The 461,373-nt window shown below is 52.3% G+C and carries 404 protein-coding genes, 8 tRNA genes, 16 pseudogenes, 1 riboswitch and 1 other annotated feature (1 of these 430 only partly in view); of the genes and pseudogenes, 245 read left to right on the top strand and 183 right to left on the bottom strand.

Features of this window, described 5'->3' with window-relative positions:
* From eutH to eutR, 7 genes and pseudogenes are all read left to right on the top strand, one after another.
* A protein-coding gene (gene eutH, locus B9P82_RS06675) for an ethanolamine utilization protein EutH (protein ID WP_016153950.1) crosses the window boundary here: on the top strand, nucleotides 1–462 show its end. It extends 771 nt beyond the left edge of the window; the window shows 462 of its 1,233 coding nt (coding positions 772–1,233); the start codon falls outside the window, past its left edge; its stop codon occupies nucleotides 460–462.
* Nucleotides 459–1,862, top strand: coding sequence for an ethanolamine ammonia-lyase reactivating factor EutA (eutA, locus tag B9P82_RS06670; RefSeq protein ID WP_016153949.1), 1,404 nt, complete (start codon nucleotides 459–461; stop codon nucleotides 1,860–1,862). The genes eutH and eutA overlap by 4 nt, the downstream gene beginning before the upstream one ends.
* A gap of 11 nt (nucleotides 1,863–1,873) precedes the next feature.
* Nucleotides 1,874–3,234, top strand: a pseudogene (eutB, locus tag B9P82_RS06665) (ethanolamine ammonia-lyase subunit alpha).
* Nucleotides 3,235–3,254: 20 nt separating this feature from the next.
* Nucleotides 3,255–4,151, top strand: a complete 897-nt coding sequence (gene eutC / locus B9P82_RS06660; RefSeq protein WP_016153947.1) for an ethanolamine ammonia-lyase subunit EutC — start codon at nucleotides 3,255–3,257, stop codon at nucleotides 4,149–4,151.
* Nucleotides 4,152–4,160: 9 nt separating this feature from the next.
* Nucleotides 4,161–4,820, top strand: a complete 660-nt coding sequence (eutL, locus tag B9P82_RS06655) for an ethanolamine utilization microcompartment protein EutL (RefSeq protein ID WP_016153946.1) — start codon at nucleotides 4,161–4,163, stop codon at nucleotides 4,818–4,820.
* A gap of 11 nt (nucleotides 4,821–4,831) precedes the next feature.
* Entirely contained in the window at nucleotides 4,832–5,362 is a 531-nt protein-coding gene (eutK, locus tag B9P82_RS06650) for an ethanolamine utilization microcompartment protein EutK (RefSeq protein WP_016157100.1), read from the top strand.
* A 48-nt stretch (nucleotides 5,363–5,410) separates the two neighbouring features.
* Nucleotides 5,411–6,463, top strand: a complete 1,053-nt coding sequence (gene eutR, locus B9P82_RS06645) for an HTH-type transcriptional regulator EutR (RefSeq protein WP_019077354.1) — start codon at nucleotides 5,411–5,413, stop codon at nucleotides 6,461–6,463.
* A gap of 67 nt (nucleotides 6,464–6,530) precedes the next feature.
* On the opposite strand, the gene hemF is transcribed toward eutR, so the two are convergent.
* Both hemF and amiA read right to left on the bottom strand, forming a co-directional pair.
* Nucleotides 6,531–7,430: an oxygen-dependent coproporphyrinogen oxidase gene (gene hemF, locus B9P82_RS06640; protein ID WP_016157099.1), complete on the bottom strand. Its 900-nt coding sequence runs from the start codon at nucleotides 7,428–7,430 to the stop codon at nucleotides 6,531–6,533.
* Between the two features lie 2 nt (nucleotides 7,431–7,432).
* Nucleotides 7,433–8,302 (bottom strand): N-acetylmuramoyl-L-alanine amidase AmiA, encoded by an 870-nt coding sequence (gene amiA / locus B9P82_RS06635; protein ID WP_016153942.1) that lies wholly within the window; start codon nucleotides 8,300–8,302, stop codon nucleotides 7,433–7,435.
* A 211-nt stretch (nucleotides 8,303–8,513) separates the two neighbouring features.
* Between amiA and B9P82_RS06630 the strand changes: the two genes are divergently transcribed.
* The 6 genes from B9P82_RS06630 to B9P82_RS06605 all read left to right on the top strand — a co-directional run bounded on the left by B9P82_RS06630 (nucleotide 8,514) and on the right by B9P82_RS06605 (nucleotide 14,215).
* Nucleotides 8,514–8,939 (top strand): GNAT family acetyltransferase, encoded by a 426-nt coding sequence (locus B9P82_RS06630; RefSeq protein ID WP_003038048.1) that lies wholly within the window; start codon nucleotides 8,514–8,516, stop codon nucleotides 8,937–8,939.
* On the top strand, nucleotides 8,926–9,375 hold the full coding sequence (locus B9P82_RS06625; RefSeq protein ID WP_016157098.1) for a DUF2919 domain-containing protein: 450 nt from the start codon (nucleotides 8,926–8,928) through the stop codon (nucleotides 9,373–9,375). The genes B9P82_RS06630 and B9P82_RS06625 overlap by 14 nt, the downstream gene beginning before the upstream one ends.
* Before the next feature lie 59 nt (nucleotides 9,376–9,434).
* Nucleotides 9,435–10,010 (top strand): RpoE-regulated lipoprotein, encoded by a 576-nt coding sequence (locus B9P82_RS06620; RefSeq protein WP_016153940.1) that lies wholly within the window; start codon nucleotides 9,435–9,437, stop codon nucleotides 10,008–10,010.
* A 93-nt stretch (nucleotides 10,011–10,103) separates the two neighbouring features.
* Nucleotides 10,104–11,003: a porphyrinogen peroxidase gene (yfeX, locus tag B9P82_RS06615; protein ID WP_016153939.1), complete on the top strand. Its 900-nt coding sequence runs from the start codon at nucleotides 10,104–10,106 to the stop codon at nucleotides 11,001–11,003.
* 456 nt (nucleotides 11,004–11,459) lie between these two features.
* Nucleotides 11,460–12,836: an argininosuccinate lyase gene (gene argH, locus B9P82_RS06610; protein ID WP_049041042.1), complete on the top strand. Its 1,377-nt coding sequence runs from the start codon at nucleotides 11,460–11,462 to the stop codon at nucleotides 12,834–12,836.
* A 62-nt stretch (nucleotides 12,837–12,898) separates the two neighbouring features.
* Entirely contained in the window at nucleotides 12,899–14,215 is a 1,317-nt protein-coding gene (locus tag B9P82_RS06605; RefSeq protein WP_016153937.1) for an anaerobic C4-dicarboxylate transporter family protein, read from the top strand.
* A gap of 121 nt (nucleotides 14,216–14,336) precedes the next feature.
* On the opposite strand, the gene B9P82_RS06600 is transcribed toward B9P82_RS06605, so the two are convergent.
* On the bottom strand, nucleotides 14,337–15,653 hold the full coding sequence (locus tag B9P82_RS06600) for an anaerobic C4-dicarboxylate transporter family protein (protein ID WP_016153936.1): 1,317 nt from the start codon (nucleotides 15,651–15,653) through the stop codon (nucleotides 14,337–14,339).
* A gap of 144 nt (nucleotides 15,654–15,797) precedes the next feature.
* Between B9P82_RS06600 and B9P82_RS06595 the strand changes: the two genes are divergently transcribed.
* The 7 genes from B9P82_RS06595 (at nucleotide 15,798) to cysM (ending at nucleotide 22,419) form a co-directional block, all read left to right on the top strand.
* On the top strand, nucleotides 15,798–16,454 hold the full coding sequence (locus B9P82_RS06595; protein ID WP_016153935.1) for a FadR/GntR family transcriptional regulator: 657 nt from the start codon (nucleotides 15,798–15,800) through the stop codon (nucleotides 16,452–16,454).
* Between the two features lie 174 nt (nucleotides 16,455–16,628).
* Complete coding sequence (gene ucpA / locus B9P82_RS06590) at nucleotides 16,629–17,420, top strand: SDR family oxidoreductase UcpA (RefSeq protein WP_016153934.1); 792 nt, start codon at nucleotides 16,629–16,631, stop codon at nucleotides 17,418–17,420.
* 156 nt (nucleotides 17,421–17,576) lie between these two features.
* Entirely contained in the window at nucleotides 17,577–18,593 is a 1,017-nt protein-coding gene (locus B9P82_RS06585) for a sulfate ABC transporter substrate-binding protein (RefSeq protein WP_016153933.1), read from the top strand.
* Entirely contained in the window at nucleotides 18,594–19,427 is an 834-nt protein-coding gene (cysT, locus tag B9P82_RS06580) for a sulfate/thiosulfate ABC transporter permease CysT (RefSeq protein WP_003038061.1), read from the top strand. It begins immediately after the preceding gene.
* On the top strand, nucleotides 19,427–20,302 hold the full coding sequence (gene cysW, locus B9P82_RS06575) for a sulfate/thiosulfate ABC transporter permease CysW (RefSeq protein WP_016153932.1): 876 nt from the start codon (nucleotides 19,427–19,429) through the stop codon (nucleotides 20,300–20,302). The genes cysT and cysW overlap by 1 nt, the downstream gene beginning before the upstream one ends.
* Nucleotides 20,292–21,389, top strand: a complete 1,098-nt coding sequence (cysA, locus tag B9P82_RS06570) for a sulfate/thiosulfate ABC transporter ATP-binding protein CysA (protein WP_016153931.1) — start codon at nucleotides 20,292–20,294, stop codon at nucleotides 21,387–21,389. The genes cysW and cysA overlap by 11 nt, the downstream gene beginning before the upstream one ends.
* Nucleotides 21,390–21,507: 118 nt before the next feature.
* Complete coding sequence (gene cysM / locus B9P82_RS06565; RefSeq protein WP_094761078.1) at nucleotides 21,508–22,419, top strand: cysteine synthase CysM; 912 nt, start codon at nucleotides 21,508–21,510, stop codon at nucleotides 22,417–22,419.
* Between the two features lie 91 nt (nucleotides 22,420–22,510).
* Here the strand turns inward: cysM and B9P82_RS06560 are convergent, their stop codons facing one another.
* The gene (locus B9P82_RS06560) at nucleotides 22,511–23,227 is read right to left on the bottom strand and encodes a type 1 glutamine amidotransferase (protein ID WP_049270094.1); all 717 of its coding nucleotides are present in this window, start codon (nucleotides 23,225–23,227) and stop codon (nucleotides 22,511–22,513) included.
* Nucleotides 23,228–23,240: 13 nt separating this feature from the next.
* Nucleotides 23,241–24,533 carry a MocR-like B6 salvage transcription factor PtsJ gene (gene ptsJ, locus B9P82_RS06555; RefSeq protein ID WP_101700117.1) on the bottom strand — a complete coding sequence of 431 codons (1,293 nt, stop codon included), beginning with the start codon at nucleotides 24,531–24,533 and terminating at the stop codon, nucleotides 23,241–23,243.
* Nucleotides 24,534–24,615: 82 nt separating this feature from the next.
* On the opposite strand from ptsJ, the gene pdxK reads away from it, so the two are divergent.
* A complete protein-coding gene (gene pdxK / locus B9P82_RS06550; protein ID WP_101700116.1) occupies nucleotides 24,616–25,482 on the top strand; it encodes a pyridoxine/pyridoxal/pyridoxamine kinase in 867 nt (288 codons plus the stop codon).
* A complete protein-coding gene (locus tag B9P82_RS06545) occupies nucleotides 25,479–25,718 on the top strand; it encodes a hypothetical protein (protein WP_016153926.1) in 240 nt (79 codons plus the stop codon). The genes pdxK and B9P82_RS06545 overlap by 4 nt, the downstream gene beginning before the upstream one ends.
* Nucleotides 25,719–25,795: 77 nt before the next feature.
* Here the strand turns inward: B9P82_RS06545 and crr are convergent, their stop codons facing one another.
* The 5 genes from crr to cysZ form a co-directional block, all read right to left on the bottom strand.
* Nucleotides 25,796–26,305, bottom strand: coding sequence for a PTS glucose transporter subunit IIA (gene crr, locus B9P82_RS06540; protein WP_000522253.1), 510 nt, complete (start codon nucleotides 26,303–26,305; stop codon nucleotides 25,796–25,798).
* 40 nt (nucleotides 26,306–26,345) lie between these two features.
* On the bottom strand, nucleotides 26,346–28,073 hold the full coding sequence (gene ptsI / locus B9P82_RS06535; RefSeq protein WP_016153925.1) for a phosphoenolpyruvate-protein phosphotransferase PtsI: 1,728 nt from the start codon (nucleotides 28,071–28,073) through the stop codon (nucleotides 26,346–26,348).
* 45 nt (nucleotides 28,074–28,118) lie between these two features.
* Nucleotides 28,119–28,376 (bottom strand): phosphocarrier protein Hpr, encoded by a 258-nt coding sequence (gene ptsH / locus B9P82_RS06530; protein WP_002913505.1) that lies wholly within the window; start codon nucleotides 28,374–28,376, stop codon nucleotides 28,119–28,121.
* 383 nt (nucleotides 28,377–28,759) lie between these two features.
* Nucleotides 28,760–29,731 (bottom strand): cysteine synthase A, encoded by a 972-nt coding sequence (gene cysK, locus B9P82_RS06525; RefSeq protein WP_005121957.1) that lies wholly within the window; start codon nucleotides 29,729–29,731, stop codon nucleotides 28,760–28,762.
* A 163-nt stretch (nucleotides 29,732–29,894) separates the two neighbouring features.
* Complete coding sequence (cysZ, locus tag B9P82_RS06520) at nucleotides 29,895–30,656, bottom strand: sulfate transporter CysZ (RefSeq protein ID WP_016153924.1); 762 nt, start codon at nucleotides 30,654–30,656, stop codon at nucleotides 29,895–29,897.
* Between the two features lie 230 nt (nucleotides 30,657–30,886).
* Here cysZ and zipA point away from each other — a divergent pair, with 230 nt between their 5' ends.
* The 3 genes from zipA (at nucleotide 30,887) to B9P82_RS06505 (ending at nucleotide 34,174) form a co-directional block, all read left to right on the top strand.
* Nucleotides 30,887–31,867: a cell division protein ZipA gene (gene zipA / locus B9P82_RS06515; RefSeq protein ID WP_101700115.1), complete on the top strand. Its 981-nt coding sequence runs from the start codon at nucleotides 30,887–30,889 to the stop codon at nucleotides 31,865–31,867.
* A 71-nt stretch (nucleotides 31,868–31,938) separates the two neighbouring features.
* Nucleotides 31,939–33,954 carry an NAD-dependent DNA ligase LigA gene (ligA, locus tag B9P82_RS06510; RefSeq protein WP_101700114.1) on the top strand — a complete coding sequence of 672 codons (2,016 nt, stop codon included), beginning with the start codon at nucleotides 31,939–31,941 and terminating at the stop codon, nucleotides 33,952–33,954.
* 1 nt (nucleotide 33,955) lies between these two features.
* Nucleotides 33,956–34,174, top strand: a complete 219-nt coding sequence (locus tag B9P82_RS06505; RefSeq protein WP_016153921.1) for a DUF3820 family protein — start codon at nucleotides 33,956–33,958, stop codon at nucleotides 34,172–34,174.
* Here B9P82_RS06505 and B9P82_RS06500 read toward each other — a convergent pair.
* Nucleotides 34,171–35,169: a bile acid:sodium symporter family protein gene (locus B9P82_RS06500; RefSeq protein ID WP_016153920.1), complete on the bottom strand. Its 999-nt coding sequence runs from the start codon at nucleotides 35,167–35,169 to the stop codon at nucleotides 34,171–34,173. The two genes, B9P82_RS06505 and B9P82_RS06500, sit on opposite strands and share 4 nt — an antisense overlap.
* An 89-nt stretch (nucleotides 35,170–35,258) precedes the next feature.
* Here B9P82_RS06500 and B9P82_RS06495 point away from each other — a divergent pair.
* Nucleotides 35,259–36,184: pseudogene (locus tag B9P82_RS06495) on the top strand (LysR family transcriptional regulator).
* A gap of 80 nt (nucleotides 36,185–36,264) precedes the next feature.
* Here the strand turns inward: B9P82_RS06495 and B9P82_RS06490 are convergent.
* From B9P82_RS06490 to B9P82_RS06475, 4 genes are all read right to left on the bottom strand, one after another.
* A tRNA-Lys gene (locus B9P82_RS06490) sits at nucleotides 36,265–36,340 on the bottom strand.
* A 4-nt stretch (nucleotides 36,341–36,344) separates the two neighbouring features.
* A tRNA-Val gene (locus tag B9P82_RS06485) sits at nucleotides 36,345–36,420 on the bottom strand.
* 46 nt (nucleotides 36,421–36,466) lie between these two features.
* Nucleotides 36,467–36,542 (bottom strand) — tRNA-Val (locus B9P82_RS06480).
* Nucleotides 36,543–36,588: 46 nt separating this feature from the next.
* Nucleotides 36,589–36,664: transfer RNA gene (locus B9P82_RS06475), tRNA-Val, on the bottom strand.
* A 258-nt stretch (nucleotides 36,665–36,922) separates the two neighbouring features.
* Here B9P82_RS06475 and gltX point away from each other — a divergent pair.
* A complete protein-coding gene (gltX, locus tag B9P82_RS06470) occupies nucleotides 36,923–38,338 on the top strand; it encodes a glutamate--tRNA ligase (protein ID WP_005130009.1) in 1,416 nt (471 codons plus the stop codon).
* Nucleotides 38,339–38,394: 56 nt separating this feature from the next.
* On the opposite strand, the gene B9P82_RS06465 is transcribed toward gltX, so the two are convergent.
* Nucleotides 38,395–38,787: a MerR family transcriptional regulator gene (locus tag B9P82_RS06465; RefSeq protein WP_016153914.1), complete on the bottom strand. Its 393-nt coding sequence runs from the start codon at nucleotides 38,785–38,787 to the stop codon at nucleotides 38,395–38,397.
* Nucleotide 38,788: 1 nt separating this feature from the next.
* Nucleotides 38,789–39,151 (bottom strand): YfeC-like transcriptional regulator, encoded by a 363-nt coding sequence (locus tag B9P82_RS06460; RefSeq protein ID WP_016153913.1) that lies wholly within the window; start codon nucleotides 39,149–39,151, stop codon nucleotides 38,789–38,791.
* Nucleotides 39,152–39,372: 221 nt separating this feature from the next.
* On the opposite strand from B9P82_RS06460, the gene B9P82_RS06450 reads away from it, so the two are divergent.
* Nucleotides 39,373–39,448: transfer RNA gene (locus B9P82_RS06450), tRNA-Ala, on the top strand.
* Nucleotides 39,449–39,490: 42 nt separating this feature from the next.
* Nucleotides 39,491–39,566 (top strand) — tRNA-Ala (locus B9P82_RS06445).
* A gap of 153 nt (nucleotides 39,567–39,719) precedes the next feature.
* Here B9P82_RS06445 and nupC read toward each other — a convergent pair.
* Nucleotides 39,720–40,922 (bottom strand): nucleoside permease NupC, encoded by a 1,203-nt coding sequence (nupC, locus tag B9P82_RS06440; RefSeq protein WP_016153912.1) that lies wholly within the window; start codon nucleotides 40,920–40,922, stop codon nucleotides 39,720–39,722.
* Between the two features lie 344 nt (nucleotides 40,923–41,266).
* Here nupC and B9P82_RS06435 point away from each other — a divergent pair, with 344 nt between their 5' ends.
* Nucleotides 41,267–42,505 (top strand): Nramp family divalent metal transporter, encoded by a 1,239-nt coding sequence (locus tag B9P82_RS06435; RefSeq protein ID WP_016153911.1) that lies wholly within the window; start codon nucleotides 41,267–41,269, stop codon nucleotides 42,503–42,505.
* An 83-nt stretch (nucleotides 42,506–42,588) separates the two neighbouring features.
* Nucleotides 42,589–44,136 (top strand): BglG family transcription antiterminator, encoded by a 1,548-nt coding sequence (locus B9P82_RS06430; RefSeq protein ID WP_101700112.1) that lies wholly within the window; start codon nucleotides 42,589–42,591, stop codon nucleotides 44,134–44,136.
* Here B9P82_RS06430 and B9P82_RS06425 read toward each other — a convergent pair.
* The 5 genes from B9P82_RS06425 to mgrA form a co-directional block, all read right to left on the bottom strand.
* Nucleotides 44,129–45,340, bottom strand: a complete 1,212-nt coding sequence (locus B9P82_RS06425) for an N-acetylglucosamine-6-phosphate deacetylase (protein ID WP_101700111.1) — start codon at nucleotides 45,338–45,340, stop codon at nucleotides 44,129–44,131. The two genes, B9P82_RS06430 and B9P82_RS06425, sit on opposite strands and share 8 nt — an antisense overlap.
* Complete coding sequence (locus tag B9P82_RS06420; protein ID WP_101700110.1) at nucleotides 45,333–46,685, bottom strand: class-II fumarase/aspartase family protein; 1,353 nt, start codon at nucleotides 46,683–46,685, stop codon at nucleotides 45,333–45,335. Before B9P82_RS06420 ends, B9P82_RS06425 begins: the two co-directional genes overlap by 8 nt.
* A 16-nt stretch (nucleotides 46,686–46,701) precedes the next feature.
* Nucleotides 46,702–48,261 (bottom strand): PTS transporter subunit EIIC, encoded by a 1,560-nt coding sequence (locus B9P82_RS06415; RefSeq protein WP_016153907.1) that lies wholly within the window; start codon nucleotides 48,259–48,261, stop codon nucleotides 46,702–46,704.
* 402 nt (nucleotides 48,262–48,663) lie between these two features.
* Complete coding sequence (gene ypeC, locus B9P82_RS06410) at nucleotides 48,664–48,993, bottom strand: DUF2502 domain-containing protein YpeC (protein WP_016153906.1); 330 nt, start codon at nucleotides 48,991–48,993, stop codon at nucleotides 48,664–48,666.
* Between the two features lie 128 nt (nucleotides 48,994–49,121).
* Nucleotides 49,122–50,120, bottom strand: coding sequence for an L-glyceraldehyde 3-phosphate reductase (mgrA, locus tag B9P82_RS06405; protein WP_016153905.1), 999 nt, complete (start codon nucleotides 50,118–50,120; stop codon nucleotides 49,122–49,124).
* Nucleotides 50,121–50,302: 182 nt separating this feature from the next.
* Here mgrA and B9P82_RS06400 point away from each other — a divergent pair, with 182 nt between their 5' ends.
* Nucleotides 50,303–51,955 (top strand): alpha-keto acid decarboxylase family protein, encoded by a 1,653-nt coding sequence (locus tag B9P82_RS06400; protein WP_047358784.1) that lies wholly within the window; start codon nucleotides 50,303–50,305, stop codon nucleotides 51,953–51,955.
* Here B9P82_RS06400 and B9P82_RS06395 read toward each other — a convergent pair whose 3' ends face one another.
* The gene (locus tag B9P82_RS06395) at nucleotides 51,956–53,191 is read right to left on the bottom strand and encodes an ion channel protein (RefSeq protein ID WP_047416352.1); all 1,236 of its coding nucleotides are present in this window, start codon (nucleotides 53,189–53,191) and stop codon (nucleotides 51,956–51,958) included.
* 204 nt (nucleotides 53,192–53,395) lie between these two features.
* On the opposite strand from B9P82_RS06395, the gene glk reads away from it, so the two are divergent.
* The 6 genes from glk to ptsP all read left to right on the top strand — a co-directional run bounded on the left by glk (nucleotide 53,396) and on the right by ptsP (nucleotide 60,839).
* Nucleotides 53,396–54,361 carry a glucokinase gene (glk, locus tag B9P82_RS06390; RefSeq protein WP_016153902.1) on the top strand — a complete coding sequence of 322 codons (966 nt, stop codon included), beginning with the start codon at nucleotides 53,396–53,398 and terminating at the stop codon, nucleotides 54,359–54,361.
* Nucleotides 54,362–54,582: 221 nt separating this feature from the next.
* Complete coding sequence (locus B9P82_RS06385; protein WP_003028254.1) at nucleotides 54,583–54,909, top strand: PTS fructose transporter subunit IIB; 327 nt, start codon at nucleotides 54,583–54,585, stop codon at nucleotides 54,907–54,909.
* Between the two features lie 20 nt (nucleotides 54,910–54,929).
* Nucleotides 54,930–56,177: a PTS fructose transporter subunit IIC gene (locus tag B9P82_RS06380; protein WP_101700109.1), complete on the top strand. Its 1,248-nt coding sequence runs from the start codon at nucleotides 54,930–54,932 to the stop codon at nucleotides 56,175–56,177.
* A 17-nt stretch (nucleotides 56,178–56,194) separates the two neighbouring features.
* Nucleotides 56,195–57,280 carry an aminopeptidase gene (ypdF, locus tag B9P82_RS06375; protein ID WP_101700108.1) on the top strand — a complete coding sequence of 362 codons (1,086 nt, stop codon included), beginning with the start codon at nucleotides 56,195–56,197 and terminating at the stop codon, nucleotides 57,278–57,280.
* Nucleotides 57,280–58,320: an aminopeptidase gene (gene ypdE / locus B9P82_RS06370; protein WP_101700107.1), complete on the top strand. Its 1,041-nt coding sequence runs from the start codon at nucleotides 57,280–57,282 to the stop codon at nucleotides 58,318–58,320. Before ypdF ends, ypdE begins: the two co-directional genes overlap by 1 nt.
* Before the next feature lie 23 nt (nucleotides 58,321–58,343).
* Entirely contained in the window at nucleotides 58,344–60,839 is a 2,496-nt protein-coding gene (gene ptsP / locus B9P82_RS06365; RefSeq protein WP_101700106.1) for a phosphoenolpyruvate--protein phosphotransferase, read from the top strand.
* Nucleotides 60,840–60,916: 77 nt separating this feature from the next.
* On the opposite strand, the gene B9P82_RS06360 is transcribed toward ptsP, so the two are convergent.
* From B9P82_RS06360 to B9P82_RS06345, 4 genes are all read right to left on the bottom strand, one after another.
* Nucleotides 60,917–61,105: a hypothetical protein gene (locus tag B9P82_RS06360; RefSeq protein WP_032931709.1), complete on the bottom strand. Its 189-nt coding sequence runs from the start codon at nucleotides 61,103–61,105 to the stop codon at nucleotides 60,917–60,919.
* 99 nt (nucleotides 61,106–61,204) lie between these two features.
* Entirely contained in the window at nucleotides 61,205–62,068 is an 864-nt protein-coding gene (locus B9P82_RS06355; protein ID WP_101700105.1) for an AraC family transcriptional regulator, read from the bottom strand.
* Between the two features lie 15 nt (nucleotides 62,069–62,083).
* Nucleotides 62,084–62,818 (bottom strand): two-component system response regulator YpdB, encoded by a 735-nt coding sequence (gene ypdB, locus B9P82_RS06350; RefSeq protein WP_101700104.1) that lies wholly within the window; start codon nucleotides 62,816–62,818, stop codon nucleotides 62,084–62,086.
* Nucleotides 62,819–62,832: 14 nt separating this feature from the next.
* Nucleotides 62,833–64,530, bottom strand: a complete 1,698-nt coding sequence (locus tag B9P82_RS06345) for a sensor histidine kinase (RefSeq protein WP_029139619.1) — start codon at nucleotides 64,528–64,530, stop codon at nucleotides 62,833–62,835.
* 387 nt (nucleotides 64,531–64,917) lie between these two features.
* On the opposite strand from B9P82_RS06345, the gene alaC reads away from it, so the two are divergent.
* The gene (gene alaC / locus B9P82_RS06340; RefSeq protein WP_016153894.1) at nucleotides 64,918–66,156 is read left to right on the top strand and encodes an alanine transaminase; all 1,239 of its coding nucleotides are present in this window, start codon (nucleotides 64,918–64,920) and stop codon (nucleotides 66,154–66,156) included.
* 65 nt (nucleotides 66,157–66,221) lie between these two features.
* Here alaC and ypdK read toward each other — a convergent pair whose 3' ends face one another.
* Nucleotides 66,222–66,293: a membrane protein YpdK gene (gene ypdK / locus B9P82_RS06335; protein WP_010723117.1), complete on the bottom strand. Its 72-nt coding sequence runs from the start codon at nucleotides 66,291–66,293 to the stop codon at nucleotides 66,222–66,224.
* A gap of 343 nt (nucleotides 66,294–66,636) precedes the next feature.
* On the opposite strand from ypdK, the gene B9P82_RS06330 reads away from it, so the two are divergent.
* Nucleotides 66,637–67,251 (top strand): lysozyme inhibitor LprI family protein, encoded by a 615-nt coding sequence (locus B9P82_RS06330; RefSeq protein WP_016153893.1) that lies wholly within the window; start codon nucleotides 66,637–66,639, stop codon nucleotides 67,249–67,251.
* Nucleotides 67,252–67,292: 41 nt separating this feature from the next.
* Here the strand turns inward: B9P82_RS06330 and lpxP are convergent, their stop codons facing one another.
* Nucleotides 67,293–68,213, bottom strand: a complete 921-nt coding sequence (gene lpxP / locus B9P82_RS06325) for a kdo(2)-lipid IV(A) palmitoleoyltransferase (protein ID WP_019077327.1) — start codon at nucleotides 68,211–68,213, stop codon at nucleotides 67,293–67,295.
* Between the two features lie 441 nt (nucleotides 68,214–68,654).
* Between lpxP and B9P82_RS06320 the strand changes: the two genes are divergently transcribed.
* Nucleotides 68,655–68,897 (top strand): DUF2545 family protein, encoded by a 243-nt coding sequence (locus tag B9P82_RS06320; RefSeq protein ID WP_016153891.1) that lies wholly within the window; start codon nucleotides 68,655–68,657, stop codon nucleotides 68,895–68,897.
* Nucleotides 68,898–68,980: 83 nt separating this feature from the next.
* Here B9P82_RS06320 and pgtP read toward each other — a convergent pair whose 3' ends face one another.
* Nucleotides 68,981–70,372 carry a phosphoglycerate transporter PgtP gene (gene pgtP / locus B9P82_RS06315; protein ID WP_016153890.1) on the bottom strand — a complete coding sequence of 464 codons (1,392 nt, stop codon included), beginning with the start codon at nucleotides 70,370–70,372 and terminating at the stop codon, nucleotides 68,981–68,983.
* Nucleotides 70,373–70,793: 421 nt separating this feature from the next.
* On the opposite strand from pgtP, the gene pgtC reads away from it, so the two are divergent.
* Genes pgtC through pgtA form a run of 3 tightly spaced genes read left to right on the top strand, consistent with a single transcriptional unit; the run spans nucleotide 70,794 to nucleotide 75,230 of the window.
* The gene (gene pgtC, locus B9P82_RS06305; RefSeq protein ID WP_369707203.1) at nucleotides 70,794–71,987 is read left to right on the top strand and encodes a phosphoglycerate transport regulator PgtC; all 1,194 of its coding nucleotides are present in this window, start codon (nucleotides 70,794–70,796) and stop codon (nucleotides 71,985–71,987) included.
* Nucleotides 71,988–71,998: 11 nt separating this feature from the next.
* Entirely contained in the window at nucleotides 71,999–73,993 is a 1,995-nt protein-coding gene (pgtB, locus tag B9P82_RS06300; protein WP_170973721.1) for a two-component system sensor histidine kinase PgtB, read from the top strand.
* Complete coding sequence (gene pgtA, locus B9P82_RS06295; RefSeq protein WP_101700103.1) at nucleotides 73,983–75,230, top strand: two-component system response regulator PgtA; 1,248 nt, start codon at nucleotides 73,983–73,985, stop codon at nucleotides 75,228–75,230. The genes pgtB and pgtA overlap by 11 nt, the downstream gene beginning before the upstream one ends.
* 104 nt (nucleotides 75,231–75,334) lie before the next feature.
* Here the strand turns inward: pgtA and B9P82_RS06290 are convergent, their stop codons facing one another.
* Nucleotides 75,335–75,874: a DUF2058 domain-containing protein gene (locus tag B9P82_RS06290; RefSeq protein WP_016157066.1), complete on the bottom strand. Its 540-nt coding sequence runs from the start codon at nucleotides 75,872–75,874 to the stop codon at nucleotides 75,335–75,337.
* A 374-nt stretch (nucleotides 75,875–76,248) separates the two neighbouring features.
* Here B9P82_RS06290 and B9P82_RS06285 point away from each other — a divergent pair, with 374 nt between their 5' ends.
* Nucleotides 76,249–78,147: a methyl-accepting chemotaxis protein gene (locus B9P82_RS06285; RefSeq protein WP_101700102.1), complete on the top strand. Its 1,899-nt coding sequence runs from the start codon at nucleotides 76,249–76,251 to the stop codon at nucleotides 78,145–78,147.
* A gap of 66 nt (nucleotides 78,148–78,213) precedes the next feature.
* Here B9P82_RS06285 and B9P82_RS06280 read toward each other — a convergent pair whose 3' ends face one another.
* A complete protein-coding gene (locus B9P82_RS06280; RefSeq protein WP_101700101.1) occupies nucleotides 78,214–79,245 on the bottom strand; it encodes an isoaspartyl peptidase/L-asparaginase family protein in 1,032 nt (343 codons plus the stop codon).
* A 317-nt stretch (nucleotides 79,246–79,562) separates the two neighbouring features.
* On the opposite strand from B9P82_RS06280, the gene B9P82_RS06275 reads away from it, so the two are divergent.
* Complete coding sequence (locus B9P82_RS06275; RefSeq protein WP_046275547.1) at nucleotides 79,563–80,189, top strand: ECs1377 family protein; 627 nt, start codon at nucleotides 79,563–79,565, stop codon at nucleotides 80,187–80,189.
* 53 nt (nucleotides 80,190–80,242) lie between these two features.
* On the opposite strand, the gene B9P82_RS06270 is transcribed toward B9P82_RS06275, so the two are convergent.
* Together B9P82_RS06270 and B9P82_RS06265 are read right to left on the bottom strand one after the other, a co-directional pair.
* Nucleotides 80,243–80,314: transfer RNA gene (locus tag B9P82_RS06270), tRNA-Arg, on the bottom strand.
* A gap of 75 nt (nucleotides 80,315–80,389) precedes the next feature.
* Nucleotides 80,390–81,331 carry a formate/nitrite transporter family protein gene (locus B9P82_RS06265; protein WP_047416338.1) on the bottom strand — a complete coding sequence of 314 codons (942 nt, stop codon included), beginning with the start codon at nucleotides 81,329–81,331 and terminating at the stop codon, nucleotides 80,390–80,392.
* Nucleotides 81,332–81,619: 288 nt separating this feature from the next.
* Here B9P82_RS06265 and mlaA point away from each other — a divergent pair, with 288 nt between their 5' ends.
* The gene (mlaA, locus tag B9P82_RS06260) at nucleotides 81,620–82,375 is read left to right on the top strand and encodes a phospholipid-binding lipoprotein MlaA (RefSeq protein WP_003028190.1); all 756 of its coding nucleotides are present in this window, start codon (nucleotides 81,620–81,622) and stop codon (nucleotides 82,373–82,375) included.
* 59 nt (nucleotides 82,376–82,434) lie between these two features.
* Here the strand turns inward: mlaA and fadL are convergent, their stop codons facing one another.
* Nucleotides 82,435–83,715 carry a long-chain fatty acid transporter FadL gene (gene fadL / locus B9P82_RS06255; protein ID WP_046275562.1) on the bottom strand — a complete coding sequence of 427 codons (1,281 nt, stop codon included), beginning with the start codon at nucleotides 83,713–83,715 and terminating at the stop codon, nucleotides 82,435–82,437.
* 371 nt (nucleotides 83,716–84,086) lie between these two features.
* On the opposite strand from fadL, the gene B9P82_RS06250 reads away from it, so the two are divergent.
* The 4 genes from B9P82_RS06250 to sixA all read left to right on the top strand — a co-directional run bounded on the left by B9P82_RS06250 (nucleotide 84,087) and on the right by sixA (nucleotide 88,699).
* Nucleotides 84,087–84,371: a YfcZ/YiiS family protein gene (locus B9P82_RS06250; RefSeq protein ID WP_003834838.1), complete on the top strand. Its 285-nt coding sequence runs from the start codon at nucleotides 84,087–84,089 to the stop codon at nucleotides 84,369–84,371.
* Nucleotides 84,372–84,547: 176 nt separating this feature from the next.
* Complete coding sequence (fadI, locus tag B9P82_RS06245; protein ID WP_016153879.1) at nucleotides 84,548–85,858, top strand: acetyl-CoA C-acyltransferase FadI; 1,311 nt, start codon at nucleotides 84,548–84,550, stop codon at nucleotides 85,856–85,858.
* Complete coding sequence (gene fadJ / locus B9P82_RS06240; protein ID WP_047500864.1) at nucleotides 85,858–88,005, top strand: fatty acid oxidation complex subunit alpha FadJ; 2,148 nt, start codon at nucleotides 85,858–85,860, stop codon at nucleotides 88,003–88,005. The genes fadI and fadJ overlap by 1 nt, the downstream gene beginning before the upstream one ends.
* A 208-nt stretch (nucleotides 88,006–88,213) precedes the next feature.
* Nucleotides 88,214–88,699 carry a phosphohistidine phosphatase SixA gene (sixA, locus tag B9P82_RS06235; RefSeq protein WP_003028179.1) on the top strand — a complete coding sequence of 162 codons (486 nt, stop codon included), beginning with the start codon at nucleotides 88,214–88,216 and terminating at the stop codon, nucleotides 88,697–88,699.
* Nucleotides 88,700–88,779: 80 nt separating this feature from the next.
* Here sixA and smrB read toward each other — a convergent pair whose 3' ends face one another.
* The gene (smrB, locus tag B9P82_RS06230; RefSeq protein ID WP_016153877.1) at nucleotides 88,780–89,331 is read right to left on the bottom strand and encodes an endonuclease SmrB; all 552 of its coding nucleotides are present in this window, start codon (nucleotides 89,329–89,331) and stop codon (nucleotides 88,780–88,782) included.
* A gap of 166 nt (nucleotides 89,332–89,497) precedes the next feature.
* Here smrB and prmB point away from each other — a divergent pair, with 166 nt between their 5' ends.
* Genes prmB through B9P82_RS06200 form a run of 6 tightly spaced genes read left to right on the top strand, consistent with a single transcriptional unit; the run spans nucleotide 89,498 to nucleotide 94,051 of the window.
* Complete coding sequence (prmB, locus tag B9P82_RS06225) at nucleotides 89,498–90,430, top strand: 50S ribosomal protein L3 N(5)-glutamine methyltransferase (RefSeq protein ID WP_016157058.1); 933 nt, start codon at nucleotides 89,498–89,500, stop codon at nucleotides 90,428–90,430.
* A gap of 39 nt (nucleotides 90,431–90,469) precedes the next feature.
* Nucleotides 90,470–91,555, top strand: coding sequence for a chorismate synthase (gene aroC, locus B9P82_RS06220; RefSeq protein WP_003028170.1), 1,086 nt, complete (start codon nucleotides 90,470–90,472; stop codon nucleotides 91,553–91,555).
* Between the two features lie 3 nt (nucleotides 91,556–91,558).
* On the top strand, nucleotides 91,559–92,383 hold the full coding sequence (gene mepA / locus B9P82_RS06215) for a penicillin-insensitive murein endopeptidase (protein WP_101700100.1): 825 nt from the start codon (nucleotides 91,559–91,561) through the stop codon (nucleotides 92,381–92,383).
* Complete coding sequence (locus B9P82_RS06210) at nucleotides 92,383–93,192, top strand: sulfite exporter TauE/SafE family protein (protein WP_016153874.1); 810 nt, start codon at nucleotides 92,383–92,385, stop codon at nucleotides 93,190–93,192. The genes mepA and B9P82_RS06210 overlap by 1 nt, the downstream gene beginning before the upstream one ends.
* The gene (locus tag B9P82_RS06205; protein WP_047358771.1) at nucleotides 93,192–93,740 is read left to right on the top strand and encodes an elongation factor P hydroxylase; all 549 of its coding nucleotides are present in this window, start codon (nucleotides 93,192–93,194) and stop codon (nucleotides 93,738–93,740) included. The genes B9P82_RS06210 and B9P82_RS06205 overlap by 1 nt, the downstream gene beginning before the upstream one ends.
* Nucleotides 93,741–93,772: 32 nt before the next feature.
* Nucleotides 93,773–94,051, top strand: coding sequence for a YfcL family protein (locus B9P82_RS06200; protein WP_016157057.1), 279 nt, complete (start codon nucleotides 93,773–93,775; stop codon nucleotides 94,049–94,051).
* 121 nt (nucleotides 94,052–94,172) lie between these two features.
* Here the strand turns inward: B9P82_RS06200 and mnmC are convergent, their stop codons facing one another.
* The gene (gene mnmC, locus B9P82_RS06195; RefSeq protein ID WP_168188434.1) at nucleotides 94,173–96,173 is read right to left on the bottom strand and encodes a bifunctional tRNA (5-methylaminomethyl-2-thiouridine)(34)-methyltransferase MnmC2/FAD-dependent 5-carboxymethylaminomethyl-2-thiouridine(34) oxidoreductase MnmC1; all 2,001 of its coding nucleotides are present in this window, start codon (nucleotides 96,171–96,173) and stop codon (nucleotides 94,173–94,175) included.
* Nucleotides 96,174–96,332: 159 nt separating this feature from the next.
* Here mnmC and fabB point away from each other — a divergent pair, with 159 nt between their 5' ends.
* Complete coding sequence (fabB, locus tag B9P82_RS06190; RefSeq protein WP_016157055.1) at nucleotides 96,333–97,553, top strand: beta-ketoacyl-ACP synthase I; 1,221 nt, start codon at nucleotides 96,333–96,335, stop codon at nucleotides 97,551–97,553.
* A 53-nt stretch (nucleotides 97,554–97,606) separates the two neighbouring features.
* Here fabB and B9P82_RS06185 read toward each other — a convergent pair whose 3' ends face one another.
* From B9P82_RS06185 to B9P82_RS06180, 3 genes and pseudogenes are all read right to left on the bottom strand, one after another.
* Nucleotides 97,607–98,131: a YqhG/Tai3 family protein gene (locus tag B9P82_RS06185; RefSeq protein ID WP_019077303.1), complete on the bottom strand. Its 525-nt coding sequence runs from the start codon at nucleotides 98,129–98,131 to the stop codon at nucleotides 97,607–97,609.
* Nucleotides 98,132–98,155: 24 nt separating this feature from the next.
* Nucleotides 98,156–98,251: pseudogene (locus B9P82_RS29375) on the bottom strand (hypothetical protein); the annotation flags it as partial.
* A 155-nt stretch (nucleotides 98,252–98,406) separates the two neighbouring features.
* A pseudogene (locus tag B9P82_RS06180) lies at nucleotides 98,407–98,656 on the bottom strand (transcriptional regulator).
* 352 nt (nucleotides 98,657–99,008) lie between these two features.
* Between B9P82_RS06180 and B9P82_RS06175 the strand changes: the two are divergent.
* Entirely contained in the window at nucleotides 99,009–100,187 is a 1,179-nt protein-coding gene (locus B9P82_RS06175; protein WP_016153865.1) for an MFS transporter, read from the top strand.
* Here B9P82_RS06175 and flk read toward each other — a convergent pair.
* Nucleotides 100,184–101,184: pseudogene (flk, locus tag B9P82_RS06170) on the bottom strand (flagella biosynthesis regulator Flk). The gene B9P82_RS06175 and the pseudogene flk overlap by 4 nt on opposite strands.
* A 108-nt stretch (nucleotides 101,185–101,292) precedes the next feature.
* On the opposite strand from flk, the gene pdxB reads away from it, so the two are divergent.
* The 15 genes from pdxB (at nucleotide 101,293) to hisP (ending at nucleotide 115,562) form a co-directional block, all read left to right on the top strand.
* Nucleotides 101,293–102,429, top strand: a complete 1,137-nt coding sequence (pdxB, locus tag B9P82_RS06165; RefSeq protein WP_101700098.1) for a 4-phosphoerythronate dehydrogenase PdxB — start codon at nucleotides 101,293–101,295, stop codon at nucleotides 102,427–102,429.
* Between the two features lie 67 nt (nucleotides 102,430–102,496).
* Nucleotides 102,497–103,510 (top strand): aspartate-semialdehyde dehydrogenase, encoded by a 1,014-nt coding sequence (locus B9P82_RS06160; protein ID WP_016157051.1) that lies wholly within the window; start codon nucleotides 102,497–102,499, stop codon nucleotides 103,508–103,510.
* On the top strand, nucleotides 103,510–104,322 hold the full coding sequence (truA, locus tag B9P82_RS06155; RefSeq protein ID WP_016157050.1) for a tRNA pseudouridine(38-40) synthase TruA: 813 nt from the start codon (nucleotides 103,510–103,512) through the stop codon (nucleotides 104,320–104,322). The genes B9P82_RS06160 and truA overlap by 1 nt, the downstream gene beginning before the upstream one ends.
* A gap of 24 nt (nucleotides 104,323–104,346) precedes the next feature.
* Nucleotides 104,347–104,994: a DedA family protein gene (locus tag B9P82_RS06150; protein ID WP_101700097.1), complete on the top strand. Its 648-nt coding sequence runs from the start codon at nucleotides 104,347–104,349 to the stop codon at nucleotides 104,992–104,994.
* Nucleotides 104,995–105,143: 149 nt separating this feature from the next.
* The gene (accD, locus tag B9P82_RS06145) at nucleotides 105,144–106,058 is read left to right on the top strand and encodes an acetyl-CoA carboxylase, carboxyltransferase subunit beta (RefSeq protein WP_016153859.1); all 915 of its coding nucleotides are present in this window, start codon (nucleotides 105,144–105,146) and stop codon (nucleotides 106,056–106,058) included.
* Between the two features lie 192 nt (nucleotides 106,059–106,250).
* A complete protein-coding gene (folC, locus tag B9P82_RS06140; RefSeq protein WP_047500877.1) occupies nucleotides 106,251–107,519 on the top strand; it encodes a bifunctional tetrahydrofolate synthase/dihydrofolate synthase in 1,269 nt (422 codons plus the stop codon).
* Entirely contained in the window at nucleotides 107,509–108,171 is a 663-nt protein-coding gene (gene dedD / locus B9P82_RS06135) for a cell division protein DedD (RefSeq protein ID WP_016153857.1), read from the top strand. Before folC ends, dedD begins: the two co-directional genes overlap by 11 nt.
* A gap of 221 nt (nucleotides 108,172–108,392) precedes the next feature.
* Complete coding sequence (cvpA, locus tag B9P82_RS06130) at nucleotides 108,393–108,881, top strand: colicin V production protein (protein WP_005129678.1); 489 nt, start codon at nucleotides 108,393–108,395, stop codon at nucleotides 108,879–108,881.
* 33 nt (nucleotides 108,882–108,914) lie between these two features.
* Entirely contained in the window at nucleotides 108,915–110,432 is a 1,518-nt protein-coding gene (gene purF / locus B9P82_RS06125; protein ID WP_005129677.1) for an amidophosphoribosyltransferase, read from the top strand.
* A 95-nt stretch (nucleotides 110,433–110,527) separates the two neighbouring features.
* Nucleotides 110,528–111,097: a UbiX family flavin prenyltransferase gene (locus B9P82_RS06120; RefSeq protein WP_019077299.1), complete on the top strand. Its 570-nt coding sequence runs from the start codon at nucleotides 110,528–110,530 to the stop codon at nucleotides 111,095–111,097.
* A gap of 288 nt (nucleotides 111,098–111,385) precedes the next feature.
* The gene (gene argT / locus B9P82_RS06110) at nucleotides 111,386–112,168 is read left to right on the top strand and encodes a lysine/arginine/ornithine ABC transporter substrate-binding protein ArgT (protein ID WP_101700096.1); all 783 of its coding nucleotides are present in this window, start codon (nucleotides 111,386–111,388) and stop codon (nucleotides 112,166–112,168) included.
* 247 nt (nucleotides 112,169–112,415) lie between these two features.
* Nucleotides 112,416–113,198: a histidine ABC transporter substrate-binding protein HisJ gene (hisJ, locus tag B9P82_RS06105; protein WP_003028120.1), complete on the top strand. Its 783-nt coding sequence runs from the start codon at nucleotides 112,416–112,418 to the stop codon at nucleotides 113,196–113,198.
* Nucleotides 113,199–113,384: 186 nt separating this feature from the next.
* The gene (locus B9P82_RS06100) at nucleotides 113,385–114,071 is read left to right on the top strand and encodes a histidine ABC transporter permease HisQ (RefSeq protein ID WP_016153853.1); all 687 of its coding nucleotides are present in this window, start codon (nucleotides 113,385–113,387) and stop codon (nucleotides 114,069–114,071) included.
* Nucleotides 114,068–114,775, top strand: coding sequence for a histidine ABC transporter permease HisM (hisM, locus tag B9P82_RS06095; protein WP_003028116.1), 708 nt, complete (start codon nucleotides 114,068–114,070; stop codon nucleotides 114,773–114,775). The genes B9P82_RS06100 and hisM overlap by 4 nt, the downstream gene beginning before the upstream one ends.
* A gap of 13 nt (nucleotides 114,776–114,788) precedes the next feature.
* Nucleotides 114,789–115,562, top strand: a complete 774-nt coding sequence (gene hisP / locus B9P82_RS06090; protein WP_101700095.1) for a histidine ABC transporter ATP-binding protein HisP — start codon at nucleotides 114,789–114,791, stop codon at nucleotides 115,560–115,562.
* A gap of 18 nt (nucleotides 115,563–115,580) precedes the next feature.
* Here the strand turns inward: hisP and B9P82_RS06085 are convergent, their stop codons facing one another.
* The 4 genes from B9P82_RS06085 to yfcG all read right to left on the bottom strand — a co-directional run bounded on the left by B9P82_RS06085 (nucleotide 115,581) and on the right by yfcG (nucleotide 118,149).
* Complete coding sequence (locus B9P82_RS06085) at nucleotides 115,581–116,111, bottom strand: GNAT family N-acetyltransferase (protein WP_072050783.1); 531 nt, start codon at nucleotides 116,109–116,111, stop codon at nucleotides 115,581–115,583.
* A 71-nt stretch (nucleotides 116,112–116,182) separates the two neighbouring features.
* Nucleotides 116,183–117,076 (bottom strand): TIGR01777 family oxidoreductase, encoded by an 894-nt coding sequence (locus B9P82_RS06080; protein ID WP_016153850.1) that lies wholly within the window; start codon nucleotides 117,074–117,076, stop codon nucleotides 116,183–116,185.
* 20 nt (nucleotides 117,077–117,096) lie between these two features.
* Complete coding sequence (gene folX / locus B9P82_RS06075; protein WP_016153849.1) at nucleotides 117,097–117,459, bottom strand: dihydroneopterin triphosphate 2'-epimerase; 363 nt, start codon at nucleotides 117,457–117,459, stop codon at nucleotides 117,097–117,099.
* Between the two features lie 54 nt (nucleotides 117,460–117,513).
* Nucleotides 117,514–118,149 (bottom strand): GSH-dependent disulfide bond oxidoreductase, encoded by a 636-nt coding sequence (gene yfcG / locus B9P82_RS06070; protein WP_016153848.1) that lies wholly within the window; start codon nucleotides 118,147–118,149, stop codon nucleotides 117,514–117,516.
* Between the two features lie 134 nt (nucleotides 118,150–118,283).
* On the opposite strand from yfcG, the gene yfcF reads away from it, so the two are divergent.
* The 3 genes from yfcF to yfcD are packed head-to-tail and all read left to right on the top strand — an operon-like array spanning nucleotide 118,284 to nucleotide 120,146.
* Complete coding sequence (gene yfcF, locus B9P82_RS06065; RefSeq protein WP_016153847.1) at nucleotides 118,284–118,928, top strand: glutathione transferase; 645 nt, start codon at nucleotides 118,284–118,286, stop codon at nucleotides 118,926–118,928.
* A gap of 55 nt (nucleotides 118,929–118,983) precedes the next feature.
* The gene (gene yfcE, locus B9P82_RS06060) at nucleotides 118,984–119,535 is read left to right on the top strand and encodes a phosphodiesterase (protein WP_016153846.1); all 552 of its coding nucleotides are present in this window, start codon (nucleotides 118,984–118,986) and stop codon (nucleotides 119,533–119,535) included.
* 56 nt (nucleotides 119,536–119,591) lie between these two features.
* Entirely contained in the window at nucleotides 119,592–120,146 is a 555-nt protein-coding gene (gene yfcD, locus B9P82_RS06055; RefSeq protein ID WP_006683645.1) for an NUDIX hydrolase YfcD, read from the top strand.
* A gap of 56 nt (nucleotides 120,147–120,202) precedes the next feature.
* Here yfcD and yfcC read toward each other — a convergent pair whose 3' ends face one another.
* From yfcC to ackA, 3 genes are all read right to left on the bottom strand, one after another.
* Nucleotides 120,203–121,723: a putative basic amino acid antiporter YfcC gene (gene yfcC / locus B9P82_RS06050; protein WP_016157044.1), complete on the bottom strand. Its 1,521-nt coding sequence runs from the start codon at nucleotides 121,721–121,723 to the stop codon at nucleotides 120,203–120,205.
* A gap of 200 nt (nucleotides 121,724–121,923) precedes the next feature.
* Nucleotides 121,924–124,068, bottom strand: coding sequence for a phosphate acetyltransferase (gene pta, locus B9P82_RS06045; RefSeq protein ID WP_101700094.1), 2,145 nt, complete (start codon nucleotides 124,066–124,068; stop codon nucleotides 121,924–121,926).
* A gap of 75 nt (nucleotides 124,069–124,143) precedes the next feature.
* A complete protein-coding gene (gene ackA, locus B9P82_RS06040) occupies nucleotides 124,144–125,346 on the bottom strand; it encodes an acetate kinase (RefSeq protein ID WP_016153843.1) in 1,203 nt (400 codons plus the stop codon).
* Nucleotides 125,347–125,685: 339 nt separating this feature from the next.
* Here ackA and yfbV point away from each other — a divergent pair, with 339 nt between their 5' ends.
* The 4 genes from yfbV to B9P82_RS06020 all read left to right on the top strand — a co-directional run bounded on the left by yfbV (nucleotide 125,686) and on the right by B9P82_RS06020 (nucleotide 129,299).
* Nucleotides 125,686–126,141 (top strand): terminus macrodomain insulation protein YfbV, encoded by a 456-nt coding sequence (gene yfbV, locus B9P82_RS06035; protein WP_016153842.1) that lies wholly within the window; start codon nucleotides 125,686–125,688, stop codon nucleotides 126,139–126,141.
* A gap of 83 nt (nucleotides 126,142–126,224) precedes the next feature.
* Nucleotides 126,225–126,719 (top strand): YfbU family protein, encoded by a 495-nt coding sequence (locus B9P82_RS06030; RefSeq protein ID WP_016153841.1) that lies wholly within the window; start codon nucleotides 126,225–126,227, stop codon nucleotides 126,717–126,719.
* Complete coding sequence (locus B9P82_RS06025; protein WP_085951065.1) at nucleotides 126,712–127,389, top strand: sugar phosphatase; 678 nt, start codon at nucleotides 126,712–126,714, stop codon at nucleotides 127,387–127,389. The genes B9P82_RS06030 and B9P82_RS06025 overlap by 8 nt, the downstream gene beginning before the upstream one ends.
* A gap of 77 nt (nucleotides 127,390–127,466) precedes the next feature.
* The gene (locus B9P82_RS06020; RefSeq protein WP_016153839.1) at nucleotides 127,467–129,299 is read left to right on the top strand and encodes an SLC13 family permease; all 1,833 of its coding nucleotides are present in this window, start codon (nucleotides 127,467–127,469) and stop codon (nucleotides 129,297–129,299) included.
* A 52-nt stretch (nucleotides 129,300–129,351) separates the two neighbouring features.
* Here B9P82_RS06020 and yfbR read toward each other — a convergent pair whose 3' ends face one another.
* On the bottom strand, nucleotides 129,352–129,951 hold the full coding sequence (gene yfbR / locus B9P82_RS06015; protein WP_003028083.1) for a 5'-deoxynucleotidase: 600 nt from the start codon (nucleotides 129,949–129,951) through the stop codon (nucleotides 129,352–129,354).
* Between the two features lie 95 nt (nucleotides 129,952–130,046).
* Entirely contained in the window at nucleotides 130,047–131,264 is a 1,218-nt protein-coding gene (gene alaA, locus B9P82_RS06010) for an alanine transaminase AlaA (protein WP_005129483.1), read from the bottom strand.
* A gap of 928 nt (nucleotides 131,265–132,192) precedes the next feature.
* On the opposite strand from alaA, the gene lrhA reads away from it, so the two are divergent.
* The 14 genes and pseudogenes from lrhA to nuoN all read left to right on the top strand — a co-directional run bounded on the left by lrhA (nucleotide 132,193) and on the right by nuoN (nucleotide 148,715).
* Entirely contained in the window at nucleotides 132,193–133,131 is a 939-nt protein-coding gene (lrhA, locus tag B9P82_RS06005; protein WP_016153838.1) for a transcriptional regulator LrhA, read from the top strand.
* Between the two features lie 627 nt (nucleotides 133,132–133,758).
* Nucleotides 133,759–134,201 (top strand): annotated as a pseudogene (gene nuoA, locus B9P82_RS06000) (NADH-quinone oxidoreductase subunit NuoA).
* A 15-nt stretch (nucleotides 134,202–134,216) separates the two neighbouring features.
* On the top strand, nucleotides 134,217–134,879 hold the full coding sequence (nuoB, locus tag B9P82_RS05995) for an NADH-quinone oxidoreductase subunit NuoB (RefSeq protein WP_003028075.1): 663 nt from the start codon (nucleotides 134,217–134,219) through the stop codon (nucleotides 134,877–134,879).
* 85 nt (nucleotides 134,880–134,964) lie between these two features.
* Nucleotides 134,965–136,767: an NADH-quinone oxidoreductase subunit C/D gene (nuoC, locus tag B9P82_RS05990; protein ID WP_016153837.1), complete on the top strand. Its 1,803-nt coding sequence runs from the start codon at nucleotides 134,965–134,967 to the stop codon at nucleotides 136,765–136,767.
* Nucleotides 136,768–136,769: 2 nt separating this feature from the next.
* On the top strand, nucleotides 136,770–137,270 hold the full coding sequence (gene nuoE / locus B9P82_RS05985) for an NADH-quinone oxidoreductase subunit NuoE (RefSeq protein WP_003028069.1): 501 nt from the start codon (nucleotides 136,770–136,772) through the stop codon (nucleotides 137,268–137,270).
* Nucleotides 137,267–138,604, top strand: coding sequence for an NADH-quinone oxidoreductase subunit NuoF (gene nuoF / locus B9P82_RS05980; RefSeq protein ID WP_016153836.1), 1,338 nt, complete (start codon nucleotides 137,267–137,269; stop codon nucleotides 138,602–138,604). Before nuoE ends, nuoF begins: the two co-directional genes overlap by 4 nt.
* Before the next feature lie 80 nt (nucleotides 138,605–138,684).
* Nucleotides 138,685–141,411 (top strand): NADH-quinone oxidoreductase subunit NuoG, encoded by a 2,727-nt coding sequence (gene nuoG / locus B9P82_RS05975; RefSeq protein WP_032931989.1) that lies wholly within the window; start codon nucleotides 138,685–138,687, stop codon nucleotides 141,409–141,411.
* Entirely contained in the window at nucleotides 141,408–142,385 is a 978-nt protein-coding gene (gene nuoH, locus B9P82_RS05970) for an NADH-quinone oxidoreductase subunit NuoH (protein ID WP_016153834.1), read from the top strand. The genes nuoG and nuoH overlap by 4 nt, the downstream gene beginning before the upstream one ends.
* Nucleotides 142,386–142,399: 14 nt before the next feature.
* Nucleotides 142,400–142,942, top strand: a complete 543-nt coding sequence (nuoI, locus tag B9P82_RS05965; protein ID WP_003028062.1) for an NADH-quinone oxidoreductase subunit NuoI — start codon at nucleotides 142,400–142,402, stop codon at nucleotides 142,940–142,942.
* Between the two features lie 11 nt (nucleotides 142,943–142,953).
* Nucleotides 142,954–143,508 carry an NADH-quinone oxidoreductase subunit J gene (gene nuoJ / locus B9P82_RS05960; protein ID WP_016153833.1) on the top strand — a complete coding sequence of 185 codons (555 nt, stop codon included), beginning with the start codon at nucleotides 142,954–142,956 and terminating at the stop codon, nucleotides 143,506–143,508.
* Nucleotides 143,505–143,807 (top strand): NADH-quinone oxidoreductase subunit NuoK, encoded by a 303-nt coding sequence (gene nuoK, locus B9P82_RS05955; protein ID WP_006683663.1) that lies wholly within the window; start codon nucleotides 143,505–143,507, stop codon nucleotides 143,805–143,807. The genes nuoJ and nuoK overlap by 4 nt, the downstream gene beginning before the upstream one ends.
* Complete coding sequence (gene nuoL / locus B9P82_RS05950) at nucleotides 143,804–145,645, top strand: NADH-quinone oxidoreductase subunit L (protein WP_016153832.1); 1,842 nt, start codon at nucleotides 143,804–143,806, stop codon at nucleotides 145,643–145,645. Before nuoK ends, nuoL begins: the two co-directional genes overlap by 4 nt.
* A gap of 76 nt (nucleotides 145,646–145,721) precedes the next feature.
* Nucleotides 145,722–147,251: an NADH-quinone oxidoreductase subunit M gene (gene nuoM, locus B9P82_RS05945; protein WP_016153831.1), complete on the top strand. Its 1,530-nt coding sequence runs from the start codon at nucleotides 145,722–145,724 to the stop codon at nucleotides 147,249–147,251.
* Between the two features lie 6 nt (nucleotides 147,252–147,257).
* A complete protein-coding gene (nuoN, locus tag B9P82_RS05940; RefSeq protein ID WP_016153830.1) occupies nucleotides 147,258–148,715 on the top strand; it encodes an NADH-quinone oxidoreductase subunit NuoN in 1,458 nt (485 codons plus the stop codon).
* A 93-nt stretch (nucleotides 148,716–148,808) separates the two neighbouring features.
* On the opposite strand, the gene B9P82_RS05935 is transcribed toward nuoN, so the two are convergent.
* The gene (locus B9P82_RS05935; RefSeq protein WP_016157041.1) at nucleotides 148,809–149,813 is read right to left on the bottom strand and encodes a chemotaxis protein; all 1,005 of its coding nucleotides are present in this window, start codon (nucleotides 149,811–149,813) and stop codon (nucleotides 148,809–148,811) included.
* A 64-nt stretch (nucleotides 149,814–149,877) separates the two neighbouring features.
* The gene (rbn, locus tag B9P82_RS05930) at nucleotides 149,878–150,795 is read right to left on the bottom strand and encodes a ribonuclease BN (RefSeq protein ID WP_016157040.1); all 918 of its coding nucleotides are present in this window, start codon (nucleotides 150,793–150,795) and stop codon (nucleotides 149,878–149,880) included.
* A gap of 67 nt (nucleotides 150,796–150,862) precedes the next feature.
* On the opposite strand from rbn, the gene B9P82_RS05925 reads away from it, so the two are divergent.
* The 9 genes from B9P82_RS05925 to pmrD all read left to right on the top strand — a co-directional run bounded on the left by B9P82_RS05925 (nucleotide 150,863) and on the right by pmrD (nucleotide 159,220).
* Entirely contained in the window at nucleotides 150,863–151,324 is a 462-nt protein-coding gene (locus B9P82_RS05925) for a GNAT family N-acetyltransferase (RefSeq protein WP_016153827.1), read from the top strand.
* A gap of 63 nt (nucleotides 151,325–151,387) precedes the next feature.
* Nucleotides 151,388–151,693, top strand: a complete 306-nt coding sequence (gene elaB / locus B9P82_RS05920; RefSeq protein WP_003027683.1) for a stress response protein ElaB — start codon at nucleotides 151,388–151,390, stop codon at nucleotides 151,691–151,693.
* A 104-nt stretch (nucleotides 151,694–151,797) separates the two neighbouring features.
* Nucleotides 151,798–153,096, top strand: coding sequence for an isochorismate synthase MenF (menF, locus tag B9P82_RS05915; RefSeq protein WP_101700093.1), 1,299 nt, complete (start codon nucleotides 151,798–151,800; stop codon nucleotides 153,094–153,096).
* A gap of 84 nt (nucleotides 153,097–153,180) precedes the next feature.
* Nucleotides 153,181–154,851: a 2-succinyl-5-enolpyruvyl-6-hydroxy-3-cyclohexene-1-carboxylic-acid synthase gene (gene menD / locus B9P82_RS05910; RefSeq protein WP_049042370.1), complete on the top strand. Its 1,671-nt coding sequence runs from the start codon at nucleotides 153,181–153,183 to the stop codon at nucleotides 154,849–154,851.
* On the top strand, nucleotides 154,848–155,606 hold the full coding sequence (gene menH, locus B9P82_RS05905; RefSeq protein WP_101700092.1) for a 2-succinyl-6-hydroxy-2,4-cyclohexadiene-1-carboxylate synthase: 759 nt from the start codon (nucleotides 154,848–154,850) through the stop codon (nucleotides 155,604–155,606). Before menD ends, menH begins: the two co-directional genes overlap by 4 nt.
* Before the next feature lie 14 nt (nucleotides 155,607–155,620).
* Complete coding sequence (menB, locus tag B9P82_RS05900) at nucleotides 155,621–156,478, top strand: 1,4-dihydroxy-2-naphthoyl-CoA synthase (RefSeq protein ID WP_003027671.1); 858 nt, start codon at nucleotides 155,621–155,623, stop codon at nucleotides 156,476–156,478.
* Entirely contained in the window at nucleotides 156,478–157,440 is a 963-nt protein-coding gene (gene menC, locus B9P82_RS05895; RefSeq protein WP_101700091.1) for an o-succinylbenzoate synthase, read from the top strand. The genes menB and menC overlap by 1 nt, the downstream gene beginning before the upstream one ends.
* On the top strand, nucleotides 157,437–158,861 hold the full coding sequence (gene menE, locus B9P82_RS05890) for an o-succinylbenzoate--CoA ligase (protein ID WP_094761636.1): 1,425 nt from the start codon (nucleotides 157,437–157,439) through the stop codon (nucleotides 158,859–158,861). Before menC ends, menE begins: the two co-directional genes overlap by 4 nt.
* A 95-nt stretch (nucleotides 158,862–158,956) precedes the next feature.
* A complete protein-coding gene (gene pmrD, locus B9P82_RS05885) occupies nucleotides 158,957–159,220 on the top strand; it encodes a signal transduction protein PmrD (RefSeq protein WP_101700090.1) in 264 nt (87 codons plus the stop codon).
* A gap of 2 nt (nucleotides 159,221–159,222) precedes the next feature.
* On the opposite strand, the gene arnF is transcribed toward pmrD, so the two are convergent.
* From arnF to nudI, 8 genes and pseudogenes are all read right to left on the bottom strand, one after another.
* On the bottom strand, nucleotides 159,223–159,609 hold the full coding sequence (gene arnF, locus B9P82_RS05880; protein ID WP_049281482.1) for a 4-amino-4-deoxy-L-arabinose-phosphoundecaprenol flippase subunit ArnF: 387 nt from the start codon (nucleotides 159,607–159,609) through the stop codon (nucleotides 159,223–159,225).
* Nucleotides 159,609–159,944 carry a 4-amino-4-deoxy-L-arabinose-phosphoundecaprenol flippase subunit ArnE gene (gene arnE / locus B9P82_RS05875; RefSeq protein ID WP_016153819.1) on the bottom strand — a complete coding sequence of 112 codons (336 nt, stop codon included), beginning with the start codon at nucleotides 159,942–159,944 and terminating at the stop codon, nucleotides 159,609–159,611. Before arnE ends, arnF begins: the two co-directional genes overlap by 1 nt.
* The gene (arnT, locus tag B9P82_RS05870) at nucleotides 159,941–161,599 is read right to left on the bottom strand and encodes a lipid IV(A) 4-amino-4-deoxy-L-arabinosyltransferase (RefSeq protein ID WP_101700089.1); all 1,659 of its coding nucleotides are present in this window, start codon (nucleotides 161,597–161,599) and stop codon (nucleotides 159,941–159,943) included. Before arnT ends, arnE begins: the two co-directional genes overlap by 4 nt.
* The gene (gene arnD, locus B9P82_RS05865; protein ID WP_019077280.1) at nucleotides 161,596–162,498 is read right to left on the bottom strand and encodes a 4-deoxy-4-formamido-L-arabinose-phosphoundecaprenol deformylase; all 903 of its coding nucleotides are present in this window, start codon (nucleotides 162,496–162,498) and stop codon (nucleotides 161,596–161,598) included. The genes arnT and arnD overlap by 4 nt, the downstream gene beginning before the upstream one ends.
* Nucleotides 162,495–164,477, bottom strand: a complete 1,983-nt coding sequence (gene arnA, locus B9P82_RS05860) for a bifunctional UDP-4-amino-4-deoxy-L-arabinose formyltransferase/UDP-glucuronic acid oxidase ArnA (RefSeq protein ID WP_101700088.1) — start codon at nucleotides 164,475–164,477, stop codon at nucleotides 162,495–162,497. Before arnA ends, arnD begins: the two co-directional genes overlap by 4 nt.
* Nucleotides 164,474–165,457, bottom strand: a complete 984-nt coding sequence (gene arnC / locus B9P82_RS05855) for an undecaprenyl-phosphate 4-deoxy-4-formamido-L-arabinose transferase (RefSeq protein WP_101700087.1) — start codon at nucleotides 165,455–165,457, stop codon at nucleotides 164,474–164,476. The genes arnA and arnC overlap by 4 nt, the downstream gene beginning before the upstream one ends.
* 2 nt (nucleotides 165,458–165,459) lie before the next feature.
* Nucleotides 165,460–166,598, bottom strand: a pseudogene (gene arnB, locus B9P82_RS05850) (UDP-4-amino-4-deoxy-L-arabinose aminotransferase).
* Nucleotides 166,599–166,863: 265 nt separating this feature from the next.
* Nucleotides 166,864–167,289 (bottom strand): nucleoside triphosphatase NudI, encoded by a 426-nt coding sequence (gene nudI, locus B9P82_RS05845; protein WP_016153813.1) that lies wholly within the window; start codon nucleotides 167,287–167,289, stop codon nucleotides 166,864–166,866.
* Between the two features lie 318 nt (nucleotides 167,290–167,607).
* Here nudI and B9P82_RS05840 point away from each other — a divergent pair, with 318 nt between their 5' ends.
* The 6 genes from B9P82_RS05840 to yfaU all read left to right on the top strand — a co-directional run bounded on the left by B9P82_RS05840 (nucleotide 167,608) and on the right by yfaU (nucleotide 173,827).
* Nucleotides 167,608–168,150 carry a YfaZ family outer membrane protein gene (locus tag B9P82_RS05840; RefSeq protein ID WP_016157029.1) on the top strand — a complete coding sequence of 181 codons (543 nt, stop codon included), beginning with the start codon at nucleotides 167,608–167,610 and terminating at the stop codon, nucleotides 168,148–168,150.
* Between the two features lie 79 nt (nucleotides 168,151–168,229).
* Nucleotides 168,230–169,432 carry a nicotinamide mononucleotide deamidase-related protein YfaY gene (locus B9P82_RS05835; protein WP_047416288.1) on the top strand — a complete coding sequence of 401 codons (1,203 nt, stop codon included), beginning with the start codon at nucleotides 168,230–168,232 and terminating at the stop codon, nucleotides 169,430–169,432.
* A gap of 218 nt (nucleotides 169,433–169,650) precedes the next feature.
* On the top strand, nucleotides 169,651–170,433 hold the full coding sequence (locus B9P82_RS05830; protein WP_016153810.1) for an IclR family transcriptional regulator: 783 nt from the start codon (nucleotides 169,651–169,653) through the stop codon (nucleotides 170,431–170,433).
* A 13-nt stretch (nucleotides 170,434–170,446) separates the two neighbouring features.
* On the top strand, nucleotides 170,447–171,652 hold the full coding sequence (gene rhmD, locus B9P82_RS05825; protein ID WP_101700086.1) for an L-rhamnonate dehydratase: 1,206 nt from the start codon (nucleotides 170,447–170,449) through the stop codon (nucleotides 171,650–171,652).
* 56 nt (nucleotides 171,653–171,708) lie between these two features.
* Entirely contained in the window at nucleotides 171,709–172,998 is a 1,290-nt protein-coding gene (locus B9P82_RS05820) for an MFS transporter (RefSeq protein ID WP_046275941.1), read from the top strand.
* 25 nt (nucleotides 172,999–173,023) lie between these two features.
* Nucleotides 173,024–173,827, top strand: a complete 804-nt coding sequence (yfaU, locus tag B9P82_RS05815) for a 2-keto-3-deoxy-L-rhamnonate aldolase (RefSeq protein WP_101700085.1) — start codon at nucleotides 173,024–173,026, stop codon at nucleotides 173,825–173,827.
* A 39-nt stretch (nucleotides 173,828–173,866) separates the two neighbouring features.
* On the opposite strand, the gene glpC is transcribed toward yfaU, so the two are convergent.
* Genes glpC through glpA form a run of 3 tightly spaced genes read right to left on the bottom strand, consistent with a single transcriptional unit; the run spans nucleotide 173,867 to nucleotide 177,931 of the window.
* Nucleotides 173,867–175,057, bottom strand: coding sequence for an anaerobic glycerol-3-phosphate dehydrogenase subunit GlpC (gene glpC, locus B9P82_RS05810; protein WP_047359207.1), 1,191 nt, complete (start codon nucleotides 175,055–175,057; stop codon nucleotides 173,867–173,869).
* The gene (gene glpB, locus B9P82_RS05805) at nucleotides 175,054–176,313 is read right to left on the bottom strand and encodes a glycerol-3-phosphate dehydrogenase subunit GlpB (RefSeq protein ID WP_101700084.1); all 1,260 of its coding nucleotides are present in this window, start codon (nucleotides 176,311–176,313) and stop codon (nucleotides 175,054–175,056) included. Before glpB ends, glpC begins: the two co-directional genes overlap by 4 nt.
* Nucleotides 176,303–177,931, bottom strand: coding sequence for an anaerobic glycerol-3-phosphate dehydrogenase subunit A (gene glpA, locus B9P82_RS05800; protein ID WP_016157025.1), 1,629 nt, complete (start codon nucleotides 177,929–177,931; stop codon nucleotides 176,303–176,305). Before glpA ends, glpB begins: the two co-directional genes overlap by 11 nt.
* A 270-nt stretch (nucleotides 177,932–178,201) precedes the next feature.
* Here glpA and glpT point away from each other — a divergent pair, with 270 nt between their 5' ends.
* Nucleotides 178,202–179,560 carry a glycerol-3-phosphate transporter gene (gene glpT, locus B9P82_RS05795; protein WP_016153802.1) on the top strand — a complete coding sequence of 453 codons (1,359 nt, stop codon included), beginning with the start codon at nucleotides 178,202–178,204 and terminating at the stop codon, nucleotides 179,558–179,560.
* 3 nt (nucleotides 179,561–179,563) lie between these two features.
* The gene (glpQ, locus tag B9P82_RS05790) at nucleotides 179,564–180,631 is read left to right on the top strand and encodes a glycerophosphodiester phosphodiesterase (RefSeq protein WP_016157024.1); all 1,068 of its coding nucleotides are present in this window, start codon (nucleotides 179,564–179,566) and stop codon (nucleotides 180,629–180,631) included.
* Between the two features lie 172 nt (nucleotides 180,632–180,803).
* On the opposite strand, the gene yfaE is transcribed toward glpQ, so the two are convergent.
* From yfaE to ubiG, 4 genes are all read right to left on the bottom strand, one after another.
* The gene (gene yfaE, locus B9P82_RS05785) at nucleotides 180,804–181,058 is read right to left on the bottom strand and encodes a ferredoxin-like diferric-tyrosyl radical cofactor maintenance protein YfaE (RefSeq protein WP_016153800.1); all 255 of its coding nucleotides are present in this window, start codon (nucleotides 181,056–181,058) and stop codon (nucleotides 180,804–180,806) included.
* Entirely contained in the window at nucleotides 181,058–182,188 is a 1,131-nt protein-coding gene (gene nrdB / locus B9P82_RS05780) for a class Ia ribonucleoside-diphosphate reductase subunit beta (protein ID WP_016153799.1), read from the bottom strand. Before nrdB ends, yfaE begins: the two co-directional genes overlap by 1 nt.
* 112 nt (nucleotides 182,189–182,300) lie before the next feature.
* Nucleotides 182,301–184,586, bottom strand: a complete 2,286-nt coding sequence (gene nrdA, locus B9P82_RS05775; protein WP_016153798.1) for a class 1a ribonucleoside-diphosphate reductase subunit alpha — start codon at nucleotides 184,584–184,586, stop codon at nucleotides 182,301–182,303.
* 443 nt (nucleotides 184,587–185,029) lie between these two features.
* Nucleotides 185,030–185,758, bottom strand: coding sequence for a bifunctional 2-polyprenyl-6-hydroxyphenol methylase/3-demethylubiquinol 3-O-methyltransferase UbiG (gene ubiG / locus B9P82_RS05770; protein ID WP_016157023.1), 729 nt, complete (start codon nucleotides 185,756–185,758; stop codon nucleotides 185,030–185,032).
* Between the two features lie 158 nt (nucleotides 185,759–185,916).
* On the opposite strand from ubiG, the gene gyrA reads away from it, so the two are divergent.
* The gene (gyrA, locus tag B9P82_RS05765; protein ID WP_094761624.1) at nucleotides 185,917–188,553 is read left to right on the top strand and encodes a DNA topoisomerase (ATP-hydrolyzing) subunit A; all 2,637 of its coding nucleotides are present in this window, start codon (nucleotides 185,917–185,919) and stop codon (nucleotides 188,551–188,553) included.
* Between the two features lie 43 nt (nucleotides 188,554–188,596).
* Here the strand turns inward: gyrA and B9P82_RS05760 are convergent, their stop codons facing one another.
* The 6 genes from B9P82_RS05760 to atoS all read right to left on the bottom strand — a co-directional run bounded on the left by B9P82_RS05760 (nucleotide 188,597) and on the right by atoS (nucleotide 195,863).
* Nucleotides 188,597–189,781, bottom strand: a complete 1,185-nt coding sequence (locus B9P82_RS05760) for an acetyl-CoA C-acetyltransferase (protein ID WP_101700083.1) — start codon at nucleotides 189,779–189,781, stop codon at nucleotides 188,597–188,599.
* Between the two features lie 30 nt (nucleotides 189,782–189,811).
* Nucleotides 189,812–191,134, bottom strand: coding sequence for a TIGR00366 family protein (locus tag B9P82_RS05755; RefSeq protein WP_016153794.1), 1,323 nt, complete (start codon nucleotides 191,132–191,134; stop codon nucleotides 189,812–189,814).
* Nucleotides 191,131–191,781 (bottom strand): 3-oxoacid CoA-transferase subunit B, encoded by a 651-nt coding sequence (locus tag B9P82_RS05750; RefSeq protein ID WP_101700082.1) that lies wholly within the window; start codon nucleotides 191,779–191,781, stop codon nucleotides 191,131–191,133. The genes B9P82_RS05755 and B9P82_RS05750 overlap by 4 nt, the downstream gene beginning before the upstream one ends.
* A 2-nt stretch (nucleotides 191,782–191,783) precedes the next feature.
* The gene (gene atoD, locus B9P82_RS05745) at nucleotides 191,784–192,443 is read right to left on the bottom strand and encodes an acetate CoA-transferase subunit alpha (protein WP_016153792.1); all 660 of its coding nucleotides are present in this window, start codon (nucleotides 192,441–192,443) and stop codon (nucleotides 191,784–191,786) included.
* Between the two features lie 199 nt (nucleotides 192,444–192,642).
* Entirely contained in the window at nucleotides 192,643–194,028 is a 1,386-nt protein-coding gene (gene atoC, locus B9P82_RS05740; protein ID WP_019077262.1) for an acetoacetate metabolism transcriptional regulator AtoC, read from the bottom strand.
* Nucleotides 194,025–195,863 (bottom strand): two-component system sensor histidine kinase AtoS, encoded by a 1,839-nt coding sequence (gene atoS / locus B9P82_RS05735; protein WP_032947136.1) that lies wholly within the window; start codon nucleotides 195,861–195,863, stop codon nucleotides 194,025–194,027. Before atoS ends, atoC begins: the two co-directional genes overlap by 4 nt.
* Nucleotides 195,864–196,031: 168 nt before the next feature.
* Here atoS and rcsC point away from each other — a divergent pair, with 168 nt between their 5' ends.
* Nucleotides 196,032–198,878, top strand: coding sequence for a two-component system sensor histidine kinase RcsC (gene rcsC / locus B9P82_RS05730; protein WP_053389233.1), 2,847 nt, complete (start codon nucleotides 196,032–196,034; stop codon nucleotides 198,876–198,878).
* A gap of 111 nt (nucleotides 198,879–198,989) precedes the next feature.
* Here rcsC and rcsB read toward each other — a convergent pair.
* Both rcsB and rcsD read right to left on the bottom strand, forming a co-directional pair.
* A pseudogene (gene rcsB / locus B9P82_RS05725) lies at nucleotides 198,990–199,639 on the bottom strand (response regulator transcription factor RcsB).
* 16 nt (nucleotides 199,640–199,655) lie between these two features.
* Nucleotides 199,656–202,325 carry a phosphotransferase RcsD gene (rcsD, locus tag B9P82_RS05720; RefSeq protein ID WP_016157016.1) on the bottom strand — a complete coding sequence of 890 codons (2,670 nt, stop codon included), beginning with the start codon at nucleotides 202,323–202,325 and terminating at the stop codon, nucleotides 199,656–199,658.
* Nucleotides 202,326–203,063: 738 nt separating this feature from the next.
* Between rcsD and B9P82_RS05715 the strand changes: the two genes are divergently transcribed.
* The 6 genes from B9P82_RS05715 to mgtE all read left to right on the top strand — a co-directional run bounded on the left by B9P82_RS05715 (nucleotide 203,064) and on the right by mgtE (nucleotide 210,387).
* A complete protein-coding gene (locus B9P82_RS05715) occupies nucleotides 203,064–204,164 on the top strand; it encodes a porin OmpC (protein ID WP_016153787.1) in 1,101 nt (366 codons plus the stop codon).
* 115 nt (nucleotides 204,165–204,279) lie between these two features.
* A complete protein-coding gene (gene apbE, locus B9P82_RS05705; RefSeq protein ID WP_016153786.1) occupies nucleotides 204,280–205,332 on the top strand; it encodes an FAD:protein FMN transferase ApbE in 1,053 nt (350 codons plus the stop codon).
* Nucleotides 205,333–205,411: 79 nt separating this feature from the next.
* Complete coding sequence (gene ada, locus B9P82_RS05700; protein WP_101700081.1) at nucleotides 205,412–206,476, top strand: bifunctional DNA-binding transcriptional regulator/O6-methylguanine-DNA methyltransferase Ada; 1,065 nt, start codon at nucleotides 205,412–205,414, stop codon at nucleotides 206,474–206,476.
* On the top strand, nucleotides 206,476–207,117 hold the full coding sequence (gene alkB / locus B9P82_RS05695; RefSeq protein ID WP_080858923.1) for a DNA oxidative demethylase AlkB: 642 nt from the start codon (nucleotides 206,476–206,478) through the stop codon (nucleotides 207,115–207,117). The genes ada and alkB overlap by 1 nt, the downstream gene beginning before the upstream one ends.
* 84 nt (nucleotides 207,118–207,201) lie before the next feature.
* The gene (locus tag B9P82_RS05690) at nucleotides 207,202–208,845 is read left to right on the top strand and encodes a multidrug ABC transporter permease/ATP-binding protein (protein WP_080858922.1); all 1,644 of its coding nucleotides are present in this window, start codon (nucleotides 207,202–207,204) and stop codon (nucleotides 208,843–208,845) included.
* Nucleotides 208,846–208,950: 105 nt separating this feature from the next.
* Complete coding sequence (gene mgtE / locus B9P82_RS05685; RefSeq protein ID WP_016153782.1) at nucleotides 208,951–210,387, top strand: magnesium transporter; 1,437 nt, start codon at nucleotides 208,951–208,953, stop codon at nucleotides 210,385–210,387.
* Here mgtE and B9P82_RS05680 read toward each other — a convergent pair.
* Nucleotides 210,350–211,597 carry a SulP family inorganic anion transporter gene (locus B9P82_RS05680; protein WP_047359199.1) on the bottom strand — a complete coding sequence of 416 codons (1,248 nt, stop codon included), beginning with the start codon at nucleotides 211,595–211,597 and terminating at the stop codon, nucleotides 210,350–210,352. The two genes, mgtE and B9P82_RS05680, sit on opposite strands and share 38 nt — an antisense overlap.
* A 278-nt stretch (nucleotides 211,598–211,875) precedes the next feature.
* Between B9P82_RS05680 and mqo the strand changes: the two genes are divergently transcribed.
* Nucleotides 211,876–213,537 carry a malate dehydrogenase (quinone) gene (gene mqo, locus B9P82_RS05675; RefSeq protein ID WP_101700080.1) on the top strand — a complete coding sequence of 554 codons (1,662 nt, stop codon included), beginning with the start codon at nucleotides 211,876–211,878 and terminating at the stop codon, nucleotides 213,535–213,537.
* A 47-nt stretch (nucleotides 213,538–213,584) separates the two neighbouring features.
* Here mqo and eco read toward each other — a convergent pair whose 3' ends face one another.
* The gene (gene eco / locus B9P82_RS05670) at nucleotides 213,585–214,082 is read right to left on the bottom strand and encodes a serine protease inhibitor ecotin (RefSeq protein ID WP_029139607.1); all 498 of its coding nucleotides are present in this window, start codon (nucleotides 214,080–214,082) and stop codon (nucleotides 213,585–213,587) included.
* A gap of 413 nt (nucleotides 214,083–214,495) precedes the next feature.
* On the opposite strand from eco, the gene napF reads away from it, so the two are divergent.
* From napF to B9P82_RS05595, 15 genes are all read left to right on the top strand, one after another.
* Nucleotides 214,496–214,987 (top strand): ferredoxin-type protein NapF, encoded by a 492-nt coding sequence (napF, locus tag B9P82_RS05665; protein WP_016157008.1) that lies wholly within the window; start codon nucleotides 214,496–214,498, stop codon nucleotides 214,985–214,987.
* Entirely contained in the window at nucleotides 214,977–215,240 is a 264-nt protein-coding gene (gene napD / locus B9P82_RS05660; protein WP_016153776.1) for a chaperone NapD, read from the top strand. Before napF ends, napD begins: the two co-directional genes overlap by 11 nt.
* Nucleotides 215,237–217,723, top strand: a complete 2,487-nt coding sequence (gene napA, locus B9P82_RS05655) for a nitrate reductase catalytic subunit NapA (RefSeq protein WP_016153775.1) — start codon at nucleotides 215,237–215,239, stop codon at nucleotides 217,721–217,723. Before napD ends, napA begins: the two co-directional genes overlap by 4 nt.
* Nucleotides 217,724–217,729: 6 nt before the next feature.
* Nucleotides 217,730–218,425 carry a ferredoxin-type protein NapG gene (gene napG / locus B9P82_RS05650; protein ID WP_016153774.1) on the top strand — a complete coding sequence of 232 codons (696 nt, stop codon included), beginning with the start codon at nucleotides 217,730–217,732 and terminating at the stop codon, nucleotides 218,423–218,425.
* Nucleotides 218,412–219,275 (top strand): quinol dehydrogenase ferredoxin subunit NapH, encoded by an 864-nt coding sequence (gene napH, locus B9P82_RS05645; protein ID WP_016153773.1) that lies wholly within the window; start codon nucleotides 218,412–218,414, stop codon nucleotides 219,273–219,275. The genes napG and napH overlap by 14 nt, the downstream gene beginning before the upstream one ends.
* On the top strand, nucleotides 219,272–219,721 hold the full coding sequence (napB, locus tag B9P82_RS05640; protein WP_016153772.1) for a nitrate reductase cytochrome c-type subunit: 450 nt from the start codon (nucleotides 219,272–219,274) through the stop codon (nucleotides 219,719–219,721). The genes napH and napB overlap by 4 nt, the downstream gene beginning before the upstream one ends.
* A gap of 9 nt (nucleotides 219,722–219,730) precedes the next feature.
* Nucleotides 219,731–220,333 carry a cytochrome c-type protein NapC gene (gene napC, locus B9P82_RS05635; protein ID WP_003027548.1) on the top strand — a complete coding sequence of 201 codons (603 nt, stop codon included), beginning with the start codon at nucleotides 219,731–219,733 and terminating at the stop codon, nucleotides 220,331–220,333.
* Nucleotides 220,334–220,353: 20 nt separating this feature from the next.
* Nucleotides 220,354–220,974, top strand: a complete 621-nt coding sequence (gene ccmA, locus B9P82_RS05630; protein ID WP_016153771.1) for a cytochrome c biogenesis heme-transporting ATPase CcmA — start codon at nucleotides 220,354–220,356, stop codon at nucleotides 220,972–220,974.
* A complete protein-coding gene (ccmB, locus tag B9P82_RS05625; protein WP_003027542.1) occupies nucleotides 220,971–221,630 on the top strand; it encodes a heme exporter protein CcmB in 660 nt (219 codons plus the stop codon). Before ccmA ends, ccmB begins: the two co-directional genes overlap by 4 nt.
* A 76-nt stretch (nucleotides 221,631–221,706) precedes the next feature.
* Complete coding sequence (locus tag B9P82_RS05620; RefSeq protein WP_016153769.1) at nucleotides 221,707–222,444, top strand: heme ABC transporter permease; 738 nt, start codon at nucleotides 221,707–221,709, stop codon at nucleotides 222,442–222,444.
* Nucleotides 222,441–222,653, top strand: a complete 213-nt coding sequence (gene ccmD, locus B9P82_RS05615) for a heme exporter protein CcmD (RefSeq protein ID WP_016153768.1) — start codon at nucleotides 222,441–222,443, stop codon at nucleotides 222,651–222,653. The genes B9P82_RS05620 and ccmD overlap by 4 nt, the downstream gene beginning before the upstream one ends.
* Nucleotides 222,650–223,129 carry a cytochrome c maturation protein CcmE gene (ccmE, locus tag B9P82_RS05610; protein ID WP_016153767.1) on the top strand — a complete coding sequence of 160 codons (480 nt, stop codon included), beginning with the start codon at nucleotides 222,650–222,652 and terminating at the stop codon, nucleotides 223,127–223,129. The genes ccmD and ccmE overlap by 4 nt, the downstream gene beginning before the upstream one ends.
* Nucleotides 223,126–225,081 carry a heme lyase CcmF/NrfE family subunit gene (locus B9P82_RS05605; protein WP_016153766.1) on the top strand — a complete coding sequence of 652 codons (1,956 nt, stop codon included), beginning with the start codon at nucleotides 223,126–223,128 and terminating at the stop codon, nucleotides 225,079–225,081. The genes ccmE and B9P82_RS05605 overlap by 4 nt, the downstream gene beginning before the upstream one ends.
* Nucleotides 225,078–225,635 (top strand): thiol:disulfide interchange protein DsbE, encoded by a 558-nt coding sequence (gene dsbE / locus B9P82_RS05600; RefSeq protein WP_003834613.1) that lies wholly within the window; start codon nucleotides 225,078–225,080, stop codon nucleotides 225,633–225,635. The genes B9P82_RS05605 and dsbE overlap by 4 nt, the downstream gene beginning before the upstream one ends.
* Nucleotides 225,632–226,681: a cytochrome c-type biogenesis protein CcmH gene (locus B9P82_RS05595; protein ID WP_101700079.1), complete on the top strand. Its 1,050-nt coding sequence runs from the start codon at nucleotides 225,632–225,634 to the stop codon at nucleotides 226,679–226,681. Before dsbE ends, B9P82_RS05595 begins: the two co-directional genes overlap by 4 nt.
* Nucleotides 226,682–226,740: 59 nt before the next feature.
* Here B9P82_RS05595 and narP read toward each other — a convergent pair whose 3' ends face one another.
* The 4 genes from narP to B9P82_RS05575 form a co-directional block, all read right to left on the bottom strand.
* Nucleotides 226,741–227,388 carry a nitrate/nitrite response regulator protein NarP gene (gene narP / locus B9P82_RS05590; RefSeq protein WP_016153764.1) on the bottom strand — a complete coding sequence of 216 codons (648 nt, stop codon included), beginning with the start codon at nucleotides 227,386–227,388 and terminating at the stop codon, nucleotides 226,741–226,743.
* A gap of 207 nt (nucleotides 227,389–227,595) precedes the next feature.
* Nucleotides 227,596–227,672, bottom strand: a tRNA-Pro gene (locus B9P82_RS05585).
* A gap of 74 nt (nucleotides 227,673–227,746) precedes the next feature.
* Nucleotides 227,747–229,507, bottom strand: a complete 1,761-nt coding sequence (yejM, locus tag B9P82_RS05580; RefSeq protein ID WP_065554077.1) for an LPS biosynthesis-modulating metalloenzyme YejM — start codon at nucleotides 229,505–229,507, stop codon at nucleotides 227,747–227,749.
* Nucleotides 229,508–229,538: 31 nt separating this feature from the next.
* Nucleotides 229,539–229,766 carry a YejL family protein gene (locus B9P82_RS05575; protein ID WP_003027506.1) on the bottom strand — a complete coding sequence of 76 codons (228 nt, stop codon included), beginning with the start codon at nucleotides 229,764–229,766 and terminating at the stop codon, nucleotides 229,539–229,541.
* Nucleotides 229,767–229,900: 134 nt separating this feature from the next.
* On the opposite strand from B9P82_RS05575, the gene yejK reads away from it, so the two are divergent.
* Nucleotides 229,901–230,908 carry a nucleoid-associated protein YejK gene (gene yejK, locus B9P82_RS05570; RefSeq protein ID WP_016157002.1) on the top strand — a complete coding sequence of 336 codons (1,008 nt, stop codon included), beginning with the start codon at nucleotides 229,901–229,903 and terminating at the stop codon, nucleotides 230,906–230,908.
* Nucleotides 230,909–231,028: 120 nt separating this feature from the next.
* On the opposite strand, the gene rplY is transcribed toward yejK, so the two are convergent.
* Entirely contained in the window at nucleotides 231,029–231,313 is a 285-nt protein-coding gene (rplY, locus tag B9P82_RS05565) for a 50S ribosomal protein L25 (RefSeq protein ID WP_016153758.1), read from the bottom strand.
* A 124-nt stretch (nucleotides 231,314–231,437) separates the two neighbouring features.
* Nucleotides 231,438–233,197 (bottom strand): annotated as a pseudogene (locus B9P82_RS05560) (DEAD/DEAH box helicase).
* 151 nt (nucleotides 233,198–233,348) lie between these two features.
* On the opposite strand from B9P82_RS05560, the gene rsuA reads away from it, so the two are divergent.
* The 3 genes from rsuA (at nucleotide 233,349) to B9P82_RS05540 (ending at nucleotide 235,940) form a co-directional block, all read left to right on the top strand.
* On the top strand, nucleotides 233,349–234,056 hold the full coding sequence (gene rsuA, locus B9P82_RS05555; RefSeq protein WP_016153756.1) for a 16S rRNA pseudouridine(516) synthase RsuA: 708 nt from the start codon (nucleotides 233,349–233,351) through the stop codon (nucleotides 234,054–234,056).
* A gap of 15 nt (nucleotides 234,057–234,071) precedes the next feature.
* Nucleotides 234,072–235,262, top strand: a complete 1,191-nt coding sequence (locus tag B9P82_RS05550; protein WP_016153755.1) for a Bcr/CflA family multidrug efflux MFS transporter — start codon at nucleotides 234,072–234,074, stop codon at nucleotides 235,260–235,262.
* A 333-nt stretch (nucleotides 235,263–235,595) separates the two neighbouring features.
* Complete coding sequence (locus B9P82_RS05540; RefSeq protein ID WP_029139605.1) at nucleotides 235,596–235,940, top strand: YejG family protein; 345 nt, start codon at nucleotides 235,596–235,598, stop codon at nucleotides 235,938–235,940.
* Nucleotides 235,941–235,943: 3 nt separating this feature from the next.
* On the opposite strand, the gene yejF is transcribed toward B9P82_RS05540, so the two are convergent.
* The 9 genes from yejF to B9P82_RS05490 form a co-directional block, all read right to left on the bottom strand.
* Entirely contained in the window at nucleotides 235,944–237,533 is a 1,590-nt protein-coding gene (gene yejF, locus B9P82_RS05535; RefSeq protein WP_049268560.1) for a microcin C ABC transporter ATP-binding protein YejF, read from the bottom strand.
* 1 nt (nucleotide 237,534) lies between these two features.
* Nucleotides 237,535–238,560 (bottom strand): ABC transporter permease, encoded by a 1,026-nt coding sequence (locus tag B9P82_RS05530; protein ID WP_016153752.1) that lies wholly within the window; start codon nucleotides 238,558–238,560, stop codon nucleotides 237,535–237,537.
* On the bottom strand, nucleotides 238,560–239,654 hold the full coding sequence (locus B9P82_RS05525) for a microcin C ABC transporter permease YejB (protein ID WP_016153751.1): 1,095 nt from the start codon (nucleotides 239,652–239,654) through the stop codon (nucleotides 238,560–238,562). Before B9P82_RS05525 ends, B9P82_RS05530 begins: the two co-directional genes overlap by 1 nt.
* A complete protein-coding gene (locus B9P82_RS05520; protein WP_101700078.1) occupies nucleotides 239,655–241,469 on the bottom strand; it encodes an extracellular solute-binding protein in 1,815 nt (604 codons plus the stop codon).
* Nucleotides 241,470–241,568: 99 nt separating this feature from the next.
* Entirely contained in the window at nucleotides 241,569–243,128 is a 1,560-nt protein-coding gene (locus tag B9P82_RS05515) for a cyclic di-GMP phosphodiesterase (RefSeq protein ID WP_016156997.1), read from the bottom strand.
* Between the two features lie 172 nt (nucleotides 243,129–243,300).
* Nucleotides 243,301–243,870 carry a bifunctional murein DD-endopeptidase/murein LD-carboxypeptidase gene (mepS, locus tag B9P82_RS05510; protein WP_003027474.1) on the bottom strand — a complete coding sequence of 190 codons (570 nt, stop codon included), beginning with the start codon at nucleotides 243,868–243,870 and terminating at the stop codon, nucleotides 243,301–243,303.
* A 413-nt stretch (nucleotides 243,871–244,283) separates the two neighbouring features.
* On the bottom strand, nucleotides 244,284–244,997 hold the full coding sequence (locus B9P82_RS05500; RefSeq protein ID WP_101700077.1) for a phosphatase PAP2 family protein: 714 nt from the start codon (nucleotides 244,995–244,997) through the stop codon (nucleotides 244,284–244,286).
* A 35-nt stretch (nucleotides 244,998–245,032) separates the two neighbouring features.
* Nucleotides 245,033–246,019 carry a CobW family GTP-binding protein gene (locus tag B9P82_RS05495; RefSeq protein ID WP_016153747.1) on the bottom strand — a complete coding sequence of 329 codons (987 nt, stop codon included), beginning with the start codon at nucleotides 246,017–246,019 and terminating at the stop codon, nucleotides 245,033–245,035.
* A 119-nt stretch (nucleotides 246,020–246,138) separates the two neighbouring features.
* A complete protein-coding gene (locus B9P82_RS05490; protein WP_046275465.1) occupies nucleotides 246,139–247,605 on the bottom strand; it encodes a mannitol dehydrogenase family protein in 1,467 nt (488 codons plus the stop codon).
* Nucleotides 247,606–247,807: 202 nt separating this feature from the next.
* On the opposite strand from B9P82_RS05490, the gene uxuA reads away from it, so the two are divergent.
* Nucleotides 247,808–248,998: a mannonate dehydratase gene (gene uxuA / locus B9P82_RS05485; protein WP_016156994.1), complete on the top strand. Its 1,191-nt coding sequence runs from the start codon at nucleotides 247,808–247,810 to the stop codon at nucleotides 248,996–248,998.
* A 45-nt stretch (nucleotides 248,999–249,043) separates the two neighbouring features.
* Here the strand turns inward: uxuA and B9P82_RS05480 are convergent, their stop codons facing one another.
* Nucleotides 249,044–250,516: a MocR-like pyridoxine biosynthesis transcription factor PdxR gene (locus tag B9P82_RS05480; protein ID WP_016156993.1), complete on the bottom strand. Its 1,473-nt coding sequence runs from the start codon at nucleotides 250,514–250,516 to the stop codon at nucleotides 249,044–249,046.
* A 165-nt stretch (nucleotides 250,517–250,681) separates the two neighbouring features.
* On the opposite strand from B9P82_RS05480, the gene torC reads away from it, so the two are divergent.
* The 3 genes from torC to torD are packed head-to-tail and all read left to right on the top strand — an operon-like array spanning nucleotide 250,682 to nucleotide 254,945.
* Nucleotides 250,682–251,821, top strand: a complete 1,140-nt coding sequence (torC, locus tag B9P82_RS05475) for a pentaheme c-type cytochrome TorC (RefSeq protein ID WP_049042001.1) — start codon at nucleotides 250,682–250,684, stop codon at nucleotides 251,819–251,821.
* A 3-nt stretch (nucleotides 251,822–251,824) separates the two neighbouring features.
* On the top strand, nucleotides 251,825–254,323 hold the full coding sequence (gene torA, locus B9P82_RS05470) for a trimethylamine-N-oxide reductase TorA (RefSeq protein ID WP_101700076.1): 2,499 nt from the start codon (nucleotides 251,825–251,827) through the stop codon (nucleotides 254,321–254,323).
* Nucleotides 254,313–254,945 (top strand): molecular chaperone TorD, encoded by a 633-nt coding sequence (torD, locus tag B9P82_RS05465; protein WP_016156990.1) that lies wholly within the window; start codon nucleotides 254,313–254,315, stop codon nucleotides 254,943–254,945. The genes torA and torD overlap by 11 nt, the downstream gene beginning before the upstream one ends.
* Nucleotides 254,946–255,001: 56 nt before the next feature.
* Here torD and yeiP read toward each other — a convergent pair whose 3' ends face one another.
* On the bottom strand, nucleotides 255,002–255,574 hold the full coding sequence (gene yeiP, locus B9P82_RS05460; RefSeq protein ID WP_016153740.1) for an elongation factor P-like protein YeiP: 573 nt from the start codon (nucleotides 255,572–255,574) through the stop codon (nucleotides 255,002–255,004).
* A 157-nt stretch (nucleotides 255,575–255,731) separates the two neighbouring features.
* Between yeiP and B9P82_RS05455 the strand changes: the two genes are divergently transcribed.
* Nucleotides 255,732–255,986: a YkgJ family cysteine cluster protein gene (locus tag B9P82_RS05455; protein ID WP_016153739.1), complete on the top strand. Its 255-nt coding sequence runs from the start codon at nucleotides 255,732–255,734 to the stop codon at nucleotides 255,984–255,986.
* Here B9P82_RS05455 and setB read toward each other — a convergent pair.
* A complete protein-coding gene (gene setB, locus B9P82_RS05450; protein WP_101700075.1) occupies nucleotides 255,983–257,164 on the bottom strand; it encodes a sugar efflux transporter SetB in 1,182 nt (393 codons plus the stop codon). The genes B9P82_RS05455 and setB overlap by 4 nt on opposite strands.
* Nucleotides 257,165–257,532: 368 nt before the next feature.
* Here setB and fruB point away from each other — a divergent pair, with 368 nt between their 5' ends.
* From fruB to fruA, 3 genes are read left to right on the top strand one after another with little or no spacing between them, the layout of a single operon-like run.
* Entirely contained in the window at nucleotides 257,533–258,663 is a 1,131-nt protein-coding gene (fruB, locus tag B9P82_RS05445; protein ID WP_016156988.1) for a fused PTS fructose transporter subunit IIA/HPr protein, read from the top strand.
* Nucleotides 258,663–259,601, top strand: coding sequence for a 1-phosphofructokinase (gene fruK, locus B9P82_RS05440; RefSeq protein ID WP_003834544.1), 939 nt, complete (start codon nucleotides 258,663–258,665; stop codon nucleotides 259,599–259,601). Before fruB ends, fruK begins: the two co-directional genes overlap by 1 nt.
* Nucleotides 259,602–259,617: 16 nt before the next feature.
* The gene (fruA, locus tag B9P82_RS05435; protein WP_016153736.1) at nucleotides 259,618–261,306 is read left to right on the top strand and encodes a PTS fructose transporter subunit IIBC; all 1,689 of its coding nucleotides are present in this window, start codon (nucleotides 259,618–259,620) and stop codon (nucleotides 261,304–261,306) included.
* Nucleotides 261,307–261,384: 78 nt separating this feature from the next.
* On the opposite strand, the gene B9P82_RS05430 is transcribed toward fruA, so the two are convergent.
* Nucleotides 261,385–262,683, bottom strand: a complete 1,299-nt coding sequence (locus B9P82_RS05430) for an anaerobic C4-dicarboxylate transporter (protein WP_016153735.1) — start codon at nucleotides 262,681–262,683, stop codon at nucleotides 261,385–261,387.
* A gap of 76 nt (nucleotides 262,684–262,759) precedes the next feature.
* A complete protein-coding gene (locus B9P82_RS05425; protein ID WP_049281984.1) occupies nucleotides 262,760–263,479 on the bottom strand; it encodes a cysteate racemase in 720 nt (239 codons plus the stop codon).
* A gap of 347 nt (nucleotides 263,480–263,826) precedes the next feature.
* Between B9P82_RS05425 and hypT the strand changes: the two genes are divergently transcribed.
* The 4 genes from hypT (at nucleotide 263,827) to B9P82_RS05405 (ending at nucleotide 268,258) form a co-directional block, all read left to right on the top strand.
* Nucleotides 263,827–264,744, top strand: coding sequence for a hypochlorite stress DNA-binding transcriptional regulator HypT (gene hypT, locus B9P82_RS05420; protein ID WP_255346132.1), 918 nt, complete (start codon nucleotides 263,827–263,829; stop codon nucleotides 264,742–264,744).
* A 302-nt stretch (nucleotides 264,745–265,046) separates the two neighbouring features.
* On the top strand, nucleotides 265,047–265,988 hold the full coding sequence (locus tag B9P82_RS05415; RefSeq protein ID WP_016153731.1) for a pseudouridine kinase: 942 nt from the start codon (nucleotides 265,047–265,049) through the stop codon (nucleotides 265,986–265,988).
* Nucleotides 265,976–266,911 (top strand): pseudouridine-5'-phosphate glycosidase, encoded by a 936-nt coding sequence (locus B9P82_RS05410; protein WP_016156984.1) that lies wholly within the window; start codon nucleotides 265,976–265,978, stop codon nucleotides 266,909–266,911. Before B9P82_RS05415 ends, B9P82_RS05410 begins: the two co-directional genes overlap by 13 nt.
* A 96-nt stretch (nucleotides 266,912–267,007) precedes the next feature.
* Entirely contained in the window at nucleotides 267,008–268,258 is a 1,251-nt protein-coding gene (locus B9P82_RS05405; protein WP_003027431.1) for a NupC/NupG family nucleoside CNT transporter, read from the top strand.
* A 43-nt stretch (nucleotides 268,259–268,301) separates the two neighbouring features.
* Here B9P82_RS05405 and B9P82_RS05400 read toward each other — a convergent pair whose 3' ends face one another.
* From B9P82_RS05400 to B9P82_RS05390, 3 genes are all read right to left on the bottom strand, one after another.
* The gene (locus tag B9P82_RS05400; protein ID WP_047359177.1) at nucleotides 268,302–269,390 is read right to left on the bottom strand and encodes a sugar kinase; all 1,089 of its coding nucleotides are present in this window, start codon (nucleotides 269,388–269,390) and stop codon (nucleotides 268,302–268,304) included.
* A 2-nt stretch (nucleotides 269,391–269,392) separates the two neighbouring features.
* Nucleotides 269,393–270,250 carry a deoxyribonuclease IV gene (gene nfo, locus B9P82_RS05395; RefSeq protein ID WP_046275457.1) on the bottom strand — a complete coding sequence of 286 codons (858 nt, stop codon included), beginning with the start codon at nucleotides 270,248–270,250 and terminating at the stop codon, nucleotides 269,393–269,395.
* Nucleotides 270,251–270,321: 71 nt separating this feature from the next.
* Entirely contained in the window at nucleotides 270,322–271,371 is a 1,050-nt protein-coding gene (locus tag B9P82_RS05390) for a YeiH family protein (RefSeq protein WP_016153726.1), read from the bottom strand.
* A 244-nt stretch (nucleotides 271,372–271,615) separates the two neighbouring features.
* On the opposite strand from B9P82_RS05390, the gene yieE reads away from it, so the two are divergent.
* Both yieE and lysP read left to right on the top strand, forming a co-directional pair.
* Entirely contained in the window at nucleotides 271,616–272,488 is an 873-nt protein-coding gene (gene yieE, locus B9P82_RS05385) for a DNA-binding transcriptional regulator YeiE (RefSeq protein WP_101700074.1), read from the top strand.
* 203 nt (nucleotides 272,489–272,691) lie between these two features.
* Nucleotides 272,692–274,161: a lysine-specific permease gene (gene lysP, locus B9P82_RS05380; protein ID WP_047500979.1), complete on the top strand. Its 1,470-nt coding sequence runs from the start codon at nucleotides 272,692–272,694 to the stop codon at nucleotides 274,159–274,161.
* A 65-nt stretch (nucleotides 274,162–274,226) separates the two neighbouring features.
* Here the strand turns inward: lysP and B9P82_RS05375 are convergent, their stop codons facing one another.
* Both B9P82_RS05375 and fghA read right to left on the bottom strand, forming a co-directional pair.
* Nucleotides 274,227–276,212, bottom strand: coding sequence for a ligand-gated channel protein (locus tag B9P82_RS05375; protein ID WP_101700073.1), 1,986 nt, complete (start codon nucleotides 276,210–276,212; stop codon nucleotides 274,227–274,229).
* A gap of 348 nt (nucleotides 276,213–276,560) precedes the next feature.
* On the bottom strand, nucleotides 276,561–277,397 hold the full coding sequence (gene fghA, locus B9P82_RS05370) for an S-formylglutathione hydrolase (RefSeq protein WP_101700072.1): 837 nt from the start codon (nucleotides 277,395–277,397) through the stop codon (nucleotides 276,561–276,563).
* Nucleotides 277,398–277,718: 321 nt separating this feature from the next.
* Between fghA and folE the strand changes: the two genes are divergently transcribed.
* From folE to mglC, 6 genes are all read left to right on the top strand, one after another.
* Nucleotides 277,719–278,387 (top strand): GTP cyclohydrolase I FolE, encoded by a 669-nt coding sequence (gene folE, locus B9P82_RS05360; RefSeq protein ID WP_003027410.1) that lies wholly within the window; start codon nucleotides 277,719–277,721, stop codon nucleotides 278,385–278,387.
* A gap of 14 nt (nucleotides 278,388–278,401) precedes the next feature.
* On the top strand, nucleotides 278,402–279,559 hold the full coding sequence (gene yeiB / locus B9P82_RS05355) for a DUF418 domain-containing protein YeiB (protein WP_053388824.1): 1,158 nt from the start codon (nucleotides 278,402–278,404) through the stop codon (nucleotides 279,557–279,559).
* A 144-nt stretch (nucleotides 279,560–279,703) separates the two neighbouring features.
* Nucleotides 279,704–280,729: an HTH-type transcriptional regulator GalS gene (galS, locus tag B9P82_RS05350; protein ID WP_016153720.1), complete on the top strand. Its 1,026-nt coding sequence runs from the start codon at nucleotides 279,704–279,706 to the stop codon at nucleotides 280,727–280,729.
* 293 nt (nucleotides 280,730–281,022) lie between these two features.
* On the top strand, nucleotides 281,023–282,021 hold the full coding sequence (gene mglB / locus B9P82_RS05345) for a galactose/glucose ABC transporter substrate-binding protein MglB (protein ID WP_016153719.1): 999 nt from the start codon (nucleotides 281,023–281,025) through the stop codon (nucleotides 282,019–282,021).
* A gap of 71 nt (nucleotides 282,022–282,092) precedes the next feature.
* Nucleotides 282,093–283,613, top strand: coding sequence for a galactose/methyl galactoside ABC transporter ATP-binding protein MglA (mglA, locus tag B9P82_RS05340; RefSeq protein ID WP_016153718.1), 1,521 nt, complete (start codon nucleotides 282,093–282,095; stop codon nucleotides 283,611–283,613).
* 15 nt (nucleotides 283,614–283,628) lie between these two features.
* Nucleotides 283,629–284,639, top strand: coding sequence for a galactose/methyl galactoside ABC transporter permease MglC (gene mglC, locus B9P82_RS05335; RefSeq protein ID WP_003027393.1), 1,011 nt, complete (start codon nucleotides 283,629–283,631; stop codon nucleotides 284,637–284,639).
* Between the two features lie 57 nt (nucleotides 284,640–284,696).
* Here the strand turns inward: mglC and preA are convergent, their stop codons facing one another.
* From preA to B9P82_RS05295, 8 genes are all read right to left on the bottom strand, one after another.
* The gene (gene preA / locus B9P82_RS05330) at nucleotides 284,697–285,932 is read right to left on the bottom strand and encodes an NAD-dependent dihydropyrimidine dehydrogenase subunit PreA (RefSeq protein WP_075849048.1); all 1,236 of its coding nucleotides are present in this window, start codon (nucleotides 285,930–285,932) and stop codon (nucleotides 284,697–284,699) included.
* Nucleotides 285,926–287,167, bottom strand: coding sequence for an NAD(P)-dependent oxidoreductase (locus tag B9P82_RS05325; protein WP_101700071.1), 1,242 nt, complete (start codon nucleotides 287,165–287,167; stop codon nucleotides 285,926–285,928). Before B9P82_RS05325 ends, preA begins: the two co-directional genes overlap by 7 nt.
* 232 nt (nucleotides 287,168–287,399) lie before the next feature.
* Complete coding sequence (locus tag B9P82_RS05320; protein ID WP_016153715.1) at nucleotides 287,400–287,639, bottom strand: DUF2542 family protein; 240 nt, start codon at nucleotides 287,637–287,639, stop codon at nucleotides 287,400–287,402.
* 2 nt (nucleotides 287,640–287,641) lie between these two features.
* Nucleotides 287,642–288,361, bottom strand: a complete 720-nt coding sequence (gene sanA / locus B9P82_RS05315) for an outer membrane permeability protein SanA (RefSeq protein ID WP_101700070.1) — start codon at nucleotides 288,359–288,361, stop codon at nucleotides 287,642–287,644.
* 181 nt (nucleotides 288,362–288,542) lie between these two features.
* On the bottom strand, nucleotides 288,543–289,427 hold the full coding sequence (gene cdd / locus B9P82_RS05310; RefSeq protein ID WP_047359170.1) for a cytidine deaminase: 885 nt from the start codon (nucleotides 289,425–289,427) through the stop codon (nucleotides 288,543–288,545).
* A 148-nt stretch (nucleotides 289,428–289,575) separates the two neighbouring features.
* Nucleotides 289,576–290,271 (bottom strand): CidB/LrgB family autolysis modulator, encoded by a 696-nt coding sequence (locus B9P82_RS05305; RefSeq protein ID WP_016153712.1) that lies wholly within the window; start codon nucleotides 290,269–290,271, stop codon nucleotides 289,576–289,578.
* Nucleotides 290,268–290,666 (bottom strand): CidA/LrgA family protein, encoded by a 399-nt coding sequence (locus B9P82_RS05300; RefSeq protein WP_016153711.1) that lies wholly within the window; start codon nucleotides 290,664–290,666, stop codon nucleotides 290,268–290,270. Before B9P82_RS05300 ends, B9P82_RS05305 begins: the two co-directional genes overlap by 4 nt.
* 131 nt (nucleotides 290,667–290,797) lie before the next feature.
* Nucleotides 290,798–291,706, bottom strand: a complete 909-nt coding sequence (locus B9P82_RS05295) for a LysR substrate-binding domain-containing protein (RefSeq protein WP_101700069.1) — start codon at nucleotides 291,704–291,706, stop codon at nucleotides 290,798–290,800.
* A 126-nt stretch (nucleotides 291,707–291,832) separates the two neighbouring features.
* Here B9P82_RS05295 and B9P82_RS05290 point away from each other — a divergent pair, with 126 nt between their 5' ends.
* From B9P82_RS05290 to dusC, 6 genes and pseudogenes are all read left to right on the top strand, one after another.
* Entirely contained in the window at nucleotides 291,833–293,191 is a 1,359-nt protein-coding gene (locus B9P82_RS05290) for a 3-hydroxybenzoate transporter MhbT (RefSeq protein WP_101700068.1), read from the top strand.
* A gap of 11 nt (nucleotides 293,192–293,202) precedes the next feature.
* Nucleotides 293,203–294,240, top strand: a complete 1,038-nt coding sequence (gene gtdA / locus B9P82_RS05285; protein ID WP_101700067.1) for a gentisate 1,2-dioxygenase — start codon at nucleotides 293,203–293,205, stop codon at nucleotides 294,238–294,240.
* A gap of 15 nt (nucleotides 294,241–294,255) precedes the next feature.
* Nucleotides 294,256–294,957 carry a fumarylacetoacetate hydrolase family protein gene (locus B9P82_RS05280; RefSeq protein WP_016153707.1) on the top strand — a complete coding sequence of 234 codons (702 nt, stop codon included), beginning with the start codon at nucleotides 294,256–294,258 and terminating at the stop codon, nucleotides 294,955–294,957.
* An 8-nt stretch (nucleotides 294,958–294,965) separates the two neighbouring features.
* Complete coding sequence (gene maiA, locus B9P82_RS05275) at nucleotides 294,966–295,610, top strand: maleylacetoacetate isomerase (RefSeq protein WP_101700066.1); 645 nt, start codon at nucleotides 294,966–294,968, stop codon at nucleotides 295,608–295,610.
* A 14-nt stretch (nucleotides 295,611–295,624) separates the two neighbouring features.
* Entirely contained in the window at nucleotides 295,625–296,818 is a 1,194-nt protein-coding gene (locus B9P82_RS05270) for a 3-hydroxybenzoate 6-monooxygenase (RefSeq protein WP_101700065.1), read from the top strand.
* Between the two features lie 61 nt (nucleotides 296,819–296,879).
* A pseudogene (gene dusC / locus B9P82_RS05265) lies at nucleotides 296,880–297,829 on the top strand (tRNA dihydrouridine(16) synthase DusC).
* A 184-nt stretch (nucleotides 297,830–298,013) separates the two neighbouring features.
* Here the strand turns inward: dusC and B9P82_RS05260 are convergent.
* Entirely contained in the window at nucleotides 298,014–298,748 is a 735-nt protein-coding gene (locus B9P82_RS05260; RefSeq protein ID WP_016153703.1) for a class I SAM-dependent methyltransferase, read from the bottom strand.
* 169 nt (nucleotides 298,749–298,917) lie between these two features.
* Here B9P82_RS05260 and mdtQ point away from each other — a divergent pair, with 169 nt between their 5' ends.
* Nucleotides 298,918–300,357 carry a multidrug resistance outer membrane protein MdtQ gene (mdtQ, locus tag B9P82_RS05255; RefSeq protein WP_047416225.1) on the top strand — a complete coding sequence of 480 codons (1,440 nt, stop codon included), beginning with the start codon at nucleotides 298,918–298,920 and terminating at the stop codon, nucleotides 300,355–300,357.
* A 24-nt stretch (nucleotides 300,358–300,381) separates the two neighbouring features.
* On the opposite strand, the gene B9P82_RS05250 is transcribed toward mdtQ, so the two are convergent.
* Nucleotides 300,382–300,954, bottom strand: a complete 573-nt coding sequence (locus B9P82_RS05250; protein WP_016153701.1) for a DedA family protein — start codon at nucleotides 300,952–300,954, stop codon at nucleotides 300,382–300,384.
* A gap of 164 nt (nucleotides 300,955–301,118) precedes the next feature.
* Here B9P82_RS05250 and B9P82_RS05245 point away from each other — a divergent pair, with 164 nt between their 5' ends.
* Nucleotides 301,119–301,706, top strand: coding sequence for a Yip1 family protein (locus B9P82_RS05245; protein ID WP_094761991.1), 588 nt, complete (start codon nucleotides 301,119–301,121; stop codon nucleotides 301,704–301,706).
* Nucleotides 301,707–301,886: 180 nt separating this feature from the next.
* The gene (pbpG, locus tag B9P82_RS05235; RefSeq protein WP_016153699.1) at nucleotides 301,887–302,834 is read left to right on the top strand and encodes a D-alanyl-D-alanine endopeptidase; all 948 of its coding nucleotides are present in this window, start codon (nucleotides 301,887–301,889) and stop codon (nucleotides 302,832–302,834) included.
* 100 nt (nucleotides 302,835–302,934) lie between these two features.
* On the opposite strand, the gene dld is transcribed toward pbpG, so the two are convergent.
* A complete protein-coding gene (gene dld, locus B9P82_RS05230) occupies nucleotides 302,935–304,644 on the bottom strand; it encodes a D-lactate dehydrogenase (RefSeq protein ID WP_016153698.1) in 1,710 nt (569 codons plus the stop codon).
* A gap of 232 nt (nucleotides 304,645–304,876) precedes the next feature.
* Between dld and bglX the strand changes: the two genes are divergently transcribed.
* The 5 genes from bglX (at nucleotide 304,877) to B9P82_RS05205 (ending at nucleotide 311,147) form a co-directional block, all read left to right on the top strand.
* A complete protein-coding gene (bglX, locus tag B9P82_RS05225) occupies nucleotides 304,877–307,174 on the top strand; it encodes a beta-glucosidase BglX (RefSeq protein WP_101700064.1) in 2,298 nt (765 codons plus the stop codon).
* 218 nt (nucleotides 307,175–307,392) lie between these two features.
* Nucleotides 307,393–308,310 carry a glycine betaine ABC transporter substrate-binding protein OsmF gene (locus B9P82_RS05220; protein WP_016153696.1) on the top strand — a complete coding sequence of 306 codons (918 nt, stop codon included), beginning with the start codon at nucleotides 307,393–307,395 and terminating at the stop codon, nucleotides 308,308–308,310.
* Nucleotides 308,311–308,325: 15 nt separating this feature from the next.
* Nucleotides 308,326–309,492, top strand: a complete 1,167-nt coding sequence (locus B9P82_RS05215) for an ABC transporter permease (RefSeq protein ID WP_101700144.1) — start codon at nucleotides 308,326–308,328, stop codon at nucleotides 309,490–309,492.
* Nucleotides 309,485–310,432: an ABC transporter ATP-binding protein gene (locus B9P82_RS05210; protein WP_101700063.1), complete on the top strand. Its 948-nt coding sequence runs from the start codon at nucleotides 309,485–309,487 to the stop codon at nucleotides 310,430–310,432. The genes B9P82_RS05215 and B9P82_RS05210 overlap by 8 nt, the downstream gene beginning before the upstream one ends.
* Nucleotides 310,416–311,147 (top strand): ABC transporter permease, encoded by a 732-nt coding sequence (locus B9P82_RS05205; protein WP_016156966.1) that lies wholly within the window; start codon nucleotides 310,416–310,418, stop codon nucleotides 311,145–311,147. Before B9P82_RS05210 ends, B9P82_RS05205 begins: the two co-directional genes overlap by 17 nt.
* Here the strand turns inward: B9P82_RS05205 and B9P82_RS05200 are convergent.
* Nucleotides 311,128–311,235, bottom strand: a complete 108-nt coding sequence (locus B9P82_RS05200) for a protein YohO (RefSeq protein ID WP_003027354.1) — start codon at nucleotides 311,233–311,235, stop codon at nucleotides 311,128–311,130. The two genes, B9P82_RS05205 and B9P82_RS05200, sit on opposite strands and share 20 nt — an antisense overlap.
* 74 nt (nucleotides 311,236–311,309) lie before the next feature.
* Complete coding sequence (gene mlrA, locus B9P82_RS05195; RefSeq protein ID WP_016153692.1) at nucleotides 311,310–312,041, bottom strand: HTH-type transcriptional regulator MlrA; 732 nt, start codon at nucleotides 312,039–312,041, stop codon at nucleotides 311,310–311,312.
* A gap of 225 nt (nucleotides 312,042–312,266) precedes the next feature.
* Between mlrA and B9P82_RS05190 the strand changes: the two genes are divergently transcribed.
* From B9P82_RS05190 to B9P82_RS05180, 3 genes are read left to right on the top strand one after another with little or no spacing between them, the layout of a single operon-like run.
* Nucleotides 312,267–313,952, top strand: coding sequence for a sensor histidine kinase (locus B9P82_RS05190; protein ID WP_101700062.1), 1,686 nt, complete (start codon nucleotides 312,267–312,269; stop codon nucleotides 313,950–313,952).
* Entirely contained in the window at nucleotides 313,949–314,668 is a 720-nt protein-coding gene (gene btsR / locus B9P82_RS05185) for a two-component system response regulator BtsR (RefSeq protein ID WP_016153690.1), read from the top strand. Before B9P82_RS05190 ends, btsR begins: the two co-directional genes overlap by 4 nt.
* A gap of 46 nt (nucleotides 314,669–314,714) precedes the next feature.
* Nucleotides 314,715–315,185, top strand: a complete 471-nt coding sequence (locus tag B9P82_RS05180) for a YehS family protein (RefSeq protein WP_016156965.1) — start codon at nucleotides 314,715–314,717, stop codon at nucleotides 315,183–315,185.
* A gap of 42 nt (nucleotides 315,186–315,227) precedes the next feature.
* Here the strand turns inward: B9P82_RS05180 and B9P82_RS05175 are convergent, their stop codons facing one another.
* Nucleotides 315,228–315,686: a YehR family lipoprotein gene (locus B9P82_RS05175; protein WP_016156964.1), complete on the bottom strand. Its 459-nt coding sequence runs from the start codon at nucleotides 315,684–315,686 to the stop codon at nucleotides 315,228–315,230.
* Nucleotides 315,687–315,896: 210 nt separating this feature from the next.
* Nucleotides 315,897–317,930, bottom strand: a complete 2,034-nt coding sequence (gene metG / locus B9P82_RS05170; RefSeq protein WP_101700061.1) for a methionine--tRNA ligase — start codon at nucleotides 317,928–317,930, stop codon at nucleotides 315,897–315,899.
* 164 nt (nucleotides 317,931–318,094) lie between these two features.
* Between metG and apbC the strand changes: the two genes are divergently transcribed.
* From apbC to B9P82_RS05140, 6 genes are all read left to right on the top strand, one after another.
* Complete coding sequence (gene apbC / locus B9P82_RS05165; RefSeq protein WP_016153686.1) at nucleotides 318,095–319,204, top strand: iron-sulfur cluster carrier protein ApbC; 1,110 nt, start codon at nucleotides 318,095–318,097, stop codon at nucleotides 319,202–319,204.
* A gap of 264 nt (nucleotides 319,205–319,468) precedes the next feature.
* The gene (locus tag B9P82_RS05160) at nucleotides 319,469–319,750 is read left to right on the top strand and encodes a DUF2574 family protein (RefSeq protein ID WP_101700143.1); all 282 of its coding nucleotides are present in this window, start codon (nucleotides 319,469–319,471) and stop codon (nucleotides 319,748–319,750) included.
* A 272-nt stretch (nucleotides 319,751–320,022) separates the two neighbouring features.
* A complete protein-coding gene (gene yehD / locus B9P82_RS05155; protein WP_101700060.1) occupies nucleotides 320,023–320,562 on the top strand; it encodes a fimbrial protein YehD in 540 nt (179 codons plus the stop codon).
* Between the two features lie 63 nt (nucleotides 320,563–320,625).
* Nucleotides 320,626–321,306, top strand: a complete 681-nt coding sequence (locus B9P82_RS05150; protein WP_101700059.1) for a fimbrial assembly chaperone — start codon at nucleotides 320,626–320,628, stop codon at nucleotides 321,304–321,306.
* A gap of 13 nt (nucleotides 321,307–321,319) precedes the next feature.
* The gene (locus tag B9P82_RS05145) at nucleotides 321,320–323,806 is read left to right on the top strand and encodes a fimbrial biogenesis outer membrane usher protein (RefSeq protein WP_101700058.1); all 2,487 of its coding nucleotides are present in this window, start codon (nucleotides 321,320–321,322) and stop codon (nucleotides 323,804–323,806) included.
* Between the two features lie 11 nt (nucleotides 323,807–323,817).
* Nucleotides 323,818–324,801: a fimbrial protein gene (locus B9P82_RS05140; protein WP_049269032.1), complete on the top strand. Its 984-nt coding sequence runs from the start codon at nucleotides 323,818–323,820 to the stop codon at nucleotides 324,799–324,801.
* A gap of 53 nt (nucleotides 324,802–324,854) precedes the next feature.
* Here the strand turns inward: B9P82_RS05140 and B9P82_RS05135 are convergent, their stop codons facing one another.
* A complete protein-coding gene (locus tag B9P82_RS05135) occupies nucleotides 324,855–325,187 on the bottom strand; it encodes an RcnB family protein (protein WP_019077205.1) in 333 nt (110 codons plus the stop codon).
* 221 nt (nucleotides 325,188–325,408) lie between these two features.
* A riboswitch (TPP riboswitch) is annotated at nucleotides 325,409–325,505 on the top strand.
* Nucleotides 325,506–325,536: 31 nt separating this feature from the next.
* On the opposite strand from B9P82_RS05135, the gene thiM reads away from it, so the two are divergent.
* Genes thiM through B9P82_RS05120 form a run of 3 tightly spaced genes read left to right on the top strand, consistent with a single transcriptional unit; the run spans nucleotide 325,537 to nucleotide 327,910 of the window.
* Nucleotides 325,537–326,325: a hydroxyethylthiazole kinase gene (gene thiM / locus B9P82_RS05130; RefSeq protein WP_101700057.1), complete on the top strand. Its 789-nt coding sequence runs from the start codon at nucleotides 325,537–325,539 to the stop codon at nucleotides 326,323–326,325.
* Nucleotides 326,322–327,122, top strand: coding sequence for a bifunctional hydroxymethylpyrimidine kinase/phosphomethylpyrimidine kinase (gene thiD, locus B9P82_RS05125; RefSeq protein ID WP_101700056.1), 801 nt, complete (start codon nucleotides 326,322–326,324; stop codon nucleotides 327,120–327,122). Before thiM ends, thiD begins: the two co-directional genes overlap by 4 nt.
* Before the next feature lie 41 nt (nucleotides 327,123–327,163).
* On the top strand, nucleotides 327,164–327,910 hold the full coding sequence (locus B9P82_RS05120) for a GntR family transcriptional regulator (protein ID WP_101700055.1): 747 nt from the start codon (nucleotides 327,164–327,166) through the stop codon (nucleotides 327,908–327,910).
* Here B9P82_RS05120 and B9P82_RS05115 read toward each other — a convergent pair.
* The 3 genes and pseudogenes from B9P82_RS05115 to B9P82_RS05105 form a co-directional block, all read right to left on the bottom strand.
* Nucleotides 327,884–328,849 carry a PfkB family carbohydrate kinase gene (locus B9P82_RS05115; protein WP_053388838.1) on the bottom strand — a complete coding sequence of 322 codons (966 nt, stop codon included), beginning with the start codon at nucleotides 328,847–328,849 and terminating at the stop codon, nucleotides 327,884–327,886. The genes B9P82_RS05120 and B9P82_RS05115 overlap by 27 nt on opposite strands.
* Nucleotides 328,846–329,850, bottom strand: a complete 1,005-nt coding sequence (locus tag B9P82_RS05110) for an ADP-ribosylglycohydrolase family protein (protein ID WP_101700054.1) — start codon at nucleotides 329,848–329,850, stop codon at nucleotides 328,846–328,848. The genes B9P82_RS05115 and B9P82_RS05110 overlap by 4 nt, the downstream gene beginning before the upstream one ends.
* Nucleotides 329,847–331,123, bottom strand: a pseudogene (locus B9P82_RS05105) (nucleoside permease). Before B9P82_RS05105 ends, B9P82_RS05110 begins: the two are co-directional and overlap by 4 nt.
* Before the next feature lie 252 nt (nucleotides 331,124–331,375).
* Here B9P82_RS05105 and fbaB point away from each other — a divergent pair.
* Nucleotides 331,376–332,428, top strand: a complete 1,053-nt coding sequence (gene fbaB, locus B9P82_RS05100; RefSeq protein WP_016153672.1) for a class I fructose-bisphosphate aldolase — start codon at nucleotides 331,376–331,378, stop codon at nucleotides 332,426–332,428.
* Between the two features lie 22 nt (nucleotides 332,429–332,450).
* On the opposite strand, the gene yegS is transcribed toward fbaB, so the two are convergent.
* From yegS to B9P82_RS05065, 7 genes are all read right to left on the bottom strand, one after another.
* Entirely contained in the window at nucleotides 332,451–333,350 is a 900-nt protein-coding gene (yegS, locus tag B9P82_RS05095) for a lipid kinase YegS (protein ID WP_046275436.1), read from the bottom strand.
* A 131-nt stretch (nucleotides 333,351–333,481) separates the two neighbouring features.
* Nucleotides 333,482–334,213: an arginine ABC transporter substrate-binding protein ArtJ gene (gene artJ / locus B9P82_RS05090; protein WP_016153670.1), complete on the bottom strand. Its 732-nt coding sequence runs from the start codon at nucleotides 334,211–334,213 to the stop codon at nucleotides 333,482–333,484.
* Nucleotides 334,214–334,459: 246 nt separating this feature from the next.
* Nucleotides 334,460–335,128 (bottom strand): arginine ABC transporter permease ArtM, encoded by a 669-nt coding sequence (artM, locus tag B9P82_RS05085; RefSeq protein ID WP_016153669.1) that lies wholly within the window; start codon nucleotides 335,126–335,128, stop codon nucleotides 334,460–334,462.
* The gene (gene artQ / locus B9P82_RS05080) at nucleotides 335,128–335,844 is read right to left on the bottom strand and encodes an arginine ABC transporter permease ArtQ (protein ID WP_016153668.1); all 717 of its coding nucleotides are present in this window, start codon (nucleotides 335,842–335,844) and stop codon (nucleotides 335,128–335,130) included. The genes artM and artQ overlap by 1 nt, the downstream gene beginning before the upstream one ends.
* A 6-nt stretch (nucleotides 335,845–335,850) precedes the next feature.
* Nucleotides 335,851–336,582, bottom strand: a complete 732-nt coding sequence (gene artI / locus B9P82_RS05075) for an arginine ABC transporter substrate-binding protein ArtI (protein ID WP_016156951.1) — start codon at nucleotides 336,580–336,582, stop codon at nucleotides 335,851–335,853.
* 16 nt (nucleotides 336,583–336,598) lie between these two features.
* The gene (artP, locus tag B9P82_RS05070) at nucleotides 336,599–337,327 is read right to left on the bottom strand and encodes an arginine ABC transporter ATP-binding protein ArtP (RefSeq protein WP_016156950.1); all 729 of its coding nucleotides are present in this window, start codon (nucleotides 337,325–337,327) and stop codon (nucleotides 336,599–336,601) included.
* A gap of 225 nt (nucleotides 337,328–337,552) precedes the next feature.
* Nucleotides 337,553–338,068, bottom strand: coding sequence for a lipoprotein (locus tag B9P82_RS05065; RefSeq protein WP_019077200.1), 516 nt, complete (start codon nucleotides 338,066–338,068; stop codon nucleotides 337,553–337,555).
* Between the two features lie 251 nt (nucleotides 338,069–338,319).
* Here B9P82_RS05065 and B9P82_RS05060 point away from each other — a divergent pair, with 251 nt between their 5' ends.
* Nucleotides 338,320–338,643, top strand: coding sequence for a heavy metal-binding domain-containing protein (locus B9P82_RS05060; RefSeq protein ID WP_001160725.1), 324 nt, complete (start codon nucleotides 338,320–338,322; stop codon nucleotides 338,641–338,643).
* Nucleotides 338,640–339,470: an N-acetylmuramoyl-L-alanine amidase gene (locus B9P82_RS05055; protein ID WP_016156948.1), complete on the top strand. Its 831-nt coding sequence runs from the start codon at nucleotides 338,640–338,642 to the stop codon at nucleotides 339,468–339,470. The genes B9P82_RS05060 and B9P82_RS05055 overlap by 4 nt, the downstream gene beginning before the upstream one ends.
* On the opposite strand, the gene B9P82_RS05050 is transcribed toward B9P82_RS05055, so the two are convergent.
* The 4 genes from B9P82_RS05050 to poxB form a co-directional block, all read right to left on the bottom strand.
* Nucleotides 339,467–340,480 carry an NAD-dependent epimerase/dehydratase family protein gene (locus B9P82_RS05050; protein WP_016153664.1) on the bottom strand — a complete coding sequence of 338 codons (1,014 nt, stop codon included), beginning with the start codon at nucleotides 340,478–340,480 and terminating at the stop codon, nucleotides 339,467–339,469. The two genes, B9P82_RS05055 and B9P82_RS05050, sit on opposite strands and share 4 nt — an antisense overlap.
* A 94-nt stretch (nucleotides 340,481–340,574) precedes the next feature.
* Nucleotides 340,575–342,008 carry an SDR family oxidoreductase gene (locus B9P82_RS05045; RefSeq protein ID WP_101700142.1) on the bottom strand — a complete coding sequence of 478 codons (1,434 nt, stop codon included), beginning with the start codon at nucleotides 342,006–342,008 and terminating at the stop codon, nucleotides 340,575–340,577.
* Nucleotides 342,009–342,018: 10 nt separating this feature from the next.
* On the bottom strand, nucleotides 342,019–343,020 hold the full coding sequence (ltaE, locus tag B9P82_RS05040; RefSeq protein ID WP_016153662.1) for a low-specificity L-threonine aldolase: 1,002 nt from the start codon (nucleotides 343,018–343,020) through the stop codon (nucleotides 342,019–342,021).
* Nucleotides 343,021–343,056: 36 nt separating this feature from the next.
* Nucleotides 343,057–344,775 carry a ubiquinone-dependent pyruvate dehydrogenase gene (gene poxB / locus B9P82_RS05035; protein ID WP_016156946.1) on the bottom strand — a complete coding sequence of 573 codons (1,719 nt, stop codon included), beginning with the start codon at nucleotides 344,773–344,775 and terminating at the stop codon, nucleotides 343,057–343,059.
* Nucleotides 344,776–344,927: 152 nt separating this feature from the next.
* Between poxB and B9P82_RS05030 the strand changes: the two genes are divergently transcribed.
* Nucleotides 344,928–345,362, top strand: coding sequence for a DoxX family protein (locus B9P82_RS05030; protein WP_016156945.1), 435 nt, complete (start codon nucleotides 344,928–344,930; stop codon nucleotides 345,360–345,362).
* Between the two features lie 72 nt (nucleotides 345,363–345,434).
* Here the strand turns inward: B9P82_RS05030 and B9P82_RS05025 are convergent, their stop codons facing one another.
* The 5 genes from B9P82_RS05025 to aqpZ all read right to left on the bottom strand — a co-directional run bounded on the left by B9P82_RS05025 (nucleotide 345,435) and on the right by aqpZ (nucleotide 351,778).
* Nucleotides 345,435–347,051 carry an FAD-NAD(P)-binding protein gene (locus tag B9P82_RS05025; RefSeq protein WP_101700053.1) on the bottom strand — a complete coding sequence of 539 codons (1,617 nt, stop codon included), beginning with the start codon at nucleotides 347,049–347,051 and terminating at the stop codon, nucleotides 345,435–345,437.
* 201 nt (nucleotides 347,052–347,252) lie between these two features.
* Complete coding sequence (gene hcr, locus B9P82_RS05020) at nucleotides 347,253–348,221, bottom strand: NADH oxidoreductase (protein WP_016153658.1); 969 nt, start codon at nucleotides 348,219–348,221, stop codon at nucleotides 347,253–347,255.
* 10 nt (nucleotides 348,222–348,231) lie between these two features.
* Complete coding sequence (gene hcp / locus B9P82_RS05015; RefSeq protein ID WP_016153657.1) at nucleotides 348,232–349,884, bottom strand: hydroxylamine reductase; 1,653 nt, start codon at nucleotides 349,882–349,884, stop codon at nucleotides 348,232–348,234.
* 155 nt (nucleotides 349,885–350,039) lie between these two features.
* Nucleotides 350,040–350,939, bottom strand: a complete 900-nt coding sequence (locus B9P82_RS05010; protein ID WP_019077194.1) for a LysO family transporter — start codon at nucleotides 350,937–350,939, stop codon at nucleotides 350,040–350,042.
* A 143-nt stretch (nucleotides 350,940–351,082) separates the two neighbouring features.
* A complete protein-coding gene (gene aqpZ / locus B9P82_RS05005; RefSeq protein ID WP_046275429.1) occupies nucleotides 351,083–351,778 on the bottom strand; it encodes an aquaporin Z in 696 nt (231 codons plus the stop codon).
* A gap of 372 nt (nucleotides 351,779–352,150) precedes the next feature.
* On the opposite strand from aqpZ, the gene B9P82_RS05000 reads away from it, so the two are divergent.
* Nucleotides 352,151–353,809, top strand: coding sequence for an ATP-dependent endonuclease (locus B9P82_RS05000; protein WP_016153655.1), 1,659 nt, complete (start codon nucleotides 352,151–352,153; stop codon nucleotides 353,807–353,809).
* Here the strand turns inward: B9P82_RS05000 and B9P82_RS04995 are convergent.
* The gene (locus tag B9P82_RS04995) at nucleotides 353,806–354,756 is read right to left on the bottom strand and encodes a VirK/YbjX family protein (RefSeq protein ID WP_016156939.1); all 951 of its coding nucleotides are present in this window, start codon (nucleotides 354,754–354,756) and stop codon (nucleotides 353,806–353,808) included. The genes B9P82_RS05000 and B9P82_RS04995 overlap by 4 nt on opposite strands.
* 160 nt (nucleotides 354,757–354,916) lie before the next feature.
* Between B9P82_RS04995 and macA the strand changes: the two genes are divergently transcribed.
* Together macA and macB are read left to right on the top strand one after the other, a co-directional pair.
* Nucleotides 354,917–356,032 (top strand): macrolide transporter subunit MacA, encoded by a 1,116-nt coding sequence (macA, locus tag B9P82_RS04990; RefSeq protein WP_016156938.1) that lies wholly within the window; start codon nucleotides 354,917–354,919, stop codon nucleotides 356,030–356,032.
* On the top strand, nucleotides 356,029–357,975 hold the full coding sequence (macB, locus tag B9P82_RS04985; protein ID WP_016153652.1) for a macrolide ABC transporter ATP-binding protein/permease MacB: 1,947 nt from the start codon (nucleotides 356,029–356,031) through the stop codon (nucleotides 357,973–357,975). The genes macA and macB overlap by 4 nt, the downstream gene beginning before the upstream one ends.
* 74 nt (nucleotides 357,976–358,049) lie before the next feature.
* Here macB and cspD read toward each other — a convergent pair whose 3' ends face one another.
* On the bottom strand, nucleotides 358,050–358,274 hold the full coding sequence (gene cspD, locus B9P82_RS04980) for a cold shock-like protein CspD (RefSeq protein ID WP_003036813.1): 225 nt from the start codon (nucleotides 358,272–358,274) through the stop codon (nucleotides 358,050–358,052).
* A gap of 323 nt (nucleotides 358,275–358,597) precedes the next feature.
* Between cspD and clpS the strand changes: the two genes are divergently transcribed.
* Together clpS and clpA are read left to right on the top strand one after the other, a co-directional pair.
* Nucleotides 358,598–358,918: an ATP-dependent Clp protease adapter ClpS gene (gene clpS, locus B9P82_RS04975; RefSeq protein ID WP_003036810.1), complete on the top strand. Its 321-nt coding sequence runs from the start codon at nucleotides 358,598–358,600 to the stop codon at nucleotides 358,916–358,918.
* Between the two features lie 30 nt (nucleotides 358,919–358,948).
* A complete protein-coding gene (gene clpA / locus B9P82_RS04970) occupies nucleotides 358,949–361,225 on the top strand; it encodes an ATP-dependent Clp protease ATP-binding subunit ClpA (RefSeq protein ID WP_016153651.1) in 2,277 nt (758 codons plus the stop codon).
* A gap of 257 nt (nucleotides 361,226–361,482) precedes the next feature.
* Here the strand turns inward: clpA and yegQ are convergent, their stop codons facing one another.
* The 8 genes and pseudogenes from yegQ to B9P82_RS04930 form a co-directional block, all read right to left on the bottom strand.
* Nucleotides 361,483–362,844 (bottom strand): prephenate-dependent tRNA uridine(34) hydroxylase TrhP, encoded by a 1,362-nt coding sequence (yegQ, locus tag B9P82_RS04965; RefSeq protein ID WP_046275427.1) that lies wholly within the window; start codon nucleotides 362,842–362,844, stop codon nucleotides 361,483–361,485.
* A 159-nt stretch (nucleotides 362,845–363,003) separates the two neighbouring features.
* Nucleotides 363,004–363,335, bottom strand: a pseudogene (locus tag B9P82_RS04960) (YegP family protein).
* A gap of 131 nt (nucleotides 363,336–363,466) precedes the next feature.
* Complete coding sequence (baeR, locus tag B9P82_RS04955; protein WP_019077149.1) at nucleotides 363,467–364,189, bottom strand: envelope stress response regulator BaeR; 723 nt, start codon at nucleotides 364,187–364,189, stop codon at nucleotides 363,467–363,469.
* Nucleotides 364,186–365,589: an envelope stress sensor histidine kinase BaeS gene (gene baeS, locus B9P82_RS04950; RefSeq protein WP_016153606.1), complete on the bottom strand. Its 1,404-nt coding sequence runs from the start codon at nucleotides 365,587–365,589 to the stop codon at nucleotides 364,186–364,188. The genes baeR and baeS overlap by 4 nt, the downstream gene beginning before the upstream one ends.
* Nucleotides 365,589–367,001, bottom strand: a complete 1,413-nt coding sequence (locus tag B9P82_RS04945; RefSeq protein WP_101700052.1) for an MFS transporter — start codon at nucleotides 366,999–367,001, stop codon at nucleotides 365,589–365,591. The genes baeS and B9P82_RS04945 overlap by 1 nt, the downstream gene beginning before the upstream one ends.
* On the bottom strand, nucleotides 366,998–370,078 hold the full coding sequence (mdtC, locus tag B9P82_RS04940) for a multidrug efflux RND transporter permease subunit MdtC (RefSeq protein WP_016153604.1): 3,081 nt from the start codon (nucleotides 370,076–370,078) through the stop codon (nucleotides 366,998–367,000). The genes B9P82_RS04945 and mdtC overlap by 4 nt, the downstream gene beginning before the upstream one ends.
* On the bottom strand, nucleotides 370,079–373,201 hold the full coding sequence (locus B9P82_RS04935; protein WP_101700051.1) for an MdtB/MuxB family multidrug efflux RND transporter permease subunit: 3,123 nt from the start codon (nucleotides 373,199–373,201) through the stop codon (nucleotides 370,079–370,081).
* Nucleotides 373,201–374,448, bottom strand: a complete 1,248-nt coding sequence (locus tag B9P82_RS04930) for an MdtA/MuxA family multidrug efflux RND transporter periplasmic adaptor subunit (RefSeq protein WP_101700050.1) — start codon at nucleotides 374,446–374,448, stop codon at nucleotides 373,201–373,203. Before B9P82_RS04930 ends, B9P82_RS04935 begins: the two co-directional genes overlap by 1 nt.
* Nucleotides 374,449–374,727: 279 nt before the next feature.
* Between B9P82_RS04930 and B9P82_RS28225 the strand changes: the two genes are divergently transcribed.
* Nucleotides 374,728–374,787 carry a type I toxin-antitoxin system Ibs family toxin gene (locus B9P82_RS28225; RefSeq protein ID WP_109017525.1) on the top strand — a complete coding sequence of 20 codons (60 nt, stop codon included), beginning with the start codon at nucleotides 374,728–374,730 and terminating at the stop codon, nucleotides 374,785–374,787.
* Nucleotides 374,788–374,887: 100 nt separating this feature from the next.
* On the opposite strand, the gene yegD is transcribed toward B9P82_RS28225, so the two are convergent.
* Complete coding sequence (gene yegD, locus B9P82_RS04925) at nucleotides 374,888–376,240, bottom strand: molecular chaperone (RefSeq protein WP_101700049.1); 1,353 nt, start codon at nucleotides 376,238–376,240, stop codon at nucleotides 374,888–374,890.
* Nucleotides 376,241–376,376: 136 nt separating this feature from the next.
* Between yegD and alkA the strand changes: the two genes are divergently transcribed.
* Nucleotides 376,377–377,246 carry a DNA-3-methyladenine glycosylase 2 gene (gene alkA, locus B9P82_RS04915; RefSeq protein ID WP_101700048.1) on the top strand — a complete coding sequence of 290 codons (870 nt, stop codon included), beginning with the start codon at nucleotides 376,377–376,379 and terminating at the stop codon, nucleotides 377,244–377,246.
* Here the strand turns inward: alkA and B9P82_RS04910 are convergent.
* Nucleotides 377,214–380,543, bottom strand: coding sequence for a diguanylate cyclase (locus B9P82_RS04910; RefSeq protein ID WP_101700141.1), 3,330 nt, complete (start codon nucleotides 380,541–380,543; stop codon nucleotides 377,214–377,216). The genes alkA and B9P82_RS04910 overlap by 33 nt on opposite strands.
* Before the next feature lie 315 nt (nucleotides 380,544–380,858).
* On the opposite strand from B9P82_RS04910, the gene udk reads away from it, so the two are divergent.
* The 3 genes from udk to asmA all read left to right on the top strand — a co-directional run bounded on the left by udk (nucleotide 380,859) and on the right by asmA (nucleotide 384,049).
* Nucleotides 380,859–381,500, top strand: a complete 642-nt coding sequence (gene udk / locus B9P82_RS04900) for a uridine kinase (protein WP_003036776.1) — start codon at nucleotides 380,859–380,861, stop codon at nucleotides 381,498–381,500.
* A gap of 91 nt (nucleotides 381,501–381,591) precedes the next feature.
* Nucleotides 381,592–382,173: a dCTP deaminase gene (dcd, locus tag B9P82_RS04895; RefSeq protein WP_016153598.1), complete on the top strand. Its 582-nt coding sequence runs from the start codon at nucleotides 381,592–381,594 to the stop codon at nucleotides 382,171–382,173.
* Nucleotides 382,174–382,198: 25 nt separating this feature from the next.
* Nucleotides 382,199–384,049: an outer membrane assembly protein AsmA gene (gene asmA / locus B9P82_RS04890; RefSeq protein WP_049040313.1), complete on the top strand. Its 1,851-nt coding sequence runs from the start codon at nucleotides 382,199–382,201 to the stop codon at nucleotides 384,047–384,049.
* Between the two features lie 44 nt (nucleotides 384,050–384,093).
* On the opposite strand, the gene B9P82_RS04885 is transcribed toward asmA, so the two are convergent.
* Complete coding sequence (locus tag B9P82_RS04885; RefSeq protein ID WP_019077138.1) at nucleotides 384,094–385,677, bottom strand: TerC family protein; 1,584 nt, start codon at nucleotides 385,675–385,677, stop codon at nucleotides 384,094–384,096.
* Between the two features lie 654 nt (nucleotides 385,678–386,331).
* Between B9P82_RS04885 and B9P82_RS04880 the strand changes: the two genes are divergently transcribed.
* From B9P82_RS04880 to ugd, 34 genes and pseudogenes are all read left to right on the top strand, one after another.
* Nucleotides 386,332–387,471 carry a polysaccharide export protein gene (locus B9P82_RS04880; protein ID WP_029139591.1) on the top strand — a complete coding sequence of 380 codons (1,140 nt, stop codon included), beginning with the start codon at nucleotides 386,332–386,334 and terminating at the stop codon, nucleotides 387,469–387,471.
* 5 nt (nucleotides 387,472–387,476) lie between these two features.
* Nucleotides 387,477–387,926 carry a low molecular weight protein-tyrosine-phosphatase Wzb gene (gene wzb, locus B9P82_RS04875; protein WP_016156925.1) on the top strand — a complete coding sequence of 150 codons (450 nt, stop codon included), beginning with the start codon at nucleotides 387,477–387,479 and terminating at the stop codon, nucleotides 387,924–387,926.
* On the top strand, nucleotides 387,923–390,085 hold the full coding sequence (gene wzc / locus B9P82_RS04870; RefSeq protein WP_101700047.1) for a tyrosine-protein kinase Wzc: 2,163 nt from the start codon (nucleotides 387,923–387,925) through the stop codon (nucleotides 390,083–390,085). The genes wzb and wzc overlap by 4 nt, the downstream gene beginning before the upstream one ends.
* Before the next feature lie 120 nt (nucleotides 390,086–390,205).
* A complete protein-coding gene (gene wcaA, locus B9P82_RS04865; RefSeq protein ID WP_016153592.1) occupies nucleotides 390,206–391,048 on the top strand; it encodes a colanic acid biosynthesis glycosyltransferase WcaA in 843 nt (280 codons plus the stop codon).
* Nucleotides 391,049–391,050: 2 nt separating this feature from the next.
* Nucleotides 391,051–391,539: a colanic acid biosynthesis acetyltransferase WcaB gene (wcaB, locus tag B9P82_RS04860; protein WP_016156923.1), complete on the top strand. Its 489-nt coding sequence runs from the start codon at nucleotides 391,051–391,053 to the stop codon at nucleotides 391,537–391,539.
* Nucleotides 391,536–392,753 carry a colanic acid biosynthesis glycosyltransferase WcaC gene (wcaC, locus tag B9P82_RS04855; protein ID WP_101700046.1) on the top strand — a complete coding sequence of 406 codons (1,218 nt, stop codon included), beginning with the start codon at nucleotides 391,536–391,538 and terminating at the stop codon, nucleotides 392,751–392,753. Before wcaB ends, wcaC begins: the two co-directional genes overlap by 4 nt.
* On the top strand, nucleotides 392,728–393,945 hold the full coding sequence (gene wcaD / locus B9P82_RS04850) for a colanic acid polymerase WcaD (protein ID WP_101700045.1): 1,218 nt from the start codon (nucleotides 392,728–392,730) through the stop codon (nucleotides 393,943–393,945). Before wcaC ends, wcaD begins: the two co-directional genes overlap by 26 nt.
* A gap of 5 nt (nucleotides 393,946–393,950) precedes the next feature.
* On the top strand, nucleotides 393,951–394,697 hold the full coding sequence (wcaE, locus tag B9P82_RS04845) for a colanic acid biosynthesis glycosyltransferase WcaE (RefSeq protein WP_101700044.1): 747 nt from the start codon (nucleotides 393,951–393,953) through the stop codon (nucleotides 394,695–394,697).
* Between the two features lie 9 nt (nucleotides 394,698–394,706).
* A complete protein-coding gene (wcaF, locus tag B9P82_RS04840; protein WP_016153587.1) occupies nucleotides 394,707–395,261 on the top strand; it encodes a colanic acid biosynthesis acetyltransferase WcaF in 555 nt (184 codons plus the stop codon).
* 24 nt (nucleotides 395,262–395,285) lie between these two features.
* A pseudogene (gene gmd / locus B9P82_RS04835) lies at nucleotides 395,286–396,406 on the top strand (GDP-mannose 4,6-dehydratase).
* Between the two features lie 2 nt (nucleotides 396,407–396,408).
* Nucleotides 396,409–397,374, top strand: coding sequence for a GDP-L-fucose synthase (locus B9P82_RS04830; protein ID WP_065554137.1), 966 nt, complete (start codon nucleotides 396,409–396,411; stop codon nucleotides 397,372–397,374).
* A 2-nt stretch (nucleotides 397,375–397,376) separates the two neighbouring features.
* Nucleotides 397,377–397,856 (top strand): GDP-mannose mannosyl hydrolase, encoded by a 480-nt coding sequence (locus tag B9P82_RS04825; protein ID WP_095715410.1) that lies wholly within the window; start codon nucleotides 397,377–397,379, stop codon nucleotides 397,854–397,856.
* Nucleotides 397,853–399,079, top strand: coding sequence for a colanic acid biosynthesis fucosyltransferase WcaI (gene wcaI, locus B9P82_RS04820; RefSeq protein ID WP_101700043.1), 1,227 nt, complete (start codon nucleotides 397,853–397,855; stop codon nucleotides 399,077–399,079). Before B9P82_RS04825 ends, wcaI begins: the two co-directional genes overlap by 4 nt.
* A complete protein-coding gene (gene cpsB / locus B9P82_RS04815) occupies nucleotides 399,079–400,515 on the top strand; it encodes a mannose-1-phosphate guanyltransferase (RefSeq protein WP_053388855.1) in 1,437 nt (478 codons plus the stop codon). Before wcaI ends, cpsB begins: the two co-directional genes overlap by 1 nt.
* A 127-nt stretch (nucleotides 400,516–400,642) precedes the next feature.
* Entirely contained in the window at nucleotides 400,643–402,013 is a 1,371-nt protein-coding gene (gene cpsG / locus B9P82_RS04810; RefSeq protein ID WP_101700042.1) for a colanic acid biosynthesis phosphomannomutase CpsG, read from the top strand.
* A gap of 54 nt (nucleotides 402,014–402,067) precedes the next feature.
* A complete protein-coding gene (wcaJ, locus tag B9P82_RS04805; RefSeq protein WP_016156914.1) occupies nucleotides 402,068–403,462 on the top strand; it encodes an undecaprenyl-phosphate glucose phosphotransferase in 1,395 nt (464 codons plus the stop codon).
* Nucleotide 403,463: 1 nt separating this feature from the next.
* A complete protein-coding gene (gene wzxC / locus B9P82_RS04800) occupies nucleotides 403,464–404,942 on the top strand; it encodes a colanic acid undecaprenyl disphosphate flippase WzxC (RefSeq protein ID WP_101700041.1) in 1,479 nt (492 codons plus the stop codon).
* Between the two features lie 23 nt (nucleotides 404,943–404,965).
* Nucleotides 404,966–406,246, top strand: a complete 1,281-nt coding sequence (wcaK, locus tag B9P82_RS04795; protein WP_101700040.1) for a colanic acid biosynthesis pyruvyl transferase WcaK — start codon at nucleotides 404,966–404,968, stop codon at nucleotides 406,244–406,246.
* A complete protein-coding gene (wcaL, locus tag B9P82_RS04790) occupies nucleotides 406,243–407,463 on the top strand; it encodes a colanic acid biosynthesis glycosyltransferase WcaL (RefSeq protein ID WP_101700039.1) in 1,221 nt (406 codons plus the stop codon). The genes wcaK and wcaL overlap by 4 nt, the downstream gene beginning before the upstream one ends.
* Before the next feature lie 11 nt (nucleotides 407,464–407,474).
* Entirely contained in the window at nucleotides 407,475–408,869 is a 1,395-nt protein-coding gene (wcaM, locus tag B9P82_RS04785) for a colanic acid biosynthesis protein WcaM (RefSeq protein ID WP_101700038.1), read from the top strand.
* A gap of 164 nt (nucleotides 408,870–409,033) precedes the next feature.
* Nucleotides 409,034–409,927, top strand: coding sequence for a GalU regulator GalF (gene galF / locus B9P82_RS04775; protein ID WP_101700037.1), 894 nt, complete (start codon nucleotides 409,034–409,036; stop codon nucleotides 409,925–409,927).
* Between the two features lie 458 nt (nucleotides 409,928–410,385).
* Entirely contained in the window at nucleotides 410,386–411,474 is a 1,089-nt protein-coding gene (gene rfbB, locus B9P82_RS04770) for a dTDP-glucose 4,6-dehydratase (protein WP_101700036.1), read from the top strand.
* A 10-nt stretch (nucleotides 411,475–411,484) separates the two neighbouring features.
* Nucleotides 411,485–412,357, top strand: coding sequence for a glucose-1-phosphate thymidylyltransferase RfbA (gene rfbA, locus B9P82_RS04765; RefSeq protein WP_101700035.1), 873 nt, complete (start codon nucleotides 411,485–411,487; stop codon nucleotides 412,355–412,357).
* The gene (gene rfbC / locus B9P82_RS04760) at nucleotides 412,354–412,890 is read left to right on the top strand and encodes a dTDP-4-dehydrorhamnose 3,5-epimerase (protein WP_101700034.1); all 537 of its coding nucleotides are present in this window, start codon (nucleotides 412,354–412,356) and stop codon (nucleotides 412,888–412,890) included. The genes rfbA and rfbC overlap by 4 nt, the downstream gene beginning before the upstream one ends.
* Before the next feature lie 53 nt (nucleotides 412,891–412,943).
* Nucleotides 412,944–413,723, top strand: coding sequence for an ABC transporter permease (locus B9P82_RS04755; protein WP_101700033.1), 780 nt, complete (start codon nucleotides 412,944–412,946; stop codon nucleotides 413,721–413,723).
* 1 nt (nucleotide 413,724) lies between these two features.
* Entirely contained in the window at nucleotides 413,725–414,465 is a 741-nt protein-coding gene (locus tag B9P82_RS04750; RefSeq protein WP_101700032.1) for an ABC transporter ATP-binding protein, read from the top strand.
* A gap of 24 nt (nucleotides 414,466–414,489) precedes the next feature.
* Nucleotides 414,490–415,272: a glycosyltransferase family protein gene (locus B9P82_RS28220; protein WP_131382550.1), complete on the top strand. Its 783-nt coding sequence runs from the start codon at nucleotides 414,490–414,492 to the stop codon at nucleotides 415,270–415,272.
* Nucleotides 415,259–416,158, top strand: a complete 900-nt coding sequence (locus B9P82_RS04745; protein WP_101700031.1) for a glycosyltransferase family 8 protein — start codon at nucleotides 415,259–415,261, stop codon at nucleotides 416,156–416,158. The genes B9P82_RS28220 and B9P82_RS04745 overlap by 14 nt, the downstream gene beginning before the upstream one ends.
* Complete coding sequence (locus B9P82_RS04740; protein ID WP_101700030.1) at nucleotides 416,158–416,943, top strand: DUF4422 domain-containing protein; 786 nt, start codon at nucleotides 416,158–416,160, stop codon at nucleotides 416,941–416,943. The genes B9P82_RS04745 and B9P82_RS04740 overlap by 1 nt, the downstream gene beginning before the upstream one ends.
* Nucleotides 416,940–418,757, top strand: a complete 1,818-nt coding sequence (locus tag B9P82_RS04735; RefSeq protein ID WP_101700029.1) for a glycosyltransferase — start codon at nucleotides 416,940–416,942, stop codon at nucleotides 418,755–418,757. Before B9P82_RS04740 ends, B9P82_RS04735 begins: the two co-directional genes overlap by 4 nt.
* Before the next feature lies 1 nt (nucleotide 418,758).
* Nucleotides 418,759–419,931 (top strand): UDP-galactopyranose mutase, encoded by a 1,173-nt coding sequence (gene glf / locus B9P82_RS04730; protein ID WP_101700028.1) that lies wholly within the window; start codon nucleotides 418,759–418,761, stop codon nucleotides 419,929–419,931.
* Entirely contained in the window at nucleotides 419,931–420,863 is a 933-nt protein-coding gene (locus B9P82_RS04725; protein ID WP_101700027.1) for an NAD-dependent epimerase/dehydratase family protein, read from the top strand. The genes glf and B9P82_RS04725 overlap by 1 nt, the downstream gene beginning before the upstream one ends.
* Before the next feature lie 135 nt (nucleotides 420,864–420,998).
* Nucleotides 420,999–422,405: an NADP-dependent phosphogluconate dehydrogenase gene (gndA, locus tag B9P82_RS04720; RefSeq protein ID WP_101700026.1), complete on the top strand. Its 1,407-nt coding sequence runs from the start codon at nucleotides 420,999–421,001 to the stop codon at nucleotides 422,403–422,405.
* 234 nt (nucleotides 422,406–422,639) lie between these two features.
* Nucleotides 422,640–423,806: a UDP-glucose 6-dehydrogenase gene (gene ugd / locus B9P82_RS04715; RefSeq protein ID WP_101700025.1), complete on the top strand. Its 1,167-nt coding sequence runs from the start codon at nucleotides 422,640–422,642 to the stop codon at nucleotides 423,804–423,806.
* A gap of 46 nt (nucleotides 423,807–423,852) precedes the next feature.
* Here the strand turns inward: ugd and hisIE are convergent, their stop codons facing one another.
* The 9 genes and pseudogenes from hisIE to hisL all read right to left on the bottom strand — a co-directional run bounded on the left by hisIE (nucleotide 423,853) and on the right by hisL (nucleotide 431,082).
* Entirely contained in the window at nucleotides 423,853–424,464 is a 612-nt protein-coding gene (gene hisIE, locus B9P82_RS04710; protein ID WP_048215980.1) for a bifunctional phosphoribosyl-AMP cyclohydrolase/phosphoribosyl-ATP diphosphatase HisIE, read from the bottom strand.
* Nucleotides 424,458–425,234 (bottom strand): imidazole glycerol phosphate synthase subunit HisF, encoded by a 777-nt coding sequence (gene hisF, locus B9P82_RS04705; protein WP_101700024.1) that lies wholly within the window; start codon nucleotides 425,232–425,234, stop codon nucleotides 424,458–424,460. The genes hisIE and hisF overlap by 7 nt, the downstream gene beginning before the upstream one ends.
* On the bottom strand, nucleotides 425,216–425,953 hold the full coding sequence (gene hisA, locus B9P82_RS04700) for a 1-(5-phosphoribosyl)-5-[(5-phosphoribosylamino)methylideneamino]imidazole-4-carboxamide isomerase (RefSeq protein ID WP_101700023.1): 738 nt from the start codon (nucleotides 425,951–425,953) through the stop codon (nucleotides 425,216–425,218). The genes hisF and hisA overlap by 19 nt, the downstream gene beginning before the upstream one ends.
* Nucleotides 425,953–426,543, bottom strand: coding sequence for an imidazole glycerol phosphate synthase subunit HisH (gene hisH / locus B9P82_RS04695; RefSeq protein ID WP_003030129.1), 591 nt, complete (start codon nucleotides 426,541–426,543; stop codon nucleotides 425,953–425,955). Before hisH ends, hisA begins: the two co-directional genes overlap by 1 nt.
* On the bottom strand, nucleotides 426,543–427,610 hold the full coding sequence (hisB, locus tag B9P82_RS04690; RefSeq protein ID WP_016153556.1) for a bifunctional histidinol-phosphatase/imidazoleglycerol-phosphate dehydratase HisB: 1,068 nt from the start codon (nucleotides 427,608–427,610) through the stop codon (nucleotides 426,543–426,545). The genes hisH and hisB overlap by 1 nt, the downstream gene beginning before the upstream one ends.
* Nucleotides 427,607–428,685: pseudogene (hisC, locus tag B9P82_RS04685) on the bottom strand (histidinol-phosphate transaminase). Before hisC ends, hisB begins: the two are co-directional and overlap by 4 nt.
* Nucleotides 428,682–429,986, bottom strand: a complete 1,305-nt coding sequence (hisD, locus tag B9P82_RS04680) for a histidinol dehydrogenase (RefSeq protein ID WP_075848375.1) — start codon at nucleotides 429,984–429,986, stop codon at nucleotides 428,682–428,684. Before hisD ends, hisC begins: the two are co-directional and overlap by 4 nt.
* A 5-nt stretch (nucleotides 429,987–429,991) precedes the next feature.
* Complete coding sequence (gene hisG, locus B9P82_RS04675; protein ID WP_003834191.1) at nucleotides 429,992–430,891, bottom strand: ATP phosphoribosyltransferase; 900 nt, start codon at nucleotides 430,889–430,891, stop codon at nucleotides 429,992–429,994.
* A 45-nt stretch (nucleotides 430,892–430,936) separates the two neighbouring features.
* Nucleotides 430,937–431,059 (bottom strand) — a sequence feature (His leader region).
* Nucleotides 431,035–431,082, bottom strand: coding sequence for a his operon leader peptide (hisL, locus tag B9P82_RS04670; protein WP_100250077.1), 48 nt, complete (start codon nucleotides 431,080–431,082; stop codon nucleotides 431,035–431,037). Its footprint overlaps the feature before it by 25 nt.
* Nucleotides 431,083–431,256: 174 nt before the next feature.
* Between hisL and B9P82_RS04665 the strand changes: the two genes are divergently transcribed.
* The 4 genes and pseudogenes from B9P82_RS04665 (at nucleotide 431,257) to plaP (ending at nucleotide 434,682) form a co-directional block, all read left to right on the top strand.
* Nucleotides 431,257–432,081 carry an SDR family oxidoreductase gene (locus tag B9P82_RS04665; RefSeq protein ID WP_046275334.1) on the top strand — a complete coding sequence of 275 codons (825 nt, stop codon included), beginning with the start codon at nucleotides 431,257–431,259 and terminating at the stop codon, nucleotides 432,079–432,081.
* A 40-nt stretch (nucleotides 432,082–432,121) separates the two neighbouring features.
* Nucleotides 432,122–433,106, top strand: a pseudogene (locus B9P82_RS04660) (LysR substrate-binding domain-containing protein).
* Between the two features lie 162 nt (nucleotides 433,107–433,268).
* Nucleotides 433,269–433,331: a membrane protein YoeI gene (yoeI, locus tag B9P82_RS29370; protein WP_099045591.1), complete on the top strand. Its 63-nt coding sequence runs from the start codon at nucleotides 433,269–433,271 to the stop codon at nucleotides 433,329–433,331.
* The gene (plaP, locus tag B9P82_RS04650) at nucleotides 433,321–434,682 is read left to right on the top strand and encodes a putrescine/proton symporter PlaP (RefSeq protein WP_016153551.1); all 1,362 of its coding nucleotides are present in this window, start codon (nucleotides 433,321–433,323) and stop codon (nucleotides 434,680–434,682) included. Before yoeI ends, plaP begins: the two co-directional genes overlap by 11 nt.
* Before the next feature lie 60 nt (nucleotides 434,683–434,742).
* On the opposite strand, the gene sbcB is transcribed toward plaP, so the two are convergent.
* Entirely contained in the window at nucleotides 434,743–436,167 is a 1,425-nt protein-coding gene (sbcB, locus tag B9P82_RS04645) for an exodeoxyribonuclease I (protein ID WP_101700022.1), read from the bottom strand.
* Between the two features lie 397 nt (nucleotides 436,168–436,564).
* Between sbcB and phsA the strand changes: the two genes are divergently transcribed.
* The 7 genes from phsA (at nucleotide 436,565) to B9P82_RS04610 (ending at nucleotide 443,816) form a co-directional block, all read left to right on the top strand.
* Complete coding sequence (gene phsA, locus B9P82_RS04640; RefSeq protein WP_101700021.1) at nucleotides 436,565–438,838, top strand: thiosulfate reductase PhsA; 2,274 nt, start codon at nucleotides 436,565–436,567, stop codon at nucleotides 438,836–438,838.
* Nucleotides 438,839–438,852: 14 nt separating this feature from the next.
* On the top strand, nucleotides 438,853–439,431 hold the full coding sequence (gene phsB, locus B9P82_RS04635; RefSeq protein WP_016153548.1) for a thiosulfate reductase electron transport protein PhsB: 579 nt from the start codon (nucleotides 438,853–438,855) through the stop codon (nucleotides 439,429–439,431).
* Nucleotides 439,428–440,195 (top strand): thiosulfate reductase cytochrome B subunit, encoded by a 768-nt coding sequence (phsC, locus tag B9P82_RS04630; protein WP_101700020.1) that lies wholly within the window; start codon nucleotides 439,428–439,430, stop codon nucleotides 440,193–440,195. Before phsB ends, phsC begins: the two co-directional genes overlap by 4 nt.
* Nucleotides 440,196–440,333: 138 nt before the next feature.
* Complete coding sequence (gene dacD / locus B9P82_RS04625; RefSeq protein WP_101700019.1) at nucleotides 440,334–441,506, top strand: serine-type D-Ala-D-Ala carboxypeptidase DacD; 1,173 nt, start codon at nucleotides 440,334–440,336, stop codon at nucleotides 441,504–441,506.
* Nucleotides 441,507–441,629: 123 nt separating this feature from the next.
* On the top strand, nucleotides 441,630–442,097 hold the full coding sequence (sbmC, locus tag B9P82_RS04620; RefSeq protein WP_075848383.1) for a DNA gyrase inhibitor SbmC: 468 nt from the start codon (nucleotides 441,630–441,632) through the stop codon (nucleotides 442,095–442,097).
* 86 nt (nucleotides 442,098–442,183) lie between these two features.
* Nucleotides 442,184–443,242, top strand: coding sequence for an FUSC family protein (locus B9P82_RS04615; RefSeq protein WP_016156885.1), 1,059 nt, complete (start codon nucleotides 442,184–442,186; stop codon nucleotides 443,240–443,242).
* A 238-nt stretch (nucleotides 443,243–443,480) separates the two neighbouring features.
* Complete coding sequence (locus B9P82_RS04610) at nucleotides 443,481–443,816, top strand: DUF496 family protein (RefSeq protein ID WP_003834176.1); 336 nt, start codon at nucleotides 443,481–443,483, stop codon at nucleotides 443,814–443,816.
* Between the two features lie 40 nt (nucleotides 443,817–443,856).
* Here the strand turns inward: B9P82_RS04610 and B9P82_RS04605 are convergent, their stop codons facing one another.
* The 22 genes and pseudogenes from B9P82_RS04605 to B9P82_RS04500 form a co-directional block, all read right to left on the bottom strand.
* Entirely contained in the window at nucleotides 443,857–444,723 is an 867-nt protein-coding gene (locus B9P82_RS04605) for a GHMP family kinase ATP-binding protein (protein ID WP_101700018.1), read from the bottom strand.
* Between the two features lie 92 nt (nucleotides 444,724–444,815).
* Complete coding sequence (locus B9P82_RS04600) at nucleotides 444,816–446,030, bottom strand: acetate/propionate family kinase (protein WP_101700017.1); 1,215 nt, start codon at nucleotides 446,028–446,030, stop codon at nucleotides 444,816–444,818.
* Nucleotides 446,015–446,467 carry a propanediol utilization protein PduV gene (gene pduV / locus B9P82_RS04595; RefSeq protein WP_101700016.1) on the bottom strand — a complete coding sequence of 151 codons (453 nt, stop codon included), beginning with the start codon at nucleotides 446,465–446,467 and terminating at the stop codon, nucleotides 446,015–446,017. Before pduV ends, B9P82_RS04600 begins: the two co-directional genes overlap by 16 nt.
* Before the next feature lie 4 nt (nucleotides 446,468–446,471).
* A complete protein-coding gene (pduU, locus tag B9P82_RS04590) occupies nucleotides 446,472–446,822 on the bottom strand; it encodes a propanediol utilization microcompartment protein PduU (protein ID WP_016156881.1) in 351 nt (116 codons plus the stop codon).
* Nucleotides 446,822–447,376, bottom strand: coding sequence for a propanediol utilization microcompartment protein PduT (gene pduT, locus B9P82_RS04585; protein ID WP_101700015.1), 555 nt, complete (start codon nucleotides 447,374–447,376; stop codon nucleotides 446,822–446,824). The genes pduU and pduT overlap by 1 nt, the downstream gene beginning before the upstream one ends.
* A gap of 2 nt (nucleotides 447,377–447,378) precedes the next feature.
* On the bottom strand, nucleotides 447,379–448,734 hold the full coding sequence (pduS, locus tag B9P82_RS04580) for a cobalamin reductase PduS (protein ID WP_101700014.1): 1,356 nt from the start codon (nucleotides 448,732–448,734) through the stop codon (nucleotides 447,379–447,381).
* Nucleotides 448,731–449,843 (bottom strand): 1-propanol dehydrogenase PduQ, encoded by a 1,113-nt coding sequence (locus B9P82_RS04575; protein ID WP_053389619.1) that lies wholly within the window; start codon nucleotides 449,841–449,843, stop codon nucleotides 448,731–448,733. Before B9P82_RS04575 ends, pduS begins: the two co-directional genes overlap by 4 nt.
* A 10-nt stretch (nucleotides 449,844–449,853) precedes the next feature.
* The gene (pduP, locus tag B9P82_RS04570; RefSeq protein WP_047357934.1) at nucleotides 449,854–451,239 is read right to left on the bottom strand and encodes a CoA-acylating propionaldehyde dehydrogenase PduP; all 1,386 of its coding nucleotides are present in this window, start codon (nucleotides 451,237–451,239) and stop codon (nucleotides 449,854–449,856) included.
* Nucleotides 451,236–452,243, bottom strand: coding sequence for a two-domain cob(I)yrinic acid a,c-diamide adenosyltransferase PduO (gene pduO, locus B9P82_RS04565; RefSeq protein WP_101700013.1), 1,008 nt, complete (start codon nucleotides 452,241–452,243; stop codon nucleotides 451,236–451,238). Before pduO ends, pduP begins: the two co-directional genes overlap by 4 nt.
* Before the next feature lie 8 nt (nucleotides 452,244–452,251).
* A complete protein-coding gene (locus B9P82_RS04560; protein WP_003030211.1) occupies nucleotides 452,252–452,527 on the bottom strand; it encodes a EutN/CcmL family microcompartment protein in 276 nt (91 codons plus the stop codon).
* 3 nt (nucleotides 452,528–452,530) lie between these two features.
* Nucleotides 452,531–453,022, bottom strand: coding sequence for a microcompartment protein PduM (gene pduM, locus B9P82_RS04555; RefSeq protein WP_049040282.1), 492 nt, complete (start codon nucleotides 453,020–453,022; stop codon nucleotides 452,531–452,533).
* Nucleotides 453,019–453,651, bottom strand: coding sequence for a phosphate propanoyltransferase (locus B9P82_RS04550; protein ID WP_016153533.1), 633 nt, complete (start codon nucleotides 453,649–453,651; stop codon nucleotides 453,019–453,021). The genes pduM and B9P82_RS04550 overlap by 4 nt, the downstream gene beginning before the upstream one ends.
* A complete protein-coding gene (locus B9P82_RS04545) occupies nucleotides 453,651–454,115 on the bottom strand; it encodes a BMC domain-containing protein (RefSeq protein WP_094761565.1) in 465 nt (154 codons plus the stop codon). Before B9P82_RS04545 ends, B9P82_RS04550 begins: the two co-directional genes overlap by 1 nt.
* 24 nt (nucleotides 454,116–454,139) lie before the next feature.
* On the bottom strand, nucleotides 454,140–454,415 hold the full coding sequence (pduJ, locus tag B9P82_RS04540) for a propanediol utilization microcompartment protein PduJ (protein WP_001057752.1): 276 nt from the start codon (nucleotides 454,413–454,415) through the stop codon (nucleotides 454,140–454,142).
* Between the two features lie 19 nt (nucleotides 454,416–454,434).
* Nucleotides 454,435–454,785 (bottom strand): glycerol dehydratase reactivase beta/small subunit family protein, encoded by a 351-nt coding sequence (locus tag B9P82_RS04535; protein ID WP_016156873.1) that lies wholly within the window; start codon nucleotides 454,783–454,785, stop codon nucleotides 454,435–454,437.
* Nucleotides 454,775–456,607, bottom strand: a complete 1,833-nt coding sequence (locus tag B9P82_RS04530; RefSeq protein WP_019077098.1) for a diol dehydratase reactivase subunit alpha — start codon at nucleotides 456,605–456,607, stop codon at nucleotides 454,775–454,777. Before B9P82_RS04530 ends, B9P82_RS04535 begins: the two co-directional genes overlap by 11 nt.
* Before the next feature lie 15 nt (nucleotides 456,608–456,622).
* Nucleotides 456,623–457,141 carry a propanediol dehydratase small subunit PduE gene (gene pduE / locus B9P82_RS04525; protein ID WP_016156871.1) on the bottom strand — a complete coding sequence of 173 codons (519 nt, stop codon included), beginning with the start codon at nucleotides 457,139–457,141 and terminating at the stop codon, nucleotides 456,623–456,625.
* A gap of 14 nt (nucleotides 457,142–457,155) precedes the next feature.
* The gene (pduD, locus tag B9P82_RS04520; RefSeq protein ID WP_003844241.1) at nucleotides 457,156–457,830 is read right to left on the bottom strand and encodes a propanediol dehydratase medium subunit PduD; all 675 of its coding nucleotides are present in this window, start codon (nucleotides 457,828–457,830) and stop codon (nucleotides 457,156–457,158) included.
* 10 nt (nucleotides 457,831–457,840) lie between these two features.
* Complete coding sequence (pduC, locus tag B9P82_RS04515; RefSeq protein ID WP_003030249.1) at nucleotides 457,841–459,505, bottom strand: propanediol dehydratase large subunit PduC; 1,665 nt, start codon at nucleotides 459,503–459,505, stop codon at nucleotides 457,841–457,843.
* 18 nt (nucleotides 459,506–459,523) lie between these two features.
* A complete protein-coding gene (gene pduB / locus B9P82_RS04510; RefSeq protein ID WP_016153528.1) occupies nucleotides 459,524–460,336 on the bottom strand; it encodes a propanediol utilization microcompartment protein PduB in 813 nt (270 codons plus the stop codon).
* A complete protein-coding gene (gene pduA / locus B9P82_RS04505) occupies nucleotides 460,336–460,617 on the bottom strand; it encodes a propanediol utilization microcompartment protein PduA (RefSeq protein WP_003030255.1) in 282 nt (93 codons plus the stop codon). Before pduA ends, pduB begins: the two co-directional genes overlap by 1 nt.
* Nucleotides 460,618–461,191: 574 nt before the next feature.
* Nucleotides 461,192–461,373, bottom strand: a pseudogene (locus B9P82_RS04500) (IS5/IS1182 family transposase); the annotation flags it as partial.

The following is a 461,373-nucleotide window of genomic DNA, read 5'->3' as shown; positions in this document are numbered from 1 at the left end:
CCTATCTTCATGGCACCAGGTGATAAGCCGGGTGAAGTGATGCGCGCCATCGAAGTTATCGGTTCTATCTCCTGCGTGCTGCTGGGTGCGTACCCAATGGTACTGCTGCTGACCCGCTGGTTTGAAAAGCCGCTGATGAGCGTCGGTAACCTGTTAAAAATCAATAATATCGCGGCTGCGGGCATGGTGGCGACGCTGGCGAACAACATCCCAATGTTCGGCATGATGAAGAATATGGATACCCGCGGCAAAGTGATCAACTGCGCTTTTGCGGTCTCCGCAGCCTTCGCTCTGGGTGACCACTTAGGTTTCGCCGCGGCCAACATGAACGCGATGATCTTCCCAATGATTGTCGGCAAGCTGATTGGCGGCGTGACGGCGATTGGTGTGGCTATGCTGTTGGTACCGAAAGACGAAGATGTTCCGGCACCAGCAGAAACCAACCCGGAGGCGCAATCGTGAATACTCGCCAGCTACTCAGCGTCGGTATCGATATCGGCACCACCACCACTCAGGTGATCTTCTCACGCCTTGAGCTGGTCAACCGTGCGGCAGTGTCGCAGGTGCCGCGTTACGAATTCATCAAACGCGAAATTAGCTGGCAAAGCCCGGTGTTCTTTACCCCCGTTGATAAGCAGGGCGGGCTGAAAGAGGCCGAACTTAAGGCGCTGATTCTCGCCCAGTATCAGGCGGCGGGGATTGCGCCTGAGACCGTCGATTCCGGCGCGATCATCATTACCGGAGAAAGTGCCAAAACCCGCAACGCGCGACCAGCGGTGATGACGCTCTCTCAGTCGCTGGGGGACTTCGTGGTTGCCAGCGCCGGTCCGCATCTGGAATCAGTGATTGCCGGTCACGGCGCAGGGGCTCAAACCCTGTCAGAGCAGAAGTTGTGCCGCGTACTGAATATCGACATCGGTGGCGGGACGTCGAACTACGTCCTGTTCGATGCCGGAAAAGTCAGCGGTTCGGCCTGCCTGAACGTCGGCGGACGACTGCTGGAAACGGACGGTCAGGGGCGGGTGGTGCATGCGCATCAGCCTGGACAGATGATTGTTGATGACGTATTTGGTCCAGGCACCGACGCCCGGACCCTCAATGCGGCGCAGCTTGTTCAGGTGGCCCGACGGATGGCGGCGCTGATCGTTGAGGTGATTGACGGCACGCTGTCACCGCTGGCGCAGGCGCTGATGCAAACCGGTCTGTTGCCGACGGGTGTGAAGCCGGAAGTGATTACGTTGTCCGGCGGGGTGGGCGAGTGCTACCGCAACCAGCCTGCCGATCCATTCTGTTTTTCCGATATTGGGCCGCTGTTAGCGACGGCGCTGCATGAACATCCGCGCCTGCGTGAGATGAACGTGCAGTTCCCGGCGCAAACCGTGCGCGCCACGGTGATTGGCGCCGGTGCGCATACGCTGTCGCTTTCGGGCAGCACCATCTGGCTGGAAGGTGTGGCGCTTCCGCTGCGCAATCTGCCGGTGGCGATTCCGGTTGATGAGGCTGATTTGGTGGCCGCCTGGCAACAAGCGCTGATGCAGCTCGATCTGGACCCGCAAACAGACGCTTACGTGCTGGCGCTACCCGGTTCGCTGCCGGTGCGCTACGCCGCGCTGTTAACGGTTATTGATGCGCTACTGGCCTTTGTCGCGCGCCATCCGAATCCACATCCCCTGCTGGTGGTAGCCGAGCAGGATTTTGGTAAAGCCCTGGGCATGCTGTTACGCCCACAGTTACAGCAACACCCGCTGGCAGTCATCGATGAGGTGGTTGTCCGGGCGGGGGACTATATCGACATTGGTACGCCTCTTTTTGGCGGATCGGTTGTGCCGGTGACGGTGAAATCACTCGCATTTCCTTCCTGAGGGAACGACTTATGAAACTAAAGACCACATTGTTCGGCAATGTTTATCAGTTTAAGGATGTTAAAGAGGTGCTGGCAAAAGCCAACGAACTGCGTTCGGGGGATGTGCTGGCAGGGGTAGCTGCAACCAGTTCGCAAGAGCGAGTGGCGGCCAAACAGGTGCTGTCGGAAATGACGGTAGCGGATATCCGCAACAACCCAGTGATTTCCTATGAAGAGGACTGCGTGACGCGTCTGATTCAGGATGACGTCAACGAAACGGCCTATAACCGCATCAAAAACTGGAGTATCAGCGAGCTGCGCGAGTACGTGCTGAGCGATGAAACCTCCGTTGATGACATTGCGTTTACGCGCAAAGGATTAACGTCGGAAGTGGTCGCAGCGGTAGCAAAAATCTGCTCTAACGCGGACCTGATCTACGGCGGTAAGAAAATGCCGGTGATCAAAAAGGCCAACACCACCATTGGTCTGCCGGGCACCTTCAGCTGTCGTTTACAGCCGAACGACACCCGTGATGACGTGCAGAGTATTGCGGCACAAATCTACGAAGGGCTGTCCTTCGGGGCGGGCGATGCGGTGATTGGCGTTAACCCGGTAACCGATGACGTGGAAAACTTAAGCCGCGTACTTGATACCGTGTACGGCGTCATCGACAAATTCAATATCCCGACCCAGGGCTGCGTCCTGGCGCACGTTACTACCCAGATCGAAGCCATTCGTCGCGGCGCGCCGGGCGGGCTGATTTTCCAGAGTATCTGCGGCAGCGAGAAAGGCTTAAAAGAGTTTGGCGTTGAGCTGGCCATGCTGGATGAAGCGCGTGCAGTGGGCGCTGAGTTTAACCGTATCGCCGGGGAAAACTGCCTGTACTTCGAAACCGGACAAGGGTTGCGCTTTCTGCTGGCGCTAACTTCGGCGCCGATCAGGTGACGATGGAAGCACGTAACTACGGTCTGGCGCGTCACTACGATCCGTTCCTGGTGAACACCGTTGTCGGCTTTATCGGGCCGGAGTATCTCTACAACGACCGTCAGATTATTCGCGCGGGTCTGGAAGATCACTTTATGGGCAAGCTGAGCGGCATCTCAATGGGCTGCGACTGCTGCTATACCAACCATGCTGATGCTGACCAGAACCTCAACGAAAACCTGATGATTCTGCTCGCCACCGCTGGCTGCAACTACATCATGGGCATGCCGCTCGGTGACGACATCATGCTCAACTATCAGACCACCGCCTTCCACGACACCGCGACCGTGCGCCAGTTGCTGAACCTGCGTCCGTCGCCGGAGTTTGAACGCTGGCTGGAAACCATGGGCATTATGGCAAACGGTCGCCTGACCAAACGGGCGGGCGATCCGTCACTGTTCTTCTGATGACGCGGGGATGACACACGATGGATCAAAAACAGATTGAAGAAATTGTACGCAGCGTGATGGCGTCAATGGGTGAGTCGCAGCCGCAGGCGCAAGCGCCGGCAGTACAAGCGCAATGCAGCACCACCCAGTGCGCCGCGCCGACCGGTGAAAGCTGTGCGATGGATTTAGGCTCAGCCGAGGCTAAAGCGTGGATTGGCGTTGAGAATCCGCACCGCGCAGAGGTGTTGACTGAACTGCGTCGCAGCACTGCGGCGCGTGTATGTACCGGTCGAGCCGGTCCACGTCCGCGTACCCAGGCGCTGCTGCGCTTCCTGGCCGACCACTCGCGTTCGAAAGATACGGTATTGAAAGAAGTGCCGGAAGAGTGGGTAAAAGCCCAGGGGCTGCTGGAAGTGCGCTCGGAAATCAGTGACAAAAACCTGTATCTGACGCGTCCGGATCTGGGGCGCCGTCTGAGTGCGGAAGCCATTGAAGCGCTGAAATCACAGTGTGTAATGAACCCGGATGTGCAGGTGATTATCTCTGATGGCCTGTCTACGGACGCTATCACCGCTAACTACGAAGAGATCCTGCCGCCGCTGTTGTCTGGCTTAAAACAGGCCGGATTGAAGGTCGGGACGCCGTTCTTTGTTCGCTATGGTCGCGTGAAAATCGAAGATCAGATCGGCGAACTGCTGGGCGCGAAAGCGGTGATCCTGCTGGTTGGGGAACGTCCGGGCCTGGGCCAGTCGGAAAGCCTTTCTTGCTACGCCGTCTATTCGCCGCGTGTGGCGACGACCGTTGAAGCTGACCGTACCTGTATCTCGAACATTCACCAGGGCGGTACGCCACCGGTTGAAGCGGCGGCGGTCATTGTGGATTTGGCCAAGCGCATGCTGGAGCAAAAAGCATCCGGCATCAATATGACCCGTTAAGGAGGCATCATGCCAGCATTAGATTTGATTAGACCTTCAGTCACCGCAATGCGCGTGATTGCCTCGGTAAATGACGGTTTTGCCCGTGAACTTAAATTACCGCCACATATACGTAGCCTCGGACTCATCACAGCAGATTCTGATGACGTGGCGTATATTGCCGCAGACGAAGCGACAAAACAGGCAATGGTGGAAGTGGTTTATGGCCGCTCGCTGTATGCCGGCGCGGCGCACAGTCCCTCTCCAACTTCGGGTGAAGTGCTGATTATGCTCGGTGGACCCAACCCGGCAGAAGTTCGCGCAGGTCTGGACGCGATGGTAGCCAATATTGAAAGCGGCGCGGCGTTTCAGTGGGCGAATGACGCAGAAGATACCGCCTTCCTGGCGCATGTGGTTTCGCGTACCGGCTCGTATCTCTCGGCGACCGCAGGATGCCGGCTTGGCGATCCGATGGCGTATCTGGTGGCGCCGCCGCTGGAAGCGACATTTGGTATTGATGCTGCGCTGAAATCGGCCGATGTACAACTGGTGACTTACGTTCCACCACCGTCAGAAACCAACTATTCGGCTGCGTTTATGACCGGTAGCCAGGCTGCTTGTAAAGCTGCATGTAACGCCTTTGCCGATGCCGTTCTGGATATTGCCCGTAACCCAATCCAGCGCGCGTAAGAGAGGTTGTGATGATCAATGCACTGGGATTACTGGAAGTGGATGGCATGGTCGCTGCCGTGGATGCGGCGGATGCCATGCTGAAAGCCGCGAACGTGCGCCTGCTTAGCCACGAAGTGCTCGATCCTGGCCGGTTGACGCTGGTGGTGGAAGGCGATCTGGCGGCGTGCCGCGCAGCGCTGGATGCCGGTAGCGCCGCTGCTGCGCGTACAGGCCGTGTTATCAGCCGTAAGGAAATCGGCCGACCGGACGATGATACCCAGTGGCTGATCGGCGGTTTTAAGCGCCAGCCGAAGAAACCAGAACAGAAGCCAGAAGTGAAAACAGATGTAAAAACGCAGAAGACGCAGGACGCCCCGTTGACGCCTGAATCCTCTGATCAACTTCTGACGCTGTTGGCATCGGTCCGTCAAGGAATGACGGCAGGGGAAGTGGCTGCCCACTTTGGCTGGTCACTTGATGAAGCCAGAAAGGCGCTGGAACAGCTCTTTTCTGACGGAGCGTTGCGTAAACGCAGTAGTCGCTATCGCTTAAAAAATTAACCTGTCGGAGGGCCGGGGGCTTCGTTGAAGCTTCCGGCTTAAAAGATCATGAAAAAGAACCGTACTGCAAACCTGCACCATCTTTATCATGAAGCATTACCCGAAGACGTTAAACTTACGCCGAAAGTGGAGGTGGACAACGTTCACCAGCGGCGAACAACGGATGTGTATGAGCATGCGCTGACGATTACCGCATGGCAGCAGATCTACGACCAGTTACATCCGGGAAAATTTCATGGCGAGTTCACGGAAATCCTGCTCGATGATATTCAGGTGTTCCGTGAATACACCGGACTGGCGTTGCGTCAGTCGTGTCTTGTCTGGCCGAACTCTTTCTGGTTTGGTATTCCGGCCACGCGCGGCGAACAGGGATTTATTGGCACCCAGTGTCTGGGGAACGCTGAAATTGCCACCCGCCCTGGCGGGACAGAGTTTGAACTGAGTACGCCGGATGATTACACCATTCTGGGTGTCGTCATTTCGGAAGAGGCGATTGCCCGTCAGGCCAACTTCCTGCATAACCCGGAAAGAGTGCTGCATATGCTGCGCAACCAGTCGGCGCTGGAAGTGAAAGAACAACACAAAGCCGCGTTATGGGGCTTTGTGCAGCAGGCGCTGGCGACGTTTAGCGAAAATCCGGAAAACCTCCATCAACCTGCGGTACGCAAAGTGCTGGGTGATAACCTGCTGCTGGCGATGGGCACTATGCTGGAAGAAGCGCAGCCGATTATCACGGCTGAGAGCATCAGCCATCAGAGCTATCGTCGCCTGCTGTCGCGTGCGCGGGAATATGTGCTGGAAAATATGTCAGAACCGCTGACCGTGCTCGATCTGTGTAATCAACTGCACGTCAGCCGCCGGACGTTGCAAAACGCCTTTCATGCGATCCTTGGTATCGGTCCGAATGCCTGGTTAAAACGCATTCGCCTGAACGCCGTACGTCGCGAGCTGATAAGCCCGTGGTCGCAGAGTACGACGGTGAAAGACGCCGCCATGCAGTGGGGGTTCTGGCATTTAGGGCAGTTTGCCACTGACTACCAGCAGCTGTTTGCGGAAAAACCTTCATTGACGCTGCATCAGCGCATGCGCCAGTGGGCATGATGCGATGAATGTGCCGGATGTGACGCAAATGCGTTTTATCCGGCCTGGGGGCTGGTATTGTCTGGGGTTACACCCAGTCGCGAACCTGAATAAACGCGCTAAGGGCGGCTTCCGGGCTGTTCGCTTCCGGCTGCCAGTCATACTCCCAGCGCACCAGCGGCGGCATCGACATCAGAATCGATTCCGTACGGCCGCCGGTCTGCAGACCGAATAACGTGCCGCGATCCCACACCAGGTTAAATTCCACATAGCGTCCGCGACGGTAAAGCTGAAAATTGCGTTCACGTTCGCCCCAGCTCATTGCTTTGCGGCGCTCAACGATGGGCAGATACGCTTCGGTATAGCCTTGACCTACCGCCTGCATAAAGGCGAAGCTGTGGTCGAAATCCGGCGTATTCAAATCATCGAAAAACAGCCCGCCAATGCCGCGCTGTTCGTTGCGATGCTTGAGGAAGAAGTAGTCATCGCACCACTTCTTGTAACGGGGATAAACGTCTTCGCCGAACGGCTGGCACAGATCTCGCGCCGTGCGGTGCCAGTGAACTGCATCCTCATCAAAGCCGTAGTAGGGCGTTAAGTCAAAGCCGCCGCCAAACCACCAGACCGGGTCAGTGCCCGGTTTTTCCGCGATAAAAAATCGCACGTTGGCGTGACTGGTCGGAATGTAGGGATTCTGCGGATGTACCACCAGCGAGACGCCCATGGCCTCAAAGCTGCGTCCCGCAAGCTCGGGGCGATGTGCGGTAGCCGAGGCCGGCATTGCCTCGCCGTGAACGTGGGAGAAGTTGACGCCCGCTTGCTCGAAAATACCGCCGTTACGCAGCACCCGGCTGCGCCCGCCGCCGCCTGCTTCACGTTGCCAGTTATCCTCAACAAACTCGGCGCCGTCTACGGCGGATAACTGCTGGCAAATATCATCTTGCAGGCTGAGCAGGAACTGTTTTACGCGCTGTGCATCGGGCTTCATGGTTAACGTTTCTTCGAGTGTGCTTTCTGGTTATCAAACCAGTGGAAATAGCTGATGATGCCATTGGCGATAGCGGTGGCGATTTTCTGGCGAAATGCCGCCGTACCTAGCAGACGTTCTTCTTCCGGGTTGGTTATGAACGAGGTTTCGACCAGTACCGACGGAATTGATGGTGATTTTAGCACCACGAAGGCGGCTTGTTCCGTGCTGCGGCTGTGAAGACGATGTACCGGCTTGATCTTCTTGAGAATATGCGAGCCTAACGTCAGGCTGTTTTTAATGGTATCCGTTTGCACCAGATCGAACAGCACCTGCTGCAGCAAATGGTCTTTATCGGTGGTCTTCTTCCCGGCCACTTCATCGGCCCGGTTTTCACGATCGGACAGATACTTCGCCATGGCGCTACTGGCACCGCGATTGGACAACGCAAAGACCGACGCACCTGCAGCGCTCGGATTGGTAAAACCATCGGCGTGGATCGACATGAACAGGTCCGCGCCATGCTTATGTGCGATCTCGACGCGATCGTAAAGCGGAATAAATGTATCGCCGGAGCGCGTCAGGCGCGCATCAATCCCCTGGTTGCGTAGAATCGAGCGCACGTTTTTGGCAATCGCCAGTACCACGTGCTTTTCCTTCGACCCATTGCGACCAATTGCGCCGGTATCAATCCCTCCGTGACCCGGATCAAGGACAACAACGCGCTTAGCGCCGGCTTTTTTCGCTTTCGGTTTGCTGTGTCCATTGCTGGTCTTAAGCGCTTCTTCTTTAGCGATGGCTTGCGACATGCCTGACAGCGTTAGGGCGGCCAGCCCGGCTTTCAACACCTGGCGGCGCGATGTGAGTGTTTTTAGTGGTTTAAAAGTGCTCATACGGCCTGAGTTGTAAAAAAAGGTTCTAAACGTTATATCGTATCGCGTTGTCCGTTGCGACGGATCGGGATAAGAATTGTTTTACTTTTCATTTCAATACGTGACAATTCCGTATTATGCCATTTTTTCCGCCGCTTCGCGTCAGATATTGGCTAAATCAGCCGTTCGCGCCATAATCGCTTTTTAACGTCCTGAAAAGGTAACCAATACCATGGAAATACGCGTTTTTCGCCAGGAAGATTTCGAAGAGGTGATCACCCTCTGGGAGCGCTGTGATTTGCTGCGTCCATGGAACGACCCTGAAATGGACATTGAGCGTAAAGTCAATCATGACGTCAGCTTGTTCCTGGTCGCTGAAGTGAATGGCGAGGTGGTCGGTACGGTGATGGGCGGATATGACGGGCATCGCGGCTCGGCCTATTACCTGGGCGTACATCCTGAGTTTCGCGGTCGCGGCATTGCCAATGCGCTGCTCAACCGGCTGGAGAAAAAGCTCATTGCCCGCGGTTGTCCGAAGATTCAAATCATGGTGCGTGACGATAATGACGTCGTACAGGGTATGTATGAACGTCTGGGTTATGAACATGCGGATGTACTCAATCTGGGCAAGCGTTTGATCGAAGATGAAGAGTACTGAGTTTCATCCGGCCGACTATGACGCTCATGGGCGTCTGCGCCTGCCTTTTCTCTTCTGGTGCGTGCTGCTGCTGCAGGCGCGCACTTGGGTTCTGTTTGTGATTGCCGGTTCTTCCCGTGAGCAGGGCAACACGCTGCTGAATCTGTTTTATCCCGATCACGACGCTTTCTGGCTGGGTTTGCTTCCCGGTGTTCCCGCGGTATTGGCATTTTTACTCAGCGGGCGACGCTTTGCGTTTCCGGTGGTATGGCGCTGGCTGCGCGGGTTACTGATCCTCGCTCAACTGGTGCTGCTGTGCTGGCAGCCGGTGATGTGGCTGGCAGGCGATCCGGTCAACGGTGTCGGGCTGGCGCTGCTGGTGGCGGATGTCGTTGCGCTGATCTGGCTGTTAACTAATCAACGTCTGCGCGCCTGTTTTTCCCTCGAGAAAGAATAACGGCACTTTTTGGCGAAACCGGACTCCAAGCAACGTTGATAAATAAGGAAGGAAGTGAAATGAAATCACTGCGTTTGACTTTATGCGCGATGCCGCTGCTATTGACCGGGTGTTCAACGTTGTCATCGGTGAACTGGTCTGCCGCCAATCCGTGGAACTGGTTTGGTTCTTCAACGCAGGTCACTGAGCAGGGCGTCGGAGCGTTAACTGGCGCAACCCCGCTGGATGAAAAAACCATTGCTGATGCGCTGGACGGTGATTACCGCCTGCGTAGCGGGATGAAGACCGATAACGGTAATGTGGTGCGCTTTTATGAAGCGATGAAAGATGACAAGCTGGCGATGGTTATCAATGGCAATCAGGGAACGATTAGCCGTATTGATGTAGTCGACAGCGATATTCCCTCTTCTGCGGGTGTCGAAATCGGTACACCGTTTAGCGACCTTTACACTAAAGCCTTTGGTAATTGTCAGAAGGCGACTGGCGATGACAGCGCGGGCGTTGAATGCAAAGCTGAGGGAAGTCAACATATTAGCTACGTCTTTTCCGGTGAGTGGAGCGGGCCTGAGGGCTTAATGCCGTCTGACGATACGTTGAAAGCATGGAAAGTAAGCAAAATTATCTGGCGGCGTTAATTTGCGTCTGAACAAATCGGCTTGTTAAAAAAACAGGTAGAATAGCGCCCATCAATGCCACGATGTCGTGGCATCTTTTTTTCAGGAGGAACAATGTCTCAGGTTCAGAGTGGCATTTTGCCAGAACATTGCCGTGCGGCGATTTGGATTGAAGCCAATGTTAAAGGCGACGTTGAGGCCCTGCGTGGGGCCAGCAAAACCTTCGCCGATAAGCTGGCGACCTTTGAAGCGAAGTTCCCGGATGCGCATCTGGGCGCGGTTGTTGCTTTTGGCAACAACACCTGGCGTACACTGAGCGGCGGCGTTGGCGCAGAAGAGTTAAAAGACTTTATCCCTTACGGTAAAGGTCTTGCGCCAGCCACCCAGTATGATGTGCTGATTCATATTCTCTCTTTGCGTCATGACGTGAATTTCTCCGTTGCACAGGCGGCAATGGAAGCCTTTGGCGACTGTATTGAAGTCAAAGAAGAGATCCACGGTTTCCGTTGGGTTGAAGAGCGCGATCTCAGCGGCTTTGTTGACGGTACGGAAAACCCGGCAGGCGTTGAAACGCGCCGTGAAGTCGCGGTTATTAAAGATGGCGTGGATGCTGGTGGCAGCTATGTGTTTGTGCAGCGTTGGGAACATAACCTGAAGCAGCTTAACCGCATGAGCATTCATGACCAGGAAATGATGATTGGGCGTACCAAGGAAGCCAACGAAGAGATCGACGGTGATGACCGTCCGGTTACTTCTCACCTGAGCCGTGTCGATCTCAAAGAAGATGGTAAAGGACTGAAAATTGTGCGCCAGAGCCTGCCATACGGCACCGCCAGCGGTACGCACGGCCTCTATTTCTGTGCCTATTGCGCCCGTTTGCACAACATCGAGCAGCAACTGCTGAGCATGTTTGGCGACACTGACGGCAAGCGCGACGCGATGCTGCGCTTCACTAAACCGGTGACCGGCGGCTATTATTTCGCGCCATCGCTGGATCGTTTGCTGGCCCTGTAATTTTTTGATGCCAGATGGCGCTGATGCCGCCATCTGGCACAATATAGCTCTCCCTTGAACCACCCAACGTCCGCCATGCTGATGATGCACTCGCGTTGACGCTCATCCTGAAAAATCACCTCCCACGTTCATTATTATTTACCTGCCAGTTTCTCGGTTATGACAACGGTATTAAATGGAATTATTTAGAATCAATAAACTATTAATACCAATTTATTACTTTAAAAATTCTGAATATATCTGAATTAAATCACAATTTAAATGTGAGGAAGATCAGGTTTTTTAATGCAATTTATGAAAATAAAATAAATAATAAGTGTAATTAATTTCGCTATAAATTGATTTAATGCCTTCATTTGTTGACAATTAAAATGACTGTCTTGTAATCTGAAAATGACCGAAAAATAACGGAATTTATATTTAACCATTTTGCAACAAAGGGTCATTGGAGGTTTTATGTCTACAAAATTATGGGGTGGGCGTTTTGATATGCCTACAAATAAACTGGTCGAATCTTATAATGCGACAATTATGCTGGAACAACGTCTCTGCCCTTTTGATATTCAGGGGAGTATTGCTCACGCCACTATGCTGGGCCGTCAGGGGATTATCACGCAGGATGAAGCGAATGCGATTATTGGTGGGTTAAGGCAGGTCAATAAAGAGATTGAGGAAGGGCAATTCGTTTTTGATACCGTTGATGAAGATATTCATATGGCGATAGAAAGACGTATGACAGAAATAATTGGTCCTGTAGGCGGGAAGCTACATACCGGCCGCAGTCGTAATGACCAGACGACTGTCGATTCGAAAATGCACATGAGATCGACTATTCGTGAAATTCAGCAGGATATCGTTCATCTACAAAAAGTTATTATCAGCAAGGCTGAAAATAACATTAATGCGATCATGCCTGGCTATACTCATTTACAGACCGGTCAGCCTATACTTCTGTCGCACTGGATAATGGCATATTATTGGATGTTACGCCGTGACTGGACTCGTTTTGCAGACCTTTATCAACGCATGGGGGAATGCCCTTTAGGTTCAGCAGCCCTTGCCGGTACTACTTTCCCCATTGATCGTGATTTCACGGCTAAAGAGCTTGGCTTTGACAAGCCGACTGAAAACAGTATTGATTCTGTCAGCGATCGTGACCATATGGTTGAATTCACTGCTGCCGCTGCTATGTGCTTTATGCATCTTACCCGTTTGTCAGAAGAACTGGTTTTATTCTCAAGTCAGGATTTTAAGTTTATTGAGCTTTCAGATGATTTCTGTACCGGTTCCAGCATCATGCCACAGAAGAAAAACCCCGACGTGGCTGAAAAAATGCGCGGCAAAGGGGGGCGTATGTACGGAAATCTAATGGCGATGTTGACCATTATGAAAGGTATCCCTCTGGCCTATAATACTGATATGAGTGAGGATAAAGAGCAGGTCTATGACTCTATGGATACCTTACAGACCAGTCTGAAAATTATGGCGCCGATGCTCGAAAAAATGGTTATTCTTTCAGATAATACTCGCAGCGCAGCGGCAAGAGGATTTTCAAACGCAACCGATATGGCTGACTACCTGGTTCGTAAAGGCATTCCTTTTAGAGAAGCTCACCATATTGTTGGCAGCGCTGTTAATTACTGTATAAAACATAGAAAAATGTTGGAAGAGCTTACTCTGAATGAATTCCACACATTTGATGATAAAATCGAAAATGATATTTATGAGAGTATATCTCTCGAAGCATGTATTAAATCAAGAATGTCTTATGGTGGCACAGGGACTGATGCTGTTAAAAAACAGATCGAAATTGCTAAATCATATTTAAACTAATCCCGAGCATAGTAATTAATATCTCCCGGATGCAATATCCGGGAGACGCTTTGAGGTGAAAAATGGATGCTTTATTTTTTATACAATTATTTATTGTACTCGCCTGTATTGGTATAGGCGGGCGTTATGGCGGAATGGGGCTGGGTGCTGGTGGAGGACTTGGTGTTGCAATATTAGTTCTGGGTTTTGGACTAAAACCCTCCGCACCATCTATTACTGCAATGCTAATTATTATTTGTGTGATTGGCGCTGTCAGCGTATTACAGGCCGCTGGTGGGCTTGATTACCTGGTGCGCGTGGCTGAAAAATTACTCCGTAAAAAACCACAGGCAATTACTTTTGTTGCCCCCATATTAACTTCCATATTTACGCTATTCTGTGGGACTACTTACGTTGCTTTCTCTTTGTATCCGGTTGTCGCTGAAGTTGCTGCTGAAGCAAAGGTCCGTCCGGAGCGAGCGTTGTCCGCAACGGTTATTGCGGCCAGTGTCGCGGTTGCTGCCAGTCCGATGAGTGCGGCAACCGCGGGGATGCTGGCTATTCTGCATGAATATGCCGGGATTAGCCTTGGGCAAATACTGACGATTGCTCTCCCATCATTCTTTATGGCTGCTATTGTTACCAGCTTTTCAGTTTATAAACGCGGAAAAGAGCTGGAGGATGATCCGGAATTCCAGAGGAGAGTTGCTGCTGGCGAATATGAGTTCATGCATACTGAGCAAAAAAAAGAATTTGTTGCTTCAGCTGGCGCTAAAAAAGGTGTCGTTATCTTTGCGATTGGTGTGGTACTGGTACTTATTTTAGGTTCTTTTACAGAGTTACTCCCTTCCTGGGATGGAAAAAGACTGTCAACCCCAATGGTTATTCAGATGGTCATGTTGACAGCCGCTTTGTTTATTATGATTGTCAGTAAAGTACCAAGTAGTACCTTGAATAGCGGCTCAGTCTTCCGTGCAGGTTTGATGGGAGTGGTAGCAATACTCGGTGTTTCATGGATGACGGCGACGTTTTTTGATGCCTATCAACCAGAACTGATTAAGGTTTTTGGTGGCATTGTCAATGACGCACCAATGCTATTTGGTGTGGTTGTATTCTTGTTCTCGCTGGTCATTATGAGTCCGGCGGCGACGGTAGCTGCCATCATGCCACTCGGTGTTACCTTAGGTATTCCAGCCCCGTTTCTTATCGCTATTTTTGCTTGTACCTGTGGTGACTTTATTATACCGGGAGCAAATCAAATCGGCTGTGTTGCATTTGATCGAACAGGTACCACAAAGATTGGACGCTTTGTTGTCAACCATAGCTATATTCGTCCGGGCTTTGTGATGGTTATCTCTCAGGTAATTTTTGCTTATCTCATTGCTCAGGTTGTTCTGTAAAGTACATTCTATGGAAAATTGCAGTGGTGCTATTCAGAAGTGAGTACCAGGCATCCTCTCTGAATTCATTCAGGGGGGATGCCATGAAGAAAAGGTTTACCACAATTAAATTGCTCTCTCACTACATCAGCATTTTGGAAAAAAGGAAGCAAAAAAGGGTTGATGCTACAACGGTGACAAGACCAGGTAGCATGTAGCTGTGATTAACCACATACTTGCCAATTCGAGTTGTCCCGGTACGATCAAACGCCACACAGCCAATCTGTGCCCCCCCTGGAATAATGAATGATCCACAAGTCAGCGGGAGCAGGGCGACCAGGGTTTCTGCCGGATATCCCATTAACACGCCAGCGGGGAGTAGCGCTACAGCAGTCGCTGCGGGGCTATAAATTACGGCTGAAAGACCAAAAACAATAATGCCGAACAAGACTGGATTCTGGAAACCGTGGAAAGCCGTGTTAAATAATTCGTGCCATGCCTCAAAAAAGGAGTTCATCATCCATGACAGACCAAATATGGCGACAACACCCACAAGACCAGCTTTAAAAACAGAACCTGAATCGAGTTTTGACGGAGAAATTCGACATACCATCATAATAATACATGCTGTTGTCAGCATAACTATTTGCAGCGTGGTAGGGATACTCATACGTTCCATTCCGGTACCGTTATTCCACTCAGGACGTAATTCAGGAATTGAACCCATAAGTACGACCAGAATGATACCGGTAAGGAAAATCAGCAATCCTCTCTTCGCCTCTTTTGTCACTATATTGGCTGTTCGCTCTTCAGCTTTTACTGATTCAAACTCACCTTCAGCAACCCTGCGTTGGAATTCCGGATCATTTTTAAGCTCATGACCTCTTTTAAAGACGAACAGGCAGCCGACAACGCAGCCAAGGAACGTTCCGGGAACGGTGACTAGCAAGATATCTAAAGCAGAGACATGTAATCCAGCAAGGACAGCAATTGTCCCTGTAACGACCGCACTGACCGGGCTGGCAATAAGCCCAAAATTGGCAGCGATTACTGACATCGACATGGCTCTTTCTGGCCGTACTCTGGCATCTGCTGCAATTTCAGCAATGACTGGATAAACCGAAAAGGCAACATATCCTGTTCCGCAGATAGCAGTAAAAAGGTAAGCGACTGCGGGGCCGAGGAAAGTGATCGCGCCCGGCCACTTTCTGAGGATCCGTTCTGCCATCGTAACGAATAAATCAAGCCCGCCAGCCGCCTGGAGGATTGTGATGCAAGTGATAACCGCAAGGATAATAGAAATAACAGTGAAAGGAGGTGAGTCGGGAGGGAGTCCAAAACCAAAAGTCAGGATAGCGAGTCCTAACCCGCCAGCAGCCCCCAGGCCAATCCCACCAAAACGCCCACCTATACCGATACATATAAGTACTATCGCAAACTGAGTTACGAATAACACCATAATTAATTCCTTTTTATTAACAAATGGCTTGGTATAATTTGAATAATAGGGGCTATAATCTTACCATAACAGTATATTAAGCAATCTAACTTATTAGATTATTTATACTCATCAGTTTTGCAGCACTTTAATCCGAGAGTGTTTATGGATAACAAAAACGAACTGTTTGAAAGTATTAAAAATTATCTGCTTGATGATGCTAACCGCAATGCTGATGGTCGCATTGAAACTGAAACTGAGCTTGCCGTTCGTTTTAATACATCAAGATATAAAGTTCGTCAGGCGCTCAGTACACTGGTACAGATGGGAATGTTGGAACGATCTCCTCGTCGTGGCAGCGTCTTGAAGAATTTGGAACAGCACAACATAAATCACCAGTTGTTAATGCAGTTTGATTTGTCTGGGTTTGATATCACAGAATTTACAGAGGCAAGGATCCTGATTGAGTGCGCGATTATTCCTCTGGCAACGCGTAGAATTTTTCCGGCGATGCTCTCCAAACTTGAAAATGAGCTAAGGCTTATTGAAGAGAATGCGGATAACCCCCAGGTGGCCGATCGTCACGATAGAGATTTTCATTTGCTCTTGCTACAGGCGAGTGGCAACCGGGTGCTGCAGGTTTTCTCTGATGTCCTCATTACTTATTTTGAGAAAACAAGGGAGTCGTTACCTGCGAACGATCGTCAGTATTTTCTTGATACGGCGGCAAAACAGAGGGAAATACTGCTTCATATTAAAAAAGGGGATGCGCAGATGGCATCGGAGTTGATGAGAGCCCATTTGCTGGAAAAACGGCTGTAAGTCTTCTGTTAACCTGGTCAGAGCATGTTTACCGTTGGGTCCCCGCAATGCCGGGGACTTTTTTTACCTGAGATTAACCTGATTTAGTGAGCTATTCCTCAGCACTTATTTGTTATTGCTGTATCTTCTGCGTGAATGAAGCGAATGCTTCATATTCAAAAGGAGAATATTGAAATGGGAAAACTCACGGGCAAAACAGCATTGATTACGGGCGCATCTCAGGGTATTGGCGAAGGGATCGCCAGAACATTTGCCCGCCATGGCGCGAACCTAATCCTGCTGGATATCTCCGATGAGATTGAAAAACTGGCGGATGAGTTGGCTGGGCGCGGACACCGTTGCACCGCCGTACACGCTGACGTCAGAGATTTTGCGTCGGTCACGGAAGCGGTAAAACGCGCGAAGAAGATTGAAGGCAAAATCGATATTCTGGTCAACAATGCGGGCGTATGTCGCCTCGGCAACTTCCTTGATATGAGCGATGAAGATCGCGATTTCCACATTGATATCAACATTAAAGGTGTCTGGAACGTGACGAAAGCCGTTCTGCCGGAGATGATTGCGCGCAAAGACGGGCGCATCGTGATGATGTCATCTGTGACCGGCGATATGGTTGCCGATCCGGGCGAAACGGCCTACGCGCTGTCGAAAGCCGCAATCATCGGTTTGACCAAATCTCTGGCGGTGGAATACGCGCAGTCCGGAATTCGCGTTAATGCTATTTGCCCGGGCTACGTTCGTACGCCGATGGCGGAAAATATCGCTCGTCAGTCTAATCCGGAGGATCCTGAATCCGTATTAGTCGAAATGGCAAAAGCGATCCCGATGCGCCGCTTGGCCTGCCCACTTGAGGTTGGTGAACTGGCGGCATTCCTGGCGTCGGATGAGTCCAGTTACTTAACTGGCACGCAAAACGTGATTGATGGCGGCAGCACCCTGCCTGAAAGCGTTAGCGTCGGCGTCTGATTGATGCCGGTCTCCTCCCCGTGTGCTGGGGAGGAGGTACCCTTATTCTCTTTTCAACTTTCAAATCATCAAACGGTATATAAAACCGTTACTCCTTTAGCACTGGTTATAAATATGATGACCATAAGAAAGTCATTAAATTTATAAGGGTGCGCAATGGCCGTTAACTTACTGAAAAAAAGAACCCTGACGCTGGCAGCAATGCTGTTGCTGGTGGGTCAGGCGCAGGCAACGGAGCTGCTGAACAGTTCATACGATGTCTCTCGCGAGCTGTTTGCCGCCCTTAACCCGCCGTTTGAACAGCAATGGGCGAAGGATAACGGCGGTGACAAACTGACGATTAAACAATCTCATGCCGGGTCATCAAAACAGGCGCTGGCGATTCTGCAGGGGCTGAAAGCCGATGTGGTGACCTATAACCAGGTGACCGATGTGCAGATCCTGCATGACAAAGGCAAGCTGATCCCGGCCGACTGGCAAAGTCGTCTGCCGAATAACAGTTCGCCATTCTATTCCACCATGGCGTTTTTGGTGCGTAAGGGTAACCCGAAGAATATCCACGAATGGAACGACCTGGTTCGCCCGGACGTGAAACTGATTTTCCCGAATCCGAAAACCTCCGGTAATGCGCGTTATACCTATCTGGCTGCGTGGGGCGCGGCAGATAAAGCGGATGGTGGGGATAAAGCCAAAACTGAACAGTTCATGACCCAGTTTCTGAAAAATGTGGAAGTGTTTGATACCGGCGGTCGCGGGGCAACCACCACATTCGTGGAACGCGGTCTGGGCGATGTGCTGATCACCTTTGAATCAGAAGTGAACAACATCCGTAAACAGTATGAAGACCAGGGCTTCGAAGTGGTGGTGCCGAAGGTCAACATTCTGGCGGAGTTCCCGGTGGCCTGGGTAGATAAAAATGTGCAGGCTAACGGTACTGAAAAAGCGGCAAAAGCTTACCTGAACTGGCTGTACAGCCCGCAGGCGCAAACCATCATTACTGATTTCTACTACCGCGTGAATAATCCGCAGGTGATGGACAAACTGCAGGATAAATTCCCGCAGACCGAACTTTTCCGCGTGGAAGACAGGTTTGGCTCGTGGCCTGAGGTAATGAAAACGCACTTTGTCAGCGGCGGTGAGTTGGACAAACTGTTGGCGGCGGGGCGTAAGTAAATGTTTGCTGTTTCTTCCCGACGCGTACTGCCCGGCTTCACCTTGAGCCTGGGCACCAGCTTACTGTTTGTCTGCCTGATTTTGCTGCTGCCGCTTAGCGCGCTGGTGATGCAATTGGCGCAAATGAGCTGGGCGCAATACTGGGATGTGATTACCAACCCGCAGGTGGTGGCGGCTTATAAAGTGACGCTGCTGTCGGCGTTTGTGGCGTCGATTTTTAACGGCGTGTTTGGTTTGCTGATGGCGTGGATCTTAACCCGTTATCGCTTTCCGGGCCGTACGCTGCTGGATGCGCTGATGGATCTGCCGTTTGCGCTGCCTACGGCGGTAGCAGGTCTGACGCTGGCATCGCTGTTTTCGGTCAACGGTTTCTACGGCGAGTGGCTGGCGAAGCTGGATATTAAAGTGACTTACACCTGGCTTGGCATTGCGGTGGCGATGGCTTTTACCAGCATTCCATTCGTGGTGCGTACCGTGCAGCCGGTGCTGGAAGAGTTAGGTCCGGAGTATGAAGAAGCGGCGGAAACGCTCGGCGCTACGCGCTGGCAGAGCTTTCGTAAAGTGGTACTGCCTGAGCTGTCTCCCGCGCTAGTCGCGGGCGTTGCGCTCTCGTTTACCCGCAGTCTCGGTGAGTTTGGTGCGGTTATCTTTATCGCCGGAAACATCGCATGGAAAACGGAAGTGACCTCGCTGATGATTTTTGTTCGTTTGCAGGAGTTTGACTACCCGGCCGCCAGCGCGATTGCATCTGTGATCCTCGGGGCTTCGTTGCTGCTGCTGTTTTCAATTAACACCCTGCAAAGTCGCTTTGGTCGACGCGTGGTAGGTCACTGATGGCAGACATTACCCAATTGAAACGTTATGGCGCACCCCGCATCAACTGGGGGAAATGGTTTCTGATCGGCACGGGCATGCTGGTATCCGCCTTTATTTTGCTGGTGCCGATGGTTTACATCTTCGTGCAGGCGTTCAGCAAGGGGTTGATGCCGGTATTACACAACCTAGCTGATCCGGACATGCTGCACGCCATCTGGCTGACGGTGCTGATTGCGCTGATTGCGGTGCCGGTGAACCTGGTGTTTGGCGTGTTACTGGCCTGGCTGGTGACCCGCTTTAACTTCCCTGGACGCCAGTTGTTGCTCACGTTACTGGATATTCCATTTGCCGTTTCACCAGTGGTCGCTGGCCTGGTCTATCTGCTGTTTTACGGCTCTAACGGCCCGCTTGGCGGATGGCTGGATGAACACAACCTGCAAATTATGTTTGCCTGGCCGGGAATGGTGCTGGTGACGGTGTTCGTGACCTGTCCGTTTGTGGTGCGCGAACTGGTGCCGGTGATGTTAAGCCAGGGCAGCCATGAAGATGAGGCGGCGGTTCTGCTTGGCGCATCCGGCTGGCAAATGTTCCGTCGCGTTACGCTGCCGAATATCCGTTGGGCATTGCTGTACGGTGTAGTGCTGACCAACGCCCGTGCGATTGGCGAGTTCGGCGCGGTATCGGTGGTTTCTGGCTCGATTCGCGGTGAAACCTTGTCTTTGCCGTTACAGATTGAATTACTGGAGCAGGACTACAACACAGTCGGCTCCTTTACCGCCGCGGCGCTATTAACGCTGATGGCGATTATTACCCTGTTTTTGAAGAGCATGTTGCAATGGCGCCTGGAAAACCAGGAGAAACGCGCGCAGCAGGAGGAAAATCATGAGCATTGAGATTGCCAATATTAAGAAGTCTTTTGGTCGCACACAGGTGCTGAACGATATCTCGCTGGATATTCCTTCAGGTCAGATGGTCGCCCTGTTGGGGCCTTCTGGATCGGGCAAAACCACGCTGCTACGCATCATCGCCGGGCTGGAGCATCAGTCCAGCGGGCATATCCGTTTCCATGGCACTGACGTCAGCCGTTTGCACGCCCGCGACCGTAAGGTGGGGTTCGTGTTTCAGCACTATGCACTGTTTCGTCATATGACTGTTTTCGACAATATCGCTTTTGGTCTGACTGTTCTGCCACGGCGGGAGCGCCCGAATGCGGCAACGATCAAAGCAAAAGTGACCAAACTGCTGGAGATGGTTCAACTGGCTCATCTGGCGGACCGTTTCCCGGCACAGCTTTCCGGTGGGCAAAAGCAGCGCGTGGCGTTGGCGCGTGCGCTGGCGGTAGAGCCGCAGATCTTGTTGCTCGACGAGCCGTTTGGCGCGCTCGATGCTCAGGTGCGTAAAGAACTGCGTCGCTGGCTGCGTCAGTTGCATGAAGAGCTGAAGTTCACCAGCGTGTTTGTTACCCACGATCAGGAAGAAGCGACGGAAGTCGCAGACCGCGTGGTGGTAATGAGCCAGGGTCATATCGAGCAGGCCGATGCGCCCGATCAGGTATGGCGCGAACCGGCTACCCGTTTTGTCCTGGAATTTATGGGTGAAGTTAACCGCCTGCAAGGGACGATTCGCGGTGGACAATTCCACGTGGGCGCACATCGCTGGCCGTTGGGCTATACACCGGGCTATCAGGGTCCGGTGGATCTGTTCTTGCGTCCGTGGGAAGTGGACGTCAGCCGTCGTACCAGTCTGGATTCGCCGTTGCCGGTACAGGTGCTGGAAGCCAGCCCGAAAGGACACTACACCCAATTAGTTGTGCAACCCTTGGGGTGGTATAACGAACCGCTGACGGTGATTATGCAGGGCGATGATTCCCCGAACCGCGGCGAACGTCTGTTTGTTGGGCTGCAAAATGCGCGTTTGTATAATGGCGACCAGCGTATTGAAACGCGTGAAGAGGAACTTGCCCTGGCGCAAAGTGCCTGATAGGTTAATTCGTATAGTTATCATCCGGTGGCGCTGCGCTTACCGGGCTTAACGGGTGGTGCATGACCTGTAAGCCGGGTAAGCGCAGCGCCACCCGGCATTTTATTGAGCTGAAAACGTGAACACATTAGAACAAACAATTGGCAATACGCCTCTGGTGAAATTACAACGTCTGACGGCGGATAACGGCAGTGAAATTTGGGTCAAGCTGGAAGGCAATAATCCCGCAGGTTCAGTGAAAGACCGCGCGGCGTTGTCGATGATCGTTGAAGCGGAAAAGCGCGGGGAAATTCAGCCTGGCGACGTGCTGATTGAGGCCACCAGCGGTAATACGGGTATTGCGCTGGCGATGATTGCCGCGCTGAAAGGCTACCGCATGAAGCTCCTGATGCCAGACAACATGAGCCAGGAGCGACGTGCGGCGATGCGTGCTTACGGGGCTGAACTGGTTCTGGTGACCAAAGAGCAGGGGATGGAAGGGGCGCGTGATTTAGCCCTTGAGATGGCGCAGCGCGGAGAAGGTAAACTTCTCGATCAGTTTAATAATCCTGATAACCCGTATGCGCACTACACGACTACCGGACCCGAAATCTGGCAGCAGACGTCAGGCCGTATTACCCATTTCGTCTCCAGCATGGGGACGACAGGCACCATTACCGGCGTATCGCGTTTTCTGCGTGAACAGGAAAAACCCGTCACCATCGTTGGCCTGCAGCCGGAAGAAGGCAGTAGTATTCCGGGCATTCGTCGCTGGCCGGCGGAATATATGCCGGGCATTTTCAACGCCTCGCTGGTGGATGAGGTGCTGGATATTCATCAGAACGATGCGGAAAACACCATGCGTGAACTGGCCGTTCGTGAAGGGATTTTTTGCGGGGTGAGTTCTGGCGGCGCGGTTGCGGGCGCGTTACGCGTGGCGCGCGCGACACCGGGGGCGGTGGTGGTGGCGATCATCTGCGATCGCGGCGATCGCTACCTTTCCACCGGGGTCTTTGGCGAAGAGCATTTCAGCCAGGGATTAGGTATTTAATTTGTCGGCCTGATAAGCGTAGCGCTAGCAGGCAACCGTACGGCAGGATCGCCGGATGACGACGCAAAGCGTCTTCTCCGGCCCGCACTGTTCAATCGTTACGTTTTTCTACCAACTTATCAAGGAATTGCCACAGCGTCTCATTCATCTGCTGGTAATCCCAGGTGCGCATCTCTTCAACAGCGCGAATAAAGCGCTTCCCTTTCGCTTCGGCCAGTTCTTGCTCAGAGTGCTGAATTAATCCTTCGACCGCTTCGGCGGTAAACTCCATATGGCACTGAAAACCATAGACGAAATTACCGTATTGTACGATTTGTCGCGGACATCCCTCGCTTGTGGCAAGAATTGTCGCCTGGTCGGTTAATCCCGGCATGTCATTGTGCCAGTGGCCCACGTTGAGCGGTGAGCCGAAATGGCTGAACAACGGATGCCGCTGGCCTGCCTCGGTCAGGGCGATCGGATAGTGACCAATCTCTTTTTCCGGGCTTTGGCACACCTTCGCGCCCAGTGCTTCGCCGATTAACTGCGACCCCAAACAGATCCCCACCACGATTTTTCGTGCCGCAATCGCCTGGTTTATCAGATGTTGCTCTGCCTGAGAGTCAAAGTATGGGCACTCTGCGAGTGTGGTGCGGGGTGACTGCGGCCCACCAAATACCACCAGCATATCGAAGCCATCGGCATTAGCGGGAACAGTTTCTCCGGCGTAAACGCGCGACCAACTGATGGTATAGCCGCGTGATTCGGCCCACGGCAGGTACGCGCCAGCAGATTCGAAAGACTCATGAATAACAAAATGAACTCGCACTTTTTCTCTCCTGTTAGCGCTTTAGCGCCTGATGGATATCAGTCGCCAGCTTATCAATGTCGCTGTCTGCTAATGTTGACAGCGTAATGCGCAAGCCATGCGCAGGCGTATTGACGCCAAACACTTCGCCTTCACGTACCAGCCAGCCGGACTTTGCCAGCGCAAAAGCGATCGCCTGGCTGTTATCTTCTAGCGGCAGCCACAGATTAAGACCGTCGCAGTCGGGCAGCGTAATGCCATGAAGCCGCAGAGCCGCTGTCAGCTTTTGCTGCTGGGCGGCGTAAAACTGCTGAGTTTGCGCCAGCGTGTGTTGATAAGTCTCGTCACTCAGGCAGGCGCAGGCCAGATCCTGCAGCAGATGGCTGACCCACTGACTGCCGGCGTTGAGCCGTAAACGCAGTTTCGCGGAAGTGAGTGGATCGCTGGCGACGATGGCCAGGCGTAAATCCGGGCCTAAAGTTTTCGACATTGAGCGGACAATCGCCCAGTGCGTGGTTTCCTTCGCAATCACCGGATACCAACGGCATGCGGACAGCAGCGCAAAGTGGTCGTCGACGATCACCAGCGTCTGCGGATAGCGGGTCAGGATTTCCTGCAATTGCGCCGCGCGGGATGCGCTCAGACTGCATCCTGTCGGATTATGGGCGCGCGGCGTCAGAATCACCGCCCGCGCGCCTTTCTGTAGCGCGATTTCCAGCATGTCTGGCTGCATGCCTTCGCTGTCAACGTTGACCGGACTGGCGGAGAATCCGGCATAACGCAGCATGTTGATGCTGCTCAAAAAGCATGGATCTTCTACCACAACGCTGTCGCCAGGCAGTAAATGGGCGCACAGCAGCCGCTCAATGGCATCAATGGCGCCGCTGGTGATATCAATTTCTCCCTTGGCTGGCATCGCATCTTGCATCCATTGTGCGGCCCACGCCTTAAGGCCGGGTGATACAGCGGCATCACCGTACAAACGAGGATTCTTATTTATTTGCGCGAAATAACGGCTGAGGTCGGGAAGACGCGCGGGGGCTGGATTACCGCCGGAAAGATCGATAAGCGCGGTATCCGAATTGCCGCCTTCCAGCGCAACGGGGGCTGAAATCCCCTTGATTACCGTGCCGTTACGTCCCTGGCTTTGTGCCAGCCCGGAGGTGACCAGGCGTTTATAAGCCGCCGCAACAGTATTACGGTTAACGTTCAATGCTGTTGCCAGTTCACGCACCGGCGGTAACGTTTCTCCTGCTGCCAACGTGCCTGTAGCGACATGTTGACGAATACTGTCAAAAATTTCGTTAGCGGTTTTTCCGTCGATCATTATTGACCTATGACAAAATGAATTTTAGCATATGACGATAATAGTGAGGCGTAAGCCCGCTGTCCAGCGAGAGGAGAAATTTATGGAGCAGGGGAGTGATATTCAGTCAGTGCTCTTCGGCGACAAGCATCGGGCGTTACAGACCGATATCGTCGCCGTCCAGTCACAGGTGGTTTATGGCAGCGTAGGCAACAGCATCGCCGTTCCGGCCATTAAAGCGCAGGGATTACGCGTGACGGCAGTGCCAACGGTGCTGTTCAGTAATACCCCGCATTATGAAACATTTTACGGCGGCGTTATTCCGGCCGACTGGTTTAGCGGGTATCTCCGCGCCTTGAATGAGCGTGATGCTTTGCGCGAGCTGAAGGCGGTGACTACAGGCTATATGGGCAGTGCAGAGCAAATCGCTCTGTTAGCACAGTGGCTGGAAACGGTGCGGGCTACGCATCCGACAGTGTGCATTTTGGTCGACCCGGTGATTGGCGATACGGACAGCGGTATGTATGTAAAAGCTGAAATTCCGCAGGCCTACCGTCAGCACCTGCTGCCGCTGGCTCAGGGACTGACGCCGAACGTGTTTGAACTGCAAATGCTGAGCGGAAAGCCGTGTCGTACGCGTGATGAAGCCATCACGGCGGCGCAATCGCTGCTTACCGAAACGCTGAAATGGGTGGTGATCACCAGCGCGCCGGGGGATAGCGAAGATATTATTAACGTGGCGGTAGTGACGGCTGAAACGGTTGAGGTGTTCGCTCATCCACGGGTTAAAACGGATCTGAAGGGAACTGGCGATCTGTTTTGTGCTGAGCTGGTGAGCGGTATTGTGCTGGGTAAAGCGCTGACAACCGCGACGCACGATGCAGCACAGCGCGTACTGGAAGTGATGAAATGGACCAATCTGTGCGGTTGTGATGAGTTAATTCTGCCACCGGCAGGGGAGGCGCGATGAAGAGTTACCGGCTGGTGGTTCGCCAGAATGGGCGTATGGTTGGACATTTTGACACCAGCGGGGCAACGGCGCTGGAAGATATCTGTGTGGCGCGGGCCATGTTTGGCATCGCGGGTGGCTACAATTGTGAACTGTTAGTGGCGGATTCGGAGCGACGGATGCTGGAAAGCGGGCCGGAAGGGATGAAAATCCTGATGCGCGAGGCGTGTTACCGACCAGTCACCTCACAAATTTAGCGTTATCCGGCAGATTTTGAGGTCTGCCAGATAAAAAAAATGGCGCCATCAGGCGCCATTCTTCTCTGCAGCAAGAATTACTTCTTGATGCGGATAACCGGAGTTTCACCCACTGTCACGCTACCGGACAGTTTGATCAGCTCTTTGATTTCGTCCATGTTGGAGATAACAACCGGAGTCAGGGTAGACTTGGCTTTTTCTTCCAGCAGCGGCAGATCGAATTCAATAACCGGGTCGCCCACTTTAACGCGCTGACCTTCTTCAGCGATGCGCTTAAAGCCTTCGCCTTTCAGTTCAACGGTATCAATACCGAAGTGAACAAACAGCTCAATGCCGCTGTCGGATTCGATAGAGAAAGCGTGGTTGGTTTCAAAGATTTTGCCGATGGTGCCATCAACAGGGGCGACCATTTTGTTACCGGTTGGTTTGATAGCGATGCCATCACCAACGATTTTTTCAGCAAAAACTACATCCGGCACGTCTTCGATGTTGACGATCTCGCCAGAGAGCGGAGCAACAATCTCAATAGTTCCGGTGTCTTTCTTATCATCAGAAACCAGAGATTTCAGTTTATCGAACAAACCCATGATCTTCTCCTAAGCAGTAAATTGGGCCGCATCTCGTGGATTAGCAGATTGTTTTTTCTTCAATGAACTTGTTAACCAGCGTCATTAACTCGTCCGTTGTCGGTTGAGCAAGAGCCTGCTCTGCTAACACCTTCGCATCTTCGAAGTTCGTGTTACGGATAATCTTCTTAATGCGCGGGATAGAAATGGCGCTCATAGAGAATTCGTCCAGACCCATCCCCAGCAACAGAAGTGTAGCACGTTCGTCGCCTGCAAGCTCACCACACATGCCAGTCCATTTGCCTTCCGCATGAGAAGCATCAATAACTTGCTTGATCAGCGTCAGCACAGATGGCGACATTGGTTGGTAAAGGTGTGAAATCATATCATTACCACGGTCAACTGCCAGGGTGTACTGCGTTAAATCATTGGTGCCGATACTAAAGAAATCAACTTCTTTGGCTAAATGACGCGCAATTGTTGCCGCTGCCGGTGTTTCCACCATCACGCCAATCTCAATGCTTTCGTCAAATGCTTTACCTTCGTCGCGCAGTTCCTGTTTGTAGATTTCGATCTCTTTGCGTAGTGCGCGCACTTCTTCAACAGAGATGATCATTGGGAACATGATGCGCAGTTTGCCGAAAGCAGAGGCGCGCAGGATTGCGCGAACCTGATCCCGCAGGATCTCTTTACGATCCATGGCGATACGTACGGCACGCCAGCCCAGGAACGGGTTCTCTTCTTTCGGGAAGTTCATGTACGGCAGCTCTTTATCGCCGCCGATGTCCATGGTACGGACGATGACCGCCTGAGAGCCACAGGCTTCAGCAACGGCTTTATACGCAGCAAACTGTTCTTCTTCAGTCGGCAGCGATTCACGGTCCATGAACAGGAATTCGGTGCGGTACAGACCAACACCTTCGGCGCCATTACGCTCAGCGCCTTCAACGTCACGAACGGTACCGATGTTGGCGCAAACTTCTACCTGATGTCCGTCCAGCGTGATAGCCGGGAGATCTTTCAGCTTAGCGAGTTCCGCTTTTTCGGTAGCAACCTGCTCCTGAACGGCGCGCAGTTGCTCAATAACTTCATTGGTCGGATTGACGTAAACCTGGTTGTTTACGGCATCCAGAATCAGATAGTCGTCGTTTTTAACCTGAGAGGTGACGCTACCCGTACCTACGATGGCTGGCAGTTCCAGAGAACGCGCCATGATAGAAGTATGGGAAGTCCGTCCGCCCGCGTCGGTGATGAAACCCAGCACCTTGTTCAGGTTCAGCTGTGCGGTTTCTGACGGGGTCAGGTCTGCGGCTACCAGGATAACTTCTTCCTGAATAGCGCTCAGGTCGATAATAGCCAGACCCAGGATGTTACGCAGCAGGCGTTTACCGATGTCACGTACGTCAGCCGCACGTTCTTTCAGGTATTCATCATCCAGCTCTTCAAGGGCTGTGGCCTGACCTTCGATAACTTCATGCGCAGCTGCATCAGCCGTCATGTGCTTATCTTTAATCAGGGCTATGATTTCCTGCTCCAGCTCCTCATCTTCGAGCAGCATGATATGCCCTTCAAAGATGGCTTCTTTTTCTTCACCGAACGTTTCACCAGCTTTGGTTTTGATCGCTTCCAGTTGCGCAGATGCCTTGGCACGACCGCTCAGAAAACGTTCAACTTCCTGATCAACCTTGTCGGCAGAAATTTTTTTCCGGTCAATGACGATCTCGTCTTCTTTCAGCAGCAATGCTTTACCGAAAGCGATACCCGGGGATGCTAAAATGCCTGAAATCATAACCCTACCTTACTTGTGACTGATATTTAAAAGAACTCGTTGAACTTACTCGAGTTCAGCCATCAGTTTAACCAGATGCTCAACTGCTTTCTGCTCGTCTTCACCTTCTGCGGACAGGGTGACAACGGTACCCTGAGTCAGGCCCAGAGTCTGCAGTTTAAACAGGCTTTTGGCGCTAGCGCTTTTGCCGTTGGAAGTCACAGTAATTTCAGAAGTAAAGCCTTTTGCTTCTTTAACAAACTGAGCAGCAGGGCGAGTATGCAGACCGTTCGGAGCGGTAATGGTAACTTCTTGCTGGAACATTATATTTCCCCAACTTATAGGTTTAGTGTTGTGGAACTAAAGTCTAGCCTGGCGGTTCAACTTTAGCCTGTATTGTTAGCATCGGCGTAAACTGGACGCGACACAAAAGGAGTTCGGTGCAATCCGTTGCTGGCAACTTCTTGCCGCTGACGTTTCGTTCGTCATTAAACATTATGCCGCGAAAGGAAGAGTTGAACCAAATCATAAAATCGATTCAGCTAGCGCTTTTCCTGTAACGATTAATTTCGCGCATCAAAATAATTAGTTTGGTTAAATACCAGTTCCGGCGGGTTGAATCAATGCCAGGAGAGTTGAAAATTTGAAGCAGGCCACAAAAAAGCACCCCAAAGGGTGCTTTTTTACGCGTTTTTAACATGCTGGCATTACTGTTGCAGTTCTTTCTCTGTGAAGAGATCGGCAAACAGTGCAGTGCTCAGATAACGCTCACCCGATGACGGTAGGATAACCACAATATTCTTATTGGTAAAGGATTCATCTTCCTGGAGCTTAAGCGCGGCAGCCACGGCTGCGCCAGAAGAGATCCCCGCCAGAATACCTTCTTCTTCCATCAGGCGGCGCGCGGTAGAAATAGCTTCATCATTGGTGATGGCAACGACTTTATCGATAAGCTTCAGATCAAGGTTGCCAGGAATGAAGCCCGCGCCAATACCCTGAATTTTATGCGGGCCAGGTTTGAGTTCTTCACCCGCCAATGCCTGGGCGATAACAGGGGAGTCAGTAGGTTCTACCGCGACGGTAATCAGATCGGTTTTGCCTTTAGTGCCTTTAATGTAACGGGTCACGCCAGTTAGCGTACCGCCGGTGCCGACACCGGAAATAAAGACATCAACCTGGCCATCGGTATCTTCCCAGATTTCCGGGCCGGTGGTTTTTTCGTGAATTTCCGGGTTCGCCGGGTTGCTGAACTGCTGCAGCAGCAGGAATTTTTCCGGATCGCTGGCTACGATTTCTTCCGCTTTCTGAATTGCGCCCTTCATACCTTTTGCGCCTTCAGTCAGCACCAGGTTCGCGCCCAGGGCTTTTAAGAGCTTGCGGCGCTCAATGCTCATGGTTTCCGGCATGGTCAGAGTCAGTTTGTAACCACGGGCGGCGGCAACGTAGGCCAGCGCAATCCCCGTGTTGCCGCTGGTCGGTTCTACCAGCTCAACGCCCGGTTTCAGTACACCACGTTTTTCGGCATCCCAAATCATATTGGCACCGATACGGCATTTGACGCTAAAGCTTGGGTTGCGTGATTCCACCTTCGCCAGAATGCGTCCGTTACCGATACGGTTCAGTCGAACCAGCGGCGTATGACCGATAGTCAGCGAGTTATCTTCAAAAATCTTACTCATGGCCTGTCCTTAACTGTATGAAATTGGGATACCGCTTCAGCATACCTGTTGAGAAAGTATGGGGAAGTAAGGAATTCGCATATCTATATGCTGATGAGAAATAATGCGTAGCAGTATGGAATAAGAGCGGGCATAAGCCAGCCCGCTTTTACACATTTTTGCATTACTTCCATAACGCATGCTTAGCACGATAGCAGTCTACCCACATCGCCGTGGCACCACAAACCGCTACCGGCATGATGAACAGATTGAGCACCGGAATCATGGTGAACAGGCTGGTCAATGCGCCAAACTGCATATTGGTCACCTTGCGCGTGCGCAGCGCGACGCGCATCTCCTTAAAAGGGACCTTATGGTTATCAAAAGGATAATCGCAGTACTGAATAGCCAGCATCCACGCGCTGAACAGGAACCACAGGACCGGGGCGACGGTCTGCCCAATGCCAGGAATAAAATAGAGAATCAGCAATACGAAGGCGCGCGGGAGATACCACGCCAGCTTTTGCCATTCGCGTTTCATAATGCGCGGAACGTCTTTCATAATGCCGAGAATGCCGGTGTCGGGCGGTGTTGCGCCCGTTAAGCGCGCTTCCAGCTGTTCAGCCAGCAGACCGTTAAACGGTGCGGCGATCCAGTTGGCGATAGTGGAGAACAGGTAGCCGAACACCAACAGCACGGAAATGGTCACAATCGGCCACAGTAAATAGCTGAGCCACTGAAGCCAGTCAGGGACGTGACTCATCAGCGCGGGAACCCAGTTACCGAGTTGTGTAAATAACCACCAGAATGCGCCGCCCATCAGCAGGATATTCACCAGCAAAGGCAGAATAACAAAACGACGAATGCCCGGTTGGGTGATGAGCTTCCATCCCTGAGAAAAGTAATAAAGGCCGCTGCGAGGTACAACTGCAGATGATGAAACCATGGTCAGGACGTACTCCTTGTTATATAAGCTCTGGTAAACTGTGCGTATCTTACCGGGTTGTTGAGCGTTAAGCTGTTCGGAAATGTTCGAAAAAACAGCAAAAAGCACAATTTTGTTCATCTTTATGCCGTGAAAGCCAAGAGTACACTTGCACTTGGCGTAATCGACAAATACTCTTAGTGAGTAAATGTTTGCCGTGGTGGCAAGGTGTTAGAACAACAGAGAATATAATGATGCAGGATTTGCGTCTGATATTAATCATTGTTGGCGCGATCGCCATAATCGCTTTACTGGTACATGGTTTTTGGACTAGCCGTAAAGAGCGGTCTTCTATATTCCGCGATCGCCCACTGAAACGCATGAAGTCTAAACGTGAAGACGAGGATTCGTTCGACGACAACGTCGAGGAAGACGAAGGCGTGGGTGAAGTTCGCGTTCATCGTGTGAATCATGCTCCCGGTAATGCGCAGGAACATGGTGTTCCTCCTCAGTCGCCGCAACACCAGTACCAGCCGCCTTATGCGTCTGCTCAGCCGCGTCAGCCTGCACAAGCGCCGGTACCGCCGCCGCATGTTCAGCAGCAGCCTGTACAACCGCAGCAGCCGGTGCAACATCAGCCTGTTCAGCAGCCACCTGTGCAGCAACCTGTTGCCCCGCAGGTTCAGCAACCTGCTCAGCAAGCACCGCAACCTGCGCCGCAGACCTTCCAGCCAGCAGAGCCTGTCGTTGAACATCAACCGCAGCCTGAGCCGGTAGTAGAAGAAGCGCCTGTTGCTGAAAAACCGCAGCGTAAAGAAGCGGTCATCATTATGAACGTTGCGGCTCATCATGGTAGCGAGCTCAACGGGGAAGTGCTGCTCAACAGCATTCAGCAGGCCGGTTTCAAATTTGGCGATATGAATATTTTCCATCGTCATTTGAGCCCGGATGGCAGCGGTCCGTCGCTGTTCAGCCTCGCTAATATGGTTAATCCGGGTACGTTTGACCCAGAAATGACGGGCGACTTCAGCACCCCTGGCGTGACTATTTTTATGCAGGTTCCGTCCTACGGGGACGAGCTGCAAAACTTTAAGCTGATGCTGCAGTCCGCACAGCACATTGCCGATGAAGTGGGTGGTGTGGTGCTCGACGATCAACGTCGCATGATGACGCCGCAGAAACTGCGCGAGTATCAGGACCGCATCCGCGAAGTTAAAGAATCTCGCGCCTGATTTTCCTCTGGCGTGACATTTCCTTTCTAAACCCCCGCCTGTCGGGGGTTTTTTATCATTGATGGTGCGATATGGAATCAATCGAACAACAACTGACAGAACTGCGAACCACGCTTCGCCATCATGAGTATCTCTACCATGTGATGGACGCGCCGGAAATTCCCGATGCGGAATACGATCGCCTGATGCGCGAACTGCGCGAGCTGGAAGCGCAGCATCCGGACCTTGTTACCCCCGACTCGCCAACCCAACGCGTTGGCGCCGCGCCGTTAACCGCGTTCAGCCAGATTCGCCATGAAGTGCCGATGCTGTCGCTGGATAACGTGTTTGATGAAGAGAGTTTTCTCGCCTTCAACAAGCGCGTGCAGGACAGGCTAAAGAGTACCGATAAACTGACCTGGTGCTGTGAACTGAAACTGGACGGCCTGGCGGTGAGTATCCTGTATGAAAACGGTGTGCTGGTCAGCGCCGCAACGCGTGGTGATGGCACTACGGGTGAGGACATTACCTCTAACGTGCGCACCATTCGCGCGATCCCGTTAAAACTGCGTGGCGAAAACATCCCTTCACGTCTGGAAGTGCGCGGTGAAGTGTTCCTGCCGCAGGCCGGATTTGAAAAAATTAACGAAGAGGCCCGCCGCACTGGCAACAAAGTGTTTGCTAACCCGCGTAACGCAGCGGCCGGTTCATTGCGCCAGCTCGATCCGCGTATCACAGCGAAGCGACCGCTTACTTTCTTCTGCTATGGCGTTGGTGTGTTGGAAGGCGGCGTGCTGCCAGATACCCACCTGGGCCGCCTGCTGCAATTTAAAGAGTGGGGCCTGCCGGTAAGCGACAGAGTGGCGCTTTGCGACTCCCCGGAGGAAGTACTTGCTTACTATCACAAGGTTGAAGAAGACCGACCAACGCTGGGATTTGATATCGATGGCGTGGTGATCAAAGTCAACTCTATGGCGTTGCAGGAGCAATTGGGCTTTGTTGCCCGCGCGCCGCGCTGGGCTGTGGCCTTTAAGTTCCCGGCGCAGGAGCAGATGACTTTCGTACGCGATGTTGAGTTTCAGGTTGGACGTACCGGGGCGATTACGCCCGTCGCCCGCCTTGAGCCGGTCCAGGTTGCCGGGGTGCTGGTCAGTAACGCAACGCTGCATAACGCTGATGAAATCGAGCGTCTGGGGTTGCGTATTGGCGATAAAGTCGTCATTCGCCGTGCGGGCGATGTCATCCCGCAGGTGGTGAACGTCGTGCTTTCTGAACGCCCGGAAGATACCCGCGAAATTGTGTTTCCAGCGCATTGTCCGGTTTGTAACTCTGATGTTGAACGTGTGGAAGGCGAAGCGGTTACTCGCTGCACCGGCGGTTTAATCTGTGGAGCACAGCGTAAGGAATCGCTGAAACACTTTGTTTCCCGCCGCGCGCTCGATGTTGACGGTATGGGCGACAAAATTATCGATCAACTGGTCGAGAAAGAGTATGTCCACACGCCGGCGGATCTTTTCACCCTGACCGCCGGTAAACTGACGGGGCTTGATCGTATGGGGCCGAAGTCGGCGCAAAACGTGGTCAACGCGCTGGAAAAAGCGAAAGAAACCACGTTTGCTCGTTTCCTCTATGCGCTGGGTATTCGTGAAGTCGGCGAAGCCACGGCTGCAGGTCTGGCGGCGTATTTTGGCACGCTCGACGCGCTGGAAGCCGCTTCCATTGAAGAGCTGCAAAAAGTGCCGGATGTCGGCATTGTGGTGGCGACGCACGTGTTTAATTTCTTCGCCGAAGAGAGCAACCGCGAGGTGATTGTTCAACTGCTGGCGCAGGGGATCCACTGGCCAGCGCCGGTGGTCATTAACGCTGAAGAAATCGACAGCCCCTTCGCAGGTAAAACGGTGGTGCTGACCGGGAGCCTGAGCCAGATGTCGCGCGATGACGCCAAAGCGAGACTGACCGAGTTGGGTGCAAAAGTGGCCGGTAGCGTGTCGAAGAAAACCGATCTGGTGATTGCCGGTGAAGCGGCGGGTTCGAAACTGGCAAAAGCACAGGAACTGGGTATTGCCGTGATCGATGAAGCTGAAATGATCCGCTTACTGGGTGCCTGAGATGGAAAAAGAGCAGCTGGTTGACATCGCCAATACTGTGATGCCCTTTGGCAAATATAAAGGGCGTCGGTTGATTGATGTCCCGGAAGAGTATCTGCTGTGGTTTGCCCGTAAGGATGAATTCCCGCCGGGCAAGCTTGGCGAGCTGATGCAAATCACGCTGCTGATTAAAACTGAGGGGCTGACGCAACTGGTGCAGCCCCTGAAACGTCCTCTTTAAGCCTTCGCGGCGCGGCTTTTCTGTTGCGCCTGCAATGCGTCCGTCTGTTGCTTGTAGCGACGCGCCAGCACGGCGCACACCATTAGCTGTATTTGATGGAAGATCATCAACGGCAGCACCATCATCCCAATCACCGAAGTCGGGAACAAAATATTTGCCATTGGGATCCCGTTCGCCAGGCTCTTTTTCGAACCGCAGAATACAATGGTGATTTCATCAGCTTTGTTAAAGCCGCATTTGCGCGCAACAAAGACATTTATGCCAATCACGATTGCCAGCAGTATGATGCTGACCACCACGATAAACAGCAGTGAACCCACCCCCACTTTGTGCCAGATCCCGTTAACGACGGCTTCACTGAAGGCGGAGTACACCACCAGCAAAATAGAGGATTGATCCGTTTTCGCGATCCATTTTTTATGTCGAGAAACCCAGTTTCCAATCCACGGACGTGAAAGGTGACCCAGCACGAACGGCAGCAGCAGCTGCAACATGATTTTTCCCACCTGCTCCAGGCTGCCTTCTGCGCCGTGCATATTCATCACCAGCCCTACCAGCAGCGGGGAGAGAAAAATACCCAGCAGGCTGGAGGCCGAAGCAGAACAAACGGCGGCGGCAACGTTACCGCCCGCCAGCGACGTAAAAGCGATGGCCGACTGCACAGTGGCAGGCAAAATACACAGGTACAGAAAACCGGTGTACAGCATCGGGTCAACGTTGACCGGCGCCCACCAGGCGAACAGAACGCCGAGAACCGGGAAGACAACAAACGTGCTGCACATCACCCACAGATGCAAACGCCAGTGGCTACCACCGGCAATAATGGCTTCACGCGAGAGTTTCGCCCCGTGCATAAAAAACAGCAGGGCAATGGCGGCGGTGGTTAAGCCTTCAAAGAAAGGCACAAAACCACCTTCGGCCGGGAAAAAGGACGCCAGTAAAACAACGGTAATCAGCGTTATCGTGAACGGATCAAGAATACGAAAAAGTTTCATAAAGACTCCTGAAATTCGGTAGTAACATTTTGCTTTTTTCCGTTTGAGAAATAAAATTGATTTATTGCATCCATATATGAATCGAATAGATGAATTACTCTCTGCGTCAGTTGCGTATCTTTGTCACCGTCGCTCAAGCCAAAAGCTTTAGCCGGGCGGGGGATATCATCGGCTTAAGCCAGTCGGCGGTTAGCCATAGTGTCAAAGAGCTGGAAGGGCAAACGGGTGTGCGGTTATTGGACAGAACGACGCGGGAAGTGGTACTGACGGAGGCCGGACACCAGTTGGCGGCGCGGCTGGAACGTATTCTGGATGAATTGCACAGCACGCTGCGCGAGCCGGACAGGTAGGAACGCAGTTAACCGGCACGGTGCGGGTTGCCGCCAGCCAGACGATCTCTGCTCATCTTATTCCGCAGTGTATTGCCCAGAGTAATCAGCTTTATCCGGCTATCGATTTTGTGCTGCACGACCGGCCACAGCAGTGGGTGCTGGAGAGTATTCGCCAGGGAGAAGTGGATTTTGGCATTGTGATTGATCCCGGCGCAGTCACCGATTTGCAGTGTGAAGCCGTGCTGTCCGAACCGTTCCTGCTGCTGTGTCGCCAGGATCATCCGTTAGCCCAACGAGAGTGGGTGAACTGGCAGGATTTGTACCACGAACGCCTGGTGCTACAGGATTATGCTTCCGGTAGTCGACCGCTGATCGATGCTGCGCTGGCCCATTTTTCCATTGATGCCAATATCGTTCAGGAGATTGGCCATCCCGCCACGCTGTTTCCGATGGTTGAGGCGGGGATTGGCATCAGCGTGCTGCCCGCGCTGGCGCTCCCCTTACCGCAGGGCAGTCACTTGCAGGTTAAGCGCCTGACGCCGGTTGTTGAACGGCAACTGATGCTGGCCCGACGTAAAAACCGCTCTTTATCAACCGCTGCTCAGGCGCTGTGGGATGTGGTACGTATGCAGGCCAGTGAATTAACCGCAGCCCGCGCCCGCGATCCGTTGTATCAGTTATAACGCTCACGCTGATGGTTATCAGAGGGGAAATGGTTCTTCTCTGCATAGCAAAAAGGCGCCTTTAGGGCGCCTTTTTACATTGGTGGGTCGTGCAGGATTCGAACCTGCGACCAATTGATTAAAAGTCAACTGCTCTACCAACTGAGCTAACGACCCGAAGTGGTGGGTGATGACGGGATCGAACCGCCGACCCCCTCCTTGTAAGGGAGGTGCTCTCCCAGCTGAGCTAATCACCCACTTCGGTACTTCACATTTTAACAAGAAATCCAGCTGGCGAGAAAGTGGTGGGTGATGACGGGATCGAACCGCCGACCCCCTCCTTGTAAGGGAGGTGCTCTCCCAGCTGAGCTAATCACCCACTTCTCAATTTCTTGTTTTACACGGCGGAGACCACATAAAGTAGTTGGTGGGTGATGACGGGTTCGAACCGCCGACCCCCTCCTTGTAAGGGAGGTGCTCTCCCAGCTGAGCTAATCACCCCCGCTGTGTGGAGTCGCATTATAGGGAGAGTTGAAAATGAGTCAACGCATTTTCTAAAGAAATTGTTCGTTCGTCGTAAATTTAAACAAAACGATCGCAAAACAGTCCGTGCGGCATGATTTGTATACGAAAATGGCAAAGCGTAATGTTCCAACCTGAACAACATTGAGGAATCAGACCACGGTGATAGAATACGAGCCTGATAATCTTCCCTGGATTTGCCGGTTGTCGGCATCTTTATAAACGTAAGGCCATTTCATGAAAATCAAAACTCGCTTCGCGCCAAGCCCGACAGGCTACCTGCACGTCGGCGGTGCGCGTACTGCTCTTTATTCCTGGCTTTTTGCACGCAACCATGGCGGTGAGTTTGTGCTGCGTATTGAAGACACCGATCTCGAACGCTCCACTCCGGAAGCTATTGAAGCCATTATGGATGGCATGAACTGGCTGAATCTGGAATGGGATGAAGGCCCGTACTTCCAGACCAAACGTTTTGATCGCTACAACGCGGTGATTGATGAAATGCTGGAAGCAGGCACCGCATATAAATGCTACTGCTCTAAAGAGCGTCTGGACGCGCTGCGCGAAGAGCAGATGGCGAACGGTGAGAAGCCGCGTTACGACGGCCGATGCCGCCACGGCCACGAGCATCATGCTGCTGATGAACCTTGCGTGGTACGTTTTGCCAACCCGCAGGACGGTTCCGTTATTTTTGACGACCAGATCCGTGGGCCGATCGAATTCAGCAACCAGGAGCTGGATGATTTGATCATTCGCCGTACCGACGGTTCCCCGACCTACAACTTCTGCGTTGTTGTCGACGACTGGGATATGGAAATCACCCACGTTATTCGTGGGGAAGACCATATCAACAACACTCCGCGTCAGATCAATATCCTGAAAGCGCTGAACGCGCCGGTGCCAGTTTACGCACACGTATCAATGATCAACGGTGACGATGGTAAAAAACTCTCCAAACGTCACGGTGCGGTCAGCGTTATGCAATACCGCGACGACGGTTACCTGCCGGAAGCGCTGCTGAACTATCTGGTGCGTCTGGGTTGGTCCAGTGGCGATCAGGAAATTTTCACCCGTGAAGAGATGATCAAACTGTTCTCCCTCGGTGCGGTGAGCAAGTCTGCGAGTGCGTTTAACACTGAAAAACTGCAGTGGCTGAACCATCACTATATTAATGCGCTGGCGCCGGAATATGTAGCAACCCATCTGCAGTGGCACATTGAGCAGGAAAATATCGATACCCGCGTAGGCCCGCAGCTGTCAGAGCTGGTTAAACTGCTCGGTGAGCGCTGCAAAACGCTGAAAGAGATGGCACAGAGCTGCCGCTATTTCTACGAAGACTTTGCCGAGTTCGACGCTGATGCAGCGAAGAAACACCTGCGCCCGGTTGCACGTCAGCCGCTGGAAGTGGTTCGTGACAAGCTGGCTGCGATTAGCGAGTGGACGGCAGAAAACGTGCACCATGCGATTCAGGCAACGGCTGATGAGCTGGAAGTTGGCATGGGTAAAGTCGGGATGCCGCTGCGCGTAGCCGTTACCGGCGCGGGTCAGTCCCCGGCGTTAGACGTTACGGTGCATGCGATTGGTAAATCCCGCAGCATTGAGCGTATTAATAAAGCGCTGGCGTTTATTGCTGAGCGTGAAAGCCAGCAATAAGACTGATTGACCGATGAAATAACGGCAGGAGCGTATCCTGCCGTTTTTTTTGCCTGTTATTCAGACTCATCAATACCCAAACGAGTAAGAAAAGTGCGAATACCTTCGCGCGAAATATACATCGCCAGCTTTTCTTGTTCCGTTGGGGACATGTTGTCCAGTGCGCTAATTATCTGGCGACACGCGTGGCTGCGTACTACGTGGGTGTATTCTGCCAGCGGTTCTTCAGCCTGATAAACTTCAGGAACTTTGCGAAAAGCGGGAATATTGAGCAGAAACGCGCGGACGCTGGAGTCAATATGAATCAGTCTGGCACGACCACCTTTAACGCCGGGAAACTTTTCGGTAGTCCAGTTTTGTTCTCTGATCCAACGATTGACGGTTTGTTTGGCAACCCCGAGACATTCCGCCAGCTCTTCGGTCGTCATTTTGCTGCGTAATTTTTTCATATTATTTGTTTTCGCGGATCCCTAAACGCTGTAATAAACCCGTAATGCCTTCACGCAGGATCAGTGAGGTAAACATTTTCTGTTCTGTCGGCGTCATTTCTTTAGCGAGCCTAATCAGCAGCGCTTCAACAGAGGTATCGCCGGATAACGATAAGTTATCTGATAAACCTTCGGCTGAACGCTCAGCGCTGCGAATGTATTCACGAACTTGTTCGGTGACGTGAACCAGCCGGGCTTTACCGCCCTGAACGCCTGGTTTTGGTGATGTCGCCCAACCTTCTTTGCGTACCCATTTATTGATGGTCTGTCGGCTGTATCCGGTCAGATTAGCAAGTTCTTCTGGCGTCATCCGTTCCTTGAACATAACGATTCCCTGAATAGTCGTGGGGTTAATTAGTGGTTCATTTTATAGCACCATTTTAGTAGAAACCGTGACGCGTTTAACTACTGAATGCGAGTTGTTACGCAATGTTCTTCATTTGACTGCTTTTTCAGCGATTGAATTCTATGAGTTAATTTTGCCGTTGACACACGCGAAGGGAATTCATATGATGCCGCCCGTCAACTCGACAAACTTTACGTAATGGGGCTATAGCTCAGCTGGGAGAGCGCTTGCATGGCATGCAAGAGGTCAGCGGTTCGATCCCGCTTAGCTCCACCAAATTTAATCCCAATGAATTTGGTACGTACGTAAAAGCATCGTGGGGCTATAGCTCAGCTGGGAGAGCGCTTGCATGGCATGCAAGAGGTCAGCGGTTCGATCCCGCTTAGCTCCACCAAAATTTAAACCCTCGCTGAAAAGCGGGGGTTTTTTGTTTCTGCATCCTGCCAGTTCTTACTCTTTATCTCTTCGGTTTGCTGAATCGCAGGCATAAAAAAACCGGGGAGAATATTAATCTCCCCGGTCTTATTACTGCGACGTTGTCTTACGCTTACAGCACCAGTGCGGCGATAGATGCGGACAGTACGCTCACCAGCGTAGAGCCGTACACCAGCTTCAGACCAAAGCGAGAAACCACGTTACCTTGCTCTTCGTTCAGGCCTTTAATCGCACCAGCGATAATACCGATGGAAGAGAAGTTAGCGAAGGAAACCAGGAACACGGACAGGATGCCTTCTGCGCGCGGGGAGAGCGTAGCGGCGATTTTCTGCAGATCCATCATCGCAACGAATTCGTTGGAAACCAGTTTAGTCGCCATGATACTGCCCACCTGCAGCGCTTCGCTGGACGGCACACCCATTACCCATGCAACCGGGTAGAAGATGTAACCCAGGATGCCCTGGAAAGAGATGCTGTAGCCAAACCAACCGGTCACGGTGGCGAACAGGGCGTTCAGGGCAGCGATCAGTGCGATGAAACCAATCAGCATCGCCGCAACGATAATTGCCACTTTGAAACCAGCCAGAATGTATTCACCCAGCATTTCGAAGAAACTCTGGCCTTCGTGCAGGTTAGACATCTGGATATTTTCTTCGCTGGCATCAACGCGGTAAGGGTTGATCAGCGACAGCACGATAAAGGTGCTGAACATGTTCAGAACCAGCGCCGCAACCACGTACTTCGGTTCCAGCATGGTCATGTACGCGCCGACGATAGACATGGAAACGGTCGACATCGCCGTTGCTGCCATGGTGTACATACGGTTGCGAGACATTTTGCCGAGAATATCTTTATAGGCGATAAAGTTCTCAGACTGACCCAGGATCAGAGAGCTGACGGCGTTGAAGGATTCCAGTTTGCCCATACCGTTTACTTTGGATAACAGGAAACCAATCGCGCGGATGATTACCGGCAGTACGCGGATATGTTGCAAAATACCGATCAGGGCGGAGATGAAGACGATCGGGCAAAGCACTTTCAGGAAGAAGAATGCCAGGCCTTTATCGTTCATGCTACCGAAGACAAAGTTAGTCCCTTCATTAGCAAACCCGAGCAGTTTCTCAAACATCTCGGAGAAGCCTCTCACGAAGCCCAGACCGACATCAGAGTTCAGGAAGAACCATGCCAGTAACACTTCGATAACAAGCAATTGAATAACATAACGAATGCGGATTTTTTTACGGTCACTGCTTACCAGCAGTGCGAGTACCGCAACCACGGCAAGGGCCAGGACAAAATGAAGAACGCGGTCCATATTTGCTCCAAATATGAGGCAGGTTTAGTTTTCGTGCACATTCTATGTAACAACCATAAAGAAAACGAGATCAAACACACACTATAATAAGGACCTGTGACGAGATTCAAAATTAGTGATCGGTGATACACTTCCGTTATGTTTAGTATGGAAGTGAAAAGTTATGTCATTGTGCTATTCTCATAACAATAATTAAACATCTCGCCAGTATTTCCAGAATCCTTATCGATCCATAGACAAACGCTATCAGAGAAATCAACGTCACCCATTAAAATGAATTTGATAATCATTCTCATTAGGCGTAGCTTGAAACATAGCAAAGGCTATGTTTCTGAGGCATTAAAATGACTAACGATCGCGTTGAGAGTAGCAGTGGGCGGGCAGCGCGCAAGTTGAAGCTCGCATTAATGGGACCTGCGTTCATCGCGGCGATCGGTTATATCGATCCGGGTAACTTCGCCACCAATATCCAGGCAGGGGCCAGCTTTGGTTATCAATTGCTGTGGGTGGTGGTCTGGGCAAACCTGATGGCGATGCTGATTCAGGTGCTGTCGGCAAAACTCGGCATTGCTACGGGTAAAAACCTGGCGGAGCAAATTCGCGATCATTATCCTCGCCCGGTGGTGTGGTTCTACTGGGTGCAGGCAGAAATTATCGCTATGGCAACAGACCTTGCTGAATTTATTGGCGCTGCGATTGGCTTCAAACTGATCCTCGGCGTTTCCTTATTGCAAGGGGCCGTACTCACCGGTATCGCGACGTTCTTAATTCTGATGCTGCAGCGTCGCGGTCAAAAACCGTTGGAAAAGGTGATTGGCGGCCTGCTGCTATTTGTGGCCGCGGCTTACATTGTGGAGCTGGTTTTTTCCCAACCGAACTTCGCGCAGCTTAGTAAGGGAATGGTGATCCCAAGCCTGCCTAATTCCGAAGCGGTGTTCCTGGCCGCTGGGGTGCTCGGTGCGACTATCATGCCGCACGTCATTTATCTGCACTCTTCCTTAACTCAGCATTTGCACGGCGGAACACGCCAACAGCGCTATGCGGCCACTAAATGGGATGTGGCTATCGCCATGACGATTGCCGGATTTGTCAATCTGGCGATGATGGCGACGGCTGCCGCTGCATTTCATTTTAGCGGGCATACCGGTATTGCCGATCTCGATCAGGCGTATCTGACACTTGAACCGTTGTTGAGTCACGCTGCAGCGACGGTGTTTGGTTTAAGCCTGGTGGCTGCGGGACTCTCTTCTACCGTGGTCGGTACGCTGGCGGGGCAGGTGGTGATGCAAGGGTTTATCCGTTTTCACATTCCGCTATGGGTACGCCGTACCGTCACCATGATGCCATCATTTATTGTGATTCTGATGGGATTGGATCCGACCCGTATTCTGGTGATGAGTCAGGTGTTGCTCAGTTTTGGTATCGCGCTGGCGCTGGTGCCGCTGCTGATCTTCACCAGTGACAGTAAGCTGATGGGGGATCTGGTCAATCGTCGTTGCGTTAAACAGATTGGCTGGGTCATTGTGATACTGGTCGTGGCGCTCAATCTCTGGCTACTGGCAGGCACGGCGATGGGGCTATAATCAACCGTGACTCGCGACGGGTCACGGTTTTATTTGAGCTTTTCCTCTATTATGTGCCCTGCATAATTAACTGGCAGGCGTTCATGAATCACTTTGATCTCTCTTTCCTGAAATATCTCCAGGACAACAGTCCGCTCTCCGTTGAAGAGGCCGTCGAGCGTTTCGGTAAAACGCTCTCCACGCTAAAACGGACAATGAAAGAGCTCAATGAACTTCTGCCAGAAAATGTCCAGCTACATCAGGATAATCAGTTTATTACCACCCGGATTGGCTACAGCGAATACCGACAGTTTTTAGCGCGCGTCCAGTTTAATCGCTATATCACTACGGCAGAAGAGAGGGTGAAGGATCTCTTTGTGGCGCTCTGTTTGCACGATGTGGTGAATAAAAATGATTATTACAAAAAATTTTATGTCAGTGCGGGAACGGTAAAAAATGATAATCCCGTCATGATGAGCCTGGTGCAGGAACGCGATCTGATTGTGCAAAGTATCCCGCGTAAGGGCTCCCGGCTTGCGGGGGATGAGTTCCAGCTGCGGCTGGCGGCGTGCATGACGATACTAAAAACGGTTGAAATTGGTGAGGATCACCGACTTATCGCCCACCAGGCCAATGAGCCGACAGGCCGTTCGATTGCCGAACAGTTTCTTCATGAGTGTGCTGCACAGATAAACCAGGCGGCAGACTATTACGAAGATAAAATCAGTCCGGTCATCGCCCTGGGATATAACGGCAGAAAATACTTACTGGTCTATCTTAGCCTTGCTCTGCACCGTATCCGCAGGGGACACAGAATTACGGAGAGTTCGGCGGCTGAGTTTTTGACAACCTTTGCTTATGCCGTATTGCCTGATGCGGATGAAAATATCTGTCTGGATCTGCTGATTGCTTCACTGACGTTTACTCATCGCCCCTTCACATTATACGACGCCCGGCTGGTCTCTTACGTTAAGCGCACCTGTCACGCTTTAGCCGGATGTCTGGAAAACACCATTCACAATCAGCACGCCTGGTTTGCGGAGATTTATAATTTTATCTATGCCGCCATCATCCAGAATAAATTTCATCTCTGGTTCGATGATAAAAAGCTCCATGATGTCCAGCGACGCTATCCTGAGCTATGGGAACATGTCCAGTATGCGGTGAAAGAGATTGAACATAACTGGCAAACGACCTTTTCTGCTATTCACCTGGCAACCCTGGTGCTGATTATCAAAAAGTATGCGCTCAAAAATCGGGTTGTTGGCGATAAGAAAAAGCGGGTCATTATTGTGACGAACTCGTCAGAGAGTAAAGTCGGCTATTTTAAAGAGATGCTTTTCTCCCGCTTCCATATTGAAATCCCCGCCTGCATCAACATCAATGAGATTGCGCGGCTTCAGCAGCTCGAATTCGACCTGCTGATTACCTTTACAAACAAGATATCGAGTCATCTCCGGTACGCCGGGCTGGATTATGTCAAAGTGAATTTCTGGCTCACGCAGGACGATCTCCTGTTATTACGCGAAAATGGACTTCCCTCCGCGCGCAAAAAAATACCTGCTGAGGACTTTATTCAGCAGGTTCAGGGAATGAGCCAGGAGGCGTTAAAAATTTTTCTTGATACGCATTACAGTGATATTTTTATTTAGCCAGAGGTTGCGAAACGCCGCGACACCAGACGGCTTCCAGGTTTAACTCTGCACCCAACACGAGAATATCGGCATCTTTTCCTGACGTCAGGCTGCCTTTTCTCGCGTCAACACCCGCCAGGATAGCCGGATTAAGGCAGGCAATCTGCGCGGCTGAAACCCAGCCTTTTTCCAGCCTGTCGACCACATTTTTCACGGAGTCCAGAAAGCTCATCTCCAGTTTGCACACTTCGGACCATTCCGTGGGTGAAACCGTTCGGGTCTTTCCGCTGTGGTCGGTGATTTCAAGACAATGATTGTGAATGCGAAACGTCTCCTGGCGCAGGTAATGGTGGAATTCAGATCCTTCGGGAAAATCCACATATCCCAGACAATCGCTGACCATGACCAACCGGCGATCTTTTTTCAACCGATAGAGAATGTCGAACACTTCTGGTCGCAACGTAATCCCGCTCTGCTTTGCCACCTCGGCATACGTATTCTGATGGTACATCAGCGCCCCCACCACGCCAGGCTCCCGGTGATGCAGCCCGCGCATGGCGCTAAAGGCATGGGTAAAGTGGGTTAAACCGGCTTCAATGGCGAGGGTGGTTTCATCAAAGGTGGCGTCGGTATGACCGGCTGACACGGTGACGCCTGACTGGCGTAAATAGCGGATTAGCGCCAGGGCGCCCGGCAGTTCAGGTGCGAGCGTCATCAGACGGATATTTCCCCTCGCGGCGTGCTGATAGCGTTTGAATCCTTCGATACCGGGTGGTTGAATCGCGTCCTTGCTCTGCATTCCGCTGTATGCAGGGTTAATAAAGGGGCCTTCCATATGAATACCCACCGCTTCGGCACCATCTTCCGCTTTTGCGTCTGCAATCCAGTCCGCGGCGGTGGAAAGACTCTCCAGCAAGAACGTTTCCGGCTGGGTGGCTGATGTTGCAAGCCACCCGGTAACCCCGGCGTTAACCAGATCCCGGCTCATCGCCTGCAAAGAACGGCGTTCACCTCTCCAGGCAAACGACCCTCTCCCCCAGCCGTGAACGTGAATATCCACAAAACCGGGCATCAGCATGGCATGGCGATAATCGACGATTTCCCCTCGTGGCGTACTGTCGAGGCCAGAAATACGCCCGCTTTCAATATGCAGATAGCCGCTTTCGATTCCATTCGGGGTGACAATGCGTTCACTTGCCAGAGAAAGCAGGGGATCAGCCATTGTCTTTCTCCCATACGCGAGCGGCCGTTTCCTCGGCGATTTCTGCGCAAAGGCCGATATAGTGAGCAGGATCCAGCAGCGTATTAATTTCTGAGTCGCTAAAGTGCTGGCGAATAAGAGGGTCACCACGCAGCACATCAGCGTAGGGGATGCCTTCATGCGTGCTGCGCATTGCCAGTTGGTAGACGCGTTCATGTGCGGCATCTTTGCCCAGCCTTTCCACCAGCTGCATCATGATTTTTTCGCTATTAATAAGACCATGCGTTAACTGCACATTCTGGCGCATACGACCAGGATTGATGACCAGCGTTCGCGTCAACTCTTCGGCTCGCATCACAATCTCAGCCATTAGCTCCATACTCTCCTGGATATTACCGTCAAAGATAAAGTAAGCGGAGCTGTCTGCTTCGAAGGGACGTGGGCTGACATACAGGCAGGAGGTCAATACTGAGTACAATTTCTGCGCGTTGGCGATGATCCCCTTCGCCAGTTTAGGATTCACTTTTTGCGGCATGGTGCTGCTGCCAACGGTGCCTTTAGTGAAGGCTTCTGAAACTTCGGCAAACTCTTCGCTTGAGGTCTGATAAACCTCTTCGGCTATTTTGTGTAACGTCGTCGCCAGCAGGCACAAATTACTAATGTATTCAGTGCGGTAAATGCGCGAGTTGCGGGAGGGAATCGCCATTGAATGCATTCCCAGCTTTTGGGCAACGCTATCCTGAACCCGGCGGCCGGTTTCACCGGTTGCGTGGAAGGCGCCCACGGCTCCCCCCATCATCACGGTAAAGACGCGTTTTTCCGCTTCCCGCATGCGCTGCTGGGCGCTCAGTAACTCATCAATCCACACGGCGGCTTTATAGCCCCAGGTGATGGGCAGCGCGTGCTTACCGTGGGTACGTCCGGCCATAATCGTTGCTTTATGGTCAGATGCCATCTTTGCCAGGTTATGCAGAATATCGTCCACAAAACCCTGCATGATGGTATCGAACTGCTTTGCCAGATAAAGCTGTGCTGTTTGCTGAATATTCTGCGTGGTGACGCCGTAATGCACGTATTTTCCGCTTTCACTGTCACAGGCTTTGACCAGCACTTTGATGACCGGAACGAAGCCGTGACCAATCTCGCGCAGCAGGCGTTCCATTTCCGTCAGGTCAATCTTATCCACGTGGCAGTTAGCGGTAATATTGACTGCGGCGCTGGCGGGGATCATGCCGTGTCCGGCCTGTGCCTGAGCCAGGGCGGCTTCAACATCGAGCCATGACTGTACCCGCGCTGGCTGCGCGAGCAGAGATTTCATTCCTCGATCGTCGATCGTTTTGCTTTTTGAATCATACAGTGCACGCATTACTATCTCCTTGAATTTATTTCGCACCGACGAGGCGGTCGTCTACCGCGTTACGGACAAATTCTACGTGTGGGCCGAATACCACATGAACATGGTTGCTGGAGGGGATAAAGGTTCCCAGCGAGCCAGATTCTTTAAGAATGGCCATGTCCATTTTTTTCTGATCTTTCAAATCAATACGTAACCGTGAAACGCAGTTTTCAACGCGCTTGATATTGTCTGTCCCGCCCAGCCCCTGAATCACCAGTTCGGCGACTTTGTCGTACTCTTTATTGTTCAGTAAGGTGCTGTCAGCGATTTCACTCTCGCGGCCTGGGGTCTTAATATCAAATTTACCGATCGCGAAGCGGAAGACGAAATAGAAGACAACAAAGTTAATCACGCCGAGGATAATTAAATTAATCCATTGGGTGTGTTCATACATCAAACCGAAAATACCAAAATCAAAAATGGTGCCGCGAATATAGCCGATGGAGACTTCCAGTAATTGCAGTGGAATGGTCAATAAGCCACAGAGTACCGCATAGACAATAAAGAGTTTTGGCGCGATAAACAGGAAGGAGAACTCCAGCGGTTCGGTAATATTGCCCAGCATGGCGGTCAGCACCACGGTCAGGATCATCCCTTTGGCAAATTTCTTATTCTTGAAATAGGCCATGTGGTACATCGCCAGACCAATCGCCGGAACGCGGAACAGCGTCGTGAGCATTTGTGATGAGGCAAGATAGCTGGTGAGCGTCGGCATATACTCTTTCCAGGCCGGATGGGTGGGACCAAGCTCAAACAGGATTTTATTGATAGCGGGCAAAATACCGACATAGGTCTGCCCGTCAATCAGGTACGTACCGCCTGCCGCGGTGAAACGCACGGTGGAACTGAGGACATGGTGCAGGCCAAACGGGATCAGCAGGCGATTGAGCGTCATATAGATACCTGCACCAATGTTGGGTGCCATCATTATTGTTGATATGGCGCGCATACCTGCGGTAAACAGATCCCAGATAAAAGGAATGATCAAGCCGACGGGAATGGAAAAAGCAATGGCTAAGATCGCGACGGATTTTTTACCGCTGAAAAAGGCGAAAGCGAGAGGTAATTGCAGCCGGTAAAAACGGTCGGTTATTTTAGCTGCCAGCAGCCCGGCAATAATGCCGCCGAGCGCTTCGATTTTCAGCGTCTGAATACCTAATACCATTCCCTGTCCGACGAAAGCCATATCCTCTTTCGCCAGCGTACCCGCCAGCTTAAGATGCACATGCATGGCGATAAGCAGAGTCAGGTAAGCCACGACGGACGCAAATACAGCAATCCCTTTTTCTTTTTTAGACATACCGTAGGCGACACCCATCGCGAACAGTAAAGGAATATTATTAAAAACGACGCTGCTGATTAATCCCAGAGAAGAGAGAATTGCTCTGAAAATTTCATTGCCCAGAAAGGGGAGTTTATCAATCATATAGCTCTGCCCTAACGCAGCGCTAATTCCCATGACCATCCCCACAGGCGCCAGTACGGCGATCGGTAATAATAGCGATCGACCGAATGTCTGAATTTCATTCTTAAAATTAGCATTCATAAGTTAATCCTGACGTGAATTCTCTTGAGGATAAGATACGTTCAGGAGATTTTTGCTCAAGGGCAAATAGTGAAAAATAAAAAGCGCAGGATTTGACCATAAAAAAGCAGCCTGCAGGCTAATGCTGGTCACTTAAGGATTGATTAGCCGCAAAGGTATTTTTTATTAAAGCGAAACGGATTGAACTGAAAGTCAGCGTACTGAAGCGAACCGAAGGAAGATGACATAAGGCGAATGGATCACGAAGTGACGATTTTTCCTGCCGGAAGCCTGGGTGGCAAGGGAGACGGTGAGCCTCTCTTGCCCGTTACGGGAATGAGGGTTTCAGAGAAACAATGAACATACGGTGAACGGAACCCTTTGCCATTGTTAAAAATTCTCTGTTACCACAGGTTCCTTTTCTTAATGACGATGCCCGTGACCGCCGCGCCCACGACCGCGATGGTCGTCACGGTCATTCCAGCCTTCTCGGTAGCCGCGTTCATAAGCTTTGCGTTTATCCCAGCCACGATGGTAGCCGTTGTCATGACGCCACCAGCGATTTTTGCGCCACTCATAGTTATGGTGCCAGTAATCCCGGTCGCGCCAGCGGCCGCCATCCCAGTAGTTACCGTAATTATCGCGATCGCCAATTTGCAATTTTATTGATGGCAGCAGGGTGATTTCGCCAGCGTTCGCGGCCAGCGGTGTAAAAGCCATTAAGACTGCCGCCAGAATCAGTGACCTGAACATGTTTTCTCTCCTTCACGATCGAGCCGTAGCCGGCCTGTTAACGTAATATTACGGGGCAGTAAAGCCCCGTTTCATCGCCACAACTCTTAAATCGCAAGTGAGAGCACTTTTTGTTAATAAATGTGTCTTTATTTCAACCGACTCAGAATGGCATCAATCTCCGCGCACTCTTCAGGCGTAAAGTGACGGTTTGCCAGCATGCCGACGGCATCTTCAATTTGCGCCGGTTTACTGGCACCAATCAGCACAGACGTGACCTTGTCTTCCCGGAGAACCCACGCGAGCGCCATCTGAGACAGCTTTTGTCCCCGTCGCTCTGCCAGTGCGTTCAGCGCTCGAACTTTTTCCAGTTTTTGTGGGGTGATCTGGTCCGGATTCAGAAAACGGCTGGTGCTTGCGGCGCGAGAATCCGCAGGAATACCGTTCAGATAGCGGTCGGTTAACTGCCCGCCAGCCAGCGGTGAGAAGGCGATACTACCGACGCCTTTTTCCTGTAAAAGCGACAGCAGGCTCTCTTCGACCCAACGCTCAAACATAGAATATTTGGGCTGATGAATAAGGCATGGCGTACCTAAATCGTCGAGTATTTCAATCGCTTGTCTGGCAAGTTCAGCCGGATAGTTAGAGAGGCCTACGTACAGCGCTTTGCCCTGACGGACGATATGATCCAGTGCACGCATGGTTTCTCTGAGCGGTGTTTCAGGGTCGGGGCGATGGTGGTAGAAGATATCGACATACTCCAGCCCCAGACGCTTCAGGCTTTGATCGAGGCTGGCAATCAGGTATTTGCGTGAACCCCAGTCCCCGTAAGGGCCTTCCCACATGGTGTAACCCGCTTTGGTGGAGATGATCAGCTCATCTCGCCACGGTAAAAAATCTTCCTGCAGGATGCGACCAAAATTTCGCTCCGCTGAACCCGGCGGTGGACCATAGTTATTCGCCAGATCAAAATGGGTGATCCCCAGATCGAATGCACGCTGTAACAGCGCCCGACTGTTCTCGACCTGCGTGGTATCACCAAAATTGTGCCACAACCCCAGTGATACAATCGGGAGCTTGAGGCCGCTCTGACCGCAGCGGCGGTACTCCATTGTCTGATAACGATTTTCAGCAGCCTGATAAGCCATATAGCCTCCTGTCAGATAAGGTGTGACTTTGAGTGTATACGTTTACACAAGGCCAGCTGCAATTAAATTTAGGGATGAAAACTGTACATCTTGCTTTCCACCCCCTTCACAGCGACTTTCCTGGACAGTCATCACAGTTCTTCGATACTCAACATGAGGTTACCGTCAGAAGGAAAGCTGTCATGCAAACCCCGTATTCCGTTGCTGATTATCTGCTGGACAGGCTGGCAGGCTGTGGTGTTGGCCATCTCTTTGGTGTGCCTGGCGATTATAATTTGCAGTTTCTTGATCACGTGATTGAACATCCCAGCGTACGTTGGGTCGGGTGTGCGAACGAGTTGAATGCGGCTTATGCTGCGGATGGCTATGCCCGGGTATCCGGGGTGGGGGCGCTGCTCACCACGTTTGGCGTAGGTGAGTTAAGCGCGATTAACGGTATCGCGGGAAGCTATGCGGAATATGTTCCTGTTTTGCATATTGTTGGCGCGCCCTGTCGCGGTGCCCAACGTCGCGGGGAGTTGATGCATCACACCCTTGGAGACGGTGATTTTCAGCATTTTTATCGTATGCAGCAGGCGGTGACGACGGCCAGCGCAGTGCTGGATGAACAAAACGCCTGTTATGAAATTGACCGCGTGCTGCGAACAATGCTCATCGAACGCAGGCCGGGCTATCTGATGTTACCTGCTGATGTGGCAAAACAGCGGACCACGCCGCCGAATGACATCCTGATTGTTCCTCTGAGCGAGCCAGAAAGCAGCGTGGCAGAAGCGTTTCGCTACCATGCCCGCGAGCGGTTACTGGACAGCCCGCGCGTAGCGCTTCTGGCAGACGTTCTCGCGCAACGCTTTGGCCTGCAGCCGGTACTGCAACGCTGGATGGCGGAAACGCCGATGGCCCACGCCACGTTGTTGATGGGCAAAGGGCTATTCGATGAGCGTCATCCGGCGTTTGTCGGCACCTACAGCGCTGGAGCCAGCAGCGACTATGTACGTCAGGCGATAGAAGATGCCGACACGATAGTATGTGTTGGCACACAATTTGTTGACACTCTGACCGCCGGGTTTACGCAACAGCTACCACAGGAGCGCACGATTGAGGTGCAGCCACATGCCTCACGGATTGGAAACCGTTGGTTTAACGTTCCGATGGAGCAGGCGGTAACCACCTTGCGGGAGCTGTGTCTGGAGATGTCTTTTTCACTGCCGCCAGAACGCCCGCCAGTTAGACGTATTCAGGTTGAGAAGGGACCTCTGACGCAGGAAAATTTCTGGCATACGGTGCAGCAGTATCTGGCGCCCAATGACATTATCCTCGTCGACCAGGGGACCGCTGCATTTGGCGCGGCTGCGCTCACGCTACCCGGTGGAGCGGAGGTGCTGGTTCAGCCGCTGTGGGGGTCTATCGGCTACGCGCTCCCGGCTGCATTTGGCGCGCAAACCGCCTGCCCGGACCGCCGGGTGATCCTGATTATTGGCGATGGTGCGGCGCAGCTCACCATTCAGGAACTGGGCTCTATGCTCAGAGACGGGCAATCTCCCGTTATTTTGCTGCTAAATAATGACGGCTATACCGTGGAGCGGGCTATACATGGGGCGAATCAGCGCTATAACGATATCGCCGCCTGGAACTGGACGCAGGTGCCGCAGGCGTTTCGTCGTGAATGTCAGGCGGAGTGCTGGCGTGTGGAGCAGGCGGTACAACTGGAAGAAGTGCTGGCCCGTTTGTCCCATCCGCAACGATTGTCGTTAATTGAGGTGGTACTACCGAAAGCCGATCTTCCTGAGCTATTGCGCACGGTGACCCGTGCGCTGGAAACGCGTAACGGAGGCTAACTACTTATCGGTACGCTCGGCGATCATCATCGGTTTGCCCGCCAGCAGCAGCCAGGCGGGCAGCATGACGATGCACAGCAGCGGCAGCAGGGTGGAATCTGGCACCACCACTGCTGCCATAAACAGGCTCAGCCAGGCGTCACGGGTGACGACCAGCACCAGTCCAAGAATCGCGCAGGAGACGGTAATGGCCGCTGGCACCGCTTCAACGTGGGCGTGCAGCATCAGGCCAAGCGCGACCCCAACGAATACTGCCGGGAAAATTCGCCCGCCGCGAAAACCACTCGCAGCTGCAACCACTAATGCCGCCAATTTGATCACGGCGAGCATGAAATAATCCGATGCTCCCAGCGTCTGGCTAAATGCCATTTGCTGCATTTCGTCCAGTCCTTTAAACAAGGTAAGCGGTCCGCCGATAACGCCTAAAATGCCGAGGATTAAGCCGCCAGCCCCAAGAATCAGGACCGGGTGTTTCAATCGATGTATTAAATGGTGTAAACGCGGCAGACACCAGACAGCCACCATCCCGGCGGCAATGGCGATGGCGGCAACGACCGCACCGCTGAGGATATCGATCACATGCATCTGCGTGTAGTGCGCGATAGGCAGTGAAAAATGGGGGTGAAAAAACAGACTGGTGGTCAGCGAGCCCGCGGCGGCGGCCATTAACGGTGCAAACAGGCGATCCCATAAGGGAACATTGTCCGAGCTATTCAGCGTTTGTGAAAAGACCAGCGCGGCGGCAACGGGGGTGCCAAATAGCGCGCCGATGGTGCCGGCAGAGGCGAGGATGGTCCAGTCCAGCTTAGCAATGCGGGGAAACATACGGCTGCCGAGCGCCACAGCCAGTGCGATGTTCACGGTCATGATCGGGTGTTCCGGACCCAAACTGACGCCACCCGCCAGGCCGAGGATGAGCGCTGCCAGCAAGCCCGGAATTGCTGAGGTGGGGACCGGCATTCCAATTAACGGCTCACAGGCAGGATCCGGTCCCGCGTGACCCTGGCTGTAGCGAATAACTAACCCGACCATGATCCCCGTGAGCGTCAGCATGCCGATAATCCACAGCGGAGAGTCCTGGGCAATACCGATGCTAACTGGCAGGCGTTCCCACAAAAACTGCTGTAAAACGGACGCCACTTTCATCACAACGATCAACACCAGGCTGGAGGCAATACCAATAATTAGCGCAGGAGTTGATAGCAAGAGCATCGTTCTGGCTCGTGGATGAAGCATATTCTATTCCTTAAAACAGAGTCATAGACATAGTTTGCACAGCCTGCGCAACCGCATCGCTGCAAATGGTGCTGAAACGATAAAGTAATTATGTGATCTGGATCGATTTTCCACGGGCATCAGCCTTCAGGGCGTTGTTGTTATGCCCCCATGAATTTACAGTGTGGCAAAGATTTATTCTGACTTTAGCGGAGCAGTGGAAGAATGACAAAATATGCTTTAGTAGGTGATGTTGGCGGCACCAACGCGCGTCTTGCTCTGTGCGACATTGCCAGCGGCGAGATTTCGCAGGCAAAAACCTATTCCGGGCTGGATTACCCAAGCCTCGAGGCGGTAGTGCGCGTATACCTGGATGAGCATAGCGTCAGCGTCGAGGATGGTTGTATTGCCATTGCCTGTCCGATAACCGGTGACTGGGTGGCAATGACCAACCATACCTGGGCATTCTCTATTGCTGAGATGAAAAAAAATCTGGGCTTCAGCCATCTGGAAATCATCAATGATTTCACCGCCGTGTCGATGGCGATCCCGATGCTGAAGAAAGAGCATTTGATCCAGTTTGGCGGAGCGGAACCTGTTGAAGGCAAGCCGATTGCTGTCTATGGCGCAGGTACCGGACTCGGCGTGGCGCATTTGGTGCATGTAGATAAACGCTGGGTGAGCTTGCCTGGTGAAGGCGGTCACGTGGATTTTGCGCCTAACAGCGAAGAAGAAGGGATTATCCTTGAGGTCCTGCGTGCGGAAATTGGTCACGTTTCCGCAGAGCGCGTACTGTCAGGTCCGGGGCTGGTTAATCTGTATCGCGCCATCGTCAAATCAGACGGGCGCCTGCCGGAAAATCTGCAGCCGAAGGATATCACCGGGCGTGCGCTGGCTGATTCCTGTATCGACTGTCGTCGCGCGCTGTCGCTGTTCTGCGTCATCATGGGGCGTTTTGGCGGCGATCTGGCGTTAACGCTGGGCACGTTTGGCGGTGTGTACATCGCTGGCGGCATCGTACCGCGCTTCCTCGACTTCTTTAAAGCTTCGGGTTTCCGTGGTGGTTTTGAAGATAAGGGGCGTTTTAAAGCCTACGTACAGGATATTCCGGTATATCTGATCGTGCATGATAACCCGGGCCTGCTTGGTTCCGGTGCGCATCTGCGCCAGACGCTGGGCCATATTTTGTAAGACCAATGCCGGACGGTGCACAGCGCTTATCCGGCTTACATATATCCCGCAAAACCGCGTTTATTACGCGGTTTTTTTATGCCTGCCGCCCGCCTTTCCGACCTTCGTCACATTTCCGAATGGTGGGATTATTTGTCCAGTAAAAGCATTATTTGTCTGATAACGGTCGTTACTTTCCCCGGACCATAATTTCACTCGTTAACTATTACGAGGAAATGATTATGAGCAAAAAACTGATTGCCGTTTGCGCGTGCCCAATGGGGCTGGCCCATACCTTTATGGCGGCTCAGGCGCTGGAAGAAGCCGCGGTTGAAGCGGGTTATGAAGTGAAAATTGAAACCCAGGGTGCGGACGGAATTCAAAATCGCCTGACGGCGCAGGATATCGCTGAGGCAACATTGATCATCCATTCTGTTGCCGTTACTCCGGAAGATAACGAGCGTTTTGAGTCGCGTGACGTCTACGAAATTACGTTACAGGACGCGATAAAAAATGCAGCTGGCATCATCAAAGAGATCGAAGAGATGGTTGCCGCTGAACAACAATAATCATCGACAGGGAATTACGTATGGCCATTAAAAAACGCAGTGCAACCGTTGTGCCTGGCGCATCTGGTGCGGAAGCGGCAATAAAAAATCCACCGGCCTCCCACAATAGCTTCTGGGGCGAACTTCCGCAGCATGTGATGTCGGGTATTTCGCGCATGGTACCGACGTTAATTATGGGCGGGGTAATTCTCGCCTTCTCGCAACTGATCGCCTATAGCTGGCTCGATATACCTGCTGACACCGGCATCATGGATGCACTGAACAGCGGAAAATTCAGCGGTTTTAATCTCTCATTACTGAAGTTTGCCTGGCTGTCGCAATCTTTTGGCGGCGTGCTGTTTGGTTTTGCTATTCCGATGTTTGCCGCGTTTGTCGCCAACTCTATCGGCGGTAAGCTGGCGTTTCCGGCGGGGTTCATTGGTGGACTGATGTCCACTCAGCCCACGCAGATACTGAATTTTGACCCAGCGACGCTGCAATGGGCAACCAGTGCCCCCGTCCCGTCAACCTTTATTGGCGCGCTGATTATCTCGATTGTCGCCGGGTATCTGGTTAAGTGGATGAACCAAAAAATCCAGTTGCCTGATTTCCTGCTGGCATTCAAAACCACCTTTTTACTGCCCATTCTTTCCGCGATCTTCGTCATGTTGGCGATGTATTACGTGATAACGCCGTTTGGCGGGTGGATCAACGGCGGAATTCGTTCTCTGCTGACGGCGGCTGGAGAGAAAGGCACGCTGATGTACGCGATGGGGATTTCTGCGGCAACGGCGATTGACCTCGGCGGTCCGATTAATAAAGCCGCAGGATTTGTCGCCTTCAGCTTTACTACCGATCACGTTCTGCCGGTAACCGCACGCTCTATTGCCATCGTGATTCCTCCAATTGGCCTCGGGTTGGCTACGCTTCTCGATCGGCGCTTAACTGGCAAACGCCTGTTCAACGCACAGCTCTACCCGCAAGGGAAAACGGCAATGTTCCTCGCGTTTATGGGCATCAGCGAAGGGGCGATCCCGTTTGCACTGGAAAGCCCCATCACGGCAATTCCATCCTATATGGTTGGCGCTATTGTCGGATCGACGGCTGCCGTCTGGCTGGGGGCGGTGCAGTGGTTCCCTGAATCGGCTATCTGGGCATGGCCGCTGGTCACTAACCTCGGCGTCTATATGGCGGGGATCCTGTTAGGTGCGGTGATTACGGCGCTGATGGTGGTGTTCCTGCGCAACATGATGTACCGCAAAGGCAAATTGCTGATTGAAAGCCTCTGATTAAAAGGATTGTGACCATGAGCTTACTTGCCTCGCTGCGTGACTGGCTAACGGCGCAACATCTCGATGCGATGCTGCTGTCATCGCGGCAGAATAAACAGCCGCATATGGGGATCTCCAGCGGTTCAGGGTTTGTCTTTATCAGCCATCAAAGCGCGCATATCCTGGTCGACGCCCGTTACTACACCGATGTCGCTTCGCGTACTCAGGGCTATCAGATCCATCTACTTGATGGCGTGCAGACGCTCTATTCACGGGTGAATCACATTATTGCTGACGAAAAGCTGCAGACGGTGGGATTTGAAGGCGAGCAGGTAAGCTGGAATACGGTGAATGGATGGTCGGGCAAACTGCTTGCGCGACTAGTGAGTGCCGTGCCGGATGTGCTCCGGCAGGTAAAAACGGCGCAGGAGATAGCCTGCATTCGCAAAGCCTGTCGGATAGCTGACCTTAGTGCTGAACATATTCGCCGCTTTATTCAACCCGGCCTCAGTGAGCGCGAAATCGCCGCTGAACTGGAGTGGTACATGCGCACGCTCGGTGCAGACAAACCCTCTTTTGACACCATTGTCGCCAGCGGCTGGCGCGGCGCGCTGCCGCACGGTAAAGCCAGCGACAAGCGTGTCGAGGCGGGTGAGTTCATCACGCTGGATTTTGGCGCGCAGTATCAGGGCTATTGTTCGGATATGACGAGAACCTTTCGCATCCCAGACGCAAACCAGCCAGCGCAAGAAAGCCCGCTGTTTTCCGTGTATCAGATTGTCCTGGCGGCGCAGCGTGCGGCGGTGGCAGCAATTCGACCAGGTCGGCGTTGCCATGAGGTTGACGCCGCAGCCAGGCGGGTCATTACGCAGGCGGGCTATGGCGATGAGTTTGGTCACAATACCGGACACGCTATCGGCATTGAGGTGCATGAAAATCCCCGTTTTTCCCCCACCGACGCGACGCCTCTGGCGGCTGGCATGCTGCTCACCGTTGAGCCAGGTATTTATCTGCCGGGGCAGGGAGGCGTGCGTATTGAGGATGTGGTGCTGGTTACGCCAGACGGCGGCGAGGTGCTCTACACCATGGCGAAGACATTGTTACACACGGGAGAGGCGTAATGGACTTATCGCTACTGAAGGCGCTGAGTGAGGCGGACGCGATCGCCTCTTCAGAACAGGAAGTGCGGCAGATCCTGCTTGAAGAGGCGGATCGTCTGCATAAAGAGGTGCGCTTTGACGGCCTGGGATCGGTGCTGATCCGTCTGAATGAATCAACCGGTCCGAAGGTAATGATCTGCGCGCATATGGATGAAGTGGGATTTATCGTGCGCAGTATTTCCAGCGAAGGAGCGATCGATGTATTGCCGGTGGGAAATGTGCGTATGGCGGCCAGGCAATTGCAGCCGGTGCGGATCACTACCCGTGAAGAGAGCAAAATTCCCGGTCTGCTCGACGGAGTGCGCAGCGGTAATGACGTCAGTGCGCTGCAGGTGGACATTGGCGCGCGGTCTTATGACGAGGTACTTCAGGCCGGCGTACGCCCTGGCGATCGCGTCACCTTTGACACGACGTTTCAGGTTTTGCCGCACCAGCGAGTCATGGGCAAAGCCTTTGATGATCGACTTGGATGTTATTTGCTGGTGGCGCTGCTGCGCGAATGGCATAACGCCATTCTCCCATGTGAGGTCTGGCTGGTGGCCAGTTCCAGTGAAGAAGTGGGACTGCGCGGAGGACAAACGGCAGCACGCGCGGTCGCCCCGGATGTGGCGATCATGCTGGATACCGCCTGCTGGGCCAAAAACTTTGATCATGGTGCGGCCAACCATCGGCAGATTGGTAATGGCCCGATGCTGGTGTTAAGCGATAAATCGCTGATTGCCTCGCCAAAGCTGACCGCGTGGGTTGAAAGCGTGGCCACCGATGCGGGCATTACCCTGCAGATTGACATGTTCAGTAACGGCGGCACTGACGGCGGGGCAGTGCACGTAAGCGGTACGGGGATCCCCACGGTTGTCATGGGGCCAGCTACGCGGCATGGACACTGCGCGGCGTCGATTGCCGACTGCCGTGACATCATCCAGACGCAGCAGTTGTTGTCGGCTCTTCTTTCACATCTTACGTGCGAAACCGTGGTTCATCTGACGGATTTCAGGTGCTGATTTCGCGCTAATCAGGAGTTGTTATGCTAACGATTCAATTTCTTTGCCCGTTACCCAATGGCCTGCATGCGCGTCCGGCGTGGGAGCTGAAAGAGCAGTGCAGCCAGTGGCAAAGTGAGGTGATATTTCTTAACCATCGCCAGAACGCCAGGGCTGATGCGAAAAGCTCGCTGGCGCTGATTGGCACCGGGACGCTGTTTAATGACAGTTGTAGCTTAACCATCACCGGTCGCGATGAAGAACAGGCCCGACGAGCGCTAGAGGAGTACATCCTGCACCGGTTTATTGACAGCGACAGCGTTCAGCCGACGGAGGCGGAACTGGCGGCGCATCCGTTGCCGCGTTCGCTGATTCGCCTCAACCCAGACCTTCTTTATGGCACCGTGCTGGCAGGAGGCGTGGGGGCAGGTTCGCTCACGCTTTGGCAGAGCGATAATCTGGAAAGCTATCGCGCGATTGCGCCGAGTGCGGAAGACAATACCCGGCTGGAGCATAGTCTGGCGACGCTTGCCGAACAGCTCAATCAGCAACTGCGCGAGCGTGAGGGTGAGAGTAAAACCATCCTCAGCGCCCATCTGTCTCTGATTCAGGACGACGAGTTTGCCGGGAATATTCGTCGCTTAATGTTGGAGCAGCATCTGGGGTTAGGGGCGGCGATTATCGCCAATATGGAGCAGGTGTGCGACAAGCTGTCGGCCTCCGGTAGCGATTACCTGCGCGAGCGCGTTAGCGATATCCGTGATATCAGCGAACAGCTGCTGCACATCACCTGGCCTGAAAGACGTCCGCGCAATGCGCTGGTGCTGAATAAGCCGACGATTCTGGTTGCTGAGGATTTGACGCCCAGCCAGTTTTTAAGCCTCAATTTGCAGCATCTGTCAGGCATGATCCTGGAGAAAACAGGGCGCACATCGCACACCCTGATCCTTGCTCGCGCGTCGGCTATTCCGGTGCTTAGCGGCTTGCCGCTGGAGGCCATTAGCCGCTATGCAGGCCAGCATGCGGTACTGGATGCCCGCTGTGGGGTACTGGCCATCAATCCAGACGATGCGGTTCGCGGTTATTACGCGATTGCGCAGAAGCTGGCCGATGAATGCCAGCGGCGGCAGGCGCTTGATGCCGCCCAGCCCGCGCTGACCAAAGATAATCAGCGTATTGACGTTGCAGCGAATATCGGTACCGCGCTGGAAGCGCCGGGGGCGTTTGCCAATGGCGCGGAAGGGATTGGGCTGTTTCGTACTGAAATGCTGTTTATGGACCGCGACAGCGCTCCCGACGAGCAGGAACAGTTTGAAGCCTACCAGCAGGTCTTATTGGCCGCGGGCGACAAGCCGGTAATCTTTCGCACCATGGATATTGGGGGGGATAAAAATATCCGTTACCTCAATATTCCGCAGGAAGAGAATCCTTTCCTGGGCTATCGCGCGGTGCGAATTTACCCAGAGTTTGCCGGACTGTTTCGCACGCAGCTGCGCGCCATCTTACGTGCGGCAACCTTCGGCAATGCGCAACTGATGATCCCAATGGTGCACAGCCTTGACCAGATTTTGTGGGTAAAAAGCGAACTGCAAAAAGCGCTGGTGGCACTGAAAGCCGACGGTTTACGCCATGCTCCGACAATTTCATTGGGGATTATGGTTGAAGTGCCGTCGGTGTGTTACATCATCGACCATTTCTGCGATGAGGTGGATTTCTTCAGTATTGGTTCAAACGACATGACCCAGTACCTGTACGCCGTCGATCGTAATAACCCGCGCGTTTCGCCGTTGTACAACCCGATTACGCCGTCGTTCCTGCGAATGTTGCAGCAGATTGTCCGCGTGGCGCACGAACGCGGTAAATGGGTGGGCATTTGCGGCGAACTGGGGGGCGAAGGACGCTATTTACCGCTGCTACTGGGCTTAGGACTCGACGAGCTGAGCATGAGCAGTCCACGTATTCCGGCGGTGAAAAGTCAGCTTCGTCAACTGGAGGGCCAGGCATGCCGTGAACTCGCCATACGGGCCTGTGAGTGCCGTAGCGCTCTAGAGATAGAAGATCTGCTCAACCAGTTTGCACCGCAGAAAGACGTGCGTCCGCTGCTGGCGCGGGAGAACATCTTTGTTGGTGAATCTCTGAGTAACAAAGAGCAGGTGATTCAGTTCCTGTGCGGCAATCTGGGTGTTAATGGGCGAACTGAACATCCGTTTGAGCTGGAGGAAGATATCTGGCAGCGCGAAGAGATAGTCACCACTGCTGTCGGTTTTGGTGTGGCTATTCCGCACACTAAGTCCCAGTGGATCCGCCATTCCAGCATCAGTATTGCCCGGCTTGCTCATCCCGTTGACTGGCAGTCAGAGATGGGCGAAGTGGAACTGGTTATCATGCTGACGCTGGGAGCTGATGAAGGCATTAACCACGTGAAGGTCTTCTCGCAGCTGGCGCGTAAGCTGGTGAACAAGCCGTTCCGCCAGTCGTTGTTTGCCGCTGAAAATGCCGACAGTATTCTCGCGTTGCTGGAGGCGGAACTGACGTTTTAAGCTTCATTGAAAGAGCGCTCTCCAGCCTGCGACGATCTGGTTGCAGGCTGGATGAACGCGACCGGAAAGCGACATCATCAATGCGGCGCGTTTGGCACCGGCAGTTTCCCGGCTCTTAAGAGCGTCATTTCTTGCTTACAGAGCAGAACCACCGCCTGGCGAGCTTTAACACGGCGGGAGGTAAGGGCTCTTTTCACGGTCTGACGATCCGCACCTGATTCCAGCATCTGAAAACACATCAGGGAGAGTGCACGTCTGTTTTTCATCGCATATTCACTTTATTGAGTAAGCCTGCAGGGGGAGCTACATGCCGTTATTTTACAACGATGCAAATGGATATTACTAACCTGTTGGTGTTGTCTCACTTAACGTGCTGACTGAAAACGTACGCTGTACTCTCCCGGCGTCAGGCCAAACTGACGCCGGAACAGGCGGCAGAAATAATTACTGTCCTGATACCCGCACCGCTGTGCGACTTCGCTAATCGACAGATGGTATTTCTGTAAGATGATGCGCGCCTTCGCCATTCTGACCCACCGCAGGTACTCGACGAACCCCATGGTGCCGTGCTGGGCAAACACTTTTGACAGGTGGTTGGGCGTGATATTAAAAAACTGCGCTACGCTTTCCCGGGTCAGCGGTTGGGCATAGTTATCCTGCACCCAGTTACACATACTGTGATAGAGAAATTCAGCGCGCGGACGCTCTGTGTCAGGGCGGGTATTCACCACGCTACGACACAGATGCAGCAGGCTAAGCACCAGCGGCTGAATAATATCCTGGGCCTGAGGAGAGCGGCTTAAATGGGTTAATGCGGTGAGCATCGCCTCGCCTTCGCCGCGCTGCGGATGTGGTAACTCAATACGGCGGATAGGACGTAACAGCGATGCCGTTCGATTATCGTAAAAAGAGAGCCCCAGCCAGGCCGGAGAAAACACCAGACTCAGTAGCATCACGGGGTTATCGCTGCCGGGCAAATTCGCCGCTTTCGCCGGGATAAACAGCATGTCGCCTTCAGGCAGGCTATGCTGCTGTTTTTCCAGTTGATTACTGTATTCGCCACGCAGCACGATATCGAGGCGCGGAAGGTCAATACACAAACTGCCGGACGGAAACGTGGGGGGCTGGGACGCGAACCACACGCGGCCAAGACGCTGCGGGTTCAATACCAGGCCGCTGAACAGATCGGCGAAAAACTGTTGGTCTGCGGGGAGGCCTGGCTCTTTCATCACTCTTTCTCTGCGCTATAAGTGCATTAACTGCCTGAACTCTTTCACTTTACTCCGACTCACCGGGATTTCAAATTCCAGATCTTTTAAGCGCAAAATGTAGGTGTTGTTAAACCAGGGTTCGATCTCGCGGATTTTATTCAGATTCACACAGAACGAGCGGTGGCAGCGGAAGAAATGCGAAGCAGGCAATTTGCTGCAAAATTCAGTGATGTTCATCGGCATCACGTACGATTCGCGCCGGGTGTAGACAAACGTCATCTTTTCATGGGCTTCTGCGTAGTAGATGTCGTTGATCGGGGTCACGATGATCCGCTCATCTTTGATCAGATTGATCGTATCGTTTTCGCGGGTCACCTGACTGGCAGGCGAGGTTCCCGTTTGCTGTTGCTGCCAGGCTGCTTCCAGCTTTTGCAGCATGCCGACGATGCGTGATTCCTGATACGGCTTCAGGATGTAGTCAAAAGCCTCCAGTTCAAAGGCTTCAACAGCGTGCTCTTTCCACGCGGTAATAAAGACAATAAAGGGCTTGTGCGCGAACTGGCTGATGTTTTGCGCCAACAGGACGCCATCCAGCGAGGGAATATTGATATCCAGAAAAATGGCGTCAACGCGGTTGTGCTGGAGATATTTCAGCACGTCCAGACCGTCGTCAAATGTGCCGACAATCTCCATCTGGCTGTGCTCTTTTATCAGCCAGCTAAGTTCCTGTTGGGCCAGGAATTCATCTTCAACAATGATGACTTTCACGACTTCACTCCTGGTTAAAGCAACAATGTGGCCGGTGCGGCTGCGGGCGAGTGCTGATTAGGCACATAAAAGGCAATCTCTGTGCCTGGCTCCAGACGGCGGATATGGAGGCCCTCGCCGTAGAGCAGCTTAACGCGATGATGCACATTCAACAGACCAATTTTATTGCCCGGCATTTCATTGGATTCGACCCGTTCAATCACTTTTGGATCGATACCGTGGCCCGTATCCCGCACGGCAATCCGTACCCGATTACCGCACTCCGCAACGCTGATGGTGACCACCCCTTTTCCTTTGCAGGGTTGAATCCCATGGACGATAGCGTTCTCTACCAGCGGCTGAATCAGCAGGCTGGGAATATAACAGCTTACCTCTTCATCGATATCATAAATAACCGTCAGCTTGTCGCCAAAACGGGCCTGTTCGATGGCGATGTAATCCTTGATTTGATACAGCTCTTTTTTGATGTCGATCTGCTCATCGTCTTTTAATTCAATATTATAGCGAAGATAGCGCGATAAATTAAAAATCAGCTGGCGCGCTGTGTCTGGATTCAGTCGCACCGACGATGAAATTGCGTTCAGGGCGTTAAACAGGAAATGGGGATTTATTTTACTTTGTAGCGCACGCAGCTCTGCCTTATTTGCCATTTCGCGTAGCTGCTCCGCCCGGGAGACTTCCAACTGAGTCGAGATAATTTGCGACAGGCCGATGGCCATTTCTTGTAGCGAGGAGGTTATCTGGTGAGCGTGACAGTAGTAGATTTTTAGCGTACCGGTGACAACACCTTTCTCCCAAAGCGGAATCACCAGCATGGAGTGTATTTCCGGCGTACGGTGCGCTTCATCATTGTTTTTAATGATGATTTTTCCGTAATTGATCGCCTGTTGCGTAGTCGGACTGACGAAATCATCATTATCGCGGTAGTTAAGTTCACCCACGCCAACGTAGGCCAGCACGTGCTGGGTGTTGGTAATAGCGACGGCATCAGCATGGATATCATGGCGAATAATTTCGCACACCTGGCGAAGCGATTCGCTATTGACCTGGCGAAAAAGCGGCAGAGTTTTGTTGGCGATATCCAGAGCCAGCTTAGCCTGCTTCGCGGCGCTGGCTTCTTTCTCGCCTTCCACGCTTTGCACCAGCATGACGATAAAACCAATGCAGACACTACCAAGAATCATTGGGATGCCGATCTTCGAGACGATATCCAGCCCCAGTTCGGTGGTGGGCGCCCAGGCGACGACGAGGATCATGGTCAGAGATTCGCACAGCATTCCGCCTAAAATACCCGCACGCCAGTGCTGCGCTTTGGGGATCCTACGGTTGATCCAGCCGGCAATGCAGCCTGCCAGAATGCTGGTGATAAAGCAGGGCAGGGCGGTTACGCCGCCGATGTCGATCAGGTAGCGGTGGGTGCCCGCGATCAGGCCTGTAATAATACCGACCCAGGGACCGAACAGAATTCCCCCTGACATGACGGCGATAATACGTACGTTAACCAGTGAGCCTTCAACCGGTACGCCGGACCAGGTACTGAACAGGGCAAACATTGAGAAAATCGCGGTAACGGCGAGCAGCTCTTTCGGGGAGTGGGCTGACTTGTGCAACAGTTCGCGAAACAGGCGGATACGAATCAGGAAAAACAGACAGAACAGCATCAGCGCTGCCCGGTCGAATACCGCCAGCAGCATATTGAATATTTCGTGCACGGGTGACTCTTGCGCAAGGGTTAAACCTCTATGATAGGTAACCTGAGGCTGGATGACCAGCACCCGCGCAGCCTGTGGCTAATGGGGAAAAACCTTAATCTTAAAAGGGGATTGTTGCATGATTGTTGTATTTACAATGCCTGTCCTGTCAACGGAGCGCGAAAAGTAATATGTTTAACAATAAAATGTTAAATGGTGGTAATTTTAAGCGGAGTGTGAAAAATTTTATTTCCTCATTTTTTCTGGCACTTCCTCTTTTATCTCAATAAAAAATATTTTGTTTTGCCTCTCGACAGAAGGAAATTATTCAGGCTATTTTCTAAACGTGCCACCATCGTGGCAGCGTCGCTCGGACGGTCCGGGCGCTAACGTTAATCTGAGGATATTATGGCTGACTCCCGCCCTGAACGTCGCTTTACGCGTATTGATCGTCTTCCCCCTTACGTTTTTAACATTACTGCTGAACTGAAGATGGCTGCGCGTCGGCGCGGCGAAGATATTATCGATTTCAGCATGGGGAACCCGGATGGGGCCACGCCTCCTCACATTGTCGAAAAACTCTGTACCGTGGCGCAGCGCCCGGATACGCACGGTTACTCCACCTCGCGCGGCATTCCGCGTCTGCGTCGGGCAATTTCCCGTTGGTACCAGGAACGCTATGACGTTGAGATCGATCCGGAATCCGAAGCGATTGTGACGATTGGCTCGAAAGAAGGATTGGCGCACCTGATGCTGGCCACGCTGGATCACGGCGATACGGTCCTCGTACCGAACCCGAGCTATCCGATCCATATTTATGGCGCGGTGATTGCCGGCGCGCAGGTACGCTCAGTGCCGCTGGTCGAAGGCGTCGATTTCTTTAATGAGCTGGAGCGCGCGATTCGCGAAAGCTACCCGAAACCGAAGATGATGATCTTAGGTTTTCCCTCCAACCCGACTGCGCAGTGCGTCGAGCTGGAGTTCTTCGAAAAAGTTGTGGCCCTGGCTAAACGCTATGACGTGCTGGTGGTTCATGACCTGGCCTATGCCGATATCGTCTACGATGGCTGGAAAGCGCCGTCGATTATGGAGGTACCGGGCGCTCGTGATGTCGCGGTGGAGTTTTTCACCCTATCGAAAAGCTACAACATGGCGGGCTGGCGTATCGGTTTTATGGTAGGTAACAAAACGCTGGTGAACGCGCTGGCTCGCATTAAGAGCTATCACGATTACGGAACCTTTACTCCGTTGCAGGTTGCAGCAATCGCCGCGCTGGAAGGCGATCAGCAGTGCGTGCGGGATATTGCTGAGCAATATAAACGTCGTCGAGATGTGCTGGTTAAGGGGCTGCATGAAGCCGGGTGGATGGTCGAGATGCCCAAGGCCTCGATGTACGTTTGGGCGAAAATCCCAGAGCAATATGCCGCGATGGGCTCACTTGAATTTGCCAAGAAACTGCTGAACGAGGCGAAGGTATGCGTTTCGCCGGGGATTGGTTTTGGTGATTATGGCGATACGCACGTGCGCTTTGCGTTAATTGAAAACCGCGACCGTACCCGCCAGGCGATCCGTGGCATCAAAGCAATGTTCCGCGCCGATGGCTTACTGCCTGCCAGTGCAAAATCGGCCACTGAAAGTACCGACTAACAACACGTTTCCCCAAAAGCAAACAGGAGCCATCAGGCTCCTGTTTTTTTGCTGCGTCTTTTAATTTAGATCATCAGGGCGAAAGTACCGGCCCAAACGATGACCATAAAAGAAATGCCCATAAAGAAATATTTCACTTTTCATCTCTCCGCGTACCTGAGGTACGTCTAAATGAACATATGCTAACCTGACAGAGAGCTGATGCACGCGTAAACGAAATGGAGAATTCCCTTCGTTTGCTTGTCTGCATCACCTCAGAATTCTGAGCTTTTATGCTCCAGACGGCGCTAATGTACGCCTAAAAATGAGGTGAGACAAGAGGCATTTTTTTATTTAATTTTAATAACTTACAAGTGTCGTGATTCGGCGACAGTTTAATTTCTGTCGGTAATAAATTGCTATTGAGCGACGAAATGTTTACTCGGAGAATTCTCATATCTCCATGATGTTAATGCGGTTAATTTTTCGCGGAATGAGATTATGAAAAGGTTAAAAATGACCAGATTAATGATGTTAGCACTCGTTCTTACGCCAGTGACGTCGATGGCGGCCTCGCCGATGGCATTCAATTTCAGCTGCGCAAGTATTGGTGGTGTGAATAGTGATGGTAAAGGCAATATCTGGATTGATGGCACTAAGGCGACGGTAAAGGCCTTCAATGAAAATTACTGGGAAGCAAAAAGCGGTAACAATACCGTGTCTATCTCCCGTAAAGATGACGGGAATCCGGACGTTTCCTGGACCGGGCCTAATCGTAAGCACGGGATTTGCCTGCCTGAAGACAATATCGACTTTTCAGGGGCAAAGAAATCGACCAGCAACGGGCCTTCTTTTTCCTGTTCTGCGGTAGCAAAGGGCAGTATCGAAGAGGTTATCTGTCAAAGTCCTTCGCTCTCAGCCATGGATTTGGCATTGAACGGGGCCTACAAGCAGGCGCTGGTAAAATCGAGTAATAACCCGACGCTCAAAGCAGAGCAACGCGGCTGGGTGAAAGGGCGTAACGAATGCTGGAAAGAGCAGGATAAGCCAGCGTGTATAGCCCGTAACTACAATGAGCGAATGGCTGAATTACAGAACAAGTGGGGCGTGAAGTAATTCAGGCGCAGAAAAAAAGAAAGGCCTTTCGGCCTTTCTTTTTAGATATATAACGAGGCTTCACCCATCGGGCGAGTTTTGAAGCGACGGTGGATCCAGAGATACTGCTCGGGCGCGCGCATGATCTCTTTTTCGATAATTTTGTTCATATACGCCGCTGCCTGGCTTTCATCTGTTGGATAACCTTCCATTTCTGGCGTGATGAACAGGCGGTAACCGGAGTTATCTGCTTTTCTCACCATGGTTACGGTCAGCATCGCTGCGCCCGATAACCGTGACAGCACGTAAGTACCGTTGGTGGTCGCGACGTTTTTGACTGCAAAGAAGGGGGCGAATGAACTCCCTTTACGACCGTAGTCCTGATCGGGGGCAAACCATACCGCTTCCCCTTTTTTCAGGGCGCCGACAATACCGCGCAGATTATTTCTGCCGATCATGGCCTTGTTGGAGCGCATACGACCGCGGGTTTGGATCCACTCCATCAACTTATTATTGTGCGGACGATAGGTTGCCATCATCGGTTGGCAAAGTCCCATTACGCGACCACCCAACTCGAGTGACATAAAGTGTACGCCTACCACCATCACGCCACGGTTTTGCATCTGTGCGCGTTGCAGGTTGTCCAGCCCTTCTACATCAAACCATTTGCGTACCCGGCGATCCGGCCAGAACCAGGCCATACCCGTTTCAAGCAGCGCCATGCCGAGTGAACGGAAGTTCTCATCGACCAGTTTGTCTCTTTCTTCTTGCGACAGATTTGGGAAACAGAGTTCGAGATTTTTATGAGCAATAGATTCACGGCGCTTTAAAAATGGACGAGCCAGCGTTCCTGTACGGGTACCAAGAAAACACAATACGGGATAGGGAAGCTGTACCAGTAACCAGAGCACACCGACGCCAAACCATGTGAGCCAGTAGCGCGGATGCAAAAACGCGCGTGAAAATTTACATTGGGGGAACATAAGCACCTGTTGTTGATACGAAATAGGTGTATCGCGAAGATTCTTTAGTCTGCGCTTTACAGTCTGTACTGATCGTTAGGCCGCCATGAACGACATTGGTTCCTGTAAAGAGTGTAAAACTGAGTCAGGACAAAACCAGGAAGGGGCATGAATGATCGGACGCTCAATGTACACCCGAATATTAATGTCAGCCAGAAATAATTACTCAAGATGCGTAAATGTTTTTACGGCGATTAAGGTCAAAAATGAGTCGATATATAATGCGTTGTTTTTATGACGATTAAATAAACGGCTGTCGAATAAATTAGTAGTCAGCGATTGAGTGATTTTTGTAACGAAAATGTTGCTTAAATTGCGAACCATTGGGAATTGTCTTAGAATATAAACTCAAGGGAGTGTAAGGACTTACGTAAATTTTTACGGCAAACAGGAGGTATCGCTATGTTCTATTTTTGGATCTTTCTCGCGTTGAGCATTCTGAGCGTCAGTTGCTATATCTGGCAGGTTATGGGGGCTGCGGCGTCAATAAGTGCTTTTATCGGCATGGCCATACTCACGGCATTAATTTACGTTTTTACTATGCAGTTGACCAATGGTAACGAGATGGTTACCGGATTATTCCTTTTTCTTGCCCCAGCATGCGGTTTGATCATCCGCTTTATGGTGGGTTACGGTAAGCAATAAATTATCACGTTGAGCTATTTATTCTTTATCTGAATGTATTGAAGTGCCAGCATCGCTGGCACTTTTTGCGAGACTCAAATCGGTTACCGGGCATCAGCCAACTGGAGTGACGCTTCCTCTTGCTGAGCGTTTTTCCGTTGTTGTTCGAGTTCCAGCGCGCCGCGATGGGAGAGGTAGCAGAACAGGATGCAGCAGACAATCCCGCCCATCAACAGATAGAAGCCGCCATGCCATCCCATTTTATCGACCATCACGCCAAACAGGCTGGTTCCCAGCGATGCGCCAAAAATGTAGCTCATGAATCCGCGTAACCCTACCGCAGAACCTACTGCGAAGCTGGGGACGATTTCCATGGTCTGAACGGAGGCCAGGAACTGCGGAACATAAATCAGGCAACCCACGATGGCGGCAAAAATAGTGACCATCAGCAGCGATTCACTTTTCCAGTAACCGATCAGGCAGACGAAAATCAGCGCCATACAGATCATGGCCAGCGGCATGCGACGGCCTTTAAACAGTTTATCGGTGAGCCAACCCGCCAGTAATGTGGAAGGAATTGCCGCCCATTCGAAAAACAGAAAAGCTATGCTCATTTGCTCTTTCGAGAAATGTTTTTCGGTTAATAAATAAATTGGCAGCCAGCTAATCATACCAAAACGCACCATATAGACAAAGACGTCTACCAGTGAAACATACCAGGCATTTTTATTACGCAATACATAGGTGCAGAAGATCTGGAAGGCACTCATATTTTCTGGCGCCTGGACAGCGTGTCGGGAATTTAATACGACTTTTTCTTCCGGCATCATTTGTTCCAGAGCCGGTAAGCCCTCCTGGCGTGGTGAACCTTTCCCCAGCATCAGCACAATAAAAGCAAACAGTACGGCAACACAGGCCGGAACAATATAGCTGGCGCTTTGCCAGTGTTCGCTCCCCAAAATGGCAAACGCGGCGCCAACAATCGGGGCGACAATACCACCGCCAACGTTGTGTGAGATATTCCAGAATGCGCCAACGCGTCCACGTTCTTTACGTGGAAACCAGTTAGCGATGGTAATAAATGAAGGGCCAACGCCCATCCCCTGAAACAAACCGTTGAAAACGACCAGCGCGGCAAATATCCAGAATCCGGTACTGAACCCCAGGCCTACGTTGACGATAGCGCACAGGATCAGGCCGCATGCCATGAAGACTTTCGGGCTGGCCTTGTCTGCCAGACTGCTCATAATGCCTTTACTGATCCCATAGGCAATAAGCATGCAGCTGCTAAGTAAACCAATCTGCGTAGCGCTGAGATCCAGGTGCTCCTTCAGGTATGGAGTCGAGAGCGTGAAGTTATTGCGCACAATATAGTACGCAAGATAGCCAAGAAATACGCTGAGTAATGCCTGAATGCGGTATCGGCCATAAGTTGCCTGGACTTTCTCCGCCGGGACTTTATTCGCCGCTGGTCCTGCCTTAAATATTGATAACATATCATCACCTAATTTTTTATTGATGTGAATATCAGGATTTTTCGCAGTGAAGAGTGAAATAGACGGCAAAGAAACTCAAGTTGATGAAATGTGTCACTATTGACTCAATTTTTGGGCGGCGTGGCAGATTTTGACTCTTTTTTAATAATGGATTTTCAATTCTATTCTTTCACGGGAATTTTTATCATCGGCGTGTGCGGGTATTAACAAATTCAGGCTGCATTTTCGGGTATTCTTTACTGATGTCGTCACTTTCCGTTTGGTTATTCTACGAATAACCTTATTCTTCCCCCCAGCGGTGATAAACGGGTAAGTTTTGTCTCAATATTATTTTTTGTACATGTTGGTATTTATGAACGGGATCACAAACAGACTGTTGGGCCGGGGGCGTTTTTGGGCATTCTTGCTCTGTTTTATGTCGCTGTCGGCGAGCTGCCAGGTCCTGGGTAAAGAGCTGGTGATGGCGACCACCTTTTCCCCAGGGGCCACGGCCTGGATTATCCAGCGCTGGCAGACGGAGCCAGGGTCAGTGATGATTCGCACGTTAAACCGGACCAGCGGTTCGCTGGAACAGTTGCTGGATACTGCGAATGCGGAAAACGTCGATCTGATTTTGACCTCATCACCCATGCTGTTGCAGCATCTTCAGGAGCACCAGAAGCTGGCGCCTTTCGATAATGCGCTGCCTGAAAGCCAGCGGCTGGTGCCAGACTCGATTCGCTCGACCTCCGTGGCTGTGGCGATATCAGGGTTTGGCCTGTTGATTAATCGTTCTGCGCTGGCGGCGCGGCATCTTCCGCCGCCTGCCGACTGGGGGGATTTAACGCAGCCTAAATATCAGAACGCGCTGTTGATGAGTAGCCCGTCGCGTTCCGATACCAACCACCTGATGGTTGAGTCGCTGCTGCAACAGAAAGGGTGGGAAGAGGGCTGGGCGACGCTGTTAGCCAGCGCCGGTAATCTGGTAACGATTTCATCACGCAGTTTTGGCGTGGCCGACAAAATTAAGAGCGGTTTGGGCGTAGCGGGGCCGGTCATTGATAACTATGCCAACCTGTTGCTTAACGATCCGCACCTTACTTTTACCTATTTCCCTCGCTCGGCGGTGTCACCCACCTATGTTGCCGTACTCAAGAATAGCCAGCACCCCAACGAAGCGCGTCGCTTTATCCGCTATCTGTTAAGCCCGGAAGGACAGCGGATCCTTGCGGATGCGAACACGGGGAAATATCCGGTCACGCAGCTCGCGCCTGATAACCCACGCGCCGCTCAGCAGGCTATTTTGATGAGCCAGCCCGCGCTTAATTATCGGCTGATCCTTAAGCGGCAACAGTTGGTGCAGCGGATGTTTGATACCGCCATCAGTTTTCGACTCGCGCAGCTGAAAGATGCCTGGCGGGCGCTATACAGTGCGGAAGCGCGCCTGAAACGCCCGCTACCCGAAATCAGAGCATTACTGACCAGCGTCCCGATAGATGCCAGAAGTAGTGAGGATGAGGCCTGGCTTGCGCAATTTGAGAATAAAAGCGTAGCCGAACAGCAGATGATGGAGTGGCAGCTCTGGTTTCTTAAAAATCAGCGTCAGGCGATATCCAAACTGGAAGAGTTAAAATGAAAGGTGGTTCGATACTGCAACGCCTGCGCCAGCTCAGCATCAGCAGCAGCCTGCGGGGAGCGTTTCTGACGGGCGCATTACTGACGTTGAGCGTAAGCTGCGTCAGTTTGTACTCCTGGCATGAGCAGAGCTCGCAGATACGCTATTCACTTGATGATTACTTCCCGCGCGTACATTCCGCTTTTTTGATAGAAGGAAATCTCAACCTGGTTGTGGATCAGCTTAATGAATTCCTGTTGGCCCCCAACACCACGGTAAGGCTGCAACTGCGCAATCAGATTATTTCTCATCTGGACAAAATTGAGGTGCTTAGCCGGGGATTACAATCGGCAGAACAACAGCAGTTGGCGGTGATTTTGCAAGACAGCCGGGCGCTGATGGCGGAGCTGGACCGGGTGCTCTACAACATGTTCCTCGTGCGCGAAAAGGTGAGTGAACTCTCCGCGCGCATCGACTGGCTACATGATGATTTTACTACCGAGCTGAATTCGCTGGTGCAGGATTTTACCTGGCAGCAGGGGACGTTGCTGGATCAAATTGAGGCCAAAAACGGCGATGCAGCGCAGTATCTCAAACGTGCCAGAGAGGTACAAAACGAGCAGCAGCAGGTTTACACCCTGGCAAGAATTGAAAATCAGATCGTGGATGATTTACGCGACAGGCTCAATGAACTGAAGTCGGGTAGCGACGACGGAATGCTGGTGGAGAATCATATCCGCTATCTGGAGAACCTGAAGAAAACGGCGGATGAAAATATCCGTACCCTCGATGACTGGCCCAGTACTATCACCCTGCGGCAAACCATTGATGAGTTACTGGAAATCGGGATGATGAAAAATAAAATGCCCGATACCATGCGCGATTATGTCGCCGCGCAAAAAGCGCTCGTTGATGCTAACCATGCCAGAGAGGCAACGCTCGGGCGCTTTCGAACACTGCTTGAGGCGCAGTTGGGGAGTAGCCATCAGCAAATGCAGATGTTTAACCAGCGGCTGGAACAAATTGTTCGCGTCAGCGGTGGACTTATTCTGCTGGCGACGCTGCTGGCGCTACTTCTCGCCTGGGGGCTCAACCATTACTTTATTCGTTCGCGTCTGGTGAAGCGTTTTACCGCACTCAACCAGGCCGTGGTGCAAATTGGTCTTGGCAGAACGGATGCCACCATCCCGGTTTATGGGCGCGATGAGCTCGGGCGCATCGCAGGATTGCTGCGCCATACTCTGGGCCAGTTGAGTGCGCAAAAAAATCAGCTGGAGCAGGAAGTGACAGAGCGCAAGGAGATAGAGTCCGATCTCCGGGCAACGCAGGATGAACTGATCCAGACGGCAAAACTGGCAGTGGTTGGACAGACCATGACCACGCTGGCGCACGAGATTAACCAACCGCTGAATGCGTTGTCGATGTACCTGTTTACGGCGGGAAGGGCAATTGAACAAGGACAATCCGCTCAGGCCAGAAGTACGTTAACCAAAGCGGAGGGGCTGATTACCCGTATTGATGCCATTATCCGTTCGCTGCGTCAGTTTGCACGTCGGGCCGAGCCGGGCGCGCCTTTGCATCCGGTCGATCTGCGACAAACATTCAGCGCCGCCTGGGAACTGTTGGCTATGCGGCATAAGCCACAGCAGGGTACGCTGACGCTTCCAGCCCAGAGTGTATGGGTGACAGGTGATGAAGTGCGTATTCAGCAGGTGCTGGTAAACGTACTGGCAAATGCGCTGGATGCCAGTCCGACTGGCGCGCAAATAGAGGTTCACTGGCAGGCTGAGGGCAGCCGATTGTGCGTCTTTGTCTGCGATAACGGCCCCGGCTGGCCGGAGGCGTTATTGCCATCACTGTTAAAGCCGTTTACCACCAGTAAGGATGTGGGGCTCGGTATTGGCTTATCGATTTGTGTATCGTTAATGGGGCAAATGAACGGCGAACTGCGCCTGGCGTCGACACCGGGGCGTAATGCCTGCGTCGTTCTGCAATTTAATCTGACGGATGTAAACGATGTTGTGTGATGACTATTCTGTTCTGCTGATTGATGATGATGCCGATGTTCTCGATGCTTACACTCTGTTGCTTGAACAAGAGGGGTACCGTGTCTATGCATGCAATAACCCTTTTGATGCCCGAAACTGGCTGCAGGCCGACTGGCCGGGGATTGTTCTGAGCGATGTGTGTATGCCTGGCTGCAATGGAATAGACCTGATGACGTTGTTTCATCAGGATGATAATCAGTTGCCAATCCTGCTTATCACCGGGCATGGCGATGTCCCGATGGCGGTGGAGGCAGTAAAGAAAGGCGCATGGGACTTTCTGCAAAAACCGGTCGACCCCGGCAAACTGCTGTCGCTGGTAGAGGATGCGCTGCGTCAGAGACAATCCGTAATTGCCCGTCGCCATTATTGCCAGCAAAAGCTTCAGGTTGAACTGCTCGGCTACAGTGACTGGGTCAATCAGTATCGTCAACGTCTGCAACACCTGGCGGAAACGGATATTGCCGTCTGGTTTTATGGCGAGCCGGGGACAGGACGTATGACCGGAGCCCGGTATTTGCATCAGCTTGGGCGCAGCGCTGATGGGCCGTTTATCCGCGGTGAAATAACGCCCGGGAACGCGGGACTACTCAATGACCTTATTGCACAGGCGCAAGGAGGAACGCTGGTCCTGAGCCATATTGAGTGCCTGACACGTGAACAGCAGCACCATCTGGTGCATCTGCAAAGCCAGGAGCGGCGTCCGTTTCGTCTGATAGGCATTGGTGACACATCGTTAGTGGAACTGGCGGCAACCAACCAGATTGTGGCCGAACTCTACTACTGTTTTGCGATGACGCAAATCGGTTGCCAGCCGTTGTCACAGCGTCCGGATGATATTGAGCCGCTGTTTCGTCATTACCTGCAGAAAGCCTGTCTGCGCCTGAATCATCCCGTGCCCGAGGTTGAAGGGGAGTTACTGAAAGGCATGCGGCGTCGCGTGTGGTTAAGTAATGTCCGGGAACTGGCGAATGCCGCCGAGCTTTTTGCCGTTGGGCTACTCCCACTGGCTGAAACCGCGAATCCGCAGCTGCATCTGCCTGAACCAACACCGCTCGATCGGCGGGTTGAAGAGTACGAGCGACAGATCATTACTGAAGCGCTAAATATTCATCAGGGGCGCATTAATGAAGTGGCGGAGTATTTACAAATCCCGCGTAAAAAATTGTATTTACGCATGAGAAAATACGGGCTGAGCAAAGAACACTATAAGTTTTAGTCGACAGAATTGGGGGAGAAGGGACGTCGAGAGTATTTCGGTGGCGGCGTTGGCGTTCACCGAAATAGGCAACGGAAGTCCGGGTGATTATCTGGTTGTTTTTCTTACCACATCAAATCATCAGGGATGACAAAATCAGCATACGGATCGTCTTCGTCCTTCGCTTCCTGGCTCAGCTCGCAATTTAAAACGATATAACTTGCATCGCGCTGCGCAATCTTGTCGGCGACGACAGCCGGGATAATGGCGTATTCGCTATCGTTGCCGCTTTCAGCCGTCAGTCGGGCAATGGCCAGACGGCCCTTGATCAGCTGAGACTGAGTCACCTTATCAACATAGACTTTTTTGATCAGGTTATTATCAGTAAAGTTGTAACCAATATCGCCACGGGTAATGGTGATTTTATTCATTTCAATCAGTTGCTTGATCTGGGCTTTATATTCTTTAGACAGCGCGGCCTGTTTCTGCTGTTCGCTGAGCTGCTTGTCGCGCTCAATTTGCGCTTTTTTATTCTCTTCAACCGCTTCTCTGGCTTCGCGAGCCTGAACGCGCGATTTCTTCGCCGTTCTTTGCACTTTGGCCACTTTTTTGCTGCTGACCAGACCTGCCTTAAGCATCTGTTCTTGTAGGGTAAGTTTTGTCATCGTCGCTTCTAATCCAATAAAATCGTTGTCAGGATTATAACCTTAACGTTCGGCGGGATGCCAGAAAATGGCCGTGCCACGACGGTTATCTCCAGTATGCGTCACTGTTCTGTGTCTTACTCCCTTTCCGAATCGTGTTGATAGTTAACCCGTTTTTTAATAAGAAATAATATGCTGAATGATTTAACTAACTTGAGAATAGATATCATAAATATAAATATTCCAGTGATTTATCCTGATTGTCATAATCAAATAGAGTTATTTTGGCAGGTATTTAATCTAAAAAACAATCAGTTGTCTCTTGATCAAATTTAAAGTGCAGCCTCATTGCGCCGATAACCATAATGAAAATATGGACAATGGAGGGAAGTGGCATGTGGTGGGTTTATCGAATGCCGATGAAAATGAAGTTAATAATCGCGCTACAACCACTATTATTGGCGTTATGTTGGTTTGCTGGTTCAGGAATAGTGACGCGCATTGAGACAGAACGGCAGATGGAGAATATTGCTCAACTGACAGCGCTCGCGCGTAGTGCCGGAAATGTGGTGCATGAGCTGCAAAAAGAACGGGGAATGAGCGTCGGATTTCTGGGGGCTGAAGGGAAGACGTTCAAAGATGAGTTAACCGCGCAGCGGGCTTTAACCGATCGCGAGATCGAGGTCTTTGTGCGTTCACTGTCCGATACTGCATTACCAGAAGGGGATGCCGCCAATTCTGTCACCACGTTTAAGAAAAACATTCTGTCGCTTGCCACCATCCGGGAAAACGTCACGCGATTGGGGCTTCCGGCCTCAGATGTCGTTAAGTTTTATACTAATGTCATTGCTGATGTGCTGAGTTTTGTGGGCAGGTTGGGACAGTTGACGGATTCAGGCGAGATGGCGAACGCATTCGCCGCCTACTACAATTTGCTGAATTTGAAAGAACAAGCAGGTATTGAACGCGCGCTGCTGTCAAATATCTTTTCCTCCGGTCATTTCGCCGAGGGGCAGTTACATCAACTCAGTGATGTCGTCAGTAAACAGAACGTCTGGCTGGCACAATCGTTGCGTCTGAGCCCACCGGAACAGGCGGCCATGCTGGAAAGCCGCTTACAGTCCACAGAAGCGTCAAAAGCCCTCTCATTACGCGAAACCGCGTTTAGTCATGCCGCGAACGGTGGATTTGATGTCGATCCTACTGTCTGGTTCAAGGTTCAAACCCAGCGTATTGAAGTGATGCGGCAGATAGAAGATGTGACGGCGAATCTTCTGTTAGCGAATGCGGAAAAACTCGCGCAGGATGCACGAAAAAACTGGCAAATATATATGATTGTCAGCTTGTTAGCGCTCCTGGCATCATTGGCGTTCGCAGGGGCAATCGCTATCAATATGCATCGTCAATTTAGTGACACGCTCCGCAAGATTGCGGGTATGAACGGCGATCTGACTCAACGACTGGCGACCCCGGGGAAAGATGAGCTTTCCTCACTTAATCGCGCCTATAACACGATGCTGGAAAGTATTCAGCATATCGTCCAGGAGATTAAACAAGGCTCCGTGGTTTTATCCGATGCCAGCAGCAGTATTACGGCGGGTAATCAGGACCTGGCCCAACGCACGGATGAACAGGCAGCATCAATAGTACAAGCGGTGGCCAGTATGGAACAGCTCTCCACGACGATTACGCAAACGGCGGACAATGCCCGCGAAGCGGAGCATCTGACAATCAGGCTGGAAAAAGAGGTCCGCCAGGCCAGTAACGTCGCCAGTGCGGCAAATCAAAGCATGGGGGATATTCGCTCTTCCAGTGAGAAAATCTCGAATATTGTGACCTCGATAGACGATATTTCGTTTCAGACTAACTTGCTGGCGCTGAATGCGGCAGTGGAAGCTGCACGGGCAGGAGAGATGGGCAGGGGGTTTGCGGTTGTGGCCAGTGAAGTGCGGAATCTTTCGCAGCGTTGTGCCAAAGAAGCTAATCAGATCCGCGAGCTGGTCGCGCAGAATATGGTAAAAATTAGTGAGGGTGTTGAGCGGGTTACGGCGTCCGCTACCGCGCTAGAAGCCGCGGCGGACAATACCACCAGCATGAAGCAATATATTGCGGATATCGCTCGTGTAGCGACGGAACAATCGCAAGGGGTAACTCAGATTAACCTGGCACTGCGACCTATGGAGCAGGTCACGCAGCAAAACGCGGCGTTGGTTTCTCAGGCCGCGAGCGACAGCCAGCGCCTGGACAATCTGTCTGTCACTATGAAGGATCTGGTCAATCGTTTTGTTGTCTGACCTGACGCCGTTTAACCGACCCGGACAACATACCGGGTCGGTTCATCCCCTGGCGGGGAAATAGTATTAACGATAAATTGCTACAACGGGTTTTCCGTCATCGCCTATGGTTCCCCGGTACATACCTTCAGAGTTGAAGGACATGGTGTAATTACCGGCTTTATCAAGCACAATTACTCCACCGCTGCCATTCAGCGCCTTAACTTCATCCAGAGCATTCTGCGCTGCGTCTTTTAAAGGGGTATTGCGGTATTTCACCTGGGCTGCAATGTTATGCGCGGTCAGTGTGCGGATAAACATTTCTCCTGAGCCGGTTGCGGATACCGCCACGGTTTCATTGTCGGCATAATTTCCTGCGCCAATGATAGGTGAATCCCCCACACGTCCGTAACGTTTGTTGGTCATTCCGCCTGTAGACGTTCCGGCAGCGAGATTACCGTCTTTATCCAGAGCAACAGCGCCGACAGTGCCATATTTATAGTCATACATCATTGGATCAGCGAACAGGGCAGCGCTCTTTCCATCGTGATCAAGGAGCACTTTTTCTTTTTTGATTGCATTCTGTAATTGCTGCCAGCGAAAATCTGTTTTGAAATAAGCAGGATCAACGGTTGCGAGTCCCTGTTCTTTTGCAAAGGTATCCGCGCCTGTCGAGACCATGAGTACGTGCGGGCTTTGAGTCATAACGGCATACGCCGCATTAATTGGGTTTTTAACCGTGGTTACACCGGCAACGGCACCGGCTTTTCGGGTTTTCCCATCCATAATGGACGCATCCAGTTCATTGCGGCCATCGTGGGTAAACACGGCACCTTTACCTGCATTGAAGAGAGGAGAATCTTCCATCACATTAATCGCTTTCTGAACGGCTTCCAGGCTGCTACCGCCTTTATTCAGAACCGCATAACCTGCATTCAGAGCTTCAGTGAGTTTTTCTGTATACTGCTTTTCCTGTTCTGGTGTGATGGTATCTTTTGTAATGGTACCGGCACCACCATGGATCACCAGCCTTATCGGCGATTGCGCGTCTCCCCATGCGGGAGCTGTCAGTAAGGTACAAAGGGTCAAAGTAGCGATACTGGTCTTGATTCTGATCATATGAATAAATTCCTTTTTTCTGAGTGATGAATCATTTCCGATAATGTTTCTCATTACCGGTATTAATCAGCCTGTTTATGGAGAACTTATCCCTGACAAACTGGCTAAAGATTAATCATGGCTATACTTCAATAATCATAATTTTGGTTAATTGATTTTAGTCAAAATATATTTTTAATGATTGATTAATCAAAAAATGAAGCGTTTCCGCAGAAGTTTCTATCATTCCACTGACCATACTCGCAGGCTTCCGGTTGCAGTCTGTCGCTGGTAAAGTGAGCAACCAATACCGAGATGTGGCCAGAAGGGAATTCCGAGTGACCGAACGTATTGATTATCAGACTGAAAAATACAGCTTTACTGAGGCGACTGAAAGTTCCCGTCTGGCTGGCCAGTGGGCTGATGTTATTGCTGAATGTCGGGAAATGAAGGCGGGTCCGGAAGAGCGTCTGCGTATTGCTTTATTGAATGTGGACTATGTGACCAGCTTTGAGCTGCCTTTCCGTTTGTTATTACTCCGTACCCCGCAACTGATTGCCAGCGTTCGTGAAGAGCTACAGCTTAGTCAGAAAAACGTAATCTTTAACGGCAAACGCTTTGGTTGTGTTTACAGCCTGAAAGCGAGTCTCGGCGGGATACCGGATGAATTTCAGTACCGCCTGTCGCATCGTATTCGACGCATTAATCGTGCAGGTTCAAGCGAAGCGCCATATCAGCAAATTGCTAAAACGGTAAAAGCACCACGTGAGCGTCTGAAGCTGGCACTGGAATCAGGCCTTGATGTCACTGCTTTGGACGGGCTTTTCTGGTTTGGCAGTCAACGTATTGCTGCTGACGTACTGAGGCTGAGAAAGTCAGGGATGCGGATAGCTACTGAGCAGACAATGGTGTCCGACAATCTTACTGCAACGGTGAGGAATGTGCCGTTTTATCGCCTGGTTTAGGGATGAACTGACAGGTAAATGAAAGGATTTAGCCGGATGCATTTAATTAAAAGTGTCCCCTGCAGGAATCGAACCTGCAACTAGCCCTTAGGAGGGGCTCGTTATATCCATTTAACTAAGGGGACGAAGCGGCACGAGTATAGCGTTTTTTACTCACAACGGTAAGCCTCAGGCCGCCCAACTGCTCAAACCGTCACCATTCAAGCCTGTTTTTTCTGGTTTTTCTGCTTTTGCTCATCCCGCCTGGCTTGTAACCTGGCTTCTTCTTTGCGTTTATTGCTCATATCATTGCGGATTTGCGCGTGGCTCATCAGCGCGAAGATAAACGTTCCGCCACAGATATTTCCGGCGAGCGTTGGTAGCGCAAAGGGCCAGAAGAAATCACTCCAGTGCAGCGTGCCATTAAAGACCAGATAGAGAATTTCCACCGAGCCGACGACGATGTGCGTGGTATCGCCCAGCGCAATCAGCCAGGTCATCAGAATAATGACCACAATTTTTGCTGCCCCGGCGGCGGGAAACATCCATACCATTGTGGCAATTAACCAGCCAGAAATGATGGCGTTGGAAAACATCTCCGTTGGCGTGTTTTTCATCACATCCATGCCGATTTTGACAAAAGCATCGCGGGTTTCTTCATCAAAAATCGGCATATGCTCAAACGCCCATGCGGCAACCCCGGTGCCAATAATATTACCCAGCAGAACCACGCTCCACAGGCGCATCAGCAGGCCAAAATTGCCGAGCGTAGGGTTTTGCATTACTGGCAGGACGGCGGTGACGGTATTTTCGGTAAACAGTTGCTGGCGGGCCATAATGACAATTATAAAGCCGAAGGTATAACCGAGGTTTTCCAGCAAAAATCCCCCAGGCACACCTTCCAGTTGCACATGAAAAATTCCTTTAGCCAGTAGCGAGGCGCCCATCGACAGTCCCGCAGCGATGGCTGACCACAGTAGCGCCATCGCGTCGCGCTCCATTTCTTTCTCCCCATCCTGGCGGATATGTTCATGGATCGCCATGGCGCGGGAGGGGAGTCTGTCCTCATCGACCTCAATCTTTTTACCCTCTAGCTTTTCGTCACTGTCGACCTGGAGTTCGTCGCTGTGCCGATCAATCTTTTCGTTCTCAATGTCATTCATAGCCGAATCCTGAATTAGCACGTATTGCTAAAGCGTAGCGGCTTTTGTCCGAAAATCAGCGGGAGAAAGTCTGAGATAGCAAAAATGGTAACGTTTGTTTTTATTGGGGTAGCTAGAATAGAGCCGCCGCGGAGTGCGCATTACCAGGCTATGATCAAATCAGTAACACAGGGTATATAGACATCATTTGACGTGCTGTTACAATCGCTCACATCTAAACAGGCGGATACGTCATCGTTCCGTCATGGATGGCAATCAGCGATAGCCATAATACACAGGGAGACACTTATGAAGCTTCGCCTGTCGGCGCTTGCGCTGGGAACCACACTTTTGGTGGGGTGTGCGAGCTCTGGTACTGAACAGCAGGGGCGTTCGGACCCATTTGAAGGGTTCAACCGCACCATGTACAACTTCAACTTTAATGTTTTAGATCCATACGTTGTTCGACCGGTGGCAGTTGCCTGGCGTGATTATGTCCCGCAGCCGGCGCGTAACGGTTTGAGCAATTTTACCGGCAACCTTGAAGAGCCGGCCGTTATGGTCAACTACTTCCTGCAAGGCGACCCCTATCAGGGTATGGTGCACTTCACCCGTTTCTTCCTGAACACCCTGTTAGGTATGGGCGGATTTATCGACGTGGCGGGTATGGCTAATCCGAAGTTACAGCGCGTTGAACCACACCGTTTTGGTAGTACGTTAGGCCACTATGACGTTGGTTATGGACCGTATATGCAGCTTCCATTCTACGGCAGCTTCACGCTGCGTGATGATGGCGGCGACATGGTGGATACGCTGTATCCGGTACTGTCCTGGCTGACCTGGCCGTTGTCGATAGGTAAATGGACGGTTGAAGGGATTGAAACCCGCGCGCAACTGCTTGATTCCGACGGTCTGCTGCGTCAATCTTCCGACCCTTACATCATGGTGCGAGAAGCTTACTTCCAGCGTCATGACTTTATTGCGAACGGTGGGAAACTCAAACCAGAAGAAAACCCGAACGCGAAAGATATTCAGGACGATTTAAAAGAGATCGATTCTGAGTAAGGAAGGATAAAAATAAAAAGGTGAGCTAAAAAGCTCACCTTTTTTATATCTGAAGAAAATCAGAATGCGTAGTTGAAGTTGGTACCGAACAGCCAGGCTTTACCTTCAGAATCGAAAGTATACGGGCCTTCTTTGACGGTCACTTTCTGGCCGTGCATATAAGAAACGCCTACGTCAATGGACGCGTCATCATTGAAGGCGTAAGTGGTACCCGCACTCAGCCACAGACGGTCCTGGTCTGGAATGGAGATGGAACGCTTGCTCGCAGGAACCGGGCTATCGTCATAGGCGATACCGGTACGGAAGGTCCAGCTTTTATCCATGTAATAAGTCGTACCCAGCGCGATGCGGTAAGAATCTTTGAACCCTTCTTCTTTATAGAACAGCGTCTGCCCGTTGGTGCCGGTTGCTTTCAGCTCCTGGAACTGACTCCAGCTGGTGTAAGCCATGCTGTAGTGAATAGCCCACTGTGGTGCAACGCGGTTGTAACCCGACAGTTCCCACATTTCCGGTAGGTTAAGCGTCAGAGAACCTGGGACGGTGGCGTTGGTGGTTCCCCAAGGGAACGCCGTGCCTGCGCCAGGTAACGCGTTGGCCTGGGTGCGGATGCCGCTCTTGTAATCGCCATCGAAGTCGATTTTGACTTCAGACCGATACGTTAAACCGTAGCGGTTATTTTTATCCAGCTCGTACAAAATACCGGCGTTCCAGCCGTAACCCCATTCGTCACCTTTCAGGCTGGCAATTTTCTGGCTGACTTTTGGCAATGCAGCAGTTTGTTCACCGGAATAACGCTCAATTTTTGCATCGGCATAGACGGCATTAAAACCAACGCCAAAGCTCCAGCTATCATTCAGACGGTAGGCACCGCTCAGGTTCAGGTTGACCGTTTTAAGATCGGTCTTCCCGCCGTATTCGCCGACGATGTAGCTGTCGTTAAATTCGGTTGCCAGGCCATAGTTTGACGTGACAGAAGCCCCCCAACCAAACTGTTCGTTGATCGGCATCACGAAGTGAGCATTGGGAACCCACGCCGTAGGCGCGATGTTGTCCGCATCGGTGCTGCGTCCTGTATATGGCGATTTACCGGAAATATTCACGTCTGGATCGATATACACCGCACCCGCTGAAAAAGTAGGGCGGTCAAACATCATAATCAGCGCCGGGTTACGACTGGCGTTACCTGCATCATCTGCAATAGCGCCTTCACCCGAATATGCCCGGCCAAGGCCAGAGGAAGAAAATTCGTTTAACTGAAAGCCTGCAGACCAGGCCTGTGTGGAGATAATTGCCACTGCGACTGCGAGAGCAGACTTTGTAAACAGGGTTTTCTGGCTCATGACCATAACCTCATTGATTTATTTTTATACAAACAATGTTACATACCGTAACAGGAGCGCGAAGTGTAGGGTCTGAGGTACAACTTAGAAATCAGACCAGTGCCGAGAGTATAGGTCTGACCAGCTGAAATGTTGCAAGTATGTTTATAAATATTTTCAATTCTGATCTCGGAAACGCGATCCAGCTGGCAAAATTGCGGGTATGCACACTCACCTGTTTGGGTGATTTTTGTTTTAGATCATTTTTAAGTGTGATTTCGGTCACTTATCCCATTTCATACAATTAACGACTGGAGAGGCGAATAATGGGAGCGTAAAATATCCCCATCGTTTATCTGGCACCACAGGTGCGAATACAGAGGAAATCTACAATGAGTAAATGCAGTGCTGATGAAACCCCGGTTTGCTGCTGTATGGATGTTGGCACCATCATGGACAACTCCGATTGCACCGCGTCATACAGCCGTGTGTTCGCGAATCGTGCAGAGGCAGAAGAAACGCTGGCCGCTCTGACTGAGAAGGCGCGTGGCGTGGAATCTGAGCCTTGCCAAATCACCTCGACCTTTACTGAAGAGTCTGAAGGTGTGCGTTTGGATATCGACTTTGTTTTTGCCTGTGAAGCTGAAACGCTGATCTTCCAGCTGGGTCTGCGTTAATCCCTTCTTTAAAGGCCCTTGTTACCCGGTAGCAAGGGCTTTTTCGTCACTGTCAGTGATTATTCACTGTGTCTTAGCTCCCACTTTCTTTTCTCCCTGCTTGGCTAAATGTAAAAAATTGGTTAAGACTGTGATCAGGTCAGACCACTTATTTTTATTTTTTACAGGGGAGTGTTATGAGTCAGGCTTTACCGCTGGTTACCCGCCAGGGCGATCGCATCGCCATCGTAAGCGGATTGCGTACGCCATTTGCCCGCCAGGCAACCGCGTTTCATGGCATTCCCGCCGTAGATTTGGGGAAAATGGTCGTTGGCGAGCTGCTGGCGCGCAGCGAAATTTCTGCTGATGTGATTGAGCAACTGGTCTTTGGCCAGGTGGTGCAAATGCCCGAAGCCCCAAATATTGCTCGTGAAATCGTGCTGGGAACCGGGATGAATGTGCACACCGATGCCTACAGTGTAAGCAGAGCCTGCGCCACCAGCTTCCAGGCGGTGGCGAATGTCGCGGAAAGCCTGATGGCGGGGACTATCCGCGCAGGAATTGCCGGCGGTGCGGACTCCTCGTCAGTTCTGCCTATTGGCGTTAGCAAAAAGTTGGCGCGGGTGCTGGTGGATGTCAATAAGGCCCGGACTACCGGTCAGCGTCTTAAACTTTTCTCCCGACTGCGCTTACGTGACCTGATGCCCGTACCGCCAGCCGTCGCCGAGTATTCCACCGGTTTACGCATGGGGGATACGGCCGAGCAAATGGCCAAAACTTATGGGATTACGCGAGAGCAACAGGATGCCCTGGCGCACCGTTCTCATCAGCGCGCCGCTCAGGCGTGGTCTGAAGGAAAACTGGCAGATGAGGTGATGACCACCTACGCGCCACCTTTCAAAGATCCTTTTTCAGAAGATAACAATATTCGCGGCAACTCTACGCTGGCCGATTACGCCAAACTGCGTCCGGCCTTTGACCGAAAGCATGGCACCGTTACCGCGGCGAACAGTACCCCGCTAACCGACGGCGCAGCCGCCGTGATTATGATGACGGAATCGCGTGCGAAAGAGTTGGGGCTGGTGCCGCTGGGATACCTGCGTAGTTTTGCCTTTACCGCCATCGATGTCTGGCAGGACATGCTGTTGGGGCCGGCGTGGTCAACGCCGCTTGCCCTGGAGAGAGCGGGTCTGACCATGGCTGATTTAACCCTGATCGATATGCATGAAGCATTTGCCGCACAAACGCTGGCGAATCTTCAACTGCTGGGTAGCGAACGTTTTGCCCGCGAAGTGCTGGGCAGGGCGCATGCCACGGGCGAGGTCGATGACAGTAAATTTAACGTGCTGGGCGGATCGATTGCCTATGGACACCCCTTCGCCGCCACCGGTGCTCGCATGATCACCCAAACTCTCCATGAGTTACGACGTCGTGGCGGTGGTTTTGGTTTAGTGACAGCCTGTGCTGCAGGTGGTCTGGGTGCGGCAATGGTTCTGGAGGCGGAATAATGGAAATGACATCGGCTTTTACGCTAAACGTACGTCTGGATAACGTCGCTGTTGTCACCATTGATGTGCCCGGAGAGAAAATGAATACCCTGAAGGCGGAATTTGCCTCCCAGGTTCGGGTCATTCTGAAACAAATTCGCGATAACAAAGCATTACGCGGCGTGGTGTTCATTTCGGCGAAACCCGATAACTTCATTGCCGGGGCGGATATCAACATGATTGGTCGCTGTCGCAGCGCGCAGGAAGCTGAAACGCTGGCACGCCAGGGGCAGCAGATTATGGCGGAAATTAATGCCTTGCCGATCCCCGTAATCGCCGCAATTCATGGCGCCTGTCTCGGCGGTGGCCTGGAGATGGCGCTGGCGTGCCACAATCGTATTTGTACCGATGATGCTAAAACCGTACTGGGTTTACCGGAAGTGCAGCTTGGTCTGCTGCCTGGCTCTGGCGGTACCCAGCGGTTGCCCCGTCTGATTGGCGTCAGTACCGCGCTGGATATGATCCTCACCGGAAAACAACTACGCGCAAAACAGGCGCTGAAAGTGGGTTTAGTGGATGAAGTTGTACCGCATACCATTTTGCTGGAAGCGGCCGTAGAACTGGCCAAAAAGGATAGTCCCGCACACCGTACTCTGCCGGTGCGAGAGCGTGTGCTAGCGGGGCCGCTGGGGCGGGCGCTGTTATTCCGCATGGCCAGTAAAAAGACGGCGCAAAAAACGCAGGGCAACTACCCTGCAACAGAACGTATCCTTGAGGTCATCGAAACCGGCCTGGCGCAAGGCAGCAGCAGCGGTTACGACGCCGAAGCCCGCGCGTTTGGCGAACTGGCGATGACATCTCAGTCTCAGGCGCTGCGGCACATCTTTTTTGCCAACACCGATGTGAAAAAGGATCCCGGAAGTGATGTGAAGCCCGGCCCGCTAAACAGTGTAGGCATTTTGGGCGGCGGTCTGATGGGGGGCGGTATTGCCTATGTGACGGCCTGTAAAGGCGGCTTGCCAGTGCGTATCAAAGATATAAATGCCAAGGGAATCAACCACGCGCTGAAGTACAGCTGGGATCAGCTTGAAACGAAGGTTCGCCGCCGTCATATCAAAGCCAGTGAGCGTGATAAACAGCTGGCGCTGATTTCGGGATCAACCGATTACCGTGGCTTCGCTCATCGCGATCTGGTTATTGAAGCCGTATTTGAAGATCTGGCGTTAAAACAACAGATGGTGGCAGAAGTTGAGCAAAATTGCGCATCTCATACCATTTTTGCCTCTAACACCTCATCTTTGCCGATTGGCGATATTGCGGCGAACGCTGCCAGACCTCAACAAGTAATTGGTTTGCACTTCTTTAGCCCGGTGGAAAAAATGCCGCTGGTCGAGGTTATCCCGCATGCCACGACCTCTGAGCAGACAATTGCCACAACCGTTAAACTGGCGAAAAAGCAGGGCAAAACGCCGATAGTGGTCAGAGATAAGGCCGGATTTTATGTTAACCGCATTTTAGCGCCATACATTAACGAAGCTATTCGTATGCTGACCGAAGGCGAGCGGGTTGAAGCCATTGACGCCGCGCTGGTTAAGTTTGGTTTTCCGGTCGGGCCAATCCAACTTTTGGATGAGGTCGGAATTGATACGGGCACTAAAATTATACCAGTGCTTGAGGCTGCATATGGAGAACGTTTTAGCGCGCCTGCAAATGTTGTTGCTTCAATTTTGAATGACGATCGCAAAGGTAGAAAAAATGGTCGGGGTTTCTATCTTTATGGAGCGAAAGGGCGTAAAAGCAAAAAACAGGTCGACCCTGCAATTTATACGCTTATTGGCGTCCAGGGGCAGGGCCGACTCACCGCCGCGCAGATAGCCGAGCGGTGCGTCATGTTAATGCTCAATGAAGCAGCACGCTGTTTTGATGAGAAGATTATCCGCAGCGCGCGTGATGGCGATATCGGCGCTGTATTTGGTATTGGTTTTCCGCCCTTCCTCGGCGGCCCGTTCCGGTATATGGATTCGCTCGGCGCGGGTGAAGTGGTTGCTGCTCTGCAACGACTGACCACGCAATACGGCTCGCGGTTTACGCCGTGTGAGCAGTTATTGCAGATGGCGGAACGCGGTGAAAGATTCTGGAGTAATGGGGAAACTGACCTGAATTCATGAGGTCAAAGGTAGGATGAATCCGCACTGAATGTATGGGTCGCGCTCAAAATGTAAACAGAGATTGACTATACTTACGCCGTTGAGGTAAAAAACAGCGTTTCATTCGGTGAATGGATAAGGCACAATGCCGGCCACCACATCGTTACCACGGTCAATAGGGGCTGTGGATAAAGGTGTCGGTGATTCTGGTTAACAAAAGCGGTGCAATATGCAAGTTTTTATCATGCGTCACGGCGACGCAGCCCTCGATGCCGCCAGTGATTCGGTTCGTCCCTTAACCTCCTGTGGTTGTGACGAATCTCGCCTGATGGCGAACTGGCTGAAAGGTCAAAAAGTGGATATCGAACGTGTTCTGGTGAGCCCGTTCCTACGAGCCGAACAAACGCTGGATGTGGTGGGGGAGTGTATGAACCTGCCAACCGGTGTGGATGTTTTGCCGGAGTTGACTCCCTGCGGCGATGTCGGTCTGGTCAGCGCCTATTTACAGGCTCTGGCCAATGAAGGTATCGCCACGGCGCTGGTCATCTCTCACTTACCTTTAGTGGGGTATCTGGTGTCTGAACTTTGCCCTGGCGAAACACCGCCGATGTTTACCACATCAGCGATTGCCAGCGTAACGCTTGATGAGAGCGGGAAGGGTACTTTTAACTGGCAGATGAGCCCGTGTAACCTAAAAATGGCAAAAGCGATTTAAAAAGCCTGGAATCGGATAAGGCACAGCCGTCATCCGGAAAATCAAAGAGCCGCAAATGCGGCTCTTTCTGTTTTTCTGCATCAGGGAAGTTCGGGCGGTTGCCACTCTTCCACTTCAATCAGCAGCAGCAGCGCGGCGTCGCCACCGTACTCTTTTGGCGCTTGATGAAAGGCCATCACGTGCGGATGCTGCGCCAACCAGAGCGGTGTTTGCTGCTTAAGAATATGTTTTCCGTGGCCATGCATCACGCAGGCGCAAAACACATGCTCACGACGACAGGCGGCAATCAGCGCGCCTAACTCCTGTTTGGCCTGCTGCTGGGTCAGCCCGTGCAGATCGAGAAACAGCTCCGGGGAGTAATCGCCACGGCGCATTTTCTTCAGTTCGAAATGGCTGACGTCGGCACGCAGATATCTTACCGGGCCGTCCGTATTCAGCAGCGGCTGAAACTCGTCCGAGAAATAGTGACTGGCATCAGCTTGTTCCTGCAGCAGCCTTTTAACCGGAACCTCGGTAATTTTTTTACGTAGCGGTCGGTGAACAATGGTGTCCTGTTTCATTTTACGCGTGCCGGTCATCAGCTGGCGAAACAGCGTCTGATCCTCCTCGCTGAGCGATGTTTTCTTTTTCATTCGAGAGTCTCATCTTTTATTTTTCGTTAGTTTAACCCGACTCGGCGGGCATCCGATCGCTTAAAACGCAATTTTCGCGCTCAGGCCCTGTGTGAATGCTGATTTATCGCCGTCTTCGTGGCAAACTAGCCGCCGAAATTAATACGAGCATGCCCTGGAGGAATACGTGGATAAAATTTTCGTCGATGAAGCAGTGAGTGAACTGCATACCATTCAGGACATGTTGCGTTGGGCGGTCAGCCGTTTTAGCGCGGCGAACATCTGGTATGGCCATGGCACGGATAACCCATGGGACGAGGCCGTACAACTGGTGCTGCCGTCACTTTATCTGCCGCTGGATATTCCAGAAGATATGCGTACCGCGCGTCTGACTTCCAGCGAGCGCCATCGCATTGTTGAACGCGTGATTCGCCGCGTCAACGAGCGCATTCCGGTCGCTTATTTGACCAACAAAGCCTGGTTCTGCGGGCATGAGTTTTATGTTGATGAGCGCGTGTTGGTACCACGTTCGCCGATTGGCGAGCTTATTAATAACCGCTTTGCGGGCCTTATTAATGAGCAGCCGCAGCATATCCTGGATATGTGTACCGGCAGCGGCTGTATTGCCATTGCCTGCGCCTATGCTTTCCCGGAGGCTGAAGTGGATGCGGTGGATATTTCCACCGACGCGCTGGCGGTGACCGAACACAATATTGAAGAGCACGGCCTGATCCATCATGTTACGCCGATCCGTTCCGATCTGTTCCGCGATCTGCTGAAAGTCCAGTATGACCTGATTGTGACCAATCCGCCGTATGTCGATGCGGAAGATATGTCCGATCTGCCAAACGAATATCGTCATGAACCTGAGCTGGGTCTGGCGTCCGGCAGCGATGGACTAAAACTTACCCGCCGCATTCTGGGTAACGCTCCGGACTACCTGTCGGATAACGGTATTCTGATTTGTGAAGTCGGAAACAGCATGGTACATCTGATAGAGCAATACCCGGATGTACCGTTCACCTGGCTGGAGTTCGACAACGGCGGTGAAGGTGTATTCATGCTGACCAAAGAGCAGTTAGTTGCTGCTCGCGAGCACTTCAGCATTTATAAAGACTAAATACACGCGCACATACACAACACTCATAACGGAGCCGTGATGGCAGGAAACACAATTGGGCAACTCTTTCGCGTAACCACTTTCGGTGAATCACACGGGCTGGCGCTCGGTTGTATTGTCGATGGTGTTCCGCCGGGCATTTCTCTGACAGAAGCTGACCTGCAGCACGATCTCGACAGACGCCGTCCGGGCACATCGCGCTACACTACGCAGCGTCGTGAGCCGGATCAGGTGAAAATCCTCTCCGGCGTGTTCGAAGGCGTTACCACCGGCACCAGCATTGGCCTGTTGATCGAAAATACCGATCAGCGTTCACAGGATTACGGCGCGATTAAGGACGTTTTTCGTCCAGGACACGCCGACTATACCTATGAGCAGAAATATGGCCTGCGTGACTACCGTGGCGGCGGACGCTCATCCGCACGTGAAACAGCGATGCGCGTTGCGGCCGGAGCGATTGCCAAAAAATATCTGGCGGAAAAATTCGGCGTTGAAATTCGCGGCTGTCTGACGCAGATGGGTGATATTCCGCTGGAGATCAAAGACTGGTCCCAGGTGGAACTTAACCCGTTCTTTTGTCCAGACCCGGATAAACTCGAAGCGCTGGACGAACTGATGCGTGGGCTGAAGAAAGAGGGCGACTCTATCGGGGCGAAGGTGACCGTTGTTGCAAGCGGTGTACCAGCGGGTCTCGGCGAACCTGTATTTGACCGCCTGGATGCTGATATCGCTCACGCGCTGATGAGCATTAACGCCGTTAAAGGCGTTGAGATTGGCGACGGTTTTGACGTTGTTGCACTGCGCGGCAGCCAGAACCGTGATGAAATCACCAAAGAAGGTTTCCAGAGTAATCATGCGGGCGGCATTCTTGGTGGGATCAGCAGTGGGCAACAAATCATTGCTCATATGGCGCTGAAACCGACCTCGAGTATTACCGTTCCAGGGCGCACTATTAATCGCTTTGGTGAAGAAGTCGAAATGATCACCAAAGGTCGTCACGATCCGTGTGTTGGGATCCGCGCCGTGCCAATCGCCGAAGCGATGCTGGCGATCGTGTTGATGGATCATCTGTTGCGTCAGCGGGCGCAAAATGCGGACGTGAAGACCGATATTCCACGCTGGTAAGAGATGAAAAAAACGGCACTTGCGGCGCTGGCTCTTTTTGCCAGCACCGCCTGTCTGGCGGCGACGCCCTGGCAGAAAATTACCCATCCGGTTGCAGGCAGCGCGCAGTCTATTGGCGCGTTCTCCAACGGCTGTATTGTTGGCGCAGATACGCTGCCTGTACAGTCAGAACACTATCAGGTGATGCGCACCGATCAGCGCCGTTACTTTGGCCATCCGGATCTGGTGATGTTTATCCAGCGTCTGAGTAATCAGGCCAACAATCTGGGGCTGGGTACGGTGTTAATCGGCGATATGGGCATGCCGGCCGGTGGGCGATTCAATGGCGGTCACGCCAGCCACCAGACGGGACTGGATGTAGATATTTTCCTGCAACTGCCGAAAACCCGCTGGACCCAGTCGCAACTGCTGCGGCCGCAGGCGTTAGATCTGGTCTCACAGGATGGCAAACGTGTCGTGCCGTCACTCTGGAAGCCGGAGATTTTCAGCCTGATCAGGGTGGCGGCAAAAGATAATGAAGTCACGCGTATTTTCGTGAATCCGGCGATTAAGCAGCAACTTTGTCTGGATGCAGGGACCGACAGGGACTGGTTGCGTAAAGTGCGGCCATGGTTCCAGCATCGTGCGCATATGCACGTACGGTTACGTTGTCCTGCCGACAGTCTTGAGTGCGAAGATCAACCGTTACCACCACCGGGTGACGGCTGCGGCGCGGAGCTGCAAAGCTGGTTCGAACCTCCGAAACCTGGAACCACCAAGCCTGAGAAGAAGACACCGCCGCCGTTGCCGCCTTCCTGCCAGGCGCTACTGGACGAGCATGTACTCTAATGGATCATTTTGCCTCTCTGTTTATGGTGTCGCCACTGCTGTTAGGTGTGCTTTTTTTCGTGGCGATGCTGGCAGGTTTTATTGATTCTCTGGCCGGAGGCGGTGGTTTACTCACTATCCCGGCATTGATGGCGGCCGGGATGCCACCCGCGCAAGCGCTGGCCACCAATAAGCTACAGGCCTGTGGAGGATCTATCTCTTCCTCCCTCTATTTTATTCGCCGGGGCGTGGTTAATCTGGCGGATCAGAAGCTCAATATCTTCATGACTTTTATCGGCTCAATGAGCGGCGCGCTGTTGGTTCAGCACGTGCAGTCAGATATTCTGCGCCAGATCCTGCCGGTTCTGGTTATCTGTATTGGCCTTTACTTTCTGTTGATGCCGAAAGTGGGGGAGGAGGACCGCCAGCGTCGGTTGCATGGGTTGCCTTTCGCGCTGGTGGCCGGGGGCTGCGTCGGCTTTTACGATGGCTTTTTTGGTCCGGCTGCGGGGTCGTTCTACGCGCTGGCTTTTGTCATGCTGTGCGGCTACAACCTGGCGAAATCGACGGCCCACGCCAAAGTATTAAATGCCACATCGAATATCGGCGGGCTGTTGCTGTTTGCCCTCGGCGGCAAAGTGATTTGGGCGACCGGATTTGTGATGCTCATTGGCCAGTTTATTGGCGCACGGATGGGCTCACGGCTGGTGCTCAGTAAAGGACAAAAACTCATTCGGCCAATGATCGTCATTGTCTCCGCCGTGATGAGCGCCAAGCTACTTTATGATAATCATGGACAGGAGATTCTCCACTGGCTGGGGATGAACTAATGAATAATACCCATCACTACGAACAGTTAATTGAGATTTTTAACGGCTGCTTTGCCGATGAATTTAATACCCGTCTGATTAAAGGCGATGACGAACCGATCTATCTTCCTGCGGATGCGGAATTACCGTATCACCGTATCGTTTTTGCGCATGGCTATTACGCCAGCGCGTTACACGAAATTTCACACTGGTGCATCGCCGGTAAGGCGCGGCGTGAACTGGTCGACTTCGGTTACTGGTACTGTCCGGACGGACGCGACGCGAAGACGCAATGCCAGTTTGAAGACGTGGAAGTGAAGCCGCAGGCGTTTGACTGGCTGTTTTGCATGGCGGCGGGCTACCCGTTTAACGTCAGTTGCGACAACCTTGAAGGGGACTTTGAACCGGATCGCGTGGTATTCCAGCGCCGTGTCCATGCTCAGGTGATGGAGTACCTGGAAAAGGGGATCCCTGAACGTCCGGCGCGCTTCATTAACGCGTTACAGAATTATTATCACACGCCTGAACTTAAGGCGGAACTATTCCCGTGGCCCGAAGCGCTCAACTGAAGTCGCTGCCACGTTTACAATGAGGAAAGAAGATGATCGCGGAGTTTGAATCACGCATTCTGGCATTAATCGACGATATGGTAGAGCACGCCAGCGATGATGAGTTGTTTGCCAGTGGCTATTTGCGTGGACACCTGACGCTGGCCGTGGCCGAACTGGACGCTGGCGAGGACCATTCCGCTGAGGCATTGTACGCCAATGTGACCAGCAGCCTGGAAAAAGCCATCAGCGCAGGCGAACTATCGCCGCGTGACCAGGCGTTAGTGAAAGAAATGTGGGACACTCTGTTCCAGAAGGCTACTGCACAATAATTGCGGTAAATTGTGCCGGATGGCGACGCTCTGGTGTCTTATCCGGCCAACCTTATTGGGGGGGTTGTAGGCCTGATAAGCGTAGCGTCATCAGGCCATGACGAGAGGGCATCCCATCCTTTTATTTCACCGCTTTACCCTTCAATAACTTCCTGACCCACAGACGATTTGGATTTAGCGCCGCCAGCGTGCTGGCATCCATGGGAATCGGTTCATTGCTCATTTGCGAAGCCAGAATTTCTGCACACAGCGGGGCAGTACACAGCCCGCGCGATCCCAGCGCGCCCAGCATAAATAAATCGGAATAAACTGGCGCGCTTACGGCGTGCTCTTTGTCTGCAGCAAGTGTGGTGTACTGGCTGAGCGTGGCGTCATAGTCCGCGACGTTGCCGACCATTGGCATGTGATCGCGCGTGGCGCAGCGCACCCCGCAGCGGGCGGCATTGTCACTAACGTCTACCTCTTTTGCCCACACAGCGTTCGGGAAGCAGTCGATTAAGCGTTGACGGTTTTGTTGCTGATCGTCCTCGCGATACGCTGTCTCTTCACTCCCACGATGATAGCTGGCGCCAATGCAGTGCTGCTGATTTTGCGGGTTGTGCGGCGTGAGGTAGCCGTCATAGCACAGCACCTGACGTAACGCTGAAAGTGCAGGTGTGGTGGGAATATGACTCACCTGACCGCCCACGGAGTACACCGGTAGCGGCTGCGTTTGCTCAAAGCGGCTAATGAGATGGCCGTTAGCCAGAACGACTGCTGCGTGAGAGGCGGTTTCTCCACTGGAAAACTGCAATTGCCAGCTTGCTGTCTGGCGAGTCAGTGAGGTCAGCGTATGGTGGTAGCGGGTGTGTAATCCCAGGGTTGTTGCATAGTCCAGTACCGCGGCGGTTAACTGCGCCGGATACAGCCATCCTCCGGCCGGATACTGAATCCCGCCGCATCCGGTTTCCACACCTGTTGTTTGTAAAACCTGCTGTGCGTCAACCCCGACGGCGAGCGCAGTGGGCAGTTCAAGGGACAGCATCTGGGTGATTTTTTGCTGGCTTTTCTCATCCCACGCGAGTTGCGTCACGCCGCACCAGTCATGCGCGAACTCAACGGGGAGGGCGTCATACAGTCGTCGGGCGAAGGTAAACGCAGTGGGGAAAAAGAGATTAATGGCTGCGTCATGTTTGCTAAGTAGGGGGTAGAGCGCCCCCTGGCGATTACCGGATGCGCCCCCGGCAGGTTTATCGTCGGCGCAATACAGCGTGACCTGCCAGCCGCGGCGCAATAACGCCAGTGACAGCAATGCGCTGGCAATTCCTCCACCAATAATGGCGGCTTCGCGCTTATCTGTTCCCGTACGCGCAAACCATGGCGCCGAGGACGTGAGCGCCTGAGTCTGTTCCATCACGCCACAGAGCATTTCGCGTTTGCGCCCAAAGCCTTTGCATTTTTGCATTGTAAATCCGGCTTCCTGCAACCCCCGACGTACAAAGCCTGCCGATGTAAAGGTTGCCAGCGTCCCGCCGGGACGAGCCAGTCGGGCCATCGCGTTAAACAGCGTTGGCGTCCACATATCCGGGTTTTTTGCCGGTGCGAAACCGTCCAGGAACCAGGCGTCCACCTTTTTATTCAGAGAGTCATCCAGCGTACTGGTCAGTTCGTTTATATCGCCAAACCACAGATCCAGCGTGACGCGCCCATCATCAAGCAGCAGGCGATGACATCCCGCCAGCGGCAGCGGCCATTGTTCTTGCAGTGCCGTGGCCCACGGGGCAAGTTCTGGCCAGTGCTGGTGGGCTAAGGTGAGATCTTCACGCGTCAGCGGATATTTTTCAAAGCTGATGAAATGTAATCTTTCCAGGGTAGCTTCAGGGTGGGTATCGCGAAAATCGGCAAATGCCTGCCAGAGCGTGAGGAAGTTAAGTCCAGTGCCAAACCCGCTTTCTGCCACCACGAAGAGGGGACGTGAATGCGCAGGGAATCGTTGTGCGAGATGGTTACCGCCGAGAAAGACGTAACGTGTCTCTTCCAGCCCGTTATCATTAGAAAAATAGACATCGTCAAAATCTCGGGAAACAGGTGTACCCTCAGCGTTGAATTCAAGGTTGGCAGGTTGTATAGCGTATTGTTTCACGTAAGTTACTCGTCTGACAGGCTGTGCCCCGATCTTAGCGATGAGTGCCTGGCTGCGCAAATTTCCACATAAAATGGCTGATCGGACTTGTTCGGCGTACAAGTGTACGCTATTGTGCCACTCGAAACTTTAAAATAGTGCGACTTACAGAGGTATTGAATGAAACGTGCAGTGATTACTGGCTTGGGCATCGTTTCCAGCATCGGTAATAACCAGCAGGAAGTCCTGGCATCTCTGCGTGAAGGACGTTCAGGGATCACTTTCTCTCAGGAGCTGAAGGACTCCGGCATGCGTAGCCACGTTTGGGGCAACGTAAAACTGGATACCACTGGCCTCATTGACCGCAAAGTAGTGCGCTTCATGAGCGACGCATCCATCTATGCATTCCTATCAATGGAGCAGGCAGTGGCTGATGCCGGCCTTGCTGCAGAAGATTACCAGAACAACCCGCGCGTTGGCCTGATTGCAGGTTCCGGCGGCGGCTCCCCACGTTTTCAGGTGTTCGGCGCTGACGCAATGCGTAGCCCACGTGGTCTGAAAGCGGTTGGCCCGTATGTGGTCACCAAAGCGATGGCGTCCGGCGTTTCTGCCTGCCTCGCAACGCCGTTCAAAATCCACGGCGTAAACTACTCCATCAGTTCTGCCTGTGCGACATCTGCGCACTGCATCGGCAACGCGGTAGAACAAATTCAGCTGGGCAAACAGGACATCGTTTTTGCTGGCGGCGGCGAAGAGCTCTGCTGGGAAATGGCGTGTGAATTCGATGCCATGGGTGCGCTGTCTACCAAATACAACGACGATCCGTCAAAAGCTTCCCGTACCTATGACGCAAACCGCGACGGTTTCGTTATTGCTGGCGGCGGCGGTATGGTCGTGGTTGAAGAACTGGAGCACGCTCTGGCACGTGGCGCGCACATCTATGCGGAAATCGTCGGTTACGGCGCAACGTCCGATGGCGCAGACATGGTTGCTCCGTCTGGCGAAGGCGCAGTACGTTGCATGCAGATGGCGATGCACGGTGTAGACACGCCGATCGACTACCTGAACTCTCACGGTACCTCGACTCCGGTTGGCGACGTGAAAGAACTGGGCGCAATCCGCGAAGTGTTTGGCAACAACAGCCCGGCAATCTCCGCAACCAAAGCGATGACCGGTCACTCACTGGGCGCGGCTGGCGTGCAGGAAGCTATCTACTCTCTGCTGATGCTGGAACATGGCTTTATCGCGCCAAGCATCAACATTGAAGAGCTGGATGAGCAGGCGGCAGGTCTGAACATCGTGACCAAACCGACCGAGCAGGCGCTGACCACCGTGATGTCCAACAGCTTCGGCTTTGGCGGCACCAACGCTACGCTGGTTATGCGTAAGCTGAAGGCGTAAGTCTCAGCTTGAATACGAAAAAAGGGAGCCAACAGGCTCCCTTTTTACTGTGTTTACTTCGGCATTTTTTCGTATTCCGGCGCGATCTCAGCGGACCATGCTCTGGCTCGCGTAATCTCTCCGGCATTGTAAATAGGCTGCTCGTAATGACGACCCGCGTCCCGGACACGATAAATTTTCCACCGTCCTTCCTCCCAACGGGTATATACCTCCAGTTGAATAGGGGCTGACTCAGTGCCTAACTGCAGGTTCAGTTTTTCACCGCCGAGGAATGGCTGCGCCTGTCCAACCCGCAACAGCGGGATCCATGCCGGTGCGTAATCCTGCACATACATAAAGTAGTCCGCTTGCACGATCTCCTGCTCATAAAGCGTATCAATCAGCGCCAGACGCCCGATAACCTCTTTTGCGACATAGCGTTGCAGTAATGCTGATGTTTCGCGGGGCGTATCCGGATCCTGAGTGTAGTTCTTCATCCACGAAAGATAGAACTGTTTCACATCCTGCGTGCTGTCACGGTGAGAAGGGGTACAGCCACAAATCAGCAGGATGAGAACAATCAGTGGAAAGGCTTTCATTACTTCTTCCTGTAAATGGTGTATGACGGCTTTGCAGGTATATTCCGCACCGCGCCCTTGTGAATATGAACTCGCGTGCGATTTGGTGTAATTGACCGCCACCTTTTTATCCCAACTCATAACGACTCCTGTTAATAACATACGTAATAACAATTACGTGATGCTTTAACAGTATTTACGCAATTGGAAATGGCAAATAGTGCTATTAATATTCTCAATATATTAAGCTCGGATATTTATTAATTTATATGCTCGATAAATTACGAGTGATCTATTTAATATTCAGTATTACTTGTTTTATCCTCTGGCTGCTGGCGTGGATAGCGTGATGGCCAAATCACGTCTGGCGAGGTTTCGAGCGCCTGCGCAATGAACTGTTCCGCTCTGGGCCAGCTTCGTGTAAATACATTGCGCAGTGAATCGGGTGATAATCCAGCCGCACGAGAAAGATCTCTGAGCGTGATTCTTTTTTTCCAGTGCACTTTCAATATCTGCACGATGCCAGTCTTGGCTTTTGTGTTCCATTCTGTAAACCTAAGTTAATGTGTTATCGGTGCCGATATTTTTTTTCAGGGTATAAACCAGAGTAACAAAATAACGTAACTTTCTTTTTTGTCACTGGAATATTGCCAGAATAAAACTGAAATTTCGCGCAAAAGGAAAAATTTTTTATTCCACAGGCAGAAAGGAAAGAAATTAATGGCAAAAGGTTGGTTCAGGGTTGACAAATTTAGTGGCTCACAGGCAGACTTCGCACTCAACATTATCTATCTGATAATGCGTAAGCGTTTAACGTTATCCAACGCACCTTAATCCTGAAAGTCAGGTAGAGGGGGCGTGGACATTCCTCGCCTTACTCTGCATTTTGGAGTAACGCATGACAGCTGTAACCCAACAAGAAAAAACACCTTCGGCGAACTTTTCGCTGTTTCGTATCGCTTTTGCAGTTTTCCTGACCTATATGACGGTCGGCCTACCTTTGCCCGTTATTCCTCTGTTTGTGCATCAGGAGCTGGGCTATGGCAACACCATGGTTGGTATCGCCGTAGGCGTACAGTTTCTGGCAACGGTATTAACGCGCGGCTACGCCGGGCGCTTAGCCGATCAATATGGCGCCAAACGTTCGGCGCTACAGGGGATGTTTGCCTGTGGGTTGGCGGGCGCGGCGTGGCTGTTAGCCGCGCTATTGCCTGTCTCTGTCCCTGTAAAATTTGCATTGTTAATCGTCGGGCGTTTGATCCTCGGTTTTGGCGAAAGCCAACTGCTCACCGGAACGCTGACCTGGGGGCTTGGGCTGGTCGGTCCAACACGCTCGGGTAAGGTGATGTCGTGGAACGGGATGGCGATTTACGGTGCGCTCGCCGCCGGTGCACCGCTGGGCTTGCTGATCCATAGCCACTTTGGCTTTGCGGCGCTGGCGGGAACGACAATGGTATTACCGCTGCTGGCATGGGCATTCAACGGCACCGTTCGCAAAGTGCCTGCTCATGCAGGAGAACGCCCTTCGTTATGGAGCGTGGTAGGGCTTATCTGGAAACCGGGCCTGGGCCTGGCGCTGCAGGGCGTTGGCTTTGCGGTGATCGGTACGTTTATTTCACTCTATTTTGTCAGCAACGGCTGGACGATGGCGGGGTTCACCCTGACCGCGTTTGGCGGGGCGTTTGTGTTGATGCGCATTCTGTTTGGCTGGATGCCGGATCGGTTCGGAGGCGTGAAGGTAGCCGTTGTCTCCTTACTGGTTGAAACCGCGGGGCTGATTCTGCTGTGGCAGGCCCCATCAGCATGGATTGCGCTGCTCGGGGCGGCATTAACCGGGGCAGGATGTTCGCTTATCTTCCCGGCATTGGGCGTAGAGGTTGTGAAGCGAGTGCCCGCGCAGGTTCGCGGTACGGCGCTGGGCGGTTACGCCGCGTTTCAGGATATCTCCTACGGCATAAGCGGCCCGGTCGCCGGGGTGCTGGCCACCGCGTACGGTTATCCCTCGGTATTCCTTGCCGGAGCGATATCCGCCGTGGTGGGGATTGTCGTGACGCTGCTTACGCTGCGCAAAGGTTAAGCGACCAGCCAGAAAATGGCTAATGCGATCATTAACGCGACAAACAGCAGTCCCGGTCGTGCCGACAGAGATTTAACCGTTTCAATCATCGGCGCGAACGGGCTGTAAATAGGCTGAAGATGGCGCGGATCGTTTAGCTCGCGTTCCCGTTCAACGCGGCGCAGGAAGATTTGATTCAGCAAGTCCTGCACCTGCACCGTGGTCAGAATCGTTTGTGGTTGGATCTGATACGTCTGCTGCGCATACTCTTTTATTGCCGTCAGCTCATTCGGCTCTAATGGTAGCTTCAACGCAGCCTGGAGCGTTTGTAACGTCGGGGCACTTTGCAGGCTGAGCGTCTGGCGCGCCTGCAGCCAGGTGACCAGATGAGTAAACTGTTTGGCGGGGATCAGCTCACCGCTTTTTACGCCAGACAGCTCTAACATTGACTGCCAGATCATCTTACCTGACTCTCCCGTGGCCGCCGCCAGTTTGGTAACCAACTGGTTCAGCGTATTGTGCTCTGCGGGTAATAACGGACGATCGGTGGCTGGGCGCTGTTGCGGTTGCGGTATAGAAAGCTGCCCTTGTTGCAGCAGCGTGAGCACGTTCTTCAACTGCTCAGGCGTGAGCTGGCTGAGCGCCGTTTGCCCATACTGCTGACGGATAAAATCACTTACCGCCTGGCGGTTATTTCCCTGACTCAGTAATTCAGTGAGCTGTGAGAGAACCTGACGATTAGCATGATTTTGCTGAGCAACACCCAGCCGCTGATTCAGGTTTTGCTCCGCGGCAGGAAAGTGACGTGATTGCAGCGGCGTATCACTTTTGACGCCCAGATCGTGCTTCATTCCGGCCACACCTCGGCGCTTTGCTGTTGGGTGAGTGAAATCAGACGGGTAATCAGTCGTTCCAGCACGGTACGTTGTTGTGTGGATAACGGTTGTTCACCCGCAGCAGAAGGGGCATTTTGGCCTTCGCCGGGAGGGCGTGCGGGTGTACCTGAAATGGGCTGCATCATCTCTGTTCCTTAAATCTGTGCTGACCAGGTCTCGCAGTATGCCTGGCGGCGAGATTATGGCACACTTGCCCGGTTAACTCTCGTTCTCAAACAGGTGCGAAAGACGTGAAAATCCTCGTTGATGAAAATATGCCCTATGCCCGCGAACTGTTCAGTCGTTTGGGGGAGGTCAAAGCGGTTCCCGGTCGCCCGATTCCCGTTGCCGAACTGGATGATGCGGATGCCTTAATGGTGCGCTCGGTGACGAAAGTAAATGAATCACTGCTTAGCGGAAAACCGGTTCAATTTGTCGGCACGGCAACCGCAGGCACGGACCATGTGGATGAAGCCTGGCTTGCGCAGTCGAAGATCGGCTTTTCCGCAGCGCCCGGCTGTAACGCGATTGCGGTCGTAGAATATGTTTTTTCAGCGTTGCTGATGCTGGCGGAGCGCGACGGGTTTGCGTTACGCGATCGTACTGTAGGCATCGTAGGCGTGGGCAATGTGGGCGGCCGTTTGCAGGCACGTCTGGAAGCACTGGGGATCCGCACGCTGCTGTGCGATCCGCCGCGAGCCGATCGCGGTGACGAGGGAGATTTCCGCTCGCTGGACCAACTGGTAGAGCAAGCCGATGTGTTGACTTTCCATACGCCGCTGTTTAAAGACGGACCGTACAAAACGCTGCACCTGGCAGATGATGCGCTGATTAGCCGGCTGAAGCCGGGCACCATTGTGATCAACGCCTGCCGCGGGCCGGTCATCGACAATACGGCATTGCTGAACCGATTGAATGCCGGGCAGTCGCTGAGCGTCGTGCTGGATGTCTGGGAAGGGGAGCCGGATCTCAATGTGGCATTGCTGGAGAAAGCCGATATCGGCACGGCGCACATTGCCGGGTATACCCTGGAAGGAAAAGCGCGCGGCACCACGCAGGTCTTTGAGGCCTTTAGCAAGTTTATTGGTCGCGAACAACACGTTGCGCTCAATACCCTGTTACCTGCGCCGGAATTTGGTCGTATCACGCTGCATGGCCCGTTAGATCAGCCAACGCTGAAAAGGCTGGTGCATTTAGTGTATGATGTGCGCCGCGATGATGCACCGCTGCGTAAAGTCGCTGGAATTCCGGGTGAGTTTGATAAGCTGCGTAAAAATTATCTTGAGCGCCGTGAATGGTCGTCTTTATACGTGATGTGTGACGACGCAACGGCTGCTGCCTTGCTGTGTAAGCTAGGTTTTAACGCTGTTTATCACCCGGCACATTAATGTCTTCTTAATGCTCCCTGTCGAATAATGCGACAGGGACGCTTACGTATTTCTGGAGTAAATCACCATGTCTGAAGGCTGGAATATTGCCATTCTGGGCGCAACGGGCGCCGTAGGCGAAGCCCTGCTCGATACGCTGGCTGAACGCCAGTTCCCGGTCGGTGAAATTTATGCGCTGGCGCGTAATGAAAGCGCAGGTGAGCATCTGCGTTTTAACGGTAAATCGGTCCTTGTTCAGGACGTTGTAGACTTTGACTGGACGCAGGCGCAACTGGCATTTTTTGTTGCGGGCGCTGAAGCCACCGCCGCATGGGTGGAAGAAGCGACCAATGCCGGTTGCCTGGTTATCGACAGTAGTGGCCTGTTCGCGCTTGAGCCGGACGTTCCGCTGGTGGTTCCGGACGTTAACCCGTTCGTACTGGCGGATTACCGCAACCGCAATGTGATTGCGGTTCCTTCCAGCCTGACCAGCCAACTGCTGTCTGCGCTGAAGCCGCTAATTGATGACGGCGGGCTGTCACGTATTACGGTGACCAATATTATTTCTGCTTCCGCTCACGGTAAAAAAGCCGTAGATGCGCTTGCCGGACAGAGCGCGAAACTACTGAACGGCATCCCGATTGACGATGACGATTTCTTTGGTCGTCAGCTGGCGTTCAACATGCTGCCGCTGCTGCCGGATCGCGAAGGTAGTGTGCGCGAAGAGCGTCGTATCGTCGATGAAGTGCGCAAAATTATGCAGGACGACGGGCTACTTATCTCCGCCAGCATCGTGCAGTCGCCGGTATTTTATGGCCACGCACAGATGGTGAATTTTGAAGCTCTGCGTCCGTTGGCGGCGGAAGAAGCACGTGATGCGTTTTCACGCGGTGAGGACGTAGTGTTGTCAGAAGAGACCTATATCCCGACGCAGGTTGGTGATGCGTCAGGTACTCCGCACCTTTCAGTTGGCTGTGTGCATAACGATTATGGGATGCCGGAACAGGTTCAGTTCTGGTCTGTGGCAGACAACGTACGCTTTGGCGGTGCGTTGATGGCGGTAAAAATTGCGGAAAAACTGGTGCAGGAGTACCTGTACTAATGTCTGACCTGCAACAGCCGTCAACCCATAAAATTGCGCTGGGCATTGAGTATGACGGCAGCAAATATTATGGCTGGCAGCGCCAGAACGAAGTGCGTAGCGTTCAGGAAAAACTGGAAAAAGCGCTCTCTCAGGTGGCGAATGAACGCATCACTGTCTTTTGTGCGGGACGCACGGATGCGGGCGTTCATGGCACAGGGCAGGTCGTGCACTTTGAAACGACTGCCCAGCGTAAAGATGCAGCCTGGACACTGGGGGTAAATGCGAATTTACCTGGTGATATCGCTGTGCGCTGGGTGAAAGCTGTACCCGATGATTTCCATGCCCGATTTAGCGCCACGGCTCGCCGTTATCGCTACATCATCTACAATCATCGGTTGCGCCCTGCGGTTTTAGGTAAAGGGGTAACCCATTACTATGAACCGCTGGACGCTGAGCGTATGCATCGTGCGGCCCAGTGTTTGATTGGCGAAAATGATTTTACCTCGTTTCGGGCGGTGCAGTGTCAGTCGCGCACACCGTGGCGTAACGTGATGCACATTAACGTTGAACGTTTTGGTGCATATGTGGTGGTGGATATTAAAGCGAATGCCTTTGTACATCATATGGTCAGGAATATTGTCGGCAGCCTGATGGAAGTAGGCGCCAACAACCAGCCGGAGAGCTGGATAGCAGAACTGCTAGCGGCGAAGGACAGAACGCTGGCAGCGGCAACGGCGAAAGCGGAAGGACTGTATCTGGTTGCAGTAGATTACCCGGAACGGTTCGACCTGCCAAAACCGCCTATGGGCCCGCTATTTCTGGCGGACTAATTTGAGTCGTATAAAGGCAAAACTATGGACCTGATTTACTTTCTTATCGATTTTATCCTGCATCTGGCGGAGCTGGTTGCGGAATACGGTATCTGGGTATACGCGATTCTGTTTCTGATCCTGTTCTGCGAAACCGGGCTGGTGGTGACGCCGTTCCTGCCGGGAGACTCGCTGCTGTTTGTCGCTGGCGCGCTTTCTGCGCTGCCAACTAACGATCTCAATGTTCATCTGATGGTGATGTTGATGATTGTGGCGGCGATTATCGGCGATGCGGTGAACTACACGATTGGTCGTTTGTTCGGTGAAAAACTCTTCAGTAACCCGAACTCTAAAATTTTCCGTCGCAGTTACCTGGATAAAACCCATGCGTTCTACGAGCGTCATGGCGGCAAAACGATTATCCTCGCGCGTTTCGTACCTATCGTGCGTACATTTGCACCGTTTGTTGCCGGTATGGGACACATGTCCTACCGTCATTTTGCGATGTATAACGTCGCAGGCGCGCTGCTGTGGGTATTGCTGTTCACCTATGCAGGCTATCTGTTCGGCGATCTGCCGATCGTTCAGGAAAACCTGAAATTACTGATTGTGGCGATCATCGTCCTTTCCGTATTGCCGGGCATAATTGAAGTGATTCGCCATAAACGCGCTGCGTCACGGGCTGCAAAATAGAAAGTAACTCAGCGGTTCGACCACTTTTTTATCCAAAGTTTCGGGCTGTTATGTTTTAATGTGCAACATTCATGGTCTGTTAGGGGCAAAAATGGCATTATGCGCCCCTTATAACAAAGCTGACTAGGGTTCAGGCAGAAAGGTCACCAATGAGCTGGATTGAACGAATTAAAAGCAACATTACTCCCACCCGCAAGGCAAGCATTCCTGAAGGGGTGTGGACCAAGTGTGATAGCTGCGGTCAGGTTTTATACCGTGCTGAGCTGGAACGTAATCTTGAGGTCTGTCCGAAGTGTGACCATCATATGCGCATGTCGGCGCGCAATCGCCTGCATAGCCTGTTAGATGAAGGTTCTCTTGTGGAACTGGGTAGCGAGCTTGAGCCGAAAGATGTGCTGAAGTTTCGTGACTCCAAAAAGTACAAAGACAGACTGGCTTCTGCGCAGAAAGAAACTGGCGAGAAAGATGCGCTGGTGGTAATGAAAGGCACGCTGCACGGTATGCCGGTCGTTGCTGCTGCATTCGAGTTCGCGTTTATGGGCGGCTCCATGGGCTCTGTGGTCGGCGCGCGTTTTGTCCGTGCCGTTGAGCAGGCGCTGGAAGATAACTGTCCGCTGATCTGCTTCTCCGCTTCTGGCGGGGCGCGTATGCAGGAAGCGCTGATGTCTCTGATGCAGATGGCGAAAACCTCTGCTGCGCTGGCGAAAATGCAGGAACGCGGTTTACCGTATATTTCTGTACTGACCGACCCAACAATGGGCGGTGTTTCTGCTAGCTTCGCGATGCTGGGCGATCTCAACATTGCAGAACCGAAAGCACTGATCGGCTTTGCTGGTCCGCGTGTTATCGAGCAAACCGTACGTGAGAAACTGCCGCCGGGATTCCAGCGTAGCGAGTTCCTGATTGAAAAAGGCGCTATCGATATGATCGTCCGCCGTCCTGAAATGCGCCTGAAACTGGCAAGCATTCTGGCGAAGCTGATGAATCTTCCTACGCCGAATCCGGATGAGCCGCGTGAAGGCGAGGTGGTACCTCCGGTTCCCGATCAGGAATCAGAGGCCTGATAGTTTACTCTATGGGTTTCGGGTTGCAGGCAGGCGATAAGAGAGTTAATCCCGATGAGCTTACACAGGTAAGTGATTCGGGTGAGCGAGCACAGCCAACGCATCTGCAACGTGAAAAACAACGTGTAAAAAAGGGCAGGCCGGTTGGTGCTGCCCTTTTGCTTTTCTCAACGTAAAGAATCTACAGCCATCATGGACAATAAACGTATTCCTCAAGCCGCGTCGCCCCTGGCATCGTGGCTTTCTTATCTGGAAAACCTGCACAGTAAAACCATCGATCTCGGCCTGGAACGCGTAAGTCAGGTGGCGCGCAAACTGGGTGTGTTGAAACCCGCGCCATTTGTTTTTACGGTGGCGGGAACCAACGGGAAAGGCACAACCTGCCGTACGTTGGAATCTGTGCTGACCGCAGCAGGTTATAAAGTTGGCGTTTACAGTTCGCCGCATCTGGTACGCTACACGGAACGCGTACGCGTGCAGGGGCGTGAACTGCCGGAATCAGCGCATACCGCCTCGTTTGCTGAGATTGAAGACGCGCGTGGCGACATTTCCCTGACCTACTTTGAATACGGTACCTTATCGGCGCTCTGGTTGTTTAAACAGGCCCAACTGGATGTCGTCATCCTGGAAGTTGGGTTAGGCGGTCGCCTTGACGCGACCAATATCGTGGATGCCGATGTTGCGGTGGTCACCAGCATTGCGCTTGACCATACTGACTGGCTGGGCCCGGATCGCGAAAGCATTGGTCGTGAGAAGGCGGGAATTTTCCGTGCAGAGAAACCGGCTATCGTCGGTGAACCGGAAATGCCTTACACCATCGCCGATGTTGCGCAAGAGAGCGGGGCGATTTTGCAACGCTGCGGCGTGGACTGGCGCTATGCGGTCACGGAGAACGACTGGTCCTTTACGGACGATCACGGTACGTTGGCGCACCTGCCGTTGCCGCAGGTCCCGCAACCTAACGCCGCGACCGCACTGGCAGCACTGCGCGCAAGCGGGCTTAACGTCAGCGAGCAGGCCATTCGTGACGGTATTGAACAGGCGATTTTACCGGGGCGCTTCCAGATTGTGAGCGAGTCGCCGCGGGTGATTTTTGATGTTGCCCATAACCCGCATGCGGCGGAGTATCTGACCGGCCGTCTGAAAAAATTAGTGAAAAGCGGGCGTGTACTTGCGGTTATCGGTATGCTACATGATAAAGATATTGCCGGTACGTTAGCCTGGTTAAAAAGCGTGGTTGACGCCTGGTACTGTGCGCCCCTGGAAGGGCCGCGTGGTGCTACTGCAGAACAACTGCTGGAGCATCTGGGCAAAGGCTACGCCTATGACAGCGTGGCGCAGGCATGGTCTGCGGCGCTAGCTGAGGCGAAGCCAGAAGATACCGTGTTGGTGTGTGGATCGTTTCACACTGTCGCACATGTCATGGAAGTGATAGACGTGGGGAGAAGCGGTGGCGAGTAAGTTTCAGAATCGATTAGTCGGCACAATTGTGCTGGTCGCGCTGGGGGTGATTGTGCTCCCCGGGCTGCTTGACGGGCAGAAAAAGCATTATCAGGATGAGTTTGCGGCGATCCCGCTGGTGCCGAAACCCGGCGATCGCGATGAACCAGACATGATGCCTGCAGCCACGCAGGCGCTGCCGACGCAGCCACCGGAAGGGGCGGCTGAAGAGGTGCGCGCGGGCGATGCTGCCGCGCCATCGTTGGATCCGTCACGTTTGACGACGGCAAACAGCGCGGAGTTAGATCCTGTCCCCGCGCCTGTAGAACAGCCGAAACCCAAACCGAAGCCGCAGCCGGTTGCCGTCGCTCCGACGCCAGCACCGGCTCCAGCGCCGAAACCGGCCGCGGTGGAACCGCCAGCTCCAACCGGCAAAGCGTACGTTGTACAGCTCGGTGCGCTGAAAAATGCGGATAAGGTCAATGAGATCGTGGGTAAACTTCGTGGCGCGGGCTTCCGGGTATATACTTCCCCGTCAACGCCGGTGCAGGGTAAAATAACCCGTATTCTCGTAGGACCTGACGCCTCCAAAGATAAGCTGAAGAACTCGCTGGGCGAGCTGCAGAAGATCTCCGGTCTGAGTGGCGTAGTGATGGGGTATACCCCTAATTAAGGGATTGCGCTGTTCACGGCGCTGCTCTTAATTCAGGCCGGATAGGGTGTTTTTACCGCTATCCGGCAGTGCCCGAAGAGGCATAAAACGGTATGGCGTTGAAGATTTTTTCAGCGCCATTTTTATTTACGCGTGGAAAGGAAATCCCTACGCAAACGTTTTCTTTTTCTGTTAGAATGCGCCCCGAACAGGACGACAGGGCGTTAAATCGTGGGACACTTATGGTCTGGATTGATTACGCCATTATCGCGGTGATTGGTTTTTCCTGTCTGGTTAGCCTGATCCGTGGCTTTGTTCGTGAAGCATTATCGTTGGTGACTTGGGGTTGTGCTTTCTTTGTCGCCAGCCATTACTACACTTACCTGTCTGTCTGGTTTACGGGCTTTGAAGACGAACTCGTTCGAAATGGGATTGCTATCGCGATACTGTTTATCGCGACACTTATCGTCGGCGCTATCGTTAACTTTGTGATAGGCCAACTGGTAGAGAAAACAGGCCTGTCGGGTACCGACAGGGTGTTGGGGATCTGCTTTGGTGCTCTGCGAGGAGCGCTGATCGTCGCCGCCATACTGTTCTTTCTCGATACCTTTACAGGTCTGTCGAAAAGTGAAGACTGGAGCAAGTCGCAGCTGATCCCGCAGTTCAGTTTCATCATCAGATGGTTCTTTGACTATCTGCAAAGCTCGTCAAGTTTCTTGCCCAAAGTATAAACTTTGGGTTGTTGCTGAACGAGGAAAAGACGTATGTGCGGTATTGTCGGTATCGCCGGTGTTATGCCGGTAAACCAGTCGATTTATGACGCGTTAACGGTGCTCCAGCATCGTGGTCAGGATGCCGCAGGCATCATCACCATTGATGCCAACAACTGCTTCCGCTTGCGTAAAGCAAACGGAATGGTGAGCGATATTTTTGAAGCGCGCCATATGCAGCGTTTGCAGGGCAATATGGGCATCGGTCATGTGCGTTACCCAACGGCTGGCAGCTCCAGCGCCTCCGAAGCTCAACCTTTTTACGTCAACTCACCGTATGGCATCACGCTTGCCCATAATGGCAACCTGACCAATGCGCATGAGCTGCGTAAAAAGCTGTTTGAAGAAAAGCGCCGCCACATCAATACCACTTCAGACTCTGAAATTTTGCTGAATATTTTCGCCAGCGAGCTGGATAACTTCCGCCATTATCCGCTGGAAGCCGATAATATTTTTGCTGCTATTGCGGCAACCAACCGCCAGATCCGCGGCGCCTATGCCTGCGTGGCGATGATTATTGGCCACGGTATGGTTGCCTTCCGCGATCCTAACGGTATCCGTCCGCTGGTACTGGGTAAACGCGATATCGGGGATGGTCGTACCGAGTATATGGTGGCCTCCGAGAGCGTGGCGCTGGATACGCTGGGCTTTGAATTCCTGCGCGATGTGGCACCTGGCGAAGCGGTGTATATCACCGAAAAAGGTCAGCTGTTTACTCGCCAGTGTGCCGATAACCCGGTCAGCAATCCGTGCCTGTTTGAATACGTTTACTTCGCTCGTCCTGACTCCTTTATCGACAAGATTTCCGTCTACAGCGCCCGTGTAAATATGGGTACCAAGCTTGGCGAAAAAATTGCTCGTGAGTGGGAAGATCTGGACATTGACGTGGTGATCCCGATTCCGGAAACCTCCTGCGATATCGCGCTGGAAATTGCCCGTATTCTCGGTAAGCCGTACCGTCAGGGTTTTGTGAAAAACCGCTACGTGGGTCGTACCTTTATCATGCCCGGTCAGCAGCTGCGCCGTAAATCCGTGCGCCGTAAGCTGAACGCCAACCGTGCGGAATTCCGTGATAAAAACGTGCTGCTGGTGGATGACTCCATCGTGCGCGGTACCACCTCGGAACAGATTATCGAGATGGCGCGTGAAGCCGGAGCGAAGAAAGTGTATCTGGCCTCTGCGGCCCCGGAAATTCGCTTCCCGAACGTTTATGGTATCGATATGCCTACGGCGACGGAGCTGATTGCTCATGGTCGCGAAGTGGACGAGATTCGCCAGATAATCGGTGCAGACGGTCTTATCTTCCAGGATCTGAACGATCTGATTGAAGCGGTCCGCGCTGAGAACCCGGATATTCAGCAGTTTGAATGTTCAGTGTTTAACGGTGTGTACGTCACCAAAGACGTCGACCAGCAATATCTCGATTTCCTTGACTCCCTGCGTAATGACGATGCCAAAGCAATTTTGCGTCAGAACGAAGCGGAAAACCTCGAGATGCATAACGAAGGGTAATGTTCTGTTGCAGGTCAGGACACATAGAGTGGACTGACTTGCAACTGCGCATAAAAACCTGCAAAGTCAGCCCTGAAGCAAGTAAGGGCGAAAAAATGAAACGACTCATTGTAGGGATTAGCGGTGCCAGTGGCGCGATTTATGGCGTGCGCCTGCTGCAGGTTTTGCGTGACGTTACTGATGTGGAAACCCATCTGGTGATGAGTGCTGCTGCCCGACAGACGCTGGCGCTGGAAACAGACCTCTCTGTACGCGACGTGCAGGCACTGGCGAATGTAAATCACGATACGCGCGATATCGCCGCCAGTATCTCTTCCGGCTCTTTTCAGACCGCCGGAATGGTAATATTACCTTGTTCAATCAAAACGCTTTCAGGCATCGTCCACAGTTACACCGATGGGCTGCTTACCCGTGCGGCAGACGTGGTGTTGAAAGAACGCCGCCCGCTGGTGCTGTGCGTGCGTGAAACGCCCCTGCATCTGGGGCATCTGCGACTGATGACGCAGGCGGCAGAAATTGGCGCGGTGATTATGCCGCCAGTCCCGGCATTCTATCATCGCCCGCAAACGCTAGATGATGTGATTAATCAAACGGTTAACCGTGTACTCGACCAGTTTGATATCTCCCTTCCACAGGATCTGTTCACCCGCTGGCAAGGGGCGTAAAACCGTTCCATCAGCGTGCAAAGAAACATCCATTGCCCTGTTTCAGGGCAATTTTGTAACCGCGATCATATCCTCAACATTTAATTCGTTAAAACTCAACGAAACGCTGCGGTTCAACCGTCAGACCTGCTATCTTCAAAATCAGGACATTATTGCAACGTTTTATTAACATATTTAACGTCGAATATCCTCATCGACGCGAAAATGGCATAAGACCTGCATGAAAAAGTCTGCAAACACACAACACAACGTAAAACATAATAAAATTACGCCACTTGAGGGTTATGTATGAAGAAGACGGTTCTTGCTTTGTCTTTGCTGGTAGGACTCTCCGCCACCGCGGCCAGCTACGCAGCACTTCCGCAGACGGTTCGTATTGGTACAGATACAACGTACGCACCTTTTTCCTCTAAAGATGCCAAAGGCGACTTTGTCGGCTTTGATATCGATCTGGGAAATGAGATGTGTAAGCGCATGCAGATTAAATGTACCTGGGTAGCCAGCGACTTTGACGCGCTGATCCCATCGCTGAAAGCGAAAAAAATTGATGCCATCATCTCCTCGCTTTCAATCACTGAGAAGCGTCAGCAAGAGATTGCGTTCTCAGACAAACTTTACGCAGCAGACTCACGTCTGATCGCCGCGAAAGATTCCCCAATTCAACCGACTCTTGATTCCCTCAAAGGTAAACATGTTGGCGTACTGCAAGGCTCGACTCAGGAAGCCTATGCTAATGACAACTGGCGCAGCAAAGGCGTAGATGTAGTGGCCTATGCGAACCAGGACCTTATCTATTCTGACCTGACAGCGGGTCGTTTGGACGCGGCGTTGCAGGATGAAGTCGCGGCCAGCGAAGGCTTCCTGAAGCAGCCTGCCGGTAAGGACTACGCTTTTGCTGGTCCGTCGGTGAAAGATAAAAAATACTTTGGTGACGGCACCGGGATTGGCTTGCGCAAAGATGATACAGAGCTGAAAGCTGCTTTCGATAAAGCGCTGGGCGAACTGCGCAAAGACGGCACCTACGACAAAATGGCGAGCAAGTATTTTAACTTCAATGTCTACGGCGATTAATACGCCGCAACGGGGAATGGACTGCACCATTGCGGGTAACCATTACGGTGCATAATAAATTCAGTGCACTGTTTTGGTGCTTTTGTCGCTGTCTTAATAAGCATGAGTGCATACTTAAGCGCTTTTCATGCAAATAAATACCGCCGACAGGGTAGAATGCTTTGCCTTGTCGGCCCGATTAATGGCACGATAACTGCACCTGGTCCTGTAAAGATCCCCTATAAAAGACAGTCTGTTGAGGATAGTTATGAAAAAACTGGTGTTGTCTCTTTCTCTGGTCCTGGCTTTCTCCAGTGCTACCGCAGCATTTGCAGCCATTCCGCAAAAAATTCGTATCGGTACCGATCCTACTTATGCGCCGTTCGAATCGAAAAATGCACAGGGTGAATTAGTCGGTTTTGATATCGATCTGGCTAAAGAGCTGTGCAAACGTATCAATACACAATGTACCTTCGTGGAAAACCCGCTGGACGCGCTTATCCCTTCGTTAAAAGCGAAGAAAATCGATGCGATTATGTCCTCGCTTTCCATCACTGAAAAACGTCAGCAGGAAATCGCCTTTACCGACAAGCTTTATGCAGCCGACTCGCGTCTGGTTGTCGCTAAAGATTCTGCTATTCAACCAACCATTGAGTCGCTGAAAGGTAAACGTGTTGGAGTGCTGCAGGGCACGACTCAGGAAACCTTCGGCAACGAGCACTGGGCGCCAAAAGGCATTGAAATTGTCTCTTATCAGGGGCAAGACAATATCTATTCTGACCTGACTGCCGGGCGTATTGATGCTGCATTCCAGGATGAAGTCGCGGCCAGCGAAGGCTTCCTGAAACAGCCGGTCGGTAAAGATTACAAATTCGGCGGCCCATCTGTAAAAGACGAGAAGTTATTCGGCGTGGGTACCGGTATGGGGCTGCGCAAAGATGATAACGAACTGCGCGAAGCACTGAACAAAGCCTTTGCCGAGATGCGAGCTGACGGTACTTACGAGAAGCTGGCGAAAAAGTACTTCGATTTTGATGTTTATGGCGGTTAATCACCGCAGGTGCTGATAAAGCCCGTAGATTTTTGACGAGTTGAATTTATGCCTGATGGCGCTGCGCGTATCCGGTCTACAGCAATTTTGTAGGCCGGATAAGGCAAAGCCGCCATCCCGCATTTAACAGTTTGTCTGAAATCAAAAGAGGCTTATTACTCCACCACACACGACAGGACAGGCAGCATGTTGTATGGCTTTTCAGGTGTTATTTTACAGGGCGCAATTGTTACGCTGGAGCTGGCACTTAGCTCGGTGGTACTGGCGGTTCTGATAGGCCTTGTCGGCGCGGCAGCAAAGCTGTCGCAAAGCCGGGCGCTGGCGCTTATTTTCGAAGGGTACACAACGCTTATCCGCGGCGTGCCCGATCTGGTCTTAATGCTGCTCATCTTTTACGGATTACAAATCGCGCTGAATACCCTTACCGATGCAATCGGTATCAGCCAGATTGATATCGATCCGATGGTCGCGGGTATTATTACGCTCGGGTTTATCTACGGAGCCTATTTTACCGAAACATTTCGTGGCGCATTTATGGCCGTGCCAAAAGGACATATTGAAGCCGCGACGGCATTCGGTTTTACCAGTTCACAAATATTTCGCCGCATTATGTTCCCGGCGATGATGCGCTATGCCTTACCGGGAATTGGCAACAACTGGCAGGTCATTCTTAAGGCCACGGCGCTGGTATCGTTGCTCGGCCTGGAAGACGTGGTGAAAGCCACTCAGCTTGCCGGAAAAAGTACCTGGGAGCCGTTCTATTTTGCCGTAGTGTGCGGGGTCATCTATCTGGTGTTTACCACTGTTTCTAATGGTGTGCTGCTGTACCTTGAGCGCCGCTATTCCGTGGGTGTAAAGAGGGCTGACCTGTGATTGAGATTATTCAGGAATACTGGAAGTCCCTGCTGTGGACCGACGGATATCGCTACACCGGCGTGGCTATCACCCTGTGGCTTCTGATTTCATCGGTGGTGATGGGCGGGATACTGGCGCTGTTTTTGGCAATTGGTCGTGTTTCCAGTAATAAATTTATCCAGTTTCCCATCTGGCTGTTCACCTATATTTTTCGTGGGACGCCGCTGTACGTCCAGTTGCTGGTGTTTTATTCCGGGATGTATACGCTGGAGATAGTCAAAGGCACGGACTTCCTCAACGCGTTTTTCCGCAGTGGGCTAAATTGCACCGTGCTGGCGCTGACGCTGAATACCTGCGCCTATACCACGGAGATTTTCGCCGGGGCTATTCGTTCCGTACCCCATGGTGAGATTGAAGCCGCGCGCGCTTACGGTTTCTCGTCGTTTAAACTGTATCGCTGCATTATTTTGCCTTCCGCGCTGCGTATTGCGCTGCCGGCTTACAGCAATGAAGTTATTTTAATGCTGCACTCCACGGCGCTGGCGTTTACCGCAACGGTACCTGATTTGTTGAAAATCGCCCGCGATATCAACTCGGCGACGTATCAGCCGTTTACCGCCTTCGGTATTGCCGCTGTTCTGTATTTGATTATTTCGTATGTCCTGATCAGTCTGTTCCGTAAAGCGGAAAAACGCTGGTTGCAGCATGTATCCTCTAAATGATTCGAGTAACACGATGTCTGAAAATAAATTAAACGTTATCGATTTACATAAGCACTACGGCGAACATGAAGTGCTGAAAGGGGTATCGCTGCAGGCCAATGCGGGTGATGTTATCAGTATTATTGGCTCGTCAGGTTCCGGTAAAAGTACCTTCCTGCGCTGCATTAACTTTCTCGAGAAACCGAGCGCCGGGTCGATTGTGGTGAGTGGTCAGAACATTAGTCTGGTACGCGACAAAGACGGCCAGCTTAAGGTTGCAGACAAAAATCAGCTGCGCTTGCTGCGCACGCGACTGACGATGGTCTTTCAGCACTTTAATCTGTGGAGCCACATGACGGTGCTGGAAAACGTGATGGAAGCGCCGATCCAGGTGTTGGGGCTGAGCAAGCAGGAAGCTCGCGAACGTGCGGTGAAGTATCTGGCGAAAGTGGGTATTGATGAGCGCGCTCAGGGCAAATATCCGGTGCATCTGTCCGGTGGTCAGCAGCAGCGTGTCTCCATTGCTCGTGCGCTGGCGATGGAACCGGAAGTGTTGCTGTTTGATGAACCCACGTCGGCACTTGACCCGGAGCTGGTGGGCGAAGTGCTGCGCATTATGCAACAACTGGCCGAAGAGGGAAAAACCATGGTGGTCGTGACCCACGAAATGGGGTTTGCACGTCATGTCTCCACGCACGTGATTTTCCTGCATCAGGGGAAGATTGAAGAAGAGGGCGATCCGGAGCAGGTATTTGGTAATCCGCAAAGCCCGCGTTTGCAGCAGTTCCTCAAAGGTTCGTTGAAGTAAGTCACCTGCCCGGAGGCGCTACGCTTTCCGGGCCTGGGATTTTAGCGCGTCGCACTCCAGACGATAAACCCAGTCGTCGTAGGCGATACCATCAATCTCATACGCCTTTTCCAGTACCTGCGTACGCACGAACCCCGTTTTTTCCAGAATCCGTATTGAGCCCTTATTATCCGCCAGTGCGTAAGCATTTATCGCCGTGACCGCCGCGTGCTCGAAGGCGTACTGGCACACCGCGCGTACGGCTTCGCTGGCAATACCTTTCCCCTGCGCCTGTGGCAAGATGGCGTAGCCGAGGTCGGCTTCATGCGGGTAGAGATGGCTGATTTGCAGACCAATATCGCCGAGCGGCGTCGGGTTGTTGTGCTCGCGGATGACAAAAGTGTGCTGTGCGGCAAGGCGTCTGGCGAATAACAGACGCGTATCTTTCACCGGGGCGATGTTGCCCATATAGCGCATGACTTCAGGACATTCACGTAGTTTCTGGAAAAATGACCAGTCAGAAAACTGAAACAAAGAGAGGGTAAGTCGGGGAGTCGAAATTATCGCCATAACGTCGCCATTGCAGAAATCTGGCCTATAACCTTACCACCACAACGGCGACCGTGAATAGCGCTTAGGGGTTATCGGATGACATCCGCCAGCGCTTCTTCTAAATCGTACCAGCGAAACGCGAAACCGGACGCTTCCAGGCGTTTTGGCAACGCTCGCTGACCGCCGAGAACCAGCACTGAAGATTCGCCCATCAGCAACCGCATTGCGGTGGCGGGAACGCGCAGAATGGCAGGACGGTTCAGGGCGTGGCCCAGCGCGTGGGCAAACTGCTCATTGTGCACCGGGTACGGTGAAACCATATTGAAGGGACCGCGCAGATCGTTATCCAGCAGCCAGAGAATTCCGTTGACCATATCATCAATATGGATCCAGGCCATATACTGGCGTCCGTTGCCAATTGGTCCGCCTAAGCCAAGACGAAACGGCGGAACCATTTTCGCCAGAATGCCGCCAGCAGAGGCCAGTACCACGCCGGTGCGCAGCATACACACGCGGGTTTTATCGCTTTGCGCGGTGCTGGCAATTTGCTCCCAGCGGGCGCACAGCTTATGGGTAAATTCGTTATGCGGCGGCTCTTCTTCTGTGACCACCACTTCGCCTAAATCGCCGTAGTAACCGGTAGCGGAACCGGAGATTAGCACTGCGGGCGGTGTCTCGCTGGCATTGATTAAATCGACCAGCTTCTGCGTGATGACCCAGCGGCTCTGACACAGGCGTTCCTTTTGCTGGGCACTCCAGCGCTTGTCCGCAATCGGCTCTCCGGCAAGGTTAATGACGGCATCAATGTCATTGAGATTTTGCCGCTCTTCCAGCCCTTTGGACAGCGTAACCCGGGAGTCGAGAATCTGACGGGCCTTATCAGGAGAACGGGTCACTACGGTTATCTGATGCCCCAGCTCCAGCAAGCGGGGGATCAGATGACGTCCAATCAGGCCAGTACCGCCGGTAATCAGAATCTGCATGTCGCCTCCCGGGTTATGTTTTAGCGCTGCCAGCTCAGCGTCATAGAGACTGAGTCGGCGTAACGTAATGCGTGAAGTTTATCTATCTCTACTTGAGCATAAGTGACCCAGTGATGTTCGCGTGCGATATCGAGCACATCTTGAGTTAATTTTTCTAACAATGAGAAGCGGTTACCCTCCACGTGGGCAATGATGCTCTTGGTGATAGTGCGATAATTCAGCGCGTCGTTGATATCTTCGCTGGTACGGGCTTTGTCTGCCGGATAGTGAATGGCAATGTTGATGACGATATCCTGGCGGTTAAGGATCTCCTCTTCTTTGATGCCGATAAAAGTGCGCAGACGAAGGTTTTTTATACGAATAATTGCGTCAGGTTGTGACATTGCAGGTTTCCTCCATGTATGAACCTTTGCATGATACACGAGAACCGAATCGCGTCACCGCTTCTCACTTTGTGCTTGTTGCATGGCGCGTTCCGTTGCGGGACGCGTACGGATGCGTTCATGCCAGTTATTGACCGCCGGGTAGTTGTCGAGGTCGATGCGCTGACGCTGATGGGCGTGGATCCACGGCCAGCAGGCAATGTCGGCAATGCTGTAGTGATCGCCTCCCAGCCAGGGGGACGTTTCCAGACGTTTATTCATCACGTTGTACAGGCGCTGGGTTTCAACCTGGTATCTTTCAATGGCGTAGGGAATCGTTTGTGGGGCGTAGTGGCTAAAATGATGATTCTGACCCAGCATGGGTCCGAGGCCGCTGACCTGCCAGAACAACCACTGCAGCGTAGTGTGGCGTTCACGTAACTCACCGCTCAGCAGCTTACCGCTCTTTTCTGCCAGATAGAGTAAAATTTCTCCGGACTCAAACAGGCTGATGGGCTTTCCGCCGTCTACCGGGGCACTGTCGATAATGGCCGGGATTTTATTGTTTGGTGAGATTTGCAGAAAATCAGGGTGAAACTGGCTACCTTTGCTGATATCGACATGAATCAGACGGTATTGCAGCTGCGCCTCTTCAAGAAACAGCGTGATTTTGTGACCGTTTGGCGATGGAGTGTAATAGAGATCGATCATTTTCAGCGTCCGTTTTGTCATGAACCGGGTCATAACAAGTATAGAGCCTGTTGGCGTGCGTGAGTTTTCATCAAGTGACAGTGAGAGAAAGACTCTATATTTTGAAGGCAAGCCAATACATTTCAGAGGACATTATGAGCAAATCTGCAATTACGCTGTGGTCAGATGCCAATTTTTTCTCCCCTTACGTGCTGTCTGTTTATGTCGCTCTGCAAGAGAAAGGACTGCCTTTTACGCTGAAAACCGTTGATCTCAACAGCGGCGAACACTTGCAACCTTCATGGCAAGGGTATGCGTTAACGCGGCGCGTGCCGGTGCTTGAAATCGACGGTTTCGAGCTGAGCGAATCATCAGCGATTACTGAGTTCCTGGAAGAGAGTTTTGCGCCGCCGCAGTGGGAGCGAATCTACCCACACGATGTGCAAAAGCGCGCGCGGGCGCGCCAGGTTCAGGCGTGGATCCGCAGCGATCTGATGCCTATCCGTGAAGAACGCTCAACGGACGTAGTTTTTGCTGGCGTGAAGAAAGGTCCGTTAAGCGAAGCGGGAAAAGTCAGTGCGGAGAAATTGTTCGCCACTGCGAGCCATTTATTGAGCCACGGGAAGCAGAATTTATTTGGCGAATGGTGTATTGCCGACTGCGATTTAGCGCTAATGCTGAATCGTCTGGTCCTTAACGGCGATGAGGTTCCCGAAGCGCTTGCAGAATATGCCGCCTTCCAGTGGCAGCGCGCTTCAGTCCAGCGTTTTATCGCGCTTTCAGCGAAGCGTTCCTGCTGAAAAACGGGGCGTAATCCAGTATCATTACAAGGTACTTTTCAACGAGGAGTGAGTGATGAAACTGATGTTCGCATCGGACATTCATGGTTCGTTGCCAGCCACGGAACGCGTACTTGAACGGTTTGCCGCAAGCGGTGCGCAATGGCTGGTGATATTGGGTGATGTTTTAAACCACGGACCGCGTAATGCGCTCCCGGAAGGCTATGCGCCTGCGCAGGTTGCTGAGCGGTTGAATGCCCTCGCTGCGCGCATTATCGCGGTGCGTGGCAATTGTGACAGCGAAGTGGATCAGATGCTCCTGCATTTTCCGATGACCGCGCCGTGGCAGCAAATTCTGACAGAAAACCAGCGACTCTTTTTGACGCACGGGCATCTTTTTGGTCCGCAAAATATGCCGGCACTCAACGTTGGAGATGTGCTGGTTTATGGGCATACACATTTGCCCGTCGCTGAGCGTCAAGGGGATGTTTACCACTTCAATCCCGGCTCGGTAAGCATCCCGAAAGGGGGCTTTGCGGCAAGTTACGGGATTCTGGATGATAATGTTCTCAGCGTAATGGCACTCAATGATCAAAGTGTTATTGCACAGGTCGAGATTAATCCGTAATTTACCCCACAAACATAAACGCGCCGTAAGAGCGCAAGAAAAAAGAAGGTTTCCTGATGGTGGAACAGCGTCGTTTGGCAAGTACGGAATGGGTGGATATTGTGAATGAAGACAACGAAGTCATTGCACAATCCAGCCGGGAACAAATGCGGGCGCAACGCTTACGCCATCGTGCAACGTATATCGTCGTGCATGATGGTATGGGCAAAATTCTGGTTCAGCGTCGTACTGAGACAAAAGATTTTTTGCCCGGCATGCTGGATGCCACCGCTGGCGGTGTTGTGCAGGCTGACGAGCAACTACTGGACTCAGCGCGCCGTGAAGCGGAAGAGGAACTGGGGATTGCGGGCGTGCCGTTTGCCGAGCATGGGCAGTTTTATTTTGAAGACCAGAACTGTCGCGTATGGGGTGGGCTGTTTAGCTGTGTTTCCCACGGACCGTTTGCGCTTCAGGAAGAAGAGGTTAGTGAAGTTTGCTGGCTGACGCCGGAAGAAATTACCGCGCGCTGCGACGAATTTACGCCGGACTCACTGAAAGCCCTGGCGCTGTGGATGACCCGCAACGCTAAGAATGAAGGGGCGAAAGCCGAAAAGCAGGAAGAGGCTGAGTAAAATCTGCTCATCCGGCCTACAGCGTCGAGAAATCGTGTAGGCCGGGCAATCGTTTTTTAATGGTAACCCATTATCTGCGCGCCAATTACCACCACGCTGGACATAATAAACAGCAGTCCCAACAGCGTGGCGCCTACCTTCAGCCAGTTACGAAAATCCACCCGACACACGCCTAACGTTGCCATCAGCGATGCAGACGTAGGATAGATAATATGACTGAATCCGTCGCCAAACTGGAAGGCCAGTACGGTGACCTGACGGTTTACGCCAACCAGATCGCCTAAGGGTGCTAATAACGGCATGGTCAATGCAGCCTGACCAGAGCCGGAAGTAACGAAGAAATTAAACACCGCCTGGAACAGCAGCATAAACCACGCCGCGATGGCGTTATCCAGCCCGCTGATGCCGTTGGCAATGCTGTGCAGCAGCGTGTTCAACACGCTGGCTTCACCCGCCTCTCCATTACCGACCAGCAGTAATATGCCTTTGGCAAAACCGACCAGCAGGGCAGGGGCAATCATCATTCGCGCGCCTTCAGTGAATGAGGAGGCCATGATGTTGACCGTCATGCCGTTGAGACGAAAGACCACGCCGATGATGCCAATTACCAGGCCCATGGTGAAGAACTGACTGGCGATCTCAGGAATAAACCACGCGTTGACGATCACGCCCCAGACAACCCAAATCATTACCGCGGTCAGCACCAGCAGCACCAGCCAGTCGCCCAGCGTGAAGCGTCGTTCCACAACGTCGTCCTGCTGTTCGCGAAAGAAACGGTCGGATTCATGTACCCGGGACAAAAGCGGATTCTTTTTGATGCGCGCCGCATAGGCCAGCGTGAAGGTCAGACCTATCAGGGTCGCAACCACCCACACAATGATACGCAGACCGGAACCAGAGAGCACCGGCACGCCCGCAATCCCCTGCGCGACGACCACGCAGAACGGGTTCATCCATGAGCTGGCGAATCCAATTTGAGTCGCAATATAGGTGACCAGAACGGTGGTGATACTGTCGTAACCTAACCGTACCATTAACGGTGCGATAATAATGGCAAAGGCGACTGCCTCTTCCCCCATGCCAAACACCGCGCCGCCTAATGAGAAGAGAACAAACAGCACCGGGATAAACAGGACTTCGTTTCCTCGCGTATGGCGGATGAGCGCCAGGATGCCGTTATCGATGGTTCCGGTACGCATAACGATGCCGAATGCGCCGCCAATCACCAGCATAAACATAATAATGCCGACAGCAGTGCCGAATTTAGAGCCGGAGGTTAACCCTTCAAACGGAAAATTCATCAGTCCCGGGCGCTCATCACCGGTGGTGAAAAACTGCACCCGGTGATACTGCTCTTCGCCCGCGTCGTTGGTCAGAATTCGAAAAGAGTGGGGGTCGACCACCTTACGGGTTTTGGTTTGTCCATCAACCTGATACTGCACTTCCTGACTGTCGAACATCCCGACGGGAACAACCCATGTCGCCAGACTGGTTAAAATGGCAACGAAAAAAATAATCACCAACGTATCGGGCATCGCCCATTTTTTAGCTGGCTGTGTTTCTGTTACTGCTGACATGAAAGACTATCCCTGTTGCAATGCAAAAGAGGATAAGTATGCAAACAGGAGAATAGTTATTCATTGATGCAGCGCATCCTGGCAAATGTTTCAGAATATGCCAACGGGAAAAACAGGTATAAAAAAACCGGAAATATAAGCTATTTCCGGTTTAATAAGCAGAAGTGTTGCCGGATAAGACATCCGGCAGACTTGACAGATTACTGCTGCTGTTGGGAAGACTGGATCGCGGTCAGAGCGATGGTGTAGACGATGTCGTCAACCAGCGCGCCACGAGACAGGTCATTCACAGGCTTGCGCATACCCTGCAGCATTGGCCCGATGGAGATCAGGTCGGCAGAACGCTGTACCGCTTTGTAGGTGGTGTTACCGGTGTTCAGATCCGGGAAGATGAACACGGTAGCGCGACCTGCAACCGGTGAGTTCGGCGCTTTGGATTTTGCTACGTCAGCCATAACGGCGGCGTCATACTGCAGCGGACCGTCGATCATCAGGTCAGGACGTTTTTCCTGCGCCAGACGCGTGGCTTCACGAACTTTTTCTACGTCGCTACCTGCACCAGAAGTACCGGTGGAGTAGGAGAGCATTGCTACGCGCGGTTCGATACCGAAGGCAATGGCGGATTCAGCGGACTGAATCGCGATTTCTGCCAGTTGCTCTGCAGTCGGATCCGGGTTGATCGCGCAGTCTCCGTATACGTAAACCTGATCCGGCAGCAGCATGAAGAACACGGAAGACACCAGGGAACTACCCGGTGCAGTTTTGATCAGCTGCAGCGGCGGACGGATGGTGTTCGCGGTGGTATGAACTGCACCAGAAACCAGACCGTCAACGTCGTCCTGTTCCAGCATCAGGGTACCGAGAACCACGTTGTCTTCCAGCTGTTCGCGGGCAACGGTTTCGGTCATACCTTTGTTTTTACGCAGTTCGACCAGGCGAGCAACGTAGCTTTCGCGAACTACATCTGGATCAACGATTTCTACGCCAGCGCCCAGCTCAACGCCCTGAGAGGCCGCAACGCGGGTGATCTCATCCGGGTTGCCCAGCAGTACGCAGGTTGCGATACCGCGTTCAGCACAGATAGCCGCCGCTTTAACGGTACGCGGCTCGTCACCTTCCGGCAGAACAACGCGCTTGCCGGCTTTACGTGCCAGCTCGGTCAGCTGATAACGGAACGCTGGCGGAGACAGACGACGGCTGCGCTCAGAGGTCGCGGTCAGGGATTCAATCCAGTCAGCGTTGATGTAGTTAGCAACGTATTCCTGAACTTTCTCAATACGTTCGTGATCGTCAACCGGAACTTCCAGGTTGAAGCTCTGCAGGCTCAGAGAGGTCTGCCAGGTGTTGGTGTTCACCATGAATACCGGCAGGCCGGTTTCAAATGCACGTTCGCACAGTTTAGTGATACGCGCGTCCATTTCGTAGCCGCCAGTCAGCAGCAGGGCACCGATTTCCACGCCGTTCATGGCTGCCAGGCATGCTGCAACCAGCACGTCAGGACGATCGGCGGAAGTCACCAGCAGAGAACCTGCTCGGAAGTGCTCCAGCATGTGCGGAATGCTGCGTGCGCAGAAAGTCACAGACTTCACGCGACGGGTATTGATATCACCTTCGTTAACGATAGTGGCGTTCAGATGACGCGCCATATCGATTGCACGCGTTGCGATCAGATCGAAGCTCCATGGCACCGCGCCCAGAACCGGCAGCGGGCTGGATTCTTGCAGTTTAGCCGGATCAACTTTGATCACTTTTGCTTTGGAAGAGTCGTCGAAAATCTCGGACAGATCCGGGCGAGTACGGCCCTGCTCATCAACCGGTGCGTTCAGTTTGTTAACGATTACGCCGGTGATGTTGGTGTTTTTCACACCGCCGAAGCTGCTGCGAGTCAGTTCAATACGCTCGTTCAGCTGTTCCGGGGTATCGGTACCCTGAGACATTACGAAGACGATTTCTGCGTTCAGCGTTTTCGCGATTTCGTAGTTCAGAGACTGCGCGAACTGATGTTTACGAGTTGGGACCAGGCCTTCAACCAGTACAACTTCAGCGTCTTTAGTGTTCGCGTGGTAGTTCGCGATGATCTCTTCCATCAGCACATCTTTCTGATTGCTGGACAACAGAGATTCAACGTGGCTCATCTTCAGCGGCTCAGCGGCTGGCAGAGAAGAGTTAGCACGGACGATGCTGGTAGTCTGGTCTGGCGCATCGCCACCGGCACGCGGTTGAGAGATCGGCTTGAAGACGCTCAGACGAACGCCTTTGCGTTCCATTGCGCGGATCACGCCAAGGCTGACGCTGGTCAGACCGACGCTGGTTCCGGTAGGGATCAGCATAATAATACGGGACACGGTTTATCCTCTTTCGTTACCGTCGATGTAGACGGGTTACAAAACAGCACCGCCAGCTAGGCTGGCGGTGTGAAATCAGGCAGTCAGACGGCTCGCGTCTTGCGCGATAACCAGTTCTTCGTTGGTTGGGATAACCACCGCAGGACGGGTACCTTCTTTGTTGATGAAACCAGATTTGCCGAAACGTGCGGCCAGGTTACGTTCGTGGTCAACTTCAAAGCCCAGAACGCCCAGTTTGCCCAGAGACAGTTCACGAACCATCGCTGCGTTTTCACCGATACCACCGGTGAAGACAACTGCATCCAGACGACCATCCATCAGCGCAGTGTAAGAACCGATGTATTTCGCCAGACGGTGACAGTAAACGTCCATTGCACGTTTAGCGTCTTCTTTAGTCGCGTAGTTATCTTCAACATAACGGCAGTCGCTGGTGACTTCGGTCAGACCCAGCAGGCCGGACTCTTTGGTCAGCATTTTGTTGATCTGGTCAACGCTCATGCCCAGGGTGTCGTGCAGGTGGAAGATGATCGCCGGGTCGATGTCACCGGAACGCGTACCCATCACCAGACCTTCCAGCGGGGTCAGACCCATGGAGGTATCAACACATTTACCGTTACGGATAGCAGAAACAGAACCGCCGTTGCCCAAGTGGCAAGTGATGATGTTGAGCTCATCAACCGGTTTGTTCAGAATTTTTGCCGCTTCCTGAGTTACGAAGAAGTGGCTGGTACCGTGCGCGCCGTAACGACGAACACCGTGTTCTTTGTACAGGCTGTATGGCAGAGCATAGAGGTAAGACTCTTCCGGCATGGTCTGATGGAACGCGGTGTCGAACACAGCCACGTTTTTGTCTTTCAGATTCGGGAAGGATTTCAGCGCTTCTGCGATACCGATCAGGTGTGCAGGGTTATGCAGCGGTGCAAAAGAGGCTGCGTCTTTGATACCCTGAATAACAGAATCGTCGATAACCACAGAGCCGGTGTATTTCTCGCCGCCGTGAACAACACGGTGACCAATCGCAGTCAGCTGAGCAGACAGTTCTGGTTTTTGTGCCAGAATAGTATTAACGATAAAATTCAGCGCTTCACTGTGAGCGGCGCCTGCACCTAAAGCCGCTTCTTGTTTACCGCCGTCCATTTTCCACTTGATACGTGCTTCTGGGAGATGGAAACATTCGGCTAAACCAGAGAGGTATTCTTCACCGTTTACTGCATCGATGATGGCAAATTTCAGTGAGGAGCTACCGCAGTTCAGAACCAGTACTAACTTACTCGACATGGAAGTACCTATTTATGATACGTGGCTAAAAAAACGTCAGGAAGTCATAGAGCGTAGCGCATGATGACACCGACGTTTATGATTAACATCATGCGCCATAGTCTTTTTGGGCACGATGGAATAAATACCTTTGAGTCTATGTCATTTTGCGTATTTTTCAGCCAATGGCATACTATGTGTCAATTTGACGACTCAATGATTTTGGACTAAAGGCCTTACAGGCCGGCACAGGATACCTGAATGTGGGTATTAAAGACAAAATGTTTTGAACGATGTCCTTTGTAGTTGTTGTTTTGCACAAATTTTTTAATTTTTATATGTGAAGTTGAGGTAACCGCCATGTCGACACCGGATAATCGTTCCGTCAATTTTTTTAGCTTGTTTCGCCGGGGGCAGCACTATGCGAAGACGTGGCCAATGGAAAAGCGCCTCGCGCCAGTGTTTGTAGAGAACCGCGTGATCCGCATGACGCGTTACGCGATCCGTTTTATGCCGCCTATCGCCGTCTTCACCTTATGCTGGCAAATTGCGTTAGGGGGGCAGTTGGGACCGGCCGTGGCGACTGCGCTGTTTGCGCTCAGCCTGCCGATGCAGGGCATGTGGTGGCTGGGTAAACGTTCTGTAACGCCGCTGCCGCCTTCAATACTCAACTGGTTCTACGAAGTTCGGGGTAAATTGCAAGAAGCCGGGCAGGCGCTCACTCCGGTAGAAGGAAAGCCTGATTATCAGGCGCTGGCTGACACGCTTAAGCGCGCCTTCAAACAACTGGATAAAACTTTCCTTGATGATTTGTAATTGACCCCTGATTACGCATATAAAAGAAGGCACAAGATGCCTTCTTTTTTTTCATCGCAGTAGTAGTGATACAGGAGTCCCAAATGGAAATGACCAACGCTCAACGTCTGATTTTGTCTAATCAGTACAAAATGATGACTATGCTCGATCCCACTAACGCCGAGCGTTATCGTCGTTTGCAGACGATTATTGAACGCGGTTACGGCTTGCAGATGCGCGAGCTGGATCGTGAGTTTGGTGAGCTGACGGAAGAAACCTGTCGTACGATTATCGATATTATGGAGATGTATCACGCATTACATGTGTCCTGGACTAATCTTAAGGACGCGCAGGCTATTGATGAGCGTCGCGTGACCTTCCTTGGCTTTGACGCCGCAACGGAAGCCCGTTACCTCGGGTACGTACGTTTTATGGTTAATGTAGAAGGTCGTTATACCCACTTTGATGCGGGTACGCATGGCTTCAACGCCCAGACCCCGATGTGGGAAAAATATCAGCGTATGCTGAATGTCTGGCACTCTTGCCCGCGCCAGTATCACCTGAGTGCGAATGAAATTAACCAAATCATTAATGCCTGAGGGGGCGAGCGTGCAGTGCAAAGGTTTTCTGTTTGATCTGGATGGAACGCTGGTCGATTCCTTACCCGCAGTAGAACGCGCGTGGTGCAACTGGGCCGATCGTTTTGGCCTCGATCACGCCGAGGTGCTCGGCTTTATTCATGGCAAGCAGGCCATTACCTCCCTGCGACACTTTATGGTGGGCAAATCTGAGGCTGAGATCGCCGCGGAATTCACCCGCCTGGAGCAGATCGAAGCGACGGAAACCGCGGGGATCACAGCGCTGCCGGGAGCGGTTGATTTACTCAACCACCTCAATAAAGCGGGTATTCCATGGGCGATTGTGACCTCCGGATCCATGCCGGTCGCACGAGCGCGTCATCGTGTCGCGGGGCTGCCTGCTCCTGAAGTGTTTGTCACCGCCGAGCGTGTAAAAAGAGGCAAGCCCGAGCCTGACGCCTATCTGTTAGGCGCCCAGCTTCTGGGTCTTGCGCCACAGGAATGCGCGGTGGTGGAAGATGCGCCCGCTGGGGTGCTTTCAGGACTGGCGGCAGGGTGTCATGTGATAGCGGTCAACGCGCCTGTGGACACGCCGCGTCTGGATGAGGTCGATTTTTCGCTGACCAGTCTGGAACATATTTCTGTGACCAAACAGCCTAACGGAAATGTGGTCGTGGTAAGAAATACCTGAACATGATTTAGCCCCAGATTGTTGGGGCTTTTTTATGGCAGAATCGATCCATCCCTCTCATTTAACAAGGATATGTTGTGAACGGTGAATTGATATGGGTTCTCTCATTGCTGGCGATTGCCGTCGTCTTGTTTGTTACTGGCAGAGTGCGTATGGACGCGGTCGCTTTGCTGGTCATCATTGCCTTTGTTCTGAGCGGAACATTGAGCATCACAGAAGCCTTTTCCGGATTCAGCGATCCTAACGTTATTTTGATAGCGGCATTATTCATTATCGGCGACGGCCTGGTGCGTACCGGGGTGGCGACGGTAATGGGTGCCTGGCTGGTGAAGGTGGCTGGCAGCAGTGAAGTCAAAATGCTGGTGTTGCTGATGATTACCGTTGCCGGGCTCGGGGCGTTTATGAGTTCGACCGGCGTGGTCGCCATCTTTATCCCGGTGGTCTTAAGCGTTTCCATGCGCATGGAAATTTCCCCTTCACGCCTGATGATGCCGCTGAGCTTTGCCGGATTGATAAGCGGCATGATGACGCTGGTGGCGACGCCGCCTAACCTGGTCGTCAACAGTGAACTGTTACGTGAAGGACTCAACGGGTTCAGCTTTTTTAGCGTTACCCCGCTGGGGCTGGTGGTTCTGGTACTCGGCATAATTTATATGCTGCTGATGCGCTTTATGCTCAAGGGAGAAGATTCCAGGCAGCCGGGAGACGGCTGGAAACGCCGGACCTTTCGCGATCTGATTAAAGAATATCGTCTGACCGGGCGCGCGCGTCGGCTGGCGATTCGTCCCGGTTCTCCTATGATTGGCCAGCGTCTGGATGATCTGAAGCTGCGTGAGCGCTACGGGGCAAACGTGATTGGCGTGGAACGCTGGCGTCGCTTTCGTCGCGTAATAGTCGACGTTAACGGGGTTTCTGAGTTTCGCGCCCGTGATGTATTGCTGATTGATATGTCCGCGGCCGATGTCGACCTGCGTGAATTTTGCAGTGAACAGTTTCTGGAACCAATGGTACTGCGCGGCGAATACTTCTCCGAGCAGGCGCTTGATGTGGGGATGGCCGAGATCTCTCTGATCCCTGAATCGGAATTGATCGGCAAAACGGTACGGGAAATCGCTTTTCGTACCCGCTACGGGCTGAATGTCGTTGGGCTGAAGCGCGATGGCGCGGCTCTGGCTGGAGCGGTGGTGGATGAGCCATTGCTGATGGGCGATATCATATTAGTGGTGGGCAACTGGAAGCTCATCACACTGTTGGGACAAAAAGGGCGTGATTTTGTCGTGCTGAATATGCCCGAGGAAGTCAGTGAAGCTTCTCCGGCGCACAGCCAGGCACCGCATGCGATTTTCTGTCTGGTGCTGATGGTTGCTCTGATGCTCACTGATGAAATTCCCAATACGGTGGCTGCGATCATCGCTTGTCTACTGATGGGGAAATTTCGCTGTATTGATGCCGAAAGTGCCTATAAAGCGATTCACTGGCCAAGCATTATTTTGATTGTCGGGATGATGCCCTTCGCGCTGGCTTTACAAAAAACCGGCGGTGTCGACTTGGTGGTGAAAGGGCTGATGGATGTCGGTGGCGGGTATGGCCCGTATATGATGTTGGGCTGCCTGTTCGTGCTGTGTGCGACTATCGGGTTATTTATCTCCAACACCGCGACGGCGGTGCTGATGGCGCCAATCGCGCTGGCGGCTGCAAAGTCGATGGGCGTTTCACCGTATCCTTTTGCGATGGGGATTGCGATGGCGGCATCCGCAGCCTTTATGACACCGGTCTCTTCGCCGGTAAACACTCTGGTGCTCGGACCTGGCAACTACAGCTTTAGCGATTTCGTGAAGATTGGCGTACCGTTTACCATCATTGTGATGGCGGTGTGCGTGGTGATGATCCCGATGCTGTTTCCGTTTTGATGTTGTTGGCGGATGGCGACGGGGATATCTTCGCCGCCACCGGGTCATGCGTTTATAGCGGAGAATCCTGGCTGATTTCATCTAATGAGAGGTGAAAACTCGGGACAAACACGTCCATAAAGTAGTCCATCTCTTCGCTGCGTCGCGACTCGAGCGTTTTTTCCAGACGCGTCTTGGCAAGCAGAAATTCGTTGTTACCGGCAGAGAGTTCCTCCAGACACTTCAGATACGCGCACAGGGCATCGGCCTGTTTAACAATCGATCTCTCTTCTTCACTTAAGGCATGTTCATCAATGAGCGGCGCAAAAATATCGCGCAGTTCATCAGGTACCATATCGACCAGCTTTTGCTGGGCAATTTTCTCTATCGCTTTATATTCCTGCGCAATCTGCGAGTTGAAATATTTCACCGGGGTAGGGAGATCACCGGTCAGCACTTCTGACGCATCGTGATACATCGCCAACAGAGCAATACGCTCAGCATTAACCTGACCACCAAATTTGCGGTTTTTGATCGCGGCCAGCGCATGGGCAACCATGGCAACCTGCAGACTGTGTTCAGACACGTTTTCGGTGCGCACGTTGCGCATCAGCGGCCAGCGATTAATGAGCTTCAGACGGGAGAGGTGGGCAAAAAAATGGCTCTGCTTCATAACGACCCTTATATGATGGCAACCTAAGAGTCATTTTGCGCAGAGAAGGCTGTCAGATGCAAATACTCGTCATTCATCCGACAGCCTTTGTTTAATTACAACTGGTGATACCCTGACAGGAAACGCTCAAATTTACTCAGCGACATTTCAATATCATCAATACGCGGCAGCGTGACGATGCGGAAATGATCCGGCCACGGCCAGTTGAACGCTGTTCCCTGAACCAGCAGTACTTTTTCCTGCAGCAGGAAGTCGAGTACCATCTTCTGGTCGTCATGAATGTTGAAGCGTTTAGCATCAATTTTCGGGAACATATACAGCGCGCCGCGCGGTTTTACGCAGGAGACACCAGGAATGTCATTGAGCAGTTCCCAGGCGCGGTTGCGTTGTTCATACAGACGCCCACCAGGCATGATAAATTCGCTGATGCTCTGGTATCCGCCCAGCGCGGTCTGAATGGCATGTTGCGCCGGAACGTTGGCACACAGGCGCATAGAGGCCAGCATCTCAAGACCTTCAATATATCCTTTAGCATGTTTCTTCGGCCCGTTCAGCACCATCCAGCCCTGACGGAAACCGGCAACGCGATAGGTTTTTGACAGGCCATTGAAGGTGATGGTCAGCAGATCCGGCGCCATTGCAGCGATGGAGTGGTGTTCAGCATCGTCGTAGAGAATTTTGTCGTAAATCTCATCTGCAAAGATGATGAGGTTGTTCTGGCGAGCAATCTCAACAATCTCCATCAGCAGCTCTTTAGAGTAAACAGCGCCGGTTGGGTTGTTTGGGTTGATGATGACGATCCCACGCGTACGCGGCGTAATTTTGGCGCGGATATCATCCAGGTCCGGGAACCAGTCTGATGATTCGTCACACAGGTAGTGCACGGCATTACCGCCGGAGAGCGATACTGCCGCCGTCCACAGCGGATAATCAGGAGCAGGAACCAGCATTTCGTCCCCACTGTTCAGCAACGCCTGCATAGCCTGCACAATTAATTCAGAAACGCCGTTGCCGATATAAATATCTTCCACGGTTACGTCGCGCATACCACGGGCCTGGTAATGCTGCATAATCGCTTTCCGGGCGGAATAAAGGCCTTTGGAGTCGCAATATCCTTGCGCTGTTGGCAAATTGCGGATCACATCCACCAGTATTTCATCTGGCGCTTCAAACCCGAATGGCGCCGGGTTGCCGATGTTCAGTTTCAGAACCTTATTGCCTTCTTCTTCCAGGCGCTTTGCTTCCTTCAGAACCGGGCCGCGAATGTCATAACAGACGTTTTCTAATTTGCTGGATTTTTCAATGGGGGACATGAACGTTGACCTTTTTAGCTGTGAATGCCACTCCCTGCCATGGAAGTCAGCCCAGCACAATGTACTCCCACGGCGGTGAGTTTTGAAGGGTCTTTAGTAGAAGATTTTGAAAAGCTATGAAGTGATAATTAACTGCTAACAACTAAATAATGTAAATATTATGAGATAATAATCTATCTAGATGTGTTTTGTTGGTAGTATGTTTTGTTTTATTGGTTTGGTTGTGGTGAATTGTTTGGTCAAAAAAAGTTAAGCCTGTAAAGCGAAATGTCACGGGCGTCTAAGCTGGATGAGGTAATTCGAAAATACTGAGGTTTTAACTACGGGGCCTGTTATCGGCCTGATCCGTACGTGATACGGTGTGAATTCATTGTTAAGCATAATTAATGAATTGAAGAGTTCTTAATTAATTATTATTTAATATTTAAACGACATTAAATTGGATGGGCCAATAATAGCAAAACCGCTGCTCTGACATAACACCTGGTAGCCTGGAATTATTCACGATAACACTTATAAATATAGTGGTTTTAGGTTAAGATAAGTCTCATGAAATGGTAAGTAGTCTGAATTTTAAGATAATTCAAATGTTTGTTGGTTGTTCCTAACACACTGAAAAGTTAGTTTTTAATGTGTAAATTATTGTTCGTTAACTTTTTTTTAAATTTACAAAATTTACATGTTTTCCCTAAGTCAGAATCATCCAGCAGCTAAAAATTCGGCTCTTTCTCGTTGCTATATTCCGATGAATATCACGGGAATTAAAATAGCCAGGAAAGAGAATTGTTTCGTTTGTTAAACCAAATACATCCTTATTTTCACTTGGTTACACTAAGCGAAACTGCGAGGGAGGCACATTACAAATGGAGTTGTTTGATTCCAAATGCACAGCATTAACCCGGTATGACCCGCGAGTAAGTGAAAAACTATGATAAATGCAAATCGTCCGATAATTAACCTCGACCTCGATCTGCTGAGAACCTTCGTTGCTGTTGCCGACCTGAATACCTTTGCGGCTGCGGCAGCTGCGGTATGTCGAACTCAGTCTGCGGTGAGTCAGCAAATGCAGCGTCTTGAGCAACTCGTGGGGAAAGAGTTGTTCGCGCGCCATGGACGCAACAAACTACTGACCGAACATGGTATACAACTGTTGGGTTACGCCAGAAAAATACTGCGCTTTAATGATGAGGCATGCTCATCATTAATGTTTAATAATCTTCAGGGAGTGTTAACTATCGGTGCTTCTGATGAATCAGCCGATACCATACTGCCTTTCCTGCTCAACCGGATAAGTTCGGTTTATCCGAAGCTTGCGCTGGATGTGAGGGTCAAGCGTAACGCCTACATGGTGGATATGCTGAAGTCGCAAGAAGTGGACTTGGTTGTGACTACCAACCGTCCTGGCGATTTTGAATGTCTGAATCTGCGTACCTCGCCAACGCATTGGTACTGTGCTGCCGAATATATTCTGCAAAAAGGTGAGCCGGTACCGTTGGTTCTGCTGGACGATCCGAGCCCGTTTCGCGATATCGTGCTGGCGACATTAAATGCTGCTCAGATCCCGTGGCGTCTGGCTTATGTTGCTTCAACATTACCTGCGGTTCGCGCGGCGGTAAAAGCAGGGCTCGGCGTCACTGCGCGGCCTGTTGAAATGATGAGTCCGGATTTACGCGTACTGGGCGCCGCCGACGGATTACCGCCATTGCCTGATACTGAGTATTTGTTGTGCTGCGATCCGTCCACGCAAAATGAGTTGGCAGAAGTTATCTTTAAGTCGATGCAAACGTATCAAAATCCTTGGCAATACAATCAGTTTACCCCGGAAGGGGGAGATGACTCGCTGATTGTTGAAGGCGACTTTGAGTAATCCGTCACAAAAAATCGTTTTAAAATGTTAGTGTAAAAAAGAGCCTCTGGTGATGAAAAAACATCCAGCGGCTCTTTTTTTATGTAAATATTGCCGCTTTATGTCATTTGCTATACTAAAACTTAACAAAATCAGAAGGTAAAAAAACGGCCTGACACCTGGCTGAAAAATAAGCAGCAGCGTTACTAATTGTTTCCATGTTAAAAAACTAGAGAAATTGTTGCTGTTTTTTATGGTGAATTAACAAAAGCGTGTCACAGATCAAGAAAATACTCCCATTTAGGGGGAGGCATCTGGGTGAATTCCTGTCAAAATAGGTGAGTATTATCTTTTTTACTTCACTACGGACACGATTCAACAACATTAAAAATGACCGATGATGCGATCGAAATTGGTCTAAATAGCACTTTATGTTAATGAAGTTGGAGCGGTGTAAAATAATGTGAGGAAACTTTTGTTAAAGTTGACAAAAGGTTATAGAAAGGAGTAAAAAACCCCATCAATTAGCTGTATAAAATGGTTTTTCACAGTGATTGTAAGGTTTTTTTTATTCCTCCCCATGAATCGATGTGGCGTTCATCTGCCGAAAAGAGCAGAGAATTTGGCGCTACTTTTGATGAGTAAGCAATGAGTATGTCAACATCCACTGAAACATCGCTCATCACTGGGCATTCGCTATCTTTCTTATTGTTGCCATTGGCCTGTGCTGCCTGATGCTCGTCGGCGGCTGGTTTTTAGGTGGTCGCGCGCGCGCGAGATCTAAAAACGTGCCGTTTGAATCAGGTATCGACTCGGTCGGCACCGCCCGCTTGCGCCTGTCTGCCAAGTTTTATCTGGTAGCCATGTTCTTCGTTATCTTCGACGTTGAAGCGCTGTATCTGTTCGCATGGTCAACTTCTATCCGTGAAAGCGGCTGGATTGGCTTTGTGGAAGCTGCAATTTTTATTTTTGTGTTACTGGCAGGTCTGGTTTATCTGGTGCGTATTGGCGCGCTGGACTGGACGCCCGCGCGTTCACGCCGCGAGCGTATGAACCCGGAAACGAACAGTATCGCTAATCGTCAACGCTAACCGCGAGGCATTAAGATGGATTATACGCTCACCCGCATAGATCCTAACGGTGAGAACGACCGTTACCCCCTGCAAAAACAGGAGATCGTAACCGACCCCCTGGAGCAAGAAGTTAACAAAAACGTGTTCATGGGCAAGCTGCATGACATGGTTAACTGGGGCCGTAAAAACTCAATTTGGCCATATAACTTTGGCCTTTCCTGCTGCTACGTTGAGATGGTGACCTCGTTTACCGCCGTGCACGATGTGGCCCGTTTTGGTGCGGAAGTACTGCGTGCATCGCCGCGTCAGGCTGACCTGATGGTCGTAGCCGGAACCTGCTTTACCAAAATGGCGCCGGTTATTCAGCGCCTCTACGATCAGATGCTGGAACCGAAATGGGTTATTTCCATGGGCGCATGCGCCAACTCCGGCGGTATGTACGACATCTATTCTGTGGTGCAGGGCGTTGATAAATTTATTCCGGTCGATGTGTACATCCCGGGATGCCCGCCGCGTCCGGAAGCGTATATGCAGGCTCTGATGCTGCTGCAAGATTCCATTGGCAAAGAACGCCGTCCGCTCTCCTGGGTGGTTGGCGATCAGGGCGTTTATCGCGCCAATATGCAGTCAGAACGCGAGCGTAAACGCGGCGAACGTATTGCTGTAACGAATCTTCGTACACCAGACGAGATTTAATTTGCGCCTGTCGGCAGCAGCACTTCCTTCGCTTATCACTACATAAATAGCGCGAAGCACTGCCGACCACCACGGACCATTTGCAATGGTGAACAATATGACCGACTTAACCGCGCAAGACGCTGTATGGCAAACACGGGATCACCTTGATGACCCGGTCATTGGCGAACTACGCAACCGTTTTGGGCCGGATGCCTTTACCGTTCAGGCGACTCGCACCGGGGTACCTGTTGTTTGGGTCAAGCGTGAACAATTACTGGAAGTTGGCGATTTCTTAAAGAGACTGCCGAAACCTTACGTCATGCTGTTTGACTTACACGGCATGGACGAACGTCTGCGTACGCACCGCGAAGGGTTACCTGCCGCGGATTTTTCCGTTTTCTATCACCTGATCTCCATTGAACGCAATCGCGATATCATGCTCAAGGTGGCATTGTCTGAAAACGACCTGCGCGTACCGACGTTCACCAAACTGTTCCCGAACGCCAACTGGTATGAGCGTGAAACCTGGGAAATGTTTGGCATCGACATCGAAGGTCACCCGCACCTGACGCGTCTGCTGATGCCGCATACCTGGGAAGGTCATCCGCTGCGTAAAGACTACCCGGCGCGTGCGACCGAATTCGATCCGTTTGAGCTGACCAAAGCCAAACAGGATCTGGAAATGGAATCACTGACCTTCAAACCAGAAGAATGGGGTATGAAGCGTAGTTCCGAAAACGAGGACTTCATGTTCCTCAACCTCGGTCCTAACCACCCGTCTTCTCACGGTGCGTTCCGTATTGTGCTGCAGCTTGATGGCGAAGAAATCGTCGACTGCGTGCCTGACATCGGCTACCACCACCGTGGCGCTGAAAAGATGGGTGAACGTCAGTCCTGGCACAGCTACATTCCGTACACCGACCGTATCGAGTACCTCGGCGGCTGCGTTAACGAAATGCCTTACGTACTGGCCGTTGAGAAACTGGCTGGCATCACCACGCCGGATCGCGTCAACGTGATTCGCGTTATGTTGTCTGAACTGTTCCGTATCAACAGCCACCTGCTGTACATCTCCACGTTCATCCAGGACGTCGGCGCGATGACGCCGGTCTTCTTCGCCTTTACCGACCGTCAGAAAATCTATGACGTAGTGGAAGCGATCACCGGTTTCCGTATGCACCCGGCCTGGTTCCGTATTGGCGGTGTGGCACACGATCTGCCGCGCGGTTGGGACAAACTGCTGCGTGACTTCCTCGACTGGATGCCAAAACGTCTGGATTCCTACGAGAAAGCCGCACTGCGTAACACCATCCTGAAAGGCCGTTCGCAGGGCGTTGCCGCTTACGGTAAGAAAGAAGCGCTGGACTGGGGTTGTACCGGTGCTGCGCTGCGTGCGACCGGTATTGATTTTGACGTGCGTAAAGCGCGTCCATACTCTGGCTACGAAAACTTTGACTTTGAAGTCCCGGTTGGCGGCGGCGTGTCCGACTGCTATACCCGCGTGATGCTGAAAGTTGAAGAGCTGCGCCAGAGTCTGCGCATCCTTGAGCAGTGCCTCAACAACATGCCGGAAGGCCCGTTCAAAGCGGATCACCCGCTGACTACGCCGCCGCCGAAAGAGCGCACGTTGCAACATATCGAAACCCTGATCACCCACTTCCTGCAAGTTTCGTGGGGACCGGTTATGCCGGCAAACGAGTCCTTCCAGATGGTGGAAGCGACCAAGGGTATTAACAGTTACTACCTGACCAGCGATGGCAGCACCATGAGTTACCGTACCCGTATCCGTACCCCGAGCTATGCGCACCTGCAGCAGATCCCGGTAGCGGTACGTGGCAGCCTGGTGTCCGACCTTATCGTCCACCTGGGTAGTATCGATTTTGTTATGTCAGATGTGGACCGCTAATTATGCACGAGAATCAACAACCACAAACCGAGGCTTTTGAGCTGAGTGCGGCTGAGCGTGAAGCGATTGAGCACGAGAAGCACCACTACGAAGACCCGCGTGCGGCGTCCATTGAAGCGCTGAAAATCGTTCAGAAACAGCGTGGCTGGGTGCCGGATGGGGCGATCTATGCGATCGCTGATGTGCTGGGGATCCCGGCAAGCGACGTAGAAGGTGTTGCCACGTTCTATAGCCAGATCTTCCGCCAGCCGGTAGGTCGCCACGTGATCCGCTATTGCGACAGCGTGGTGTGCCATATCAACGGCTATCAGGGGATCCAGGCTGCGCTTGAGAAAAAACTCAACATCAAGCCGGGGCAGACGACCTTTGACGGTCGTTTTACGCTGCTCCCGACCTGTTGCCTGGGGAACTGCGATAAAGGGCCGAACATGATGATCGATGAGGATACTCATGCTCACCTGACCCCGGAAGGCATTCCCGAACTGCTGGAGCGGTATAAATGAAAGACATTATCCGTACTCCCGAAACGCATCCGCTGACCTGGCGTCTGCGTGATGACAAACAGCCGGTCTGGCTGGACGAATACCGTAGCAAGAACGGCTACGAAGGTGCACGTAAGGCCCTGACCGGGCTGTCACCGGACGAAATCGTTAATCAGGTAAAAGACGCTGGCCTGAAAGGGCGCGGCGGTGCGGGCTTTTCCACCGGTCTGAAGTGGAGCCTGATGCCGAAAGACGAATCCATGAACATCCGTTACCTGCTGTGTAACGCCGATGAAATGGAGCCGGGTACCTATAAAGACCGTCTGCTGATGGAACAACTGCCGCACCTGCTGGTGGAAGGCATGCTGATCTCCGCGTTTGCGCTGAAAGCGTACCGTGGTTACATCTTCCTGCGTGGTGAATATATCGAAGCGGCTGTGCATCTGCGTCGCGCGATTGCCGAAGCAACCGAAGCCGGCTTGCTTGGCAAAAACATCATGGGCACCGGTTTCGACTTCGAACTGTTTGTCCACACCGGGGCAGGGCGCTATATCTGCGGTGAAGAGACGGCGCTGATTAACTCCCTTGAAGGTCGTCGTGCTAACCCACGTTCCAAGCCGCCGTTCCCGGCAAGCTCTGGCGCTTGGGGTAAGCCGACCTGCGTTAACAACGTCGAAACCCTGTGTAACGTACCAGCTATCCTCGCGAACGGCGTGGAGTGGTACCAGAACATTTCGCAGAGCAAAGATGCGGGCACCAAGCTGATGGGCTTCTCCGGTCGCGTGAAGAACCCTGGCCTGTGGGAACTGCCTTTCGGTACTACCGCGCGCGAGATCCTCGAAGATTACGCGGGCGGCATGCGCGATGGCCTGAAATTCAAAGCCTGGCAGCCGGGCGGCGCGGGTACTGATTTCCTGACTGAAGCGCACCTTGATCTGCCGATGGAATTCGAAAGCATTGGTAAAGCCGGTAGCCGTTTGGGCACCGCGCTGGCAATGGCCGTCGATCACGAGATTGGCATGGTTCCTCTGGTGCGCAACCTGGAAGAGTTCTTTGCCCGCGAGTCCTGCGGCTGGTGTACGCCGTGCCGTGACGGTCTGCCGTGGAGTGTGAAAATTCTGCGCGCGCTGGAGCGTGGCGAAGGCCAGCCAGGGGATATCGAGACGCTTGAGCAACTGTGTCGTTTCCTCGGCCCGGGTAAAACCTTCTGTGCACACGCACCGGGTGCGGTGGAGCCGCTGCAGAGCGCCATTAAATATTTCCGCGAAGAATTCGAAGCTGGCATCAAGCAGTCCTTCAGCAATACCCATCAGATTGGTGGTATTCAGCCGAACCTGCTGAAAGAGCGCTGGTAATAGCAGGGTAACCCTGAATCGCGATCAGAAATTCGATTAACGCTCGGTTTTAGACCGAGCCAACTGGAAGCATGCTGACTATGGCTACGATTCATGTAGACGGCAAAGAATATGAGGTCAACGGAGCGGACAACCTGCTGGAAGCTTGTCTGTCTCTCGGCCTTGATATTCCGTACTTTTGCTGGCACCCGGCGCTGGGAAGCGTCGGTGCTTGCCGCCAGTGTGCGGTGAAGCAATATCAAAACGCGGAAGACACGCGTGGTCGCCTGGTGATGTCTTGTATGACACCGGCCACCGAAGGCACCTTTATTTCAATTGATGACGAAGAAGCGAAGCAGTTTCGCGAAAGCGTAGTGGAGTGGTTGATGACTAACCACCCGCACGACTGTCCGGTCTGTGAAGAGGGCGGTAACTGCCACCTTCAGGATATGACCGTCATGACCGGTCATAGCTTCCGTCGCTACCGCTTCACGAAGCGTACTCACCGCAACCAGGACCTGGGGCCGTTCATCTCTCACGAAATGAACCGCTGCATCGCCTGCTATCGCTGCGTACGTTACTACAAAGATTACGCCGATGGCGCGGATCTGGGCGTCTATGGCGCACATGACAACGTCTACTTTGGTCGTCCGGAAGACGGTACGCTCGAAAGCGAATTCTCCGGTAACCTGGTGGAAATTTGCCCGACCGGCGTCTTCACCGATAAAACGCACTCCGAGCGTTATAACCGTAAATGGGACATGCAGTTTGCGCCGAGCATCTGCCAGCAGTGTTCTATTGGTTGTAACATCAGCCCGGGCGAGCGCTACGGTGAACTGCGTCGTATCGAAAACCGCTACAACGGTACCGTTAACCACTACTTCCTCTGCGACCGTGGTCGTTTTGGCTATGGTTACGTGAACCTGAAAGACCGTCCGCGTCAGCCGGTACAGCGTCGTGGCGATGACCTGATCACGCTGAACGCCGAACAGGCGATGCAGGGCGCGGCAGATATTCTGCGTCAGTCGAAGAAAGTGATTGGTATCGGCTCACCGCGTGCCAGCGTTGAAAGTAACTTCGCGCTGCGTGAACTGGTCGGTGCGGATAACTTCTATACCGGTATTGCCCAGGGCGAGCAGGAACGTCTGCAACTGGCTCTGAGCGTGCTGCGTGACGGCGGTATTCATACCCCGGCACTGCGCGAAATCGAGTCATACGATGCGGTTCTGGTCCTGGGCGAAGATGTCACCCAAACCGGCGCGCGCGTTGCGCTGGCAGTGCGTCAGGCGGTGAAAGGTAAAGCGCGTGAAATGGCGGCGGCGCAGAAAGTGGCCGACTGGCAGATTGCGGCAATCCTCAATATTGGCCAGCGCGCCAAGCACCCGCTGTTCGTTACCAACGTCGATAACACCCGTCTGGATGATATCGCGGCATGGACCTACCGTGCGCCGGTTGAAGATCAGGCGCGTTTAGGTTTCGCGATCGCTCATGCGCTGGATAACAACGCACCGGCGGTTGACGGTATCGACCGTGACCTGCAGAACAAAATTGACGTCATCGTTCAGGCTCTGGCCGGGGCGAAGAAACCACTGATTATTTCCGGTACCAACGCCGGTAGCGCCGACGTGATTCAGGCTGCTGCCAACGTTGCGAAGGCGCTGAAAGGCCGTGGCGCAGACGTCGGAATCACCATGATTGCTCGCTCTGTTAACAGCATGGGGCTGGGTATGATTGGCGGTGGTTCCCTCGACGACGCGCTGACCGAACTGGAAACCGGTCGTGCTGACGCCGTTGTGGTGTTGGAAAATGACCTGCATCGCCATGCTTCAGCAACGCGTGTGAACGCCGCGCTGGCGAAAGCGCCGCTGGTACTGGTTGTTGACCATCAGCGCACGGCTATTATGGAAAACGCCCATCTGGTGCTTTCCGCCGCTAGCTTCGCCGAAAGCGATGGTACGGTAATTAACAACGAAGGTCGCGCCCAGCGTTTCTTCCAGGTCTATGACCCATCCTACTACGACAGCAACACCGTAATGCTGGAAAGCTGGCGCTGGCTGCACTCGCTGCACAGTACCGTGCAGAGTCGTGAAGTGGACTGGACGCAGCTCGACCATGTTATCGACGCGGTCGTTGAGAAGTTACCGCAGTTGGCGGGTATTAAAGATGCCGCGCCGGATGCAAGCTTCCGTATCCGTGGACAGAAACTGGCACGTGAACCGCACCGCTACAGTGGTCGTACCGCAATGCGCGCCAACATCAGCGTTCACGAACCACGCCAGCCGCAGGACAAAGACACCATGTTCGCTTTCTCTATGGAAGGGAACAACCAGCCGTCTGCGCCGCGTTCGCAAATTCCGTTTGCCTGGGCTCCGGGCTGGAACTCCCCACAGGCGTGGAACAAGTTCCAGGATGAAGTGGGCGGTAAACTGCGTCATGGCGATCCGGGCGTGCGTCTGATCGAAGCTTCTGCAGATGGTCTGGATTACTTCACAACCGTTCCGGCGAGCTTCCAGGCTCAGGATGGTCAGTGGCGTGTCGCGCCTTACTATCATCTGTTTGGTAGTGACGAAATGTCCCAGCGTGCGCCTGTCTTCCAGACCCGTATGCCGCAGCCGTACATCAAACTCAACCCGGCTGATGCCGCGAAGTTGGGTGTTAATGCCGGTACGCGCGTATCTTTTAGCTACGATGGCAACACGGTTACGCTGCCGGTTGAAATCGCTGAAGGATTAACGGCAGGGCAGGTTGGTTTGCCAATGGGTATGCCTGGCATCGCGCCGGTTCTGGCTGGTGCACGTCTTGAGGATCTGCAGGAGGCACAACAATGAGTTGGATTACACCCGATCTGATTGAGATCCTGCTGAGCGTTCTCAAAGCGGTCGTGATTCTGCTGGTGGTGGTCACCTGCGGGGCATTCATGAGCTTTGGCGAACGTCGTCTGCTCGGTCTGTTCCAGAACCGTTACGGACCGAACCGTGTTGGCTGGGGCGGTTCGCTCCAGCTGGTTGCGGACATGATCAAGATGTTCTTTAAAGAAGACTGGATCCCGAAATTCTCGGATCGCGTCATCTTTACCCTGGCACCGATGATCGCCTTCACCTCGCTGCTGCTGGCTTTCGCCATCGTGCCGGTGAGTCCGAACTGGGTGGTTGCTGACCTGAACATCGGGATCCTGTTCTTCCTGATGATGGCAGGCCTCGCGGTATACGCGGTGCTGTTCGCAGGCTGGTCCAGTAACAACAAATACTCGCTGCTCGGTGCGATGCGCGCGTCTGCGCAGACGCTGAGCTACGAAGTATTCCTCGGACTTTCCCTGATGGGCGTGGTGGCGCAGGCCGGTTCATTTAACATGACCGACATCGTCAACAACCAGGCTGATATCTGGAACGTTATTCCGCAGTTCTTTGGTTTTGTCACCTTTGCCATCGCGGGCGTGGCGGTGTGTCACCGTCACCCGTTTGACCAGCCAGAAGCCGAGCAGGAACTGGCCGACGGTTACCACATTGAATACTCCGGTATGAAATTCGGTCTGTTCTTCGTGGGTGAGTACATCGGCATCGTCACCATTTCTGCACTGATGGTTACCCTGTTCTTCGGTGGCTGGCATGGTCCGTTCTTACCGCCATTCGTCTGGTTCGCGCTGAAAACCGCGTTCTTCATGATGATGTTCATTTTGATTCGTGCGTCGTTACCGCGTCCTCGTTATGACCAGGTAATGTCCTTCGGCTGGAAAGTCTGTCTGCCGCTGACGCTCGTCAACTTGCTGGTAACGGCGGCTGTCATTCTCTGGCAGGCGCAATAAGGGACACAAAGACCATGACCTTAAAAGAATTGTTCGTAGGTTTCGGCACCCAGGTACGCAGTATCTGGATGATCGGCCTGCATGCGTTCGCGAAACGCGAAACGCAGATGTACCCGGAAGAGCCGGTCTATCTACCGCCCCGTTTTCGTGGTCGTATCGTTCTGACCCGTGACCCAGACGGCGAAGAGCGCTGCGTTGCCTGTAACCTGTGTGCGGTAGCGTGTCCGGTAGGCTGTATCTCTTTGCAAAAAGCAGAGACCAAAGATGGCCGCTGGTATCCGGAGTTTTTCCGCATTAACTTCTCACGCTGCATTTTCTGCGGCCTGTGCGAAGAAGCCTGTCCGACAACGGCTATTCAGCTGACTCCAGATTTCGAGCTGGGTGAGTACAAGCGCCAGGACCTGGTTTACGAGAAAGAGGATCTGCTGATCTCCGGTCCGGGTAAATACCCGGAATATAACTTCTACCGGATGGCAGGTATGGCAATCGACGGCAAAGATAAGGGCGAAGCAGAGAACGAAGCCAAGCCTATCGACGTCAAGAGCCTGTTACCGTAAGGAGAGGGGCAATGGAGTTCGCTTTTTATATCTGTGGCCTGATAGCCATTCTCGCAACCTTGCGGGTGATCACCCATACCAATCCGGTACACGCACTGCTGTACCTGATTATTTCGCTGCTGGCGATTTCCGGTGTGTTCTTCTCGTTAGGTGCTTACTTCGCGGGGGCGCTGGAAATAATCGTCTACGCGGGCGCCATCATGGTGTTGTTCGTGTTCGTGGTCATGATGCTCAACCTCGGTGGTTCTGAAATTGAACAGGAACGCCAGTGGCTGAAACCGCAGGTGTGGATTGGACCGGCGATTCTGTCGGCCATCATGCTGGCGGTTATTGTTTATGCCATTCTGGGTGTTAACGATCAGGGCATCGACGGGACGCCAATTAGCGCGAAAGCTGTCGGTATTTCCCTGTTCGGACCGTATGTACTGGCGGTCGAGCTGGCTTCGATGCTGCTGCTGGCAGGTCTGGTTGTGGCCTTCCACGTAGGGCGCGAAGAGCGTTCTGGTGAAGTGCTGAGCAATCGCACCGATGACCGCGCGAAAAGAAAAACGGAGGAGCACGCATGATCCCCTTACAACATGGACTGATCCTCGCGGCTGTCTTATTCGTACTGGGCTTAACCGGTCTGGTTATCCGCCGCAATCTGCTGTTTATGCTGATCGGGCTGGAAATCATGATTAACGCCTCCGCGCTGGCCTTCGTGGTCGCCGGAAGCTACTGGGGCCAGACCGATGGTCAGGTGATGTATATTCTCGCCATCAGCCTTGCGGCTGCGGAAGCGAGCATTGGACTTGCGCTGTTGCTGCAACTTCATCGCCGTCGCCAGAACCTGAACATCGATTCAGTAAGTGAGATGCGTGGATGAACATGCTTGCCTTAACCATTATTCTGCCATTTATTGGCTTTGTATTACTGGCGTTCTCTCGCGGTCGTTGGTCAGAAAATCTGTCCGCGACCGTGGGTGTCGGGTCGATTGGCCTGGCGGCGCTGGTGACCGCGTTTGTTGGCGTTGACTTCTTTGCTAATGGTCAACAGGCCTACAGCCAGCCGCTGTGGACGTGGATGTCTGTCGGTGACTTCAATATCGGTTTTAACCTGGTGCTGGACGGCCTGTCGCTGACCATGCTCAGTGTGGTGACCGGTGTGGGTTTCCTGATTCACATGTTCGCCTCCTGGTATATGCGCGGTGAAGAGGGATACTCCCGTTTCTTCGCCTACACCAACCTGTTTATCGCCAGCATGGTGGTTCTGGTACTGGCGGATAACCTGCTGCTGATGTACCTCGGCTGGGAAGGCGTGGGCCTGTGCTCCTATCTGCTGATCGGTTTCTATTACACCGATCCGAAGAATGGCGCTGCGGCAATGAAAGCCTTCGTGGTGACCCGTGTGGGTGACGTGTTCCTCGCCTTCGCATTGTTTATCCTCTACAACGAGCTGGGCACGCTGAACTTCCGCGAAATGGTGGAACTGGCACCTGCTCACTTTGCAGATGGTAACAACATGCTGATGTGGGCAACCCTGATGCTGCTGGGCGGTGCGGTGGGTAAATCCGCGCAGCTGCCGTTGCAGACATGGCTTGCTGACGCGATGGCAGGTCCGACGCCTGTCTCCGCGCTGATCCACGCTGCGACGATGGTTACCGCCGGTGTCTACCTGATTGCACGTACTCACGGCCTGTTCCTGATGACGCCGGAAATCCTGCATCTGGTGGGGATTATCGGGGCTATCACTCTGGTACTGGCTGGTTTCGCCGCGCTGGTACAGACCGACATCAAACGCGTTCTCGCATACTCCACCATGAGCCAGATTGGTTATATGTTCCTGGCTCTCGGGGTTCAGGCGTGGGACGCGGCGATTTTCCACCTGATGACGCACGCCTTCTTTAAAGCGCTGCTGTTCCTGGCATCCGGCTCGGTTATCCTGGCCTGTCACCACGAACAGAACATCTTCAAGATGGGCGGTCTGCGTAAGTCTATTCCGCTGGTGTATCTCTGCTTCCTGATCGGTGGCGCGGCGCTGTCGGCTCTGCCGCTGATTACCGCAGGCTTCTTCAGTAAGGATGAGATTCTGGCCGGTGCGATGGCGAACGGTCATATTAATCTGATGGTTGCAGGTCTGGTCGGTGCGTTCATGACCTCTCTGTACACCTTCCGTATGATTTTCATCGTGTTCCACGGTAAAGAGCAAATTCACGCTCACGCAGGGAAGGGGATTACACATCATCTGCCGCTGATTGTGCTGATGATCCTGTCCACCTTCGTTGGCGCACTGATTGTGCCACCGCTGCAGGGTGTACTGCCTGCGACGACCGAGCTTGAGCATGGTCGCGTGATGACCCTGGAAATTACCTCCGGTATCGTCGCGATTGCAGGCATTCTGATCGCAGCATGGCTGTGGCTGGGTAAACGTACTCTGGTGACGTCGATTGCCAACAGTGCGCCAGGCCGTCTGCTGGGTACCTGGTGGTATAACGCCTGGGGCTTCGACTGGCTGTACGACAAAGTGTTCGTCAAGCCGTTCCTGGGCGTTGCATGGCTGCTGAAACGCGATCCGCTGAACGCAATGATGAACATTCCGGCGATCCTTTCCCGCTTTGCAGGTAAAGGCCTGTTGTTAAGCGAGAACGGCTATCTGCGTTGGTATGTAGCATCAATGAGCATCGGTGCCGTCGTTGTGCTGGCTCTGTTGATGGTACTGCGTTGATCGTAAAGTGAATTTTATCCAAATTCGTTGAAAATCAGGCCTCTATTAGGGGCCTTAAAAAGGAATAAAAATCGCCATGTTACTACCCTGGCTAATATTGATTCCCTTTATCGGTGGCTTCCTGTGCTGGCAGACCGAACGCTTTGGCGTGAAGGTGCCGCGTTGGATCGCGCTGATTACCATGGGACTGACGCTGGCGCTTGGCCTGCAACTTTGGTTGCAGGGCGGCTATTCACTGACGCAATCCACTGGCATTCCGCAGTGGCAGTCTGAGTTTGTCCTGCCGTGGATCCCACGCTTTGGCATCTCGATTCATCTTGCTATCGACGGTCTGTCGCTGCTGATGGTGGTGCTGACCGGCCTGCTCGGTGTTCTGGCGGTACTTTGCTCCTGGAATGAAATCGAAAAATACCAGGGCTTTTTCCACCTGAACCTGATGTGGATCTTAGGCGGCGTAATCGGCGTGTTCCTTGCCATCGACATGTTCCTGTTCTTCTTCTTCTGGGAAATGATGCTGGTGCCGATGTACTTCCTGATCGCGCTATGGGGGCATAAAGCCTCTGACGGTAAAACGCGTATCACGGCAGCAACCAAGTTCTTCATTTATACCCAGGCGAGTGGTCTGGTGATGTTGATTGCCATCCTGGCGCTGGTGTTTGTGCACTACAAAGCGACCGGCGTGTGGACTTTCAACTATGAAGAATTGCTGAATACCCCGATGTCCCACGGCGTGGAATACCTGCTGATGCTGGGCTTCTTCATCGCTTTCGCGGTGAAAATGCCGGTGGTTCCGCTGCACGGCTGGTTGCCGGATGCTCACTCCCAGGCACCGACCGCAGGTTCCGTTGACCTGGCAGGTATCTTGCTGAAAACCGCAGCCTACGGTCTGCTGCGCTTCTCCCTGCCGCTGTTCCCGAATGCGTCAGCGGAGTTTGCACCTATCGCAATGTGGCTTGGCGTCATCGGCATCTTCTACGGCGCGTGGATGGCCTTTAATCAGTACGACATCAAACGTCTGATTGCTTACACCTCCGTATCCCACATGGGCTTCGTACTGATTGCTATCTACACCGGCAGCCAGCTGGCATACCAGGGTGCGGTGATTCAGATGATCGCGCACGGCCTGTCCGCAGCCGGTCTGTTCATCCTGTGTGGTCAGCTGTACGAACGTCTGCACACGCGTGATATGCGTATGATGGGCGGCCTGTGGGGCAAAATGAAATGGTTGCCTGCGCTGTCAATGTTCTTCGCAGTGTGTACGCTGGGTATGCCGGGTACAGGTAACTTCGTTGGCGAATTTATGATTCTGTTCGGCAGCTACCAGGTGGTTCCGGTTATTACCGTGATCTCGACATTTGGTCTGGTGTTTGCTTCTGTTTACTCGCTGGCGATGCTGCATCGCGCTTACTTCGGTAAGGCGAAGAGCCAGATTGCCAGTGTTGAACTGCCAGGGATGTCGCTGCGTGAGCTGTTTATCATCCTGTTGCTGGTCGTGCTTCTGGTACTGCTTGGCTTCTATCCGCAGCCGATTCTGGATACCTCGCATTCTGCGATGAGCAACATCCAGCAGTGGTTTGTTAATTCCGTTACTACTACAAGGCCGTAAATCGCCATGACAATAACTCCACAACACCTGATTGCGCTGCTACCGCTGCTGATCGTCGGCTTGACGGTGGTGGTTGTGATGCTCTCCATTGCGTGGCGACGCAATCACTTCCTCAATGCCACGCTGTCGGTCATTGGGCTTAACGCCGCACTGGTTTCGCTCTGGTTTGTTGGCCAGGCGGGCGCTATGGACGTCACCCCGCTGATGCGGGTTGACGGTTTCGCCATGCTCTACACCGGGCTGGTGCTGCTGGCGAGTCTTGCCACCTGTACCTTCGCTTACCCGTGGCTGGAAGGCTACGACGACAACCGGGAAGAGTTCTATCTGCTGGTGCTGATTGCCGCGCTCGGCGGTATTCTGCTGGCTAACGCTAACCATCTGGCGGCGCTGTTCCTTGGTATTGAGCTTATCTCTCTGCCGCTGTTTGGTCTGGTTGGCTATGCGTTCCGTCAGAAACGTTCGCTGGAAGCCAGTATCAAATACACCATTCTGTCTGCCGCAGCGTCTTCCTTCCTGCTGTTTGGTATGGCGCTGGTATACGCGCAGTCTGGCAACCTGTCGTTTGTTGCGCTCGGTAAGAGCCTCGGCGACGGTATGCTGCAAGAACCGCTGCTGCTGGCGGGCTTCGGTCTGATGATTGTTGGCCTCGGCTTTAAACTCTCGCTGGTTCCATTCCACCTGTGGACGCCAGACGTATACCAGGGCGCTCCGGCTCCGGTTTCCACCTTCCTGGCGACGGCGAGCAAAATCGCTATCTTCGGCGTGGTGATGCGTCTGTTCCTGTACGCACCGGTAGGTGATAGCGAAGCAGTACGGATCGTGCTGGGTGTGATTGCCTTTGCTTCCATTATCTTCGGTAACCTGATGGCGCTGAGCCAGACCAACATCAAACGTCTGCTTGGTTACTCTTCTATCTCTCACCTCGGTTACCTGCTGGTGGCGCTGATTGCCCTGCAGAGCGGTGAGATGTCGATGGAAGCGGTTGGCGTTTACCTGGCCGGTTATCTGTTCAGCAGCCTCGGCGCATTCGGTGTGGTCAGCCTGATGTCCAGCCCGTACCGCGGTCCGGATGCAGACTCTCTGTTCTCCTACCGTGGTCTGTTCTGGCATCGTCCAATCCTCGCGGCGGTGATGACGGTGATGATGCTGTCTCTGGCGGGTATTCCGATGACGCTGGGCTTTATCGGTAAGTTCTACGTACTGGCGGTGGGTGTGCAGGCTAATCTGTGGTGGCTGGTTGCCGCCGTGGTGGTGGGTTCCGCGATTGGTTTGTACTACTACCTGCGCGTTGCCGTGAGCCTGTACCTGAGCGCACCGCAGCAACTGAATCGCGATGCGCCGTCCAACTGGCAGTACAGCGCGGGCGGTATCGTGGTGTTGATTTCTGCTCTGCTGGTACTGGTGCTGGGTATCTACCCGCAACCGTTGATCAGCATCGTGCAGTTAGCGGCTCCGCTGATGTAATTCATCATGCTGTGATCGAAAAAGAGTCTGGACAATGTCCAGACTCTTTTTTTTTACCTGTCTATACTCGTCATACTTCAAGTTGCTGGGGCGTCAGGCCGAAAGTTGACGGCTCACCAGCGGGCCGCTGATGCCTTTCGCTGTGCGATCCATCACTTCCTGAATGACTGAAGACAGCTCATTGACTTCGAATTTGGCCACGTAACCATCTGCTTTCACTCGGCGTACGTGATCTTCATTGGCGCTACCGGAAAGTGAGGAGTGGATAACGACCGGGATCTTCTTCAGGCGTTCGTCGGTTTTTATCTTACGGGTAAGCGTAAAACCGTCCATCTCCGGCATTTCCAGATCGGTGAGCACCAGCGCAATCTTCTCGCTGATTGGTTTACCTTCCGCTTCTGCTTCTTCAGATAGCTGTTGTATCTTTTCCCACGCATCTTGGCCCGTCACATGCATCAAGTGTGGAATCTCCATGGCGTTAAGCCCTTTTTCCAGCATCGCGCGAGCCACTTTGGAATCATCAGCCACAATCGCCACCGCACCCGGCGTAATGTTGAACTTATTGGTTTTCAGCTCTGTTGCGCGCAGGTCGTGGTTCGACGGTACAATATCGTACAGGATCTGTTCGACATCGAGCACCAGCGCCAGATTGTTAGTCTCTTTGTTGTCGTCCAGACAGGCGATACTGGTAATGTAGCGACCATTGACGGCTTTCTCGGCGGTATGCACTTGTTGCCAGTCCAGACGCATAATGTTTTCTACCGACTCTACCGCAAACGCCTGAACGCTGCGGGCATATTCCGTGATCAACAGGATGTTGAGTCCGGTCTCTGGCTTACAGCCCGCGACGGCAGGCAGATCAATCACCGGGATCACCTGATCGCGAATGTTAACCATACCCAGCAACGGGGCTTTCATACCTGCGGGACGCGTAAAGGTCGGCATCGGTACGATTTCACGCAGTTTGAATACGTTGATGCCAAACAGTTCTGATTTCTGCTCCTCGACGGATTTGCCAAGGCGAAACAGCAGCAGTTCAAAACGGTTAGACAGGGTTAGGTTTGTCCTGTCATCAATATCTTTCTGGAAATTGTTCATCCTGTCCTCAGTGTGAAAGCCAGCCTTTCCACTGTTATCGGCACTGAGGCGGAAAAATGGAGCATTAAACGGTGAAAATGGCGAAATCGTGAGCCAGTTCAGTGTCTGGAAATATCGCTTTGCACTCTTCGAGTAACCGCTGACAGCCTTTTTCATCGTAGCGTGAGCTAACGTGGGTCATGATCAGGCGTCCCACTCCGGCCTCAAGCGCCAACTGGGCGGCTTGTCGGGTCGAGCTGTGACCGCGGCTGTTGGCTTTTTCCTCCATTGAGGAGTCCAGTGTGGTTTCATGTACCATCACATCCACACCGCGTGCCAGTTCAATGGCGGACGCGCAAGGTCCTGTGTCGCCGAAAATAGCCACAGATTTTCCTCTGGTGGCAGGGCCGAGAAAATCGGCACCGTTAATCGCTCGACCATCCTCCAGCACGATGGTTTTCCCGGCTTTCAAATCCTGGAACCACGGGCCCGCTTTAACACCAGCCGCCTTCAAGGCGCTGGCGTCAAGTGCCCCCGGTTTGTCGTGCTCTTCAACACGAAAACCGTAGCACTCCAGCGGATGCTCCAGCGGGTACGCCGTTACTTTACGCAGGCCGTCATCGACAATTTCACCCGCGGTGATTTCGACAATATCCAGCGGATAATCGGTCCAGGAGCCGCTCAAACGCAAAGCCGTTTCGGTAAACTCTCGCAACCCCTTTGGTCCGTAAAGCGTCAGTGGCTGGACGTTCCCGGCCATTGAGCGACTGCACAGCAGCCCCGGTAAACCAAACAGGTGATCGCCGTGTAGATGGCTGATAAAAATACGCTCGAGTTTTCCAGGGTTAAATGGCGTGGTCAGCATCTGATGTTGCGTTCCTTCACCACAATCGAAAAGCCACAGCCCCGCCTGAGTCGGGTGTTGCAGATTCAGTAAAATTGCCGTTACATTGCGTGAGCGCGTGGGGACTCCCGCAGACGTGCCTAAAAATAGTAATTCCATCTTCGCGTTACACTTTTCGCCATCAATAAGGCAGGGTGTTCAGGTTATCACAACAAAGGGGCAGACTATGATTCACTGGCAAGATCTCCACCATGCAAAGCTCAATACACAGCAGCTGTACGCCATTCTTGAGCTTCGCTGTGCGGTATTTGTTGTTGAGCAACGGTGTCCGTATCAGGATGTGGATGGTGATGACCTGAGTGGTGAAAACCGGCACATTCTGGGTTGGCATAACGATGAACTGGTGGCGTATGCGAGGATTCTGAAAAGCGATGATGAGCTTGAGCCGGTCGTCATTGGTCGGGTGATTGTAAGCGAAGCGCTGCGGGGTGAAAAATTGGGGCAACAGCTAATGACTCAGACGCTGGCCTCCTGTACGCAGCATTGGCCGCACAAGGCGCTGTATCTGGGGGCGCAGGCACATTTGCAATCATTCTATGCGCGCTTTGGCTTTGTGCCGGTCACGGATATCTATGACGAAGACGGTATTCCACACGTCGGAATGGCGCGGGAAGCACATCAGGCGTAAACAGGCGCAAACACGCCTGATTGTCTATAGTTAGCGGGTACGTCAATAGAAAGGGAGAATAAAATGTCTTTTCATTCTTATGAATCACGTATCGATGATGATCTGGAATTATTGAGTGAAACGCTGGAGGAGGTGCTGCGTTCTTCCGGCGATCCAGCCGATCAAAAATACCTTGAGTTAAAAGCGCGGGCAGAGCGGGCGTTAGAAGAGGTGAGAAATCGCGTCAGCCACGCCTCTGACAGCTACTATTACCGCGCAAAGAAAGCCGTTTGCCGGGCGGATGATTATGTGCATGAAAAACCCTGGCGCGGAATCGGCGTTGGCGCCACGGTTGGTTTAGTGATGGGATTATTGTTAGCACGGCGATAAATTCCATTCCGTCAGCGCATTTGTACGTACTCCCTAACTGGGGGTACTGCTTTTTCTGCTCAGTACCCCGTATAATGTGAGGTTTTTAACAGGGAGAGGTCCGCGTGCATTCAATCATTACTGCGCTGGAAAGTCTGATGCGTCATTTGTCGCAAGAGATACCAGCAGCACCTGGAATTCGTATTTACGATATCCCTTTCCCACTGAATGATGCGTTTGACGCTTTAGGATGGCTGGCCAGTCAACCCGTCTGGCCCCAGTTTTACTGGCAACAGCGTAATGGCGATGAAGAAGCCGCCGTACTGGGCGCTGTTGCTACATTTTCCTCTCTCGAATTAGCCCAGCATTTTTTACATCAGCATAATGATAATCCTGACCTGCGTATCTGGGGCCTGAATGCCTTTGAGCCTCAGCGCGGCCATTTGTTATTGCCACGGCTGGAGTGGCGACGTTGCGCCGGGGTGGCGAGCTTACGCTTACATCTCTTTAGCGACGTGTCGCTGCGTGAAGACGCCGCGCAGGCGCTGGCGTTTATCTCATCGCTCGCTAACGTAAAGCCGCTGCCCGCATTGCGTCTGCGTTTGACGGGAGAACAGAACTGGCCGGATAAAACTGGCTGGACAGACCTGATAAAACTCGCCACGCAAACGATCAATGGGGAACAACTCGATAAGGTCGTGCTGGCGCGGGCGACCGATTTACAGTTTTCTCAGTCGGTTAACGCCGCGGCCGTGATGGCTTCCAGTCGTCGTCTAAACCTGAACTGCTACCATTTCTTTATGGCGTTCTCCGCAAAGTGTGCGTTTCTTGGTTCTTCCCCTGAACGGCTGTATCGGCGGCGTGACACGGCGCTGCGCACCGAGGCGCTGGCGGGAACCGTTGCCAACCACCCTGAGGATCATCGGGCCTGGCAGTTGGGGGAATGGCTAATGAAAGATGATAAAAACCAGCGCGAGAATATGCTGGTGGTCGAAGATATTTGCCAGCGTCTGCAAGGCTGTACGCAAACTCTTGATGTGCTGCCGCCGCAGGTGCTTAGACTGCGCAAAGTGCAGCACCTGCGCCGCTGTATCTGGACGGAACTGAATCAGGCTGATGATACGCTTTGTCTGATGCAACTCCAGCCCACGGCGGCAGTCGCAGGTATTCCGCGTGAGCTGGCGCGTGAATTTATCCAACAAAATGAACCGTTTGAACGCGAGTGGTATGCCGGTTCTGCGGGTTACCTTTCTCTGCGCCAAAGCGAGTTTTGCGTGTCATTACGGTCGGCGAAAATTAGTGAAAATGTGATACGCCTGTATGCCGGGGCAGGGATCGTGCGTGGTTCAGATCCTGAACAGGAATGGCAAGAAATAGACAATAAAGCGGCAGGACTGCGCACTTTATTACAGATGGAAGGGTAATGAGTTGTATATTACCGACTCATATCAAAAATCCATTTATTCGATTCTTTATACTGTGTCGCAATATTGATACCGGACAATCTCATGTCAGTAAGCGCATTTAACCGACGCTGGGCGGCGGTCATTCTGGAAGCACTCACTCGCCACGGCGTCAGGCATGTCTGCATTGCCCCTGGCTCTCGTTCTACACCGTTGACTCTGGCGGCTGCGGAAAACCCCGCTTTTATTCACCATACTCATTTTGATGAGCGTGGCCTTGGGCATCTGGCCTTAGGTCTGGCAAAAGTCAGCCGGCAGCCTGTCGCTGTGATTGTGACGTCCGGTACGGCGGTGGCAAATTTGTATCCCGCGTTGATTGAAGCGGGCCTGACCGGTGAAAAGCTGATTCTACTCACGGCTGACAGACCTCCTGAGCTTATCGACTGCGGCGCTAACCAGGCGATTCGTCAGGCCGGAATGTTTGCCTCGCATCCATCGCAAACGCTCTCTTTACCGCGCCCGACTCAGAACATTCCGGCTAGTTGGCTGGTATCCACCATTGATAACGCCTTAGCTGCGCTGCATAGCGGGGCGGTTCATATCAATTGCCCATTTGCGGAACCGCTGTATGGCGACATGGACGAAACGGGGATTGACTGGCAGCAGCGCCTTGGCGACTGGTGGCAGGATGATAAACCCTGGCTGCGTGAAGCGCGTCGGCTGGAAAGCGACAAACAGCGTGACTGGTTTTTCTGGCGACAAAAACGCGGCGTTGTTGTTGCAGGCCGCATGAGCGCGGAAGAGGGCAAAAAGGTTGCGCAGTGGGCGCAGATGCTAGGCTGGCCGCTGATTGGCGATGTTCTGTCGCAAACCGGACAACCTTTGCCGTGCGCCGATCTGTGGCTGGGAAATGCGAAAGCGGTCACTGAATTACAGCAGGCGCAGATTGTGGTGCAGCTTGGCAGTAGCCTGACCGGAAAACGGCTCCTGCAATGGCAGGCCAGCTGTGATCCGCAGGAATACTGGATTGTCGATAATATCGAAGGCCGCCTCGATCCGGCTCACCATCGTGGGCGCAGGCTGGTAGCGACGGTTGGCGACTGGCTGGAGTTGCATCCGGCGGAGAAACGTCAGCCCTGGTGCGTGGAGATCCCACGCCTGGCGCAACTGGCCTGGCAGGCGGTAGAAGCCCGTCGCGACGCGTTTGGTGAAGCGCAATTAGCCCACCGTATCCGCGAATACTTACCGGAGCAGGGGCAACTGTTCGTGGGCAACAGCCTGGTGGTGCGCCTGATTGATGCGCTGTCGCAGCTTCCGGCGGGTTACCCGGTCTATAGCAACCGTGGCGCGAGCGGCATTGACGGCCTGCTGTCAACGGCAGCAGGCGTACAGCGCGCCAGCGCGAAATCGACGCTGGCTATCGTCGGCGATTTATCTGCGCTGTATGACCTCAATGCGCTGGCGTTATTGCGCCAGGTTTCCGCGCCGTTTGTCCTGATAGTGGTCAATAATAACGGCGGGCAAATTTTTTCCCTGTTGCCGACGCCAGCAAGCGAACGCGAACGGTTCTACCTGATGCCGCAGAACGTGCATTTTGAGCATGCTGCCGCCATGTTTAACCTTAAATACCAGCGCCCGGAAAACTGGGAGCAACTGGAAAGCGCGCTGACTAACGCCTGGCGTACTCCGGCGGCAACGGTGATTGAGCTGGTGGTAAACGAAACTGACGGGGCGCAAACCCTGCAGCAACTGCTGGCGCAGGTAAGCCATCTATGATCCTGCACGCGCAGGCGAAAGTGGGCCAAACGGGATTTCCCTGGCTGGTTTTCCTGCACGGTTTTTCCGGTGATTGTCGGGAATGGCAGACGGTTGGCGAAGCGTTTAAGAATTATTCGCGGCTGTATATCGACCTGCCGGGACACGGTGGCTCCGCTGACATCAGCGTGAGCGGATTCGACGACGTAAGCGCTTTGCTGCGTAACACGCTGCTTAGTTACAACATACTTAAATACTGGTTGGTAGGTTACTCTCTTGGCGGCAGAGTCGCGATGATGGCGGCTTGTCAGGAGATGCCAGGACTGTGCGGTCTGGTGGTTGAAGGTGGACATCCAGGCTTGCAAAGTGAGGAGGCGCGCGTTCAGCGTCGCCTCTCTGATGGTCGCTGGGCTGCGCGTTTTCGCGCTGAGCCGTTGTGCGAGGTGTTTATTGACTGGTATCAACAGCCGGTTTTTTCCTCGCTGAATGCGGCGCAAAGAGAAGCGCTGGTCGCACTGCGTAGCCAGAATAACGGGCATACGCTGGCAGCGATGCTGGAGGCCACCTCGCTAGCCGTACAACCTGATTTACGTGCGCAACTCACTACGCGCACATTTCCGTTTTATTATTTATGTGGTGAACGTGACGATAAATTCCGTGCTCTGGCGGCGGAAATATCCGTACCAAGCCATGTGATTCGTAATGCCGGACACAACGCGCATCGGGACAATCCCGCTGGCGTGGTGGACTGTCTGGCTCAGATTCTGCATCGCTGACTATAGGACATTTTATGATCTATCCTGATGAAACAATGCTTTACGCACCGGTAGAATGGCACGATTGCTCTGAAGGCTACACCGACATTCTCTACGAGAAATCCACCGACGGTATCGCAAAAATCACCATTAATCGTCCGCAGGTACGCAATGCCTTCCGTCCGGTCACCGTGAAAGAGATGATCCAGGCGCTGGCGGATGCTCGCTACGATGACAACATTGGCGTGATTATTTTGACCGGTGCTGGCGACAAAGCGTTCTGCGCTGGTGGCGATCAGAAAGTGCGCGGTGACTACGGCGGATACCAGGATGATTCCGGTGTGCATCACCTGAACGTACTGGACTTCCAGCGCCAGATTCGTACCTGTCCGAAGCCGGTAGTGGCGATGGTTGCAGGCTTTTCTATCGGCGGCGGCCATGTGCTGCACATGATGTGTGACCTGACCATTGCGGCTGAAAACGCCATCTTCGGCCAGACCGGTCCGAAAGTTGGTTCCTTCGATGGCGGTTGGGGTGCCTCTTACATGGCGCGTATTGTCGGTCAGAAAAAAGCGCGTGAAATCTGGTTCCTGTGCCGTCAGTACGATGCGAAGCAAGCGCTGGATATGGGCCTGGTAAACACCGTGGTTCCGCTGGCCGATCTGGAAAAAGAGACCGTACGCTGGTGTCGTGAAATGCTGCAAAACAGCCCGATGGCGTTGCGCTGCCTGAAAGCTGCACTGAACGCCGACTGCGATGGTCAGGCTGGTCTGCAAGAACTGGCGGGTAACGCCACCATGCTGTTCTACATGACGGAAGAAGGTCAGGAAGGCCGTAACGCCTTTAACCAGAAACGTCAGCCGGATTTCAGCAAATTTAAACGGAATCCGTAATGCGTAGCGCGCAGGTATACCGCTGGCAGATCCCCATGGACGCGGGGGTGATTCTGCGCGACAGGCGGTTAAAAACGCGTGATGGGCTGTACGTTCGCCTTTGTGACGGCGAGCGCGAAGGGTGGGGAGAGATCTCCCCGCTGCCGGGCTTCAGTCAGGAGAGCTGGGAAGAGGCGCAAACCGAGCTGCTGGCCTGGGTCAACGGCTGGCTACAGGGGGATTCTTCCTTACCGCAGCTGCCTTCGGTCGCCTTTGGCGCAAGCTGTGCGCTGGCCGAACTGGCTGGCGTATTGCCAGAGGACGCAGACTACCGTGCAGCGCCGCTGTGTACGGGCGATCCTGATGATCTGGTACTGCAACTGGCGGACATGCCGGGTGAAAAAGTAGCGAAGATCAAGGTCGGACTGTATGAAGCGGTTCGTGACGGTATGGTCGCCAACCTGCTGCTTGAGGCTATCCCGGAGCTGTATTTGCGACTTGACGCCAACCGAGCCTGGACGCCGTTGAAAGCCCAGCAGTTCGCGAAGTACGTTAATCCAGAGTACCGCGGGCGCATCGCTTTTCTCGAAGAGCCATGCAAAACCCGCGATGACTCTCGTGCTTTTGCGCGTGAAACCGGCATTGCCATTGCCTGGGATGAAAGCCTGCGTGAAGCGGATTTCATCTTCGAAGCCGAAGAGGGCGTCAAGGCAGTGGTTATCAAACCTACGCTGACGGGCAGTCTCGATAAAGTGCGCGAACAGGTGGCAGCGGCGCATGCACTTGGTCTCACCGCTGTTATTAGTTCGTCGATCGAGTCGAGCCTGGGCTTAACCCAACTGGCGCGAATTGCCGCCTGGCTGACGCCGCAGACCATTCCGGGGCTGGATACCCTGAGCCTGATGCAGTGCCAGCAGGTACGCACCTGGCCGGGTAGCGCATTGCCGTGTATCGATGTTGATGCGCTGGAACGCCTGCTATGACCCAGCGGGAAATGCCCGATAGCGTAAGCATATCGGGCCTGGTACAACCCGATGACTGGCCGTGGCGTCACTGGCGACAGGTTCGTGCAGAGGTGCCTGCTCTACGCCTCAACGATGAAGTATTAAGCTGGAGCGAGCTCTGCACGCGCGTTGACCATCTGGCCAGCGGTTTTGCCGCTCAGGGCGTGGAAGAGGGCGATGGCGTCCTGCTTCGCGCCTGGAATCATCCGCGTGCTTTGCTGGCCTGGCTGGCATTGTTGCAATGTGGGGCGCGGGTTTTACCTGTGAACCCACAGCTGCCTCAATCGCTGCTTGACGCGCTGGTCCCGGACTTAACGCTGCGTTTTGCGATGGATCTGGAGACCGCTAATGTTCTCACGGGACTCCATCCGTTGCAGATGCAGGCAGTGCCAGGCAAGCATGCCGCCGCGTGGTTACCCCAGCGGTTGAGCACGATGACGTTAACCTCAGGTTCTACCGGATTGCCAAAGGCAGCGGTGCATACCTGTCAGGCTCATCTGGCAAGCGCGCAGGGCGTGTTGTCATTAATGCCGTTTGACGCTGAAGATGACTGGCTGCTCTCGCTGCCGCTGTTTCATGTTTCCGGCCAGGGTATTTTGTGGCGTTGGTTGTTTGCCGGGGCACGAATGACCGTGCGCGACAAGCAACCATTGGAGCAAATGCTGGCTGGATGCACTCATGCTTCGCTGGTGCCCACGCAGCTGTGGCGCCTGCTGGTCAACAAAACGGCGGTAACGCTCAAAGCAGTGCTCCTGGGGGGCGCGGCAATTCCTGTTGAATTGACGGAACAGGCGCGCGAGCAAAGGATTCGCTGCTGGTGCGGTTACGGTTTAACGGAGTTTGCTTCTACGGTCTGTGCGAAAGAGGCGGATGGCCTGGCGGATGTGGGGTCGCCCCTGGCAGGCAGAGAAGTCAGAATCGTTGATGGTGAAGTCTGGCTGCGTGCCGCCAGCATGGCGCAAGGTTACTGGCGTAACGGGCAGCTGATTCCTTTAGTAAACGCGGAAGGCTGGTTTGCCACCCGCGATCGCGGGGTGTTGAAGGACGGCAAGTTAACCATTGTCGGTCGGATGGACAATCTGTTCTTTAGCGGCGGGGAAGGCATACAGCCGGAAGAGGTGGAACGCGTGATTGCTGCGCATCCGCATGTTCTGCAAGCCTTCATTGTGCCGATAGAAGACAAAGAGTTTGGTCATCGCCCGGTGGCGGTCGTTGAGTATGACACCAATGCCGGTGACACCAATCTGGCTGAGTGGGTGAAAGATAAGCTGGCCCGCTTTCAGCAACCGGTATGCTGGCTGACATTGCCACCCGAACTAAAATCCGGAGGGATTAAAATTTCTCGTCGTGCGCTGTCAGATTGGGTAAGTGCTTCATTGTTAAAATTAAGCAAACAGTAATTACATTTCTCACTTTCGCCATTGAGTCGCTATTGTCATTTTGTTTATCTGCTAAAGTGTAACCTGCTGTGAAATTTTTTAACAAAAGGTGCGCTATGGAATGGCATGTGAAGAAGTCTTGCTGTCACAAAAAAGCAGGCAGGCTCTATATCGTACTTTGTGATAGCGGCGGTTCGCTAAAGATGGTGGCTGAGGCGCAATCTTCCGAGTGGGTTAAGCCCGGAGACCTCCTTTCACCGCTGAAAGATGCACTGTATTGCATTAATCGCGATACCTCACGGTTAATCAAAATAGTTGATGCCAGACAGTACATGTGCGACGAATGGGAACGCCTGTTACGACTGTCTGAAGATAAATAATCTCAGGGTTGGCGCTGGTGTGAAGGTAAAAAAATCGTCAGTAGCCCTGCCATGATGCACAGCACTCCGGCGAGCGCTTTCGCTGAAAATATTCCCTGCCAGCCGGGCAGGATCATTGATGCAACCCACACCAGTACATAGCTCAGGCTGAGCAGGGCATACGCTTTGCTCAGTGCGAGCTGGTGCAGCGCTTTATGCCAGCAAATCACCGACAGTAAATACCCTGCCAGTCCGGCATACAGAGCAAATGCGCTGACGCTAAGAGAGAATACGGCGGAAATGAATTGCTGCGGCTGCAGCATTGGCGGCAGATTATCCATCGCAAAGCCGAGACTCAACTGGGCGGCTGAAGTGATAATAACGCTGCATAATCCCCAAAAGATGCCCATTACACCGCACTCCCAAGAATAAAGATGCCGGTGATGATTAACCCCACTCCCAGCCAGTGGCGTGGGGTGACGGGTTCGCGCCAGATTTTCCAGGCAGCCAGAGTCACCCATACAAAATTAAGACTCAGCATGGGGTAGGCGATGCCGACCGGAATGTTCTGCAGCACCGCCAGCCATAGCAGCATGGCCAGACCGAGACTTGCCAGAGCAAGCCCAATCCATAGCGTAATGTGGCGTTTTCGCGCTCGAACGGGAACGGGTCGCGACGCCTGCTTCTGACATAACTGACCGCAGACGCTGAGCAGGCTGGCGAGAACTAAAGCTATCCAGATCATTTCGGCCGATACTGAATCAGGACCAGACGCCCCTGATTATCGATATAGTCAGCGGGAGGGATAGCAAGTCGATTAATATCTTCATCCTTATCGACTGAAAGCACGAGCGTAATGTTTCCTTGCTGACGATGTTGCGCTAACCACTCGGCAAAGTTCCCCCGACCGATAAAACGCCCTTGGGCATCCGGGTAGTTAAGGCCATATTTTAACTCGCCCGTTTGTCCGTACATTATGATGTCGTCACGCTTCAGGCTCCAGGCCAGCCCCGCGGCGACGCCAACGCTGTCGGTGAGAATATAACGACTCGACTCCAGCGACTCTTTGGTCATCTCGACAAAAAATTGTGGCTGTTTAGATTCCATCACCCGGTCAGGAATGGAGAAGCCAAACAACAGTGCCAGGCCTAATGGACACAGCGCTGCGAACGTCCAGTTCTTCTCGCGGTTATTTAGCGTATACCAGCCAAAGAGCGTCCAGATGATAAAAATGCCCCACGCACAAAACACTTTATACGTTTCGATATGTGACCAGACCGGCGTCTTTAATGGACCCAGTGTAGAAACAATAAACGTGGCGACAATGCCGGTTACACCGAACAGAACGTTGATCCAGCCATTCACGCGCAGCGCGGTTGCGCCTTTTTGCGCGGCCTGCAGGCCGAAACGCGCCGTCAATATTGCCAGCGGCGCGAAGCAGGAAAGAATATAGGTCGGCAGTTTTCCTTTCGCGATGCTGAAAAACAGGATTGGCATGATAATCCAGCTTAGCAGGTACAGTGCGCTGCGCGGAACATCCCGTTCACGCCAGCCCGTACGCAGCGCGCCGGGGAGCAGCCCGAGCCACGGTAATGCGCCAGCCACCAATACCGGAATGTAGTACCAGACGGGGGCCTTATGTTGGGCATCCTCCTGCGCGAAGCGTTGAATATGTTCAACCCAGAAGAAGTAATGCCAGAAATCCGGCTCACGCCGGGCAATCGCTATTCCCCAAGGCAGCACAGTCACGATGCAACCGACTACTGCCAGCAGACCGTAGATAATGAGATCTTTCCAGCGCTTTTGTACGAAAACCCACGGCAGTACGCTGAGTACAGGAATGGCGAGTGCCAAGAAACCCTTGGTCATCACGCCCATGCCGCAGGTTAACCCTAACAGCAGAAAGGCGGTAATTTTGCGCATTCTGCTGGTGGCTTGCATCCCCTCCCAAAAGCAGCACATGCCCGCCATTAGCCAGAGCGCAATGATGGGATCAAGTACCGCGTAGGTGCCGATGCTGTAAACCGAAAAAAACGTTAAGAAGATAACCGAAGAGAGTACGGCGGTGCGCTTATCCCGCCACAACCGCATGGCAAGCCAGGCTACCATTAGCGCCGTCAGCAAAGTGGCAAAGATGGCTCCTGCTCTGACGCCGAAATTATTGGTGCCAAACAGCCATTGCCCGATGCTGTTTAACCAGTATCCGGCAATCGGTTTTTCAAAATATCGCAGCCCTAAAAAGTGCGGAACGATCCCGTCGCCAGAGGTCAGCATTTCCCGACTGATTTCGGCATAGCGCGTTTCATCAGGCTGCCACAGCAGGCGGCTGTTGATGGGGAGAATAAAATACAGCGCAATAAAAGCGATAAATGCCAGGGTGTAGCGGACAGTATGTTTCATCTTGTCACGCTCACTGGTTGTTGGCGGCCGACCCATCCCTCTCTGCCGGGTATTTTGCCACGCACGATCTGCCCTGTTGGCAGCGAACTGACATCGTCCGGTAACAGGTCGCCGAGCGGGCAAAATGTTATCCCCATGTCTGCGGCGCGAGTAAGCAGCTCGTCAAAATTCTGCTGAAAGGCGATGCCTTCAACTTCCGCATGAATGGTATACACCGGTGTTCCTCTGCTCATCTGGATGTGGGAGAGAATGTAAGCGTTGAAGTCCACCGCCTGGACTTCCTGACCAACCACTTCATCCCAGGTGGGTAGCGTGACGGGAATTTGCGGCGTACCTGTTTTCCCGGACGTCAGCACCGGACGGAATAACGACGTTCCCCGACAGTCGCTGTTATAACGCAGATGGAACGTTTCTTTGGCGTGGACGACGCGATCGTCGGCACGCCATCCGGCAACGGCAGAACAAGTGACGGGTTGTCCGATAAGAGTTTCAAGGGCCGTGATGCCTCGTGAAATATCATCAATCAGCTGTTTGTCATTCCAGTTTCCGCTTCGCGCCTGCCAGGCATGGTGATCCCAGGCATGCAGACCGGTTTCATGAAGCAGGGCGGTTTGCGCAATGATCGCCGCGTTGGCCTGGCCGATCTCTTTTCCCGGCCAGGCGGTTCCCGCCAGCAATATATCCCATCCGTAAAGTGATGCGGCGTTTGAGCGCAGCATCTTCCACAGAAATTGTGGTTTCACAAGACGCCAGAGATGGCGTCCCATGTTGTCCGGTCCAACGCTAAAGAAAAAACTTGCACGCACGTTATGTCGGTTCAATGTCTCCAGCAGGCGGGGTACGCCTTCGCGCGTCCCCCTGAAAGTATCGACATCTATGCGCAAGCCGACTTGGGTCATGATGTGTGTTCCGTGATATTCACACTGCGTAAGAAGAAGTCCAGCGTCTCTTCTACCGTTTCCTGCATCTCAATGGTGGGCTCCCAGTTCAGGCAGCGTTTCGCATTGCGGATGTTGGGCTTACGATGTTCAACGTCTTGATAACCTTTACCATAGTAGCTGCTGCTTTCGACGTCACGGAAACCGGCAAACGGCGGGAAGTGGTTACGCAATGGATGTTTTTCAAAGCAGGTAAGCAGCATTTCTGCCAGTTCCTGAATACTCGCTTCGTTCTGCGGATTACCGATGTTGATAATCTCACCGTCGCAGCGTCCGCCTTCGTTTTCAATGATGCGGTACAGGGCTTCGATACCATCCCGAATGTCGGTAAAGCAGCGTTTTTGCTTGCCGCCTTCAATCAGCTTAATCGGTGAACCTTCCACCAGATTGAGGATCAGTTGGGTAATGGCGCGTGAGCTGCCGATACGCGCGGCGTTTAGGCTGTCCAGACGCGGCCCCATCCAGTTAAACGGGCGGAACAGGGTGAAGCGCAATCCCTCTTTTTCGCCGTACGCCCAGATTACGCGGTCCAACAACTGCTTGGAAACGGAGTAGATCCAGCGTGGTTTATTCACCGGACCGACGATCAGATTCGAGCTGTCCTCATCGAAGACTTTGTCGGTACACATGCCGTAGACTTCGGACGTTGACGGGAAAATGATGCGCTTACGGTATTTCACGCAGTAGCGAATGATTTTCAGGTTCTCTTCAAAATCGAGCTCAAATACGCGCAACGGGTTGCGGGTATATTCGATTGGCGTTGCGATCGCCACCAGCGGCAGCACGACGTCGCATTTTTTAACATGGTATTCAATCCATTCGGAGTGAATGCTGATGTCGCCTTCGACGAAGTGGAATCGCGGATGCTGCAGAAAACGTCCAATGGCGTCACTGCCAATATCGAGCCCATACACTTCGTAATGATCTTCTTGCAGCAGGCGTTCGGTCAGATGGTTACCAATGAAGCCATTAACGCCAAGGATCAGCACACGGGTACGGCATTTGCTGGTGGCAACCGACTGGCTGTTCAGGCGGGAGCCTGGAACCAGGCCCAGAACCTGCGCCAGTTGCGAGCCTTGCATTGCAATACCATCGCCAGCTTGTCCGGTAATAATTTCCAGGGCGCCATCGCCACAGGCGATCAGCAAAGGAGAAACGGAGATGACGGTACCCGGTTGGGTCGCTGAGTCATTTACGCAAACGCGCGATGACCAGACGGTGAACTTTTGTGTGCCGACATAGCTATATGCGCCCGGCCACGGATCGCTGACGGCGCGGACCTGGTTATGCAACTCCGCGGCAGGTGTGTTCCAGTCGAGGAAGCTATCTTCCGGTGTACGGCGACCAAAACAGGTAGCATCTGCTTCCTGTTGGGGGCGTTCTGCATAATCCCCGGTTTTAATCGCGGGCAGTGCCTGTTCCAGCAGGTGACGCGCAGCCTGGCACAATTTATGGTGCAGCGTTAACGCCACGTCATCTGGCGAAATAGCGACGTGCTGCTGAGCAATAATGGCGCCAGCATCCGCGCGTTTGACCATGCGGTGAAGCGTGACGCCGGTTTCGGTTTCGCCATTGACCAATACCCAGTTCAGCGGCGCGCGACCACGGTATTTCGGCAGCAACGAACCGTGCAGATTAAAAGCCCCGGCAGGCGCAAGACTGAGGATCTCATCACTCAGTAAATGGCGATAGTAGAACGAGAAGATAACATCCGGCGCCAGTTGGCTAATGCGTTCAATCCACAAGGGATGATTGACCTCGTTCGGGGCGTAAACCGGAATTCCGGCGCTGGCGGCAAGGCGGGAAACCGATCCAAAAAATGCTTTTTCGCCCGGATTATCGGTGTGCGTGAAAATGGCAGCGATTTCATAACCTGCATCCAACAAAGCCTGGACACCCTGACATCCCATATCGTGATAGGCAAATACGATGGCTTTCATGCGCGGTTTTCCTCGGTTGGCTGCGTGGTTTGTGGGCGGATAACGTGTTGAACAAAATAACGGGGGCGGGCGCGGACATCGTTATAGATGCGACCGATATATTCGCCGAGTAAACCCATGCCAATAAACTGTGCGCCGATAAAGGTAAACAGGACGGCAAACAGCATGAATACCCCTTCCGCGGCCCACTGTGGACCGAGCGTCAGACGCAGAACTACAAGCAGGATAGACAAGGTAAAGCCAGTGGCGGCGATTATGCTGCCCAACAGGCTCAACATACGAAGTGGCGTTGTGGTCAGACAGGTCACCAGGTCATACATCAGGTTGATCAGACGCATAAAGCTGTATTTGGAGTCACCAAATTCACGCTCTGCATGGTGTACCGGGATTTCCGTAGCGCGCCGGGCAAAAATGTTGGCCAGAATCGGGATAAAGGTGCTGCGCTCCTGGCAATGCAGCATGGCATCGACGATGTGGCGGCGATAAGCGCGTAACATGCAACCGTAGTCGCCCATCGCTTTACCGGTGGTGCGCTGAATCAGATGGTTAATCATTCGCGATGCGGTCTTACGAAATACGCTGTCCTGACGGTTCTGACGTACCGTGCCGACCACATCGAAGCCTTCATCTGCGGTGGCGACCAGCCGTGGGATCTCCTCCGGCGGGTTTTGCAAATCGGCATCCAGTGTGATGATCACGTCGCCGGTGACATGACTGAAACCGGCCATAATCGCCGAGTGTTGCCCGTAATTGCGATTCAATAAAATAGAAACAATATGGCTGTTCGGTGCCTGGGAAGCGTCCATCATCAGCTGAGCGGAATGGTCGCTGCTGCCGTCATCAATTAGCAGAATTTCATAGTCTTTGCCCAATTTTTCGCAGGCAGCGCTGGTGCGTCTGATTAACTCTGGCAAGCTTTCCTGTTCATTAAAAACGGGAATGACCACCGAGACTTTTTTGATCGGTGCTGCTTCAAACATGGTTATTGTCCTGCAATCTCGCGAAGTGCCGTAATTACCCGCTGGGTGTCATCGGCGGTCATGTCGGGGAATAACGGCAGTGAGCAAATGCGCGCGCTATTCCATTCTGTATTGGGGAGCGAAAGGGTAGTGAAGCGTTCGCGGTAATATTTTTGCGTATGGGCCGCACGAAAATGCAGACCGGTGCCGATATTTTTGGCCTTTAACGCTTCCATTAAGGCATCTCTGCTCACACCGCAGCGGGCTTCGTCAACGCGAATGATGAACAGGTGCCAGGCGTGAACGTGCGCCCACTGGGGCAGACTCAGTGGTTGAAATGGCGTATCGGCCAGCGCCTGTTGATACTCGCGGGCAATTTGCGCCCGGCGTGAGTTCAGGTGTTCCAGTTTATTTAGCTGTACCAACGCAATGGCGGCATTGATATCCGTGAGGTTGTACTTGTACCCTGGCGCAAGCACTTCGGCCTGCGGCGCCCGGCCATAGGTTTGTCGATCAAAGGCATCAACGCCCAGACCGTGAAACTTCAGGCTGCGAAGCCGTTGGGCAAGCTGGCTGTCGTCGGTAACGATCAACCCGCCTTCGGCGCAGGTAATATTTTTGATGGCGTGAAACGAGAATATTGCCGTGCCGCGCGCGCCGACATGACGACCTTTATACAACGTCCCTACGGCGTGGGCCGCATCTTCTATAATCGGAATGCCATAGCGTTCGCCAATGGCATAAATCGCGTCCAGGTCGGCGGGGGCGCCTGCGTAATGTACCGGAATAATGGCTTTGGTTCGCGGGGTGATGGCGGCCTCAATTTGCTCCGGTGTGACCATGAGCGTATCGCGGTCGACGTCGATCATGACTGGCGTCGCACCCAGCAGGACAATCATGTTGAGGGTAGAAACCCACGTCATTGACGGTGTAATAATCTCATCGCCTGCACCGATGTCCAGCGCCATCAGCGTGATGTGCATTCCTGCCGTAGCGGAGCAGACGGCGACGGCGTGTTGATTTCCCGTGAGCTGGCAGAAGGCTTCTTCCAGCTGTTGATTTTTCGGGCCGGTGGTTATCCATCCAGAGTCCAGAACCGTCTTCACGCAGCAAGTTCTTCAGCCCCCATTGCCGGGCGAGAGAAAGGCAAAAAGTCAGACATCATTATTCCTTCAAGCCATTTAACGCCACCGACGTTTTATTTTTAGTGATAAACAGGGGCGTCGTTAATTATTTCATCAGGCTTCAAAGGGTAATGACGGAAGGTTAATTTATCCTTAAGAGTTTAAGGTTTGGGAAAGAGAGAGGAATAGCGTGTTTTTTATTTATCTTAATGAAAAAAAGATCATGTAGGTTCTTGAGTAGTTTGGGCGACATTGCTGTTATCTGCAGACTGATGCGCGCAATGCCGCTATTAAAATGATAACTTACAGTAACCCTTTCAAGGTTAACGTTTTACGCGTGGCGATATTTAAATCGTAGGAGCCGAGATCTTCCGCTTTAACCCAGGCGAATGCCTGGAATTCTTCATTAATCTTCACTTCACGATTAGCCGCCACACAATCGAAGATGAGATAAATCATATAAATCTCTTCCTGACTGCCATCGGCGTACGTTTTGGTGCGAACATCGTCACTGAAGGTCCATGGCGTAATATCTGATAACACCAGTTGTTCGCCCAGCTCTTCTCTTACTTCACGGCGCAAAGCTTCTTCAATACGTTCACCCGGTTCAACGCCGCCGCCAGAAAGCGCCCACTGACCGGGGAACACACCGCGGTCGTCAGCCATTTTGCACAGTAAATAACAGCCATCGTTTTGAATTAATGGGCAAACAATTGTTCTTTGGCGCATAAGTCGAATCCTTGTAGGGGGAGGTATAGAAAATTCCATCGTGCACGCATCTTACCTTTTGCTGGCGGTAGAAAAAACGCTTCATCGACGAATAACGCCGCTTTGGCAGGGAAAACAGGATGTTTGTAGAAAATGGCGTTCTGCTGCCCTCAGTGGCGTAATTGCTACAAGAATTTAACCTTATCTAAATCTTGTGAGTAGTATTTGCTTACAATATGTTATTGCATCGCTTTTTTAGTGCATTGATTCCTCGTGATCTAACAGTACAATTCACAGGTTTTGGGGTTATGTTTTGATTCTTGCTGGAAAGGATAGAAAATGAAAAAAAGTTTAATGTTGGGTTTTGCCGGAATGCTGTTTGTTTCCGCGTCGGCGAGCGCGATTAGCATCAGCGGCCAGGCTGGCGAAGACTACACCAACCTGAGTTTCGGTATGGGTACTGAGACCACCGGTCTGGCCGTCAGCGGTAACTGGATGCATAACGATGACGACGGCGATGCGGCCGGTCTGGGACTGGGTCTGAATATTCCTCTCGGTCCGCTGCTAGCAACGGTCGGTGGGAAAGGCATTTATACTAACCCGAATGATGGTGACGAGGGTTACGCGGCGGCGGTCGGTGGCGGTTTGCAGTGGCCGATTGGCGACAGCCTCCGCCTGTTTGGTGAGTATTATTACTCTCCCGATTCTCTTTCCAGCGGTATCGACAGCTATGAAGAAGCGAATGCAGGTGCGCGTCTGACCATTATGCGTCCGCTGAGCATTGAAGCCGGTTATCGCTACCTGAACCTGGCAGGCAAAGACGGTAACCGCGATAACGCGATTGCTGACGGCCCGTACGTTGGGGTTAACGCGAGTTTCTGATTTTTCCGGCGCGGCGTTCAGTCGCGCCTTCCCCCCTCCATGCGTTATAGTGTTTTCATCATAAAAGCAGGAGAACACGATGTTAAACGTGGAGATGCTATCCACCGGGGATGAAGTGTTGCACGGACAAATCGTCGACACGAATGCCGCCTGGCTGGCCGATTTTTTCTTTAATCAGGGGTTACCGCTAACCCGTCGCAACACGGTAGGCGACAATCTTGATGATTTGGTCGCCGTTTTGCGTGAGCGTAGCGAACATGCCGATGTACTGATCGTTAACGGCGGTCTGGGACCAACCAGCGATGATTTGAGCGCGCTGGCGGCGGCCACGGCAAAAGGTGAAGGGCTGGTGCTGCATGAAGCATGGCTCGCCGAGATGGCGCGTTATTTCCGCGATCGTGGACGCGTGATGGCACCGAGTAACCGCAAACAGGCTGAGCTACCTGCCAGCGCGGAATTCATCAATAATCCGGTAGGAACCGCGTGTGGGTTTGCCCTGAAGCTTAACCGCTGCCTGATGTTCTTTACCCCAGGAGTGCCATCAGAATTTAAAGTTATGGTTGAGCATGAGATCCTGCCGCGTTTGCGTGAGCGTTTTTCGCTGTCTCAACCCCCGCTATGCCTGCGATTAACCACCTTTGGTCGTTCTGAAAGCGAGCTGGCGCAGAGCCTGGATCCGCTGCAATTGCCTCCGGGAGTGACAATGGGCTACCGCTCGTCAATGCCGATTATCGAACTGAAGCTGACCGGGCCGGATTCCCAACGGGAAGCGATGCTGGCGCTGTGGCCAGAAGTTAAGCGGGTTGCCGGGCAGAATATGATTTTCGAAGGTACGGAAGGTTTACCCGCGCAAATCGCCCGCACGTTGCAGGAACGGCAATACAGCCTGACGCTAAGCGAACAATTCACCGGCGGTCTGGTGGCGCTGCAGCTTTCGCGCGTGAATGCTCCGCTGTTGGCGAGCGAAGTGGTTCCGCCCCAGGAAGAAACGCTGGCGCAAACGGCACACTGGATAACCGAACGACGCGGCAACCATTATGCCGGGCTGGCGTTGGCGGTATCGGCTTTCGAAAACGAACATATTAACTTTGCGCTGGCAACGCCTGATGGAACGCATGCCTTACGCGTACGGCTGAACGCTAATCGTTATAGTTTGTCGGTGCGTCAGGAAGTGTGTGCAATGATGGCGCTCAATATGCTGCGCCGTTGGCTCAACGGGCAGGATATTGCCAGCGAACACGGTTGGATAGAAGTGGTTGAATCCCTGACGCTGCCTTCCTGACTTGCACTCTCTCACGCGCTTGTTATGGGAAGGCATACTGGCCTTCCCGTTATCAGTCCAACCTGTTGTACTCTCTGTAAAAAAATCCGTGCGTTAGTTCACAATTATGCTCTTTTTTTCTCCAGCTAGCTGGAAGAACGAGAGGATTTGATGCGCTTCACAATTTTAACCCCCTTAACCTACCACACTGATTCCAGTATCTCAGACTGGAGTCCAGTATGTTGGAATCAAGCAAAGTTCCCGCGCTCACCAGGGCGATCGAAATACTCAATCTCATTGCGCGTATCGGCCCATGTAGCGCCGCCACCATCATAGAGGCGCTGGGTATTCCAAAAAGCACCGCGTACCTGTTACTTAACGAACTGAAGCGTCAGCGCTTTATTAGCATTGATCATCAGGAAAATTACTGCCTGTGGACCAAGCTGGTTGAGTTGTCCGGGCATGCGCTGAGCAAGATGGATTTACGTGAACTGGCGCGTCCCCGGCTGACACAGCTGATGGATGAGACAGGGTTACTTTGCCATCTCGGGATCATCGACCACGAAAGCGCGTATTACATTCTGAAAGTGGAATCGTCATCCACTATCAGCGTGCGCTCCCACGAAGGGAAAAGTCTTTCGCTCTATCGCTCGGGTATTGGCAAATGCCTGCTGGCCTGGCAACCGGCAGCCGCACGAAAAGCCATTATTGAACAGCTGATATGGGAACAGGCAACGCCGACCACTATCACCAGGCCACAGCAGTTGAATGACGAGCTGGAGCGTATTCGACAGCGTGGATGGAGCTTTGATAATGGCGAAGATTATCCCGATGTTCGCTGCGTCGCAGCGCCTGTTTTTAACGCTAACAATGAACTGACCGCCGCGATTTCAGTGGTCGGCACTCGTCTGCAAATTAACGAAGAGAACCGTGATTATCTGGCCGGTAAAGCGATTGCCTGCGCCAGGGATATTTCACGCCTGTTGGGATGGAAAAGTCCCTTCGACTCACTCGCTTCATAAAAAGGAGAACACCATGACCCTACCTAAAATTAAACACGTTCGTGCCTGGTTTACCGGTGGTGCTACGGCGGATAAAGGCGCTGGCGGCGGCGACTATCACGATCAGGGCGCTAACCACTGGATTGACGATCATATCGCCACGCCAATGAGCAAATATCGTGAATATGAGCAATCGCGCCAGTCCTTTGGCATCAACGTATTAGGAACACTGATTGTTGAAGTGGAAGCTGAAAACGGACAGACCGGTTTTGCTGTTTCCACGGCAGGGGAGATGGGGTGCTTTATTGTGGAAAAGCATCTCAATCGTTTTATTGAAGGGAAATGCGTCAGTGATATCAAACTCATTCACGACCAGATGCTGGGCGCAACGATGTACTACTCCGGCTCCGGCGGTCTGGTGATGAACACCATCTCGTGCGTGGATCTGGCGCTGTGGGATCTGTTTGGCAAGGTGGTGGGTTTACCGGTCTACAAACTATTGGGTGGCGCGGTACGCGACGAAATTCAATTCTACGCGACCGGTGCGCGCCCTGATCTGGCGAAAGAAATGGGCTTTATTGGCGGCAAAATGCCGACCCACTGGGGGCCGCATGACGGGGATGCGGGGATCCGCAAAGATGCGGCAATGGTAGCCGACATGCGTGAGAAATGCGGTCCGGATTTCTGGTTGATGCTCGATTGCTGGATGAGTCAGGACGTGAACTATGCCAGCAAACTGGCCCATGCCTGCGCACCGTCCAATCTGAAGTGGATCGAAGAGTGTCTGCCGCCGCAGCAGTATGAAGGCTATCGCGAGCTGAAACGTAACGCCCCGGCGGGGATGATGGTTACCAGCGGTGAACACCACGGGACGCTGCAGTCCTTCCGCACACTCTCAGAAACCGGCATCGATATCATGCAGCCGGATGTGGGCTGGTGCGGTGGGTTAACCACGCTGGTGGAAATTGCCGCTATTGCTAAATCGCGCGGACAGCTGGTGGTGCCGCATGGTTCCTCGGTTTACTCGCACCATGCGGTGATCACGTTCACCAATACCCCGTTCAGCGAGTTTTTGATGACCAGCCCGGATTGTTCAACGATGCGTCCACAGTTTGATCCGATCCTTCTGGACGAGCCTGTACCCGTCAATGGCCGCATTCATAAGTCAGTGCTCGACAAACCAGGATTTGGCGTCGAGCTTAACCGCGACTGCAATCTGAAGCGCCCTTATAGCCACTAATGACCAGTGCGTTGCCAATACCACGGCAACGCCCTCATTTCTTTGAGGATCTTGCTATGAGTACCACGTTACTTGATGGTGTGGTGAAGAAAAACCGCGCCCGTTTGATTCCCTTTATGCTGGCGCTGTATGTGCTGGCGTTTCTTGACCGCTCGAACATCGGTTTTGCCAAAGAGACCTATCAGATTGATACCGGTCTGAGCAACGAAGCTTATGCGTTGGGCGCGGGGATTTTCTTTGTGGTTTACGCCTTTCTGGGGGTTCCTGCCAACCTGTTGATGCGTAAATTTGGTGCCAGAACCTGGATTGGTACCACCACGTTGCTGTGGGGATTCCTCTCTGCGGCGATGGCATGGGCGGATACTGAATCGAAATTTCTGATTATCCGTACTCTGCTGGGGGCGGCAGAGGCGGGCTTCTTCCCCGGTATGATCTACCTGACGTCCCAGTGGTTCCCCCAGCGTAACCGCGCCAGCATCATGGGGCTGTTCTACATGGGGGCGCCGCTGGCATTAACCCTGGGATCGCCGCTTTCTGGCGCGCTGCTGGAGATGCACGGGTTTATGGGGCATCCGGGATGGTTCTGGATGTTCGTTATCGAAGGTTTACTGGCGGTAGGCGCGGGTGTTTTCACCTTCTTCTGGCTGGATGATACCCCGCAGCAGGCGCGTTTCCTGAGCGCGGAGGAAAAGTCGTTACTTATTAGCCAACTGACAAGTGAAGAGGAGAAAAAGGTCACTTCACGCCTGTCGGATGCGCTGCGTAATGGCCGTGTCTGGCAACTGGCAATTATCTATCTGACGATCCAGGTGGCGGTGTATGGCCTGATCTTCTTCCTGCCAACTCAGGTTGCTGCGTTGTTAGGGACAAAAGTGGGCTTTACGGCTTCGGTCGTGGCGGCAATACCGTGGGTGGCGGCGCTGTTTGGTACCTGGCTTATTCCTCGCTACTCCGATCGCACCGGCGACCGGCGTAATGTTGCCGCGCTGACGCTGCTGGCGGCAGGAATCGGCATTGGCCTTTCCGGGCTGGTTTCACCGGTACTGGCGATTGTGGCGCTCTGCGTCGCGGCGGTCGGTTTCATTGCGGTACAGCCGGTGTTCTGGACGATGCCAACGCAACTTCTTTCCGGGACTGCTCTGGCGGCGGGGATCGGCTTCGTCAACCTGTTTGGTGCCGTCGGCGGCTTTATTGCTCCCATTCTGCGCGTCAAAGCCGAAACGGTGTTTGCCAGCGATGCGGCGGGCCTGCTGGTCCTCGCGGGCGTCGCGATTATTGGGTCGCTAATCATCTTTACGCTGAGTGTGAACCGTTCAGTTTCACAAGCAGGCGCTGCGCATCATTAATCTTATCTACGTTGTAAGGATCGTTATGAACGCATTGTTATCAAATCCCTTCAAAGAAGGATTACGCAAAGGGGAAATCCAGGTCGGCCTGTGGCTCAGTTCGACCACCTCTTACATGGCGGAGATTGCCGCGACGTCGGGCTATGACTGGCTGCTGATTGATGGAGAACACGCGCCGAACACGGTGCAGGATCTTTACCATCAGCTGCAGGCGATAGCGCCTTATGCCAGCCAGCCTGTGGTTCGCCCGGTGGAGGGCAGTAAAGCGTTGATCAAGCAGGTGCTGGATATTGGCGCGCAGACGCTGCTTGTCCCGATGGTCGACAGCGCAGAGCAGGCGCTTCAGGTGGTTTCCGCGACTCGTTATCCACCGCTCGGCGAGCGTGGTGTCGGCGCCAGCGTGGCACGGGCGGCGCGCTGGGGGCGTATCGACAATTATATGGCCCAGGCTAATGAATCACTCTGCCTGCTGGTACAGGTCGAAAGCAAAGCGGCACTGGATAATCTGGATGCCATTCTGGACGTTGACGGTATTGACGGTGTCTTTATTGGCCCGGCGGATCTTTCTGCGTCGTTGGGCTATCCGGATAATGCCGGACACCCGGAGGTGCAGCGGATCATTGAGCATAGCATTCGCCGTATTCGCGCAGCCGGAAAAGCAGCCGGTTTCCTCGCTGTTGACCCAACAATGGCGGAGAAATGTCTGCAATGGGGAGCAAATTTTGTCGCGGTAGGCGTGGATACCATGCTTTATACCGAAGCGCTGGATCGCAGGCTGGCAATGTTTAAATCAGGACCGGCAATTCAACCGCTGAAAAGTAGTTATTAGGTGCTAAAGCCCGGTAGCCAACGCCACCGGGCAACAGAATTAACCTAACGCTTTGGCAAGCAGGGTGATGGGGTGTTCGCAGCGCTTACTGGTAGACATCTCAATCTGCCATTTACAGGTTTCGCAGTCGGTGACGACGATATCAGCGCCGCTGTCTTCAATCTGGCGGAACAGCGGTGCGCCAATGGATTGCGATGTCGGGTAGTTTTCCTTTTTAAAGCCGTATGTCCCGGCAATCCCGCAACATTGCGAGTCCAGCACCGTTAGCTCCAGCCCTGGAATTTGTCGTAGCAGTTCCAGCGTGTAGAGCGTCCAGCCCATTTTCTCCATGTGGCATGGCGTGTGGTAGACCACTTTCAGCGGCAGCGTTTTCAGCGGCAGCGTTTTGCCTTCATCCAGCTTGCGCCACAGCCAGCGGGTTGCCAGTTCAATGTGTTCGCGTAGACCTGAGTTGTCGACGTCCAGCACTTCCGGATATTCATCACGCAGCGCAAAGGTGCAGGTTGATGAGGTGGCGATCACCGGAATGCCTTTACCGTCAATTGCTTCTCTGAGCGAGGCCACGTTGCTCACCGCCTGCTTACGCGCTTTATCGGTAAAGCCGTTGGCAATCAGCGGTACGCCGCAGCATTTCTCTTTGCTCAGCAGTTGCACCCCGGTTCCCATCGCATTCAACACTTTGATCAGGTCTTTGCCGAGCTGCGGATGGTTGTAATTCACAAAACAGCCGTGGAAAAAGGCAACCTGATCCTGATATTGCGTTTGCTGTGCGGCAACGCTGCGATACCAGCGGCGGAAGGTGCCAAAAGAGTACTTCGGCAGCGTACGGCGATGATCGATTTTTAGCGCGTAATCCAGCAACTGACGCACCGGTTTGAGTGAGGTGGCGGTATTCACTATCGGGGCGAATGGTGTGGATACGCTACCCATCAAATCGGTATGGCTTAAGACAAAGTTACGCAGCGACGGACGCGTAGTGTCGTATTTGGCGCGCGCGCGTTGGATGATATCGCCAATCTTCACATCTGAAGGACAGGCCACTTCGCAACGCTTACAGTTGATGCAGTATTTCAGCGCATCGTCATATAACGCGCCATCTTTCAGGCGCAGACGCTCACCGTCCGGTCCGGCCTGTTTAGGACCAGGGTAGTTCGGATTGACGCGACTTACCGGGCAGGCCGTGGTGCACACCGTGCATTTGATACAACTTTCAAAACGTGTGTCGCTCATTGCTGGCCTCCTGCACGTTTCGCAATATGATGTGCGGCGTGTAAGGCGCTAACAGCGCACACGCCGCCTCCGCAACCCTGGGCGATAGGGTCGAATCCGCCGAGAACGGAACCGATGGCATACATGTTCTCTATCGTTTGTCCCGCCAGCGACGGGCGCAGCCCGGCATCGGTCGTAACACCAAACTGCTGCCACGGTTGTGGGTCGAAGACGTCACGCTCATACCACTCGGCGCGGGTGGCGGTTTGTTGTACATCCAGCCCCAGGATAGGTTCGTAGATGGCCCCACGCGTGGCGACCAGCCCGCTGCTGAAGAAGCTGCCGCTGGCGAGCACGGCGAAACGTGGCCGCAAAGGAATATCGGCATGATTACGGGTCCAGATTTCGCTGACTACGCCGTCCTGACAGGTGATTTTCTTCACTTCATCACCCGGCATCCAGACGCCGCCCTGGCGCACAAACTGGCGCTGCAATTTGTTATGCAAACGCATACCCAGTACCGAAGGCGGTAGGGTCGGTAACAGCGTCAGCGAGCAGGGGAGACGCTCGTTAAGCCATTGCCAGAGCTGTTCATCCGCCAGACCGAAGCAGGCCGGCATAATTATCATGTCGCAGGTTTTTGCTACTGGCAGTAAAGCGTCATAGAGCAGTGACCATTTATCTTCGTTATCCAGCAGGCGCGCAATATTGACGGCGCGAAACTCGGTCGGGTTATCACGCAGGACATCCAGCTCAGGCAGCTCGATTTCTGCCGTCTCGACGCTGAGATTGCGTTGACGCAGCGACGCCGCGGCGAGATGTGCCTGAAAATCCAGTAAACCGCTAATACCTACAACGCAGATACGCTGCGCGGACAGCGGCCAGACCGGAACTTCCGGGGAACTTAACCAGGTTGAACGTAGCGTTCCCAGTGGGGTGATGCGTTGATGTGACTGATGTACCTTGCCTTGCAAATGCGTTCCGCATTCTTCGAGAAGATTTTGCGCCTGCTGGGCCAGCTCCAGGACGTTGTGCGTTCCGATGGTGCTGTACGGGTGCGCGGGTGCCTGAGTGCGCAGCGCATTCAGGCCTGCTTCTATATCCGTCACCGGTTGGCCATCGGGTAAGTTGCTGAGCAAATCCAGTGAGCCGGAGGAGAAATGCAGGGCGCTTTGGCCGCGAGTGACAATCGTGCAGCGTAAACCGCTTTTTTGCAGTTGCAGGCCGCACAGTAGTCCGGCCAGGCCGCCGCCGATAATGACGGTATCAAATTTCATCCTGGTGCTCCTTTTCCAGACCGCACAATCCCTGATAGACCCAGCGTGTGAATTCGCTTTCGCGCAGCGCATCTCCCCAGGCGATAGGCTGCACGCCTTTCCAGCGTTCATTGAGGAAATCGGAAAGCTGGGTGATAGATTGCGCGGCGGTGGTGACATTAAAACGTTGCAGCAAACCTGCGGCGCGGCAGGCACACAATTCGCCCTGGCAGGTCCCCATTCCAACACGGGTACGGCGACGCAAATCCAGCAGGCTGTTGACGGTCAAATTCTCGACGGCGTACTGCACTTCACCTGCAGTGACCGCTTCGCATTCACAGACCAGGCTGCGGTGCTGACGACCTTCGCTAAGCCACGCAGGGGTGCGATCGCCGTGACGGTAGACCGCTGAGCCGCGCAGTGGCGCGGGCAACGAGATCACGCGTTTGAGCGTATGCTCGGTCGATTCTTGTGAGCCAGGCAGCGCCGTGTCTGCCGTTGTGCAAGGTTGGGTATTGCCCAGCTTACGGCAAACGGCATCGGTGGCCCACTCTGCCATCAGGCGGTAGGTCATCAATTTGCCGCCGGTAATGGTGATAAACCCGTCCAGTCCGTCACGCTGGGCGTGATCGAACAGTACAATCCCACGACTGACGTTACGGCCACTTGGATCGTCGTCGCTGGCTACCAGAGGACGCACGCCGGAGTAGGCGCGTAAAATGCGCGTTTTCGCCATAATCGGCGCCAGTTTTTCGCCTTCACGCAGCAGTATATCGACCTCTTCTGCGGTGACGCGGTTGCTGTCGATATCATCGTAATCAATGTGCTGTGAGGTGGTACCAATCAGCGAAATGGTATCACCGGGCACCAGGATATCGGCGTCAGACGGCTTACGACAGCGGTTGATGACATGCTGGTTAATGCGGTGATCCATAATCAGCAGCGAACCTTTGGCCGGGAACATACGGATGCTCAGATCGGCATATTCCGCAATGCGCTGGCCCCAGATCCCGGCGGCGTTGACGACTACCGGTGCATGCAGAGACTGCATCTCACCCGTCAGATGATTGCGTACGTTCACGCCGCAAACCGTTGCCCCTTCACGAATCAGTCCCGTCACTTCATGCGCCGTTAAGATTACTGCGCCATGCTCACGCGCATCCAGCATGTTGGCGGCGGTTAAGCGGAAAGGATCAACCGTGCCGTCCGGCACTTTTACCGCGCCAATCAGCTGTGGGTTGACGGAAGGCTCGATAATGCGCGCCTGCTTAGGGTCAATGGCTTCTGCGCGAATACCGGCCTCTTCACAGGCGCGAATAAAGGTTGCCTGGAAGGAGAGTTCATCTTCCGGCAGGGTAATAAACAGACCGTCCGTCGGCTCAACGCAATGACGGGCGATACGTTTGAGAATTTGGTTTTCGCTGATGCACTCTCGGGCAGATTCAGCGTCGGTGACGGCGTAGCGTGCACCGCTGTGCAGCAGACCGTGGTTACGTCCGGTCGCCCCTGTGGCGATATCGTGGCGTTCCACTAAGATGACGCGCAACCCGCGCAGCGCACAATCGCGTGCGATCCCTGCACCTGTTGCTCCTCCACCAATGATAATCACGTCACTTGTTTGCGAGTCGCGAATTTTCATTGTTTTTCCTCACAGTTCGTTTTTTATCATTTAGCCACATAAAAAACATGGATTGTTTGATTTCGCGCATAATCGCTCATTATTCGAAAATGAAACGTGATTTCGTGCGCCTTTATGAACATTTGTCATAAATCTGTAACAATATGTGCAGCGTTTCACATTTTTGTTATGTATCTTTCCTTAACATCGCGGCCACACTGGGAGCGGTAGGGTAGTAATGACGAACTGCAGTGTTTACTTCGAATGAAAGACGGCCACGGAGGCTACACTATGTTGAGCATTTTTAAACCAGCGTCACACACGGCGCGTTTGCCTGCAGCGGAGATCGACCCGACATATCGTCGATTACGTTGGCAGATCTTTCTGGGGATTTTCTTTGGCTATGCCGCGTACTATCTGGTACGTAAGAACTTTGCCCTTGCGATGCCGTACCTGGTTGAGCAAGGTTTCTCGCGTGGCGATCTGGGTTTTGCGTTATCCGGTATCTCCATTGCTTACGGATTTTCGAAATTCATCATGGGGTCCGTTTCGGATCGCTCGAATCCGCGCGTTTTCCTGCCAGCGGGTCTGATTCTGGCCGCCGCTGTCATGTTGTTCATGGGCTTTGTGCCGTGGGCGACTTCGAGCATTGCGGTTATGTTTGTGCTGCTGTTCCTCTGCGGATGGTTCCAGGGAATGGGTTGGCCGCCGTGTGGTCGTACCATGGTGCACTGGTGGTCGCAGAAAGAGCGTGGGGGCATTGTTTCCGTCTGGAACTGTGCGCACAACGTGGGCGGTGGTCTGCCTCCTCTGTTGTTCCTGCTGGGTATGGCCTGGTTCAATGACTGGAAAGCGGCGCTGTACATGCCTGCTTTCGGTGCGATCGTCGTCGCGCTGTTTGCTTTTGCTCTGATGCGTGATACGCCGCAGTCTTGTGGCCTGCCGCCTATCGAAGAGTACAAGAACGACTACCCGGACGATTACAACGAGAAAGCGGAAGAAGAGCTGACTGCGAAGCAGATCTTCATGCAATACGTACTGCCGAACAAACTGTTGTGGTACATCGCTATCGCCAACGTGTTTGTTTATCTGCTGCGCTACGGCATCCTGGACTGGTCCCCGACCTATCTGAAAGAAGTGAAACATTTCGCGCTGGATAAATCATCCTGGGCCTACTTCCTGTATGAATATGCGGGTATTCCGGGCACGCTGCTGTGCGGCTGGATGTCGGATAAAGTCTTCCGTGGCAACCGTGGTGCGACCGGCGTGTTCTTTATGACGCTGGTGACTATCGCGACTATCGTCTACTGGATGAACCCGGCAGGCAACCCGAACGTGGATATGGCTTGTATGATTATCATCGGCTTCCTGATCTACGGTCCGGTAATGTTGATTGGTCTGCATGCGCTGGAACTGGCACCGAAAAAAGCGGCGGGTACGGCGGCTGGCTTTACCGGTCTGTTCGGTTATCTCGGCGGTTCCGTAGCGGCGAGCGCCATTGTTGGCTATACCGTTGACTTCTTCGGTTGGGACGGCGGCTTTATGGTGATGATTGGCGGTAGCGTGCTGGCGGTTATTCTGCTGGTGGTCGTCATGATTGGCGAAAAACGCCATCACGAAGAGATCGCACTGAAGCGTAACGGGGGCTAATAGATGAAAACCACATTGAAAAGTCTCAGCGTGGCGCTAATGCTGACAGGTATTGTGGTGAGCAGCGCGGCGGTTGCCGCAGAAAAAATCGTGATTGCGCACCGTGGCGCCAGCGGTTATCTACCGGAGCATACGCTGCCAGCAAAAGCGATGGCTTATGCTCAGGGGGCTGATTACCTGGAACAGGATTTGGTGATGACCAAGGACGACCATCTGGTTGTCCTGCATGACCACTACCTTGACCGCGTCACCGATGTTGCCGAGCGTTTCCCGGATCGTGCGCGTAAAGATGGGCGCTATTACGCTATCGACTTTACGCTGGATGAGATTAAATCGCTGAAATTTACCGAAGGCTTTGATATCGAAAATGGCAAAAAGGTCCAGACCTACCCAGGGCGTTTCCCGATGGGTAAATCTGATTTCCGTGTGCACACTTTCGAAGAAGAGATTGAGTTTGTTCAGGGATTAAATCATTCAACCGGTAAAAACATTGGCATTTACCCGGAAATGAAAGCGCCGTGGTTCCATCATCAGGAAGGGAAGGACATTGCGGCTAAAACGCTGGAAGTGCTGAAAAAGTACGGGTACACCGACAAGAACGACAAGGTTTATCTACAGTGTTTTGATGTCGCAGAGTTAAAGCGCATTAAGAATGAACTGGAACCGAAGATGGGGATGGATCTCAATCTGGTACAGTTGATTGCGTACACTGACTGGAATGAAACTCAGGAGAAAAAGCCGGACGGTAGTTGGGTTAATTACAACTACGACTGGATGTTTAAACCGGGTGCCATGAAGCAGGTTGCGCAGTATGCGGACGGCATTGGGCCGGACTACCACATGCTGATTGATGAGAAGTCGAAGAAAGGCAATATCTCGTTAACAGGTATGGTACAGGACGCGCATCAGAATAAGATGGTGGTGCATCCTTATACCGTTCGTGCCGATCAACTGCCGGATTACACCACTGACGTAAACCAGCTGTATGACATTCTGTATAACAAGGCGGGCGTTGACGGGCTGTTCACCGACTTCCCCGACAAAGCAGTGACATTCCTGAATAAAGAGTAATGGCACAAGGTCTGTGATGCACCTCCGGTCACAGGCCTGGTTGAATCAAACGTTATTAACGGCTAGATAAGGCCGTCTGCCGTCAACGTGGCCATACCTGCCTCCAGGAGAAATAAAGAGCTGCCGTCCATCGGCGGCTCTTTTTTAGTCGTAATTTTTATCCCGCCACGCGTTACAGCTCTATTTCAATATCGCCTTTTGCCCGACAGCAGCAGGGCAAAATTTCACCTGGCTGAATGAAGGCCAGAGGTTCGGCAATCCAGTCGACCTGTCCCGCTACCAGACGGGTACGGCAGGAGCCGCAATAACCTGCGCGGCACTGGTATTCAACTTCAACATTGTGCGATTCGAGCGCGGCAAGCAGGGAAGGGTGTTCATCCTGGCACAGCAGTTGTGTGCCAGAGATGCGCAGAGTAACGCGGCCCATCAGAGCTGGAAGTTACTCAGGTCGTCGGTATCGACTTCCGAATCGATCTGGCCGACCAGGTAAGAGCTGACTTCCACTTCCTGCGGCGCAACCTGCACGTTATCAGACACCAGCCAGGTGTTGATCCATGGGATTGGGTTAGAGCGGGTCTGGAACGGCAAGTCGAGTCCGACAGCCTGCATACGGATGTTGGTGATGTACTCAACGTACTGGCACAGAATGTCTTTATTCAGGCCAATCATTGAGCCGTCACGGAACAGATAATCCGCCCACTCTTTTTCCTGCAGCGCGGCCTGTACGAACAGGTCGTAGCATTCTTGTTTACACTCTTCGGCGATTTCCGCCATTTCCGGATCGTCCACGCCGCTGCGCAGCAGATTCAGCATATGCTGGGTCCCGGTCAAATGCAGGGCTTCATCGCGGGCGATCAGGCGAATAATTTTCGCGTTGCCTTCCATCAGTTCGCGTTCGGCGAAGGCGAAGGAGCAGGCGAAGCTGACGTAGAAGCGGATCGCTTCCAGCGCGTTCACGCTCATCAGGCACAGATACAGCTTCTTCTTCAGTTCACGCAGGCTTACGACAACCGTTTTACCGTTAACGGTATGCGTGCCTTCGCCCAGCAAATGCCAGTAGCTGGTCATCTCAATCAATTCGTCGTAATAGCTGGAAATGCCTTCCGCGCGTTTCTGGATCTGCTCGTTGGTGACGATGTCATCAAACACCACCGCCGGATCGTTCACGATGTTACGAATGATGTGGGTGTAGGAACGGGAGTGGATCGTTTCTGAAAACGCCCATGTTTCCACCCAGGTTTCCAGCTCAGGGATCGAGATTAACGGCAGCAGCGCCACGTTCGGGCTACGTCCCTGAATGGAATCCAGCAGCGTCTGATATTTCAGGTTACTGATGAAGATATGCTTTTCATGTTCCGGCAGCGCCTGGAAGTCGATGCGATCGCGAGAAACATCAACTTCTTCCGGACGCCAGAAGAAAGAGAGCTGCTTTTCGATCAGTTTTTCGAAGATGTCATATTTTTGCTGATCGTAGCGGGCGACGTTCACCGGCTGGCCGAAGAACATCGGTTCCAGAAGTTGGTTATTTTTCGTCTGTGAAAAAGTGGTGTATGCCATTGATGTGAATCCTTTGTGGGATGAGTGCCGGATGGCGTTACAAGTACCCTTTCCGGCCTACAAACCAAGCTACTGTAGGCCGGGTGAGCCTGGTGCCACCCGGCATCGTTCATCAGATCTTACATGCGCCGCTTTCGCAGCCATCGTCCTGAATGGACGGCACCAGATCGTCCTGAGAATCTTCCGCACCGTCACGGGTGTTTTGATAATACAGCGTTTTGACACCAAATTTGTAGGCGGTGAGCAGGTCTTTCAGTAACTGCTGCATCGGTACTTTTCCGGATGGGAAGCGTGACGGATCATAGTTGGTGTTGGCAGAAATCGACTGATCGATAAATTTCTGCATGATACCTACCAGTTGCAGATAGCCATCGTTGTTCGGCATTTCCCACAGCAGTTCGTACGCGTCGTGCAGGTGTTCGTAGTCCGGCACGACCTGGCGCAGAATACCGTCTTTCGACGCTTTGATGCTCACATAGCCGCGCGGTGGTTCAATACCGTTGGTGGCGTTAGAGATCTGCGAAGAGGTCTCCGATGGCATCAGGGCTGACAGCGTGGAGTTACGCAGACCGTGCGTTTTGATGGATTCGCGCAGTTGTTCCCAGTCCAGATGCAGCGGCTCGTTGACAATAGCATCGAGATCTTTTTTATAGGTATCGATCGGCAGAATACCTTTGGAGTAGGTCGTTTCGTTAAACCACGGGCACGCGCCTTGCTCTTTCGCCAGCTCGTTAGAGGCTTTCATCAGGTAATACTGAATGGCTTCAAAGGTTTTGTGAGTCAGGTTGTTCGCGCTGCCGTCAGAATAACGCTTACCGTTTTTCGCCAGCCAGTAGGCGTAGTTGATCACGCCAATACCCAGCGTACGGCGACCCATCGCGCCGCGTTTGGCGGCAGGAATCGGATAATCCTGATAATCGAGCAGCGCATCCAGCGCGCGCACCGCCAATTCGGCCAGCTCTTCCAGCTCGTCCAGGCTGTTGATAGCACCGAGGTTAAATGCGGACAGCGTACACAGCGCAATTTCGCCGTTTTCGTCGTTAACGTCGGTCAGCGGTTTGGTCGGCAGGGCGATTTCCAGGCACAGGTTAGACTGGCGCACCGGAGCGACAATGGGATCAAACGGGCTATGGGTGTTGCAGTGGTCAACGTTCTGAATATAGATACGCCCGGTAGAGGCACGTTCCTGCATCATCAGAGAGAACAGTTCAACGGCTTTCACGCGTTGCTTGCGGATACTGTCGTCGTTTTCATATTTGGTGTACAGACGTTCGAATTCGTCCTGGTCAGCGAAGAACGCATCATACAGGCCTGGAACGTCGGACGGGCTGAACAGCGTGATGTCGCCGCCCTTCAGCAGACGGGTGTACATCAGTTTGTTGATCTGTACGCCGTAGTCCATGTGACGCACGCGGTTGCCTTCGACGCCACGGTTGTTTTTCAGGACCAGTAGGCTTTCAACTTCCAGGTGCCACATTGGGTAGAACAGTGTTGCAGCACCGCCGCGTACGCCGCCCTGGGAGCAGGATTTTACCGCGGTCTGGAAGTGCTTGTAGAACGGAATACAACCGGTGTGGAACGCTTCACCGCCGCGGATCGGGCTACCCAGCGCACGGATGCGACCGGCGTTGATACCGATGCCGGCGCGCTGGGAAACGTATTTCACAATCGCGCTGGAGGTGGCGTTGATGGAGTCCAGGCTGTCGCCGCACTCGATCAGTACGCAGGAGCTGAACTGACGGGTAGGGGTGCGCACGCCGGACATAATCGGCGTCGGCAGCGAAATTTTAAACGTAGAAACGGCGTCGTAGAAACGTTTTACGTATTGCAGACGCGTTTCACGCGGATAGTTAGAGAACAGGCAGGCCGCTACCAGAATGTAGAGGAACTGCGCGCTTTCATAAATCTCACCGGTAACACGGTTTTGTACCAGGTATTTACCTTCTAACTGCTTCACCGCAGCGTAGGAGAAGGTCATATCACGGTCGTGTACGATGAACGAGTCCATCTGCTTGAACTCTTCTTCCGTGTAGTCTTCCAGCAGATGATTGTCGTATTTGCCCATTTCAACCATTTTCACGACATGGTCGAACAGTTTCGGCGGTTCAAACTCGCCGTAGGCTTTTTTGCGCAGATGGAAAATCGCAAGGCGAGCAGCCAGGTACTGATAATCCGGTGCCTCGCGCGAGATCAGGTCGGCGGCAGCTTTGATGATTGTTTCATGGATATCGGATGTCTTGATACCGTCATAAAACTGAATGTGGGAGCGCAACTCGACCTGAGAAATCGATACGTTATTCAGTCCTTCTGCCGCCCAATCCAGAACTCGGTGGATTTTGTCGAGATTGATGCGCTCTGTACTACCATCACGCTTTGTCACCAGCAGACTCTGATTCATGTGGTTTTTTACCTGTCCGTGAAAGAAAAAATATCCCCCATATTATCCACAAAGTCATGTTGTGACTAAGTCTGTGGATAAATACTATATGTAGGGGTTGTTTGATAAAGTAGACGCTATATGGTGAGTATTCTAGTAGGGATTCTTTTCAGTACAAGAGTTGATTTTGAGGTTAAATTGAGGTTGCAAAAGGGTAATAATCGCTAAGTGCGCGTCTTATAAGGCCTGGCGAGGATGTCAATAATTGAGAAAAAAAATAGAAAATTTGATCGAGTGCTGATTTCTTCATCTAAGGCAAGGTAAGTTCTTATGACCTGGCGCAAAAATTGCCCTGACGATCCTACTCAGGATTGGTAGGCGATGCGCAGGCCCGAAAGCTGCGCACTATCAGGCACTGTGCCGGATTGCGGCGTTGCACGCCTTATCCGGCCGGGTGGGGGAGGTTAATCTGCTTGCGCGGTAGTGTGTAGCATATAGTTCACATCAACGCCGGGGCCGAGTTTAAAACTGTTGGTGATCGGGTTGTAGTGCAGGCCGGTCATATGACGCTCTTTCAGCACGGTCTGGTCAACCCACTCTAACAGTTCAGCCGGCTTAATGAATTTTTTCACATCATGCGTGCCTTTCGGCACCATACGCAAAATATATTCCGCGCCGACCACCGCCATTAGCCAGGATTTGCCGTTGCGATTAAGCGTGGAGAAAAACACTTCGCCGCCCGGTTTGACCAGTCTGGCGCAGGCCCTGACCACCGACTGAGGGTCCGGTACGTGCTCCAGCATTTCCATGCAGGTCACAACGTCATACTGATGCGCATGTTTTTCCGCATGTTCTTCAACCGTTTCTTGAACGTATTCCACCTGGATGCCACTCTCCAGCGCATGCAGTTTTGCTACCTGTAACGGTTCAAAGCCCATGTCCAGCCCGGTGACGGTTGCGCCCTCGCGCGCCATGCTTTCCGCCAGAATGCCGCCGCCGCAGCCGACGTCGAGTACCTTTTTACCAAACAGGCCGCCTGAGCGCTCCGTGATATAGCCCAGGCGCAGCGGGTTAATACGGTGCAGTGGCTTAAATTCACCCTCAAGATCCCACCAGCGTGACGCGACTGCTTCAAACTTGGCAATTTCTTCCTGATCAACGTTGTGAGTTACCGGAGGTTTTTCGGCATTCATTGGGGCTTCTACTCCTAAATTTGCGATGCAAATGAGTATATCAGCCTGACGGGATGAATAAAGCCTCTGTCAGGGGGAATCCATTTACCTGAATCTGCACGGATGTGTTATAATTTGCGACCTTTGAATCCGGGATACAGTAGAGGGATAGCGGTTAGATGAGCGACCTTGCGAGAGAAATTACACCGGTCAACATTGAGGAAGAGCTGAAGAGCTCCTATCTGGATTATGCGATGTCGGTCATTGTTGGCCGTGCGCTGCCGGACGTCCGAGATGGCCTGAAGCCGGTTCACCGTCGCGTACTTTACGCCATGAACGTATTGGGCAACGACTGGAATAAAGCCTATAAAAAATCTGCCCGTGTCGTTGGTGACGTAATCGGTAAATACCACCCTCATGGTGATATCGCCGTTTACGACACCATTGTTCGTATGGCGCAGCCATTCTCCTTGCGTTACATGCTGGTAGATGGTCAGGGTAACTTTGGTTCTGTCGATGGCGACTCCGCAGCGGCGATGCGTTATACGGAAATCCGTATGTCGAAAATCGCCCATGAGCTGATGGCTGACCTGGAAAAAGAAACGGTGGATTTCGTCGATAACTACGACGGCACCGAACAAATTCCTGACGTCATGCCAACCAAAATTCCTAACCTGCTGGTGAACGGCTCGTCCGGTATCGCGGTAGGTATGGCGACCAACATTCCGCCGCACAACCTGACGGAAGTGATCAACGGCTGCCTGGCATACATTGACGATGAAGACATCAGCATTGAAGGGCTGATGGAACATATTCCGGGTCCGGACTTCCCGACCGCCGCGATCATCAACGGTCGTCGTGGTATTGAAGAAGCCTACCGTACCGGCCGTGGCAAAGTGTACATCCGCGCACGCGCGGAAGTCGAAGCGGATGCCAAAACTGGCCGTGAAACCATCATCGTCCATGAAATTCCGTATCAGGTGAACAAAGCGCGCCTGATCGAGAAAATCGCCGAGCTGGTAAAAGACAAACGCGTTGAAGGTATCAGCGCGCTGCGTGACGAGTCTGACAAAGACGGTATGCGCATCGTGATTGAAGTGAAACGCGACGCAGTCGGGGAAGTGGTTCTGAACAACCTCTACTCCCAGACCCAACTGCAGGTTTCTTTCGGTATCAACATGGTTGCGTTGCACCATGGACAGCCGAAAATCATGAACCTGAAAGATATTATTGCTGCGTTTGTACGTCACCGCCGTGAAGTCGTAACCCGCCGTACTATCTTTGAACTGCGTAAAGCCCGCGACCGTGCGCACATCCTTGAAGCACTGGCGATTGCGCTGGCGAACATCGATCCGATCATCGAACTGATCCGCCGTGCGCCGACCCCGGCAGAAGCGAAAGCAGGGCTGGTCGCGCGTTCGTGGGAGCTGGGTAACGTTTCTGCCATGTTGGAACGTGCCGGCGATGATGCCGCGCGTCCTGAATGGCTGGAACCGGAATTTGGCGTGCGTGACGGTCAGTACTACCTGACTGAACAGCAGGCCCAGGCCATTCTGGATCTGCGTTTGCAGAAACTGACCGGCCTTGAGCACGAAAAACTGCTCGACGAATACAAAGAGCTGCTGGAGCAGATCGCTGAACTGCTGCACATTCTGGGCAGCGCCGATCGTCTGATGGAAGTCATCCGTGAAGAGATGGAGCTGATTCGTGAACAGTTCGGCGACGCACGTCGGACCGAAATCACCGCGAACAGTGCTGACATCAACATCGAAGATCTGATTAGCCAGGAAGATGTTGTCGTGACCTTGTCTCATCAAGGCTACGTGAAATATCAGCCGTTAACCGATTACGAAGCGCAGCGTCGTGGCGGTAAAGGCAAATCTGCAGCACGAATTAAAGAAGAAGACTTTATCGACCGCCTGCTGGTGGCCAACACCCATGACACGATCCTCTGCTTCTCCAGCCGCGGTCGTTTGTACTGGATGAAGGTTTATCAGTTGCCGGAAGCAAGCCGTGGTGCGCGTGGACGTCCTATCGTCAACCTGCTGCCACTGGAAGCTAACGAACGTATCACCGCAATTCTGCCAGTACGTGAGTACGAAGAAGGCGTCAACGTCTTCATGGCAACCGCCAGCGGTACCGTGAAGAAAACAGCGCTGACCGAGTTCAGCCGTCCGCGTTCAGCCGGTATCATTGCGGTTAACCTGAACGAAGGCGATGAGCTGATTGGCGTTGACCTGACGTCTGGTAGTGACGAAGTTATGCTGTTCTCTGCTGCCGGTAAAGTGGTGCGCTTCAAAGAGGGGGCTGTTCGTCCGATGGGACGTACCGCGACCGGCGTACGCGGTATCAAACTGGCGGAAAGCGACAGCGTGGTATCGCTGATCGTTCCGCGTGGGGAAGGTGCTATCCTGACCGTTACCCAGAACGGCTACGGTAAACGTACGGCGGCGGAAGAGTATCCGACCAAGTCTCGTGCGACCCAGGGCGTTATCTCCATCAAAGTCACCGAGCGCAACGGTTCCGTTGTCGGCGCAGTGCAGGTTGAAGATACCGACCAGATCATGATGATCACCGATGCAGGTACGCTGGTGCGTACTCGCGTGTCGGAAATCAGCGTGGTAGGGCGTAACACCCAGGGCGTTATCCTCATCCGTACTGCGGAAGATGAAAACGTTGTGGGTCTGCAACGCGTTGCTGAACCGGTTGATGATGAAGAGCTCGACTCCATCGACGGTAGCGCTGCTGAAGGGGACGAGGATATCGCGCCTGAAGCGGAAAGCGATGACGATGCAGCGGACGACGCTGAAGAGTAATTAAGACGTGATAAAAAGGGCCGGAAATATCCGGCCCTTTTTTTTAATTCATTCGCTCCACTATCATCGCAATGCCCTGACCGCCGCCAATGCACAGCGTGGCCAGTCCAAGCGTTTGATCCCGTGCCTGTAGCGCATGCAGCAGCGTCACCAGTATTCGCGCCCCACTGGCGCCAATAGGGTGTCCCAGCGCAATTGCCCCACCGTTGACGTTAACCTTTTGCGGATCAAATCCCAGCGTTTTACCGACGGCAAGAAACTGAGCAGCAAATGCCTCGTTGGCTTCGATCAGATCGATATCAGAAAGCTGTAAGCCGCTCAGTTGCAGTGCCTTCAGCGTGGCGGGAACCGGCCCCATCCCCATCATAGCCGGTGCTACGCCGCCACTGGCCCAGGCTTTGATCCGCGCCAATGGCTTCAGCCCAGCCTCCAGTGCTGCGGACTCTTCCATTACCACTAATGCCGCTGCACCGTCGTTGATCCCCGAGGCGTTACCTGCGGTGACGGTTCCTGCTTTATCGAATGCTGGACGCAATGCGGCGAGGCCTTCGGTCGTCGAGTCAGCTTTGGGGAATTCGTCACGCTCAACGATGATGGTTTTCTTCCGTGATGACACGCTGACGGGCACGATTTCAGCCTCAAATGCGCCAGACTCGATTGCGGCAACGGCTTTACGCTGTGATTGCAGAGCCAGTTCATCCTGCATTTCGCGGCTGATGCCATACTCTTTGGCAACATTTTCTGCAGTGATCCCCATGTGGTAACCATGCTCGGCGCAGATCAGGCCATCGCGCAGAATCACGTCGGACAATTGCCCGTCACCGAGGCGATAGCCCCAGCGGGCTTTTGCATCTAACAGGTAGGGGGCAAGGCTCATGTTTTCCATCCCTCCCGCGACGATCGCCTGGGCTTGTCCGGCCTTGATAGCGAGGGCGGCAAGCGCCACGCTTTTCAGGCCAGAGCCGCACACTTTGTTGACTGTAAAGCCGCAAACGGTGTCGGACAGGCCGCTTTTTAATAATGCCTGACGCGCTGGGTTTTGCCCGAGTCCTGACTGCAGCACGTTGCCCATAATCACCTCGTCCACGCGCTGTGGGTCAAGGTGCGCGCGTTCAAGAGCGGCTCTAATAACGATTGATCCAAGCTCGACGGCACCCGTAGTTGCCAGTGCGCCGTTAAAACTGCCGATTGCGGTACGTGCCGCGCTGACGATGACACAGTTTTTCATTTTTCAGTTCCTTTAATTAAGTTGTTGCCGTCAGAACAAGGTCAATCCAATAACAAAAATGACGCCGGAGAAGAGCAGGGCGGTGATGCAGTACCCCATAATGTCGCGTACTCCGAGACCGGCGATGGCCAGCGCGGGTAGCGCCCAGAACGGTTGTGCCATGTTCATCCACTGCTCACCGTAGGCGATAGCCATCACCGACTTGCCGAGGTCCGCCCCCAGCGCCTGAGCGGCAGGCATGACGAACGGTCCCTGAATAACCCAATGGCCACCGCCGGATGGCACGGCAAAGTTAATCAGGGCTGAACTGAAGAAAGTCATCAGTGGGAAGGTATCTTTGTTGGCAACGTTGATGAAAAATTCAGTAATGAGCCCACCGAGGCCGGAGTGCTCCATCATCAACTGAATGCCGGCATAGAAGGGGAATTGCACCAGAATCCCGGCGGTGCTGCGTGCGGCAGCACTGACGGCACGCATATAGGCCATCGGCGTTTTGTGCAGCAGCAGACCGGCAATCATAAACATCAGGTTGACGGTGTTGATGGTGATGTTGAAACCTTTCTCGGCAAAGTAGATACCCAGATAGGCAATCCCTAATGCACCGATGATCAGCGCCAGAATGCGGCTCTCTTCCAGTTTTTCAGATGGCGGCGCATCTGGCGGCAGTTTCTTTTGAAAATCAGCTTCTTCCAGTAACAGTTTCGGATCGATGCTCACCACATCTGAAGGTTTTGGCGTCATCATCCGGGTGATAAACGGCATCACCACAATCAGGCCGAGCGTGATGAAAATATTGAAGCCGGTGAACAGGGTATCCGCGACAGGAATGAGGCCCGCTACGTGCTCGACCGGGTTGCCAGGCGTTGCCGCCAGCAAAGGCATTGAGCCGGAGAAGCCGCCGCCCCAGGTCAGGAACCCGATGTAGGCGCAGGCAATCAGTAACGGATAATCGGAACCCGGTACCCGACGAGCAACTTCGCGGGCGAACATCGCCCCGACCACCAGACCAAATCCCCAGTTAATAACGCAGGCAACTGAACCAAAAAAAGTCACCAGCATGACGCCCTGAGCGGGGGTTTTGGCGGCGGATGCCGCCGTACGCAGCAGGCTTTTCACCGGCCCGGAACTGGCTAACGCATGGCCGGTTACGATGATCAGCGCCATCTGCATACCAAACGCCAGCAGGTTCCAGAAACCGTCACCCCAGAATTTCACCATGCTGATGGGGGTCTGCGGCGTTAACCACAGCGCGATGCCAAAGGTCAGCAACGTTAATAACATGGCGAAAATCAGTGGGTCGGGCAGCCAGCGGCTGACTACCCGTGTCATAAAGCGAGCGATGCGGCCAATCATGCGTCACCTCGCAGGATGCGCAGATCGTCGGCAATTTTAAACTGTGCTTCGGTTTTTTCACATAGCGTGGCGATGTCGCATCCTTCGATGATTTCAGTCAGCCACATCTTGCCATCTATAAAGCGGAATACAGCCAGCTCGGTGACCAGCATATGCACAGCATGCTGTGCAGTGAGCGGCATGGTGCATTGACGCAGGATTTTTGCGGAGCCGTCTTTTGCGCAATGCTCCATGGCGATAATGACTTTACGCGCACCGGTCACCAGATCCATTGCGCCACCCATGCCGGGCACCATCTTGCCGGGAACCACCCAGTTGGCGAGGTTTGCCTGCTCATCGACCTGCAACCCGCCAAGCACACAGGCATCAACATGACCGCCGCGAATCAACGCGAACGACATGGCGCTATCAAACATCGCCGCGCCCGGCAAAATACCGCACGGTTGGCCGCCCGCGTTCACCAGGTCAGGATGGGCGGTGGTGACTGGGCCCAGTCCCAGAAAACCGTTCTCAGATTGCAGCGTAATGTGAATATCAGCAGGTAAATAGTTAGCTACCATCGTTGGCAGGCCGATACCTAAGTTGACGATATCGCCATCGCGAAGTTCTTGCGCCACCCAGCGCGCAATACGTTGTTTAGCATCCATGATTAGCTCTCCTGTGGAATGACGATATGGTCGATAACGGCGGCGGGGGTCACAATCTGGTCAGGCTGCAGCTCCCCTGTTTCAACCATTTCGTCCGGTTCGACCAGCGTGATATCAGCGGCGAGGGCAATCAGAGGGTTAAAGTTACGGGCGCTGAGCTGGTAGGTGAGGTTGCCAAGCATGTCAGAGCGGTGGGCGCGAATAAGCGCTAAATCGGCGCGTAATGGGCGTTCAAGCAGCCAGGTTTTACCCTCAAGCGTCATGGTTTGCTTGCCTTCTTCCACGATGGTGCCAACGCCAGTGGGGGTCAGAAAGCCGCCAAGACCCGCGCCGCCGCAACGAATCTGCTCGATCAGGGTACCTTGCGGAACCAGCTGTACATCCATCTCGCCGGCAATCATGCGACGACCGGTTTCCGGGTTTGTACCAATGTGCGAGGCAATCACTTTGCTCACCCGCCCATTGACGATCAGGGGGCCGATACCGGTATCGACAAAGGCGGTATCGTTAGCAATCAGCGTCAGATCTCTGACGCCGGACTCCAGCAGGGCTTCAACCAGACGAGGTGGTGTGCCAACGCCCATAAAACCACCGACCATGATGGTCATGCCGTCACGAAAGAAGCCCGCAGCGTCTTGTAAGGTAATCAGTTTTGTTTTCATTATGTTTCCCTTTTTGCATACTCCATTTTGGGTACGCTCAGGGAATTGCAAGCAGGGTGCCAGAATGACTAAAGAAACGTATTAATGTTTAGTTGATTGAATTTATTGGTTTATTTTTGTGGTCTTGGTGAAAGGAGACCACGAGGGGTTATGCAGAATTTTGCGCAGTGTGCAAAATTCTGCATAGCAAACTTGCGTATCAGGAACCCGATGGGTCGATGCCGTACTCTTGTAATTTATACATTAAAGCGCGACGGCTAATTCCCAGCATCAGCGCCGTGCGGGTGCGATTGCCGTCCTGATTGTCGAGGACTTCGAGGATAATTCGTTTTTCCTCACGTTTAATCTCTTCTTTCAGATTGCGTTCCCCGGAGTAAGTCGGTTTTGTTTCTGTTGTGGCGCTAACCGGGTTGCGCAACGGGTCGGGGAGATCGTCGGCAAAGATCACCGCACCGGTATTCATAACGACTGCACGTTCGATGACGTTTGACAGTTCGCGAATGTTACCGGGCCAGGGCCAGGCGGTGAGGATCGACATCGCCGTCGGGTCGATCTCGATAATATCCCGCTGATTTTCAGAGCTGAATTTTTGTAAAAAGTGGTTTGCTAATAAGGCAATATCTTCACGACGCTCGCGTAATGGCGGCAAAGTCAGATGGATAACGTTGAGACGGTAAAACAGGTCTTCGCGAAACGTTCCTTCCTTCACCATCGTTTGCAGACAGCGGTTGGTGGCGGCGACGATTCGAATGTCAACGCGAATGGTCTGGTGCCCGCCGATGCGTTCAAACTCCCTCTCCTGCAAAATGCGCAGCAGCTTGGCCTGCAGCACCAGCGGCATCTCGCCAATTTCATCAAGCAATAAAGTTCCCTGATGAGCGCGTTCGAACAATCCCTGGCGTAATGTCTGTGCCCCGGTAAACGCGCCTTTTTCGTGACCAAATAGCTCGCTTTCCAACAACGACTCCGGCAGGGCCGCGCAGTTAATTTTGATAAAAGGGCCATTGGCGCGTTTGCTGTTGTAGTGAATGGCGCGGGCGATCAGCTCTTTTCCTGTGCCGCTTTCACCGCTAATCAACACGTTTGCCTGGGAGAGGGCGATTTTCGCCGTGTCTTTACAGATATCCATCATACGCGGGCTGGTGGTCAAAATATGTCCCCACTGCCAGCTGGTGGTCAACGCTTTATGCAGATTGCGGATTTCCTGTTTCATCTCCTGCAGTTGCAATGCGCGTTGAATCACCATGCTTAGCTCGTCGAGATCAAAGGGCTTAATCACGTAGTCGAATGCGCCGCTACGTAAAGCTTCTACTGCGGTTTCTACTTCAGCGTAAGCGGTCATCAGAATGACGGGGATCCGTGGTTGCTGCGTGCGCATAACTTTCAGCGCGTCGATACCGTCCATCTCCGGCATGCGAATGTCCATCAGCACCACGTCTGGCTGCGTTTCGCTAAACAGGCTCAGCGCGGCTTTCCCGTCGCTGGCGCAATGTGTCTCATGCCCTTGCAGGGAAAATGCGGTGGCAAGCATACGGCGAACATTTTCTTCATCATCAACGATGAGAATACGATAGGTCGTTTTCATTCTGACGGATTTCCCTGCGGGTTAAGAGGTAAAATCAGAGTGAATATCGCCCCGCAGCCAGGCTGGCTGGTTACGTGGATATCCCCCTGATGCGCGTTGATGATGCGCTGGCTCAGCGCCAGTCCAAGACCGGTGCCTGATGCTTTTGTCGTAAAAAAGGGATCGAATATTTTCTTCTGTATGGCGAGATCGATACCGTTGCCATTATCTTCAATCATCACGGCCTGTTGCGAGGCCGAGTATTGCCAGGTACGGATGCGAATTTCGCCTCGCGCAGCGATCGCCTGTACCGCATTGATTAAAATATTGAGGATCACCTGTTTGAGGAGTTCGCGATCGGCGACGATCGGCGGCAGGCTGGGATCTAATTCCGTTGTAAAGGCGATCCGTGCCTGCAGGCCAGCGGTTTGCACCAGGATTAGCGTCTCTTCAATGAGCGCATTGAGCCGAATCTGTTGCCACTGGCTTTGTCGTGGGCGAGAGAAATCTAACAGTTGCTGAATAACTTTATTGATGGAATCAATTTCATTCAGCACAACAGATAAATATTCCTGATGTTCCGGCAGCGAGGTTTGCTGGCGGATGATCTGGACGTAGCCACGAATTGCGGTCAGCGGGTTTCGTACTTCATGCGCGACGCCGGCCATCAGCTCACCCAGGGTGGCAAGCCTTTCGGTTTGCGCCAGTCGACGCTGGGTCTCTTTACGGGCGGTTAAATCGGAGAAAATAACCAGCGCGCCAATCAGCTCGCCGTGTGCGTTATGGATCCGACTGGTGGTTACACTGATCTCAATGGTGCGTTCTCGTCCTGGAAAGCTAATCTCCTGGGCCACATGTTCAGTACCGTGCTCAAGGGTGTCCAGTACCGGGCTATAAAACTGCGTATTGGCAAAGAGCGTCGCATAGGGCTGTCCGACCAGCTCATGCAGCGTGTAGCCTGTTATCTGTTCTGCCGCCGGGTTCATGGTGGTAACGTCGCCTTGCCTGTCGATGGCGATCACGCCATCTGCGGCATTTTCAATGATCAGATCGTTAAGGGTTTTGGTTTCCCGTAGCGTTTGTGCCAGCGCATTGACGCTACGGCTGATTTGTCCCAACTCACCGGGGAGTTCAGGCAGTCGGGTAGGGGTTTTTTGTGCCAGCGTGGAAAGCCCATCGGTGATGATGTCGATATTCGCACTGAGTCGACGTGAGAAGTGCACGATGAGCAGCAGGCTACAGATGAGCCCGGCAACCAGTACGGCAATAATCCTGACATCCATTCTCCAGGCCTGCTGGCGGATATCTTCGGTGAGCTCATTGGCCCAGATATACCCAATAACCTCTCCCTGGCGCGCTATTGGGATCATCGAGTTGAGTATGTCGCCGCGAACCTGTCGCCCGGAATAGACCACAGGCGCGTTGCTACTCATCACTTCGCGTCCGGGATGATCCTCGGTAATGGTGATACCTACGTTGCCTTGGTAAAGCGCGGAGGGGGCGTAGGTGATAATGGCATCCAGCGCTTTGTGATAATACCCGGCGCCAATGCCGGGAAACGCTTGCGTAATGCGCTCGGTGATGGGGGCCAACTCTTGATTAAGCGCGCGAATGCGTGCTTCACGCGGCAAATTTGGGTAGTGACTAAAGCGGTCGCCCAGCGCATCGTTTAGCAGGGTTATCACCGATGACAGTTTTTTCTCTTTTTCAGATAAGACTGCTGAACGGCCTTCAGTTTCTACGATATAACCTATAGATATCGTCGGAATGATGACCATCAGGATGGCCATCATGATCATTTGGTTGCGTAATCGTCGTGGGTATAACCGACGAGCCAGCCATCTCAGGTCGCGCATTCTGACATCCGTGCAGTGTTTTTCAGGCAAACGACGATTATCACGGGTTAAGACAATGGTTTCAGAGCGGTGTATCATATTCCCGTAAAGAGAGGGCATTGCGACGCCGGACATTTACCGCTACCTTAACCACACTCTATTAATGCCCTGAGGCGGAGCTTCGCCCCTTTGAAATACCTTGCTTCCGTTCATTCAACGCTAAAAGTCTCACGCTATCTGTTCAGGGCGTTGGCGCTCCTGATCTGGGGGCTAATCGCATTTGCCTCCGTTTTCTACATCGTGAATGCGCTGCACCAGAGAGAGTCCGAGATTCACCAGGAGCTTAACCTCAGTTCCGATCAGGCCCAACGTTACATTCAGCGCACCTCTGATGTGATTAAAGAGCTGAAATATATCGCGGAGAATCGCTTAACGGCGGAAAACGGCGTGATGTCGTTGCGCGCGCGAGATGATAAAACTGCCGTGCCAAACTTCGAGCCGCTGTTTGCCGACTCCGACTGCTCGGTGATGGGCAACGCCTGGCGAGGTTCTCTGGAATCGCTGGCGTGGTTTATGCGCTACTGGCGGGATAACTTTTCCGCGGCCTATGATTTGAATCGTGTGTTCCTGATCGGCAGCGACAACCTTTGCATGGCCAATTTCGGTCTGCGTGATATGCCTGTCGAACGTGACGGGGCGTTGAAGGCGCTGCATGAGCGCATTATTAAGTATCGCAATGCACCGCAGGACGAAAACGGTAATAACCTGTTCTGGATTAGCCAGGGGCCGCGGCCGGGGATAGGCTATTTCTATGCGCTGACGCCGGTTTATCTCGCTAATCGCCTGCAGGCGCTGTTGGGTGTGGAACAGCCTATCCGCATGGAGAACTTTTTCACGCCGGGCAGTTTGCCGATGGGAGTGACCATCCTTGATGAAAATGGTCATGCGCTGATTTCGCTCACCGGCCCCGAGGGGAATATTAAGGCTGAACCTCGCTGGATGCAGGAGCGCTCCTGGTTTGGCTATACGTCGGGTTTTCACGAACTGGTGCTGAAGAAAAACCTGCCCCCGTCATCGCTAAGCATTGTTTATTCAGTACCGGTCGACCTGGTGCTGGAGCGGATCCGCATGATGATCCTGAACGCTATTCTGCTGAATGTGCTGGTTGGCGCGGCGTTATTTATGCTCACGCGCATGTATGAGCGGCGCATTTTTATTCCTGCGGAAAGCGATGCCCAGCGTCTGGAAGAGCACGAGCAGTTTAACCGTAAAATCGTGGCTTCTGCGCCGGTTGGGATTTGTATTCTGCGTACGATAGATGGCATTAACATCCTGAGTAATGAGCTGGCGCACACCTATCTCAACATGCTGACGCATGAAGACCGGCAACGGTTAACGCAAATTATCTGCGGCCAGCAGGTCAATTTTGTTGATGTGCTGACCAGCAACAATACCAATCTGCAAATCAGCTTTGTGCACTCGCGCTATCGTAATGAAAACGTGGCAATTTGCGTGCTGGTTGACATCAGCGCGCGCGTTAAAATGGAAGAGTCGTTGCAGGAGATGGCGCAGGCGGCGGAGCAGGCGAGCCAGTCCAAATCGATGTTCCTTGCGACGGTAAGCCACGAGCTGCGTACACCGCTGTATGGCATTATCGGTAACCTTGATTTGTTGCAAACCAAAGAGTTACCCAACGGAGTGGATCGCCTGGTGACGGCGATGAACAACTCTTCCAGCCTGCTGTTGAAGATTATCAGCGATATTCTCGATTTCTCGAAAATTGAATCTGAACAGCTGAAGATTGAACCGCGCGAGTTTTCACCGCGTGAAGTAATGAATCATATTACGGCTAACTATCTGCCGCTGGTGGTTCGCAAACAGCTGGGGTTGTACTGCTTTATCGACCCGAATGTACCGGTGGCGCTCAATGGTGATCCGATGCGTTTGCAGCAGGTGATTTCCAATCTGCTGAGTAATGCTATCAAGTTTACCGATACCGGCTGCATTGTGCTGCACGTGCAGTGTAACGAAGACTATCTCAGTATTCGCGTGCGTGATACCGGGGTTGGGATCCCAGCCAAAGAGGTCGTCCGCTTGTTTGATCCTTTCTTCCAGGTGGGAACCGGCGTACAGCGTAATTTCCAGGGAACCGGGCTTGGTTTGGCTATCTGTGAAAAACTGATCAGCATGATGGATGGGGATATTTCCGTCGATTCTGAACCGGGAATGGGTAGCCAGTTTATGCTGCGTATTCCGCTTTATGGCGCGCAGTACCCGCTGAAAAAAGGTATCGAAGGGCTTGTCGGTAAACGTTGCTGGCTGGCGGTGCGTAACGCGTCGCTGTACCAGTTTATTGAATCCAGTCTGGCGCGTAACGGGATGACGGTGCAGTGCTATGAGGGACAGCAACCGGATGCGGATGACCTGCTGATTGCCGACGATGTGCTGGACCAGGCGTGGCAGGGACGCGCCGCGGTTATTTTCTGCCGTCGTCATATCGGTATTCCGCTGGAAAGGGGGCCTGGGGAATGGGTGCACAGCGTGGCATCGCCTCACGAATTGCCCGCGCTGTTGGCGCATATCTACAGCCTTGAGCTGAGCAGTGAAGAGCTTTCAACGGCGTTGCCAGCCCCGGACAAAGTTGCTGCAACTAACGATGACATGATGATTCTGGTGGTCGACGATCATCCTATCAACAGGCGTTTACTGGCCGATCAGTTGGGATCGTTGGGATATCAGTGTAAAACCGCGAATGACGGCGTGGACGCACTCAATGTACTGAGTAAAAACCATATCGACATCGTGCTGAGCGACGTTAACATGCCGAATATGGATGGTTATCGTCTGACCCAGCGTATTCGCCAGTTAGGATTAACCCTGCCGGTTGTCGGCGTGACGGCCAACGCGCTGGCTGAAGAGAAGCAGCGTTGTCTGGAGTCAGGTATGGATAGCTGTCTGTCTAAGCCGGTGACGTTAGATGTATTGAAGCAAACGCTGACGGTCTATGCGGAAAGAGTGAGAAAGGCGCGGGAATAAAAGAGGCCGGATGGGGCGTTTGCCTTATCCGGCCTACGTAACACGCACAACATCGTGTCATTCGTAGGCCTGATAAACGCCGTGCCATCAGGCACGTCGATGTTAAAAGAATTACTCTTTGTCTGACGGACTCAGCGTGACGGAAGAAAGGTAATTCAACAGGGCGATATCGTTTTCCACACCGAGTTTCATCATTGCCGACTTTTTCTGGCTGCTGATGGTTTTTATACTGCGGTTGAGTTTTTTCGCGATTTCAGTAACCAGGAAACCTTCGGCAAACAGGCGCAGAACTTCGCTCTCTTTCGGTGACAGACGTTTGTCGCCGTAACCGCTGGCGCTGATTTTTTCCAGCAGACGAGAAACGCTTTCCGGGGTGAATTTCTTACCCTTCTGCAGCGCGGCAAGCGCTTTCGGCAGATCTGTGGCGCGCCTTGCTTCAGGACAATTCCTTCAATATCGAGATCCAGTACCGCGCTCAGGATTGCCGGGTTGTTGTTCATGGTGAGAACAATAATCGACAGGCTCGGGAAATGGCGCTTGATATACTTAATTAACGTGATCCCGTCACCGTATTTATCTCCCGGCATGGAGAGGTCGGTAATCAACACATGAGCATCTAACTTAGGCAAATTGTTGATCAGTGCAGTGGAGTCTTCAAATTCGCCGACAACGTTTACCCACTCGATTTGCTCAAGTGATTTACGAATACCGAACAGTACAATCGGGTGGTCATCGGCAATAATTACGTTCATAGTGTTCATGTATTGGGCTACCTTGCTACAGCAAGCTCTTGACGTAATCGTCAATGTCGCTGATGTATTTTTCTATACCTGGAGCATCTTTCTCTTGAATAAGATGTTCCAGCGCTTCACATAACTGCTTGCCGGGTACCAGATTAAGCATGGCAAACACGCCTTTCAGGCGATGGGCCGTTTGGGCTAACGCAGCGAAATCGCTGGTTGCTGCCTCAGTATACAACCTCTTAACATCATCCGGTACTGTGTCTACAAAGAGTGCATAGTAACCACTGGCATGAAGTTCGGCGTTTTCATCTCCGCCGAGGGGGAGTTCCTGGATCTCTTCTTGTGCCAGCTGCTCTTCTATCAGCTCGAGGACAGCTTCCTGCATAGCATTGCTCATATTAAAGTTGACGCGCAGCTGACCAGGGCCAATTTTCCGCACGCCAGACTCATCATCGCTTAAAAGAAGGCCTGAGGCAGTAAGATTAGACGGATTATCTGTTAAAAAGAGATCATATTCTTGACTATTCAACCGCTCATCAGGCGTGATGCAGGTTGCTCCCCAGTTCTCCAGTTGGCGTAATACGATGCTGCGTACGTCATTAGAGGTGACATCAACCATTATGCAGACGTCATCTAACAAACGCTCTTCACTTTCAGCATGTTGATCGTGCAGCGGCATTTTAACATGGACTATATAACGTGTTCCAAGTTCTTCCCGCGCTTTAATGTTCAGGTGTCCACCTAGCTTGCGGGCGAGCTGATCGCATAACCAGAAGGTCAGCGGGTTGGCCTTGCTATACCGATCGCCCTGGGTGTCATTGATGAACGGGAAGTGCAGGTTATCAACTTCATTCAACGTGACACCTTGCCCGGTATCCAGAATGCGGAAGGTCAGGCGTTCAGTCTCCGATTCATCCTGGTCGACTTCCAGCGTGATTTTGCCAATTTGCGTGGTGGTTACCGCATATTGGATCAGCAACAGCAAAATACGGCGCAGGGCATCGCGGTCGCCGCGGCGTTCATCATGGGCGCTAAGGTGATTTTTAATCAGTAGCTGCAGCCCTTTACGTTTAATGGCTGGCAGAACCTCCGGAACCACGTCATCAATTAACGACTGCACGGAAAACAGCGTCGATTCACTTTTCCAGGCGTCGCTTTCCAGCAGGTTGGCCAACTGGATTTCATCTACCATACGCACCAGAACGTCTGCCTGATTGGCCAGTTTCTGGCTGTCCGGGCTATTCAGTGCGGCAGCATTAGCGGCAAGTGTTTTCGCCGGGTCTTTCAGTGCGCTGCCGATATTCTGCATAAAGGCCGCCCGGGCCTGCTGGTTTTTCTCATACAGTCGCTGCGCTTGCTTCAGCTTCTTATTAACCAGCACTTCGCGGTCCTGGTCACGAATAATAAAGATCTGCGTTCTCGATGAGATCTGGCTGCGGAACAGCCGGATCTCATACAGCTCATTATTGATGGTGGCCTGAATCACCCCCTGATGCTGCTCCGCCATACTGGTAATGTTTTGCAAATTTAAATGTGGTAACAGGTGGTCGGCAATTTTATTGCTGATAACCGTGCGGTTTGCTTCTTGATCGTGCACCAGCAAGCCCAGAGGCAGCAGAGACACAATCTCTTCATTGATGGCGCGCAGAACACGCAGTTCATTATTTGCCGCAAGGTTTGGTGCCACTTCGGTGGAACGTGCAGGGAGGTGGCGAAAGGTGGTATAGCCAAACAGCGCCAGGGCCAACAAAGCAATGTTGAGTAACAGCGGCAGCAGAATGCTTTGCAAGGTGTCGAGCAGCAATGAGCCAAACGGAACCTGCCACACCAGCCGCATATCCGTTGAGTTTAGCGCCGAAGAGATCTCAATTTTACTGTTGTTGAAATTAATGCTGACGCTGTCAGGCGACTCTTTTTCATTCAGATGCTCGGTTGTTGACGTGGCATCTGGAACCAGATGGAAGCTGTCCAGCGGCATGCCGGGTGGGATCAAGTCATTAATCGGCAGGTCAAAGGCGACAACCGTTGCCAGATGTCCAGGCTGATTAAAGGTCGTGCGTAGCGTGAAGTAATGCCCGTTCTGCCACGCCAGACGGCGCAGTGAAGAGAAGCTTTCACGTTCATCCAGCGCATTGGCCTGTTGTAACATTTCCGCGCGCCGTGAATCGACAATATTACCAATCGTCGACTCTTTAAAACCGGAAGTCAGATCTTTTAGCGGCAACGTTGAGATAAGGATCAGGCTATTGTCCTGACCATTCAGGTAATACATAGACCACGGAACATTTTCCGCGCCCCACAGCGTATCAAGATAGGTTGAGATGCGTTGGGTCATCTCCAGCGTAGAACTGTCATGGGAACCGAAAATCAGCGCCTCGGTCTTTCTGCGCGGTTTCTCAAGATAATAGACGTCTTGTTTCAGACGCGTTTCCTGCAGTCCTTCTGCACCAGGTGAACTGGCCGTGGCGGCAATATTGTCATAGATTTGCCAGGTCACGTATCGCCAGGTATCGACCCTTTTATGAATGGCATGGGTGATATCGACAATCTGATAGCTCTTATCCTTTAACCAGGTGTTGACGGCGCTCTGGACCATAACGCCCATCATCACCAACAGCACAACGATCAGTAATAAGAAGAAACGGGTAATACTTCCCGGTAGCAGGGAGAATCGGGTAGAAGCCGTTGTGTCAGACTGACTCATTCGTGTTTATGACCTGTTAAACGACGCGAAAGATGATGGGGCAGTATAAAGGGTAATATATGAATTGCCACACTTACACCACGCCGGATGGCCCGCATTTTTTACGCTCCATTCTGTTGCAGCTATGACAATGCAAAGGTGTACAGTGGATAAAGGCGGGTACAAATATTTGTACGGAATGTATACATTTAGCATTAAATAACAAGAAATTATTAATCAGATTTATATCTGAATACGACGCAATGAGATAGTTAATAGTTGTTATAGTTTTGCATCGGTAGCACAGAACGGTAAGTTTTGTGTAAAGAAGGGTAAAAAAAAACCGAACGCGAAGCATTCGGTTGAAATAGGGGTAAACAGACATTCATGAATGAATGACGGTAATAAATAAAGTTAATGATGATAGCGGGTCTATTTTAGTTGCGAGTGAAGATTTTGTTTTGTCATTCAGTGCTATAACTATTTTCAAGGTAACCTATTGATTTTAAATTTAATTAAAATAGTTCTTGATTATTTGTGCTTATTTTGACTGTTTTTTGATTTTAAAAAAGTTCCCTCGTATTAATATTTTGAAACACCTATGCCGATAAATGAAACACCTTAAAAGTTTTAGTATCATATTCGTGTTGGATTATTCTGTGTTTTTGCGGAGAATGAAGTTGCCGACTGGTTAATGACCTTAATCAGTATGCAGTGGCATAAAAAAGCAATAAAGGCATATAACAGAGGGTTAATAACATGAAAGTTAAAGTACTGTCCCTCCTGGTACCAGCACTGCTGGTAGCAGGCGCAGCAAATGCGGCTGAAATTTATAACAAAGACGGCAACAAATTAGACCTGTACGGTAAAGTAGACGGTCTGCACTATTTCTCTGATGACTCCACTAAAGATGGCGATCAGACCTATATGCGTATCGGCTTCAAAGGCGAAACCCAGGTTAACGACCAACTGACCGGTTACGGCCAGTGGGAATACCAGATTCAGGGTAACTCCTCTGAAAACGAAAACAACTCCTGGACCCGTGTGGCGTTTGCTGGTCTGAAATTCGCTGACGTAGGATCTTTCGACTACGGTCGTAACTATGGCGTAGTTTACGACGTAACGTCCTGGACCGACGTTCTGCCGGAATTCGGCGGCGACACCTACGGTTCTGACAACTTCATGCAGCAGCGTGGTAACGGCTTCGCGACCTATCGTAACACCGACTTCTTCGGTCTGGTTGATGGCCTGAACTTTGCCCTGCAGTACCAGGGTAAAAACGGTAGCCCGGAAGGCGAAGGTATGACTGGTGTGACCGGCAACGGTCGTGATGCGCTGAGTCAGAACGGCGACGGCGTTGGCGGATCTATCACTTATGATATCGGTGAAGGCTTCGCGCTGGGTACTGCAGTCACCAGCTCCAAACGTACTGACGAGCAGAACCGTCTGAACTTCGGTACCGGTGACCGTGCTGAAACCTACACTGGCGGTCTGAAATACGACGCGAATAACGTTTACCTGGCAGCACAGTACACCCAGACCTACAACGCAACGCGTGCGGGCAACCTGGGCTGGGCTAACAAAGCACAGAACTTTGAAGCTGTTGCGCAGTACCAGTTCGACTTCGGTCTGCGTCCGTCCGTGGCTTACCTGCAGTCCAAAGGTAAAGACCTGAACAATGGTTACGGCGACCAGGATATCCTGAAATATGTTGATGTTGGCGCGACCTACTACTTCAACAAAAACATGTCTACCTATGTTGATTACAAAATCAACCTGCTGGATGACAACCAGTTCACCCGTGATGCTCGCATCTCTACCGATGATATCGTAGCGCTGGGTCTGGTTTACCAGTTCTAATCTGCGCTCATGTCGTTAAAAGGCCCTGCGGGGCCTTTTTTAATGCCGTTTTTTCGTCGTACAAACAACGATTTTTGGTGTACTCTTGCGCCCGTTCGCATGAGGATAATTACGTATGGAAGTGAATTTCTATCGCGCAGCACTACTGGCTGTGACGATCTTTTTTGTCGGGTGCGATGAAGCCCCGAAACCTGCCCAGACCACACAACCTGCCACCGTTCTGGAAGGTAAAACCATGGGCACTTTCTGGCGGGTCAGTGCGGTGGGCGTAGATGCCAAACGCGCCGGGGAACTGCAGGCGAAGATCCAGGCTCAGCTGGATGCCGACGATCAGCTTCTCTCTACCTATAAAAATGATTCTGCGTTAATGCGCTTTAACCTGTCGAAAAGCCTGTCGCCATGGCCGGTTAATGATGCTATGGCCGATATCGTGACTTCGGCGTTACGCATTGGCGCAAAAACCGGTGGGGCCATGGATATTACCGTGGGTCCGTTGGTCAATCTGTGGGGCTTTGGCCCGGATCAGCAACCGGTGCATATTCCTACGCAGGCGCAAATTGACGCCGCAAAAGCGCAAACCGGGCTTTCACATCTGAAGGTTGTTAATGAGGCGCATCGGAACTACCTGCAAAAAGATTTGCCCGAGCTGTACGTGGATCTCTCGACCGTTGGCGAAGGTTATGCCGCCGATCATCTGGCACGATTAATGGAGCAGGAAGGGATCGCCCGTTATCTGGTATCCGTTGGTGGAGCATTGAACAGCCGCGGTATGAATGCAGACGGGCTTTCGTGGCGAGTCGCGATTCAGAAACCGACCGATCGCGAAAACGCGGTGCAGGCGATTGTCGACATTAACGGGCATGGCATTAGCACCTCCGGCAGCTACCGTAACTATTATGAGCTGGATGGTAAGCGCCTTTCCCATGTTATTGATCCGCAAACCGGTCGTCCGATTGAACACAACCTGGTGTCTGTAACGGTAATCGCACCAACGGCGCTGGAGGCTGACGGTTGGGATACCGGATTGATGGTTCTCGGCCCGGAAAAGGCCAAAGAGGTGGTGCGTCGTGAAGGACTCGCGGTCTATATGATTATAAAAGAGGGCGAGGGGTTTAAAACCTGGATGTCGCCGCAGTTTAAAAGCTTCCTGCTCAGCGAAAAAAATTAAAAAGCAAGATTGCGGGTTTTTGTATCCGGCTATGGGGACACACTGAGGCTAAGCGCTATGCTTAACAAAGGAGTCCATAATGAAAAATCGTATACGCATAACTGATGATGACCGCTGGCAGTCCGTTGTGGATCGTGACGCCGACGCTGACGGTCAGTTTGTTTTCGCCGTCCAGACTACCGGCATTTTCTGCCGTCCGTCCTGTCGGGCGAAACATGCGCTGCGCAAAAATGTCAGTTTCTTTGCCGATGCCCGGCAGGCGCTGGCCGCCGGTTTTCGTCCCTGTAAACGTTGTCAGCCGGATAAAGACAGCGCCCACCAGCATCGGCTGGAGAAAATAGCCCACGCCTGCCAGTTACTGGAGCAGGAATCTCCCCTCACGCTGGACGAGCTGGCGCAGCAGGTGGCGATGAGCCCGTATCACTTACATCGCCTGTTCAAAGCCACAACGGGCATGACCCCCAAAGCGTGGCAGCAGTCCTGGCGCGCCCGCCGTCTGCGCGATGCGCTGGCGAAAGGCGTTCCGGTAACGCAGGCAATTCTCAACGCCGGATTTCCCGACAGCAGCAGCTACTACCGAAAAGCGGATCAGACGTTAGGCATGACCGCAAAGCAATTTCGTAAAGGTGGTGACAACGTTTCTGTACGCTATACCCTGGCAGATTGCACTCTGGGTCGCTGTCTGGTGGCGGAAAGCGAACGTGGTATCTGCGCGATCTTACTAGGTGATGATGACGCTACGTTGGTTGCGGATCTGCATGAGCTGTTTCCGGCCGCTCAGGATGTGCCAGCAGATACCGATTTTCAGCAGCGCGTGCGCGAAGTGATCGCCGCAATCAATGCGCGTGACGCGCCGTTATCGCTGCCGCTGGATATCCGGGGAACCGCATTTCAGCAGCAGGTGTGGCAGGCGTTGCGCGCAATTCCGTGCGGCGAAACGATGAGCTACCAGCAACTGGCCAGCGCCATTGGCAAACCGAAGGCGGTGCGTGCGGTGGCCAGCGCCTGTGGGGCGAATAAACTGGCAATCGTCATCCCGTGTCACCGGGTGATCCGCGGCGATGGCGCGCTTTCTGGCTACCGGTGGGGCATTGCGCGCAAAGCACAGTTACTGCAACGTGAAACGACTGGCGAGGAAACATAATGCTCGATCTCTTTGCGGATGCGAAACCCTGGCAGGAGCCGCTGGCGTCAGGCGCGGTTATTCTGCGACGCTTCGCTTTTGACTGCGCACCGTCTCTGCTGCAGGCGATAGCGGCTATCGCCAGACAGTCGCCGTTTCGCCAGATGGTGACGCCCGGCGGCTACACGATGTCGGTGGCAATGACCAACTGCGGTCGTCTGGGCTGGACGACCGATCAACATGGTTACCTTTATTCTCCTTTTGATCCGCTAACCGGCGCGCACTGGCCGCCGCTGCCGGATGCATTCGCTGACCTGTGCCAACAGGCAGCGACGGCGGCGGACTATGCTGATTTTCAACCCGATGCTTGTCTGATTAACCGCTACACGCCAGGGGCAAAACTGTCCTTACATCAGGATAAAGACGAACCCGACCTGCGGGCGCCAATTGTCTCGGTGTCGCTAGGATTGCCGGCCATCTTTCAATTTGGCGGCTTGCGCCGTAATGACCCCTTAAAGCGTTTGCTGCTGGAACATGGCGATGTGGTGGTGTGGGGCGGTACTTCGCGGCTGTTTTATCATGGGATCCAGCCGCTTAAGACGGGGTATCATCCGTTGACCGGAGACTGTCGCTACAATCTGACGTTTCGTCAGGCGGGTTAAAAAGAATAAAAATAAGAATTATTATTGCTGTCAGCGAAGAGATGTTTAAACTGCGGGCTGTTATTACTTGTCCGGGTTGTTCGCATGGAACTTTTACTTCTTGTCTGGCGGCAGTATCGCTGGCCATTTATCAGCGTCATGGCGCTCAGCCTCGCCAGCGCCGCGTTGGGGATTGGGCTGATTGCGTTTATCAACCAGCGTCTGATTGAAACGGTCGACACCACGCTGATGGTGCTGCCGGAGTTTCTTGGCCTGTTGCTGCTATTGATGGTTGTCACTCTCGGCTCTCAGCTGGCGTTGACCACGCTCGGCCACCACTTTGTCTACCGTCTGCGTAGCGAATTTATCAAACGTATTCTGGATACCCACGTCGAGCGTATTGAACAGCTTGGCAGCGCCTCATTGCTGGCCGGTTTAACCAGCGACATTCGCAACATCACCATCGCCTTTGTTCGTCTGCCTGAGCTGGTGCAGGGGATTATCCTGACCATCGGATCGGCGGCGTATCTGGCGATGCTGTCGACCAAAATGCTGCTGGTGACGGCAATCTGGATGGCAATCACCATCTGGGGGGGATTTGTGCTGGTGGCGCGGGTGTATAAGCACATGGCTACCCTGCGCGAAACCGAAGACAAGTTGTACAACGATTATCAGACGGTGCTGGAAGGGCGCAAAGAGCTGACGCTCAACCGCGAGCGCGCCGAGCATATCTTTAATCAGATGTACGTCCCGGATGCCAAAGAGTACCGTCACCATATTATTCGCGCCGATACCTTCCACCTGAGCGCGGTCAACTGGTCAAACATTATGATGCTGGGCGCCATTGGCCTGGTGTTCTGGATGGCGAATAGTCTGGGCTGGGCGGATACCGCCGTGGCGGCGACTTACTCACTGACGCTGTTATTCCTGCGTACACCGCTGCTCTCTGCCGTTGGCGCGCTACCAACCCTGCTCACTGCGCAGGTGGCTTTCAACAAGCTGAATAAATTCGCACTGGCACCTTTTAAGGCCGAATTCCCGCGCCCAACCGCTTTTCCAAACTGGCAAACGCTGGAACTGCGTAACGTGGTTTTCCACTATCAGGATAATGCCTTTTCCGTAGGGCCGGTCAATCTGACGATTCATCGCGGTGAACTGATCTTCCTGATTGGCGGCAACGGCAGCGGGAAATCTACGCTGGCGATGTTACTGACTGGGCTATACCAGCCGCAGTCAGGTGAAATTTTGCTTGATGGTAAGGCCGTGGCTGTTGAAAAGCCGGAAGATTATCGCAAGCTGTTCTCCGCCGTGTTTACCGACGTCTGGCTGTTCGACCAACTGCTGGGGCCGGAAGGTAAAGAAGCCAATCCGCAGCTGGTAGCGAAGTGGCTGGAACATCTGAAGATGGGTCACAAGCTGGAGATGAATGATGGTCGCATCCTCAATCTGAAGCTGTCGAAAGGGCAGAAGAAACGCGTGGCGCTGCTGCTGGCTCTGGCGGAGGAGCGCGACATCATTCTGCTGGATGAATGGGCTGCCGATCAGGATCCCCATTTCCGTCGTGAGTTCTATCAGGTCCTGTTACCGCTGATGCAAGAAATGGGTAAAACTATCTTCGCCATTAGCCATGACGATCACTATTTTATTCACGCCGATCGTCTGCTGGAAATGCGTAACGGACAGTTGAGTGAACTGCTGGGCGATGAGCGTGATGCCGCCTCGCGTGACGCGGTGGCTCGCACCGCATGATCCCACATGCCGCCGGTTTTTTATCCACCCGGCGGCACTGTTTATTGTTATTTACATAAATCGGCATCATGATTAATGATATTTCATATCATGGATTTATGATTAATGCCTGTAACAAACAAAAACAGCGCCAGACTGCGTGATGAAGAGCGTGCGCGTCTTATCTGGCTGCTGACCACTGATAAAGCCGTTGTTTCAACGCTATTGGGCAAGCTTACCCTGGCTGAGCAATATGACGTCGGCACGTTAGCCGACGATATTGCTGAGGTAGGGGCGCTGGTCGCCCACCTGCCGCCGCCCGATTTGGCGGATACCCTTGAAGCATTACCTTCTGAAGAGCGTCACGCCCTGTGGCGACTGGTCGAAAGTGAAAAGCGCGGTAACGTCCTGCTTGAGGCGTCTGAAAACGTCTGGGACGACCTGATCGATGAGATGAGCGACCGTGAGCTGCTGGATGCGTTGCAATACCTTGATATCGACGAACAGATTTATCTGGTTCAGCATCTCCCTCGTAACCTCACGGGTCGACTGCTGGCGACGTTACCGGCCGAGGAGCGGGCGCGCGTCCGCCAGGTGCTGCACTACGAGAAGAATCGCGTCGGTGCGATTATGGAGTTCGAAGTTATCACCGTGCGTCCGGACGTGACGCTGGAAGTGGTGCAACGCTACCTGCGGCGGCTGGGAAAAATGCCGGAGAACACCGATAAACTCTTCGTGACCGACCGCAATAAAGTGCTGGTCGGGGAACTGACGCTCACCTGTATTCTGCTCAATGACGTGCAGCGAAAAGTCAGCGAGGTGATGGAAGATGATCCGCTCACCTTTTCTCCGGAAGATATCGCCGAACACGCCGCGCGAACCTTTGAACGTGACGACCTGGTCAGTGCCGCGGTCGTTGACTCTTCAGGTAAACTGATGGGCCGTTTAACCATCGATGAGATCGTCGATGTGGTCTATGAAGAAACCGATACCGATCTGCGTCGAATGGGCGGCTTAAGCGCCGGAGAGGATGTGTTTGCCCCCGTCACGAAAGCGGTAAAAACCCGCTGGGCGTGGTTGGCCGTTAACCTTTGTACCGCCTTTATCGCTTCGCGAGTGATCGACGGCTTTGAACATACAATTTCGCAACTGGTCGCGCTGGCCTCGCTGATGCCGATTGTGGCGGGGATCGGCGGCAACACCGGGAATCAAACCATCACCATGATTGTTCGCGCGCTGGCGCTACAAAATATTCAGCCGGGAAACCTGACGTTTTTGATCCTGCGCGAAATGGGCGTGGCGTTGATTAATGGCCTCGTGTGGGGCGGAATTATGGGCGGCATTACCTGGTGGCTGTACGATGACATGGCGCTCGGCGGCGTGATGACCCTGGCGATGATGCTCAATTTGCTGATGGCGGCGTTGATGGGCGTTATTATTCCGATGACGATGGTGAAGCTCGGGCGCGACCCGGCGGTCGGCTCGAGCGTCATGATTACGGCAATCACCGATACCGGTGGTTTCTTTATTTTTCTCGGTCTGGCAACGCTGTTTCTGATGTAGCCGCACGTTTGCCTCTGACGATACGCGGCAGAATGAGCATCGTCATCACCCCGGCAACCACGCCAAGCGCCAGGTTGCCGGTTGACACCGTTGCCGCGACGGTCATCAGCATCACCAGCGTTTCAGTAACGGGGAGTTGCCGCAGCGTAGCGGGCTGGATGCTGTGCCAACTGAAGGTTTTCACCGCCACAATCACCATAATTCCCGCCAGCACCGACATGGGGATTTTCGCCATTACTTCGCTTAACGCAGTGACCAGCAACAACAGCACCAGCCCGGCGGCGACCGTCGAGACGCGGCTGCGTCCTTTGCCCATCTCGACGTTAACGATGGTTTGACCAATCATCGCACACCCGGCGATGCCGCCATAAAAACCGGCCAGAATATTGGCTATCCCCAGCCCGGCGCTCTCGCGATTCTTATTCGACGGCGTAACCGTCAGGTCATCCACCAGACGGGCGGTTAACAGCGACTCCATTAATCCGACAAAAGCGATGCTCAGCGCGCAGGGCCAGATAATCGCCAGCGTTTGCAGGTTGAGCGGTACCAATAACTGCGTGAATCCCGGCAGGCCGCCGCGCATTGAACCTTCGTCACCGACGGTCGGTAATAGTTGTCCGCTGGTGACAGTGAACACCGTCAGCAGCACGATGGCGATAAGCGGCGCGGGGATCGCTTTAATAAACCGCGGAACCCACAGCACAATCAGCAGGGTCAGGACAAACAGCCCCCAGATTAGCGGGCTTTTACCCCAGAAATGCGGGACTTGGGCAAAGAAAATCAAAATACCCAGCGCGTTCACAAAACCGGTCATGACGGCTGTAGGAATGAATCGCATTAGACGCGCCATCCCCAATACGCCAAACAGGATCTGAATAATCCCGGCCAGCACCACCGCAGGCAGGATGTACTGGACGCCGTGTTGATGCACCATCGGGCCAATCACCAGCGCGACCGATCCTGCCGCTGCGGTAACCATTGCCGGACGGCCACCTAAAAATGACATTGCCAGGCACAGTACGACTGAGGCTATCAGGCTGACTTTAGGATCGACGCCGGCGATAACGGAAAAAGAGATCACTTCCGGGATCAGCGCCAGGGCGGTTACCACACCGGCCAGCGTTTCGCGAACCAGTAAACGGGGTTGGCGCAGCACTGCGCGCGTCGCGTGCTCCGCTACTGCGACAGAGGAGGGTTGAGTGGCAGACATCGTTACTCTTAGGTCAAAAATGGCCCGATACAGCAGACCGACAGGCATCCGTGCGGTGAATAGCAAAGCGCAGCATAGTACCTGTCTGACGGACCGGTTTCCAGAAATGATTGTCAATAACCGTATAAACTATCAACGTATTAATAACATTTTTAAAAATTAAATATAATTTATAAACAATATTTAAATATTTTTACTTAAGTGTTACCGTTGATGCCGCTCGATTTTCACCTGCATTAAAAGCAAAAAAGCGATACTAAAAGTAAGGCATTAACATTATGAAAAAAGTGACTGCCATGCTCTTCACCATGGCCGTTGGGCTGAATGTTGTCTCGATGGCGGCAAAAGCGAAAGCGGCGGAAGAGCAGGAAACGGATGTACTGTTGATTGGCGGCGGCATCATGAGCGCCACGCTGGGAACCTATTTACAGGAGCTGGAACCGCAATGGTCAATGACCATGGTTGAGCGACTGGATGGTGTAGCGCAGGAAAGCTCAAACGGCTGGAATAACGCCGGAACAGGCCACTCCGCACTGATGGAGCTGAACTACACGCCTAAAAAGGCCGACGGTAGCATCAGCATTGAAAAGGCAGTCGAAATCAACGAAGCCTTCCAGATCTCCCGCCAGTTTTGGGCCTATCAGGTCAATAATGGCGTAATGCATGAACCACGCTCATTTATCACCACCGTTCCGCACATGAGTTTTGTCTGGGGTGACGAGAACGTGAACTTCCTGCGTGCCCGTTACACCGCACTGCAGCAGAGCACGTTATTCCGTGGCATGCGTTATTCCGAAGATCACGCGCAGATTCAAGAGTGGGCGCCGCTGGTCATGGAAGGCCGCGATCCGAAGCAGAAAGTCGCGGCAACGCGTACCGAGATTGGTACTGACGTAAACTACGGCGAAATCACGCGCCAGCTGATTGCCTCGTTGCAGAAAAAGCCCAACTTTGCGCTGCAACTGAGTACCGAAGTGCGTGGCTTTAAACGCAATGCCGACAATAGCTGGACCGTCACGGTCGCCGATCTGAAAAATAACGAAGCGGAACACGATATCAAGGCGAAGTTTGTCTTTATCGGTGCCGGTGGCGCTGCGCTGAAGCTGTTGCAGGAAACCGACATTCCGGAAGCGAAAGGTTATGCCGGATTCCCGGTTGGCGGGCAGTTCCTGGTTGCGGATAATCCGGACGTGGTGAATCGCCACTTGGCGAAAGTGTACGGCCAGGCCTCCGTTGGCGCGCCGCCGATGTCCGTGCCGCACATCGATACCCGTATCCTTGATGGCAAGCGCGTCGTGCTGTTTGGGCCATTCGCGACATTCTCCACCAAGTTCCTGAAAAACGGTTCATTGTGGGATCTGCTCAGCTCGACCACCACCTCGAACTTTATGCCGATGGTCAACGTGGGTCTGGATAACTTCGATCTGGTGAAATATCTGGTAAGCCAGGTGATGCTCAGCGATGACGACCGTTTTGCCGCGCTGCAAGAGTACTATCCGCAGGCGAAAAAAGAAGACTGGCGTTTATGGCAGGCGGGCCAGCGTGTGCAGATCATTAAAAGTGATGCGGAGAAGGGCGGTGTGCTGCGTCTGGGTACCGAAGTCGTCAGCGATAAAGAGGGCACCATTGCCGCGCTGCTGGGCGCTTCTCCGGGGGCATCAACCGCGGCGCCGATAATGCTGCATCTGATGGAAAAAGTGTTTAAAGATAAAGTGGCCAGCCCTGAATGGCAGGCGAAACTGAAAACCATTATTCCGTCTTATGGTACCAAGCTGAACGGTAACGTTGAGGCTACGGAACAAGAGCTGCAATACACCAGTGACGTTCTGGGGCTGAAATATGACAAGCCGCAGGCTGCTGATGAAGCGCCGAAACCTCAGCTGAAACCTCAGGCGCAACCGCAGCCTGAGCAGAAAGCTGTAGCGGATATCGCACTGTAAATAAAATGCCGGATAAGGCGGTACGCCGCCCTCCGGCACATTCTTACTTATCGCGCGACTGCGTCCTGAATCTTCTCTTCCGCTTTCCAGATACGGTATTTAACTTCCACGTTCTCCGGCGTATAGACCACAATCGGTAACTTGCTGTTGTAGCGCAGCATGCCGTCATCACCCAGATACGCGGTAATAAATTTCTTCTCTTTCTTACCGTCCGGGCAGGCCATCATGGTTGAAACCGGAGACGTCACTTTGTCGAAGACATAGTAGTCATATCCCCAACCTTCCAGCGTTTTGCTGTCCAGTTCTCCGCCCAGGCGGTGTTGGTTGCAGTCAACTTCCAGCGTTTGTCCGATTAGCAGTTCTACTTTCAGAGTAGATTCATCTTTCTCAGGAGTAAGCTGGATAACCTGGCGCTTCATACCCTTTTCCGCCTTAGGATAAGGGGCGACTTTTTCCAGCGGCTGAGCGCCGGCATCGTTACTGGCAGCCCATGCAGAGGCGCTGGCAAAGGCGGCGAAAAGTACGGCAGGGACAATTGTTTTCATCTTATTGTTCACAGTGTTTCCTTTCTTCTGTCTTATGAACGAGTCTGGGGCAGGTTAACATATTTACATAATCGATTAATCTGGATTTACTTATATTTTAAGTGTATTTGGTAGAAGTCTGCTTTCAGATTAGCGATATATTCTAAGAATAATCTTAATTATAAAATCATTCTCTTTTTGAGTTGTTCGTTATATACAGTGTTATATAACTCATTGAAATGTGAGCAAAAGCGCATTTTTTCCCGCCAACTCAACACTCCTTTGATCCGGCAACAGCATTTACCCCGATTGGGGTATGCACCTCTAACACATCCTGAAATATCTTACGACTAAAAATAACTACTCATAAATAGTGCAGTTTTTTATGTCGTTCAACCCGCCAGGGCAGGGCGTCATTATGGAAGGACAATGTCATGGTTGATTTATCCCGTCGAGGCATGTTGACAGGCAGTTGGCGAAATGCCAACTCAGGGATCCGTCCGCCCTGGAGCAAGGAAGACTCTCACTTTCTGGCCCATTGCCTTCGTTGTGACGCCTGCATCCAGGCGTGTGAAACCGACATCCTGCAGCGAGGCCAGGGCGGTTACCCGAGCGTAAATTTCAAACACGGCGAGTGTAGCTTTTGCTATGCCTGCGCAGAGGCCTGTTCTGAATCCCTTTTTCTTCCGCGCCACACCAGGGCATGGGATCTGAATTTTACGATTGGGGAAAACTGTCTCGCACATCAGTCCGTTGAATGTCATCGCTGTCAGGATAGCTGTGAACCCATGGCCATAACCTTTCGTCCCACGCTGTCCGGCATTTATCAGCCGCAGCTCGACAATCAGGACTGTAACGGATGTGGCGCATGTGTCGCTATCTGCCCGGTATCAGCCATTAACGCGGAGTACAACCATGGACAATAACTGGCAGGTCTGCAGCCTGGTCGTTCAGGCCAAAAGTCAGCATATCAATGATATCGCCACGCAGTTGCGTTCGTTCCCAGGTTGCGAAGTTGCACTCAGCGATGTGGAAAGCGGTCAACTGATCGTGGTGGTGGAAGCTGAGCACAGCGAAACGTTAATGAAAACTATTGAGTCAGTGCGCAACGTTGCGGGCGTGCTGGCGGTGTCGCTGGTTTATCACCAGCAGGATGAGCAAGGTGAGGAAACACCATGAAACTCAGTCGTCGTAGCTTTATGAAAGCTAACGCCGTTGCGGCCGCTGCGGCGGCTGCCGGGTTAAGCGTGCCGGGCGTAGCCCGTGCGGTAGTCGGTCAGCAAGAAGCCATCAAATGGGACAAAGCCCCGTGCCGTTTTTGCGGGACGGGCTGTGGCGTATTGGTCGGGACGCAGCAAGGGCGTGTTGTAGCATGCCAGGGCGATCCGGATGCGCCGGTTAACCGTGGGCTTAACTGCATCAAAGGTTACTTCCTGCCGAAAATCATGTACGGAAAAGACCGTTTAACGCAGCCGATGCTGCGCATGAAGGACGGTAAGTATCACAAAGAAGGCGAGTTCACCCCGATTAGCTGGGATCAGGCCTTTGACGTGATGGAAGAGAAATTCAAAACGTCCCTGAAGGAGAAAGGCCCGGAGTCTATCGGTATGTTCGGCTCGGGTCAGTGGACGATTTGGGAAGGTTATGCCGCTGCCAAATTGTTTAAAGCGGGTTTTCGTTCGAATAACATCGACCCGAACGCGCGTCACTGCATGGCGTCAGCGGTAGTCGGCTTTATGCGTACCTTCGGTATGGATGAACCGATGGGCTGCTATGACGATATCGAGCATGCAGATGCTTTCGTCCTGTGGGGCGCGAATATGGCGGAGATGCACCCGATCCTGTGGTCGCGCATCACCAACCGTCGTCTGTCCGATCCCAATGTTAATGTCGCGGTGCTCTCCACCTTCCAGCACCGCAGCTTTGAGCTGGCGGATAACGGCATGGTCTTCACGCCGCAAACCGATCTGGTGATCCTCAACTACATCGCTAACTACATCATTCAAAACAATGCGATCAACCAGGATTTCTTTAGCAAGCACGTTAATCTGCGTAAAGGCGTGACGGACATCGGCTACGGTCTGCGTCCAACCCATCCGCTGGAAAAAGCGGCGAAAAACCCGGGATCCGATGCCTCTGAGCCGATGAGCTTTGAGGATTACAAAGCCTTTGTTGCCGAGTACACGCTGGATAAAACCGCCGAAATGACCGGCGTACCGAAAGATCAGCTGGAACAGCTGGCGCAGTTGTATGCCGATCCGAAGAAAAAAGTCATCTCCTACTGGACGATGGGCTTCAACCAGCATACCCGCGGCGTGTGGGCCAACAACCTGGTCTATAACCTGCACCTGTTGACCGGTAAAATCTCCCAGCCAGGCTGCGGTCCGTTCTCTTTGACCGGTCAGCCTTCCGCCTGCGGTACCGCGCGTGAAGTCGGTACGTTCTCCCACCGTCTGCCTGCGGACATGGTGGTTACGAACGAAAAACACCGCGATATCTGCGAGAAGCACTGGAATATTCCGGCGGGGACCATTCCGGCAAAAATCGGTCTGCATGCCGTGGCGCAAGACCGTGCGCTGAAAGATGGCAAGCTCAATGTCTACTGGGCGATGTGTACCAACAACATGCAGGCCGGTCCGAACATCAACGAAGAGCGTATGCCGGGCTGGCGCGATCCGCGCAACTTCATCATCGTCTCCGATCCGTACCCGACGGTCAGCGCTCTGTCGGCCGACCTGATCCTGCCGACCGCGATGTGGGTAGAGAAAGAAGGTGCTTACGGTAACGCGGAACGCCGTACACAGTTCTGGCGTCAGCAGATTAAAGCGCCGGGTGAATCGAAATCGGATCTGTGGCAACTGGTGCAGTTCTCTCGTCGCTTCAAAACAGAAGAAGTGTGGCCGGAAGCGCTGTTGGCACAGAAACCGGAACTGCGCGGAAAAACGCTGTATGACGTACTGTTTGCCACGCCTGCAGTGACGAAATTCCCGGTGGCTGAACTGGCTGAAGATCAGCTGAACGATGAATCCCGCGAGCTGGGCTTCTATCTGCAAAAAGGACTGTTCGAAGAGTACGCCTGGTTTGGTCGCGGTCACGGGCATGACCTTGCGCCATTTGACGATTACCACAAAGCGCGCGGTTTACGCTGGCCGGTCGTTGAGGGCAAAGAGACCCAGTGGCGCTACAGCGAAGGCAACGACCCTTACGTGAAAGCGGGCGAAAGCTACAAGTTCTACGGTAAGCCGGACGGCAAAGCGGTCATCTTCGCGCTGCCATTTGAACCTGCCGCAGAAGCGCCGGATAAAGAGTACGACCTGTGGCTGTCTACCGGACGTGTGCTGGAACACTGGCATACCGGCAGTATGACGCGTCGCGTACCTGAGTTGCACCGTGCTTTCCCGGAAGCTGTGCTGTTTATCCATCCGCTGGATGCAAAAGCACGCGATCTGCGCCGTGGCGACAAAGTCAAAGTGGTTTCCCGTCGTGGTGAAGTTATCTCGATAGTTGAAACGCGCGGGCGTAACCGTCCACCGCAGGGGCTGGTCTACATGCCGTTCTTCGACGCCGCACAGCTGGTGAACAACCTGACGCTGGATGCGACGGATCCGCTCTCCAAAGAGACGGATTTCAAGAAGTGCGCTGTGAAACTGGCGAAGGTGTAACGCGTTATGTCCCGGTCAGCAAAACCCCAAAATGGCCGCCGCCGCTTTCTGCGCGATATGGTTCGCGCAGCGGGCGGATTGGCCGTCGTTGGCGTGGCGCTGGGGTTGCAACAGCAAACCGCACGTGCAACCGGCGTGCGGCTACGCCCGCCAGGCGCACTGAGCGAGGAGGCATTCGCCAGTGCCTGCGTGCGCTGTGGTCAGTGCGTTCAGGCCTGCCCGTATGACACGCTGAAGCTGGCGACGCTAGCCTCAGGGCTGGCTGCCGGTACGCCGTATTTTGTCGCGCGTGATATTCCCTGCGAAATGTGTGAAGACATTCCGTGCGCCAAAGTTTGCCCCAGCGGCGCGTTGGACAGGGACATTGAATCTATTGACGATTCACGCATGGGGCTGGCGGTACTGCTGGATCACGAAAACTGCCTCAACTATCAGGGATTACGCTGCGACGTTTGCTATCGCGAATGCCCGAAAATCGATGAGGCTATCACCCTGGAGCTGGACCGCAACATGCGTACCGGCAAGCATGCGCGGTTTATTCCAACCGTGCACAGCGATGCCTGTACCGGCTGCGGGAAATGCGAAAAAGTGTGCGTCCTGGAGCAGCCAGCAATAAAAGTGCTGCCCCTGTCGCTGGCGAAAGGGGAGTTAGGACACCATTACCGCTTCGGTTGGCTGGAGGGGAACAATGGCAAATCGTAAACGTGACGCCGGGCGTGAAGCGCAGGCAAAAAAAGGATGGTGGAAGAGTCATCGCTGGCTGGTGCTGCGTCGTCTGAGCCAGTTTCTGATACTGGCGATGTTCCTTAGCGGCCCGTGGCTTGGCGTCTGGATCCTGCATGGCAATTACAGTAGCAGCCTGTTGCTGGACTCCATCCCGTTCACCGATCCGTTGATTACCCTGCAAAGCCTGGCCAGCGGGCACCTGCCGGCGACGGTTGCGTTAACGGGGGCGGTCATCATCACGGTGCTGTATGCCCTGGCGGGTAAGCGACTGTTTTGCAGTTGGGTTTGTCCCATGAACCCTGTCACCGATTTAGCCAGCTGGTTGCGCAGAAGGTTTGACCTGAATCAGTCTGCAACCCTGCCGCGCCATATACGGTACGTCCTGCTGGTGGTTATCCTGGTCGGTTCCGCCGTGACCGGTACGCTGCTGTGGGAGTGGATAAATCCAGTCTCTCTGCTCGGACGGAGCCTGGTCATGGGATTTGGCAGCGGGGCGCTGCTGATCCTCGCGCTGTTTTTATTTGATCTACTGGTCGTTGAGCATGGCTGGTGCGGGCATCTTTGCCCACTGGGTGCGCTGTATAGCGTGGTGGGGAGTAAAGGTGCATTAACCGTTTCGGCAAAAGAACGTAACAGATGTAACCGCTGTATGGATTGTTTTCATGTTTGCCCGGAACCGCATGTGCTACGTGCGCCGGTGCTGGATGAGCAAAGTCCGGTGCAGGTAACCAGCCGCGATTGCATGGCCTGCGGTCGCTGTGTGGATGTCTGTTCTGAGGATGTTTTTACAATAACAACACGATGGAGTTCGGGAGCGAAATCATGAAAAGCCATGACCTGATTAAAGCGCTGAGTCAATGGACGGCTGCGCTGGCCCTGGTAGTCAGTGGGGCCGTTTGGGCTGCAAACGGAGTGGATCTGAGTCAGTCACCGGAAGTCTCAGGGACACAAGAAGGGGCGATTCGCATGCCGAAAGAGCAAGTGCGTATGCCGCTGAACTATGTGAATCAGCCGCCGATGGTTCCGCACAGCGTTGAAGGGTATCAGGTGACGACTAACACTAACCGCTGCCTGCAATGTCACGGTGTGGAAAGCTATCGCACCACCGGTGCGCCGCGCATCAGTCCGACGCACTTTATGGACAGCGACGGTAAGGTATTGGCTGAAGTCGCGCCGCGTCGTTATTTCTGCCTGCAATGTCACGTTCCGCAGGCTGACGCCGCGCCGATTGTTGAAAATACCTTCACCCCCTCGAAAGGTTACGGGAAATAAGAGGTCATTATGGAAAATTCTAACCGTAAACCAGGCTGGATTAAGCGCGTCTGGCAATGGTGGCGTCGCCCCAGCCGTCTGGCGCTCGGCACGCTGTTGTTAATCGGCTTTGTGGGCGGCATTATTTTCTGGGGCGGCTTTAATACCGGTATGGAAAAGGCCAATACAGAAGAGTTCTGCATTAGCTGTCACGAAATGCGCAATACGGTGTACCAGGAATACATGGAAACCGTACACTACAACAACCGTAGTGGTGTGCGAGCGACTTGCCCTGATTGCCACGTCCCACATGAGTGGGGTCCGAAAATGATTCGTAAGATCAAGGCCAGTAAAGAGCTGTACGCGAAAGCACTGGGGCTGATAGATACACCGCAGAAATTTGAAGACCATCGTTTAACGATGGCGCAAAATGAGTGGCGGCGTATGAAAGATAACAATTCGCAAGAGTGTCGAAACTGTCACAACTTCGAGTTTATGGATTTAACCGCCCAGAAAGGCGTTGCGGCCAAAATGCACGACCAGGCCGTGAAAGACGGGCAAACCTGTATTGACTGTCATAAAGGGATAGCGCACAAACTGCCTGATATGCGCGAAGTCAAACCGGGATTTTAACAGGATGTAGATAACCAGGTATGCTTGAAGCCAGAGAATTACTTTGCGAGCGGGATGACAGAATACTGTTCAGCGATTTGTCATTTCGCGTCAACGCAGGGGAATGGGTACAAATTACCGGCAGCAACGGCGCAGGGAAAACCACTTTGCTGCGGTTACTTACCGGGCTGGCGCGTCCCGACGCAGGGGAGGTTTGCTGGCAAGAGCAACCGCTGCATCACGTGCGGGACAGCTACCATCAACAACTGCTGTGGATCGGACATCAGCCGGGGATAAAAACCCGGCTTTCGGCGTTGGAAAACCTGCGTTTCTTCCACCATGACGGCGACGTCGCACAGTGTCTGGCTGCGCTGGCGCAGGCGGGGCTTGCCGGATATGAAGATATCCCGGTGAATCAACTCTCCGCCGGACAACAGCGGCGCGTGGCGCTGGCCCGTTTGTGGCTGACCCGCGCCCGGCTGTGGATCCTCGACGAACCCTTTACCGCCATTGATGTGAACGGCGTTGAGCGACTGACTCAGCGTATGGCGCAGCATACGGAGCAGGGCGGTATTGTTATTCTCACCACCCACCAACCGCTCAATGTAGAGACCGATAAAGTGCGACGTATTGCGCTGACCAGCGAGAGGGCAACGCAATGATGTGGCGAATCTTCCGTTTAGAACTACGAGTTGCGTTTCGTCATAGTGCGGAAATCGCCAATCCTTTATGGTTCTTCCTGATTGTTATTACGCTGTTCCCGCTGAGCATTGGGCCGGAGCCGCAACTGCTGGCGCGTATTGCACCGGGCATCATCTGGGTTGCGGCGCTGCTGGCGTCGTTGCTGGCGCTGGAGCGCCTGTTTCGTGATGATCTGCAGGACGGCAGCCTTGAGCAACTGATGCTGCTGCCGCTGCCGCTGCCGGCAGTGGTGCTGGCGAAAGTGATGGCGCACTGGGTCGTGACCGGCTTGCCGCTGCTGATCCTCTCGCCGCTGGTGGCGTTGCTGCTGGGCATGGATATGTACGGCTGGAAAATTATGGCGCTGACCTTGTTACTCGGGACGCCTACGCTGGGCTTCCTCGGCGCGCCGGGCGTGGGGTTGACGGTGGGCTTAAAGCGCGGCGGCGTGCTGTTAAGCGTACTGGTACTCCCGCTCACCATACCCTTACTGATTTTTGCGACCGCGGCGATGGATGCGGCTTCCATGCACTTACCGGTTGAAGGGTACATGGCGATTCTGGGCGCGTTGCTGGTCGGCAGCGCCACGCTAAGCCCGTTTGCCACAGCTGCGGCGTTACGGATCAGCGTGCAGTAGCGCAGTTGAGATATGCAGGCCGGGCAAGGTGCTCCGGCACAATGGATATTAATTTACGGAGTCTGGTGACTGAACTATGTGGAAAACACTTCATCAATTGGCGATGCCTCCTCGGCTCTATCAGATCTGCGGCTGGTTTATCCCGTGGCTGGCGATTGCCAGCGCGGTGGTACTGATAACCGGGTTGATCTGGGGCTTTGGCTTCGCGCCTGCGGATTATCAGCAGGGGCAGAGCTATCGCATTATTTATCTGCACGTTCCGGCGGCAATCTGGTCGATGGGTATTTATGCATCGATGGCCGTTGCCGCGTTTATTGGCCTGGTCTGGCAGATGAAAATGGCCAATCTGGCTCTGGCCGCGATGGCGCCCATTGGTGCCGTGTTTACCTTTATTGCGCTGGTGACGGGCTCTGCATGGGGCAAACCGATGTGGGGCACCTGGTGGGTCTGGGATGCCCGACTCACCTCTGAACTGGTGCTGCTGTTTCTCTACGTTGGCGCCATTGCGCTGTGGCATGCCTTTGACGACCGCCGTCTGGCTGGTCGCGCTGCCGGCATTCTGGTGCTGATTGGCGTGGTCAACTTGCCGATTATTCACTACTCGGTCGAGTGGTGGAATACTCTGCATCAGGGGTCGACCCGTATGCAGCAGAGTATCGATCCGGCAATGCGCGCGCCGCTGCGTCTGGCGATCGTCGGCTACCTGTTACTGTTTGTCACGCTGGCGCTGATGCGCATGCGTAACCTGATTTTGATGATGGAAAAACGCCGCCCGTGGGTGAGCGAACTGATCTTAAAAAGAGGCCGCCAATGACCCCTGCATTTGCATCATGGAGTGATTTTTTCGCGATGGGCGGTTACGCCTTGTATGTCTGGCTGGCTGTGGCGATGAGCATTGTCCCGCTGGTGGCGCTGGTGCTGCATTCTGCGTTACAGCATCGTGCAATCTTACGCGGTGTCGCGCAGCAGCGGGCGAGAGAAGCGCGCATGCGCGCGGCGCAAGTGCAACGGGAGGCGGCGTGAATATTCGACGTAAAAATCGGTTATGGATAGCCTGCGCGGTCCTGGCAGGTCTGGCTTTGACCATTTCGCTGGTGCTCTACGCGCTGCGTTCCAATATCGACCTGTTCTATACGCCGGGAGAAATACTCTACGGTAAGCGCGAAACGCAGCAAATGCCTGAAGTCGGCCAGCGCCTGCGCGTGGGCGGTATGGTTATGCCTGGCAGCGTAAAGCGCGATCCGCAGTCGCTGAAGGTGAATTTCAGCATCTATGATGCCGAAGGTGTGGTGGATGTCACCTATGAAGGCATTCTGCCGGATCTGTTCCGCGAAGGGCAGGGCGTTGTCGTTCAGGGCGAACTGGACGGGGGAAATCATGTGCAGGCCAAAGAAGTGCTTGCTAAACATGATGAAAATTACACCCCGCCGGAAGTCGAAAAAGCGATGCAGGAAAACCACCGTCGCCCGGAAAGTGTTTATAAGGATAAAACGTCATGATGCCTGAAATTGGCAATGCGCTGTTGTGCCTTGCGCTTGGCGTTGCATTACTGCTGTCGGTCTATCCGCTGTGGGGCGTAGCGCGCGGCGACGTGCGGATGATGGCCTCCGCGCGTCCCTTTGCCTGGGTACTGTTTATCTGTGTGATGGGGGCGTTCCTGATTCTGGTCAACGCCTTCGTGGTTAATGATTTTACCGTGACCTACGTCGCCAGCAACTCCAACACCCAGCTTCCGGTCTGGTATCGGGTGGCGGCGACGTGGGGGGCGCATGAAGGCTCGTTGCTGCTGTGGGTGCTGCTGATGAGCGGCTGGACGTTCGCCGTTGCGGCGTTCAGCCAGCGCATGCCGCTGGATATCGTCGCCCGCGTGCTTGCGGTCATGGGAATGGTCAGCGTCGGTTTCCTGCTATTTATTCTGTTTACCTCCAACCCGTTTGCCCGCACGTTGCCGAACTTCCCGATTGAAGGACGTGACCTGAACCCGCTGTTGCAGGATCCGGGGCTGATTTTCCATCCGCCGCTGCTGTACATGGGGTATGTCGGCTTCTCGGTCGCCTTTGCGTTTGCGATTGCTGCGCTGATGAGCGGACGACTGGACAGCACATTCGCCCGTTTTTCGCGTCCGTGGACGCTGGCGGCGTGGGTGTTTCTGACGCTGGGCATTGTGCTCGGTTCGGCCTGGGCCTATTACGAGCTGGGCTGGGGCGGCTGGTGGTTCTGGGATCCGGTTGAAAACGCCTCGTTTATGCCATGGCTGGTGGGAACGGCGCTGATGCACTCGTTGTCGGTAACCGAACAGCGCGCCAGCTTTAAAGCCTGGACGCTGCTGCTGTCAATCTGCGCATTCTCACTTTGTCTGTTAGGTACTTTCCTGGTGCGCTCCGGCGTACTGGTGTCGGTGCATGCTTTCGCCTCCGATCCGTCGCGCGGGATGTTTATTCTGGCCTTTATGGTGCTGGTAATTGGCGGCTCTCTGCTGCTGTTTGCGGTGCGCGGTCACAAGGTTCGCTCACGGGTAAACAACGCGCTGTGGTCGCGTGAATCGCTGCTGCTGGGGAATAACGTCCTGCTGATTGCCGCCATGCTTGTGGTGCTACTGGGCACGCTGCTGCCGCTGGTGCACAAACAGCTGGGGCTGGGCAGCATTTCGATTGGCGAGCCGTTTTTCAACACCATGTTCACCTGGCTGATGGCGCCGTTCGCACTGTTGTTGGGGATTGGGCCATTAGTGCGCTGGGGCCGTGACCGACCGCGTAAACTGAAAACGTTATTGCTTATCGCGTTTGTCACCACCCTTGTTCTGTCGCTGCTGCTGCCGTGGCTGCTTGAGGATCGCATTGCCGCCATGACAGTGGTGGGGCTGGCGATGGCGTGCTGGATATTCGTACTGGCGATGTCCGAAGCGTTCCTGCGTATTTCCCGTGGGACAAAGCTGACGCCAAGCTACTGGGGCATGGTATCGGGTCACGTTGGGCTGGCGATTACCATTGTTGGTATTGCCTTTAGCCAGAACTACAGCGTTGAACGCGATGTGCGCATGAAAGCGGGTGATAGCGTTAGTATCCATAACTATCAGTTCACTTTCCGCGAAGTGAAAGATATTACCGGGCCAAACTACCGGGGCGGCGTTGCCATTATTGGCGTTACCCGAGACGGTAAGCCGGAAGCCACGCTGCATGCGGAAAAACGCTTCTATAACAGCACCAGTTCGATGATGACCGAAGCGGCAATTGACGGTGGATTCACGCGCGATCTGTACGCTGCGCTGGGTGAAGAACTGGATAATGGCGCATGGGCTGTACGCCTGTACTACAAACCGTTTATTCGCTGGATTTGGGCCGGAGGATTGCTGATGGCGCTGGGCGGGTTGTTCTGCCTGTTTGATCCACGCTATCGCCAGCGGACGCGTCCTCGCGCCGCGGTGCAAAAAAATGCGTCGGAGGCTGTATGAAGCGCAACGCACTGTTAATTCCGTTTATTATTTTTCTCATCATTGCGGCGGCGCTGTTGTGGCAGCTCGCGCGTAACGCTCAGGGGGACGATCCCACTAATCTGGAATCGGCGCTGATCGGCAAACCTGTTCCAACATTCCGCCTGGAGTCACTGGAAAATCCGGGTCAGCACTATCAGGCCGATGTGCTGACGCAGGGCAAACCGGTATTGCTGAACGTCTGGGCGACCTGGTGCCCGACCTGTCGCGCCGAGCATCAGTATCTGAATCAGCTGTCTGCGCAAGGCGTGCGGGTAGTGGGTCTGAACTATAAAGATGATCGTCAGAAAGCCATTGTCTGGCTGAAAGAGCTGGGTAATCCTTACTCATTAAGTCTGTTTGACGGCGACGGTATGCTCGGTCTGGATCTTGGCGTGTACGGTGCTCCGGAGACGTTCCTGATCGACGGCAAAGGCATTATTCGCTATCGCCATGCCGGCGATTTGAACGCCCGGGTGTGGGAGAGCGAGATCAAACCGTTATGGGACAAGTACAGTAAGGAGGCTGCGCAATGAGATTTTTACTGGGCCTGCTAATGCTGGTTATCTCGGGATCCGCGCTTGCGACTATCGACGTGATGCAGTTTAAGGACGAAGCGCAGGAGCAGCAGTTCCGCCAGCTTACTGAACAACTGCGTTGTCCTAAATGCCAGAACAACAGCATTGCCGATTCTAACTCGATGATTGCCACCGACCTGCGTCAGAAAGTGTACGAACTGATGCAGGAAGGAAAAAGCCAGAAAGAAATTGTCGATTACATGGTGGCGCGCTACGGCAACTTCGTCACGTACGATCCGCCGTTAACGCCGCTCACCGTGCTGCTGTGGGTGATGCCGGTGGTAGCGATTGGTCTGGGGGGCTGGATTATTTTCGCCCGTACTCGCCGACGCGTTCGGGTGAAACAGGAAGAGTTTCCTGACGATGTTATTCCGAATGGTAAGCGCGGTGGATTCGGGTTGTTTGTGCCTGGTATCGTGGTGGCGCTGGTGGTTGGCGCAGTAAGCTATTACCAAACCGGCAGCTATAAGCAGGTTCAGGTCTGGCAGCAGGCCACTGCTCAGGCTCCGGCGCTGCTGGAGCGGGCGTTGGATCCGAAAGCGGAACCGCTCAATGAAGAAGATATGGCGCGTCTGGCGCTGGGGCTGCGTACGCGTTTACAAGCCGATCCCGCAAATGTTGAAGGCTGGATCATGCTTGGACGCATTGGCATGGTTCTCGGTAACGCCAGTACGGCCACTGAAGCCTATGCCAATGCCTATCGACTGGATCCTAAAAACAGCGATGCGGCGCTGGGCTATGCGGAGGCGCTGACCCGTTCTTCCGATCCTGATGATAACCGTCGGGGAGGGGAGCTGTTACGCCAACTGGTGCGTGGCGAACATGCCAACGTGCGGGTTCTCAGCATGTACGCTTTCAACGCCTTTGAACAGCAGCGCTTCGGCGAGGCGGTTGCGGCGTGGGAGATGATGCTGAAACTATTACCTGTCAACGATACCCGTCGGGCGGTAATAGAACGGAGCATTAAGCAGGCGATGGAGCAGCTAACGCCGCAGGAGAAATAAGTATCCAGAATAGCCCCGATAGCGCTTCGCATATCGGGGCTATCCGGCCTCTTCATGGATTACTGCATTCCGCGCGTTTGTAAAAACAGAATGGTAGCTGCAACGCGAGAGCGCACATTGAGTTTGCGCAGCAGGTTGCGAATATGCACTTTCACGGTCTGTTCGGAAATATTCAGCACTGACGCAATCTGTTTATTCGACAGCCCCTGAGCCAGTTCATGCAATACATCCAGTTCACGTTCGGTGAGAATGCTGAAGGGATCTTCTTGTGCGCCGAACAGATCGCGTTCGCGCAGATATTCGCTGACGCGTGTGCTAAAAGCTTTACCGCCTTTGGCGCCGCTGCGAATGGCCTCCAGCAAGACTTCAGGATCGCTGTCTTTGAGTAAATAACCATCCGCGCCGGCATCAATTAAGGCGTACACATCGCTGGCGGCATCCGAGACGGTAAGAATAATAATTTGCGCGGTGACGCCATCCCGGCGCAGCGCATTCAGGGTGTCCAGTCCGCTCATGCCTTTCATATTGAGATCCAGCAGGATCACATCCAGGTCCAGACGGTTAGCCAGATCGATAGCGCTGGCACCGTCACCTGCTTCCGCGACTACGTTAAATGCGGGATCCAGTTGCAATAATTGACTAATTCCTCGCCGCATTAGTGGGTGGTCGTCGACAATCAGCACCCGAAAAGGCGTTGCTTCAGGCATACTATTCTCCTGAGTTTTTATTAGTATCATTATTGTTTTCAGCGCATCACTCGTCTAGTTTCATCGCGCTGATGAGAGGGTAAATTTTACCCTAATTTGTGCATGGGTAAGTAGTAAAACCTGTGCTAAAGGCCGGGGTAATAATAAGAAACGTGGAATCGCGGGTATAAAAAAACCAACCATGAAGGTTGGTTTTTCTGGGATTTTTGGTCGGCACGAGAGGATTTGAACCTCCGACCCCCGACACCCCATGACGGTGCGCTACCAGGCTGCGCTACGTGCCGACGCTATGGCTGCTAATACTACTGCTTTCCGCTGCGAATGCAAGGGGAAGCATCGCTAAGTGATTTATAATTAATCAGTTAGCAATAAATCGTTTCTCATCCGTCAGAACCTGTAGCAGCAGGCTTAGCTGCGGTTTCTGATCTTTTATTTTTTCGCCGCGTAAATCATAGGTCTGATAATTACCGTTGTTGTTCAGCACCAGCGTCATCTCTGGCGTGGTAACGGCCATCGTGCTGCCGTCGGCGGCGGTAACCCAGTAATGGCGGCGGTTTGCATTGAACAGATCCTGCCCCTGCGAGTATTCGTTAGCAGGCGTGCTGACGTGCAGCAGGCGCTGCATGAGCGTAGTCATCAGGTCTGTATGATCGGTCAGGCTATTGATGCGTTGGGCAGGCGTTCCCGGCCAGTGAATAACCAGTGGAACCTGCAGATGGCCACGTGACCAGGCAAAATTGTTCTCTTCCTGAGTCAGCGGCACGCCCCGACCTGCGGTAATAATCACCACCGTGTTGTTCAGTTTACCGGAGTCGCGCAGGGCACTAAGAACACGGTTAATATTGGCATCCACATCCTGAGCGGCGCTGGCATAGCGTTTGGCAAAGTTCTTCTGGTTGCTGTTATCAAGGTTCGTCCCGTTAAAGGAGACCCACGAGAACCAGCGGTTATCTTCCTGCGCGTAGCGTCCCAGCCAGTTAATCCACTGGCTTGCGGTTTGTTCGTCAGATTGCGTTTGTACGCTTGGCATGGAGAAGTCTGACAGCAGCGCCTGGCGATACAGCGGGCTGGTAAAGCCATCCGAGGAGAATAGCCCTAACTGGTAACCCTGCTGGTTCAGTGCAGTAATCAGCGCCGCAGGCGTACGGGTCGACAAAATGCCGTCCATGTAGCTTGGCGAGACACCATAGAACAGGCCAAAGATCCCGTTATCCGTGGTGTTGCCTGAGCTCATGTGACGCGTAAACGAGATATTCTGCCCGGCGAATTCAGCCAGCGCAGGCATCTGTTTTTCAAAGCGTGAGTAGTTCAGACCGTCGACGGTAATCAGCAGCACGTTCTGACCGGTGCCCATATCGCGATAGCGCAGTTCGCTGAGCGGGTACTGCACGGAAACCGCTTCCGGATTGCCCTGTTCGATCAGGCGTCGCTGATACTCTTGCGCATCCAGCAGACCATGTTTTTCCAGGAATTTACGTGCCGTCATCGGGTAGGAGAGCGGCAGATTCGCACGCTGCATGGTAATCGGGCGATAGAAATTGGCATCCGCCCAGATATACACCACGTGCGAGGCGATAAAGGAAACGAAGAAGAATGCTGCTAACGGTTTGGCAAAATGGCGACGACGCGTCAGGCTGCGCAGCTTTTGCCAGCTCCAGGTTGCAAACAGCATTTCAATTAACAGAATAACCGGTACGCTGATAAACATCAGTTGCCAGTCACGCGCCGCTTCATTCTGGTCTGGGTTGATGACCAGTTCCCAGACGATCGGATTGAGATGCAGGTGGAAGCGGGTAAAAACTTCGCTGTCGATTAGCAACAGCGTCATGCCAGCCGTCGCCAGAATAGCTGATAAGAATCGCATCAGCCTCTGGGACATGACGATAAACGTCAGGGGAAACAGGATCAGCAGATAGGTGGCGAACACCAGAAAGCTAAAATGCCCGACAACGCTCAGGTAGGAATAAACACGACCTGCAAGGGTTGTCGGCCAGTCGGCGACAAACAGGTAACGGCTACCGAGCACCATGGCCAACAGAATGTTGAACAAGGCAAACCAGTGCCCCCAGCTAACCATCTGGGAGACTTTCTCACGGTAGCGTTGACGATGAGTTACCATAAACTGTTGTTCGTTTCCCCGGAGCAGGCTCTTAATGCGCTTGGTCGTCGTTTACCGAAGACTGCAATGCGCGGGCAAAAGAGTTGGCAATCGCCTGGCGCTGGGCCGGTGCGATGCTTGTATTGATAAGGTTAGTCACCATATTTCCCAGTACCATCAGGGAAAGGTCGGTCGGCGCCTTATGTTTTTCCAGTACGTTGAGCATCTCATTCAGCAGTTGTTCAACGTGTTCGTCACTATAGCGGGAAATTTGTGGCATAAATCGAAATCAGTCTGTTCATGAAAGGGCAACATATTACCGTACAGACAGTTTTTTTTCTGCTTTTTTATCTTCTATTGCGTCACTGCCCGGCAGGTGGTTGAATACCGCCCGGTCTAAAAGGAGAGTTTATCATGAGTCTGGATATCAACCAGATTGCCCTGCACCAGCTTATCAAACGTGACGAGCAGAACCTTGAGCTGGTCTTGCGCGATTCATTACTGGAACCGACAGCGACCGTTGTCGATATGATGGCTGAGTTGCATCGGGTATACAGCGCCAAGAATAAAGCTTATGGCCTGTTTAGCGCAGAGAGTGAACTGGCGCAAACGCTGCGTTTACAGCGTCAGGGCGAAGAGGATTTTCTGGCCTTTAGTCGTGCAGCGACAGGGCGCTTGCGGGACGAACTGGCGAAATATCCTTTTGCCGATGGCGGCATTGTCCTGTTCTGCCATTACCGCTATCTGGCGGTAGAGTATCTGCTGGTCGCCGTGCTGAACAATTTAAGCAGTATGCGCGTCAATGAAAATCTGGATATCAACCCGACACACTATCTGGATATCAATCATGCGGATATCGTGGCGCGTATTGATTTAACCGAGTGGGAAACCAACCCGGAGTCCACGCGCTATCTGACGTTCCTGAAAGGGCGGGTAGGGCGCAAAGTCGCCGATTTCTTTATGGACTTCCTGGGCGCCAGCGAGGGGCTTAACGCCAAAGCGCAAAACCGCGGCCTGTTGCAGGCGGTCGATGACTTTACCGCCGAGGCGCAACTCGATAAAGCTGAACGCCAGAACGTGCGTCAGCAGGTGTACAGCTACTGCAACGAGCAACTGCAGGCCGGTGAAGAGATCGAGTTGGAGTCGCTGTCCAAAGAGCTTTCCGGCGTCAGTGAAGTCAGCTTCAGCGAATTTACCGCTGATAAAGGCTACGAACTGGAAGAGAGCTTCCCGGCAGATCGCAGCACGCTGCGCCAGTTAACCAAATTTGCCGGAAGCGGCGGCGGGTTAACCATCAACTTCGACGCCATGTTACTGGGTGAGCGTATTTTCTGGGATCCAGCCACAGATACTTTGACCATCAAAGGTACGCCGCCGAACCTGCGCGATCAGCTACAGCGTCGTACCTCGGGCGGGAAATAAAGCCGTTTGCCGGATGGGGGCGTTAACGCCTTATCCGGCTTGCGTGATTCATCTTTACCGCCAACAAAATCCCATAAAAAAACCCCGCCGAGGCGGGGTTTTTCTTCAACTTGTAGGCGATTACGCGCGAACGAAGTCGATGTGTGCCAGCTTCGGCTTGAACGGGTGACGCTGTACAGCCTGAGCTTTAACTTTCACTTCTTTACCGTCAACAACGATGGTCAGAACTTCGCTGTAGAATTCAGCTTTAGCTTGCATGTTCATAACTGCATCGTGATCCAGTTCGATAGCAACCGGGGCTTCTGCGCCACCATAGATGATTGCCGGGAACTTGTTAGCGGCACGCAGGCGGCGGCTCGCACCCTTACCCTGCTCTTTACGTACTTCAGCGTTGATAGTAAACATTTAAATCTCTCTTTTATAATTCCTGCTACAGGCGACCCAGCAACAGGTAAGTGATCTGCTTTGCGTATGCAAAAGCGGGCGAGATTCTATACTTAAACGGCTGGTACATCAATCAAAAGTACGATTAACCGCGTAATTCATGTGCCCGACGATAGCGTCCTTCATAATCGAAGACCTTTTCACGGACCTGCCAGTACTGACCTTTCATGCGCGCCACCACGAAATCAGGATGACGTAACAGCGCCTGCTGGGCGAGGATATCGGCGGCGGTTATCCAGCGTAAGGGAATGCCGGGCGTTCGGGTGTGCGGGCGAATAAACAGTTGCTCGAAAGCCGTACGCTGCGCGGGAGTATGCAGGCGAAAGCGTTCGCTAACGTCGGCACCATCTTCATCGTAATAGGTGATTTTTAGCCATTCGCCTTTTTCATCCTGGCCGTTTTGTAACACCATGCCGCTACAGCGCAGGACCAGCGCATCTTTGAGCCTGAGCGCGGCTTTCAGCATGTCATCCGGGTCAACCAGCACCGTGTCGCACTCCCGACAACGGCGGGCGGCGATATCATTTTCCGCGTTGCATTGTGGGCAGTTTTTAAAACGAAAACGAAAATCGCACTGTTCGCGATGGCCGTCATCATCTTCAAACCACCCCTGACAGCGGCGGCCAAAGTGTTCAATCAGCGTGCCGTCTGCCGTTGTTTTGCCCCAGAAGGTGTTTGCAAACCCGCAGGTGGGACAGAACACCTGCACGGAACGTTATCGCTTTTCCCTTTCGGCGCCCCCACTTCCGGCGCGTAAAGATCGTGCGGGTTACCGGCATAATCGAGGATCAGACAGTCGGTTTTACCCGGTGCCAGGCGCAGGCCGCGACCGACAATTTGTTGGTAAAGGCTAACTGACTCCGTCGGGCGCAGAATGGCAATAAGGTCGACGTGCGGGGCATCGAAGCCAGTGGTCAGGACCGACACATTCACCAGATAGCGAAAGCGCTGGGCTTTGAACTCTTCAATCAGCACATCACGCTCAGCGCCAGGCGTGTCTCCGGTGATTAGCGCGGCATCGTCAGCAGGCAGCAGGCCCAGAATTTCTTTGGCGTGCTCCACTGTGGCGGCGAAAATCATCACCCCTTTGCGCGTCTGGGCAAACTCGACAATCTGGCTGATGATATGCGGCGTTATTCGCTGCTGCTTTTTCAGTTCCTGATTGAGATCTGTTTCGCTAAACAGGCCGTTACTCTGCGCCTGCAGGCGGCTGAAGTCATACTGCACTACCGGCATGTCGAGGCGTTCTGGCGGCGTCAGGTAGCCGTGTTTAATCATGTAACGCAACGGTAATTCATAAATGCAGTCACGAAACAGCGCTTTTTCATCGCCGCGCACCATACCGTGATAATGAAAGTGATAAATCCAGCCTTTGCCCAAACGAAAAGGAGTGGCAGTAAGCCCGAGCAGGCGTAAGTGGGGATTTACTTTGGTCAGGTGAGTGAGGATTTGCTGATATTGACTCTCGTCATCATCACCAATACGGTGACATTCATCGACGATAAGCAGCGAGAATTCTCCCTGAAAGGCGTCAAGATTACGCGCTACCGACTGTACGCTGCCAAATACCACTTTCCCGTGGCTCTCTTTACGCTTCAGACCTGCGGCAAAAATATCGGCATCCAGCCCCAGCGCGCGATATTTGGCATGGTTTTGCGCGACCAGTTCTTTAACGTGCGCCAGTATCAGCACGCGACCACGCGCCACGCGGGCCAGTTCAGCAATCACCAGGCTTTTTCCCGCACCGGTTGGCAGGACGATAACCGCTGGCGTGCGGTGGTGGCGGAAATGGTTGAGCGTGGCATCCACGGCTTCTTTTTGGTACGGGCGAAGAGTAAAAATCATGGGCTCATTAAGGTAAGCAGCAACAATGTATAGTATGCCATGAATCATTTCCCTTGAGGGATGGTGTAACGCCGCTATACTGGGCGGATAATCGTCCCACTTTTCGGGCGCAATCCCGCTTCTTGTTTTTTTACAGGCAAAAATCACACTCATGCGACTTGATAAATTTATCGCTCAGCAACTCGGCGTCAGCCGCGCTATTGCCGGGCGTGAGATCCGTGCTAACCGCGTTACCGTCGACGGTGAAATCGTCAAAAACAGTGCCTTTAAGCTGCTGCCAGAACACGACGTAGAATATGACGGTAATTCCCTGATTCAACAAAATGGCCCGCGCTATTTTATGCTGAATAAACCTCAGGGTTATGTTTGCTCAACGGATGACCCGGATCACCCGACAGTGCTCTATTTCCTTGATGAGCCGGTTGCCTACAAACTGCATGCGGCAGGGCGCCTGGATATCGACACCACCGGACTGGTGCTGATGACCGATGACGGACAGTGGTCGCATCGCATCACTTCGCCACGTCACCATTGTGAGAAAACCTATCTGGTGACGCTGGAGTCGCCGGTGGCAGATGACACCGCTGAACAGTTTGCCCATGGCGTACAACTGCATAATGAGAAAGACCTGACCAAACCGGCCGTGCTGGAGGTTATTACGCCAACTCAGGTGCGATTGACCATCAGCGAAGGGCGCTATCATCAGGTTAAACGTATGTTTGCCGCCGTCGGTAACCACGTTGTGGAACTGCACCGTGAACGGATTGGTGACATCAAGCTTGATGAGGATCTGGAGCCGGGTGAATACCGTCCATTGACCGAAGAAGAAATCGCCAGCGTTAACTTAACCCCGCGTTAATTTCAGGAGCTAAATGTGACCACCCGGCAGAACTCGTCAATTGCCATTGTCTTTATCCTTGGCTTGTTAGCCATGCTGATGCCGTTGTCGATTGATATGTATCTTCCGGCACTACCTGTTATCTCTGAACAGTTTGGTGTGCCTGCAGGTAGCGCGCAGATGACCCTCAGTACCTATATTCTTGGGTTCGCGGTGGGGCAGTTACTCTATGGTCCAATGGCTGACAGCATTGGGCGCAAGCCGGTGATTCTGGGCGGGACGCTGGTGTTTGCGGCGGCGGCAGTTGCCTGTGCGCTGGCACAAACTATCGATCAGCTGATCGTGATGCGTTTCTTCCATGGTCTGGCTGCGGCTGCGGCGAGCGTGGTTATCAACGCCCTGATGCGCGATATCTATCCGAAGGAAGAGTTTTCGCGCATGATGTCATTTGTCATGCTGGTCACGACAATTGCACCCTTACTGGCACCCATCGTGGGCGGCTGGGTATTGGTATGGCTGAGCTGGCACTACATCTTTTGGATCCTCGCCGTGGCGGCTATTCTGGCGTCGGTGATGATCTTTACGCTGATCAAAGAGACCTTGCCAGTTGAGCGCCGCCAGCCGTTTCGCTTGCGTACTACTCTCGGCAACTTTGCCTCGCTGTTTCGCCACAAGCGTGTACTGAGCTATATGCTGGCCAGTGGGTTTAGTTTTGCCGGGATGTTCTCGTTCCTGAGCGCCGGACCTTTTGTTTACATTGAGATCAACCACGTTTCACCGCAGCATTTCGGCTATTACTTCGCGCTGAACATTGTTTTCCTGTTCGTGATGACCATCATCAACAGCCGCTTTGTTCGTCGGGTTGGGGCGTTGAATATGTTCCGTACTGGCCTGTGGATCCAGTTCGTGATGGCGGGCTGGATGGTCTTTAGCGCGCTGTTCGGGGTTGGTTTCTGGGCGCTGGTGGTGGGCGTTGCGGCGTTTGTTGGCTGCGTGTCGATGGTGTCATCCAACGCCATGGCAGTCATTCTGGATGAATTTCCGCATATGGCGGGAACGGCGTCATCGCTGGCAGGGACGTTCCGTTTTGGCATTGGCGCCATCGTTGGGGCGCTGCTGTCACTGGCGACCTTTAACTCGGCCTGGCCGATGATCTGGTCGATAGCATTTTGCGCTACCTGCTCAATTCTCTTCTATCTCTACGCCAGCCGCGCCAAAAAACGGTGATCTATTACACAACCTGGGGGCGATAGGGCCTCCAGAGTTGATGTACATCAACCGCAAATCTATCAATTTCCCCGCTTATGTTTATTTTATGTAAAATCAATTTATGTAAAAAGTCACATCATTGTAGTTAAAAAGGTTGAGTTAGATCGCAGAAACGAGTACATATAGCGCGGAAATATGCCAGAACCGTTGAATAAATTTAAATATTTGGTTCGGAAAGTGGCATAAAGTCAGGGTGTAAACGTTTACGAACTGTTTAAAGACGTATTGTCAATGATGTGTTAATATTGATGTAAAATAATTGTGAAGTGATTGTACTTCCAGGGAAAGAAAGTGATGACATTACAACTCTCAATCGTTCATCGTCTGCCACAGTGCTATCGTTGGTCGGTGGGTTTCGCAGGTTCAAAGGTTGAACCGATTCCGCAAAACGGTCAGAGCAATGAGAACAGCCTGGTGGCGCTCAAATTGCTTAGCCCTGATGGTGACAGCGCGTGGTCAGTCATGCATAAACTCAGCCAGGCCCTCAGCGACATTGAGGTACCTTGTTCCGTGTTGGAATGCGAAGGAGAGCCGTGCCTGTTTGTGAATCGTCAGGATGAATTTGCCGCGACCTGCAGACTGAAAAATTTCGGCGTGGCCATCGCAGAGCCGTTTTCAAATAACAATCCGTTTTGAGCGTCAGCTTAGCGCGAGCAGCTGACGCGTATATGCCTGCTGTGGCGCGTTAAATACGTGCTCGCATTGTCCTTGCTCCACGACCTCTCCCTGCCTTAGCACAATAACCTGATGGCATAACGCGCGTACTACGTGCAAATCATGGCTGATAAAGATATAAGCCAGGCGATGCTTTTCCTGTAAAGACTTTAACAACGTCAGGATTTGCGCCTGTACGGTTCTGTCGAGCGACGATGTTGGTTCATCCAGAATGATCAGGGAAGGCTTGAGAATCAAGGCTCTGGCAATGGCTATGCGTTGACGTTGACCGCCGGAAAACTCCGCCGGGTAACGATGCCGCGTTTCGCTATCCAGTCCCACTTCCGCCATTACCGCTTTCACCTGCGCTTCGCGCTGTTCGGCTGACAGGGTTGGCTGATGAACGCGCAGTCCCTCCTCAATAATCTGTAGCACGCTCAGGCGCGGGTTCAGCGAGGAGTTGGGATCCTGAAACACGACCTGAATGCGGTGACGTACCGGTAACAGCTGGCGGCGATTTAAGGTATGCAGCGCGAGGCCATCGAACACAATGCTTCCCTGTGAGGTGATTAACCTCAGTAACGCCAGCCCGGTAGTGCTTTTCCCCGATCCTGACTCCCCGACCAGTCCCAGCGTTTCACCGGGGCGGAGGGAAAAACTGACGTTGTTAACCACAACGTTATGGTCCACCACGCGCTTCAGGATACCTTTACGGATGGGGAAGGCAACGCAGAGTTTTTCCACTTCCAGCAATGGCGCTTGCCCGGCAGGTACAGGTACTGGATCGCCGGAAGGTTCGCTGTTTAACAATTTCTGCGTGTAGGGATGCGTTGGCGCAGTGAGCAGCTGTGCCGCTCGATTTTGCTCAACGCACTGGCCGTTTTGCATCACCGCAACGGTATCGGCCAGTTTTTTCACAATGCTGAGGTTGTGGGTGATAAACAGTAATCCCATGTTCAGTTCGCGCTGTAACTCCCGCAGCAGCTGCAGGATTTGCGCCTGTACGGAGACATCCAGCGCGGTGGTCGGTTCATCGGCAATAAGCAGCTCCGGTCGCGTAAGCAGCGCCATGGCGATCATCACGCGCTGGCGTTCACCGCCGGACAGTTGGTGCGGATAGTCTGCGAGACGTTTGGCCGCCTGACGGATGCCGACCCGATCCAGACAGGTCAGTATTTCTGCCCGCGCGGCCTCCCGACGCATTCCCCGATGCAGCGACAGCACTTCATACAGCTGTTTTTCCAGGTTGTGAAGCGGGTTTAGCGACACCATTGGCTCCTGGAAAATCATGGCGATTTTATTCCCGCGAACGCCGCGAAGCGTCTGCTCATCGGCATGAAGCAATGATTCGCCATGAAAACGGATGTCGCCGGAAAGGTAGACTGCGGGAGGGGTCGGTAATAACCGTAGAATAGAAAGTGCGGTCACGCTTTTACCCGAACCGGACTCGCCCACCAGCGCCAGAGTTTGCCCGGCATCAACCCTCAGTGAGAGGGTATTGACCACGGTGCGAACGGTCTCCTGTTGGCGAAAACCTACAGATAAATTTTCAATAGCTAACAGTGGTTGTGTCATCTTAAATCGCCTTGTTGGGATCGAACGCGTCGCGTACCGCTTCACCAATAAATATCAGTAGCGATAATAGCAGGGCAACGGAGATGAACGCGGTGATACCAAGCCACGGTGCCTGCAGGTTGTTTTTACCCTGTAACAGGAGTTCTCCCAGCGATGGCGAGCCAAGCGGTAAGCCGAAGCCAAGAAAATCCAGCGAGGTCAGAGTGGTGATCGAGGCGCATAATATAAACGGTAAAAAGGTCAGGGCGGCGACCATCGCATTGGGCAGCATATGGCGCAGAATAATACTGCGATCGCTCACGCCGAGCGCCTGAGCGGCACGAATGTAATCAAAGTTTCGGGTACGTAAAAATTCCGCGCGTACCACGCCAACCAGGCTCATCCAGCCAAACAGCACGGTAATGCCCAGTAGCCACCAGAAGTTTGGCTGGACCACGCTCGACAGCAGTATGATCAAAAACAGCGTTGGCATACCTGACCAAACCTCAATGAATCGTTGCCCCCACAGATCCACCTTGCCGCCATAATAGCCCTGGATTGCGCCAGCCATGATCCCCATCACGCTGGAGCACAGGGTTAGCATTAATCCAAACAGGACAGAAATACGTGTGCCATAGAGGATCCGTGCCAGCACATCACCGCCGTTGGCGTCCGTTCCCAGCCAGTTTTGTGCAGAAGGCGGGGAAGGGAAGGGCTTATCAGTGGCAAAGTTAATGCTGGTGGCTCCAAAGCGTATCGGCGCCCACAGGATCCAGCCCCGGTTTTCCAGGCGCTGCTGTAACCACGGATCCTGATAATCAGCCTGGGTCGCCAATGGTCCGCCGAAGTCGCTTTCACTGTAGTTTTTGAACAGGGGGAAATACCAGCTACTGTCGTAGCGCACCAGTAGCGGCTTATCATTGGCAATCAGTTCTGAACACAGGCTAAGGCCGAAGAGCAGTAGAAAAATCCACAGCGACCAATAGCCGCGACGGTTATGGCGAAAACGCGCCCAGCGGGCCTGATTGACGGGGCTTAATCGCGACATTAGCGTCCCTCAAAATCAATACGGGGATCGACCAGCGTGTAGCTGATGTCGCTGAGGATATTCAGCAGCAGACCGATCAGGGTGAAGATATAGAGCGTGCCAAACATTACCGGGTAGTCACGTGATACGGTGGATTCATAACCCAGTAGTCCCAGACCGTTAAGCGAAAACATCACTTCAATCAGCAGCGAACCGGTAAAAAACATGCTGATAAACGTTGCCGGGAAGCCAGCGATTACCAGCAACATGGCATTGCGAAACACATGTTTCCACAGAATGTTTTTCTCGCTGACCCCTTTGGCGCGCGCGGTGACGACATACTGTTTGCGTACCTCATCCAGAAATGAGTTTTTGGTCAGCATGGTTAGCGCGGCAAAACCCCCAACCACCGTCGCCAGCACTGGCAGGGTAATATGCCAAAGGTAGTCGGTCACTTTCTGATACCAGGGCAGGGAATCAAAATTGGCGGAAACCAGTCCGCGAAGCGGGAACAGGTCGTAATAGCTGCCCCCGGCAAAAAAGACGATCAGTAAAATCGCAAACAAAAAGGCCGGTATGGCATAGCCAATAATAATGAATGCGCTGCTCCAGACATCAAATCGGCTGCCGTTGTGAACGGCTTTGCGGATCCCAAGCGGTATCGACACCAGATAGATAATGAGCGTACTCCATAGCCCCAGCGTGACGGAAACAGGCAGGCTGTCTTTGATAAGCGTCAGCACTGAGGCGCTACGAAACAGGCTGTCGCCGAAATCGAAACGAATATAGTCCCAGAGCATTTTAAAATAACGCTCATGAATGGGCTTATCGAACCCGTAACGGCGAGTGATTTCGGCGATCACTTCCGGGTCAAGACCACGGCCACCTCGGTAATTACTGTCGCTGATATTGCCTACGCCGGTTTGCGCGTGGCTGGCGCGAATGCCTTCACTACCCGCGCCGGGTAATGCCCCGCTTTGTCCGAACTCAATAGCGGCGACGGCCTGCTCAACCGGACCACCGGGGGCAATCTGCACGATAAAAAAGTTGATGGTGATGATGGCCCAAAGCGTTGGGATCACCAGTAGCAGACGTCGAATCAGATAAGCGCCCATTTATTCTCCCTGCCGTCTGGCTGCTGGCAGTTTCGCCGCTTTGTTAACGTCGTACCACCAGTTGTCGAGACCAATGGTATAAATGGGGCGAATAGCTGGATGCGAAAACTTATCCCACCAGGCGATGCGATCCTCTGCCATAAACCACATCGGCAACATGTAGTAGTTCCAGGTTAATACCCTGTCCAGTGCCCGACCGAGTGGGATTAGTTTGGCTTTATCACCCTGCGCCGCGATGATTTGGTTGATCAGTTTATCAATCACCGGGCTTTGCACGCCCGGGGCGTTATAGCTGGAGTCAATATATTCAGAGGCCCAGAGAATTTGCAGGTCCGAACTTGGCCACGGCATTGCGCGATACAATCTCGGCATCATGTCATAGTCACGACTGCGCAGCCGGTTTGTGATTTGTGAGTTATCAACCTGGCGGATGTTCATTGTAATGCCTAAGCGCTGCAGGTTGTGCTGGAACGGCAGCACCCACTGGCTGTTACTGCCCGCCGGGAGCAACAGTTCAAAGCTCAGAGGTTTACCGTTGGCGCTGTTTACGCGCTGTTGTCCCTTAAGTACCCATCCGGCCTGCTCCAGTAAGGCATCGGCTTTCAACAGGTTGTCACGATCGTAGCCATCGCCTTTTGATTTCGGCGGCTGATAAATTTGGCTGAAGACCTCAGGGGGGAGATCTTTTTTCAAGGGCGCAAGTATTACCAGTTCATCCGCATCGGGGTAATTTTTAGCGGCATACTCGGTATTCTGAAAATAGCTGTTGGTCCGGCTCCAGGCGTTATAGAATAGAGCTTTATTCATCCATTCAAAATCAAATGCCAGGGTGATGGCTTCTCGCACCCGTCGGTCGCTGAACACCGGGCGCTGAATATTAAACGCCAGCCAACGCGTATCCTGGACGGATTCGTTTTTTTGCTCATCTTTGATGATGTAATGATTCGCGAAATTTTTACCGGTATAACGTGTCGCCCAGTTTTTGGCATCGTTTTCAAGACGCAGGTCAAACGCTCCGGCCTTAAACGCTTCAAAGGCGACGTTGTCATCCAGATAGTAGTCGTAGCGGATGGTATCAAAGTTCCAGCGGCCACGGTTGACGGGCAGATTAGCGGCCCAATAATCTTTGACGCGAGAATAGACAATGTACTGACCCATCTTCCATTTCGTGATGCGATAAGGACCGCTGGCGAGCGGAGGCGATGATAAGGGATCGCTGAGCTTATGATCTTTCCAGTACTTCTCTGGCATCACGGGTAATGAAAACAGGCTGAGCATGTCCTCTTTACCCGGTTTGGCTAATTCAATACGTACAGTTAATGGCGCGATCGCTTTTACCGTTGTTCCCTTGTAGACCAGGCGAAATTGCGGCACGCCTTCAGTCATAAATTTGTGGAAGGTGAATGCGACATCGCTGGCGGTAATGGGGGAGCCATCGTGAAAACGCGCTCGCGGATTGATGGCGATTTCTACCCAGGAATAGTCATCAGCATAGCGTGCGCTGTCGGCGATGAGCGGATAATAGCTGCCAGGTTCATCGTCAGAGGTAGTAAACAGCGTATCGTAAAGCGTTTCGGTACGTGCTCCGGGATTACCGCGCATCGCATAGCGGTTGAAGTTATCGAACGTGCCGATGGCGGAGAGGGTGATTTGCCCGCCTTTGGGGGCCGCAGGGTTGACGTAATCAAAGTGATTAAAGTTAAACGCGTACTTCGGTTCGCCCAGTACGGCAAAAGCATAGCTTTCTTTGATGGACTGCGCCTCGGCGCTAAACCCGATGAGGGCGATAAACAGCAGCAATACGCGAGGGATCATTAAATGCGATTTCCTTTTCCTGCCACAACCCGACGGGCATCATGCCTGAAAGATAAGGGATGTGGCGGCGAGTGAGAGTATATGATTCGCATACTGCGATCACCACGTCGGCTTATTGGGCTGCGCCATCCAACGCACGAAATCAGCAAGTTTTAATGGTCGGCTAATCCAGTATCCCTGGAAAAAATGCACTCCACGATCGCGCAGCCAACGGGCTTGCTCAGGCGTTTCAACCCCTTCAGCCACCGTCAGCATATTAAGACGCTTAGAGAGTGTCAACACGGCGTCCAGAACCGGAGAGGTCAGGGTCTCTGTTCCAATGGCGTTAATAAAGCCGCGATCGATTTTCAGGTAGTCAACGGTAAAGCGTTCCAGATAAATCAGCGCGCTATGACCGGTGCCAAAATCATCAATGGCAATTTCAAAACCTGCGGAATGAAGCCATTCAAAAAGCTTTGTGGCCTCGTGTTGATTAAGCATATCCCGTTCGGTGATTTCCAGCACCATCTGGAAATGGTTTGCGGGAAGCGAGGCCTGCAGGTGATGAATGTCGTCTTTAAACGTCTCGCCGTGCAGATGCGTTGGCGCGATATTGATCCCCAATTTTGCTCCAGCGGGTAACACTTTTTGCAGCATCGGTGCGTCCTGGGCTATCAACTTAAAGAGATGCTGGGTCAGCGGGACAATCATTTTCTGGGATTCGGCGTAGTGAATAAAAGCATCCGGAGGGATCTCACCCGTTGTTGGATGATTCCAGCGTAATAACACCTCTACACCTTTCACCTCCAGTGTCTGCACCTCAACGACGGGCTGGTACACCACATAAAACTGGTTATGTTTGATAGCGTTGAGGATATCTTTGCCCGGACGTAAACGGATGGTGTAGATGTAGTACCAGAGAAGAAGTGCAGCAATAATCCCCGCCATGCATCCCAACATAATCGAATACCAGATGTCGGTATAGGTCCACTCATCGGCATATAAACGAATCTGTAGCGGAATACCTTCCAGGGTCGCCTGCCGCCAGTGAGAGTGGGGCAGAGCGGAGGCATCAATAATCCGTGATGAAAATGTTGAAATCGCGTTATCACCGACGACTATGGCAATACCGTTAAAATCATCCTGTCGGGCGGTATAAAGCAGATAAGGGGCCAGATTAATATTCAGTGAGGTAAACACGCCGCTATCAGTGAACGATGGGTTCCGGTGCCAAATCATTATCGCCGGCTTGTTCGGCATCATGGGCGTACCGGGGAGTAATTCCACATCAATATTTCTGCTGATATCGAGGCTTGGGACCAGATCTAAAATCGGGGTGAACATTGCGCCCGTTGCGGAGGAGCAGAAAGCAATGCCGTTTTTGACCAGTAAAAATGCGCGAACGTTGAGGCTAAAGGCCGCGCTGGAGGTCAGTTGAGCAGCGACTTGTTGGCAACTGTTGGCGACCAGTGGCTGAAGGTCATCTGTGGTGGATTTGAGATCGGCGAAGTAGCTGCTGACATAATTCTGGATATCGGAAAGGAGCGTGTCGTACTTAATGTCTCGTTTATGCCAGGTCACGAAAAATTGCAGGGTACTCACCAGGAGCGCGACGATAAGCCCCGTTAACATACAGGAAAGCAGGATTTTCTGATTGGATGAAGAAGAGCGTTTAAACATAGTTCCTTATGTTTACCTGAGTTAACCGCTTATTCTGTATGAATATAACCTGAAATGACTCACCTTGTGAGATTTTTCTTAGTCACAAGACAAAGCAAAAAAAAAGCACCGCCGAAGCAGTGCTTTTCAAAATGTCTCATCAGGATAGCCAAGGGATAGCTGCCAAACGAAATTAACTGCGGCTCAGGACCCGGCGAGCTTCGTTGTAACGTTTTTTCCAGTAAGGTTCGTTCATGCTGGAAATGATAACGCCGCTGCTGGTCGAGGCGTGTACGAACTGGTTGTTGCCGATATAAATACCGACGTGACGGCCAGTGGAGCCAGCACGGAACAGAACCAGATCGCCTGTGCGCAGGTTAGTGCGCGAAACGGATTTACCCGTTTCCTGTTGTTCGTAGGTTGAGCGAGGAAGCTCTAAACCAAATTGCTCGCGGAACGTACGTTGTACGAAGCTTGAACAATCAATACCTTTTTTGGTGCTGCCGCCAAGGCGGTAACGCACGCCTTTCCAGTCAGCATACTGGTCCATAATACGTGATTTAACATCGATATTACGGACCATATTTTCAAATTCATCCTGAGAGGCTTGCAGTGAAGAGTTATCTCCATTGCCCACAGCATGCGTCTCAGAATGCATATTCCTGGCGGTGTTCGTTGTGCTACATGCAGAAAGCAGAACCGCAACTGCTATCGCGGGTATGCCCCGCAAGATATATCTCAAAATCGGTTGAGATTTGACCATTTTGTTTGTTTTCCCTTGAAGTCCTTAACGATAAATATCGTTATAAAAAATGCCAAACGTGACGAGACTAATTACCATCGCACGATGAGACAATTCTTTAAGGTCAAATCTGTGGCAGAACGCACAAATTTATTCCTGAAGAGAATAATTATCCCGCGAGGCAAAACGAGTTCGAGATTACCCGATCGGTCCGGTCATTGCGAGTGAATTTACGTGATTTCTTATAAGAAAAATTGATACAGAAAGTGAATAACCGGCATTGCCTAAATTAAGAACAATCGGGATAAAAAAGACGCAACCCAATCATTTTAAAGATGAATAAGATGACGGGAGAATGACAGCCAGAATGATGAAATATCGACAAGCATCATCAGGGAATCAGAGTTTTCCCTGATGATGTTAATTACTGTGCGTTATTTGTTTAAAAAATGTTTGTTTTTACCGGGCAGATAATTCGCAAACAGAGTGACTAATCGGTCGCTTAACGGTGTCATTAGCCACCAGGGCAGACCAATCAAGACGACAGTCATGGAACCGATCACGATATCGGTGAGCCAGTGAGCGCCAATCATTATGCGTGGAAAGGCAAAAACCACAGCGATAATAAGGCCGATTATTCCGGCGACTTTTCCGAAATAACGCAGCATAAATGCGGAAAAAATAAGCAGCATCATACCGTGATCGCCGGGGAAACTGTCTCTGGACGCATCTTTAGTCGGAATATGCAGCAGTTCGCTGACGCGATAAATATTATCCAGCATCAGAGTAGGGCTGGCGCGTTTAACGGGAATAAGCGCCTGGCCTAACTGATTTAATACCACTGCGGTGAGCAGCATAACCAGGCCAATAGCGATAATGCGTCGGCGACCTTCCGACGTTTCTTTCAGCCAAAAATGCAGCATCAAGGCGCCCATTGCCAGCAATGAGCAACCATCAAATGCCCGGTTATTGGTAATAGCAACAATCCACAAGAACTGCGGGCTTTCCACCAGTTTCTGGTTAAAGAAGCGGAAAACGCCCGTATCCAATGAAGACCAGATCCCATGTCCGGCAGGAAGATACCAGGACAGAAACAGCGCCAGCCCCGCAATATTGAGTAGGAGAATAAGAGGGTATCGGGTTTTCATCATCGTTTACCATTGCTATAAAAACGAAGGCAACCTTACGCGTTAGCGTCTAAACGAAGTCTCAACAATGCACTCTGTAGCGTATTCCAGTCGGTCTCAGTATCGGCGATGAGTTCAATACGGCTATCCGGTGGCGCGACGTTTTGCGTCTCAATATGCCAGTCGTCTCCCTGGCGGTTAATGCGCACCAGCCCTTCCTTTATACGCATGACACCTTTCACGCGCCCCACGGGGGCAAGACGGGACCATTCCAGCAGACCGATGGTATCGAACACCGTATCGGCGTCAAAAATCCAACCGCAGGCCTGATGGCCCTGGCCGCTGTTCAGGCTGCGCCGCCAGCGCTGCTGTGACGGCAGACTCAATGCCGCCAGTCCCTTTTTGTCTGCATGGCTATGGGCGTGCTCTGCGCTTGCAGGAAGCTCTGCCAGGTTTAGTCGGGGTAAATCCAGTAACTGCCCGTCAATTTGCCCATGGTCGGCATGAACCAACTGGCGATTGCCGCCGTAGTGTTGCCACCAGGTTTGCAAGGCGTTTTCGCTTTCCGCTGTGGCGCGGTCGGCTTTATTGGCAACAATGATATCTGCGGCGGCCAGCTGATCGCGGAAATTGTCATTGGCGACGCTTTTTTCATCCAGTAGCAGCCGGGGGTCAAGAATACAGAGGGTCGCGCGCAGATCGATCCACGGTTCGTAAACCGGTGCGGTGAGTAAATCCAGAATTTGTTTAGGGTGTCCGAGGCCAGTAGGTTCAATCAGCAATCGATCGGGTTTTCCCTGACGCAGCAGCGTATTGAGGCCAACCTGCATCGGTAGACCGTTAACGCAGCACATACAGCCGCCGGGGATCTCTTTTAGCAATGCGCCGCTGTCGGCTAACAGGGCGCCATCAATACCTACTTCACCAAACTCATTGACCAGCACGGCCCACTTCTCTGCGGGATCCTTGTTCGCCAATAGATGAAGAATAGAGGTGGTTTTGCCACTGCCGAGAAAACCAGTGATGAGATTGGTTTTAGTCACAATTACTCCAGAATCATAAATTACCGTAATGGCATTTAACAATCCTGGCGAAAAATGGGGAAAAAGAGAAGGGGTGAGGGGACGAAGACGTGCTTCGTCCTGTTTAATGGCAGAAATCGTTAATTTTTTAACGTTTCAATGACAGCCTGATGTGCACCGTATTGGGCAATACGTTGCCAGGCCTGCTGAATGACCGCGACAAACTGCGGATTCTGTACGAGATCGGCGGAGAAAATCTCATGCAGCGAAAGCAGGGCGCTGACGCGTTCTGATTCAGTGCTCTGTGCCACCAGAGCGGCAATTTTCTCACTGAGCGGGTCACGAATATCAATCGTAGCGCCTGAATCATCCACACCGCTCACGTAGCGCATCCAGCCTGCGATGCCGAGCGCCAACAGCGGCCACTCGCTTTGACGTGCTAAATGCACGCGGATCCCTTCCAGCATTCGCTGGGGTAATTTCTGGCTACCATCCATCGCGATTTGCCAGGTTTTGTGTTTCAGCGCCGGGTTGGCAAAGCGGTCCAGCAGGCTTAAGGCATACTGGTTTAAATCAACATCGGTAATTTGCAGCGTGGGGGCCTGTTCGGTGAGCATCAGCCGGTAAGCGGCTTCACGAAATGCGCTATCCTGCATACAGTCGCTGATGTGCTGGAATCCGGCCAGATAGCCGAGATAAGCGAGAAACGAATGGCTGCCGTTCAGCATCCGCAGTTTCATTTGTTCCCACGGCAAGACGTTTTCAACCATCTGGACACCCGCGGTTTCCCATTGCGGACGACCACAGACAAAGTTGTCTTCAATCACCCACTGAATAAACGGCTCGCAGCTGATTGCGCAAGGATCGGCAACGCCAAGCTCGTGGGCGATTTCAGCCAGCGACTCTTCGGTGGCGGCGGGAACAATCCGATCCACCATCGTACCCGGGAAACTGACGTGTTCCTGGATCCAGTGCGCCAGCTCAGGAGAGCGTTTTTCCGCCATCCCCAGTACGGCATTTTTTACCACATGACCATTGTCCGGGATGTTATCGCAGGAGAGGACGGTAAACGGCTGCAGTCCACGTTCACGTCGGCGGTGCAGCGCTTCAACGATAATACCGGGGGCGGAGTGCGGTTCAGCCGGTGTCTGCAGATCGTGAATAATACGCGCATTAGAGAGATCTAACGAACCCGTTGCCGGATCGATGCAGTAGCCTTTTTCCGTGATGGTTAACGAGACAATCGCGACCTGAGGCTCGCAGAATTTTTCAATAATGGCCGCCAGCGAATCCAGCGTGGCGTTCAGGCATTCGTTAACGGCACCGATAACAATAGGCTGGTTGCCGTTAGCCCCTTTTTCTAACACGGTAAATAAATGATCCTGTTCGCGAAGCTGACGCATCAGCCGATCGCCACTGAACAGGCTGATCTCGCAAATTCCCCAGTCTCCGCCCTGCGCATTCAGCACCCTGTCGGTTAATAACGCCTGATGGGCGCGGTGAAAAGCACCGAAACCAAAATGTACAATCCGCGTTTTTAATTGTTGGCGGTCGTACTGCGGCATCATGACATTTTCCGCCAGAGGCGCTGAGGCAATAGTTTTCATTAAATACACCTGATTAACCATTAATTAACAATGGCAGTATAAAGTTATATGACAGCAAATTGAATTGGTGTGCCTCATTTATCCGGGGAATGTGAGCTGGATCAATCAATGATAGGCCATCTGTTGAACATCTACGGGATGGCTGTATGGTAGTCGTCATTCAGGTAGTTTAATTTGGTATAACAACTTGTGGGGTGAAACAATGGAACAAACCTGGCGTTGGTACGGACCTAACGATCCGGTATCGCTTGATGATGTGCGTCAGGCTGGCGCAACGGGTGTTGTGACCGCCTTGCACCACATTCCCAACGGTGAAGTGTGGCCGGTAGAAGAGATTCAACAGCGTCAGGCTATTCTGGCTGAAAAAGGGCTGACCTGGTCGGTGGTGGAAAGTATTCCTGTCCACGAAGATATCAAAACGCGTTCAGGCCAGTACCAAACGTGGATTGCCAATTATCAGCAGAGTATCCGTAATCTGGCGACCTGCGGCATCGATACCGTGTGCTATAACTTCATGCCGATCCTCGACTGGACGCGTACCGATCTCGAATATCAGCTGCCGGACGGCTCCAAAGCGCTACGTTTTGACCAGATTGCTTTTGCAGCCTTTGAACTGCATATTCTTCAGCGCCCAGGCGCCGCAGCGGATTACACCGCAGAAGAACAACGCCAGGCGCTGAATTACTTCAATGCTATGAGCGATGCCGATATCGAAAAGCTGACCCGCAATATCATTGCCGGCCTGCCCGGTGCGGAAGAGGGCTATACGCTGGATCAGTTCCGTGCGCGCCTCGCTGAATATGACGGCATCAGCAAAGACGATCTGCGCGATAATATGGCGGTATTCCTGCGGGCGATTGTGCCTGTGGCGGAAGAAGTCGGCGTGCGTCTGGCTGTTCACCCTGACGATCCGCCGCGTCCGATCCTCGGCCTGCCGCGCATTGTTTCGACTATCGAAGATATGCAGTGGCTGAAAGAAACCGTCGACAGCATCAATAACGGTTTCACCATGTGCACCGGTTCCTACGGCGTGCGCGCCGATAACGATCTGGTGAAAATGATCGAAACCTTTGGCGATCGAATCCACTTCACGCATCTGCGCTCCACCTGCCGTGAAGATAACCCGAAAACCTTCCACGAAGGTGCGCACCTGCAAGGCGATGTGGATATGGTATCGGTGGTTGCTGCCATCCTGAGCGAAGAACAGCGCCGTAAAAAGGCGGGCGATTTGCGTCCTATCCCGATGCGTCCGGATCACGGACACCAGATGCTTGACGACCTGCACAAGAAAACCAACCCAGGCTACTCCGCGATTGGTCGTCTGAAAGGGCTGGCGGAAGTTCGCGGCGTTGAGCTGGCGTTAAAACAAACGCAGTTCCGCGATCTGCTGTAAGGTTAACAACAGGGATTGTGCCGCAGGCGCGATCCCTGAAATTCATCAAGGCTGCGCTAGCGCCTGCTCCAGTACCGACAGCACCTTTTTGATCTGCTGTATCTGCAATCCGCCAAACCCGAAAAACATAACAGCATCGCTATTCTCCCTACGCCATGCGGCACCTGAGCCATTTTCTATATCTGGCAGAGTGTCAAAGCGGATCCCTGCCAGCAGGCAGCGCTGTTGCAGCCTGGCGATCATATCTGGGTGCCTGTCAACGCGTAACGAGAGGTGCAGACCCGCCGTTGCGCCAGCGATTTTCCCTGACGGAAACAGAACAGAAAGGCCATCGCGTAACAGATTGAGGCGCGCCGCATAGTTGCAGGCCAGCTTGCTGATGTGCGAGTAAAACACCTGATTTTGCATTAATTCGGCTAAAAATTGCTGCAATAGCCACTGACTGCCGTTGTTGTTGAGCGCTTTCATATTCTTTACTGCCGGGAGCAGTTCATCAGGACAAATGAGATAGCCAAGACGCGTTCCCGGCCCCAACGTTTTGGAAAATGTCCCCATGTAGATAACCCGGTTGTGATAATCCATAGCTTTCAGTGCAGGAAGGGGGTTCTCGCCATAGGTAAAAACAGCATCGTAGTCGTCTTCAAGGATATAAGCGCCGACGCGCTGCGCCCACGTCAATAATGACTGACGGCGCTCCAGCGAAAGGACGCTTCCCATTGGATACTGGTGAGCCGGAGTCACATAGCAAAGCTGGGTTTCATATTCGGGTAATTTATCTGTTTGCAGCCCGTGGTTATCTACAGCAATTGACGTAATGTCTGCACCGTAATAATTAAACAGATGCCATGCGCCAGAATAGCAAGGGGATTCGGCCACAACGTGGCACTTTTTTTGCTGACTGACGGCATGATGAACAATAAATATTTGACTGAGCAGCGACAATCCTTCCTGAATCCCATTGGTAATGATGATGTTCTCCGCCCGGGTATTAATGCCGCGAGATAAATTAAGGTACCTGGCTAGTTGCTCACGCAGTGAAAATAATCCATTTGATGAATGATATCGGGTAAACAATTGTTCTTTAAGCACGCTTGGCGCGTTATTCCATTTTCGCCAGCTTGCCCAGGGAAAAGCATTGGGATCGGGGACGCCCATCCGGCAGTAGCACTCCCGCCCAGGCTCTGCATAAACATCGGTAGAGACCCCGGCCGCTTTTGGTGTTACTGGCGGAGAGCCCTGGGGTACGGACACATGCGCTGGGGTTACACGTACAGGCGTGGTGAATATCACCTCATAACCAATGCCGTGTCGGCTCTTAATTAATCCAGCCGCCATCAGCTTATCATAGGCCATTACTACCGTTATTTTGGCAATGTTCAATGCCTGAGCCTGCTCGCGAATAGAGGGGAGTTTATCTCCACACAGCAAATCACCCCGCTGAATGGCCTGTAAATAAAATTGAAATATCTGCAACTGCAGCGGAGTCCGGCTTTCTCTATCGAGAGTCAGTTTGAGCATGATAAATTCCTTATTTATAGATGGTAATTATATTACGGACTTCTGCTCTTTACTATTTGACGAACCTCATAGAGTGGATGCTGTTCCTATAATCTGCCTTCGCTGTCTCTATTTTTGATTTTTATTATCCCTTAGCGTGTCGCTATTAAAAAAATGGAGGCAAGCATGTCGTGGATAAGAAAAAACGCACTATGGTGCGCATTCGCCGGGGCGGTAGCAATGGCCCTGGCTATTTGGGGAACGTGGCAAGGCGTTCATTACACCAGTTCTACCGAGTTTTGTTTATCGTGTCACTCGATGCGCACATCTGGCGAGGAGTATAAAACCAGCGTGCATTTTCGTAATGCTTCTGGTGTGCGTGCGGAGTGTAAGGATTGTCATATTCCGCCAGGCATCGTCCCAACGCTGGTTCGTAAAACGCAAGCCTTAAACGACCTCTACCACACCTTTATCTCTCCTTCGATCGATACCCCGGAAAAATTTGCCGCAAAGCGGGCGGAGTTGGCCCAGCGAGAATGGGCGCGCATGAGCGCGAATAATTCTGCGGCGTGTAAATCCTGCCATAGCTATGAGGCGATGGATCACGGCAAGCAATCGGCAAATGCAGCGGCGCAAATGACCGCGGCGGCGGCAAAAGACAGTAACTGTATCGATTGTCACAAAGGCATTGCCCATCACAAACCCGATATGAGCAGCGGTTTTCGCGATCGTTACAAGCAGTTGCAGCGTCAGGGAGAGCAGTTACCCACGGCGACGACGCTGTATTCGTTAGGCGAAAAATCACTGACTGCGACAGCAGAGAGTCCGGCAGGTAAAGCCATGCTGTACCCGGCAACGCAAGTGCGTGTGCTGAAAAGAGAAGGAAAAAACGTTCAGATAGAGCTGACCGGCTGGCGGGAAAGCAAAGGACGGGGACGGGTGATTACTCAGTATATGGGTAAACGCGTTTTTGCTGCCGTATTAGATGCCTCGCTGATGAGCAACGTGAAGGTTGAGCAAACACAGGTTGATCCGGAGTCACATCAGGAGTGGCAGCAGGTAAGTGTGATGGCCTGGAGTTCGGCGGAGGGTTTTACCGACAATATTGACCCCCTCTGGCAATACGCCGATCAGATGTTGCAATCCACCTGTAGCGCTTGCCACAGCACGCCGCCGCCGACCCGTTATTCCGCGAATGGCTGGATCGCCGGACTGAAATCCATGTCCACCTACTACCGGCTTAACCCGGTGGAAGACCGTACGTTGTTGAAATATCTCCAGACTCACGCCAGCGATATACCTCAACCTAACAATTCAAAAGGATAATTTATGGATATTCATGATTTTAATCCGTCACGTCGACGGTTTTTAAGTGGAATGCTGGCAGTCGGTGCCGTCAGCGCTTTAGGGCCAAATCCACTGATCTCAAAGGTCTGGGCAGCGGGTGAAAACCCGGAGCAATGGATCCAGTCTGGCTCGCACTTTGGCGCTTTTGAAGCCAAAGTCGTGAACGGTGAATGGGTCGATACCCGCCCCTTCAAACATGACAAATACCCCTGCGATATGCTGAATGCGGTGCGTGAAGTGGTCTACAACCCATCGCGTGTGCGCTACCCGATGGTGCGGCTGGACTGGCTGCGCAAGCGTGAAAAGTCAGATCGCAACCAGCGCGGCGATAATCGCTTTGTCCGTGTGAGCTGGGATCAGGCGTTGGATCTGGTTTATGAAGAGCTGGAGCGGGTACAAAAGACCTACGGATCTTCTGGTGTCTTTACCGGGCTGGCGGACTGGCAAATTGTTGGCAAATTTCATAAGGCCGGCGGCGCGATGGATCGGGGACTCGGCTTGCACGGTAGCTATGTAACGACCGTCGGCGACTACTCGGCAGCCGCAGCGCAGGTGATTTTGCCGCATGTGATTGGTTCGCTGGAAGTTTATGAGCAGCAAACGTCACTCCCGCTGGTTATCGAAAATACCCAAACCATCGTGCTGTGGGGCTGCGATCCTATCAAGAATCTGCAGATCGAGTTCCTGGTTCCCGATCACGATGCGTTTGGCTATTGGCAGCAGATTAAAGAAGCGGTTGCGCAGGGTAAGATGCGCGTTATCAGCGTTGATCCGGTGCGTAGCAAGTCGCAAAACTATCTTGGCTGTGAGCAGTTGGCGCTACGACCGCAAACGGATGTCGCGTTATTGCTGGCGCTGGCGCATACCCTGTACGAAGAAAAACTGTATGACGCGGCGTTCATTAACGATTATACCGTGGGCTTTGAACAGTTCTTGCCGTATCTGCTTGGGGAAAGCGACAAGCAGCCGAAAAACGCCGAATGGGCGGCGGAAATCTGCGGTCTGACGGCGGAGCAGATCCGCGACTTCGCCCGCCTGCTGGTCAAAGGCCGGACACAGTTTATGGGCGGCTGGTGCGTGCAGCGTATGCACCATGGCGAGCAGTATCCGTGGATGCTGGTGGTGCTGGCCAGCATGGTTGGCCAAATTGGCTTGCCGGGCGGTGGAGTAGGGTTTGGCTGGCACTATAACGGCGGCGGGACGGTCACTTCTGCCGGTCCTGTCCTGTCCGGTCTCGGGAGCATCAACAATCCCCCGGCCGCGAAATACAAAGCGGATTTCCGCGGCGCTTCAGAGCATATTCCTACCTCGCGGATGATCGATTGTCTGCTGGCGCCAGGCAAAAAGATCGCTTTCAACGGTGAAACATTAACTTTCCCTGATATCAAAATGGCGATTTTCAGCGCCGCCAATCCGTTCCATGCGCAGCAGGATCGTAACCGCATGATCGAAGCGTGGAAGAAGCTGGAAACCGTGGTCGTTCTGGATCATCAGTGGACAGCATCCTGTCGTTTTGCCGATATCGTCCTGCCTGTGACCACGCGCTTTGAGCGTAATGACATTGAGCAGTTCGGTACACACTCGAATAAAGGGCTGATGGCGATACATCAGGTGGTTAAACCGCAGTTTGAAGCGCGACATGACTTTGATGTCTTTGCCGGTCTGTGCAAACGCTTTGGTCAGGAAGAGACATACCGCGAAAAGCGGGATGAAATGCAGTGGATAAAAGCCATTTATGATGAGGGCGCGAAAACGGGAGCGTCCCTTGGCGTGAGTATGCCGAACTTCGAGAGCTTCTGGCAGGGCGAAGGATACATTGAATATCCTGCCGGGAAGCCGTGGGTGCGTCATGGAGAATTTCGCGAACAGCCGGATATCAACCCGTTAGGAACACCCTCTGGTCTGATTGAAATTTACAGCAAAACCATCGCGGGCTTTGCCTACGATGACTGCCCGGGGCATCCGGTGTGGATGGAACCCTTTGAGCGTACCCATGGCAGCAAAACAGATAAATATCCGCTGCATCTGCAGTCCTGCCATCCGGATAAACGTCTGCACTCCCAGCTGTGCTCAAGCGAGGCGTTTCGTAACACCTATGCGGTGGCAGGAAGAGAGCCGCTGTACATGAGCGAGTCGGATGCCCGCGCACGTGGCCTGAAAGCCGGGGATATTGCGCGCGTGTTTAACGCCAGAGGCCAGGTGCTGGCCGGGGTGGTGATCAGCCCGGATTACGCGCCTGGCGTCGTCCGGATTCATGAAGGCGCGTGGTATTCGCCGCAGGAAGGCGGGAAAGCGGGCACACTATGCACTTATGGCGATCCGAATGTGCTGAGTGCGGATATCGGTACATCACAACTGGCGCAGGGGCCTTCGGCGCATACGGTGCTGGTCGAGGTGGAGCGGTACCAGGAGAATGCCCCGCAGGTCACAGGCTTCGGCGGGCCGGAGGTTGTGAAAGAGGAGGGGGCAAGTGCAGCATAATCATATTCATCGACAGCGGGCGGCGGTGTACCAGTGGTTTTCGCAACTGCTGTTCCGCGAGCTGGACGAGGAGCAACTCATCCGCCTGGAAAGTGGGGAAAGCCGAAAGTGGCTGGCGTCGTTGACGGCTATCCCTGGGTTATCCGTTGATGTCAAAAACCTGGAACGTAGTCTCGTTCGGGCGCTGCGCCGGGAAAGCCGACAGCTGGAGCTGGCGGCGGACTATGCCTCGTTGTTTTTACTGGCACCTCCCGGCGGCGTTTCTCCCTATGCGGGGCATTATCCGCATACGACCGCGCCTGATGAACGCAAGGAAATGAATGTGCTGTTAGTCGAGTATGGGCTGACCCCGCAGGACAACGAGCCTGCCGACCATATTGCTGTACAGCTGGCACTGATGGCGAGAATGGTTACCAAAAAGGAGACGTTATCGGCGCAATATTACTTTTTGCATCATCACATTATGTGCTGGGCACCCCTGCTACGGGAAAGTTGTTTACACCGGGACGAAGAGGGGGTTTATCCTCAGGCGGTTAACGTCATAACGCATTTTATGCGTGAGGATGAGCTGTATCTGGAATCTCTGTTGGTGGATGATTTTTACCTCAGCAGCCAGGGCTGAAAAGAACAAAGGGACAGCAAATGCTGTCCCTTTTCGCCGGTGTCGCAGCAGAAAAGTTAGTCTGCGCGGCCCATATAGCGACGTTCTTCGATATGAATACGGATTTTTTCACCTGCACTCAGATATTCAGGAACCAGGATAACCAGACCGGTGCTCATGGTCGCTGGTTTGTTACGCGCACTTGCTGACGCGCCTTTAATGCCCGGAGCCGTTTCAACGATTTCCAGGTCTACCGTTTGCGGCAGTTCAAGCGCCAGCAACTGACCGTCCCAGGTCAGTACCTGCATATCCGGCATTCCGCCTTCCGGGATGAACAGCAATTCTTCTTCGATCTGGTCTTTGGTGAAGGTATACGGGGTATAGTCTTCTTTATCCATGAAGACGTATTCGTTGCCATCGACATAGGAGAAATCAACGCCACGACGGCTCAGGGTGACGGTATCAACGATGTCATCGCCTTTGAAGCGCTCTTCAACTTTCAGACCGGTACGAACATCAGAAAAACGCATTTTGTACAGCGTGGCGGCGCCACGTGCGGTTGGTGATTGAATATCAATATCTTTTACAATCAGCAGTTTGCCGTTGTAATTCAGTACCATACCTTTTTTAATTTCGTTCGCTCTTGGCATCGAAAAAATCCTGTAATGAGGAGTGTCTAAAATATCGCGTAAAACTACTCGCGCCGGGGCATTCAGGCAAGCGGAATTGATGCTTTTGCTGGTGCAAAAAAGGTGTTACTGTGCGCTTCCTGCACAATCCGATGGTTTACGATAAAGAGAGTACTGTATGGAATGCCGTCCGGATTGTGGTGCATGTTGCACCGCGCCTTCAATTTCCAGTCCCATCCCCGGCATGCCTGATGGCAAGCCCGCTAATACACCATGCGTTCAGCTGGATGAATCCCTGCGCTGTAAAATTTTTGCTTCGCCTCTGCGGCCAAAAGTGTGCGCCGGTTTACAGCCCAGTGCGGAAATGTGCGGACAGACGACGCACCAGGCCATGGTCTATCTCATCGAGCTCGAGGCGCTGACCGCACCTTAAACGTCTTTGATGCGCGTCAGACACGCGACGGTGGCGACGATCATCACCAACGCAAACCAGAATACCGCGTGATAGTTCCAGATTTCAGCGGCAATACCCGCCAACGATCCGGCAATAATCCAGCCCACGCGAATGGTATTTGTATAGAGAGTTGTGGCTGAACCCGCTTGTCCCGGCATCAGATCCTGGAAATAGAGCATGCCAATCCCGCCGAGGATGCCGATGTAAATCGCGTTCAGCAGCTGTAAGCCAAGCAATATCGCCGGAGAGTGGGCCAACAGCATGCCGGCATAAAAGAAAAATCCGGCGACAACGGCGATTCTCATTAACAGGCGTTTGCCCAGACGCTTCGCGAAGTATCCGGCAATCAACATGGTTGGGATTTCCAGCCCCGCGGCAGTTCCCATCATTATGCCCGCCAGCTTTTCCGGCAGATGCAGTTCGTTGATAATAAACAACGGCATATTAATGATATAGAGACTGTTAGTCCCCCACATTAACGTGCAGATAACAAACAGCAGCAGCGTGTCGCGTCGATTGCGGCGCGGGGCTTCTACCGCGCCTGTCGCGAGAGGCACGTTTTTACTCATCGAGGGTAAGAACAGCCAGACCATTACGCCGCAGACAACAAACGCCACCGCCGCGCTGAGGTACATCACCGTAAAGCTAAACCCCATGGCCAGCGCGTAGGCCAGCGGTGGGCCAATCACCCAGGCCAGCGAAACCTGCGCACGTAATATCGAGCTGAACATGACGGCTTCCCGACCCGTACGGTCGGCGTGCTCGCGGGCGAGAGCAAACATTTGCGGGTTGGCGGTCGAACCGAAGCTGCTGAGGAATACCCCGACAAATAGCAGAATAAAATAGTTACGGTTCCAGGCGAACAGCACGCAGGCCAGCATCCCCAGCAGGCAGCAAAACACAATCAGGTTTTTGCGATCGCCTTTTTTATCTGAACGTCCGGCCAGAAACTGACTCACCAAAATGCCGATCACGGCGCTACCGGTAAAAAAGAACCCGACCATGCCGGGACGGGCATGGACTTCATCCGTCAGAAAAAGGCTGAGCGTTGGCGTCTGCAACGCACCGGCGATACCCGTCAGAAATGCGACAAGCAGGAACGCCGAAGACGTTAAATCAAACGCCTTGGGTGTGGCGGCTACGGGGGTGTTGTGCATGTTTTGATATCAATAATGTGAAGAGACGCGGAGTTTACGCTGCTTGTCAGAAAATAAACAGGGAGCCAAATCAAAATCGGCATCAAAAATCAAAATAGCATTTCAGTCAGAGAAAGCAGTTTGCTGACGCTGCTGAATCTGACAGGCTGACGCCGTTTTTGCGTCAGCAATTTTTTCTCCTCCGCGGAGAAAATGTGCGTTATCTCTAAATTCAGCAAGTAATTTGTCAACTTTACTTGTGTGCTGAAGAAAAAAGAGCAAGACTTCTTGAAACGTTTCAGCGTCATCTCGCCATAACTGATGGAGTCAGGTGACGCCTTTTTTCTCATGTTAGCTGAATCGTTTCAAATCAGCGGGAGAGGAGAACCATGTTCCAGTTATCTGTTCAGGATATTCACCCGGGCGAACAGGCCGGGAATAAAGAAGAGGCTATTCGCCAGGTTGCCGCTGCCTTAGTGCTGGCAGGTAACGTAGCGGAAGGCTACGTCGATGGCATGCTGGCGCGTGAACAACAGACGTCCACGTTCCTCGGCAACGGTATTGCTATTCCTCACGGTACGACGGACACGCGCGATCGGGTGCTGAAAACCGGCGTGCAGGTGTTTCAGTTTCCGCAGGGCGTGATCTGGGGTGAAGGGCAGGTTGCTTATGTGGCAATCGGCATTGCCGCCAGCTCTGATGAGCACCTCGGTTTACTGCGTCAGCTGACGCATGTGCTGAGCGATGACTCCGTCGCTGAACAGCTGAAATCTGCGACCACGGCGGAAGAGTTGCGTGCGTTGCTGATGGGGGAAAAGCAAAGCGAACAGCTGAAGCTTGATAACGAAACGCTGTCGCTGGACGTCGTTGCCAACTCGCTGGTCACGCTGCAGGCTCTCAACGCCGCACGGCTGAAAGAGGTCGGCGCGGTTGACGCCACCTTTGTGGCCAGAGCCATTAATGAGCAACCGATGAATCTCGGTCAGGGGATCTGGCTGAATGACTGTGCTGAAGGCAATGTGCGCAGCGCCGTTGCGGTCAGCCGCGCAGCAACAGCGTTCGATGTACAAGGTGAAGCGGCAGCCCTGCTGGTGACCGTCGCCATGAATGACGAACAACCGGTTGCGGTGCTGAAGCGCCTTGGCGATCTGCTGCTGAATAATAAAGCTGACCGTTTGTTGAAAGCCGATGCGGCAACGGTGCTGGCGCTGCTGACCAGCGATGATGCCTTAACTGATGATGTACTGAGCGCCGAATTTATTGTGCGCAATGAGCATGGTTTACACGCCCGCCCGGGCACCATGCTGGTGAATACGATTAAACAATTTAACAGTGAAATTACCGTGACAAATCTTGATGGAACCGGCAAGCCGGCGAATGGACGCAGTCTGATGAAAGTTGTGGCATTAGGCGTGAAGAAAGGACATCACCTGCGCTTTACCGCCCAGGGTGAAGATGCTGAACAGGCGCTGAAAGCGATTGGCGAAGCCATCGCGGCGGGTCTTGGGGAGGGCGCGTAATGAGCAGACGTGTTGCTACTATCACCCTTAACCCAGCCTACGATCTGGTGGGTTTCTGCCCGGAAATTGAACGCGGTGAAGTGAACCTGGTTAAAACGACCGGTCTGCACGCGGCAGGGAAAGGGATTAACGTCGCTAAGGTTTTGAAAGATTTAGGTATCGATGTAACGGTGGGTGGTTTCCTCGGTAAAGACAACCAGGATGGTTTTCAGCAGTTGTTCAGCGAGCTGGGTATCGCCAACCGTTTTCAGGTTGTACAGGGGCGTACGCGTATCAACGTCAAGCTGACCGAAAAAGACGGCGAAGTGTCCGATTTCAATTTCTCCGGCTTTGAAGTCACCCCGGCTGACTGGGAACGCTTTGTGAATGACTCGCTGAGCTGGCTGGGCCAGTTCGACATGGTGTGCGTCAGCGGCAGTTTGCCGACCGGCGTTAGCCCGGAAGCATTCACCGACTGGATGACGCGCCTGCGCAGTCAGTGTCCTTGCATTATCTTTGATAGTAGTCGTGAAGCACTGGTGGCCGGTCTGAAAGCGGCGCCGTGGCTGGTAAAACCAAACCGTCGTGAACTGGAAATCTGGGCTGGCCGTAAGCTGCCAGAAATGAAAGATGTGATTGAAGCTGCACATGCGTTGCGCGAGCAGGGTATTGCTCACGTGGTGATTTCACTTGGCGCGGAAGGTGCGCTGTGGGTTAACGCTTCGGGTGAGTGGATTGCTAAACCGCCGTCAGTCGAGGTGGTAAGCACCGTAGGCGCGGGTGATTCAATGGTTGGCGGCCTGATTTACGGCCTGCTGATGCGTGAATCCAGTGAACACACCCTGCGTCTGGCAACCGCTGTTGCCGCCCTGGCGGTAAGCCAAAGCAATGTGGGCATTACCGATCGTCCTCAGTTGGCCGCAATGATGGCGCGTGTCGACTTAAAACCGTTTAACTGACAGCAGGAGAGGCATAATGAAAACGCTGCTGATTATTGACGCTAATCTCGGCCAGGCTCGCGCTTATATGGCGAAAACCCTGCTTGGAGCGGCGGCGCAGAAAGCACATCTGGAAATTATTGATAATCCTAATGATGCCGAACTGGCAATTGTTCTGGGCGACACGCTTCCTGCCGACAGTTCGCTGAACGGCAAAAAAGTCTGGCTGGGCGATATTGGTCGTGCGGTTGCGCATCCTGAACTTTTCCTCAGCGAAGCGAAAGGCCACGCAAAACCTTATAGCGCTCCGGTTGCGACAGCGTCCGTGGCCAGTAGCGGTCCAAAACGCGTGGTGGCGGTGACGGCTTGTCCAACTGGCGTTGCCCATACGTTTATGGCCGCTGAAGCTATTGAAACAGAAGCGAAAAAACGTGGCTGGTGGGTGAAGGTTGAAACCCGTGGGTCTGTTGGCGCAGGCAATGCCATTACGCCGGAAGAGGTGGCTCAGGCGGATCTGGTGATTGTGGCGGCTGACATTGAAGTTGATCTGGCGAAGTTTGCCGGAAAACCAATGTACCGTACTTCTACTGGCCTTGCGCTGAAGAAAACGAAGCAGGAGCTGGATAAAGCGCTGGAAGAAGCAACGCCGTACCAGCCAGCCGGCAAAGCGCAGTCTGCAACCACTGAAGGTAAGAAAGAGAGCGCTGGCGCGTATCGTCACCTGCTGACGGGCGTATCCTACATGCTGCCGATGGTGGTTGCTGGCGGTCTGTGTATTGCACTCTCATTCGCTTTTGGTATCGAAGCGTTCAAGGAGCAGGGTACGCTGGCGGCGGCGCTGATGCAGATTGGCGGTGGTTCAGCTTTCGCGCTGATGGTGCCGGTTCTGGCGGGCTACATCGCGTTTTCCATCGCTGACCGTCCGGGTCTGACGCCAGGTCTTATCGGCGGTATGCTGGCGGTGAGCACCGGTTCCGGCTTTATTGGCGGGATTATTGCCGGTTTCCTTGCCGGTTATGTGGCGAAGCTCATCAGCACGAAGCTGAAACTCCCGCAGAGTATGGAAGCGCTGAAACCGATCCTGATCATTCCGCTGCTCTCAAGCCTGGTGGTTGGTCTGGCCATGATCTACCTGATCGGTAAACCAGTGGCGGGCATTCTGGAAGGTCTGACCCACTGGCTGCAAACCATGGGAACCGCGAATGCGGTGCTGCTTGGGGCGATTCTGGGCGGCATGATGTGTACCGATATGGGCGGTCCGGTTAACAAAGCGGCGTATGCTTTCGGTGTGGGGCTGCTTAGTACGCAAACCTATGCGCCGATGGCGGCGATTATGGCGGCGGGTATGGTGCCTCCGCTGGCCCTGGGGCTGGCAACGCTGGTGGCGCGTCGTAAGTTCGACAAAGCGCAGCAGGAAGGCGGTAAAGCTGCGCTGGTACTGGGCCTGTGCTTTATTACCGAAGGGGCTATCCCATTTGCTGCCCGTGACCCGATGCGCGTTCTGCCTTGCTGTATCGTTGGCGGCGCGATTACCGGGGCTATCTCGATGGCGGTGGGGGCTAAGCTGATGGCGCCGCACGGCGGTCTGTTCGTGCTGTTAATCCCTGGCGCAATCACTCCGGTGGTTGGATACCTGCTGGCCATTATTGCCGGTACGCTGGTAGCCGGTCTCTCCTACGCGGTGCTGAAACGCCCGGAAGCAGAGGTTGTGGCAAAGGCGGCCTGATTTAACGCTGACATCCGGGGCAGAGATTTCTCTGCCCCTTTTTTTATCCATTAAATCTGCCCGGTAGTGTTAACCGGTTCAGGCAATCATTGGCGCGATGATAAAACCAAAGGCAACGCCAGCAATGATCCCGCCAAGCCCTGGCAACATAAACGGATGGTTTAAGACATACTTACCCACGCGCGTTGTCCCGGTGGTGTCGAACTCCATTGCCGCCAGCGAAGTCGGATAAGTTGGCAGAACAAACACGCCGGTCACTGCGACATAGGAAGCCAGAATGGCCCATGTAGGTACGCCGAGCGCGACGGCAAGAGGGATAATCAGCGGCGTGGTGGCTCCCTGCGAATAGAGAAGCGCGCAGGTACCAAACAGCACCAGCGCCAACAGCATCGGATAAGCCCGTAGAATATCGCCCGCGATATCCTTTATCCCCGTTAAGTGGGCATCAATGAAGGTTGTGCCCAGCGTAACAATCCCCAGAATCACAGCCAACGAACTCATACCCGCGCGAAACGTGGATGTCAGGACAATCGCGTCTGTTGATGTTTTGCATAGCACCACCATCAGACATGCGGCAGCTAGCATGCAGATAATGATAATATCCCGGGTATTCATTGCGTTACCTGCATCGAATCCAGGGCGCAATTGAGGGCATGCGGCAAGAATAACGATGACCACCGTTGCCAGCATAAACAGGGCGACTGACAGTCTGGCACCTGGCGTTGTGCTGTTTTGCCCTGCATATTTACGCACCAGTCCTTTTTGCAGGCGTTCCAGATAGACTTCATCATCCTGTAGCTCACATCCCTGACGTGAGGCGATAAAAGCGGCGACCATCGCGGCGACAAATGAGGCAGGCAGACATACCGCCATGACCTGAATAAAGCTGATACCGTTGCCTTCCATAATAGTCAACATAGCGGCCATTGCGGCACTGATCGGCGAACCGGATATCGCCACCTGAGAAGCGACTACGGAGCCTGCGAGCGTACGAGAAGGGCGAATACCTGACTCTTTGGCAACTTCGGCAATCACCGGCAGAGTAGAAAAAACGATGAACCCTGTTCCCGCCATAATCGTCATCGACCAGGTAATAATCGGTGCAATAATATTGATATATTTAGGGTTACGGCGCATAAAATTACCGGCAATGCGAACCAGATAATCCATGCCTCCGGCGGCCTGTAGCGCCGATGCCGCCACCACCACCGTCATAATAATAAGAATAACGTCAACGGGTGGTGAACCAATTTGCAGCCCAAATCCCAGCGTTAAAATAGCCAGCCCCAGCCCGCCACATAAACCAATACCAATTCCGCCAAGGCGGATACCGAAAAATATTGCGCCCAACACTACGATAATTTCTAGCCAAATCATAATGGCCTCCGCCAGAGAGTAATTTGTAATTAAAATGGATTTTTATTTAATGCAACAATTAAAAAGATATGGACATTCATTGTGCCAAAAGGTGATTTTTACCCACGCGTTTCTCGTACCATTTAATACCGGCACGAACCAACGAACCGGTTGAATCAATATATTTCTCAGGTGACTTTTTGACGGCTTCAGCAAGAATGACAGGAACTTCAGTACATCCGAGCACGATGACTTGTGCCCCGCGTGAGAAGAGTGCTTCAGCCTGTTCATTCATCAGCGTTTGCGCCCGCTTAGCATCACCAGCTTTTAAGCAATAGATGCTTTCCATCACTTTTTCCTGACTGGATGAGTCAGGGCTGATGCAGGTTAACCCAAGAGATTCTATGCCTTTTTGATAGAGGCCCATGTATAAAGTGGCGTTGGTGGCGAGTAATCCGATTTGCGATTTCCCGCAGTTTTTAACCTCATTGATGGTCGTTTCAACGATACTGAGCAGCTCTGTATGGCAGCACGCTTTTAATTCATTAAACCAAAAGTGGGCGGTGTTACAGGGGATCACAATACACTCGGCGCCAGCATCTTCGAGTTTATGCATATAATCGCGCATTGCCGGAAGTGGGGAATGACCATGATGCATTAACGCGTCGGTTCGGTCTGGAATGTCAGGAATAGATGAAATAATTAAGGGGATATGTTCCTGGTCACGTTGCGCAGCGGTAAAAGTGACGAATTTATTAAACAGATCGACCGTTGCAGCAGGTCCCATACCACCAAGCACGCCAATTAAACCTTTCACGATATATACCTCAATTCACCGATGATTAATATTCAGAGCCGGGTTGTGTCTGCTGATAATGTTTAACAGCAGTGTGACGTGAGGAGAAATGCAATAATGTATGGTTCAATGCAAAAACCGCATGACTGTGGTTTATTGTGTAACCTCAGCAGGCCGGTATTCGGCCAGAGGCTACGCGTTACGCGGCGGGCAAGCGGTCGTAACCGATAGGGAGAGAAGTATGTTAATGTTAAAAATGAAGCCTTGATGCAAAAAACGAATCACCAGGCGCTAATGATGAATGTCATCTCCGGAACTATTCAGGCATGATGCTTTAAGGCTAATAGGCATATTTAAATATCTGCGTGATAAGCATGAAAAATATTGAGACAAAATGGTTATATGACTTTTTGACGTTGGAGGCATGCCGTCATTTTTCCCAGGCGGCTGAGGAGCGCAACATATCCCAACCGGCATTTAGTCGGCGGATCAAGGCGCTCGAATCAGCCGTGGGTGTGCTGCTTTTTGATCGCACAACGAGCCCACTGCAACTCACGGAGGAGGGCAAGCTATTTCATTCGCAAACCCGTAGTTTGTTGCAACAGCTGGAATGTAATCTGGATGAGCTAAGCGGCCACAATTTACTGGGTGTACCCAATATCAAAATAGCGGCGGCACATTCTCTGTCGCTGACGATGTTGCCCAGATTGGTGCACTCAATGGCGGCCTGGGGTGAGGAGTTTGTCTATCACGTTGAAGCTATTGATGTTGTTCAGGCGGTGAATACTCTGCGCGAGGGGAAAAGCGATTTTATTATCTCCTTTCGGGATGAAGATTTAATGCAGTCACCTTTCTGCGGCTTGAAGGTTTTTGAGTCTGAACTGTACCCCGTGTGTGCAGTTGATGCGCAGGGTAAGGCGTTGTTTGATATCTACCAGTCGCAGGCGCCGATTCTGAACTATACCAGCACATCCTACATGGGAAGATTGGTAAACCGTCATCTGGCGGAAGTAGGCGGCATTTCAGCCCGAACGCTGTTTATGTCTTCGATGAGTGAGTTATTAAAAAATATGGCATTGGATGGGCATGGTATCGCCTGGCTGCCGGCGTGGACAATCGTAAACGAACTGCGCGAAAAGCGGCTGGTTTGTCTGCAGACGCCGGAACTGATGGTGCCTATTCAGGCTTATATTTACCGAATGGATACCCGGTTGAATAAAACGGCTGAGCACTTCTGGCGGATTTTGTACAACCATATGCCAGAGGACCTTGTTTCGCTCAGTTGATACGAACCGGATCGTCTGGCGCATCTGAAAAATCTCCGGTTATGCCGGAGTTAAACTCTTTAGACTGCTTGAATTTGTACTACCTCTCATTTTCTCTTTCCTTTACAGACTGTATCTATAAAAAATTGTGATTCTGTTCATATCTATTGAGTTTAGATCTTGAATATGGATTTACTTTGTCAAAAACACGCTTACTATGAACATGTGTTTGATAGTGAACATGTGCTCTAATAACCTGATGTGTGGCGTTGGTTATTTTTAACGAACTCATTTGTGGCAAGTTAATTGCCAGGGGACGTGCTATGCGTGAAAAGGAATACATAGTAACTATTGGCTCGGCCAATATGGATGTTGCTGGGTATTCGCATGCTTCTCTAAATTATGCGGATTCGAATCCAGGAAAGATAAAATTCACCCCCGGCGGAGTTGGACGTAACATTGCACATAATCTCGCGCTGCTGGGGAAAAATTCATGGTTACTGACGGCGGTTGGTAATGATTTTTATGGACAATCGTTATTGGCGCAAACCAATCAATCCGGAGTTCATGTTGATAAGTGTCTTATCGTTCCCGGAGAGAATACGTCCAGTTATTTATCATTGCTTGATAACACCGGTGAAATGTTGGTTGCCATTAATGATATGAGCATTACCGAACATATTTCAGCTGATTTTTTATCACAGCATCATGATTTTATTCGGCAGGCGAAAGTCATCGTCGCCGATTGCAATATCAGCGAAGATGCCCTGGCATGGGTGCTGGAAAATGCCGGAGAGGTTCCGGTGTTTGTTGACCCGGTATCGGCATGGAAATGCGTCAAAATTCGCGAGCGGCTTGGACAAATTCACACTCTTAAACCCAACCGGCTTGAAGCCGAAACGCTAAGCGGTATTGCGCTTTCCGGGCGTGATGACGTGGGTAAAGTCGCCGCCTGGTTTCATGATCGCGGCTTAAATAGGCTGGTGCTCAGCATGGGCGGTGACGGTGTTTATTACAGTGATATTGCGGGGAGTCGTGGTTGGTCACTGCCGATTAAAACTCACGTCATTAATGTTACCGGGGCTGGCGATGCAATGATGGCTGGACTGGCGTCCTGCTGGGTAGACGGCATGCCCTTTATTGATTCGGTTCGATTTGCGCAGGGTTGTTCATCAATGGCGTTAGCCTGTGAATATACCAATAACCCTGATTTGTCTGTTGCGAATGTAAGCTCATTAGTGGAGAACACAGAATGTCTGAATTAACTCTTTCCTCTGAATTATTACAAATATCTCCAGAAGTACAGGAAGCATTAAACAGTAAGAAGCCGATTGTTGCACTTGAATCAACCATTATTTCTCATGGTATGCCATTTCCGCAGAATGCCCAGACAGCGATTGAAGTAGAAGAAACTATTCGTAAACACGGTGCGGTTCCTGCGACCATTGCCATTATTGGCGGAATAATGAAAGTTGGTTTAAGCAAAGATGAAATTGAGTTGCTTGGGCGAGAAGGTCATAGCGTTACGAAAGTAAGTCGTCGTGATTTGCCGTTTGTGGTCGCGGCAGGAAAAAATGGTGCAACGACTGTTGCCTCAACCATGATTATTGCCGCCCTGGCGGGAATTAAAGTATTTGCGACAGGGGGAATAGGTGGGGTTCATCGTGGTGCTGAACATACCTTTGATATTTCCGCGGATCTGCAAGAACTGGCGCATACCAATGTCACGGTAATTTGTGCCGGGGCGAAATCTATTCTTGATCTCGGCTTAACTACTGAATATTTAGAAACCTTTGGTGTGCCGTTAATTGGTTATCAAACCAACGCGTTGCCAGCATTTTTCTGCCGTACCAGTCCGTTTGAGGTCAGTATCCGTCTGGACAGTGCGCAAGAGATTGCCCGTGCCATGGCGGTGAAATGGCAAACGGGTCTCGACGGCGGTCTGGTTGTTGCGAACCCCATCCCAGAGCAGTTTGCGATGGCCGAAGAGAAAATTAATGCGGCAATCGATCGGGCGGTAAAAGAAGCGGAAGATCAGGGCGTCGTGGGAAAAGAGAGTACGCCGTTCCTGTTAGCGCGGGTTGCAGAGCTGACCGGTGGTGACAGCCTGAAATCAAATATTCAGCTGGTGTTCAACAATGCGGTACTGGCCTGTGAAATTGCGAAGGAGTATCAGCGCCTCGTCTGACAGAATTTCCCGGGCAGAATGCGGTCGCCCGCGAATATCAAACCTACCAAAACCTGGCGATAACGCCGGGTTTCCTGGCATGAAGGGAATTTCATTATGGATATAATGAGAAGTGTTGTGGGTATGGTGGTATTACTGGCCATCGCGTTTCTGCTGTCAGTAAATAAAAAACGTATAAGTCTGCGCACGGTCGGGGCTGCACTGGTACTGCAAATCGCAATCGGCGGCATTATGCTGTACTTCCCGCCAGGAAAATGGCTGGTTGAACAGGCTGCGCTCGGTGTCCACAAGGTAATGTCATACAGTGACGCGGGAAGCGCATTTATCTTTGGCTCCCTGGTTGGGCCAAAAATGGATGTGCTGTTTGACGGAGCCGGGTTTATCTTCGCTTTTCGGGTGCTACCGGCCATCATTTTTGTGACCGCACTGATCAGTCTTCTCTACTACATTGGCGTGATGGGGCTGTTGATCCGCATCCTCGGCGGTATTTTCCAGAAAGCGCTGAACATCAGTAAGATCGAGTCATTTGTCGCCGTAACGACGATTTTCCTCGGGCAAAACGAGATCCCGGCGATCGTGAAGCCGTTTATTGACCGCCTGAATCGCAATGAGCTGTTTACCGCTATTTGTAGTGGGATGGCCTCGATTGCTGGCTCAATGATGATTGGTTACGCCGGAATGGGCGTTCCGATTGACTATTTGCTGGCGGCATCGTTGATGGCAATTCCTGGCGGTATTTTGTTCGCGCGTATGCTGAGTCCGGCAACTGAAGAATCTCGCGTCACCTTTGAGAACCTGTCATTTACTGAAACGCCACCGAAAAGCATCATCGAAGCAGCGGCGAGCGGAGCGATGACCGGGCTGAAAATTGCTGCTGGCGTGGCGACGGTCGTAATGGCATTTGTCGCCATTATCGCGCTGATTAACGGCATTATTGGCGGAATTGGTGGGTGGTTTGGCTTTGGTCACGCCACTCTGGAAGGGATCTTTGGCTATGCGCTAGCCCCGCTGGCGTGGATTATGGGTGTGGACTGGAGCGATGCGACGCTGGCAGGCAGCCTGATCGGACAGAAGCTGGCGATTAATGAGTTTGTCGCTTATCTCAACTTCTCGCCGTATCTGCAAACGGGTGGAACGCTGGATGTGAAGACCATTGCGATTATCTCGTTTGCGCTGTGCGGTTTCGCTAACTTTGGTTCGATTGGCGTTGTCGTCGGGGCATTTTCGGCGATAGCGCCACAGCGTGCCCCGGAAATCGCGCAGCTTGGCATGCGCGCGCTGGCAGCAGCAACGCTGTCAAACCTGATGAGCGCTACTATAGCCGGTTTCTTTATCGGGCTGGCATAGCGAAAATAATGCCGGATACGCGTAGCGCCATCCGGCATTACATTTAAGCAGTTTGCAGCAAATACAAGGCGTTATCTGCTGAGAGGGTTGGGTTGTTGATGCTGACGCTGGCTCGCGATAATGCCGCGCAGGCCATGGCAAAGTGAGCGCTTTCACGAAATTCACTCCCTTCCAGAAAGCTGTACAGCAATCCCGCCATAAAAGCATCGTCGGCGCCAAAACTGTCTACAACCGTATGCTCAGGAGGCGTCAGTAAAAACTGTTCTCCGTCCTTTTCGCTGCAAAAAACGGATTCATCTTCCAGGCAAACAAAGATTCGTTTTACCCCTTGCTGATGGAGACTATTGACGGCCAGTACGCGATCGGCATCTGAATGAATAGGTTGACCCCACAAAATCGCCAGCTCTTTCTGCGTTGGTTTTAGCGTATGAATACGCGTAAACCAGGTCTTCATTTTTGCCGCTTTGAACTCTGAAACGGTGTCAATGAATACCGGAATATCATCAGCAATAGTAAAGACCCACTCAATGGCTTCGGCAGTCAGATTGCAATCTGCCAGTACGACACCGGAATGGCGGATCAAATCTCGCGAACTGTTCAGTAACTGCGGCGTCAATTGTTGCAGGATATGGGTATCGTTAATTGCCAGTACGGTCTCTTCCTGCTGATTAGCGATCGACAGGTAAGTTGAGGTGTTATGTCCATGCAGGCGTATGCAACTGGAAACGTTAACACCGGCCTGACGCGTTTGTTCCAGCAATGTTTCGCCATAGAAATCACTGCCAACAGCGGAAATTAAGTGGACGTCACGGCCCAGCAGCGCCAGGTTGTGGGCGATGTTGCGTCCCACGCCGCCTGCCGAGCAGTGAATGTTACCAGGGTTAGAGGCAGCCTGAGGATAGTGGATGTCAGCAACACCACGAATATCCATATTGATCGCCCCGACAACCACGCAATAATCCTGTTCGGTAAGGATATAACCTTTACCTTTAATCATGCCTTTACGCATCAAATCCATAATATGCGCAGCAACTCGTGAACGGCTGATCTGCAAAATATCGGCGATTTCATTCTGCTGAATCAACGGATTGCGACGCAGGATCTTAAGGATCTGCTTTTCCCTGTCGTTCATGATTATGCCACCGCTTTTTCTGTTTGCTGGGCTTTCAGCCAGGCAATCTCTTCTGCCCAGATATCCGGATTAATCGTTTCCAGCACCAGCGGAATGCCGTCAAAACGATTGTCCTGCATGATCCAACGGAAGGCATCGTGGCCAATATTGCCTTCACCTAAGCTGTGGTGACGGTCAACGCGACTGCCAAATGCGCTCTTGGCGTCGTTCAGGTGCATACCGCGTAGGTACCTGAAGCCGACAATACGTTCAAATTCCGCAAACGTCTTTTCGCATTCCTCGACGGAGCGCAAATCGTAACCGGCCGCGAAGGCATGGCAGGTATCAATACAGACGCCGACGCGGGACTTATCTTCGACGCCGTCGATAATGGCGGCAAGGTGCTCAAACTTAAATCCAAGGTTGCTGCCTTGTCCGGCGGTATTTTCGATAACTGCCGTAACGCCCTGGGTCTGAGCAAGGGCGATGTTGATGGATTCGGCAATGCGCGCCAGACACTCATCTTCCGGGATCTGCATCAAATGGCTGCCCGGGTGAAAGTTCAGCAAGGATAAGCCCAGCAGTTCACAGCGCTGCATTTCATCTATAAACGCATCACGTGATTTTTCCAGCGCATCGCTAACCGGATGACCGAGGTTAATCAGGTAACTGTCGTGAGGCAGGATTTGGGCGGCAGTATAATGATACTTCTCGCAGGCAGATTTAAAATCATCAATGATTTCGGTGGTCAGCGGCGCGGCACGCCACTGGCGCTGATTTTTGGTGAACAGGGCGAATGCGGTCGCTTCGATTTCTGCGGCTCGAATAGCGGCGTTAGCCAGACCGCCAGCGGCGCTTACGTGCGCTCCGATATATTTCATAAATTTAACCCGCCATACTCAAATACAAAAAGGGAGAGTATAGCGGGTTAATAGAGGTGAGTCGTGATCGTTTATGCCATCAGCGCGTGGATAGCGACGTTAATCGCACCGCCACCCACAATCAGCCAGACAAACAGCAGCAGGGCCATCAGTAACGGTTTGGCACCGGCTTTTTTCAGCGCGCTAACGTGCGTGGTCAGCCCCAGGGCCGCCATCGCCATTGCCAGCAAAATGGTATCCAGCGTTACCAGCATGTTCACTACTGACTGTGGCAGCAGGTGGAACGAGTTAAAAATTGCGACCACAATGAACAGGATGGCAAACCATGGAATGGTTATTTTGCTCTTCTCACCGCCCGTGGCCGGAGACAGTTGTTTAACGCGTGCGGCCAGGAGGATAAGGAACGGTGCCAGCATCATGACGCGCAGCATTTTGGCAATAACCGCGGCGTTTTCCGCATCCGGGCTAATGGCGTGCCCGGCAGCCACAACCTGTGCAACTTCATGCATGGTGGAGCCAATGTAAATGCCGTAGGTTTCTGGGCTAAACCAGTGTGAAAGCAACGGATACATCGCCGGATACAGGAAGATAGCGATTGTACCGAAGATAACCACGGTGGCGACAGCGACGGTCACTTTACTGGCTTCTGCTTTCACCACTGGTTCGGTTGCCAGCACGGCGGCGGCACCACAAATGCTGCTACCCGCGCCAATCAGCCAGCTGGTGTGACGGTCCAGACCAAATACTTTCTGCCCCAGGAAACAGGCAATCATAAAGGTGCTGCTTAGCGTTAACACATCAATCACGATACCGCTGACGCCGACGTCAGCAATTTGCGCGAAGGTGAGGCGGAAACCGTAGAGGATAATCCCCAGACGTAATAAATGTTGTTTCGCGAACAGCACGCCGCCATCACAGCTTTTCCAGATGTGCGGATAGACGGTGTTGCCGAGAATCATCCCCAATAAGATGGCTAAGGTGAGGGCGCTGAACCCGGCACCTGCAACGGCGGGAATGGATCCTCCCCATAAGGCGACCCCAGTGATAACTGCACTCAGGGCAAGCCCCGGAATAAAATGCCACGCTGTACGACGATGAGTCTGTAAGGTGAGTTCTGTCATATCCTTCTCCTTTATCTGGGTAAAAGAGTAAGGCGAAGTGGTTTAAAAATAAAATTGATTATATATTTATAATTAATCTATATAAGTGGTATACCCGTCATACTTCAAGTTGCATGTGCGTTGGCTGCGCTCGTTCACCCCAGTCACGTACTTAAGTACGCTCCGGGGGATGCTCTCTCTTGCCGCCTTCCTGCAACTCGAATTATTTAGGGTATAAGTAACGGCTATCCGGTGGAAAACGACTATGCATATCACCCTGCGACAACTTGAAGTGTTTGCTGAGGTACTAAAAAGCGGCTCAACAACCCAGGCATCTGTCATGCTGGCATTGTCGCAGTCGGCGGTGAGTGCGGCGCTTACCGATCTGGAAGGGCAACTTGGCGTGCAACTGTTTGACCGTGTTGGCAAACGGCTGGTGGTTAACGAACACGGACGCTTGCTTTATCCGCGCGCGCTGGCGTTACTTGAGCAAACGACCGAAATCGAACAGCTTTTTCGCAAAGATAATGGCGCCATTCGGGTCTATGCCAGTAGCACCATCGGTAATTATATTCTGCCCGCCATGATCGCCCGTTATCGCCAGGATTTCCCCGATTTGCCGCTGGAACTTAGCGTGGGCAACAGCCAGGACGTGATCAATGCGGTGCTGGATTTTCGGGTAGACATCGGGCTGATAGAAGGGCCGTGTCACAGTACGGAAATCATCTCTGAACCGTGGCTGGAGGACGAACTGGTGGTGTTTGCCGCACCGTCGTCACCGCTCACAAAGGGGCCCATTACGCTGGAACAGCTGGCTGCTTCGCCGTGGATCCTGCGTGAGCGAGGATCGGGTACGCGTGAACTGGTGGATTACCTGCTGTTGTCTCATCTGCCAAGATTTCAGATGGCGATGGAGTTGGGGAACTCCGAGGCCATCAAGCATGCGGTGCGCCATGGTCTCGGGATCAGCTGTTTGTCGCGTCGGGTCATTGCGGAGCAGTTACAGGCAGGGACGCTGAGCGAAGTTACCGTGCCACTGCCGCGTTTAGTGCGCACTCTCTGGCGCGTTCATCACCGGCAAAAACATATCTCCAATGCCATTACGCGTTTTTTATATTACAGCGACCATGTTGAGTAGGGCGAATAGCGCGCTAACTCTCGTCAGGCCACCCTATCCATAATGGCTGTTACGTCTTAACCGCCTTGTGCCGCCCGTTTTCTGCTTTACTTATAATCCGCGGCCAGTCATGAAGGTCTCTTATAACAGCGCATTTGTGCCGGAAGAATGCCATTTCGTCTGCTACAATCGCGCCTCATTTTTTGGATGGATAGCATTTTCACATGGTTTCCGAAACTAAAACCACAGAAGCGCCCACGCTACGTCGTGAACTGAAGGCGCGTCACCTGACGATGATTGCCATTGGAGGCTCCATCGGTACAGGTCTTTTCGTTGCATCTGGTGCAACTATTTCTGCGGCGGGTCCTGGCGGCGCGTTGTTCTCTTATATCCTGATCGGTCTGATGGTGTACTTCCTGATGACCAGCCTCGGTGAACTGGCTGCCTATATGCCGGTTTCCGGCTCGTTCTCCACTTACGGTCAAAACTACGTAGAAGAAGGCTTTGGCTTCGCGCTGGGCTGGAACTACTGGTACAACTGGGCGGTAACGATTGCCGTTGACCTGGTGGCCGCACAACTGGTGATGAGCTGGTGGTTCCCGGACACGCCGGGCTGGATCTGGAGCGCACTGTTCCTCGGCGTTATCTTCCTGCTGAACTACATTTCCGTTCGCGGATTTGGTGAAGCGGAATACTGGTTCTCGCTGATCAAAGTTACCACTGTAATTATCTTCATCGTGGTTGGCGTGATGATGATTTTCGGTATCTTCAAAGGCACTCAGCCAGTGGGCTGGAGCAACTGGACGACCGGTGATGCACCGTTTGCCGGGGGTTTTGCCGCTATGATTGGCGTGGCGATGATCGTCGGCTTCTCCTTCCAGGGAACTGAGCTGATCGGTATCGCGGCAGGCGAATCTGAAGATCCTGAAAAGAACATTCCACGTGCGGTGCGTCAGGTGTTTTGGCGAATCCTGCTGTTCTATGTGTTCGCGATTTTGATTATCAGCCTGATTATCCCGTACACCGATCCGAGCCTGCTGCGCAACGATGTGAAAGACATCAGCGTTAGCCCGTTCACGTTGGTATTCCAGCATGCGGGTCTGCTGTCAGCCGCAGCAGTAATGAACGCGGTTATCCTGACGGCGGTACTGTCAGCGGGTAACTCCGGGATGTATGCCTCCACGCGTATGCTTTACACCCTGGCATGCGACGGTAAAGCGCCGCGTATTTTTGGCAAACTGTCTCGTGGCGGTGTACCGCGTAACGCGCTGTATGCGACGACCGTGGTGGCGGGGCTGTGTTTCCTGACCTCGATGTTTGGTAACCAGACCGTGTACCTCTGGCTGCTGAACACCTCCGGGATGACGGGCTTTATCGCCTGGCTGGGGATCGCTATTAGCCACTATCGTTTCCGTCGCGGTTATGTGCTGCAGGGGCGCGATGTGAAGGATCTGCCGTACCGTTCTGGCTTCTTCCCGCTGGGTCCGATCTTCGCCTTTGTGCTGTGCCTGATTATCACTCTGGGCCAGAACTACGAAGCGTTCCTGAAAGATAGCATTGACTGGGGCGGCGTGATGGCAACCTATATCGGTATCCCGCTGTTCCTGATTATCTGGTTTGGCTATAAGCTGGCGAAAGGAACTCATTTTGTTCGCTACAGCGAAATGAAATTCCCGGATCGCGTGAAGAAATAACAGTATAAAAAGCATAACAAAAACCCCGGCATGATGAGTGCCGGGGTTTTTTTATTGCGCCAGACTTAGAAGCTGTAAGTCAGGCCAACCGTGTAACGACGACCATCGAGAACAGTGTCGTAGGTATCGTAATCGATTTGCTTATCCAGCACGTTATACACGCCAGCGGTCATCAGCAGATCTTTGTTAGCATAGTAGCGCAAACCAACATCGACCTGAGTATAGGACGGGGTGCCCTGCGCCATGGAGGTACGGCTCAGGTATTCAGACGTTTTCCCGCGCAGATTCAGACGGCTCCAGAAACCGAGATCCTGCGTGGCCTGCCAGTCCAGCGTGGTGTTGAACATATGCTTTGGCATTTTGTTCAATGGCTGACCGGAGAACTGACCGCTTTTCTGTTCAGATTCCGTGTAAGTGTAGTTCGCCGTCCAGTTGATGTCGGAAGTCATCTTCCAGCCGAAAGTGGATTCTACGCCGCGCATATTGGCTTTATCGACGTTAACGCGATCGCTGACGAAGTCATAGTGGGTATTGCCGATGGTACAGGCCGGATCGGAGCTGCTGTTACAGCGGCGCACTTCGGTGATTTTGTCTTTGAAGTCAGTATTGAACAGCGTGACGCCCGCGTTGAGATTGTTGCCGTTATCCCACAGTAAACCGATCTCTTCGCTGAGGCTTTTCTCCGGCTTCAGGTCCGGGTTGCCGACAATGATTCCGTTCAGTCTACCGCCGCCGGTGACCTGTCCCCAACTGGCAGACGACTGGCGCAGATCCGGTGCGCGATAGCCCGCTGAAACGCCGCCTTTTAAGGTCCATTGATCGCTCAGATGCCATACGCCATAACCGCGCGGCGTCCAGTTGTCGCCGTAGTTTTCATCTTTATCCATACGCAGACCGCCAGTCAGCGTGAAGGTATCGGTAACGGCCCACTCATCTTCAGCAAACAGCGCCCAGCTCCAGCGGGTCAGTTTGTTCAGTCCATCAGCAGCTTGCAGCTGGTTACCGTTATCACTCAGTTTTTCATAACGGTATTGCCCGCCCAACGTCAGGGTGTGCGCCCCAAGGAATACCTGGTTCTGGTTATTGAAAATCGTGTTGTAGGACTTCATCTGGCGACCTGGGTTTTCGGTCTCTTCCTGCTGGACATAGCTGGTGGAGTTGAAGTCGTCGTAATAACCGCTGTGGGTTAGTGAATACGTTGTGTGCACATACTTGTTTTCGCTTTTACTGTTGGGCTTGCAGCTTCCGTTGCGGCAGCTTTCCTCGGCCATGGATTTGCCTGGCGTACTGTCGCGATCCTGCAGTTCACGTGCGTAATCGAAGTCGATGTCATTTTTATCATCTGGCGTAAAGTTCAGGGTTAAGCCCCCGTTACGCATACGCTGTTCATTGTAGCCATTGAGGATTTTGTCCTCTGCCCGATGAGAGAATAATCCGGTCACTTTTGCGCCGAGTAATCCGTCAATCAGTGGCCCAGACGCATAGGCGTTGGTCTGATAAATATCGCCGGAGTCTCTGTCTTCCTGGAAAGTGGCATCGCCGTGCAGAGAGCCGGTCCAGGCTTTGGTATTCGACACTTTCTTGGTGATGACGTTAATGACGCCGCCCATCGCATCGGAGCCGTACAGAGATGACATTGGGCCACGGATTACCTCGATACGCTCGATGGATTCCAGTGGCGGCAGCCAACCTTGCTCAATACCTGAGTTGTCGCTGTTAGGACGTGTGCCGCGTGTGCTGATGCGTTTACCGTTGACCAGGAAGAGCGTGTATTGCGAAGCCATACCACGAATACTGATATCGCTGCTGCTACCCCCGCCGGTGACGACGACGCCAGGGACATCTTTTAGCGCATCGGTAACATCGCGATAGGCTTTGTCCTCAATCTGCTGCTTGGTAATAACAGATATCGAAGCGGGAGCGTCCTGAATTTTCTGTTCGAAGCCGGTGGCGGTAACTACCACGGTGTCTTGTTCAGCGGCATGCCCGAGTGATGGGAGACTGGCGACGCATACTGCGGCAGCTACAGCCTTAACGTGAGGTATAGTCATTTGTATCATTCCATTTAAATGAATTTACCCGGCATACTTCAAGTTGCAGATGCGTGGCTACGCGCGTTCATACAACTCGAATTATTTAGGGTAACGATCAGCGCGTCATGTGAAAGGCCATGACAATTGTATGTATTTGTCTTTTAAGGACTCTTTTCAGTAAAGAAGCGAATGGATTGTACAAAAGTATGAATGTTTGTAAACACAAATGATAATCGAAATCATTTGTGTTTGATCTTGTTTTGAGGGTAATGCTTTTTAAATCAATAGGATAGTGGAGAAAGAAAAAAGGAGAAAAAGTGAAGGAATGATGGAGAAATGAAGAGGGCTGGCGCCCTCACTCAGGCGTTACTTCAACAAATACTGGGCATGGAAGCGCAGGTGATCCTCAATAAACGACGCAATAAAGTAATAGCTATGGTCGTAACCTGGCTGGATGCGTAGCGTCATTGGCCATGCGGTTTGACGGGCCGTTTCGGCTAGTACCGCGGGTTGCAGCTGATCGGCGAGAAACTGATCGCTGTCTCCCTGATCAATAAGCGTCGGAATCGCGTCTGCGGGCTTGCTGGCCAACATTAACTCGCAGCTGTCCCACGCGGCCCACCGTGATTTATCTTCACCCAGATACGCGCTAAAAGCCTTCTCCCCCCACGGAACGCGGCAAGGATTTACGATCGGCGCAAAGGCGGAAATGCTGGTGTATTTCCCGGGATTTTTCAGCGCCATAATCAATGCGCCGTGACCGCCCATGGAGTGTCCACTGATGGCGCAGCGATCGCTGACGTTAAACTGCGATTGAATCAGTGCCGGCAGCTCATCACGCAGATAGTCATACATGCGAAAATGCGTTGCCCATGGCTGTTGGGTGGCATTGAGGTAAAATCCCGCCCCCTGGCCTAAATCGTAGCCATCATCATTGGCAACCTGCTCGCCGCGCGGACTGGTGTCCGGCATCACCAGTACAATGCCCAGCTCAGCCGCAATGCGTTGTGCGCCGGCTTTAGTCGTGAAGTTTTCATCATTGCATGTCAGACCCGACAGCCAGTACAGCACCGGAGGCGGGGTGTTATCGCGCGGGGGAGGAAGAAAAATACTGAAGGTCATGGTGCAATTTAACGTGGCGGAGTCGTGACGCCAGCGTTGCTGCCAGCCTTCAAAACAGCGGTGCTCTTCAAGCATTTCCATGCGGGGCTCCTTGTTGTGTTGAACCTGAATATGTTTGCGAACTCATCATAATACAGATTATTCATGGCACTGTGAGCAACTTTCACTTCCGCATTGAGCAAACATACTTCATCATCTATATAACTTTACATTAACACTCGACGTCGCCGGGTAGAACGACAAGTGAAATCGCTACGCTGAAAGGCTGTGCCAATTTCAATAATTATCGCGGTGAATACTGGATTATGTGCGCCGCCTCACGCACAATGTTCTGGCTGTGACACAGCCTAAAAACTTTGCCCCATGCAGGGCAGAGGCGCCCCACCTGCAGGAGAAGAAGAAATGTCATCACTCAGTAAAGAAGCGGCCCTGGTTCATGAAGCGCTGGTCGCGCGTGGTCTTGAAACGCCACTACGCCCGCCCGTGCAAGAGATGGATAACGAAACGCGCAAACGTCTTATCTCGGGCCATATGACCGAGATTATGCAGTTGCTCAATCTCGATTTGAGCGATGACAGTTTGATGGAAACTCCGCATCGCATTGCGAAAATGTATGTCGATGAGATTTTCTCCGGCCTCGACTACGCCAACTTCCCGAAAATTACCGTCATTGAAAACAAAATGAAGGTGGACGAGATGGTCACGGTCCGCGATATCACGCTGACCAGCACCTGCGAACACCACTTTGTGACTATCGATGGCAAAGCGACGGTGGCGTATATCCCGAAAGATTCGGTCATTGGTCTGTCCAAGATTAACCGCATTGTGCAGTTTTTCGCACAGCGTCCGCAGGTACAGGAACGTCTCACCCAGCAAATTCTCACCGCGCTGCAAACGCTGCTCGGGACGAATAATGTGGCGGTGTCGATTGATGCGGTACATTACTGTGTGAAAGCGCGTGGCATTCGCGATGCGACCAGTGCGACCACGACCACTTCTCTTGGCGGATTGTTTAAGTCCAGCCAGAACACGCGTCAGGAATTCCTGCGCGCAGTACGTCATCACAACTGATTAGGGCAGGGACCATGGAGCGTAATGTCACGCTGGATTTTATTCGTGGCGTCGCCATTCTTGGTATCCTGCTTCTCAATATTAGCGCCTTTGGCTTGCCAAAGGCGGCATACCTCAATCCCGCGTGGTATGGCAACATCACCTTATCCGACGCCTGGACCTGGGCGCTGCTCGATCTCTTTGCGCAGGTAAAATTCCTCACGCTGTTTGCGCTGCTGTTCGGTGCCGGTCTGCAAATGCTGCTCCCGCGCGGCAAACGCTGGATCCAGTCGCGGCTTACGCTGCTGGTTCTATTGGGTTTTATTCACGGTTTACTCTTCTGGGATGGCGATATCCTGCTGGCATATGGCTTAATCGGCCTGATTTGTTGGCGGTTGATCCGTGATGCGCCGTCGGTAAAAAGCTTATTTAACACCGGCGTACTGCTTTATCTGGTGGGCGTTGGCGTATTGCTGCTGCTGGGGGTAATCTCCGGGAGTGAAACCAGTCGTGCCTGGACGCCGGATGCCTCAGCGTTGCTGTATGAAAAATACTGGAAAATAAACGGTGGAATGGAAGCCGTCAGCAATCGCGTGGATATGATGTCCAATAGCTTGCTGGCGCTGGGCGCACAGTACGGCTGGCAACTGGCGGGGATGATGCTGCTCGGCGCGGCATTGATGCGCAGCGGTTGGTTAAAAGGGCAGTACAGCTTACAGCATTACCGACGCACCGGTGTACTGCTGGTCATTCTCGGGATGGCGATTAACCTGCCTGCTATCGTCGCTCAGTGGCATCTGGGCTGGGCATATCGCTGGTGTGCCTTCTTGCTACAAGCCCCGCGAGAGCTGGGCGCGCCGTTGCAAACCATCGGTTACGCCGCGCTGATGTTCGGCTTCTGGCCGCAGCTTAGCCGCTTAAAATGGGTCATTGCCATCGCCTGTGTGGGGCGCATGGCATTAACTAACTATCTGTTACAAACCTTAATCTGCACCACGCTGTTTTACCAGGTCGGCTTATTTATGAAATTTGACCGACTGGAGCTGCTGTATTTCGTCATTCCGGTTTGGGCCGTTAACCTACTTTTCTCCGTCATATGGCTACGTTTTTACCGCCAGGGCCCGGTGGAATGGCTGTGGCGTCAATTAACCCTGCGTGCTGCGGGGACATCATTACCGCGTACATCCAGATAACGATCTGGATCACATTCATTAACAAAATGGATGTAAGCGCTTTCATTCCTGTGACATCTCTCACGCAGTGCGTTTCATTGTGCTGACAAAATACCCAGCCTGGGGTGTCTGCGGGCAACCGCAATCTAAAACAGGGCAGTGAATATGATCACCATACGTGATGTGGCACGACAGTCTGGCGTTTCTGTAGCGACCGTTTCCCGCGTACTGAACAACAGTGCGCTGGTGAGTCCCGATACGCGTGAAGCGGTAATGAAGGCAGTTACTCTGCTGGGCTATCGACCTAATGCCAACGCGCAAGCGCTGGCGACGCAGGTGAGCGACACGATTGGTGTTGTGGTCATGGATGTATCAGACGCCTTTTTTGGCGCGCTGGTAAAAGCCGTGGATATGGTTGCCCAGCAGCATCAGAAGTATGTCCTGATTGGCAACAGCTATCATGAGGCTGAAAAAGAACGTCATGCCATTGAGGTGTTGATTCGTCAGCGCTGTAACGCACTGATTGTACACTCGAAAGCACTGAGCGATCGGGAACTCGCCGAGTTTATGGATCAAATCCCCGGTATGGTGCTGATCAACCGTCTGGTGCCGGGGTACGCCCACCGCTGCGTCTGCCTGGATAACATCAGCGGTGCCAAAATGGCGACCCGAATGCTGCTGAATAATGGTCATCAACGCATCGGTTATCTGGCGTCAAGCCATCGCATTGAAGATGACACCATGCGCAAAGAAGGGTGGTTAACAGCCCTGAAAGAGCAGGGGATTGTTGCGGCAGAAAGTTGGGTCGGCACCGGTTCGCCCGATATGCAAGGCGGAGAGTCTGCGATGGTAGAACTGCTGGGACGTAACTTACAACTGACGGCGGTTTTCGCCTATAACGACAATATGGCTGCCGGCGCGCTGACCGCGCTAAAAGATAACGGCATCGCTATTCCATTACACCTTTCTATCATTGGCTTTGATGATATTCCTATCGCGCGTTACACCGATCCGCAACTGACCACCGTACGCTATCCCATTGCCTCAATGGCAAAAATGGCGACGGAGCTTGCGCTACAGGGGGCTGCAGGCACGTTAGACCCGGAGGCGACGCATTGCTTTATGCCGACGCTGGTGCGTCGCCATTCTGTGGCGCTTCGGCAGAATGCGGCACCGATCACTAACTCATAACGTTGCGCGATGTAACCGCTTTCAATATGTGAGTAAATTCACAGTATATTAACAATGCGATAGCTATGATGACACTGTTTGTTGCGCTGTAACTACTATGTAACGGTGAATAATCACTTTCACCGAGGTAAAGGTGCCTTAAACAAAAATTAAAGCCTGTTTTTGGAGCGTTGCCAGACACGGAAGAAATATTTTTTAAAAGTGAGCTTCGGCGTTCAGTAACACTTCAGTAACGTTCTGCCTGCCGAGCATTTATCTCAAGTACTACCCTGCATAATAAAACCGGAGATACCATGAATAAGAAGGTGTTGACCCTGTCTGCTGTAATGGCAAGCATGTTATTCGGCGCGGCTGCGCACGCTGCTGATACCCGCATTGGTGTGACTATCTATAAGTATGACGATAACTTTATGTCTGTAGTACGTAAGGCTATTGAAAAAGATGCCAAAGCGGCGCCAGATGTACAACTGCTGATGAATGACTCGCAGAACGACCAGTCCAAACAAAACGACCAGATCGACGTGCTGCTGGCAAAAGGCGTTAAGGCACTGGCGATTAACCTGGTTGACCCGGCAGCGGCAGGCACGGTCATTGAAAAGGCACGCGGGCAGAACGTACCGATCGTGTTCTTTAACAAAGAACCTTCTCGTAAGGCGCTGGACAGCTATGACAAAGCGTTTTACGTCGGTACCGACTCTAAAGAGTCCGGTATTATTCAGGGTGATTTGATCGCCAAACACTGGGCAGCGAACCCGAACTGGGACCTGAACAAAGACGGCAAAATTCAGTTTGTTCTGCTGAAAGGCGAACCGGGACACCCGGACGCTGAAGCACGTACCACTTACGTGATTAAAGAGCTGAACGATAAAGGCATTAAAACTGAGCAACTGCAGTTAGATACTGCAATGTGGGATACCGCTCAGGCAAAAGATAAAATGGATGCGTGGATGTCAGGTCCGAACGCCAACAAAATCGAAGTGGTTATCGCAAACAACGATGCGATGGCAATGGGCGCAGTTGAAGCGCTGAAAGCGCACAACAAAACCAGCGTACCGGTATTTGGTGTGGATGCGCTGCCTGAAGCGCTGGCTCTGGTGAAATCTGGCGCAATGGCTGGTACCGTGCTGAACGACGCCAACAACCAGGCGAAAGCCACCTTCGATCTGGCGAAAAACCTGGCTGACGGCAAAGGTGCGGCAGATGGCACTAACTGGAAAATTGAGAACAAAATTGTTCGCGTTCCGTATGTAGGTGTCGATAAAGATAATCTGGCAGAGTTTACCAATAAGTAAATACTCCGTCTTTGGGCGCAATGTCATTGCGCCCTTAATAACGCACTCTGCAAGGCCAACAAGGTATAATTATGGTCAGCACACATACTCAGTCGTCAGGCGAATACTTGTTGGAAATGACCGGCATCAACAAGTCCTTCCCCGGCGTTAAGGCTCTTGATAATGTCAATTTAAAAGTCCGCCCACATTCCATTCATGCCTTAATGGGGGAGAATGGCGCGGGGAAATCAACATTATTGAAATGTCTTTTCGGTATCTATCAAAAAGATTCCGGTAGTATTTTATTTCAGGGTAAAGAAATCGATTTTCATTCTGCTAAAGAAGCGCTTGAAAATGGTATTTCGATGGTACACCAGGAATTAAACCTGGTATTACAACGTTCTGTGATGGATAACATGTGGCTGGGACGCTATCCCACCAAAGGCATGTTTGTCGATCAGGACAAAATGTACCGCGATACCAAAGCGATATTTGATGAGCTGGATATTGATATCGATCCGCGTGCGCGCGTTGGTACATTATCCGTTTCGCAAATGCAGATGATTGAAATTGCGAAAGCGTTCTCCTATGACGCAAAAATCGTCATCATGGATGAGCCAACGTCATCGTTAACCGAGAAAGAAGTTAATCATCTGTTTACCATTATCCGTAAGCTGAAAGAGCGTGGATGCGGTATTGTTTATATTTCTCACAAGATGGAAGAAATCTTCCAGCTATGCGATGAAATTACCGTGCTGCGCGATGGCCAGTGGATTGCGACCCAGCCGCTGGAAGGGCTGGATATGGATAAGATCATCTCCATGATGGTCGGCCGTTCACTGAACCAACGTTTTCCGGATAAAGAAAACAAACCCGGTGAAGTCATTCTGCAAGTGCGTAACCTGACCTCGCTGCGTCAGCCGTCGATTCGTGATATCTCGTTTGATTTGCACAAAGGGGAAATTCTCGGGATTGCCGGGCTGGTCGGCGCAAAACGTACTGATATCGTTGAAACGCTTTTTGGTATTCGAGAGAAATCATCGGGTACGATTACGCTACACGGCAAAAAGATTAATAACCATAGCGCAAATGAGGCCATTAATCATGGTTTTGCGCTGGTCACGGAAGAGCGCCGCTCAACCGGTATTTACGCGTATCTGGATATTGGTTTTAACTCGTTAATCTCCAATATCCAAAACTATAAAAACAAAGTTGGTCTGCTGGATAATTCCCGCATGAAGAGTGATACCCAGTGGGTAATTGACTCAATGAGGGTGAAAACGCCGGGCCATCGTACACAAATCGGTTCACTGTCCGGAGGTAATCAGCAAAAGGTGGTTATTGGTCGCTGGTTATTAACGCAGCCAGAAATCCTGATGTTAGATGAACCCACGCGTGGTATCGATGTTGGCGCGAAATTTGAAATTTATCAGCTGATTGCCGAACTCGCGAAAAAGGATAAGGGGATTATTATTATTTCCTCTGAAATGCCGGAGCTGCTAGGTATTACCGATCGTATTCTGGTGATGAGCAATGGTCTCGTTGCCGGAATTGTTGACACTAAAACAACAACGCAAAACGAAATCCTCCGTCTTGCGTCTTTGCACCTTTAAGATTAGGGGCTCCTCATGAGTGCGTTAAATAAGAAAAGTTTTCTTACTTATCTGAAAGAAGGCGGAATTTACGTTGTTCTTTTGGTTTTGCTGGCGATTATTATTTTCCAGGATCCCACTTTCTTAAGCTTACTGAACCTGAGTAATATTCTGACGCAATCCTCGGTGCGTATTATTATCGCATTGGGTGTGGCCGGGCTGATTGTTACCCAAGGGACAGATCTGTCGGCGGGACGTCAGGTTGGCCTGGCGGCAGTCGTGGCGGCAACCTTGCTACAGTCGATGGAGAACGCCAACAAGGTGTTCCCGGAAATGGCTACAATGCCAATCATCGTAGTCGTGCTGATTGTTTGCGTGATTGGCGCCATTATCGGTCTGGTGAACGGTATTATCATTGCTTATCTGAATGTGACGCCGTTTATTACCACCCTGGGTACGATGATCATCGTTTACGGGATCAACTCCCTGTACTACGACTTTGTCGGCGCATCGCCAATTTCTGGCTTTGACAGCGGATTCTCCACCTTCGCGCAGGGCTTTATTGCGCTGGGTAGTTTCCGCCTCTCCTACATCACCTTCTATGCGCTGATTGCGGTGGCGTTTGTCTGGGTGCTGTGGAACAAGACCCGCTTCGGTAAAAACATTTTCGCCATCGGCGGAAACCCTGAAGCCGCGAAAGTGTCCGGGGTCAACGTTGCGCTGAACCTGCTGATCATCTATGCGTTGTCTGGCGTGTTTTATGCCTTCGGTGGTTTGCTCGAAGCCGGGCGTATCGGCTCGGCGACTAACAACCTCGGCTTTATGTATGAGCTGGATGCGATTGCGGCGTGCGTGGTTGGCGGCGTGTCGTTCAGCGGCGGGGTAGGGACCGTGTTTGGCGTGGTGACCGGTGTGATTATCTTCACCGTCATCAACTACGGTCTGACCTACATTGGCGTGAACCCTTACTGGCAGTACATTATCAAGGGCGGCATTATCATCTTCGCGGTCGCGCTGGACTCACTGAAGTACGCGCGTAAGAAGTAATCGTATACCGCAAAAAGCCCGGTGCAGCGTAATCTGTACCGGGCTTTTTTGTCAGCGTTACAACGTTAACGCATGCTCTTTCTCACCGGATTTAAATTTCACCTCACCCAGCTCAATACAGGCTACCGGGCAAACGTGACCACACAGCAGGCATCCCACACATTTTTCTGTGTTGCAGTGCGGTGTGCGGGTTTCCTCATTCCATTCCATCGCCTGATGTCCGCCGTCATAACAGGAGATGTAGCAGCGGCCACAGCCAACGCATTTATCAAGATGAATGTTCGGGTAGACGATGTAGCTACGGTCAAGATCCTCCGCGGGGATGATATTGGCATTGGCAAGACCAACCATCTCCTCCAGTGAGTCAAACCCTTGATCGGCGAGGTAATGTGACAGCCCGCTGGTCATGTCCTCCACAATCCGGTAGCCATACTGCATGATCCCGGTGGTCACCTGCAGCGTGGCCGCGCCTAACAGTAAAAACTCGGCGGCATCTTCCCAGGTCTCAATTCCCCCGATGCCGCTGATCGGGAAATCTCGCAGGTCAGGGTGCATGCGCAGTTGTTGGATAAATCGCAAAGCAATAGGTTTAACGGCCTTGCCGGAGTAGCCGGAAATACTGGATTTACCGTTGACGACCGGCATCCCGATTTTTCGGTTCAGGTCGATATTCGTGATGGATTTAACCGTATTGATGGTCGCGATACCGTCGGCACCTCCGTGTTTTGCTGCCAGAGCCACCTCACACATATCACCAATGTTCGGTGTCATTTTCGCCAGCATCGGCAGGGACGAGCCGCGTTTAACGGCCCGACAATACTTTTCAACCAGCTCAGGGCTTTGCCCGACATCGCTACCCATGGCATGTGAGGTCATTTGCGGGCACGAGAAGTTACACTCGATCATGTCTGCACCCGCGTCTTCAACCAGGCGGGCCAGTTCCTGCCATTGCTGCTCATTTTCCCCCATAATCGACGCAATCAGGACTTTGTCCGGGTAGTCCTGTTTTAGTCGACGAATTGCGGCCAGATTCTCCTCCAGCGGATGCTCGGCAATTTGTTCCATGTTTTTGAAGCCAATAAAGCCGGTATCTTCTTTGGTGAGATGGTCAAAGCGTGGGGAGACTTCATTAGCAATAAAGAACCCGATCGTTTTAAAAACAATGCCACCCCAGCCGCTATCATAGGCTTTGGCGCACATTTCATAGCAGTTGCCCACCGGAGAGGAAGAGAGGCAGAACGGGTTGGGGAATTTGACGCCGCAAAAAGTAATAGAAAGATCTTTCGTTAACATGAGCAAGCTCCCTCTAAATAGTGATGAATGGCCTGAGCGGCTTCTTTTCCTGTTTTCACGGCGTAAACAACGGTTTTATCGCCTTTAACAATATCGCCCGCAGCAAACAGAGCCGGATCGGCGGTTTGATAATTGTGCGTATCGATAAGATTGCGCTGTGGTTTTAACGCGGCGAAATTATCAAGCTGAGCATGTTGGCCGACGGCGAGAATAATCTGTTCGGCTTCAAGCGTGAGTTCTCCTGGCAGGCGTACGTGCTTAAAGGTGACTCGATTTCCGCTAACCGCCACGGGCGTGAAGCCGTCAATTATCGACACCCCTAAAGCCTGTGTGCTGCTGAATTCTTTGTCGCTGGCCGGGAAGTCAGCGAGTTCTTCACGCGCGACACAGGTGACTGACGGGCAGCCCAGCAGCTTCAACGTACTGGCGACATCCATCGCCACGTCGCCACCGCCGATGATTAATGCACTTTGTGCGACGGTAATATCGCCGTTGGATTGGCGGGCTCGTTGCAGAAAATCGACGGCGATTTCTACGTGATTCGCCCTCTCAAACAGAGGTAATGTTGAACCGTAAGACATCCCAACGGTAACCAGTACGGCGCGGTATTCTGCTTTGAGTTGCTCAATGGAAAGGGCATTGCCGACTTCACAATTGCACTTGATGGTCACGCCCATTTCAACGATACGGGCAATTTCAAGATCCAAAACTGCTTGCGGCAGACGAAACTCTGGAATGCCATAACGCAACCAGCCACCTGGCTGGGCCTGTTTTTCGAAGATTGTCACATCATAACCAAGATTACTTAGCGTTACGCTGGCCTGTAACCCTGCCGGACCCGCCCCGATGATAGCTACTTTGCCGAGCGTTTTTGTTGCCGGCTGATAGATTTTCATTGCGGTCTGCTGTTCAAAATCGGTAATAAAGCGTTGCAGACGTGCAATATCGATAGGTTTATCAATTCCTGAGCGCGTACATCCGCGCTGGCATAATTTTTCGGTTGGGCAAACCCGGGCGCACACCGCACCGAGCGCATTATTTTCGCGGATAGTTTCGGCAGCGCCTTTAAAATTACGAAAATAAATAGAGCGAATAAATTTCCCTGGGTCTGTTTGCGCCGGGCAATCATGACTACAGGGGGCGTCGTGACATAATAAACAGCGGGAAGCCTCTTTTATTGCTAATAATGGGGTAAAAGCAGGCGTGAGCTCATCCAGATAATTTTGTTGTGGCATATTTTCTTCCTTAATGCTTGAGTAAATTAAGGCAAACCGTTAATAACAAAATATAAAAAGTGAAGGCTATTCTTAAGGCTAAGCACTGCAGGAAGAGTATTCTGTGAAAGGATTCACAAATAGAAGATAGTCTGAGGGAAATGCTGGCAGGCAGCATTAATCCCTTACATTGAAATGGTAACTATTATCAAAATATTAGCTATTCTCAAATGCTAATATAAAGGAAAATTCTTTAGCGATAAAAGACTAAGTAAATAACCATCCCGAAGGATAAACATCCGCACCCGGCATAAACCAGCACATAAGACCAAAATTGCAGGGGCTCTTGATTGCGATAAGCGTAAACCGGTTCGCGCGCATTCTTTTTAATTTTATCTACTGCCCCAGAGCGCCAGCCTTTCCATGCTTCGCGAAAACAAAATACGGGAATGAGCAGAAAGGCCAACACGACGAAAAGGGTTTGTACATCCATGCTTATTTTCCTTGTTTCTTTTGTAATTCGAGTAGTTGTTCAGGCGTGACCGCCGGATATCCCTGTGCATCGTCCGGTACCTGATGCATGGTAGGGATGGGCACCAGCGGGCCTAAAAAGCGGGGTTCACGTTTGAAAATATAGAGATCGGCCAGTGCGCTAAAGCGGGCGCCAAATTCACGTACCCGCACGGTGAGCATATCTTTTGGTGAGGGCACCGCATAGCACTGGGCCTGGATGCCCATATGCAGCGCAATAAACAAGGCGCGCTCACAGTGGAATCGCTGAGTAATAATGATGAAATCGTTGGTATCGAACACCTTGCGGGTTCGTACAATCGAATCGAGCGTCCGGAACCCAGCGTAATCAAGCACGATATCAGCGGGATCGACACCTGCGGCAATCAGATCTTTACGCATCGTCATGGGTTCGTTGTAGCTTTGTTGTGCGTTGTCGCCGCTCAGCAGCAGATAGTTTACCTTTCCACTGTTATAGGCGTTCAATGCGCCCTGAATGCGGTAGCGGTAATACTGGTTGATGACGCCGGTGCGATAGTATTTCGCCGTGCCCAGGACCACACCGACCTGGCGGTAGGGTAAATCCTGCAATTCGTCGTAGATGTAAGGAGCGGTCTTCCAGCTCATCCACCTGTCGAGCCCAAGCACAGTCAAAAGCAGCAAGCCTACCAGGACTAACAGGCTGTAAAACACGCGCTTTAACATGCAGAAAACTCGTTATTTGGATGGAATTTCAATCAGGCTACTGTACCGGAAGACGTAGCGCAAGAAACAGCAATCTGATTGAGGGGATTTTCAGCAAAACGGCCCTGTTGGATGGTAGCAACAGCAAATCTGGCCGACAACCTGGAGCGATTGCAGGCCAGATAAGCGTAGCGCCAGGCAATTAACCGAGCAGCACGCGCTCAATATTATTGCAGCCCAGCGCTTTCAGGGTAGCGGAGGTCGCATCCCACTGAATCAACGGCGCATCGGCTTTTTCAGCCAGCACAGCACGCTGGATATCCGGGTAGTCATAACCGTTAAGGTTCAACAGGTTTAACGCGCCTTGCAGCGGCGGCAGGGTCGGGTTGAAGGCGGCATTTTCCGCATAGCTACCGCTAAAAATTCGACCATCTTTACATTCCAGCGCCACGCCGCTTGGGGAGTTGCTGTACGGCATATGACATCTGTTGGCGGCGGTGATAGCCGCTTGGGTCAACGCATCGCCCTGCAGCGCGAAGCCGTGATCCTGATCGTCCATCAGCAGCGTTTTAATCTCCAGATCTTTCGGTCCGAAGGCGTCTGGCAGGTAATCGCGCAGCACGTGTGGCGCACGTCCCGGCAGATGAATACGTAAATCCAGTCCGCTGTTCAGTTCGTTCATAAACTGGCGACAGTGGCCGCACGGCGTGTAGTTGACGGTGATGGCGGCGAGCCCTTTTTCACCGCGCAGCCAGGCATGGCTGATGGCGCTTTGCTCGGCATGAACGGTTTGCTGCATGGTCGCCCCCAGGAACTCCATGTTCCCACCGAAGTACCAGGTGCCGCTGATGCCGCGAGAAATTGCCCCAACGTTGAAGTTGGACAGCGGAGTACGCGCGCAGGCCGCAGCCAGCGGCAATAGAGCGAATGCCAGCGCGTCTTCGTCCAGTCCCGATTCGCGTTGCAGCAAAGAGACCTGCTCAGCAGTCAGCATGGCGGGGAAATGCGCATCCGCCAGAACAGGCGCCAGGGCTGATTGCAAGTTATCCGCGAGTTGGGCAAAAGCAGTTTGAAAACGTGGATGCATGGCGATGCCTCATAACAATGTAATGGAATCGTAGTTTACGGGCCTGTTACGGCTTTATATGTGATCCAAATCTCATTGTGTATGCAATTTATGAAACTTAAATTAAAAATGTGCAACGCATCGCAAATAATTAGCCAAAAATTGAAGGTTAACCGACCAGGGCCAGAATAATCGGGAACAGGAATGGGGCGACCAACGAGGTGATAATGCCGCAAATAACCAGCGCCAGAGAGCTAAACGCACCTTCCTGATAGTCCAGCTCTGCACAGCGTGCGGTACCCAGGGCGTGCGAAGCGGTACCCATGGCCAGTCCACGTGCGGCTTTGGTGCGAATACGCATCGCATTGAGCAAAGTATGACCAAACACAGCCCCGAGGATACCAACAAAAATGACGCACACGGCGCTGATGGCCGGAATACCACCAATACTGCCTCCCACTGCCATAGCGATAGGCGTGGTTACCGATTTCGGCATGATTGACGCAGCAATTTGCGGCGATGCGCCCATCAACAAGGCGATTGTTGTACCTGTGACCATCGCCACAACGCTCCCCGCAAAGCAGATGGCAATAATTGATTTCCAGCGAGCGCGAATCTGGTGCAGCTGTTCGTATAACGGATAGGCCAGCGCGACCACGGCAGGTTGCAGCAAATCGTTCAGGACCTCACTGCCTTTGAAATAGTGATCGTAGGGAATTCCGGTCAGCATCAGAATGGGAATGATCACCACCATGGCGACCAGTAGCGGGTTCAATAGCGGCATTTTAAATCGTGCAGCCAGCTTACGTGCGCCAAAAAATACCGCCAGCGTAAGGGGTAACGACCACCAGATATACGACATCATTCTTTAGACCCTTTTTGCCCAACGATTTTGCGCTCACCGTGCACAATGTGAGAACTCCAGCTCACCACCAGGAAAACGACCAGCGTACTGATGGTACAGGACACCACCACCGGACCAAATTGCGCACGGAGCAGATCAAAGTACTGCATGATCCCCACGCCAATCGGGACAAACAACAGGGCCATATAGCGAATCAGCACATAGCAGCCGGGGTTAACCCATTTTGCCGGTAGCACCTGCAAAGCCAGTAAGACAAACAGAATCAGCATGCCGATAATGCTGCCCGGAATGGTGATGGGGAGTAGCGATGCAAGAAAAATACCTGCATAGAGGCAGGCATAAATCAGGACGAATGCGCGCAAATATTGCCAGATAATGTTCAGTGCTTTGCTCATAGTTGAAACCCTTGACGAGACTGATTCATCATACAATTAAACTTCAAAACGTGCTACCGATCACATCATGAATTCTAAGCATAGAAGAAATAGATATCTGGAACATCGGGCGATGGCCCTAACTGTTCACGCTAAACCTGTTCCAGGTAATACAGAAAACGATTCAGGGCGGTCGTGGGTGTTTCATTGTTGCGCCAGAACACGCCTACGCTGCCTTTTTGTTCAATCTTCGGCAGATTCAGGATAGCCAGCTGTCCCTGGGCGGCATAACGCTGCGCCAGGCGTAGAGAAAGAATAGAGATCATGTCGCTACTTTGCAGCAGGTTGGTGCTGACGTTTATCGATGCCGACTCAATGATGTTTTCCGGTAGCATGACGCCGTTATCTACCAGCGCGTTGTCAATGCTTATCCGGATGGGCGTTCCCGTCGGCCAGACAATCCAGCGCCAGTTAGCCAGATCATGCCAGGTGAGCAGGGGATATTTTGCCAGCGGATGGTCGGGGCGCGCGACGAAACAGACCGGCTCGGTATACAGCACCTGGTAATTGAGCGGCAACTGAAGCGCCCGGCCACCGACGCGTCCGACCACCACATCCACCGAACCCGCGAGCAGATCGTGCAGCAGCGGGGTCATCACCTTCTCTTCAATATTAAGATGCAAGGTCGGCAGCTCTGTGAGCAAACCCAGTATCGCCTGTGAAACGCAGTCCGTCGCCACCGGCGAGCAGCCAATCTTCAGACTCCCTACCAGGCCTCCCTGCTTAAAACGGGCGATTTCATACTGTGAACGTTCCATATCATTGATCAGGCGTTGGGCATGCTGCAGTAGCAGCTTGCCGCCTTCTGAAGGGCGTAAGCCTTTGCTATGACGTTCAAAGAGTGTGATACCCATCTCATCTTCGAGCTGTGATAACCATTTTGACAACGCTGGCTGGGTGATATTCATCATTCGGGCGACGTGAGTCAAATTCCCCTGTTCGCCCAGCGCAATAAGCGTTTGCAGGTGGTGTAACTTAAGTTTCTGCGCCCAGTTAGACATTTGCTATAACCTCCAGGTTATGCCTCTGCATGAAAAGCCATTGTACATTTCATCTCCAAACATACAAAGTCGCAACATACCTAAAACAAAACAGACATCTACTCTACCTGCACTGAGGCATTCACTATGACTCAACAACGTGATCTACAAGCACTGATCGATTCCGCCCCCGTCGGTAAGACCCAGTGGCGCGTTATCATTTGCTGTTTTTTGGTCGTCATGCTCGACGGTTTTGATACCGCAGCTATTGGTTTTATCGCGCCTGATATTCGCACCCACTGGCAACTGACGGCCGGAGATCTGGCGCCGTTGTTTGGCGCAGGCCTGCTGGGTCTGACCGCTGGCGCACTGCTCTGCGGTCCGCTATCGGATCGTTTTGGCCGCAAACGGGTGATTGAACTCTGCGTGGCGCTGTTCGGCGCACTGAGCCTGATTTCGGCTTTTTCCCCCGATCTGCAAACGCTGGTTTTTTTGCGCTTCCTTACCGGGTTAGGCCTGGGCGGCGCGATGCCAAATACTATCACTATGACCTCAGAATACCTGCCAGCGCGTCGGCGTGGTGCACTGGTCACCATGATGTTCTGCGGTTTTACCCTGGGCTCGGCGATGGGCGGGATTGTCAGCGCACAGCTGGTGCCGGTTATTGGCTGGCACGGCATCCTGGTGCTGGGAGGCGTGCTACCGCTGATGCTATTTGTGGCTCTGCTGTTTGCGCTGCCGGAATCCCCGCGCTGGCAGATTCGTCGTCAGTTGCCGCAAAACGTGATTGCCAGAACCGTCAGCGCCATCACCCGGGAACGTTATGACAATACCCAATTTTATCTCAACGAGGGCGCCGCGATTGCCAAAGGCAGCATTCGCCAGCTGTTCGTCGGGCAACAGTTGCCCATTACCCTGATGTTATGGGTGGTGTTCTTTATGAGCCTGCTGATTATTTATCTGCTCTCCAGCTGGATGCCAACGCTGCTTAACCATCGCGGAATTGACCTGCAGCATGCCTCATGGGTGACCGCCGCCTTTCAGATTGGCGGTACGCTCGGTGCGCTGGTGCTGGGAGTGCTGATGGATAAATACAATCCTTTCCGCGTGCTGGCAGTGAGCTATGCGCTGGGCGCGGTGTGTATTGTCATGATTGGTCTGAGCGAGAACGGCCTGTGGCTGATGGCGCTGGCCATTTTTGGCACCGGCATCGGCATCAGCGGTTCGCAGGTGGGCCTGAATGCCTTAACCGCCACGCTTTATCCGACGCAGAGCCGGGCCACGGGCGTCAGCTGGTCTAATGCGATTGGCCGCTGCGGCGCGATTGTCGGCTCGCTCTCCGGCGGCGTGATGATGGCGATGAATTTCTCATTCGATAACCTGTTTTTCATTATTGCCGTTCCGGCGGCCATCAGCGCGGTGATGCTTATGCTGCTGACGGTTGTTATCCGCCAGTCGGCCTCTGTCCCTGACGCGTTGTCACGCGTAGGCATCGTGAACAAATAAGGAGAATCTCTATGTCAGAACTTAATCAGGATGTTAAGAACAGCCGTCAGCAGTTTTACCAGCATATTTCCGGGCAGAATCTGACCCCTCTGTGGGAGTCGCTGCACCGCCTGGTACCGCCAACGCCGAACGCACATTGTGCTCCTGCGTACTGGAACTACCAGGAGATCCGCCCGCTGCTGCTGGAAAGCGGCGATCTGATTGGCGCGAAAGAGGCAATTCGTCGCGTACTGGTGCTGGAAAACCCCATGCTGCGCGGACAGTCTTCAATCACCCCAACGCTGTACGCCGGATTGCAGTTAATCATGCCGGGCGAGGTTGCCCCGAGTCACCGGCATAATCAGTCTGCGCTGCGCTTTATTGTCGAAGGGAAAGGGGCATTTACTGCGGTGGATGGCGAGCGCACCCAAATGCATGAAGGCGATTTTATTCTGACGCCACAGTGGCGCTGGCACGACCACGGCAACCCAGGCAGTGAACCGGTGGTGTGGCTGGACGGTCTGGATCTGCCACTGGTGAATCTGCTGGGTTGCGGCTTTGCGGAAGATTACCCGGAGGATCAGCAACCAGTCACGCGCAAGGAAGGGGATTACTTACCACGCTACGCGGCCAATATGCTGCCGCTGCGTCATCAGAAGGGTAACTCATCGCCAATTTTCAACTATCGCTACGATCGCAGCCGTGAAGCGCTGCATGACCTGACCCGCATGGGCGACGCCGATGAGTGGGAGGGTTACAAGATGCGTTACGTCAACCCGGTAACCGGTGGTTATCCCATGCCTTCAATGGGGACCTTTTTACAACTGTTGCCGAAGGGCTTTTTCTCGCGGATGGCGCGTACCACCGACAGCACTATCTATCACGTGGTGGAAGGAAGCGGGCAGGTCACCATCGGCACCGAGATCTTCAATTTTTCGCCAAAAGATATCTTCGTGGTGCCAACCTGGCACGGCGTGTCATTCCAGGCCCACGAAGATGCCGTCTTATTTAGTTTTTCGGACAGACCGGTTCAGGAAGCGCTGGGGTTGTTCCGTGAAGCACGTTATTAATTTGGGAGAGAGAAAATGACGCAATACGTATTCGAACCACAAGCGCCTGTTACCGTTCCGGTCGTTGGCAGTAATGAACAGTTTCCCGTGCGTCGCGTTTACTGCGTGGGCCGCAACTATGCCGCTCATGCGCGTGAAATGGGTTTTGATCCGGATCGCGAACCGCCGTTCTTCTTCTGTAAACCTGCCGATGCGGTGGTTCCGGTGGCGGCCGGTCAAACCCTCGAGCTGCCATACCCGTCGCAGACCGATAACTATCACTATGAGATAGAGCTGGTGGTGGCGATCGGTAAAAAGGGCAGCGATATACCCCTGGAAAAAGCGCACGAATATATCTGGGGCTATGCCACTGGTCTGGATATGACCCGCCGCGACAGGCAGATGGAGATGCGCCAGATGGGGCGTCCGTGGGAAATCGGCAAAGCATTTGATCTCTCTGCCCCCATCGCGCCACTGCATAAAGCCAGCGAAAGTGCGGATGTTAACAACGCGCCTATCTGGTTGCAGGTCAACGGCGACGATCATCAGCGTAGCGATATTCGCCACCTCATCTGGTCCGTTAATGAAACCATTAGCTATCTGTCCGGCTTTTTCGAACTACAGCCGGGTGATTTGATCTACACAGGCACGCCAGAGGGCGTGGGCGCAGTGGTGAAAGGAGATGTGATCACCGGCAATGTAGACGGTTTAACCCCCATCGCTGTGAAGATTGTCTGAGGTGGATGATGAAGCTGTACAGTTTCTTTAACAGCTCCGCGTCATATCGCGTACGCATTGCGCTGGCGCTGAAGGGGCTTGATTACCAGACGGTGGGTGTCAACATTCGCATCGGTCAGCAGAACGAGCTGCCCTACCGGCGGATGAACCCGGTAGGGCTTGTACCGACGCTGGTCACTGATGAGGGAGAATCACTCGGGCAGTCGCTGGCAATAACCGACTGGCTGGATGGTCACTTTCCGCAGTCGCCGCTGCTGCCAGACGACTTCCCGACGCGCAGCCGGGTGCTGGAAATTGTTTATGCCATCGCTTGTGATATCCATCCCGTGAATAACATGCGGGTACTGCGCTACCTGAGCGAAGAGCTAAAGGTCAGTGAAGAGGATAAAAAACGCTGGTATGCGCACTGGATCCAGCAAGGGTTAAGCGCGGTTGAACAGATGCTGCGCCAGAGTCACTCGGGGACGTTCTGCGTGGGGAATGCGCCGACGCTGGCGGATTGCTGTCTGATCCCGCAGTGGGCGAACGCGTTACGTATGGGCTGCGATCTGAGCGGGTATCCGCGCTGTAAGGCGGTATATGATGCCTGTATCCAGCTTCCGGCGTTTATCGCCGCCGCGCCCGAGAATCAACAAGACAAAATTCCAGCCTGATAAGGAGAACGACAATGGCTAAAGTGACTCGCGCAATTATCGTGGGTGGCGGGATTGGCGGCGCGGCGACCGCGCTATCGCTTGCCCGTCAAGGCATTAAAGTGATGTTGCTGGAGAAAGCGCACGAGATTGGTGAGATTGGTGCGGGCATTCAGCTCGGGCCGAACGCGTTTTCTGCTCTGGACAGCCTTGGTGTGGGTGACGTCGCCCGCAAGCGCGCCGTTTTTACCGATCACATCACCATGATGGATGCGGTAAACGCGAAAGAGGTTGTACGCATTGAAACCGGGCAGGCGTTCCGCGATCACTTTGGCGGTCCTTATGCGGTTATCCATCGGGTTGATATTCATGCTTCTGTCTGGGAAGCGGCACTGGTTCATCCCAACGTTGAGTATCGCACTTCAACTAACGTGGTTGATATTCGCCAGACAGAAGATGATGTGACGGTCTTTGATGAGCACGGTAACAGCTGGACAGCGGATATTTTGGTGGGCTGTGACGGTGTGAAGTCGGTTGTGCGTCAGTCTCTGATTGGCGATTCGCCACGCGTTACCGGGCACGTGGTCTATCGCGCGGTGATTGATTGCGATGATATGCCGGAAGATTTGCGCATTAACGCGCCGGTGCTGTGGGCCGGACCGCACTGCCACCTGGTGCACTATCCATTGCGTGGCGGCAAGCAGTATAACCTGGTGGTGACCTTCCACAGTCGTCAGCAGGAGGAGTGGGGGGTAAAGGATGGCAGTAAAGAGGAAGTGCTCTCCTATTTTGCCGGTATTCATGCGCGTCCGCGCCAGATGCTGGATAAGCCGACCTCATGGCGTCGCTGGTCCACCGCTGACCGCGAACCGGTAGAGAAATGGGGGACCGACCGCATTACGCTGGTGGGTGATGCTGCGCATCCGGTGGCACAATATATGGCGCAGGGCGCCTGTATGGCGCTTGAAGATGCTGTCACTCTCGGTAAGGCGTTACAGCAGTATGACGGCGATGCGGCTGATGCCTTTGCCTTGTATGAGTCGGTACGTATTCCGCGTACTGCGCGCATCGTCTGGTCGACGCGCGAAATGGGACGTGTGTACCACGCCGCAGGCGTCGAGCGCCAGGTGCGTAATCTGCTGTGGAAAGGCAAATCTCAGGCGGAATTTTATCGTGGTATGGAATGGCTGTACGGCTGGAAAGAAGATAACTGCCTGTTGCCGCGCTGAGCCTCTTTAATCTCCCGAACGGAGGCGCTACCATAGCGCCTCTTTTTTTGCGGGTGACGATATGCGTGTTTTACTGGCGCCGATGGAAGGCGTGCTCGACTCACTGGTGCGCGAGCTGCTGACTGAAGTGAATGATTACGATCTGTGCATCACCGAGTTTGTGCGCGTGGTGGATCAGCTCCTGCCGGCAAAAGTATTCCATCGGCTCTGCCCGGAACTGCATAACAATAGCCGGACGCCATCCGGCACGCGGGTGCGCATACAGTTGCTGGGACAGTATCCGCAGTGGCTGGCGGAGAACGCGGCGCGCGCGGTAGAACTGGGCTCGTTTGGTGTCGATCTGAACTGTGGCTGCCCGTCGAAGCTGGTCAACGGCAGCGGCGGTGGCGCAACGTTATTAAAAGATCCTGAACTCATCTACCGGGGCGCAAAAGCCATGCGCGAGGCGGTTCCGGATCATCTCCCCGTGACGGTGAAAGTGCGTCTGGGTTGGGACAACAGCGACAGGCAGTTTGAAATTGCTGATGCCGTTCAGCAGGCGGGCGCCAGCGAGCTGGCGGTGCATGGCCGAACCAAGGAACAGGGCTATAAGGCCGAACATATCAACTGGCGGGCGATCGGTGAGATCCGCCAGCGGCTTACCATTCCGGTTATCGCGAATGGCGAAATCTGGGACTGGCAAAGCGCCCAGGACTGTATGGCTATCAGCGGATGCGATGCGGTGATGATTGGCCGTGGGGCATTAAATATTCCGAACCTGGTCGTGTGGTGAAGTACAACGAGCCGCGTATGCCGTGGCCTGATGTCGTGATGCTGTTGCAAAAATATACTCGTCTTGAAAAGCAGGGTGATACCGGGCTGTATCACGTGGCGCGGATTAAACAATGGTTAGGGTATTTGCGTAAAGAATACTCAGAGGCAACCGCGCTGTTTCAGGAAATCCGCGCATTAAACAATTCACCGGATATCGCGCGCGCGATTCAGGCCATTGATATCGCTAAATTGCATTAACACATTAATCGGCCACCGGAGTGGCCTTTGTTTCAAAAAATCATCTTAAACACGCCAGTTACCACCAATAACCCAATCAGAAAAATAACTAAAATAATCCACAGTAAGATTTTCATCAGCGTTCCTTTTTTGGTGAGTTCAGGTTAAGTATAGGAAAGCCTCTGAAAATCTTCCTGTAATGACCTTACTCCGGTTTACGTGCGCTGAGCAGAAACACCATTGGCCGCTCTTTTTCTTCATCCAGTGCCGGGTTTTCAGCAATCTGTTCAGCGGACGGTCCCCATTCATCGACACAAACGATTTCGAATCCGGCGGCTATCAGCGCATTAATCCAGGTCGCCAGCTTACGGTGCTGTTTTTTGACACCCTCCGCGAACCAGTTACTGATGCGTGTGCCTTCCTGCTGATAATGATTGACCGGCCAGGACTGTTGCCCGGTTTTATCTTTTATCCAACCTTGATTAAGCGGTGCAGTATAAATGGGATGCTCGGCAGAGAATACCAACATGCCTCCCGGTGTTAACGACTGGTAAATCGTTACGAATAATCGCGCGATATCGCGCAAATAGTGCAGGGCAAGTGAGCTATAAACCAGGTCAAAGGAATTTGGCGACAGGGAAAGCGTTTCGAGATCTTCACGGCGATAAACGATGCCATTACCCTGCGTCATGCTGTGCGCCTGAGTTAACATCTTTTGTGAAATATCCAGTCCCACTACGCTGGCCGCCTGGTTATCGCGCGCGTAGCGGCAAAACCAGCCATATCCGCAACCCAAATCGAGGATATTTTTTCCCTGTAGAGCGGGGAGCATCGCTTGTATTGTCGGCCATTCTGGCGCACCGTCGAGCCCTTTTACTGAACGGTCCAGCGTGGCATATCCGGCAAAGAACTCGGGATCGTCATAGATATTCTGTGACATAATGTCTCCATCCATAAATTATTAAAATTAATTAATCTAAATTATTTGTTGGGTGTATATTTTGCCGATTATATATTTTTATTGCCAAAGGTGTATTGCCACGCGTAACTAAAAAAGGAAACGCGACAAGTCGTAATCTCAGCACATCTTTTCTTACCTGTGTCTCTCCATGAATCGTAATTCTGCTTTTGTCACGACGGCATTGTTGCCGCTTTTTATTTTGATGTCAGGTTGCGCGCCGATGCATGATGACCGCCAGTCTCTGTCACAGCAGACCCCCGCTGCGAATGTCGATACCACATTGCCTGCGGCGTTAAAAAATGGCTGGCCGGACAGCCAATGGTGGAAGGCATACCATGACCCCCAGCTTAATGCGCTGATTGACAGCACGTTACGAAACTCTCCTGATATGCAGGTCGCGGAACAGCGCATTCAACTGGCGGAGGCGCAGGCTAAGGCTGTGGAGGCGCAGGATGGCCCGGAGATCGATTTCTCTGCAGATGTGGAGCGTCAGAGAATGTCAGCCGAAGGGCTGATGGGACCGTTTGCCATTACCGATCCGGCCGCCGGGACGACCGGGCCGTGGTACACCAACGGCACCTTTGGTTTAACTGCTGGCTGGAATCTGGATCTGTGGGGTAAAAATCGGGCCGAAGTGACGGCACGTATTGGGGCCGTTAAGGCGCGTGAAGCCGAGCGCGAGCAAACGCGACAGGTGCTGGCGAGTGGTGTGGCTCGTCTTTACTGGGAATGGCAAACGCAGGCCGGGCTGAAAACCGTGTTAACGCAAATAGAAACCGAGCAGCAGAACGTCATTAACGTTGATCGTCAACTGTATCAAAATGGTCTTACTTCTTCGGTGGAAGGCGTTGAAACCGATATCGATTCCAGCAAAACAGAGCAGCAGTTGAACGATGTCAGCGGTAAAATGAAGGTGATTGAAGCGCGGTTGAGCGCGCTGACCAACTCGCAGTCCACAGCCCTGAAACTCCATTCGACCCCGCTGCCCGCGGTGGAAAGCCAGCTCCCGTCCCAGCTAGGTTATTCGCTGCTGGCCCGCCGACCGGATTTGCAGGCGGCGCACTGGTACATAGAGTCATCGCTGAGCAGCATTGATGCGGCGAAAGCGGCGTTTTATCCCGATGTAAATCTGATGGCATTTTTACAACAGGATGCGTTACATCTGAGCGACTTGTTTCGCCATTCCGCGCAGCAAATGGGCGTAACGGCCGGGCTGACGCTGCCTATCTTTGATAGCGGCAGGCTGAACGCGAATCTCGACATTACTCAAGCGCAAAGCAACCTGACGGTGGCGAATTACAACAAAGCCGTGGTGGATGCGGTGAATGACGTGGCGCGTGCAGCATCGCAGGTAGAAACACTGGCGCAGAAGAATCAGCATCAGCAGCAGATTGAGCATGATGCACTGCGCGTAGTGGGTCTGGCGCAGGCGCGCTTCAATGCCGGAATTATTGCGGGCTCCCGGGTTAGTGAGGCAAAGATCCCGGCATTACGTGAACGGTGCAACGCTCTGCTTTTACAAGGGCAATGGCTGGATGCCTCAATCCAGTTGAATCGTGCGCTGGGGGGCGGCTACCACGCTTCGTAACGCACCCGCCCGGTAGACATCGCGCTACCGGGCTGTACTTTTGCTGCTGCGTTTTTTTAACCACCACCGAACGCCAGGCACCAGCACAATCACCAGAGCCAGCCATATCCAGTGCTTAATATGCTGGTCGAGATTGTGTAGCCACGGCGCAATGACTTCTCCCCCCACGTAACCCAGCGTGGTAAATATCAGCGCCCACGCCAGCGCTCCCAGAATATTCAACGGCAGGAAAATTTTAGGCGGCAAATGGCTTGCGCCAATCAGCAACGGGCCGATCACGCGAAAACCATACATAAAACGGGTGCCAATCACGAACAGATAAGGACGGCGCTGGATCATTTTCTGCGCCCGGCGGATTTTGTCGCGATGTTTTGAGAAACGACGCAAAATTTTTCCACCGTAACGACGCCCAAGCAAATACAGCAATTGATCGCCAATCATCCCGCCCAGGGCCACAGAGATAACCACCAGAGGAAATTTAAGTAATCCCTGATGTGCCGCCACGCCGCCCAGCAGGGTAATGGTTTCACCTTCGGCCAAACTGCCAATGACCAATGCGGCGTAACCGTAATGTGCAATAAGACTGTTTATATCCATATGTCTGGATGACCTCCCGACGTTAAGCATACACCCTGTGAATCATCGTGGGGTTTAAAAGCGCTGAATTAGCGGTTCGTCATTTTTGTTGTTGTACAAAAATTAATCCAAAGCTGAATTATACTTGAACTGTTGAGGTCCGGAGCTGACAAGAAGGGGGCGGTATGAACCATGTCTGGGGGCTGTTTTCCCATCCCGATCGTGAAATGCATGTGATCAACAGCGAAAACGAAAGCGTTTCGCATCACTATACCCACCATGTACTGCTGATGGCGGCAATCCCGGTTATTTGTGCGTTCATCGGTACCACACAAATCGGCTGGGATTTTGGCGATGGCAATATCCTGAAATTATCCCTGTTGACTGGATTTGCAATGGCGATTCTGTTTTACGGGGTGATGCTGGCGGGCGTTGCCGTCATGGGCCGGGTTATCTGGTGGATGGCGCGTAACTACCCGCAGCGTCCGTCGCTGGCACATTGTATGGTGTTTGCCGGATATGTCGCGACGCCGCTGTTTTTAAGCGGGCTGGTCGCACTTTATCCGCTGGTCTGGCTGTGCGCATTAGTCGGGACTCTCGCGCTGTTTTACACCGGCTATTTACTTTATCTCGGCATTCCGACGTTCCTGAATATCACTCGTGAGGAAGGGTTGAGTTTTTCCAGTTCGACGCTGGCGATCGGTGTGCTGGTACTGGAGGTACTGCTGGCTATTACGGTAATCCTGTGGGGTTACGGCTATCGGTTATTCTGACGGATAAACCTGTCTACGCTGCGTTGTTGACGTAAAAGTCAGCAACGCAGCATTTCGAGACGATTCTCCTGTGGCAGCAAACCTGCCGGATCGCTATGATGCCTGAGCTAGCTTGAGATAATACTTAATCTCTGGCGGTGTGCGTTGTGACGTGCGTGAACCATTATCAGAAATCTCATCATGCTGAAATTCCGAGTTTCATTATTAAGCCTTGCCCTGGTGCTGGCCGTTCCTTTTGCACCCCAAGCCGTGGCGAAAACGGCAACTACCGCAGCGGCTTCTCAACCTGAGATAGCGTCCGGTAGCGCGATGATCGTTGATCTGAATACCAACAAAGTTATCTATTCGAACCACCCGGACCTTGTGCGTCCGATTGCGTCGATTACCAAATTAATGACGGCGATGGTGGTGCTTGATGCACGACTGCCGCTGAATGAAAAGCTGAAAGTCGATATTAGCCAGACGCCGGAGATGAAAGGCATATACTCTCGCGTACGACTGAACAGCGAAATCAGCCGTAAAGACATGTTACTGCTGGCGCTGATGTCATCAGAAAACCGCGCGGCGGCGAGCCTGGCGCATCATTACCCGGGCGGATACAACGCGTTTATCAAAGCCATGAATGCCAAAGCGAAAGCGCTCGGCATGACTCAGACACGCTTTGTGGAACCCACTGGCTTGTCGATTCACAATGTCTCGACCGCCCGTGACTTAACCAAGCTGCTGATCGCCAGCAAACAGTATCCGCTGATCGGCCAGTTAAGTACTACGCGTGAAGATATGGCGACGTTTGCCAACCCTGCGTATACGCTGCCGTTTCGTAACACCAACCATCTGGTATACCGCGATAACTGGAATATTCAGTTAACGAAAACCGGGTTTACCAATGCGGCAGGCCACTGTCTGGTGATGCGCACGGTGATTAACAACAAACCGGTGGCGCTGGTGGTGATGGATGCCTTTGGCAAATATACTCACTTTGCCGATGCCAGCCGTTTACGTACCTGGATTGAAACGGGCAAGGTGATGCCGGTTCCGGCGGCGGCGCTGAGCTATAAAAAGCAAAAAGCTGCGCAGATGGCGGCGGCAGGTTCGGCGAAGGGCGAGCAAACCGCACAGAACGATTAAATAAGATGACTTATCCGGCCTACGCATAGCGAATGTAGCAGTAGGCCGGGCAAGCGAAGCGCCCCGGCAACATGCCCGGTAGCGCTTATCTTTTTCAGGTTTACGATTCTTTCCAGAACTTCTGCTTACTCGTTTTCCCAATACCCGGATTCATACTGTTGGTGGGGTCATTCTCACGGTAAAAACGGGTCAAGGTTTCCGGCGCCTGATACAGATGCCCGACGTTATGCTCTGCCGGATACTGCGCCCCACGCTCGCGCAGGAGTTCCAGCATCTGCTCTTTGAGCGCATGCGCATCCACGCCTTTTTTCACGATGTAATCCTGATGGAAGACGTAACACATAAAGTGACCGTAATAGAGTTTGTGCACCAGTTGACTGTCGATCTCTGGGGGCAGATGCTCGTACCATTCGGTGTCGTTACGGCGCAGCGCGATATCCAGCGCCAGAATATCTTCCACCTCATCCGCATGTACGGCCTGATAACGAATAGCCGCGCCAGCCGCCGCGAAGCGGTGCAAGAACGCCTTGCTGCCTTCTTCCGCCGTACAGGCAAAGAAGTCGCCTTCAGCGGTTTTGAAATACTCGCTTAGCCAGTTTTGGGCTTCAGCCACGCCGCCACCGGCCATTTTTAACAGCAGGTGATGCTCGTACTTATCGCGCCAGCTTTTCATGCGTGCCGGTAAGTGGCTGGGGAACAAATGACCAAATTTCTGCATTGCCCGGTCGGTGAAGTGAGGACGGAAAATTTTCACTTTTTCCAGCATCGCATCGGTGCGGCCTTTCAGGGTGAAGAAGAACGGCATTTTGTCTGTGCCGAGCTTGTCGATCATCAGAAACGTATCTTTGCCGTATTGCTCAGCGATGTCGTAAATATCGCGGTGCATATATTCACCGGCGACCGGCAGATGCTCGAATTTTGCCAGAATATGACGGCGGATCTCCGTCAGCACCTCTGGCTGGTTGGTGCCGATGTAAAAGACCTGCTGGTTTTTTTCGGCTTCGAAGGTGTCCAGACGCACGGCAAAGACCGCGAGCTTGCCTGCACAACCGGACGATTCAAACAAGCGATCCGGGTCGGCGTTATAGCGTGCGGGCGTGTCTGCGTCGATATCTCTGACACGGGTAACGTAGTCGTGATCGTGCGCGTGACGCCCGTCGTGGCGAACATCGTCATCTCTAATACGCTCGTCATCCAGTTTGCTCAGGATCTGCTCCGGGGTCTGGCCCAGCTCAATACCCAGATGGTTAACCAGCTGTAATTTTCCCTGTTCGTCAATACGCGCAAACAGCGACATCTCCGTGTATGCCGGGCCGCGCTGTACCAGCGAGCCGCCGGAGTTGTTGCAAATGCCACCGATAACCGAAGCGCCGATACAGGAAGATCCGATTACCGAATGCGGTTCACGGCCAAACGGTTTGAGCGCTTTTTCCAGCGAATAGAGCGTGGTTCCTGGATAGGCCAGCACCTGTTCACCTTTGCCGATGACGTGCAGCTTATCAAGACGCAGGGTGCTGATAATGACAATCTCGCGGTCGTAATCATTACCGCTCGGCGTAGACCCTTCGGTCAAGCCGGTGTTAGCGGCCTGCATCAGGATAATTTTATCCGCGGCGACGCAGGCGCTCAAAACGCGCCACAGTTCTAAAAGCGACCCGGGGAACACGACGGCAAGCGCATCGCCCTGGCCGGAGCGGAATCCCTTGCGATAGCGGGCGGTTTTAGCAGGTTCTGTCAGCAGGTGTGAATGACCCACCAGACGGGTCAGTTCATTCAGGAAAGCTTTATTATCTGTTGTAATGGAAGACATTCTCCACTCCTTGTGGTGGGACTCAATATCAGGAACAAGCATAGCGCTTTGTATGACAATACGCTTTCTCATTCATATTGTCTCTGGTTCGTCTTTTACTGATTCGCGCTGGTTTCGAAAATTAGGAGAATAACCTTAGCTTTCTTTATCGCTCCCGTTTAGTCTTACGGCAAACTGCGGTTTTTGTTATATTTTCGCTGCCTCGTCGGGAAAAAATAAAGAGAGAATCAACATGAAATGGCTATGTTCTGTAGGTGTCGCGGTGAGTCTGGCATTGCAACCAGCGTTGGCGGACACTCTGTTTGGTAACCATCCACTGACGCCAGAGGCGCGGGATGCCTTCGTTACCGATTTACTCAAGCAGATGACCGTAGATGAGAAGATTGGGCAACTGCGTTTGATAAGCGTCGGGCCTGATAACCCGAAAGAAGCCATCCGCGAGATGATCAAAGACGGGCAGGTTGGGGCAATTTTTAACACCGTCACGCGCCAGGATATCCGCAAAATGCAGGATCAGGTGATGGATCTCAGCCGCCTGAAAATCCCTCTCTTTTTTGCCTACGACGTATTGCACGGTCAGCGTACCGTATTCCCGATAAGCCTCGGTCTGGCATCCTCCTTTAATCTTGATGCGGTCAGAACCGTTGGTCGAGTGTCTGCGTATGAAGCCGCCGATGATGGTCTGAATATGACCTGGGCGCCGATGGTCGATGTCTCGCGCGATCCGCGCTGGGGCCGCGCCTCGGAAGGGTTTGGCGAAGATACGTATTTGACCGCCACGATGGGCAAAACCATGGTGGAAGCGATGCAGGGTAAAAGCCCGGCCGATCGCTATTCGGTGATGACCAGCGTCAAGCACTATGCCGCCTATGGCGCGGTTGAAGGCGGCAAGGAATACAACACTGTCGATATGAGCCCGCAGCGTTTGTTCAACGACTATATGCCACCGTACAAAGCCGGACTGGACGCCGGTAGCGGTGCGGTGATGGTGGGGCTTAATTCGCTGAACGGCACGCCGGCGACTTCGGATGCATGGCTGTTAAAAGACGTCCTGCGCGATGAGTGGGGCTTTAAGGGCATTACCGTTTCCGATCATGGCGCGATTAAGGAACTGATTAAGCACGGCACTGCCTCCGATCCTGAAGATGCGGTGCGTGTGGCGATCAAGTCCGGCATCAACATGAGCATGAGCGATGAGTATTACAGCAAATACCTGCCGGGGTTGATTAAGTCAGGTAAGGTGACGATGGCGGAGCTGGACGACGCTGCGCGTCATGTGCTGAACGTGAAATATGATATGGGGCTGTTTAACGATCCGTACAGCCATCTGGGGGCCAAAGAATCTGACCCGCAGGACACCAACGCGGAAAGCCGTTTGCACCGCAAAGAGGCGCGTGAAGTGGCGCGTGAAAGCCTGGTGCTGCTGAAAAACCGTCTGGAAACATTGCCGCTGAAAAAATCCGCCACCGTAGCGGTTGTCGGTCCGCTGGCCGACAGCAAGCGTGATGTGATGGGCAGTTGGTCTGCTGCCGGGGTTGCCGATCAGTCAGTAACGGTGCTGACGGGGATTAAAAATGCCATCGGCGAGCAGGGCAAAGTGGTATACGCCAAAGGGGCGAACATCACCAACGACAAAGGCATTGTCGACTTCCTCAACCAGTATGAAGAGGCGGTGAAGGTTGACCCGCGTTCGCCGCAGGCGATGATTGATGAAGCCGTTAACGCCGCGAAGCAGTCTGACGTAGTCGTCGCGGTAGTTGGTGAAGCGCAGGGAATGGCGCATGAAGCCTCCAGCCGCACCGATATCACCATTCCGCAGAGTCAGCGTGACCTGATTACCGCGCTGAAAGCCACGGGTAAACCGCTGGTTCTGGTACTGATGAACGGTCGTCCGCTGGCGCTGGTTAAGGAAGATCAACAGGCCGATGCGATCCTCGAAACCTGGTTTGCCGGGACGGAAGGCGGTAACGCCATCGCCGATGTGCTGTTTGGCGATTACAACCCGTCAGGCAAGTTGCCGATGTCTTTCCCGCGCTCTGTCGGACAGATCCCGGTCTATTACAGCCATCTTAATACCGGTCGCCCGTATAATGCCGATAAGCCGAATAAGTACACGTCGCGCTACTTTGACGAAGCGAACGGTCCGTTGTATCCCTTTGGCTATGGCCTGAGCTACACCACATTCACGGTTTCTGATGTGAAACTCTCTTCTCCGACGATGAAGCGTGACGGGACCGTGACGGCCAGCGTGCAGGTGACCAACACCGGCAAACGCGAAGGTGCGACGGTGATTCAGATGTATTTGCAGGATGTTACCGCTTCAATGAGTCGTCCGGTAAAACAGCTGAAAGGTTTTGAGAAGGTGAATCTTAAGCCGGGTGAAACCCAAACCGTTAGCTTCCCAATTGATGTTGAAGCGCTGAAATTCTGGAACCAGCGTATGCAATACGATGCCGAACCGGGCAAGTTCAACGTCTTTATCGGCGTGGATTCTGCCAGAGTGAAGCAGGGCGAATTTGAACTGCTGTAATTGATATCATGCCTGATAGCGTGACGCTTATCAGGCCTGCGAAATCGTACCATCCGGTAAACTCACTTTGGGTTTGCCGGATTTTTTTTATTGTATTATCGCCTTACCGCGAGTAACTCTCAGTGTTACTACCCAATTGCCAGGTTAAGGCTTGATTTTTCGACTATGCTTTTTCCTCAAGTCTCTGAAAAGGGCCGTAAAAGAATGAGGAGTGCAGCATGATAATTTCAAAAGTTTGGGTGGGTTCGCTGGCGTTGTTAGCCGCGATCAGCTTGCCCTTACAGGCCGCGTCACCCGTCACGGTCGGTTCAAAAATAGATACCGAAGGGGCGCTGCTCGGCAACATTATTTTGCAGGTGCTCGAAAGTCACGGCGTGAAAACCGTTAATAAAGTACAGCTGGGTACCACTCCGGTGGTGCGTGGGGCAATCACCTCTGGTGAACTGGATATTTATCCGGAATATACCGGCAATGGCGCATTCTTTTTTAAAGATGAGAATGATCCTGCATGGAAAAATGCGCAGGCCGGTTATGACAAAGTGAAAAAGCTGGACGCAGAGCAAAATAAGCTGATCTGGCTAACGCCTGCGCCCGCCAACAACACCTGGACCATTGCGGTTCGCCAGGATGTCGCGCAAAAGAATAAGCTTGAGTCCCTTGCCGATTTAGGCCGTTACCTGAAAGACGGGGGGACGTTCAAACTTGCCGCCTCTGCGGAATTTATCGAACGGGCTGACGCGCTGCCTGCCTTTGAAAAAGCCTATGATTTCAAACTGAATCAGAATCAGCTGTTGTCGCTGGCGGGGGGGGATACCGCGGTGACGATTAAAGCGGCGGCGCAGCAGACCTCTGGGGTCAATGCGGCGATGGCCTACGGTACCGACGGTCCGGTTGCGGCGCTCGGTCTGCAAACATTAAGCGATCCGCAAGGCGTACAGCCCATTTATGCGCCAGCGCCCGTTGTGCGTGAATCGGTGCTGCAGGACTACCCGCAAATGGCAGAATGGCTACAACCGGTATTTGCCAGCCTGGATGAAAAAACGCTGCAACGGCTGAATGCCAGTATCGCCGTGGAGGGGCTGGATGCGAAAAAAGTCGCAGCAGACTACCTGAAGCAAAAAGGATGGGTGAAGTAACGGAGTTTGCAGCAGGTGGGTGTTTTGTCGAATATTTCAGTAAATCGGGTGCTGTTGCTGCTGGTGTTTCTTACCATCGCGGCGGCAGCGCTTCCTTTCATTAGCTATGCTCCCAATCGCCTGGTTTCCGGTGAAGGTCGTCAACTCTGGGATATCCAACCCGACATGGCATGGGGATTAGCGGCGGCCTGTGTGGTGCTGTTTCTTCTGTGCTTTGTACCGGGAAAATCCGGCAATATATTGACGCTTATCGTTAGCCAACTGTTGGTGATTGCGGTGCTGGTCATCGCCGGCACAACGGCAACGTATTTGGCCCAGACGGGTAGTCCTCTGGCCAGAACCAGCCTGGGCAGCGGGTTCTGGTTAGGGCTGGGAGTGATGCTGCTGGCAGCCAGTGACGCCATTCGTCGCATCACCGAACGGGCGTCGTGGCGTTGGTTATTGCACGCACAAATATTCATTTTGCCGCTGGTGTTACTGCTCTCCGGTACGTTTAACGATCTTTCTCTGCTTAAAGAATATGCCAACCGCCAGGATGTCTTTAACGACGCGCTGGCGCAGCATCTGACGATTCTGTTCGCTACCGTGGTGCCCGCGCTGCTCATTGGCGTGCCGCTGGGCGTCTGGTGTACTTTTTCTGTCTCCCGTCAGGGGCCGGTATTCGCGGTACTGAACATTATCCAGACTATTCCCTCCGTCGCGCTGTTTGGCCTGTTAATTGCGCCGCTTGCCGGACTGGTGAAGCACTTTCCCTTGCTGGGTTCGCTTGGCGTAGCGGGAACCGGTCTGACGCCTGCGCTTATTGCGTTGGTGCTGTATGCGCTCTTACCGCTGGTTCGCGGCGTAGTGGCTGGATTGAATCAGGTTCCACGCGATGTACTTGAAAGCGCCCGGGCGATGGGGATGAGCGCGCGTCAGCGGTTTATCTCGGTGCAGTTTCCACTGGCGCTGCCGGTCTTCTTGCGCAGTTTACGAGTGGTGATGGTCCAGACGGTGGGAATGGCGGTGATAGCCGCGCTGATTGGTGCAGGGGGATTTGGCGCGCTGGTCTTTCAGGGATTGCTCAGTAGCGCCGTTGATTTAGTGCTGTTGGGCGTGATCCCGGTCGTTGTGCTGGCTGTGTTGATTGATGCGCTGTTTGATTTAGGGATCGCGCTGCTAAAGGTATCGAATAATGATTGAATTTCGCCATGTCAGTAAAACCTATGGCCAACAAAAAGCTGTCGACGACCTTAACCTGCAGTTAGGAGAGGGCAGCTTTTCGGTATTAATTGGCACGTCAGGTTCGGGCAAGTCTACCACGCTAAAGATGATCAACCGGCTGGTTGAACATGACAGCGGGCAGATCCGTTTTGCCGGGGAGGAGATCCGCAGCCTGCCAGTGCTGGAGTTACGACGGCGCATGGGGTACGCGATTCAGTCTATTGGTTTGTTTCCCCACTGGACCGTCGCGCAGAATATTGCCACCGTACCGCAGCTGCAAAAGTGGTCACGTTCACGTATTGATGACCGAACAGATGAACTAATGGCGCTGCTGGGCCTTAAGGCGAGTTTGCGCCACCGTTATCCGCATCAGCTTTCCGGTGGACAACAGCAGCGGGTTGGAGTTGCGCGTGCGTTGGCCGCAGATCCGCAGGTGCTACTGATGGATGAGCCTTTTGGCGCGCTGGACCCGGTCACCCGCGGCGCGCTGCAGCAGGAGATGACGCGTATCCATCGTTTATTGGGACGTACCATTGTGCTGGTGACGCATGATATCGACGAGGCGCTGAGACTGGCGGAGCATCTGATTTTGATGGATGCGGGAAAAGTTGTGAAGCAAGGCACGCCGCTGTCGATGCTCACTGCGCCAGCGAATGATTTTGTGCAAACTTTTTTTGGCCGCAGTGAACTGGGCGTAAGGCTGTTGTCGCTGCGTACGGTAGGGGATTTTATCCGTCGCGGCGAACACTCAGACGGCGAGCCGCTGGTGGATGAGATGACGCTACGTGATGCATTGTCGGTGTTCGTGGCGCGTGGCTGCGATGTCTTGCCGGTCGTGACGCCTCAGGGGGTGCCCTGCGGGACGCTTCATTTTCGCGATTTGCTTTCGGAGACGCCGACCCGTGAAACGTCTTGCTGATCCATTGCTATGGCTTGTTGCGCTGTTTCTGATCCTGTTGGTGGGGTTGCCTCACAGTCAGGCCCTGTTTAGTTCGCTATTTCCGGCGCTGCCGCGTCCCGTGTATCAGCAGGAAAGTTTTACGGCGCTGGCGTTGAGCCATTTTGCGTTGGTGGGGATTTCAAGCCTTATTGCCGTCATCATTGGCACCGGAGCGGGAATAGCGGTAACCCGGCCCTGGGGCGCGGAATTCAGGCCGATGGTGGAAACGATTGCCGCCGTGGGGCAGACATTTCCTCCGGTCGCCGTGCTGGCGATCGCCGTACCGGTGATGGGGTTTGGGCTTGAACCCGCGATTATCGCGTTGATTTTGTATGGCGTGTTACCAATCTTGCAGGCAACTCTGGCAGGACTCGGCGGAATTTCTCCCAGCGTGATGGATATTGCCAGCGGAATGGGCATGAGTCAGGGCCAGCGGCTGCGGAAAGTGGAGTTGCCGCTGGCGGCACCGGTTATTCTGGCGGGAATTCGCACGTCGGTGATTATTAATATCGGCACCGCTACGATAGCCTCAACCGTCGGGGCCAACACGTTGGGCACGCCGATTATCATCGGCCTGAGCGGGTTCAATACCGCCTATGTGATTCAGGGGGCGCTGCTGGTCGCGCTGGCTGCGGTGATAGTTGACCGCGGGTTTGAGCGATTAGCGAGCCACCTTACCCGGCACGTAAAATGAATGTGTAGCCTGCCAGCATGACGCCGCCGATACCGCCGATGGCCATCAGCAGGAAGAGGGTAATGACACCGATTTTAGCTGCGCTCATTATGCACTCCTTATGTGAATCTAAGGATTGTACACGTTTGTTAACAGAATATTAAGAGCCGATCCTGGTTGGCTTTAAATACCGAGCGGATAAATATCGTGACCTAACGCGCGCCATTCGTTCAGTTGTTGCTGCTGAGCGGGCGTTTGGCTTTCGCCGCACCAGACCAGTAAGGTTCGCCCTTCAAACAATTCCGGTCGCAATTGGTTTAGCGAGTGGGCGAGGACGTCAACGCGCCATCCCTGCTGGCTGGCAACCCAACCCTCCAGCCATAAGCGGGTGGTATCATGAATGTTCCAGCCGACAACCAGGGCATCTTTACCCTGTTTCTTGCGCGCCGAGGCCAGACAAATCGCGATGTAGTTGATGAGGACACCGTCGAGGATCCCCAGTAACGCCTGCAGGATCGGCTGCTGACATTGCAGGCGGCGGCGTAACGGAATGAACAAATGGGTGTTGAGCGTTTGTGCGGGATAATCCTGACCGCGCTCTTTGATCCACATCCTGAGGCTATGCAGATTATTACTTTGCAAATAGCTCAACAGCGTCTCTTGCTGTTCGCGCCAGCCGTTATGCACATCAATGTTCTCATTACTGAGCAACATTTTTACCTTACTGACCTGAACGCCGTTATTTATCCAGCGTTTTATCTCACGGATCCGGTCGATATCCGCGTCGTTAAACAGGCGATGCCCGCCGTCTGTTCGCTGCGGTTTCAGTAATCCGTAACGCCTCTGCCACGCGCGTAAAGTGACAGGGTTGATATCACAAAGCAAAGCCACTTCACCTATTGTGTAAAGCGCCATCGTCGTCTCACTTATGCTCGCGAGGTCCCAGTTTTACTTTAGACGCTCTTTTGCGAACCAGGTAGTTTTGTCTGTTTTTTGATCAACAAATGGGTGAATTTGTAGTCATGCTCGCGCTTTCGAGTGATCGTTCTCACAAATTCCTTTTTTTTTGCAACACTTCAAAGAAAGTTACGCGCAGCCCATGTATGTTACGCGCTTTTAAGTGATGTGTGGTTGGCAGGTATGTACGAGTTTAATCTGGTGTTGCTGCTGCTTCAGCAGATGTGTGTGTTTCTCGTTATCGCGTGGCTCATGAGCAAAACGCGTTTGTTTATCCCGCTGATGCAGGTCACGATCCGGCTCCCGCACAAGCTGCTTTGCTACGTTACCTTTTCCATTTTCTGCATTTTGGGCACCTATTTCGGGCTGCACATTGATGATTCTATTGCTAATACCCGTGCTATCGGCGCGGTGATGGGGGGGCTGCTTGGCGGCCCAGTGGTCGGCGGTTTGGTCGGCCTAACCGGTGGCTTACATCGTTATTCAATGGGCGGAATGACGGCGCTCAGTTGCATGATTTCGACCATTGTCGAAGGTTTGCTCGGCGGACTGGTGCACAGCGTGCTCACCCGTCGTGGCCGTACCGATAAAGTCTTTAGTCCACTGACCGCGGGTGCCATTACTTTTGTCGCCGAACTGGTGCAGATGCTGATCATCTTGTTAATCGCCCGGCCGTTTGACGATGCGTTTCGGCTGGTCAGTAATATCGCCGCGCCGATGATGGTGACGAATACCGTGGGCGCAGCCTTATTTATGCGTATTTTGCTCGATAAACGGGCGATGTTTGAAAAATATACCTCTGCTTTTTCCGCCACTGCGCTCAAAGTTGCCGCCTCAACGGAGGGTATTTTGCGCCAGGGGTTTAACGAGGTTAACAGCATGAAGGTCGCTCAGGTGCTGTATGAAGAGCTGGATATTGGTGCTGTGGCAATTACCGACCGCGAGAAGCTGCTGGCATTTACCGGCATTGGTGACGATCACCATCTACCCGGAAAACCTATTTCGTCGTCGTACACCCAACGGGCGATAGAAACCGGAGAGGTGGTGTATGCCGATGGGAATGAAGTCCCTTACCGCTGCTCTTTGCACCCGCAATGCAAATTAGGCTCGACGCTGGTGATCCCTTTGCGGGGGGAAAACCAGCGGGTGATGGGGACCATCAAACTGTATGAAGCCAAAAACCGCCTCTTTAGCTCGATCAACCGCACGCTGGGGGAAGGGATCGCCCAACTGCTTTCGGCGCAGATTCTGGCCGGGCAGTATGAGCGGCAAAAAGCGATGCTCACGCAGTCGGAAATCAAACTCCTGCATGCACAGGTGAACCCCCATTTTTTGTTTAATGCGCTCAACACCATCAAAGCCGTGATCCGACGTGATAGCGAGCAGGCCAGCCAACTGGTGCAGTATCTGTCGACGTTCTTTCGCAAAAACTTAAAACGTCCGTCGGAGATTGTGACGCTGGCTGATGAAATTGAGCACGTTAATGCCTATCTGCAAATTGAAAAGGCGCGATTTCAGTCGCGCCTGCAGGTGACTTTGACGGTGCCAGATGCGCTTTCGTATCAGCAATTACCTGCCTTTACCCTACAACCTATTGTGGAGAATGCCATTAAACACGGTACCTCTCAGCTACTGGATACCGGCGAAGTGTCGATTACCGCCCGCCGCGAAGGGCAGTATCTGATGCTGGATATTGAAGATAACGCCGGGTTGTATCAGCCAACGTCTGAGGCCAGCGGATTGGGTATGAATCTGGTTGATAAACGACTGCGCGAGCGGTTTGGCGACGATTTTGGCATCAGCGTAGCGTGTGAACCTGACCGCTTTACCCGAATCACTTTACGACTTCCTATGGAGGAACTGGCATGATCAAAGTGCTGATTGTCGATGACGAACCGTTAGCGCGGGAGAATCTGCGGATCCTGTTGCAGGCGCAAAGCGACATCGAGATCGTCGGCGAATGTTCGAATGCGGTGGAAGCCATCGGCGCGGTACATAAACTGCGTCCGGATGTCCTGTTCCTTGATATTCAGATGCCGCGTATCAGCGGTCTGGAAATGGTTGGCATGCTTGATCCTGAGCATCGTCCGTATATTGTTTTCCTTACTGCGTTTGATGAATATGCGGTGAAAGCTTTTGAAGAACACGCGTTTGATTATCTTCTCAAACCGATTGAAGAGGCGCGACTGGAAAAAACGCTGAGCCGTTTGCGTCAGGAGCGCACGAAGCAGGATGTATCGCTACTGCCGGAGAATCAGCAGGCGCTGAAGTTTATTCCGTGCAGCGGCCACAGCCGAATCTATCTGCTGCAAATGGATGACGTGGCGTTTATCAGCAGCCGCATGAGTGGCGTGTACGTGACCAGCAGCGATGGTAAAGAAGGTTTCACCGAACTGACGCTCAGAACGCTGGAAAGCCGTACTCCTTTGCTGCGCTGCCATCGGCAGTATCTGGTGAATATGGCGCAATTGCGGGAGATCCGTCTGGAAGAAAACGGTCAGGCCGAACTGATTTTGCGCAACGGGCTGACAGTTCCGGTAAGTCGCCGTTATCTTAAAAGTCTAAAAGAGGCGATTGGACTGTAAAACTGATACACTGCGCGCCATTGCATCACCGACAGTTGAAGGCTCTATGCTAAGTAACGATATTCTTCGTAGCCTGCGCTACACTCTGAAAGCGAACAATAACGACATGGTGCGTATTCTTGCGCTTGCTGACATGGAATCCACCTCCGCAGGTTTTGATACCTGGATGACAAAAGAAGATGAAGCCGGGTTTATTCGCTGCCCGGATATCATTCTCTCCGGATTTTTAAACGGTCTGATTTATCATCTGCGTGGTAAAGACGAGTCTGCGCCGGAACTGGCGCTTGAGCGTCGTGTTAACAACAATACGGTGCTGAAAAAGCTGCGTATCGCCTTTTCGCTGAAAACCGATGATATTCTGGCCATTATGACCGAGCAGAAGTTTCGTGTGTCGATGCCGGAAATTACCGCCATGATGCGCGCGCCGGACCATAAGAACTATCGCGAATGCGGCGATCAGTTTCTGCGTTACTTCCTGCGGGGTTTGACGTCGCGAGTGCACAAAACGAAAGCGTAAAACGACGCTGGCGACCGCGATGAATTTCGGGTCGCCAGGATGTTATTTCACTTCTTTAAAACCCGCCGATTCCATTACCGTTTGCATTTGCTTCATGCTGATATTTTTATCGGCTTTCTCAGAAAGCTTCATCCCGGAAATTGCCTGTAACGCTTTTATATCGACTTTTTCCATATCGATAGTGACATTTTCCTGCGCGTAGGTATCTGTATAGGTGAGCTTTTCTTCTACGCCTGCAATATTTTGATATTTGGCGCTTAACGCATCGAATACTTTTGCGGCTTCCTCTTTATTGCTGGCGCCGACAGACGCATAGCTGATTTTACTTTCGGAGCTTTGTTTCAGAACTTTGTCACCTTTATAGGTGTAAGAGACGGTGATATCCGAACCGTTAAGATTGGCATTGAATGTTTTCGTCTCTTCTTTATCACCACAACCCGCCAGGGAAAAAACCACAACCGATGCCACGGCGAGAGAAACTAATTTTTGTAACGCTGTCATGTAAAACTCCATTTTATGAATATCGAATGCTAAATAATAACGCTAATGAATATGATGGGGCCGGGCGGCCTTAATAGTAGAGCAGTATAGAATAAATCTAATAGCGATGGCTAAGCAGTCCGAAAATGGAGTGGGGGAGTGTGTTTAAGATTAAAGGTAAATCCCTCAGCAAAAAAAAGCGCTGCAGTTGCAGCGCTCGAGATGTCTGATTTATTTCACCTGTTGGCCAGGTTTTGCGCCTTCGTCTGGGCTTAACAGGAAGATATCTTTCCCGCCAGGACCTGCCGCCATGACCATCCCTTCAGAAATGCCGAAGCGCATCTTACGAGGTGCCAGGTTAGCAACCATAATGGTCTGACGTCCAACCAGGGTCTGCGGATCCGGATAGGCAGAACGAATACCAGAGAAGACGTTACGCTTCTCGCCACCGAGATCCAGCGTCAGACGCAGCAGTTTGTCAGAACCTTCCACAAACTCGGCGTTTTCAATCAATGCCACGCGCAGGTCAACTTTGGCGAAATCGTCAAAGGTAATGGTTTCCTGAATCGGGTCATCCGCCAGCGGGCCGGTTACCGGTGCGGCAGCGGCCTTCACTTCTTCTTTCGACGCTTCCACCAGCGCTTCAACTTGTTTCATGTCGATGCGATTGTAGAGCGCCTTAAAGGTGTTGACCCTGTGACCGAGCAGCGGTTGATTAATGGCATCCCAGCTCAGCTCGCTGTTCAGGAAAGCTTCTACACGTTCAGCAAGCGTTGGCAGAACCGGTTTCAGGTAAGTCATCAGGACGCGGAACAGGTTGATACCCATGGAGCAGATCGCTTGCAGGTCGGCATCGCGGCCTTCCTGTTTAGCAACGACCCACGGAGCCTGTTCGTCAACGTAGCGGTTTGCCACATCGGCCAGCGCCATGATTTCACGGATAGCTTTACCAAATTCACGGCTTTCCCATGCTTCGCCAATCACCGCAGCAGCGTCAGTGAAGGTTTTATACAACGCTGGGTCGGCCAGTTCAGCCGCCAGTACGCCGTCAAAACGCTTGCTGATAAAGCCTGCGTTACGTGATGCCAGGTTGACTACTTTGTTGACGATATCGGCGTTTACACGCTGAACGAAGTCTTCCAGGTTCAGGTCGATATCATCAATGCGTGAAGAAAGCTTCGCTGTGTAGTAGTAACGCAGGCTGTCGGCGTCAAAGTGCTTCAGCCAGGTGCTGGCCTTAATGAAGGTACCGCGAGATTTGGACATCTTCGCACCGTTTACTGTCACATAACCGTGTACGAACAGGTTGGTCGGCTTACGGAAGTTGCTGCCTTCCAGCATCGCCGGCCAGAACAGGCTATGGAAGTAGACGATGTCTTTACCGATGAAGTGATACAGCTCGGCGTCGGAATCTTTCTTCCAATACTCATCAAAACTGGTCGTGTCGCCGCGCTTATCGCACAGGTTTTTGAACGAACCCATATAGCCAATTGGTGCGTCCAGCCAGACATAGAAGTACTTGCCTGGCGCATCCGGGATTTCAAAACCGAAGTATGGGGCATCGCGGGAAATATCCCACTGCTGCAGGCCGGATTCGAACCATTCCTGCATTTTGTTGGCGACCTGCTCCTGCAACGCGCCGCTGCGTGTCCAGGCCTGCAGCATCTCGCTGAATGACGGCAGGTCAAAGAAGAAGTGTTCGGAGTCGCGCATTACCGGCGTCGCGCCAGAAACGACGGATTTCGGCTCGATAAGTTCGGTCGGGCTGTAGGTTGCGCCGCAAACTTCACAGTTATCGCCATACTGATCCGGAGATTTACATTTCGGGCAAGTGCCTTTAACGAAACGGTCCGGCAGGAACATGCCTTTTTCCGGATCGTAAAGCTGGGAGATAGTACGGTTCTTAATAAAACCGTTCTCCTTCAGGCGCGTGTAAATCAGCTCAGACAGCTCACGGTTCTCTTCGCTGTGCGTAGAGTGGTAGTTGTCATAGCTGATGTCAAAACCCGCAAAATCAGTCTGATGCTCCTGACTCATTTCACCGATCATCTGCTGTGGCGTGATCCCAAGCTGCTGTGCTTTCAGCATGATTGGCGTACCGTGTGCGTCGTCCGCGCAGATGAAGTTAACCTGGTGGCCGCGCATTCGCTGGTAACGGACCCAGACATCAGCCTGGATGTGCTCCAGCATATGGCCGAGGTGGATAGAGCCGTTGGCGTACGGCAGCGCGCACGTTACCAGAATTTTCTTCGCGACTTGAGTCATAGTGGGCAATTACTTCTTTTGTAGTGAAAAGGGCTTTGATAGTACCAAAATGGTAATTACTGCGCCAAGCGATAAGGGCATTTATCCGTAAATGAATAATTGTTGCGGTTGGAGTAAACTACCTGGTGACTATTGTATTTTCAGAACAACAAAAAGGAGTCGGGATGAACGCACAATCCCAGGCCAAATCACCAGAGACCCTGCGCGCGATGGTTGCCGGGACGCTGGCGAATTTTCAGCATTCAACCCTGAAGCATAATCTGACGACGCTTAAAGCGTTGCATCACGTCGCCTGGATGGATGACACGTTGCACGTTGAGCTGGTCATGCCGTTTGTCTGGCAGAGCGCGTTTGAGGACTTAAAAGAGCAATGTAGCGCCGATCTGCTGCGTATTACTGGTGCGAAAGCGATCGACTGGAAACTGTCGCATAACATTGCGACGCTGAAACGCGTGAAAAACCAGCCGGGCATTAATGGTGTAAAAAACATCATCGCCGTCAGTTCGGGTAAAGGTGGTGTGGGTAAATCCTCAACTGCCGTGAACCTGGCGCTGGCGCTGGCTGCGGAAGGGGCGAAGGTAGGGATTCTGGACGCCGATATTTATGGCCCGTCAATCCCGACGATGCTCGGTGCGGAAAACCAGCGTCCAACCTCTCCAGACGGTACCCATATGGCGCCGATCATGTCTCACGGCCTGGCGACAAACTCTATTGGTTATCTGGTTACTGACGATAATGCGATGGTGTGGCGTGGCCCGATGGCCAGCAAAGCCCTGCTGCAGATGCTGCAAGAAACCTTATGGCCGGATCTTGATTACCTGGTACTGGATATGCCGCCGGGTACGGGTGATATCCAGTTGACGCTGGCGCAAAACATTCCGGTCACGGGGGCTGTTGTGGTGACCACTCCGCAGGACATCGCGCTGATCGATGCGAAAAAAGGCATCGTGATGTTCGAAAAAGTCGAAGTGCCAGTGCTGGGTATTGTTGAGAATATGAGTATGCATATTTGCAGCAACTGCGGTCATCACGAGCCAATCTTCGGCACCGGTGGCGCGCAGAAACTGGCTGAGCAGTATCACACCCAACTGCTGGGACAGATGCCGCTGCATATTTCTCTGCGTGAAGACCTGGATCGTGGTACGCCGACGGTCATCAGCCGTCCTGACAGCGAATTTACCGCCATTTACCGCGACCTGGCAGGACGTGTCGCTGCCCAGCTCTACTGGCAAGGGGAAGTGATCCCGGGTGAAATTGCTTTCCGCGCGGTGTAATTAATAGCGTTAAAAAGATTCACCGTATCAATAATGCATTGATGCGGTGAATATATTGGATGAAAAATCTCACTCAATTATTTATCCGGACTGTATAATTCATGTCTTTTTCTGAATAAACACCCTCAATGCATCATTTAAATTGATCAAATTGGTCGAATTAATCTACAATCTCAATTAGTCTTAGCGAGGCAGTTAATCCATAATCTACTGGAAAGACGGCTTGTGTGCTGTTTCCCAACCGATACAGGAATAATGAACGTAATGAAAAAAAATTTATTCTTGGGAGTTATTACTTTGGCTTATGGAATGAGCGCTTCTGCTTTCGCCACAAATACTGCCACCCTGAATATCAATGGTCGGGTAACTGAACCCACCTGTAGCGCTGATGTTGTAAATAACGAAGTGCAGCAACGCTGTGGCAATGCTATTTCCTTTTCAAACGTCAGAGCGGGTGTTTCCAATCCAACAAAAGGTGCGGTAACTGAAATTGTTACTATCACCGGTGACGCTACACGACAAATTGTGATGACGCGTTACGATTAAACGTCTTTTATCAGCCATGCATTATTATTGTGAATAATACGTGGCTGACCATTTCTCTGAAGAATTCCATTCCGACAGTTAATTTCGTAAATTTATTAATTTAAAAGAATAAAAAAATCGACTGATTTGTTTCTATTATATTGCGCTTTGCAATTTGTTTTAAATCAATAAAACAACGCGTTTACATTGCGGTAACGTTTCTGGTGTGCGAATTTAATTTCACGGGTTAAGTCCTCTTAACCAATAGAAATTAATTCATTAAGGAATATACGATGAAACGTTCAATTATTTCTGCTGCTGTTCTGTCCGCTGTAGTTATGAGCGCTGGAGCTTTTGCTGCTGATTCTGATCAGGGTGAACTGATTATTACTGGTAAGGTAGTAGGGACCACCTGTAAATTTACAGGGGATACCACTGCGACCATTGGTATGAACCAAATTGGTGCTGACAGATTAAATGCCTTAGGTGCTGGTGGTGTTTATGAAGGATACTCAAATAAAACTACCGTGCCATTGACGGTTGAATGTACAGGAAGTAAAGCACCAAAAATTACTTTCTCCAGCTCCCAATTTGACAGCGAAAATAAATATATTACACGAAATACCGCAGCAAATAATGGTGCTGGCTTCACCGTTTACTATGGTGATGATTTTACTAAACAGGTTAACCCCGATACAGGTATTGAGTTAACTAAAACTGCGGACAATAAATATACTCTGAACTTTAGCGCACGCTACGCGAAAATTGGTACTGCCGATGTCTCCGCTGGTGATGTGGCTTCTTCGCTGACGATGACGGTTGTTACTGATTAAGATGACTATCCTGTTTGTCGGCGGCTCCGGCCGCCGATTATTTCCGCAGTAAGGATAATTATAATGAAAAAAATACTCGTGTTTTTACTGGCCGGTACAGTAATGCCTGCGTGGGGCGGCATATACATTTACGGCACCCGTGTCATTTATCCGGCACAGAAACAAGAAATCACCGTGCAGTTAATGAATGAAGGCAGTCGCAGCTCGCTGGTTCAATCCTGGATAGATGACGGAGATACCGTTCTACCACCCGAAAAAATCCACGTGCCATTTGTAATGACCCCTCCTGTGGCAAAGGTCAGCGGAGGCTCTGGTCAACAACTGAAAATTAAGCAATTGGCAAATACCCTGCCGAAAGATCGTGAAAGCCTTTTTTTTCTGAATGTGTTAGATATTCCTCCTAATTCTGCGGAATCAGAAGGTAAGAACATGATTAAATTTGCTATGCAGAATCGCATCAAATTTATATATCGCCCGCAGGGTATCGCCGGTGTAGATGAAAAAAGCTTTTCTCGCTTAAGCGTCAGAGATGTCAGCGGTGGCATTAATATCAAAAATAATTCTGCCAACTGGATTACTATTCCTGAACTAGTGGGTAATTCAAAAATAAACAGCGAGACAGTATTACTTGCTCCGTGGTCAGATAAAAAGGTCATCACCACTGCTGTCGTTAATCATTACAAGGTTACTCTTATTGATGATCACGGAAACTACTTAAGTGAAAAAATAAAAACGGAAAGATAGTCAAGGATTGATTATGTCAACGATAAATTCTATTACACTGTCAATCCTGTCGGTGTTGGCTGCTTCATCTGCATGGGCTGAAGAAGACACGTTTGATACCCACTTTATGATCGGTGGTTTGAATGGTGAGAAAATCTCTCGCTATCAAATTGATGGCGATAAGCCAATGCCCGGTATATATGAAATGGATGTTTATCTTAATAATAAGTGGCGTGGTCGGTACGATATTGATATTAAAGACGATCCCGAACTGACATGTCTGTCCTGGGCACAATTGCAGCAAATTGGTATTCGCACCGGGAACATTAAAACGGATAAACAAGAAGGCTGCGTGCCGCTGCGTGCAGCAGTGCAGGGCGGCAGTGTTAGTTATGACATTGGGGAGTTTATTCTAAATTTAAGCGTGCCTCAGGCGTATGTGATTGAATATGAACCAGGATATATGCCGCCTGAAACCTGGGATCGTGGGGTGAACGCTTTTTATACCTCTTATTACGCCAGCCAGTATTACAGTAATTATAAACACGGTGGTGATGATAAAAGCAGCTATGTGAACCTGAATAGCGGGTTGAACCTGCTGGGGTGGCAGTTGCATTCAAGTGACAACTATACGAAAGGTAACGAGGGCAACGGCAAATGGAAGAGCAACACGTTATATGTGGAACGTGGTGTGCCGTCGATTCTTGGTACATTGCGCGCCGGTGACATGTATACCGGGGCTGATATTTTTGATGCCGTACGTTTTCGTGGTGTGCGTATCTGGCGCGATATGCAAATGTTACCAAACTCAAAACAGAATTTTACCCCTGTAGTTCGTGGGATTGCCCAGAGCAACGCCCTGGTAACCATCGAACAAAATGGTTTTGTTATTTACCAGAAAGAAGTGCCACCAGGCCCATTTGCTATTGATGATCTACAACTCGCTGGCGGCGGTTCAGATTTAGATGTCAGTGTGAAAGAGGCTAACGGTTCGATATCTCATTATCTGGTGCCTTTTTCATCTGTGCCAAATATGCTGCAGTCGGGCGTATCGAAATATGATTTCGCTGCAGGGCGTAGCCATATTGAAGGGGCTGGCAATCAGTATGATTTCCTGCAAGGGAGTTATCAGTATGGTCTGAACAATCTGCTAACGGTCTATGGCGGTACAATGCTGTCGCAAAACTATTCTTCATTTGTGCTTGGGACTGGCTGGAATACACCCATTGGCGCAGTATCGGTAGACGCCACGCGATCGCATAGCAAGCAGGATAATGGTGATGTTTTTGATGGTCAGAGCTATCAGGTTGCATGGAACAAATATGTCACGCAGACCGGTACGCAGTTTGCACTTGCAGCTTATCGTTATTCCTCGCGGGATTATCGTACCTTTAATGACTACGTGTGGGCGAATAATAAAAATAACTATAATCGCGATAAAAACGATGTTTATGACATTGCGGACTACTATCAAAACGACTTTGGCCGCAAGAACAGTTTTTCACTGAATATAAATCAAGCGTTACCCGAAAACTGGGGATCCCTGGCGGTTAGCGGCCTGTGGCGCGACTATTGGCAACGCAGTGGAAATGGCAAAGATTATCAACTTAGCTACTCTAACGCCTGGCAGCGAGTTAGCTATACCGTTGCCGTGAGTCAAACGTACGATGAGGACAACCACGAGGATAAGCGTTTTAACCTGTATATCTCCATCCCGTTCTCGTGGGGGGACGGTATTTCCACTCCTCGACGCGATCTGTTCGTCTCTAATTCCACGACATTTGATAATGACGGCTTTCAGTCGAATAACACCAGCTTAAGCGGGGTGACGGGTCATCGCGATCAATTCAGCTATGGTGCCAACCTCAGTCAGCAACGACAGGGGAACGAGACAACGGCGGGCGTTAGCATGGTCTGGCGCGCGCCAGTGGCGACTGTAGGCAGTAGTTACAGCCAATCGAATAAGTATCAACAGGCCAGCGGCAATATTCAGGGGGGGATCGTGGTGTGGTCTGAGGGCGTGGCTCTGACTCCCCGGCTTTCAGATACATTCGCCATTGTTAAAGCGCCTGGGTTACAGGGTGCGGCTGTGCAAGGGCATCGTTACCTAACAACCAACAGTAAAGGTTACGCGGTTTACGACAGTCTGACGCCGTACCGTGAAAATATGCTGATGCTGGATCTTTCTGACACTAATAGCGATGTGGCATTACTGGGCAATCGAAAAGGTACAGTACCTTATCGCGGTGCGGTCGTGATGACGGAGTTTGAAACCGATCGGCGCAAACCCTGGTACTTTCTTGCCGAGCGTCCGGACGGCTCTCCGTTATCTTTCGGTTATGAAGTGGAAGATGATATCGGTAATAATGTGGGCCTGGTGGGGCAGGGTAGCCGGTTATTTATTCGCACCAACGATATTCCCGCGTCGGTACGTGTTGCAGTTAATAAACAGCAGGGACAGTTCTGTACAATTACCTTCGATAGGGTGATTGATGAGAATAAAGTCTATATTTGCCGATAAGGATGCAAGATATGAAAGGATACGTATTTTTGATATTTTTGCTGCTGTCATCCTTTGGTGCTGATGCCGGGTGTACATTTCAGACGAAAAATGGCGGGTTAACGACAATTAATCTGGATATGACATCTGGAACAGCAACAAATCAAATTAATCTCAGTTCCAGTGGCAACATAGTGTGTACAGCCAACAGTGATAGCTTATATTATACAACACCGCTCAAGGATTACATTGTTGCAATTCAGGGGGGCAGCGGCAAGAAGGTTTTAATTAATATCAATCTGACCAGCAATGATTTTCCAGTAAGTATTGGTAAGAAAACGGTTAGTGCCGGCGAAGTGCTGGATACCAAAAGTTTCACCATCTCAGCAAGATATGTAAATTCAGGGACTATTAAGCAGACAGTATCCGGTGATGCGTTTAGTCTGAGCGACCCGGCAGTAAGTATTACCTCTGATAATTCTTGTACTTCAAACTGGTTAGCTTATCTTTATTGCTGGGTTACCGGACGTTTATCGAGTAATTCAGCTTTTACACAGAATTTAAGCTTTACAGTAACGCATAAACCCACCACGTGTCAGTTTTCATTACCTCGATACGAAATTAAAATGCCAGATACCACATTAAATGAAATGCTCACGGTTAATAATACCAAATCGGGTTCTACAAATCTGGTATTGAATTGCGAAAGTATATATAACGTCACCACTAATCCCGTCACTTTTAAGGTGGTGCGCGGTGACTGGGATGAAAGCGGGAAAATACTAAAAAACACGATAGCGAATGGCGCCAAAGGGGTGGGGTTCCAGATATATAATGGCACCGCGACTTCTCCTCTAAAACAGGGGGATAATCTGATGAACAGAATGACCAAACTGGAAGCAATCAGTAATCAGTACACTTTCCCTATTACTGCGAAATATGTTCGCGTGACAGGGGAATCATTACTGCCTGGTGAAATACAAAGTAAAGTGATATTTGCAGTATCTTATGACTAATTGATTTGCGGGTATTTCACGTACTTTCTTGCTGAAAGTACGTGTTTTTTCTATTAACGATGATAAAAAATCTCGCCGTCGTAGGCTTTAATGATCTTACCGTCAGCATCGTTGATCAGCACGTACGCACCACCCATGTAGGTCCAGTGGGTACCGGCGGTAGGTGCTGGCAGGTTGCGTTGGTTCCATTGCTTAATCGCATATTCGTCAGTACGGTACAGCGGTGGGACCGTGTCACCAGGTTTAAAATGGGTAAAATCGGCGATGAAACCGCTCAACTCATACTTATCAATTCCGGTGGGAGCAGCTGTTGCGGCCGGCGCGGCCCAGACGACGCTGCTTGCAAGCAGGAGTGCACCCAGCAACATTTTATTCTTCATACCCATCCTCTTTACCTGTTCGGGTCATCAACATCAGTCGTGTATCATTCCTGGCTTATAGGGCATCTGACAAGAACTTTTTTGTGATCACGCCAGTCATTTCGTAAAAAGTGTAAATGAATGTACAGAATAGCTGCAACCTTACCCCGTAATTTCGTGGAGGGCCATGGTGCTGCGCTAATTTACATCATCAAGCGTAGGCAGTATTCTGTTACCGAAACTTGTGTTTCAACGACTCGGGGTGCCCTTCCTGGTGAAGGCTGAGAAATACCCGTACCACCTGATCTGGATAATGCCAGCGTAGGGAAGTCTGACACTGCTCGTGTCCCTTCTTCGCGCGGGCAGGAGCTGAACCATGCAGCCTGACCTGCACAGCCGCGCACTCGCGGCTCACACCTTACACCAATTTAGAACGCTTTCCCCTCTCACACACTGCATGACCAACGAGGTCGTGCAAAGCTTTACGGCCAATACGCTGCTGGCGCTGGGCGCATCACCTGCAATGGTAATCGAGCCTGAGGAAGCCAGTCAGTTCGCGTCTATTGCCAGTGCATTACTGGTTAACGTCGGCACCTTAACCCGGGAACGGGCTACGGCGATGCGTGCCGCAGTTGAGCGGGCACAACTTGCTAAAACCCCGTGGACGCTCGATCCCGTTGCCGTGGGGGCGCTGGAGTTTCGTCGTCGCTTCTGTCTGGATTTGTTGGCGCTACAGCCTGCAGCTATCCGCGGCAACGCTTCGGAAATACTGGCTCTGGCGGGTATGAACGGCGGGGGACGCGGCGTGGATACGACCAATACGGCAGCCGCTGCGCTTCCTGCAGCGCAGGCACTGGCTCGTCAGGTTGGGACCATTGTCGTAGTTACCGGCGAAATTGACTATGTCACCGATGGTCAGCGTACCGTCTGCGTGAACGGCGGTGATCCGTTGATGACGCGCGTGGTGGGCACCGGATGCGCGCTGTCGGCGGTCGTTGCGGCCAGTTGCGCCCTGCACGGTGACCGGCTTGATAACGTCGCCTCTGCCTGTAGCTGGATGAAACAGGCTGGACAAATAGCCACTCAACAATCAACCGGACCGGGCAGTTTTGTCCCGGCATTTATCGACGCCCTCTATAACCTGAACGCGCAGGAGCAACTATGAAACGGATTAACGCATTAACGATTGCCGGAACCGATCCAAGCGGTGGTGCGGGTATTCAGGCCGATTTAAAAACGTTCTCGGCGCTTGGCGCTTATGGCTGCTCGGTTATCACGGCGTTGGTGGCGCAAAATACGCGCGGGGTGCAGTCGGTGTATCGCATTGAACCTGACTTTGTCGCCGCACAACTGGATTCGGTGTTCAGTGATGTGCGTATCGACACCACTAAAATCGGTATGCTGGCGGAAACGGATATTGTTGAAGCGGTCGCCGAACGCTTGCGTCGCCATCGGGTGCAAAATGTCGTGCTGGATACCGTGATGCTGGCGAAAAGCGGCGATCCGTTGCTGTCTCCTTCGGCGGTTGAAACGCTGCGTACCCATTTGCTGCCGCAGGTTTCGATTATCACCCCAAATTTACCCGAAGCTGCGGCGCTGCTCGGGGCTCCCCATGCGCAGACTGAGCAGGAGATGTTAGAGCAGGGAAGGGCGCTGCGGGCGCTGGGTTGCGAGGCGGTGTTGATGAAAGGCGGTCATCTGGAGGATGCGCAAAGCCCCGACTGGCTCTTTACCCGTGATGGCGAGCAGCGTTTTACCGCGCCAAGGGTGATGACCAAAAATACCCACGGTACTGGCTGTACGCTATCGGCGGCGCTGGCGGCGCTGCGTCCGCGCCATGACAACTGGGCACAGACACTGCAGGAAGCTAAGTTGTGGCTTTCAGCGGCATTGGCGCAGGCCGACACCCTGGAAGTCGGTGAGGGAATTGGTCCGGTGCATCATTTCCACGCGTGGTGGTAATGAGTATACTGGCTGCAGAAACGGCTGCAGGAAAAAGATAAATGGAACAAGCGCATACCCAGCTTATCGCGCAACTGAATGAACGTATTTCCGCGGCAGATAACACGCCGCTGTATATGAAATTTGCGCAAACGGTGAAAAACGCTGTGCGCAGCGGGATTCTGGAGCATGGAAACATCCTGCCCGGCGAGCGCGATCTCAGCCAGTTGACCGGCGTTTCGCGAATTACGGTTCGTAAGGCGATGCAGGCTTTGGAAGAAGAAGGCGTCGTGACGCGCGCCCGCGGTTACGGGACGCAGATCAACAACATCTTCGAGTATTCGCTAAAAGAAGCGCGTGGTTTTTCACAGCAGGTGGTGTTGCGCGGTAAAAAACCAGATACGCTGTGGGTTAACAAGCGGATTGTGCCTTGCCCGGAAGAGGTAGCGCAGCAGCTGGCTGTTGCTATGGGGAGTGACGTCTTCTTGCTCAAGCGCATTCGCTACGTAGATGAAGATGCGGTTTCTATTGAAGAGTCATGGGTTCCTGCCCATCTAATCCATGACGTGGATGCCATCGGCGTTTCACTGTATGACTATTTTCGCAGCCAGCATATTTTCCCGCAGCGCACGCGCTCACGTGTCAGTGCCCGAATGCCTGACGCAGAGTTCCAGGCGCACATTCAAATGGACAGCAAAGTGCCGGTGCTGGTGATCAAGCAGGTAGCGCTTGACCAGCAGCAACGGCCTATTGAATACAGCATCAGCTATTGTCGAAGCGATCTATACGTGTTTGTGTGCGAGGAGTAACGCCTCGCGCGTAGGGGCGCAATCGCCCCCGCGATGCCCTACCACCCAGGACGCCACGGCGTTTCCAAGCAGTACCGCGTCAGCCAGCGACCAGCCAGACGCCAGTCCCGCCAGCATGCCGCCAGCGTGGCTGTCACCAGCGCCAATGGTATCAACGACCGCTGTCGCAAATGCCGGTATGCAACCGGAAGTTTGCGTGCTGAAATACCACGCACCGTCTTTATCGTGGCGTACCACCACCGGTGTGGCAAAACGTTGCACCCATTGTGCGCCAAAACCTTCTATATCCTGGCTTAATGCAAACCGCTCGGCGGCAATTTCCGCCTCCTGCCGATTGAGCGATACCAGTGGACGGCAGGCCATAATTCTTGCCAGTAAGGGCTCGGGAATGTCGCCGATGCGTGGGCCAAAATCGATAAACGGCGTCACTTCCTCCAGCTCTTCCAGCCAATGCACCAGCAACTCACCACACGGAGAGGCTAACTGATAGCCCGAGAGATAAACCAGGCTGTGACGTGGGATCTCCAGCTGTGCCAGCCAGTCAGCGTTCCACTGATTTTCGACGCCACTAAAGGACATAAAGGTACGTTCGCCATCCGGCTCGACCAGAGCCAGGCACCAGCCGTTATCGCCTGCGGCGTTATCGATCAGGCTGTGCAGTCCCTCTTTTGCCATCCGGTTGCGGATAATATCGGCCCACACCCCCTGACCCAGCGGTAAAGCATTACTGGCGTCGATACCTAACCGCTTGAGTGCTACGGCAATATTGAGCGCGCAGCCGCCAACGTTCACCCCTTGCTGTTTGAGTTCAATGTCACATCCGCGCCAGGGAAGGGCATACGCATCGGCAATGACATCAATCACCGCCGCACCCACCACCGTAACGGGTCGCTGTGTGCGTAACTGCGGGAGAAGTTGTTGCAGACGCGTGGTGCTCATAGTGCCTCCCGCTGCTCGCGCAGTCGCATCAATCCACTGGCGTAGCGGATAAAGTCCAGCTGATTTACCGCATCGAGCTCATGTTTCAATGCCGGATTAATCGCACTTACGCCGTGGAGCGCGCCACAAATGGCGGTTGCCATCGCCCCGATGGTGTCGGTATCGCCCCCGAGGTTCGCACACAGAATGGCGCAGCGGTTAGGATCGGTCTGCGCCAGCTCAACCATAGCGATGGCGCAAGGCACGGATTCAATGGTGCTGGTTCCGGCCCCTACAACCTGATACAACTGCTCGCAGGCAGACTCAATGCCGTCAGCGTTACGGACAATTTTCAGCGCCAGTTCAAGGCGTGCACAGAGCGATGCGCTAAAGGTAGTGATCCTTTTTTGCTGCGCATGCCGGGCAATGGCTGGCAGCGCGTCGACAATCTCTGACCATTTTCCGCCATCGATAGCGCGTGATACCGCCCATGCGATCACCACCGCGCCAGCGATAGCCAAATCCGATTTATGCGTCGGGCTGGAGGCTAATGCCACATCATCGATAAAGGCATCGAGATCGCGCGCGGGGAGCAGGCATCCCAGCGGTGAAACGCGCATTGCCGCTCCGTTGGTAACGCCGTTATTTTCTAGTTCGGCGACAGGTTTGCCGTCGCGAATGGCTTTTAGCGCAATTTTTGAGGTCGGGCCGAGCACGTTTTTATTAAAAGCATCAAAACGTTCGGCCCAGGCCAGAATATTGCGGCCAATAACGTCGGGTACAATCTCTCCGTCGCACTCAAGCAGAGCATCAGCCAGACACAGCGCCATGGAAGTGTCATCAGTGAACTCCGCCTGGTTAAAATAGCAGGCGGCATTATTCTCCGCAGGGCCGGGTAAAAAACGGTCGATCCAACCGAAATGGGCTTTAACCCGGGTTCTTGGCCACAGTTCCGACGGCATACCCATCGCATCCCCTAACGCCTGCCCATAAAGAGCACCGAGAATACGTTCTGCTTTCATTTTACTTCCCCTTGTTTCAACGCTACATCGCGATCGTCCACCTTAATGGCGGTGATTTCTTTATCTGACTCGCGAAAGAAAATCATAAACATTACGGCAATGACGGCGATCATGACCGCGCCAAATCCCCACATGCCAGCCCAGTTAAAGGTAAGGCCATTCACCGGTTCCTGATAAGCAAACATTTTTTCCATCATCACGCCGTCCAGACGATAACCGAGCAGGCTACCGAATCCCTGACAGCAGAGGGTGATAAGCCCTTGCGCCGCGGTGCGCATATGTACGGGCGCTTTTTTATCGACATAAATGTAGGCTGTGACGTAGTAGAAGTCGTAACTGACGCCGTGCAGCAGAATGCCGAGAAACAGCAGGGCGTAAGTGAAATATTCTTCCGCGCCGCCGTAAACAAAAAATCCGTAGCGGATAGCCGCAGTAATAAGACCAAGCAGCAATACCTTTTTAATGCCAAAGCGTTTGGTGAAAAACGTAGCGCCAGCATAAAGAAGATTTCAGAGAACTGGCCCAGCGTCATCCAGCCGGTGGCGTTTTTCATCCCGACTTCTGTCAGATAACCGTTGGCGAAGATGTAATAGAACGCCAGCGGCATCGCGAACAGAAAAGAGCAAAAGAAAAAGACGAGGAAGTTCTTATCCCGCAGCAGGATCAGCGCATCCAGACCCAGCATGACCTTGAAATCCATTTTGCCGGTACTTTTCGGCGGCGTATCCGGTAAAAAGAACGCAAAGACGCCCAATAGAGCGGAGCTTCCGGCAGTGATAAGCAGAGGAATATTGGTAGGGGAGATGTCACTATAGCCAAGCATTTGCGGTAAGAAACCGCAGGCCAAACCAGAGGCGATCCAGCCAATGGTCCCCATCACACGGATGCGCGGGAAATCACGTTCAACGTCACTGACGTTGGCAAAAGCGATACTGTTGGTCAGCGCAATCGTCGGCATATAGGTCAACGAATAGGCCAGTAACAGCGGGAAAAATCCGCTGAAGGTGGTTTGCTTGGCGGCGAAGTACATCAAAATAGCGCCGACGAACATCAGCACCGCCAGCACTTTTTGCGCGGAGAAAAAACGGTCAGTGACAGAACCGACCAGGATGGGCGACAGGATCGCAGCAATCGCGGTACAGGCGTAGGACCAGCCGATCTCCCCGGCGCTAAAGCCACTTTTACTCAGCCACAGCCACAGCGGTACAAACCAGGCGCCCCAGATAAACCACTCTACAAACATCATGAACGACAGCTTAACTGTAGTTTTCATCTTTAAATCCTTCATGACAGGTAAGGTACGCACTGATAGTACCATTTGATAATACCTTTAAAATACCTCTGGGGTCTAAATTTGACCGCCTTAACATTATTTGTTCCTGAATCGAGCCAGCAGAAGTTGCTGAAAAGTGCGCTAAAGATGGAAAAAAAACGCAGTCGGTACCAGGCTTATTGCTGCCCGCAACAAAGCGGGTCAGGACAATCCACATTCCGGTTTCAAATCGGAACTTACGGGAGCATAGCTATGACTGATATTGCGCAGTTGCTTGGCAAAGATGCCGACAACCTTTTACAGCATCGTTGTATGACCATTCCTTCTGACCAACTTTACCTGCCTGGACATGATTACGTCGATCGCGTGATGGTGGATAACAACCGTCCGCCAGCGGTGCTGCGTAATATGCAAACGCTGTATAACACGGGCCGACTGGCCGGGACAGGTTATCTGTCGATTCTACCGGTGGATCAGGGCGTGGAACACTCCGCGGGGGCATCGTTCGCGGCTAACCCGCTGTACTTTGATCCGAAGAATATTGTGGAACTGGCTATCGAAGCAGGGTGTAATTGCGTGGCATCGACCTATGGCGTGCTGGCTTCCGTCTCCCGTCGCTACGCGCACCGCATTCCGTTTCTTGTAAAAATTAACCACAACGAAACGCTGAGCTACCCCAATACGTTTGACCAGACGCTGTATGCCAGCGTAGAACAGGCATTCAATATGGGCGCGGTTGCGGTAGGGGCAACCATCTATTTCGGTTCAGAGGAGTCCCGTCGCCAGATTGAAGAGATTTCTGCGGCGTTCGAGCGTGCTCATGAACTGGGGATGGTCACCGTGCTGTGGGCGTATCTGCGTAACTCCGCGTTTAAAAAAGATGGCGTGGATTACCATGTTTCCGCCGATCTCACCGGGCAGGCTAACCATCTGGCAGCCACTATCGGGGCGGATATCGTTAAGCAGAAAATGGCGGAAAATAACGGCGGGTATAAAGCAGTCAACTTTGGCTACACTGACGATCGCGTTTACAGCAAGCTGACCAGCGACAACCCAATTGACCTGGTGCGTTATCAGCTGGCGAACTGCTATATGGGGCGCGCCGGATTAATTAACTCTGGCGGTGCGGCTGGCGGCGAAACCGATCTGAGCGATGCGGTACGTACGGCAGTGATTAACAAACGTGCTGGCGGCATGGGGCTGATTCTTGGACGAAAAGCATTCAAGAAAACCATGGCTGATGGCGTTAAGCTGATTAACGCCGTGCAGGATGTTTATCTGGACAGCAAAGTCACCATTGCCTGATCCCAGTTGGGGTGTCGTCGTGTTAACGCAGTAGCGGACAACCCGGCGGCAGTCTGCAACGTAGTGCTGCGGGCAGGATTTCAATATGAAATTCTTGTCCGCTAAGCGGTTCGCCATCGAGATTAAACGTAATTTCGTGCGGGGCGCGGATATCAAACCACGATGATGCGCCTTCGATGATGTTAGGGTTGTCTTCGGATTGCGTTAACGCCGAAAGCAGCCCTGGCAGCAGCTCTTCGCCGGTAAAAATACGCAGTTGCAGCAGACCATCGTTGATCAGCGCCGTCGGGCAAAGCTGTTGCCCACCACCGGCCTGACGACCATTACCGATACCAATGACCAGCGCCTTACCCTGCCAGTGAAAATCTTCCCCACGAATGTCGCAGATGTCGGGTTTGAGCGTATCCATGCGCATTAATCCGTGAATAAAGTACGATACGCCACCTAATGCGGCCTTGAGTTTTTCTGGCGTCTCGCTGGTGATGCGTGTGCCGAAGCCGCCGGTCGCCATATTGATAAAACAGGTTTTATCATTGACCTGAACCATATCGATATCAGTCGCATTTCCGGCGATAGCCAGTTTTAACGCCTTATCAAGGGCGTCGGGTATGCCTACGCTGGTTGCAAAATCATTCGCCGTTCCCAACGGTAAAATACCGAGCGCCGGGATATTGCCGCCCTGCGACTGGATCAGCGCCGTCGAGACTTCGTTAATTGTGCCGTCGCCGCCGCCGGCAATCACCGTTGCAACGCCTAACTGGCGAGCTTCATCAACGTAGCGTTGGGCGTCGCCTTTTTCCCAGGTAACGCGAACATGGATTTCCACGCCTTCATCGCGTAGCTCTGCAATGACATCACGCAGGGGGAGATTATCAGCACTTTTTCCGTTGAGGATCAGTAAACTGGCAGGGAACGCTATCATCCGTTTGCCTCACTTTTTTTCGTTTTAACAAGTGTACGCCAGGAATGGGTTTATGGCGTAAGAACTGACTGAAAGCGAAGGCGAAGAGATAAAAAAAGCCGCAGGATGCGGCTTTTCAGATTGGGTGGACGTTACTGTGGGAACCACTGATCGCTGATTTTTTGGTACGTGCCGTCAGCTTTGATTGCGGCCAGCGCGCTATTCAGTTTTTCCAGCAGGGCTTTGTTATCCGGGCGAACCGCAATGCCAAGACCAGTACCGAAGTATTGTGGGTCGGTCACTTTGTCAGTGGCTACGCCTAACTGCGGGTTGGTTTTCAGCCACTCGTTAACCACGGCGGTATCGCCAAATACGCCATCAATACGACCATTTTTCAGGTCGATAATCGCATTCTGATAGCTGTCGTAGGCCACGGTTTTCACTTCAGGGTGTTTGTCCTGCAGGTATTTCTGGTGCGTGGTGCCGTTTTCCATGCCAATGCGTTTCCCTTTCAGGTCGGCAAAGGTTTTATAGGTGTCTTTTTTCGCAATCACCAGCGCGGAGTTTGCATAGTAAGGCTGAGTAAATGCCACCTGCTTGCTACGCTCAGGCGTGATGTCCATTCCGGAAATCACCGCATCATATTTTTTGAATTTCAGCGCGGGAATCAAGCTATCAAAAGCATGATTGGTGAAAGTACAGTCAGCCTGCATTTGTTTGCACAGTGCCGTTGCCAGGTCGATGTCAAAACCGACAATTTTATTGCTTGCATCCAGTGACTCAAATGGCGGATAAGTCGCTGATACACCGAAACTAATTTTATCAGCAGCTGAGGCGCCTGCGGCGAAAGTAGCAAGTAATGCGGCCAGTACTAACTTTTTCATGGTGGAACTCCCGTCTGTCAATCTTATGATTATTTACCGTGTCTGCGGCGTGAATTAACAATGCCATTTAATGAATTTGTATGCAATAAAAATGATTAACTATTTTTATGGATATAAAAAAAGACGGACAATTTAGGTTGTTGTCCGTCTTTTTTATTTTGGCTTTATGCATATTCACCGGAGAGTGTACAACGGAAGATGAATCGTAGCCTGATAAGCGTAGCGCCATCAGACATGAAAACCGATTTAATTCCGGTGTTCAAACGCCAGAGCTTTACGTTCGATCAAGCGCATCATCAGCGTCAGCAAACCGTTGACGATCAGGTAAATCACACCCGCCGCGCCGAAAACCATGACGTCATAAGTGCGACCATACAGCAGCTGACTATAGCCCATGACTTCCATCAGCGTGATGGTGTATGCCAGTGAGGTACTTTTAAACACCAGCACCACTTCGTTGGAATACGAGGAGAGGGCGCGTTTAAAGGCGTACGGCAACAGAATCGCCAGCGTATCCTTCTTACTCATCCCCAACGCTCCACAGGACTGCCACTGGCCTTCCGGGATTGCGCGGATAGCACCGTAGAACAGTTGAGTGGTATAAGCCGCACTGTTTAACGATAGCGCAATTAAGGCGCACAGCCACGGTTCAGAGAGCAGGTGCCACAGTACCGGATACTCCTGTAGCGTCGGGAACTGCCCTGGCCCGTAGTAGATCAGGAAGATTTGCACCAGCAGCGGAGTACCGGTAAACAACGTGATATAGGCGCGAACCAACCAGACCACAATCGGCGTTTTTAGCGTCAGGATGACGGTGAAAACCAGCGCCAGCACCAGAGCAACCACGATGGAGGCGACCGTCAGCGTCAGGCTGGTATGCAGCCCTTTTAACAATTCAGGTAAATACTCAAGCATCAGCCTGGTCTCCGCTCAAATCGTGTCGCGCGCAGGTCAATGCGTTTGAGAATGTACTGACTCACCAGCGTAATCACCAGGTAAATAGCCGCCGCCACAATGTACCAGGTAAACGGCTCCTGGGTACGGGTGGCAATGCTCTTGGTTTGCAGCATCAGATCGTTCACGCTGATAAGGCTGACCAGCGCGGTATCTTTCAGCAATACCAGCCACTGGTTACCCAGTCCCGGCAGAGCGTGGCGCCACATCTGCGGCATCACCAGGCGAAAGAAGATCGCGGCTTTAGACAAACCCAACGCCTGACCTGATTCCCATTGTCCGAGTGGTACGGCCTTCAGCGCGCCACGCAGCGTTTGCGACGCGTAAGCCGCATACAGCAATGACAGCGCAATTACACCGCACAGGAACGGGCTGACGTCGAAGTTTTCGATCTGCATCTGAACCGGGATTTGTACAAACCCGAGATTGATCGTAAAGCCATCGGCCAGCGTCAGCAGCAGCTGTGAAGAGCCGAAATAGATGAACAGAACCACCAGAATTTCCGGCAGACCACGCAGGATGGTGACCAGGGCTGAGCCCGTCCATGCTACCGGACGCCATTTTACTGACTCCCAGACGGCAAAAAACATGGCGAGCGCGAGGCCAATAATCAGCGCACAAACGGCAAGGCCGACGGTCATCCCGGCGGCGCTTGCTAAAGGAAAAAATTCATTCATCAAGTATTACTTCTGGAACCATTTGTTGTAGATGGTCTCGTAAGTCCCATCTTTCTTCACTTTTTCCAGCGCAGCGTTAAATTTCTGCTGCAGCTCGGTATTGCCCTGGCGCACAGCGATGCCCAGACCCGTACCGAAGTAATCTTTATCCGTCACTTTGTCGCCAACTGCGGCCAGCTTTGGATTATCTTTCAGCCATTCGGTCACCACTGCGGTATCACCAAATACGCCGTCAATACGACCATTTTGCAGATCGAGTTTGGCATTCTGATAGCTGTCATACGGTACGGTGGTCACTTCCGGATGTTTATCCATGATGAATTTCTGGTGCGTAGTACCGTTTTGTACACCGACTTTTTTGCCTTTCAGCTGGTCAATGCCGGTGTATTTACCCTGTTGGCCAACAAACAGGGCAGAGTTGTCGTAATACGGGGTGGTGAACAGAACCTGTTTTTCACGCTCTGGCGTGATGTCCATACCGGCCATCACCGCGTCAAAACGACGGAATTTCAGGCTCGGGATCAGGCTGTCGAAGGCCTGATTGGTGAAGGTACAGGTCGCGTCAATCTCTTTACACAGCGCATTCGCCAGATCAACGTCAAACCCTACGATTTTGTTATTCGCATCAATAGATTCAAACGGAGGATAAGACGCTTCGGTGGCGAAACGGATGGTTTGGGCTGCGGTAGCGGAAAGGCTAAAACCTGCGATTAGCGCGGCAATCAGAACTTTTTTCATTGTATTGTCCCGAATCTTAGTGAGAGAGATAGTTTTTAAACGCTTCGGTTTGCGGGTTGGCAAAGCAGCTCGCATCCCCAAACTCGACGATATGACCGTTTTCCATATACACCACACGGCTGGCCGTTTTACGTGCAACTTCCACTTCGTGGGTGACGATCACCTGAGTAATGTTGGTTTCCGCCAGTTCACGAATGATGCTGACGATTTGGGCAGTAATTTCCGGATCAAGCGCTGCGGTAGGTTCATCAAACAGCAGCACCTGCGGCTCCATCATCAACGCACGGGCAATGGCCACACGCTGTTGCTGGCCACCGGAGAGATGCAGTGGGTAGCGATCGCTGTACGGCTTCAGGCGCAGACGTTCCAGCAATTTTTCGGCACGCGCCAGCGCTTGATCTTTTGTCAGACCCAGTACGCGGCAGGGCGCTTCAATCAGATTCTGCACAACCGTGAGATGCGGCCAAAGGTTGTATTGCTGGAAGACCATGCCCACGTTCTGACGCAGCTCCCGAATGGCTTTGTCTGACGGGGTCTTCGTGAAGTCGAAACGGTTACCCGCAATAGAGAGTGTGCCCGAGCGCGGCATCTCAAGCAGGTTGAGTACGCGCAGCAGCGAGCTTTTCCCGGCTCCACTTGGGCCAAGTAACACCAGTGTTTCACCCTGAGGGCAATCCAGCGTGATATCGAACAGCGCCTGATGTGCGCCGTAGAAGCAGTTAATGCCGTTTAATTGAATACTCATTGACACTCGATACTGGCAGTCTGATAGCTATTGAAGCCGCAGATACTACCTTTGACAGAATAGTTATGCAATATTTATGCGTTAAAAGTTAAATGCAAACCGCATTCTTATCTAAACATAGCACAAAATAGCGGGGCCACCAGTGGGCAAGAATAATTGTCGGCATTCTATGCAGAATGCCAGACAATTTATGGGGGTTATGATTCAGGCGGGTGAATGGGGCGGTTAGCGGTTTTCGACAGACTGGCGCAGCGTCCCGGCTGGCGCGTGTACGCTGCCGCCCAGATAGCGGACATCGTCAATTACCCAGCACTGGCCTTCGCGGATCATCAGCACTTCATCACGCCAGCTTTGGTCACCCTGTTTAAGTTCTACGCGCAGCGGAATGTTGCGTGCATCACTATTCGGAATGGTCGATGCGCTGGCGACGCTGGCACTGTCCGGTAACGTGGCGCGACTAGAGAACGGATCGCTGTTAAACAGATCGCGATGCGCGTTATCACGGCTGGCATCGTTCAGCAGTTTCGCCAGGTTGTCGCTGAGGTACGGACGAAGGGGAGTAATGTCATTGTTTCGGTGCTGAATACGGTAATCATAGAATTGTTGAGCCACGCTGTCTGGCCCGCCTTCTACGCAAGAGCCGCTACGCGTGCCGTTATCTTTGTAGGCCGGCGTTACGGTAGTACAGGCGCTGAGAAGTAGTGCACATGGAACCAGCAGAGAGAGTTTCGAGTAGCGCATAATGATTTCCTTATTAGCTTTCTACTATTAGTGTTCTACGTTGATTTACATGTCATACTTCAAGTTGCTTGTGCGTTGGCTACGTGCGTTCACCCCAGTCACATAGTTATCTATGCTCCTGGGGATTCACTCTCTTGCCGCCTTCCTGCAACTCGAATTATTTTGTGTAAAGAATATATCCTTTCAATGATAGTGGATCGGTTCGATAATGCTTTTGAGATCGTGCTCTTAGCGCAAAAAGGAGATTAACCATGCAGTTTTCGACTACCCCTACGCTGGAAGGGCAGAGCATCGTGGAATACTGCGGTGTTGTGACTGGCGAAGCCATTTTAGGCGCGAATATCTTCCGCGATTTCTTCGCCGGCATTCGCGATATCGTCGGCGGTCGCTCCGGCGCGTATGAAAAAGAGCTGCGTAAAGCGCGTGAAATTGCTTTTCAGGAGCTTGGTGAACAGGCAAAAGCGCTCGGTGCTGATGCGGTAGTCGGTATCGATATCGATTACGAAACCGTGGGCAAAGACGGTAGCATGCTGATGGTGAGCGTCAGCGGCACCGCGGTGAAAACTCGCCGATGAAGCGTCTGCTGTCTCTGCTGGCATTAACGCTGCTGCTGGTAGGATGTGCTGGCGAAAAAGGGATTGTCGACAAAGACGGGTATCAGTTAGATACCCGTCGTCAGGCGCAGGCTGCTTACCCGCGCATTAAAGTGCTGGTTATCCATTACACGGCCGATGATTTCGACTCTTCTCTGGCTACGCTGACCGATAAAAACGTCAGCTCGCACTATCTGATCCCGGCAGTGCCGCCGCTCTACCACGGCAAACCGCGTATCTGGCAACTGGTGCCGGAAAAAGATCTGGCCTGGCATGCGGGGATTAGCTTCTGGCGCGGCGCTACGCGAATTAACGATACCTCGATCGGCATTGAGCTGGAAAACCGCGGCTGGCAAAAATCGGCGGGCAGCAAGTATTTTGCGCCGTTTGAACCCGCGCAAATTCAGGCGTTAATCCCCTTGGCGAAAGATATTATTGCCCGTTATGACATAAAACCACAGAACGTGGTGGCCCATGCGGATGTCGCACCGCAGCGCAAGGACGATCCAGGTCCGCTGTTTCCATGGGAAGAACTGGCCGCTCAGGGAATTGGCGCGTGGCCGGATGCTCAGCGGGTGGCGTTTTATCTTGCCGGGCGAGCGCCCGATACACCGGTAGAAACCTCATCATTGCTCGATCTGCTGTCGCGCTATGGTTATGAGGTAAAACCTGAAATGACGCCGCGTGAACAGCGGCGGGTGATTATGGCCTTCCAGATGCACTTCCGCCCGACCTTGTGGAACGGCGTGGCGGATGCAGAAACTCAGGCGATTGCCGAAGCGTTACTGGAGAAATACGGGCAGGGTTAACGCGGCAGCTTGCCGTGGTCACGCAGCCAGGCCGCGGTACGCTCAATCCCTTCATCCAGCGTCACAACGGGCTGATAACCTAATTCTTCCTGAGCGCGGGTGGTATCCAGCGTAAAGTCAAAATTCAGCTTCGAGACGCCGTAATGCGTAAGCTTTGGCTCTTTCGCGGATTTATTGCCTAACCGCTCCATGCTGCGGGCAATCATGTCCAGCATCGGGTAGGGCACGGAGCGGATACGGCAATCAATATTTAGCTCGTCGATAAGTTTCTGCACAATACTGCGCAGGGTGCGATGCTCGCCGTTGGTAATGTTGTACGCACGACCCGACGGCAGATTATCGCAGGCTTGCTGACTTGCCAGCCACATCGCGTGCACCGCATTCTCGTAGTAGGTCATATCCACCAGCGCACTTCCGCCGTGCGGCAACAGAATGCTGCCGTAGTGGTACATCATATGGGCCAGGCGCGGGATAAAAACTTTATCGTGTGGTCCGAACAAGCTTTGCGGACGCAATACCGTAAAACGGGTCTGCGGGTTGGCCTGTGTCAGCAACGCAATCACATCTTCGCCAGCCGCTTTACTGCGGGCGAATTCATTGGCGAAGCGTTGGGGGCGGAAGTCCTCTTTGATATCGCGATGGTGGTGATAATCAAAATAGAGCGACGGTGATGAGATATGAATGAAGTTACGAACGCCCCAGGCCACGGCCCACTCGCCCAGACGGCGGGTTGCGCGAACGTTGGCCAGATCGAAGGCTTCCTGAGTTCCCCATGGTGAGGTAAAACTGGAGCAGTGCCACAGCGTATCGATACCGGCGAGCATCACTTTTGCCTGCGAAGAGACCAGCTCGGTCAAATCGGCATGCACAAACTCTGCGCCCATTTTCTCCAGCAGCTTGCCCATCGCTTCGTTGCGACCGGTAGCTCTGACGCTGACGCCTTTGCTGCATAAAAACTCAACCGCGTTTCGGCCTAAGCCGCTGGTGGCTCCGGTAACCAGTACCTTCATATCAATCCACTGTGTTTAAAAAACGTCGTGCGCATTCTTCCGTGAATTTCGTCTGTATGCAATGGGAAACATGAAAGAATACAGGCTCTTTTTATCATGAGTCTGTGATTTGTTCTGCAAGTTTAGCAATACGCTTCGCCATCCCTCTGAAAATGAACAGATGCGCCGGGATCATCAGCAGCCAATAGAAGAGGCCTGGCATGCCGTGCGGATGCCACCAGGCGCGGACATCAATGCGTCGCTGGTCGCCTTTATCTTCCAGCGTGAAGCTCAGTCGACCCAATCCTGGCGCTTTCATCCCAAACAGCAGCGTCAGCTGTTTTTCTGGCTCAACGATGATCACTTTCCAGCTATCAACGGTATCGCCAACCTGCAACAGAGAGTGTTGCGGTCTGCCTTTCGCCAGCTTATGGCCGACCAGCAGGTCCAACGCCGCGCGCGTTTTCCATAAAATATTGCCAAAGAAATAGCCTTCTTTGCCGCCGAGGCGATTCACCACCTGCCACAGCGCCTGCCGACTGGCGGAGGTTTCAACGCTAAAGCCAGCTTGTTTAGCGAAATAGCCATATTCGGGGCGCCAGCGGGCAAATGCCTGCGCGTCGTAACCCCAGTCGCTGGAATTGACCAGCTTTTCTTCTTCTTTCAACGTGCTGCGCACCGCGTCATCAAAGGCAATCAGCTTTTGCGGGATCAGCGTGCGTAATTCGGTGTCATCGGCCAGCAGGTCGTGTTTTAACCCCTGTATCAGCGCTTTTGCCGTGGTCGGCGGCACTGACGTTATGACGTTCAAAAACCAGACCGAAATCCAGCGGGTAGGAAAGGGGACCGGGATGAGCAGGCGATGTTTACCGCTGAGCGCCATAAAATGCTCGAACTGCTCCTGATAGCTCAATACCTGCGGCCCGGCGGCTTCGAGTACGCGGTGTTGGCGTGTAGGATGATCCAACAATGCCACCAGGTAGTACATTAAATTCTCCAGCGCGATAGGCGTGGTACGCGAGCGCACCCAGCGCGGAGGGGTGAGTACCGGCAGGTTGTAGACCATGTCGCGCATCACTTCAAAGGCGGCAGAACCTGCCCCTACGATAATACCAGCGCGCAATTCGGTCATCGGCACGCCTGATTCGCGCAGGGTGTCCGCGGTTATCTGTCGCGCACGCAGATGATCGGATTGTTCATGCCGGGGAGCCTGTAATGAGCTCAGGAAAATAAGCTGTTTGATTGGCGTATCACGTAGCGCATCGCGCACGTTCATTGCTACCTGGCGCTCATGGGCGATAAAATCACCGCCTTCTCCCATGCCATGGACCAGGTAATAGACCGTATCAACGCCGGTCAGCAGCGGCGTTAGGTTATCTGGCCAATTCAAATCGACCTTATGGCAACTGACGTTGGCCAACTGCTGCTTTTCCAGCCGCTCGATGCGGCGTGCCGCAGCCAGCACCTGATGCCCTTGCTGACTGAGCGCCTGTACCAGATGCTGACCAATGTAGCCACTGGCGCCAAGAACCAAAATCCGTTGCGGCACGCCCATCTCCTTAGCGGGTTAAAAAAGCGCGCCAGTGGGCGACGACTTCAGCAAGCTGTTCACGCGATACGTCCAGATGCATCACCAGACGCACAATCGGCGAGGCGTTAATCAGCACGCCTTGCGCTTTCATGTACTCGCCCAGTGCCGCAGCGTGTTCTTCGCCAACGCGGACAAACAGCATGTTGGTGTCGTGGCGCATGACGTCCGCTCCTGCTTCGCGCAGTTGTTCCGCCATCCAGGCGGCGTTGTCATGGTCTTCTTGTAAACGCGACACGTTATTTTTCAGCGCATACAGTCCGGCCGCCGCCAGAATACCGGCCTGACGCATTCCGCCACCGGTCATTTTACGCCAACGAATGGCGCGCTTGATGTACTCGTGGCTGCCGACCAGCAGTGAGCCTACCGGCGTTCCTAAACCTTTGGAGAGACAAATGGTGAACGAATCGCAGTATTGCGTGACATCTTTTAACTCACAGCCATAGGCGACGATGGCGTTAAAAATACGCGCGCCGTCGACATGCAGCGCAAGATTGCGCTCACGGGTGAATTCCCAGGCCTCTTTCAGATACTCGCGTGGTAGCACTTTGCCGTTGTGGGTGTTTTCCAGGCTGAGCAGACGCGTGCGGGCAAAATGGATATCGTCCGCTTTGATTTTTGCCGCCACTTTGTCCAGCGGCAAAGAGCCATCCGGCATGGCGTCGATAGGTTGCGGTTGAATGCTGCCGAGTACCGCTGCGCCACCCGCTTCGTAGAGATAGTTATGCGCGCCCTGACCGGCGATATACTCTTCCCCGCGCTGACAATGGCTGAGGAGAGCCACCAGGTTCGCCTGAGTGCCTGTGGGTAAGAAAATTGCGGCTTCTTTGCCAGCAAGCTCGGCTGCGTATTGCTGGAGGGCATTAACGGTAGGGTCATCACCGTAGACGTCGTCCCCGACCGGGGCGGCCATCATCTCTTCGAGCATGGCGCGACTTGGTCGGGTGACGGTATCACTGCGTAAATCAATCACGGGCATTCCTTTTTAAGTGAGGTAATGCCCTCTGTTTTACCTGAGCCAGTTAGTTTTCGCCAGTTCGATCACTTCATCACCGCGCCCGCTGATGATTGCGCGCAGCATATACAGGCTAAAACCTTTAGCTTGTTCGAGTTTGATCTGCGGCGGGATCGCCAGTTCTTCTTTCGCGACGACCACATCGACCAGCACCGGACCGTCAATCGACATCGCCCTTTGCAGCGCTTCATCAACCTCTGAGGATTTCTCCACGCGAATGCCCGTGATGCCGCAAGCCTCGGCAATCCGTGCGAAATTTGTATCGTGCAGTTCGGTGCCGTCGGTCAGATAACCGCCAGCTTTCATCTCCATCGCCACAAACCCCAACACGCTGTTGTTGAAGACAATAATCTTCACCGGCAGCTTCATTTGCACAACCGACAGAAAATCGCCCATCAGCATGCTAAAACCACCGTCACCGCACATTGCGACAACCTGACGTCCCGGTTCGGTCGCTTGTGCGCCGAGCGCCTGCGGCATGGCATTAGCCATCGACCCGTGGTTAAACGAACCGATCAGACGGCGTTTACCGTTCATTTTCAGATAACGTGCCGCCCACACCGTTGGCGTGCCAACGTCGCAGGTGAAGATGGCGTCGTCAGCGGCAAAATGGCTGATCTGCTGCGCCAGATACTGCGGATGAATGGCTTTATCGCTGGGTTTGGCTAAATCATCCAGCCCTTTACGCGCCTCACGATAGTGTTCCAGCGCTTTATCCAGGAACTGCCGATCGGTTTTTTCTTCCACCAGCGGCAGCAGGGTGCGGAGTGTGGATTTAATATCGCCTACCAGCGCCATATCAACTTTACTGTGCGCGCCAATGCTCGCCGGATTGATATCAATCTGAATAATCTTGGCGTCGGTGGGGTAGAACGGGCGATAGGGGAACTGGGTACCGAGCAGGATCAGCGTGTCGGCATTCATCATGGTATGGAAGCCGGATGAAAAGCCGATCAGCCCGGTCATGCCCACGTCGTAAGGGTTGTCGTACTCAACATGCTCTTTACCACGCAGGGCGTGCACAATCGGCGCTTTTATTTTAGCAGCAAACTCAACCAGTTCTTTATGCGCACCGGCGCAGCCGCTGCCGCACATCAGGGCGATATTGCTGGAGTAGCGTAGCAGTTGCGCTAGTTTTCTGAGCTCTTCTTCTTCCGGAGTGACCACCGGGAGCGGCGCATGATACCAGTGAGTGCTGGCGCTTTCTGGTGCTGGCTTCAGCGCAACGTCGCCGGGTAATACCACCACGGAGACGCCGCGGTTGAGCACCGCTTTACGCATGGCAATTGCCAGCACCTGTGGGATCTGTTCAGGGCTGGAAACCAGCTCGCAATAGTGGCTACATTCGCGAAACAACTCTTGCGGGTGGGTCTCCTGAAAATAACCGCTGCCTATCTCACTGGATGGAATGTGTGCAGCAATTGCCAGCACCGGGACGTGGTTGCGGTGGCAATCAAACAGGCCGTTAATCAGGTGCAGGTTGCCTGGCCCACACGAGCCTGCGCAGACGGCCAGTTCTCCCGTCAACTGCGCTTCAGCTCCCGCGGCGAAGGCCGCAACCTCTTCATGACGTGTTGGCATCCAGTCAATCGTTCCCATACGATTCAGACTGTCACTAAGGCCATTTAGCGAGTCACCCGTCACACCCCAAATGCGTTTAACGCCAGCTTGTTCGAGTGTTTTAGCAATAAAAGCGGCAACCGTTTGTTTCATGGTTTTCCTTCTCCTTTAATGTGATACCGGTTACAAGTTTAGATGAAGATAATAGTTATGCTTATCATTACCTCTTATTTCCGGCAGGTTTCATTAAGCCTGTATTAAGCGTAGTTTGTTATTGGACATGGTGAAACAAGGAATAAATTCAAATGGTTATAAAACTATTAAATACAGTTAACCGGGTGCTGACTCATGAAGATTTTGGCAAGTTTTTGTTACGTATTGCCGTGGGGGGATTAATGCTGTTTCATGGGCTGCATAAACTGTTCGCGGGTATTGATGGCATCAGTGGCATGCTGATAGCGAAAGGTTTCCCTGGCTTTATTGCGTATGGCGTTCTGCTGGGAGAGGTTGTGGCACCGTGTCTGATTATTCTTGGGATCCTGACGCGTCCGGCGGCGTTGGGGCTGGCGTTTACGATGGTGGTGGCATGGCTGATGGTCGGGATGGGTGAAACCTGGTCACTGGATAAAACCGGCGCATGGGCAATTGAAAGTCTGGTGTATTTCTTCATCGGCGCTCTGGCCGTGGCATTTTTGGGCGCGGGGCGTTTCTCCGTTGCCGGAAACTCGGCCTGGCGATAGTTTGCCATCCGAGAATCAAGACAGAGGCGGGGACGCGATAACCTATCTCCGCCTCGCCATTAAGTCTGGCCGCTAATCCATCTCGTCACTGCTCCACAGTTTGTGCCGACGTCTCAGTGCACGTTGCGTCAATGCCTTTGCCATCGCCGCACCTATTTCAGCGCTAACCACCAGCCCCTGAATAAAGGGACGGTCGTGCATCAACCACGGCAGTCCGCCAAAGGCGATGCGGTTGCGGGCGTTTTCCGGCGCTTGCAGCGTGTAATCTTCGCCGATATCCGGGATCTCATCGCCACAGGCCAGCAGTTGATCGCGTAGCGTTGGGAACGGAATATCTTTGCTCTGCAATGCCCGTTGTCCTCGGGCGTCAATAAATACATCAAATTCACTGCGCTGACCGTGGTGGTAAATGACCGTCCTTTCCTGCTCATTTGTACGCTCATAATCCTTGCCGAGTGCGAGGATCTCAATCAGCCCGGCATCGTGCAGAGCCAGCAATCGGCGGATAGATTCAGACGGGATTGCCGCATAGTTATCAATAAAGACGCGCGCCAGTCCGCGCCTGAAACGTTTTTCGTCGCGAGCATCAAGATGAGGAACGATCTCTTCAATAACCTCATGGAGGCGCAATAAGGTATAGCGCCAGGCGACGGTATGTTGTTCATGCTTGTTGCGCTCAACCTCCACCAGGTTACGCCTCGCCCAGTCAAAAGGGTCATGCTTGAGCCTGTCGGCAAAATAGACCTCGGGGAATGTGTCGGCGTTAAGCGTTGCAAGTGCAACCTGTTGGCACCACCCAGGGGCCGCGTCTTGCAGTTGTTGCACAATAAGCCGGAAGATGCGGTCCAGTAATCCGTTTTGGCCCTCGGCAATGGCGTTTTCAATCGCTTCTTGCGTCACGATATTCAGCGGTTCATAGGGAAGAGGGCAGTAAAAATCCGCTTCAGGCAGCACACCGCTGCGCGACATCAGGGTCAGCTTCAGGTTTTGGCTGTCGGGTTTACGCGTGAACTGCAGTGAATGGTCGGTATTGGTGGTGAAGTTACCATGCTGACTGACCACGGCCATCGCCGCGTCGATAGCGCTTAGCGAGGTGCCCAGAATACCCACCCTGCAAGCGCTAATCCGCGCCTCCATCAGGCCGGTCCACGGACTGGGGAAAAACTTGCGTGCCTGAGCATCAGTTTCTGGCCACAGATGACCGCTGGCGATAGCGGCGAAATCCACTTCGACGGGCTGTGACGCGTGATTGATCCACAGGGAGACCCCAGTCGGGTTTGCTTGCAGGTCGGTGACTTTACTTGATTCAAATACGCGAATTGTGAACCCGGATCTTTGCGCTTTATCGACGATGGCTAAAAAACGATCGCGATAATAGTCGCCGAGGATCACCCGGGGCAAAAATTGCCGCTCATGCAACGATGTACGTTCAAGCCGAAACTGCGCCAGGTATTCATCGCTTTGATTCTGTAGCCACGTCAGATAACTGATATAAATCGGCGGGATCTCAATGCTGGCTATATTGGCCAGCATGTGGTCTGCGTTGTTGTCGCTGTTATAAGGCATGCCTATGCCAGCTTCCTCAGCTTGCTCATAAAGCTGTATCTCCAGCGGTTCACCGCGCTCAACGAGGGCATGAAACGTATAAATTCCGGTGGGACCTACGCCGACGATGGCCACTTTTTTCATGGGGATCCTTTGTAGAAAGTTCGACGTGGTAGTCGGGGTTTTGCTTAACCTGTGCCAGGTAAGTGTGGTCGATAATTCGCGGGAAGAGGGCGGTATTTTGCCTCGGAGGGTGAAAAAATCGGAATTTTGCAGCGTCTGACAGCATAAAAAAAGGCCACCCGATATAACCGGGTAGCCTTTTGTACATCAGATATCGGCCAATTACGCCAGCACTAAATCACCCTGCGGATGACAGGAGCAAGCCAGCACATAACCTTCAGCAATTTCTGCGTCGGTCAGCGTCATGGTGCTACTGACCGTGTAGTTACCGTCAACCACTTTGGTTTTGCAGCAGCCGCAAACGCCCGCACGGCATGCGGCGACAACCGGCACTTTATTGCTTTCCAGCGCTTCCAGCAGCGTACTGCCTACCGGCGCATAAAACTCTTTTGCCGGCTGCAGTTTGGTGAACTTCAGACCGCTGGTGGCGGCTTCAGCTACCGGGGTGAAGAACTGCTCTTTAAAGAAGCGTGTCACGCCCAGCGCGTTGACTTCTTTCTCGACCAGATCCATATACGGAGCCGGGCCGCAGGTCATCACGGTGCGCGAAGCCAGGTCCGGTACGCTTTGCAGCAGTTCGGTGGTCAGTCGGCCGGAAACAAAACCGTCAGTGGCATTGTTTTCAGCAACTAAGGTCACCGGATACTCGCGCCATTCGTCGGCAAAAATGACATCTTGCGGTGAACGGACGTTAAAGATCACCTGCACATCTGCCTGTGGGCGGTATTTTGCCAACCAGCGACGCATTGACATGATTGGCGTGACGCCACAGCCAGCGGCCAGCATCAGGAACCTGTCTTCCGCTTTATCTTCACAGGTGAATTCACCCATTGCATCGGACAGCCAGATATAGTCGCCGCGCTTCACGTCGCGGGTTAACCACTGTGAGCCTGCGCCATCGTCAATGCGGCGGATGGTCAGCGTGATGTATTCGCTAACGCCAGGCGTTGAAGAGAGGGTGTAAGCACGCAGCGTGTCCGCTGAATTACGCACGCTGACCAGTGCATACTGCCCGGCGCGGTACGGATAATAGTCGTGGCACAGCAACGAAATTGTCCATACATCCGGCGTTTCCTGATGGATGTGATGAACCTGCATCCGCCATGGGCACTGATGAGTTGGCATTGTCATTCTTTACTCCTTACGCGCTCAGCAGTTGCTTCATGTCTTCTTCAACGGTGGTCACGGAACGCAGACCGAACTTCTCGTTGAGAACTGCCAGCAGGTCCGGCGTGAAGAAGCCAGGCGCAGTCGGGCCAGTGACGATGTTTTTCACACCCAGAGACAGCAGGGTCAGCAGAATGACAATCGCTTTCTGTTCGAACCAGGAGAGCACCAGAGACAGCGGCAGATCGTTCACGCCACAGCCCAGTTTCTCAGCCAGGGTTACCGCCAGGATGATGGCAGAGTATGCATCGTTACACTGACCTGCATCGACCAGACGCGGCAGGCCTTCGATATCGCCGAACTCCAGTTTGTTGAAACGGTATTTACCGCACGCCAGAGTCAGGATCAGGCAGTCGTCCGGCACGCTGGTGGCGAAGTCGGTGAAGTAGTTGCGTTCGCCACGCGCGCCATCACAACCGCCAACCAGGAAGATGTGACGCAGTTTTTCGCGGCTTACCAGGTCGATCAGGGTATCAGCCGCGCCCAGCAGAGTCTGACGACCGAAACCAACGGTGATCAGGTGCGGAATTTCGCTGTACGGGAAGCCCGCCATCTGCTGAGCCTGAGCGATTACCGGAGCGAAGTTGTCGCCTTCGAGGTGGCTTACACCCGGCCAACCGACGATGCTACGAGTCCAGATACGGTCATCGTAGGCGCCAACGGTTGGGTCGATGATGCAGTTAGAGGTCATTACGATTGGGCCCGGGAAGCGGGCAAATTCAACCTGCTGATTCTGCCAGCCGCTGCCGTAGTTACCGATCAGGTGTTTGAACTTACGCAGTTCCGGGTAGCCGTGCGCCGGCAGCATTTCACCGTGGGTATAGACGTTAACGCCGGTACCTTCGGTCTGCTCCAGCAGGTTGTACAGATCTTTCAGGTCGTGACCGGAGATCAGGATGCACTTACCTTCGGTTGCTTTGACGTTGACCTGAGTTGGCGTCGGGTGGCCGTATTTAGTGGTTTCGCCAGCATCCAGAATGCTCATCACTTTGAAGTTCATCTGGCCGATTTCCATTGAGCACTCCAGCAGAGCGTTCATATCGGAAGGCCAGGTTCCCAGCCATGCCATGATTTTGTGGTACTGAGCGTAGATGTCGTTGTCGTACTGACCGAGAACGTGCGCGTGCTCCATGTAAGCTGCCGCACCTTTCAGGCCGTACAGGCACAGCAGACGCAGGCCGAGAATGTTCTCGCCGATGGCTGCTTTATCTTTGTTCGGGGTAAATTCAGCGGCCTGACGTTGCAGGTCGCCCAGATCGTCGCTGACCAGTTGCAGATCGGCCATCGGGTTAGCGACCGCTGCGTTCGCGTCGATGTTCAGGCATTGCGCTTTCAGGGCGTCGCGCATGGCGATAGCTTCACGGGCATAGCCAACAATACGCGGGGAATCGAAGTTAACGTTGGTCAGCGTGGAGAAGAATGCACGCGGCGCAAAGTTATCAACTTCATGGTCGATGATGCCGTATTCACGTGCCTTAACAGCCCATGCAGACAGACCTTGTAGGGAAGCAATCAGCAGATCCTGCAAATCGGAGGTTTCAGCCGTTTTACCGCACATACCCTGCGCGTAAGAGCAGCCGTTTCCTGCCGGAGTACGGATGGTTTGTTCACATTGCACACAAAACATGGTCACACCTTTTAAAGTTATATTTAATATACATGTTTAAGGTTATGCCTGTGCGCGAAGGGATAAAAGGGATTTCTGCTACAACTTGCAGGGAGATTGATTTAGCGCAATTTTGGCGGTAGATGACTACCGCCAGAGAGGTATTTGTCCTGACTTTAGGCGGAGAAAAACGCCATCAGCAAAGGCACTAACAGACTCAGAATAAAGCCGTGGACGATGGCTGCCGGAACCATCTCCAGACCGCCGCTGCGTTGGAGCACCGGTAAGGTGAAATCCATTGATGTCGCGCCACATAGCCCCAGCGCGGTTGAGCGGCTGCGGCCCACCATTCCAGGAATCAACATAATGGCAATCAGCTCGCGGGCCAGGTCATTAAAGAAGGCGGCGCTACCAATCACCGGCCCGAAGGATTCGGTTAACAGAATACCGGACAGGGAGTACCAGCCAAAACCAGACGCCATCGCCAGCGCGGTTTTCAGCGGCAGGCCGAGGATCAACGCATTGATAACCCCCGCCAGCATCGAACTGGCGACGACGACCACCGCAACAATCATCCCCCGGCGATTCAGCACAATTTGCTTTAAGGTCATACCGCTGTTGCGCAGTTGAATCCCGACCAGGAACAGTAAAAAGATTAACGTATATTCGCTGGCTTCGGTGGCGTGCTGCAGAATAGGAAGACCGGTGAGGCCGAGCAGAAAACCCACGACGACGACGCCACAAAGCTGGAGCGACTCAAGCGCCATCGCAATTCGCGAGGGTAGCTTTTCTTGCTTGTGGTTATGTCGCCAGGGCAGCGAACGCTCCAGCCAGAACAGCGCCGCGATATTACACAGCAAAATGACCGTCACGCTGACCGCAGAATAATGAAGAATGGCTAACAGGTTGCTGGCGAGATTATCCAGAAACGCCAGGCTGATGCCCATAAAAAAGAGAATAAGGTAGACGATCCAGCTCAACAGGCGATTGATGAGTTTTAATGCAGCCCTGTGCCGAAGCGGAATAAGGTAGCCCACAATAAGGGGAATCAGAATGATTAACAGCCCTGAAAACATGAAAACCAGATCCTTGCTGAGAGTAAGACGAAATGCGCCAGCACACACTACTCAATGCAATGAAGGGAGTAAAGTTGCAAATAAAAGGAAATATAGCGGGGAAAAAAAAGACCTGACTTGCGCCAGGCCTTTTTTGTTATCGATTAATCGCGTTTTTCCAGCAGAGTGCGGTAAATAAGACCGCCGAGGACCCCACCGATAATCGGCATAACCCAGAAGAACCACAATTGCTGTAATGCCCAGCCGCCCTGGAAGATGGCTACAGCGGTACTACGTGCCGGGTTAACGGAGGTGTTGGTAACCGGAATACTGATCAAGTGGATCAGGGTTAACGCCAGACCAATCGCAATAGGTGCAAAACCTGCCGGAGCATGTTTATCGGTCGCACCGTGGATCACTAATAAGAAACCAGCGGTCAAAATAATTTCAATTACGACGGCAGACATCATTGAATAGCCGCCAGGTGAATGTTCACCAAAGCCGTTCGAGGCAAAACCACTGGCAGTTGCGTCAAAACCAGCTTTACCGCTGGCAATAAGATACAGTGCCGCTGCTGCAACAATACCGCCCACAACCTGAGCGATAACATAACCAATAACGTCTTTTGCCGGGAAGCGACCGCCCGCCCATAAACCGAAGGTCACCGCCGGGTTAAAGTGTCCGCCGGAAATATGACCTACGGCGAATGCCATGGTTAATACGGTCAAACCAAACGCCAGCGCGACACCGGCAAATCCAATACCCAACTCCGGGAATGCTGCGGCCAGAACTGCGCTACCGCACCCACCAAAGACGAGCCAAAACGTACCGAAGAATTCGGCTGCTAATTTCCTGAACATAACCACCTCAATTAAAAGTTCCGGGTTCGTGTTCCTTACCCGGTAATTCATCGCTAAAAGGGACGATGATGAAAGAGCCGGTATTTTAGAAAAAAACATCATCCCTTCGCCAGTTAAATTGATGAAAAAATTTGATTTAAGGCAATATGTTGTGATTCCTTTTTGAATATTGGATGAATGAAGCATAGTTCAATTAGCAAAACGGCGATGATTGAGTTCTGAAATAATATTCCGGGGAAAACATAAGAAGAATATTCTTATATTTTTTGATTTCTGCGACTAACCTCCTGATCATATCGGGTGTCCTGAGCGCCCGCTTGCCGTTATACTCCTGATAACTTGAAGGAAAAAGTTAGCATTTCCGGAGGCTATATGATTCTCGAACGCGTTGAGATTGTTGGATTTCGTGGTATTAACCGTCTGTCGTTGATGCTGGAGCAAAGCAACGTGCTGATTGGGGAGAACGCGTGGGGTAAGTCCAGTCTGCTGGATGCTTTAACCCTGTTGCTGTCGCCGGAAACTGATTTGTACCACTTTGACCGCGAAGATTTCTGGTTCCCGCCGGGCGATATTCAAGGCCGGGAACATCATCTGCATATCATCCTGACGTTTCGTGAGTCTCAACCAGGTCGCCACCGCGTGCGCAGGTATCGTCCTCTGGAAGCCAGCTGGACGCTGTGTCAGGATGGCTATCACCGCATTTTCTATCGACTGGAAGGTGAATGTGCGGACGACGGTAGCGTTCTGACGTTACGCAGTTTTCTGGATGGCGAGGGCCATCAGCTTCCCCTCGACGACATTAACGATCAGGCGCGGCACCTCGTGCGTTTGATGCCAGTACTGCGCCTGCGTGACGCGCGTTTTATGCGACGGATCCGTAACGGGACGGTGCCGGATTCGGCGGATGTCGAAGTGACCGCGCGGCAACTGGATTTTCTGGCACGTGAACTGGCTACCCGACCGCAAAACCTGACAGATGGGCAGATACGTCAGGGGTTATCGGCCATGGTACAGCTATTGGAACACTATTTTTCTGAGCAAGGTTCCAGTCAGTCCCGCTATCGTCTGATGCGTCGACGTTCCAATAACGAACAACGTAGCTGGCGCTATCTGGATATTATCAACCGTATGATTGATAGACCGGGCGGACGCACGCACCGCGTGATCTTGTTGGGATTGTTTTCGACGCTGTTACAGGCCAAAGGTACGCTGAGGCTGGATAAAGACGCCCGGCCGTTACTGTTGGTAGAAGATCCTGAAACGCGTTTACATCCGATTATGCTGTCGGTTGCCTGGCACCTGCTGAATTTGCTTCCGCTGCAACGGGTGGCGACCACCAACTCAGGTGAGTTACTGTCCCTCACCCCCGTGGAACATGTTGTCCGCCTGGTGCGTGAGTCTTCCCGCGTCGCCGCCTGGCGGCTTGGGCCAGGTGGGATCAGCGCAGAAGATGGTCGGCGTATTGCCTTTCATATTCGTTTTAACCGTGCATCGTCGTTGTTTGCCCGCTGTTGGCTGCTGGTGGAAGGCGAAACGGAAACCTGGGTCATTAACGAACTGGCCCGCCAGTGTGGGCACCACTTTGATGCGGAAGGTATCAAAGTCATTGAATTTGCCCAGTCCGGCCTTAAGCCGCTGGTTAAGTTCGCCCGCCGGATGGGTATCGAGTGGCATGTGCTGGTTGATGGTGATGAAGCCGGGAAAAAGTATGCCGCTACGGTGCGGAGTTTGTTGAATAACGACAGAGAAGAAGAGCGCGATCATTTAACCATGCTTCCCGCGCTGGACATGGAACACTTTATGTATCGCCAGGGGTTCGCTGACGTATTCCACAGGGTGGCGCAAATCCCCGAAAACGTGCCCATGAATATGCGCAAAATTATCTCGAAGGCGATTCACCGGTCGTCAAAACCAGATTTAGCCATTGAGGTGGCGATGGAAGCCGGGCGGCGCGGCGTTGACGCGGTGCCAACGCTGCTGCGAAAAATGTTTTCCCGCGTGCTGTGGTTGGCACGCGGCAGAGCGGATTAGTTGCGAAACATCGACGACAGCTGCGAGTGGATGCTGTCCAGTAACTGGTAGCGACGGCGGTATTCCGCGCGTTTTTTGCTGGCAATGTCCGCTTCGCTTTTTCGCGCCATTGTGCGTGGGATATGGTAATAGCCGTGACTGTCGCACTCACCGCCAACCGACTCCCAAAATGCGTTGTAGTCGGAAAGTATCACCTTGTTTTTATCGTGGTAACGCGGGCTGCGAAAGATATGCTGTTCATTACTGACAGCCAGAATTTGTTTAATATTCAATTGTTCTGCAAAACAGCAAATGGCTTCCATCACAATACGTTTAGGGAAAATCCCGTAGCATGATTTGGTCGCTTTTTGAATTTCTTCATGTGGCAGTAATCGACTGCCTCCCTGTAACCCGCCAATAAACAGTGTGCTGCTTCCTTGATAATTGCACAGCGTAAACGTCATTTCCGCTAAAGTCTCGCCAGCGCTATTGCGTACCAGAATGGTACTTTCACCTTCTTTATCCAGTGAGATAAATGAGCCCAGTATTACGCTAAATATTTCGCTATTTTTGCCTTCAATTTGTGCCAGTTGTAATCCATCCGCACTTAAATAAGCTTTATATTCAGTGGCTGAAAAAGAGCTGCGGATAGCATTGTAATGAAAACGCACAGCATCCAGTTTCATTTTCCGATCAAGGTTTTGTGCGAGATAGGCGCGATGTAGGCGAACCGGCAGACGAGGCTGGCGTGCCAGTACGCTATCGAGATCAGGCCATTGCGCCAGTTCAGTCATCCATTCATGCATTAATCGTGGCATAAGCGCTGAGCGCAACAAAAACTTACGACGGAAGCTACGCTGATGCCAAAATTTTCCAGGGCGCCAATGTCCGGTCATCAGGCTACAAAAGAGGCTAAAACTTGTGGCGGGTTTTGAAGAATGAAAAGTGCTGTCAGTTAGCTGGCTCATAATAACAATCCGATGGATACTCTGGTACTAATTTCAACACAGCGGATCTTAACCATTCATCAATAACTCTGTTATTCTTGCGTTTTTCAACGGCTATTTATTTAACGTTGATGTTTACCACTCCACTCTGGTGGACGTATTGGGGGAAATTGGGACATTTATGAAGCTCAAGGGAAAAATCAAAAAGCGCTATTTTCTCTTCGCCATCATCATTATTGTGGCGATAATTGCACTTTGGCGAACGCTTAATGCGCCTTTACCTCAGTATCAAACGTTAATTGTTCGTCCGGGCGATCTGCAGCAAAGCGTACTGGCAACCGGCAAACTGGATGCGTTGCGTAAAGTTGACGTCGGGGCGCAGGTAAGCGGGCAGTTAAAAACGCTGTCGGTCGCCATTGGCGACAAAGTAAAAAAAGATCAACTGCTTGGCGTTATCGATCCTGAACAGGCGCAAAACCAGATTAAAGAGGTTGAAGCGACGCTGATGGAATTACGCGCTCAGCGTTTACAGGCTGAAGCCGAGTGGAAACTGGCGCGGGTAACGCTTTCCCGTCAGCAACAGCTGGCGAAAACCCAGGCTGTCTCGCAGCAGGATCTCGACACGGCGGCTACTCAGATGGCGGTCAAACAGGCGCAAATCGGCACAATTGATGCGCAAATTAAGCGTAATCAAGCCTCTCTCGATACGGCAAAAACCAACCTTGATTACACCCGCATCGTCGCGCCAATGGCAGGCGAAGTCACGCAAATTACTACCCTTCAGGGGCAAACCGTTATTGCTGCCCAGCAGGCACCTAACATTCTGACATTGGCAGATATGAGCACCATGCTGGTGAAAGCGCAGGTTTCCGAGGCGGATGTGATTCACCTGCATCCCGGGCAAAAGGCCTGGTTTACCGTACTGGGCGATCCTCAGACGCGCTACGAAGGTAAGCTCAAAGATGTTCTTCCGACGCCAGAGAAAGTGAATGATGCAATTTTCTACTATGCTCGCTTCGAAGTTCCCAACCCGAAAGGGATCCTGCGTCTGGATATGACCGCGCAGGTCCATATCCAGCTCACCGATGTGAAAAATGTCCTGACGATCCCGCTGTCGGCGCTGGGCGATCCTATTGGCAACAATCGTTATAACGTCAGGCTGCTGCGTAACGGCGAAACCCGTGAACGTGAAGTGGTTATCGGCGCGCGTAATGACACCGATGTGGAGATCGTGAAAGGGCTGGAAGAGGGGGATGAAGTCATCACCGGTGAGGGCAACGCTGGAGCGCCAAAATGACGGCATTGCTTGAACTGAGCAATATCCGCCGCAGCTATCCGTCAGGCGAAGGTCAGGTCGAGGTATTGAAGGACGTATCCTTGAGCATTCAGGCCGGGGAAATGGTGGCGATTGTCGGGGCGTCTGGCTCGGGTAAATCGACGCTGATGAATATTCTCGGCTGTCTGGACAAACCCACCAGCGGTACGTATCGGGTTGCCGGGCGCGATGTCTCCACGCTGGATAGCGATGCGTTAGCCCAGCTGCGTCGCGAACATTTCGGTTTTATCTTCCAGCGTTATCATTTGTTGTCGCATTTAACCGCCGCGCAAAACGTTGAGGTGCCTGCAGTCTACGCTGGCACCGAACGTAAGCAGCGCCTGGCCCGTGCGCAAGAACTCCTGCAGCGACTGGGTCTGGGCGACAGAGTCGACTATCAGCCTTCCCAGCTTTCCGGTGGTCAGCAGCAGCGGGTCAGTATTGCGCGTGCGCTGATGAACGGGGGACAGGTTATCCTCGCCGACGAACCCACCGGCGCGCTGGACAGCCATTCAGGCGAAGAGGTGATGGCGATTTTGCATCAGCTGCGCGATCGCGGGCATACGGTGATTATCGTCACTCACGACAGCCAGGTTGCCGCACAGGCCGAACGCGTCATTGAAATTCGTGACGGCGAGATTGTGCGCAATCCGCCGTCGCACAAACCCTCTACCGGGCGCGATATCGCGGAGCCGACGGTGAAAACGGCGTCCGGCTGGGGGCAGTTTGTCAGCGGTTTTCGCGAAGCGCTCACTATGGCCTGGCTGGCAATGGCTGCGAATAAAATGCGAACGCTACTGACCATGCTTGGGATCATCATCGGTATTGCTTCGGTGGTGTCGATTGTGGTGGTAGGCGATGCGGCTAAACAGCTGGTGCTGGCAGATATTCGCGCTATTGGCACCAATACCATCGATATCTATCCAGGCAAAGATTTCGGCGACGACGACCCACAATATCAACAGGCGCTGAAGTATGACGATTTAACGGCGTTACAGAAGCAGCCTTGGGTCAGTTCGGTGACGCCTGCGGTGTCGAAAAACCTGCGGCTACGCTATGGCAATATCGACGTGGCCGCCAGTGCTAATGGCGTTAGCGGCGACTATTTCAACGTCTATGGCATGACGTTTAGCGAAGGGACCACTTTTAACGCTGAACAACTGGCGGGGCGCGCTCAGGTGGTGGTGCTCGACAGCAATACCCGCCGTCAATTGTTCCCCAACAAAGCGAAAGTTGTCGGCGAAGTTGTGCTGGTGGGGAATATGCCTGCCACGGTGATTGGTGTTGCAGAAGAGAAACAGTCGATGTTTGGCAGTAGCAAGATCCTGCGGGTCTGGCTGCCTTACAGCACCATGTCCGGGCGAATTATGGGGCAGTCGTGGCTGAACTCGATCACCGTGCGGGTGAAAGACGGTTTTGATAGTGCCCAGGCTGAGCAGCAGCTCACCCGACTACTGACGCTACGCCACGGCAAGAAGGATTTCTTCACCTGGAATATGGACGGTGTCTTGAAAACCGCCGAAAAGACCACACGTACATTACAACTCTTCCTGACGCTGGTGGCCGTGATTTCGCTGGTGGTCGGTGGGATTGGTGTGATGAATATTATGCTGGTTTCGGTAACCGAACGAACGCGCGAGATTGGCATTCGTATGGCGGTTGGCGCCCGCGCCAGTGACGTACTGCAGCAGTTCTTAATTGAAGCGGTGCTGGTGTGTCTGGTTGGCGGCGCGTTGGGCATTAGCTTGTCGATGCTGATCGCCTTTACGCTTCAGCTATTCCTGCCTGGCTGGGAAATAGGTTTCTCACCCGTAGCCTTATTGACGGCGTTTCTGTGTTCGACTGCGACCGGGATTTTGTTTGGCTGGCTACCGGCGCGAAATGCGGCGCGGCTGGATCCGGTAGATGCTCTGGCGCGGGAATAATACCATCGAGATAAAAATGCCAGCCGCAAAGGCTGGCATTTTGACTGCGGGATGTACACAATGAAACAGAAGAGCTATGCGACAGCTTCTGCTTCAATGACAGGCACGATGACACTGGCATGATTGCCTTTTGGCCCCTGGTGGACATCAAACTGGACAGATTGTCCGGCTTTTAGCGTTCTGTAACCATCCATCTGAATGGTGGAGTAATGGGCGAAAATATCTTCGCCGCCGCCTTCGGGGCAGATGAAACCAAACCCTTTGGCGTTGTTGAACCACTTAACAGTACCCGTTTCCATGCTTCGACATCCTTCGTAAATCTTATATAAGTAAGATGGAATGAACCGGTGGCGGAGTGGGGGCTGTTCAAAACCTCGCCAACTCTCGAAACTACAATTTAGAGAAATCAGGCGAGGCGTCAAGCGCCAGACTGACGGAATAGGGTAAAAATGCATCAAAATTTGAAGCAGTTAACGCTATTGTCGGTTATGTGACAGATGTCGCGGATGGCACTAATAGATGATAGTTATCTAATACTTGAGGTAGATTGATTGTGCGCATAGGCTGCTTGTCAGCGGCAAGATTTTCTGCCGGAAACCGTAACTGAAGATGACGACTGACAATGGGTAAGACTAACGACTGGCTGGATTTCGATCTGCTGGCGGAAGATAAATTGCGCGACGCGCTAAAACCGCCATCTATGTATAAAGTGATATTAGTCAATGATGATTACACTCCGATGGAGTTTGTTATTGACGTGTTACAAAAATTCTTTTCTTATGATGTAGAACGTGCAACGCAACTGATGCTTGCCGTTCACTATCAAGGTAAAGCGATTTGCGGCGTATTCACTGCCGAAGTGGCTGAAACCAAAGTTGCGATGGTGAACAAGTATGCGAGGGAGAACGAGCATCCGTTGCTGTGTACGCTAGAAAAAGCCTAAATGCAGGCATAAATATTGGGGGAGGTGCCTATGCTCAATCAAGAACTGGAGCTCAGTTTAAACATGGCTTTCGCCAGAGCGCGCGAGCACCGACATGAGTTTATGACCGTCGAGCACTTGCTACTGGCATTGCTCAGTAACCCATCGGCCCGCGAAGCGCTGGAAGCGTGTTCCGTGGATCTGGTGGCGCTGCGTCAGGAACTCGAAGCCTTCATTGAACAAACCACACCCGTATTGCCTGCCAGTGAAGAAGAGCGCGACACGCAGCCAACGTTGAGTTTTCAGCGTGTGTTGCAACGCGCGGTCTTTCATGTTCAGTCCTCCGGGCGCAATGAAGTTACCGGTGCTAATGTGCTGGTCGCCATCTTCAGCGAGCAGGAATCTCAGGCGGCTTATCTGCTGCGTAAGCATGAAGTGAGTCGCCTTGATGTGGTGAATTTTATTTCTCATGGCACGCGCAAAGACGAACCAAGTCAGTCCTCTGACTCTGGTAATCAGCCGAATAACGAAGAGCAAGCTGGCGGGGAGGACCGTATGGAGAACTTCACGACTAACCTTAACCAGCTTGCCCGTGTGGGCGGAATTGATCCGCTCATTGGACGGGACAAAGAGCTGGAACGCGCCATTCAGGTACTGTGCCGTCGTCGAAAAAACAACCCGCTGCTGGTGGGTGAGTCTGGCGTCGGGAAAACCGCTATTGCGGAAGGCCTCGCCTGGCGTATCGTCCAGGGCGACGTGCCGGAAGTGATGGCTGATTGTACCCTTTACTCTCTGGATATCGGCTCGCTGCTGGCGGGTACCAAATACCGTGGCGATTTTGAAAAACGCTTTAAGGCGCTGCTGAAACAACTGGAACAGGATACTAACAGCATTCTGTTTATCGATGAGATCCACACCATTATCGGCGCGGGTGCGGCATCGGGCGGCCAGGTGGATGCGGCTAACCTGATCAAACCGTTGCTCTCCAGCGGTAAAATCCGTGTGATAGGCTCCACAACCTATCAGGAATTCAGCAATATCTTTGAAAAGGACCGCGCGCTAGCACGCCGTTTCCAGAAAATCGATATCACTGAGCCGTCGGTTGAAGAGACCGTGCAGATCATCAACGGTCTGAAGCCGAAATACGAAGCGCACCATGACGTTCGCTACACCGCCAAAGCGGTGCGTGCAGCGGTCGAACTGGCGGTGAAATACATTAACGATCGTCATCTGCCGGACAAAGCGATTGACGTGATCGATGAGGCGGGCGCGCGGGCACGTCTGATGCCGGTCAGCAAGCGCAAGAAAACCGTCAACGTGGCGGATATCGAGTCCGTCGTGGCCCGCATTGCGCGGATCCCGGAGAAGAGCGTTTCGCAGAGCGATCGCGATACGCTGAAAAACCTGGGCAACCGTCTGAAAATGCTGGTATTCGGACAGGATAAAGCCATTGAGGCGCTGACTGAAGCGATCAAAATGAGCCGTGCTGGTCTGGGACACGAGCATAAACCTGTCGGTTCGTTCCTGTTTGCCGGACCGACTGGCGTTGGTAAGACCGAAGTCACGGTGCAGTTGTCCAAAGCGCTGGGTATTGAGCTACTGCGGTTTGACATGTCCGAGTATATGGAACGTCACACCGTCAGCCGCCTGATTGGTGCGCCTCCGGGATATGTCGGTTTCGACCAGGGCGGTTTGCTGACAGATGCTGTCATTAAGCATCCGCATGCGGTACTGCTGCTGGATGAAATCGAAAAAGCGCATCCGGACGTCTTTAACCTGCTGCTGCAGGTGATGGATAACGGTACGCTGACCGACAATAACGGGCGTAAAGCTGATTTCCGCAACGTGGTGCTGGTCATGACCACTAACGCCGGCGTGCGTGAAACCGAGCGTAAATCGATTGGGCTGATTCATCAGGACAACAGTACTGATGCGATGGGCGAAATCAAAAAAGTGTTTACGCCGGAATTCCGTAACCGTCTCGACAACATTATCTGGTTCGATCATCTCTCTACTGAGGTGATTCATCAGGTTGTTGATAAGTTTATCGTCGAACTTCAGGTTCAGTTGGATCAAAAAGGTGTCTCTCTGGAAGTGAGTCAGGAAGCCCGCGACTGGCTGGCTGAGAAGGGCTATGACCGCGCAATGGGCGCACGCCCGATGACGCGCGTTGTCCAGGATAACCTGAAAAAACCATTGGCTAACGAACTGCTGTTCGGCTCGCTTGTGGATGGCGGTCAGGTGACCGTTGCGCTGGATAAAGAGAAAAATGAGCTGACTTATGGTTTCCAGAGTGCGCAAAAGCACAAGCCAGAAGCAGCACATTAATATCTAATCACCTAATGAACCGGGCGTAATGCCCGGTTTTTTTTCGCCTGAAAGTCGTGATTTGAATAGGGGGGTAAACGGCAGGCAAAAAATAAGCCTGCGTAAGGGAGATTACGCAGGCTAAGGAGGTGGTTCCTGGTACAGCTAGCATTTATGGGTTATGTTTTTCAGCGGATGGGATAATACCCTTAATGAACGAAGCGGTATGTGATCGATTTCTAAGAATCTTCCGAACGCTGAAAAATAACCGTAATTAACTACTTAGCATGTGGGTTGCGCGTGGACTCACCGGTAAAATTACGCATCAACAATGCATAATTCAGATCGATATCCTCCGGTACAGGCATCCACACGGTGTAACCATCGCCCGGCGCAACCGGCATCGCTTCGCCTTTCGCGTTTTCCATCTGTTCGAGGGTAAAGTTGATGTTGCCCTGTGGGGTCATCAGCTCCAGGCTGTCGCCGACGGTGAATTTATTTTTCACCAGCACAGCCGCCAGTTCACCTTTACGTTCGCCAGTGAATTCGCCGACAAACTGCTGACGCTCGGAAACAGAGAAGCCGTATTCGTAGTTCTGATAGTCGTCATGCGTATGGCGGCGCAGGAACCCCTCGGTGTAACCGCGATGCGCCAGACCTTCCAGCGTTTCCAGCAGTTGCGGGTCGAACGGTTTCCCGGCAGCGGCATCATCAATGGCCTTGCGATAAACCTGCGCGGTACGTGCACAGTAATAGTATGATTTAGTACGGCCTTCAATTTTCAGCGAATGCACGCCCATCTGAGTCAGGCGCTCAACGTGGGCAATGGCACGCAAATCCTTCGAGTTCATGATGTAAGTGCCGTGTTCGTCTTCAAACGCGGTCATGTACTCACCCGGACGCTGGGCTTCTTCGATCATAAAGACTTTGTCAGTCGGCGCGCCAATACCCAGCGTCGGCTCAACATTTTGTACCGGGATAGGCTCGTACTTATGCACGATATTGCCCACCACGTCTTCTTTGCCTTCCTGCACGTTGTATTCCCAGCGGCAGGCATTGGTACAGGTACCCTGATTTGGGTCACGCTTGTTGATGTAGCCAGAGAGCAGGCAGCGGCCGGAGTAAGCCATGCACAGCGCGCCGTGAACAAAGATCTCAATTTCCATATCCGGCACCTGGGTGCGGATTTCTTCAATTTCTTCCAACGACAGTTCGCGGGACAGGATCACACGGGTCAATCCCATCTGCTTCCAGAATTTCACCGTCGCCCAGTTTACGGCGTTAGCCTGTACTGAAAGGTGAATGTCCATGTCAGGGAAGTTTTCGCGCACCAGCATAATCAGACCGGGGTCGGACATGATCAGTGCATCCGGCCCCATTTCCACCACCGGTTTCAGGTCACGAATGAAGGTCTTCAGCTTGGCGTTATGCGGGGCAATATTAACCACCACATAGAATTTTTTACCCAGTTCATGGGCTTCATTAATGCCTAGCTGCAGGTTTTCGTGATTGAATTCGTTGTTGCGTACGCGCAGTGAGTAACGCGGCTGGCCCGCATATACAGCGTCTGCGCCATAGGCGAAAGCGTAACGCATGTTTTTCAGCGTTCCCGCCGGGGAAAGGAGTTCCGGTTTAAACATAATGTTCTCGTTCTGATGACAGGTCAGACTCGCCTCACTCAATGAGGCGGTTAGGGGAGTGCCCCCATATTAAGGGCGGGCATTGTAGCGCTGTGGGGAAGACAGGTAAAGAAAAACGCCGGGCGACAGCGTGGCGTTACCCGGCTGAGCGAGTCATTATCAGGTTTTATCTTTTATCGTCTGACTTACACCATTGGTCTTAACTGAAGCAATACCGGTCTCGCGCGACTGTTCATTCGCATACAGTTGACTCTACCAATAATCTGGTGGTTTGCTGCTTTCAGATTGAAATGCAATTTGCCATTAGCTGCCGTTTTTTTCTCGTAACGCTCGGCCAGAGGGCTGTTAGCCTGGACAGATGCGATCCCTTTTTCTGCCGCGCCTTTTGTCGTGTAAAGCTCACTGGTAAGGATCGTTTCCCCGTTTCCAGCCTTAAGAACAAAGCGGTACTGATCATCGCTACTCTTGCTTAATTCAAACCAACCAGCCATATGAACTCCTTGATTAAAGTTTTATATCAAACAGTTATTGACGACAGTGTTGCCACAAAGAGTATGAGCGATATTTGGAGAGTTGCTAGTCAACAGGACTCCACGAAGCCGCGGAGTCCTGACGGGAATGTTTACGCAATCCGACAGGCGTCGGCTTCCCAGCGATACCCTACGCCATAGACCGCGCGGATAAACGACTGCTCCGCATCCAGCGATTCCAGCTTGCGTCGCAGGTTCTTAATATGGCTGTCGATGGTTCGGTCGGTAACGACACGGTAATCGTCATAGAGATGATTGAGCAACTGTTCACGGGAGAACACTTTTCCCGGTTCATGCGACAGCGTTTTGAGTAAGCGAAATTCAGCAGGCGTTAAGTCGAGCATTTTCCCACGCCAGGACGCCTGAAAACGACCTTCATCGACGATCAACGGGCTGTCAGCATCCATCTGTTGCAGTTCGCGCTGCGGCTTGCAACGGCGCAGAATCGTCTTCACGCGAGCAACAACTTCACGCGGGCTGTAGGGTTTGCAAATATAATCATCCGCACCGATCTCCAGCCCCAGCAGGCGATCAATTTCTTCTATCTTGGCGGTTACCATCATGATGGGGACTTCAGAGAATCGGCGGATTTCCCGGCACAGAGTCAGGCCGTCGGTACCAGGCAGCATCAGATCCAACAAGATCAGGTCGGGCGGCGTCTGACGCACGTAAGGAAGAACCAGATCGCCGTGGCTGATGAGCGTAGGAGCGTAGCTTGCCGCGCGCAGATAGTCGATAAGCAGTTGCCCCAGCTTGGGCTCGTCTTCCACGATCAGAATACGCGGCGTGTTTTCATCAATGGGTAACTCAGTCATACATCTCTCTGTAAATCGCGTTCCAGCGGTAATGTTACTGTAATGCTAACCCCGCCAAAAGGCGAATGGGCGGCGCGAATCAGACCATTATGCGCCTGTACGATATTGACGCAAATTGCCAGCCCCAGCCCGGAACCACCGCTGGCACGGTTACGCGAGCCTTCGGTGCGATAAAAGCGTTCAAACAGCTTCTGTAACTGGTCGTCACTTACGCCGGGAGCGGAATCAGCGAAGGTTAATAAAACCATACGCTCGCGTTGTTCGGCGCTGATGTGCAGCCCACCGCCGCTGTCGGTGTAGCGCAGACTGTTTTCCAGCAGATTGTTGAACAACTGCATCAAACGATCCCTGTCGCCAAATACCGTCATGCTGTCCGGGAGTGAAAGTTGTATCGTCAGTCCACGGCTGGCAAAGCGTTCACGAAATGCGCCACTTGCCACTTCCAACAAGGGGATGAGATCCAGCGATGTTTTCTGGTAGGCCAGCGCGCCTTCATCAGACATGGAGAGCTGATGCAGATCGTCCACCAGCTTGGTGAGCGTACCGACTTCAGCTTGCAAAGAGGCAACGGAGTCAGGGGTGAACTGGCGTACGCCATCCTGAATGGCCTCCAGTTCACCGCGCAACACCGCTAACGGCGTACGCAGTTCGTGAGAAATATCGGCCATAAAGTCACGACGCATCTGCTGGTTTTTTTCCAGCGTACTGGCAAGCTGGTTGAAGTCCTGCGCCAGCTTGCCCAGCTCATCCGTACTGGTCGGCGCAACGCGAGTGGTGAAATCGCCAGCCGCCAGTTTGTGCGTGCCTTCTACCAACCGCTTGACCGGGGCCAGCAGGCTGCGCGCCAGCGTAAACGTTGCCAGCGCCGCCAGGATCGTGGAGAGCGCGACGATGAGCCAACTGGAACGCCTTTGCTGCATGTCGAAATTGATATCCGTATTGCGCGTTAAGCGTTCCACGGGAGAGGCAATCACGGCACCGACTTCGCTACCGTTGACGCGGATCGGATGGCGCATACCGTCACGGGGGACCGGAGCACGCGGACCGACCAGCACGCGGGCATTTTGGTCGACAACCCAAAACTGCGTACGCCAGCCGTGCGGCGGCATGCCGGGGCCGGGTTTATCATCGTCGTTGTCGTGTTCAAAAGAGCGCAGGATCTGAAAAACAAACCGATCGTTATTGCGTAAGAATCGCCAGTTGCCGTGCTGTTCATACTGCTCGCTTAATGCGTCGCTGAGCATTTGCAGCCGCTGTTCGTTACCGTGCTTGATATAGTCAATAAAACCGCGTTCGAAGCTTATGCGTACGGCCCAGTGCATGCTGATCAGCAATACGATGCAGGTGGCGAAAATCGCCAGAAACAGTTTGCCGGTGATACCGGGCCGCCAGAACTTCATCAGGTGCTCCTTTTGCGCCGTGAAATCACCGCGTTGGTTTGCGTGTCGTTCGGCACGCGGGCAAAAATAATGGCGGGCAGCGCGATAATGAATGCGATGCACAGCCAGGTATACATAAAGACGGTATGCGTACTTCCGCTGTCGATGACGCTATGCTGCTGACCGAACATACCTAGCAGCAGCCCCGCGATGGTCACCCCGATACTCATCGACAGCTGCATGATCATTGACAGCAGGCTGTTACCACTGCTGGCGAGATCGTCAGGCAGGTCTTTTAACGTCAGGGTGTTCATGGATGAAAAGCGCGTTGAGTTGACCATTCCCTGTAAGAACAGTACGAAGGGCAGGGCGTAATACCAGCCGAGCAGCGCGGTGCTCATCAGCAGCAGACTGACCAGCGACAGGCCAAGCGTTGTAACGACCAGTACGCGACGGTAGCCAAAGCGGTTAACGACCTGCACCACAATGCGCTTCATGCCCATACTGCCGAGCACCATCGGGATCATCATCAGCCCGGCATGAAAGGGCGAAAAACCGAGGCCTATTTGTAAAAACACCGGCGTCATAAACGGCAGCATACCGCTACCGATGCGTCCGGCAAAACTGCCGAAAAGACCCAGCGAGAAGGCCGGTGTGCGAAACAGATTCAGGCTGAACAGCGCGCGTGGATTACGATGGGCGTGTTTCAGATACAGCGCAATAGCCAGCACTCCGCAGATAACCAACGCTGCCAGCGAGATACTGGAGATGCCGGTTCCTTTACTGCCATCAAATGCCAGCGTCAGTACCGCCATGCCGATTGCCAGCATCGCAAATCCGGAGAGATCGAAGCGTCGGGTTTGCATGGTGTAGTTGGGCATCAGCATTAACGTCGCTATCGCGCCGACAATGCCAACCGGAATGTTAATCAAAAATATCCAGTGCCAGGAGGCGTACTCAACCAGAATACCGCCTAATGCCGGTCCCAGTAGCGGGCCAATCTGACCGGGCAATGTGACAAACGTCATCGCCGCCATATATTGCTCACGCGGGACGATTTTCATCACCGTTAGCCTGCCGACCGGCACCATCATCGCACCGCCAACGCCTTGTAAGACGCGCGCCATCACCAGCTCGTTGAGTGTGCTGGACCCGGCGCAAAACAGCGAGCCAAGCGTAAACAGGATGATGGCGGTGAAGAAGATATTACGCACGCCAACTTTGTCCGCCAGCCATCCGCTGGCGGGCAGCATCACGGCAACGGTTAAAACATATGACACAATGACCATATGCATGTGTAACGGGCTTTCCCCGAGGCTTGCCGCCATCGAGGGAAGCGCAGTATTCACGATGGTGGTATCCAGCGACTGCATAAAAAAGCCGAATGCCACAATCCAAAGTTGCCAGCGGGTGCTGTCGGGAAGTTCTGTCATAACTCTGCTACCGGTTTGCTGTTTTTACGCGAAAAACGCAGACGCAGACGGTCGAAAAAGAGATAGACCACGGGCGTGGTGTACAGCGTCAGGAGTTGACTCACGACCAGCCCGCCGACAATGGTTATCCCCAAAGGTTGACGTAGTTCGGAGCCATCCCCGGCGGATAACACCAGCGGCAGCGCGCCAAACAACGCCGCCAGCGTGGTCATCATGATTGGGCGAAAGCGCAGCAGGCAGGCCTGGAAAATGGCTTCTTCTGGCTGCAGCTTGCCGTTTCTCTGCGCTTCCAGCGCAAAATCGACCATCATGATGGCATTTTTCTTCACAATGCCAATTAATAGCATTATCCCTATCAGGGCGATTAGGCTGAACGGGGCATTGAACAGCTCTAGCGCCAGCAAAGCCCCGACGCCAGCTGAAGGTAGCGTGGAGAGAATGGTCAGGGGATGAACATAGCTTTCATACAGCATACCCAGAACGATGTAGACCGTGGCGATGGCGGCGATAATCAGGATCACCTGTGAGTTCATGGTGTCCTGAAATACCTGTGCCGTGCCGGCAAAGCTACCGCGAACCGTGGAGGGGACGCCGAGCTGGGTCATGGTTCTGTTGATAGCCTCTGTCGCCTCTGACAGTGAAGAACCTGTTGGCAGGTTAAACGACACGGTTGAGGCAGCGGACAAGCCCTGATGGTTTACCGACAGCGGGGCATTCGCCGGTTGCCATTTGGCAAAGTACGATAGCGGGATTGCCTTACCGTCATTGTTGATGACGAACATTTTATCCAGCGCGCTGATGTCCTGGGTGTAACGTCGATCGACCTCCATCACCACTTTGTACTGGTTCATCGGTTGATAAATAGTTGAAATTTGCCGTTGTCCAAAAGCGTTGTTCAACAGGCTGTTAGCGGCTGCAACGTCGATCCCCAGACGAGACATGGTGTCGCGATCGTAGACCAGGTTCATTTCCGCGCCATTGTCCTGCTGATCTGAGTTGACATCCGCCAGTTGGGGCAGGGCGGCAAGCGCTTTACGGATCTTCGGTTCCCACTCGCGCAGCGCCGCCAGATCGTCGGAAAGCAATGTGTATTGATAGCTGGCATTGGCCTGGCGGCCGCCGACGCGAATATCCTGCACCGCCATCAGAAACAGATTCGCGCCAGGCTCTTTTGCAAGCGCGACGCGCAGGCGGTCGATCACCTGCTGAGCGGTTTCACCGCGCTCATCGCGTGGCTTGAGGGTGATAAACATCATCCCGCTGTTAACCCGGGAACCGCCAGTAAAACCGGTGACGTTATTCACCGCCGGGTCGTCGCGGATGATCTTCATAAAGTCCTGCAGTTTGCCGCGCATCGCCTGGAAAGAGATGCTCTGGTCGGCCTGAATCCCCCCCATCAACACGCCCGTATCCTGCTCCGGGAAGAAGGTTTTGGGGATGGAAATATAAAGCCAGATATTCAGCGCAATGGTGCCAAGTAACACCACGCCTACCAGTCGCGTATGGCGCAGCACCCATTTAAGCGAAGTGCCGTAACTCTGTTGCAGTGCCACCAGCACACGACCAAAACCTCGTTTACGAGACTGTTCACGCGGGGCGCTGGATTTGAGCATCCAGCCACACATCATTGGCGTTAATGTCAGCGACACCAGCAGCGAGATACCGATAGCAACTGACAGCGTGACGGCAAATTCGCGCAGCAAGCGCCCAGGCAATCCGCCCATTAACAGCAGCGGGAGGAACACCGCTACCAGCGACAGGCTCATTGAGAGCACCGTGAATCCCACTTCGCGCGTACCCTGTAGCGCCGCCTGCAGTGGCTTCATTCCCGCTTCCAGGTGGCGGGCAATATTTTCCAGCACCACGATCGCGTCATCAACGACAAATCCCGTGGCAATGGTCAACGCCATTAATGACAGGTTGTTCAGGCTGAACCCGCACAGATACATGGCGGCAAAGGTACCGATCAGCGAGACCGGAACCGCTACCGCAGGGATCAGGGTCGCGCGCCCGGAGCGCAGGAAAACAAAGACCACCAGAATAACCAGCGCAACGGAGATAATCAGCGTCTGTTCGACTTCCTCCAGCGAGGCGCGAATGGTCGGTGAACGATCCTGGGCAATTTGCAGATCGATGGCGGCCGGGACCAGCGTTTGTAACTCCGGTAATTTGGCCCGAATGCTGTCTACCGTTTGAATAATATTGGCTTCTGGCAGCTTGCGGATCATCAGCAGGATAGCCGGTTTTGCGTTGGTCATCCCCGCGTTACGTACGTCCTGCACCGAGTCGCTCACAGACGCAACATCGCCCAGCCGCACCGCAGCGCCGTTATTGTAGTGGATAATAATCGGCTGGTACTCGGCGGCGGTTTTCAGCTCATCGTTGGTTTGTACCTGCCAGCGATGGGTATCATTCTCGATAGCTCCCTGCGGCTTACGCACATTGGCGTTAGCAATCGCGCTACGCACGTCGTCCAGCGACACGCCCTGATTAAACAGCGCTTGCGGATTAAGCCCTACGCGCACGGCAGGCAGAGAGCTGCCCCCAACGTCGACGTCACCCACGCCGTCGATTTGCGCGATGGTCTGTGCTAATTGGGTTGATGCGAAATCGTACAGCTCACCCTGCGAGTAAGTGTCCGACGTGAGCGTCAGGATCATGATTGGCGCATCAGAAGGGTTGGCTTTGCGGTACGTGGGGCGGCTTGGCATGCCGCTGGGTAGCAGGCTTTGCGCTGCGTTAATCGCGGCCTGAACATCCCGCGCCGCGCCATTGATGTCACGGTCGAATTTGAATTCAAGAATAATGCGCGTACTGCCAAGGGAACTGCTCGAGGTCATTTCGTTCACGCCCGCGATGCGCCCCAGTGAGCGCTCCAGCGGGGTGGCTACCGAAGACGCCATCGTTTCAGGGGAAGCGCCCGGTAATGATGCGCTGACCATGATCACCGGGAAATCCACCTGCGGCAGCGGAGCTACCGGCAGCAGACGAAAGCCCAGTATCCCGCACAGGGTGATGGCCACCGAAATGAGAATGGTCGCCACCGGACGATGAATGAAAAGCGCGAAAAATTTCATTTACGCTTCCTCTTCCTGACGCGGGAAGCGGCTTTTCACGTACAGCGACAGACGGTCAAACAGCAGATAAATCACCGGGGTGGTAAACAGGGTTAATACCTGGCTTACCAGCAGACCGCCGACCATACCAATTCCTAATGGACGACGTAATTCGGCCCCCACGCCGGTACTTAACATCAGCGGCAACGCGCCGAGCAGTGCCGCCAGCGTAGTCATCAGAATCGGGCGAAAACGCAGCAGACAGGCCTGGAAAATAGCGTCGCGTGGGGTCATGCCCTGTTCGCGCTCCGCGGCAAGGGCGAAGTCGATCATCATGATGGCGTTTTTCTTGACGATACCGATAAGCAAAATAATGCCGATAATCGCGATGACGTCCAGTTCACTGCCGGCAATCATTAACGCCAGGAGGGCGCCAACGCCCGCCGTGGGTAGCGTGGAGAGAATGGTAATCGGGTGAATAAAGCTCTCATACAGCACGCCGAGAACGATATACATCGCGACAACCGCAGCCACAATCAACCAGATGGTATTACCCAGCGCGGCCTGGAAAGCGAGCGTACTGCCCTGGAACTGGGTGGTAATATTTGCTGGCAGATTGAGCGTTTTTTCGGCATCCAGAATTGCCTGCACCGCATCGCCCAGCGAATGACCGTCCGGTACGTTGAACGAGATGGTGGTGACCGGGAACTGATCGAGGTGGTTAATCGACAGCGGAGCGAAACGCTGTTCAATGCTGGCGATTGCGCTAAGTGGAACCACGCCGCCGTCGCTGCTGGTCAGACGGATAGTGTCCAGTGCAGCAAGCCCCGGCGTACTGTTGGTGTCATGTTCCAATACGACGCGATACTGGTTGGCCTGGGTGTAGATGGTTGAAATCAGTCGCTTGCCGAAGGCGTTGTACAGGGCGTTATCGACATCCGCCATGCTGATGCCTAAACGGCTGGCGCTATCGCGATTGACGTTCACATACGCCACCAGCCCTTTGTCCTGCCAGTCGCTACTGACATCGGACAGTTGCGGTAGCTGGTGAAGTTTTTCTAACAGCTGTGGAACCCAGGTGCTGAGGGCGTCAAGGGACGTTGCTTGCAGCGTAAACTGATATTGCGTCCGGCTGACCTGGGTATCAATCGTCAGGTCCTGGGTGGGCTGAAGATAGAGATCAACGCCGGGTACTCTGTCAACCGCGTCCTGTAGGCGTGCGATCACTTTCTGCACGCGATCGTCGCGATCGTCCAGCGGCTTAAGGTTGATTTGCAGACGCGCGCTGTTCAATGCCGGATTAGTACCATCCACGCCGACAAAAGCGGTCAGGCTCTCTACCGCCGGATCTCGAAGGATGACATCGGAAACCTGGCGCTGGCGCTGGGCCATGCTGGCAAATGAACTGGACTGCGGCGCCTGCAGCGTACCCTGGATGATGCCGTTGTCCTGGATTGGGAAGAACCCTTTGGGGATAAAGACCCATAACATAACGCTCAGTGCCAGCGTGCCGAGCGCCACGCCCAGCGTGAGCCACGGATGGTTCAGCACTTTTGCCAGCCAGTGACCGTACCCGGCAATGACGCGATCGAACATTCGCTCCGAGGCACGGGAAAAGCGGTTTTGCTTACGCAACGAGGCCTGATTAAGCATGCGCGCGCACATCATCGGCGTGAGGGTGAGCGAGACGACGGCGGAAATCAGAATTGCCACGGCCAGCGTAACGGCAAACTCGCGGAATAATCGGCCAACGATATCACCCATAAACAACAGTGGGATCAGCACGGCGATTAGCGAAAATGTCAGAGAGATGATGGTAAAACCAATCTCACCAGCCCCCTTCAGGGCGGCAGTCAGCGGTTTTTCGCCTTTTTCGATATAGCGAGAAATATTCTCGATAACCACGATAGCGTCATCCACTACGAATCCTGTCGCGATGGTTAGCGCCATTAGGGTCAGGTTATTGATGGAGAAATCAAGAAATACCATCACCGCGAAGGTGCCGATGAGCGACAGCGGAACGGCGACCGCAGGAATAATCGTCGCCGGAATATTGCGCAGGAACAGGTAGATGATCATCACCACCAGCGCAATCGCCAGCATTAGCTCAAACTGGGTGTCTGCAACGGACGCACGAATATTGGTCGTACGATCCGAAAGCACGCTGACCTTAACTGATTTGGGCAGGCTTTCGGTGAGCTGCGGCAGCATTTGACGGATACTGTCTGCCGTGGAGATGATGTTCGCCCCAGGTTGGCGCTGAACATTCATTACAATGGCTTGTTGCTTATTGGCCCATGCGCCCAGCCAGCTATTTTCTGCCCCTTGTTCGACGGTGGCGACATCGCCCAGACGAACCGGCGCACCGTTTTTATAGGCCACGATGAGCTGGCGATATTCGTCTGCGGACTGCATCTGGTCGTTGGCGGAAAGGGTGACAGCACGCGTTGGGCCATCAAGACTCCCTTTTGCCGAATTGACGTTAGCCCCGGTAATGGCTGTACGGATGGTTTCGCTGGTCAGACCGAGTGCGGCAATAGCCTGTGCGTTAAGCTTCACGCGGACCGCCGGTCGTTGCCCGCCGGAAAGTGTTACCAGACCGACACCGGAAACCTGAGAGATTTTCTGCGCGACGCGGGTTTCGACCATATCTTCCACCTGCGTCATCGGCATGGCGCTGGACGTGACCGCCAGCGTCATGATCGGTGGATCTGCCGGGTTTACCTTGCTGTAGACCGGCGGATTGGGCAGATCGCCCGGTAATAAATTGGTGGCGGCGTTAATCGCAGCCTGAACTTCCTGCTCGGCAACATCCAGCGGCAGCGTCAGTTGAAACTGCAACGTGACGACCGATGCGCCGCCGGAACTTTGCGAGGACATCTGTTTTAAGCCGGACATCTGTCCGAACTGACGCTCAAGCGGCGCGGTTACCGCCGAGGTCATGACGTCCGGGCTGGCGCCCGGGTACAGCGTAACGACCTGAATCGTGGGGTAATCGACTTCCGGTAAGGCGGCGATCGGCAGGAAACGATAACCGATAATACCGGCAAGCAAAATCGCGACCATCAGCAGCGTGGTGGCGACAGGTCGCAGAATAAACAGGCGTGATGGCCCGCCTGTGTTGTGCGGAGGTAACACCTGCATCAGGAGTTAGCTCCTTTTTTGCCGTATCCGCGGGGCGCAGTTTTCTCGTCCTGAGCTGAGGCGTCATGCGCCTCTACAACTTCTACTTTTGCGCCTTCCGTCAGGCGGTCAATACCGTCGGTTACGACCCGATCACCTGCGGACAACCCGGCGGCGATCACTACTTTTTGGCTATCCTGAATACCTGGCTTAACCAGATGTTTGCTCACTTTATTCTCGCTGTTCAGCACCCAGACAAAATGGCCCTCATTGCCCATCTGCAGGGCGGCCGTTGGGATCACCACGGCGTTTTGTTCCGTGTCGACCAGCATGCGGGCGTTAACGAACTGGTTAGGGAATAAAGCATCATCCTGATTGTCAAAACGGGCTTTAACTTTGATGGTTCCGGTCGTAGCGTCAATCTGATTGTCCAGACTGAGCAGGACGCCTTCGCTCAGTTTTTGCGAATTGGTTCGGTCCCAGGCTTCGACCTTTAACGGAGTCCCCGATTTTTGCGCCCGCAACACGGTGGCAATGTCGTTTTCAGGCAAGGTGAATATCAGGTCGATAGGATGGGTTTGCGTAATGACGACGATTCCGGTGGTATCGCCGCTGGAAATTTGGTTACCGACGTCGACCTGTTTCAGACCGACACGCCCCTCTACAGGCGCGGTTATCCGGCTCCAGTCAAGCTGCAATTGGGCGCTGGCGACGCTGGCTTCATCGGCTTTGATTGTCCCTAACGTTTCATTTACCAGCGCCTGCTGGGCATCCAGCTCCTGGCGGGAGACCAGATTAGTTTTCACCAGCTGTTGATAGCGGGCAAGATCGCGACGGGCATTTGCCAGCGTGGCTTTATCTTTTGCCAGTTGGCCTTGCGCCTGAGCCAGAGCAACTTTGAACTGGCTGGGATCTATCTCTGCCAGCAGGTCGCCGGCTTTTACCTGCTGTCCTTCCTCGAAGTGTAAGGCAATGAGCTGACCATCCACCCGGCTACGTACCGTGGCGGTATTTGCGGCAGTAATGGTACCCAGTCCTGTCAGGTAACGCGGAACGGCTTCCATGGCGGCGGTGGCAGCCTGAACGGGAGCCAACGGCCCGGAGCGCATTCCACGCCGTCCCGAACCTGGCGTGTGCTGCGCTGGTTTGGTCGCGCCCGGTGCGTTTTCCTGGGCGTCGTTACGGCTTTGCCAGAACCAGATGGCGGCGACGGTGGCCACAACGATCGCGATTGCTAGCACCCAGCGGGATTTTTTACTGCCTTTCATTGTTATAAGTTTCTCATCCTGAAACGATTCGCGGAATGATACTAGTTTAGCCAGCGAACAAGGGAGAAAAATGGAGGAATTATGAAACACTGTCGGGATTCGTCTGAATGCTGATGCGGCTTTGCGAAGCGTTACGCAACAATCGGTGGTGAAGATAGCGAATACGTGATTGTGCGTTAGAGTGCTGACAAGGCAAAAAGGAGGAAAGCCAGAGATTTCAGCGGGACGCTGGAACGGAAAAGCCCCTCCCGAGGAAGGGGCCAAAATAGGGAAAGGGTTATGATGAAGCAAGTCATCATACTGGTGATACTCTTAGTGATTAGCTTACCGGCTTACTAAGACACCAGGGGGGAGGGGAAGCCCTCCCTAACCCTCACTCTTGAAAGTAAGCCACAGCAATGGTGATGTCAATACGCGTACTTTTCAGCATGTGAGCCGCTTAGCGGAAAACAACGTCAGCCCAGCGGGCCAGTCCGGCAGTAACGGAACCGAAATCATCACCCCCCGCGATCGGAATCCCGGGAAGTTGCTGGGCGAGGGCTTTTTTAATCAGCGGCGAACGCGCGCTACCGCCGGTCAGGTAAATCACGTCCGGTTTTTCCTGCGCGTTTTCCAGCGCCAGTTGAACCTGCTCCAGAATGCGCGCCAGGGGCTGATTGAGCGCAGCTTCCAGCCCGTGTTGACTGATATCGGTTGCCAGCGTGTCGCTGATAAACGGTATCGCCGCCGTCACAATGGTCTGATCGGAAAGCGCGATTTTGCTCTCTTCTGCGCTGCGCACCAGGCGATAGCTCAGACGCTCGCGCCAGACTTTAAGCAGTAGGGCGACTTTATCGGCTTCTTTCGCGTCACGGACAAGATCGTTGAGCAAGCGACCGTTGGCGCTACTGTAGAAGTCACTTTGCGCGGGAACATCGTTGATCGCGACCGCGTTCCACCAGGGCAGAATAGGTAAGGCGATCCCTTTTTCCGTTTCTCCCCCCATACCGAGCAGCGGCATCAGATGTTTAAACGCCAGCGCAATATCCAGATCGTTCCCGCCAACGCGGCAGCCGCTGTGCCCCAGCAGGCTGTTTTCGCGATCGGCGCGCTGATGCCATTGCGGCCCCATCAGCAGCAGTGAACAGTCGGTTGTACCCCCGCCAATATCCACCACCAGCACGCGTTTTTCTTCCTGCAGCGTGGCTTCGTAATCCAGACCAGCCGCTACCGGCTCGTACTGAAAGACGACATCCTGAAAACCGGCGCGTTTGGCCGCACGTTCAAGAATACCCTGCGCCTGGGCGTTGGCATCATCGCCCCCTAACCCCTGGAAGTTGATGGGACGACCAATAACGGCCTGGGTGATGGCTTCCGGCAACTGATTTTGTGCCTGGTTGCGTATGTGCAGCATCATCGCGCAGACCAGATCTTCAAACAGCGCAACCTGCTGCGGCTTCAGACCGCTGGCACCCAAAAATGATTTTGGCGATTTAACGAAGTACACCTCTTCCGGGTCTTCAATATATTGACCCAGCGATGCCAGACCGAACTGCACGCTGCTGGCGTTAACGTCGATGTCTTCTTCGCGGTTATAGCGCATCGCGCGGCGAAGCAGCGCCTGCGTTTCGTCGTCCGTGGTTGGGATGTCGTGATGGCGATACAGCCACTCGCTGACCGCTTCGCGCGTTGGCGCGCACAGCATTGAAGGCAGAAGCGTGCTGTTATTTTCCATTTTGAGCAGGTGAGGCTGCCCGTCACGCATAACGGCCACTGAACAGTTTGCCGTACCGTAGTCAAAACCAATAAACACCGTAAAAATCCCCATGCCAGTGAAGAAGGGGCGTGACTTTAACGAAATGTTGACGCTCCGACAACTGGAATATGAAAGCAAGGCGCATCGATTGAATACCGTTTATGCTGTAGGTTTGCATAAAAAGGAAAACTGAATGTTCACGCTGAGCTGGCAACCGCCTTATGACTGGCCCTGGATGCTGGGATTTCTTGCCGCCCGTGCGGTTGACGGTGTCGAAACGGTGGAGGAACTGAGTTATACCAGAAGCCTGTCCGTAGGGGAGCATCGGGGTCTGGTGCGCGTCGTACCGGATTTGCACGCCAATGTGCTACACGTGACGTTAAGTTCGGGATTACAACCCGCCGCCCCCGAGTGCCTGGCGAAAATAACCCGTTTGTTTGATCTTACTTGTTGCCCGCAGCAAATTGTCAGCGCGCTGGGAAGCCTTGGTGCGGCGCGTCCGGGACTGCGCCTGCCGGGATGTGTCGATGCTTTTGAGCAAGGGGTACGGGCGATTTTAGGGCAGTTAGTCAGCGTGGCTATGGCGGCAAAACTGACGGCGAAAGTCGCCCATGCTTATGGCGACACGCTGGAGGATGCGCCAGGGTATGTTTGTTTTCCCACGCCTGAAGCGCTTGCTGACGCCGAACCGCTGCACCTGAAAGCGTTAGGGATGCCGCTCAAACGCGCTGAAGCGTTGATTCACCTGGCGCGTGCAACGCTTGAAGGAACGCTTGCGACAGTAGCGCCTGACGATATTGAGCAAGGCGTTAAGCAACTACAAACGTTTCCCGGAATAGGGCGCTGGACCGCCAACTATTTTGCGCTGCGTGGTTGGCAGGCGAAGGATGTTTTTCTGCCGGATGATTATCTGATTAAACAGCGTTTTCCCGGCATGACGCCAGCCCAGATCCGGCGGTATGCAGAGCGTTGGAAACCCTGGCGCTCCTATGCACTCTTGCATATCTGGTACACGGATGGCTGGCTTCCGTCAGTTGATGGCGAAATTACTGGTATTCAGTAGCAGATCCAACGGTTGAGCGTTGGCAATAATGTCGCCATAAATCATGTCAATACCGATGCCAGAAAGCGCATCCATGATAAGCGGCAACTGCACCGGACCGGCGATGCTTTTAATGTCCAGGCGCTGGGCATGGCCCTGGATAATGGACACCCACATCTCGTCAATCAGGTCTCCGTGAGCGCTGGCGCTTAGCTCGCTGTCAAGCAACAGGTAATCGACAATGTGGTATTTCAGATTGTCAAAAAGCTCTAAATCACGACCGACCTGACTTAACACAATTCGACAACCGAACTGACGTAGCCGATGCAGGGCGGATATCGCCTGCGTTGGATTCGTTTTGATGACGCTGGCCGGAACGGTCAGGTGCAGCAGCCGTGGCGGTAACGGGCTATGTTGCAATTGTTCCAGCAGCTCATCAACAAGTTCTGAATTGAGCAGCCCGGCGGCGGAAAGGGGGAGCGCAACACTGAGGCCCTTGCTGGCGACTGCTGGGGCCGCATTCTGGAAGAATTCGCTGAATACCCGACGGTCGAGCGCTTGATTCAATGTGGGATCGACCAGCCCGGTACGGAATGTCTGCTCTTCAATCACTTCGCCTTCAGCGGTCCCTAAGCGTAGCGATATAAGCCAGAAGCTAAACGTCTCAGGTATACGTGGAGAAGCCACGCCTCTGGCGATCATCAGCATGGGGCAGTGCATAATGGTATGCTTTTGTTCGTCCAATGACAGTTGGCTACGCGCGGCATGCGCCTGGCTTTGCTGGGGTTCATAGACGCAGACACGCCCACGTCCGCTGTTTTTCGCCGCGTAGCAGGCGATATCCGCCTGAGACATGACGTCAGTCGCAACATGGTTTTTGTCATCAATCAGCGTAATTCCCGCACTGGCGCCAATGCGGTGCAAGCGGCCATCCCACATGAAGTGGTAATCGTTAATAGCACTGATGATGCGACCTGAGATGAAGCGGGCGCTTTCGATATTACAATCCGGCAGCAACAGACCAAACTCGTCGCCGCCAAGACGCGCCAGCATATCGCTGGACCGCAGCATGCTTAGCATCAGTGAAGAGAGTTCGCGCAGCAGGGCATCGCCTGCGGCATGACCTGCGCTATCGTTCACCGCTTTAAAACGATCAAGATCGATAAAAACCAGCACATGACTCTGGTGCGCGTCGTGCACCGTATGCAGCAACTGTTTGAGATGGTTTTCAAAGCTGACCCGATTGGCCAACTGCGTCAGGTCGTCATGCGAAGCGCTGTAGCTAAGCTGGCGCAGCATCTTACGTGACTCGGTGACATCCTGAATAACCAGCACCGAGCCAATGCTGCCGCCATCAAGGGTGCTGAGGGGCGTGATGCTGTACTGAATGTCATAACTGTTGCCGTTGCGACAATGCAGGACGACTTCCTGCTCCATTGCCTTACGTGACATGTCGGCACTGTAGATATTTTCCATCAGCGGACCGTTATCGCCGAAAGTAATACGCAGTACCGTCAGGAGCGGAATGCCAATTGCGTTTTCCTGCTGCCAGCCGCTCATTTTCTCAGCGACCGGATTCATAAAGGTCACATTCATGTCGACATCAATACAAATCACCGCCTCGCCGATGGAGTCCAGTGTAATATGCAAACGCTCTTTTTCTTGAAACAGCGCTTCGTTGAGCTGCTTCACCTCGGTCATATCCATATTGATGCCAAGTAAGCGTTCAACTTCACCGTCTTTATTCAGTACCCGGTTGGCCAACGAGCGGATATGCCGTATGCCACCTTTTACTGCGATACGAAACTCAAGCTTAAACGGGGCTCGTGCGGCCAGCGAATCGCGAATCACATTTTCGGCGTGTTCGCGATCTTCAGGCACAACGCATTCATACCAGACTTGCCAGCTGGGCTTGATATGTGCCGGGACTTCGTAGAGATCGAACATACGCTTATCCCAACTGATCACATCAGGCTGCAGTTCCCATTCCCAAATGCCGATCCCCCCGGCTTCATTAGCGAGCGTAATGCGCTCCATCAGCCGTTTGTTCATCCACTCGGTGTGCTTCAGATCGTTAATGTCCTCAATCTGCGCAATAAAGTAGAGTGGGGTGTTGTCGCTATGGCGCACCAGCGAAACGGCCAGCAAAGCCCATACCACCTCGCCTGCGCGCGTGTAATAGCGTTTCTCCATGGAATAGCTGTTAATTTCCCCGCGCGCCAGCATGTTTAACTGTTCGAGGTCATTGTTCAAATCTTCCGGCCAGGTTAATTGCTGGAAGGTGAGCGAACGTAGCTCCTCCTGGCTATAGCCCAGAAACTGGCACAAGGCTTTATTGGCCTGTAGCCATTGCCCCTCGGTCCCGACCAGCGCCATGCCAATTGCGGAATACTCCATAGCATTGCGAAAGCGCGCTTCGCTTTCTGAGATGTGCTTGCGTTCAGCCCGAAACGCGTACATCACCATGGTCATCATATTGGCTGGCAACAGGATCATCAAAAACGGCAGCCACGGTATGCTGGTCATCATGTTCTGTTTGGGGGTGTAGAGCAGCGAAGGGTCAGCGGCCAACATCAGCGAAACCATCATCACGGTGCTGAGGAAAATTAAAAACGCCTCCATACGCGGCAGACGGACAGCGCTCCACATCAACAGGACAATAACGCAGGTAAACGGCCATGGAATGAACATCATCGACAGCCAACTGAACGTTAACGTCACCAGAAGCGTAATCAGAGTTTCAAGCAGTAATCGCGGATTGCGGTGGCGCAGCAGATAATGTGGCTTAAACAGTAAACCTAATGGTACCAGCGCCAGCGCGCCGATGGATTCTGACAGCACCCAAATGAGGAAGGTATTTAACGACGTTTCTTGCGGTAATAATAACCAGAGTAATACGCCGCCCAGCAGCGGAGGGACCACTGCGCTGCCGAATGCCAGGCGCGCCCAGTCGTTGAGATTTTGTAAAGGATTGTACCAGGGCAGCAGTTTGCGCAATAACATTGCCCCCACGACAGCCTCAATAATGTTGATGGCCGTGTAGGTAAAGCTAAGCGACTCTCCGGGGAAGAAGAGCAAAGAACCCGCGATGTTACCCAATGAGCACGCCAGCGCGATCCCCGGCCACATTTTTCCCGCATGACGGTAAAAAGCCACCATCATGATTGAGGTCGGAAACCACAGCGGCGCCAGCTGCGCCCCGAAACGAGACAGTTCCAGCGAGAACAGCGTAAAGATGAAAGCCACCAGACCTAAACTGGCCAGGCGCAGTAGAGGATGAGGTAAGGTAACTAAAACATGTTGGGATTGTTTACTCATTACCACTCTACCCAAATAGCCGTTGTCGCCCAGTAGAGATGCCGGACGCATCACATTTAATCTGGGTTTATGCTAGTACAAATAATTTACAATTTATACGCCAGCTGCTCATAAATTAACACTCTCAAGCTATTAATTACTAAGGCTGGCGAATAAATGTAGCGCATGCTTTAAATATGACCGTTTTAATTTGCGACAGGGAAGGCATTGGTGCAGCCTGGGCTGGCGTCGCGCCGCTGAAATCCCTATAATTGCCGCGTTTGGCGTTTCGGCGCCGCCCTTCCTAACATCCAGGTTAATCAGGTCGCTAAATTTATGACTGATCAGTCCCATCAGTGCGTCATTATCGGCATTGCCGGCGCATCGGCTTCCGGCAAGAGTCTTATTGCCAGTACTCTTTATCGCGAATTGCGTGAACAAGTCGGTGACGAACATATTGGCGTTATTCCCGAAGACAGCTATTACAAAGATCAAAGCCATCTATCGATGGAAGAGCGTGTAAAAACCAACTACGACCATCCGAACGCGATGGATCACAGCCTGCTGTTCCAACATCTGCAAACGCTGAAACGCGGTAGTGCCATTGAGCTGCCGGTGTACAGCTACGTTGAGCACACGCGCACGCAAGACACTATTCATATCGAACCCAAGAAAGTCATCATCCTGGAAGGCATTTTGCTGCTGACGGATGCGCGTTTGCGTGATGAGATGAACTTCTCTATTTTTGTTGATACCCCGCTGGATATTTGCCTGATGCGCCGTATCAAGCGCGATGTGAACGAACGCGGTCGTTCAATGGATTCAGTGATGGCGCAATATCAGAAAACCGTCCGTCCGATGTTCCTGCAATTTATTGAGCCTTCAAAACAATACGCCGACATCATTGTGCCGCGCGGGGGTAAAAACCGCATCGCCATCGATATTCTGAAGGCTAAAATCAGTCAGTTCTTTGAATAAGTTCAGCGAATTGTGTACCGTTCAGTGATAACCTGGTTCACCCTTAATGCACCTGGCATTAAGGGGTTGAAGCACGAAAGGAGAAAGTGCCATGCGTTTATGTGACCGAGATATTGAAGCCTGGTTGGATCAAGGTCGTCTGTCGATCAATCCACGCCCTCCTGTCGAGCGAATCAACGGCGCCACGGTAGATGTGCGCCTTGGCAACAAATTCCGTACGTTCCGCGGGCATACGGCGGCGTATATCGATCTGAGCGGACCGAAAGATGAAGTCAGCGCCGCGCTGGATCGCGTGATGAGTGATGAAATCGTCCTCAAAGACGGCGAGGCATTTTTCCTGCATCCGGGCGAACTGGCGCTGGCAGTGACGTTCGAATCCGTGACGCTGCCTTCCGATCTTGTGGGTTGGTTAGATGGCCGTTCTTCGCTGGCGCGTCTGGGACTGATGGTACACGTCACCGCACACCGTATCGATCCGGGCTGGTCTGGCTGCATCGTACTGGAGTTTTACAACTCCGGAAAACTACCGCTGGCCCTGCGTCCTGGCATGCCGATTGGCGCATTAAGCTTCGAACCGCTTTCCGGTCCGGCGGCGCGACCTTACAACCGTCGTCAGGATGCAAAGTATCGCGATCAGCAGGGCGCCGTTGCCAGCCGGATCGATAAAGACTGAGTATTTTCAGTCCATTGGGGATAGCATGAGACGATTTCTGACGACGCTGATGATTCTACTGGTCGTGCTGGTGGCCGGTTTTTCTGCGTTAGTACTGTTGGTTAATCCGAATGATTTCCGCGCATATATGGTCAAGCAGGTTGCTGCGCGTAGCGGATATCAGCTGCAGTTGGATGGCCCTCTGCGTTGGCACGTATGGCCACAGCTGAGTATCCTCTCGGGGCGCATGGTGTTAACGGCTGAAGGCGCCAGCGAACCCCTGATTCGTGCCGACAATATGCGTCTTGACGTCGCGTTGTGGCCGCTGTTGAGTCACCAGCTCAGCGTGAAGCAGGTGATGCTCAAAGGCGCGGTGATTCAACTGACCCCGCAAACTGAAGCGGTGCGCGGCGAAGATGCGCCCGTTGCCCCAAAAGACAATACGTTGCCCGACCTGGCTGAAGACAGAGGATGGTCGTTTGATATTGCCCGCCTGCGTGTTGCCGATAGCGTTCTGGTATTCCAGCATGAAGACGATGAACAGGTCACGGTTCGCGATATTCGTCTGGACATGGAACAGGATAACCAGCACCGCGGCACGTTTGATTTCTCCGGGCGCGTTAACCGCGATCAGCGTGACCTCGCGTTATCCTTCAACGGCAGCGTTGATGCCTCCGACTATCCGCATAACTTATCCGCGAATATTGAGCAGCTAAGCTGGCAATTGCAGGGGGCCGATCTACCGGCGCAGGGGATCAAAGGCCAGGGACAGTTTCAGGCGCAGTGGCTGGAAGAGAAAAAACAGCTCGCGTTTAGCCAGATTCATTTGACCGCTAACGACAGCTCTCTCGCCGGGCAAGTTCATGTGACATTGTTGGAAAAACCAGAATGGGCTGTCGACCTGAAGTTTGGTCAGCTCAATCTGGACAATCTGCTCGTGCAACGTGAGGTTGTGACGACGAACGGTGAGGTTCAGCAAGGTCAGAGTCAGTCAACGCTGGCGCGCCCCGTCATTGCTTCCCAGGTTGATGCCGTTTCGTATCAGGGACTGAAGGGATTTTCGGCAGACATCGCGTTGCAAGCTGACAAAGTGCTGTGGCGGAAAATGGCGTTTGACAATGTCTCGGCAAAAATTGACAACCAGTTCGGCTTATTGAACGTTACGCAGTTGCAGGGGAAAAGTGACGGCGGACTGGTGTCGCTTCCTGGTATGCTGGATGCCAGAAAAGGACAGCCGCGAGCGGTCTTCCATCCGCGCCTGGAAGGCGTAGAAATTGGTACTATCCTGAAAGCCTTCGATTACCCCATCGCCCTCACCGGTAAGCTGTCACTGGCAGGGGATTTCTCTGGCTCAGATATTGATGCCCAGGCGTTTCGTCATAGCTGGCAAGGGCAGGCCCATGTCGAAATGAGCGATACGCGAATGGAAGGAATGAACTTCCAGCAGATGATACAACAGGCCGTCGAACGTAGCGGTGGGGATGTTAAAGCTCAGCAAAACCTGGATAACGTGACCCGGTTGGATCATTTCGTAACCGATATGACGCTGGATGACGGCGAGGTTACGCTGGATAACATGGCGGGTGAGTCGGCGATGCTGGCGCTGACCGGCAAGGGAACGCTGGATCTGGTGAAGCTGAACTGCGACACGCTGTTTAACATTCGCGTGCTGGGCGGCTGGGATGGCGAAAGTAAGCTGATTAACTTCCTGAAGGCTACCCCGGTTCCTCTCAGAGTCTACGGACAGTGGCAGGCGCTAAACTACAGTCTGCAGGTCGACCAGATTTTGCGTAAGCATTTGCAGGATGAAGCAAAACGTCGCCTTAACGACTGGGCCGATCGCAATAAAGACTCCCGCAACGGTAAAGATGTTAAAAAGTTGCTGGATAAACTCTGATTCATATTGCCGGATGGCGGTTGATGCCGCCCCCGGCTCGTGATTTACACCTCGTAATCCATCTCTTCTTCACTGTGCAGCGGTATCAGTTGGACTTTTTGCACGCGATGATTTTCCACCTGCAGGGTTTTTAGTCGATAGTCGCCGACCTGAACTTCCTCCCCGGTTTTCGGGATGCGCTGCAAATACTCCATTAACAGTCCGGCAATGGTGTGATATTCACGCTTATCATCTAACGGGATAGGCACGTACTGCACCAGATCTTCCAGCGGCATGTGTCCGTTTGCGGTCCATGAACCATCCGCGTTTTTCTGAATGTCATGACGGGCGTCAATCTCCTCTACCTCATTTGGCAGGTTACCGGCGATGGTTTCCATCACGTCACTGAGCGTTACAATCCCTTCAACTGACCCAAATTCATCGGCCACAAAAGCGAAGTGCGTCCGGGCGTTACGAAACTGTTCAAGCGCCGGAAGCAGCGGCAGAGTTTCCGGGAACACCAACGGCTGGCGAATCAAGACGCGTAAGTCGAGCGGCTCGCCGCGAAGAGATTGCTGCAACAGGTCGATGACATGCACCACGCCCAGCAAGTCTTCCTGCTCATCTTCGCCGGTGACCACCAGACGCGTATGCTGGTTTTTTTCCAGCAAAGCGCGGATTTCTGTTTCCGGCGCATTGAGGTCGATGTGCTCAATATCATGGCGCGAGGTCATGATGCTGCTGACCGTACGCTGATTAAGGTTCAGCACACGTTCAATCATCCGCCGTTCCTGAGGGGCAAAAATTTGGCCTTCATGATGGTCTGCCAGCATGGCCGCGGTTTCGGCATCCAGTTCGGCGTCTTCTTTTTGCCCGCTCAGCAGTCGCATTACCGCCTCGGCGGTGCGCTGGCGCAGGGTATGGTTGGCTGACAGGAAGCGACGGCGGTTAAAGATAGCTAACTGGTTCAATGCTTCTATCATGACCGAGAAACCGATGGCGGCGTACAGGTAACCTTTCGGAATATGGAAACCAAACCCATCGGCGACCAGACTGAAACCAATCATCAGCAAGAAGCTCAGGCACAGAATGACGATAGTTGGATGGCTGTTGACAAAGCGCGTCAGCGACTTGCTGGCAAGCACCATCAGGCTGATGGCAATAATCACCGCAGCCATCATTACCGCCAGGTGATCGACCATCCCTACGGCGGTAATGACGGAATCCAGGGAGAAGATAGCGTCCAGCACGACTATTTGCGCGACGACGCCCCAGAACTTAGCGCCTTTACGCTGGGTCGGGTTCTCGCTGTCTTTGCCTTCCAGCCGTTCGTTTAGCTCCATGGTGGCTTTAAACAGCAGGAAGAAACCGCCGAACAGCATGATCAGATCGCGCGCGCTGAAGCTCAGGCCGCGAATGCTGAACAGCGGCGTGGTCAGCGTTACCAGCCATGATATTGATGCCAACAGCAGCAGGCGCATGACCATCGCCAGCAGTAGCCCGGTAATACGCGCCTTATCCCGCTGGGCAGGAGGCAGTTTCTCCGCGAGGATGGCAATAAAAACAAGATTATCAATGCCAAGAACAAGTTCGATCACGATTAGCGTGACGAGTCCGGCCCAGATTGACGGATCGGCAATCCATTCCATAGTAAATGCTATACCCATAGTTGTATGACAATTGTCACAATTCGATCATGGGTAAAACTGGCGAAAAATGCAATGGCGAGGAGGGATTTCTCTGTAGCCTATTACAACCAGGTACGGGATATTAGCCTTAATGTAACTACAGGAAATTATATTATTAATCCAAAGCTCTTTAAGAAATATCGCAGGTGGGATATTTCTATATTAATATTGTCAATATCAATAAAATCCTAAAAATATACAAATTCAACGCTTAATATTAATCTTAAAAGCAAGTTGTCGGTAACTTGTTACCTTGCCTGATATTCGCTTAGCTGCAACAATTCCTCCGGTAATAATCAAAAGATAAATATTTCCTTATCAACCAGCGGCGCTATTCCTGATGCGTTCCCGTTGTGAATGTGATGAAAATAAAGGGGAAGATAAAAATTTAAATTAATCAGTGCATTGGTAGCTAATGAAGCCAGGGGCGGTAGCGTGTCTGGTCGCCTGAGACGAGCCTAAATTATTCTGTCAAGAGACCGCAGATGAATTCATTTTTTTTAGGACAGATGCCAGTTAAATTCCTTTTCAATTAACGGCAAGGTAAATGCGTACAGGCGAAGTCGCTATTTAGATCGCACATGATAATTACTCTGCCAAAGTGATAAATAATCAATGATGAAATCCAAACTTAAATTGATGCCTGTATTGGTATCGGTAATCTTGATAAACGGTTGTACCGTGCTTCCGGGCAGCAATATGTCTACGATGGGCAAAGATGTGATTAAACAGCAGGACGCTGATTTTGATATCGATCGCATGGTGAATGTTTATCCACTCACCCCACGACTGGTCGAACAATTACGTCCCCGACCAAATGTTGCGCAGCCTAATATGTCTCTCGACCAGGAGATTGCCGGGTATCAGTACCGGGTCGGCCCGGGCGATGTCCTGAATGTCACCGTCTGGGATCATCCTGAACTCACCACGCCGGCCGGACAGTATCGTAGCTCAAGTGATGCCGGCAACTGGGTGCAGCCTGATGGCACCATGTTTTACCCCTACATCGGCAAAGTTAGCGTGTCAGGGAAAACGTTGGCCGAAATTCGTAGTGATATTACCGGGCGCTTAGCGAAGTACATTGCTGACCCGCAGGTGGACGTTAATATCGCCGCTTTCCGTTCGCAGAAGGCCTATGTCTCCGGGCAGGTGAACAAATCCGGCCAGCAGGCCATCACCAACGTGCCGCTTACCGTTCTCGATGCCATTAACGCCGCAGGCGGTCTCACCGAGGCGGCAGACTGGCGCAACGTTGTACTGACTCATAAAGGTCAGGAGCAACGTATTTCACTGCAAGCGCTAATGCAAAATGGCGACCTGAGCCAGAACCGTCTGCTCTATCCTGGCGACATCCTGTTTGTTCCGCGTAATGACGATTTGAAAGTCTTCGTAATGGGGGAAGTGAAAAAACAGAGCACCCTCAAAATGGACTTCAGCGGCATGACGCTCACCGAAGCACTCGGCAACGCGGAAGGTATCGACCTGACCACCTCCAACGCCAGCGGCATTTTCGTTATTCGTCCATTGAAAGGCGAGGGCGGGAACAACGGCAAGATCGCCAATATCTATCAGCTTGATATGTCCGATGCGACATCGCTGGTGATGGCGACGTCATTCCGACTCCAGCCATACGATGTGGTGTACGTCACTACCGCGCCGGTTGCTCGCTGGAACCGTTTGATCAATCAGTTGCTGCCGACTATTAGCGGTGTTCGCTATATGACGGACACGGCCAGCGACCTTCACAACTGGTAATCGTCATGTTTAACAAAATCTTAGTTGTCTGTGTGGGGAACATTTGCCGCTCTCCGACGGCAGAGCGCTTGTTAAGGCAATTTCACCCGGCGCTGACGGTCTCTTCTGCCGGCCTTGGGGCGTTGGTAGGCAAAGGCGCGGACCCGTGCGCCATCAGCGTGGCGCAGGCGCACAACCTGTCACTGGAGAATCATTGTGCCCGGCAGATCTCGGGACGAATGTGCCGGGAGTATGACCTTATCCTGACCATGGAAAAACGCCATATCTCTGCCCTATGTGAAATGGTGCCGGAGATGCGCGGCAAAGTGATGCTGTTTGGTCACTGGGACAGCGAGCGCGAAATTCCCGATCCGTATCGTAAAAGCCGTGATGCGTTTGACGCGGTGTACGCATTACTTGAACGGTCTGCCCGCCAATGGGCTCAGGCATTGAACGCAGAGCAGGGAAAACAATGACAGAAAAAGTAAAACAGTCTGCTGCGCCGGTAACGGGCAATGATGAAATTGATATTGGCCGTCTGGTGGCAACGGTGGTGGAAGCCCGCTGGTGGGTGCTTGGTATTACTGCGGCATTTGCATTATGCGCAGCGGTCTACACGCTATTTGCCACTCCCATCTACAGTGCGGACGCGCTGGTGCAAATTGAGCAAAATACCGGAAATTCACTGGTGCAGGATATTGGCTCGGCGTTGTCGAACAAACCTCCGGCCTCTGAAGCGGAAATTCAGCTCATCCAGTCACGGCTGGTATTGGGGAAAACGGTAGACGATCTCAATCTGGATATCGCGGTTACCAAAGATACGTTCCCCATTTTTGGCGCGGGTTGGGATCGGTTGATGGGTCGCCAGAACGAAACGGTTAACGTGACGACTTTCACGCTGCCAAAGGCAATGAATGAACAGACCTTCACGCTAAGCGTGCTGAATGACAAAAGTTATCAGCTGGTGAGTGACGGGGGTTTTAGCGCCCAGGGGCAGGTTGGGCAGGTGCTGAAACATGACGGCGTGACGATGCTGGTCGAGGCGATCCATGCCAGCCCTGAGAGCCAATTTACCGTCAGCAAATTCTCCACGCTGGGCATGATCAACACCTTGCAAAATAATCTGATGGTGACGGAAACCGGCAAAGACACTGGCGTACTGAGCCTGACCTTTACCGGCGAAGACCGCGAGCAAATCCGCCAGATCCTTGACAGTATTACCCGCAACTATCTGCAACAAAACGTGGAGCGTAAATCTGAAGAGGCCGCCAAAAGTCTGGCGTTTCTGGCAAAGCAGTTGCCCGAGGTGCGTAACCGACTGGACGTTGCCGAAAACAAGCTGAATGCCTTTCGTCAGGACAAAGACTCAGTGGATTTGCCGCTGGAAGCCAAAGCGGTGCTGGATTCCATGGTGAATATTGATGCGCAGCTTAATGAGCTGACCTTCAAAGAAGCGGAGATTTCCAAGCTGTTCACCAAAGCGCACCCTGCGTACCGCACCTTGCTGGAAAAACGCCAGGCGCTGGAAGATGAGAAAAGCAAGCTGAACGGGCGCGTAACGGCGATGCCGAAAACGCAGCAGGAAATTGTCCGTCTGACGCGTGACGTGGAGTCCGGCCAGCAGGTCTATATGCAGCTGCTGAACAAGCAACAGGAGCTGAAGATTACCGAGGCCAGTACGGTCGGAGATGTGCGCATCGTCGATCCCGCGATTGCCCAGCCTGGCGTGCTGAAGCCGAAAACGACGCTGATTATTCTCGGTAGCATCATTCTTGGTTTGATGCTTTCAGTGGTGGGCGTACTGCTGCGTTCCCTGTTTAATCGCGGCATTGAAAGCCCACAGGCGCTGGAAGAGCATGGTATCAGCGTGTATGCCAGCATTCCGCTATCAGAATGGCAAAAAGCACGCGATAACGTGCAGACCATTAAAGGCGTGAAACGCTACAAGCAAAGCCAGTTGCTGGCAGTGGGGAATCCAACGGATCTTGCGATAGAAGCGGTCCGCAGCCTGCGTACCAGCCTGCACTTTGCCATGATGCAGGCGCGCAACAACGTCTTGATGCTGACCGGCGTCAGCCCGTCAATTGGTAAAACGTTTGTCTGCGCCAACCTGGCGGCGGTCGTTAGTCAGACCAACAAACGCGTGCTGTTGATCGACTGCGACATGCGCAAAGGTTATACCCACGAGCTGCTGGGGACCAATAACGTTAACGGTCTGTCTGAGATCCTCATCGGCAAGGGGGATATCTCATCCAGCGCGAAACCGACATCGATTCCACATTTTGATCTGATCCCTCGCGGACAAATTCCCCCCAACCCCTCCGAGCTGCTGATGAGTGAACGCTTTGGCGAACTGATTGCATGGGCCAGCTCGCACTATGACCTGGTGCTGATCGATACCCCGCCAATACTGGCGGTGACCGACGCGGCTATCGTGGGGCGTCACGCTGGAACCACGCTGATGGTGGCGCGTTACGCGGTCAACACGCTGAAAGAGGTGGAAACCAGCCTGAGTCGCTTTGAGCAAAACGGCATTCAGGTGAAAGGGGTGATCCTGAACTCGATCTTCCGCCGCGCCAGCGGGTATCAGGATTACGGTTACTACGAATACGAGTACACCTCGGATTCGAAATAGATTACGAACATTGCCGGATAGCGGCCCACAAAAACATATTTATACCCTAAATAATTCGAGTTGCAGGAAAGCCAACGCAGATGCAACTTGAAGTATGACGGGGATATCTGGGAAACGAAAATGACGACAGACAACCCGCTAATTTCAATTTATATGCCCACCTGGAACCGTCAGCAACTGGCCATCCGGGCGATTAAATCGGTACTGCGCCAGGACTATCCTCACTGGGAGATGATCATTGTGGATGATTGCTCTTCCTCGTATGAGCAACTGCAGCAATTTGTTGAAGAGCTCAACGATCCGCGTGTGTCGTATACGCGTAATCCCACTAACTCCGGAGCCTGTGCGGTGCGTAATCAGGCCATCATGCAGGCCAGTGGGCAATATATTACGGGTATTGATGATGATGATGAATGGACGCCGAACCGCCTGAGCGTATTTCTCAATTATCGCCATCATCTGGTCACGCGGGCGTTTCTGTATGCCAATGACTATGTCTGTGAGGGCGAAGTATATTCGCAGCCGACCAGTTTGCCGCTCTATCCGAAGGCCGTTTATTCACGCCGTAAATTTTATAAGCGTAATATTATTGGTAATCAGGTGTTTACCTGGGCCTGGCGGTTTAAAGCATGCCTGTTCGATACCACGCTGAAAGCTGCGCAGGATTATGACATTTTCCTGCGTATGGTGGTGGCGTATGGCAAACCGTGGAAGGTAAAAGAGGCAACGCAGATCCTGCATGTGAATCACGGTGAAATGCGTATTACCTCATCCCCGCATAAATTCTCCGGCTACTTTCAGTTCTACCGTAAGCACAAAGGCAAATTTGACCGGGCCAGCAAGAAATACCAGCTGTTTACCCTCTACCAAATCCGCAATAAACGGATGAACTGGCGCACGTTGCTGACGCTGCTTTCTGTTCGCAATAGTAAGCGCCTGGCCGACGGACTGCGAGGACGCTAAGTATGCTGGAAGATTTACGCGCGAACGGCTGGAGTCTGCGACCCTGCTGCATGGTGGTGGCCTATCGGATTGCCCATTTTTGCTCCGTCTGGCGTAAAAAAAATGTCTTGAACAACCTGTGGGCGGCGCCGGTGCTGGTGATGTATCGCCTTATTACTGAATGCGTGTTTGGCTATGAAATCCAGGCCGCTGCATCTATTGGTCGTCGTTTCACCATCCATCATGGCTATGGGGTGGTGATCAATAAACACGTGGTGGCGGGGGATGATTTCACCCTGCGCCATGGCGTCACCATCGGCAATCTTGGCGGCAACGATCTGTCCTGTCCGGTCATCGGTAACGGCGTTGAGCTGGGGGCCAATGTCACTCTGCTTGGCGGCGTTGCCATTGGCGATAACGTGACGATTGGCGCCGGGAGCGTCGTAGTGGATAGCATCCCGGACAATACGTTGGTCGTGGGCGAGAAGGCACGGGTGAAGGTAATAAAATGAAGATATTACAGTTTAATGTGCGGCTCGCAGAAGGCGGGGCGGCAGGCGTGGCGTTAGATTTGCATCTGAGGGCGCTGGAGAAAGGGCTGTCATCGCGTTTTGTCTACGGCTATGGCAAAGGCGGTAAGAAAAGCGTCAGCCATGCGAATTACCCGCAGGTTATCAAACATACGCCACGTCTGACGTCGGCGGCGAACATTGCGCTGTTTCGTTTCGCGAACCGCGACATGTTTGGCAATCTCGACAAGTTGTACCGTACGGTTACCCGCACTTCCGGCCCGCTGGTACTGCATTTTCATGTGTTGCACAGCTACTGGTTGAATCTGGAAGAGGTGGTCGCCTTTTGCCAAAAAGTGAAGGCGCATAAACCGGATATCACCTTTGTCTGGACGCTGCACGATCACTGGAGCGTGACCGGGCGCTGTGCCTTTACCGATGGCTGCGAAAGCTGGAAAACGGGCTGTCAGAAATGTCCAACGCTCAGTAACTATCCGCCGGTAAAAATCGATAAAGCCCATCAACAGTTGCCTGGTAAACGGCAGATGTTTCGCACCATGCTTGCGCTGGGCTGCCAGTTCATCTCGCCCAGTCAGCATGTGGCCGATGCATTCAACAGTCTGTATGGCGTCGGTCGTTGCCGCATTATTAACAACGGCATCGATGTGGCAACGGAAGCCATTCTTGCCGAACTTCCCGCTAAGCATGAGGAAAGCGGCAGACCAAAAATCGCCGTAGTGGCCCATGACCTGCGCTATGACGGTAAAACCAGTCAGCAACTGGTGCGAGCGATGATTGCGCTCGGAGACAAAATTGAGCTGCATACCTTCGGCAAATTTTCCCCGTTTGTGGGGGATAACGTCATCAATCACGGGTTTGAGAGCGATAAGCGCACGTTGATGAGCGCGCTTAACGAGATGGATGGGCTGGTGTTCAGCTCGCGCGTTGATAACTACCCGCTGATTCTGTGCGAAGCGCTTTCCATCGGCGTACCGGTGATTGCTACGCACAGCGATGCCGCGCAGGAAGTGCTGGCGAAATCGGGCGGCAAAACGTTCAGCGAAGCGGACGTTTTGCACCTGGTGCAACTGAAAAGATCAGACATTGCGCAGGCGGTATTTGACACGTCGCTTGCCGCGTTCAGCCAGCGCAGCCGGGTGGCATACAGTGGACAACAGATGCTGGAGGAGTATGTCTCGTTCTATCAGAATCTGTAGCTATCTGGTGCTACCGCTGCTTTATCTGCTGGTTAACGTCAAACTCGCCCAGCTTGGCGAGAGCTTCCCGATAACTATCGTCACGTTCTTGCCCGTTCTGCTGTTGCTGTTTGTCGAGCGCATCAATATTAAAAAATTAATGATTGCGCTGGGCGTGGGGGGCGGACTGACGGCGTTTAACTATCTGTTCGGACAATCACTGGATGCCAGCAAGTACGTGACGTCCGCAATGCTGTTTGTCTATACCGTGGTGATTATCGGTATGGTGTGGAGTATTCGCTTCAAAACCATTTCGCCGCATAACTACATTAAGATCTTGCGTTTTTTCTGGCTGGTTGTGGGCCTGGTGGTGGGGTTAGCTGCGGTGGAAATGGCGCAGATAATTCTTAGTGGCGGCAGCAGTTTAATGGAAGTTATTTCGAAATATCTTATTTACAGTAATAGCTATGTTCTGAACTTTATTAAGTTTGGCGGGAAGCGCACCACTGCACTCTATTTCGAACCGGCATTCTTCGCTCTGGCGTTAATCTCAATTTGGCTCAGTATCAAACAGTTTGGTATCAAAACGCCTAAGTCCGATGCTATGATTCTGGCAGGGATAATATTATCAGGATCGTTTTCAGGGGTAATGACATTTATTTTGTTTTACCTCCTGGAGTGGGCGTTCCAGTATCTGAATAAAGATGCGATAAAAAAGAAGTTGCCGCTGGCGATAATCTCATTAAGCGTGTTTGTCGTTGGTGTGATATTTGCGTTTCCGTACATCGCGACACGGCTTGGAGATTTAGGAACTGAAGGCTCATCATCGTATTATCGTATCGTGGGACCATTAGTAATGGTCGGTTATTCGTTACTTAACGTTGATGGGGTAGTGAGATTCGGCTCACTTTATGAATATGTTGCGTCATTCGGAATTTTTAACGGTGCAGATGTTGGTAAAACGATAGACAATGGCTTGTATCTGCTGATTATTTATTTTTCATGGTTCGCGGTGATATTAGCCCTGTGGTACATGGGGAAAGTCATGAAGATGATGATCAATGAGTTTGGTGATAATCAGAATTATCGGGTGCAGCTTTATCTTTTTACGCCGCTGTCGCTGTTTTTTACAGGTTCAGTATTTAGTCCGGAATACGCATTTTTAATTGTATGTCCGTTTATTTTGCGCAAGGCGCTGAATATAGCGAGGTAGAACGCATGCTGCTCAGTATTATTACCGTCGCCTTTCGTAATCTGGAAGGGATCGTCAAAACTCACGCGTCGTTAGCTCATCTGGCGCAGGCGGGTGATATCAGTTTTGAGTGGATTGTTGTTGATGGCGGCTCCTCTGACGGTACCTCGGCCTTTCTTGAAGGACTCAGTGGAGAGCACCGGTTACGGTTTGTCAGCGAGCCGGATAAGGGCATCTATGATGCAATGAACAAAGGTATCGCTATGGCGCGCGGGCGGTTTGCGCTGTTCCTCAACTCCGGGGATATTCTGCATGCAGATGCGGCTCATTTTATCCGCCAGCTAAAAACGCAGAGCGATAAAGCGATGGTCATTGGCGATGCGTTGCTGGATTTCGGTAATGGTAACAAAATTAAGCGGCGGGCCAAGCCGGGTTGGTATATTTATCACAGCCTTCCCGCCAGCCATCAGGCAATCTTCTTTCCTCTCTCTGGACCGAATGTCTGGCGCTATGATTTGCAATATAAGATATCGTCTGATTACGCACTGGCAGCCAAATTATACAAGTCAGGTTACGCGTTTAAAAAGCTGAGCGGGCTGGTGTCAGAGTTTTCCATGGGTGGGGTGTCAACGACGAATAATCTGGAATTGTGCCGGGATGCAAAAAAGGTACAGCGCCAGATATTACACATGCCAGGTTTTTGGACCGGGTTGTCAGAATATTTACGTCTGCGCACAACCGGTAAAACAAAAACCTTATATGGAAAAGCGTAAGGGTACATTATGCAGGATTTAAGCGGCTTCAACGTGCCGGGAGGTTTTCGCGGCGGCGGTGCCATTAAAGTGCAATTATGGTGGGCAGTGCAAGCCACATTATTTCGCTGGTCCCCGCAGGTAATGTATCGCTGGCGTGCGTTTTTATTGCGAATGTTTGGCGCAAAAATAGGAAAAAACGTAGTTATTCGACCTTCAGTAAAAATTACTTATCCGTGGAAATTAACCCTGGGAGATTATTCCTGGGTGGGTGATGACGCGGTTTTATATACGCTGGGTGATATTACGATTGGTGCGCACGCGGTTATTTCGCAAAAAAGTTATTTATGCACCGGGAGTCATGATTATGCCAGTCAACATTTTGATATTAACGCCACACCAATTGTAGTTGGTGATAAATGCTGGCTGGCGACAGATGTCTTTGTCGCGCCTGGCGTGACGATTGGCGATGGCACCGTCGTCGGAGCACGCAGCAGTGTATTTAAATCGCTGCCAGCCAATGTCGTTTGTCGGGGAAATCCCGCAATAGTCACACGCGAACGCGTCGAGAAAGTTACTCCCTGAGGGGATCATTTAAGAGGTAATAACATGTCAAAAGTCGCTCTCATCACTGGCGTAACCGGGCAGGATGGTTCTTACCTGGCAGAGTTCCTGCTGGAAAAAGGGTATGAAGTGCACGGTATTAAGCGCCGCGCTTCATCATTCAACACCGAACGAGTGGACCACATCTATCAGGATCCGCATTCGGGCAATCCCAAATTCCATCTGCACTATGGCGATTTGACGGACTCCTCCAACCTGACCCGTATTTTACAGGAAGTGCAACCGGATGAGGTCTATAACCTCGGCGCCATGAGTCATGTCGCGGTGTCGTTTGATTCACCGGAATACACCGCGGATGTCGATGCTATCGGCACCTTGCGTTTGCTGGAAGCTATCCGCTTCCTCGGCCTGGAAAAGAAGACCCGTTTTTATCAGGCTTCCACCTCTGAACTGTACGGTCTGGTACAGGAAATCCCGCAGAAAGAGAGCACGCCGTTCTACCCGCGCTCGCCGTATGCCGTTGCTAAGCTGTACGCCTACTGGATAACCGTCAACTACCGCGAATCTTACGGTATGTATGCCTGTAACGGCATTCTGTTTAACCACGAATCTCCGGCCGCGGCGAAACCTTTGTCACGCGCAAAATTACGCGTGCGATCGCCAACATCGCGCAGGGGCTGGAGTCTTGCCTGTACCTGGGCAATATGGATTCGCTGCGTGACTGGGGGCATGCCAAAGATTACGTAAGGATGCAGTGGATGATGCTGCAGCAGGACAAGCCGGAAGATTTCGTGATTGCCACCGGCGTGCAGTATTCCGTGCGCCAGTTTGTGGAAATGGCCGCCGCTCAGTTGGGGATTAAATTGCGCTTTGAAGGCGAGGGCGTGAATGAGAAAGGCATCGTGGTTTCCGTAACCGGACACGACGCGCCGGGTGTGAAACCTGGGGATGTCATGATTGCCGTCGATCCGCGCTATTTCCGTCCGGCAGAGGTGGAAACGCTGCTGGGCGATCCGGCCAAAGCACATGAAAAACTGGGCTGGAAGCCGGAAATCACGTTGCGCCAGATGATCTCGGAAATGGTTGCCAACGATCTTGAAGCAGCGAAGAAGCATTCCCTGCTGAAGTCGCACGGTTACGAGGTCGCCATCGCGCTGGAGTACTGAGGATGAAGACACAACGTATTTTTGTGGCGGGCCATAGCGGGATGGTGGGGTCCGCCATCGTCAGACAATTGTCGCAGCGAGATAATGTCGAGCTGGTGCTGCGTACCCGCGACCAACTTAACCTGCTGGACGCCAGTGCGGTGCAGGCGTTCTTTGCCACTGAACGTATTGACCAGGTTTATCTGGCGGCGGCTAAAGTCGGCGGGATCGTGGCGAATAATACTTATCCTGCTGATTTTATTTATGAAAACATGATGATTGAGAGCAACATTATTCATGCTGCGCATTTACATAACGTGAATAAACTGCTGTTTCTCGGATCATCCTGTATTTATCCAAAGCAAGCCACCCAGCCAATAGCCGAAAGCGAACTGTTGCAGGGGCAGCTGGAACCGACCAATGAGCCGTATGCGATTGCCAAAATTGCCGGGATCAAGCTGTGCGAATCGTATAACCGCCAGTATGGCCGCGATTATCGCTCGGTGATGCCGACCAATCTGTATGGGCCGCATGACAACTTCCACCCGAGTAATTCGCATGTGATCCCGGCGCTGCTGCGCCGCTTTCATGACGCTCGCGAGCACAATACGCCGGATGTGGTGGTGTGGGGAAGCGGGACGCCAATGCGTGAATTTCTGCATGTTGACGATATGGCAGCGGCCAGTATCCACGTGATGGAGCTGGCTCAGGAAGTCTTGCAGGAATATACCCAGCCGATGCTGTCGCATATCAACGTGGGCACCGGCGTGGACTGCACTATCCGCGAACTGGCGCAAACTATCGCGCAGGTCGTGGGTTACAAGGGGCGCGTGGTGTTCGACGCCAGCAAACCGGATGGAACGCCGCGCAAATTGCTCGATGTTACGCGTCTGCATCAGTTGGGCTGGTATCACGAGATATCACTGGAAGCGGGGCTTGCCAGTACCTGGCAGTGGTTCCTTGAAAACCAGCAGCGCTACCGGGGGTAAGCATGTTTTTACGTCATGAGGATTTTGCCACCGTAGTACGTTCAACTCCGCTGATTTCCATTGATTTGATCGTGGAAAACACCCACGGTGAATTTCTGCTCGGTAAGCGTCTCAATCGTCCGGCGCAGGGTTACTGGTTCGTGCCCGGCGGTCGGGTGCAAAAAGATGAAGCGCTGCACGTGGCCTTTGAGCGGCTTACTGAAGCGGAGCTGGGGTTACGTTTACCGCTGTCCGCTGCGGAGTTTTACGGTGTCTGGCAGCACTTCTATGACGACAACTTTTCTGGGGATGATTTCTCAACGCATTACATCGTGCTGGGATTTCGTCTGCGGGTGTCGGAAAACGACTTGCAACTGCCTGATGTTCAACATGATGCGTACCGTTGGATGGCGGCTACACAGATTCTGGTCAGTGACCACGTGCACGACAACAGTCGGGCTTACTTCTGTAAAACAAGTCAGGCCGGAGTACCCGGGCTATGAAGATCCTCGTGTATGGCATCAACTATTCGCCGGAGTTGACCGGTATCGGCAAATACACCGGTGAAATGGTGGAGTGGATGGCGCAGCAGGGGCATGACGTTCGGGTGATCACCGCGCCGCCTTATTATCCCCAGTGGAAGGTAAACGGCAGTTATTCATCCTGGCGCTACCGTCGCGAAGAGGGCGACGCCCTCGTCTGGCGTTGTCCGCTGTATGTGCCTGAGCAACCCTCAACGCTCAAGCGCCTGCTGCATTTGGGCAGTTTCGCCCTGAGCAGTTTTTTCCCGCTACTGGCGCAACGTCGCTGGAAGCCGGATCGCATTATCGGCGTAGTGCCGACGCTGTTTTGCACGCCGGGCATGCGCCTGCTGGCAAAGCTTTGTGGCGCACGTACGCTATTGCACGTTCAGGATTACGAAGTCGATGCCATGTTGGGGCTAGGAATGGCGGGCAAAGGCACGCGCGGTATGGTGGCAAAACTGGCCAGCGCCTTTGAGCGCAGTGGGCTGTTGAATATGGACCATATTTCGACGATTTCCCGTTCCATGATGCACAAAGCCATGGAAAAAGGCGTTGCGCCGCACAAGGTTATTTTCTTTCCGAACTGGTCAGAAGTGCCGCGTTTTCGTGATGTGAGCGACGCCGATGCCCAGGCGTTGTCCCGGCAACTGGGATTGCCTGCCGATCAAAAGATCGTTCTTTACTCAGGCAATATCGGTGAAAAGCAGGGGCTGGAGAGCGTGATAGACGCAGCGGTCGAGTTGAGCGAACACCCCTGGCTGTTTGTGATTGTCGGGCAGGGCGGTGGTAAAGCGCGGCTGGAGAGCATGGCCAGCGAACGCGGCCTGAACAACGTGATGTTCTTTCCGCTGCAATCATATGACGCGCTGCCGGCGTTGCTCAAGATTGCGGATTGTCATCTGGTCGTGCAAAAGCGTGGTGCGGCTGATGCCGTACTGCCCTCCAAATTGACCAATATCCTCGCTGTTGGTGGTAACGCAGTTATTACCGCCGAACCAGAAACCGAGCTGGGTCAGCTTTGTGACGCTCACCCTGGCATTGCGGTGTGCGTGGAGCCGGAGTCGGTAAACGCGCTGGTTTGCGGTATTAAACGGGCATTGATGATGCCAAAAGTAAACACGGTGGCACGTGATTATGCCGAACGCACGCTGGATAAAGAAAACGTGCTGAGTCAATTTCTTGCAGATATACGGGGTACATGATGAGTCAAAGCAAACTCTTTCCGGTGGTGATGGCCGGTGGCTCGGGTAGCCGTTTATGGCCACTGTCCCGCGTGCTGTACCCAAAGCAGTTCCTGTGCCTGAAAGGCGATCTCACCATGCTGCAGACGACGATTTGCCGTCTGAACGGCGTGGAGTGCGAAAGCCCGGTGGTTATCTGTAATGAACAACACCGTTTTATCGTAGCGGAACAGCTACGACAGCTGCACAAGCTGACTGAGAACATTATTCTCGAACCTGCCGGGCGTAACACGGCACCAGCGATAGCGCTGGCCGCGCTGGCGGCAAAACGTCAAAGTCCGGGTGAGGATCCGCTGCTGCTGGTCTTGGCGGCCGATCACATGATTGCCAACGAAGAGGCATTCCGCGAGGCGGTTCGCAATGCGATGCCCTATGCCGGAGCGGGTAAGCTGGTGACGTTTGGTATCGTGCCGGACCAGCCGGAAACCGGCTATGGCTATATCCGCCGGGGGGAGGTCTCGCCGACGAATACCGACGCCGTGGCTTTTGAGGTGGCACAGTTTGTTGAAAAGCCCAATCTGGAAACCGCGCAGGCTTACGTGACGAGCGGCGACTACTACTGGAACAGCGGCATGTTCTTGTTCCGGGCCGGACGTTACCTGGAAGAACTGAAAAAGTATCGTCCCGATATTCTTGAAGCCTGTGAGAACGCCATGAGCACGGTCGACCCCGATCTCGATTTTATCCGCGTTGATGAACAGGCGTTTCTCGCCTGCCCGGAAGAGTCTGTGGACTATGCGGTAATGGAACGTACCGCCGATGCGGTGGTGATGCCAATGAACGCAGGCTGGAGCGATGTTGGCTCCTGGTCATCGCTGTGGGAAATTAGTGCCCATACCGCTGAAGGCAATGTGCATCACGGCGACGTCATTAGCCACAAAACGGAAAACAGTTACGTGTATGCCGAATCCGGCCTGGTGACGACCGTCGGGGTGAAAGATCTGGTGGTGGTGCAGACCAAAGACGCGGTGCTGATAGCCGATCGCAACGCGGTGCAGGACGTCAAAAAAGTGGTAGAGCAAATTAAGGCTGACGGGCGTCATGAGCATCATATTCACCGCGAAGTTTATCGTCCGTGGGGCAAGTACGACTCAATTGATGCCGGAGAGCGTTACCAGGTGAAGCGAATTACCGTCAAGCCTGGTGAGGGATTGTCTGTGCAGATGCATCATCACCGGGCTGAACACTGGGTTGTGGTTGCCGGTACCGCGAAGGTGACAATCAATGATGATATCAAGCTGCTTGCGGAAAACGAGTCTGTCTATATTCCGCTGGGGGCGACCCATTGTCTGGAGAACCCCGGGAAAATCCCGCTCGATCTGATTGAAGTGCGCTCCGGATCTTACCTCGATGAGGATGATGTGGTGCGGTTTGCGGATCGCTACGGGCGCGCGTAACACAACATCATCGTTGCCGGATGGCGGCGTGAACACCTTATCCGGCCTAAAAACTAACGGCTAGTCATTTTGGGAAAAATATCTCCAGTCAGGAGAGGGCTAACTGTTGCCTGAAGAAGGGGAAATCATGACGAAATTAACCTGTTTCAAAGCCTACGATATTCGCGGCAGGCTGGGCGAAGAGCTGAATGAAGAGATCGCGTGGCGCATTGGCCGCGCTTACGGCGAGTTCCTGAAGCCAAAATCTATCGTTCTGGGCGGCGATGTGCGTCTGACCAGCGAGACGCTAAAGCTGGCGCTGGCGAAAGGGCTGCAGGATGCGGGGGTGAATGTGCTGGATATTGGCATGTCGGGCACCGAAGAGATTTACTTCGCCACCTTCCACCTTGGCATTGACGGCGGTATTGAAGTGACCGCCAGCCATAATCCGATGGATTACAACGGCATGAAGCTGGTGCGGGAAGGGGCGCGGCCCATCAGCGGTGATACCGGTCTGCGCGACGTGCAGCGCCTGGCGGAAGCCAACGACTTCCCGGCGGTTGATGTGACAAAACGTGGGCACTACCAGCGTATTACTACCCGCGATGCCTACATCGACCACCTGCTGGGTTACATCAATCCCGGCAGCCTGAAACCGATGAAGCTGGTGCTCAATTCCGGCAACGGTGCGGCAGGTCCGGTGGTTGACGCCATTGAAGCCCGTTTTAAGGCGCTGGGTGTGCCGGTCGAGTTCATCAAAATTCACAATACGCCGGATGGCAACTTCCCCAACGGTATCCCCAACCCTCTGCTGCCGGAATGCCGGGCCGACACGCGCAATGCGGTGATTGAACACGGTGCGGATATGGGGATTGCCTTCGACGGTGATTTTGACCGCTGCTTCCTGTTCGATGAAAAAGGTCAGTTCATTGAGGGCTACTACATTGTCGGCCTGCTGGCAGAAGCGTTTCTGGAGAAGAATCCGGGGGCGAAAATTATCCACGACCCGCGCCTGTCCTGGAACACTGTGGACGTGGTGACGGCGGCAGGCGGTAAACCGGTGATGTCAAAAACCGGGCACGCGTTTATCAAAGAGCGGATGCGCCATGAAGATGCCATTTATGGCGGTGAAATGAGCGCGCATCACTATTTCCGTGATTTTGCTTATTGCGACAGCGGAATGATCCCCTGGCTGCTGGTGGCGGAACTGCTGAGTCTGAAAGGACAGGCGCTGGGTGAACTGGTCCGTGACCGGATGGTGGCCTATCCGGCGAGTGGGGAAATCAACAGCACGCTGGCAGAGCCGGCGGCAGCGATTGCGCGTGTGGAGCAGCACTTTTCCCGTGAGGCGCTGACGGTGGACAGAACGGACGGTATCAGCATGGCATTTGTCGACTGGCGCTTCAATTTACGCTCTTCCAATACCGAACCGGTGGTGCGCCTGAACGTGGAATCGCGCGGAAATATTCCGTTGATGGAAGCGCGAACGCGCACTCTTCTGGCGTTACTGAATCAGTAATGCCGGTGCTTCCTTTGCCCGCTTATGGGCAAAGGGTGACTAACAGGAACCACGATGACACATCTAAAAAAGCGCGAACGCGCCAAAACCAATGCGTCGTTAATTTCGATGGTGCAACGCTTTTCAGATATCACCATCATGTTTGGCGGGTTGTGGGTGATCTGCGAATTAAGCGGTTTGCCTTTCCTGTATATGCACCTGCTGGTGGCGCTGATCACGCTGGTCGTTTTTCAGATGCTCGGTGGCATAACGGATTTTTATCGCTCCTGGCGCGGCGTCAAAATTTCCACTGAGCTGGTGCTGTTACTACAAAACTGGACGCTGAGTCTGATTTTTAGCGCAGGTCTGATCGCCTTTAATAACGATTTCGATAATCGTCTCGCCGTCTGGCTGGCATGGTATCTCCTTTCAAGCGTCGGCCTGGTGTTGAGTCGTTCGTTTATTCGCTACGGTGCGGGGTGGCTGCGTAATCGTGGTTACAACACCCGCCGGGTAGCGGTGGCTGGCGACCTGCCCGCCGGACAAATGCTGCTGGACAGTTTTCGCCATGAACCGTGGCTGGGATTTGAAGTGGCGGGGGTCTATCACGACCCAATCCCTGGAAAAAACTCCCGCGACTGGGCCGGTAATCTGCAACAACTGGTGGACGACGCCAAAGCTTCACGCATTCATAACGTTTATATCGCCATGTCGATGAGCGATGGCGCCAGCGTAAAAAAACTGGTGCGTGAGTTGGCCGACACCACCTGCTCGGTGATCCTCATTCCTGATGTCTTTACCTTCAACATCCTGCATTCACGGATTGAAGAGATGAACGGCGTTCCGGTCGTACCGCTGTATGACACGCCGCTCTCGGGGATTAATCGCCTGTTAAAGCGCGCGGAAGATATCGTGCTGGCTTCACTGATCCTGCTGCTTATTTCCCCGGTGCTGTGTGGTATTGCGCTGCTGGTAAAACTGACCTCCAAAGGTCCGGTGATTTTCCGCCAGACCCGCTATGGCATGGACGGGAAGCCGATCAAAGTCTGGAAATTTCGCTCGATGAAAGTGATGGAGAACGACGCGGTGGTGACGCAGGCGACGCAAAACGATCCGCGCGTTACCCCTGTGGGAAATTTCCTGCGCCGGACATCGCTCGATGAACTGCCGCAGTTTATTAACGTCCTGACCGGGGGTATGTCTATCGTCGGGCCACGTCCGCATGCGGTGGCGCATAACGAACAGTACCGCCAACTGATCGAGGGGTACATGTTACGCCATAAGGTGAAACCGGGCATTACCGGCTGGGCGCAAATCAACGGCTGGCGCGGTGAAACCGATACGCTGGAAAAAATGGAAAAACGTGTGGAGTTTGACCTCGAATACATTCGCGAGTGGAGCGTGTGGTTCGATATCAAAATTGTTTTTCTGACGGTATTCAAAGGCTTTGTGAACAAAGCGGCGTATTAACATGAGCTTACGAGAAAAAACGCTTAATGGCGCAAAGTGGTCGGCGATTGCTACGGTGATCATTATTGGTCTGGGACTTATCCAGATGACCGTCCTGGCGCGGATTATTGATAACCACCAGTTTGGGTTGCTAACCGTGTCGCTGGTGATCATTGCGCTGGCCGATACGCTGTCGGATTTCGGTATTGCCAACTCAATTATTCAGCGCAAAGACATCGGTTATCTTGAGCTGACGACGCTGTACTGGCTCAACGTTGGGCTGGGTATGGTGGTATGTGTGGTGATGTTTCTGCTTAGCGGGACGATTGCCAGCGTGCTCAATAATCCCGAACTGGCGCCACTCATCAAAACCTTATCGCTGGCGTTTGTGGTGATACCGCACGGGCAGCAGTTTCGCGCGCTGATGCAAAAAGAGCTGGCCTTCAACAAAATAGGAATGATTGAAACCAGTTCGGTGTTGGCCGGTTTTACCTTTACCGTGGTCAGTGCCCATTTCTGGCCGCTCGCGCTGACGGCCATTCTCGGGTATCTGGTGAACAGTACGTTACGAACGCTGCTGTTCGGCTATTTTGGTCGCCGGATTTACCGTCCGGGGCTGCATTTTTCGCTGGCATCCGTTTCGTCGAACCTGCGTTTTGGTGCGTGGCTGACGGCAGACAGCATTATCAATTACCTCAATACCAACCTTTCCACGCTGGTTTTAGCCAGAACGTTGGGCGCTGGCGTGGCGGGCGGATTCAATCTCGCCTGGAACGTGGCGGTTGTTCCCCCGATCAAACTGAACCCGATTATTACCCGTGTCCTGTTTCCGGCGTTTGCCAAAATTCAGGACGACAGTGAAAAGCTACGGGTGAATTTTTACAAGCTGCTGTCGGTGGTTGGGATCATCAATTTCCCGGTACTCCTGGGATTGATGGTGGTGTCGAACAATGTGGTGCCGCTGGTATTTGGCGAGAAGTGGAACGGTATTATTCCCGTCTTGCAACTGCTGTGCATTGTTGGACTGCTGCGCTCTGTGGGGAATCCGATCGGTTCACTGCTGATGGCGAAAGCACGGGTCGACATCAGCTTCAAATTCAATGTGTTCAAAACCTTTCTGTTTATTCCCGCCATTTTCATCGGTGGTCATCAGGCCGGGGCGATTGGCGTGACGCTGGGCTTTTTGCTGGTCCAGGTGATTAACACGATCCTCAGTTACTTCGTGATGATCAAACCTGTTCTTGGCTCCAGCTACCGCCAGTACATGCTCAGTCTGTGGCTGCCGTTATATCTCTCTTTACCTACCCTTGTGGTGAGCTATGCGCTGGACGTAATGCTGCGCAGCCAACTGTCGCCAGGTGCGTTGCTGGGGATCCAGGTAGCGGCAGGAGTGCTGGCGTTTGCGGCGATGATTGTGGTGTCGCGCCATCCGTTAGTGGTGGAAATAAAACGCCAGCTCTGCCGCAGTGAAAAAATGAAAACCTTGCTTCGTGCAGGATAAGAACAACGCTTTAAGAGGTCATAATGAAACTATTAATTTTAGGCAACCATACCTGTGGGAACCGTGGGGATAGCGCGATTCTGCGCGGTTTGCTGGATGCCATTAACGCGTTGCGTCCTGAGACTGAAGTGGATGTTATGAGCCGTTATCCGGTGAGTTCTTCGTGGTTGCTGAACCGCCCGGTGATGGGCGATCCGCTGTATTCGCAGATGAAGCAACACAATAATGCTGCGGGCGTTATGGGACGCGTGAAGAAAGTGCTGCGTCGTCGCTATCAGCATCAGGTGCTGCTCTCGCGTGTCACCGATTCCGGTAATCTGCGCAATATCGCGATCGCCCAGGGGTTTACCGATTTTGTTCGTCTACTGTCGCACTACGACGCCATTATCCAGGTCGGCGGATCGTTTTTTGTCGATCTGTATGGCGTACCGCAGTTTGAACATGCCCTGTGTACGTTTATGGCGAAAAAACCGCTGTACATGATTGGCCACAGCGTGGGGCCATTCCAGGATGAGCAGTTTAATCAACTGGCGAACTACGTTTTTGGACATTGTAATGCATTGATTTTGCGTGAATCCGTCAGTCTGGATCTGATGAAGCGCAGTGCAATAAACACGGATAAAGTCGAAACCGGGGTAGATACCGCCTGGCTGGTAAATAACCATGATGAGGATTATGAGCCTGGTTATGCCGTACAGCACTGGTTACACATGGCGGCAAAACAGAAGACCGTTGCCATTACTCTGCGTGAGCTGGCTCCTTTTGATAAGCGTCTGGGGACAACGCAGCAGGCCTATGAGCAAGCCTTTGCCGGGGTAGTGAACCGCATCCTTGATGAAGGTTACCAGGTGATAGCGCTGTCAACCTGTACCGGTATTGATAGTTACAACAAAGATGACCGCATGGTGGCGTTGAACCTGCGCCAGTATGTTAACGACCCGGGCCGTTATCACGTGGTGATGGATGAACTCAACGACCTGGAAATGGGGAAAATTTTGGCTGCATGCGATCTGACTGTGGGGACTCGTTTACACTCGGCCATCATCTCGATGAATTTTATGACGCCAGCCATCGCCATTAATTATGAGCATAAATCGGCAGGGATCATGCAACAACTGGGGTTAGCAGAGATGGCCGTCGATATTCGCCATCTGCTCGATGGCAGCCTGGAAGGGAAGGTCGCCGATGCTCTCGGACAGTTACCTGAGCTGAACATACGTCTCGGCGACGCGGTCAGGCGTGAGCGTGAACGTGGGGTGAACATGGTGCAATCGGTTTTAACGCGTATTGAGGGGGAAAAATGAAGGTTGGCTTTTTCCTGCTTAAATTTCCGCTCTCCTCCGAGACCTTTGTACTCAATCAGATTACCGCATTTATCGACATGGGCTACGACGTGGAAATTGTCGCGTTGCACAAGGGCGATCTTGAAAATACCCATGCCTCATTTAATACCTACCGGCTGGGTGAAAAAACGCGCTGGTTACTGAATGAGCCGAACAGCAAACTGGCGAAGCTTAAGTATAGGGCAGTGGCGGCCCTTCGCGGTATTACCCGCGCAGCCACCTGGAAAGCGCTGAATGTTTCACGCTATGGCGATGAGGCGCGCAATCTGATTTTGGCGGCCATTTGCGGTGGGAATCCGCGGGCGTTTGAAGCGGATGTGTTTATCGCTCATTTTGGACCCGCAGGCGTAACGGCCGCCAAACTGCGTGAGCTTGGGATGATCCGCGGCAAAATCGCCACGGTATTTCACGGCATTGATGTTTCGCATCGGGATGTGCTTGCCCACTACACCCCTGAATATCAGCAACTGTTTGAACGTGGGGATTTGATGTTACCTATCAGCAACCTCTGGGCCGGACGTTTAAAAAATATGGGGTGCCCGCCGCAGAAAATCGCGGTCTCGCGCATGGGAATCGATATGACGCGCTTTACGCCCCGCCAGTTGAAATCGCCAGCCGCACCGCTGGAGATTATCTCTGTCGCCAGGTTAACTGAGAAAAAAGGACTGCACGTCGCCATCGAAGCCTGTCGTCAGTTGAAAGAGCAGGGCGTTGCATTCCGTTATCGCATCCTTGGCATTGGCCCCTGGGAGCGTCGTCTGCGTACGCTGATCGAGCAATATCAACTTGATGATGTGATTGAGATGCCAGGCTTTAAACCCAGCCATCAGGTGAAGGAAATGCTTGAGCAGGCCGATGTCTTCTTGCTGCCCTCAATTACCGGAAGGGATGGCGATATGGAGGGGATCCCGGTGGCGCTGATGGAGGCGATGGCGGTGGGCATCCCGGTGATTTCCACCGTCCATAGTGGGATCCCTGAACTGGTCGAGTCGGGCAAGTCTGGCTGGCTGGCACCGGAAAACGATGCGCAGGCGCTGGCAGAGCGATTAGCGGCATTTAGCCTGCTCGACAGTGAGCAGGTGCAGCCGATTGTGCAGTGCGCGCGAGAAAAAATTGCAACTGAATTTAATCAGTTAGCGATCAATAAACAGTTAGCCAGTCTGCTGCAAACGATGTAAATCGAGGTTGTATGTCAGAGAAAAAACTCTCACGCCGTACTTTTCTGACGGCAGGCTCTGCGCTTGTCGTGCTGCATTCTCCCGTTGTTCGGGCGCTAGAATCACCGGGCAGCGTCAACATTCAGGATTACAACCCACAGGATTGGGTGGCCTCTTTCAGGCAGGCGTTCAAAGAAGGACAAACGGTCGTCGTACCAACAGGGCTGGAATGTAAGGATATCAATACCGCCATCGTTATCCCACCAGGCAAAACGCTATTCCTGCAAGGGCGAATAAGTGGCAATGGCCGTGGGCGCTTTGTTCTGCAGGATGGATGCAAGGTGATGGGCGAGCAGGGCGGGAGCCTGAGGAACGTTACCCTCGATGTGCGGGGGTCGGACTGTGTGATAAAAGGGATTGCCATGAGCGGTTTCGGTCCGGTGACGCAAATCTATATCGGCGGTAAAACCTCGAGGCTGATGCGTAATCTGACTATCGATGATATTACCGTCACGCGCGCTAACTATGGCATTTTGCGTCAGGGTTTTCATAATCGAATGGACGGCGTAAAGATCACGAACAGCCGTTTTAGCGATTTACAGGGTGATGCTATCGAGTGGAATGTAGCGATAAATGACAGCAACATCCTCATTTCTGACCATGTCATTGAACGTATCAACTGTACCAACGGCAACGTGAACTGGGGCATTGGCATCGGTCTGGCGGGGAGTACCTATGACAATACCTATCCCGATGAACTGGCGGTAAAAAACTTTGTGGTAGCGAACATAACCGGTAGCGACTGTCGACAGCTAGTGCATGTGGAGAACGGCAAACACTTTATTATTCGTAATATTACCGCGCGAAATATCACTCCGGATTATAGCAAGAAAGCGGGCATTGATAATGCGACGGTCGCTATTTACGGATGTGATAATTTCGTAATTGATAATATCAATATGGAGAATAGTGCAGGTATGCTCATTGGTTACGGCGTAATCAAAGGGCGTTATTTATCCATTCCACAAAACTTTAAGTTAAATAATATCCATCTGGATAATACGAAACGTGAATACAAATTGCGCGGTATTCAGATCTCCTCTGGTAATGCGACTTCATTTGTGGCGATTACCAATGTGGAGATGAAACGTGCCACGCTTGAGTTGCATAACCAACCACAGCACCTTTTTTTACGTAACATCAGGGTGATGCAGCAATCCGCGACGGGACCCGCGCTTAAGATGCACTTCGATCTCCGTCAGGATGTGCGCGGCAAGTTTATGGCTAAACAGGACACATTACTCTCGCTGACGAATGTCCATGCGGTAAACGAAACCGGGCAAAGCTCAGTTGACATCGACCGGGTAAACCATCAGGTGGTGAATGTCGAAGCGGTGAATTTTCGACTCCCGGGACGGGAGCGGTAACTTTGCGACCATTCCTGGCTAAAGTGACACTCCCTGGGATTAAGATTACTGCATTGCGAAGTTAAGCGGCGTAACATACGCTGCATCGGAGTAATGTAATTCATACTGGCTAAAACAAGCTAAAAAGCTATAATTCAGCAACAATTGAATAGGTGAATGACTTAATGATTAATTTGAAAGCAGTTATTCCGGTAGCAGGTCTGGGGATGCACATGTTGCCTGCCACGAAGGCAATCCCTAAAGAGATGCTACCGATCGTAGACAAGCCGATGATTCAATACATTGTCGACGAAATTGTAGCTGCAGGTATCAAAGAAATCGTGCTGGTGACTCATGCGTCTAAGAACGCGGTTGAGAACCACTTCGACACCTCTTACGAACTCGAATCGTTGCTTGAGCAGCGTGTTAAGCGCCAGCTATTAGCCGAGGTGCAGTCTATCTGTCCTCCTGGCGTGACTATTATGAACGTTCGTCAGGCTCAGTTACTGGGTCTGGGTCATTCAATTCTTTGTGCTCGCCCAATTGTTGGGGATAACCCTTTCGTCGTCGTATTACCTGACGTCATTCTTGATACAGCGAGCGCGGATCCGCTGCGCTACAACCTGGCTGCCATGGTTGCTCGTTTTAATGAAACCGGGCGTAGTCAGGTGCTGGCTAAGCGTATGGAAGGCGATCTGTCTGAGTACTCTGTTATTCAGACCAAAGAGCCTTTAGATAATGAAGGCAAAGTCAGCCGTATTGTTGAATTCATTGAAAAACCAGACCAACCGCAGACTCTGGATTCCGATCTGATGGCAGTAGGGCGCTACGTGCTTTCTGCTGATATCTGGGCAGAACTGGAGCATACCCAGCCAGGTGCCTGGGGGCGTATTCAGTTGACGGATGCTATTGCTGAGCTGGCGAAAAAACAGTCTGTTGACGCCATGCTGATGACGGGTGACAGCTACGACTGCGGGAAGAAGATGGGGTATATGCAGGCGTTTGTTAAGTACGGGCTGCGTAACCTGAAGGAAGGGCCGAAGTTCCGTAAGAGCATTGAGAAGTTGCTCGGAGAATAGGCAAGACGAAAGATTAATTATATTAGTAATACTTCATGATAAATGGCAGGGGAAGACTCATGATGCTATCAGTATACAGGCATGTCTTCACTGCCTTTTTTATGATAAAAATCAAGTAGTAAAAAGATCAATGCTCTACCTTTTCTTGTAGCAAAAATCGATTTCTTCTTGTTTCTTAGTTAGATTAATACGACAATATTTGGGATGTTTTGGGGCTAAATGTGTCAAAATGTAATCAATAATTGATAGGCTAAGCCCCCTCAAAAATTGGAGTGTACAGTACACTGGTAGCTGTTGAGCCAGGGGCGGTAGCGTGTTTTTTATTATGCAATACTAAAGTAACATCTTCTAAAACCCTATAAAAATTGTTATAGGGACTCGTTATTTCTTAAATAATAACTTGACAAGTTATTATTAAGAAAATTAGGCTCAACTTCATTAAATATGGAAAGGTTAACGTGAGAATTTTGATTACCGGTGGTGCAGGTTTTATTGGTTCTGCTGTTGTTCGTCATATAATCAATAATACTAATGACAATATCATCAATGTAGATAAACTCACCTATGCTGGAAATCTTGAATCGCTGAAAGAGGTGGAAAACAACGAACGCTATACATTCTTTAAAGCTGACATCTGTGATGGCGAAGCAATGGCGAGAATTTTTCAAGAAACACAACCTGATGCTGTGATGCACCTCGCAGCTGAAAGTCATGTTGACCGTTCTATCACAGGACCAGCGGCATTTATTGAAACAAATATAGTCGGTACTTACACTTTGCTGGAAACCACAAGAAGATACTGGCAAGGTCTGGACGAAGCGAATAGGAACAGTTTCCGATTCCATCATATCTCCACTGATGAAGTTTATGGCGATTTACCTCATCCGGACGAATTACCGGAGGGGGCTGAGTTACCATTATTCACTGAAACTACCTCTTACTCACCGAGTAGCCCTTACTCTGCCTCTAAAGCATCAAGCGACCACCTCGTTCGTGCTTGGAGACGTACCTACGGGTTACCTACTGTAGTGACTAACTGTTCTAACAATTACGGTCCCTATCACTTCCCTGAGAAATTGATTCCATTAATTATTATCAATGCACTTGCGGGTAAATCTCTACCAGTTTATGGCAATGGCGCGCAAATTCGAGACTGGCTGTTCGTTGAGGACCATGCTCGCGCGCTATACAAAGTGGTCACAGAAGGTGTTGTTGGCGAAACTTACAATATTGGTGGCCATAACGAGCGTAAGAATTTGGAAGTCGTTAAAACAATTTGCGAAATTCTGGACGAGGTTGTGACATCTAAACCTGCTGGAATTGCTAACTTTGCTGATTTAATCACTTATGTAACCGATCGTCCTGGCCACGATCACCGTTATGCAATTGATGCCAAAAAAATAAAAAATGATTTGGGCTGGGTGCCAGAAGAAACATTCGAAACAGGCATTAGGAAAACAGTTAATTGGTACCTGAATAATAAAGAATGGTGGAAACGGGTCATGGACGGTTCTTACGCTGGTGAACGTTTGGGTTTGGTAAAATAAAGGTCAAATAATGAAAGGTATTGTTTTAGCTGGTGGTTCTGGGACTCGTCTATATCCTATCACACTTGGAATATCGAAACAGCTGTTACCCGTGTACGATAAGCCAATGATATTCTATCCAATTTCGGTTCTAATGTTGGCAGGTATACGTGATATTTTGATTATTAGTACTCCTGACGATTTACCCGCATTCAAGCGCCTATTAGGGGATGGTTCCCAATTTGGTGTGAAATTCAGCTATGAAGAACAGCCGACGCCAGATGGTTTAGCGCAAGCATTTATCATTGGTGAAGAATTTATAAACAATGATTCTTGTGCACTTGTGTTGGGCGATAATATTTATTTTGGTCAGAGTTTTGGTAAGAAGTTGGAGGCCGCATCACAGCTAAAATCAGGTGCCACAGTATTTGGTTATCAGGTTTTGGATCCGGAACGTTTTGGTGTTGTTGAATTTGATGAGAATTATAAAGCTCTCTCAATCGAAGAAAAACCACTTAAACCCAAATCTAACTGGGCTGTCACTGGGCTTTATTTCTATGATAACAACGTGGTAGAAATGGCTAAGCAGGTTAAACCATCTGCACGCGGTGAACTGGAAATTACAACCTTAAACCAGATGTATCTCGAACAAGGTAACTTGCAGGTTGAATTACTCGGTCGTGGTTTTGCTTGGTTGGATACTGGTACCCACGATAGCCTGGTTGATGCTTCACAGTTTATTCATACTATTGAAAAACGCCAGGGCATGAAGGTTGCCTGCCTCGAAGAGATCGCGTATCGCAATAAATGGATTAGTAGAGATCAACTTTTTGAACAGGCTAATAAAATGAGTAAAAATGGATATGGCCAGTATCTGAAGATTATTGCTGGAGAGAACCAATGAAAGTAATTGATACTAAAATTAAAGATGTAAAAATCATTGAGCCGAAAGTCTTTGGTGACGAACGTGGATTTTTCTTAGAGACCTTTGAGAAAAATAGATATCAAACCATGCTCAATATTGACATGGATTTTGTTCAGGATAACCATTCTCGTTCAAGCAAAGGTGTCCTGCGTGGACTGCATTTTCAGCGTAACAATCCACAGGGCAAACTTGTTCGCGTAGTACGTGGTGAAGTGTTCGATGTTGCAGTTGATATTCGTAGGGACTCTCCAACATATGGTACTTGGGAAGGCGTAATTCTTTCTGAAGCTAACAAAAAGCAATTCTGGATACCACCTGGACTTGCCCATGGCTTCTTAGTGCTGTCCGATATTGCTGATTTTGAATACAAATGCACGGATTACTATGATGCAAGTTCTGAAGGCTGTTTGATCTGGAATGATCCGCAGGTAGCTATTGAGTGGCCTGAGATTGATGCTGAGATTAAGCTTTCAGTGAAAGATGCTGTTGGTAAATCATTACACGATCTATAGCATGATTGTAAGGCATAGATAATATCTATGCCTAATAATTATAAGAGGTTTATGTGTTTAATAGTTTTTTTAATGATCTAGTTAAATATAAAACTGTCCTTGGGCAGCTCGTTAAACAACAAGTTACTCTCCGCTACCGAAGAACAATTTTTGGGTTTTTATGGACATTACTAAACCCATTATTAAATATGATAGTTATTGCCACGGTATTTTCTATAGTACTAAAGTTTCAAATAAGAGACTATAGTATTTTTTTATTTTCAGCAATTATTCCATGGACAATGTTTTCGAATACAATTGCTCAATGTTCGCAGTCTCTCATAATGAATGAGAGTTTAATTAAGAAGATATATCTACCGAAGCAATTATTCATTACGGCAAATGCATTCTCAGTGCTGATTGATTCATTCTTAAGTACTATCTGTTTATTTATCATTGCATTATTGTTTGGTGCTAAATTATCTTTTGCACTTTTATTTTTGCCATTTTCTTTCTTTATTCTTTTCTTTTTCACGTTTGGACTAGGATTGATTCTGTCCATATGCTCCGTATTTCTTCGAGATATGCAATATTTAATCGGGGTGCTATTGCAGGCGCTTTATTTTATCACGCCAATAATTTATCCGATTAGTGCAGTGCCTGAAGAATTTAGATGGGTATTCTCTTGGAATCCAATGTTTTATTTTGTGGAGTTGTTTCGAGATCCTATTTACAATAATGTGCTGCCATCATTCGATTTAATAAAAACCTGTATTGTATTCTCAGGTGTCGCCTTTGTAATGGGCGTGTATATATTTAAATCCAACGAACATAAAATTGTATTTAGGTTGTAAAATGGAATCTAAAATAGTGTTTGACAGCGTATCATTATATTTTAATGATCATAAAAACTCTCGGGTAACTTTTAAAGAGTTATTTGCTAATATTTTTAAGTCTAGAGCTAATTTACCGAATTACACCGGTAAACATTTAGCCCTTAATAATGTAAACATAACCATTAGACATGGAGAAAGGTTAGGTGTTGTTGGTAGAAATGGTGCTGGTAAGAGTACCTTTCTGAAAACGTTATGCAAAATATATGCACCGTCTTCAGGCCAGATCAGAGTAAACGGCAATATTGCCCCATTATTGGAAATTGGTGCTGGATTTAATCCAGAGTTAAGCGGCCGTGAAAATATATATCTTAATGGGGCTATATTAGGACACTCAATACAAAAGCTGAAGACACTGGAAGATGAAATTATTGATTTTTCTGAGTTAAATGAATTTATTGATATACCTGTAAAATACTATTCAACTGGAATGTATCTCAAATTGGCATTTTCAATTGCTACGGCAGTTAAGCCAGATATTTTAGTTTTAGATGAATTATTTGCTGGTGGGGATGCGGAGTTTATTGCAAAGGCAAAACTCAGAATGTCAAAATTCATTGAAGACTCAAGTATTATGGTCTTTGTTTCTCACCAGTTAGAGCTTTTAGAAGAATTGTGTACCCGTGTAATTTGGATCGATAACGGAGAAGTTATTGCAGATGGTAAGCCAGAAGTAATTATCAAACAATATTTAAATAAATGATAAATGATAAATGATAAATGATAAATGATAAATGATAATATGATAGATATAGTTATTGTTAGCCATGGTAATTATGAAGACTTAGTTAATATTTTTAATGAATTATCTGGTTGCGAGCAATGTAATATTTGGGTTAGAGATAATCTTTCAGAATACAAAGTTAGAGAACTGTGCTCACAGTACAGTATTAATTATAGTCCAGCTTTACGATGTGAAGGATTTGCTCTAAACAATAATATTATAGTTGAGGAGATTATTAGGAAGTATAATGCGCTTTGTACAAATAATGAATCACACTATGTGCTTTTTATGAATCCAGATGCCTTTATCACTAAGACTGCTCTAACATTACTGAATGAAAAGGTGCTCCAAAACCAGCCTGATATGTTTACTATCGATTTATACAAAGATAAATCATTTACAGTTAGAGATCCTGCAATAAGACGTTTCCCAACTGTAGCTACTTTCTTATGTTCATTCTTGATGAATAAGAATAATAGTATTTTAGATCGCAACAGTTTAATCGAAACTAGTAATCCTGATTGGTGTGCAAGTTCATTTTTCGGTATAAAGTTAAATCATTATATTGATTTGAATGGTTTCGATTCCCGTTTCTTTATGTACTGTGAAGATGTAGACCTCTGCTATCGTGCAAAGCAAAGAGGGCTAAATTTAACTTACTATCCTGATATATGCGGCATACATCGAGCAAATCACGGTAGTAAGAAAATTTTTTCTCAGAATTTTCTATGGCATTTTTCAAGTGCCATTCGCTATATCTGGTACAGAATAAATGAGCACAGATAATAAAACGATAGTTTTAGGTATTCAACAAAACTATAAAATAGCAGCAGCGGTGTTGATAAAATCTCTAATCAAGAATAACCAAAACTCTATTTTTGATATTTTTATTCTAACAGATGCAGATCTGTCAGAGTATTTCAATAAATTACATTTACCTAACTGTACGATAAATATTAAAGTTATTGATATAAGCGAAATTAAGAATATCGACTGTGGTCGTTTTGGACTTGGTACATTATATCGACTGTTAATGGATCAATACATACCTACAAACTTAGATAAGGTTTTATATTTAGATTCCGATATAATTGTTAATGGTAGTATCGATGATTTATTTGGAATTGAATTTAACGAACATGAATTAGTGGCTGCTGTGGAATGTAGTATATCCAAAGAACATATAAAAAAAATAAAAGTTAAAAGTAATAAAATATTTAATGCTGGAGTTATATTATTTTCATTTAATAGAGCATGCAATGCTGAGGTTTTCTCTCAAGCGCGAGATTATGTGATTGAAAATAATACCAGTTTCAATGATCAAGACGCATTAAATACTGTGCTCGATGGAAGAGTGAAATATATAAGTCCTAAGTGGAATTATGAATTATTTAGAGCTAAACGTGATCTGATTTATAACAAAGTTGATGCGTCTAAAATCAATATGATTCATTATACCGGGAAAGATAAACCGTGGGATTACTATGATATAAACCCTTATTCCTATCTTTATCGTTTTTATTACAAAGAGTTATTTGGTGAACTCATGAAATTTAATAATGTTTCACCATTTGCCAGACTAATAAAAACGCTCAAGTTGTATTTATATAAAAACTTCTTAACATCTCGTATGTATATACTCTTACAAAACATATTTAGAACGAGAGCTTAATGAAAATCTATGCAATATCATATGGGCATTATAAAGGTTGCTACAATGATAAAGTCGTGATTCCGATTCAGGCTGGGAGCGTTCTTGTGGATACAGATAAAATACAAATAAAAGACGCTGGACTGATAAATATTTCCGATAAAAATAGCACATATAATGAATTAACTGCTATTTATTGTGTCTGGAAAAATCCTGATCTTCAGTCGCCATTTGTAGGAGTCTGTCATTATAGAAGATTTTTCGTTAGTGCAAAAGGCATGGATTTTTTTTTCTTAAGATTGTTAAGGAAAATACAACTGCCAAAGTGGTTGCTGAAAAAAACGTATAGTTATTTTCTTTCAAAAACGACAGCAACCCTTCTTGATAAATCAAATGATATTGATGCTATATTTCCATCAAAAATTAAACTTAAAATATCACTCCGAGAGCATTATTGCTTATTCCATGATTCAACTCATTACGAGGCTATGATGAAAGTCATCAAAAGAGACTTTTCATACCTTTATGATACAGCTGAAAAATGTAGTGATTCATGCTCAGGATACTTTTTTAATATGAGCATCCTGAAACAAGATTTATTTAATGAATACTGTCATGAGCTTTTTAAATTTGCATCTCTAGTGGAAGATGAACTGTCTTATAATTTGCCAGATAAAAAATCACGCTACATTGGGTATTTAAGTGAACGTTTTAGTAGTTTTTACTTTTACTATCTAATTAATCAAAATAAAATTTCTTATACGGAAATGAATGTTATGCTTATTAAAAGTGAGGTGTATTTGTGATAATTAATATTCAACCAATAATTATTCCAGATAGTGAAGTATGTAATGTTCGGTCTCTTTTTTTTAGAAGCGATGACTTGGTAGAATATGCGTCAGGTAAATTTACACCATTAATAACTTCATTAAGTTCAAAAATTTCGTTTAATACCTATTTTAATAGTTTTTCTGCTGGTAAATGGATCAAACATACAAATATTGAAAAAGCATTTCTTCAATTAAACGTCTATGGTAAGGGTTTAATTAGAGTTATTAAATCTAAATTAGATTTAGATTCTATTAATGAGTCCACGGTAAATGAATATTTTTTCGAAACGAAAGAAGAGAAAGTTCTAAAAATTGATCTCCGACTTGATGATCTAACTTTTAAAGACACGATCAGCTTTGAAGCTTTCTTTACAACAAATGAGTCGTATATTAGTGAAGCTGGATATTGGGGCGAAATTAATGAAAGTAACATTAAACCTGTTAGCTTGGCGCTTGCTTCATGCACTTATAAAAAAGAAAAATATATAAATAAAACACTGTCTCTCATTGATAGATATATAATTGATTTACACCCAGATTATGATATAAAAACTTATATTGTCGATAATGGTGGTACTTTAGATTATGATATTTGTGAAAAATATAAACGTACCACTCTTGTGAAATCAGATAATCTGGGAGCTAGTGGTGGTTTTTCTCGTGCATTATATTGTGCTATTCAGAATAATGATACACACGTAGTATCACTAGATGACGATATTCTTCTAAATCCATACTCGGTGAGTTTATTATATAATTTTTTACAATGCCTTAAAACTGAATATAGCGACTATGCTATTGCTGGTGCTATGCTAATGTATGATAAACAGTATATGCAACATGATTCTGGCGCATATATTGAAAAAAATCGTTTGCATGGAATACATAGTAATCTCGATTTACGTAGTTATTACAATTGTTTATTGAATTCTGTACAAGAGTTTCATGATAAAACATTTAATGGCTTTTGGTTCTGTTGCTATCCTGTCCATTTATTAAGCTCCAAAGGGTTGGCATTTCCTTTCTTTATGAAAGGTGATGATGTCGAACTTGGGATTAGAATTTTCAATAAAAAAATGCTGTCATTGAATGGTATTTGCACTTGGCACGAAAGTTTCTATAAAAAATTTACGCCTGTTTATAGTAATATATATGAATTGAGAAATCTTCTCATAATTTATAGCACTCAGTTTAAAAATTATTCGGCTGTTGATGCCTGCACTTTATTTGTTAAACGCTCTTTAAAGGAATTATTCTTTTATAGATATAAAGGAGTGGTACTTAATTGCAAAGGAGTCGAATTATTTTTAAATGGTAGTGAAGGTATTAAAAATATCGACAATGCCACTATTGTAAAAGAGAATCAGATATACAAATTATTAGATCCGATTGATAGTGATTACAATTTCTCATATGAAGCCTACCTTCGCTCAATTTGTCCAAAGAAAGAGCATTTCGCAAAAAGAATTTTGCGACTTGTGACATTTAACGGAAATCTCCTTCCTAGTATTTTCTTGAAGAAGAATATTATCGTACCAACTGTCACCGCCTCAATGCGTAGTGTATTTGGATACCGTAATATTATTCATTACAATGCTGAAGAACATAAAATTTATGTTACTAAAAACTCTAAGATTGAGTTTTTAGGCGCAATATGGAATATTTCTAAGATAAGTATAAAAATTCTACTAAACTATAGGAAAATTAAAATAGATTATCTTGCTAACTTTTCTCAGTTGACTGCTATAGAGTCTTGGGAAGAAAAATTCAAACAGAGTGACAGGAAATAAGATGGCTGTTAAATACGATTATGTCATTATCGGTTGTGGTCTTTCCGGTATTGTATTAGCAAATAATATTGCTACTAAACTGAATAAAAAAGTACTCATAATTGAAAAGCGTGATCACATAGGTGGAAATTGCTATGACTACTATGATGAACATGGTGTTCTTGTCCATAAATATGGTCCGCATATATTTCATACAAATTACAAAGATGTATTTGATTACTTAGATCAATACACTGAATGGTTTGTTTATAAATTTCAGGCGCGTACTTTAATTGATGGTAAGAAGACTTACTTACCGTTTAATTTGAATACGATGAAAGATATTCTCGATGAAAACTTATATGGTGAAATTTCTCAAAAACTCATCGAAACTTATGGTTATGACAAAACGGTTCCAATCTTTGAGCTTAAAAAATCTAAAGATAAAAAAATTCAATGGTTAGCTGACTATATTTATGACAAGGTTTATGTCAATTACATTGCTAAACAGTGGAATCTCAAACCTGAAGAGCTTGATAAAAGTGTTCTTGAACGTGTTCCTGTTTATATTTCCCGTGATAATCGGTATTTTAAAGATAAATATCAGATTATGCCACGAGATGGTTACACGGTTATGTTTAATAAAATGCTGGCTAATAAAAATATCCATGTTTTGTTAAACGCAAATGCTGATGATTTCATCACTCTTACTGACGATAATCAGATTCAATATATGGGGGGGCGATTTGACGGTAAATTAATTTATACAGGTCAAATTGATCATCTTTTCGGGTATAAATATGGTGAACTTCCTTATCGTTCTTTACGGTTTGATTTCGTTAATTATACCAAAGAGTTCTTCCAGGAAGTCGCTATGGTAAGTTATCCAAATAACTACGATTTCACTCGAATTACTGAAAGTAAACACTTAACTGGTCAGGATTGTAAAACTACAACAGTAGTATATGAATACCCTCAAGATTATGATAAGAATGATCCTGATAAAAATGTGCCATATTATCCTGTACCTCGTGATGAAAATCATCAACTTTATTCCAAATACTCAGAGTTAGCATCCAATTATAAATCGTTGATATTGGTTGGTCGCTTAGCTCAATATAAATATTATAATATGGACCAAATGATTAAAGTTGCTCTTGATACGTTCGTAGAAATTCAGGCTGGAGAGAAATAGTGAAAAATATTCTTATTATCGGTGGCTCAGGTTTTATGGGGGCCAATTTTACTGAGTATTTTCTTGGTAAAGGTTACAAAGTAATCAGTTTTAGTCGTTCGCCAATCCGTATTCAGCATGAAAATGTCATTAGCATTTGCGGCGATAGTCGCGATGCAGCTAAGATTGAGGAAATCTTTACTAATTATGATATTGATCTTGTAGTCTTCACTCTTACCAGTTTTTGGGTTGTGGATGGTGTGAGTTCTTATCAGGATTTGACGGCTATCAATTTAGCAGCTTTTATTGATGTTCTTAATATTATGAAGCGTAATAACGTAAATAATATTATTTACATTTCTTCTGGAGGCTCTATCTATGGTCAATCGGATAAGCCGATTCCTGAGAATGCACCTCTTTGCCCTGTGAGTTTCTATGGCTGGATTAAAGAAGCCGCAGAGAGTTATCTGAAATATGAAGCACGAATTAATCCTGCCCTTAACTATTTGATTTTTAGGCCTTCAAATGTCTATGGTAAGTATCAGCAACTTAATCGTATTATCGGTGTGGCTCTGAAAAATACTTATCTTGGAATACCAATGAACATCTTTGGTGGTGCGGATACTAAGAAAGATTATATTTATATTGACGATTTCTGTGAGATCATTTTTGAAACAATTAATAAAGGTGTTTGGAATGAAACCTATAATATAGGTTCTGGTGTGGGTACCAGCATAAGAGATATTCTTGAGCTTGCACAAGAGGTTGTTAATAAGCCACTTTCAGTGGAGTACGGGAAGCAAAAAGAAGGTGACATTAGTTATAGCGTTCTAAACGTTGATAAAGTTAAAATGATATCAGGTAAGAATAACTTCATCAGTGTTAGAGATGGTATGGCTAAAATGTATCCATATGTTGTCGAAGAATTAGCTCGGTTAGAGCAGAAAAAATAATTTTTTGTGCCTTAAAACACCAATTGCTAAACGGTAAACTAGTTCTCTTACCGTTTGTTGGAGTAACATGTGATTTCAATACCAAGGCAGTTTGGCTACTTACTGCCTGGAGCTTACACCTGACAGGAGTTTTACATGTCTAAGCAACAAATCGGCGTCGTTGGTATGGCTGTGATGGGGCGCAATCTGGCGCTCAACATCGAAAGCCGTGGTTATACCGTGTCCGTTTTCAACCGCTCGCGTGAAAAAACGGAAGAGGTTATCGCCGAGAATCCGGAGAAAAAACTGGTTCCTTACTATACGGTAAAAGAGTTTGTTGAATCCCTTGAAACGCCTCGTCGTATCCTGTTAATGGTGAAAGCAGGCGCTGGCACTGATGCTGCTATCGACTCCCTGAAGCCATATCTGGATAAAGGTGACATCATTATTGATGGCGGTAATACGTTCTTCCAGGACACTATCCGTCGTAACCGTGAGCTCTCAGCTGAAGGATTTAACTTCATCGGTACCGGCGTCTCCGGTGGCGAAGAAGGTGCACTGAAGGGACCATCTATTATGCCTGGTGGTCAGAAAGAAGCTTACGAGCTGGTTGCCCCAATCCTGACCAAAATCGCCGCTGTTGCAGAAGATGGTGAACCGTGTGTGACGTATATCGGTGCCGACGGTGCTGGTCACTATGTGAAGATGGTACACAACGGTATTGAGTACGGTGATATGCAACTGATTGCTGAAGCCTACTCATTATTGAAAGGTGGTTTGAACCTAAGCAACGAAGAACTGGCTAGCACTTTCACCGAGTGGAATAACGGCGAACTGAGTAGCTACCTGATCGATATCACCAAAGATATCTTCACTAAAAAAGATGAAGATGGTAAATATCTGGTGGATTTCATCCTGGATGAAGCGGCGAATAAAGGGACGGGTAAATGGACCAGCCAGAGCTCTCTGGATCTCGGTGAACCACTGTCTCTGATTACTGAGTCTGTGTTTGCACGTTACATCTCTTCACTGAAAGATCAGCGTGTTGCTGCCTCTAAAGTCCTGTCCGGTCCTAAAACTCAGCTTGCGGGTGATAAGGCAGAATTTATTGAGAAAGTACGTCGTGCGCTGTACCTCGGTAAGATCGTGTCTTATGCTCAGGGCTTCTCTCAGCTGCGTGCCGCATCTGACGAGCATAATTGGGATCTGAACTACGGCGAGATTGCAAAAATCTTCCGTGCGGGCTGCATCATCCGCGCGCAGTTCCTGCAGAAAATCACCGATGCCTATGCTAAAAACCCTGGTATCGCAAACCTGCTGCTCGACCCGTACTTCAAGAACATTGCCGATGAATACCAACAGGCGCTACGTGATGTTGTTGCGTATGCTGTGCAGAATGGTATCCCGGTACCGACATTCTCTGCTGCTGTCGCTTATTACGACAGCTACCGTGCAGAGGTGCTCCCTGCAAATCTGATTCAGGCCCAGCGTGACTACTTCGGTGCGCATACTTATAAACGTACTGATAAAGAAGGTGTTTTCCATACTGAATGGATGGAATAAGTCTTCTGACGTTCACTGGCCCGGTTTTTTGACCGGGCTTTTTTTATCCCAAATCTTATTGATTTAAGTTGATTGCTTAATCTTTACTTAATATTTCTAGCGTACTCTGATAAAGAAAATCTGAATTGTTTTAACCTTCGTTGACACAATATTCAACAAAACGTTAAAACATTATTCTCTTATCAGGATGTACAACATCATGATTAAATATTAAGATAATACTGAGAGCATGAAATGAAAATCAGCATTTCTGGTACCGGATATGTTGGCCTGTCAAATGGTCTTCTTATCGCCCAACATCATCAGGTCATTGCTCTGGACATAGTTCCTTCCCGTGTCGAGATGCTAAATAATCGGATATCTCCGATAGTTGATCAAGAAATTGAACAGTATCTGCAATCAAACGATATAACATTTAGCGCTACCCTGGATAAGTACAAAGCTTATCAGAACGCAGAATTTGTCATTATTGCTACCCCAACAGATTACGATCCCAAAACTAATTATTTCGATACTAGCAGCGTCGAGTCAGTTATACAGGATGTTATTAAAATAAATCCAGATGCGGTAATGGTGATAAAATCGACGGTTCCTGTCGGTTTTACTCAATCGATGCGTCAAAAGTATAGCTCAGACAATATCATCTTTTCCCCAGAATTCCTGCGAGAGGGTAAAGCGCTATATGACAATTTGTACCCTTCACGCATTGTAATTGGTGAACGATCTTCCCGTGCTGAAACGTTTGCTGCACTGCTACAGGAAGGGGCTCTGAAGAAAGATATTCCGACCCTATTTACCGACTCAACCGAAGCCGAAGCTATCAAGCTCTTTGCAAATACCTATCTGGCGATGCGTGTTGCCTATTTTAACGAACTTGATAGCTATGCAGAAACCCTGGGGCTTAATGCTCGACAGATCATCGAAGGTGTTTGTCTGGACCCGCGTATTGGTAACCATTACAACAATCCCTCATTCGGTTACGGTGGATACTGTCTGCCAAAAGACACTAAGCAATTACTCGCCAACTATAAATCTGTACCCAATAATATTATTTCAGCAATCGTTGATGCTAACCGGACGCGGAAAGACTTTATTGCTGATGCAATTATTTCACGAAAGCCAAAGGTCGTCGGTATTTATCGATTGATTATGAAAAGTGGCTCAGATAATTTCCGGGCATCGTCTATCCAGGGTATTATGAAGCGTATTAAAGCGAAAGGTATCCCGGTCATAATCTATGAGCCTGTATTGCCAGATGATAGTTTTTTCAATTCGCGGGTTGAGCGTGATCTGGCTAAATTTAAAAGCGAGTCCGATGTTATAATCTCTAACCGGATGGCCGAAGAACTGTTGGATGTAGCCGATAAAGTCTATACCAGAGATTTATTCGGAAATGATTAAACGCTCAATTAAATAAAGATACCGGCATAGTGCCGGTATCTGTCTATTACTGATGTCTTTTGCGTAAATTCTCAATCACCGTCGTCAGGTCGAGGTCCTGATCCTGCAGCAGAACCAGCAGGTGATATATCAGATCAGAGGCTTCATTGGTCAGCTCAAAACGGTCGTTCACCGTCGCAGCCAGCGCGGTCTCTACGCCTTCTTCGCCTACCTTCTGGGCAATACGTTTAGTGCCGCTGGCATACAGCTTCGCAGTGTAGGAGCTTGCCGGGTCAGCGGTTTTACGTTCGGCCAGTAGTTGCTCCAGTTGATACAGGAACAGCCACTGGTGGCTGGCATCGCCAAAGCAGCTTGAGGTGCCTTTATGGCAGGTCGGGCCAATCGGGTTAACCAGCACCAGCAGGGTGTCGTTGTCGCAGTCGGGCGCGATGCTCACCACGTTCAGGAAGTGACCGGAGGTTTCACCCTTGGTCCACAGGCGCTGTTTGGTCCGCGAGAAAAAGGTCACTTTGCCGCTTTCAAGCGTTTTATCCAGTGCTTCCGGGTTCATATAACCCAGCATTAGTACCTCACCGGAAACCGCATGCTGCACGATGACTGGCATCAGTCCGTCGGTTTTTTCCCAGTCCAGCTCGCGGCATTGTTGCTTCGTTAACATTTCCTGATCTCCACGCCCTGTGTTGCCAGGTACGCTTTTAATTCGCCAATATTAATAATTTGCTTGTGAAAGACGGAGGCGGCAAGCGCGCCGTCAACGTCGGCGTCCCGGAATGCTTCAAGGAAGTGTTCCATGGTGCCCGCGCCGCCGGAGGCAATCAGCGGTACATGGCACACGTCGCGCACTTTTTTCAGTTGCTCCAGGTCATAACCGTTACGCACGCCGTCCTGGTTCATCATGTTCAGGACGATTTCGCCTGCGCCGCGTTTTTGTACTTCCTGCACCCAGTCCAGCGTTTCCCACTGTGTGACGCGGGTACGGCTTTCATCCCCGGTATATTGATTAACATGATATTTGCCGGTTTCGGCGTCATACCAGGTATCAATGCCTACCACGATACACTGCACGCCAAAGCGGTCAGCCAGACGAGTGATAAGCTCCGGTTCGGCCAGCGCCGGGGAGTTGATAGAGATTTTATCCGCCCCGAAGGAGAGGATGCGCGCCGCATCGTCGATGGATTTAATGCCACCGGCAACGCAGAACGGAATATCGATCACTTCCGCCACGCGAGATACCCAGCTTTTATCCACTACGCGGCCATCGCTGGAGGCGGTGATATCGTAGAACACCAGTTCATCTGCGCCTTCATCGGCATAGCGTTTTGCCAGCGGGACAATGTCGCCAATAATCTCGTGATTGCGAAACTGGACGCCTTTTACCACCTGCCCATCACGAACGTCCAGACAAGGAATTATGCGTTTTGCCAGCATTGAATGGCCTCCTCAACGGTGAACTTACCTTCCAGCAGGGCGCGTCCGACGATCACGCCGCGTACGCCGGTTCCACGCAGGGCTGCTACGTCCTCGATCCCGCCAATGCCGCCAGATGACTGGAATGCTACCTGCGGATATTTGGCGCACACTTCTTCATAAAGCGCGACGTTTGAGCCAGCCAGCGTACCGTCGCGGGAGATATCGGTGCACAGCACGTGCTTCAGGCCGACGGGTAAATAGGTCTCAACCAGTTCTTCCAGAGAAACCCCGGAATCTTCCTGCCAGCCGCTAACCGCTACCTGTTTATTACCGCGCTCGTCAATACGAACGTCCAGCGCCAGTACCAGCGCGTCGGCGCCAAAACGGGCAAACCAGCTCTTGACTACCTCGGGGGATTTTACTGCCGTCGAACCTACCACCACGCGCGCCACGCCTGCGTCAAGCAGCGCCGCAACGTCCGCTTCAGTACGCACGCCACCGCCAACCTGTACCGGAACATTGACACCTGCGACCAGCGTTTTAATCAGCGGGATCTGCCGCTGCGCCGGGTCTTTCGCGCCAGTTAAATCAACCAGGTGCAGTACTTTGGCACCCTGAGCTGCGTAATCCTGTAAACGGGGGAGAGGATCGTTGCCATAATCACGTTGCGTTGCGTAATCGCCCTGATGAAGACGCACCACCGTGCCGTCGATTAAATCTAATGCCGGAATAATCATTACATCTCCAGAAAGTTTTTCAGCAACTGCGCCCCAGCCGCGCCCGAGCGTTCAGGGTGAAACTGCACGCCAAAGAAATTGTCCTTTTGTACTGCCGCGGTAAATGGTTCGCCGTAATGGCACTGGGCGATAGTCCACGGGTTCACCGGCATAGCATAGCTGTGTACAAAGTAGAAATATGCGCCATCTTCAATGCCCTGGAACAGACGATTTCCCGCCTGCGGATAGACGCGATTCCAGCCCATATGCGGCAGCGGCAGACCGAAATCGGTCATCTTCGGAACGTCCTGCTCAATAATGCCCAGTAGAGAGACACCGTTACTCTCTTCGCTGCGGCGGCCAAGCAGTTGCATGCCTAAGCAGATCCCCAGTACCGGTTGCGTACAAGCTTTAATCAGTTCAATCAGTTCACGCTCGTGCAACTGGTCCATAGCCGCCTGGGCGGTACCTACGCCCGGCAGAAACAGTTTATCGGCACGCAGCACCACGTCCGGGTCACGGCTGACAACCGGGTCGTATCCATGGCGTGCGACGGCGGATTTCACCGAGTGCAGGTTGGCGCAGCCGGTATCAAGGATCACCACGTTCATTACAGCACTCCTTTCGAGGAGGGCAGCGTATCGCCTTCTACGCGAATAGCCTGACGCAGCGTACGACCAAAGGCTTTAAACAGGCTCTCCACACGGTGGTGGTCATTTTTCCCTTTGGTTTTCAGGTGCAAGGTGACACCCATGGTGTAAGAGAGTGAACGGAAGAAGTGTTCAATCATCTCTGTGCTCAGATCGCCAACGCGCTGGTAGGTAAACTCCGCGCGGTATTCCAGGTGCGGACGCCCCGAGATATCCAGCGCGCAACGTGCCAGGCACTCGTCCATCGGCAGCACAAAACCAAAACGGTTGATACCGCGTTTATCGCCTAATGCCAGCTTTAAGGCTTCACCCAGCGCCAGACCGGTATCTTCAACGGTGTGGTGATCGTCAATATACAGATCGCCTTTGACGGCAATCTCCATGCGGAAACCGCCGTGGGTGGCGATTTGATCCAGCATGTGGTCAAAGAAGCCAACGCCGGTATTGATTTTGCTACGGCCTTCGCGGTCCAGCCAGACTTTGACGTCAATCTGCGTCTCTTTGGTATTACGCTCAACGTGCGCGTAACGGTCTCGTTTGGTCAACTGCTCACCGATCATCGCCCAGTTCAGGGTGTCGCGGTGGTAGCGTAATCCGCTAATGCCCATGTTTTCTGCGAGCTGAATATCGGTCGCCCGATCACCAATGACGTAGCTGTTTGCCACATCCATGGCCTGTTCAACCAGATACTGCTCAACCAGTTTCACTTTTGGCTTACGGCAATCACACGCGTCCGCTGGCAGGTGCGGGCAGATCAGCACCTCATCAAATGCTACGCCCTGAGAGGTGAATATTTGCATCATCAGGTTATGCGGACCGTCAAAATCGGCCTGCGGGAAGCTCTGCGTACCGAGTCCATCCTGGTTAGTAATCATCACCAGCTTAAAGCCGGCTTTTTGCAGCTTCAGCAAAACGGGAACGACGTCCGGCTCGAAGGCGAGTTTGTCAAAGCGATCGACCTGAAAGTCACTTGGCGGTTCTGAAATCAGGGTTCCATCACGGTCAATAAAAAGATACTTCTGGCTCATACTTGCTCCGCACGTAAGGCGTCAATGACGCGCTGGCTCTCTTCGCGGGTTCCGACAGTAATTCGCAGGCAGCCGCTTAATGAAGGTTGTTTATTCTGATCTCGTAAGATAATGCCCTGATCCCACAAAGATTTAAATACGCTGCTTGATGCGGTGAAGCGCGCCAGAACATAGTTGGTTTCAGAGTCGAAAACCTGCTCTACACAGCGAATGGTTTTCAGGTTCTCCACCAGATACTGACGCTCTTGCAGGATCTGCTCTACGCGTTGGCGCATGGCGGAAATCCCTTGTGGCGTCAGCGCCTGGGCGGCAATATCCGCTACCGGGGTAGAAAGCGGGTAGGGAGCAATCACCTTTAACAGCAGATTGATAACCTCTTCATTCGCCAGCGTAAATCCGCAGCGTAAACCGGCGAGAGCAAACGCTTTGGACAGCGTGCGTAATACTGCCAGATGCGGATACTCAGACAGCCAGCCTGCCAGCGTAGCCTGCGGACAAAACTCAATATAGGCCTCATCAGCGACCACGATGGCTTTACCCTGCGTCATTTCGAGCAGTGAACGTAGGTCCTGCGGATTTATCAGCTGGCCGGTTGGGTTATTGGGGCTGCATACGTAGACCACTTTCACGCCATCAAGCTTGTCCGCGATGCCTTGTAAATCCAGCTGCCAGTTATCCAGGGTCGGGACGGTGCGGCATTCAACGCCAATCGTTTCGGCGCTGACGCTGTACATGCCGTAAGTCGGCGGACAGTAGAGAATGGCATCTTTACCGGGTTCGCAAAAAGCGCGCACCAGCAGTTCGATCCCTTCATCTGCACCGCGGCTGACCAGCACCTGCTCTGGTTTGACGCCAGCATACTGCGCGTAATTCTCAATTACGGTTTTCGGCTGACACTCTGGATAGCGGTTCAGCGTCTGCTGGCGTAGCTGGAACTCAACGGCGGTTGGGTACTCATTCGCGTTGAGCCAGACGTCCCCGTTACCGCCAAGACGACGGGCAGATGATAGGGCGTTAACTCGCGAACATTCTTACGGGCTAAATCAGTGACGCTGAGAAAGTTGTCAGTGCTCATGCTTGCTCCTTCAGGGCGTTAACGCGCAGGGTGACGGCATTTTTGTGGGCAGTCAGTCGTTCAGCCGCGGCCAGTGTTTCAATGGTGGAGGCCAGGGTAGAGAAACCTTGGGGAGTTAATTCCTGTACCGTCATCCGTTTCTGGAAATCAGCCAGCCCAAGGCTTGAGCAGGTTGCGGTATAGCCGTAGGTCGGAAGAACGTGGTTGGTGCCGGAAGCATAGTCGCCAGCCGACTCAGGAGACCAGTCACCCAGGAATACCGAACCAGCGCTGGTAATATCGTCAACCAGTTCACGCGCGTTACGGGTCTGAATAATCAGGTGCTCCGGGCCGTAGGCGTTAGAGATGGCCACGCATTGCTCAAGATCTCTGGCGACGATCAGTCGACTGGCGGCGAGCGCCTGACGTGCGGTGTCGGCGCGGGAAAGCTCGGCAAGCTGGCGTTCAACGGCTTTGGCCACGCCTTCGGCAAGCGTAGCGTCTGGTGTCAGCAGGATAACCTGCGAGTCGGGGCCGTGTTCGGCCTGAGAAAGCAGATCGGAAGCAACAAAGTCAGGCGTCGCGCCGCTGTCGGCGATAACCAGCACTTCAGACGGGCCCGCAGGCATGTCGATAGCCGCGCCGTCAAGACGTTGGCTGACCTGACGTTTGGCTTCGGTCACATACGCATTGCCTGGCCCGAAGATTTTATCGACCTTAGGAATAGATTCGGTACCCAGCGCCAGAGCGGCAATGGCCTGCGCGCCGCCCACGTTGAACACCTCTTTTACGCCACACAGTTGCGCGGCGTAGAGGATTTCATCGGCAATCGGCGGCGGTGAGCAGAGCACCACTTTTTTGCAGCCAGCGATACGCGCCGGGGTCGCCAGCATTAATACGGTCGAGAAGAGCGGTGCCGATCCCCCAGGAATATACAGCCCTACGGAGGCGATAGGGCGAGTAATCTGCTGGCAGCGCACGCCAGGCTGAGTTTCAATATCCACCGGCGGTAGAATTTGCGCGGTGTGGAACGTATCAATATTACGTACCGCCGCCCGCATGGCTTGTTTCAGCTCGTCGCTCAGGCGGCTACTGGCTTGCTGAATTTCTTCTTCGGTGACGCGCAGCGCGCCGACCTCGGTTTTGTCAAACTTTGCACTGTATTCACGCAGCGCCCGGTCGCCGTTATTTTTGACGTTCTCAAGAATCTCGGCCACCGTGCGGCTGATGCTTTCAGAGGCGGATATCGCCGGGCGCATCAGCAGTTCGCGCTGCTGCTCGGGGCTACAGCTATTCCAGTCGATCAGGGTATTGAAGCTCATGGCTATCACTCCATCATCTTCTCAATCGGCAGCACCAGAATTGAGCTGGCGCCGAGCGCTTTCAGTTTTTCCATCGTTTCCCAGAACAGGGTTTCGCTGCTGACCATGTGCATGGCTACGCGCTGCTGGTCACCCGCCAGTGGCAGAATGGTAGGGCGCTCAGCGCCTGGCAGCAGGGCGATGACTTCGTCCAGACGTTCGCTCGGTGCGTGCATCATGATGTATTTTGATTCACGTGCCTGAATAACCCCCTGAATACGGGTCAGCAGTTTGTCGATCAGTTGTTGCTTGGCTTCGGCCATTTCGCCGTCGCGCTGAATCAGGCAGGCTTTAGAGCGGTAAATCACTTCTACTTCACGCAGACCGTTGGCTTCAAGCGTGGCTCCGGTTGACACCAGATCGCAAATCGCATCAGCCAGACCTGCGCGGGGAGCGACTTCTACAGAGCCGTTTAACAGACAGGATTTAAACGACACCCCTTTTTGATCAAGATAACGTTTAAGCAGGTGTGGGTAAGAGGTAGCGATACGCTTACCGTTCAGCGCTGCCGGGCCATCCCAGGCTTCATCAACCGGGGTAGCCAGCGAAAGACGGCAGCCGCCGAAGTCCAGACGACGCAGGGTAAAATAGCGCGGATCTTCACCCTGGGCCCGGCGGTTGAGCAGTTCCTCTTCGAGAACGTTTTCCCCGATGATGCCGAGATCTACGACGCCGTCCATCACCAGACCCGGAATATCGTCATCACGCACGCGCAGAATATCGATCGGCATATTCTCAGCCATCGCGATCAGGCGCTGGGTGTGAAGATTAATTTTAATGCCGCAACGGGCCAGCAATTCGCGTGAATCATCGCTTAAACGACCTGATTTCTGCATAGCTATGCGTAAACGGGTGTTATCTAACATTCTTTATTCCTCGTTATCCTGTCTGAATCAGTTTGGGTCACGCACAAAAAAAAGCCCCCGGAAGAAATCTTCCGGGGGCTTTCTCATACGCTCATGCACCGCTGGAAGATTTAAATGTCTCCCAGCACACATCGCCTGAAAGACTAGTCAGGATGATGGTGATGATGGTGTTTGAATTGAGCGCGTGTCATAAATTTTCTCGATGAATGTTTATTCATTTGATGTCTTTTAACCTAAACCACTTTAGCTACGGAAAGCAAGGGCTTTTTTTGATCATTAATTCATTTCATATTGATACTATGAATTGTCAGCCACTGTGGGCTAGCGTAGCCTTGCGTTATAGGCCAAAAGTCAGGAGAGAAGGCATGAAAAAGGTCGCAATTGTCGGTTTGGGTTGGTTAGGCATGCCGTTAGCTATGTCGCTGGCGGCGAGAGGCTGGCAGGTTACCGGCAGCAAAACCACATTGGATGGGGTGGAAGCGGCCCGCATGAGTGGTATAGAGAGCTACTCGCTGCGCCTGGAGCCTGAACTGGTCTGTGAGACAGACGATCTCGACGCACTGATGGACGCCGACGCGCTGGTTATTACGCTACCTGCGCGCCGTAGCGGTCCGGGGGAGACATTTTACCTGCAGGCTATGCAGCAGCTGGTCGACAGTGCGCTGGCGTACCGTATCCCGCGGATTATTTTTACCAGTTCGACGTCGGTCTATGGCGATGCACAAGGCATCGTGAAAGAAGGGACTCCGCGTAACCCGGTCACGGCAAGTGGTCGCGTTTTGAAAGAACTTGAAGACTGGTTGCACAATTTACCCGGCACTTCGGTGGATATTTTGCGCCTGGCCGGACTTGTCGGCCCGGGAAGACATCCCGGTCGTTTTTTCGCTGGCAAGACAGCGCCAGATGGACACCATGGCGTCAATCTGGTGCATCTGGATGATGTGGTTGCCGCCATCTCTTTGCTGCTGCAAGCGCCAAAAGGGGGACACATCTATAATATATGTGCGCCTATGCATCCGGCGCGCAATGTGTTCTATCCACAGATGGCCCGCCAGTTGGGGATGGAGCCGCCGGAATTTCGTGGCAATGAGGATAACGGTAAAGGTAAAGTCATTGATGGCAACCGTATTTGTAACGAGCTTGGGTTTGAGTACCAGTATCCTGACCCGCTGGTGATGCCGATGGAGTGACAGACCAGCAGAGTGCCGCTGATACCGCCAGGGGGCGAGTATGAAACCACTGCTGGACGTTCTTATCATCCTCGATGCGTTGGAAAAAGAGGGCAGTTTCGCTGCGGCGTCGGCAAAATTGTTTAAGACGCCGTCTGCGCTTAGCTACACCGTCCATAAGCTGGAAAGCGATCTTAATATTCAGCTACTCGATCGCAGCGGACATCGGGCTAAGTTTACCCGTACCGGACAGATGCTGCTGGAAAAGGGGCGGGAGGTGTTGCACACCGTCCGCGAACTCGAAAAGCAGGCGATTAAACTTCATGAAGGTTGGGAGAATGAACTGGTTATTGGCGTAGATGATACGTTTCCCTTTTCGCTGCTGGCCCCACTCATCGAATCTTTCTATCAACACCACAGTGTGACGCGCCTGAAATTTATCAATGGCGTGCTGGGCGGCTCCTGGGATGCCCTCACTCAGGGGCGGGCGGATATTATTGTCGGCGCCACGCATGAGCCGCCTGCCGCGAGCGAATTTGGCTTTGCGCAGCTAGGAGTTCTGGAGCAGGTGTTTGTGGTTGCGTCGCATCATCCGCTGGCGCAGGAACAGGAGCCGTTGAATCGTCGCACTATTCGGCGTTTTCGCGCGATTGTGGTGGGCGACAATGCACAGCATGCTAACGTCTCCGGCTCTCAGGTGCTTGACGATCAGGAAGCCATCACCGTTTTTGACTTCAAAACCAAGCTGGAACTGCAAATCAGTGGTCTGGGATGCGGCTATATTCCGCGCTATCTGGCGCAGCGATTTCTGGAGAGCGGCGCTCTGATTGAGAAAAAGGTAGTCGCACAAATTATCTTTGAACCCGTGTGGATAGGTTGGAATGAACAGACTGCCGGGTTGGCCAGTGCCTGGTGGCGGGATGAGATTTTAGCAAATAGTGCTATTGCGGGGGTGTACGTTAAAACGGCTGCTGATAAATCAATCAGTTAAGAAAAAATATTCTTTTGTAGTAGCTTCAATCTCTTGTTATTTCTCTCCAAATTAGTGCAAAATACGCCGCTTGCAAAAAATGACATTAACCGACGTTTTAATACGCGTCGGTTATTTTTTTGCATCAAACCAATCATTCATAAAAGAGGCCGGGCTTCGTACCGGATAGATACTTACTTAAAAATCGACAGTTGTTGTCGCTGAGGATTAACAAAAAATGGGGCAATTTTTTGCTTACGCGACGGTTTTCGCCGTAATGGGGGATAACCATGTCGCATAACGCTACTCCAAACACCTCTCGCGTGGAATTACGTAAAACGCTTACGCTGGTTCCGGTTGTCATGATGGGCCTTGCCTATATGCAGCCGATGACGCTGTTCGATACATTCGGTATCGTATCAGGAATGACCGATGGTCACGTCCCGACAGCTTACGCCTTTGCACTGATCGCCATCCTCTTTACCGCACTGAGCTACGGTAAACTGGTGCGTCGCTATCCGTCTGCAGGCTCTGCCTACACTTACGCCCAGAAATCCATTAGCCCGACCGTTGGCTTTATGGTGGGTTGGTCGTCACTGCTGGACTACCTGTTCGCACCGATGATCAACATTCTGTTGGCGAAAATTTATTTTGAAGCTCTGGTGCCGTCGATACCGTCATGGATATTCGTGGTGGCGCTGGTGGCCTTTATGACCGCCTTTAACCTGCGCAGCCTGAAATCTGTTGCGAATTTCAACACCGTAATCGTGTTGTTGCAGGTGGTGCTGATTGCAGTGATCCTCGGCATGGTCGTTTATGGCGTGTTCGAAGGGGAAGGTGCCGGTACGCTGGCGAGCAGCCGTCCGTTCTGGTCAGGTGATGCGCATGTGATCCCGATGATCACGGGAGCGACTATTCTGTGCTTCTCGTTCACCGGTTTTGACGGTATCAGCAACCTGTCTGAAGAAACCAAAGACGCTGAACGTGTGATCCCGCGGGCGATTTTCCTGACCGCGCTGATTGGTGGCCTGATCTTTATCGTCTCCACCTATCTGTTGCAGCTGTACTTCCCGGATATCTCACGCTTCAAGGATCCGGACGCTTCGCAGCCGGAAATCATGCTGTATGTCGCTGGTAAGTTCTTCCAGGTCGGCGCGCTGATTTTCTCTACCATTACCGTACTGGCGTCAGGTATGGCGGCGCATGCAGGCGTAGCGCGTCTGATGTATGTGATGGGGCGTGACGGTGTGTTCCCGAAAAGTTTCTTCGGTTATGTCCACCCGAAATGGCGTACTCCGTCCATGAACATCATTCTGGTTGGTGCGATTGCTCTGCTGGCAATTAACTTCGACCTGGTGATGGCGACGGCGCTGATTAACTTCGGTGCGCTGGTGGCGTTTACCTTCGTTAACCTGTCGGTGATCTCCCAGTTCTGGATCCGTGAGAAGCGTAACAAGACGCTGAAAGACCACTTCCAGTATCTGTTCCTGCCAATGTGCGGTGCGCTGACCGTTGGTGCGCTGTGGGTGAACCTGGAAGAGAGCTCAATGGTTCTGGGTCTGATCTGGGCCGCTATTGGTCTGATTTACCTGGCTTGCGTGACCAAAAGCTTCCGTAACCCGGTGCCGCAGTACGACGAAGATATCGCGTAATAACTGTATTTAGATAAAAAAAACCGGAGACATGTTCTCCGGTTTTTTTATACGTGGGAGTTATACAATCTCTTGCGCATACTGCCAGAGTGACTTCAGCAGCATCAGTTTCTCTTTGTTATCTGCATATTGCTGGCTCAGCATCTGCAATTCATTGGCGTAATTTTGCAAAAACTCCGGCGTGAATATTTGACGACGATGGTCCAGCCAGCGCTGCTGTTCGGCTTCATCCAGCGTTCCGGGGAAGTTACGTGCGCGGTAGTTAAACAGCAGCTTTTCAATGCGCTTATCGACAAAGGAGATATCCAGCGCCGGTAAATTGCGCGGCTCAGTTTCCAGAACGATTTTCATCGCGGCACGATCGGCATCGCTGAAAAAACCATTGTACAACTGTGCGTCTACGTTATCTGATGGCATAAAGGGTTCCGCATCGGCGAAGATGGCCACCACTTTGTCGCGAACCTGCGGGTTTTCGCGCAGTATTTTGAGATTATCCAGACAATGCTGGCGGTTAATGCCAAGGCGATCGGCATCTTCCGGGCGCAAGGTATTCGCCTGTGCCAGTACCGGGCATTTGTTGATGTGCACCAGTTTAACCGGCACGGCTGGGTTATCTCCCAGATCAGCTTTAGCAGTGTAGAGCCGCTCACGCAGCGCGTCGCTGTCCAGTTCGAGCAGCGGTGAAATATCACCGGCTAAGTCGACCATAATCACCGCGTTGCGATTCTCAGGATGCCAGGCTAAAGGCGCCACCCAACTGGTGTTGCCGCGCCATGCGCCGAACATCCCCGAAACATGGACCAGCGGCTTCATTTGCGGGACATCAATCAGTGCGGCCAGCTTGTGCTTATTGCGATGGCTGTAGAGATAATCAAACAGGCGCGGCTGGCGCGACTTCACTAATTGCGCCATGGCAATTGTGGCGTATACATCGGCCATCGCATCGTGGGCATTGGCATGTTCAATACCGTTGGCTTTGGTCAAATGCTCCAGGCGAAAGCTGGGTAAGCCGTCGTCGTTTTCCGGCCAGTTAATTCCTTCAGGACGCAAGGCATAGCAGGCGCGCATCACATCCAGCAGATCCCAGCGTGAATTATCGTTCTGCCAGCTCCAGGCGTAGGGATCGTAGAAATTGCGATACAGGATGTTGCGCGTCACTTCATCATCGAAGCGCACGTTGTTATAGCCCAGGATACAGGTTTTCGGCACGGTGAACAGGGCGTGGATGCGCGCAGCAAAGGCGGCTTCATTTTCTCCTTTTTCACGCGCTTCCTGCGGTGTGATACCGGTTATCAGCACCGCCTCAGGCTGCGGCAGATAGTCGTCTGCGGGTTTGCAATAAAAGACTTCAGGTTCACCGATGATGTTGAAATCGCTATCTGTGCGGATAGCCGCAAATTGCGCGGGTCTGTCCAGCGCCGGATGGGTACCAAAGGTCTCGTAATCGTGAAAGAGAAAACCAGGTTGCTGCTTGCCGTCATTCATTGTTCAGTTATGTCCGGGATCAATTTAGCGCTCGTCCAAGAATACCAAAAAATAGCGAGGTAATCAGCAAAGCGATTATCAATGCTGAATGATGTACGCAATAAAATTGAGATGAACAGGCTTTAATAGAATTGATTAATAAATTTTGTACTGTTAAGGGAAGTTACTGGAATAAATTTTCTGAAATCTATGAGCTGATAAATAATATAAATGAGAACCATTATTGTTATTTAGTGCTGATTTGTTGTGTTCTGGAAACTTTAAAATTCTTTTATAAACAATGGGTTTTTATTTTGGTGGTTAGCTGCTCTATATTCTAATGAAATGTGAGTGAGGTTAAAAATTAATAATTTAAACACCATATAATAATTGGATATATCTAATAACAGGAGGTTATATGAGCATTAGTCGGCGTAATTTTTTGCGAGGAGTGGGTATCGGTTGCTCGGCCTGCGCGATAGGCAGTTTTCCGCCTGGCGCACTGGCGCGAAATTCTCCAGAGAGCATTAAGGGGAAAACATCCCTGACGCCAAGCTTGTGCGAAATGTGTTCTTATCGTTGCCCAATACAGGCACAGGTAATTAATAACAAGACGGTTTTTATTCAGGGGAACCCTAATGCGCCTCAACAAGGCACGCGTGTCTGCGCGCGCGGAGGCAGTGGTGTTAGCCTGGTCAACGACCCGCACCGTATTGTCAAACCCATGAAACGCACAGGGCCTCGCGGCAGCGGAGAATGGCAGGTTATTAGTTGGGAACAGGCTTACAAAGAAATTGCTGAAAAAATGACGGCAATAAAAGCGCAGCATGGTCCTCAGGGGGTCGTATTCTCTTCCAAATCTGGTTCGCTTTCGGGTCATTTATTTCAGCTGGCAACGGCATTTGGATCGCCAAACACCTTTACGCATGCGTCGACATGCCCTGCCGGAAAATCGATTGCCGCCAAAGTGATGATGGGCGGCGATTTGGCTATGGATATCGCCAATACCCGTTATATGGTCTCTTTTGGCCACAATCTCTATGAAGGTATTGAGGTTGCCGAAACGCATGAACTGATGACCGCGCAGGAAAAGGGCGCAAAAATGGTCAGCTTCGATCCCCGTTTGTCAGTTTTCTCCAGCAAGGCGGATGAATGGCATGCGCTCAAGCCGGGCGGCGACTTGCCGGTGTTAATGGCCATGTGTCACGTCATGATTAATGAACATCTGTATGACGCGGACTTCGTAGCGCGCTACACCACAGGGTTTGACCAACTGGCCGAAGCGGTACAAGAGACCACGCCGGAATGGGCGCAAAATCAAGCTGACGTGCCTGCTGATGTTATTGTTCGGGTCACCCGCGAAATGGCCGCCTGTGCGCCTCATGCTATCGTCAGCCCTGGCCATCGCGCGACGTTTTCGCAAGAAGAAATTGATATGCGGCGTATGATTTTCACCCTCAATGCGCTGCTGGGAAATATTGAGCGTGAAGGCGGCTTGTACCAGAAAAAAGCCGCGGCAACCTACAATAAGCTGGCCGGAGAGAAGGTCGCTCCGGTGCTGGCAAAACCTGATGCCAAATTGCCCAAGCCAACGGCGCAGCGCATCGATTTGGTTGCCCCACAATTCAAGTACATCGCGGCGGGCGGCGGCGTGGTGCAAAGCATCATCGATGCCGTGTTAAACCAGACGCCGTATCCGGTGAAGGGATGGATTATGTCCCGCCACAATCCTTTCCAAACCGTGACCTGTCGGCCTGATCTGGTCAAAACCGTCGAACAACTCGATCTGGTGGTCAGTTGCGATGTCTATTTAAGCGAAAGCGCGGCATATGCCGATTATCTGTTACCCGAATGCACCTACCTTGAACGTGATGAAGAAGTCTCTGACATGTCGGGCCTGAATCCGGCCTATGCCCTGCGCCAGCAGGTTGTAGAGCCGATTGGGGATGCGCGTCCGAGCTGGCAAATCTGGAAAGAGCTGGCCGTGCAGTTAGGCCTTGGGCAGTTCTACCCCTGGCAGGATATGCAGACACGGCAGCTGTACCAGCTTAATGGCGATCATGCGCTTTCCGCTGAACTGCGTCAGAAAGGATATCGGGAGTGGGGGATTCCGCTGCTGCTGCGGGAACCTGAAGCAGTGCGTCAGTTTGTGGCGCGTTATCCGGGCGCGGTGGCGGTTGACGGCGACGGTACCTATGGCGAGCAACTGCGCTTTAAATCCCCGTCTGGAAAAATTGAACTCTACTCTGAAGAGCTGGAAGCACTTTTGCCTGGCTACGGTATTCCGCGCGCCCGCAATTTTGCCCTCAAAGGCGACAATGAACTCTATTTTATTCAGGGAAAAGTTGCGGTGCATACCAACGGCGCGACGCAATATGTACCACTGCTGAGTGAGCTGATGTGGGATAACGCGGTGTGGATCCACCCGCAAACGGCCCGTGAAAAAGGCATCAAAAACGGCGATGAGATTTGGCTGGAAAATGCGACCGGTAAGGAAAAAGGCAAAGCGCTGGTTACTGCCGGAATACGACCCGATACGCTGTTCGTTTATATGGGATTTGGCGCCAAGGCGGGAGCTAAAACCGCGGCGACGACGCACGGTATTCACTGCGGTAATTTGCTTCCGCATGTTACCAGTCCGGTTTCCGGTACGGTGGTGCACACCGCTGGCGTCACGCTTCGTCGGGCATGAGAAAGGAGAACATCATGAATCAATCAACAAACCCTTATGTCATGCTGCATGACGAGAAACGCTGTATTGGCTGTCAGGCGTGTACGGTTGCCTGCAAGGTACTGAATGACGTGCCGGAGGGATTTAGTCGCCTACAAGTGCAGATCCGTTCACCCGAACATGAACCCGAAGTGCTGTCCCACTTCCAGTTTGTTCGCGTTTCCTGTCAGCATTGTGAAGATGCGCCGTGCGTCAGCGTCTGTCCTACTGGCGCTTCATTTCGTGACGAAAATGGCATTGTGCAAGTGGATAAGTCTCGCTGTATTGGTTGTGACTACTGTGTTGCCGCTTGCCCGTTCCATGTCCGCTACCTCAACCCACAAACGGGGATTGCCGACAAATGTAACTTCTGCGCCGATACTCGCCTGGAGGTCGGACAATCGCCAGCCTGCGTTTCCGTTTGTCCGACGGATGCGCTGAAATTTGGTCGTCGCGATGACCCGGAAATTCAGCACTGGATTAATCAAAAAGAGGTTTATCGCCAGCAGGATACGCGTAGCGGCCCGGTAAGTGTCTATCGGCGTAAAGAGATCCATCAGGAGGGTAATGTATGAATTCTATCTGGGGAGCAGAGCTTAACTATGCGCCGGACTACTGGCCGCTGTGGCTCATTTATGCAGGCGTCGTTATTGTGCTGATGATTGCGGGCCTGGTCACGCACGCGCTGTTACGTCGGATGCTGGCGCCCAAAACGGCAACCGGGGAAGAGCATCGGGACTACCTCTATTCGCTGGCGGTCCGCCGCTGGCACTGGGGTAATGCGCTGCTCTTTATCCTGCTTCTGCTGAGCGGCCTGTTTGGCCACTTTTCTGTCGGACCGGTGGCCTTAATGGTGCAGGTACATACCTGGTGTGGCTTCGCATTGCTGGCCTTCTGGATTGGCTTTGTGTTAATAAACGCAACCAGCGGCAACGGCTGCCATTATCGCGTGAAATTTAGCGGGTTGATATCACGCTGCCTGCTGCAAACACGCTTTTATCTGTATGGCATTATGAAAGGTGAGCCGCACCCGTTTGCCGCAACGGCAGAGGACAAATTTAACCCGCTGCAACAGCTGGCCTACCTGGCCATCATGTACGCACTGGTTCCACTACTGATCATCACCGGGTTGCTATGTCTCTACCCGCAGGTGGTAGGGGCGGGGCCGGTGATGCTGGTGCTGCATATGGCGTTAGCGATTGTGGGCTTACTGTTCATCTGCGCGCATATTTACCTGTGCACGCTGGGTGACACGCCAGGGCAAATTTTTCGCAGTATGATCGATGGTTATCACCGCCATCGCAGTCATCACGCAGAGACCGTGCCGCGTAAAGGGTAGTTCCGGCGAGATTTGTCTCTGAAACCCTTTCCTGATAGCAAGAAAATGTGCCTTATGTCACATTTTCTTGCAATTTATCCATGTTTGTTCGACAGAACTTCCGTAAAAAGAACGGCTATTTCTCCCTTTCCTGAGGACATGCTGTTGAAACGCCGTTTGTTTATTGCCGCTTCACTATTAACGATGAGTTTTTCGCCCGCCTGGGCGAGCGATGCCGTGAGCTTCGCCCCACAACCTCCTGCGATTACTGCCGGGGCATGGGTGTTAATGGATTACACCACGGGCCAAATCCTGACAGCCGGTAATGAACACCAGCAGCGCAATCCTGCCAGCCTGACGAAACTGATGACTGGCTATGTTGTCGATCGCGCAATTGACAGCAAGCGTATTAGTCCGACAGATATTGTGACCGTCGGGCGCGATGCATGGGCAAAAGATAATCCGGTATTTGTCGGTTCATCCTTGATGTTCCTGAAAGAAGGGGATCGCGTTTCGGTACGCGACCTCAGCCGTGGGTTAATTGTTGATTCCGGTAATGATGCCTGCGTGGCACTGGCGGATTACATCGCCGGAGGGCAGCCGCAGTTTGTCGCGATGATGAACAACTATGCGCAAAAACTGAACCTGCAGGACACCCATTTTGAAACGGTACATGGTCTGGATGCGCCGGGTCAGCATAGCTCCGCGTACGACCTGGCCGTGCTGTCCCGCGCTATCATCCACGGGGAACCGGATTTCTACCATATGTACAGTGAGAAAAGCCTTACCTGGAACGGCATCACACAGCAAAACCGTAACGGTTTGTTGTGGGATAAAACCATGAACGTAGATGGCCTGAAGACAGGGCATACGTCCGGTGCCGGGTTTAACCTGATTGCTTCCGCCGTCGATGGTCAGCGCCGCCTGATTGCGGTGGTGATGGGCGCGGAGAGTGCGAAAGGGCGCGAAGATCAGGCGCGTAAACTGCTGCAATGGGGGCAACACAACTTCGATACAGTGCAGGTTTTGCGTAGCGGTAAGCAGGTTGGCACTGAACGCATCTGGTATGGCGATAAAGAAAAAATCAGCCTCGGAACCGAGCAGGATTTCTGGATGGCCCTGCCTAAAGCAGAAGTCCCTAACATCAAAGCAAAATATGTCCTTGATAAGAAAGAGCTGGTTGCTCCCATCGCTGCGCATCAACGTGTGGGGGAAATTGAACTCTACGATCGGGATAAGTTGGTGGCACATTGGCCTCTGGTTACGCTGGAATCCATCGGCGAAGGCAGCGTTTTCTCGCGCCTGAGCGATTATTTCCACCACAAGGCGTAGTTTTTCCTGATGCGTCTGACTGGCAAGAGTGCGAATCTGCTCACATAATAATCACTATTTCCTTGTGGCCGACATAGCCAGAAATTACACTGTATATAAATACAGTGTAACAGTGGAGGTTGTATGGAGTACGAGATAAAGCTGGTCGAAAAACGCATGATTGCCGGTTTCCATATGGTTGGACCGTGGGAACAAACGGTGAAGCAGGGGTTTGAGCAATTAATGAAGTGGGTCGACGGTAAACAGATTGTGCCGTTGGAATGGATTGCTGTTTATTACGACAACCCTGATGTTGTTCCTGCGGAAAAATTGCGCTGTGATACCGTGGTTTCTGTGCCTGAAGGTTTTGAAATCCCAGAAAACAGCGAAGGGGTGATCCTCACCGAACTGGCGGGTGGCGACTATGCTGTCGCCGTTGCGCGCGTTGAGAATCACGATTTTGCGACGCCTTGGTATCAGTTCTTCGAGCGCCTGATGCAGGATACGACTTATGCGATAGCCGCTAAACCCTGCTTTGAGGTTTATATGAACAATGGCATGGAGGACGGTTACTGGGACATTGAAATGTACGTGCCAGTGCAGACGAAGTAACTGTTTGGGGTGTAAATCAGGATGATCTTTTCACGCTAAAAACAGGTACAATTCGCTTCTTTGCTATTCCCTGACGGAGTGCATGAGTGCGTGCAGACAAATCGCTGAGTCCTTTTGAAATTCGTTTGTATCGTCATTATCGTGTGGTGCATGGTATTCGCATTGCGCTGGCGTTTCTCCTTACTTTTCTGTTGGTACGCCTGTTAAACATTCCCGAAGGTACATGGCCTCTGATCACGCTGGTGGTGATTATGGGGCCAATATCTTTTTGGGGTAACGTTGTTCCCAGGGCCTTTGAACGTATAGGCGGCACGATCCTGGGCTCGGTCCTGGGACTGGTTGCCCTGCGTCTGGAACTCTTCTCGCTGCCGTTAATGCTGATATGGTGCGCGGTAGCGATGTTTCTCTGCGGCTGGCTGGCGCTGGGTAAAAGGCCGTATCAGGCGCTGCTGATTGGCATAACGCTTGCCGTGGTCGTGGGTGCGCCTGCCGGAGATATGAATACCGCGTTATGGCGCGGCGGTGATGTTATTCTGGGGTCGTTACTGGCGATGCTGTTTACCGGCATCTGGCCGCAGCGGGCATTTATACACTGGCGTATCCAACTGGCGCATTGCGTAACGGGGTACAATCGGGTGTATCAGGCCGCGCTATCCCCCAATCTGCTCGAGCAACCGCGGCTGGAGAAGCATTTACAACAACTGTTGAGCGACGTTGTCAAAATGCGTGGGCTCATTGCTCCTGCCAGCAAGGAAACCCGCATTCAAAAATCGATCTTTGAGGCTATTCAGACGGTGAATCGCAATCTGGTCTGCATGCTCGAGCTGCAAATTAATGCGCTGTGGGCCAGCCGTACCAGCCACTTTGTCATGTTGAATGCGCATACGCTGCGTGAAACTCAGCTCAGGACCCAGCAGGCACTACTGACAATAACCCACGCCTTGTATGAAGGTAATCCGCAGCCAGTGCTTGCCAATACGGAAAAGCTCAATGACACCGTGGCAGAGCTGCGTCAGCTTATTGCTGAGCATAAAGGCGATAATGTCGCAGAAACGCCCATTCACGGCTACGTTTGGTTGAACATGGAGATGGCTCGACAGCTGGAGTTACTCTCACATTTAATCTGTCGCGCACTGCGCAAATAAAGAGCAGATGAGGGGATTGGTTCTACTGCTGCTTCGATTCAGCAAAGATTAGAGGTATGATACTGAAAAAGGCTAAAACCATTGGTAACTGCAATGGCTTTACCCTCGATAACTCAGGTTTCAACCATGCATTGTCGATGCAGATGCAACTTGAAGTATGGCGGGCATGAAAGTAATGTTGACCCACTTTAGCCGTTGTTTTAACGAATCCGAATCTCACATTATCAGGGGTGTAAAAATGGAAACTACCAAGCCTTCTTTCCAGGACGTGCTGGAATTTGTTCGTCTGTTCCGTCGTAAAAACAAACTGCAACGTGAAATCCAGGACGTTGAGAAAAAGATCCGTGACAACCAGAAACGCGTTCTGCTGTTGGACAACCTGAGCGACTACATCAAGCCTGGTATGAGCGTGGAAGCGATTCAGGGCATCATTGCCAGCATGAAAAGCGATTATGAAGATCGTGTTGATGACTACATCATCAAAAACGCCGAGATCTCTAAAGAACGCCGCGATATCTCTAAAAAGCTTAAAGCCATGGGCGAAGTGAAAAACGGCGAAGCGAAAGCCGAGTAACGATTTTATGCTTGTCCGGGTCGCTGCCGTGCGGCGACCCTTATTGCAGTTCGACCCCGCCCGTTACCATGCGTAACAAATGCTGTTCTGGCCAGTGAATCGTAAGTTTTTTCTGCGTCAGCATCCATTTAATGTAATCCACATCATGACGATTTCTGTCCAGCATCAGTCCGACTACGCTGCCGCTGTGCGCGACGTTGACGCCGTATAAATCACATTCTTCCACCAGTGCTAATAGTGAATCAAAATCCGGTTTTGGTAACAGCAATTGGCTGGCGATTGCGCTAAGCGTAGCCGCTTCTCCCAACCGGTAAGGATTTTGGCTAATACAGGCTTCCTGTACTTTTTCCCATGCCCGTTGGAGGGCCGCAGCTCCCGCCTGCAAGCCGGAATGACGTGGAATACGGTGATAATCCGCGGTACGCAATGTTTCAGGGCTTTCGAGAACCAGCAGATCGAGTTGAGGCTGAGCTTCACAACCAATTTGCGTGGAAGCGTTGTTATGATCGAAAAGGGTTAGCTTACGAAAAACGGTGCTGTCGGTTGGCTCCAGAGAAACGCAAAGCTGTGCCAGTGTTGGCTCGTCCAGTTGATGACCCAGATAATGCGCTGCGGCGATGGCCGTGGCGGCAATATCCGCAGTGCTGCTGGCCATTCCTTTCGCGATGGGAATGGTTGACTGAACATCTATCCGGATATCCTGACTGAGAAGCGCCGGGTACTGCCAGTGCTGTAATAACCTGTCAACCATTGCCCGAGAAAGTGGACGTTCATCTGTCAGCGGTGAGCCTGAAGTGACCTCAACGGTGCTATACCATTCGACCGGGCAGGAGACCAGCTTCTCACTGCCCAGAATCCAGCCCTGGATAAGTTCTCCGCACGATGCGGGACATTGCGCAACAGCCACGTCTTCACCTTTGTGTTCAGCAATCCTCGGCGCATAGTGTCATGGCGATCGCGCTATTACCATGATTTGCCGCAATTTGCGGTGCGGCAATATCAGGCGGGAATGCCCAATGTCACAGTTTCTGATATCGCTAAACGCATAACGTCCTGGGCTATCATCAGCTCTTCATTGGTATTAATCACCGCCACTTTAACCACCGCATTTTCCGTTTGAATAAAGGTGGCGTTACGCTGATTTTTTTCTTCATCAACGGCCAGACCTAAGAAATTCAGGTTGTGGCAAATCGCGGCGCGAGCACGCGCTGAATTTTCACCAATTCCCCCGGTAAACACCAGCGCATCCAGACCGCCCATCTGCATAATATAGCTGCCAATAGTGGCGCGAATCCGCTCGGCAAAAAGCGTCAATGCCAGTGCTGCCTGGTGATTGCCCGTATCTGCGGCATGTTCAACATCCCGGTAGTCGGGTGAAACACCAGAAACTCCGAGTAATCCGGACTCATTGTTGAGCAATTGGTTGAGCTGCTGCGGGGTTTTGCCTTCACGCAGGGCAATCCACGGCAGAATGGATGGATCAATATCGCCACTTCGCGTGCCCATCATTACGCCAGACTGCGGCGTAAAACCCATGGAGGTATTCACCGAATGTCCGCCTTTGATAGCGCAGATGCTGCTGCCGTTGCCCAGATGACAACAAACAACCCGCAGGGCGCTGAGCGGCACGCCCAGCTTTTCAGCAAGTTGAGCGCTGACATACTTGTGGCTGGTACCATGAAAACCATAACGACGAATACCCAGCTCTGAATAGTAGCGCCAGGGCAGGGGATAGATGAAAGAAGGCTCATCAAGGGTCTGATGAAAAGCCGTGTCAAAAACCGCAACGGCCGGCGTTTTCGGCAGTAGCTGGCGAAATATCGCAATCCCCAACGCATTAACCGGGTTATGAAGCGGTGCCAGTTCCGCAAGGCGTTCGATTTCCGCCAGTGTTTCATCGGTTACTCGTGCGGAATCTTTGAAGGATTCTCCACCGTGTGCGACGCGATGGCCAACGCCGTCGATCTCTTCCAGACTGCTGATAATATTGTGGCTGAGCAGTTTTTCCAGTAGCAGCGTTACTGCTTCACGGTGATCGGCTACGGGCAAAGTCTCCTGCCATTTTTGCGCTGGTGTTTTTAGGGTGACCTGCGCATCAGACATACCGATACGCTCGATCAGTCCCTGGCAAATCATTTCACCCTGCGGCATCGCCAGAAGCTGAAACTTAAGCGAGGAACTACCTGCATTAATGGCCATTATTTTGTGAGACATGAAGGTTCCTTTGCATTCAGAAAAATGAACATCTCATCGACCCCGGTATTCTCCAGCGCGCTGGTGACAAATACTTTTTGCGCGCCAGCCTGAACTAGCCAACTCTCCACGAGAAAAATACGCTGCGGGCTGGCTAAATCGGCTTTGGTGACGAGGCCGATAACGGGTCGGTTCATCGGGCCAGTAAAACCTGGAGAAAAAGGTGACCACGGCGCGTCAGCATTGAGAACCAGCGCGATGATGTCTGCTTCACAGGCGCTGGCCAGCAGCGCGCTGTACAGGCAGCGGTTTTCGAGATATTCACCCGGTGTGTCTATCGTTGTGGGAGACCAGACAATGGCCTGGGTCTTCTGATAGTGAAGCGCCTCTCCCCGCATGCACTGCGTGAGTGACGTTTTACCGCACTGGCTGGGGCCAATTAGCATTATGCGTTTCATGAGATTATGTCCGGGTGATGGGACAGGCGGTAAAACGCATCATTTCGCCCAGCGTCCGGGTTACCTGTTTCAGCGCGTACTCAACGGCGGAAACATCGCCCGTCAGTACCACGGCGCCGGTAAAACGGTCGAGAAAACCAATCTCTACCGCCCCGGATTTCGTGGCGATATCACAGGCGATGATTGAGGCTTCGCTGGGGGTAATCGTCAGAATACCGATTGCGGAAACCGACTCTGGTAATCCCAGTTTCTTGAACAAATCTTTACCCGGATTAGCGATAAGATGCGCCAACGTAACCTGCTTGCCAGGAACATATTCCTGAATCATACGATCCGTGGTGGGTTGTCTTTCCATTATCCCTCCACCATCTGTCGCCACATGCTTTCATGCGGACGAGGGATGACCGAACGGTAAACCAACAGGCCTTTATCACCCGCACTTTCACTGGCAACTGTCACTGCGTTATTCACATCAGACACATCGCCAGCGACAACCATGTAGCACTTGCCGCCAATACCAAATGCCATATGGACGCGTACCAGCGTGACATTGGAGGCTTTAACCGCACGGTCGGCGGCGCAGATGCAGGCCGCAACGCTCCATGTTTCAACAATGCCAACGGCCTGACGCTTATCCACGCTGTTAAGTCCACTGATCGCAGGAAGTACGCTGGCGTGAATGTTGGGTAATACCAGACTATCAACGAGCATATCGCCAGCAAGAGAAGTTCCGGTGGCGATCGCCTGTTGTACTGCGCCTACGTCACCACCGAGCATGAGCAGAAATTTGCCCGGGCAGATGGTCTTGCTGACCAGTAAATTCACATTCGCGCTTTTTAACATGGCATCGCCAGCTTCCATTCCTTTGGCAATGCTGGTGAGTTCTAAAATCCCTATAGCCTGAGACATGATTAACCTCTTATTACCGTGATGGATTGCTCAGTAATTTCGCTGACAATACCGTCAATACTGGCGTGGACAGGTGCGCCTAATGCACCGGACGGCACATCGGCAACGCATTGACCGCGAACAATGTGTTCGCCCTGCTGTACGCATGGGATGGCGCTGGCACCAATATGCTGGCGTAGCAACAGCGTCGTTTTATCCGTGGGATAATCAGTCTCAGTCAGTGGCGCATCGTGATACCAGTCGCTAAGGCCCAGTTTGGTAATAAGGCGCTTCACCGGAATAAGCCGATACTTCGCCATTTCATCCTCAGGATTCAATGGCCCTTCATAACGATGGTTGAGCGCCCGTAGCTCGCGTTTAAGCATGCGGTTGATTCGCATCGGTGAAATCCCAACCGGACAGGCTACGCTTTCACATACATTGCATTCTGAACAGGTCAGGGCTGTGAGCAGTAACTGCGGTGTGGCCGCCTGCTGATAATTAACCGCGCGAACCAGCAGGTGCGGCGATAATTCATGGCCGATCAAATGTCTTGGGCACAAATCCGTACACAACCGACACTGCTCGCAAACGGTTTTTGCGACGGAAAGCACGGTGCGTTCATCCTGCATCCGCCGCTGAATCAACGCATGAGACTTTGGTAAAACCAGCAGTCCCCCGGTGGTCTTGCTGACTGGGGTATCCAGTGAGGTAATCAGGCCGCCCATCATCGGACCACCGTTAATAAAACCGGGATCGTCAACGGTAACACCACCGGCCAACGCCAGAACCTCACGTAAAGACATTCCGATAGGGACGGTCAGAGTGATTGGTCTGGCGACCGCGCCGTTAACGGTCAGGGTACGACGCGTAACCGGGTATTGCTGCTCAACGGCTCTGGCGATGTTGAGCACCGTCTGGACGTTATTGACCACCACGCCGACGCTGACCGGCAGCGCGGCAGGCGGAACTCGCCGGCCCGTTGCCATCCAGATGGTCAAAACCTCGTCACCAGCCGGGTAGACATCAGGCAAAATATGTAAGCGGATCCCGGCAGGCAGAAGGGGCGTTAACGCATTGATAGCCTTTTGATATTTCTCTTTGAGCGCAATAATACCGGCCCTGGCCCCGGTAGCCGTCATGGCATATTGAACGCCACGGATAAGTCGCTCAGCCTGAACGGCCATCAATTGCTGGTCAACTTTCAGCATCGGTTCACATTCTGCCGCATTGACCAGAAACGTATCGACCTGCGCCTGTAATTTTACGTGAGCAGGAAAGCCTGCGCCTCCGGCCCCGACAACACCCGCTGCGCGAACGCGTTCGCGAATTGTCTGCGCATCATAAAGCGTGGACTCTGCCGTCATGGCTGTCTTCATAATAATTCCTCAAGCAGTTCCTGCATGGCGCTGGCGTCGGCAACACGAGGATTGGTTTGCAGCGTGACATCAGCCAGCGCGGCCTGAACCATCGACGGTATACGTTGTGACCAGGCTTGCTTTCCGTCTTTAAGCGCGTCAGCAAAAGAAGGTAACGCACACTGTTTTTTGAGTAGCTCTATATGACGAATTAGCGCATTCAGTGCCGCCGTATCGTTCGCGTTATCCGGGCATAGGTGGCAGGCTTTAGCGAAACGGGCATAGCGCTTCGCAGCCCGCGGATCGCGGGCATTAAAATGAATGACATGGGTCAGCAGCAGCGCATTGGCAAGTCCGTGGGGCAGATGAAACTGGCCGCCCAACTGATGGGCAATCGCATGATTGATACCCAGACCAGCCTGACTGAATGCCATTCCCGCGAGCGTTGACGCGTTGTGCATTTTTCCTCTGGTTGCCAGGCAGTCGCCTTTGCTGACGGCGACAGGCAGGTACTGGAAGACAATTTGTGCCGCTTTTTCAGCCAGCGCATCGGTGAAGTCGCTGGCTTTCGTGGACACGTAAGCCTCCAGCGCATGCGTTAATACGTCCATGCCGGTATTCGCTGTTATGGCTGGTGGAACGCTGACGACCAGCGTCGGATCAAGGATGGCCATGTCCGGATAAAGCGCATTATTAAATAATGGATACTTAATGCCTTTATCCGGATCGCTAATCACGCAGGCGCTGGTCACCTCCGATCCCGTGCCGCTGGTGGTGGGAATTGCAACGCAGGTTTCAATCTCAATACCGAACTGTCGGCTGAACCAGACGATGGCTTTTGCGGCGTCCAGTGCAGAGCCACCGCCAAAACCAATTACGACGTCCGGTCGTAGGGACTGCATTTGCGCAATCCCTTGTACTACCGTGTTAATGGTGGGATCGGGGGTGATATCGCTGAAAATGCTGATGCGGTTATCCGCTGGCAGCGCGTCGCGCAGCTTTTCAATCAGGGGAGAACGCGCGAGAAAACCATCGCAGATAATCCAGATATGCTTATTCGTGAAGCGCTTAAGCACATCCAGGCTTCCCTGGCCGCTGTACAATCGAGTTTGCAGTGAAAAGCTTTTCATAACGGCCCCATTAGCGAATAGAAAAACCGTTTGTCAGCACGCAACGACGAGAGCGTGCGAAAGTGCGCGCAGATGTCGTTCCTTCGCCGGTCGGCGTTGCGATGGTGAAGGTGGTAAAGCCTTCACCACCAACGCCAATCCCAGCATAAGAGGGGCCATTTTTCACAAAAATGGAGGTCTGAAGCGTGCGCGCGGCAAGGTTCAGACGTGACACATTTTGCGAATGCATAATGGCGGTGTGATGCAATCCCTCTTCAACCTTCAGGGCCAACGTTAACGCGCTGTCAAAATCGCTCACCGTTACGATGGGGAGCATTGGCATCAGTTGCTCGCTGGTAACCCATGGGTCGTCAGCCTTGACGATACCTATCAGTAATCGAGGTGCTTTTGCCGGAACCGGTATTCCCGCGGCTTCCAGTAAGGTTGCCGGGCTTTTCCCTACCAGTTGTTTATTGGCTATTCCTTCTGGTAGACAAACTGCGCGCAGTTTGTCTACCTCTTCGCTATTGAGTCGCATCGCGCCAAAAGACTGCATTTGTTGAACCAGTCGTTCGGCAACGGCATCAACAACAATGAGGCTCTTCTCAGCAATGCAGGGGAGGTTGTAATCAAAGGATGCGCCATTGATGATATCTTCCGCCGCCTTAACCAGGTCGGCTGTTTCATCAACAATGCAGGGAGGATTGCCTGCGCCTGCGCCAATGACTTTTTTCCCGCTTTTCATGCCCATAGCAACAATGCCTGGACCACCGGTAATCGCCAGAACTGCGATTTTAGGGTGCGCCATCATCTGCTGGGTAGCCTCAAAAGTGGGTTCTGTGACCGTGACGACAAGATTCCGAATCCCGCAGCAGCGAAAAGCAATATCTTCAATCATGGTAATCAGCTTCAGTGAGACCGCTTTTGCACCTGGATGTGGGCTAAAATAAACGCTATTTCCCGCAGCCAGCATACTGATGCTGTTGTTAATAATGGTTTCCGTCGGGTTGGTGCTGGGGGCGACGGAACCAATCACGCCAAAGGGTGAATACTCGAATAACACCATGCCGCCGTCACCGGTAAGCGCCGTAGTGGTGAGATCTTCGATACCCGGGGTATTATCCAACGCAGCTTTATTTTTAAGGAACTTATCCTCTTTGTTGCCCATTCCCGTTTCGGCAGCGCTTTCAGCAGCCAATGAAGCAAGGTGAGGCGTCAGCTCTTCTCGCAGGGCGTTAATGATGGCGCTGCGGGTTTTCAATGGACATTGCTGATAACGCAGAAAAGCCTGATGAGCGGCATCGATCGCTTCGCTAACGGACGGAAAAATTCCATTACCCTTAACTTCTGCTTTTGCCGGGGCAAGTTGCTCACTCAAAATGTTACGAATAAGGGTTTCAAGTTCTGAAGTGTTCATTGATGTGTTCTCACGTTAATTGCCGCAATGGCCGTTTCTGCAATGTCCATATCCTGCTCAACGCTTCCCCCGCTGATGCCAAGACCCCCAAGGAGTAACCCCTCACGCCATAATGCGTACCCGCCACCGAAGGTGACGACTTTTCCCTGCATATGGCTTTCCAGACCGTAAAGCGCGGCGCCTGGCTGCACTGCCGATGTCAGCTCATGCGTGGCGGTTTTCATTGCCACGGCGGTCCAGGCTTTTTTCGGTGCCAGTTCGCTACTGACGAGTAATGCGTCAGGCATGCGCCAGGTCACCGTTTGGGTCCCATTCGCATCAACAATGCTGATGACGACCGGAACCTGAAGTTCTTCTGCTCTCGTTACCGCAGCGCGAATGAGTTGGTGGAGTTCCTGAAAAGACAGAGACATAGCCGGCTCCCTGGTGGCTGATGTACGGATGGCTGCGAGATAACGCTCCGCCACTTTCTGAATAATGTTGTTTTGATGGGCGTCATGATCTTCTGCTCGTGCAAGCGCATATAAGCAGTCGGAGAGGCGATTGATATAACGCATCAGCACGTGTCTGACGGAAATCTCGGTGGAGAGTTCGACCAGTCGCCTCTCTGCGCGGCGGGCCAGCGTGCGGGCAAAGTGCAGACGGCTGGCGGCTTCGCTGCGGCCAGGTAAAATAAAGCTGCGTAGGGGGGGCACTCTCCCCATCGCGGTATCGATGGCGGCCTCCAGCGCGGCAATTTCTTCTGAGCTGATGTAGCGCTGCTCTGGCGCTGGCTTTTCGCTTTCGCTTGCCAGCTCGGCGCTGAACCAAAAAAGCTGCAGTTGAATGTTTTCGAGTAACTGGCGGTGCTGCGGGTTTTTCGCTGCGCAAACACACAGGCTAAGCGCCGCATTAAGTTCGTCCAGCGTACCGTAAGCCTCGACGCGCGGGTGCGTTTTGCTCACGCGTTGCCCGGTAAAGAGGGCCGTTGTGCCGGCATCGCCAGTGCGGGTATAAATCGCCATAGTTCCTCCTAACGAGAAAGCGTGTCGACAATGCCGACGATAGCCAGATCGATGGCCTCATTAGGGCCGGAAAAAACGTGTCTGGCGCTGGAGCCACTGCTGAGTAATACCAGTTCTCCAGTTCCAGCGCCGACAGAATCAACCGCGACTTCATCTCCACTCACAGGGGACGCGGGAAGCTCTCCGTCCGCACTCACCCGACGTACCAGCAACAGTTTCTTCCCCACCAGTGATGGGGATTTTTGCGTGGAAACCACAACGCCTGTAACCCGTGCCAGATGCATAGCTCACTCCTGCTTAATTAATTGGACATTTCGCGTACCGACGGCGTCCTGAGCCAGAGCCGTCACGACACATCGACGACGTAGCACCAGAACGCCCCCTTTCAGTTGGGCGACGTCGGCATAGCTGAGAAGTTTGTCAGGATGCAAAACGATGATTCGCCCCAGCTCGTCACTGAACTCCAGAGGCAGACGCGCGAGTTTTCTAACGGGGATTGCGGGTAACAATCGGTGTTGTAGTGAAATTTTCACGCGGACTCCGCATGCCAGTGCTTCGTGGATCGTTACCACCGACATGTTGTCCGCGCAGCCCTCGGCAATTTGCTCCAGCAATGGCAGGTCCGCCTGCAGGAGGTGGAGCGACGAGTACTGGCAGCACAATGTCCGTGGTTCGATTTCCCGTAACTGCGCGACGCTAAGCGAGAGCGTGCTTTCCGCGCGTTTTTTTAATCGGGAAACAACCTCCTCGATAATGCGTTGCAGCAGTTCGTTGTTCATCGTGGGCTCACCAGTGTGGCAAATGCCTGCGGATTATCTGCGCCCGCAGCATTGGCTTCGTCGGTATCGATATGCATCTCAAGGCGCATATCCGGCGAAACGCGTACGGCGACGTTATCGAAAATCAGTCGACGTTCATCGCCATTAATGGCAACAGAGACTTTATCGCCATGGGAAACGCGCAGGATTAGGGCATCGAGCGGCGACATATGGATATGGCGTTGGGCGACGATTACCCCGGATGCTAAGTCCAGTTCAGCAAATGGACTGATAAGGCGAACGCCTGGCGTGCCCTCGATACTGCCTGACATCCGTAGTGGAGCAGCAATTCCCAACGTACGAGCGTCGGTACGAGAAATTTCGACCTGACTGGTGCTACGCAGTGGGCCGAGTAAGCGCACATTTTTTAACTGACCTTTTGGTCCCACCAGTGTGACGGTCTGGTCTGCTGCATATTGTCCGGGCTGCAGCAGCTCTTTTTTCTCACTAATAGGGTGATTGGGAAACAAGCGGTCGTAATCTTCAGCGCATAGATGAATATGACGATTAGAGATCCCTAGCGGAATAGGGCGCTCACGCATTTCATCCAGAACTTTGGTGACCGTTGTCTCCAGTTGCTGTTTATCCATCACGCTTCACCTCGTTTGCCTGAGTGCAGACAAAGAGAGCGCGGCTCGCCTTTTTGACGGGGGCAGGCAGGGTCAAGACACAGATTGCAGCTAATCAACTCTGCATCTTGTGGCGCTTCGGGCGCTGCATGGTCCTCAGGCATCTCTTCATGTGGTACGACCGGTGTCGGGGCGGGCGCTGGCTCAGACTCCGGGGTGACGCTATGTGACAGAATGCCATCCCCTGGTCTGGATATGACTTTGTGAGCCACCAGTCCATCTCGCTGGTCAGCGAAACTGACACCGGTGGAAATGGCCGCCTGGACGGAGGCCACATCCCCGATTATCTTGATCACCATCCAGCCTGAACCGTTGGTTTTTTCGAGGCCCACCAGCGTGATGGAGGCGGCTTTCGCCATGACGTCCGCGCAACTGATGGCTAATGCCAGACCACTAACTTCAAGTAATCCCAGTGATTGCTTCACGCTGTGCTCCTTGGTTGCAACGATTTATGCGGATTTAGGTAAAATGGCTTCAACGTCGCTGTGCGGACGTGGGATAACGTGGCAGGATTTCACCTCGCCAACGGCGCTTGCTGCAGCGCTTCCTGCATCTACGGCAGCTTTCACTGCGCCGACATCGCCGCGAACCATAACGGTGATAAGGCCTGAGCCGATTTTTTCGTAACCAACCAACTGCACGTTTGCGGATTTCACCATGGCATCAGCGGCTTCAATAGCGCCGACGAGCCCTTTTGTTTCAACCAGTCCCAGTGCGTTATTCATACTGCTTTTCTCCTGTGGGTTATGAGTGGCATTCCCGAAACGGAATGCCTTTAACCAGCCGCGCAGCGTTATTACCAATGCTGCGTCGGGCATGGTTATCTTGTTGATACGTCAGCGTAAATAGTGGCGCTGATGTGGGTAAGTTTTTATAGTGCACGACCAGTTTTTCGCGACTGCAGCCAATGCCAACCAGCAGTGGCGATTGGCAAGCCGCCAGCCATGCGTTGTGGATAACGTCAGTTGACGGGCTCTCCTGAATCACAAAGGGGATCCCTTCTTCTTCAATACCCAGCAGCACATCACTCCAGACGTCAGTGCATCCAGCAGTGGCGAAGATAACGATGGCTGGCGTGGTGAGATTACTTTCCATGAGCGAATGCCTTGTACCAGGAGAGAATCAGCCCTGTCGCGACCGCGTTGCGCGGACCTTCGGTGCCACGAATGTTGCCGCGCCCGGCAACCAGGCGATAGTGTGCCAGTGCGTCGGTGACCAGTTGCGGAACTTCAAAGTCCAGGGATGAGCCGCCAACCAGCACCACAAAGGGAATATCCCGAATGTTCCCGGTCGGACTCACCTGACGTAGCGCTCTGAGTGCGTTGGTGACGAAAACGCGTTCCTTAGCGCTGCGGCGAATGGCCCGGACTTTCTCCAGCGCCAGTTCGCCTGGCAGTGGCACCAGTTCATCGGGTTTTACTACGCATACGCGGGCAAAAACCGTTGGCGGGAGAGGTGTAGGGAAGAACTGGACGCTGCCATCTTCGTGGCGAAGATGGAACAAGCTCTCGACTTTCGCCAGCGGGTACTTTTTGATCTCTTCAGCGAGATAACGGTCTTCCAGCCCCAGTTCACGGGCAATAATCATCGTGACCATATCGCCCGCACCCGCCAGGTGCGTGGCAATAATTTCGCCTTTCGGGTTGATGATGGAGGCATCGGTCGATCCTGCACCGAGGTCCAGAATAGCCAGTGGCCGCGTCGTGCCGGGGGTGGTTAAGGCCCCCAGAATGGCAGCTTCGGCTTCGGCGCCGCCAACCTGGACGTCAATGTTGAGCTTTTGCGTGATTTCCTGAGCAATCATCGCCATTTGCAGGCGGTCTGATTTCACCATGGAAGCAATGCCGACAGCCTGTTCCAGCGAGAACTCACCGGCTAGTCCGCCGGTCACGCTGACGGGAACCGAGGTATCGACTGCCAGCAGGTCCTGAATAAAAATTTCGTGGCTGGGTTTGTTGGTTAATTCAGCCATTGTCTGGCGCACATGCTCCAGCATGCCGCCAATATTGGTGCCAGCCTCTCCGGTGACGTTATCCAGTTTCGGGCATTCGCCAACCGCTTTCATAATCGCTTCAGCGCCAGCTGCAACGTCGACCCGTACGGTACGACCCTGCGACTGTAGCTCCAGATTTCCGGCAGGAATGGCTCGTGCTTTCACATCACCTGATGGCGTTTTCACGACCACGGCAGAACGGTTGCCGATCAGCGCCCGCGCCATCGGGACAATGTTTTTAGTTTCGTCGGCGTTGAGGCCAAAAACGGTCGCAATTCCGTAAGGGTTAGAAAGCGTTTCAATGACTTTTCCTGGAATCGCGACCTCAATGGCAGCCAGCATACCTAACGGGATGCGGTCGATATGAAGGACTTCATCGACGATAGGCAAGGGGTGAGTCAGACGATTACTGACCAATACGCCATCGTCCTGCTGCAAAATAACGCCAGTTAACTGGTATCCGGCGCGGACGGAGGCATTAATCATCGTGGCGACATCGGCGAAATCAAATGCCGATGACACCACCAGAATATAGGGCGTATCCGCCGGACGGCTGAGCAGGTCTTCCGGCGTAATAGTGACGCCAACGCCTAATCCGACGCCGCCCGGCGTTTTAGGGTTATGGCCGATCATGGTGGATTCAGTGATGATGGTTTCGGTTATCGTTTCCATCGCGACGTCACCAATGACCGGGGTGGCTTCATTGATACGGATGAGCGAAATATCGCTGACATTGATACCGGCGTTTTTTGCTGCCAGCGAAAGTGCCTCCTGAATACCAAACACATTACGTAATGTGCCTTTAATTCCGGTGGTTTCTGCCAGCGCGCTGCCGGTGATGCTCAGTGCGCCAGACTCATCGAGGGTAGCCAGAGCGACTTCCGTTGATGAGTTGCCTATGTCAATGCCAGCTATATATCGCATGATCCTGTCCCTGAGTTAGTCGTCGCCTTTGAGTTTTTTACGCTCAACGTACAGCGCTGCCGCTTCACGAACGAAAGCTGCACAGATCTTTGCCTGATAACGATTTTCGAGATCATCAGCGATAGCCATCAGCTCGTCTTTCGTTGAGCGGTATGGGCGCAGCGCGTTGTAGATCTCAAGAATGCGATCGTCAGGTACAGCGGTTAGCTCAGCGGCACGCTCGAAGTTCATCGCCAGTCTGTCACGTCCGGCATCTTTGGCGATTTCCGCCTGAAGGCGCAGCGTTTCAGGGGTGATGCGCATGTCCTGCGCCGTCACTTTGTTGCTCAGAACATTTTCGAGCGTGAAGTCATCCAGAGTTTTGTTGGTTGCGGTTTTTACCCACTCAGGATGTTTATTCGCGAGAGGGTAATCCGTGACTTTCGCGGTATGTGCTGATGAACTCGCCGCGGCCGGCGTCGCGGGCTCGCCTTGCAGGCTGTTCATCCGGCTCAGCACATCCCGAACCATCGATTCAATTGCGTCGGTATTCATGGAGTTATCCTTTATCAAAGCGCCACGCGCAGTTCCTGCGGGTTTTTGCCCGTCACGACGTATTTGGTCTCTTTAATGTGCAGAATGGCCGATTTCGCCTGGTACTTAGGACGAGCCATCTGGTCATTCAGAGTAGGGACCGGTTGCGGAGATTCACGCTTGGCATAACGCGCGGCGTTTTTACCGATCTGACGATAGGTTTCCAGTGTGAGAAGTGGTGCCTGAGGGAACAGCTCCAGGTTAGAAAGCGGCGGTAACCCCTGCTGGTGGATAACCGTGGTGCCTTTTGACTGGATGCCGATAGAGATCCCGGAACCGCTCAGACGGTTACCTTCCACGGCGACAAATGCCACATCGGAGGATTTAAAGCAGCGGATAACGCGCGCTTTAATGCCTTCTTCTTCAATACCCGCAATCACTTCGCGCAAGATGTTCTTATGCGGGATCCCTACGATATTGACGGTTTGCGACAGTCCAAACGCGGGACCTACGGCAATAATCACTTCGTCCTGCTGCTGGCCTTGTTTGGCTTCGCCAATCTCGGTCAGAAAGCTGTCGCCCTGCGCCGCTGCAGCCTGTGGCGCGCTAGCCGCTGTCGATGCGCGGAATGAGACGGGTTTGTCGCTGGTTTGCATTTCAGACAGTACGTCTTCAATTATCTGGCGCAGCAGCTTTTCATTGATTTCCATTTTTCACCCCTTAGCCAAGTTCGTTGGGATCAAGTGCGCCAGGGATGTTTTTGATCTCTTCCCAGCGTTCGCCTTGTAGGCGATAACCTGTTGCCGGACCGGCATAGTCATTGACGTCATTTACTGCGGATAGCACCTGTCCGTCGCCAACGATAATGGCGGAGGTATGCAGATAATCCCCGGTTAACTTGGCTTTCTGGATGTTGAGCATGTCCTGAGCGACATCGGTAAACCCGCCCTGAGCAAGGGCTTTCACCACTTCCAGACCGTTACGGTTTTTATTGATGATCTCTTGCGCAAACTTGATATCTTCAACGATGTTTCGCTCCGGCATATCTTTCGAACCGTGGGCGTAAGTCGCCGCTTCCACTTCTTCATCAGTGATTGGCGGTAATCCCATCCCGGCAAAGACGGCCTGCAGTGCACGTGCCGCTTTATTACGAATGGCGATAACGTCTTCTTCACGAACCGGACGCAGACCCCCATCTACCTTGAGGTCTCGCTGGAGAACGTTGTAGTCGTCAAAATCTTCGGCATCCTCGTTCGAACCCGCAAACATGTTGTCGTAGTTCGGCACAGCGGAATAACCGGAAGAGATGAAGTCAGTACCCGGCAGGAACTGCATCAGCAGGCGGGCAGTACGACGCATATCCGAGTGGGTAAAGGTTTGGTCGTTGCTGGAGGCACACTCCAGATCCAGGGAGGAACAGATCAGGTTTTCAGCTAACACCGCACGAATGCCTGACGGCACAGCGGAAGGCACGCCGATGCAGCTTACTGAACCATTTTGTAAACCCTGTACGCCAGCGGCTTTGGTGATGTAAATACAGCGGGCTTCGAGATAAAGCATCGATTTACCTTCGGCGTAACCCATCTGAACTTCTGAGCCAGAACCGGAGGTAAAGCGCATTTTCAGACCGCGTGAGGCGTAGGAAGAGGCGAGGAAACCTTTCGACCATGGCGTGTCATCGCCGTCGGTAAATACGGGTTCAGTACCATAGACAGAGATGGTTTCCGCGTAACAGGTGTGGCCTAACATACCGAGTTTAAGTTCGGTCGCTTCTTCCAGCGAGCACTGGGTTAATACGCCAGGGCGCCCAACCTGTGAGCCGACTAACAGCGCAATGGCGTTAAAGGGTGCATAACGCGCAACGGCAACCGTCGTTTCCTGTTCGTCAAATCCGCGCCAGGCGCCTTCAGCCGCATCAGCGGCAATCTGCACCGGATTATCTTTAACGTTAGTGACGTGCGCCTGCTGAGACGGTGTACGGCGAGCACGCATTTTCTGCATGGCCATCATCATCTCAACGACGTTCATATGGGACACCACTTCGACAATTTTTGCCGGGGTCATTGCGGTGGTCAGCGGCACAATGTCTTTGCGCTTCACGTTAGGGTCGCAAAGCATATTGGCAAGTTTTACTGAGTCCATCGCCATGACTTCTTCAGCGCGCGCCAGGTTAATGCCATAGCGGGCAATGAAATGGTCAATTAAGTCAAATTCACTGGCGGATTTTCCGTCCAGTTCTGTGACTGTACCGTTGACGATTTTAATCGACGGTTTAGGGTCGTTCGGGCTTTCCATTGCAATGAAGCCTTCTTCGATCCACTCCTTAACGAAGCCATCCTGATTCACAGGGCGCTTCGCCAGTGCTTCAAATCTTTTCGATCTCATGAATCAGCCTCACTGATATCAGATGTAGGACGGACGATCGTTTTTCGGTTCTGAGCCGAGGGTCCCGAGTACGGTTTTACCGATTTCGCGGGCGGAGATAACGGCCTGACGCACAGCGCCGGAATCGCCTGAAATGACCAGAATGGCTTCGTTACTGAAGCTGGTGCCATGAGCAGGGGAGCTGTAGGCCACTACTTCCACGTTGGCGGATTTCAGCGCAGTATCAGCCATCAGGACACCAACGGATGCCGGGGCGCCGACGATCACGCCACAGGCACGGCCAATCGGTGCACCAAAGGCTTTTTCCAGCGCGTAGCTGGCGCGTGCGGTGTATTGCATCTCGATGTGACCGGCTTCGTTGGCATACACATCGCCAAAGGTGCGATCCAGTTCTTTCAGCGCAACCTCAATTCCGCGTTTCACGTCGGAAACATCGTTGCCGCCGAGAATAATCAGCGAACCGTGACCCGCGCCGCCTTTGGTATCACGTGGCAACTCAATACTGACGACTTCAGTATTGGTGGCTTTTACCGCTTCATCTGCGGCCATGATGTGCGGGCCTGCACCAGTACGCGCGCCAAGGATGCCAATGGAGCGATACCGTTTTTCAAGTTTCATTGCGTCCAGTAGGGCGCTGTCCACGTTGGCGATTACCAGACCGACGGTGTCGCCAATCGCAGTACCGACAAACTCCGTTAAACTGCAGCTTTTCTCTGCCATAGCCGTTTCTCGTGTTGGAGGATTATTTTCAGGGATAGCCTGCTGTTCCGGCGTTGCCACGCGAGCAATCACCTGCGCCATGATCTGATCAACCAGCTCATTGCTGCTCATTAGCTAATTCCCTTCGGTAAGATTTTTTCTACATCGGTGTGAGGGCGTGGGATGACGTGTACGGCTTTCACTTCTCCCACATTACGTGCTGCGGCGGCACCTGCATCTGTTGCTGCTTTGACTGCGCCAACATCGCCGCGGACAATGACTGTTACCAGCCCCGAACCAATTTTTTCGTAGCCGACCAGCATTACATTGGCTGACTTCACCATTGCATCTGCGGCCTCTATGGCTGCAGTTAAGCCTTTGGTTTCTACCATTCCTAACGCTTCTTGTTGCATAAAGACCTCGCCTGGGTTGTCCCGATGTTCATGACTATAAAAAGAAGCGAGGAAAAAGAATGGCTGACTTGAAATTGATAGTGAAAAAATAATAGAGGTAAGGTGATATAAAATTGCTATTAATTATTTTAACTTGTTGTTTTTAATGACTATATTGAATCTCATTGATATGATTATTTAGTTATGTCAGTTCCACATTTACACTTTTTCTGGTGACATTATAAATATCATTTGCTATGCGAAAAAAAAGAAATTGTGATGGTGGTTTGAAAACGGATTTCTGCTAATAGCAATATTTTATTGTTTTGAAAATGTCCGTGTAATACGCGAAATCCCGATTGTCTCTAATGTTTTAATAAAGTGCGTAGCAAGAATTTGCTATTGCGCCACGATTTTAAAGGGCAAGCTATCCGCAGAATGCCAACAATTTGCTGATACGGCCTTTTATAGTAAGCCTCGAAGTATTCTACTTGCCAGTAAGGAGTCCGCTGGTAAAGACACGAACTCTGCTTAGAAGGGGCTTTGTTGAATAAATCAGATTTCGGGTAAGTCTCCCCCGTAGCGGGTTGTGTTTTCAGGCAATACGCACGCTTTCAGGTATACCTGCTTTCGTCATTTTGTTCAGCGCTCGTACCAGGGCCATAGCCTCCGCAACCTGACCATCGTAGTCACGCAGCGTCAGTGAACCCCCGAACAGCTGTTTTACCCGGTACATCGCCGTTTCCGCTATCGAGCGACGGTTGTAATCTGTTGTCC

This window comes from Citrobacter sp. L55 (assembly GCF_002850715.1).
Classification (GTDB): Bacteria; Pseudomonadota; Gammaproteobacteria; order Enterobacterales; family Enterobacteriaceae; genus Citrobacter; species Citrobacter braakii.
Note: the sequence above shows the minus strand (reverse complement) of the source record. Positions and strands in the feature narration are given on the sequence as shown.

Excerpts from the sequence above, each read along its gene's own strand:
- B9P82_RS05575 (WP_003027506.1), bottom strand. The coding sequence starts at position 229,766 with ATGCCACAAATTTCCCGCTATAGTGACGAACACGTTGAACAACTGCTG.
- B9P82_RS06395 (WP_047416352.1), bottom strand. The coding sequence starts at position 53,191 with ATGCTTCATCCACGAGCCAGAACGATGCTCTTGCTATCAACTCCTGCG.
- fadI (WP_016153879.1), top strand. The coding sequence starts at position 84,548 with ATGAGTCAGGCTTTACCGCTGGTTACCCGCCAGGGCGATCGCATCGCC.
- rplY (WP_016153758.1), bottom strand. The coding sequence starts at position 231,313 with ATGTTTACTATCAACGCTGAAGTACGTAAAGAGCAGGGTAAGGGTGCG.
- nuoL (WP_016153832.1), top strand. The coding sequence starts at position 143,804 with ATGAACATGCTTGCCTTAACCATTATTCTGCCATTTATTGGCTTTGTA.
- mglA (WP_016153718.1), top strand. The coding sequence starts at position 282,093 with ATGGTCAGCACACATACTCAGTCGTCAGGCGAATACTTGTTGGAAATG.
- B9P82_RS05220 (WP_016153696.1), top strand. The coding sequence starts at position 307,393 with ATGATAATTTCAAAAGTTTGGGTGGGTTCGCTGGCGTTGTTAGCCGCG.
- macA (WP_016156938.1), top strand. The coding sequence starts at position 354,917 with ATGAAGCTCAAGGGAAAAATCAAAAAGCGCTATTTTCTCTTCGCCATC.
- gyrA (WP_094761624.1), top strand. The coding sequence starts at position 185,917 with ATGAGCGACCTTGCGAGAGAAATTACACCGGTCAACATTGAGGAAGAG.
- thiM (WP_101700057.1), top strand. The coding sequence starts at position 325,537 with ATGCAGCCTGACCTGCACAGCCGCGCACTCGCGGCTCACACCTTACAC.
- B9P82_RS05455 (WP_016153739.1), top strand. The coding sequence starts at position 255,732 with ATGGAATGCCGTCCGGATTGTGGTGCATGTTGCACCGCGCCTTCAATT.
- arnD (WP_019077280.1), bottom strand. The coding sequence starts at position 162,498 with ATGACCCAAGTCGGCTTGCGCATAGATGTCGATACTTTCAGGGGGACG.
- B9P82_RS05325 (WP_101700071.1), bottom strand. The coding sequence starts at position 287,167 with ATGCCACAACAAAATTATCTGGATGAGCTCACGCCTGCTTTTACCCCA.
- preA (WP_075849048.1), bottom strand. The coding sequence starts at position 285,932 with ATGTTAACGAAAGATCTTTCTATTACTTTTTGCGGCGTCAAATTCCCC.
- lysP (WP_047500979.1), top strand. The coding sequence starts at position 272,692 with ATGGTTTCCGAAACTAAAACCACAGAAGCGCCCACGCTACGTCGTGAA.
- B9P82_RS05270 (WP_101700065.1), top strand. The coding sequence starts at position 295,625 with ATGGCTAAAGTGACTCGCGCAATTATCGTGGGTGGCGGGATTGGCGGC.
- plaP (WP_016153551.1), top strand. The coding sequence starts at position 433,321 with ATGTCGCATAACGCTACTCCAAACACCTCTCGCGTGGAATTACGTAAA.
- alaA (WP_005129483.1), bottom strand. The coding sequence starts at position 131,264 with ATGTCCCCCATTGAAAAATCCAGCAAATTAGAAAACGTCTGTTATGAC.
- B9P82_RS06160 (WP_016157051.1), top strand. The coding sequence starts at position 102,497 with ATGTCTGAAGGCTGGAATATTGCCATTCTGGGCGCAACGGGCGCCGTA.
- cysW (WP_016153932.1), top strand. The coding sequence starts at position 19,427 with ATGGCAGACATTACCCAATTGAAACGTTATGGCGCACCCCGCATCAAC.
- rfbA (WP_101700035.1), top strand. The coding sequence starts at position 411,485 with ATGAAAGGTATTGTTTTAGCTGGTGGTTCTGGGACTCGTCTATATCCT.
- pmrD (WP_101700090.1), top strand. The coding sequence starts at position 158,957 with ATGGAATGGCATGTGAAGAAGTCTTGCTGTCACAAAAAAGCAGGCAGG.
- B9P82_RS05160 (WP_101700143.1), top strand. The coding sequence starts at position 319,469 with ATGAAAAAAAATTTATTCTTGGGAGTTATTACTTTGGCTTATGGAATG.
- artP (WP_016156950.1), bottom strand. The coding sequence starts at position 337,327 with ATGAGTATTCAATTAAACGGCATTAACTGCTTCTACGGCGCACATCAG.
- nuoC (WP_016153837.1), top strand. The coding sequence starts at position 134,965 with ATGGTGAACAATATGACCGACTTAACCGCGCAAGACGCTGTATGGCAA.
- mdtQ (WP_047416225.1), top strand. The coding sequence starts at position 298,918 with ATGAATCGTAATTCTGCTTTTGTCACGACGGCATTGTTGCCGCTTTTT.
- glpQ (WP_016157024.1), top strand. The coding sequence starts at position 179,564 with ATGAAAACCACATTGAAAAGTCTCAGCGTGGCGCTAATGCTGACAGGT.
- B9P82_RS06425 (WP_101700111.1), bottom strand. The coding sequence starts at position 45,340 with ATGGCTGATCCCCTGCTTTCTCTGGCAAGTGAACGCATTGTCACCCCG.
- pbpG (WP_016153699.1), top strand. The coding sequence starts at position 301,887 with ATGCTGAAATTCCGAGTTTCATTATTAAGCCTTGCCCTGGTGCTGGCC.
- ptsH (WP_002913505.1), bottom strand. The coding sequence starts at position 28,376 with ATGTTCCAGCAAGAAGTTACCATTACCGCTCCGAACGGTCTGCATACT.
- B9P82_RS05530 (WP_016153752.1), bottom strand. The coding sequence starts at position 238,560 with ATGTCGCGATTAAGCCCCGTCAATCAGGCCCGCTGGGCGCGTTTTCGC.
- wcaI (WP_101700043.1), top strand. The coding sequence starts at position 397,853 with ATGAAGATCCTCGTGTATGGCATCAACTATTCGCCGGAGTTGACCGGT.
- B9P82_RS05755 (WP_016153794.1), bottom strand. The coding sequence starts at position 191,134 with ATGATTGGCCGCATCGCTCGCTTTATGACACGGGTAGTCAGCCGCTGG.
- menC (WP_101700091.1), top strand. The coding sequence starts at position 156,478 with ATGCGTAGCGCGCAGGTATACCGCTGGCAGATCCCCATGGACGCGGGG.
- artI (WP_016156951.1), bottom strand. The coding sequence starts at position 336,582 with ATGAAAAAAGTTCTGATTGCCGCGCTAATCGCAGGTTTTAGCCTTTCC.
- wcaE (WP_101700044.1), top strand. The coding sequence starts at position 393,951 with ATGCTGCTCAGTATTATTACCGTCGCCTTTCGTAATCTGGAAGGGATC.
- pduT (WP_101700015.1), bottom strand. The coding sequence starts at position 447,376 with ATGTCTCAGGCTATAGGGATTTTAGAACTCACCAGCATTGCCAAAGGA.
- nuoB (WP_003028075.1), top strand. The coding sequence starts at position 134,217 with ATGGATTATACGCTCACCCGCATAGATCCTAACGGTGAGAACGACCGT.
- alkA (WP_101700048.1), top strand. The coding sequence starts at position 376,377 with ATGTTCACGCTGAGCTGGCAACCGCCTTATGACTGGCCCTGGATGCTG.
- narP (WP_016153764.1), bottom strand. The coding sequence starts at position 227,388 with ATGCCTGAAGCAACGCCTTTTCGGGTGCTGATTGTCGACGACCACCCA.
- nuoE (WP_003028069.1), top strand. The coding sequence starts at position 136,770 with ATGCACGAGAATCAACAACCACAAACCGAGGCTTTTGAGCTGAGTGCG.
- ptsJ (WP_101700117.1), bottom strand. The coding sequence starts at position 24,533 with ATGATCGACGGAAAAACCGCTAACGAAATTTTTGACAGTATTCGTCAA.
- mglB (WP_016153719.1), top strand. The coding sequence starts at position 281,023 with ATGAATAAGAAGGTGTTGACCCTGTCTGCTGTAATGGCAAGCATGTTA.
- fadJ (WP_047500864.1), top strand. The coding sequence starts at position 85,858 with ATGGAAATGACATCGGCTTTTACGCTAAACGTACGTCTGGATAACGTC.
- clpS (WP_003036810.1), top strand. The coding sequence starts at position 358,598 with ATGGGTAAGACTAACGACTGGCTGGATTTCGATCTGCTGGCGGAAGAT.
- pduS (WP_101700014.1), bottom strand. The coding sequence starts at position 448,734 with ATGAAGACAGCCATGACGGCAGAGTCCACGCTTTATGATGCGCAGACA.
- amiA (WP_016153942.1), bottom strand. The coding sequence starts at position 8,302 with ATGAGCACTTTTAAACCACTAAAAACACTCACATCGCGCCGCCAGGTG.
- ucpA (WP_016153934.1), top strand. The coding sequence starts at position 16,629 with ATGGGAAAACTCACGGGCAAAACAGCATTGATTACGGGCGCATCTCAG.
- napF (WP_016157008.1), top strand. The coding sequence starts at position 214,496 with ATGGTTGATTTATCCCGTCGAGGCATGTTGACAGGCAGTTGGCGAAAT.
- fruB (WP_016156988.1), top strand. The coding sequence starts at position 257,533 with ATGTTCCAGTTATCTGTTCAGGATATTCACCCGGGCGAACAGGCCGGG.
- B9P82_RS04560 (WP_003030211.1), bottom strand. The coding sequence starts at position 452,527 with ATGCATCTGGCACGGGTTACAGGCGTTGTGGTTTCCACGCAAAAATCC.
- B9P82_RS06025 (WP_085951065.1), top strand. The coding sequence starts at position 126,712 with ATGCCTGAGGGGGCGAGCGTGCAGTGCAAAGGTTTTCTGTTTGATCTG.
- B9P82_RS05605 (WP_016153766.1), top strand. The coding sequence starts at position 223,126 with ATGATGCCTGAAATTGGCAATGCGCTGTTGTGCCTTGCGCTTGGCGTT.
- cpsG (WP_101700042.1), top strand. The coding sequence starts at position 400,643 with ATGACGAAATTAACCTGTTTCAAAGCCTACGATATTCGCGGCAGGCTG.
- B9P82_RS05595 (WP_101700079.1), top strand. The coding sequence starts at position 225,632 with ATGAGATTTTTACTGGGCCTGCTAATGCTGGTTATCTCGGGATCCGCG.
- hemF (WP_016157099.1), bottom strand. The coding sequence starts at position 7,430 with ATGAAGCCCGATGCACAGCGCGTAAAACAGTTCCTGCTCAGCCTGCAA.
- pduU (WP_016156881.1), bottom strand. The coding sequence starts at position 446,822 with ATGGAAAGACAACCCACCACGGATCGTATGATTCAGGAATATGTTCCT.
- B9P82_RS06620 (WP_016153940.1), top strand. The coding sequence starts at position 9,435 with ATGAAATCACTGCGTTTGACTTTATGCGCGATGCCGCTGCTATTGACC.
- yfeX (WP_016153939.1), top strand. The coding sequence starts at position 10,104 with ATGTCTCAGGTTCAGAGTGGCATTTTGCCAGAACATTGCCGTGCGGCG.
- alkB (WP_080858923.1), top strand. The coding sequence starts at position 206,476 with ATGCTCGATCTCTTTGCGGATGCGAAACCCTGGCAGGAGCCGCTGGCG.
- B9P82_RS04535 (WP_016156873.1), bottom strand. The coding sequence starts at position 454,785 with ATGGAAAGTAATCTCACCACGCCAGCCATCGTTATCTTCGCCACTGCT.
- B9P82_RS06385 (WP_003028254.1), top strand. The coding sequence starts at position 54,583 with ATGAGCAAAAAACTGATTGCCGTTTGCGCGTGCCCAATGGGGCTGGCC.
- cysA (WP_016153931.1), top strand. The coding sequence starts at position 20,292 with ATGAGCATTGAGATTGCCAATATTAAGAAGTCTTTTGGTCGCACACAG.
- ypdE (WP_101700107.1), top strand. The coding sequence starts at position 57,280 with ATGGACTTATCGCTACTGAAGGCGCTGAGTGAGGCGGACGCGATCGCC.
- mepS (WP_003027474.1), bottom strand. The coding sequence starts at position 243,870 with ATGGTCAAATCTCAACCGATTTTGAGATATATCTTGCGGGGCATACCC.
- B9P82_RS04575 (WP_053389619.1), bottom strand. The coding sequence starts at position 449,843 with ATGAAAAGCTTTTCACTGCAAACTCGATTGTACAGCGGCCAGGGAAGC.
- ackA (WP_016153843.1), bottom strand. The coding sequence starts at position 125,346 with ATGTCGAGTAAGTTAGTACTGGTTCTGAACTGCGGTAGCTCCTCACTG.
- wcaB (WP_016156923.1), top strand. The coding sequence starts at position 391,051 with ATGCTGGAAGATTTACGCGCGAACGGCTGGAGTCTGCGACCCTGCTGC.
- gtdA (WP_101700067.1), top strand. The coding sequence starts at position 293,203 with ATGTCAGAACTTAATCAGGATGTTAAGAACAGCCGTCAGCAGTTTTAC.
- pduV (WP_101700016.1), bottom strand. The coding sequence starts at position 446,467 with ATGAAACGCATAATGCTAATTGGCCCCAGCCAGTGCGGTAAAACGTCA.
- B9P82_RS05280 (WP_016153707.1), top strand. The coding sequence starts at position 294,256 with ATGACGCAATACGTATTCGAACCACAAGCGCCTGTTACCGTTCCGGTC.
- yejF (WP_049268560.1), bottom strand. The coding sequence starts at position 237,533 with ATGACACAACCACTGTTAGCTATTGAAAATTTATCTGTAGGTTTTCGC.
- mepA (WP_101700100.1), top strand. The coding sequence starts at position 91,559 with ATGAAAAAAACGGCACTTGCGGCGCTGGCTCTTTTTGCCAGCACCGCC.
- thiD (WP_101700056.1), top strand. The coding sequence starts at position 326,322 with ATGAAACGGATTAACGCATTAACGATTGCCGGAACCGATCCAAGCGGT.
- B9P82_RS05715 (WP_016153787.1), top strand. The coding sequence starts at position 203,064 with ATGAAAGTTAAAGTACTGTCCCTCCTGGTACCAGCACTGCTGGTAGCA.
- B9P82_RS04995 (WP_016156939.1), bottom strand. The coding sequence starts at position 354,756 with ATGAGCCAGCTAACTGACAGCACTTTTCATTCTTCAAAACCCGCCACA.
- B9P82_RS06080 (WP_016153850.1), bottom strand. The coding sequence starts at position 117,076 with ATGCAGATTCTGATTACCGGCGGTACTGGCCTGATTGGACGTCATCTG.
- eutR (WP_019077354.1), top strand. The coding sequence starts at position 5,411 with ATGAAAAAGAACCGTACTGCAAACCTGCACCATCTTTATCATGAAGCA.
- B9P82_RS05000 (WP_016153655.1), top strand. The coding sequence starts at position 352,151 with ATGATTCTCGAACGCGTTGAGATTGTTGGATTTCGTGGTATTAACCGT.
- artQ (WP_016153668.1), bottom strand. The coding sequence starts at position 335,844 with ATGAATGAATTTTTTCCTTTAGCAAGCGCCGCCGGGATGACCGTCGGC.
- ubiG (WP_016157023.1), bottom strand. The coding sequence starts at position 185,758 with ATGAATGCCGAAAAACCTCCGGTAACTCACAACGTTGATCAGGAAGAA.
- B9P82_RS05030 (WP_016156945.1), top strand. The coding sequence starts at position 344,928 with ATGGTTATAAAACTATTAAATACAGTTAACCGGGTGCTGACTCATGAA.
- macB (WP_016153652.1), top strand. The coding sequence starts at position 356,029 with ATGACGGCATTGCTTGAACTGAGCAATATCCGCCGCAGCTATCCGTCA.
- B9P82_RS05300 (WP_016153711.1), bottom strand. The coding sequence starts at position 290,666 with ATGAGCAAAGCACTGAACATTATCTGGCAATATTTGCGCGCATTCGTC.
- B9P82_RS04610 (WP_003834176.1), top strand. The coding sequence starts at position 443,481 with ATGGAAACTACCAAGCCTTCTTTCCAGGACGTGCTGGAATTTGTTCGT.
- apbC (WP_016153686.1), top strand. The coding sequence starts at position 318,095 with ATGAACGCACAATCCCAGGCCAAATCACCAGAGACCCTGCGCGCGATG.
- argT (WP_101700096.1), top strand. The coding sequence starts at position 111,386 with ATGAAGAAGACGGTTCTTGCTTTGTCTTTGCTGGTAGGACTCTCCGCC.
- hisJ (WP_003028120.1), top strand. The coding sequence starts at position 112,416 with ATGAAAAAACTGGTGTTGTCTCTTTCTCTGGTCCTGGCTTTCTCCAGT.
- asmA (WP_049040313.1), top strand. The coding sequence starts at position 382,199 with ATGAGACGATTTCTGACGACGCTGATGATTCTACTGGTCGTGCTGGTG.
- B9P82_RS05260 (WP_016153703.1), bottom strand. The coding sequence starts at position 298,748 with ATGTCACAGAATATCTATGACGATCCCGAGTTCTTTGCCGGATATGCC.
- nfo (WP_046275457.1), bottom strand. The coding sequence starts at position 270,250 with ATGAAATATATCGGAGCGCACGTAAGCGCCGCTGGCGGTCTGGCTAAC.
- yfbR (WP_003028083.1), bottom strand. The coding sequence starts at position 129,951 with ATGAAGCAGAGCCATTTTTTTGCCCACCTCTCCCGTCTGAAGCTCATT.
- yejK (WP_016157002.1), top strand. The coding sequence starts at position 229,901 with ATGAGTCTGGATATCAACCAGATTGCCCTGCACCAGCTTATCAAACGT.
- B9P82_RS05925 (WP_016153827.1), top strand. The coding sequence starts at position 150,863 with ATGATTCACTGGCAAGATCTCCACCATGCAAAGCTCAATACACAGCAG.
- B9P82_RS06320 (WP_016153891.1), top strand. The coding sequence starts at position 68,655 with ATGTTCTATTTTTGGATCTTTCTCGCGTTGAGCATTCTGAGCGTCAGT.
- nuoF (WP_016153836.1), top strand. The coding sequence starts at position 137,267 with ATGAAAGACATTATCCGTACTCCCGAAACGCATCCGCTGACCTGGCGT.
- cdd (WP_047359170.1), bottom strand. The coding sequence starts at position 289,427 with ATGCATCCACGTTTTCAAACTGCTTTTGCCCAACTCGCGGATAACTTG.
- B9P82_RS05305 (WP_016153712.1), bottom strand. The coding sequence starts at position 290,271 with ATGATGTCGTATATCTGGTGGTCGTTACCCCTTACGCTGGCGGTATTT.
- B9P82_RS05055 (WP_016156948.1), top strand. The coding sequence starts at position 338,640 with ATGAAGCGTCTGCTGTCTCTGCTGGCATTAACGCTGCTGCTGGTAGGA.
- pduM (WP_049040282.1), bottom strand. The coding sequence starts at position 453,022 with ATGAACAACGAACTGCTGCAACGCATTATCGAGGAGGTTGTTTCCCGA.
- B9P82_RS05190 (WP_101700062.1), top strand. The coding sequence starts at position 312,267 with ATGTACGAGTTTAATCTGGTGTTGCTGCTGCTTCAGCAGATGTGTGTG.
- sbcB (WP_101700022.1), bottom strand. The coding sequence starts at position 436,167 with ATGAATGACGGCAAGCAGCAACCTGGTTTTCTCTTTCACGATTACGAG.
- pduE (WP_016156871.1), bottom strand. The coding sequence starts at position 457,141 with ATGAATACCGACGCAATTGAATCGATGGTTCGGGATGTGCTGAGCCGG.
- ccmA (WP_016153771.1), top strand. The coding sequence starts at position 220,354 with ATGCTTGAAGCCAGAGAATTACTTTGCGAGCGGGATGACAGAATACTG.
- glpT (WP_016153802.1), top strand. The coding sequence starts at position 178,202 with ATGTTGAGCATTTTTAAACCAGCGTCACACACGGCGCGTTTGCCTGCA.
- B9P82_RS06415 (WP_016153907.1), bottom strand. The coding sequence starts at position 48,261 with ATGAATGCTAATTTTAAGAATGAAATTCAGACATTCGGTCGATCGCTA.
- B9P82_RS05060 (WP_001160725.1), top strand. The coding sequence starts at position 338,320 with ATGCAGTTTTCGACTACCCCTACGCTGGAAGGGCAGAGCATCGTGGAA.
- B9P82_RS06100 (WP_016153853.1), top strand. The coding sequence starts at position 113,385 with ATGTTGTATGGCTTTTCAGGTGTTATTTTACAGGGCGCAATTGTTACG.
- wzb (WP_016156925.1), top strand. The coding sequence starts at position 387,477 with ATGTTTAACAAAATCTTAGTTGTCTGTGTGGGGAACATTTGCCGCTCT.
- B9P82_RS06505 (WP_016153921.1), top strand. The coding sequence starts at position 33,956 with ATGGAAAAAGAGCAGCTGGTTGACATCGCCAATACTGTGATGCCCTTT.
- B9P82_RS06595 (WP_016153935.1), top strand. The coding sequence starts at position 15,798 with ATGGATAACAAAAACGAACTGTTTGAAAGTATTAAAAATTATCTGCTT.
- artJ (WP_016153670.1), bottom strand. The coding sequence starts at position 334,213 with ATGAAAAAGTTAGTACTGGCCGCATTACTTGCTACTTTCGCCGCAGGC.
- hisB (WP_016153556.1), bottom strand. The coding sequence starts at position 427,610 with ATGAGCCAGAAGTATCTTTTTATTGACCGTGATGGAACCCTGATTTCA.
- yfbV (WP_016153842.1), top strand. The coding sequence starts at position 125,686 with ATGTCGACACCGGATAATCGTTCCGTCAATTTTTTTAGCTTGTTTCGC.
- B9P82_RS06625 (WP_016157098.1), top strand. The coding sequence starts at position 8,926 with ATGAAGAGTACTGAGTTTCATCCGGCCGACTATGACGCTCATGGGCGT.
- gltX (WP_005130009.1), top strand. The coding sequence starts at position 36,923 with ATGAAAATCAAAACTCGCTTCGCGCCAAGCCCGACAGGCTACCTGCAC.
- B9P82_RS05115 (WP_053388838.1), bottom strand. The coding sequence starts at position 328,849 with ATGAGCACCACGCGTCTGCAACAACTTCTCCCGCAGTTACGCACACAG.
- glpB (WP_101700084.1), bottom strand. The coding sequence starts at position 176,313 with ATGAAATTTGATACCGTCATTATCGGCGGCGGCCTGGCCGGACTACTG.
- phsB (WP_016153548.1), top strand. The coding sequence starts at position 438,853 with ATGAATCAATCAACAAACCCTTATGTCATGCTGCATGACGAGAAACGC.
- pduP (WP_047357934.1), bottom strand. The coding sequence starts at position 451,239 with ATGAACACTTCAGAACTTGAAACCCTTATTCGTAACATTTTGAGTGAG.
- cpsB (WP_053388855.1), top strand. The coding sequence starts at position 399,079 with ATGAGTCAAAGCAAACTCTTTCCGGTGGTGATGGCCGGTGGCTCGGGT.
- galF (WP_101700037.1), top strand. The coding sequence starts at position 409,034 with ATGATTAATTTGAAAGCAGTTATTCCGGTAGCAGGTCTGGGGATGCAC.
- B9P82_RS04930 (WP_101700050.1), bottom strand. The coding sequence starts at position 374,448 with ATGAAAGGCAGTAAAAAATCCCGCTGGGTGCTAGCAATCGCGATCGTT.
- pdxK (WP_101700116.1), top strand. The coding sequence starts at position 24,616 with ATGGAGCAGGGGAGTGATATTCAGTCAGTGCTCTTCGGCGACAAGCAT.
- cysZ (WP_016153924.1), bottom strand. The coding sequence starts at position 30,656 with ATGGTTTCATCATCTGCAGTTGTACCTCGCAGCGGCCTTTATTACTTT.
- B9P82_RS06285 (WP_101700102.1), top strand. The coding sequence starts at position 76,249 with ATGTGGTGGGTTTATCGAATGCCGATGAAAATGAAGTTAATAATCGCG.
- B9P82_RS05525 (WP_016153751.1), bottom strand. The coding sequence starts at position 239,654 with ATGGGCGCTTATCTGATTCGACGTCTGCTACTGGTGATCCCAACGCTT.
- pgtP (WP_016153890.1), bottom strand. The coding sequence starts at position 70,372 with ATGTTATCAATATTTAAGGCAGGACCAGCGGCGAATAAAGTCCCGGCG.
- B9P82_RS04665 (WP_046275334.1), top strand. The coding sequence starts at position 431,257 with ATGAAAAAGGTCGCAATTGTCGGTTTGGGTTGGTTAGGCATGCCGTTA.
- B9P82_RS05250 (WP_016153701.1), bottom strand. The coding sequence starts at position 300,954 with ATGGATATAAACAGTCTTATTGCACATTACGGTTACGCCGCATTGGTC.
- glf (WP_101700028.1), top strand. The coding sequence starts at position 418,759 with ATGGCTGTTAAATACGATTATGTCATTATCGGTTGTGGTCTTTCCGGT.
- B9P82_RS06120 (WP_019077299.1), top strand. The coding sequence starts at position 110,528 with ATGAAACGACTCATTGTAGGGATTAGCGGTGCCAGTGGCGCGATTTAT.
- rcsD (WP_016157016.1), bottom strand. The coding sequence starts at position 202,325 with ATGAGTCAGTCTGACACAACGGCTTCTACCCGATTCTCCCTGCTACCG.
- ugd (WP_101700025.1), top strand. The coding sequence starts at position 422,640 with ATGAAAATCAGCATTTCTGGTACCGGATATGTTGGCCTGTCAAATGGT.
- B9P82_RS06210 (WP_016153874.1), top strand. The coding sequence starts at position 92,383 with ATGGATCATTTTGCCTCTCTGTTTATGGTGTCGCCACTGCTGTTAGGT.
- metG (WP_101700061.1), bottom strand. The coding sequence starts at position 317,930 with ATGACTCAAGTCGCGAAGAAAATTCTGGTAACGTGCGCGCTGCCGTAC.
- hcp (WP_016153657.1), bottom strand. The coding sequence starts at position 349,884 with ATGTTTTGTGTGCAATGTGAACAAACCATCCGTACTCCGGCAGGAAAC.
- galS (WP_016153720.1), top strand. The coding sequence starts at position 279,704 with ATGATCACCATACGTGATGTGGCACGACAGTCTGGCGTTTCTGTAGCG.
- B9P82_RS05200 (WP_003027354.1), bottom strand. The coding sequence starts at position 311,235 with ATGAGCGCAGCTAAAATCGGTGTCATTACCCTCTTCCTGCTGATGGCC.
- B9P82_RS05010 (WP_019077194.1), bottom strand. The coding sequence starts at position 350,939 with ATGTTTTCAGGGCTGTTAATCATTCTGATTCCCCTTATTGTGGGCTAC.
- B9P82_RS06265 (WP_047416338.1), bottom strand. The coding sequence starts at position 81,331 with ATGAATGACATTGAGAACGAAAAGATTGATCGGCACAGCGACGAACTC.
- argH (WP_049041042.1), top strand. The coding sequence starts at position 11,460 with ATGTCTACAAAATTATGGGGTGGGCGTTTTGATATGCCTACAAATAAA.
- hisIE (WP_048215980.1), bottom strand. The coding sequence starts at position 424,464 with ATGTTAACGAAGCAACAATGCCGCGAGCTGGACTGGGAAAAAACCGAC.
- B9P82_RS05500 (WP_101700077.1), bottom strand. The coding sequence starts at position 244,997 with ATGAAAACCCGATACCCTCTTATTCTCCTACTCAATATTGCGGGGCTG.
- pgtA (WP_101700103.1), top strand. The coding sequence starts at position 73,983 with ATGTTGTGTGATGACTATTCTGTTCTGCTGATTGATGATGATGCCGAT.
- wcaF (WP_016153587.1), top strand. The coding sequence starts at position 394,707 with ATGCAGGATTTAAGCGGCTTCAACGTGCCGGGAGGTTTTCGCGGCGGC.
- pduC (WP_003030249.1), bottom strand. The coding sequence starts at position 459,505 with ATGAGATCGAAAAGATTTGAAGCACTGGCGAAGCGCCCTGTGAATCAG.
- lpxP (WP_019077327.1), bottom strand. The coding sequence starts at position 68,213 with ATGTTCCCCCAATGTAAATTTTCACGCGCGTTTTTGCATCCGCGCTAC.
- phsC (WP_101700020.1), top strand. The coding sequence starts at position 439,428 with ATGAATTCTATCTGGGGAGCAGAGCTTAACTATGCGCCGGACTACTGG.
- nrdB (WP_016153799.1), bottom strand. The coding sequence starts at position 182,188 with ATGGCATACACCACTTTTTCACAGACGAAAAATAACCAACTTCTGGAA.
- maiA (WP_101700066.1), top strand. The coding sequence starts at position 294,966 with ATGAAGCTGTACAGTTTCTTTAACAGCTCCGCGTCATATCGCGTACGC.
- B9P82_RS06605 (WP_016153937.1), top strand. The coding sequence starts at position 12,899 with ATGGATGCTTTATTTTTTATACAATTATTTATTGTACTCGCCTGTATT.
- sixA (WP_003028179.1), top strand. The coding sequence starts at position 88,214 with ATGCAAGTTTTTATCATGCGTCACGGCGACGCAGCCCTCGATGCCGCC.
- napB (WP_016153772.1), top strand. The coding sequence starts at position 219,272 with ATGAAAAGCCATGACCTGATTAAAGCGCTGAGTCAATGGACGGCTGCG.
- B9P82_RS06355 (WP_101700105.1), bottom strand. The coding sequence starts at position 62,068 with ATGAAAGAGCCAGGCCTCCCCGCAGACCAACAGTTTTTCGCCGATCTG.
- rfbC (WP_101700034.1), top strand. The coding sequence starts at position 412,354 with ATGAAAGTAATTGATACTAAAATTAAAGATGTAAAAATCATTGAGCCG.
- mqo (WP_101700080.1), top strand. The coding sequence starts at position 211,876 with ATGAAAAAAGTGACTGCCATGCTCTTCACCATGGCCGTTGGGCTGAAT.
- ligA (WP_101700114.1), top strand. The coding sequence starts at position 31,939 with ATGGAATCAATCGAACAACAACTGACAGAACTGCGAACCACGCTTCGC.
- ptsP (WP_101700106.1), top strand. The coding sequence starts at position 58,344 with ATGCTAACGATTCAATTTCTTTGCCCGTTACCCAATGGCCTGCATGCG.
- pduJ (WP_001057752.1), bottom strand. The coding sequence starts at position 454,415 with ATGAATAACGCACTGGGACTGGTTGAAACAAAAGGGCTCGTCGGCGCT.
- napA (WP_016153775.1), top strand. The coding sequence starts at position 215,237 with ATGAAACTCAGTCGTCGTAGCTTTATGAAAGCTAACGCCGTTGCGGCC.
- arnT (WP_101700089.1), bottom strand. The coding sequence starts at position 161,599 with ATGAAACATACTGTCCGCTACACCCTGGCATTTATCGCTTTTATTGCG.
- B9P82_RS06400 (WP_047358784.1), top strand. The coding sequence starts at position 50,303 with ATGCAAACCCCGTATTCCGTTGCTGATTATCTGCTGGACAGGCTGGCA.
- wcaM (WP_101700038.1), top strand. The coding sequence starts at position 407,475 with ATGTCAGAGAAAAAACTCTCACGCCGTACTTTTCTGACGGCAGGCTCT.
- pduO (WP_101700013.1), bottom strand. The coding sequence starts at position 452,243 with ATGGCGATTTATACCCGCACTGGCGATGCCGGCACAACGGCCCTCTTT.
- B9P82_RS06600 (WP_016153936.1), bottom strand. The coding sequence starts at position 15,653 with ATGGTGTTATTCGTAACTCAGTTTGCGATAGTACTTATATGTATCGGT.
- B9P82_RS05820 (WP_046275941.1), top strand. The coding sequence starts at position 171,709 with ATGAGTACCACGTTACTTGATGGTGTGGTGAAGAAAAACCGCGCCCGT.
- torA (WP_101700076.1), top strand. The coding sequence starts at position 251,825 with ATGGATATTCATGATTTTAATCCGTCACGTCGACGGTTTTTAAGTGGA.
- fruA (WP_016153736.1), top strand. The coding sequence starts at position 259,618 with ATGAAAACGCTGCTGATTATTGACGCTAATCTCGGCCAGGCTCGCGCT.
- sbmC (WP_075848383.1), top strand. The coding sequence starts at position 441,630 with ATGGAGTACGAGATAAAGCTGGTCGAAAAACGCATGATTGCCGGTTTC.
- B9P82_RS05295 (WP_101700069.1), bottom strand. The coding sequence starts at position 291,706 with ATGTCTAACTGGGCGCAGAAACTTAAGTTACACCACCTGCAAACGCTT.
- truA (WP_016157050.1), top strand. The coding sequence starts at position 103,510 with ATGTCTGACCTGCAACAGCCGTCAACCCATAAAATTGCGCTGGGCATT.
- baeS (WP_016153606.1), bottom strand. The coding sequence starts at position 365,589 with ATGAAGTTCTGGCGGCCCGGTATCACCGGCAAACTGTTTCTGGCGATT.
- uxuA (WP_016156994.1), top strand. The coding sequence starts at position 247,808 with ATGGAACAAACCTGGCGTTGGTACGGACCTAACGATCCGGTATCGCTT.
- mlrA (WP_016153692.1), bottom strand. The coding sequence starts at position 312,041 with ATGGCGCTTTACACAATAGGTGAAGTGGCTTTGCTTTGTGATATCAAC.
- B9P82_RS04830 (WP_065554137.1), top strand. The coding sequence starts at position 396,409 with ATGAAGACACAACGTATTTTTGTGGCGGGCCATAGCGGGATGGTGGGG.
- B9P82_RS06360 (WP_032931709.1), bottom strand. The coding sequence starts at position 61,105 with ATGAAAAACAGACGTGCACTCTCCCTGATGTGTTTTCAGATGCTGGAA.
- B9P82_RS06630 (WP_003038048.1), top strand. The coding sequence starts at position 8,514 with ATGGAAATACGCGTTTTTCGCCAGGAAGATTTCGAAGAGGTGATCACC.
- B9P82_RS04945 (WP_101700052.1), bottom strand. The coding sequence starts at position 367,001 with ATGACAGAACTTCCCGACAGCACCCGCTGGCAACTTTGGATTGTGGCA.
- B9P82_RS06500 (WP_016153920.1), bottom strand. The coding sequence starts at position 35,169 with ATGAAACTTTTTCGTATTCTTGATCCGTTCACGATAACGCTGATTACC.
- cvpA (WP_005129678.1), top strand. The coding sequence starts at position 108,393 with ATGGTCTGGATTGATTACGCCATTATCGCGGTGATTGGTTTTTCCTGT.
- yfaU (WP_101700085.1), top strand. The coding sequence starts at position 173,024 with ATGAACGCATTGTTATCAAATCCCTTCAAAGAAGGATTACGCAAAGGG.
- eutC (WP_016153947.1), top strand. The coding sequence starts at position 3,255 with ATGGATCAAAAACAGATTGAAGAAATTGTACGCAGCGTGATGGCGTCA.
- napH (WP_016153773.1), top strand. The coding sequence starts at position 218,412 with ATGGCAAATCGTAAACGTGACGCCGGGCGTGAAGCGCAGGCAAAAAAA.
- fghA (WP_101700072.1), bottom strand. The coding sequence starts at position 277,397 with ATGGAAATGCTTGAAGAGCACCGCTGTTTTGAAGGCTGGCAGCAACGC.
- B9P82_RS05430 (WP_016153735.1), bottom strand. The coding sequence starts at position 262,683 with ATGATTTGGCTAGAAATTATCGTAGTGTTGGGCGCAATATTTTTCGGT.
- B9P82_RS06175 (WP_016153865.1), top strand. The coding sequence starts at position 99,009 with ATGACAGCTGTAACCCAACAAGAAAAAACACCTTCGGCGAACTTTTCG.
- nuoG (WP_032931989.1), top strand. The coding sequence starts at position 138,685 with ATGGCTACGATTCATGTAGACGGCAAAGAATATGAGGTCAACGGAGCG.
- B9P82_RS05025 (WP_101700053.1), bottom strand. The coding sequence starts at position 347,051 with ATGAAAAAAGTGGCCATCGTCGGCGTAGGTCCCACCGGAATTTATACG.
- B9P82_RS06465 (WP_016153914.1), bottom strand. The coding sequence starts at position 38,787 with ATGAAAAAATTACGCAGCAAAATGACGACCGAAGAGCTGGCGGAATGT.
- mdtC (WP_016153604.1), bottom strand. The coding sequence starts at position 370,078 with ATGAAATTTTTCGCGCTTTTCATTCATCGTCCGGTGGCGACCATTCTC.
- nudI (WP_016153813.1), bottom strand. The coding sequence starts at position 167,289 with ATGCGCCAAAGAACAATTGTTTGCCCATTAATTCAAAACGATGGCTGT.
- sanA (WP_101700070.1), bottom strand. The coding sequence starts at position 288,361 with ATGTTAAAGCGCGTGTTTTACAGCCTGTTAGTCCTGGTAGGCTTGCTG.
- wcaC (WP_101700046.1), top strand. The coding sequence starts at position 391,536 with ATGAAGATATTACAGTTTAATGTGCGGCTCGCAGAAGGCGGGGCGGCA.
- purF (WP_005129677.1), top strand. The coding sequence starts at position 108,915 with ATGTGCGGTATTGTCGGTATCGCCGGTGTTATGCCGGTAAACCAGTCG.
- B9P82_RS05180 (WP_016156965.1), top strand. The coding sequence starts at position 314,715 with ATGCTAAGTAACGATATTCTTCGTAGCCTGCGCTACACTCTGAAAGCG.
- B9P82_RS06185 (WP_019077303.1), bottom strand. The coding sequence starts at position 98,131 with ATGAAAGCCTTTCCACTGATTGTTCTCATCCTGCTGATTTGTGGCTGT.
- rsuA (WP_016153756.1), top strand. The coding sequence starts at position 233,349 with ATGCGACTTGATAAATTTATCGCTCAGCAACTCGGCGTCAGCCGCGCT.
- B9P82_RS06200 (WP_016157057.1), top strand. The coding sequence starts at position 93,773 with ATGATCGCGGAGTTTGAATCACGCATTCTGGCATTAATCGACGATATG.
- B9P82_RS04745 (WP_101700031.1), top strand. The coding sequence starts at position 415,259 with ATGAGCACAGATAATAAAACGATAGTTTTAGGTATTCAACAAAACTAT.
- poxB (WP_016156946.1), bottom strand. The coding sequence starts at position 344,775 with ATGAAACAAACGGTTGCCGCTTTTATTGCTAAAACACTCGAACAAGCT.
- gndA (WP_101700026.1), top strand. The coding sequence starts at position 420,999 with ATGTCTAAGCAACAAATCGGCGTCGTTGGTATGGCTGTGATGGGGCGC.
- yfcC (WP_016157044.1), bottom strand. The coding sequence starts at position 121,723 with ATGTCAGCAGTAACAGAAACACAGCCAGCTAAAAAATGGGCGATGCCC.
- folX (WP_016153849.1), bottom strand. The coding sequence starts at position 117,459 with ATGTCACAACCTGACGCAATTATTCGTATAAAAAACCTTCGTCTGCGC.
- dacD (WP_101700019.1), top strand. The coding sequence starts at position 440,334 with ATGCTGTTGAAACGCCGTTTGTTTATTGCCGCTTCACTATTAACGATG.
- wcaL (WP_101700039.1), top strand. The coding sequence starts at position 406,243 with ATGAAGGTTGGCTTTTTCCTGCTTAAATTTCCGCTCTCCTCCGAGACC.
- atoS (WP_032947136.1), bottom strand. The coding sequence starts at position 195,863 with ATGCGCGACCTGAGATGGCTGGCTCGTCGGTTATACCCACGACGATTA.
- wcaA (WP_016153592.1), top strand. The coding sequence starts at position 390,206 with ATGACGACAGACAACCCGCTAATTTCAATTTATATGCCCACCTGGAAC.
- arnE (WP_016153819.1), bottom strand. The coding sequence starts at position 159,944 with ATGATCTGGATAGCTTTAGTTCTCGCCAGCCTGCTCAGCGTCTGCGGT.
- B9P82_RS06030 (WP_016153841.1), top strand. The coding sequence starts at position 126,225 with ATGGAAATGACCAACGCTCAACGTCTGATTTTGTCTAATCAGTACAAA.
- B9P82_RS05050 (WP_016153664.1), bottom strand. The coding sequence starts at position 340,480 with ATGAAGGTACTGGTTACCGGAGCCACCAGCGGCTTAGGCCGAAACGCG.
- fruK (WP_003834544.1), top strand. The coding sequence starts at position 258,663 with ATGAGCAGACGTGTTGCTACTATCACCCTTAACCCAGCCTACGATCTG.
- torC (WP_049042001.1), top strand. The coding sequence starts at position 250,682 with ATGTCGTGGATAAGAAAAAACGCACTATGGTGCGCATTCGCCGGGGCG.
- B9P82_RS04550 (WP_016153533.1), bottom strand. The coding sequence starts at position 453,651 with ATGGATAAACAGCAACTGGAGACAACGGTCACCAAAGTTCTGGATGAA.
- ada (WP_101700081.1), top strand. The coding sequence starts at position 205,412 with ATGAAAAATCGTATACGCATAACTGATGATGACCGCTGGCAGTCCGTT.
- wzxC (WP_101700041.1), top strand. The coding sequence starts at position 403,464 with ATGAGCTTACGAGAAAAAACGCTTAATGGCGCAAAGTGGTCGGCGATT.
- nuoH (WP_016153834.1), top strand. The coding sequence starts at position 141,408 with ATGAGTTGGATTACACCCGATCTGATTGAGATCCTGCTGAGCGTTCTC.
- B9P82_RS04750 (WP_101700032.1), top strand. The coding sequence starts at position 413,725 with ATGGAATCTAAAATAGTGTTTGACAGCGTATCATTATATTTTAATGAT.
- rhmD (WP_101700086.1), top strand. The coding sequence starts at position 170,447 with ATGACCCTACCTAAAATTAAACACGTTCGTGCCTGGTTTACCGGTGGT.
- yegS (WP_046275436.1), bottom strand. The coding sequence starts at position 333,350 with ATGATAGCGTTCCCTGCCAGTTTACTGATCCTCAACGGAAAAAGTGCT.
- B9P82_RS06150 (WP_101700097.1), top strand. The coding sequence starts at position 104,347 with ATGGACCTGATTTACTTTCTTATCGATTTTATCCTGCATCTGGCGGAG.
- hisA (WP_101700023.1), bottom strand. The coding sequence starts at position 425,953 with ATGATTATTCCGGCATTAGATTTAATCGACGGCACGGTGGTGCGTCTT.
- napC (WP_003027548.1), top strand. The coding sequence starts at position 219,731 with ATGGAAAATTCTAACCGTAAACCAGGCTGGATTAAGCGCGTCTGGCAA.
- B9P82_RS05490 (WP_046275465.1), bottom strand. The coding sequence starts at position 247,605 with ATGAAAACTATTGCCTCAGCGCCTCTGGCGGAAAATGTCATGATGCCG.
- B9P82_RS05750 (WP_101700082.1), bottom strand. The coding sequence starts at position 191,781 with ATGGATGCTAAACAACGTATTGCGCGCTGGGTGGCGCAAGAACTTCGC.
- zipA (WP_101700115.1), top strand. The coding sequence starts at position 30,887 with ATGATGCAGGATTTGCGTCTGATATTAATCATTGTTGGCGCGATCGCC.
- B9P82_RS05065 (WP_019077200.1), bottom strand. The coding sequence starts at position 338,068 with ATGCGCTACTCGAAACTCTCTCTGCTGGTTCCATGTGCACTACTTCTC.
- fbaB (WP_016153672.1), top strand. The coding sequence starts at position 331,376 with ATGACTGATATTGCGCAGTTGCTTGGCAAAGATGCCGACAACCTTTTA.
- rbn (WP_016157040.1), bottom strand. The coding sequence starts at position 150,795 with ATGGAATTACTATTTTTAGGCACGTCTGCGGGAGTCCCCACGCGCTCA.
- B9P82_RS05405 (WP_003027431.1), top strand. The coding sequence starts at position 267,008 with ATGGATATAATGAGAAGTGTTGTGGGTATGGTGGTATTACTGGCCATC.
- B9P82_RS06250 (WP_003834838.1), top strand. The coding sequence starts at position 84,087 with ATGAGTAAATGCAGTGCTGATGAAACCCCGGTTTGCTGCTGTATGGAT.
- arnA (WP_101700088.1), bottom strand. The coding sequence starts at position 164,477 with ATGAAAGCCATCGTATTTGCCTATCACGATATGGGATGTCAGGGTGTC.
- nupC (WP_016153912.1), bottom strand. The coding sequence starts at position 40,922 with ATGGACCGCGTTCTTCATTTTGTCCTGGCCCTTGCCGTGGTTGCGGTA.
- eco (WP_029139607.1), bottom strand. The coding sequence starts at position 214,082 with ATGAAAACAATTGTCCCTGCCGTACTTTTCGCCGCCTTTGCCAGCGCC.
- B9P82_RS04740 (WP_101700030.1), top strand. The coding sequence starts at position 416,158 with ATGAAAATCTATGCAATATCATATGGGCATTATAAAGGTTGCTACAAT.
- B9P82_RS05840 (WP_016157029.1), top strand. The coding sequence starts at position 167,608 with ATGAAAAAAAGTTTAATGTTGGGTTTTGCCGGAATGCTGTTTGTTTCC.
- menB (WP_003027671.1), top strand. The coding sequence starts at position 155,621 with ATGATCTATCCTGATGAAACAATGCTTTACGCACCGGTAGAATGGCAC.
- phsA (WP_101700021.1), top strand. The coding sequence starts at position 436,565 with ATGAGCATTAGTCGGCGTAATTTTTTGCGAGGAGTGGGTATCGGTTGC.
- B9P82_RS06420 (WP_101700110.1), bottom strand. The coding sequence starts at position 46,685 with ATGCGTGCACTGTATGATTCAAAAAGCAAAACGATCGACGATCGAGGA.
- B9P82_RS06290 (WP_016157066.1), bottom strand. The coding sequence starts at position 75,874 with ATGACAAAACTTACCCTACAAGAACAGATGCTTAAGGCAGGTCTGGTC.
- dld (WP_016153698.1), bottom strand. The coding sequence starts at position 304,644 with ATGTCTTCCATTACAACAGATAATAAAGCTTTCCTGAATGAACTGACC.
- elaB (WP_003027683.1), top strand. The coding sequence starts at position 151,388 with ATGTCTTTTCATTCTTATGAATCACGTATCGATGATGATCTGGAATTA.
- B9P82_RS06380 (WP_101700109.1), top strand. The coding sequence starts at position 54,930 with ATGGCCATTAAAAAACGCAGTGCAACCGTTGTGCCTGGCGCATCTGGT.
- B9P82_RS05515 (WP_016156997.1), bottom strand. The coding sequence starts at position 243,128 with ATGTTTAAACGCTCTTCTTCATCCAATCAGAAAATCCTGCTTTCCTGT.
- ypdF (WP_101700108.1), top strand. The coding sequence starts at position 56,195 with ATGAGCTTACTTGCCTCGCTGCGTGACTGGCTAACGGCGCAACATCTC.
- udk (WP_003036776.1), top strand. The coding sequence starts at position 380,859 with ATGACTGATCAGTCCCATCAGTGCGTCATTATCGGCATTGCCGGCGCA.
- hisP (WP_101700095.1), top strand. The coding sequence starts at position 114,789 with ATGTCTGAAAATAAATTAAACGTTATCGATTTACATAAGCACTACGGC.
- mgtE (WP_016153782.1), top strand. The coding sequence starts at position 208,951 with ATGCCTGTAACAAACAAAAACAGCGCCAGACTGCGTGATGAAGAGCGT.
- clpA (WP_016153651.1), top strand. The coding sequence starts at position 358,949 with ATGCTCAATCAAGAACTGGAGCTCAGTTTAAACATGGCTTTCGCCAGA.
- hisD (WP_075848375.1), bottom strand. The coding sequence starts at position 429,986 with ATGAGCTTCAATACCCTGATCGACTGGAATAGCTGTAGCCCCGAGCAG.
- yfcE (WP_016153846.1), top strand. The coding sequence starts at position 118,984 with ATGAAACTGATGTTCGCATCGGACATTCATGGTTCGTTGCCAGCCACG.
- mglC (WP_003027393.1), top strand. The coding sequence starts at position 283,629 with ATGAGTGCGTTAAATAAGAAAAGTTTTCTTACTTATCTGAAAGAAGGC.
- B9P82_RS05150 (WP_101700059.1), top strand. The coding sequence starts at position 320,626 with ATGAAAAAAATACTCGTGTTTTTACTGGCCGGTACAGTAATGCCTGCG.
- B9P82_RS05245 (WP_094761991.1), top strand. The coding sequence starts at position 301,119 with ATGAACCATGTCTGGGGGCTGTTTTCCCATCCCGATCGTGAAATGCAT.
- dsbE (WP_003834613.1), top strand. The coding sequence starts at position 225,078 with ATGAAGCGCAACGCACTGTTAATTCCGTTTATTATTTTTCTCATCATT.
- pduD (WP_003844241.1), bottom strand. The coding sequence starts at position 457,830 with ATGGAAATCAATGAAAAGCTGCTGCGCCAGATAATTGAAGACGTACTG.
- B9P82_RS05620 (WP_016153769.1), top strand. The coding sequence starts at position 221,707 with ATGTGGAAAACACTTCATCAATTGGCGATGCCTCCTCGGCTCTATCAG.
- atoD (WP_016153792.1), bottom strand. The coding sequence starts at position 192,443 with ATGAAAACAAAACTGATTACCTTACAAGACGCTGCGGGCTTCTTTCGT.
- yeiB (WP_053388824.1), top strand. The coding sequence starts at position 278,402 with ATGGAGCGTAATGTCACGCTGGATTTTATTCGTGGCGTCGCCATTCTT.
- hisF (WP_101700024.1), bottom strand. The coding sequence starts at position 425,234 with ATGCTGGCAAAACGCATAATTCCTTGTCTGGACGTTCGTGATGGGCAG.
- B9P82_RS05135 (WP_019077205.1), bottom strand. The coding sequence starts at position 325,187 with ATGGGTATGAAGAATAAAATGTTGCTGGGTGCACTCCTGCTTGCAAGC.
- btsR (WP_016153690.1), top strand. The coding sequence starts at position 313,949 with ATGATCAAAGTGCTGATTGTCGATGACGAACCGTTAGCGCGGGAGAAT.
- menE (WP_094761636.1), top strand. The coding sequence starts at position 157,437 with ATGACCCAGCGGGAAATGCCCGATAGCGTAAGCATATCGGGCCTGGTA.
- B9P82_RS05680 (WP_047359199.1), bottom strand. The coding sequence starts at position 211,597 with ATGTCTGCCACTCAACCCTCCTCTGTCGCAGTAGCGGAGCACGCGACG.
- wcaD (WP_101700045.1), top strand. The coding sequence starts at position 392,728 with ATGTCTCGTTCTATCAGAATCTGTAGCTATCTGGTGCTACCGCTGCTT.
- B9P82_RS06545 (WP_016153926.1), top strand. The coding sequence starts at position 25,479 with ATGAAGAGTTACCGGCTGGTGGTTCGCCAGAATGGGCGTATGGTTGGA.
- smrB (WP_016153877.1), bottom strand. The coding sequence starts at position 89,331 with ATGAAAAAGAAAACATCGCTCAGCGAGGAGGATCAGACGCTGTTTCGC.
- B9P82_RS04935 (WP_101700051.1), bottom strand. The coding sequence starts at position 373,201 with ATGCAGGTGTTACCTCCGCACAACACAGGCGGGCCATCACGCCTGTTT.
- B9P82_RS06205 (WP_047358771.1), top strand. The coding sequence starts at position 93,192 with ATGAATAATACCCATCACTACGAACAGTTAATTGAGATTTTTAACGGC.
- menD (WP_049042370.1), top strand. The coding sequence starts at position 153,181 with ATGTCAGTAAGCGCATTTAACCGACGCTGGGCGGCGGTCATTCTGGAA.
- napD (WP_016153776.1), top strand. The coding sequence starts at position 214,977 with ATGGACAATAACTGGCAGGTCTGCAGCCTGGTCGTTCAGGCCAAAAGT.
- B9P82_RS05835 (WP_047416288.1), top strand. The coding sequence starts at position 168,230 with ATGTTAAACGTGGAGATGCTATCCACCGGGGATGAAGTGTTGCACGGA.
- folC (WP_047500877.1), top strand. The coding sequence starts at position 106,251 with ATGGACAATAAACGTATTCCTCAAGCCGCGTCGCCCCTGGCATCGTGG.
- B9P82_RS05410 (WP_016156984.1), top strand. The coding sequence starts at position 265,976 with ATGTCTGAATTAACTCTTTCCTCTGAATTATTACAAATATCTCCAGAA.
- B9P82_RS04825 (WP_095715410.1), top strand. The coding sequence starts at position 397,377 with ATGTTTTTACGTCATGAGGATTTTGCCACCGTAGTACGTTCAACTCCG.
- eutL (WP_016153946.1), top strand. The coding sequence starts at position 4,161 with ATGCCAGCATTAGATTTGATTAGACCTTCAGTCACCGCAATGCGCGTG.
- B9P82_RS05210 (WP_101700063.1), top strand. The coding sequence starts at position 309,485 with ATGATTGAATTTCGCCATGTCAGTAAAACCTATGGCCAACAAAAAGCT.
- yfaE (WP_016153800.1), bottom strand. The coding sequence starts at position 181,058 with ATGGGCCGCGTTACTCTGCGCATCTCTGGCACACAACTGCTGTGCCAG.
- cspD (WP_003036813.1), bottom strand. The coding sequence starts at position 358,274 with ATGGAAACGGGTACTGTTAAGTGGTTCAACAACGCCAAAGGGTTTGGT.
- B9P82_RS04880 (WP_029139591.1), top strand. The coding sequence starts at position 386,332 with ATGATGAAATCCAAACTTAAATTGATGCCTGTATTGGTATCGGTAATC.
- nuoK (WP_006683663.1), top strand. The coding sequence starts at position 143,505 with ATGATCCCCTTACAACATGGACTGATCCTCGCGGCTGTCTTATTCGTA.
- aroC (WP_003028170.1), top strand. The coding sequence starts at position 90,470 with ATGGCAGGAAACACAATTGGGCAACTCTTTCGCGTAACCACTTTCGGT.
- B9P82_RS06085 (WP_072050783.1), bottom strand. The coding sequence starts at position 116,111 with ATGGCGATAATTTCGACTCCCCGACTTACCCTCTCTTTGTTTCAGTTT.
- accD (WP_016153859.1), top strand. The coding sequence starts at position 105,144 with ATGAGCTGGATTGAACGAATTAAAAGCAACATTACTCCCACCCGCAAG.
- glpC (WP_047359207.1), bottom strand. The coding sequence starts at position 175,057 with ATGAGCGACACACGTTTTGAAAGTTGTATCAAATGCACGGTGTGCACC.
- B9P82_RS05290 (WP_101700068.1), top strand. The coding sequence starts at position 291,833 with ATGACTCAACAACGTGATCTACAAGCACTGATCGATTCCGCCCCCGTC.
- B9P82_RS05110 (WP_101700054.1), bottom strand. The coding sequence starts at position 329,850 with ATGAAAGCAGAACGTATTCTCGGTGCTCTTTATGGGCAGGCGTTAGGG.
- B9P82_RS05320 (WP_016153715.1), bottom strand. The coding sequence starts at position 287,639 with ATGGATGTACAAACCCTTTTCGTCGTGTTGGCCTTTCTGCTCATTCCC.
- nuoN (WP_016153830.1), top strand. The coding sequence starts at position 147,258 with ATGACAATAACTCCACAACACCTGATTGCGCTGCTACCGCTGCTGATC.
- mlaA (WP_003028190.1), top strand. The coding sequence starts at position 81,620 with ATGAAGCTTCGCCTGTCGGCGCTTGCGCTGGGAACCACACTTTTGGTG.
- B9P82_RS05400 (WP_047359177.1), bottom strand. The coding sequence starts at position 269,390 with ATGAACGACAGGGAAAAGCAGATCCTTAAGATCCTGCGTCGCAATCCG.
- B9P82_RS05375 (WP_101700073.1), bottom strand. The coding sequence starts at position 276,212 with ATGACTATACCTCACGTTAAGGCTGTAGCTGCCGCAGTATGCGTCGCC.
- ptsI (WP_016153925.1), bottom strand. The coding sequence starts at position 28,073 with ATGATTTCAGGCATTTTAGCATCCCCGGGTATCGCTTTCGGTAAAGCA.
- yehD (WP_101700060.1), top strand. The coding sequence starts at position 320,023 with ATGAAACGTTCAATTATTTCTGCTGCTGTTCTGTCCGCTGTAGTTATG.
- B9P82_RS28220 (WP_131382550.1), top strand. The coding sequence starts at position 414,490 with ATGATAAATGATAATATGATAGATATAGTTATTGTTAGCCATGGTAAT.
- nrdA (WP_016153798.1), bottom strand. The coding sequence starts at position 184,586 with ATGAATCAGAGTCTGCTGGTGACAAAGCGTGATGGTAGTACAGAGCGC.
- cysK (WP_005121957.1), bottom strand. The coding sequence starts at position 29,731 with ATGAGTAAGATTTTTGAAGATAACTCGCTGACTATCGGTCATACGCCG.
- nuoI (WP_003028062.1), top strand. The coding sequence starts at position 142,400 with ATGACCTTAAAAGAATTGTTCGTAGGTTTCGGCACCCAGGTACGCAGT.
- glpA (WP_016157025.1), bottom strand. The coding sequence starts at position 177,931 with ATGAAAATTCGCGACTCGCAAACAAGTGACGTGATTATCATTGGTGGA.
- pduA (WP_003030255.1), bottom strand. The coding sequence starts at position 460,617 with ATGCAACAAGAAGCGTTAGGAATGGTAGAAACCAAAGGCTTAACTGCA.
- B9P82_RS06435 (WP_016153911.1), top strand. The coding sequence starts at position 41,267 with ATGACTAACGATCGCGTTGAGAGTAGCAGTGGGCGGGCAGCGCGCAAG.
- B9P82_RS06460 (WP_016153913.1), bottom strand. The coding sequence starts at position 39,151 with ATGTTCAAGGAACGGATGACGCCAGAAGAACTTGCTAATCTGACCGGA.
- baeR (WP_019077149.1), bottom strand. The coding sequence starts at position 364,189 with ATGACTGAGTTACCCATTGATGAAAACACGCCGCGTATTCTGATCGTG.
- hisG (WP_003834191.1), bottom strand. The coding sequence starts at position 430,891 with ATGTTAGATAACACCCGTTTACGCATAGCTATGCAGAAATCAGGTCGT.
- aqpZ (WP_046275429.1), bottom strand. The coding sequence starts at position 351,778 with ATGTTCAGGAAATTAGCAGCCGAATTCTTCGGTACGTTTTGGCTCGTC.
- B9P82_RS04530 (WP_019077098.1), bottom strand. The coding sequence starts at position 456,607 with ATGCGATATATAGCTGGCATTGACATAGGCAACTCATCAACGGAAGTC.
- bglX (WP_101700064.1), top strand. The coding sequence starts at position 304,877 with ATGAAATGGCTATGTTCTGTAGGTGTCGCGGTGAGTCTGGCATTGCAA.
- fadL (WP_046275562.1), bottom strand. The coding sequence starts at position 83,715 with ATGAGCCAGAAAACCCTGTTTACAAAGTCTGCTCTCGCAGTCGCAGTG.
- menH (WP_101700092.1), top strand. The coding sequence starts at position 154,848 with ATGATCCTGCACGCGCAGGCGAAAGTGGGCCAAACGGGATTTCCCTGG.
- yeiP (WP_016153740.1), bottom strand. The coding sequence starts at position 255,574 with ATGCCAAGAGCGAACGAAATTAAAAAAGGTATGGTACTGAATTACAAC.
- yfcF (WP_016153847.1), top strand. The coding sequence starts at position 118,284 with ATGAGCAAATCTGCAATTACGCTGTGGTCAGATGCCAATTTTTTCTCC.
- setB (WP_101700075.1), bottom strand. The coding sequence starts at position 257,164 with ATGCACAACACCCCCGTAGCCGCCACACCCAAGGCGTTTGATTTAACG.
- wcaJ (WP_016156914.1), top strand. The coding sequence starts at position 402,068 with ATGACACATCTAAAAAAGCGCGAACGCGCCAAAACCAATGCGTCGTTA.
- nuoM (WP_016153831.1), top strand. The coding sequence starts at position 145,722 with ATGTTACTACCCTGGCTAATATTGATTCCCTTTATCGGTGGCTTCCTG.
- B9P82_RS06280 (WP_101700101.1), bottom strand. The coding sequence starts at position 79,245 with ATGATCAGAATCAAGACCAGTATCGCTACTTTGACCCTTTGTACCTTA.
- wcaK (WP_101700040.1), top strand. The coding sequence starts at position 404,966 with ATGAAACTATTAATTTTAGGCAACCATACCTGTGGGAACCGTGGGGAT.
- B9P82_RS05935 (WP_016157041.1), bottom strand. The coding sequence starts at position 149,813 with ATGAACAATTTCCAGAAAGATATTGATGACAGGACAAACCTAACCCTG.
- B9P82_RS05415 (WP_016153731.1), top strand. The coding sequence starts at position 265,047 with ATGCGTGAAAAGGAATACATAGTAACTATTGGCTCGGCCAATATGGAT.
- crr (WP_000522253.1), bottom strand. The coding sequence starts at position 26,305 with ATGGGTTTGTTCGATAAACTGAAATCTCTGGTTTCTGATGATAAGAAA.
- B9P82_RS06330 (WP_016153893.1), top strand. The coding sequence starts at position 66,637 with ATGAAAAGGTTAAAAATGACCAGATTAATGATGTTAGCACTCGTTCTT.
- pduB (WP_016153528.1), bottom strand. The coding sequence starts at position 460,336 with ATGAGCAGCAATGAGCTGGTTGATCAGATCATGGCGCAGGTGATTGCT.
- B9P82_RS05520 (WP_101700078.1), bottom strand. The coding sequence starts at position 241,469 with ATGATCCCTCGCGTATTGCTGCTGTTTATCGCCCTCATCGGGTTTAGC.
- ccmD (WP_016153768.1), top strand. The coding sequence starts at position 222,441 with ATGACCCCTGCATTTGCATCATGGAGTGATTTTTTCGCGATGGGCGGT.
- yfcG (WP_016153848.1), bottom strand. The coding sequence starts at position 118,149 with ATGATCGATCTCTATTACACTCCATCGCCAAACGGTCACAAAATCACG.
- B9P82_RS05145 (WP_101700058.1), top strand. The coding sequence starts at position 321,320 with ATGTCAACGATAAATTCTATTACACTGTCAATCCTGTCGGTGTTGGCT.
- B9P82_RS05830 (WP_016153810.1), top strand. The coding sequence starts at position 169,651 with ATGTTGGAATCAAGCAAAGTTCCCGCGCTCACCAGGGCGATCGAAATA.
- arnF (WP_049281482.1), bottom strand. The coding sequence starts at position 159,609 with ATGGGCATCTTTTGGGGATTATGCAGCGTTATTATCACTTCAGCCGCC.
- mgrA (WP_016153905.1), bottom strand. The coding sequence starts at position 50,120 with ATGGCTTATCAGGCTGCTGAAAATCGTTATCAGACAATGGAGTACCGC.
- eutK (WP_016157100.1), top strand. The coding sequence starts at position 4,832 with ATGATCAATGCACTGGGATTACTGGAAGTGGATGGCATGGTCGCTGCC.
- dcd (WP_016153598.1), top strand. The coding sequence starts at position 381,592 with ATGCGTTTATGTGACCGAGATATTGAAGCCTGGTTGGATCAAGGTCGT.
- B9P82_RS05140 (WP_049269032.1), top strand. The coding sequence starts at position 323,818 with ATGAAAGGATACGTATTTTTGATATTTTTGCTGCTGTCATCCTTTGGT.
- nuoJ (WP_016153833.1), top strand. The coding sequence starts at position 142,954 with ATGGAGTTCGCTTTTTATATCTGTGGCCTGATAGCCATTCTCGCAACC.
- B9P82_RS06585 (WP_016153933.1), top strand. The coding sequence starts at position 17,577 with ATGGCCGTTAACTTACTGAAAAAAAGAACCCTGACGCTGGCAGCAATG.
- yegQ (WP_046275427.1), bottom strand. The coding sequence starts at position 362,844 with ATGTTTAAACCGGAACTCCTTTCCCCGGCGGGAACGCTGAAAAACATG.
- glk (WP_016153902.1), top strand. The coding sequence starts at position 53,396 with ATGACAAAATATGCTTTAGTAGGTGATGTTGGCGGCACCAACGCGCGT.
- arnC (WP_101700087.1), bottom strand. The coding sequence starts at position 165,457 with ATGTTTGAAGCAGCACCGATCAAAAAAGTCTCGGTGGTCATTCCCGTT.
- B9P82_RS04910 (WP_101700141.1), bottom strand. The coding sequence starts at position 380,543 with ATGAGTAAACAATCCCAACATGTTTTAGTTACCTTACCTCATCCTCTA.
- yejM (WP_065554077.1), bottom strand. The coding sequence starts at position 229,507 with ATGGTAACTCATCGTCAACGCTACCGTGAGAAAGTCTCCCAGATGGTT.
- lrhA (WP_016153838.1), top strand. The coding sequence starts at position 132,193 with ATGATAAATGCAAATCGTCCGATAATTAACCTCGACCTCGATCTGCTG.
- napG (WP_016153774.1), top strand. The coding sequence starts at position 217,730 with ATGTCCCGGTCAGCAAAACCCCAAAATGGCCGCCGCCGCTTTCTGCGC.
- hisH (WP_003030129.1), bottom strand. The coding sequence starts at position 426,543 with ATGAACGTGGTGATCCTTGATACCGGCTGCGCCAACCTGCACTCGGTG.
- artM (WP_016153669.1), bottom strand. The coding sequence starts at position 335,128 with ATGCTTGAGTATTTACCTGAATTGTTAAAAGGGCTGCATACCAGCCTG.
- B9P82_RS04885 (WP_019077138.1), bottom strand. The coding sequence starts at position 385,677 with ATGGAATGGATTGCCGATCCGTCAATCTGGGCCGGACTCGTCACGCTA.
- wzc (WP_101700047.1), top strand. The coding sequence starts at position 387,923 with ATGACAGAAAAAGTAAAACAGTCTGCTGCGCCGGTAACGGGCAATGAT.
- B9P82_RS04600 (WP_101700017.1), bottom strand. The coding sequence starts at position 446,030 with ATGTCTCACAAAATAATGGCCATTAATGCAGGTAGTTCCTCGCTTAAG.
- yfcD (WP_006683645.1), top strand. The coding sequence starts at position 119,592 with ATGGTGGAACAGCGTCGTTTGGCAAGTACGGAATGGGTGGATATTGTG.
- B9P82_RS05390 (WP_016153726.1), bottom strand. The coding sequence starts at position 271,371 with ATGACAGAACTCACCTTACAGACTCATCGTCGTACAGCGTGGCATTTT.
- B9P82_RS06430 (WP_101700112.1), top strand. The coding sequence starts at position 42,589 with ATGAATCACTTTGATCTCTCTTTCCTGAAATATCTCCAGGACAACAGT.
- ypeC (WP_016153906.1), bottom strand. The coding sequence starts at position 48,993 with ATGTTCAGGTCACTGATTCTGGCGGCAGTCTTAATGGCTTTTACACCG.
- alaC (WP_016153894.1), top strand. The coding sequence starts at position 64,918 with ATGGCTGACTCCCGCCCTGAACGTCGCTTTACGCGTATTGATCGTCTT.
- B9P82_RS05760 (WP_101700083.1), bottom strand. The coding sequence starts at position 189,781 with ATGAAAAACTGTGTCATCGTCAGCGCGGCACGTACCGCAATCGGCAGT.
- cysT (WP_003038061.1), top strand. The coding sequence starts at position 18,594 with ATGTTTGCTGTTTCTTCCCGACGCGTACTGCCCGGCTTCACCTTGAGC.
- B9P82_RS05120 (WP_101700055.1), top strand. The coding sequence starts at position 327,164 with ATGGAACAAGCGCATACCCAGCTTATCGCGCAACTGAATGAACGTATT.
- apbE (WP_016153786.1), top strand. The coding sequence starts at position 204,280 with ATGGAAGTGAATTTCTATCGCGCAGCACTACTGGCTGTGACGATCTTT.
- B9P82_RS05175 (WP_016156964.1), bottom strand. The coding sequence starts at position 315,686 with ATGACAGCGTTACAAAAATTAGTTTCTCTCGCCGTGGCATCGGTTGTG.
- atoC (WP_019077262.1), bottom strand. The coding sequence starts at position 194,028 with ATGAAAACGACCTATCGTATTCTCATCGTTGATGATGAAGAAAATGTT.
- B9P82_RS05480 (WP_016156993.1), bottom strand. The coding sequence starts at position 250,516 with ATGCTCAAACTGACTCTCGATAGAGAAAGCCGGACTCCGCTGCAGTTG.
- ccmB (WP_003027542.1), top strand. The coding sequence starts at position 220,971 with ATGATGTGGCGAATCTTCCGTTTAGAACTACGAGTTGCGTTTCGTCAT.
- fabB (WP_016157055.1), top strand. The coding sequence starts at position 96,333 with ATGAAACGTGCAGTGATTACTGGCTTGGGCATCGTTTCCAGCATCGGT.
- folE (WP_003027410.1), top strand. The coding sequence starts at position 277,719 with ATGTCATCACTCAGTAAAGAAGCGGCCCTGGTTCATGAAGCGCTGGTC.
- yieE (WP_101700074.1), top strand. The coding sequence starts at position 271,616 with ATGCATATCACCCTGCGACAACTTGAAGTGTTTGCTGAGGTACTAAAA.
- hcr (WP_016153658.1), bottom strand. The coding sequence starts at position 348,221 with ATGACAATGCCAACTCATCAGTGCCCATGGCGGATGCAGGTTCATCAC.
- B9P82_RS05690 (WP_080858922.1), top strand. The coding sequence starts at position 207,202 with ATGGAACTTTTACTTCTTGTCTGGCGGCAGTATCGCTGGCCATTTATC.